This is a genomic window from Candidatus Merdisoma sp. JLR.KK011, from assembly GCF_036941125.1.
GTDB lineage: Bacteria > Bacillota > Clostridia > Lachnospirales > Lachnospiraceae > Laedolimicola.
In genome coordinates this window covers 1,297,501-1,758,873 of sequence record NZ_JAYWSZ010000004.1, presented here as the reverse complement: position 1 = coordinate 1,758,873, position 461,373 = coordinate 1,297,501, and the positions used below count along the sequence as shown (strand labels likewise).

Below are 461,373 nucleotides of genomic sequence, written 5' to 3'. Positions count from 1 at the left end.
CTTATCCGTCCTCCGCATATCCTCATCCAGTGTCGCAAAAACCGCTTCCGTTCCCTCCGAAAGAGGAACATCATTGATCACATTTCCTGTAAAGGTAGCAAATCGGTTTGTGACGCTGCCGATGTACAGTTCAATGCCTATTGCAGAATTTTTCTGATAAAATTCGCTGCTCAGTATATTCCGCTGTTTCTTCTCGTCATAAATAATGGGGAGTTTCTTCACATCACAGGTTCCAAGGATATGAATACCGTTACCGCTGGGAGACAGTTCCGCATAGGAATTATGCCTTTTAAGAAGTTTCTGCAATAAAGGATCTGCCATATCCTTATGGTCAACATCCAGAAAATACACGCCCTCCGGCACCTTGAACCCAATCCCGGATGCCCCGCATCTTAGCATGGCGGCACAGGCTTCCTCATAAGTAGCCCATGTGTCTTTGTACTTCTCATCCGTGCCTGTTGCCACGCCATAGGCTGAGAAAGGAACTTTGGTGATCTTCCCGTTTTTGCCCGGCATATAGTTCCACAAAAGCCATATTTTTTTCTGCTTCAGTTCATCTATGGTGATACCGCCCACATCCTCACCTCCTCCCGTTTCATCTGTTTCGGTCATTAATCATTTACCGCATTTTTAAACAGCCACTCCCTGTAAGCCTCAACCGGGATCAATATCCTTGTCCCGACCCTTATAGTAGGAAAGCCGGGCGTCTTGACCAGTTCATATGCTTTCGGTAGGCTGATGCCCATCTGCGCTGATAATTCCTGTACGCTCATCGTTACCTTCTCCATAAATTCCCTCCGCTTCGGTATTAGGTGCATAACAGATTTTGAATAATTTATCTGTCCTCTATTGTTTTCAAGGATATTTTACGATATAATGTAACCGAAATCTAATTCCTGACGCTTACGCTTACGGTTACCATGTAACGATATGGAGAGAAGATATGCCATATAATTGGAACGGGGATTATGTTCCGTCAAAGGCGGACAGATCCACAGATATTCTGGGACAGAAAGAAATAGGCGGTGTGGGGCAGCTCATCTACCACCCTTTCCGCTATAAAGACTATATACTTGCCAATGACAATGAGGAATACTGTGCTTTCCCGGTATGCAGGCCGGGATATGAACCAGACTTTCCCTCCGATGATTCCGTGTCCGGCAAAGGACTCCTTGTCAGCCTGTGCAATCTTGCCAGACAGATAGACGATTGGGATAATAAGATCCCATATGACCAACTGATCATCCAGTGGTGCAAAGAAAATATGCACCCTTACAGGATTGATTTTGTGTATCAGGAGCTTACTGAAGAAGGGTTTGATATTAAGGGACATGATGCAGAACTGGCCGCCCGTGACGGCATTTTTTCAATCAATGACTTTATGAAAGATCTGGAAAAGCTGTATACCACTGCCCTTTTTTATGAAGCACTGGAGGGAATATGTGTTGCTGATGAAGACGCTGCCTGCAGTTTGTATAAAGAAGGGAAATATTTTGAGGGGCTTCCTTTTTTTGAAAGTTTTAAGAATATCCACAGTATGCCTGATATTGACGTGAGTACGGCTGGCGGGAATCTTGTAAAAGAAATGGAACTTTATGCCGAATATCAAAAAAGCCACCCGGCAAAACAGCCGCCGGATGGACAATTTGAAGAAGAACCTTATGATAATTATTGGGAACTGCTCAACAAACTGATAGAGCGCACCCCCGATTTCAATATGTGCCTGAAAGTAAATCCGAAAACGAACCGTATTGAATTTTCAGCGGATGTAAACTCCGTGTTTGATATAGCATGGTTCACGCTGGCGAGAATGATTTCAGAAGACCCTGCCCCGGAAAATAAGGGACTGTCCAATGATGACCGCTCGGAAGGCATCATGATATGCTGCCGCCACTGCGGCGACTTCCTTATAAGAAGGAATGGCAGACAGGAATACTGTGATAAACCAGACTGCCAGAAAGCCCGGAACGCTAAAAACCAGCGAGAATTCAGGCGCAGAAAACGCATAGAAAACGCCCAAAAACAGAAGAAAAATACGCCAAAAACATAACTTTCACGCAAAACTGTTATAAAATGTATACTGCTATGTTTCATTGTGTGGTGGCATGTTATACAAGATTATGCGTGATACTGCCGCCGCTATCGGTATAAGCATCCCCCCTGTGCCAATTCGCGGAAATTTGCGTGTGAGGGGGCGGCGGTCTTCCAGATGAAACGCCACAGAGATAATACCCTCCCTATTGGTAAATCTTTTAAATACTTAAATCAACTATAGCCTTACGAAAGGAAAGTGTGTATATATGAGATACAAAAATGAATCAAAGGAAAAATCAAATGGTATCATCTATACGCCTATAGAAATGGCAGATTTTCTTGCTTTAGAAATGATAAAGTATAGCCAATTTGATTTGAAAAAAGCTAAAGAAGTTAATATTCTCGATCCAGCCATCGGCGAAGGAGAATTAATCCTCTCGATGGTTTCTAAGATACTTGCGATTAACTCAGAGATTCTCATCAATATTGATGGCTATGAAACTGATGCAACCGTGGCTACTAAAACCGAACATTTTATAAGGCAACAATTTCCTTCTGCTAATGTTTCAATCATTGCACAGGATTTTCTTGAAGCAATTGATAATATAGATAAAAAGTACAACTATATAATTGCCAACCCGCCATATATACGAACACAGATATTAGGTGCCGACAAAGCTCAAGAAATTTCCAACAAAATGAATTTGTCAGGGAGAATTGATATATACTATGCCTTTCTTCTTTATATGAAAAAGATACTATCTGATGATGGAGTTTCAGGTTACATTACTTCAAATAAATTTTTCACAATCAAATCAGGCTCATGTGTTAGAGATTTTATGATTGGTAATTATAAAATTCATTCTATAGTGGATTTTGGTGACACAAAATTATTCAATGCATCCGTTTTGCCATGCATTATTGTTTTTTCAAACGGACGTACTACAACCCCCGAAGAAGTGAATTTCACCTCAATATATGAGAGCAAAAATAGCACTTCACCTTCCTCGTCAATAGTTTCTATTTTTGATAGCATAAATAAAGAAGGTCGATATAGCCTAGAAGATGGCAGAGTTTTTGACTATTGCCAAGGACATCTTCATGATGTTTCAAAAGGTGCATTATGGGTAATCGCATCCAACGAGAGGAAAAAATGGCTAACAACTGTTGAATCAAATACTTGGCTTCATCTTTCCGACCTTGGAAAAATAAGAGTTGGCATAAAAACAACAGCCGACAATGTATTTATAGGAGATGATTGGACTGGCGAAAAAGCAAAAATTGAATTACTCCGTCCGCTCATAACACACAGAGATGCAGGACAAATTGTTGCTAAAGGAAAGAGCACTTGGAAAGTACTATACACTCATACTACCGTAGACGGAAAAAAAGTAGCATATGATATAGATGATTATCCAGAAAGTAAATCCTATTTAGAGCAACATTATGAACAACTAGCCGGAAGAAACTATGTAATTAAGGCAAAACGAAATTGGTACGAAATATGGGTTCCACAAAACCCAGACTCATGGAAGAACAGAAAAATTGTTTTTCGTGATATATCCGAAAAACCAGCGTTTTGGTTAGACGAAACTGGTGCTATTGTTAATGGAGACTGTTATTGGATTGATATAGATTCTTCCGTTTTTGAAGATACTATATATTTAGCCCTTGCTGTTGTAAATAGCTCCTTTATTGAAAAATACTATGACGCCAAATTCAATACAAAGCTTTATTCTGGAAAGAGACGATACATGACTCAATATGTTGAGCAGTTTCCGATCCCTAATCCAAATACTGATGAAGCTAGAGAAGCCATTAACTTTGTAAAAAAAATAATAGCGGGATGCTCTGAAGCCGAAACAACCCGCTATATGAACAACATTAACAAATTGACTGAGCAAATGTTTATGACAGCCTAATTAATCAAAGAAATTATTTGGAAGGGGCAACTGTAATTTTGCATTTGTCCCTTTTCCTTTAAACAAAGGAAATGCTTCTGTAAAATCTTTTCCATTAACTAAATACAAATATTTAAGAAGAATCTTATCGTGATTAACCTCACCCTCAAAAACAACATATCTAATATCTTCACTTTTGAATGTAGCTCCCGAAGCTACAACAACATCTGCCCCATCCTCTGGTGAGTGTAACCCAAGATCAATTGTTGGTGATGTCTGTAGCTTTATTTCAATTAACTGATTCACCAAATCAGGATAAGAACCATCATCCTCATAGTTTGAATATCCTAAATGTTCACAAATCATCTTATGTAATTCAGCACCACGATTTCGTTCTTGAACCGCATCAAGATAATCTATTGATTTTCCTACCATTGGCAACAATTTTGAATACACAGATGCAATTCTTAATAATTGATTCTTTTTAGGCATAATATTGGGGGATACATCAATCAATACACTTGCATCATCTGTTGCCCACTTATCAATTCTCGAAGTATCACTTTTTGAAAATAACACTGATTTATTTCTTGTTGTCATCGTTGCCTGATACTTTTGTGTTAGCGTTCCCGTCCTATCATATTTTACAAGTTCGGCTCCTGTAATAACTTTAACACGACTAATAACCTTTTCCTCATTAACCCTTAAAAAAACATATCTTCTTTCGGGGTCAACTGGCTCATTCCATATCTGAACATTCAAGGTTTCTTGAATATATGTATCAAAATTTTGTCCTAAAAAACGTGGCTGTGTTTTCTTGAATGATGACGGTACAGGATACCCCAAAACTCTACATATTTCACTCTTAACAACTTTTGAACGAGTTCTAAGAGCTAACCCGTTAACGGAGAAACCCCTCATCCCTTTATCAAGAATACTTTCCAATTCAATAATTGGAATATACAAATCGTTATTATCCTTACTTACGAAATCGTAGATTGTAAGACCAGATTTTTTTATGTTTTCTACATAATCCATTTCACTACCTCCTCATTTACAATAGTTTTCTGCAACGACAAAAAGAGCCGAAACTGACAAACCAAATCCCTCTGCAATCTTGCAAATATTCTGAAGAGAAATATTTCTTTTTCCAGCTTCCACAGACGCATAATAAGTTCGATCCATGCCAATGGATAATGCAAATTTCTCTTGACTTAGTCCTGTTTCTTCTCGTAATTTTTTTATCGCCATTCCAAATTCTTTTTTCATTTCAACAAATGCCTCCAGAAAATATTATATTTCGTATGCGTTTTTAAGACAACGGATTATAAGTCACAATTTGGTGTGTTAAAAAAGCCACAATCCTGGTATCCTTACTACCAACGATTATGGCTTTTAATCTCTCCATATGATTTTTCTGTAACGGTTTATATTTTCCTAATTTACATTTTTATCTTATTGGCATTAATATAGTTTAACTTTTATGATTTCTATTTTCCTCTTGATAACTTCTGAATTCAGAGGTAACATCAGACACCACGAAAGGAGGGATTGGATGGAAACAGAATCTGCATTGTACCAGCTTATGGGTGTCCGCATGAATGGCGTCATGAACAGCATCACAAACAGCGACGGACAATATCAGGAAATCATCCGGAAGTCTGACGAATATTCCGGCAGGCTGGAAGATCTGGAACTGCCGAAAGAAGTCCGGCTACTGATTGACCGCTATGTCAGCGTGCAGAACGCTCTTGGCTCCCGGTATGGGATGCTCGCCTACCTGCTTGGATTTTCCGACTGCAAAGAGCTGCTTTTGGAAAAATGCCTGCCCATAGGAACAAAAGAAAAGGTTTCAGAAGCGTAATCTACATGTACCAAATCATGGAAAAGGGCTGCTTACAGCAAGCCCTTTTTCGTTTTCTCATTCATAGCCGAGCCTTAGTAGTCTAAATCGTAGTAATTTTAAGGTTTCTCGCCATATTTTGCCCTACTATGCCCCAGTTTACAAAGGTATGAATTATAGTAAAACTGACCTGCCGTGGCAGACAAATAATATTTTTATCATGGTTACATATCTCCTTATTTTTTGTCCGATCCTCATTTTTCCTTATGTTTTCAAGGTTTTCTCTATGTCCTCTAAAACTCTATATGCTTTATATTGTACCAAGTCGCTAGCGCGACGGCTAGCCCTAAGTACATTTTAGTTTCAATTTTCTGCCATAAAAAATAGCAGTTTTTAAATTTATGATGTATTGTTAAGTTGCCACACCAAACAACTTCATAACTTTTAAAACTGTACTTTGCTGATGAAATGTCTGACATCACATGGATGCAGGCATTTCAAATGTTGCTTCAAATGTTCCGGAAACTTTTAGAGGAACACTGTGATCTTGTTGATGAAAAGATAGATGAACTGGTAGACACTTTCATCAGCACCTTACCATCCCTGTTACAAACCCAATTAGTAGCAGCATAGTGTTCCAAAAGGCTGTTCTTTGATAATTGAATCATTGCCAGATATTGAATTTTCAAGGTGCATAGCTAAAATCTATGTGCGAAGTTTGAGTTATATCCTTTAAATTTCTATTGACGTATTTCGTTATTTGCATTCCAAGGGCTGTTAGCCTGCTATAATCTACCAAATCTACTTGAATCACTCTGCATATTCCCTTTCCGAATTTAACTTACTGTCTATCAGCCTTTACATAATAGGTGCTTCTGCCGCTCCCATACCGAATAATACTTCCTTCATCCACCAGTTTCCTTAATGACGCCAGAACTGATGATCTCCCTATGCTTGGACAGTGTGCAACAACTTCTGCACCTGTAAATTTCCCGACTTTTTCTTCTATATATTTTTTTACAATATTATAAGCATTACTGGTATCTCCATTTCCCGCTATGATTCCTACACGTTCCTCAAATCTAGTATAACAAGCCAATATGACCGTTAGCATATAACGTATAAATGGTGTTGGATCGTTTTTTTCCTCATGCCACCCTATATCTGAGGTTTCAAGGACATCATAATACCTGTCTTTTGTTTTCTCAATTTGCCTCTCAATACTTATATATTTACCAACACTATACCCGTTCTTATATAAAAGAAGCAGAGTAAGCAACCGGCTCATTCTTCCATTTCCGTCATTAAAAGGGTGAATACACAAAAAATCACATATAAAAGCAGGAATCAATATGAGGGAATCCACCTTCTCACTCGCAATTGCCTGCTCATAAGCCGTACATAACCGCTCCACTGCATCTGGTGTATCGTATGGGGCGATTGGCGTAAACCTTGTGACCACTGTTCCATCCGGCTTTGTTTCATTAATATAGTTCTGTACGCTCTTAAAGCTCCCACCGTAAGAAAATCCAGATCTTTTCAAAAGGTCCCTGTGTAACTGTAGTATATATGATGGTCTGATTGGAATGTACTCATTACTTTCGTGAATTGTGTTAAGCACATCTCTGTATCCCATAATCTCATCTTCTTCCCTGTTGCGAGGTGTTGTTTTTTCTTCAAACAACTGCTTCATCCGGGTACTTGTCGTAACAATCCCTTCTATTTTATTGGATGCCTCTGTACTTTGGATTTTTGCGATCTCAACCAGACGTTCAAGTTCAACAGGCTTCTGCCTGATATATAAGTCCTGACGTCCCTTATATTCATGTATCTTTGCGACAAGATTAAGTATATCCATATCCCACATTTTATCTGCAAGGCGAATATAATCAAATGTTCTCATAATTATCTCCCTTCGTCCAATGTTATTCTTTTTCATCCAATTATAAATCTTTTTGGACGAAAATTCAATTTGTTGGACGAAAAAACTACAAATTCTTTAAACAAATAGGCGAAACTCAAAACTATCACGAAAACTCTGAGCCTTTTCCGTGTTTGTATCATATCCCCCGTTTTTCAACAGCATTTTCCGTCAAGCTAATACATCTTTCAGCCAAAACCGCCAATATCCTACTCCTTTTTACCTTTCCGTTTTATACTATCACGGAAACCCCTGACTTTTGCGTGAAAGTATACTTTTGCCTGATAGTACGATTTTTGCCCCGATCGCCATGCTATTAGCGGTATCTAAAAACACGAAAAAATGGGGTTCACCACCCACCGTGATGACCCCAACCAAGCCTAAAAACCCTTGATTTTAAGCCATTCTTCAATACTTTTGCCTACGAGTACCCCAAATCCTATGGCATTATTTTTTTATAGCCGCCTGGGCGGCTGTTAGATATTTTTTATCACTTCCTGCACAAGACTCTGCCCCATTTAAACCTTTTAACGATTGCCTGCTATCGTTAAAAGGAGGTGCAAAATCGGAGGGCGAAACAGCTTCCGAAACGGAAAAAAGGCTCAAAAACCGAAAAAGCAAAATGGCGGAATCCGTGAAAAGGCTTATTTTCAGGCATTTCAGCAATTTTGCATTGTATCAATTTCGGTGTTGCGATGTTCCCTTGCAACTATGGGTATTTCCCTGATTTTATTCCTATTTCAATTTGACTCAGTTCTTCAATAAAGTTAAACTGCAAAAAATCCAGGTATTGGAACTGCCATTTCTAACAATTCCGATACCTGGAAATCAATTGTTTTCCTCTCTTCCATTTCTTAGCTCATGTTGATTAACACTCAGTTTTTAACTCCGGTATTACAATAAGGGTGCGTAAGCTGTGCATTCTCTATTGTTGCCTTTCCGCCATCTTGTTTTCTTTCTATATGATCAACACTTATTGCATTTCTATGTAGTAACCCACCGCAAATCTTACAACAAGGTGCTTTTGAAAGTGCTTCTGTAATAAATATTTCACTTTTTTGATTATTAGAGAAATCAGCAGGTATCTCCTCAAACAATGTCCACTCATGGTTAATTTCTGGTAAATATGCAAATTCAGATTTTTTTCTTATCTCATTTATAACTGCATCTGCTTGAATACCAGATCCCAAAAGGGTTAGAATTTCATAGAAAAAAGTAGATACATTTCTCATTCCAGCCAATGCAGAACGACTTTTTCTAACAATCACCTAACACATTTCTTTATATTTTGCCTCTCAAAATAGGTAGAAGGTAAACGGTATTTGCATTGATCGAGAGTGTAGAAAAGAATCTCAGCTGAGGCTCTTTTCTACTTGGGCTATAATTGCCAAAAGTGTTTCTACTTGGGTTGCAATAGCCTTTTGCTCTTCAAGCGGCGGGATTGGCACAATGAGCGATTTAACACTATCGGATTTTAGATTTTTTACTGTTGATCCAGCTGCCAGTATGCTTAATGCATTATACATAGCCGATGAACTTAACATATAATAGAGAAAATCCTGATTAAATACAGTTTCTACATCTCCAATTACAAGCCAGCCATCGTGGATACACCCATCTGTTTTTAAAATATATGGACGACCAAAGCTCATTGAATTTGTTAGCAAAAAATCACCGCAATGAACATATCTTGTTTTGTTCAATCCATCTGGTCGGATTTTTTCCTTTGTAGAGAATATATATTTGCCGCCTTGCTCTGTATCTCCGATTTTAATCCAGTTTAGTCCATTTTCATCATCGGTGAGATAGTTCTCGATAGGTCTCGGAGATCCTCCTCTTGCAACAGAACAAATATTTCCAAGTCGTTCGTATGCCCAACCGTCCGGTATTTTGAAAGGAATTTCCGAATTAATGCACCGGATAACAGACTCGATCTTCTCATAATAGAAAATTATCGGAACTTGTATTTCAAAAAAATATTTCAAACTAAAACTTCCCATTTTCCGTATCGCTTCCCATCCACTCTGCGGATATATTCCTTTTTCTGCAAGGATACCATGATACGCTTTACAGTACTGAGAGATTTTCCGGTCTCTGCCACAAGTTCTTTTTGCTTAATTGACGGGTTCTTGTAAATCAGCTCCAGAACCGCCAGTTCCTCTAAAGTACATTCCAAAGTATCAAATTGAGACTTTGGAACTTTTGGAGTGACACTTTGGGGATTATCATCTACACAGTCAACGTGCATATATCTGTTTTTTAGCTCATATTCCGTTCCCAGAATCAAATTGCTGAAGAACATTTCCAAGAACTTTGTTGTGGCATGAACGCCGTTTTGCAGATCGTTATAATTTGCTCTTACCAAAGCATTGCGGAAATACCAAGAGTTCTTTTCAAAGGCATCGTTATTTACTTTGAAACCAAATGTTTTCATGTACTTAATCATAAAAACAGCCGCAGCTCTGGTATTGCCCTCACAGAATGGATGGATCTGCCAAATATCTGAAACAAACTTGGCAAGATGCTTCACGCAGCGTTCTACAGACAATCCTTCATAAGAAAACTGTTTCTCCATTGCAAAATCATAATCAAGGGTGTCTTTAATACTGTTCCATGCTGCATAGGTTACGGTATCACCTTTCAACACCCATTCTTTTTTTGTGATGTTGTATTGTCTGATTTGACCGGCATGGGCAAACACCCCTTCAAACAGTCTGCGATGAATAGTCAGCCATTCAGCAGGAGAAAACTGGAATGCTTTTTCCCCCAACAGTTTTGCAATTCTTGCCGATACAATATCCGCTTCTTTTGTATCATTCTCAATTTCTGTACGATCAGTACGCTGTTCATAATAGCTCTGAATACGCTTCTGCGCTTCATCAATACTTATCTTACCTTCAATGTGATCTTTGGCAGTATCCAACAGATAGGCAGAAGTTTTCAATCCATCTACCGCCTGCAAACCAATCGCAGTCTGCCAAGCCTCACTCTTTTCAATTTGCCCGGGCTCACCCTGTTTGATATATTCTTCAAGCTCAAATTGCCAGTTCTTATCCGCTGACATAGCTGCACCTCGTTTCCTCGCTTAATATGCAATTCTGAAATAGTCCAAATACACTTTGTATTTGTCCTGTGCGTTCAAACAGGTATCTCTCAGATAGCCTTTTTCGTTGTTCCATTCTTTCAATCCTCGGTAATAGAACATCTTCTGATTATCCTCGATGATGAACGGAACGATATTATGTTTCAGACACTCCTTGAACATAATCAATCTGCCTACACGACCATTACCATCTTGAAAAGGATGGATTCTCTCAAACCTCACATGGAAGTCCAAAATATCTTCAAAGGTCTTTTCTTCCTTGGCATTGTATTCTGTCAGCAACGCTTTCATTTTATCGGCAACTTCTTCCGGAAGGGCAGTATCCATGCCGCCAACCTCATTCGGAAGCTTCTTATAGTCACCAACTGCAAACCAATCTTTTCTGGAATCACTTGTACCGTTCTTCAGTATCAAATGGAGTTCCTTAATGAACTTCTCGGTCAATGCCGTTTTTGCGTTCTCAATAATCATATCGATACAGCGGAAATGATTTGCCGTTTCAATCACATCATCAACATTTAGAACTTCATTTTCCACGCCGATCGTATTTGTTTCAAAAATATATCTGGTCTGATCGTGAGTCAGACGGCTGCCTTCGATGTGGTTTGAGTTGTATGTCAAATCAATCTGTGTCTTATGGTAAATACCGCCGGAGTATTTGCTTGCTTTCTGCTCTTTCAGAATATCCAACAGAGTAACGGGCTCTTCTTTTCTCTTGTTGGTACGCTCCGGTTTTTCTGCATTTTCGGGAATGTTCCAAGTCTTGCCGGTAAGGAACGCACCATTCACACGGCCCTGGGCGCAGTAATTTCTAACACTACGTTCAGACACATTCCACTTTTTTGCTATTTCAGTAACTGAAAGGTATCGCATCTGCTATCCTCCATCATAAATCAAATCAAAAAACTGCTCTAATCTACTGTATAGTATATCACATTATCGGCAAAAATATCAATCATTTCCGCATTTATTATCTTATTTTTGCCGACACAGGAAGTTGTTTTCTTGTTTTTTCAAACGCATTAAAAGACCGGACTCCATAAGAAACGAAGTCCGGTCAAATATTATCTATATACGAGTTCTCTCAATACAGGTTAAATGGGTAAAAAAAGAAGTAAATTACCTCTTTTTTTACCTATTCCAAAGGTAAATTCCTACACGCCTACCCTTCCTTTCTAAGCCTTTCTTCCATTCCCCTCACTTCCTTTTCCACATCATCATATTTCAAATGGGTATACACATTTAATGTCGTGGCAATGTCGGCATGTCCCGGCGGCAAACGAAAAGCACTCAAATCATATAAAAACCCGACTGATAAATCCTTCTACGCAGCCTCTTTATATCGTGTATAAACATACTCATAAATCTGCTGGCGGTACACCGAAATACTTACTTCGTCATAACATTCCGGCAGCTGTGCCCAGAGAGTATCGCGAATCAGATTATCTACGGCCGCTTTCGTCTCCTGCTTATCTGTCCAATGATCCAATTCCGAAATCTTTGCTTTGATTTTCTGAAGCAATGCAGCTGCAATCTCTTTCAATTTCTTGATATCGTTCTTGCTCAAATCCTCTCGGAACAGCATATCGTAGAGTGAAAGTTCCTCATCGCTTGCAAAACCTTCACGAACATAACGCTGTTCTTCCTGGTTCATACTGTTTGCCAGATCCATCAAATCCATGAAGGTCTTTTCGATAGTTGCCCTGTCCTGTTCACTGTTGTAATCATCAATAATCTGCTGGTATCGTTCATAATAATTGATACGCTCCGGATTGGCGAACAGCATCTTATCCAATTTCATCCGGATAAGTTCTTCCAAATCCTTTAATACCAGATTCTTTTTCTTAACCTTTGCAAACTCTCTGCGAAGCAAATCAAAGTCAATAGCGCTGATATCAAAACGGCGTGGTTCTTCACGTATCATCGTCGGCGTATGCTGGATTTCAACATATGAACTGATAATTGCATTGATCTGCACCCTCAAATCCGTTGTATTAACATGCTTACGCTTTTTCTGCAGTTCGGCATAAATAGCTGCTATTGCTTCATATTCCTTGTGGGTATAGTCCGTAATATCATCACGGTCAATATATTTCATAAGTCGCTTCAACTCTGACGCATAGGTAGTAAAAGTTTTCTTATCTTCAATCGTTCCACAAACAGCATTCGCAGCTTCCTGCAGATAAGACAACTTCTTGAAATCATAAGCATCAATCAACATCTGCAGATCAAAATCATTTTCTGACAATATTCATCCAGTAATGCTGTGTATTTTTCAGTTTCACCACGATAAAGCCATACAATAGCATTTAAATTTTTAAGCTGCCATTCTGACCATTCATTCAAGGTACGGTCAACGACTGTATAATAGTTTCTGGCATCAATAAACAGGGCTTTATCCTTGATTGCTTCGTTTTTATTTTTATCAAAGAACCACAGAGAGCAAGGCAGAGATTTTGTGTAGAAGAAGTTATTTCCCACGCTAATCATTACATCTACATGGCCTGTTTCTCCTAATTCCCGACGAATATCTTTGTCTTTGCCCTGCCCGTCCGTTGCAGACGAAGCCATAACAAAACCGGCACGTCCTTTTTCGTTCAAATAGCTGTAGAAGTAAGAAATCCACAAATAGTTTCCGTTTCCCACTTCTTTATTTTTATTAACACTTGGCATACCAAAGGGCAGACGTTTTGCACTTTCGCAAGACTCTGCTTTCACTTTGTCCACATTAAAGGGCGGATTTGCCATTACATAGTCACAGCAGCCGTCAAGGTTGTGAGCATCGTGATAGAAACTGTTCGCTTCATCTCCCGATTTAATAACTCCGGTAAGACCGTGAACAGCCATATTCATCAAGCACAGCTGCGCATTATATTCCACTTTTTCCTGTCCATAAAATGTCATTGCACTATTTGCATTCATACCGGACTGATTCACGAAGTCGCCGGACTGAATGAACATACCGCCTGAACCACAAGCAGGATCAAGCAAAATACCGCTTTTTGGTTCGATAATATTTACAATCATTTTTACCAAAGATTTCGGTGTAAAGAAGACACCATCATCAGATGCAATATTTTTAGCAAATTTATTGAGAAAGTATTCATAGATACGCCCAATAATATCTCCGCCTACTTCATCAAGTGCACTGTTATTAAAAATACGAAGAAGCTCTGATAAAAGCTCGTCCGAAAAATCAGTATAACTTTTAGGCAATACACCAATAAGCTGGTCGCTTTGTTCTTCTATCAGTGCCATTGCGTTATTAACTACTTCACCAAGGCTGGTCATTGTCTGTCCGTCTCGATTCACGAAGCCTGCAGATGCAATATCGTCCGGAAGATTTAATAAATAATCGTACTGTGCTTCTTTTGGAAGAAACAGTGCACTTTTAGCTGCAAAGTCACTTGCTTCTACCGGCATTACTCTGCCGCGACGAGACGGACGATTTTTGAGAATTTCCGCCTCTACCATTTTAAATCGGCTATATGCATAACGCAGAAAAATCAAGCCAAGTACCGGCATACAGTACTGGTTGGATGTTAGCTTTGAACCTGCACGAAGCAGGTCAGCTGATTCCCATAATTCTGCTTCTAATTTACGAATATTAATCATTGGTTTTCCTCATGTTTACTTCTTAGTGATTTTTAAAATATACTGGTATGAAAATTCGATACCCTTACAAGTCAGATTTTCACACATATGGGGCGGGTCGTCTTCTGAAAAACCTGCAGGGCGTAATTCAAAACATCTTAATGAGCCAAATGTACTGTCAAAAGCAGACGCAAAATCATAACAGACAGATACAATTTCAGTTTCTGTTTTTCCCAGTCCATGAAGATAAATTCCTATAAACATTAGCGTTCCTTCAACTAAACCACATTGCGCCCTATACCCGCCTGCGCCATGCAATCCAACTGCAGACCAAATTACCTGTGGTTCAATCATGGTTTCAAATAATTCACTCAGACAAATGATTGCTGTCCTTGCGCAGTTTATATCATCATTCCAGTACAATTCATGTACTCTGTTCTTTATATATTCCTGCATGGTATGCCATCTCCTTCATGCTTGATTTTCCAGTCAGGCAAATACGAATTATCATACGCCGCTTTTTATAAACTCAATCAATTTTTCTAAATCATCAAAATTATCATAATCTCCAATCAATCCTTCCCGGTGATAAATAACTCCATTTTTCTCATTCCTTTCAAGGCAATCAAGTAATGCTTCAAGCCCAATGTCATTAAGTTAAACAAGGCTTGTCAGAGGAACCCTGCCATAAATCAGCCATATATTGTGATGATATGAGGATTCTGTTAGCTGTCAGAAGTTCTATAAGCTGATCTGCAGTATAATGGGAAGTTTTTTGGTATAGCAAACAGACAGATTGCATATCTGCCTCAAATAATGGTATACTGTTAGCGGCAGTTGCGCTTTATATGAAACGATAAGCGAAACTGGCTGGTGCTTGGAACCTTAGCTGGCGGGCATAGGTTCTCTCTGGCCTGATCGGCAGTATATAACGGCTGATCAGGTCATTTACGCTTCCGGGACCCACATGGTCTGAAAGGAATGCAAAGCATATTTTTATTGCCATAGACAAATTGACTTGATATTCCCATTTCTCCGTTCTCTTTTCTATGGGAACCTCCATGGTTATAATCGTGCAAAAATTATACAGGGTCATCCGGCTAAGAATCTCGAACTCGATGTATTCCGGAGACTTGGAATGAAAGTTTGCGGTTCCGATTGTATGCTTCAAATCACGGAAAGAAGTTTCCTGGCCCCACCGGAGATAGTAAAGTCGCTTTATCTCTTCCAATGAAAATTCATCCGAGGGGAGATTGGTAAGGATATTCTCAAAAACCCCTTCCGCTATCTGAAAACGAACCACACGCAGCCGCATATGGTATTCCGGAGAGTTGTCCGAGATAAAGTCAAAGGGGACAGTTTTGCATATATAGCGGTACAGGGGGGCTGATTCCGGGTGCTGCATTTTCTTTCTGGCCCTGGACCGGGAAAGGATAACTTCTGTCCAGCCATCCATCCGGTCCGTCAGGCTGTCGGCTGCAAGGAGACGTTTTATGTTGATGTCTTTGGTGCGGATGGCAAAGAAACAGCCTTTTTCAATGGCATGTGCAAAGACGTTATAGCTGGAAAACCCCCTGTCAGCCACGAAGATTGGGAAACCGCCATAAATATAGCGGTCAATGAGCTGGCAGATAGCGTGAAATTCATTTTTGAGTTTTCCCGGCTGGAGAACCATATCCAAAAACCTCTTGGAAAGCAGGTCATACAGAGAAATGGTATGGAGAGAGTTGAAGCCTCTTTTAGACCTTCCGCTTGTAGGATGGAAGGTGGAAGGGTCCCCAGGGTTCCGGGCAATGTTAAATTCACAGCCGTCTACGGCAATGAGGGAATACTTGCCCCAAAGCCCTTTTGCCGGGAAACGAAGGTTAAACTGCGTGAGGACATGTCGGAAAGCTTCGGGAAGGAGCTTGGCCCGCTGTTGGATGAAGGAGGAAGCAGAGGGGATTTCATCGGGAAGGAAATAAAAATATTTCAATAGTTCGTGGTTGATGCAGCCGCTTTCCATAGAGAGAAAGAAACGGATGAGTTGAGCAAAGCCCAGCTTACGGTTACGGGTAAAGTCCTTTTTTGGTTTTTTAACGAAGCAGGCAGTGTTGCAGGCCATGTTGTCCACGATCGCCCAAAGAGTGGACTTGACCTTTTGAGGAAATGACATATAAGTACCTCCTTGAAATTGAAATAATAGTTTTGTCTTCAATTTCAAGGGCCGCTCTCGCCGCCTCTTAAAATATAATCAGCAGCGAGAGCGGCCGCACATTTTAGGCTCTGTGTCAACCACTTTTTGAGAAATTTATTGATAAATTTGAGTTAGACCATAGGATAAGATTTTTTCAATCAGCTTAACTTAATGACATTGCTTCAAGCCCATACCTTTTAGCAAATACTGTGAATCCGTATGGCTTTATTTTTGATAATAGCCCTTTATGGCAGTCATTTTCACATAAAAAACAGTTTGATATTTCTTTTTCAATAGAACATTTTCTATTTTCACACCATTCTTTATCTTTGCACTCATCAGAGTTGCAACCATTACAAGTAATATTTTCATGACATAAACAACAGGCTAATCCACATCTTGCAATTCCAAGTTCTCTTTTCACTTAATTTTTCTCCTTAATTTTTATATTGCTTCTCTCATACATCCAAACTTGTATACTGGAAGGGGAAAGCTGTCAATGACAAATTTCTTTACCCCATGTCTGCTCAAAGGAATTATTGTTATGAATTGAATCCACGATGGGTAAAGGTCTCTACAATCGCATTCTTTAATTCCGCGCCATTAAATTCTACTCTGTCTTTTACGGATATAGCGCTTGTCATACCAGCACCTCCAGATACTTTTTCATTACATCCCCACATTTGAGCATCTCCGCATATCTGATTAGCCTGTTTAGGTTACGGTCACTCCGATGCAGATAGGTTGTAAGAACTTCTTTTGTTTCTTCAATTCCTATTTTTTCCCTATAGAAAACGATATCAACAACAGTTTTCTCGATATCATAAATGCGAAATCTGTTATTCCCATCCTTTACGGTTTCGATACCAACATTAAATCGGTCATCTGTAAAATAGTATACATTCAGTTCTGGCCAATCTGGTCGTGTTGATACCTTTGCTTTTCTTGGAATTGCTACATCAATGGCATCTGGGCGATAAGTAGACAGATTATAATACACGGCTGCACTTAGCAGACAAACCACTCCGTCTGGTACAAATGCATAGGCATAATAGAAATCTGATCCCTCACCATCAAAATTTGCATTTTCATAATATTTTTTATTCAGTTTTATCAGGCTCCCCTGAGTAACCATCTGATTGATTTTATAATATGAAAAACCTCTATCTTTCAACTCTTGAACTGAAAAAATCATTTGGTCATTGGAAATCTGTGCTGTCTTTGTCATCTTTCTCACCTCAATTCCAGTATATCCAAATTCGTTATAATTATTTAATTTTTTTCGGCACTTTACTATTTTGCCGAATTTTATTTAAATTGTAATAATCATTTCACGATTTGTCAATGGATTTTCAGTGAGCTATCCCCAGGCTTCTTTATCCCTATTCTAACGCATGAAAAAAATAGTAATAAAATCATTCCCATCACTTGTCACAAAATAATTTGATAAGTCTGTAATATCTTTACTTAATTAATATCAATTAATTCTATCTCATAAATCCTTTTTAAATTAGAATCCTGGGGAATTTTTGCATAATAATATTGATCATTCATCAAGTCAAATGTGACTATTTTCACTTCCTTTGTTTTCCAGAAATCAATAATATCATCCATAAAGTCTTCTACGTTTTCTTTATAGTCCAATTGTAAAATGTACCCGGAGTTAACCAGTACATTAACAATTATCTGCCCCAAAAGCTCCTCATTTCTCTTATCCATCCTGTATTCTTCGATCGTAAACCATATATCATCCAGATTATATTTCTTCCAAAATCTCTGATCTTCCAGCTCCCTATAGTCCAAAAGAAGCTGATTTATCAATTTATGAAATTGAACCGGGATTATTTGCTCTAATTCTTTGCTTTCTGCAATGCCAAATTCATACATATCCGGTTCAAATCTCTCTTTGGATTCTTTTATCGGGGTTATCACCAATTCCTTATTGTTTTTATAATGCGCCAAATCATAGGGATAGTGGTTATCATTCTCCAATTTGCAATCGTCCAGACAAAGTATCTTTGCGACCGCTGCCGCTTCAAAGCTCCATAGCCCAACGTATCCCGCCTCCTTGTGTGCGTTCACCCAGCCATAATCAGCGTGACCCCGAAGCCATTTAACCTGCATATACTCTTTCAGTTTTTTTGCTGAAGCATCTTTGTCATGGAAAGAGAGCTCAATAATCTCGGTCAGCAATTTATACGGCTTTTCTTTCTGATATTTTGAAGATGCCATACTGCGTTTTAAGCCGTAAGAAGAAACTAAAAAATCAAATATCAAATCATCCAGTTTATCCTCGTCTGCCTTTTTAACTAATCTTTCCATTTCAGCTTTATCTGTCTCCAGCAAAATTCCAAGGGCAAAATATTGAAGATAATTAACATATCCTATGGATGAACAGCCTAATTCAAAAACAACTCCCAGTCCTTCTAAATATGTATTTTCTAGTTCTTTGCATGGCAGTCCCAAAGAATATTTTGCCCGTACTACTTGATTAACCAATATATATAAATTATTTTTCACGCTAAAAAGAATATCTTCATTTTTTTCTTGAGTTTCCGCAAAATGCAGTTACAAAATGATCACATTCTCCTAAAGCACCAATCTGTCGATTTTTGAGAAATATGAGAACGACAGAAATAAGAGTAATGGTACTTTAATAAGCCCCGCCGGAACCGGACTTTGGGAGAATTATTCTTTTATCTATCTAAGCGGTTAGCTTAAGGCTGAGCTGACGGTACGCCGGACGTTTCGTCCTAAACCAGAGCCTGACGCCCTCTTTTGCATAGGAGAGTATGCCTGAGATGCCTTTTGCCAATCGGTAATAGCAGAAGAAAACTTTTTCCTTTACAGGATTTGCCGTCTTTATGATGGAAACCTTAAGGGCATTTGTTTCTGAGCTTATGGAGATCACTGCAAGAAACGCCATGCATAAGGTGATATAAAAGTTAAGTGCGTTGATTGCTTTAAGCTTGCGCACACAAAATTTTTCAAACTGGAACATCTGCTTTTTACAGTGGAAATATTCTTCGATTTTCCAGCGTGAGAAATAAGTTCCTGCCACCCGGATCACGTCATCTTTGGATTTGATCTCTTTATTAGTGGCAAGCATCATTGGATGCTCGGTAATGCCATAAACAAGCACCAGATAAATATCTTTTTTGGATGCGGTAATCCGCACTTTTACATGAGAGAGATAGGCTTCATGTTCTTTCCCTTTGTAAAACACACGGGTTTTGACTTTGCCTTTCCTGCGGTTGCGAAGCTCCGTGGCCATTGTCCATTTGTTATGATACAGCAGTTTACGCCTGGCGGTCAGACGAATGACATAGTCCTGTCCAAGTTCATCCAGTTTCAAAAACATCTTATTGTCATCGTATGCTCTGTCCATGACAAAAGTTGCCTTACCAAAAAGAGCAGCCGCCTGTTCTATGGCATGGAAGGTAATTGTATTTGCAGATTTATAGTCTTTCTCCTGTGAAGAATGGATATGGGAGAAAATGCTGACAGGATGACTGCTGGCTGTAAGGACACAAGCTTCCGTAACATGGCAGCCCTTTTTATAAACGCTTTTTGTGGCAGTGCTTTCAGAACCATCCCTGACAATACCCAGTGCTTCGAATTTATAACCGTCAGGTTTTACGACATCGCTGTCATCCATGAGGACCACAGGCTGAGCAGGCACCATCTTTTTTACTTGTTGGAGATAAGAAGCGGCCGAAAGTGCAGGAGTTCCTTTATCAAGGTGCCTGGATAAACGGTCAACAGTGTTTATTTTTTTAGAGGGTTCGTGAAGCTGGTCTGCAACATCGGTCAGAAGGCAGCTTCCGGAAGCCAGCATGCCATAAGTGATATCAGCAACAAATTTCTTTTCAGGTTTTGAAAGATATTTAGAAATTTTATTTGAAAAAGATAAAATTTTACGTTTTAAAGAGTAAACATTTGATGTAAAATAAGTCATAAGGAATCCTTTCTTTTTTGTTTAGTAAGATTTTTGGTTGGTAGCTTAATTTTACATCAAAAGGGAATAGGATTCCTTATATTTTGGGGATTTTTTGAAAGATGTCCACTATGATACTCCTAAAATCAGGGGCTTGTAGATAAAACTGCGGAAACTCAAGCAAGGCAAAAGCATATTGAAAAAAGTTTTTGCATATGCTATAATGCCGATAGGCAAAAAGATATGACAGTTCCATGAGAACGCAGAATGAATCCCCAAACCGTAGTAGCGTACAGTCTGGGGATTCTTCTTTTCTTTTATAGTGGCAAAGCACCCACTAGGCTATTTGTTGTCCTTTCGGTCACTGTCAAGCCATTTGATGATGTAGTGGCAGGCTACACCAGCCGCAACAGCGACTATAAAAGATATGACAAACTCCATGGAAACACCTCCTCCCGTTGCCGGGTGTAGGTTGGACAACACAAGAATTATAGCATATCCATTAATATTCTTCTATCCTTTTCTTAAAAGGCTTTAAGGTTGGGGTTGTGGTTGATGCAATCCGATGCTCGCTATATCTGCGGACATTGTCACAAGGTGGCTTCTCGTGGAGCTAATTTTCTTAATCAATGCCGTTACTTTCCTAAAACTTATTTTTGTCCTTATCTGGTTTCATTCTTGTATGATTTGTAAATATATATCATAAATACTCCTTTAAACCCATTTCTCACCTATAATAATACATAGCTAAGTTTACCTTTGCTGCCCTTAACTATTAACTCTGCTATGCTTTTTCACCTGCTTTCATGCTCATATTATATCAGAAAATTCTTGAAATATCAATTTGGCGCATATTTTATCAATAGAAAAACAAATAAACAAGTAATACCTGTATACACATTATAAGGGAAATTATATACCTTCAGCGAACAAGAGGAAGCTCCATTGTCCCCCCTGTTCGCCAAAAGTAAATGAACAGAAAAATCGAATAGAAAATAAGATGTTGTATCTTTGACTAATTATTTTTCGCAGCCTCTGCCCTGCGCCGCTTCACAAGGATCACAAGCAGCACCACCAGAGCAGCCGCGCCGCTCACGCCCACTACCAAAGCGCCCAGCATATTCGTTGCCACATCCAGATCCTTTAAGCTGAAGCCAAGAGGCGTATCTTCATCATCCAGATCCACCAGCTCCTCCGGCCCGTCGCTTAAGGGAATCTCTTCGTCCCCAATCTCCGCATTTTCTCCGGCGCCGCCTGCATCCTCCCCGGCTGCCTCCGCCGCATCCTCTGTGCCGGCGCCGCCTGTGCCGCCCTCTCCGGTTCCGGCGCCCTGGCCGCCTTCTCCTTCCGCAGCAGTTGTACCCGTACCCCCATCTACCGTCTCCTGCACAGTTCCTTCGCCGCTCACCTGGCTGTAAACAAAGGTAAATACATTCTCTGCCTCATTCTTGGACAGCTCCTTGGTCAGATTGTAAGCCTGGGGCTCATAGCCCTCAATATACAGAAACGCCACCACAGGCCGATCCCCCGCATTTCCGTAAAAAGTACGGCTTGGGGCCAGCGTATTGCCCTCTGTGTCCTGGTAATGAATCACATAGGAGACCATCTCCCCCTTGATTCCGTATGCCACCACATAATCCTGATCCTGTTCCACCATAAAGGAAGGGGCAGCCACTGTATCGTTGTCATAGCCGCTCTTGCGCAGTCCCCTCACATAGTAAGGGCTATCCTCCCCAAGCGTTACCGGAGCGCCCTCTCCCTGGCTCTGGATACCGCTGAAAATCACTTGATCTCCTGCCTTCAGACCCTTCACGGTAATGGCGCTCCCGTCCCCGCGCATACTTTTTTCAACCTTTCCGCCGCCCGGGGCGCCGCTTTCCACAACGGTTATCCCTTCCGTTCCTGCGAATGCCCCCTGATTCCCGGCATAAAAGGTAATGCTGTAGGTATAAGGCTCCGTCTTTTGCTCCGTGCCGGCCTCATCGGCTGCCAGCCCCGTGATAGACGCAGACTGGAAAAACAGGCAGAAGGTAAGAAAACCCGTCAAAACTCTTCGTCTAATCACACGCTTCCCCTCCTCTGCTCTTCTTCTGATAAATAACGCCGCAAATCAGCAGACAAAGTCCGCTTAACAAAGTAGCAATAGACCAGAACATCAGCTTCGCCGGATCCCCGGTCTTTACCGTCTCCGGAGAGTAGGTGACAACATCCTTCCGCCCGGTTCTTCTGCTCTCCTCCTTATCCCTTTCCTCCACGGCAAAGTTAAGCTGCAGCCTTGCCAGGGTATTCTGGTAGGTATTTCCCTGGGTTTCCCCATTTAATGCAACCTTGAGAGTAATCAGCCCCTCCTCCCCCTGTTCCAGATGGTCCAGGTAAAAGAACTCCTCCAGATTGTCCGTGGCCTCATGGAGCCCGGCCCCGGCTGACGTCACATTTTCTCCTCCTACGCTCTCGCTGCTGTAAAGGGTCGTCAGATCCCCGGTTCCCTTCCAGGCCAGCTCATAGGTGTAAGCTCCGCCGTTCGCCGGACTGCTGTCCTCCAGGCTCTGCAGAACCTCATTGCTTACATACCAGTCCGTGCCCTTTTCGGAGCCGTTTTTCACCGCAACTTTGATGACAATGCTGTCCCCCGGCTGCAGATCCTTCACCTCCTCGGCAAATGCCTTTGACGTAAAGTTGCTGTCAATGGCGTTTCCCGTAAACTCTGCCTTCCAGCCGGTCTTGCCCTCATAATCCTCCGCATGTGCGCTCAGTCCGCTGCCGGCCAGCAAAAGGACTGCCAGAGCAAGACTTATATAACCTTTCTTCATCTTCCACTACCTCCTGTCATCCCGGGCTTCTGCCGCCTTTCTGCCTGGCTCCCATTCCAGGACATTTGCCAGCAGATGCAGAAGAACCGCCGCCCCAATCAGGCCTCCGGCTGCTATCTTCCCCACATGGCTTGTGAACAGCTCTGCAAGAGCCCCCAGTCTGGGAAAGGAGTGCTCTACCCTTCCGATAAACTGCTCATAGGAAACAGGATTGATATCCTCCTCCTGGTTTGCATCCCCCTTGGTAATAAGCTCTCCCATAAACGTCCTGTTTTCTACGACTCTGTGGGTAATGATGGACGCAGAATCCACCGCTCCGTAAAATGCAGCCACATCGCCTTCCTGGACATCCTCCGGCGCCACGGCCTTGATGTAAACCAGGCTTCCTACAGGAATGGAAGGCTCCATGCTGCCGCTTACCACAGAATAAATCTGACATCCGAAAAATCTGGGAACCGTCAAGGGAATACAGGCTGCTAATACCAGTATAAGCAAAAGGGTTCCCAGGATGCGGACTGCTGCGGCCAGCGGTCTTTTACGGCTTCTCTTTTCCGTCGTATTTTCCATCTTCTCCCAACCCGTCTTTCTTCCTAATTTGTTTCCGGAAGCTGAGACGCCGGTTTTGTAGATCCGGTTCCTCCCCGTGTCAGGCTTAAGCTTCCGTCCGCTCCTATGCTCACATCCACGCCCCAGGCACTTTTGACAGCCTCAGCGGCATTATGGGTCTGTACGGCATCCGCCTCCACCTTGATGTTGAACCGGTAACCGTCATAGGCAAATTCCGTCGTCACTGTAGTCCACCCGTCTGCGGTGGTTCTTGTCTCCGTCACCTTATCCCCGATGGAGGGAGCGATGCGGATCCAGTCACTGAAGGGAGAAGTCTCCTGGCCGCTTGGAAGAACCCGCGTATAATAGAGAACCGTCCGCTCCGCAGTGGAGGCGTCCTCATCCACGATCCAGCCGTTTCCCGTCAGGTTCAATTCAATCAAATCCGGGGACAGCTCCGTATCTGCCTTTTCCCCATCCTTCGTCCAGTTCTTATACAAAATGACACGCACATAGCTGTCAATGGTTCCGCTGTTGCGCACCTTGAGAACCTCGTCATACTTTTTGCCCAGAACCAGCTTCTCGTTTTCTCCGGGAAGCATATTCTGCAAAAGCTCTCCGCCGCTTTCCTTCCACTCATTTCCCACATAATTCCGGCTGCCCGCTACACTGCCGTTCTCCACCAGGCTTACGCCGATGCTGGGAACCTCGATGCGCATTTCATAATTCTCACTGTAATAGGTCAGCGCCGCCCGGGTGCTCCCAACGGTGCTTGCCAGCAGCAATGCAGCCGCTGCCCCGAAGAGCAGGAATGATTTTGTTAAAAAAGTTTTTTTCAGCCTTTTCATGGGTTCCCCTCCCCGGTCTTGACCACATTGGCCTCTCTGCTCCAATCCACCTTATCCCAGGAAAGCTGCCCGCCTTCTTCGTCATAGGGCACCGGCGTGCATTCCTGTACCACAATGACATTGAAGCTGTCTGCCTCTGCATCCTCACAGCCAATGTTGATCTTCAGAATTCCTGTGATTCCGCTCTCCCCTGCCGGAAGAATCTCCGTCCAGTAGTAATAACCGTCCGCTCCAGCCTTCCAGCGGGAATCCGATTCTCCCAGTGTTAAGGTGTACTTGCTTCCTGCAAATACCTTTACCCGGACATAGCAGTCATTTTCCCCCGTATTCTTAATGGTTATCTCTTTGGCGCCGTTTACAATCTTCTCTTCCGGCTCTGTGGCGGTAAAGCCAAGCTGCAGCTCCTTTCCGCCCTCCGCAGTTACATAGGTGGTAAAATAAGCCATGGCTCTGCCCGACGCCGCGCCGGCTGTCATAATCAGGGCTGCCGCCGCCAGAACGATCGTCCGCCTGTTCCATTTATTCCTCATCCGCTGCCGCACCTCCTTCCGGCTGCTGTGGCTCCGCACTGGAATCCTTCAGCTGTTCGCCCTTCCAGATCGGCGTCCTCTCTTCCTGGTTCCTATTGCCGCCGTCTGGTTCCCCGGCTGCCGCATCTGCAAAATGGTTTACCACGCTGGTTCCGCCGTTCAGGCCATCCTTGTAATCATTTGTGAAGCTCACGGATACCGTTTCTTCTGCGATTATCGTCTGCGTCTGCGTCGGATCCGAGATCATCTCATAGCTGGCTCCGCTGTATACTTATTCCAGTTCCGTAATATTCCTTCCAATACACCGGTATGAAATCACCGCTGTTTTAACCTACTATACCAACCCCCGGTTATCTGACGGTTATTTCCCGTCAGTTCTCAACAGTTTTTTGAGGCTTCAGAGGAAATGTACGAAAAGAAATACATGCCTTGGAGTGGGAATACGTTTTGTGAAAGGCCCTATCCAGACGTTCCATGACAATCCGGGCGTTTTCCTCTGTGGCCCCGGTGAGCATGAGCAGATAGGAGCCGGCATTCAGCCTGGCGATTGGATCTCCCGTCCGCTCCAGATGGCGTCTCTCCAGGGCCACAATGCTCTGAAACACACCAAAGGTACAGAAAAACGCCCTCTCTTCCACCTGCTGCTCCGCTACCAGCCTTAAGATATCCCCTTCATCCACATGGTTCTGACACATACCTTCCGCCAGAAGGTAGAGCTGTTCCATCTGCTCTGTGGGCTCAATCTCGAATTCCGCCCAGAGTATTTCCCGAAACGCCTCATAAGCCGATACTGCCTGCTCCGGCTGGCCCATGGCTATCAGAGCCTGCATCTCGTACACAAGGAAGGCGTCCGTATCCGCACCTATCCCGGAAGCCTGTTCGCAGATGGCGACCATCTCCGTCCACCGCTCCTGTTCCTGCAAAAGGGGAAGGGCCATTTTGCAGATATCAAGGTACAGGGTCTGGTAATAACGCCTTAAGGAAACTTTTCAGCGAATTTGCCGGATTACTGCTGTCTGTTTCGGGCCAAAATTGTTCGATTAATTCTTCTGCGGATATATTCCTGCCGTGGTTTACGATGAGATATTGTAGAAATGACAGGGCCTTTTTCCCCAATTTTTCCGGAATGACGCTGCCTGCTGCCTGCCCGCTCTTCTTTTCCCGGCCGGCGAAGGTGCCAAGCAGCTCAAACTGCAGAACTGCTTTTTCCTCCATATTCGATCACCCCCCAGATATTTTTCCATTATTTATCTGCTTCGCCCACTGCGCTGTCAATCAGCCGTACCAGCTCCAGGGCGCTGCGGAAATGTTCTTTTTTCTGTTTGGATTCCCTGCCTTTCCTGCATATGAATACAGGCACTTCCGAAGATGACGCAGAGGTTTAGACTCTGCGACATTCATTTGGAAATGCCTGTTTTATGTAAAAAAATCATTTTGACTATCCGCCCGACTGCTCCTTTGACTGCTGGCGTCAAACATGGATGACAGTCTTAAGACGGCTCATATTTTCACGTTTCTGTTCCAGATTGGGGTGTACGTATTGATTCATAGTAACTGTGATATTGGAATGTCCCAGAATCTCGCTCAAAGTCTTTACGTCGAATCCAGCCTCGATGCAACGTGTGGCGAAGGTATGGCGAAGCGTATGAAAATGAACGGACTGAATCTGGCATTGGGCCATATAATCTTTTAAGCGCCGCTGAAGCTTTCTTGGCTCCATGCACTGTCTGGTTCCCGTCAGCACAAAGGCTTTGGGATCCTTTGTGGCAAACCGTGCATATAAAGCCGCCAGATCCGGCATCAGAGGAATGACACGGCAGGAGCTCTCAGTTTTCGGCGCGCCTATCACTACCTGGGTTTTTGACTCATTCCCTGCCTCAAAGCTTTGGATGCGCTGGGCTGTCCGGCTCACAGAGATGGTGTGGGTTTCCAGAGAGATATCCGCCCACCGCAGGGCGCAGACCTCTCCGATCCGAAGCCCCGTGCGCAGGGCCAGATAGACGCCGAATTTGCAGAGATCCATTTCTTCTGCAAGAAACAAAAGCAGCCTTTGTTCTTCGCCTTCGTCCAGGACGCGTATATTTTTTTTCTGCTGCCTGGGATAAATAATCTCCAATTCCGCAAGCTTCCTGCCGCTGCGCCGTCCGGCATAGACATATACCGAGTGAAAGAGGGCCAGGATATTGCGGACTGTCTTTGGCGACAGTTTTTTTCATACAGAAGCAGCTGGACAAAAAGGTCTGTTTCTTCTGAGGTAATCTCCCATGGAAGCTTTTTCCCGAAAAAGGGAATGATATGATTTTTGATGTCAGCCAGATATTTGGCGCTGCTGGATTCCTTCAGGCGCCGCTTGTTGGAAATAAGCCAGCCGTCACAGTAATGGGCAAACGTAGTCTCTTCCTGTCCCCCGCCTTCGGCGGCACAGGCCGCCTTCTGAAGTCTCCGGGCCTTTTCCTGTGCCTCCTCATAGGTTTTGCCATAGCAAAATCCGTAGATTAGTTTGCCGTTGTTGTTTCGTCCCTTCCTGTATCGGGCCTCAAAGCGGCCGTCTTTGCGCAGGAAGATGTTTTCTCTGTTTGCCATAATGCAGCACCTCCGTTTTTTATTCCGTAAACTGGTATATCATTGCATTCATTATTGAGCGCCGTTTCCTTCAAAAGGAATGCAATAATGTACTAGTTTACCGGAAATAGATGGTAAATTTGACATTAAAATAATAGTTACTCATAAAAATTTGCGGAAATAACCTGGAGCTATTGCGAAACAAGCCAAAACCGAGTATAATGTTACAGACAAAAAGGCACAAAAAATGTCGCAGAGTATAAACTTCTGCGACATTTTTTGTGCATATTTATTCATTTCTTTGGACATACACATCCTGCTATGTTACAATACATTTAGTGAAAACTTACAGCACTTGCGAAAAATGCAGCCTAAAATCAATGCAAACAAAATTTTTCCCAAGTGCTTCCTAAAAAGGAGGGGGACACATGCTAAAGCTTATCAAAGGCGCCGCCGTATATGCGCCGGAAGCTCTCGGGGTACAGGATGTCCTGATTGCGGATTCCCGGATTCTTAAGATTGCCCGCGACATTCCAGCAGCCGAAGCCTATGAGGTAGAGGTTCTTGACGGAAGGGGAAAGCTTCTGTTCCCGGGTTTTATCGACAATCATGTTCATATCCTGGGAGGCGGCGGAGAGGGCAGCTACCGCACCCGGACGCCGGAGATCATGCTGACCGATATTACCCTGGGCGGCGTTACCACGGTTATCGGCTGTCTTGGAACAGACGGAACTACCCGGAATATGGCTTCTCTGCTGGCAAAGGCCCGGGGACTTGAGGAGGAGGGAATTTCTACCTATATATATACGGGCTCCTACCAGGTTCCCGTGCGGACCCTGACCGGCAGTCTTGTGGATGATCTGATCCTCATTGACAAGATTGTAGGCTGCGGTGAGATTGCCATTTCAGATCATCGTTCCTCTCAGCCTGCCCGGGAGGAATTCGCCCGCATTGTGGGAGACACCCGTGTAGGCGGCATCCTGTCCGGCAAAGCCGGCCTGGTGAATATCCATATGGGCGACGGGCTGCGGATGCTCTCTTATCTCCGGTATGTGATAGAGGAAACGGAGATTCCGCCCTCCAACATGCTTCCCACCCATATCAACCGGAGCAGCCGGCTTCTGAAGGATGGCATTGACTATGCCAAAGCCCTGGGGGGCTACGTAGATCTCACTACCAGCTCGGATCCGGATTTCCTGGAGGAGGATGAGGTGAAGGCCGCCACCGGTCTGCGGCTTATGCTGGAGCAGGGCGTTCCCGGGAACCAGATTACATTTTCCTCGGACGGGCAGGGCAGTATGCCCATCTTTGACCACGACGGCGCCTTCCTCGGCCTGGGCGTGGGAAAAGTAACCTCTCTGTACCGGGAGGTACGGGATGCCATCCTTACGGAAGGAGTGGAGATCCCACAGGCTCTTCGGACGGTAACTGCGAATCCGGCAGCTCTGCTCAAACTAAAGGGCAAGGGGCGGATTGCCGCCGGAATGGATGCAGACCTGGTTCTTGTGGAGGAAGGCACTTTAACCATCCATTCTGTCCTGGCCAAAGGACAGCTGATGGTGCAGAAAGGCGCGGCAGTCAAAAAAGGCACTTTTGAGTGATTTAAAAACGATTGGAGAAACGATTATGAATGAGAAAAAACGAAATCTGCAGATGCCACACACCTATGTGATTATTTTCTTTGTCATTCTCTTTGCAGCGGTTCTGACCATGTTCGTTCCGCTGGGACAGTATGAGACAAAGGAAATCACTTACATGATGAACGGCGAAGAAAAGTCCCGGACTGTAATAGACCCGGACAGCTTCCAGTATGTAACTGATGAAAACGGGAATAAGATAACGCAGACAGCTCCCCTCTTCGGCACGGAGGACTTCGGCGGACAGGGCATCCTCAACTATGTATTTGAAGGAATGACCGTTGGCGACAAATGGGGTTCCGCCGTTGGTATCGTGGCCTTTATCCTGGTAATCGGAGGCGCTTTTGGCATTGTTCTGAAAACCGGGGCTGTGGATCAGGGAATCCTGGCTATGATTGAGCGGACCAGGGGAGCGGAGAAGTTCCTGATTCCGGTTCTCTTTATCCTGTTCTCTCTGGGCGGCGCTGTCTTTGGCATGGGCGAGGAAGCCATTCCCTTTGCCATGATTCTGGTTCCTATGTTTATTGCCATGGGCTACGACGCGGTGGTGGGCGTCTGCGTGACCTACTGTGCAACCCAGATCGGCTTCGGCGCTTCCTGGATGAATCCCTTCAGCCTGGCAATTGCCCAGGGAATCGCAGAGGTTCCCGTTCTCTCCGGCGCAGGCTTCCGTATTGTGCTGTGGTTTTTATTTACCGGAATCGGAGCTGCCTTTACCATGGTCTATGCCTCCAAAATCAAAAAAGATCCCAAGGCTTCCGTGTCCTATGAGAGCGATTCCGTTTACCGGAATGAATTTAAGGAGGACAGCGCCAAGGCTGACTTCCGCCTCGGCCACAAGCTGATTCTGCTGGTGATTCTGGCTACCATGATCTGGACGATATGGGGCGTAGTGGAAAAGGGCTTCTACATTCCGGAGATTGCCTCCCAGTTCTTTGTAATGGGTCTGGTGTCCGGTATCATCGCCGTGATCTTTAAGCTGAATGATATGCGTGTAAATGACATCGCTTCTTCCTTCCAGAGCGGAGCGGCCGATCTGGTGGGCGCGGCTCTGGTGGTTGGTATGGCGCAGGGAATTATCATCATCCTGGGCGGAACAGACGCTTCCTCTCCCACCGTACTCAATACCATCCTTCATGGTATCAGCAGCGCTATGCAGGGCTTCCCGGCTGTGATCTCCGCATGGCTCATGTATGTGTTCCAGACAGTATTCAACTTCTTCGTGGTTTCCGGTTCCGGGCAGGCGGCCCTTACCATGCCGATTATGGCTCCTCTGTCAGATCTGGTAGGCGTATCCCGCCAGACCTCTGTTCTGGCCTTCCAGCTTGGAGACGCTTTCTCCAATCTGATCGTACCTACCTCCGGATGCCTTTTGGGAACCCTTGGCGTGGCCAAGCTTGAGTGGGGGAAATGGGCAAAATTCCAGATTAAGATGCAGGGAGTTTTGTTTGTGAGCGCATCCATTGTGATGATGATTGCAGTTTTGATTCACTTCTAAAATGTAAGGGCTTCCATGGACTGCTGCAACACATAGTTAGAAAATAAAGCAGAAGACTTTTCCAATATCCAGTGTGCGTGAACCATCCGGACACAAGATATGAAAAAGTCTTCTGCTTTATTTCCTGACAGCCTCGCTCTTAAGAAACCTTTTACTGTGCATCGCTCCTGGTATAAAAGGTCGCCGGGCCAAAGCCGTGCTTCATCAGCGCCCCACTGTCCACCAGAGCCTTTATAGAGCTTTCCACAGAAGTCTTTCCAATGGTCGGGCACAGTTCCATAATGTCGCTCTTGGTAAACCTCCCGATTTTCCCATACACAGCCCGTCTCACAAGCTCCACAGCCGGAAGTTTCTCACCAATCAGATCTACCCGATCTTCAAAATCCCGGTATGCCGCCAGGATGATTCTGAGCAGGTATTTGATAAAGGGCACAGAATCCTCTTTATTTTCATGCCATCCTCTCTGGCAGGTTTCCAGTACTTCATAATAAAGCCCTTTATTTTTCGCTATCTTGCTTTCCAGTGAAATGTACCTTCCAATCACATATCCCGCCCGGTACAGCAGAAGTGTCGTGAGAAGGCGGCTCATTCTGCCGTTGCCGTCTAAAAAGGGATGGATACAGAGAAAATCATGGACAAAAACCGGGATCAGAACCAATGCATCCACTTCCTGGGCCTCCATAACCCGGTTGCAGCTTTCACAGATGGAGGCTATGGCCGCCGGGGTCTCATAAGGGGCCAGGGGGGTAAAAAGCACAAATTCATGTCCCTCTGCGTCTACAGCGCTGATATAATTCTGCGTGCTTTTAAAGCTGCCGCCGATACTCTTTTCAGAGTACTGATACAGATCCCTGTGAAGCTGCAGAATGTAATTTGCGCGAATGGGTATATACTCGTAGCTCTCATGTATGGTATTCAGCACGTCACGGTAGCCCATGATCTCTTCCTCATCCCGGTTTTTCGGCGTGGTCTTATCCGCCACAAGCTGCTTAAGCCGGGTATTCGTGGTGCGGATTCCCTCGAGCTCATTGGAAGCCTCCGTACTCTGTATCTTCGCCAGCTCCACCAGCTTATCAAGCTTCTCCGGCTTCTGGCGCAGGTAAAGCTCCTGCCTGCCCTTATACTCATGGATCTGGGCAACCAGCCCCAGTACCTCGCTGTCCCAGTTTTCATTTTTCAGAATGCTGTAGTCAAATGTCCTCATTGATCTCCCGTCCTTTTCTTCCATCTCTCAAATTATATATGATTTCGGGAGATAATTCAAGTCTTTGAGCGAAATATCTCCCGAAATATAGTATATTCCGGGAGATATCTTTTTATACACGGGAGATAAGAGCTTCCCCTATTCATTTTTACCGGCAACTTCCTCCATTACCGGAATCGAAGGCACCGCACCGCTTCTGGAGACTGCGATAGATGCCGCCTTCGCCGCCAGTTCAAGACTCTTTTCTATCTCATACCCATTCAGCAATCCAAACACAAAGTATCCCGTAAAGGTATCCCCGGCCGCCGTTGTATCTACGGCCTTAACCTGGAAGCAGGGCTGGTAATGCCGCTTCTCTCCGCCTCCGTAAAACGCTCCCTTATCCCCCATAGTAAGCACCACCTGGGCCTTGGGGTACACTTTCAGGATCGCATCCACCAGCCGGTTCCCGTCCTCTTCTGTCTCAAAAGCTGCTCCGGCTAACTGTCTGCCCTCAATCTCATTGACAAGGAATACCGACACCTTGGACAGATCGCAGCTGTTAAGCCCCTCGTCAAAGGGGGAGGGATTCAGAATAATCTTCATGCCCTTCTCATATGCCCTGTCTATGATATAGTCCAGCAGATTCGTCTCATTCTGAAGAATCAGAAAATCATCCGCTCCAAATTTTGCGAGCACCTCGTCCACATATTCCTTGGTGAACCTCCGGTTGCTTCCCCCATACAGAAGGATGCAGTTCTGGGCATTATCGTCCACCTGTATGATGGTATGGCCGCTTTTTCCGTCTATGACGCGGATAAAGTCCGTATTCACATGATTTTCCCTGCAGATGTCCAGGAGAAACTGCCCGTCGTCCTTCCCTACCATACCGGCATGATAAATCTGTGCCCCGGCCCTTGCAGCCGCAATGGACTGATTCATTCCCTTGCCGCCGGCAAATATCTCCATGCCGTAAGACTGCTGTGTCTCCCCCGGCCGCATCATATGGGCCACCCGGTACACATAATCCACATTCAATGAGCCAAAATTCAATACCTGCATTTCTATATTCCTCCTATTCTAAGTCGCTGCGCGACAGCACTAAAGGGTAAAGCTGCTTCGACACACCGGTAATGAGAGAAACTTTTATTCGAAAAAGCACTCATAAAAGTTCCTCTCGTGCGCCTTTGCAGCTTTACCGTCCAGCAGAAATTATTTTTCAAAAGCACTTGACATTTCTTAGCTGGACTATTCCAGTTCCGTAATATCCCTCAAAGTACACAGATATGAAATCAATTTCCAGTCACAAGTGCCTGGAAATCGATTTGTGCACTTTAAGGGATATTACTGTTTTCCAGTACCGTAATATCTCTCTACACACTTCCCCAGGCAGAAGGAGTAAATGACCTTCTCCTTCACCTTCTTCCCAGTCAGCTTCTCAAGGGCAGTCTCATAGTAATCCAGCTGCCGCCCGTACTTCTCCAGCAGTTCCTCACCCTCCTTCACGTAATCTGTCTTATAATCCACCACCACAATGCCGTCCTCCTCATAGAAGTAGGCGTCGATAATTCCCTGGATCAGCACCGGTTCCCGGCTTTGGTATCCCAGATCCAGATCGCAGGCCGGAAGCTTGATCACAAAAGGCTGCTCCGTGTAAAGCTTCCCCTTCTTCCTGGCCGCCGTCATGCGCTCCGCCAGCTTCGTCTTCCCAAAGGCATAGATATCGTAAGGCCGGACCACATCTGCCTGGGCCCTTGTGAGCCTGCCTTCCTCCACCAGTCTCTCCATAGCCTCGCGCACCTTGTCTGAGTGATAGAGGCCGGAGAGATCCAGGCACTCAAGCACCCGATGGTAAGCCGTACCACGGGCCGCTCCGCTGACCGGCTCCTCCTCCTGCATAAACCTGGGAATGTACGGTACAATCTCCTCCTGGGGATAAAGGAAGGTATCCGCATCTTCTTCCTCCGTCTGACCGGCTTTCTTAAGCTCGGAGACACTGACCTTTACCCGGAGGGAAATCTCCTCCTCATAAGGATATACCTCCCCGAACCGCCTGTCAATCTCCTCTGCAAACGCCGCATCCTCCCCAGGCAGTTCTTCGGGACAGCGCAGCCGTTCCCAAAGCTCCTCCATGGATATCTGCTGCCCTACTGCCTCCTCAAGAAGAAGCTTTGGCTGCACCTGGGACAAGGCAAAACTGCTTCCAGCCGATGCCGGCAGAATCCAGTCCAGGTAAGTCCCGGCGGAGGCTGTCACAGAAAAGGACAAAGGCTCACGGCCCGCCGCCCCCTGACAGCCCTCAAGCTTCTCCCCCGGCTTCTTTGTACTCCCCAGAAGAATCAGCTTTTCCTTTGCCCTGGTAAATGCCACATAGAGCACCCTGAGCTCTTCTCCCAGCATCTCCAGATCCAGCGCCCTCTGCAAGGCCTTCTTAGGCAGAAGCGGAATCTTCACCCGGCGCTCAGCGTCCACGTAGTCCACGCCAAGCCCCAGATCCGGGTGGATCACGACCCGGCTCCTTGTATCCTGGCGGTTGAAGCTTTTCCCAAGGCCGCCCACAATCACAATCGGAAACTCCAGGCCCTTGCTCTTGTGGATGGTCATAATCCGCACCGCATCTTCATTTTCCCCAGTGATGCCTGCCTCTCCGAAATCCTCCTGGTAGCTCTGGAGCTGCTCCATATAACGCACAAAATGAAAGAGGCCCCGGTAACTCGTCTTTTCAAAGGAAATGGCCCGCTCCACCAGCATCCGCACATTGGCCTCCCGCTGCACCCCTCCCGGCTGGGCGGCCAGATAATCGCCGTAGCCTGTATCCTCCAGGATAAACCAGAGAAATTCGTGGATGGGAAGATAGTCCGCCTTGCTGCGATAGCGGTTTAATCTCTGATAGAAGGCCTCCATTCCGGCCGCAAGCACAGCCTCTTGTTCTCCGGCTTCTTGATAAAAGCTCATGCACGCCTCATAAAAGGGTCTGTCCGGATACCGGCTTTTCACAAGAGCCAGATCTCCATCCGAAAAACCCCCGATCATAGACTTCAGCACCGCCGCCAGCGGAATGTCCTGCCTGGGATTGTCCACTACCCTAAGAAGGTTCAGAAGCGTCTGAATCTCCACGGTTGTAAAGTACCCGGTACGGGATTCCGTATGTGCCGGGATTCCAGCCTCTGTCAGCACCCGGGCATACACATCCCCCCACCCCGTAAGGCTGCGGAGCAGAATCACGATATCCCCGTAGGAAGCGGGCCGGAAGGCTTCCCTCTTTCCGTCCCACACCTGCTGGCAGGCCAGAAGCTCCTTGATGCGCTCTGCCGCGGCATAGGCCTCCATCTCCCTGGCCGTCACATCCGCCTCCTCGCCGGAAAGCTCCGGAGCGTCCTTGTCAAGAAGCAAAAGCTCCGGCTGATTCAGCCCTTCCTCCGGCTCCGGCATGGAGGCTCCCAAGTAAAGCGCCGCCCCCTCGTCGTAGCGGATTCCTCCCACTCCGGGCGTCATAAGGCGGTAAAAGAGCTCATTGACCCCTTGAAGCACCTCCTCCCGGCTTCGGAAGTTCTTGTGGAGATCAATCCGCAGGGCGTCCCCCTCCTCTGTCTGGGGATAGGTGTGGTATTTCTCCATAAAGAGCTCCGGCCTGGCCAGGCGGAAGCGGTAGATGCTCTGCTTCACATCTCCCACCATAAACACATTGGGACAGCCCCTTTCCCTCCGGCTCACACTGTTTAAAATAATCTCCTGGATGAGATTGCTGTCCTGGTACTCGTCAATCATGATCTGCACATAGCGCTCCGAGAGCTCCCTTGCCGCATCCGTAACCGTCACCGCAAAGGCCCCCTCCTCCTCTTTCACATCCGCCGCCAGAATCTCCAGGGCCAGATGCTCCAGATCAGAGAAATCCGCCAGATTCTTATTCCGCTTCTTCTCCTGATAGCGGTCTGCGAATTCCGCCGTAAGGGAAATAAGTACGCCCGTAGGGACAGCCGCCCTCCGAAGCAGCTCAAAAACATCTGTCAGAGAAGAGGCAAAATATGTCTCCTTCAGATCCTTGAGGCTTTTTTTCATCCGATCCCGAAGGGCTTTGACCCGGGCCTTCTTCCCCTCGTCCACCTGACTGTCCCGTTTGGCGGAAAGCCTTGCAAATGCCAGATGCTCCAGTCCTTCCTGATACTCCTCATAGGTACGGCAGCTGCCAAGGGCCTCCGCCTGCTCCAAATCCTCAAGAAGGGCCTGCTGGTACATATACGGCCCGTCCGCCTCCCCACAGAGCGCCAGGGCTCCCTTGATCTCCTCCTGCCATCCCGCCAGAAGCTTTCCGGCGAAATCCAGCAGGAACCGCATCCATCTGCTCTGATTCAGCTCCTCCTCGCACTCCGCCCCATAAGTCTCCATGCATCCCTCCAGCCACCGCCTGGGATAGGGGTAGCTGATGGAAAACTCGTAAAGCTGCAGTATCAGATCCTCAAGGGGCCTGTCGCTCTTTCCCACCGCATAGGTTTCCACAAAGCTTACAAACTCCGGGCTTTTTTCCTTATAGCGGTCCTCCAAAAGCTCCTCCAGCACCTCGCCTTTCAGAAGCTTCAGCTCTCCCTCGTCCCCAATGCGGAAAGAAGGATCCAGATCCAGCTGATGAAAATAGCTGCGGATTACATACTGGCAGAAGCTATGTATGGTAGTAATCTGGGCATTATGAATCAAGGTCTGCTGTTTCTGCAGATGCACATTCTCCGGCTCTTCCTCCAGACGCTTTAAAAGAGCCAGGCCGATCCGCTCCCGCATCTCTGCCGCCGCCGCATTGGTAAAGGTCACTACAAGGAGCCGGTCTACGTCCACCGGCGTATCCCCATCCTTATCGCCGCAGACCAGGGAAAGGATCCGCTCTACCAGCACGGCGGTCTTGCCCGATCCCGCCGCCGCCGATACCAGTACGTCCTTGTTCCGCACATCAATGACCTTCTGCTGTTCCTTTGTCCACTTAACACCCATTACGAATCTCCATTCCCATAGTTATTCCTCAATCCGTTCCCAGATTTCCGCATCCTCAAAGACCTTCAGGCGCCGCATCCCATACCCCTCATCCTTGGGATCCAGGCCGCACACACCTCTGTAGGCACAGTAATCGCAGGCAGTTTTCCCCTTCAGCTCATAAGGATTCACATCCGCCCGGCCCTCCAGGATCTCGGAACCAAGTTTCTGTATCTTCCGGTTCACAAAGGCGGACAGAGCTTCAAACTGCCGCTCCGCCGCCACACTGGAACCGGCCCTAAGGCTTCCGTCCTTATTGTAGGACAAGGGCAGTACGGAGGACTTGCCGGGCATATCCTGGTCAAGCTTTTGGATCACCTCCGGATCCTTGTTAACCAGGCCGCTGAGCTTCAGCTTCTCCATCACCCGTTCATTCAGATCCGCCCCTTCCTCTCTCGCCTCCAGCTCCAATACCGGATCCTGGATCTGATAATAAAAGATTCCAGCAGGATGGATCTCTTTGCCCGGATGCTCCCTGGCCGCCAGCTCCATAGCCGCATTCAGATATACCACCAGCTGCAGCTGCAGGCCGTGATACAGGGATAAAAGCTGAAAAGAAGTATTTCCTGACTTATAGTCAATGACCTTTACATAGACCTTCTTTTCCTCCTCACAGGTATCCATCCGGTCAATGCGTCCTTTGAGCCGAAGCTCTTCCTCCGGAGAAAGGGTGATGTTCACCGCCTCCAGATCCGACACCCCGGAAAAGGAAATCTCGTAATTCTCCGGCACAAACAGCCCTTTCTGAATCTGCCGCCCAAGAGCCCAGACCGTCCGTTTCATCATCCGCTTCATCCGTTCTGCGGCATAGGCATTCCGTGCCGTGCTCTGCAGGATGGTATTGCCATAGTCTGCCGTCACCAGATCCATGCACTCTTCCACCCAGGCATCCTGAACTTCCTTTGGAATGTCTCTCCAGGTATAGCTGCTGTCCTCCAGACGTTTGGAAAACAGCTCCAGCGTCTTATGAAAGATATTTCCCATATCCACCGGGGCGAATTCGTACTTCGCCCGCTCCGACAGCTTCAAACCGTACATAAGAAAATGTGCATAGGCACAGGCCGCATACTGCTCAAGCCTGGTCACGCTGTTTTCCAGAACCGTCCCGTACAATGCGTGAGCCACCGCCCGTCCCAGACGGCTGTCCCTATGACGGGAAAATGCAGCCTCTAAAAGCTTTGACAGCTTCTCTTCGTACTGCTCCCGCGCGGCATACCAGCGGTACAGCTCGTAAAACTTCTCATTTTCCTCCCCGGCCCGGTAAGTCCGCAGGCCCTCGATCAAAAGGCGCAGGCCCTCTTTTGGGGTTGCCGGAAGCTCCTTCTGCCATCCCTCTTCCTTCTGAAGCTCCATTCCCGGAAACAGCCCCTTCAGCACATTCATCAGATAAGAGGGCCGCAGGGCCTTACCGCTGCCGTCCAGAAGGCTGCAGCACACATAAAGCCTCTTGGAAGGCTTAGTCAGATTCAGATACAGGTAAAATCGCTGGATATAGCCCTGTTCCCTGGCCGTGGGCGCAAGCTCCATTCCCTGGGCTTTCAGCTGCTCCCGTTCCATATCGGACAGAAGGCCGGCCCGCCCGGTATTCTTCGGCACGCTTCCCTCATTTACCCCCAGGAAAAACAGCGCCTTTACGTCTTTTAGACGGGTACGCTCCATATCGCCGGCCACCACCTGATCCACGCCGGGAGGGATCACGCCTACCCGGGCCTCCGCAAAGCCGGCCTCCAGAATCTCCCGGTACTCCCTGGCCGACAGCTTCTGATCTCCCAGAAGATCCACCAGTTTATCCAGGAGATCCATAACAATGGAATAAATCTGGTGATATTCCTTTGCGAGAACCAGATTTCCCTCTCCCTGGAAACGCTCCTCAAAGGCGGAAAGCTTCTTCTGAATCTCCAGCTTCTCAATCAGGCGGTACAGGGCCGTCGTCCGGGTACGCACATCCACGCCCTTTTTCCCCATTACCTCCCCAAAGGGAAGGACTGTTTCCGCAAACCGCTGCCGCAGAAGGTCAATCTCCAGAAGCTGCTCCTCGGTCAGCCCCCTATAGCTTCGGATAAAACGGCTGCCCCATTTCTTCCGGCCCCGGATTCCCAGCGCCAGCACATAATTTTCCAGCAGATCCGTTTCCTCCCGTCTCATGCCGGACAGGCCGCTTCGCAGAAAGCGGAATACTGTCTCGTAGGTGAAGTCCTGCTCCGTCATCTCCAGAAGAGCCCGCAGGAATTCCACAAAAGGATTGTTCAGGACACTCCGCTTGTAGTCCAGAAAACAGGGAATCCCGTATTCCGGAAAAATCCGTTCCAGGCAATGGCTGTAAGCCTCCATGTTTCCTGTGATAACTGCAATGTCCCGGTAATGATAACCCTCTTCCCGGATAAGACGGCGGATCTGGCTGGCAGTCCAGGCCGTTTCCTCCGAGGGATTCCGTAAAAGATGAAGGCTTATCTGCTCCTGCTCTCCCTCAAAGGACTTACGGCGCAGGCGGAACAGGTTCTGTTCCAGGGCAAAGAGTGCGCTTTTCCCGTCAAACCGGGACTGTCCCAAGGGGCGCACGGTAACCGGCTCCTCCATAGGAACCCCCGCTTCCCTTGCCAGGCCGGAAAGCGTTGAGACTGTTTTTTGGCTCAGGTAAAAAAGCTGGTGCTCTCCTGTCATACGGTAAGGATCCTCCCGGCTGTCTATGGTAACTGTCACCGTTACCTTTTTTGCATACTCCATCAGCTTCTTCATCAGCTTATTCTGAATGGGGGTAAAGCCCGTGAAGCCGTCCAGCACAATCTGACTGCTTTTTAAAAGCTCTGAACGCTCCGCTGCCTGACAGAGCACCTCTAAAAGCTCCTCCGCCGTGATATACTGATCTGCCAGGTAGGCGTGGAAAGCCTTGTAAAGCACCTGGAGATCCCGGAGCTTCCAGTAGAGATGGGGTTTGTTTTGGCTGGTCTTCGTGAATTTCTCAAGCTCCTCTTCCGTCACTGCGTACTGGGTAAGCTCTGAGATGAGGGATTTGATTTCGTTGATGTAACCGGTCTTTTTTAAGTTTCCGCCGAGGATTTTCAGTTCTTCCCGGTGCTCCTGGGCGATTTTCCGGAGCACCAGATTCTTTCCCGTTTCCTCTAAGACCTTTCCCACCTGGGTTCCCGTTTCCTCAAATACACGGTATGCAAGGCGCTGAAAGCTTAGGACGTCGATATTCAGAATACCTCCGTCCGGGTGCATGGTTACCAGATCCTTCTGGGTCTGCATGGTGAACTGCTCCGGCACCAGAACCAGTATTTTCTGTTCCGGGCGCTCTCTCGATTCCCGGATAATCGTTTGATAGAGGGTATGGGATTTCCCCGAACCCGAATTGCCGAAAATAAATTGTAATGACATAAACGCTTACTCCACACTCTTCAAAGATTCCACCATATCAATCTTACGCAGCTTAAAGAACATGACTCCGTTCACAAATGCCGAGAACGCAAAGGTGAGCAGCACACTGTAAAGGCAGCTTGCCGGTGCAATGGCCCTTCCGAACATGAGCATGTCAATCTCCGCCGTCTGAATCACAAAGCGGTGAAGCACGATGCCAAGGCCTGCTCCCACTCCTGTTCCGATTATTGTGAGCAGCACATTTTCCCGGTTCACATAGGCGGACACCTCCTGGTCAAAGAAGCCCAGCACCTTCAAGGCGGCAAGCTCACGCCTGCGCTCGCTGATATTGATATTGTTCAGGTTATAGAGCACCACAAAGGCCAGAAGCCCCGCTGCAATCACCAGCACATAGATAATCAAATCCATGCTTTTGAGCATATCCGACACACGCTCCGCCGTACCGCTGATAAAGTCTACGTCCGACACTGCGTCATACTGGATATACTCTGTCCGCAGCTCCTCCTCAAAGGCCTCGTCCTGCCGGGTATTTTTTATAAACCACTGGTTCCACTCCGGCGCTTCTTTGTAGAGCTTTTCATAGAGCTCCCTGCTCATATACACGTAATGCATAAAGTACTGCTCCGTAATATGCTCAACCCTTGCTTCTACTGCCTTGGTATCGTCCTCCTTCAAGGTTACGGTATCCCCCTCCGATACTCCAAGAAGCCGGGCCAGCTTTTCCGTGAGCACAACGCCCTGGCCGTCCAGTGTATAATGCTCCCTGGTCTCTCGATCCTGGAGATGGATGTAGGTGTCAAGCTCCTCCTCAAGCTCCGGCACAATGAGATAGGCGCTCCGGGGCGCTGCCCCGGCCTCCACGTCCACGGCAGTCTCCAGTACCCTCATATGAGAGGTGATACGCTCATCCTCCTCAATCCGCGCCGCAAGCTCCCCACGCTCTTTATCGTCTGCGTCTTTGTCGATGCCCACAACCCCGTCGTAGTCAAATACATCTCCGAACTGGCCCTTCCCGATGTGAAGGATGGAATCCTTGATTCCAAAGCCCACCAGGAGCAGGGCCATACAGCCGCCGATCCCGAATACGGTCATAAAAAACCGCTTTTTATAACGAACCAGGTTGCGGACAGCCGCTTTCTGGCTGAAAGTCAGGCGCTTCCAGAGAAAGCCGGCATATTCCAGAAATACCCGTTTTCCCGATTTCGGCGCTGCCGGACGCATCAGGTTCGCCGGTACGGCATTCAGCTCCTTGTAGCAGGCCGCCAGAGCCGCAAGGGTTGTACAGAAAACGGCAGCGGCAGAGGCTGTTACGGAATATTCCAGATTCAGCGGCGTCAAAATGTCGGGCAGATTGTTATAGAGAATCTTGTAGGCGCTTATAATCACCGCCGGAAGAAGCTTCTGTCCCGCCGCAAGTCCCAGCAGGCTTCCCAGAAGGCTTGATAACAGGGCATACAAGATGTACTTGGAAGCAATGGCTCCTTTTCCATAGCCCAGGGCCTTCAAGGTTCCAATCTGTGTCCGCTGCTCCTCTACCATACGCGTCATCGTAGTAAGGCTTACCAGGGCGGCCACCAGAAAGAAAATAACCGGGAATACCTCCCCGATGGCCCCGATGCGGTCTGCGTCGTTGCCGTACTCCACATAGGTCTGGATATACTGGCGGTCCAGCACATACCACTCCGGCTCCTTCAGATCCGCCAGCTCCTGTCTGGCATCTGCAATCTTCACCTTAGCGTCTGCAAGGATCTCCTCATTTTCCGCCAGAGCGTCCTGGTACTCTGCCTCGCCGCCGGCGAATTCTTCCTTGGCGTCTGCAAGCTCAGCTTCGGCGTCTGCAAGGGTCTGACGGGCATCTGCAAGCTCGGTTCGTCCCTCTGCCAGCTTTTTCTCACCGTCAGCCAGTTCCTCCTCCGCCTCCAGAAGCTCCTGCTCCGCCTGGTAAGCCTTGCTGTTGCCGGCATCCACCTCGTCGCTGGCAGCGTCCAGCTGCCGCTTTCCCTCCGCCAGGGCTGCCGCTCCTGCATCCAGCTTGGCTTTGTTCTCTTGTACTATAGGGGCCAGCTGGGCCTTTGCTCCCAGAAGCTCCGTCTGCTTTGCCAAAAGATCCGTCTGTCCGGCCAGAAGCCCTGCCTTGGATGCCTCAATTTCTGCCTGCTGCTTCTTAAGCTCTATCTCCGTATTCTCCCAGTAAGGCTTCGCTGCCTCTAACTCCTCCCATTCCTTTTTCTGCTCCTCTGTCCGCTGATCGTCCGGTATCGCCGAAAGCTCCTGATGTCTTTCCCTGTCCCTTTCTATCTTGAGAAGCTGCTCCCCAATCTGCAGAAGTCCGCCTTCGGTCTGTGCAATTCCCGCTTCTGTCTGTGCAAGGCCCTCTTTCACCTGTGCAAGGCCGCTCTCTATCTGGGAAAGCTGCTCCTCAAGGGGAGCAAGCCGGGCGTAGCCTGCATCCACCTCCGCCTTGTTTTCTTCATACTCCTCATAGCCGTTCTCAATCTGAACGGTTGCCTTTACCAGCTTCTCCTGGGCCTTGTGAAGCTCGCTCCACCCGTCGGCTGCCTTCTGCTTTGCCTCCAGAAATTCCCGTTCCTTGCCGGCAAATTCCGCCTCCCCGTCCGCAAGCTCCTTTCTGCCGTCTGCAAGCTTGGCTTCTGCATCTGCAAGCTTCCCCCTTGCATCCTCCAGCTCTTCCCCTGCATCCTTAAGCTTCTGCTCCCCGTCGGTTACTTCCTTTTGGGCATCTGCGATCTTTTCCTGCCCTTCCTCCTGAATCTGGGCGTAACGAATCTCACACCGCTCCTTTTCCAGAGCCTCTATCCGCTCTGCCAGATCATCAACCAGGCTGTCATATTCTTCCGTGTAGCAGGTCAGCTCAAACGCTCCTTTGGCCGTCACGCAGATCTGGGTATAATAATCCTGCTCAAATACCTCCGGCTGCACAATCAGAAATCCGTCCAGGCTTCCGTTCCCGATGCCGGTCGTTCCCCGATCGAGAGACATATAATAGGAAGTCGTTCCGGCCCCCACAATGGTAAAGGTCTCCTGGTTCACCAGATCCGAAGTCTCATCCTCCGTGCCGGATACAAGGGCAATCTCCTCCCCAAGGGAGCAAAGGCCTGCGTTCAGCAGCTTGTAGTCCACCAGGCACTCGTCCTTCTCTTTTGGAAGCCGTCCTTCCCTCACATGAATCCGATTCATGGTTTCCGGCTGTGACATAACCTGAAGATTCAGCTGGCGCTCCCCAAGCTGTCCAAACATATCCACGGAATAGACGGGCATAACCTCCTTCACGCCCTCCACAGCCCTGATTGCTTCCGCATCCTCCTCGGTCATTCCCAGGGTTCCCATAACCCGGAGATCCATCAGATTGCTCTCGTCAAAAAAAGCGTCGGCGGACAGCCGCATATCCGGCTTGGAAGCCCTGACTCCGGCAAAAAAAGCAACGCCCAGGGCATTGATGAGAAGAAGCGACAGAAAACGGTTCAGGGTTCTCCGGATTTCCATATAAAATTCTTTTTTTAAGGCACGTTTTCTCATGTCACCACTCAATCGTCTCTACCGGAACCGGAGCTTCGTTTTGCTTCATCCGGCTCACACGCCCATTTTTTATCTGGATCACCCGATCCGCCATAGGAGCAATGGCCTGGTTATGGGTAATCACAATCACCGTCATGCCCTTCTCCCGGCAGGTATCCTGCAGCAGCTTCAAAATGGCCTTTCCTGTGTTATAATCCAAAGCTCCCGTAGGCTCATCGCAGAGCAGCAGCTTGGGATTCTTCGCCAAGGCCCTGGCTATGGCTACTCTCTGCTGTTCTCCGCCGGAAAGCTGGGCCGGAAAATTCCCCTTGCGCTCCTCCAGGCCCACCTCCTTCAATACCTGCTCTGCATCCAAAGGATCCTTACAGATCTGCAGAGCCAGCTCCACATTCTCCAGAGCCGTCAGATTCTGAACCAGATTGTAGAACTGGAACACAAAACCGATATCGTCCCTGCGGTAAGCCGTCAGCGCCCGTCCCTTAAAGCTGCTGATATCCTTCCCGTCTACCCAGACTTCCCCGGAGGTACAGGTATCCATACCGCCCAGAATATTGAGCACTGTCGTCTTGCCGGCCCCGCTTGGCCCCACAATCACCACAAACTCTCCTTTTTCAATCTCAAAATCAATCCCGTCTACCGCCGGAATGGTTACCTCCCCCATCTGATAGATCTTTTTCACCTGTTTCAGTTCTACGAAATGTGCCAAGACAAACCTCTTTCTGCATATTACCATCTATATTTTTTCAATAACTTTTTCCGCCGTCCGGCCAGACCGCGGACATCTTTGCAGCTGCCGTCTTTTGATTCCTAGTGTAACATAAATCCTTTAGGAAGTCATCACAAAGAACATGTGAAAAATACCACAAAAAAAGACCCATTCAAAAACCTTCCGCTTATGAATCCGCCTTCATTATTCTCCCCTTTTCTTCAACTGTAATACCAGTTTATTTCCTACAAACAGAATTAGAGGGTATCAGTACTTTTCGTCATCTGATACCCTCTATTAAACTATGCTGTCCATTGGACTTTTACCTCTTTTCTGGTGCTTTGTTTTCAAGTTACATTTACCTTCTGAATTTTTCTTCCAAAAACGACTGCCTTTGAAAATTTTTTCTTCAGTTGGTAATTTTTTTGAAGTCTTATTGACTTCTTCCGTTCGACTTCTTCTGTTCTCGGCTTTTCCCCTCTGTAATCATAAGATTTTCTTTTCCGGTTTCTTCTCTTCTTCTTTTTACTTCTTTATCCCGGCTGCTTCTGCTTTACCGATTCTCGTCGAACTTTTTTGTCCTTGACCTTCTTCTTACTATATTTTTTTGATTCGGATGTGCGTTACATCCGTTTCTTATTTTATAGTAGAAGGTCTAACCTAACTGTACTTTGGTCCGTACCTCCTTTTCTTAAATTATGAGGCAATTCGTTAAGTTTTTGTTGGTCCGTACCTCGCTTTCTTAATTTTTCACCTCACATCTATATGAAATATATATTTATATATCGTTTAGATTATGTGGTGTTTTGTATTTCTTATGTTGAAATCATTATAACTCGCCAATTTCCATTTGTCAACACCTTTTTCGAAAAAATTTGAAAAAATTTTTGTTTTTTCTATTATTAATTTTTATATTTTATTATTTTTTATTAATTATTTTAATATTCAAGAATATTCTATTAATTTATACGATTTTAACACCTGAAGATACCCTCAGTGAACAAGGGGACACTCGCCTTATTCACTGAGGGCATGCTATTATTTGTTCAAGGCTGTTCCGAGTCCCCATTTTTCTCAAGAACCACATCCACACAATCGCCCAAGACATGAGGCACCTCAATGCACAGATGCGTCTGCCCCTTTTCCTGGTAGGAAAAGCCGCTGGGCGTCTCCCTGTTATCGCCATAATCAAAATCCCTCAGTACATCGGCCAGCTGCTCCGCCGTTCCGTAAAGTATAGACAGCCGCTCCTTAAGCTCCTCTCCAAGCTCCCCTTCCACACGGTAGCCCTCGCCGGACAAAAGCACCTCTGCCAGTTCATCCGGATTCTGGTAATAAGCAAGACGCAGACTTTCCCCGGAACTCATGTCAATATTATAAGTATACCGGAAACGTATGGGATAGGCTCCCCCCTGCCTGCTGTAGTAACCTTCTATCAAAATAGAAAGAAGCTGATCGTTCATGGTTTTTACAGAATAGCCCGCCTCCAGGCTGCTGCCTTCCTCCGCATCCTCCAAAGCCCTTTTCGCATGGCCGCTGATGATCTCGTTCCACTTCTTTTGAATCTCCTCGTCCAAAAGACCCGCAAGCTGTGGGTAGGAGATTTGTATCTGCCCCTCCAGAAGCTCCTTCTCTACAATCTGATAGGAAGCCTCCTGGTAAGGATACCGTTCAAGGGCTTCTTCGTAAATGCCGTAATCTGTACTCAGAGCCGCCCCTTCCACGGTAATGAGAATGGCCGTTCCCTGGTAGGCATCCAGAAAGGTATTTACCATACTTCCCATTACAAGCGTCTCCTCCTGCCCGCTTAACCGGGAAAGATACTCCTGGAATTCCTGCGGAAGATCCAATGTCAGCAAAAGGCCGTCCTCCTGGTTTTTCTTTCCAAACTCCTGCACCGTCATGGTATCCGGCACCATATGATAAAAAGAGAGATTCAGCAGCAGAATCTCCGGCGTGATCTCTTCTGTCCGCGCCGTGCTTACACAGAGATTCTCTCCCTTGTCGTCGCTGTGATAAATGCGGATGGGGATTCCAAAAGAGCCTGTGTTCTCTGTCTCTTTTTCAGAAAGCGCCTCTTCCCGGGCTGTCACGGCAGGTTCTTTCGTCTGCCCCTTTTTACCGCAGGCAGTCAAAAATAACAACACAGACAGCACTCCCCACATCAGCAGCTTTCTTTTCATGGCTCTCACCCCTTGAGAAAAAATTAAGGCATTACTACATTTGCCCTTTTCATAAGCATAGCAGTAACACCTTAATTTTTTATGAAGAAAAATCACGTTTCCGATTAAATTTTTCCGTATGTTTCCGATTTTTTCCACTTACAGAGCGGCCGCTTTCCGATACAGCCGGTAAAGCTTTCCTGCCTGGTGGAAAATATCACGTTCCACGGCCCTCTGCCGGCCGCTTACCGTGAGATCCGGAAGCTCCCCCTCCAGAATCTGCCCGATCATCCGCTCAAATTCCGCCTGGCTGCTTCCCTTATACACATCCGTCCTGTTTTTCAGCCAGTCCTGGTAAACGGGAATGTCACGGAGGAGCACCGGTATTTCGCAGGACAGGGCTTCCAGAACTACGATTCCTTCTGTCTCCTCATGGGAGGGAAAGAAAAACAGATCGCTGCCGCTGTATGCTTCCCGAAGCTGCTCCGGGGACACATAGCCTGCAAAGGTCAGGTTGGGAAGGCGTGTGCGCACAGCTTTGCGTACCTTGCCGGGAATCTGAATATCCGGCGTGTAGCCGAACCAGATAAACTGATATTCCGGCATTCTCTGGGCCAGCTCCACAAAGTCCAGAATTCCCTTCCGCTCAAAATAAAGGCCCACTGACAAAATCACCCGGTCTGTCTCCGTAAAGCCGTACTCCCTGCGGAACCGGCTCCGCACCGCCATATTTTTCTGGAACCGGAAGGTATCCACCCCATTGGAAATTACGGCAATGGGCTTGCGGATCCCGTAGCGCATAAGCAGGGAACGGGAATAGGGCGTAGGCGTCAGGATCAGATCTCCCAATTCATAGCATTTTACAAGCCAATGCTGAAACAGGGGCGCTAACAGGTTGGAGCCCACAAAGGAGTCCTCAAAGTCCTCCCGGGTGGAGTGGGCATGATAAATCACTTTCTTTCCAGCCCTCTTTGCCTTTTTTGCCATCTGATAATCGCTGGGAAAAATACTGTTCAGATGTACAATGTCATAATCCTCCTCTGGGTTGGCGGTAACCTCCACTCCGTTTTCCTCAAGGGAGTCTCTTTGCATTTGCATAGCCCGTCCAATCCCACTTCGGGAAAGCAGCTTCTGATTCTTCGAATACAAAAGTACCTTCATGCAGACGTACCTCCTTTTTATACAAGTCATTTACTGCCCGTCCAAAGGATTCTGTCCCGAAAACTTTGGCCAGCTCCCGGCTGCAGGCACTCATCTTCTGCCTTTTTTCTTTGTGAAAAAGTATTTCTTTTACATAACTGCCAAACTCGGCTCTTTCCCGGAAGGAATAGCCGTTCTTTCCATGCTCCAGCACTCCGGCCAGGCAGGGATCTCTTCTACACACTAGCGGCAGGCCGCTGGCCAGAGCCTCCACGTAGGTCAGCCCTTGTGTCTCGCTGGTAGAAGCACAGACAAACACATCCGCCAGCTGATAGAAGGCAGGAACCATCTCAGGCTTTGCCATTCCATAGAAACACACCCTGTCCGAAAGTCCAAGCTCCTGGGAAAGCGTTCGAAGGCTTCCCTCCGCCGGCCCGCCGCCCACAATCAGAAGCATTGCTTCCTCACGGGGGATCCCGGCCTCCTTCCATCCGTACAGCAGCTCATCCACCTTCTTTTCAAAGCCTAAGCGCCCCAGGCTTAGGACAACACGGACGCCGGGACGGATGCCGCATTCCTCCCGAAGCCCTTCCAGAACTTCTTCGGAAACAGGCTTGGTAAACGCCTCCAATTTAATCCCTGTAGGAATGATAGCTGTCTTCTTCTGTACACCATAGCTTAAAAAGGTTCGTTCTACCTTTTTGGTTGGGGCTATAATGCGGTCTACAGGACGGAGCCTCCAGCGCATACAGGCGGCTACCGCGGCAGTTCCTAAATATTTTCCCATAGGAATGTATTTTGTATACTGCTCATACAGAGTATGGCAGGTATGTATGAGAACGGCTCCCGTGTCCTCTGCAATCTGTTTTCCATAGCTGAAGGTACAGAACTCGCATTGGCTGTGGACCACGTCAGGCATCCACTCTGTCAGCTCCCGGCGGTAAGCTCCGTCTCCGGGAACCGGAATGCGCACGCCCGGATATATTCCCGAGGGAATGGAGCGCAGATACCACACATTTCCCTCCTGGTAAGCCTTTCCTGTGTCGGAAACGGTCAGAATCCGCACCTCGTGTCCCTGCCTTTGAAGCTCCTCCTCCAGATTGAGTACCGAAGTCACCACGCCGTTAATTGTAGAACGAAATAAATCCGTTGTAATCAGTATTTTCATGTCAATAATCCTCCCATCCAGGTTCCTGCATAAACCAGCGCCAGACTGTAGGCGGCGATGGAAGCAGGCTTTCCCAGCAATATAATCGTACTAAATTTTTTCCAGGACATACGGGTAAGTCCAGCCAGCATACACAGGAAATCATCCGGTGCGCAGGGGAAGAAGATTGCCAGGGCAAAAAAGCGGTCAAACTTTTTTCCTCTTTCCAGCCAGCCGGCGTACTTCTCATAGGTTTCTTCCTTTACAAGAGACTGCACAAAGCACTTCCCGTAACGTCTTGCCAGATAGAAGTTGATGAACGAGCCGATGACGATTCCCACATAATTGTAGAGAAGCCCTTCCCAGGCCCCGAACAGCACCACGCCTACCGCACAGGTGATTCCTCCGGGGATGATGGGGATTACTACCTGGACAATCTGAATCAGCACAAAGAACAGAGGGCCGTAGATGCCGCATCCGGATACCAGCGCTTCCATTCGGCTCCGGTCTGTGAAGATCCCGGTCTTGATTCCATAGATTGTAAATATGAGAAGTGCCCCCATGGAGCACCAGGTTACTAAGTTGATGATCCGCTGGTTTTTCTGAGTCATGCTTCTCTCCTCCTTTGCTGTTCTTCTGCTTTTTCCCATTGCTGCTTTCTTTTTTACTGCTTCTATCCTTCTAAACGATTATTCTACTCTAATTTCTTCAAAGTTTTTTATATTTTTTTGATTCTTAAAACAATTTTAAGAATTTCTGATGGAATTAAGAGGATTTGGATGTGATGGAATGTAGATTAGATAGAAAGGCTGCTGTCTTTTTTTCCTATAGCCCTTTGAAGTTAAAACGCCGTTACTTCACAAACTTATATCCGATCCCCCGGACAGTCCGGATATACTCCGGCTGCTCTGGATTCTTCTCAAGCTTTTTGCGCAGGCTGCGGATATGTACGTCAACGGTCCGTGTCTCTCCGAAATAATCATAGCCCCAGATCTGCTCCAGCAGCTGTTCCCTGGTAAATACCTGGTTGGGGTGGGTGATGAGCATGTGGAGCAGCTCATATTCTTTTCGGGAAAGTATTACCGGAGTTCCCTGAAGAGTCACTTCACGGGCCTCGTGGTTTACCACCAGACCGCCTGACTGAAACTGCTCTTTGGGCTGTGTTCCCCTATGTGTAAGTGCGCTTCTGCGCAAAAGCGCCTTCACCCTGGCCTCCAGCTCCCGAAGGCTGAAGGGCTTGCTCAGATAGTCGTCCGCCCCAAGCTCCAGGCCCAGGACTTTGTCAATCTCATCCCCCTTTGCCGTCAGCATCATCACCGGCAAAAGAGAAAGCTGCAAATCGGCGCGTATCTCCCGAAGCACCTCCATCCCGTCCATGCCTGGAAGCATGCAGTCCAGGAGCACCAGATCCACTTGCGCGCTCCTCAAAACCTCAAGCCCCTTTTCCCCCGTCTCCGCCCGAAGAACCTTGTAACCGGCCTTCGCCAGATTGTATTCCAAAAGTTCCAGGATATGGGGCTCATCATCAATTGTCAAGATAATCTTTTTTTCCATGGATGTTTCCTTCATCGTTTTGTATTCATTTTAATTGTTTGTATTCCAAGTCAAGCCTTTGTCAGTGCTGTCTAGTAGTCTGTACCGGAAATATGCACAAGGATTTCCGATACGGACTACTAGTAATAAGGCAGTTCCACCCGGAAGGTTGTCCCTTCCCCGGGCCTGCTCTCTACCCGGATGCTTCCCCGGTACAGCTCCACGATATGCTTTACAATGGACAGCCCCAGCCCTGTGCCTCCCTGCGCCCGGGATCTCCCCTTATCCACCCGGTAAAACCGTTCAAAGATACGCTCTGTCTGTTCCGCCTCCATACCGATTCCCGTGTCGGCAATCTCCAGAATCAGATGGCTGGCCGTACTCTTGCACTGAATTGTCACCGCGCCGAATTCCGTAGCTTTCAGCCCGTTGTCCGCCAGATTGATAAGGAGCTGCTTGAGCCGGTCCCGGTTGCAGGTAAAGGGCCGCACGCCGGGATCCGGCGTGAAAATCAGACGCACATGGGGCTTTACCTTCGGCGCCAGCAGCTCTGTGACCTCCGCAATCACTTCATTTACATCACAGGGCTCCTGGCGTACATCCTTTTTATGTTCAATCTCGGAGAGCAGCAGCGTGTCGTCAATCAGATTCCCCAGACGCTCTGTCTCAATGTCAATGATATCAAGAAACCTCCCGGCGCAGCCCACATCCTCCATAGCTCCGTTTTTCAAGGTCTCCACAAAGCCCCGGATAGAGGTCAGCGGCGTTTTTAGCTCATGGGTCACATTGGAAACAAACTCCCGGCGCTGTTTTTCTACCGCTTTCATAGCAGATATATATTTTCGGAAATACATCACAAGGGAAAGAGCCAGCAGCAGCAGAATCGCAGCTGCAAATACCGTGGATCGCAGAAACTCATCGTCCATGTTCCGCAGCTCTTCCATAGGAACAGCCGTGCGGATCACGCCCTGGAATTCCCCTTTTTTCAATGGAACCGCACAGTAGCAGTAGTCCAGGCCAAAGGTAGCGGAACGCCGGATCATGCTGTTGCTCTCGCCTGCCAGGGCTTTTCGAACCTCCTCCCGATCCAGATGATTGCTCATAGCCGGGCCCGGGCCGTCCGATTCCCCAAGGACATTTCCATCTTTATCTATAATGGTAATGCGAATCTGATATTTTTCTCCGTACCGCCCGGCAAAGGCTTCCGAAGAGGCGGCCAGATCTGCATCACCCTGCAGCTCTGCCAGTAAAATATCCCGGAGCATTTCCGCCTGGGTCAGATATCCTGCCTCGCTCTGCTTTTCCAGATAGGAAAATCCATTGCTCCAAAAGGCATATTCAAAAGCCAGCAGGGCAATGACTGCTGCAGCCGCATAGCCTATCAGAAATTTCTTTTTTACATTCATACAGCCTCCACTCCAATCTTACCAGCTCAGTCCCTTATCGTGTCTTAAGCCTTTCTGACTATAGCCAACGCCCTCACGGGAGTCAAATGTTCGTGCAGGCACGGCGCTTTGCTCATCACTCACGGAAATCAACTACTGTATTTCATCCGCCACATAGCCGGCTATGTTATCGGCATGATCGGAAATCCGTTCTATATTATTTAAAATGTCCAGATAAATCACGCCTTTAGCTGCAGAACACTGGTTCCGGGCCAGACGCCCGATATGCTTTTCCCGGAGCTCTTCCTCCAGATCGTCAATCTCATCCTCGATCTGTATGGTCTGCTGCACATAGGCCATTTTTTCCGTCTGACGGGCCAGGATGGATGCTTTCATGGAATCCAGGGCCAGTCCCTCGATCTCCTCCAGTCCCTCAGAGGCCTCCAGAGAAAAGGTCAGACGCTCCCGTATCATCTGCTCTGCCATTTCTGCAATATTATCGCAGTGATCGCTCATTCTCTCAATATCGCCCACTGTATAGAGCAGATTGCCCACAACCTGCCTCTGGTGATCATTGAGTGAGGTCTTGCTGATCTTGGCCAGGTATTCCGCCATCTGTCTTTCGTATTTATTCATAGTTTCTTCTATTTGGTACGCTTTGTCAACCCGTTTCTGGCTGCCTGTCCGGACTGCCTCAAATGCAAGCTTTGCATGCTGGCAGGAAAGCTCTCCCATGCGCACGACCTCCTTTGCCGCATATTCTACTGCAAAGGAAGGGGTCTCCAGGATGCGCTCGTCCAGATGAGGAAGCTGAATGCTTGCCGCTTCCTCCGGTTCCTCTTCGTCCTCTCCCTTTACGAGTATTCCGGACATTTTTACCAGCCAGTTGGCAAAGGGAAAGAGAATGATTGTGTTTGTCACATTAAAAATCGTATGAAATACAGAAATCTGCACGCTGTTTATGGGAGCGCCCGCCCAGACCCTGTTCAAGGAAAATATGGCAAACATGGCTGCTCCGAACAGAACGGCTCCCATTACGTTGAAGAGCAGGTGAATAACGGCGGCGCGCCTGGCTGTGCGCTGGGCGCCAAGGCTTGACAGGAGGGCTGTCACACAGGTGCCGATGTTTTGTCCCAATGTGATGTAAATGGCAGAGTTCCAGGTTACTACGCCGTTGGCAGCCAGGGTCTGGAGGATACCTACCGAGGCGGAGGAGCTTTGGATCAGGGCGGTTACCACAAGTCCGGTAAGGATGCCCAGGATGGGGCTGCTGCCCAGAATGCGGAATGCTTCGGCAAAGATGGGGGCATCCCGGTACGGGGTGACGGCTCCGGACATGAAGCTTAAGCCGATGAACAAAAGGCCGAAGCCGATGAGGATTTCGCTAAGCTCCTGGAATTTTTCTTTTTTGGAAAATAGGATCAAAAACGCGCCGATTCCGATGAGCAGGGGGGCGAAGAATTCGGGTTTGAGAATGCTGCCCCATTCGCTCATGGATACGACCCAGGCGGTGACGGTGGTTCCGATGTTGGCTCCCATGATGATTCCGGCGGCCTGGGTGAGGTTCATAAGTCCTGCGTTTACAAAGCCTACAACCATGACGGTAGTAGCGGAGCTGCTTTGGATCACGGCGGTGACGGCGGCGCCCAGAAGAATTCCAAGAAGGCGGTTTTTGGTTAATACCCCTAAAAGGTGGCGCATACGGCCGCCGGCGGATTTCTGCAGGCCGTCGGCCATGACGTTCATTCCGTATAAGAACATTCCAAGACCGCCGATGAAGCGGAATAGCATTTCGATGTGTGACATTTTGGGTCCTCCGGTTGGTTGTATTTTACTTTTTTGTTATAGTGAGGATAGCAGGGGTGTGTAAAATACAGTCGAAGTATTTGTAAAATGTGTGTAAAGTATGTATGGGGAGGGACGGGACAGTCAGAAAAGGGATTCCCAGGCTTTTCCATATCTGTGTTCGGACGGTTCGCGTACACACTGTCTGCTCTGAACGTACATTACCTTGATGTGTTTTCTAATGATTGAAGGGTTCTTGGTAATGTTCGTTCATATCAGACAGTGTGTGCGCGAACAGCCGGACACTTGATATTGGAAAAGCCTGGGAATCCCTTTTCTGCCTGTCCCTGGTTTTGGGATGTGGTTGTGTAGTTTGTGGTTTTTGTTCATAACCCCCCCCCCCAACTATAACTGCGTTCATATTTTATTCACACTTCTTTTAAAAAACGTTAAATTGATTAACATAATCCATTCATTTCTATTCCATATAATAAGACCATAAGATAAAGCAAGACAAAAAACAACATGACAGCCCCTAGTAAGCAATTACTATTTTTTGAATAAACTTTTTCATAATAAATGCCAGGCAGACTAGCTGCCTGGCATCCTCCCATTTATGGGGCTGCAAGCAGGGCATAGAAAGGATGAAAAAGTACGGTTGGATGCTCGCATCCAACCGTACTTTTTTATCCTTTCGTATATCCTGCGCCAGCAGGATAGCCAGGTGAAGCCCGTCTTCACCTGGCTATGCCCGTCCGCCCCTAGAAGCCTATACAAGAATTCCCACTACCCACTGCGAACAACTATTTCTCCCCAAAAAGCTCCTCCAACGTATACACCCGTACCTCTGCCTTATCTTCCACATTCTGATAAGCCGGCCACATAATCCGCACTGTACAATACCCAAGTGCAGCAGCCATCCACAGGCAGACGAGGCATCCGGAAATTTTTACCGCCGGCCGGCCCATGCTGCGCCATCCGTCTGCCAGCCGCTGCCCCCAATATCCGATGCCTCTGGCCACATAGTACATAAAGGGCACCAGCATGGGCATGCTGTAGCGTCCCTGGGGCTGATAATCGTTGGAATAGGAATACCAGATATTCATGATATTTGGGAGCAGTACTGCTGTCACAAGTCCTGCATGAAACATAAGCTTGGATGCATCGAAAGCCTCTCTCCCATTCCTTGCGTTACCTCTGTTTTTTCTGCCATATCTTCTGCCAAGGGCCTGAATGCATTCCCGGAGGATTCCTGTGCCTCCTGCCAGAAACAGCAGGCCATACCCTGCGAAAATCCAGGCTCTGTGGGCTTTTGTAAGAGGCGCCAGTATTCCCACAAAGCTTTTAAAGACCAAAAGAGCCCAGTCTGAACGAAACAGCATATCTGCCAGGGATATCCCCATATTAACGCCGTTCCGCCTTCCGGAAGGCTTAAATATATCCAGTGCATACCGCTGGGCGCATTCCTCCTGTGTCCGCAGTCCCAGAAAATCTCCGTCGTACAGCATATAATTCCGGACAAACCACCAGCCTGTCAGAACCAGGACAATTCCGCTGACCAGCAAGCCTTTTCTCAGAAATTCCCCTTTACAGGCATCTCCCTTTCTGATGCGCTCGAGATAATATCCTGAAAAAATCAAAACGGCAGTGATGAGAAATCCGTATGCATTGTAGTAAGAGAGCACGCAGATTGAGAGGCTCACTCCCAGCCAGACGCAGGCTGGGACTGAAAAGCCGTTTCTCATGCCCTTCAGAAGATAATACAGAATCATGGCCGAAGCCGTCAGGGCCATGGAATCGCAGTTTAAATAGGTGAACAAAAAGCTGGACTGCGGCAGGCAGACATTCAGCAGCAGAAACACCCACCGCAGGCTTTTCCTTTCAAACAGCATGTCCCCCAAAGCCTTCACATACCAGAAAAAAACTGCTCCGCTCAGCACACTGACCAGACGCGCGGAAAACAGCAGTGCAAAAGCATCCCTGGTAAATACCATGGCAATCCGCATAAACAGCGCCTCCAGCATCTGCGGAAGAATCGGGCGGAACGCATAGGTAAAGCCCCAGGTATAATCCATAATCTCCTTCTGATCGCCTGTAGGAAGCTTCCCGTACTTTAAGATGAACTGTGCAATCTGCAGGCGCATATTTTCATCCGGCCCTTCATTTAAGGGCAGAATAAAAGCCCACAAAAGCCATATGCCAAGTACAAATGCAAAAAAGAGCACTTCCATATATACGTCTTTTGTAAGCTTTTTCATAAGCATTTCCTTTCAAAACTAATATGATGCGATTATAACAATTTATGGAAGAATACACAAGACGGCTTTTCTTCCAAAATTCTTTCGTTTTTCGTCATAATTCTTAATAAAATCATAAGTTTTTCCGTCTTTGCATCCCGTTAATGCATATCCCTTCGGGATGGGCAGACTTCATCCGTTAAGAATCATGCGAATATTCCGGAGGCTTCGAATACGGAAGCCTCCGGAAATTATATTCACTATTCTTAATTGATACTTAAACCGGCGCTGGCATATCCTGCGACCGTATTGATCAGAGACAGCCCGCTGGCCTCTGCCGAAAATACAAGCATCAGCCGTGTCTGCGCCGTTACCAGAATGTTGAGCCCTGTAAGCGCACCGTTTAACAAGGTTCCAATAGATATCACTCCGGAAAGCCCCGGCGAAAGGCTGATCAAGGTTCCGGGAATAGGAGAAAATACATTATCCGGCACTGCCGACTGATAAATCTGTGCCTTTACCGTAACAGTAGAGCCCGCCAGGGATATTGCTGCCGTTGTACTGAAAAATGCACTGAAGGAAGTAATGATGCCGGCCCGCGGAACCTGGAACGCAAAGTTAGAAAGGGTTCCGCCTGCATTTGTTATATTGATTGTAGAGCCCAGCAGCGTAAGGCCCTGGGCGCTGCTTCCGAAGCCAACAAAAGCGGGAAGGCCTGCAAGACCTCCGACGATTGTCGTCAAAGAGACAGGCGTTCCGGAAGCAAACGGAATGATCGCCCCTGTGCCGGCTGCCCCTGTCGGGCCAGTGGCTCCTGTGGCACCATCAGCTCCAGTTGCTCCTGTAGCTCCCGTAGCCCCTGTGGCCCCTGTAGCTCCCGTGGCTCCCATAGCTCCATCGGCTCCTGTAGCCCCTGTGGCTCCCGTAGCTCCATCAGCTCCCGTTGCTCCGGTGGCTCCTATAGCTCCATCGGCTCCGGTAGCTCCCGTTGCTCCTGTTGCTCCCGTGGCTCCCATAGCTCCATCGGCTCCTGTAGCCCCTGTGGCTCCCGTAGCTCCTGCCGCTCCATCGGCTCCCGTAGCTCCCGTAGCGCCTGTAGCCCCTGTAGCTCCTACGGCTCCATCGGCTCCTGTAGCTCCCGTGGCTCCGGTAGCCCCCACAGCCCCTGTGGCTCCTGCAGCTCCTGTGGCCCCCGTTGCTCCGGTCGGGCCGGTTGCTCCTGTTGGGCCGTCATCCCCAGGACAGCCTTTCGGGCCTTGGGCTCCAATCGGCCCCGTCACGCCCTGGATGCCCTGCGGCCCTGTTACACCCTGGGGACCCATAGAGCCTGTTGGGCCGGTCGGGCCAGTCGGGCCCGGAATACCTCTGGGCCCCTGGGGCCCCATATCCCCCTGCGGGCCTGCCGGGCCTGCATCTCCTTTGGGGCCGGCCGGGCCCTGGGGGCCTGCATCTCCCTTAGGGCCTTCGCAGCCCGGATCGCCTTTCGGGCCGATATCACCTCGAACTCCCTGGATTCCTTGAATGCCTGGAGGGCCAGCATAGCCTCTCGGACCTGCATAGCCCCTTGGCCCTGTATTTCCCGTAGGACCTACCGGACCTGTATTCCCTCTGGGCCCTCTTGCACCTGGCACGCCGGGAATTCCCTGGGGTCCCATCGGTCCTTGATCGCCTTTGTCACCCTTCGGGCCGGGACAGCCTGTATCTCCCTGGATCCCCTGGGGCCCCATCGGGCCTTGATCCCCCTTGGGGCCGGCCGGGCCGCGCTCACAGCAGGGCGTATCGCATTGATTGTGACAGCAGTTACATAAATTATTTTGATTCATACGAAACACATCCTTCATATTTATTGAAAAAGACGCCGAAATCGCATCTCCTTCTACAAATATTTTATGTAACTCTGAAACACTTGTTACTTTTTGTCGAATCAAATACCCTACAGCAAACTGTGGGATATTTGACTCTCGCGGCATTCGCCAAATGCTCGTGAAATCACAGCATTTGGCTCATTGCCTGCGGAAATAAAATATCAAAAACTTAAATTCCTTCAAAATACTGCTTATTGTAAAGATATGCCTTGGAATAAGGCTTACAGACTCCAGCCCGTTCATTGTATTCTTTTGCCTTCTGACGATCCCCCAATTTGTCATAGCAGACGCATAGCTGCAAAAGCGGGATATAATCATAGCAGTCCGACAGAATAAACCCGCCGGAATATTCATTTTTAGGTATCTTCAATGCAGTCTCATACCAATAAATGGCATGATAAAAGCTTTCATGCTCCAGAAAGTACTTTCCAATCTCACAGCACAATTCAGCTCTCGGCAGATCGAAGCTCATGCTGCGCAAAAGCGTCAGCAGCGCAGCCTGCTCCTGTCCCAGCTTCTCATAGCATCTGGCGCAAATAGCGCAGGCTTCTATTTTATTTTCAATCCATCCCTCCTCTGAGAGCAGAAATTGTTCAAATACACAAACAGCTTCCTTATATTCTTCGTGATAATACAGCTCCCTCCCATAATAGTATTGCTGCCTTGGTTCCAGCTGCTTTCCCTCTGCAAGGAGCTTCTGGTATATCTTCAGATTCCGGTCAGGGGACCCTGGGCCTGTTTTTTTATGGCAGATCCCTAGATCCGAGTACAGAATCCTGCCCTTTGGCGGAATCACTTCATGAACCGCGCCTATCCAACGGTACAGACCGCAGTTTCGAATCCACCGTTCCCTGAAATAAGAAAAGGACGGCTTTCCAGCCTCATCAAATGCCGTATGATATTTCATCATTACCATATCTATATCCGGAGTCAAAGACTGTTTCAGCTTAAGAAATTTGTCCTTTTCCCCCTCTTCCAGAATATCGTCGGCATCCATCCACATACAGTAGTCCATAGCTGCTTTGGAAAAGGAATAATTTCTGGCATCGGAAAAATCATCCTTCCATGGATGCAAATATACCTTCGTTGTATAATGAGACGCTATTTCCACTGTCCGATCCTTTGAACCGGTATCTACAATTATTATTTCCTCTACAAGATCCGCCACACTGTCCAGACAGCGCGCAAGATTCATCTCCTCATTTTTCACGATCATGCAAAGACTTATTGTCGGCATATTGTCCGCCTCCTCTCTCTATGCTATTGCCTGCAGAGCTTTTCTATGCTCAGATTCATGTTGATTTTGCAAGCCTCCTCTGAAGAACGCCATACAAAGGTCAATGTAGATCCGGAGGGAATCTCGATGATAAAATATCTTGATATGGCCAGTATTTCCTTCCGCCTTGCCGCCTCTGCGTATGTGGTATACCGGCTCTGCTTACAACCGTTAAATATAGGCGTCAACTCTATATAGCCATGCCTTTTCATTTCTGTGGATATATAATAACTGACAGCATAGAAGCCTGGAGTCAGTACGATGGAGCAGTCGCTGCCAGCAGAGATATTTTGTGTGATATCCGGTATCTCCGGCTTAAGCGGCAGGCTGGCGCTCTCCGGCATCAGCAGCTCCTGACCCGAAAATAATGCAAATATACTGTTTTGCGGATATCCGGCCGGGCCTGCCGGCCCCCGTGCGCCAGATTCTCCTTTTGGCCCCATTGGGCCTGTGACGCCTTGGGGCCCCTGGGGCCCTGTCACTCCTTGAGGGCCTGTTTCTCCCCGTTCCCCTGGGCTGCCTGGCGGCCCGGGCTCTCCTCTCGGCCCCATTGGGCCGGGCTCGCCGCGTTCAGGAGAAGGTTCGGAAGGTTTTGGTATTTCTATTTTTTCAGCCTCCATTGCCGGGGGCTCAATAGATGCGGAAGAATCATGTTCCTCCTGTTCCGCAGCTTCTGTATGCTGATAGGAAGCCGGTACGGCAGTATTTGCCTGATATGCTGCATTGGGGAAAGGCTGCGGCCGCCCCTGATTATAATTTCTGTTGGGAGTTCTCATGCCAAACAGATTCGGCGGATTGAACATCCAGTTCCTGTTATAGTTATTCAATTGAAACCACCTCATTTATATTTCCTATTGCGTGATAAGCATTTATCATAGTAAATTATATGCATGGGAAATAAATTCGTTTTTCGGGGCGGCTGGTATCTGGGTGGGACAAGAGGAAGATGTTTTAGAAAAGCTGTAAAAAGGACATCTTTATGAAATTTCTTTCGGAAAGACGTTAAAACGCTCTATCTTTTCAAAAAATTCACCGCTAACGCCATCATTAAAATCTCTTATCTCTTCATATTGAATTCAGCCCCCTTTTCATGTATAATCTAGCCATAGAAAGAAACACTTTTTCTATAGACCCTAATCATGAAAGGAGGCTTTCCTATGAGCACTTTAGACGCAACTGTATCCATGCTCCAAGCAATGCCGGAAGATGCAAGAATCAAAGTCATGGAATTCACCCAAAAACTGTTCACATCTAGAAAACCCACAAACCCATTCGTCCCGGCCAGCCAGGAACAAATCCTTTCCGACCTTGCCGAATCACGCCAGCAGATTTCCGATGGCAAAGGTCTTGACATGGAAGACGCACTAAAAAGGATGGGCAAACAACATGGATTCATTTAACGTAATCATCTCACCAAAAGCGTTATCCCAGCTGAACGGATATATTGATTACTTACAGTATACCCTGCTGAATGACCAAGCAGCTTACAACGTATGGCAAGATGCCCTGGAAACACGCAGCCAGCTTTCAAAAGTCGCTGGCAGCCTAAAATTATGTGCCCATCCCCATCTGAAAAAGCATGGCTACCACATCATCCACTTCATGCGTCACCATTACCTCATGCTTTACCGAATAGAAGGCACAACTGCTTATGTGGATGCCATATACCACCAGCTCCAGGATTATGAAAATACTTTTGCAGATGAAATTAGACCAATAAAACCAAAACCGGAAATAGGGCTAAGTCAACGCTCCAAAGAACAGCAAATACTGTTTTCAATACTTTGGCCGAAAGATTATTTAGCCCTATCTAAATAGCAATATTCAGTTATCACTTATCTTTTGAATTTTACACTGGTATACTATCTCTCACACAAAGCGCTATATAACACGCATATATCAATTGATGTCACCAGCTTTTTTCATCCCCCCTTATTCTTTCAGTAAATAGTCATTATTCAATACCTTCATGGACAATGGGCCCTCCAGAAGCTTTGAGTAAACCGGTTCCACCGGGCGTATCACAATTCCTTCTTTATTCATACCAGAAGTGTACTTTCCTTTTGCCCTTTTCAAAAGCACCTCCACACTGTCATAGTCAAAAATCTCCTTCTCCTCCTCAATCGGAACCATCTTTAACTGTAATGTCTCGCAAAGCTCCCGCATCTTATGAAGGGGATATCTTCTGTGTGTTGTCAGATCGAGCACAGTGAATATATACCATTCGGGCTTTATCAGCTTCAGCCTGTTCTTCTGAATCCCGGCACCGCAGAATTCCCCCTGAATAGCGATATCTGGCAAATTGCCTTCTGCTATTCTCTCCGGAATATGATGTTCGTGGGCATATATCCACATAGCACACTTTTCATCATCCGCATACTCATAATTTCTGCCGCAAACACCGAAATGACCATCCTTCCAATACATGGTTACGCTGGTTCCGTCCATTTTGGTACTGATATAATACGCCGATACTTTTTTAAATTCATCAATCAATTCCGGAAGAGACTGTACCCTCATTTCATCAGTCTTCGGTATTTCATTCGGGAAATCTCCTATCACAGAACCACTGCTGGTGACACGCTCCTCTATCTCCCATTTTCGGATTCCCAGAAGCTCCGTTACGTCATCTCCCAATTGGTAATTTCCCTCAGGCAGTATGGATAAGGGCTGCACCAGTCCCTGGGATATCTGACCCCGAAATTTCTGCGTCTTCAACCGGAAGCCTTCTCCCAGGAGCTCACTCTTTTTGTAGCTGCTGCTTCTTAAAAATTCAAACTGCTCCTGAATTGGCAAAAAAGAATCCACTTCCATATATACGCAGCTATCCCCTGCCTGAAACTGATTTTTGTTGGCTACACACTTCCATCCCAGAACATGAACACATTCAATTCTGTCCGCACCTTCAATCGGTGTAATATGATGTACGTATTGTATGGATGCTAATTTTCGTTTTCCCATTTCATTTCCTTTCTTCACATTTACCCTCAGCGTCAAAGAAACATTGAAGGTACTTTTTGACTTTCCACATAGCTATATCATACGCCTTTTCTTCAAAATCCAAAATATATTTCTCTCAATTTTTTATTTGCCATTACGCTTAAGTATCTCTTCATCGCCAATCGCCCTGCGTTATGCGTAACATTTTTGCTTGTGGTATCCCACCAGTGCTTTGCATGTTCAATAATCTTCCCTGCCTCTTTATTCTCCTCCGCCAGCTTTTCAAGCAGTCTTACCGCCGCAATATACCGCCTGTCCGAGCTGTTCTGCAAAAATTCATAAAACATACTCTGAAAGGAAAAAACTCTTTTATAAAAATCATTGATTTCTTCCAGAAGCCCGATTAAATCCCTCAGAAATCTCTCCTGGTCCTGACTCTCCCCTTCCAGCTCCTCCACAATCTTCTTATGCCGCTGTGACAGCTTTCGCAGCCACTCATCCATCTTTTCTGACAAAACTACTTCCTCGGATCCGTTCCACCAGAACGCACGGTCATCATCAGAAATGTAATAGTTTGGCTGTCCCTTCAATTCCTCCGGTGTATTCCAGAAAGCAAACACCCCGTCCTGACGGAGAAACTCCACAGTTGTAAGCTCTTCAACCGGTTCTTCTATGGCTGCTTTTCTCTCTTCCATCAATTTATCAGATGCATACTGCGGCAGGACAGCATCTTTATAAGCCCTTTTATGTAAGTCCTTCCAGATAATCCAGAAGTTCTCTTTTTGAATCTCGGACGCCAAATATACAAGCATATGCGCCGGGAGCGTCAATGATATCTGCGCAATGGCACCTATATCTCCTTCTCGCATTCTCTCCCTTTGGGTCCGGCTGCATACAGCCAGTTCCCAGATATTTCGGCCCGGGTTTTCTTCCGCCTCTTTTCTTCCGTCAAAATACTGCTTCAGTAATTCTCTGCACCGATATAGCATTTCCGGGTACGAACCCGGCGTAATCTCCTCTTTTTGCAGACTTTCGGTTCCCTTTGCAATATAGAAGATATCTGCCAGCTCCGTTCCTCCAAGCCCCTGGTAAAGCGGTAATGGAATTGTATCCATGACATCATAGGATTTTGACGGATTATCAAAATCGTATTCCATTTGGGTCAAGCAATATTTTTCAAAATACTCCCATAAACGGAATCTTTTTTTCAAAGAAAAATCTGTCCCCAATACATGATTGAGCCACCCAATATAAGGACTTGCTTCCACAATCTCTCCATTTATCTCGGCATACCCGATACCGTCATCATAAAGCTCATACAAAACATGAACTGCAGTCACTACATCACAAAATTCTCTTCCGCCGATTTTCCCACAAAAGAAGCCGGCACTCTCACAGTCATATCCCACACTCTCCCAAGCGTCATCCTCAAAATAATTGAAATGAAAATACGCCTTTCCTTTCTCGTCAAGCTCCACAGGCTTTATAAGCGTAATCTCCTTCCCATACATGCACACCTCATCAAGCTGCATCATGCCGCCGTAATTAAGAAGCTTTAACAGATTCTTTGTAAATTCTTCCTTTTTCTTATCGGAAATACTCATACTTCCGGTATAACCTCCAAATGTACCCATGCTTTCTCCCTTCCAGCACACCATTGCAGTATTTAAAATCCTAACAGTTCAAATCTCTTTGTGCGGTTTCCTAACAGAGAAGCATACCCGCTTATCTGTGTTCTGTCCTCTCTGACGCATAACCTTCTCACAATCCATTCCTTCACTTGCCTCTTGGTCAGCTCCGGAAAATATTCTGTCTCCTCATCCATAAGCCTTCTAAAGATTAACAGGCACTTCTGATATGGGAGCTTGGCACAATGCTCTATGAATTCCTTTACCATTTCCCTGTCCGCATAGCGGCAGCCCCATATAGTCTCCATCTCCCAGAGAATATCTGCCATGTACGCTTCCCCATCCATATTCCCCACCTCGGATTCGTCTATTTTTGCAAAGTTCTCTTTCCATTCCTCCAGATTCATCCGCATATCATTTGATAGATACAAATCCTGCGTGTCCCAAAATTCAAGGAATTCGTCCTCGTTGTCACGGAGGATCGCCTCATAAAATATTCGCTCCTTTTTCTCCGGCTCTTTTTCTTCCGTTTCCTTCTCAGCCTCTTTCTGCGTCTCTTTCTTCTCTCTCTTTTCGATGTCCTCATACCCTGTTATCTTCAAGGAGAACCATACCTCCCAGAACTCCTTTTGAAGAGCCCACGCATAGGCAGCCACAATGCAGGGCGGAAGATCATAAAGAGAAGCCTTTGCAATGCTGCCAAAATCATCCTCCCTCTGAGCAAGACATTCCCTTTCCGGCAGCTTCCTTTCCAACAGGTCTTTTAGAAATTCTCTTACCTTTTCTTCCTCTTCTCTCTCCAACAAGCCGCACAGAAGCTCATATACATAATACACTCTCTGCATCATTCCGGCTTCTTTAAGCTCCGACTTCTCTCCGTCAAAAAGCTTCTCCGGCTTATACGGAGACTTATAAGAACAGGCCATGCATCCCGCAAACTGAGCCGATTCCATTTTTCCGTAGCCGAAGGGAAATTTGTCCCAGATACTTTCAGCGTCTATGTCCTCATATTTTCCGGTAGATTTGAGGAACAACAGCATATTCCATGCTTTTTCCCGATTCGGAAAGGTCAGCTTGATGCCTGCCGTCCTCTCTATCATCAGCGCATAGCCATAGACACTGATTACCTGATCCTTCCTCATCAGGAAGCAAGGCTCTGTTGAATATGCCTCCTGCATTGTCATGATAAGATTCATGACCAGGCCGAACTCTTCATACCCCCTATCTTCCGCATGAAGCTCACAGGTATTCATATCATAAGTAGAAATCTCCCTCTTCTGTCTCTCAAAAACAGAATAGTCAAAGCTTAGGATCCCCCTGTCATCCGGCTCCGGTTCATGGACAACCGTGCATATTTTCCCGGCTATTTCTATCTCTTCCAGCTTTCGGATTCCGCATAGCCGGAAAAGCTTCCGCACATTTTCATTAAACTCCGCTCTTCGTCCTTCCGGAATACTGACTTTTCCCTCAATCCAATATCCGTTGTCCATAATCTTTCCTCCCTGCCATTTCCAATTATAAAAAACCCTTAAAATTATCCGATGCGTCTAAGATTTCCTTAATTCTCCAGATGGCGTAAAGGAATCTTATAGAATAATTTTAAGGGTTTTGCTGGATATTTGTCATTAAACTATAAGTTTAATTTTATGCGGCGTTTAATTTTACAGCCTTCTTATAGTATGTATACATTCGAATATAAAACGGCTCTGTCAAGAGTTGTACAGGATGCTTCTTACTTCCTATAATTATCGAATCCATAGGAAGCCCAAATAATGCTGATAAGGCATAGAGATTGTCTATCGACGGCATACTCTGCCCGTTCAACCAGTGATAGATGCTCTGTACACTGGCTAAATTTAAATACCTGCGTGTGTCCTTTACTGTCAGCCTTCTCTCATCCATAAGCTGCCGTATGCGAATTCCGGTCGCTTTCATATCAATTGTTGGATACATTTCGCTGCTCCTTTCCATGTCTTATCCACACGCCTTGCTCTATCTAATTGATAATAAATTAATGTCAAGTGATTTTTCATAAAAATTTACGTTCACTTACACGTATCTCTCTGATTTCGTCAAGTAAATGTTCAAAATATTCCTCATCAAATATCTGGCTATTTTCAAATCGCTTTTTGTCCAACACATATCCTTGCACAGCAAAGATTTTCAGCACTTTCGTTGCCCATTGCCGAAATTAAGTTGCACGAATCGAATTAATTTGGTAGCCAACAGAGATTATGGCGTCAAGATTATAGAATTTCATGATATATTTTTTACCATCAGAAGCAGTTGCCGAGGATTTCTCGGTAACTGCTTCTACATCTAACTCTCCGCTGGCAAAAATATTTTTCAAGTGTAAGCCAATATTATCTGTGGAACATTCAAAAAGCTGAGCCATACCTTTCTGTGTCAGCCATACATCTCCATCATGCACTCTGACCTCAATACTGTTTTCACCATTCTCCTTTGTAAATACAAGAAAATCAGCAGTGCTGTTTCTAATCTGCATTTTTTATCCATAAAACCATCTGCCTTTATTATAACAAATTATTGTTAAGTACTCCGAAAATCAATTAGAAGTTATTACCAAATTGTTTACCTAACTTTTAATAGCAAAGCGTAGCCTCCAAAATAATTCCTGCCACGAGACTAATAAAGATGCCTCCTAATATTGTACATATAAAAATTGCTATAAGCGGATGTCTGTTTTTCCACCTTTCCAATATAGAGTATATCTTTTTTTCCCATCTGCTTTCTCTATTTCCCCAATGTCTTATTGAATGAATTATCTTGTTAAAAAAATTTCTTTTTTTATGCGCTGAAACCCATAAATCTTTATTTCCTAGCAAAAAACTATAAGCTGCCAACCGCTCTGACTGCTTTCTTAAAGTATTTTCATCTTTTACGTCAATTATTAGCATATCTTGCATAAATTTTCTCCCTATGGTAGACTCTTTAACTTAAACAGTTCCGCATATTTTAGCATTCGTTTATATTGTTCTTCTTTTTGTTTTATAGAATCCAATACTTCTACTACTAACGGATTATCTGAGTCTTCCGTATCCAAACGAATCATGTCGCATATGCTGCGTTCTTTAGCATAAATTCTATAACTGCCAACCTCTCTTTGAACTCTCTTTATGCCAACGTTAAAATAATTGCTTGAAAAATAGTGTCGTTTAATTGGAAAATTCATTTTCATTGTGCTGCGATCCGTACGTTCTGTAGCTACTGTTAAAATTTCTGGTTCCGTTTTTCCAACCCCCTGATAATAGCATGCACTTTCCATAGATATAACTGCCCGGGGATTACTTAGACATACTTCAATGCATTTATAATCGTTCGGTTTATGATACCCACTCCTTAATAGCCAATAATAACCGTGACATACCTTCTCTAAATAGTTTTCATCTATCAAAAGTGCAATCTGCCTGTTTGTAAATCCCTCTTCTAATAATGTATAAGTACTGATGTACCCTTTTGACTTTTTATATAGATTGTCCAGCTTGTTATACGTAATGCTTCTCATCTTTTTCTCCGTTTATCACACTAATTATATATCACATCACAGACGCTCTTATATTTAAATATATTGTTATCCCTTCATTCATGCAAATTCTCCTATTCCTATCTTGTTTTAGCATTTTTTGTTACACATAATATAGCATTTTTAATTACACATGTCAACTATCAAATAAATTTTTCAATTCATACGCATATTTTTCTGCCACTTCTTCTTCAACTTCTTCTGCTTTTGCAATGACTATATTGAATTTTGCTCTTTTTTCACATATAATCTGCCCTTAAAAAAAAACACTTGTTCTGCAGGCTCTAACCATGAAAAACCGGAACCGGAAATAGGGCTAAGTCAGCGCTCCAAAGAACAGTAAATACTGTTTCCAATACTTTGGCTGAAAGACAATTTAGCCCTATCTAAAAAACAATATTCGGCTATCACCTATTCTAAGGTGTGCCCTATACACTAATTTCTATTTTTTCACCCCAATCTCCATCAATTCTGCTGCGACTGATACGGATTTGATTCGCATAAGATTATCCCATGCGTCTTCCCTGCCAAGCAGATTCATTCCTCCATGCCATACAAGGTCATCGTCTATAATTGCAAAATGTTCAATCACCTCATCCTTTGCAATGACATGAATGCCGTTTTCCTGCATTTCTTTCATCAGCCTTTGGCAAAATTCCGGACTTCCATAAGATAAATTCTGCGGCTCTGTTGTTATAACTGTCACATCTACTCCATATTCCTGCCTCAATTTCACAAGATAAATGAAGCGTTCTACCTTATCCTGGGTAAGCTCTGGGCTGGATACAAGAATCCTCTTTTGTGCTTCAACAATGTCTCTCTCAAATATATCCATATAATTTCCGGAATCATAAATAGCATTTGCTGTCTGTTTTGAAAAAACGCTATTTGTCATCAATTGAAAGCCTGTACGTTTATAGGTGCGCAGACGCTTTGCATACATATTGTCAAAATCACGAATATGGGAATCCACATAATCATAAACAATGACTTCTGTTTTTCCATCATAATCACGATTTAATCTTCCTATATACTGCTCAAGCCTGCTTGAAAAGGATACCGGTGCTGCCAGCATCAGAGTATCCAGTCTGGGATAGTCAAACCCCTCACCGATTTTCTGGCCTGTTGCAACCAGAATCATGCTTTGATCCTTTGGCACTTCTTTTAGTCTTCTTCGCACTTCCCGGTTTTCCTTATCACTGTTATCACCATATAGGATAAAGATATTATCCGCATCCCCCTGTAAATGATCATACAGATATTTTGCCTGTTCTTTGTATCTTGTCAAAATTACCGGTGTTCTTCCCTCTTTCACACAAATCCTTGTATCTTCAAGAATCATCTCATTTCTGGCAGAATTCGTACTAATCAGCGCATAAGCTCCATTAATATCTGTTTTGCTTTCGTTTGTGTCAATTAATCTTGTATACCTTGGATATACATAATGGCCAATTCCCTGCTCGACTGCCCGTTCTTTTGCAGTATAGCTATGCCTTATGGGGCCTAAAAGCATAAAAATGATTTTTTCCAGATGATCTCCCCTTTTGGGTGTTGCGGATACTCCATAAATATATCTGGCATTCACTTTCTGCATAACTTTAATGGATGTGCTAGAGCCGCAGTGATGGCACTCATCCATTAGAATCATACCATAAGAATTGATAAACTCATTGAATTTTCCCTTACTATATATGGAACCAATCATAGCCACATCGATAATGCCTGTTAAAGTATTCTTATTGCCATGCAAAATTCCAATGACACTGTTCCTGCGTTTTTCCCGGCCGCTTTTTGTTTTATAAATAGGCGGCTCTTCATCTATAATCAAAAATTTATTCAGTTCATCCACCCACTGCTCCAGTAAATCTTTACTTTGAAGCAAAATAAGTGTATTCACTTTTCGTTCTGCGATAAGATAGCTGCAGACCACAGTTTTTCCAAATGCAGTAGCCGCACTGAGAACTCCATGATCAAATGCAAGCAAACGCTGTGCCGCCAGATCCTGCTGAGTCTTTAAATCGCCGTTAAAAGCAACTCTGATAGGTCTCCCCTTTTCCCTGCGATCTATAATTTCATACTCAATGCCGGCTTCTTTACAGGAAGTGCAAAGGTTGTCACGAAGGCCTCTGGGAATACGAATATAACCGTCTATATCTTTGCCCATATATATGGCGCTAAAATTATAATAATTGGAATATCCGAGTCTCTTATTTTTGTAAAATATGGGATTGTCAAAGGCCGCCATACTTCGGATCTGATTCTGCAATCGCGGCATTAGATTTAATGTATCAACATATATGCCGTCTCCAAGAACAATGTGCATCTTCCCAACCACATCTGACTTTACAAAACCGTCTTTTTTCTTCCACGGTTTTGGACGGCTTTGCAGAGCCTCAAGGGAAACAATTCCTTTCTTTTCCGCAAACTCTGTCTGCCATTTTTTCATATGCTCTTCTATATCTTCTAATGACAGCTTTTCTGTATGATTTAACAAAATATCCCACTGATCCGGATAAGCATTCCAATTTTTGTCAACAAATGCACTGTTTCCGCTTTTCAATGCCTGTCCCTGTAATGGCAAAGCTATTAAATTCCCTATACTGCTTGCAACATCCTGTGATGGGTACATGCGATCGTAATAATGAAAGGATTTTAAATTAATCGATGCGGATCCTTTATCCAGTAAAAGAAAGCCGAAATTTCTTGCCAGAGCCGCGGATACAGGTTTTTTGAAAAAAATCCATACATGTGCTCCTCTGCCTGATCTTGACCTCTCCACTAATGGTGTTATGCCATTGCTTTCACATATGCGCCTTAAGGCATCGACCTCTTCATGCCATTCCTCATCAGCATTGGCAAAATCCGTTTTTTCAGCGCCTTTTTCATGGTTGTCAAAATCAAAAACAAGAAAGCGGCATGTACCATCCGGAAGCAGCGGATAGATACCCAAGACATCCGCGCCATCTTCTCTGCAGCCAAGAAGATGCTCTATGATTTTTCTGGGTTCCAGTTTCGTCCACTCTCTATGCCCACAGGCTTCACAGTTAATTTTTTCACCACGCTGTTTGGGGCATATTCGTTCCGTCCATCTATGATTGCATTGTGGAAAGTATCCGCCTTTTGTGCCTCTTTTCGCATATACATCTGTCCTTCCCCAAAACATTGCAAAATACTTATTTACCAGATCTTCCGTAATATATTTACTTAGGATGCGTTCGCCCTGATCCGGATCATATTCTTCATTTGTTTCAATCTTCTCTTCAAATGGGTTGTCTGATTCATATGCAATGTTTGCCTGTTCCAACTGCATTTTCAATCTTTTGTTTTCGTCCTGAAGATCTCTTACCAGCTTTCGGAGTGAATCCAAATTGTATGCTTCTATGTTCATTTCCTATATTACCTTTCTTGCTGTTTCATGTTTATACAGCACTTTACAAATTTTTTTCATTTTAAGCAATAAAAAACATACAATCTACTCTATTTGTTGTATAGTATAAGCGCTAACAAATCTTTACAAAAACAGGAGATTGTATGTCACGCTTATTTTACAACAGAAACCATACTTTTAATAAGCTTTTTTGGTTCTTTGGAATTATTTTCAGGATGCCTCAATGCCATCTGCGGAAAATTTGTTCCTGCTGGTCATTTCCATGTTGGCCCTGGATTCTTTCCGCTCCATCCGGTTTGCATGGATGCATATAATTTCAAGGCCTACTGGCAAGTCGCTGAATTCCTTTTACTATACGCTCAGCTATGCTGCTTTTGACCACCTCAGATGGACAGCTGTAACTGCCAGGCTTGTTTTAAGCTGTATACCCATTTCCCTGAGGGATTCCTCCGTGTTCCTCTCCATTGATGATACCTTAGTGGAAAAATACGGTACGAAATTTCAGGCCGCTCAAACTTGTTTGACCATGCCGCCCATAACGGCTCCAATTACCTTAAGGGGCACTGCTTCGTCAGTCTCATGCTCCATGTGCCGCTTAAGTCAGCGGATGGAATCACTTACCTCTCCGTTCCCCTCGGATGCCGCAAGGTCATTACAAACCTGTGGAAAGGCCGTACCGTATATGCCTGCGTGACAGCCGCTGACCCTGGAAAGCCTGGCAGTTTCCGTCTGTTCCTATGCACAGCGGTACCAGAAGAGATAGCTGTTGAACCGGAAAAGGATGTTGCCATACTATAGTAAGGAATTCCAAAAGTACCAGGGTCAAAGTCCGCAGGAAATCCGTTATGAGCTGGGAGTTATGCGCAATTGTGGCTATCTATAAAAAGTTGTAAAGTGCTGTGTTATATTAAGTATTTTCGAATCTGTTCTGTCATCTTATATGCATTTGCGCTACATAAATCTAAATCATCAATTGCAATGATTAATTGTTTTTTTCCATCACGTGTTTCCATAAAATTCAAATAATCTTTTATTAACTCTGTCAGTTCTTCTTTCAGTTTTGTACTCTCCCCTAGTTTCGTAAGCTTACTGATATTTCCTTCATAATCAAACTCATCATCCAACATCTGCTTTTGGTTATTGATTAAAGAAACATAGCGGTAAACCTTTTGGAAGCGGTCAAGCAGTTCTTCTCTTGTTCTCTCATCTGCACGTTGGTTATCATTATTATAGCAATCATAAAAGTTTCGAAAAATCTTTGCAAGCACAATGTCTAAAACATTATGAACATCATCAAATAATGATGGGTCAATCAAAATCGGTTCCACAAAATATGTACTTTCAACATTTTTACAATTCAAAAAAATTTCCTTATTTGAATTATGATATATGGCATTGACAAAAGTCATCATAACACTGCTTTTTCCTTCTCCCCGTTCCCCACAAAATGCGATAATATTATTCTCATAATCCTGTGATTTCCAGAATTCTTTTTTATCTCTCACTTCTATTGAGGCTCCAACAATTCTGTCTAATATATTTGCAGCGCGTTCGTATTGTTCAATAAAAAGATCATCTTTTGTTATTTCATCTCTTACCGCTATCATAAACTCGTTCCCTTTTGTAATTGTAATTTTCGCCATAATGCTTTCTCCTTTTAACTTTTTTTCTGCACCTAAAATATTATTCTTGAGCATCTTTTAAGGACGGATAGAGTGCAAACATCTTTAGAGTATCACTTGATTCCAGTTTCAATGGAATTAATTCCCTCTCCTGATTGTCTGCCATTTTATGAAAATCATTAATCTTATAGCTTTTTCCCGCATCCCTTTCATCTTCCTGACAAAATTCTTCAACAGTAAAATCACGAATCGCTTCGCCAAAGGATGCGAAATACCAGACTACATTTCCCAGTACTTCTTTGCTGTCTATAAAATCTTCCGGAAACGCTCTTGATCGGAAGTAATTTTCTGCCGGATCACCAAAGTCAAGATATCGTTATTCAGGAACCAGTCTCTTACTAAAACTCCAAACTATCCGCATTGAGAAGGAAATATTTCATCCCCATAATCACAAATCCCTCATCATTTCTCCACGGCTTTTTTGTACCATTCAAGATAACAATCTTCTTGAATGAATCTGGAATATTTCGAAGTGAATTAAGCTCTTGTATCTGCTTTTCCTCAGAAGCCATATCATAAGCTACCTGAATGTAATATCTCTGACTGCTCTGATTTACTACAAAATCAACCTCCAACTGCTTACGAATGGTTTTTCCTTCGCTACTCTTTGCATACACTTCTACAATACCAACATCCACATTATAACCTCGTACAAGTAACTCATTATAAACAATGTTCTCCATAATATGAGTAGGCTCCTGTTGTCTAAAGTTCAATCTGGCATTTCTAAGTCCTACATCCGTAAAGTAATACTTTAGATTTGCACCCACATATTTTCTACCTTTAATATCGTATCGACTGGCTTTAGAGATCAGAAAACTTTGTGTTAAATAATCAATATGGTTGGAAATAGTTTTGTTACTATAATTGATACCACATTCTGATTTGAATGTATGCGATATTTTCGTTGGATTTGTAGGCGCTCCTATGGCAGAAGCAAGTATATCCACTAAAGTTCCAATCTCATCCACATTCTGAATCTTATTTCGCTCAACTACATCCTTGAGATAAACATTTGCAAAAATATTTTTCAAATACTCTGCCTTTTGACGTTCCACTGAAAATTGTACCACTTGCGGAAGTCCGCCATATATCATATACTCATTCCACGCATCATCATAATCCCTGTCAAAAACTGCGTAAAATTCAGCAAAGGACAAAGGATAAATTCTAATTTCATCACCTCTGCCCCTAAACTCAGTTATAATATCGCTGGATAAAAATTTAGAGTTGCTTCCGGTTACATATACATCAATATTACTTATGCGAAGCAGACTGTTCAGTACTTCTTCAAATCTGGGCATAAACTGCACTTCATCCAAAAACAAATAATATTTCCCTTCGTCCTTCATTACATTCTTGATATACTGATAACATCTTTTTGGATCTCTCAACTCCTCATTTTCAATTCCATCTAGTGCTATCTCAATGATGTGGTTACTATCCACTCCACTTTCCAATAAATATTTCTTATATAGCACAAATAACAGGAAAGATTTTCCGCATCTTCTGATTCCTGTAATAATTTTGATCATTCCGTTATCTTTTCTTATTTTTAACTGTTCAAGATAAAAATCTCTTTTAATCTCCATGCTTTCGCTCCTTATTTTTGTGTATTAACACATTTCCAAGTAATATTATCGTATCACTAAATAATTTTTAAGTCAACATCAATTACTATTTTATGTGTATTTACACAATCTTATGTATCAACAGGCAAACATATGGAAAAAGGATACCTACACATACCAATCAGACTGTTTTCGACACACAACGCCCCATACCCCGAATATGTCAAGCTTTTGCCACAAATTTTTTTCACTTTCTTTAAGCCAAAATCGCTAGAATCCGCTTAATTTCATAGGGAGCATGGCAGGGTATTGCCAAGTTAAAACAAAATTGATGATGAATTATTGTCAAGTTCTTTTCGGATTGAAAAAACTTTCCTACTCCCCATCACCAATTCCAAGCAATAACTTATCAAAATCATTTTGATACAGTTTATCCTGCATTATTCTGTATTTTTCAAATTCACTCTCGGCAAAGCTTTTAGCAATCTCAGCAGATACTCTTCCCTTATCTTTCAATACTTCTTCTTCATTAAATTCAAGAAATACATCCAACTTTTTTGCCCAATCTTCCATAGTCATGGGAATCTGCCGTCTTGCCTGTCTCTCCGCATAGTCCAAATACATGTTAACAAACTGATTTAAGTCCTGCATTTCCTCTTTTGTCAAATAATTCTTCGCTATGCTGACATCCGCTTTCACTATTTTACCCCTTGGTGCATTCTTCCAAGTAGTCAGCCCCATATACTCTTTTCTATGATCTGCACGTTCTACAATCACCTCCGCAGCCGTATGATGATGAATGGCATAATGCAGCTTATTCTGGACCATAGCAAAAAAATCCTTTGAAGTTGCCGCCGTAGGAGAATAATCCACCGCTGTTGTATAGATATCTGTTATCTTTTGATAAAATTTCCTCTCGCTTGCACGAATCTCCCTGATTTCATCTAGTAAATGTTCAAAATATTCCTCGTCAAATATCTGTCCGTTTTCAAGACGCTTTTTATCCAACACATACCCCTGAACCGTAAAGGTCTTTAACACCTTTGTCGCCCACTGCCTGAATTGGGTTGCACGAATGGAATTAATTCGATAGCCTACGGAGATAATTGCGTCAAGATTATAAAATTTCATCCTATACTTTTTGCCATCGGAAGCAGTTGCCGAGGATTCCTCGGTAACTGCTTCTGTATCTAGCTCTCCGCTGGCAAAAATATTTTTTAAATGTAAACCAATATTGTCTGTTGAGCAATCAAAAAGCTGTGCCATGCTCTTTTGTGTAAGCCATACATCTTCATCATGTACTCTAACCTCAATGCTGTCTTCACTATTCTGTTTTGTAAAAACAAGAAAGTCCGTCGTACTATTTCTGATCTGCATTTTTTTATCCATAAAATCACCTAACCTTATTACGCCAACTTATCATTGACCTTATCCCTTAGTCTATAAAATTTTCTAACGAGATTAGAGCGCCAAAATTCTCTAAGTTAGCAACCCCCATTTCAAATGGGGGTTTAGTTTTAACCCCTCCGGGGTATAGTACTGGTTCCGCCTAAGGCGGGGTTCCGCAATACCATCTTTACCAGTTGCCCCCTACAGGGGGCCTTTTACTTTCTTCCATCTTCTAACTTGTCATTCTCTTCTTGTTCTTGTATATATTTTCTAATTGTTTCTTCATTTACATTCCCTACTGTTGATACAAAATATCCTCTGGCCCAGAAATGTCTGTCTCCCCATTTCGTTCGGTACTCCGGATGTCTGTCAAACAGCATTAATGTACTCTTCCCTTTCAGATATGACATGAATTCCGATACACACATCTTTGGCGGTATCGCCACATACATATGCACATGATCTATACATACCTTCCCGTCCATTAGCTGCACCTGTTTCATCTCACATAATTTCTTTATAATTTCTACCAAATCTCTCTTCGTCTCTCCATACATGATTTTTCTTCGATATTTCGGTATGAAGATAATATGATATGTGCAATTCCATCTGGTGTGTGCTATACTTTGATTATCCATTTTGGATACCTCCTATGCTTTTGATATGGCCTGCGAAACCAATATCATTATAGCATAGGAGGTTTTAGTACTTTATGCAACGCTACGGCTTTGCCTCGGCCCCCATTTCAAATGGGGGATATATGTCTATTTCATTATTCTATCACAAACCTTGGTCTACAGAAACATAATTTTTTATCTCAAAAGCCTGAAAACCAGTATGTCTTTATTGGTGTAGTACTTAATGCAGTAAAAATTGCATACATATAATTCTACCTTCCTTCACCCTAACTGCTTCCTCTGTCTACGCAGAAATTCCACTCGATCTCTATCTTCCTGCCTTTATAAACATAAATTCTTTTTATAAAAACATCAGCCACTTCCTCCGTCAGCTTTTCTATATGGGAATACCGGATAATCTGTCTCATATCCGCCTCTGCTTTCTGGTATTCATCCTCAAGCCAATGAAGCCTTTTCGCAGCTTCTGCCTCTGCATCGGATAAAAGAGATAATCTCTCCTCCAGTTCTCCTGCCCTTTTCTGCCCTCATCCGCCTTTTCTCCGCTCCGTAATTCTCAAGGCGCTTTTCCAAAGCCCGGATGCCTGCTTTCTGAAAGGAATATAAATTGTCCTTCTGCCTCATAGCGTTTCCCCGAAGCATCAGCTCCTTATTCAACATCAAAAGTACGGTTTCTTCTAAGAGATCCGCATTCATATAGGTGCAGCACTCCGGTATCTGAAGAAGCGCATGCTTCCGGCACTCGAAATACCGGTGCTTATTTTTTTCCCGGATTGGCTTATAATTCAGGGAATATCCGCAGCCGCCGCAGTACAGTTTTCCGGTCAGCGGATGCTTCTCCCTGTTCCGTTTTGTAGAATGGCCCGGCCGAAATGTCGATACCTGCTCAAAGATTTCTTTGGAAATCAATGCCTCATGGCAGCCTGGTATGACTTTCCACTCTTCCCTGGGCACGGCGGTTCCGCTTCTGCTCCCTACGGACTTTCTGATGGTTTTTCCATAGGCCATTTTCCCAAGATAAAATCGGTTATTTAAGATACGCCGGATTGTCTGGCTGCTCCAGGTATAAATCCTTTTATCCGATGTCTCCCTGTCCGGCTTTCGGATCTGTGCTATGGCCGGTATCTGTTCTTCATAAAGCTGCTTTGCTATCTGCGTACTGCTTTTCCCCTCCATAGCCAGAGAAAAAATATAACGCACAATTTCCGCCTCTCTTTCATTCACCACAACCATATTCCTAGATTATTCACGGCACAGCCGTGAAAGTGTCTGAAAGCCACATAGTTGCTGTATTTTAACTGAATATTGCTTTTCACCTGTCAAGTGAATGAAAAAAGAGCATCCACTTGTGATAAAATTAAGGTGTCTAATCTCAAATAATACCAACAAAAGGAGCCCTTTATGAGTATTGTAAACACCTTACCATAAAACTTGCTCCAGATGATCTATATGATCATTGCCGGTTATTTTGAAGATGATAATTCCGATGAACTGACAAACGATCCCGTATTCAAGTCCATACTTGAAAAAGATGCCCTTGCATCACAGCCTACTGTTTCCAGATTCTTTAACCGTATGGATGAAGATACCTTAAACCAGTTTCTTGCGATTGGCAGAATACTTCGGAATAAAATTTACAGTATTCAGATGCCGCAGGCTGTTATTCTGGATCTGGATTCCACTCTTCTTGATGCATACGGCAAACAGGAAGGCAGCGCCTTTAATTTTCATTATCAAAGCAATGGTTATCATCCACTTGTTTGTTAGTAATCGTCAAAACGCTCGCCTTTCGCTAAAGTCATTTTTAGTCCATACTTGAAAAAAGCAATAGATTTTTCAAGGAGGAACTAAAGACTATGGATCAATGTACTCATGAAGTCCGTGCCGAATACTGGAAGGGAATCATTAGGGCATGCGGACAACGTCCGGCCGGACAGTCGGCAAAGAACTGGATGGATGAAAACGGAATCTGTGAACAAAGCTATTATCATTGGCAACGGAAATTCCGGCAAAAGGCTTATGAAGAAATGCGGAAAAGCAGCGATGCCGTTCCTGCAGTGGCAGAAAAGCCGGAGCTTTCTTTTGTTGAAATTCCCTATTGCTCTTCAGCAAAGAAAAACGGGCAGATGATTTCAGGCAGCACAGTTGCAGTCATCGGTACTTCTACATTAAAGATCGAGATTACCAATGATATTTCGGATTCCCTTCTGAGCCTGATCATAAGGGAGGCGTCCCATGCTTAAAGATGCCGCCGGTATCCGCCGCGTAGTCCTTGCCTGCGGCACGGTTGACCTCAGGAAAGGGATTGACGGCCTGGCAACAATCGTAGGCGATAAGTATGGGCAGAATCCTTTTGAAAAAGGAACTCTTTTTCTGTTCTGCGGAAAGCGGTCTGACCGATGCAAAGGACTTTTGTGGATGGGCACGGGTTTTTTGCTTCTATATAAAAGATTCGAAGCTGGAAGACTGTCATGGCCGAGAAATACACAGGAGGCTGCCGAACTTACGGAAGACCAGTTCCATTATCTGATGATGGGTTTAAATCCCCTGGATCCTAAGATCAAAGATGTGGAGCCCCAAAAAATTTACTGAAATATTTGTGCAAAACAGAGAAAATATATCGCTGTTTTAGCGCATAAAAAATGTCTGTTTATGTAGGAAGCAGACCTGTGCATGAAAGCTTCTATCTGCTGTCATGGACCGTGGAAGAAACGTTTGGACCTTGAAAACCCTATATTTTTGAACGCTGGAATGGGGCATCTGTGTACTGCTGGCGGCATGGCAGAATGACGATGGCCGATTGGGAGCCAAATGGCATCTGTTCCTGTTTTCTGTTATACTTAACCTATAAAGAAAGGCGGCCGTCATGTGCAGAAAATTTACACCAGACGAACTCAATACGATGGATCATGAGTCCAAGAACGATGTCATCTATCAGATGCAGGACCGTCTTGACAAGCTTGAGCATGATTATGAAAACCTCATGGAACAGGTACGTCTTGCGAATCAGCAGCGTTTCGGCCGTAATACGGAAAAACTGGATGAAATCGCAGGACAGCTTTCCTTTTTTAATGAAGCAGAAGCAAACTGCAATGAAAATGTGCCAGAACCAACGATAGAAGAAACCATTGCCTGCGCCATGAAGCCGCCCCGGAAACGCAGGAAGAAAGGGCAGCGTGAAGAGGATCTTAGGGATTTTCCACAGGAAGAAATTTCCCATGATGTCGCGGCGGAGGAACTGGATGATGCCTTTGGCAGAGGGAACTGGAAAAGTATGCCGGATGAGATCTTCTGGCAGCTTCGTTTTGAGCCAGCCCGGTGGACTGCGGAAAAACATGTCATTAAAGTCTATGTTGGGACAGGCGGGCTGCATCAGGATGAATTTCTCCGTGGAGATCATCCTGCCACCCTGTTTAAAGGGAGCATCGCAACCCCTTCCCTGGAAGCGGCAGTCATCAACGCAAAGTATGTAAACAGCAATCCTCTTGACCGCATTGCCCGGGATTTTCAGGAGAATGGCCTGAATCTGTCCAAACAGACCATGTCCAACTGGACGATATGGTCAGCAGAAAGATATTTTCTTCCGCTGTATGAATGGATGAAAAAGCGGCAGCTTGAAGCCCATGTGAATCAGTGTGATGAAACGCCTTTAGAGGTAATCCATGACGGCAGGCCTGCCGGGAGCAAGAGTTATATGTGTTATGCGCTGAGTTTTTGATGAGGGGCTAAATACACAGAAATGGCCTATTAGAACCATTTTTCTTTAAAACTCATAACATAATAATAGTATCTCCTTTATGATGTAATAGTATCAAAAACATCATTTAAGGAGGATTTTTATGTTGAAAGAAAAAGCAAAACCGTGCTCCGAGTTATCTGAAAAAGTACTCAATGAAATGTGCTCGGATGGATATTCCGCCAAAAGTGTGGAACACCATGTCAGGCCTATCTATAATAGACTGGCAGGGTATTGTGAAGAACATTTTGAGGGAATGTATTCTGTTGACGCTGGTAAAGCCTTCATACAGATGATCCAAAGGAAAAAACAGTCAAAGGAGCAGACAGACCTGAACCGAAATTCGGTTGAGCGGTTAGACCATGCGCTGGACGGAGATTTTCATTGGAGACCTGCGAAGTCGAAGTTAAAGCCGTATGCATCTTCGTGCTATGATGCGGCCGTTGCTAGATATGAGGCTTATCTTATCCAGACAGGAAAAACCATTACCAACACCAGGCACCATATACATTTAATTGCCGGATTTCTGGCATATATGGAGTCAATAGGGATATCCAGCCTCCCTATGATAAAAGCAGAACATATCCATGAAAGGTTTATAGCGGCAAACGATAAGGCAGGTTTCCGCAAGGCAGTGAAAATGTTTTTCCGGTACGCCTGCAGGTACGGATTGATTGAAAATGACATCAGCCATTGGATTCCGTCAGTACCGCGCCATAAGCCGGTTCCCTCTGTCTATACGAAAGATGAAGTAGAAAAAATACTGGGTTCCATAGACCGGACTACAAGCCTTGGCAAAAGAAACTACTGCATTATTCTAATAGCTGCAAGACTGGGGATTCGCTCCTGTGATATAGCTGGGCTAAAGCTTGAAGACATCCGGCACGGGGAAGGCCTTATCCGTGTAACGCAGCAAAAGACGGGTGTTCCTGTTGAATACCCGATACTGGACGAAATATATGCAGCCATGAGGGACTATCTGGACAATGCAAGGCCTGATTCTGACCTTCCCTATGTGTTCCTGACACAGCCCAGGCCGATTTCCTCTGCTTTAAGCACACAGGGGATTCATGCCGTTGTGTCCGGAGCTATTGCATGGGCCGGCATAGATACGTCTTCCAGAAGACATGGCGCCCATGCCCTGAGATCAAGTCTGGCATCACATCTTCTTGCAGAAGGAAAAAACTATCCAGAGATCCAGCAGGTATTAGGCCAGACTTCTCCCGATGCCGCCAGGCACTATATCCGTGTTGAGGCGGAACGGCTGAGGGAATGCGCTATGGAAGTGCCCGTTTTTCCTAATGAGCTGATCACTTATTTCCGGGGAAGGCGGTGAATTAACATATGAAAAATACCATCTGCTTTGAAAGCTGCCTGAAGGAAAAATTAAATTCTTATATGGAACTAAGAGAAAGCCAAGGCCATAAAACTTCAAAAATGCGTCATATTTTCATCTCACTTGACCAGTATTTACAGAAAGCTGGCCTTGGAGGCCGGAGCCTGCCGCCAGCTGCCATTGATGGCTGGATTGCATCCCTTCCAGAGAAACTCAGTGTAAATACAGTTAATATTTATATTTCAACGTATATACAGTTTGCAAAATATCTGCGGTCACTTGGATACTGTGCTTTTATACCGGAGAAAGCAGTCAGCAGCAGGAATTATTCCCCGCATATATTTCATGAAGATGACCTGGCTGCATTGATACAGGCCTCAGACATCCTGGTGTTTTCTGCTTCTGAAAAACGCCGTCACAATGCCGCCTGTTTCAGCGTAATGCTGAGAATGTATATCGGTTGCGGATTCCGGTTAAACGAAATAAGGCTGCTGAAGACGAAAGATGTTGATCTGGAGCACGGTATTATCCATGTACGGAATGCAAAGGGAAACCGGGACAGAATCGTTCCTATGCACAAAACGCTGACGGAGAATGTAAAGATATATTCAATAAGCGGAATTCCCCAAAAAGAAAACTGGTTTTTTCCTTCCAGGACCGGAAATCCCATTTCATGTTCCTGGATAAGGGATGCTTTTCTGAAATGTATCCAGTATATCGGTATAGAGAAACCAGACCTCCCAAAACATGCCAGAAATATCTGCCTGCATTGTCTCCGCCATAGCTTTGCAGTGGCAGCTTTCCGCCAGATGGATAACAATGGCCTGGATATGTACAACGAGATTCCGGTGCTTTCCACATATATGGGGCATGAAAATCTTTACGGAACCGAAAAATATCTTCATATGACAGCCGAAAACAGCCGGGATATCCTGGATAAAATGGAGGAATTCAATAAAGGGCTCTTTCCGGAGGTGCTTGAATGAAACAGACTTTATTTACAAAGCAGCTTGCGGAATATTTCAACGTGTATTTACCATTAAACAAAAAATGTTCAAAAAATACCATATCCTCATATGCAGATGGATTTGTGGCTTTGTTCCAGTTTTTCAAGGAGATAAAAGACATTCCGCATTACAGGATCAACTATTCGGATATCACCACAAAGACCATGGATGAATATCTGCTGTGGCTCCAAAGTGAAAAGAATTATAGTGCGGCTTCCCAAAAACAGCGCATATCGGCATTGTCTTCATTTCTGAAATATGCGTCTGGCCGTGAGATAGCTTCACTTGGGGCATACAATGCAGTTTCCCAGGCACAGACCCCAAAGATTCCAAAGACAGTTTTTCCGTATTTTTCCGCGGAAGAGATCAGAATTTTATTGGGCATTCCAACAACCAAAGGCAAGTCTGGCAGCCGGGATGTTACATTACTGGCTTTGCTTTATGATTCTGGTGCAAGAGCACAGGAGATATGTGACATCATGGTCGGTGATCTAACGTTTGCGAAAACTTCCACTGTCAGGATTCACGGGAAAGGAAACAAGGCACGCGAAATCCCCATTTCTTCAGATGTCGTGAAACTGATAAAAAGATATCTGGCAGAAAGGGGGAAAACTTTGAAGGATAACAGGGATGAGCATCTGTTTCCAAGCCAAAGATCTGACCGGATAACAACGGCATGTATCCGAAACCTTGTTCGCAAATATGTAACCCTGGCAAAAAGCAATAATCCGAATCACTTTAAGGAAGAAGATTATTCGCCACACAGTTTCCGCCATAGCAAAGCAGTCCACATGCTTGAAGCGGGGATACCACTCATATATATAAGAAACTTTTTGGGTCATGAATCTATTCAGACTACAGAGATTTATCTGCGCATCCACCAAGGTTCTGTTTCGAGGATATTGAAAGAAAGAAAAACTGAAACAAGTATACCGGATATACTTGAACACCCGCATTCGGAAAATCAGGATATACCCGATTTTATCCAGAATGCAAGATAATAATTATGTTATGAGTTTTTGGGATAAACGGCTGAAATACAGCATTTTTGTAGGTGTCAGCCCCTCTCAAAAACTCAGCGCATAACACATATTATGTGACTACTCACATAATATGTGGGTTCATCTCACTGGCGAACTCAGTCCTGTGCCGAAGATCATTATATATGAATACCAGAAGACAAGGCACAGCGACCACCCCAAAGAGTATTATAAAGATTTTACCGGATTCCTCATGACGGACGGTCTGGAACAGTACCATAAACTGGAACGGGATCTGGAAGGGGTGACAAACGCGAACTGCATGGCACATGCAAGGCGCCATTTTGCCAATGCCATCAAAGCACTCGGCAAAGGGAACCAGAAAGCAGTCCGGTCATCCATTGCATACAAGGCGCTCGTAAGAATCGGAGCCATCTATGATCTGGAGGGAGCGCTGAAAGACCTGACCCCGGAAGAACGTTTAAAAGAACGACAGGCCTCAATCAAACCGCTGGTTGAGGAGTTCTTTGCGTGGATCCGTGAAACACTGGCTGACCAGAAAGTCCTGCCGAAAGGAGAAACAGCCAAAGGATTAAACTATTGTCTGAATCAGGAGAAATATCTCAAAGTATTTCTCACGGATGGAGAAGTACCGATTGACGATTCAGCCAGTGAACGGGCCCTGAGAAATTTTACAATCGGACGCAAGAACTGGGTAACGATAAATACAGTACGGGGAGCACAGGCAAGTGCCATTATCTACAGCCTTACCGAAACCGCCCGTGCGAACGATCTAAATATTTATTATTATGTGAGACATCTATTGACAGAGCTGCCCCAACTCATCTATGCAAATGGAAAGATAGAAGAATCAAGACTGGAACCGCTCATGCCGTGGTCAAAGACACTTCCAGCTGACTGCTACAGTAAGCGCCGCAAATAAGCGGCGCTTCAATTTATAGGGAGCGAAGGATTTGACGCTTACTCATAGTCAAGCATTGACTTTCGTACAAAAGCCAAGGGTGCGTGTTCAAATATATCATACACAAAATCCTCATAACCGGAAACGAAAACTATATGTGCATCAGAAGCCATAAGATGCAGTTTCTCCGCTAATTGGAAACCATTTACATTGGGCATTTCCACATCAAGAAAAATCAAATGGAAACGCTCTTTTACGGCTGCTTCGTAAAGTGCCATCCCACTGGTAAATTTACGCAACGCACAGCTTGTCCGATATTCCACTCTGTGTAAAGCCTTCCGCAAAGCCTCGCATATCTGTGCAAGAGCCTCCGGCTCGTCATCACAGACTGCAAGATATAACTTTTCCTGCATCATACAGCATCCTCCCTTTTTCAATAATATTACTAGAAATGCTGTTATTTTGCTATATAAAGTTATAGAATTATTTCATTTTTGTTGAAAGATTGATTATAAAACATATTTTAATCCATTTATTCATTATATTAGGCTTTCGTTTATTTTTAATATACTACTGATTACTTACTTTTTCCTCATGCGTTATAATTATTTGGTACCTATCTCCAGCATAAATCAAATCAGGATTATCAATTTCACTTTCATTATCAACTATAATTTCTATATATTTATAACCCTTTCCCAAGTATCTGCGTGAGATATCCCATAGCGTATCCCCTTCTACAACAACATAATTTACAATCTCTTCATATGTATAGGTTCTATTATCATCAAACATAGTACTAACAATAAAAATGGTGATAAAAGGGATTAGTAAAAACTTTATTTTTGTATGTTTTCTTTTTTTAGTATTTTTACATCCTATTATTTTTTCATCATGAATTGGAAAACTTTCATTACTGCAAATCCATATTTCCGTACAATAATTATTTTTTTTATTGTCCATTTTCTATACCATTATTTTGAAATGCTGTTTTGATTTCTCTGTTCATATATCTTTGTGCATCGTATATGTTTTCTTCATTTACTAATGCTTCTATTCTGACAGTTAGACTATCCCTATTAAGTGATTGAATGCCTTTATACTTAGGTTCCTTTATTAATTTATATTTTAATTTGATACTAGCTGCTGCTTCCATCAACGCTTTGTCAATTAATTCAATACTGTATGCATTTGATATCTCTACATCGCAAATAGCCTTGGATTCCATATTAGATCTATTAATAATATTCCGCATATCAGAATTATTTATTATTTGTATATTCCCCCTGTATCCTTAATGCTTGTTGTCCTTATACCTATTTTAACTACCGTGCCTCTATATCCTCCAATTTCAATAATATCATCTACATTATAAATATTATCAAAAAGCAAAAAAACTCCTGTAACAACATCTGCAATAAGGCTTTCCGCACTGAAACTAATTACCATAGTAATGATACTAACGCCAGCAAAGATTGTTCCAGGCGATATTCCAATAATATTTAGTCCCCATATAATTGCAAAGTTAGCAACCCCCATTTCAAATGGGGGTTTAGTTTTAACCCCTCCGGGGTATAGTACTGGTTCCGCCTAAGGCGGGGTTCCGCAATACCATCTTTACCAGTTGCCCCCTACAGGGGGCCTTTTACTTTCTTCCATCTTCTAACTTGTCATTCTCTTCTTGTTCTTGTATATATTTTCTAATTGTTTCTTCATTTACATTCCCTACTGTTGATACAAAATATCCTCTGGCCCAGAAATGTCTGTCTCCCCATTTCGTTCGGTACTCCGGATGTCTGTCAAACAGCATTAATGTACTCTTCCCTTTCAGATATGACATGAATTCCGATACACACATCTTTGGCGGTATCGCCACATACATATGCACATGATCTATACATACCTTCCCGTCCATTAGCTGCACCTGTTTCATCTCACATAATTTCTTTATAATTTCTACCAAATCTCTCTTCGTCTCTCCATACATGATTTTTCTTCGATATTTCGGTATGAAGATAATATGATATGTGCAATTCCATCTGGTGTGTGCTATACTTTGATTATCCATTTTGGATACCTCCTATGCTTTTGATATGGCCTGCGAAACCAATATCATTATAGCATAGGAGGTTTTAGTACTTTATGCAACGCTACGGCTTTGCCTCGGCCCCCATTTCAAATGGGGGATATATGTCTATTTCATTATTGTAAAAAGATATTTTGATATATTACCATATAATCCCAAAAGAGTTTTCATTCTTCTTTTTTCCGGTTTAACATATTTAAGTATAATATCTACAACATCACGAATCACGATTATCGCAAGCACCATAATAATTAATTGAAAAATAGTTAACCAATTAATCATTATGACTTTGGATATTTGCGTTACATCACCAAATAAATTATTTAGTGATTTAAGAATCTGAACTTTTATGTTTGTTGGAAAAAATGGTATTAAACCAGGATTTGTTAACAAAATAACAATTAGTAATATTACTGCTATAACAACTGTTCTCTTTTTAATGTTTTTAAACATTATAATTTCTCCTCTCCGTGTATAACTAGTTCCCTCCTGCGGCATCATATACGTCATATTTCCCGTTGCAGGCACCCAGTTAAAGGGATAAAGTTTTTGTTTCCAAGTCTTCGTTCTCCGGCCCATGCGGGAGATGCAAGGGTATAGGTAAACTCCATCTGTCCATGAACGACGCTGCCTTTCTTGGCACAGATATACCGTTCCTCTCCCAGGAACCTTGCCTTATCCCCTACCCTGTGATTTTCAAGGCTCTTTACCTCATAGCACAGGAACTGGCCTCTGTCGTATCCGGCCTTTTCCCCTCCCAGAGTGTAGAACCTCTCGTCTATCCGCACCGCATATTCCCCGGCTTCAAGCTCACAGGTGTTTCCGGTTTCGGGAATGCCCACGTACATCTTGGAACCGCCTATGGACGGCTCCGGATACAGAGATAACGCAAAGCGGCTTGTCATCCCGTTTTATAAACTCCCAATCGCAAGTTAGTAAATTTCTATAGATGTTAGCTTTCCCTATACACATTACATTACTTTCGGTATTGAAAATCTCATATGTTAGGTGACTTTAATTAAAATTTATATACAGGATTTTGTACCTCACTAATTTTTTCGCATACAACTCATGAAGAATTAACCTCTTAAGGTCCTTTAGCACTACACACATGGTAAGAAGTTTAAATATATAAGGTTATATAACTTGTACTTCATACCGAGTTTCATCCAATTTACTAAGATCAGTATCTAAAAGTATAATCGCTGATCCATTAATCAAATCAACTTCAACTTCAAAAATAACTTCAATATCTGATGGGGAAGCATCTTTAAAAACAACAGACTCTTTCCCCGTCATTGGATCAACTTCAATTAATATAGGAGTTCCTTTAGCACTATGTCCCCAATACTGATTAGACTCCAATTGAATTTTTCGAAATAATATCTTTTGTATAATCCAATGTTCATTTTCATTTTTTCTACCAGTAATCATAATATATTTATCTAACCAATCTGGCTGTGTCTCTCTAGAATGTTTTTCATAAAATTTTTCCATTGCAATAAAAACAGCAATGTCATAATCACTATATTTTCCTTTTTTATTAACTATATTATCGGCCATAACTATTCTCCAAATTTATATAATTGTCTATTGAGCTCCATATAATCTTTGCATAACTTCATGTCTAAGTTCTCTTCGGACTTCATCAGTTAATAGATTATCGCTTCCAAAAAGTAACCCTCCTTTATGAGCCTTTCCATATTGATCTGCACCTGTCCCCCATATCCCACTTCTCTTTTGTCCCAAATCTCGCAAAAACGTCCCATCTTTCGGCCCTGGTTCAATTGAATACCCCGGTGGATGGGTATGTCCTGAAAACCTATAGCCACCATTAACTATTTCATTGTACAGTTCTATTGAAACATTAATTTTATTTCCTTTCCCTCGAATAATTAATCGTTTTCCTCCTAAAGTAAACATATCAAATTCATCCCCTGTTACATTAGTTAACTGTAGCAAATCATTCATTGAAACTGATTTCTTACGGACTGTAACAGTAGTGCCTGGTGCATTAAGTAATTCAAGAAGTTCACGTTGTCTTCTATTTAATTCTGTTATAGGATTTAATTCACCAAATCCTGGTGTATCTGGGGCTGTATTTATTGTAATCCCATCCTTTGTGCTATTTAAAATATCATTTCTTTCTTTAAATCCTTTACCATTTTTAGCTTTTGGGCCAAACTTTGCAACATACAACCCGCCATCCATAACAGCCGTAAACAAACCACTCCGGATGCACTGTGCCCAGTCTATTTCTCCGTTTTCACTCAGCAGCTTTTGCGTAATAGCCTCTCCTGCAAACCCTTCCGCAAATCCATCTCCCATTGTTGCCAACAGCCCTGCATCCGCCAGCACCAAGGTTGACGCCCCGGAAAAGATTCCTACGATGCTCCCAGCCAATGCACGTCGGATATACGTATCAGTACTGCTCAAACGGCCGCTTAATACGTCGGATAACGCCTGACTCCCCACATACATGCTGCCTGTCAGAAATGCCGCTGTTCCCACCACCTGGGCTGCCTGCGCCGCCGTAGCTCCTCCAAATACCGCAGTTCCAATTGCCGTCCCTGCCGCCAGACCTGCGCCGACTGCTCCTAATATGGCAACTCCTGCCGTTACGGCAATTCCCCCTGCCACATTCCCGGCAAGTCCCCACCAGTCAAAAGATTTGTCTTCCGGTTCGTCTCGATAACGGAACATAGGACTGCTCAGATCCGCATGCTCCCAGGCCAGATAATATGTAACACGTTCCCCTCGAATATCTGCTTCCTGTCCTTCATCCCCTTCCGACAGCTCGATCTTCGCCTTTACCTCTAATTCCAGCTCTTCCTCTTCCGTAAGCTTAAGGATTCCCGTATAGGTACGTACCTTTTCGAAACCGCTTATACATACCTCTTTCCCCTCGATATGCACATCCCCTGCTGCGGATATATGGAGCTGCCGGCTTCCCGATATCTCAATCCCCTTTGACGCATCCATAAGAAGCTTGTTCGCCGGTGTTTCCACTCCCATGCTGTCCCGGTAAAGCTTGAGCTGCATTCCATGCTCTGTTGTCAGTCCCTTGTCCCTGTAATCGGACTTGGCACACCCTCCGCCGCTCCGGATGCAGTTCACCGCTACCGCACTGGTTTCCTCATCCCCTTTAAAGTACAGGGATACCCTGGTTCCCTGCTGAGGCATCATATACATCATATTTCCCGTTGCAGGCACCCAGTTAAAGGGATAGAGCTTTTGCTCCGGCTTTCCCTGGTCAATGTCCAGCTTTAACTGTACCGTCTCATTGCTGCATGCGGACACGGTTCCAAGCAGCGACAGCCCGGAAAAGTTTTTATTTCCAAGTCTTCTTTCTCCGGCCCACTCGGAAGATGCAAGGGTATAGGTAAACTCCATCTGTCCATGAATAACGCTGCCTTTCTTGGCACAGATATACCGTTCCTCTCCCAAAAACCTTGCTTTGTCTCCTACTCTGTGATTTTCAAGGCTCTTTACCTCATAGCACAAGAACTGGCTTCTGTCATATCCGGCCTTTTCTCCTCCCAGGGTGTAAAACTTTTCGTCTATCCGCACCGCATATTCCCCGGCTTCAAGCTCACAGGTGTTTCCGGTTTCGGGAATGCCCACATACATCTTAGAACCGCCTATGGACGGCTCCGGATACAGAGACAGCGCAAAACGGCTGGCCATCCGCTTTACAAACTGCCAGTCTGTCTCCTGGTACTGGATAACCGGAAAGCCAATGGCCGTTCCGCTTAGGCTGGAAGGATAAATCGCCGCAGTGTTCCAGGGGGCTAGAGCCTCATTGATAACTCCTCCGTAGCTCATTCCCGTATTCTGATAAGAACGGCTCTTCTTCTCCATATCCAGAAGAATACTTCCGGAAACCAGCTGCAGACAGATCATCCGCAGACCGTTTTCCTCCTTCGCTTCTGCTGATTGGACAATTCCGCTATACAGAGGCAGACGCTCTCCTTCGGCATAGACTTCCACCTGGGAATTTGCAATCACTCCTTCAAACTCCAATCCGGCACTGCTGTTGTCACGGACAATTCTCTAGAAAACAACCCTACCATTTTTAGTTTGACTTGTTATGCACTTTACAAACTTTATCCCTATTCCAACGCATTAACTTAATACTAATTCCTCAACTATTATATTTAATCCTAATATCTTTGCTTCATTTGCAAGATCAACTGCGTTCCCCCATCCCATCGTTGCAAATTGCCATTCTTGCTTATTCTTTTGTACTATTTCATAAATATTTGCTGTGGATAGCTCTTTTAATTTGGGATATAGTTTTCTTAAAATAATGATCTGTTTATTTCTGCTTATTTCTTCTCCCCACACTATTGTTAATTTTGCTTCCTTATAATCAAAAAATCCGACTTTATGCAAGTCAGCATAGGGTGCCTCTGATATTGGTGTATCATTATCTAAATCAATAACTTTACTTCTCTTATCCATCTCGTTCTCCTTAAAATGTTAATCTTTTAGATGCTTATAAGCTGGATGTGTATTTAAAGTATTCCAAATATCATTAAGAGTATAATTAAGATTTAAATCAACTTTTTTTTGCCATAGATATGCATTAACTTCATCTAATTTATTCTTTACACCACCATCAATCCAGTGCTTAGTTTCATGTGCCAAAAAACCTGCAGCTGAACTTGGAGATTGTAATATCCACTCTCCAGACTGTAGTTTAATCTTTTTGTATACATATATTCTTTTTGAATAAAAATAATAAGCTCCTCCTCTTCCATCACCAGCCTGCTCTGCTATTATAACATTTATTTTTTTCCTTTTCAGTAACTTTGCAACAGCATCTCCTTCAACACTTTCACTTTCTCGCAATGCATGCATAATACTACTATAACTTAACTCTCCATCTTCATCTGAAACATCTCTTAAAGATATTCCAGCATCACTTTCCCCATCAAACCTTTTGCCACTTTTAACCTTTCCACCAGATCTCAAGGCATACAACCCACCATCCATAACAGCCGTAAACACTCCGCTACGGATGCACTGTGCCCAGTCTATTTCTCCGTTCTCATTCAGCAGCTTTTGCGTAATAGCTTCTCCTGCAAACCCTTCCGCAAATCCGCTTCCCATCGTAGCTAACAGCCCCGCATCCGCCAGCATTAAGGTTGACGCCCCGGAAAAGATTCCCACGATGCTTCCCGCCAACGCACGGCGAATATACGTATCGGTACTGCTCAAACGGCCGCTTAATACATCGGATAACGCCTGACTCCCCACATACATGCTGCCTGTCAGAAATGCTGCTGTTCCAACTGCCTGGGCTGCCTCTATCGCCGTGGCTCCTCCAAATACCGCAGAACCAATTGCCGTCCCTGCCGCAAGGCCCGCACCAACTGCTCCCAACATGGCAACTCCTGCCGTTACCGCCAGGCCCCCTGCCACGTTCCCCATCAGGCCCCACCAGTCGAAGGATTTGTCCTCCGGTTCGTCTCGATAACGGAACATCGGGCTGCTCAGATCCGCATGCTCCCAGGCCAGATAGTATGTAATCCGCTCTCCTCGAATATCTGCTTCCTGTCCTTCATCCCCCTCCGACAGCTCGATCTTCGCCTTTACCTCTAATTCCAGCTCTTCCTCTTCCGTAAGCTTTAAGATTCCCGTATAGGTACGTACCTTTTCGAAGCCGCTTATGCATACCTCTTTCCCCTCGATACGCACATCCCCTGCTGCGGATATATGGAGCTGCCGGCTTCCCGATATCTCAATCCCCTTTGACGCATCCATAAGAAACTTGTTCGCCGGAGTTTCCACCCCCATGCTGTCCCGGTAAAGCTTGAGCTGCATTCCATGCTCTGTCGTCAGTCCCTTGTCCCTGTAATCGGACCTGGCACACCCGCCGCCGCTTCGGATGCAGTTCACCGCTACCGCACTCGTTTCCTCATCCCCTTTAAAGTACAGGGATACCCTGGTTCCCTCCTGCGGCATCATGTACATCATATTTCCCGTTGCAGGCACCCAGTTAAAGGGATAGAGCTTTTGCTCCGGCTTTCCCTGGTCAATATCAAGCTTTAACTGCACCGTCTCATTGCTGCACGCTGACACGGTTCCAAGCAGCGACAGCCCGGAAAAGTTTTTGTTTCCAAGCCTTCTTTCTCCGGCCCATGCGGGAGATGCAAGGGTATAGGTAAACTCCATCTGTCCATGAACGACGCTGCCTTTCTTGGCACAGATATACCGTTCCTCTCCCAGGAACCTTGCCTTATCCCCTACCCTGTGATTTTCAAGGCTCTTTACCTCATAGCACAGGAACTGGCTTCTGTCGTATCCGGCCTTTTCCCCTCCCAGAGTGTAGAACCTCTCGTCTATCCGCACCGCATATTCCCCGGCTTCAAGCTCACAGGTGTTTCCGGTTTCGGGAATGCCCACATACATCTTGGAACCGCCTATGGACGGCTCCGGATACAGAGATAACGCAAAGCGGCTTGCCATCCGCTTTACAAACTGCCAGTCCGTCTCCTGGTACTGGATAACCGGAAAGCCAATGGCCGTTCCGCTTAAGCTGGATGGATAGATCGCCGCCGTGTTCCAGGGGGCAAGAGCCTCATTGATAACTTCCCCGTAGCTCATTCCCGTATTCTGATAGGAACGGTTCTTCTTCTCCATGTCAAGAAGAATGCTTCCGGAGGATAACTGCAGACAGATCATCCGCAGGCCGTTCTCCTCTTTCGCTTCTGCCGATTGGACAATTCCGCTGTACAGAGGCAGACGCTCTCCTTCGGCATAGACTTCCACCTGGGAATTTGCAATCACTCCTTCAAACTCCAGTCCGGCACTGCTGTTGTCACGGACAATTCTCTAGAAAACAACCCTACCATTTTTAGTTTGACTTGTTATGCACTTTACAAACTTTATCCCTATTCCAACGCATTAACTTAATACTAATTCCTCAACTATTATATTTAATCCTAATATCTTTGCTTCATTTGCAAGATCAACTGCGTTCCCCCATCCCATCGTTGCAAATTGCCATTCTTGCTTATTCTTTTGTACTATTTCATAAATATTTGCTGTGGATAGCTCTTTTAATTTGGGATATAGTTTTCTTAAAATAATGATCTGTTTATTTCTGCTTATTTCTTCTCCCCACACTATTGTTAATTTTGCTTCCTTATAATCAAAAAATCCGACTTTATGCAAGTCAGCATAGGGTGCCTCTGATATTGGTGTATCATTATCTAAATCAATAACTTTACTTCTCTTATCCATCTCGTTCTCCTTAAAATGTTAATCTTTTAGATGCTTATAAGCTGGATGTGTATTTAAAGTATTCCAAATATCATTAAGAGTATAATTAAGATTTAAATCAACTTTTTTTTGCCATAGATATGCATTAACTTCATCTAATTTATTCTTTACACCACCATCAATCCAGTGCTTAGTTTCATGTGCCAAAAAACCTGCAGCTGAACTTGGAGATTGTAATATCCACTCTCCAGACTGTAGTTTAATCTTTTTGTATACATATATTCTTTTCTTTAAAAAATTCATCCATTGTAAGTTCTTTGCGAATTCGATCTGGAACTTCAAAAACGCTAACAAATGGAGCATACATTAATATATCAGCAGTCTTCCCTAACGCCATAACTACTTCTCCTTATTCCTCTAATCAATATGCTTTTATTTTAGACGAACATTTTTTTGATAAATCTACACTTATCCCGCATTTCCAGTTCTAAACACCTATTATATTCTAAAGCTTTTTCTATGCTGTTTAACAGGATATCTTTCATATTTGGAACTATATTTTATATCTACAAATACCTCACTAGTCCTCAAATCTACACACCAACTACGGTTGCAACTTTTCATTATTGACTCATACTAAGCTATTGAATTTTTGTAACTTCTACATCTCCGGCAACTATTTTTCAATATTCTTAAGAACTCCCGATATAACCCCTGCTTAGCCACATCCCTGTTCCTCTAACATATTATGAAAACGGTTGGATGGATGTTTCAGATCCTCATGCCCCCCAAGCAAGATGATAAGTTTTTCATCCTAGTATTTCTAGTCGTATGTTTTTCCTTTCCGGACGAATCTTACCTGTTGGAATAATCTTGAAGCCCTTGGTTCTGGTAAGATCAATGCCTTTCGTTATATTCAGAGGTAAGTTATTTCCATTTTTCGTTGCCAGTCCCATCTTGCTTTGATGAAGCCTAAGTTCCATGTCATACTTAATTTCATTCCACTGCTCCATAAGTCTCCTTATTCTAACAAGAACAACTTTTTGCTCCATGTCCAAGGAAATCTTCCGGAGGCAAGCTGAACCATCCGTATGCCGTTTCCGAAATCCATAATGATTCCACCGTGATACAGATCCACAATCCTCCCTCCGGAAGCCCCTAAGATTTTATGATTCGAATCGCAACATTTACACCATTGCATTAGCACAACAAGTAAATTTACTTTTATTAAGTTTTTATCTCAAGTTTCAAACATTTAAAAATTTATAGTTCTTCATTGCTCTTCTCTACTTGATACCATTCTTCCAATATATCAAGTGCTGTCTTATTCTCATCTTTGCTGAAAATTAGATCATAACAGTAATCTGCACTTAGTTTATTATCAATAATATCATAAACTATTTTAATTTGTGTTGGCATATCTTTTCCGTATTCTTGACATAACTTATATAGAGCTTTAATATCATCATTAATAATAGTAACTACCTGTTTTTGCCTATCAATCGTGACATCATATCTCTTTTCTCCACTTCTCAAAGCATCATTTAATCTATGCTTTTTAATAACCTTTCCATTAATTTTATAAAAAAAACCACTAGATATCATATTACTTTCAAAAGAACAATAAATATAAATTTTTTCTGCCCTATTTTCAACATATTCTAAACAAATAGATACCATATCAGCTTGTAATTCTGAAAAATAATCCTCAAACTTTTTTCCCATTTTATTTTCTCCAATCAATTCAATATACTTTGACAAAAATATTCTCCATCTATTGTATACTCTACAATAAATTCTATCGGGCGTAGACCACTTCCATCATACCTAATCTCTACATTTACCCCCACTTCTTTACCTTCTTTTATTGCTTTTGCCCACTGGTTTTCGATTTTTTTATATTGACTTAAATTAACATTTTGTGACTGGGTTACAATATTATCTAGCTTTTCTGAACCGCCAAATCTATCTCCCGCCAAATGCCCTGCATGATCACCTGTTACTTTACCTGGGGTATTTGAATCATGTTTTAAGCGTTCCGTTCGTTTAGTTAATTGAAGATTATCCGTATTCCAGTTCGATATTCTTCCATTTGCATCTGTTTCGTAATTATAATTATATTCTCCTGTTTGATATTTCACATTTGGTTTTAATTTGCCATTTTCATCAAATGGATTATCTGTAAACTCTTTTTCATCCGTTGATACCTTTTTTGTTTCAAATGTGCCATACAATATACCATCTATAAGTGCCGTAAACACACCACTCTGTATGCACTGTGCCCAGTCTATTTCTCCATCCTCATCCAGTAACTTCTCTGTAATGGCTTCACTCACAAACCCTTCCGCAAAGCCGCCCCCCATCACAGCCGCCAGACCTGCATCTGACAACGCCAGAGTGCTTGCTCCTGACAAAAAGCCCGATATCGCCCCTGCCATAGCACGACGCAGATATTCCTCCCGGCTGGATACACGGTTGCTCATAAAGTCCGATACGCCCAAGCCTATCACGCTCATACTTCCTGCCAGGAATACCGCAGCCCCAAGCTTTTGGCCTGCCTGTGCTGCGGATAGTCCTTTCAAGACAACCGCACCTATCTTGGTTCCTGCCAATGCGTAAGGTGCGGCATATGCCAGTGCCGCTGTGCCTGCAACTAATGCAAGTCCGCCTATTACGTTGTTGACCAGTCCCGCCCAGTCACGGCCCTGTTCCTCCGGCATATCACGGTAGCGGTTGGATGGATGCTTCAGATCCTCATGTTCCCAGGCAAGATAGTAAGTTTTTTGTAAACCTCTGGTGTCCGCCTCCTGGCCTTCGTCTCCTTCAAGCAGTTCGACCTTGGCTTCTAAGTTAGCAACCCCCATTTCAAATGGGGGTTTAGTTTTAACCCCTCCGGGGTATAGTACTGGTTCCGCCTAAGGCGGGGTTCCGCAATACCATCTTTACCAGTTGCCCCCTACAGGGGGCCTTTTACTTTCTTCCATCTTCTAACTTGTCATTCTCTTCTTGTTCTTGTATATATTTTCTAATTGTTTCTTCATTTACATTCCCTACTGTTGATACAAAATATCCTCTGGCCCAGAAATGTCTGTCTCCCCATTTCGTTCGGTACTCCGGATGTCTGTCAAACAGCATTAATGTACTCTTCCCTTTCAGATATGACATGAATTCCGATACACACATCTTTGGCGATATCGCCACATACATATGCACATGATCTATACATACCTTCCCGTCCATTAGCTGCACCTGTTTCATCTCACATAATTTCTTTATAATTTCTACCAAATCTCTCTTCGTCTCTCCATACATGATTTTTCTTCGATATTTCGGTATGAAGATAATATGATATGTGCAATTCCATCTGGTGTGTGCTATACTTTGATTATCCATTTTGGATACCTCCTATGCTTTTGATATGGCCTGCGAAACCAATATCATTATAGCATAGGAGGTTTTAGTACTTTATGCAACGCTACGGCTTTGCCTCGGCCCCCATTTCAAATGGGGGATATATGTCTATTTCATTATCACCTCCAGTTCCATCTCCGGCTCTTCCGCTTCCGAAGCTCCTGCTGCCCCCTCTCCTCCCCCGTTTCCCACCAGGGGCACGTTTTTCGCCATCACCTGGGCTGCTCCTGTTCCGCTGCCTGCTTCCTTCACCTGGAGAAAGCCCTGATAGCTGTTTACGCCCCCGGGTCCCTCCAAGCGTATGTTTTTCCCTTCCAGACGGATATTGCCTGCCGCCATGATCTTGAAGTCCTGGGTTCCCGTAAGCTCTATGCCTTTCCCATTATTCAGAAGCAGGTTATTCCCGTTTTTCGTTGCCAGGCCCATCTCGCCCTGATAAAGCCGCAGTTCCATCTCGTGCTCAGTTATCAGGCCCTTATCCCGGTAATCCGCATTCTCACAGCCGCAGCCGCTTCGGATGCAGTTCACCGCCACGGCACTGGTTTCCTGATCCCCTTTGAAGTAGAGGGACACACGCGTTCCCGCCTGGGGCATCATGTACATCAGGTTTCCCGTTGGCGGCACCCAGTTCCAGGCATACAGCGTCTGCTCCGGGTTCCCCTTGTCAATGTCCAGCTTCAGGCATACGGTTTCATTGCTGCAGGATTCTACCGTTCCAAGAAGCGACAGGCCGGAGAAATTCCGGTTTCCAATCTCCTTTGCGCCTGCCCATTCGGGGGATGCAAGGATATAGGTAAACTCCGCCTGCCCCCGGTTCAGACTGCAGCTTTTGGCACAGATATACTTCTGCCCACCCTTAAACTCTGCCAGATCTCCCACCCAGCAGTTATCCTCACTTTTTACTTCATAGCAGAGAAACTGCTCCCGGCTGTAGCCTGCCTCTTCTCCGCCCAGAGCATAAAACCGCCTGTCCACCCTGGCCGTATACTCCGAAGAATCGATCTCACAGACATTTCCTGTCTTTGGCACACCCAGATACACCTTCGCTCCGCCCATAGAGGGCTCCGGAAACAGGGACAGGGCGAACCGGCTCCCTATACGCTTCACAAATTCCCAGTCCGTCTCACAGTACTGAATGACCGGAAAGCCGATAGCCGCTCCGTCCAGACTGTCAGGATAGACTGCTGCCGTGTTCCGGGAGGCCAAAGCCTGGGATACCACCCCTCCGTAAGTCTGGCCCGTGTTCTGATAAGAACGGCTCTTCTTCTCCATATCCAGAAGAATACTTCCGGAGACAAGCTGAAGCTGAATCAGCCGGAGGCCGTTTTCCTCCTTCGCTTCTGCTGATTGGATAATTCCGCTGTACAGAGGCAGACGCTCTCCTTCGGCATAGACTTCCACCTGAGAATTTGCAGTCATTCCTTCAAACTCTAATCCCTCACTTCTGCTGTCATGGACAATTCTCTAGAAAACAACCTTACCATTTTTTAGTTTGACTTGTTATGCACTTTACAAACTTTATCCCTATCCAACACTCAGGAACTTTTCAACCATATAATCCAAGTTATCAAATATTTCAACTTCTGTACCAGACAGATTATCTAATTCACAAATTTAACTCCGTGGGCGGTTACATATGTACGTCACAAGCTAATTTTAATACTCTTAAATAGATTTGATTTTTATGCCTGAATTAATTTCTAATGCTTTCTCTAATGCATGAAAAAAAATAGTAATAAAATCATTCCCATCACTTGTCACAAAATAATTTGATAAGTCTGTAATATCTTTACTTATATCATTTCCCCACGGAGGCTGTTTAGATAAATCCTCAATATCCCACACTATTCTATCAGGAGTAAATTTTTTCAATTCGTTCTTGATTATTTCCAATTCTTCAATTGCGTTTTTTATCTCCTTCTTTCCTACTTTTCCTTGGTACAATTTATTCATAATTACTGGAAATCTACTTCCCCATTGTTGTTTTTCTAAATTGTATGCCACAGTAGAAAAAAATGCATGTAAAAAATCTCCATTCCCTATCTGAAACCAATAATATTTAACTTTAAACCCAACTGCCATAATATCCTCTCCATATAGTCAAGTGTTTTTTTCAATAAATTCAATACTTTTTGATACCTGTTGATGAATGATGCGAAGGTTATGGAGTGATCTTTACCTCATACAGGGCAGATATATAGTGTTTATGGGTACTCCAAATAAAACGTCATCACTTTCCGTTCTAAATGGCCTCGATGTGTACCCATCCCTATATGGCAGCTCACCTCTCATGTCCAACAGGATCATCCCCCTTGCGGAGGGTCCTCACTTCCTTCGTTCTGCCTGTCCATAACCAGGGTGCCGGCAATAGCTCCCTAACAGGGTCTTGCCCTCTGGAAATAATTCCTGCCAGCTACCAGCTCATTCTTTGTACTTTCATTACTGTTCCAAACACTTTTGTTCTATTGCAGCACCTTCCGGTGGACGCTTCCTGCAACAACATCAGTTACGTTTGGGAAACCTATGCAGCGTTTGGCTGTGTTCCCGGATGCCTGATATCTCCAAGCATCTTTGATGCATCATAGCTGACTCCCTTTGTAAGTATCACATGGAATACACGTATCAGCTTACAGGACACTGCTATAAGTGACTGCATCTTTTTTAGCGGATTCTTATTCCTGGTGGTGTAATACTCGTGGATCTGTCTGAATTCCTCATTCTTTCCTACCACGGATATGGCAGCCTCGAACAGGAGATACCTGAGCCGTTTACGCCCTCTCCCTTTTTCAATAATATTACTAGAAATGCTGTTATTTTGCTATATAAAGTTATAAAATAATTGTATTTTGTCAAAAATTTTAAACTTCCGAGAACAACTCTTGTGTTTTCTTATTTTGATCTTTTTTTATTCCATTCAATAATCTATCCAACAAAGCACATATATCTTTCCAATATTCAGTACGTTTATCCATCCCACATCTCTCAATATACTTAAAACCAGTTTTGTTGTCCCGAATATCAAAATGGAGCATGTCCACCAAAAACTGAATCATCTCAGTATAATCATCTCCCCAATTTTCATATGCCGGCATCTGATCTGATGCATCCTTGATAAATTTTAAAGTTTCACTAACGCAATCGTATAATTTTTTCAATTCTTTTTCAGAAGCTCCTCTTTTATCTCCCCACTCCTCCCTTGCTATCTCACTATACAAATTTGTAAACATCCGTTCGTTACTGTTTATGATAATCTTAAGTTCATACAACCGTGCATATAACTGACTTTCAAAAGAAAATGTTGCTACCGCTTTTTTCTGACGTAGGAGTTCTAGATATCCTATTCCTTTCAATGCACAAGCACCTCCAATGAGTGCAGCAATTATTCCTGCCAAATTATTTACTTGTTCTAAAATAGCAGATAAGTCAATAATTATATCTTGCCCATTAATCATATGAATTAGACCTCCCAAATATGTACAAATTTAAAACTATTTAGTCAAATAGCAATCCCAAAGATTCTCTACTTCAGATATAATTAATCTGGCAAGTTCATCTTTGGTTTTTTGTGCGACTTCATCTGTCACAACTACTAAGCGGATTAGACAGTCAATAAAACTAGTTAAATATCCATATGTTGATTTAACAATTCTCTCTTCATATGATTGTCCCTCTAAATCTGCTGTTCGTTGATATAAAAGATTTTTATTATCAGCCTGCAATTGTAAATCTAAAATATATTTCTTCATTACACTTAAAGTATCATAAATAATTTTGTAACATTTTTGTTCTTCTGGATTATATTTTTTAAGTTCTTCTTCTGTCGGCAAGCAGCATAAAAGCGGTAGCTTTCCTAACAAACAGGAAACAAATTCAAATGTCGTAGCAACATAACCCAAATAAGCTTTTCCTGCTGTAGTAATTCGGATTCTTAATGCTTGAGGATTACTTTTTGTTTCCATAAATATATTCCAAAGATCTTCCCAAGTTTTAAAACTTCTTCGGTTAGCACCATCTACATTATACTGTATATCAATAAATTGAAACCAATTATTTTCTTCACGATTATAATAATTCATGTAGAATAAAAGTCGAGCCATCCTCTCTCGTTCCTCATAAAATCCATCTTCATAAAATCGCAAAGCAAAATTATACTGCTCATTATAGACCTTTCCTATTAAATCAAGAAATGGCATATACATTTCTGTTCCTCGAGATTCTGTTTCTTTTCCCCCATTATCTCTAGAAAATCGATGCAAAACAACCAATAGTTTCCAAACATAATTGGTATCCGATATTTGACCATCTATAGTTTTGTATTCTCGGAAAATTTCTTTCTGAAATAGTTCACCTTTACGCAACCAGTCTAACGCACTCCTCCATACAATAGAACGATATCCGAAACGTACACGTGCAGCAGCATAACCATCCATAGGTCTAATATTAGAAAACTCTTCAATTGTATTCAAATAATGGCTCGCCATTGGGTTTTCAAATGCTTCAGTCAAAAAAGATACTATTAGTCTTTTATTATAATTAAAAAACAAATCAAGCTTTGGTCTTATTCCTCGCAAAAATTGATCTCTTGTAGGCCCAGAATCCGATAAAATACGTTCTAAATGTTTTTGTATAACTTCGTCAGTTACTTTAATACCTTTATTCTTATACCAACTCAATTTTGCATGAATGATTTCTCCAATTTCAAACCAGCTACTTAAATCAATTGTATGCCTTTTAAAATCAGCACTTTCTGCTGGTGTATGATTACGAACAGTTGTATTTCTCATTGATACAATAAATTGATATTTTTGCGAAAAGCGATTACTGTTCACTTCTATATCTATGTATTCATCCCTATAATTATCGCAAAATCCTCTCATATCATTCAAAAAATCTGTTAACTCTCTATTAAATATTTCATCTATCCCAATAAATCGTTCAATATTATCAAATATAATTACGCATTTACTATTTTCTTCATCAAAGCATCTTAAAACAATCAAAAAATGTGTTAATGCACATCGTAAAGCCATAGCTTCTGTATCTCTGCTTCTTTTTAATTCAAAACAGTTTTGAGAAAAATATTCTGTTATTACTTTTGCACATGCTTTGCAGTAAGTAAGGGCACTATGACTATCCTTTTTATGAAATTCAATTGCTTTAAGCGATTCATATAGATTGGCATACTCCAACAATGGAATTGAATTGACAATTCGTTCTTCATATCGTTGCAGTAATAATTGAATTCTTTTATAACTCCAAACATATTCTTCCTTTTCATTTGCCATTTTATTAAATAACAAATTTCTAATTTCTAAAATTATTGAAGATAAAATCTTTCCATGCAAAGAAGAAAAGTAATTCTTTGGTATTATAATTCTGGAATCTATTACTTTAATTTCAGAAATTGCTTTCTTTAAATCTAAAATATGCCACTGAATATTTTTTCTAGACCATTTTATATAATGTAGAAATGTAGATTTTCCAGTACCTGCATCTCCAAGAATAGTAAAAATTCCATCACCATTGCTTTCCAGCCAATTCTTAAAGTTAGCTAGATCTTGTTTTCCAGTTCTAAGTGAATCAATCACCTCACTAATCTTTATCGACCAGTCATCACCCGTCATATTATCAATAATTGTTTCATTAAGTTTTTCCATCTGTTCATCAAAATTGGGATGAACATAACAGCCATTTTCTTTAAAAAATTCATCCATTGTAAGTTCTTTGCGAATTCGATCTGGAACTTCAAAAACGCTAACAAATGGAGCATACATTAATATATCAGCAGTCTTCCCTAACGCCATAACTACTTCTCCTTATTCCTCTAATCAATATGCTTTTATTTTAGACGAACATTTTTTTGATAAATCTACACTTATCCCGCATTTCCAGTTCTAAACACCTATTATATTCTAAAGCTTTTTCTATGCTGTTTAACAGGATATCTTTCATATTTGGAACTATATTTTATATCTACAAATACCTCACTAGTCCTCAAATCTACACACCAACTACGGTTGCAACTTTTCATTATTGACTCATACTAAGCTATTGAATTTTTGTAACTTCTACATCTCCGGCAACTATTTTTTCAATATTCTTAAGAACTCCCGATATAACCCCTGCTTAGCCACATCCCTGTTCCTCAAGCATATTATGGAAACGTTTGGATGAATGTTTCAGATCCTCATGCCCCCAAACAAGATGATAAGTTTTTCATCCTAGTCTTTCTAGTCGTATGTTCTTCCTTTCCGGACGAATATTACCTGTTGGAATAATCTTGAAGCCCTTGGTTCTGGTAAGATCAATGCCTTTCGTTATATTCAGAAGTAAGTTATTTCCGTTTTTCGTTGCCAGGCCCATCTCGCTCTGATAAAACCGTAGCCGCTTCGGATGCAGTTCACCGCTACCGCACTCGTTTCCTCATCCCCTTTAAAGTATAGGGATACCCTGGTTCTCTCCTGCGGCATCATATACATCATATTTCCCGTTGCGGGCACACAGTTAAAGGGATAGGGCTTTTGCTCCGGCTTTCCCTGGTCAATATCAAGCTTTAACTGCACCGTCTCATTGCTGCACGCTGACACGGTTCCAAGCAGCGACAGCCCGAAAAAGTTTTTGTTTCCAAGCCCAAAAACCTTGCCTTATTCCCTACCCTGTGATTTTCAAAGCTCTTTACCTCATAGCACAGGAACTGGCTTCTGTCGTATCCGGCCTTTTCCCCTCCCAGAGTGTAGAACCTCTCGTCTATCCGCACCTCATATTCCCTGGCTTCAAGCTCACAGGTGTTTCCGGTTTCGGGAATGCCCACATACATCTTGGAACCGCCTATGGACGGCTCCGGATACAGAGATAACCGAAAGCGGCTTGCCATCCTCTTTACAAACTGCCAGTCCGTCTCCTGGTACTGGATAGCCGGAAAGCCAATGGCCGTTCCGCTTAAGCTGGATGGATAGATCGCCGCCGTGTTCCAGGGGGCAAGAGCCTCATTGATAACTCCCCCGTAGCTCATTCCCGTATTCTGATAGGAACGGCTCTTCTTCTCCATGTCAAGAAGAATGCTTCCGGAGGATAACACATATTTTAAATAAAATCTTCCACTTTTATTTCGATTTTATTAGCTTCTTACTATAGCCAAATTTCTTACTACATACCTATCCTCCCTACTAATTGTGTTATTATTTCAATATGCACTCTGGTATTCACTTTACTTAAATTTTCAACCTTTTCACTACCACCTAATCCTAATAGTGGTACATAACCAAAACACTCATCCTGTTTTAGTTTTCCTAATCTCTTTACTGCTTCTTCATATTGAGGAATTTGTAAATACTTTTTTATAAAATAGTCATCTGTGAGATTTTGGATAAAAAGGTCAAAGCCATCAACGGCTATAACAAAATTTCCATTTTTATACTTAACTATCCCTATATATTCGCCTTTTTCTAATGTAATAATATCGCCAAAAGCTGTAGTCATTATTGGAACAGAAACTTTACTTCGAAAATATGTTTCATCAAGTAATACTTTATAATCTTCTGGATTAATCACTCTTAAATAGCCATCTAATAAATTGGCAAGTCCATAATTTTCCCAAATTTCTAGCAACTCATCGGGTAATATTGATTCATATTTTTTTATCAAATCTTTTTCCATCTCATTACCCTTTTCAATTTTAACCTGTAACATTTCGTTCCCCTTTATAAGTCAATTTTACATTAAGATATGTAGATTTTCTCTCTGCTTCAGACATTTTTTCTGCTATTTTTTTTATATGTTCATCACCACTTTACAAGTTTTTTAATAAAAAAAGTATCGTACAGGACTTTCTGATGTATAATGAGTTTGCTACAACCTTTACAAAGGAAAGTGACCCTGTACGATAAACTCATTATACAACAAAGATAACCTGATTGGTAGACTTCATCAATATTTTTTTACTTATTTTGAAACATTTTCGTTACTGTTCACTCCCTACATTTGACGATTGTGAAAAGTGACGAAATTTAAATTTTTTATATGTGGATAAATAAAGCGGACAGAAAAATGATGTTTATAGTTTTTCTGTCCGCTTTATTTATCAGAAAGTTATCCACATTTCTGTCTTCCGTTTCGTCCCAGGCATGCTTCCTTGCCCTCTTTTTATGGATAATATTTACTCGCTTTTTTTAAATTATCCACCGTCAAATTGACCATGCCCTCAAATACGGAAATTCGCATTTTGAGGGCATCTATAGTATAATTGCCTTATGAAAACGGAGGATTGAGAGAATGAAAAACATGGAAGATGAAATCGTCCTGCTTAACAAGGCCGTTGCCTGTCTCGAAGAGGAAGTCCAGGCAAAAAATGAAATCATCAGGCAGCAGGAACGCATCATTAAGGCCCAACAGGAACACAACGGTGAATTATCGGCGCTGATGAACAGAATTCTTGACTCCTTAAAGAAGGGCTGACCACATGAACGCTTCCTTTGAATACACCACCACTCTTGAATACAGGCTGAAAGCGGCCAACGCACAGATATGCGCTTTCAAATCCGGTGAAATATATGTCCGCATGCAGGAGGAATACCTGAAAGAATTACGTTCTTTGGAACGGGAAATCCGGAAATTGAAGGACGAGCTTTCACGTGCCCGCAGTGAAACCGTTTCCGTCCGCAATCAATGGTTTGAGATATTTGAAGAACTTCAAAAGGAATGCGAGCGAAAGCTGTCGGCCTTGCGAAAAGAATTGGAACGAATGGAAAGGCGTGCCATAAAGGCAGAAAGACAGAGAGACGCCGCACTGGACAAGGCAACCCGGCAGCGCCATAAGATCTATGGGCTGGAAACGGCGCTGGAAGAGGAAAAGGGCAGGAACTTGAAGCTGAGGGCGCAAATCAACCGGGATTATGAAAATTCCTCCATCCCTTCTTCCAAAACGCTCCGCCGCAAGAAGATCTCCAACGGCCGGGAAAAAAGCGGCCGTAAGCCGGGCGCCCAGCCGGGACATCCGGGACACCGCAGGAAAAAGCAGATCCCTGCCACGGATCCGGTTCTGCTGCCGCCGCCCCGGGAAGTGCTGGAAGATCCGGATTTCAAAAAGACTTCAAAAACGATCGTGAAACAGCTGGTCAACATACGTACGATACTGGAGGTCACGGAATACCACGCAGATGTGTATTATAATTCCAAAACCGGCGAGCGGATCCATGCGGAGTTTCCTCCCGGCGTTGTGGACGAGGTGAATTATGGTGGAAGCGTCAAGGCCTTCCTGTTTCTGTTGAATAACGACTGCTGCACTTCCATCGACAAAAGCAGGAAATTCCTTTCCGATTTGACTGATGGCAGGCTCAGCATATCCAAGGGCATGGTTAATAAGCTTGGCAGGGAATTTGCCAAAAAAACGGAACAGGAACGAAAAGCGACGTTTGCCGATCTGCTGCTTAGCCCCGTCCTTCATACGGATTGTACCAACGCAAAGGAAAACGGAAAAAATGCTTATGTATTTGTGTGCGCTGCCCCGGATGGAAAAGCGATGTATTTTGCACGCAGGAAAAAAGGGCACGAAGGAGTAAAAGGCACCCCGGTCGAAGATTACCAGGGAATCCTGGTTCACGATCATGAGAAAACCTTTTATAACTATGGTGCACAACACCAGGAGTGTCTTGCGCATGTCCTCCGCTATCTGAAGGACAGCATAGATAATGAGGCTGACCGGACCTGGAACAAGGAAATGCGTGCTCTGGTACAGGAAATGATCCACTACCGGAACGGCCTGCCGGAAGAGGCGCCTCCTGACACCGAAAAGGTCAGGGAGTATGAAGAACGCTACCGGGCAATACTGCAAAAAGCGAAAGAGGAATACGAATACATTCCAGCAAGTGAGTATTATAAGGACGGATACAACCTGTATCTGCGGATGGAAGAATACATGTCCAACCATCTTCTGTTCCTGCATGATCACAGAGTTCCGGCTACAAACAATGAAGCGGAGCGTCTGCTTAGAGGATATAAGCGCAAGCAGCAGCAGGCTGTGTCATTCAGGGGATTCGAGTCCATCGAGTATCTCTGTGAATGCATGAGCATGCTTATTCAGATACGCCAAAACGAAGAATCAAATTTATATAACAGAGTATCCGAGATATTTGGATAAAGAAAACCGATGGTTTCGACTAAGATTAGTCTACACCATCGGTTTGTTTATCACAAGCTGACCTCTGAACAGTAACACATTTTCTGCCCCTACTGTAGAGACGCTGTTTTTACTGGTACTATCCATACTGGCAATGGAATCAGCCCATTCCATACGCTTCCTTTACAGGCACTTTTTGTCCGGCATCACGGAAAAATCACTGAATGCATTTTACTATGCCTGCTCCCATGCGAAAGTGGATTATTCCAGGTTTATGAACGTAACAGCGGCCATGGCCCTGAAGCTGGTTCCGGAACGCCTGAAGTCACAGCCGGTTTTTCTCTGCATTGACGACACCATGGTGGCAAAGTTTGGGAAAAAGTTTGAGGATGTATCAAAACTTTTCGACCATGCCGCACATAATGGTTCCAATTACCTCAACGGGCATTGTTTTGTCAGCCTTATGCTTTGTGTCCCGGTATGGCGGAAACAGCGGATTGTCTACCTGGCAGTTCCCCTGGGATACCGTATGTGGAAAAAGGAAGTATCCAAGCTGGAACTGGCGGCATCCATGGTACGGCAGGTTATGCCGGAGTTTTCTGCACAGAGAAATGTCATCATCCTGTGCGACAGCTGGTATGCCAAAAAGGACTTGGTGTATGTCGTAGATGAGTATGCCAACCTGGATGTTATCTGCAATGCCAGATATGACTCTGTTATTTATGACCTTGCCCCGCATCCTACAGGCAAAAAGGGCAGGCCTGCCAAACATGGGAGACGCCTGTCCATAGAGACAGATTTCACCCTTTCTGAGGAAAAGGTTGGGGATTATTACATTGGCGTGCGCCAGGTTCTCACCAACCTCTTCGGGCAGAGGGAAGTCCTTGCCTATGTGACGGCCTCTGATAAAGCAAAGGGCGCCAGACGTTTGTTTTTCAGCACTATTTTCCCCTGGCAGATGGAGATATTCTGTGCCTGGCAGGAAAAGGCGCCGCTGAACCAGACCGGGAGCAGCCGCATGCAGTTTATTCCCCTGTTGTGTTACTATTTCAGGTGGAACATCGAGGTCAGTTACTATGAGCAGAAAACGTTCTGGTCATTATGCAGTTACATGGTCCGCAGCAGCAAAGGGATAGAAATGCTGGTCAATTTGATTAATGTCGCATACTGCGCAATGAAAATGCTGCCTTATCAAGATGAAGTTTTTTCAAAATACCGTAGCGAAAGCGTGCAGGAATTCCGGTTTGCCCTCAGTGAGGAAATTCGCCGGCAGGTATTTTATGCCACTTTCCTGCAAAATGTCGAAACGGGCATAAAATCAAGTGTCTTTACAAAGGTACTGAAACAGCTGCTTTGGCATCAATGTAGCGGTTGGCATAAGTTGTAAAGTGGTGTATGTTCATCAATCTTATCAATTCTATATCGCCATTGTGAACCAATTGAAGAATTAATATCTTTATCTCCCATACCTCCTTAATGAAATCCAAGATTTTCGCTTACAAAACGGAACCTTCGGACTGCTATTCATCCTCAAAATTAGTATCAATTAATTCTATTTCATAAATGCCTTTTAAGCTAGAATCTTGAGGGACTTTGGCATAATAATATTGATCATTTCCAATTTCAAACCTGATAATTTTTACACTGCCCGTCTTCCAGAAGTCAGCAAGATCTTCCATATAATCTTCTAAACTCTCTTTGTAGTCCAATTGCAAAATATATCCACAATTAACCAAGACATTTACAATTATCTCTCCTAAAATTTCCTTGCTCCGCTTTTCTTGAATATAAGCATCGACCGTAAACCACAATTCGTCCAGATTATATTTTCTCCAAAACATTTGATCTTCCAACTCCACATAGTCCAAAAGAAGCTGATTTATCAATTTGTGGAATTGAGCCGGAATTATCTGTTCCAATTCTTTGTTTTTTGTAATCCCAATTTCGTATAATTCCGGTTCGGATAGCTTATTGAGTTCTTTTATTTGGGTTAAAACAAATTCCTTATTATCCTTAAAATGCGTTAAGTCATAAGGATAGTGATTATCATCTTCCAATTTACTGTCATCCAAACGAAGAATCTTTGCAACTGCTGCCGCTTCGAAACTCCATAGCCCTACATATCCTGCCTCTTTATGTGCATTCATCCATCCATAATCCGCATGACCCCGAAGCCACTTCTTTTTGATATATTCATTTAATTTTTGTGCTGCAGCATTTTTGTCATGGAAAGAAATCTCAACAATCTCAGCCAACAATTTATATGGATTCTCTTTCTGATAGTTCGAAGATATCATGTCACGCTTTAAACCGTAAGAAGAAACCAAAAAATCAAATACGAAATCATCCAGATTATCTTCATCCGCTTTTTTTACCAAATCTTTTATCTTATCTTCATCTACCTCCAGCAAAATTCCAAGAGCAAAGTACTGAAGAAAATTGACATATCCTATTGTAGTAAAGCCTAACTCAGAAACAATGCTCAATGCTTGTAAATACAAATCTTCTAGCTCTTTGCATGATAATCCCAAGGAATATTTTGCTCGTATTAATTTATTTGCCAATCTAAATAGAGTTTTCTTCACACTAAAAAGAATATCTTCATTCTTTTTCGGCTTTCTTTGAATTCCCTCTTGTATATCTTTTAATAACCCGTCTATTTGTTCCCATTTATTTATAATTTGTTTTTCATCAAATTCTATTGTATCTTTTAATTCCTCCTCGTTGCATAAATAATCTCGCATATGTTCTCCTTCCTTAATCCATTCAACAAAAATTTTCAACCAATTATTGATAATCTCTCAAACACAACAAAAATTTACGGCCAAGGACCAACTACTTTACCATTAGCATCTAATAAAAATGTTGTAACAACCCCATTCTCATCAATTTTAGATAGTACTTTTGCTACCTCACCACAATCTAATGCCTGCTCTATACTTGCTGCCAATGCAACATTATTATTAACTGCTTTTAAAATCCTATTATTATTCGTAACTGTTCCAAGCAGCCAATCATCTGACATTTGACGCCCATCTTTTACAATCTTTAATTGTGATTTTCCAAACTTCGCTTCATCTATAACATATCGGATATTTGAATTAGGATTCATATTTTCATACAAACCATCAATTCCTGTTTCTATTACATCATCAAGCGAAGTGGGGGCTTTTCTCCCTATGGAGCGTAGATGAAATCTCGCATCCCTGATTTTCTCATTATGTAACATATTATCATCTGCTTTATACTCTCCAAAGTTTCCTTTTTGGTGTGAATTAGCTGTTTTTGCATCAAAATCATCAAATGGGGAACTATTCCCTTTAGGCATTGTGCCATACAATACGCCATCCATAACAGCCGTAAAAATACCACTTGCAACACACCGCCCCCAATTGATGCTCCCATCCTCATTCAATAACTTCTCCGTAATGGCTTCACTCACAAATCCTTCCGCAAAGCCGCCCCCCATCACAGCCGCCAGACCAGCATCTGCCAACGCCAGAGTGCTTGCTCCTGACAAAAAGCCCGATATCGCACCTGCCATAGCACGACGCAGATATTCCTCCCGGCTGGATACACGGTTGCTCATAAAGTCCAATACGCCCAGGCCTATCACGCTCATACTTCCTGCCAGGAATACCGCAGCCCCCAGCTTTTGGCCTGCCTGTGCTGCGGATAGTCCTTTCAAGACAACCGCACCTATCTTGGTTCCTGCCAATGCGTAAGGTGCGGCATATGCCAGTGCCGCTGCACCTGCAGTTAGTGCAATTCCACCTATTACGTTGTTGACCAGTCCTGCCCAGTCACGGCCCTGTTCCTCCGGCATATCACGGTAGCGGTTGGATGGATGCTTCAGATCCTCATGTTCCCAGGCAAGATAGTAAGTTTTTTGTAAACCTCTGGTGTCTGCCTCCTGGCCTTCGTCTCCCTCCAGCAGTTCGACCTTGGCCTCTATTATCACCTCCAGCTCCATCTCCGGCTCTTCCGCTTCCGAAGCTCCTGCGGCCCCCTGGCCTCCCCCGTTTCCCACCAGGGGCACGTTTTTCGCCATCACCTGGGCTGCTCCCGTTCCACCGCCTGCTTCCTTCACCTGGAGAAAGCCCTGGTAGCTGTTTACGCCCCCGGGTCCCTCCAAGCGTATGTTTTTCCCTTCCAGACGGATATTGCCTGCCGCCATGATCTTGAAGTCCTGGGTTCCCGTAAGCTCTATGCCTTTCCCATTATTCAGAAGCAGGTTATTCCCGTTTTTCGTTGCCAGGCCCATCTCACCCTGATAAAGCCGCAGTTCCATATCGTGCTCAGTTATCAGGCCCTTGTCCCGGTAATCCGAATTCTCACAGCCGCAGCCGCTTCGGATGCAGTTCACCGCCACGGCACTGGTTTCCTGGTCCCCTTTGAAGTAGAGGGACACACGGGTTCCCGCCTGGGGCATCATGTACATCAGGTTTCCCGTTGGCGGCACCCAGTTCCAGGCATACAGCGTCTGCTCCGGGTTCCCCTTGTCAATGTCCAGCTTCAGGCACACGGTTTCATTACTACAGGATTCTACCGTTCCCAAAAGCGACAGGCCGGAGAAATTCCGGTTTCCAATCTCCTTCGCACCGGCCCATTCGGGAGATGCGAGGGTATAGGTAAACTCCGCCTGTCCCCGGTTCAGGGTGCAGCTTTTGGCACAGATATACTTCTGCTCGCCCTTGAACTCTGCCAGATCTCCTACCCGGCAGTTGTCCAGGCTTTTTACCTCATAGCAGAGGAACTGACTTCTGTCGTATCCGGCCTTTTCCCCTCCCAGGACATAAAACCGCTTGTCCACCCTGGCCGTATACTCCAGGGGATCGATCTCACAGGCGTTTCCCGTCTTTGGCACGCCCAGATACACCTTTGCTCCGCCCATGGAGGGTTCCGGAAACAGGGACAGGGCAAACCGGCTCGCTATACGCTTCACAAACTCCCAGTCCGTCTCATAGTACTGAATGACCGGAAAGCCGATAGACGCTCCGTCCAGGCTGTCAGGATAAACCGCCGCCGTGTTCTGAGATGCCAGGGCCTGGGATACCACCTCTCCGTAGGTCTGGCCCGTATTCTGATAAGAACGGCTCTTCTTCTCCATGCCCAGGAGAATGCTTCCGGAGACAAGCTCAAGCTGAATCATCCGGAGGCCGTTTTCCTCTTTTTCTTCTATGGATTGGAGAATTCCGCTGTAAAGAGGCAGATCCTCCCCCTCTGCCAGCACTTCCACAGGGGCGTTTGCCAGATTCTCCACACAGCCCGTCTGCCCGTCTTTTCCAGGCTGTGCGATTCCTGTTATCGTTGCCCGGGAGTGCTCTCCCGGATATTCACACATAAAAAAGCTTACAATACTTCCGATTCCGATGCCGCCGCTGATACGGAGGGCTCCTGCTGTAATCCCACTCATGGCCGTCCCTCCTACTGTACCTTGGAGTTGGCCCCGCAGATTACCACATTTTTGGAAGCCACTTCGATTTTGCTTTCGTTCTGGCAAAGTTCCACGCCCTCGGAACCAATAAGTTCCACTTTCCCGTCCAGGCTTGTAATCTCAATCAACGCATCCGACTTAATCGTTACATTGGAGGGACTGGTAATGGTAATGCCCGCAGCGTCATCCAGAACCACCCGCATGCCGTTCCCGGAATCCATGATGATTCCGCCGGGATGCAGATCCACAATCTTCCCGCCGGGGGCTTCAAGGGTTTTATGATTCGGATCGCTGCGTTTACACTGGTTCGCTTTGCCTGCTCCCGCAGCGGCTTTTCCGCCGCCTCCGGCCATGGCCGGACTTCCGATGCCGCCGCCAGAATTATTCAATTCTCGCAAGAATAACGAAATTAATATCTATACCTTTAGCTAACAGGATTCATTAACATCAATATATCAGGAGCCTAAAAACACTTGCATCACCAATCATATTTTTCGCATTTTATTCATAAACAATTTTTTTGAAAATACTCTATAGCGTCTTCTCCCATTACAATATTTTCATTTTTAAAATCTCCTATATTTAAAGATAGTATTGCCGTCTTTATATTTAAATTTCTAATATTTATTAATTTTATACCATGTACCACTGTTTCATACAAAGTTATTTTTTCTAAATCCATATCACTAAAAACAGCATTCTTTAATTCTGCATATGAAAAAATATCATACAAATCACAAGAATTAAATTGAATATCTTCATATACTGCTCTATATGTTTCACAACGTTTTAATTTTGAATTAATAAATTTGCAATTTTTAAAAAAGCAAAAAGACAAATCAGTCTTAACAAAATTTACATTTTCAAATATTACATTTTCAAACTTACACCCGCACATAGTTGCATCAAATATTTCTACATTATTAAAAAAGACATCGTAAAATATTGATTCTGTTATAAATGAATCTGTTAAAGATATATCTTCTATTACAAGCTTCTCCAAATTATAACTGTTTAAATTAATTTTAACTCCACTTTCGCCCAATGAACTTGCAAATAATTGATGTTGAGCTGATAGTTTATTAAATTCATCTTGATTTAAGCCAAACATTATTAACACCTACCTCGTATAAATACTTGTCAAACGAAAGTTTAAAACCAAATTACCATATCTGACAAACCTTCCAACTCTATTCGTTTCTTCAATTGCATTACATGAAGTGGTGTCATATCCTTTGTATAAATAATTACAAAGTCAACACCATTTGCATTAAATTCTTTCATTATATTTTTTATTGCTCTATTAACATCAAATGCACCTCCATTTATACTGGTTATAGGATTTCCTAAATTATCTAGTGGGAATGATTTGAAACTTTTTATATCATATAACTTAAGCATTATATCATCATAAAAATCTCCTCTCCCCCAAGTATCTCTAATGACATGTTCAACATAACCTTGTTCTTCTAATGCTAAAATAATCTCCCTCTCTAATATAGAGTCTTTTGTGATTTTTCCTTTATGTGGATCAAACGCAAGAGCATCTAATGCCTCTTGAGTTCTGCCTCCTGTATAAACTCCATTTTCGTTATACCAATGTGGATACTTTTCCCTTTGACTTTTGGTATATGCACTACCCTCTATACTATGTAATACACCATCCATAACAGCCGTAAAAATACCACTTGCAACACATAGCCCCCAATTGATGCTCCCATCCTCATTCAATAACTTCTCCGTAATGGCTTCACTCACAAACCCTTCCGCAAAGCCGCCCCCCATCACAGCCGCCAGACCTGCATCTGCCAACGCCAGAGTGCTTGCTCCTGACAAAAAGCCCGATATCGAGCCTGCCATAGCCCGACGCAGATATTCCTCCCGGCTGGATACACGGTTGCTCATAAAGTCCGATACGCCCAGGCCTATCACGCTCATACTTCCTGCCAGGAATACCGCAGCCCCCAGCTTTTGGCCTGCCTGTGCTGCGGATAGTCCTTTCAAGACAACCGCACCTATCTTGGTTCCTGCCAATGCGTAAGGTGCGGCATATGCCAGTGCCGCTGCACCTGCAGTTAGTGCAATTCCACCTATTACGTTGTTGACCAGTCCTGCCCAGTCACGGCCCTGTTCCTCCGGCATATCACGGTAGCGGTTGGATGGATGCTTCAGATCCTCATGTTCCCAGGCAAGATAGTAAGTTTTTTGTAAACCTCTGGTGTCTGCCTCCTGGCCTTCGTCTCCCTCCAGCAGTTCGACCTTGGCCTCTATTATCACCTCCAGCTCCATCTCCGGCTCTTCCGCTTCCGAAGCTCCTGCGGCCCCCTGGCCTCCCCCGTTTCCCACCAGGGGCACGTTTTTCGCCATCACCTGGGCTGCTCCCGTTCCACCGCCTGCTTCCTTCACCTGGAGAAAGCCCTGGTAGCTGTTTACGCCCCCGGGTCCCTCCAAGCGTATGTTTTTCCCTTCCAGACGGATATTGCCTGCCGCCATGATCTTGAAGTCCTGGGTTCCCGTAAGCTCTATGCCTTTCCCATTATTCAGAAGCAGGTTATTCCCGTTTTTCGTTGCCAGGCCCATCTCACCCTGATAAAGCCGCAGTTCCATATCGTGCTCAGTTATCAGGCCCTTGTCCCGGTAATCCGAATTCTCACAGCCGCAGCCGCTTCGGATGCAGTTCACCGCCACGGCACTGGTTTCCTGGTCCCCTTTGAAGTAGAGGGACACACGGGTTCCCGCCTGGGGCATCATGTACATCAGGTTTCCCGTTGGCGGCACCCAGTTCCAGGCATACAGCGTCTGCTCCGGGTTCCCCTTGTCAATGTCCAGCTTCAGGCACACGGTTTCATTACTGCAGGATTCTACCGTTCCCAAAAGCGACAGGCCGGAGAAATTCCGGTTTCCAATCTCCTTCGCACCGGCCCATTCGGGAGATGCGAGGGTATAGGTAAACTCCGCCTGTCCCCGGTTCAGGGTGCAGCTTTTGGCACAGATATACTTCTGCTCGCCCTTGAACTCTGCCAGATCTCCTACCCGGCAGTTGTCCAGGCTTTTTACCTCATAGCAGAGGAACTGACTTCTGTCGTATCCGGCCTTTTCCCCTCCCAGGACATAAAACCGCTTGTCCACCCTGGCCGTATACTCCAGGGGATCGATCTCACAGGCGTTTCCCGTCTTTGGCACGCCCAGATACACCTTTGCTCCGCCCATGGAGGGTTCCGGAAACAGGGACAGGGCAAACCGGCTCGCTATACGCTTCACAAACTCCCAGTCCGTCTCATAGTACTGAATGACCGGAAAGCCGATAGACGCTCCGTCCAGGCTGTCAGGATAAACCGCCGCCGTGTTCTGAGATGCCAGGGCCTGGGATACCACCTCTCCGTAGGTCTGGCCTGTATTCTGATAAGAACGGCTCTTCTTCTCCATGTCCAGGAGAATGCTTCCGGAGACAAGCTCAAGCTGTATCAGCCGGAGGCCGTTTTCCTCTTTTTCTTCTATGGATTGGAGAATTCCGCTGTAAAGAGGCAGATCCTCCCCCTCTGCCAGCACTTCCACAGGGGCGTTTGCCAGATTCTCCGCACAGCCCGTCTGCCCGTCTTTCCCAGGCTGTGCGATTCCTGTTATCGTTGCCCGGGAGTGTTCTCCCGGATATTCACACATAAAAAAGCTTACAATACTTCCGATTCCGATGCCGCCGCTGATACGGAGGGCTCCTGCTGTAATCCCACTCATGGCCACCCCTCCTACTGTACCTTGGAGTTGGCCCCGCAGATTACCACATTTTTGGAAGCCACTTCGATTTTGCTGTCGTTCTGGCAGAGTTCCACGCCCTCGGAACCGATAAGCTCCACTTTCCCGTCCAGGCTTGTAATCTCAATCAACGCATCCGACTTAATCGTTACATTGGAGGGACTGGTAATGGTAATGCCCGCAGCGTCATCCAGAACCACCCGCATGCCGTTCCCGGAATCCATGATGATTCCGCCGGGATGCAGATCCACAATCTTCCCGCCAGGGGCTTCAAGGGTTTTATGATTCGGATCGCTGCGTTTACACTGATTCGCTTTGCCTGCTCCCGCAGCGGCTTTTCCGCCACCTCCGGCCATGGCCGGACTTCCGATGCCGCCGCCAAAGCTTCCGCCTCCGGAACTACTGGCTGTGCCGGATGACGGGGCCGGAGTCTCTTCCTCCACCGGAAGGTGCACGGCACTTATCACATAGGCATGCTTTTCCTTTTCCGTAGGAAAGTACAGGCGAATCTCGTCCCCCGGCTCCGGCATGCAGTACCAACCACTGCCGTCCGGAGAGGAATATACGGTAGAAAAGGAGAACCATTTTCCTTCTCCGCTTTTTGCATCGATACTGAGGCTTACCCTCACCACGTCTGCCTGAACCCCGGTGATCTTTCCGTCCAAGGATGCACCTATGATTCTTTCATTATACTGCCTTGGGACTTTTAACCCTGCCAGGGTGCACAGATAATAGGTATTCCAGAGCTGATGGCCGTCAAGCTTTGATTCCACTCTTGATACGCAGTACTGTCTCCCCTGAAATTCCACCTCCTCTCCAATCTCATACAGCTCCTGATCCTCTACAATATACCACAGGCTGTCGTTTTCTGCAATTCCGTCCACCTGGTTCTGCTCTTTATAAAGGTATTCGCTGACCGACTTTTTGGCACGGTAGCATACCGGTGAGATCCGGGCTGCCTTCCCATGGCCGGACAGACCTACATACAGCTTCGATCCCGAGGTTACATAACTTGGAACAACCACCGTCTGGAAATGGCTTGCAAGGCGAAGGCAGAACTCCCAATCGGTTTCCTGGTATTGCACAATGGGTTCTCCAATGGCAGAAGAAGCCCCGGTATTCATCAATGCACTTCCGCCGGAATATCCCCCAAGGACAATGTTGAACACTTCCTGATAGGTCATGGAAGGAATCTGGAAGGACCGCCGCACAGGATTCACATCCAGAAGATAGGTATACGGAACAATCGTGATCTCCATCATGCAGACCCCGTTCTCATGCCGGATGCCAAGCTCCTCCAGAATGCCGCAGTAAAGAGGCTTAACGCTTCCGTCCTCATCTGCCGCAGTGATGGTTACTTCTGTCTGGCGGCAGGCACTCATTAGATACTCCTGTTCTTTTTCGGCTGCAATATATCCCTTTACTTTTGCCGATCCGTGAATATTAACCGCCTTTTCAATCTCACAGTATGTAATATCCTGAAACGCAAAGGGTGACACTTCAATCCTGTCCGCTTTCATTTGCTTTCCTCCTTCCGGTTGTAATGGAATCAAACACTTCAAATGCGTGAGGCTCCCATGCCTGGAAACGTTCCTTCGAGGTATGGAAGATGCAATACAGCATCCTCTCCTCCACGCTAGTGAAAGCATGGATATTGTAGATCGGCTCCGTCAGCGTAGGATTGACAAAGGAATACCAACCCAGAATACAAGTTTCTTCCGGGTCCATATATCGTTTTCCGTTTTTCAAAAATCGGTTCCCCGGATACATCTTTTTCATTACATTCCGATAATAATGGGCACAGTCCGGAACTTCTTTCATGGGAAGCTTTTCCTCAAAAAAAGTGAAAGAAAAATTCACCGTCAGGGATGGATTTGTCTTGATCACTGCCGGACGGAATTCGGATGGATACATCTGTTTTGCAATTAACGGCGGCAGGTCCAGAAAAGTCTTTGGAAGCATCATCCGTACATGGGGCTTTATAATATCCTGCATTGTAAACTCCAGACGCTCATCTGCAATGTAAATATAAGGAGCATGGATACTGTTATTCTTTTTCTGCACCGACTCTTTTCGCAGTGCGGCTATCTCTTTCTCTGTAAAATCCATATGTCTACCTCCAAGTCCCGGATTTCCTACCCTATTTTTCCAAATTTACGTTGAATCTCCAGGATGCGTTCTTTTTGTTCTTCTGTCAGCACGTCCTGGTACAGTTCTATTTCCCTGGCAAAGCGTTCATACAGTTCATCACGTTCTTTCCATAGTATCTGGAGGTCTTTTAGGATTGATGTACCATTCTGCCGGTTGCTTTGCATACCTGGCTGTGAACTCTGAACCTGCTGCTGTCCTAATTCTATCTGCTGCTGCAGATTCTCCTCCGCTTGCTGCAAATAGTAATCATAAAATCCACTCTGCTCCGGTGTATATGGGAGCAGATTCTTTTGAGAATTATGCCCGTAATCTATGCGATCAGCCGAATACCGTTCTTTCATCTCTTCTGCCTTGGCCTGTGTCAAAAGACCGGATTTTGCATATTCTTTTACCATGTCTCGAACCGTATCACGCTGCGGCTCGGCCATCTGTTCCAGTCCCACCTGAAAAGAATGATCCAGATATTCTTCATAAAGCTCTTTTGCTTTTTTCTTATCATTCTTCTTCAAGGCATTATCTATTTTGTCTTTATACCAAGTGTGGAATCCTTCTTCCGTGGGATAATAACGACATATATCCTCATCTTCAAGCCATGCCTCATAAAGCCTGTCCCTCTCTTCATCTCCTTCAAATGGAAACTCTTCATAATCCGGATTATACGCAGCATATTCAAACTGCCCGCTTCCCTCCGGATATATAATCCCTCCATGCTTGCAGATTAAATAAGACTTTATGGTAACCGCAGGATAACAGTCACATTCATCCTTGCTCTTCGTTTTCTCCGTAGCATCATCTGCTATCATTACATCCTCATTCACATTGTTCCAGAAATCGACAATTTCGGGATCGCATACAAGCCCTGTCAATATCTGATTATCCGGCTCGTCAAGATAATTCCCCTCCGCATCCACCGGTGCTCCCTTTAGGAAGGAACCTCTTTCTGTAAGAGTGCTGCATGGAGAACTGCAGATTCCAAAGGGAAGAATGTTGCTTTTTTCCATATCATGGCTGTGGATAACCGGCTTTTTATCCTGGTAAACGCCATGACTTTCCAACATGTCCAGATGCCTCATGTGAGAACCGTATATGCAACGGAGAGGTGCCCCCTTAACCAGATAAGACAGCTTTTCTCCCACACCCTCTGCTTCTTCCAACTGTTCGTCTGTCTCTTCTTGTTCTAGCTGCTCATTTTTCTGCTTTCTTGCAGCTTCTTTATCCGCCTCGCTTTCCAGGTCTTGAATCACCGCACCCTTGGTCTGTTCATTTTTCGCAGCTACGGCTCCTTTCCATGCAGATGCGGTCTCTTTTTGCACGGTTTCCGGATCTTGAAGCAGCACATCCCCTGTCATGGTACGAAATGCTTCCAACGCCGCACTGTCCGAAATCTGTGTATTCAGATAATTTCTGGCATACCGCATACCTGCGTCCCTGTATTTCTGGTTGTCATATACGCTTTCCCTCTCTTCCCCAAGCAGCCTGTTACGCTCGTCCATATAAGTCTGTTTTTCCGCCAGCCACTGCTCGCACAGCTCATATTCGGTAGGGTAATTGGATGCCTGGAGAGAGTAGTTATACTGATAAAGCTCCTCAAACTGCTCCCAATAAGTTTTTTTCCGGAATCCGCCTACTCCGTTATTTTCCCCGGTGGACCATTCCTCTTTATAGTATTTCTCTACATATTCATAGACGCTTATTTTCTCCGGTTCGTTCTGTTCCGTACCATTTGTTTCCGGCATTTTAATCCCTCCTTATCTCTAAGCTTACAGGCTGCAGATTCACGCCGCACAGGCCGTTCCGCAGAAGGCTTTCCACCAGATCTAACCGCAGAATAACGTGGATTCTTTCCCCTTCTTCCACATAAACGGCCGGTATGTCCTCCGGAATCGGCTTTTTCAATATAACCAAGGCCTCTTTTTGAACCTTCCCTTCAATTCTGGGAAAGAAAGGAAGAAAATATATCTTACGACTTCCTGAACCGGCCCTGTCCAGGAAAATCAGCTCCCGATACTTTCTATCCCACCAGAACAAATTCAGTGACTTTCTTGCATTCTCGCCAAACAGCGGAAGAGGAAACAGGAGCACTTCCTCCAGATCCGCCCTGTTCTGAAGAATGCAGACCGTCCTTTTCGCTATCTTTCCGGGCCGATTCTGTTGAAAGGCCTTATACGGAACCACCTCATTATAATTCAGAATCTCCGGCACCCGGATGCCCTCGAGGGGCCGCACCAGATAGTAGTGCATCCCTTCATCCCCCTTCCATCTGCCAATCCACTGCTATTCATGAACCGCTGACAGTAACGCTATCCTCTCCGCCTGGTCAAGATAAGCTCCAAAGTATACGGACAGCTCCCCGTCCATGCAGGGGCTTAACCTCTCCCTGGCCTGCTCCCTTTCCATCAGCCGCTTTATCACGGCTTCCAGCTCCATAAAGTTGCACACCTGATAGTAAATCCGGAACCTCTGGCGTTCAACGGCCGTCAGCCCTGCCACCTGCTCCATCAGGAAAAGTTCCAGGCGTTCCCGTTCCTCCACGTAACGGGGAAAAAGCAAGCCATAATCCCAGTAGCAGTCTATCTCCTCCAGGTCGGAAAAATGCCGCCTGTCGTAATAGTCCGCCTTCACCAGCATCTCGTCCGTCAGGGCATTGCTGAGCAGATAGGAAAAATGAAGATACCGGACGGGTCCCTTTCCCCCCTGCCCCATCCGTTCCAACGCTTTCTCTGTTCCCAGGCCCAGGGCCTTGTCAAAGGAATCCTCTATCGTCTCCTTCTCTTGCTCATAGGCATCCCAGACCTGCGTGTACAGGGTCTCTCCCCTCTTCCGGAAGATCTCCTTCATACATTCCAGGTACTCCCGCCCATGCTCCTCGCTGCTGTTCTTCAGATAATAATCCAGCTGCTTTTGTTCCATCCGTTCCTCCGATCTCTGCCGGCCGCCTTTGTTCCGGCACGCAGTTTTGTCTCCCTGTCCTTACTCTATGGTCATCCGCCACCGCTTCTTCTGCTGTGGACCTCTCCCGGTTCCCTGGCTGTTCCTTGTCTCTGCCAGAATCCGTGCCAATTCCCGATAAAGAACCGGATTGGATCGATCGGATAGTTTTTTCCCGCCCTTTCTCGCTATATAGGCTGCAAGCATCCCCGGACTGACCGCCCGGTCCTGTCCCAGAAGCTGCAGGCAGAAGCATTCATCCAGGGGCGGCAGCTCTTCCATCCGAAGCATCTCTTCCCCAAAGGCTTCCGTAATCTCCGGCGACAGCGTGCTGCCTCCCCGGGCCGCATGGGCTGCATGAATGATGTTCAGCGTGTCGAACTCTGTGCTGCGGTCCTCGAAGTCTTGATACCAATATCGGAGCTTCGCCCCTTTCTGGAGCTTGAAACGGCACAGCTCCAGCTCATCCTTTTTAAGCTCCGTATCCTCTGTCAGCAGAAGCTCCATTTCCCGATAAAGAAGACTGTCCTCCATCTGCTCTTTGGAAACATGGATCTTCAGCACCGTTGTCGTATTCGTGGGATGGTAGGCCGTCTCCATAGGTTCTTTTATCAGAATGAGCTGCCCATCCAGAAAAACAACGCCCTCATTCAGAATGATCCGGTCTTTGGTGGTTGTAAGACGGCATCCGGAGAGGATTCCGTTCCCATAGCCCTGATACAGAAGCTGATCGGCCCGGAAAGCATAATCCGAGAGAGCTTCCAGCATCCCCTTCCTCAATATGTGAACATCCCGGAAAACCGGTATCGCTTGTACCTGCATCCTGTCCCTCCTATTCCTGCCCTTACAACAATACTATTTTGTCCCATCAAAAAAGTTAGTCAGCCAGTTCTCCGTCTCAAAGAGGAAGAACTCTTCCGGCCCCAGCATCAGCTTCTCGTCCTTACGCAGTACGGGCACCACCCGGAAGCCCCACCGTTCCTCGTCCGCCAGGACAAAGGATCGAATCTCCCGATCCACAATGGCATCTATATCATCCTGGGGAATCCGCCCTTCATACAGTTCCCCGATTTCCTCCGCCTCTGCCGGGCGGAATTCCTCCGGATTGAAAAAGCAGCTGTACTTGCAGCGTTCCTGCCCGTTCAGATCCTTCAGGTACAGGTGCAGCGTCAGATCCGTCATGGTTCTGGAGATAAATCCCCTGGTATGCGTCCGGTTGAGACTGCGGATCAGCACACGTTCCTCCCCCGTATGGGTGACCGCCGTCACAAGGTAGGGGAAAGCGGGCTGTTCGTTGGTAATGTTGATGTCCGCATACCCGAACCGCTTGTCCCTGATATATTTCACGGCCCCGTCCAGGCACATCAGCTTAAGGCTGTAGTCCTCCTCCCCGGAGACTCTGCGTCCGGAGGATTCGATGACCTTTCCCGGAATGAATTCCTTAAGTGCCTCCCGGAACAGTTCGATCTTGCATGACTGCCCCGTAAGACGCATGATGGAATATTCCTGCAGCCTGTCATTTTCATAAGGCTCTTCAATAAAACGCTTTACAATCCGGTAGATATCCCCTTTCAGCAGGCGGTTCAGCTGATTGACACTGAAATACACCGTGGGAATATCTTTCCGAACCTTAAGGCCGCCTTCCTCACAGACCGACAGCTTAAACCGGTCGGCCAGCACGCAGACTGTTCCGGACTCCTCAATGGGAACCGTGCTTACAGCTATCCGGAGTGCCTCCTTCCTTCCGTAAAAGGTCTTTTTTATTTCCTCCGCAAGCTGAAAGAGAAAATAAAAGTTGTTTTTCACCGCAAAGTACTCCCGGTTGCTCCTGTGCTCATAATCCTTGAACCTGGTAGGAATGACGGCTTCTGCCCTCCCGTATTCCCGATCTAGTTCTTTATAAACGCCCTCCGGCCCTTCCTCATCCACACGCCGGAAGATATCCGTCCCCATAGCTTCCAGGATCTTCTCTATCCCACACCCCTCCAACACGCCCAGCTCACAGGCCAAAGCGGTTTTCAAAAGCTCCATCACCCGGTAGGTCAGATTGTTTCCGCCGAAATCCGTATCCCCGTTCTCATAAGCCGTCGCAATGCGGATACCGTAGGAAATCCTCCGGTTGGTGATGGAAAACCGGCTGGAGGACAGATCCGTAGTTCCGCCGCCGCAGTCGATAATCAGAGCCTTAAGCTCCTCGCTATTTTGGAAACGGTTCTGCGCGATCAGCTCAGATATGGAATTGTAGAGCACCGCCACGCCCTCGTCCAGCATGTCCTCCTCTTCCATAATCTGATACTCCGGAAGAATCTCTTTATAAAGACGTGCAAACAGCCGCTTCTGCTTCACGGGCGCTGTCAGATGCAGGCGCTCAAAACGGCACTTGAACCTCTGGGTCGCACAGTCAATCACGTACTGCAGGAAAGCCCGGATGATCTCCCTGCGCTTTACAAAACAGCGCCTCCCCTCCCGATCTACCAGTTCTTCCTCTTTATCAGGATCGCTGATCCACCGCTTCATGTCATAAAAAATGCAGAAACCCTCGTCAATATAGCTGGAATGGAACAGGCGGTCCGCCTCATGGCCGAACACATACTGCACCTTATCCCCACGGATATGCAGCACGCCGGCTGCCGAAGGGAGTAAAGGCGTCTCTTTTCCGTCCTCCCTTAAATACGTAACATAATTTGCCTCGTTCTCTTTCAGATACCCTACGGCCGGATCTCCGTCCAGGCCTTCGATATAGCCGGAATCCAGGTAAATGCCTGCCGTTGTATTGGTGGTTCCGAAATCAATGGCCAGGGGCATATCCATCCGGAAAAGTTCTCTCACCTGGAAGTCCATAACAGGAGCCTCATAAAAATCCAGATGTTCTGGGTACATTCCACAGTCCTCTTTGTAGAGACGATACAGAAGGTCGGACTGGGCGCGGTTCATACAGTAAAGCCGGTAGCTTTTCACTGCGGCTTCCGTACAGGTTAAGGAAGCTTCCTTTGTTAGATACAGCCTGTCCTTCTTTCCTTTATAAGTACGAAGCTGGAATACGGCACAGATCTGATTTCCGCTCACCAAAAAAGCATTGGTATCTTCCATATCCTCTCGATAGCCGATGGAAAAGCCGTCCCGGCAGGTAATGCCGATACCGTTATAAGCGATGATTTTCGCACACCCTCTTAAGGCTTCCGGAAAGATCTGAATCCGGCTCCTGGAAAGCAGCTCCTCAATGCGCCTGGTTCCCTCCCGGCTGTAGCTTGTGATGAACAGATGCTCTTTTCTCCCCCGGAACCTCATAATCTGACGGATCAGCTCATCCCGATCCATAGATGCCTGGATTCCGTTGATAATACGCTCCCTCCAGCAGATATCCCGCAGTTGGAAGGCCGTCATAAGCTCCAGCTCCGTTCTGCTGTACAGGCGGCTTTCTTTTTTGTCCCCTTCCTGCTTCAAGGTATATGTATATCTGTCCATGACTTTTCTCTCCCTTTCCCGTTCATTCATAAAGGGCCGTCTCGCCAAGTCTCATGGTTCCTTCTATCCCGACAATGCCGAAGTGATATTTCCAGAATACTTTAAGCTCATACCCTACAGGCAGAAACATGGTTTCCACAAATCGGAACCGGCTTTTTTCTGTCTCTGTCCCTTCCATGCCAATGTAGAGAATCAGCTTTTTCCCGTCCTCTCTGAATTGATATAACAGACATTTTGGATAAAGAATCTTTAAGGCTCTTCGAAACATACCCAGGGACGAGCCTGTCTCCATCTGGCTCAATACCAGAGATGCCAGGCGGTACTGTTCCCCTGCGTCCATCCCGGCAAAATCCCCGGCCGCTCCCCGAAAGAAGCTTCCATCCAAAAGTTCTTCTTGTATCTTTCTTATAGAAACCTCTCTTCTTGTAAGGCCGTCCCTCAAATCAGTATATAAAATGGCATGCAGCACGGCATCAATGAAAAACTCACGAAACTGGGCATATGCACCCGTCTCCCGGTCCTCCCCTTCCCATGCCAGGATATCCTGGAAGATATCCGCAAAGCGGTACAGAAGGTTCAGTTCAATCCTGCCGTTTTCCACCTTTGTCTCGTTCAGGCAGGGAAATGCCGGCTCAAAAAACGGGCTGTATTCCTTTGCCTGACAGAAGAACAGCTCCTGTTCCGGCCTCCCCTGTTCTCCTGCTCGAATTGCCATATCCCACATAAAATTCAAGCCGCCGCCTCCATTCCAGTTCCGTAATATTCCAGTTCCGTAATATCACTTCGGAGCCAATCTGCCCACACAATGATAATCCGGAAAAATCCGCTGTATCTGAGTGACCAGGAAGCTCATAATATCCTCAGTCAGAAAGCTTCCGGAAGCCCTTCCTGCAAATTCAATCACAAGAACCTGCCGGCGGCTTCCTGTGCGGAATTCGTCCGCTATAAATCCATCCATGTTATAATTACAGGGGATACATTCCGGCGGAATGCCGTTTTCCACCCGGACGTCCTGAAAGGTTACGTAGTCCCCGTATTCAAAGGCTTCTATCAGTCTTCCCAGCTCCGCCCTTGTTTTGATGCTTCTCTGAAACATCCCCGTTATGCTGCCGGAAAAGGTCTCTTTATACTGGTTGGAAAGCACCGGGTAGGTATACCGTTCCCGGCCCTCCGGAACGGATGCCTGGTACAGCTTCCACACACAGGGCTGCTCCTTTGGGCAGGTGATGTATAAATCCCCGTTTAACCGGCGGATGCCTGTCACCTCCATGTCCATATTCCGGATCAGATACTCGCAGTCCGTCCGCAGGCGCTGGGCGAAGATCCGGTGTTCGTAATGAATCTGATCAATACAGGGTATGGGATAGGTGCTTGTCTTTTCTGTCAGCTCCGAAAGATTCCACAGGGGAATCATATCCGGCAGTATCTGCTCCCTGTATTCTTCAAAGTCCGTACAGATTTCAAGGAGCTCCCCCTCTTTTTCCATTCCCTCCGCCCTCCAAAGACATACATCTAACATCTTTGTAAGATAGGCTGTGCATACCGTAAGCCAAGCGCGTCCATTGAGAGCAAAGACCGGATAGAGTTCTTCTGCCGTCTGAAGATATTTTTTGTTCCGTCTTAAGGTAAAGTCGGCCGGATATTCCCCTGTGTCTGTCCGAACCGTACCTTGGAAACGGCGTTCTTCCTGGGAAAGAAGCTCATATATCTCCGATGCGCTTCCCTTAAAAAAGACCGTATCAACCACCATAGGCCGGTTCTCCGACAACGCCTGGCAGACATCCTGGCACTGTATCGGCTCTTTTTTCATATCCCCGGGACACATAGGCTGCAGAAAGGAATCGGTGATGTCACACCGGCTCCGTTCTATGATGGTGCTATATACCGTATACTGATTCTGCCTGGGGCTGTATTCCTCCAGAATCCGTTTTTCCAGACTCTCATACGCCTTCCGGTTGTACTCATACAAATCGAAGAGAATCTCTCCTGTCATTTTTTTAAACAGCCTGCGCTCCCCCGGATCTTCAAGCTCCATCATTCTTTTTTCTATGTATTCCTTCATATCGAATTTCTCACCGGCTGCCATATATTTTCCCTCTTTGCTGTTATTCCCACAGGCCGCTTAACTTTGAAACTTTCGGTATCCTGTTCGTTACCAGTTACAAGTGAGCATAAGCTCCTGTCATTCCGCCAATCCGGCCTTGATATCAAGAACCTCCATTTTCCGGGTAAGCCCCTCCACCTCGTCCTCCATTTTCAGAGAAGCATAAATATCCTTTGCAACAAGATAACAGGTTTTCGCCGTCACAAAATCCTGAGCATCCGAGGCTGCTTCCGCCTGCTTCACAAAGTCTTCCGCCTCCTGCTTTTTTGTGTCCTGCTCGGAGATTTTTTTCTCTGCAGAGGCAAGCTTTTCCTCCGCCGCTCTGCACTGGATGTCATCCACCATCTCCTGGTAGACCTGCCGGGCCGAGGTATAGTATACCTTTGCACTTTCATAATCCCCCTGGGCAAAGGCAGCGTCTCCCTGGGCCGTATAGTTGGCTCCGGATTCCTGCTGTGCAAGGAGGGCTTTGCGCTCTTCTTCCTCCGCTTCTTTTTCCGCCTTCTGATCCTCGTAAAGCTTTTCCAGGGCCTCCATCGCCATTGTGCGGCCTGCGTCAAAATAGATCTTTCCGGCAATGGCTTTGGCTTCCAGGTATTTTTCTTCCGCCTTGTCATACTGGAGATTCTGTGCCAGCGTGTCTCCAAGGCTTATCAAATCGTAAACCGTAATATATGACGCTGTAAGAGCCAGCCTGTCATTGATATAATCAAGCCCTGCATGATCCACATAGGCGGAACGGTTGGAAGCCTCCTGGTACAGCTTCTGTGCCTCTCCGTATTTTTCAGCTTCTAACTGCTCCTGTGCGGAAAGAACAGCCTCTATCAGCTTTTGATAATTCCCAAGCTCCTTCTGCATCCTGGCATTTTTCAGCTCCTTTGCAAGCTCCGATGCCTCCTGGCACCGCTCCAGGGCACGGACATAATTATCCGCCTGGACATACTCGATGGTATCTGTATAACCAAGCTCCATCTGTACGCGCTTCTCTTCCCTTTTTCTGTACCGGATAACCAGAATGGTTGTAAGCACAGCCAGCATCAGGAGAATGGGGATTGTAATCATAATTATCCGGCGGATTCTGCGCTTTTTATTGGGATCTGTAAAAACCTTGTTGATGAACAGGGCTGCGAAGGTATATTTTCCAAGAGCCTCCGGCTGCCTGGATAAAAGCAGATCCTCCACATTGTCTACCAGTTCCCGTGGTTCCTCCGATGCCTCTTCAAAGGCATCTTTCAACTCCCCCTCATCAATGTTTTCCCAGATGCCTCTTGTATAGAGCGCAATCACGTCTCCGCTTAAAAGCTTGAATTTTTTCGAAACAAACGGATAAAATTCCTTTTCTTTTCCCAGATAAGCGAACAGGTTGTTCCGCTCTTCATGGACTGCCACCTTATCCGGTTCAACCTTTTCCTCACGGACCAGATCCGCGGTCAGGGACTGATCCAGAGACCGCAGCCTGGTAAAGCCGTCCCTGCACAGCCTTAAGCGGATATTTCCGGCCTGTCCGTACCGGAACTTTACATAATTTGTAAGGACAATGAGGATGGAAGCTTTCAGCTTATTTTTGCTCTTTGCTTCCAGCAGTGCCCGGTTGGCTGCTGCAAGACATGCCTGCATGGTGCGCTTTTTCATGGAGGGTGCTTCCGAAAAGGCGCTGACGGCCGCCGCCACGGCCAGACGGGCGCTGACCGCATCTGTCTGATCATCTATCCCGTCCGCCATCACATAGCAGGCAAAATCGTCCAGTTCCACAAATCCAAAATAATCGGTGTTTTTCAGATCCCGTCCTGCCTCCGAAGTAAAGGCTGTCTTAAATTCTGAATTTTGTTTTCTCATAAGTTTAAGCCTCGTCTATCCCCAGCAGGATCACGCTGGCATTATCCTTTATTTCCCCGGGATTCTGATTTACGAGTTCAATCAGGTCATAGGCTTTTTTCTGACAGCTCGAAGCCCCCAAAAGAACTGCTTCCAGCTCTCTTGTTCCAATTAGCTCGTAGAGGCCGTCGCTCATCAGAACCACGATATCCCCCTGCTTCATCCGTACAGGCGCATCAAAAAGCTCCATGTCCCGGAAGCCGTCCTGTCCCAGGTAGTTGTAGATCCGCTTATTGTGAAGCAGCTTAAGGGCATCCTCCCGGGAGAGCTTTCCTTCCCGAAATCTTTCCTCGGCCAGCACTGCAACGGTATGACCGGAGGAAACCGGCACAAGATTCCCTTCCCGGTATACATAGATTCCTACATTCCCTGCCAGGGAATAATACAAAAGCCCCTTTGAGACAAGCACGCAGCCCACGCTGGCCGTTCCCCGGTTCTCATCTCCCAAGGCTTTGAGAATCTCTCTATTCGCACAATGAAAGGCCTTTCGGAAATAGTGCTGTGGATTATGAAAGGCATTGTAATCCTTAAATATATCAATGCAGGTATCTACCGCAATACGGCTGGCTATCCGGCCTCCATATGCCTTCCCGGCTCCGTCTGCCAGCACCGCCATAACTCCGGCTGATGTTTCTGCCGTTCCAACCTGATCCTCCTGCACCTCCCGGGAACCGATGGTCATGCTTTTTCCAATATCAATCATCCGAAAGCTTTGCTCTTCTTCCACAGGCTCCTTAAGGAACAGCTTTGCTATGTCTAACAGAAAAACGCCTGCTATTAAGGCGGTAATTATCCAACTGAGCATGTCCATCTGTGTCTGAAGCCTCCCATCTGGTCTTTTTCTCAATGTGCTTTATTCCGGTCCGTTTCCCCACATAAAATTGCTGCCGCAGAAGGGGATGAATACAAACACGGACTTCCCCAGTTCAATCTTGTCATAGGGATTCAAAGAGGAAGGGACATATACCGCATTCTCATTCAGATACACAAGTCCGTTGGAATCCCCGGGAAGCAGAACCGTTTCCTTTTTCTTCGGATCAAATACAATCACCGCATGATTGCGCCTGGATATCTCGTTATCGCCCAGAATCTGAATATCCATGTCATCCGCTCTCCCCACAAAGTTCTTCCCGGAGACAATTTTGTAGTCTTTTCCCTGTCTGGGACCGGATATGCATACGATCCATCCGCAGACCGGCTTGATATCCTCCTGGAACAAAGCTTCCTCCATATCCACTTCCGACTTCCCGATTTCCTTTTTTTCCGGGGTTGCCGTCTCTATATTGCAGTAGGGGCAGACCGTTCCGTAACGCCGTCTGCTGAACATATGACCGTTCTGGCAGCGGATTAAGTTTGACTCTCCCATCGTTTTATCCTCCGTTTCTCAAAAGCATCTATGGGGTTTCAGGCAAACCCAAAGTCCCTTATAAAAGCTGAAGCCTGGTCAATCCCACAAAGATAATATCCCCCAATTCCAGTCTGCAGGGTTTTCCGGAAGAAATCTTATATTTTCTTCCGTCATTTTTCTGTATACTGATTCCGTTCTGGCTGGAAATATCTTCGATGTACCACGCATCCCCCGAAAAATTCAGAACCGCATGCTCTATATCGATCATTCCTGCGTAGGTTGTATGATCCAGGTTAACAGTTACATGGTTTTCACCCACATCCCGGCCAATCACGATCCCGTTTTTTCCATAAATTTCCCAAGAAGCCTGCCGGCCTCCCTCTTCATTCAAAAGCACCAGCTCCACAGGGGTATGAGAAACCATTTCTTCCTCCCGGAAACCGGCTTCTCCTTTCCGACTTTCAGCCTGCGGCCCTGTAGGAAGCAGAAGATGCAGGATGCCAGCCAGAATCCCACAGCCGGCCCAGGGCCATCCCGACTGTATACCCATTTTATAACTGATCAGAACTGCGGCAGCAAAGCAGAGTACAGCCGCTGCGGCATTGAATTTTCTCTTCATCTTACCTCTTTATCCCCATAAACTTTTCAAACACCGCCGTGGTGTCCAATGGGTTCCCGGTGTTCCTGTCCGGATTCAGCTTTTTTTCATTGACGATCTCTTTTGTATCCGGATGAAAGCCGAAAAAGCTTTCAAAGTTCCGATACAGGTTTTCAAAATCCACCTGTCCCGCTTCTGTCCCTGTCCGATCCCCGGCTGTATTTTTCCGTTCCTTTCCATCCTTTTTATCCCCAAGCTCAGCATCATACTTCCGACGCTTTTCCGGATCAGACAAAATGCTGTACGCCTCGGAGATATCCCGGAACCGACGCTCACACTCCTGGTCGCCTGGATGCGCATCCGGGTGATACTGCTTCGCAAGCTTCCGGTAGGCTGCTTTTAATTCACTCTCAGACGCCTGCCGGGAGACGCCCAGAATTCGATACCAGTCTTTCATATTTCCTGCGCCTTTCTCAGCATCCTTTTACGAAGCTTAAAGAAAGGGGCATGTCCGCACGGAACATGCCCCTTTCTCCGCGCTTCTGTTATGATTAGGCGCCTATGTATCCTCCTTCGATGGAAATTGTAGCCAGCTTATCCTTTTTCTGTTTAATGATAAGCTTAAACTGTCCGATTCCATCACTGTTGGAGAAATCTTCTTTATAGTCAACTACAAATGCCCTGGGGAAGCTGTACTTTCTTTCTACAATACCGGCATTGATAATCTCAACCTCTACTTGGCGGTAAGCTGCCGCTTCCTCTGCCGGAACTACGGACCACAGGGCCAGCTGCCTTGTGCTGTCAAAGGGATCGCCGTCCGTTGCTACAAGGATCTTTCCGGATATCGTTATCCCGTGTGACAACATACACCTGAAATCCATTCTGCCGCATTCCCTTCTGTTCTCTCTGACGATGCGGCCTTCTGCCTACAGTCTGGTTTACCACTTGACACGGATTCTTTTGTTGTGTCTGACTTTTCAACAACTCCAACTGTTCCCTGCGGCTCATCACTGAACGGCCCTCCGCCTTCCATATAACTCAAAAAGTTTTTAAGCCGTTCCTCGTCAATGATCTGCATGGATGCTTCATCCACACAAGGACTATTCTCTTCCGTCTTTTCTACTGGCAGATTCTTAAGTTCCCTGCTTTCCTGCGATATCAGGAAAAGAAACAAAACGGATACCGTCAAAAAAAGACAGCCAAAAAACCAATTACAAAATATCTCTTTTTCATTTTACCTACCTCCCTACTTGATGATATTTGAGTAAAAAAGTTGATTTTTCTGTATCTCCTGCATATAATCAAAGTAGGGATTTCCCTACTTTTCATATTTCATGCTTATTAACCATTCACTAATGTTTTACAAGATACAGGAGGCGTGCAACTATGTCAGCAAATACATTTATAGATAATGCAAAAGTCATGGCAAAGGGACAGATTACAATACCCAAAGATGTCCGTGAAGTCCTTGGAGTAACAAGCGGTGATCGTGTTACATTCATCGTTGAGGGAAATACCGTCCGTATTGTCAACTCCGCTGTCTACGCTATGCAGGTGCTTCAAAACGAAATGGCCAGAGAAGCAGAACGTACCGGTCTGACTTCTGACGATGATGTTATGACGCTTGTAAAGGAATTGAGAAACGAGGATGACAACGTATGAGGGTTTTGATAGATACCAACGTCCTAATCTCTGCTGCGCTTAATCCAAACAGCATTCCTTTTCAAGCGTATGTAAAAGCCGCTTCTTTCTTTAATGTTAAAACGATAAAAAACCAGAAACAAAATAGGGTATTCAAAGTTTTTGAGGGGCTACCTTTTTGAAGGTATAGCTAGAGGGGCTTTCGTGAGGGGATGGTCTGAGGGTCCTTCATGAGGGGCTACGATTTTTCAACATAAAAAACAGGATTAATCAATCGTCTTTTTACTGGTCAATCTTGTTTTCTTTTTATCCTTCTTTGTTATGATTGTTTTTGCGGAAAATAACCAAATCGAAAGGAGGATACATGAATCGTATCACAGATTTACTTGACCTTGAAGATGCAAATGTTATTATCTCTGATATTCAGATCCAAGATCGGACAAAAACCATCTTTCTTAAAACTCCACCCACTGCACATTTCTGTCCATCCTGTGGATTTCGTATGCACTCCCGGGGTATCAAGAACAGAACCATTACTCATCCTATTCTTTAGGATAATTATTCTTTGATTCTTATTCTGAAACAGCGCCGCTGGCGATGCACAAATCCGGAATGCCTGTATGAGATGAGTGAGTCCTTCAAGTTTGTTAATAAACAGCGAAGGACAACCAATGCGGCTGACATGCTGATTGTTGATGCATATAGAAATCTTTTGGAAACTTCCGCTTTCATTGCCAAAAGGTTTCATGTATCAGATTCCCATGCCCATGAGGTCTTTGACCTCTATGTAAAGCTTGACCGTCTGCCTCTGACAGATGCCATCTCTATCGATGAGGTTCATCTGGATATGGATGGCGATTGCCGGTATGCCTTAATCATACAGGATTTCCATACCGGAGATCCCATCGATTTACTTCGCAGCAGAAGAACCAACGTCACAGGATCCTATTTCGTTTCAATTCCCACCGAAGAATGCAGACAGGTAAAGTATCTTATTTCAGATATGTATAATCCATATATCGCATATGTTAAAAAATATTTTCCAAATGCGGTTCCCGTCGTTGATTCGTTTCATGTAATCCAATGGATCACACGGTCTATTGACAGCTATATCCGGCAGCTTATCAAGAAATACCGGCAGCGAGACCGTGAATACCAAGATAAGCTCTCTTTTGAACAGCAGAGTCTTGTTACTCTTCCTCCATCCGATGAAGTCTATCTGCTTCAAAAGTACAGATGGTTAATCCTTGCAAATCAATCAAATATAAGGTATCGAAACAATCCCAGAATGGATGCTCATTTTCACGCCCTAATGAATACCTATGATTACGAGGATGCCCTCTTTCGTATGGATTCCAATCTGTGGGACTTCCGGGATTTGAAAGAAAAATATGTACAATTCAATTCTTGTAACGGCGGAAACCCCATTCAGGCACGTGCTGAAATAACGGTGCTGGTTCAGGAATTCAAGGAATCTCGCCAGGAAATTTTTCGTGATTTTGTATCTCTGTTGGAAAAATACGAAGATCCCATCATTAATTCATTTATTATGGTCGAACGGATTGGAAATGGAAAAATCTATGATGCCCGTCTTTCTAACGGACCAATTGAATCTATGAATCGTAAAGTTAAAGAGCTCAAACGTCTTGGACGTGGTTTTCGTAATTTTGAGCATTTTACTGTGAAACATAATCTTCCGGGTAGCCAAAAAAGCGCAGACTGCCCCTATCAAGCTTAAAAGAAGTTTTTGACCCTGTCTGGAAGACTCAGGCGGCAACTACCGGGGCTTCCCAACCAAGTGCTTTTAACTTTTTCAGATACGCATTGATTTTGCGTTCTTTGTTGAACTGGTTATAATAATCAGCTCCAAGATCCTTGAACACCACTCCGTCTTTGAGGATATGGTAAATGGCTATGAGCATGGAATGGGCAACTGCGACATAGGCCCTCTTCTTTCCCCTGTGGGAGCTGATCCTCATGAACTGCGCATGGAAATAGGACTTTTTATTCTTTACAGCTGAATGCGCGCAGGTAATCAGGGTTGTCCGCAAAAGGGAGTTCCCTTTTCTGGTCTTGCCGGACTTCCTCTTCCTGGCGCTTTCATTATCACCAGGGCATAATCCGGCCCATGACGAGATATGCCTGTCCGTAGGAAAACGTTCCATATCCGTGCCAATGACGGAAATGATGGCCTGCGCGCTGGTATTCCCTATACCAGTCACATCCTGGATGGCATGGGAAGCCTGTTTTTCCTCCGGCTTCATGAAGTTGTCAATCTCATCATTCAGATTTTTGATGTGGATATTAAGCTCGTCCAGGTGTGCCAGAAGCTCCTTCATCATCCGGCGCTGGAGAGGGCTCATCACACCATTGAGGTCGTCTATGATCTGCTCCTTGGTGGCCTTGAGATTATGGGCGATGATCTTCTGTTCATACATCTCATCATATTTCGGTCCATCCACGGACGCCCCGGTGAGAAGATACTCCAGGATGTTGCGCGCGCTCTTGCCGTTGATATCCGACACAGTACCGGACAGCTTGATGTTGGCGCCTTCCAGCATCTTCTGGAGGCGGTTGAGCTCCCTGGTGCGTTCACCAACAAGGCTCTTGCGGTAACGGACCAGCTCACGCAGTTCCCGCTGCTCTTTATCAGGGATGTAACTGGGCTGGAGCAGCCCATGCTGAAGAAGATCCGCAATCCATTCAGCATCCCTGACATCTGTCTTGCGTCCTGGGACAGCTTTCATATGGCGGGCATTGACCACCATAGCGTTCAGGCCGGACGATTCAAGGATGTTATACAGAGGCTTCCAATAAGATGCCGTGCTCTCCATTGCGGTCATTTCACAGCCGCCGTCTTTGAGCCAGTCAGCCATTTCGAGAAGTTCTCTGGTTGTTGCGCCAAACTCCCGTATCTCCTGCTTATTGCCTTTTCGAAAGCAGGCAACGATGAGTTTTTTGTGCACGTCAATACCACAACAATTGTCGTAAATTCTATCCATAAAGGCACCTCCTGGGTAAATTTACGGCATGGTACTCTGTCTGTTATCATTTTACTGTACGTCCTTTTGCCGTAAGAGGCTGGACAGGTGGTGGTGCAAATGAGAGTACCTGAAATCAGTTTAGAAAACGGGCTGCAGGCCCAAAATTAAAACGATCTTTGCCGTTGGTTATAGTATAGACAATGGCAAAAACAAATTCAATAACCTATCGCTTGCACAGTTTCATTTATGGTGGTGCCAAATGTGGGGCATGAGGGTTTAGAAACAGATTTCTTTATGCCACAAGATCCTCACCTGTTCTTAATGGTGTGACTGACTATAACCCTGTTGCTTATTATGAAGAAGATGACTTTTAGGAGGAGCACAAATGAATAATTATTGTGCATTCAGCATAGACCATAAATGCATCAAATGGATTGATTATGAAATACCCCGACAGGAGTTAGTAGAAGCAGATGAATTGTGCCACGGCAACTGGATTGAAATTGAAAAGAAAAACAAATACATCCACACCCTGCAGACTATCTTGGAATCCAATCACATATCATATCCCCAAGAAATGTAAAACAACTGAATAAAGGGTCTGACATCTATACCAGACCCTCAAACGAGCCCCTCAAACCAGACCCTCACGACAAACCCCCAAATAGATTGGAAAACGCTCAAAAACTTTGATTACCCATATTTTGTTAATTGCAAGCAATTTGATGTTGCATAAAAAGAACCTTTAAAGGTAGTGGACTGTAAACGCCATTTTTAAATTTCACCCTATTTCTTATATATAACATATCAAGAGTTTCGGAGATAATATAATATAAATCATCTTCAGAAACCTCATATTGTGAATCTCTCGTATAATACGAAACAATGTCTAATATATTTTCTATTCGGTATGTTGCACGTTGTCTAAAAATTATACCAATAACAAGATTTTGAATGTCCTGTCGATTTTTGATTTGCACTCCCGATTTTACTTTACACATAGAAACCCTCCTAAATTTTTTCTTTATTATTATATTAACATTTTTGATAGGCTGGCTCCTTTAATAACCACTCCATTCACATAAGAAATATATGATTTACAAAATTGGTTTTGCCTAATGCTCAAATCAATACTTGCAATCTTTTCTCCTCTCTCATTGCTAATTTTAAATCCTGCCGACTTTCTTTCGCCAAATACTCTAATAGCTTGAACATTTAAAGAAGAATCCACTTTATTTACAGCACTTTGCAACGCTCTTTCTATTTCCTTCATTGTTGGATATTCTCCGACCCAATCTCCATCAATATCTCTAGTTGCTCGTTCCACTTTTGATGGATTGTTATCTCTAATGGCAAGATTAAGAACCATTGCTCCTTTGAAAACAATTGGTACGCCTGCATTTACCAGTTCTTCCATAACTCTATATAAAAAATCCATCAGCTCCAAATATGTCACCTACTCTTCATAATATTCTATTGCCCATACTCTGTACTTTTCAAATCTTGATTGCAAATGCGCTGGTATCACAAGTCCATCAAAACTTTCACTATTCTCTTCATAATAATTTGCCAGACTTTCTGTAATAATCTGTTCATCACCATTTTGTTCAAGAAGATCTATAATGGTCTGGCTTACTGTTGTACATTTCAATCCATTGTGTTCTTCACACTCAAGAGTCTCTAAAGAAGGCACCAAAGTCTGTTCAGTTCCTTCAATATTTTGTTTTTTATCAACAAAAATCTGCACTACAGATCTATATCCACCATTCGTTAATCCCAAAAAATCTGCCGCTGTATCAAATGCCAGTACACATCTTGCATTAGCTAATAAACTTCTCAACTGGTCATTATACGTTATAACAGCCATTCTCAATACCTCCTTGGTCTTAGTATATCATTATTTTATAAAACTGAGAAGAATATGTTTTCATTTTCTTAATTTCTTTATAAAGCTATTACTCAAACCGGCAGGCTATCTCTCACACATAGCGCCCCATACCCTACTTGTGGGTTAGGATACTCAGTAGATCCCTGAAGCGGTCTCGCTCCTCTCCTCAGATACGCTTTCACCTTCTCCCCATACAAAAACGGATCATTCCCATCCGTAATCCCCCATTCCATCAGCAGCGCCGCCGCCCCCGTCACAAAAGGCGTGGCAAAGGAAGTCCCCGTCGCTTCCCCATAACCACCCCCAGGCACCGTAGTCATAATATCCACCCCCGGCGCCACCAGATCCGGCTTTCTAAGGCTTTCTCCCCCATCAGTCCCCCGCCCGGAAAAATCCGCATACGTCAGCGTCCGGCTATTGTAAGCTCCCACCGCAATAATCTTCCTGGCCGTTGAAGGAATCGTAAGCGTTCCCACAGGCGTTGGATACAGAAAACGCGTTGCCCCATTTACCGCCGCACTGCTCGGCAGCCACAAATGATACTCCCCGTCCCGTACCTGCCCCGGAATCAAAGTAAAGGTCCAAATCCCCGAATCAATATAATCTCCTTTAGGTAGAAACTCAATATAAATCTCCTGCGAGGAGCTGTAGGGCGTAGGCTCCCCATAATACAAAAGAATCTCCGTATTTTCCATAGGAAACCGCTGGGGCCCCAGAATGCTCTGTATGGGGCCGGCACGTCTTCCTCCCGGACTGGTCAGCATGATATCCGCCTCATCCAGATAAGACTTCCAAATCTGCACATTCAAAGCCGCCTCATATTCCCCCACGGCCAAAGGAATCTCCACGGCCTTCCCCTCCTCCATCCGGCCGCCCGTATGTCCGGCCGCATAGCCCTCATTTCCTGTACCGATGCTGATAACAGACTTCCAGATGTTTGCCATATCCGAAATATAGGTTTCCAAAAGAGAAGTGCCGTTGTGCGCGCCATAGGTATTGCCAAAGCTGATATTCACCGCCACCGGAAGTGCAAATTCCATAGCCTTACGCAGGCAATAATCAATCCCCTGCATCAGCTCCGTTGTCCTTGGAAATGCCTCTGCTCTCGGAACTCCAAGCTTCACCACCAGAATCGGACTGCGGCTTGCCACTCCCCGGTAACGCCCGTTGCTGGCCCTTCCGTTTCCGGCCGCAATCCCCAGAACCCTGGTTCCATGACCGCTTGTATCCACACTCGGCACAAGCCCTCTTCCCCTCCCTGCGTCGTACTCCTTCAGAGCCTCGTCAATCTGATCCTTTGTATACTCCGTTCCAATCAGATAGCCCTCCGGCGGATTCCCGGGAATCGTCTGATCCCACAAAGCCAGAATCCGGCTGCTTCCGTCCTCGTTGCGGAAATCCGGATGTGTATAATCTACCCCGGAATCCAGCACCGCCACCAGAATTCCATCCCCAAACAAATCATACCTGGCATTCTGCACCCCCGTAATGCAGGAGGCTGCCTTTCCCTGGTTCACAGAGAAAAACAGCCTCTTTGGTTTTTCAATATATTCAATTTCAATCACATCCGCCAGACGTTCAATCAGAGATTCAGGGACTGTCAAAACAGCGTACTCGTTCATCAGCTCCACCACCTGGATGCCCTCCGCCTTCAGAGGGCTTAGATCCCCGTGGTACTTTACAATCAGCTCCCAGGTTTTTTCCTCACGATCATAACCCACATCCAGGTTCAGAGATTTCTCCCGTTCCCTCTGTGTGGCATCCAGGGCCAGGTTGAGCATATTCTCCAGTTTTGCATTTTCCATATGATTCACCGCTTTTTCTATTCGAAACTTCCGATTCTTACTATAACTTATGCGCTTTTATCTTGAAGATATGATTCCGGCTCTAACGCAAAGCTTCACTTTTATCCCCCTATGAAGCCGCTGTTTTAAACCAGCATCTTTATTCACAAGACAATATTGTGTTCACAAATTCATCGTAATTCCTACTGCTCACTGAAGATACTATTTATGTTTCTTATATTCCTCAATCACACAAAAGTGTCCTTTCTTCTCATCATAATTAATTCCAACCAAAAGAATCTTTCCTGTATATCCCTCCAGCCATTCTGTATACTGCCTATCCTTAATCTGGGCAATCGCTCCTTCTGCTGACTGATTCCATTTCAATTCCACAACCAGAGCAGGCCTGTCAATATCCCTTCTGGGCAGATACACCACATCCGCAAAGCCTCTCCCTGTCGGTAATTCTAAAAGCGGATTCATATAATAAGCCTTTGCACTGTAATATGCCATCAAAATGGTACAGGTAAGAGAATTTTCATTGTTGTATTTTAGTATGGATGCCGTCTCGTTGTGAATTGCAGCTACTCCTAATGCTACTGCTTCCTCATCCAGAGCCCAGGTTTTTTGAAGTAATTCCTCCGAACGTTCCAGTGCCCGTATCAATCCATCCCATCCGCCCGCTTTCACGGATCTCATAAACTCCCTGGCAATCTCTTGATTGGGAATAAATACTTCTGAAGTCTTTTCATCAAATGACAAATACCCAAGGTGCAATAACAGGGTAAGCACGTCATCCCGGCTTCTAAAGGTCGTCATGTCATTCTGACAGGTAGATGGATCGATCTCACAGCGCACGCCGCTGAGCATAGCAATCACAGATTCCTTTAATCCGTCAAAATTCATATCAATATAAATCTTTAAAGCCTCATACGTCTCTGTTCCAGTCCAGTAGCTCCGAAATGCTCCGCTGTCCATCAATTCTGTTACAGCCTGGGGATTATAGATCTGGAAATCTCCTGCCAGATATCCGTCATACCACTCCCTTGTCTTTTCATAATCTACACCAAACCTTCCGCAGAGCCTCTTCACTTCTTCTTCCGTAAAACCAAAATATTCCGCAAATGGTCCCGGATTCAGCATGGAAAATTCTTTGAAAATATTAATTGCAGAGTGTTCTCCATATTTCTTAACAGGAAGAATTCCCGTCATATATGCCAGTTCCACATATTCCGCACCTTTAAAAAGCCCTCTGAGAAAATCCAGATAAGCCTTCTGTATCTCCTGCCGTTCCTTTGCAAACCGAAATACACAGTCCCACTCGTCAATAATAAATATAAAACCCTTTTTTGTATGCGCATAGATTTGTCCCAATACACCGGGCAGTCCATACTGATCTTTGATAAAGCTTCCGCCGTATTCCGTTTCTAATTCCCTAATTACCGCTTCCTGTATTTTATCAATAAAAATATCAAGATGAGATTCGTCAAAAAGGAAGCGCTGGATATCCAGCCGTATTACATTATGTTGATTTAAATGTACTGGAAAGGACTCTTCTTTTTCAATCTTTCTGCCTCTAAACAAATCTCCTGAATCGCATCCCCTTCCATAATAAGCCGCAAGCATATCCGCTGCCATAGACTTTCCAAAACGGCGGGGACGGCTTACACAAACATATTTTACTCTGGAGCGATTGAGTTTCTGATTTATGAGCGCAATCATTTTTGTCTTGTCAATATAAATATCATCGGTTACCGCCTGGCGGAAAGCTTCGTTTCCCGGATTCAGATACAGTCCCATACATTCTTCCTCCTCACTCTTGCATTCTATCTGAACAGTCCTCTTCACAAATTCTCATGCAGCATCCGAAGCACCCCCTTAAGCTCCTCAGCCTTCACCTGCCCCGGAGCCGAAGCCTTCCCCACCGCTCCAAAGGTCAGCGCCGATCCAAAGATCTCCCCGGCCATGCGGCTGATAACGCCCTTTCCTCCCATCGCCATCGTAATCACCGGCTGAGACGCATAGCACTCCCTCATCTGCCAGGTAGCGGCAAGAAGGGTCAGCACATCTCCCGGATCTTTCGGCATCACCGCGATCTTCAAAAGGTCAGCCCCTGCCCTCTGCATCCTGCACAGGCGGTCAACCATCTCTCCCACATTGGGCGTTTTCTCAAAATCATGGCTGGACGCTGCAACCTTCACCCCTTTTTCATGTGCCCGTTCCACAATTCTTTCCAGAAGCTCCGTTCCCATGAACAGCTCCACATCTACCAGATCCGCCTGGCCGGAAGCGAGAACCTCCCTAAGAAATTCCTCATAATCCTCCGCAGAAATCTCCTGCTCACCGCCCTCCCGCTTTGTCCGGAAGGTCACAAGCAGCGGCATCTCCCCAAGCTCCCCGCGCAAAAGCCCCAGTACTTCCCGAAGCTCTCCCTTGTCCTTCGCTCCCTCAAACCAGTCCGCCCTCCATTCTGCCAGATCCGGCCCGGCCTCCAGAAGCTCCTTAACCTGAAGCAGGATCTCCTCCCGGGTCCGTCCCACAACAGGCGCACATATCTTAGGCATCCCTTCGCCAATCACAACATTTCTCACACAAACCTTATTCATCCCAATTCTCCTCCTATTCCAGTTCCGTAATATCCTTCAAAGTACACGGGTATGAAATCAATTTCCAGCCGCAAAATACGCGTCTGGAAATCGATTTGTGCACTTTGAAGGATATTACTGATTTAAAGTCGCTGCGTGACAGCACGAAAGGGTAGGCTGCTTCGACACAAACCGCACCTTCTCCGGCCGGAACCCTTTGGAGGCATGTCCCGTAAGCTGCCTGTACAAAAGCTCCCTCACAATATAAGCCGTCTTACACACATACTCCCTGCGCCCCGTTTCCCGGAAAAAATCATCCTCCATTCCTTCCCGTCCCCGGTTGTCAAGAGTCCCTTCAAAAATCGCATACTCTCCCAGAAGCCTGTCAAAATCCTTCGGCATATACTTATAATATGGCATGTCCAGTTCAATCCCGGCCTGCTTAAGAGCCTTGGCAATAAACTCCCCACAATTATACGCCTTATAAACCGGATGCCCTCCAAACCACGGCAGAAGCAGCATATTCACAAGATTGTACATAATCTCCGGATCCCGGCGGACCTTGGCAAGCCACCGCTTCACCCTTCGATATCCCGCTTCCGTCACAGGCACCTTGAAAATCTTCGTATAGATAGGCACATTTTCCCCCAGGGTATAATAAATCCGCTTCTCCTCAATATATCCCGAAATAGGCGGCGTCTTCGCCCTCAGTCTGGAAAATGCATAAAAATGCTCATAACGATCGTCCAATGACAAGGCCACATGGGTATATTTGTAATGTGTCATCCTCTGTGTCAGCCTTCCAAAACCGGACGGAAGGTACAAAAGCAGAATATATAAATATTTCATTTGATTTTCCACTCCTATAATCATTGCTTTCTGATTCATTTTACCATATAATATAGACATAAACGAACTATTTTTAAAAACAACCGGAAAAAAATGATGATACTACTTGTAAAACCGGAAGCTGCAGACAGCGGTTTTTCCCTGGATATGGCTCTGCGCACGGAACCGCTGGAGCTGGAATACATCTCGTCCATGCTTCACCAGGCGGGAATCCCCTGTTATCTCTTCGAGGCTGCCGCGGATCCCCATACCTTTGAGGAACTGCTTTTGGAATACCATCCCGCAGCCGTCGCAGTCACCGGATACATCACACAGGAAAATCGAATTAAAGATTATGCTAAGCGGGCCAAGGCCTTTGACCCTGGTATTCTCACCCTGGCCGGCGGCTCCCACGCACAGCAGAACCCGGAGCGCTTTTTTGAACCCTATATTGATTTCGTCTGCCGTTCTGACAATATCTATGCGATTTTAGATGTTCTGCAGCAAAAACCCTTTGAAAAGATCGACGGTCTCTGTTATGATACCTGTGAGGGCTGGAAAATGAATCCTGTGGAAGCCTTTGATATCAACCGGCTTCCCATTCCGGACCGGAGCCATATGGAGCGTTATCTGGACAAGTACCGCTACCTGGACGTCCATCCCGTGGCTCTCCTAAAGACAAGCTCTTCCTGCCCTCATCACTGCTCCTTCTGCTACGGAAGGACTCTGAACAACGGACAGTATTATCAGAGAGAGCTTTCCCTTGTTATCGAAGAGCTTCAGGGGATTATAAGCCCCAACATCCAGATTGTAGACGACGATTTTCTCTATGATGCGGACCGGCTCTGGCAGTTTATCGCCCTTATCCGCAGCCATAATATCCATAAGACCTTTATCTGCTATGGCAGAGCTGATTTTATCACGGCAAACCCTAAGCTTATGAAAGCCCTGGCTGACATCGGCCTTAAGTATGTGATGGTCGGCCTGGAGGCCGTCAGCAACCGGCAGCTTGACAGCTATGCCAAGGGAACCTCCCTCAATGTCAACTGCGCCTGCATCCGCCTCCTTCGGGAGCTGTCCATTCATCCGGTGGGCCTGTTTATCGTGGATATCCGTTTTCGCCGGAAGGATTTTCGAAACCTGCGCCGGTTTATTCACAGCATGGATCTTGCCTATACGGGAATTTCCATATTTACGCCCATTCCCGGCACTGCCCTCTACCGGCAGTATGAGAAGCGCCTGCTTACCACAGAGCCGGAAAAGTGGGATTTTATGCACCTGGTCGTGCCGCCGGTGCATTTGAGCCGGTTTCGTTTCTATCTGGAATATTTCCGCCTGGTGATGGATCTGTTCCGCCTGGCACAGAAAAAAGGCATTTACCGCTTCCTGCGGCTTAACGACTACAAGCATATTTTCCGAAGACTTCTGTTTCAAGAGGGGCTTCGCAACAAGTGAATCCTTCGCGGACGGCCGTCCCTGTCATTTTTCTGGCACTGGATACCGGACACGTGTGATAAAGATATATAAGTAAAGAGAGGTAACAATCATGGAAGAAAAACTGACTATGGACGACTATGCAACCGAGCTGGAAGCCTCCTTCCGCAAAGTACAGGAAGGGGATGTATTGACAGGAACCGTCATCGGTGTGTCTGAGACAGAGGTAACCCTGGATCTGAAATATTACACCGAAGGCATCATCCGTCTGGAGGATTATTCCGAAGATCCGTCATTTTCCATTAAAAATGACGTACAGCTGGGAGAAGAGGTAACGGCTACCGTGCTGCGCCCCGATGACGGGCAGGGACACATTCTTCTGTCCAGAAAGGCTGCCGCTGCCGAGCTGGCCTGGAAAAAGGCTGCCGAGTATCTGGAAAATGAAACCGTTCTGACCGTAAAGATAGGCGGCGTGGTAAATGCCGGCGTTATCGCCTATGTAGAAGGACTCCGGGGCTTTATTCCAGCCTCCAAGCTTTCCTTAAGCTATGTGGAGAATCTGGAGGATTTCTTAAATAAAGAGATCCAGGTGCATGTCATCACCGTAGACCCGGAAAAGAAGAAGCTTGTGCTGTCCGCAAGAGAGATCCTGCGAGAGAAGGCTGCCGAGGCGCGCCGGAACAAGATTTCCAATGTGGAGATCGGCCTGGTAACCGAGGGCAAGGTAGAGAGTATTCAGCCCTATGGCGCTTTCATCGACCTGGGAGACGGCCTTTCCGGCCTGGTGCATGTATCCCAGATTTCCGAGAAGCGCATCAAGAGCCCGGATGTCGTGCTGAAGGTGGGCGATACCGTGAAGGTAAAGGTGATCGCTGTCAAGGACGGCAAGCTTTCCTTAAGCATGAAGGCCCTCAATGATGCAGCTGCCGAGGAAATCCGCGAAGAAAGAGTAGTTCTGCCCAAGAGCGAGGAGCTTACCACCAGTTTGGGAGATCTGTTTAAAAACATTAAGCTGTAAGTGTATAAAGTACCGCTTTGTACACAATTGCTTTTATTTCAAATAATCGGCGTATGATACGCCGGACTGTATTTGCTGTATGAGGGGCTGTCCGCAAAAGAAGCTGCAAAGCTTTGCGGGCGGTCCCCTTGTTGATTGTACCTTACCGGACGAAGTCCGCCCACAGGGGGATGCATTAATGGGGTACTACCTTGTTCCCCCATAGGGGGATGCATTCCAGACGCTATACAAGAAAGGAATATAAAAATGAACCGTATTCTACTCTTAGAAGATGACGAAAGCCTCATCGACGGCCTCAAATACACCCTGGAGAAAAACGGCTTTTCCCCGGATATCGCCCGTACCACGGCCCAGGCCCGTTCCCTGTTGGAACAAGGCGCTCCCTACGATCTGCTGCTTCTGGACGTAACCCTCCCCGACGGCACCGGCTTCGATGTCTGCACCTGGGTACGCTCCAGAGACCGGAAGGTTCCCATCATCTTTCTCACCGCCTCCGATGAAGAGCTCAGCGTCATCCGCGGCCTGGACAGCGGCGGAGACGACTACATCACCAAGCCCTTTCGTCTCGGGGAGCTGCTCTCACGAATCCGCGCTCTTTTACGCCGTACAGGCTTGTCCGAACCGGCAGAAGGCCTGCAGTGCGGCAGCCTCTTCCTGGACTTCACCAAAAGCCAGGCCCTCTTAAACGATCAGCCCCTAGATCTGACCGCCGGCGAATACCGCCTCCTCTGCCTCCTGGCCCGCAACGCCGGACAGGTACTTCCCCGAAGCCGGATTCTCGACGAACTCTGGGACGGAAACGGAAGCTTCGTAGACGACAACACCCTGTCCGTCTACATCCGCCGCCTGCGCGAAAAAACAGAAAAAGAGCCCTCACAACCCGAACACCTAATCACCGTAAGAGGCTTTGGATATCAATGGAAGCCATAACCCCCAGCCCGTCCACTGCCAGCAAAAGCCATCACAAGCATCAAAAAAGAGGTAATCCTATGAATAACGTGTTACAAGATAAAGCCGCACGCAGGCTCCTTGCCGCCATCCTGTTTCTTTTCCTGTTAAGCATCCTATTCGATCTGGCAGACGCCTGGAACCACAGCCAAAAGATCCAGGAGCTTCTCCTTACCCAAAACCGCGCCGTCGCCTCCTCCCTGCTGGAGCTGGGCGTATCCGAGGAAGATGCAGCCCAATCCCTCACAAACACAGCCGCAACCCCGGAAGGAGACCGTCTTCTCGCCAAGCTCGGCTTTCACGAAAACACCGATTCCTGGTATATCCCCACCCTTTCCCCCTCCAAAACCCTCACGCTTCTCCTTAAGTCCCTCCTCCTCTTCACGCTCCTGTCAGCCGCCCTCCTCCGCTACCTCCTCCTCCAGAACCGCCTCCAGCAAAAAGCCATCGAAACCGTCTCCGCTTACACCACAGGAAATTTCGACTCCCTCCTGCCCCAGACCGGGGAAGGCACCCTCTACCGTCTGTTCGGCAGCATCAACCACATGGCCGCCGCCCTGAAAGCCGGCCAGGAAGCCGAACACCACACAAAAGAATTCCTGAAAAACACCATCTCCGACATCTCCCACCAGCTAAAAACCCCCTTAGCCGCCCTCTCCATGTACAACGAAATCCTCCTGGAAGAACCCGACCGCCCCGACACCGTCCGCGCCTTCGCCCAAAAATCCGAAGCCGCCATCGAGCGCATGAAAACCCTCATCCTCTCCCTACTGAAAATAGCCCGTCTAGACACAGGCAGCATCACCTTCCAGAAAATACCCTGCCCCCTAACCACACTGCTGGACAAAGCCCTGGAACCCCTAACCCTGCGGGCCAAGACAGAAAAAAAGCAAATCCACCTCCCAAAAAATCCCGCCGGAACCATCCACTGCGATCCCGCCTGGACCACCGAAGCCTTAGGAAACCTCCTAAAAAACGCCCTGGATCACACCCCTGAAGGCAGCCAAATCACCATCCTAACCGAACAAAGCCCCCTGGAAACCCGAATTCAAATCACCGACAACGGCCCCGGAATCCCCCCATCCGACCTACACCACATCTTCAAACGCTTCTACCGAAGCTCCAGCCAGACCACCCCCGGAACCGGCCTAGGCCTCCCCCTCGCCAAAGCCATCATCGAAGGCCAGGAAGGAACCCTCACCGCCCAAAGCCCCCCAGGATCCGGCGCCTCCTTCACCCTAACCCTCCCCAACCTTACAAAACCGTAAGCCCCCTTTCACCCAATTGTCACCTCCCCATGCTACACTACCAAGAAAACAGGAGGATTAAACCCATGGAACTTCTAAACGTATCCCATCTCTGCAAAACCTACGGCACTGCCCCCGCCCAGGTCGAAGCCCTAAAAAACGCTGATTTCACCATGCAGAAAAGCGAATTCACCGCCATCGTAGGCGAATCCGGCAGCGGCAAAACCACCCTTTTAAATCTAATCGGCGCTCTGGACACCCCCACCTCCGGCCAAATCTTCCTAAACGGCCAGGAGCTCTTCTCCATGCCCGAACAGGAACGTACTGTCTTCCGCCGCCGCAACATCGGCTTCATCTTCCAATCCTTCCAGCTTATCCCAGAGCTGACCGTAGAACAGAACATCATCTTCCCCCTGCTCCTGGACTACCAGAAGCCTGACCCGAAAAAAGTAGACGAGCTCCTGGAAGTCCTTGGTCTCGCCAACCGCCGCACCCATCTCCCAAGCCAGCTGTCCGGCGGCCAGCAGCAGCGCACCGCCATCGGCCGGGCGCTTATCCATAATCCCATGCTGATTCTGGCTGACGAGCCTACCGGCAACCTGGACTCCAAAAGCAGCCGGGAAGTCATGGAGCTTCTGACCCATGCAGCCCATCAATACCGGCAGACCATACTGATGATCACCCACAACATGAGCCTCACCGCCTACGCTGACCGGGTGCTTCGTGTATCCGATGGAATTTTAACAGATCTGGGAGGAAACCGCGATGAAAAGCTATCTTAGTCTGATCCCTGCCTACGCCCGTATTCACAAAAAACAAAACCGCATGACCCTTTTGTGCATCGTTCTGGCCGTCTTTCTCGTTACCTCTATCTTCGGCATGGCCGACATGGAGATCCGCAGCCAGAAGCTCCAGGCCATCAAACGCTACGGCAGCTGGCACATCTCGATTCACAATCTTTCGGAAACAGATGCCGCCATCCTGGCACAGCGTCCGGATGTGACCGCCTCCTCCTGGTACAACGTACTCAACTACCGCTTAAAAGAAGACTACTCCATCGGTGGAAAACAAGCTTCCGTCTGCGGAATCGAGCCTTCCATGCTCTCCATTATGAAGTATGAGCTCACCGAAGGCTCCTTTCCAAAAACAGACAGCGAAGTAATTTTAACCAATTCCTCCAAAGAGGTTTTAGGCATTCAGATCGGCGATACCGTTACCCTTCTCACCCCGGAGGGCCCTTCCCGGGAGCTTACCGTTTCAGGGTTCGGCATGGACAATGAAATTGCAATGAAAACGGACGCTGTCATTGCCTTCCTCCCTCTAACCGGCTTTCAGTCCCTGTACCGTCAGGTCCATCAGACAGCGGAGGATGCAGATATGGTCTACTATGTCCAATTTTCCGAGCATTGCAACATCCGCAGAGCCATCCGTGATGTCCGGGAGCAGTTTGGACTTACAGAGGAACAGATCGGACAAAATACGGCCCTTTTAGGGCTTCTGGGCTTTAGCGATGATTCCTTTATCACAGGACTATATCTGACTGCCGGTATCCTGTTTCTTCTGGTTCTGACAGCCGGAGTCCTTATGGTAGCCAGCAGCATGAACAGCAATATTGCACAAAGGACAGAATTCTTCGGGCTGCTCCGCTGTCTGGGCGCTTCTCCAAAGCAGATCCGGCGCTTTGTATGCCTGGAGGCTCTGAACTGGTGCAAGACCGCCATTCCCATAGGCATCCTTCTGGCTGTGGCCGCCGTCTGGGGACTGTGCGGCGCACTCCGTTACTTGAGTTCCATGTATTTTGCTGAAATGCCCATATTCGGCATCAGCATGCCCGGGATTCTGGCCGGTATCATCGTCGGACTTATAACCGTACTTCTTGCCGCCCGCTCCCCGGCAAAAAAAGCTTCCCGTGTCTCTCCCGTCACCGCAGTAAACGGCAATACGGATATGGTACAGGGAATTCAAAAGGCCGCCAATATCAATGTCTGCCGCATAGAAACGGCCCTTGGCATTCAGCACGCACTGCATCGGAAAAAGAATTTTCTTCTGATGACCTGCTCCTTTGCCTTAAGCATCATACTTTTTCTGTCCTTTTATGCCTCAACTGCCTTTATGCACCATGCCATCACGCCGCTGCGTCCCTATACGCCGGATCTGTCCATTGTCAGTCCGGATTCTTCCTGCTCGCTGGATTCTGGCCTTGCCGCAAAGCTTGCCGGATGTCCCGGTGTAAAGCGTGTCTACGGAAGAGCATTTGCCTATGATGTGCCGGCCCGGATTCGTGAACAGGAGCAGACTATCATGCTTTTCTCTTACGATCTGCAGCAGTTTAACTGGGCGGAAGAAGCAGATTATCTTCTGGAAGGGGATTTGTCAAAAATGATAGAGGAGGGAAATTATGTGCTGGCTGTCCACGATGCAGGGGGACAGTCCCTTAAGACTGGAGAGGTCATCCACACGGATCTGGGTGATTTGACGGTTGCCGGAATCTTGTCCCACTGTCCCATCGACGGCGTCCAGGGCACAGAGCGGCTCATCTGCTCAGAGGATACCTTCCGGCGTCTGACCGGAGAATCGGGCTATACTATCCTAGATATGCAGTTGACACGCCATGCTTCGGACGAGGACGTAAACCGCATCCGGTCTCTGGCCGGGGATAAGATTCTGTTCTCCGATCAGCGTCTTTCCAACCAGGATAACCGCGGCGCCTTCTGGGCCTTTTCCCTGTTTTTATACGGCTTTCTCATGGTGATTGTGCTGATTACCTGCTTTCATATTGTCAACAGCATTTCCATGAGCGCTTCTGCAAGGATGCGGCAGTATGGATCCATGCGGGCCATCGGCATGAGCTGTGGGCAGTTTACCAGAATGCTTGCGGCGGAGACCGGCGCATACGCCTTCTCCGGCTGTGCCATTGGCTGCATTTTTGGACTTCCCCTTCACTATCTTTTGTACCAATATCTGGTCACGGCACGCTGGGGAACGCCCTATGAGATTCCCTTCGGGGCCCTGGGGCTGATCGTCCTGGTGGTGCTCGCCGCCTCCGCCGCCGCAGTGCTGCGTCCGGGGAGACAGATCCGGAGAATGGATATTACGGAAGTGATTCATTCGCAATAGCCCTTTTATTTAAAATGAAAATAGATTTATCTATAGCTTTATGGTATACTTTTCATATAAAGAAGCACCAAAACATTTCAGCTTTTATCTAGATGAGGGAAACTGTATGACAATAAAATTTGAATGGGATGAAGAGAAAGCTGCGCTTAACCTTCAAAAACATGGTATCCCGTTTGAAACAGCAGCAAAAGTTTTCTTAGATCAAAACCGCATAGAGATTTATGATAAAGCACATAGTATAAACGAAGACAGATATATTACTATCGGCTTGGCAGATGAAGTCCTCTTCGTTGTATATACAGAAAGATACATGAATATTCGATTAATCTCTGCGCGTCTCGCAACTGCAAAAGAAAGGAGAGTATATTATGGTAACATTTGAATTGGATAAAACAGCCGCACTAACGAAGGAAGAAAAAAAAGTACTTGCAAAAGCCAAAGAGCTGCCCATTACTTATGATGAAGATTCTCCTGAAATGACTGATGATATGGAAAAGGCTTTTGTGGCTGCAAGAAAAGCAAAACCTTATCCCGGTGAATTACTTACCTTGTATGTATCACCCTCTACTATCGAAAAAGTGAAACATATGGGCGCTGATTACATTGCGATATTAGGAAAATTACTTGATAAAGCTGTTTCCGAATATAATGTAATGTAACATTACCTTGCTCTAAAAACATGCGCTTATGAGATACCTCACGGTTCTTCATAAGTGCATGTTTTTTAAAGCCGCAGCTTCATCTGCTTAAATTTACACAATCCGTCCAATCACATCTTTCATCCGTCCGCGCTCTTCCTCTGTCAGAAAGGCCGCATCCGCAGCATGATATAAAAGCTGCCTTTTCTCCTCTGCCGTCATGCCGAGTTCCCCGGACAGCCGGTTGTATTCCCGTTCTATGGTCGTATCCGACACTGTCATATTATCCGTATTCAAGGTCACCTTTAAGCCGGAGCGCAGATATGTAAGAATCGGGTGATCGCAGAAGCTCCCCACTGCCTTTGTCTGCACATTGCTTGTGGGACACATCTCCAAAGGAATCTGCCGCTCCCTCAAAAGGGCCAGGAGCCCTTCGTCCTCCTGTGCCCTGACACCGTGGCCGATACGGGACGCCCCAAAGCGCAGGGCCGCCTCAATGCTCTCCGGGCCGTCCGCCTCTCCTGCATGAATGGTATAGGGTACGCCCAGGCTCTTTGCATATACGAAGAGCTCCTCAAAATCCGCCGTTGGATACAGAGCCTCAGCTCCTGCCAGATCAATAGCCGCCACGCCTCGTCCCAGGTAAGCCGCGGCTGTCTCAATGGTCTTTTTATTCGCTTCCAGATTGTCCGTGCCGCGCATACAGCAGAGAATCAGCTTTGCCTTAAAGAATGACCCTGCCGCAGCCTCCTGCATTCCAAGAACAGCCGCCTTGACGACCTCCTCCTGGGTGAGCCCCTTTCTAAGATGGGACTGAGGCGCAAAGCGCACTTCTGCATACAGCATACCCTGTTCCCGCAGAGAACAGAGAAGGGTGTACATTCCCTTGCGGACAGCCTCCTTTGTCTGAAGCACCAGCAGGGGCAGATCAAACTTTTCCAGATATTCATTCAGACTCCCGCAGTCCTCCGGAGCGGTCAAAAACAGCTTCAGTTCATCCGGATCCTCTGCCGGAAGGGGAATCTGCTGCTCTCCCGCCAGCTCCAGAATCGTCCGCGGAAACAGCGATCCGTCAAAATGCAGATGTAAATCAATCATATCGTTCTCCTATTCCAATTCCGTAATATCCTCACCCCAGACAGCGCTGCCAGAACCTCAAAAGCAATCATCACCGGATAAGCCCCTGACAGATACCAGTACAAAATGGCATTCCACCCGGAGATCTCCGAATATGAGATCCCCCCAAGCAGCACCAGATAGCTGAACAGCAGGGAAGTAAGCGCCAGCCACTCCGACACAGTCTGCTCACTAAGCGTTTTCTTCTTCCGCGCCAATCCAAGCCACAGGCCTCGCAAAAGCAGTCCGCTCAAAAACAGCCACGCCCCAAAGCCAAGAGCCGCAAGCACGCCTCCGCTATAGTGGTAAACCTGGCGGATCCCGTTCAAAATAACACCTTTATAAGCGATCCTCTGAAGCAGCCCGTGCCTCTCCGGAACATCCCAGTACCAATCCACATTCAGCCTCGCCCTCTCCGTCTCAAAGCCGTCCGAATCCGTCCCCAGCTCATAGGTATCCAGAAGCTTCCCGTCCCGGTAAGATTTCAGATAGATTGGCTGGGACTTGTCCTCCACATAGAGCTTTAAATGAAAACGGCACTTCTTTGCTCCCGGCACTGTCCGACCTGTCCCTTCCAGATAAGCGGCGATATCTTCGCTGTCCAGGAATTCAGCCGTCTCAAGGATCTTTCCCTCTGCCGTCTCCGCCCGGAGCGTTATGTCTTCCATCCCCTCATAGACTGCGTACCATCCTGCCAGTTCTATCATATCGGACTCATACCACACCGTCTTATCCCCGGTTATCCGCTCAAAAAGCAGATTTCCGCCGTTCTCGTCCGGCTCGCTGTAAAGATATACAAGGGTTTCCATTTCCTCATAGGAGGTAGTATAGGCAATGGATTTTCCCAAAGCCACGAACAGATCCACCAGGTATTCCTCTCTCCAGGGCGACATATAAGTGGAGGGCATAGTTGCCTGCCGTTCAAGAGTTCCCTCGTCCATGGCCGTTTCCAGCTCGTCCCGTATCTTTAGACAGATCTCATCCGCCATCGCGCCGTTTTCATAATAACCGGCCTGGGCCAGGGCCGTCCGCAGGATCCAGAACACCCAGCCGTCCCGGACCTCCCAGACATCTGCGTCCCCTTCCGGCCCGGCCCAGAATTCCTTGCTGCTCTGAAAATAGGGCTCCAGCTCTTTTAAGGTGGGACATGCATCACACATCCGTGCAAGCTTTTCACTGGTCAGCGTCACCCCGGAAATGTCCTCATTTGGCTTTACAGCCATCATACTTTTATACATCTTAGCAAATCCGCTGTCTTGAAGCTCATTGGTGGTGCGGATTCCGTAATGGCTTTCATTCTGGGCGGCAATCACCTGCCCGGTCAGCCACAGGAACAGAAACGGAACCAGAACCAGAATTCCTTTTCCGATATACGCTCTCTCCCCTGTCTTTCGAAAAAGGCAGAAGACACTTCCAAGATAAACTGCAAGAAACACAAGCAGGAAGGGCACCACCCAGATGGCATCCTCCCGTGTATAAAAAAAACTCACCGTTCCAAAGGCCGCTGCCAGCACCCAGAGCGCCTGCTTTTTCAAAGGCTCCTTCCTCCGGAGATAAAGTGCCAGAAAGCCGCCGAAGATCAGAAGCACCTGGATATAGGAAATGCTGTTCCTATACACCCTCTGAAAAGCCTGCACAGAATAAGAAACCGGATTCCACAGCAGCGCCAGATACAAAAGGCCCATGGCCCAGGTCTTCTTCAAAAGAGGACGCAGGCCATAGACAAAAAGCATACAGCTTATGGTATAGCACAAGGCTGTTACATTCAGATAGGACAGGTGAAAAAAATTGCACACGGCCAGATACAAGGGAAAAAACATCCCCTTGGTCAGAGTCAGATCATTGTATTCCCCGAGCCACTGTCCATTTCGCAGAGTCTCTGCCAGATGCACCATAATCCAATCATCGTGGATCCCCTTGGGCACTGCCATAATGGGCAGATTATAGATCAAAAACTGCTTGAAAAGCCCAAAGCTCGCCATAAAAAGGAACAAAAGCAGTTCCCTTTTCAGAAAAATCTTCTTTAAACTGTCTGTCATACGTTTTCCTGCTTTTCCAGATTCTCCGGCCCGAAGCTTAAGGGGAGAAGCTGTGAAAGGGTATACACCTTGTAATCCTCCGGGCCTGTTCCCAGAACGATCTCAAAGGTGTCCGGATTGCAGAACTCCCTCATCACCTGGCGGCAGATACCGCAGGGCGGCGCAAGCTCCAGGGAACCGCCCGCCGCTCCGCCGATAACGGCAATGGCGGAAAACTCCCGTTCTCCTTCGCTGACTGCCTTCACAAAGGCTGTGCGCTCCGCACAGATTCCAGGAGAATAAGCGGCATTTTCCACATTGCAGCCCCGGTATACTGTTCCGGATTTGGAAAGGAGCGCCGCTCCTACCTGGTAGCCGGAGTAAGGGGTGTAAGCCCTCTCTCTCATCTCAATTGCCTGCCTCATCAACTCTTTGTAATCCATTTTTGAATCCTCCTATTCCAGTTCCGTAATATCCCTCAAAATCCACGGGTATGAAATCAATTTTCAGCCACAAAAACATGTGTCTGCAAATTGATTTGTGCATTTTAAGGGATATTACTGTTTCCCAGTCTCGTAATATCTTATACCTCCCTGTCCAGCGCCATCTGGTCGTATTCCAAAAAGGAAAATCCCAGGCGCTCATACAGCCGCACAGCCGCCTCATTGCTTCTGGACACCTCCAGGCGGAAACGCCGTACCTCTGGGTGCCGCTCGAACATCTCTTGAAAATAACGGCTTCCATAGCCCTTTCCTCTTGCTCCCTCTTTGAGAAAAAGCTCCTCGAACATCATGCATCTTCCGCCTGTCTCGCAGGCGTAATAGATGGTCGTATAGCCAAAGCCCACGATGCGCTCATCCTCCATCAGCACCTGCCCCTCCACGACAGGATCTTCGCTTACGGCATCCGCAAAGGTGCGCTCCAGAACAGAATCCTCCACCGGATGACTGACTGCGTCACTTTGATAGAATTCCTTTACCATAGGAAGCACTTCCCCCCGCATATGCTCCTGCATTCTCTCTATATGAAACATCGGCTCAAAAAACTCCTTTCCTTCCTTTTCTAATTTCTTATTTCTTGTGCCTCTGCCTTTTACAGCTTCCGCTCCAGCCGGCCCTGAATCATGGTCGATGTCAGCAGAATCACAATCGTCCCCACAATCATCAAAGTAGACAGGGCGTTCACATCCGGGGATACGCCCTTGCGCACCATACCGAGAATCTTTAAAGGCAGCGTGGTACTCTCCGGCCCGGCCGTGAAAAAGCTGACGACTACATCGTCCAGGGACATGGTAAGGGCAAGCATTCCTCCCGAGAGCACGCCTGGGGAAATCATGGGCAGGGTCACACGCAGAAAGGTGCGCAGTTCATTGGCCCCCAGATCCCTTGCCGCCTCCTCAATGGAGCGGTCAAAGCCGGCCAGCCTTGCCCGGACGGTAATCACCACAAAGGGCATGGAAAAGGTAACATGGGATATAATCAGCGTCGCCATATTCATGCTCACATTTAAGGAAGTGAAAAAAATCAGCAAGGCAATGGCAAATACCAGCTCCGGAATCACAATGGGGATATAAAGGGAGCTGCTCAGCACATTTTTCAGCTTGAATTCAAACTTGTACAGTCCCAGGGCGCACAGCGTTCCGATGATCACCGAAAGAACCGTGCTCACTCCGGCCACAATGATGGTATTAAAAAAGGACTGCATCAGCTGCCGGTTCTCAAACATCCTCCCGTACCACTCCAGGGTAAAACCCTTAAAGGTAATATTCATTTTGGAGGTATTAAAAGAAAATGCGATTACCACAAAAATAGGAAGATATAAAAACAGGTAAATGAGACAGGCATAAAACACGCTGCCTGGCTTGAATTCACGTACTTTTCTTCGCTCTTTCATGTCTATCCTCCTGCTAAATTTTCTGCTTTCTCGGCTGCTTCCGCCGTGCTCCATCGAAATAACGCTTCGCGTCATTTCGTTGGACGGGCTTCGCCCTATGGAAAAAGATATACTGTGCCAATCTTATGTGCAAGCACAACGCTTGACACAGTATATCTTTTTCCGCACGGCTCATGCCTATGCCATATCTTCCAGACTTCCCACTCTGGTGTAGAGCCGCATCAGGATCAGTGTAATCACTATCAGCACTATGGAAAGCACCGCTCCAAGCGGCCAGTTTCTTGCGGATAAAAACTGATTCTTTATCAGGTTGCCAATATACATCGTCTTTGCGCCGCCCATCATATCGGAGATAAAGAAAAATCCCAGGGACGGAATAAAGGTCTGAATGGATCCGGCAAAGATTCCGGGCATGGTCAGCGGCAGAATCACCCTGGTAAATACATGCGCCTTTCCCGCACCCAGATCCCCAGCCGCCTCCAGCAGAGACGGATCCAGCTTTTCAATGGAAGTATGAATCGGCAGCACCGTAAAGGGCAGAAGGGCATACACCATACCCAGCAGCACCGCCCCGTCCGTGTAAAGCATCTCCAGAGGACGTTCTATGATACCGGTCCACTGGAGAAAGTGATTGATTATCCCCTCCGTCCGGAGCAGGGTATTCCACCCATAAGTCCGGATCAGCGAATTCGTCCAGAAGGGGAGCATCAGAAGCAGAACCAGAAAAGGCTTCCACTTCTTAGGGGCATTTGCAATAATATAGGCAAAGGGATAGCCTGCCAGAAGACAGATCACCGTAGTCTCCAGGGACAGCAGCAGGGAATCTGCAAATACCTTCCCGTACTCGCTCTGGAACAGGTCCGCATAGTTGGAAAGGGTCACGGTAAAATCCACGCCGCCGTAAGCATTCTTTGTCAGAAAGCTGATTCCTATCACATAGGCCAGGGGAATCAGCAGGAACAGAGCCAGCCAGAGTACCGTAGGCCCCACAGTCGTCAGAATCCCCAGGCGTTTTTTAAAAGATTTGATCATTGGTCATTCCCTCTATCTCCACAGACTGCTCAATCACATTGTAGATCTGCTCCTCTGTGGTGCGCATTACCACCACCTTGCCGGGATTCCAGTAGACATTTACCACGGTTCCCACGGGAATCAGTTCATCCTCCGCCGGTGTCTCTGCCTTTAACATCTGGCCGTTTGGCAGTTCCACCAGAGTTTTATTGATGGAGCCCACAAAGATATGCTCCCGTACCTGCCCCCGGAACCGGAAGCCCTCCACAGGCTCTGTTGCAAGCTTCAGGTTCTCCGGCCGCACGCAGAGATACACCATCTCCTCCAGACGGTAGCCCGTCTCGCCGATCCGTGCCTTTCCCGATTCCATGGTCACCCAGATGGCATCCTCGTCCATTTCCTCGATATAGCCCTCGATGATATTGGACTCCCCGATAAAATCAGCCACGAACTTGGTCTCCGGATGGTTGTAGACCTCCTCCGGCGTTCCCACCTGCTCCAGATTGCCCTGGTTCATAACCGCAATCCGGTCGCTCATGGTCAGGGCCTCCTCCTGGTCATGGGTCACATAGATAAAGGTAATGCCAAGCTGCCTCTGCAGATGCTTCAGCTCCACCTGCATCTGCTTGCGCAGCTTCAGATCCAAGGCTCCTAAAGGCTCGTCAAGGAGAAGCACCCGGGGACGGTTCACCAGCGCCCTGGCTATAGCCACCCGCTGCTTCTGTCCGCCGGACATCTGGGAGGGCATCCTCTTTTCCAGGCCGTCCAGGCGCACCAGCTTAATCATCTCCTCCACCCGGCGGCGGATCTCGTCCTTTTTCACCTTCTTCTCCACCAGGCCGAAGGCAATGTTGTCAAATACATTCATATGAGGGAACAGGGCGTAATTCTGAAATACTGTATTGACATCCCTCTCGTTGGGCTTTCTGCTCTCCACATCCACGCCCTCCAGAAAGATCTGGCCGGAGGTAGGGTACTCAAAGCCCGCTATCATCCGCAGGGTTGTGGTCTTGCCGCAGCCGGAAGGTCCCAGCATGGTGAGGAATTCCCCCTCTTCCACCTCAAGGCTCAGACGCTTTACCACACGCTCATCCTCGAAGCTCTTATCCACATCCTTCAGACTGATAATCACTTTATCTCTCGTCTGTTCCATAATCTCCCTCTACAGCGTCTTGTATCCGCGCTCTCCTGTCCGGATCCGCATCACATCATCGATGGTTGAAATAAATATCTTCCCGTCTCCCACGCTTCCCGTAGTCAGCTTCTGCTGGAGCTCGCAGAGAATCTCCTCCAGATCCTCGTCCCAGACTACGGTCATAACATGAATCTTTGGGAGCAGGTTCATATCAAGGTTCAGCTCCTCAAAGTCCTTTGCATCCGCCTTCTGCCGTCCGCAGCCCATGGCTGCGCTCACCGTCATACCAGAGTATTCATTTCTCGCCAGAATTTTCTTGATGGTGTCCAGCTTATCCGGCCTTGTGATAATCTCAATCTTTTTCATAACAGCCACCGCCTTTTAATTTGTCTTCATCTTTGTAAATACTTCGTCGTACCAGACAACCGCATCGCCTACCTCGCCGATCATATCGGCCCGTTCAATCTCGGAGGCCTCCACATTGCTGCCTGGATTGTTCAGATATTCCTCGTCCAGAAGCTCCAAAGCTCCATCATTGAGGCACACACTTGGAAATTCGTCCAGAATCATTTTATAAATCTCCGGCCTGTGGATAAAGTCTATGAACTTCTCCGCATTCTCCACGTTCTGGGCATTGGCTGTCATTACAAAGTTGTCCATGGAAATCTGACAGGGCTCCTCTGTAAATACCACGTCAATGTCGGGGTTCTCCTTGATCGCCATTCCGGCATCCGTATTGTAGACGATACCCACTGCCACGTCATTGGCAGCCAGAAGGGTCTTGGGACTGTCACTGTCGTATGCCTTGATATTAGGCTGCAGCTTCAGAAGCCAGGGAAGGGCTGCCTCGATAACTGCCTGATCGCGGCTGTTGGAATCCTGTCCCTGGGCTTTCAAGGCAATTCCCACAATCTCACGGACATCGTCTACCGCCACGATGTTATTTTCCAAGGCCGGATTCAAAAGATCGTCAAAGGTCTTGATCTCCACGCCCAGCTCCTTACACTTCTCCTTGTTTACCGCAATCACGGTGATGGTGCTCATAAAGGGAATGGTGTACTGATTGTCCGGATCAAAATCCTGGTTCAGGGCGGAGGGGCTGATATTTCCCAGGTTCTCAAGATTCTCCTTGTGAATCGGCTGGATCAGATCCTGCTCTGCCATGGCCTCTACCACATAACAGCTCGCCATTACCAGATCATACTGGTCGGAGCCCCCTGCCGTCAGCTTGGCAAGCATCTCCTCATTGGAGGAAAATGTGGATTCTATCACCTTGATCCCTGTCTCTTCCTCAAAAGCGTCATAGACATCCTGGGGAATGTATTCCGTCCAGTTGTACACATACAGCTTTTCACCGCTCTCCTTCTTTCCGCATCCGGAAAACAGCGCCGCAAAAAGTACCGCTGCCATTAACAGCACACTGCTTCTTCTTTTCATCCTCTGCTCCTCCATTCCAGTTCCGGAATATTCCTGTTTCCAGTTCCGTAATATTCCTCTTAAAAAGCGCTAATGCATAAAAAAATAGGACTGCAGAAAGCTTTACTGACTTTCCCGTCCTATGTGCTTCTAACCAATGAACTCCACCCGCTGCCGGATGAAACCACCATATTAGGCGAGGCTCTTTTTTCTATAACGTTCCCTCGCACTTTGCATTATATATAAAAGTGCGAGGGACGTCAATGGTTTTTTACTTATTTTTTCAATTTTCCCTATTTCCATTGTCTGGAAGCAAGCCGCTGTATATGAACGGCAAGATAGGCCACTTCCTCATTGCTGATGGCTTTATCGTATTCCTTCACAATAAGTGTCCGCACCTTTTCTGCGCATGATATTGCTTTTGGATAGCTTGATTCCATCTGATTATAAAGAAAGTCATCCTCGGATTCCAGCATCTTATCTGTAAAAAAGCGCTCTGCAAAATACTGCATATGGCTAACGAAGCGAGAGTAATGGATGCTTTCCTTATCCGGCTGACAATTCATCACATAAGTGACCGTAGTCATAACCTTGCTGATAAGCTTTGATGCCCGCATAGCATCATATTGTACCTCCGCTTCTTTCTGTGCGTTTACAATATGGAAGGCCACATTTGCAGCTTCCTCCTCCGGCAGAGTGATATCCAGCCTTTCCTTTATCAGCGACAGGGCATAAAGGCCAACCTGGTATTCTTTCGGATAAAAGGTTTTCAATTCCCAGAATACCCGGTTCTCAATGAGTATGTTTTTCTCAAACCTCTCTGCTGCAAAATGCAGATGATCGGTAAGCGTAAGATAAATATGCTCATTCAGAGAAGTGCTCAGGTATGCCTCCGCAAAAGCCACAATTTTCTGTGTAATCTCCAGGTACAAAGGCGGTATCTCCCCTAAAAGCTCCAGAAGCTGCGAACGGTCCGCTTTCGCAACCGGTACAAAAACCCTGCTTTCGGTCCGGATCTCCACCTCATCGCCGACCTTTTTTCCAAAGCCGATTCCTTTCTGAAGAATAATAAATTCTTCCTCCGACTCATCCTCTACAAGAAGCACACTATAATTCAAGATCTTTTTTATATATGGCACCTTCTCCTCCACCCCCCCCCGGTTAAATCTTCATTCCATGTCAGCCCCGTTTGTGCGGATTACTTTCTGATACCAGTAAAAGCTGTCCTTACGGCTGCGCTTCAAGGTTCCTTTGCCGCAATCATCCTGATCTACATAGATGAATCCATACCGCTTACTCATTTGATTCGTAGATGCAGATATCAGGTCAATGGGAGCCCAGCTTGTATATCCCATCAGTTCCACACCAGCGTCTATGGCTTTCTCCATCTCTTTAAAATGACTGCGGAAGTATTCAATACGGTAAGGATCATGAATTGAACCGTCCTCTTCCACCGTATCCTTTGCGCCAATTCCATTTTCTACAATAAAAAGAGGTTTCTTATAGCGATCGTACAGTTCAATCAACGATATCCGAAGCCCTACCGGATCCACCTGCCAGCCCCAGTCACTGGTAGACAGATACGGATTCTTCACTCCCAGAACCGTATTCCCCGGAGTACGTTCCGCATTTGGATCCACGGATTCTGTCATGCTCATATAATAGCTGAAGGAAACAAAGTCCACAGTTCCTTCCCTGATAATATCCAGATCTCCCGGCTCCATCTTAATTTCAAATCCACGCTTTTCCAGATCCCGTAATATCATCCTCGGATATTCTCCAAATACCATAACATCGGAATAAAACATATTTTCAAGGTTCTTATACTGTGTGGCAGCCACATCCTCCGGAGCGCATGTCCTGGGAAATGTCATCAGCTTTGTAAGCATACATCCCATCTGTGCGCCCGGAACCGTCTCGCGCAGCAATCGGGCAGTAATTCCGGCCGCTACAAACTGATGATGCAGGGCTTGGTAACAACAGGCCAGTTCTCCTTTTTCCCCACAGAGATCCGGTATAATCCCGGCAGTAATAAAAGAGTGACGGATAATACTGTCCACTTCATTGAAGTTGAGCCAGTATTTTACGTATTTGCCAAAACGCTCAAAGCACACCCTGCTAAACCGCACAAAGCAGTCTATCACACGGCGATCCGCCCAGCCGTTATATTTCATGCTGAGGGCAAGGGGCATCTCATAATGGGAAAGGGTCACCAACGGCTCTATATTCAGCCGCTTCATTTCCTTGAATACATCTTCATAATAAGCAAGGCCTTCCTCATTGGGCTCCGCTTCCTCTCCCGTGGGGAAAATACGTGTCCATGCAATGGACAGACGGAACACTTTGAAGCCCATCTCAGCAAACAATGCCAAGTCCTCTTTGTAATGGTGGTAAAAATCAATTCCCCGGCGCTTTGGATAAAACGTCTCGTCCGTGTCCTCCATAGCCTTTTTAATCGCATCGCTGGATATCATCACATGGGCTTTGTAATCTTTTACATCCGTATCAGGCTTATAGGTGGCTACATCCGCAACGCTCCAGCCCTTGCCTCCTGCATTCCATGCACCCTCTGCCTGATTGGCTGCAACAGCGCCGCCCCACAAAAATCCTTTTGGAAAACTCATCTGTCATCCTCCTTTTTCTCAAGTCCAATCACCGGATTTCCTACTGATACCAATCCGCCGGTTGCCTTTGAAAGCTTATACTTATCTGAATTCGTAATGATAATAGGTGTTACTATATCATATCCGGCCTTTTTAATCTCTTTAATATCGAATTTCATCAAAAGCTGTCCTGCTTTTACCCGATCCCCATTTTTCACCTGAGGTTCAAAATGCATCCCCTCCAGCTTTACCGTATCCAGACCAACATGCAGTAAAATCTCTGCGCCGTTATCCCCTATTAAAGAAATGGCATGTTTTGAATCAAATACTGTGTCAACCGTTGCATCCACCGGTGCATACAGCTCTCCTTTTTCCGGAATCACTGCCATACCGTCACCCAGAATGCCTGCGGAAAACACCTCATCCCTTACCTCGGTAATATCAATCAGCTTGCCGTCAAGAGGGCTGCATACGGCATTCTCACCTGCAGCTGTCTTCGGCGCCTGTGATTCCGCCGCTTCTGCATCCTTAAAAAGAACGAATGTAGCAATGAAAGATACTGCCAGCGCAACACCAAAGCCGACAAACCCCCACACAATATTCATGCCGTTATTCACATCCACAAACATCGCCATTCCTGCAAGGCCCGGCCCCATAGCAACAAATGCTTTCAGTCCTGCAAGACCTACGGTAATGCCGCCTACAAAGCTTCCGATTACGACGCCGTATAAAGCTCGTTTATGCTGAATGGTAACACCGTACAAAGCCGGTTCCGTAATTCCAAAGATTGCTGAGATTCCTGCTGAAACGGCTGCTGAGCGAAGCTCCGTGTCTTTTGTTTTCAGCGCAACCGCAAAGCATGCGCCGCCCTCTGAAATATTGTGCGCCAGAGATGCCGGCATATACAAAAGCTCCTCCCCCATTTCCGCCACAGAAGTAACTGCATAGGGAACCAATGCTTTATGCATGCCCATAGAAATCATAAACGGCAGGATTGCCGCCAAAAGTCCCACTGCCAGCCATCCAAGCTTATCATACAGGAACAGGATTGCTGTTGTCAAAAGCTGTCCTACATTGTATCCAAGAGGTCCAAGCACCAGCAGCGCCAGAGGAACTACGACAATAAAACAAATCATCGGAACAAAGAATACACGAATTGGTTTGGGCGAGATCTTTGTAACCCACTTCTCAACATAATACAGCAGTGCTACCGTCAGAATTGCAGGGAACACCTGATACGTATAGGCAATATTCTGTACCGTGAATCCCGCCAGAGTAAGGCCTTCCCCAATGGCTGCTGTCATACCGGGCAAAATCATGGCTCCAACTGCGGATACCGCTACCAGACGATTGCAGTTCAGCTTGGTAGACATGGTTACTGCTACCAGAACCGGCAGAAAATAAAGGGCTGCATCCGCTGCATTATAAAGCACCGTATACCATGCACTTCCGGAACTCATAATCCCCATCATTGTGAACAGAGACAGCATAGCTTTCAAAATACCTGCCCCTGCGATTGCCGGAACCAGCGGCTGGAACACGCCTACCATGAAATCCAAAATGGCTGCTCCAATCTCTTTCTTCTCTCCGGAAGACGGCGCCGCATTCCCTCCGGTAAACTTTCCCATCTTCATAAGCTCATCATATACTTCTATAACGTCATTTCCGATTACCACCTGGCACTGGTTCCCACTGGCAATCACTCCCATAACTCCGGATACTGCTTTTAGTTTGTCCTTTTCTACCTTTCCTCCATCTGCAATAGAAAAACGCAGTCTTGTAGAACAATGCTCCAAATGTGTTATGTTTTCTTCACCGCCGACTAGTTTTAATACCTCTCTGGCGGTACCTGCATAATCTTTTGCCATAATACATTCTCCTTTTCCTGTTATTATTTTTCTTTACTGTGATTTTGGCCAAAAATCAACAATAAAAAAGATCGAAAAAACACACAATCATACCTGTGATTGTATCCTTTTTCGATCTTGCCTGCATTACCAGTGACATGTCTACTTAGAGGATATATTAACAGATTCTTCCCACAAAATCAATGGATAATTCCTAAAATCTTCAAAATGTCAGGACAATCGGCATTGACGCTGCCATCTCCTTAAAAAAACGAATCAGCAGAAAGCTCCGGCAGGCTTTGCCCTCCCTCAAGCCCCTCCAAGATCCCGGCAATCCGCCGGGCTGTCCTTTCATCCAGCAGCTCCTTTATATCAGCCAGAACAGCCTCCGCCTTCATCCCCTCACAGTGGATTCCGTAAAAAACCGCCGCTGCTGTTACCAGTTCCATGTTCCTTGTATCCTCCCGGTACTCCCAGGCCAGGCGCAGGGGTGTAAGCAGGCGTTCTTCCCTTCCAAGCTTCCGCTCCGCCTGTCTTGCATTCCGGTAAATGGTATCGTAAATCTCCCGGTTCCGGAATTTGGACACGGCCCGGTTTGTGAATTCCTCCTGTACCTCATAGGGCACCTGGTATTTCCTGCCGATAACACGGCTGATTACCGGAACAGTATCTGCAATTACCCTTGCAATCTCCTCATCATTGGCTGCATCCCCGTAAACCTCATATCCCTTATAGCTTCCCAGGTAGGCCACAATGGCGCTGATAAAGTTATAGGTGTAAATCTTCCTCTGGATCAACGCAGGAAAATTCATTTCCAGGGGTATTCCTTCTATATGAATATTCAGGCCTTCCACACTCCCGTCCACCGGAAGCTCCGGATAGTCCTGGCTGATCAGATCCAGGCTGTCCGGCCTTGGCCTTAAGGTAGTGCAGAAAATAATCCCCTCACTGATCACCGCTTCCAGTCCGCTTTCCACAAGAGGCCGTTTTACATCCACGCCGTTTTCACAGCAGAGAATGGTCAGCCGTCCGTCCTTCCGCTTCGCTGCCGCAACCTTAAAATGCTCCGTCAGCTCCGGGATATGGCTTGCGAACACACTGACAAATACCACATCCGCCTCCGCCGTCTCCCCCACAGCCTCCGGCTCCTCCATGGAAAAGGCCCGAAAGCCGCTTACTGTACGGGCTTCTTTCTGATTTCCAAAATAGCGTACCTCATAACGGCCTTCTCTTTTTAGCTGTTCCGCCAGCTCCTGATCCTTGTCCAGAAATACAAGCTCATAGCCGTTTTCCTGTAAAATGGGCGCAATAAATCCCCGGCCTGTCTGTCCTGCGCCTATGATCACTGCTTTTTTCATCTTTAAGCCCTTTCCCTTATCCTTTGCTTTTTCCGCCGGAAACCGGAATGGTAACACCTGTAATGTAAGAAGCATGACTGGACACCAGGTAGCAGATCAAATCAGCCACTTCGTACAGATGCCCCGGTCTGCCAAGAGGGATAGAGCTTTTGTAATTCTCAAAGAATTTCTCCGGCTTCGTATCCACATCCCAGCCTCTTCCGTATGCCTGGGCGCGGTATTTTTCATCGTTGTTGGCCGGTGTCCGGTCCAGAATATCCGGCGCTACGCCTACCACACGTATGCCAAAGGGCCCAAGCTCCTTGGCCCAGGACATGGTAAAGCCGTGAATGGCCGCCTTTGTGGCGGAATAGCAGCTATGTCCCCGGGAGCCCATAAGGCCTGCACAGGATGACATATTGATGATAACGCCGTCCTTTTTCTCAAACATCACCCGGGTTACTGCCTGGGTAACGGTAAAGGTGCCCTTCTGGTTGACGCCCACCATAAAGTCAAAGTCCTCCTCGCTCAGCTCGTACTGGGGCCTCTGCTTGTAGTAGTCCACCAGAATCCGCGGACGGGTAACGCCGGCATTGTTCACCAGTCCGTCAATGGTGCCGAATTTTTGCACCACCTGTTTTACCGCTGCTTCCATCTCCGTTTTGCTGCGTATATCCGCCTTGATAAACAGAGTATGCTCATCCTCCTTATAATCCTTGGGTTCGCTTACGTCGAAGACTGCCACATTTGCGCCGCAGCCCTTCAGATCCGCAGCGATGGCCTCCCCGATTCCCATAGCCCCACCTGTGACAACTACTGTCTTACCTTCCAAATCAATCCATTTACTATTCATTCTCGATTCTCCTATTCCAGTTCCGTAATATCCCATAATTTCCAGCCTAAACGATTCCAAAAAACGAAAGGATCAGCGCAATCACCAGCAGTGACACCAGGATACGCACATATTTCGGCCCTGCCTTCTTAATATAGAAATAAACGCCGAACACTACCAGCAGCGGCAGGATATTGGGGAAGATCCCATTCAGCTTATCCTGCAGAAATACCTGTTCCCCTGCCATGTCCGTCCAGGAGATCACGGTTTTCAGCTTCACATAGGTGGAAGAAAGGGCTCCCATCATAAACAATCCCAGGACGCTTGCCACATTGATCAGCCGGCTCAGCGTTCCGGACTGCAGTATATTTACCACGGATTTTCTGCCCAGAGCATATCCCTTTGCAGCCAGAAGATAGGCAAACGCCGAAATACATACGCCCCAGAGTACGAGGGGAGCAACGCCTGCAATCCAGGCTCCGGTGGAGGCAAGAGGAATAAACAGGGAAAGCAGCAGAGGACGCAGAATTCCGTGATTGACAGAATCTCCAAGTCCTGCCAGGGGTCCCATAAGCCCCACCTTCAGGTTGGTAATCAATTCAGCCGACGCATCCAATTCTTCCTTAGCTGCGCCTTCCTTTAACCGGGAAGCCCTCTCCTCCTCCAAGGCACAGGAGATACCGAAAATCATGGAGCCCCAGGAGGCTTCTGAATTATAGAACATCAGATGACGCTTTAAGGCTTCCTTGTATTCCTCGGGATTCTCATGGTAAAGCTTATTCAGCACCGGATCCATGCCAAAGGAAAACGCCGGCGCCGTCAGCCGCTCAAAGCCGGAAGAAACCTCCGCGCACAGATAATATTTCGCCCAACCCTTTATCACATCTTTTTTTGTTATTAATCTCTCGCTCATCTTTAGAAATCTCCTTCCTCTCCGTCTGCAAATGACAACGCCCGATCCGTCTCATCACTCTGTACAAAGTTTCCCTGAAGCAGTGCAATACAGATTGCAAATACGGCAACGCCGATGGTGTTGATGCCGCTGTAAGCCACAATCGCAAAACCAATGATAAAATAAGGCAGAAGCTTCTTCTTACCGATTACCATAATCGTCACGGCAAATCCAAGGGCCGGGAGCAGTCCTCCCGCAACGCTCAGTCCGTTGGTTGCCCAGGCCGGTATGGAATTCAGAAACGCCGTAACCGCATCCACGCCAAAGGCCAGAGCCAGGGCTGCCGGTACAACACGAAGGGGCACGGAAACAATCAGCGGATACCAGAATTCGGCCCTGCGCATTTTCTTTAAATTGTTCTCCTCCACTGCCTTATCCGCCAGATGGATAAAATAGGAATGATACGTTCTCTTCAGATTGTCAATCAAAACGCCGAGGAGGCCGATGGGCACTGCCAGGGTTACTGCAATCCCCGGCTCCAGATTTGCTTCCAGGGCAAGAGGAATGGCGATGCAGGCCGCCAGGGCCTCATCCGAAGGAAGGGTTCCTCCCGGCGCTATGGCTCCAAGATAAATCATCTGCAAGGATGCCCCGATGATCATTGCATTGGGGAGATCCCCCATAATCAGACCGATGGGCACTGCCAGCACGATGGGCTGGCGTATCAGGTGAAGCGTTCCATACCAAAGCTTATTTGTTGCAAACCAATATAAGATACCAAAAACCAATGCTAAACCTATACTCATAACATGTTCTCCTTTGTCTTTCCCGTGCTTTTTGTGAAATCCCTTTAAGCGTTTCCTCTCTCCCGTACCATCCTGGCGGCGTCGTCCAGGGCAATCACTCCGTCTCTGGGCGTCATCTGCAGCGTTACGGCCACACCCTTGCTCTGCATATCAAGAAGCGCCTCCAGCTCTGTTTCATTCAAGGCCAGCTCCTTTGAAATCATAACCTTGTCTGTCCCGTTTCCCAGACCGCCTACCTGAAGCTTCTCAAGGGGCAGTCCCAGATCAACGGCTCTTTTCACAGACTCCACGGATTTGAATAAAACAAGCATTTTCTCGCTTTTAAAGCTGTCATTTTGAAAAGCCGCAACCGCCTTCTCGATGGAGCGGATGGCTACCTTGACCCCTGGCGGCTTTGCCATCAGAAATACTTGTGCCAGAAATTTGTCCGATGCCAGCTTATCGTCCACAATCAAAATCGCATCGGCCGAAACCTGCTTGAGCCAGGCCGTAACCACCTGCCCGTGCATCAGCCGGAAATCAACTCTTACCAATCTTACATCTGCCATTTTGTTTCCCCTTTCTCTTTATCCCTATGCCCAGTCCTCTTCCTCTTCTGCCTCAGCAGACGGCTCGAGAACGCCTGCCCTTCCTGTGTCCAGAACCGCCTCGGCCAGTTCCTCCACACAGCCCGCTGTATCACGCAGGTTTGCCGCTTCAATCAGCATGGGAAGATTTACACCGCACAATACCTTTGCATTGTATTTTTCCCTCAGCATCATTGCCACGTTGCAGGGTGTGCCTCCGAACAAATCTGTCAGTATCAGCACCTTACCCCTGGAAGCCTGAATCAGTGCCTCGGCCTTTTCATAATATTCCTCTATGGATGTTCCGGCCGTTAAGGATACGGCTTCCACCTGTTCAAGTGTTCCTACAATCAGCTCTGCACTGGCTATCAGCTCTTCTCCGAATCTTCCGTGATTCATTATCATAATGAAAACAGGTTCACTCACTTTGTCTCCCTCCTTTCCAAATGCTTTCTCCAGGCATTCGGTTTTTCATGCAGTCTTCCTTGTTATCCCCTAACCGCGCCTTTGTGTTCCTTGTGAGTCTATTATAGCTTTGAAGTTGCTAATTTGCAAGTATGTGTTGTAAGTTCGCCCATTTCAACAATTTTAGCCCCGTTTTTTTGTGTATTCTTACCAATAAATCTTCTTAAATATGTAATTATGCATATTTTAAGTTGTGAATTTGCAATTTATGAGTTGAATTTGACATCCGGAACAAAGTATAATAAGGTTAATGATATATCCGTTCCTTTTTGCTGGATTTATGCTATACTTATAAACAGAAATATTTGCGGAACAATTATAATCGAAACGAGAGAATACTATGAAAAAACTGAGTTCAAGCCAGCGCCAGAAGCAGATTCTGGAACTGCTTTCCAAAAACGGAGCTATGAAGACCTTGGATTTGTCCAACTATTTCCACGTATCCAGAGAGACCATGCGGCGGGATCTGCTTGCTTTGACCGAACAGGGCGCCATTGAAAAATGGTTTGGCGGAGTGATCTGCTCCAGCCATATTGCCCAGCATCCGTCTATCTATGGGGATATTAAGAACTGGATGGGTGTAAATGCTCCCAGCGGGGATGACAAGGATTACAGCATCCAGGTTCTTGATGAAAAAATGGAACTGCACTCTGATATAAAGAAGCAGATCAGCCAGAAGGCGCTGGAATTTCTTCCGCCCCGGGCAACGATATTTGTGGATAACGGAAGTACGACTCTTCATCTCGCCCAGCTTCTGAGCCAGATGTCCGGCTATACTATTATCACTGCCTCTATTCCGGTTATCAATGCATGTATCAATAGTTCCAACAAGCTTATTATATGCGGCGGTGTCGTGGATCCTCTGATTATGTCTGCTACCGGGAACCCTACGGTAGAGCTTCTGAATCAGCTTAAGACGGATGTGGCTGTCTTTGGAAGCTCTGGCTTTAAATCAAATGGAGGGCCTACCGGAAATGATCTGGATTACAGCCAGATTAAAAAAGCGGCTTTGAGAAATACGCAGAAAAGTGTGGTTCTTGCGGACAGCAGTAAGGCGGCTTATTCTTCTATGATTCAGTTTGCTTCGTGGAGGGATATTGATTATCTGGTTACGGATTCGCAGATGGATCCAGGGTTTCGTAATCAGTATGCGGGGAGTGTGGAGATTGTGTTTGCTGATAGTTAGATGGGGACGGACGGCTGCGGCGGAATCGGCCCTCCGGCTTTTCCATATCCTGTGTTCGGACGGTTCTCGTACAGGCTGTCTGCTCTGGATGGACATTGCTTTTGCATTTTGTAGAAGGCTCTTGGATTTTGAGCTATGTCCGTCCAGTTCAGACAGCCTGTACGCGAACAGCCGGACACTGGATATTGGAAATGCCGGAGGGCCGATTCCGCCGCAGCCTGTTTTTTGAGAGTGGGGTGGGATTATTGGGGTGCTGCCGGTTTTTGGGGTGGAGTGGGGTTATTGGGGCGCAGCCTGTTTTTGGGAGGCGGGGCGGGGTTATTGGGTGTTTAGCTGGGTGTAGAGGGGGTGGAGTTTTTGGGTGAAACTCTCGTAGAGTTTTATGTAGGGTTTGTATTGGCGGTGTTTTTCTTTGTCTGGGCGGAAGAGGGTTTTGACTTCTGCGTGTTCTTTTGCTAGTGCTTTGATGTCTTTTACTTCGCCGGCGCCGGCTGCTGCAAGGATTGCGGCTCCCCAGAGGGCGGCGTCTCCGCGGCCTAGACGGGCGAATTCGCAGCCGGTGACATCTGCGAGCATCTGGGGCCAGATGGTGGACTTGGCTCCTCCGCCGATAAGCTTGATCTGTTTTCCTGTGTATTCTGGGTATTGTTTTTTAAGGCTGTCCAGGGTTAGCGCCAGATCGTAGGAGAATCCCTCCAGAAGGGCATGGTAGAAGTGGCCTTTCCCGTGATTCCAGGTGTGGCCCATGAACAGGCCTTTCATTTCGCTGTCAAAGGGCATTGCGCTGCCTCCCAGAAGGCCGATGCTTATCAGCTTTTCGCTGCCTGGGCCGATCTTTTCTGCCAGCTCTTCTGCTTTTTTGAAGGCTTCCTTTTTATCTGTTCCTGTTTCCTGTAAAAAGTTCTCTACAAACCAGTCAATGGTGATGCCGGAACCTTGGATGTACTTGTGGGCATAATAGCTTTCTGCGTCGATGGATCCGATTATGTCATAATTGCGCCGTTCCAGATCCAGGCGTACCTCGGGCACCCGGCAGCTTACGGCTCCGTAGGATGCTGCTTCGAAGATTAGGTCTCCGTCGTCGAATACTGCCGCTCCTGTGCAGCCGCTTACTTTATCCCCGGCCCCGGCTACCAGTGGTATGCCTGCCGGAAGCCCGAGCTGCTTTGCCGTTTCCCCGGAAAGGTATCCGCCTATGGCGGTGCAAGATACGATCTGGGGCAGTATAAAGCTGTCTACCTCCAGATCCCGGCAGATCTGTTGTGACCACTGTCTGGTGCGGATATCGGACAATCCGGTCCAGGTGATTAGGGAGTAATCAATCTTTGCCTCGTCTACGGGGATGTTTGACATTTTGCCGATGATATAGCCGTTCAGCATAACGTATTTTGCAATGCGTTTGTGTTTTTCGGGAAATACTTCCTTGAACCAGGCGTACTTTGCGCACATTACTGGGGCGTTTGTCCCACCGATCTCAAAAAGCTCCCTCCCGAACTGCTCCCTCTGCCTGTCGGCGTAGGGGAAGTACCTGCCGTCCAGGGTACAGGACCAGGTGGTTACATCGTTCCAGTCCTCGTCTACTCCCATGGAGCCGGCCATCTGGCCTGTGAAGGCAATGGCTTCTATGGATCCGGCACGCTGGCCCAGGCTTTCTGTTGTATGGGCAATGCAGGAGCAGACTGCCCTGTAAAGCTCCTCCCCATGCTGAAGAAATACGCCCGGGGCGGGCCGTTCATCCTTTACCGGCTCGCTCCACCCTGCATGGAGCCTGCCGTCCAGGGAATAGACTCCTGTTTTGATAAAGCTGGTTCCTAGATCCACGCCCATATACAGCTTTTCTTTCATATGCATACATCCTTTCTGCATCATTCCCAATTGGGGTTGTCGATTATGGCCGGCGCTCCGTCACGCTCTACCAGGAGTTTGCGGTATCCTTTCGTTTCGATGGAGCCATAATCATGCCCGGCGTCTGCCCGGAATACAAAGAAGGTTACAAGCTGCTCGTCCGGGCTTACATTGATGCTCCTGTGGGCGTAACGCTTCGGCACATACACCGCCTGCCCGGCAGACAGCTCCTGGGCAGACCAGTCTCCTTCAGGATTCTCCAGAAGCATATAGCCGCGGCCCTTAAGACAATAGTAAACCTCTCCTGTTTCTAGAATGGTATGAAAATGACCTTTTGTAAAGTAATATTCGTCACCGATTTTACCGGGATTCAAAATGGAACAGCCAAAGGCCAGATCTCCTGCGGTCTCTGGAACCGGCATCCCGTGAAATTCGTAAATCAGGGAATCCTCCTTCTCCAAAGCTGCCTGGAACGCCGCCTCATCAGCGAACATTCCCTTCATCTGGCTTAAGTAGCGTTTTCCTGTGTCCACCTTCTGGGAAAGCCCAGTGGTCAAATCAAAATCAATGGTGCATCCTTTGAGGAAATCCAGGGGATCTCCGGATATATGAAAACCTGCCATCTCTATAACTCCTCCTATTCCAGTTCCGTAATATCCTCCACAATACACGGATATGAAATCAATTTCCAGCCACAAACCCATGTGTCTGTAAATCGATTTGTGCATTGTGAAGGATATTACTGATTCTAAGTCGCTGCGCGACAGCACTAAAGGGTAAAGCTGCTTCGACACACCAGTGATGAGAGAAACTTTTATTCGAAAAAAACCTCATAAAAGTTCCTCTCGTGCGCCTTTGCAGCTTTACCGTCCAGCAGAAATTTTTTCTAATAAATACTTGACATTTCTTAGCTGGACTATTCTAAGTCGCTGCGCAACAGCACTAAAGGGTAAAGCCGCTTCGACACACCGGTAATGAGAGAAACTTTTATTCGAAAGGACTCTCATAAAAGTTCCTCTCGTGCGCCTTTGCGGCTTTACTGTCCAGCAAAATTTATTTTTTCAAAACACTTGACATTTCTTAGCTGGACTATTCCAGTTCCGTAATATCCTCCACAATACACGGATATGAAGGATATAAGATATCTTTATCTCTTATTAAATTTTGCCGCAATCCGATCCATCTCTTTTAAGCGCTCACCCAGAATCTCTGTATGGAAAACCTCGGCAATTACCTGAGTCCAGCCGTAGATAAAATACATCCATCCGTCGTTTACCTGGACGTTCCGGGAGGCTGCCTGTGCCTCTGCCTGGTGCATAAACAGCCGTTCGCCTCTGTAATTCAGCTCCCACACAATGGCATCCTCCGGGAACAGGGCCGCGTCGGTCAGCGGAGAGCCGGGGCGATCCTTTCCAAGGCCTGTGGCATTGATCACAAGAGAGCCCTTTCCCATTTTTGCCAGAACCTCATCGTTCTGTCCCGGCTCCGGGGTTAGATAGTATTCCGTAGGAATCCCGGCCGGATTCATGCCTTCGTTGATACGCTCAATCTCGGTCAGCCTGGGCTGGCTGCGGTTTGCAATGACAATCTTTGCCGGATCATTGCCCTCTCCTGCATTGCGCATATAGTAGGAGCACATGGAAATGGCGCTGCCGCCGGCCCCCATAATGAATACGCCTGCCTCCTTATGCTCCTTCCAATAATTCTTGGGAACAAACTCTTCCATGGCCATACCGCAGGTAATGGGATCCTTGGCATGTCCGCAGAGCTTTCCATTCTGTTTTGAGATGGAGGACAGCTCACCGAACTGAAGGGCATAGGGATCCAGGTATTCAAACATGTCCTTGGCCCCATTGTATAAATCGATCTTGTGAGTCGTCACCAGGGCTCCCATAGAAAGAGGATCCTTTTTTATGAACTCCACTACCTCCCGGTAAACCTCTGGCTTTTCATGGATGGCAATATCAATTCCCTTCATCACTGTATCCTTCAGCCCCAGCGCCTGGGCCCACTCCGGAAATACCTTCATAATGGAAGAGGAGCCTGTGGTTACGCCGATAAAATACATAGTAGGCTGTGCTGCTTTTTCCAATTTCATTCTTCTTTACCTCCATTAAGAGTTCCGTAATATCCCTCATAGTACACCTCTATGAAATCAATTTCCGGCCGCAAGTCCATGCGTCCGTAAATCGATTTGTGCACTCTGAGGGATATTACTGTTTTAAAATAAGAGTTCCGTAATATCCCTCATAGTACACCTCTATGAAATCAATTTCCGGCCGCAAGTCCATGCGTCCGTAAATTGATTTGTGCACTCTGAGGAATATGACTGTTTTGGCTTTTCATTCAAAGCATATTACATGTTTGATCCCCTTCGCCTGGCGTGCATTCTCAAAAGCGGCTGTGATATCCGCCAGCCGATAGCGGTCTGTGATCATCTCATTTACATTTAGAAGCCCCTGGGAAACGAATTCCAGCGTCTTCCGGAACTGGGCGATGGAAGAACGTGTGGATCCGGTCACATACAGTTCATGGTAGTGTATCTGGTTGGTATCCAGGGCCACCGGCTGCTTATTCGCCGGAATTCCTCCAAAGAAATTCACCCGGCCCCCATAGTTCATCAAAGGCAGCATGGCGGCCTGTACCGAAGGCACCGGACAGGCTGTAACCGCCACATCCAGTCCCCTGCCCTGTGTCCAGGTTTTTACAAAGCCCGGCAGGTCGTCTCCGCAGTAGATGTCCACAAAGGGAAGACGTCTCTTCACATCCGCCAGACGCTCCTGAGAAATATCATTCATCAGCACGGCGGCTCCGGCCATATGTAAGAGCATGGCGTGGCAGAAGCCGATGGGGCCGGCTCCCACCACCATGGCGTATTCCCCCGGCTTTACAAAGCATTTGGTAAATCCATTATAGGCACAGGACAAAGGCTCCGTGACTGCCGCTTCTGCCGGGGAAACTCCCTTTGGCAATACCATCAGATTCCCCCTTGTCACGGCCTCTGCCGGAATTTTTACATACTCTGCAAAGGCGCCGTCCATATTGATGCCGAAGGCGCGGTAATCGTCGCAGAGGTGGAACTTTCCGTCCACACAGCGATCGCAGATGCCGCAGCCGATGTTGGGCTGCATGCCCACCTGCATGCCTGGTTTGTAAAAGGGAACCTTATCTCCTGTCTTTACTATGGTTCCTGCGAATTCATGCCCTAAAATCAGCGGATGGTCTTCATCCACGCCTTTCTGGCCGTTCTGCCACATGCGGACATCTGTGCCGCAGACAGCGGCGGCATCTGTTTTCAACAGTATTTCATGTTCATTGATTTCCGGAACGGGTACTTCCTCCAGACGGATGTCTCCCGGTCCATAAAGCCGAAGCGCTAACATACTCTTGTCCTCCTAATTTTAATCACTGTGCGATAGCACGAAAGGGTAAAGCCGCTGTTTCCCTTTTGCTATCTCACCTTAATGATCTCTTTTTCCGTAATGGAGCGGTTTCCGGCCTCCACCGCAGCCACGGCCATGCGCCCGTCCACGCCGCTGACCTCCACCGGCGTGTCATTTAAAACCGCATTGACAAAGGAGATGTCCTCTGCCAGGTAAGCGTCAATAAACAAGGTCATCCAGCTGTTGACAAAGGGCGTTGCCGTTCCCTGCTCCACAGTGGTGCAGTGTACATGCTCCTTCTCGGAGCGTCCCACCTGAATCTTTCCCTTTGTTCCGATCAGCTCCATCTTGGAATCATAGCCGTACTGCACATAGGCCGCGCCGTCGATGCAGAAATGGACGCCGCTTTTCAAGGTTCCGCTCATAAGGACGCTGTCATAATAATCGGGATAATCTGCTTCTGCCTCGGGATTGCGGAAATTGCCGGCTACCGCATAGACGGTTTCAATATCGCTGCCCGCCATCCACCGCACTGCGTCAATATCATGGCTGTTCACCTCTGCCAGGATTCCGTTTGACTTTTTGATGTCGTACATCCAGGGCCTTGGCTTGCTGGGGCCTCTGGTATTGGAATGAATCTGAACCAGTTCTCCGATGGCTCCCTCCTCCACCAGACGCTTTGCCTCCCGGAAGCTGGCGTCAAAACGGCGCATAAAGCCTATCTGAAGCTTTACCTTGTACCGGTCGCAGGCTGCAATCATCTCGTCGCATTCTTCCACAGTCATTGCCATGGGCTTCTCACAGAAAATGTGCTTTCCTGCTGCCGCACAGTCTATGACAATCTGCTTATGCAGGTTGGTGGGCGCAACTACAATGACTGCATCAATCTCCGGATCGGAAAGAATCTCTTTATAATCGGAAAAGCATTTCTCAACGCCCAGTTCTTCTGCCGCTGCCTTTGCTGCTTCCTCCACGGCATCTGCCACTGCAGTGATACGCGCGTTTTCAATCTTGTTTTTATAATTTCTCGCATGTATCATGCCTGCGCGTCCGCAGCCTATCAAACATACCTTAAGTATCTTTTCTGCTTCCATGTGTCTTTATCCCTCCTGGTTTTATTGTTCTGCACCTTGCCTTTTACTTTCATAAATCTTCGGCTGTGCTTTTATATGGTTTTATTATGCATCATTTTACTTTCATTTTCAAGCATTTTCTTTTATTTAATGAAAAAAAGATAAAAAATAATGAAAACAAACAACAACGTATTGTAGAAGAAACACTTACTCCATGAAGCAGGGATATGAAATAAGTTATCAAAATTATGCCAAAAGAAACGTTGTAAAGCCTATAAAAACCAGCTATACAACGTCTCCTTGCCTATCACCCCTCTGTCAAAAGCTATTTCCGAAGCTCCATATAGTTATGGTAAGCGCTCTTCTCCGCTATTTTGATCCCTTTCCAGTTTGCAAACTCAAGAAATGCATCTTCGTTGTTCCCATATCCGAATGACATGTGATGATCCACACGGTAATTATAGATTGTGCTCAAGAGCTCGCGGATTCCTATTGCCTCTCCCTGCATCTTAAAATTGTGAATCCACCCAGAGGAGCCCTGATATGTTTCCTTTTCAAATACCTCTGCAGTAAACACAGTCATTTCATTTGAATTGCTGGAAATTCTGTTTAAGGTAATCTCACCGTTACGGAACTGCAGATCCGCAACCACTCCGCAGCCGCACCATTGTCCGCCCTGATATTCTCCCATATTAAAATGATGATCCCAGGTGATTCCCTTCTGGTTCGCCATACACTTGGGCGCCGGGCCGCAGTGCCAGATATTCAGGCTCTGATCCTGCTCATCAATGCTGACCAGATCAACCATAGATGCCGGCGTTCCTTCATTGAATGCCCGATCAATGATCATTCCCACAGCTCCGTCTATATCTCCTTCACAGGCCGCAATAAGGCCTTGCTGATTCAGCCGGCTGACAGCGCCGCAGGGAACCATGCCGTATACCTCCTGTAATGTACGCCAGCAGCTGATAGAAAGCACATTATAATTCCCTTCCTGCGCAAATTCCAAAAATGCCAGATAAAGTCTTGCAAACCGCTCCAGAGCCAGAGGGCTGACATTTTTTGAGCATATCCCCTCTTTTACAATCTGCGTTACCTCATTTCTCACTTTTTCTTCAGGCATTTTTTCTGCTCTGCGGATAATTCCTTCTACTGTCCAAAGCCGCTCAATGTGTGCTCCGTAACGGGATTCAATATCAGCTTCCTTTACGACCATATAATCAAAGCCGTCAACTACCGGGCCGATTGCCGCAATTCTTGTTTCCTCAAGAGCCGCTGCTGCCCGAAGGGCTTTCAGCGTGATCTCAAACCGATCTTTGAAGAGAGGATTGTCTGTATAGCCGTAAAACCATTTGAATTTTATCTCCTTTTCTGCAAAATACTTTCCAAGCATTCCCGACAATATCATAGAACCGCAGAATGCATTCATCGGGAGAATACCGGTCATAGAGCATTCCGGCATAGCCCAGATGCCGATGGGGCAATTCATACTGCCGAAAGGTATCGCACAGTTGCCGATTGTCGCGCCAAAAGAGCATAGAAACATGAAATCCAGCTTTTTATCCTTCATTTCCTCCGCCGCTTTCCGGGCACTCTCATAGCCGTAAACAATGTCTGACGCCTCAATGACCTCAAAATCCCTGTTCTTCCCGTAATCCCCCAACTCTTTCAAAATACGCTGTCTGGTTTCGTGATCCCCTCTTGCATTTCCGTGAAACATTGCCACAAATCCAATTCTAATTTTTCTCATAGAGCAGATTTCCCTCTTTCCTGTCTTAATTCCCTTTGATCTCATCAATCGATGTGGGGAATACAAATTCAGAGTTCTTATAGAACTTATTTCCTTCCTCATAATACTCATCTACATTTTCAGATGTAATAATACCTACATTAAATGCAGAGGTCATAGGAAGATTGCTGGGATCTTTGCCTTCCTCAAATATGTCATGGATAAAATCAATGGTAAATTGCGCTTCCTCTACCGGAGAGCCCAGGCCTGTACAGAGAATTTCTCCGCTCTTAATCATTTCCAGTCCCTCTGCCGTTCCGTCGGCTGCACAGATAATTTCAACATTTTCATTAATTCCTGCTGATTTCAGGGCTTTTCTTGCTCCGACTGCCATAAAATCATTTTCACACAGAATCAGATTCATATTTGCATTTGCTGTTGCCAGATCCTCTGCCGCTTTCAAGCCGCCCTCCACAGTCCAGTCGCCGGATCCCATTCCGAGAATTGTAAAATCCGTCTCCTCACTTGCCGCTTTACCGGAAGCTTTCAGCTCCTGGAACATGTGATAGCCTGCAAGCCATGCGTCTTCGTCACATGTATAGGGTGTTCCAAGCGCTTCCATCCGGGCAGATAAAATTCCGGCAATCTGTCCGCAGATTCTGCTCTCTGAGGTGGAGCTTCCCATAACGCCGATGATAACGGTAGCCATGATCTCTGTGTCTGCCCCAAAAGTCTTTACTGCATATTTTCCGGATTCAAATCCGTCTATAAAAGGATTGGTGCAAAATGTTGTCAAGATATTGCATTCTTCTGGAACAGTGCCCACACAGATAACTGGAATTCCGGCCTCTACCGCCCGATTGATGTCTTGTACCGGCGCGCTTGCATTGATGGGATCTACCACAATAATATCTACATCCTGTGTAATAAACGTATCCACATGCTGTCCCTGGGCCTGGGTGTCGTCATTTGCAATCAGGAAGCTGATTTCATATCCGTATTCCTTTGCAGCCTTTTCTGCAGATTCCATCAATGCCACAAAAAAGTCATTGGACAGATTAATTTCAGACCAGCCGATGGATATTTTGTCTGGATTCTTCGGTATTTTGGGCCAGGCCTTATCAATCTGCGCTCTGTCTTCCATGGTCGGACTTACGATACCGGACAATGCTATATCAGGCATCAGCTTATAGATCTCATGCACACCGTCCCCAGCTTCCTCAGGCGCTTCCGGCGTTCCGGTTTCCTCCGCAGGAGCCTGTTCCTCTGCTGCCGCTGCCGGTTCTTCCGCTGCTGCTTCCAGCTGCTCCTCTGCTGCCGGAGAGCATCCTGCCATACACGCCGCCGTAAGCGTAAGCGCCAATAATACTGATAACAATCTCTTCTTCATCTTTCTTTCCTCCATTCCAGTTCCGTAATATCCCCCTCAACGCATCTTCCTCGAGAAGAATTTCCGGCCGTAAATACATACGTCCGTAAATCCTTCTATGCGTTTCGGGGATATTACTGTTTCCAGTTCCGTAATATCCCCCTTCAACGCATCTTCTTCGGGCATATTACTGTTTCTATAGTTATATCACCGCCCCCAAAAGGGCCGGCTCGTTATCCGGCTGCAGCCGGAACAACTTCTCAGATACTCTGCCGCTCGTCGCTGATGCTCTGGACAAATACGGCTCCGATGATGATCACGCCCTTTACAATCTCCTGGGGATAAGCCGGTACGCTAAGAAGGTTCATTATATTCGTAATCAGCCCCAGAATCAGCACGCCGATTAAGGTAGAGCCCACCTTTCCCTTCCCTCCGTTTAGGCTGGCCCCTCCGATCACGCAGGCTGCAATGGCATCCAGCTCATAGCCGGATCCGGACACCGGCGTGCCTGTCCCGGAGCGGCAGGTCATAACAATTCCGGCCATAGCAGACAGAAGACCGCTGATTGCATATACGCTGAACTTGTACCGTTTGGCGCTGATGCCCGCCAGGTTCACCGCAGACTCATTGGAACCCGAGGCAATAACCAGACGTCCGAAGACGGTATATCGGGATGCAAGCAGGCAGATAAGAAATATAACCGCCCCCAGAAGCACCGGCCAGGGAATTCCCAGAAGCTTTTCGCTTCCAAAGGCCGTCATAATCTGTGTCCCCGGCGTATTCTCCGGCCACCGGATAGGCTGCCCGTTGGTAATCATATAAGCAAATCCTCTGGCAATGGTCATCATGGCCAGCGTCACCACAAAGGGAGCCATCCGCACATAAGCCACCAGGGCGCCGCTTATAGAGCCAAGAAAAACTCCAGCCGCCAAGGTCAGCAGAATGCTGATGATAAGCCCGATCACCGTTGACCAGTTCCAGGATACCAGAGCCACGGAAATCATCATTCCCCCTACCGCCGCAATAGAACCTACAGAAAGATCAATACCGCCGGTGAGCACCACGAACAGCATACCCATGGAAATTAGAAAAATCGGCGTATTCTGTCTTAATATATTAAAGATATTCTGCGGTGTCAGAAACACATCGGATAAAACCGCAGACGCTGCCACCAAGAGCACCAGTATGGCGATTGCATTGTATTTCACCAGAAAACGTTTCAAAGAAACGGATGTTTTCGCTTTTTTACTCATTTACTTTTTACCCCCATTGACAGTTTGATCAGATTTTCCTCATTGAGCTCCTGCTTATTAAGCTCCCCGGTTACCCGGCCCTCGCGCATTACAATGACCCGGTCGCTCATGCCGATAATCTCCGGCATTTCAGAGGAAATCATAATAATCGCCGCCCCTTCCTCCGCCAGCCGATTCATAATCTTGTAGATTTCTACCTTGGCTCCCACATCCACGCCTCTGGTAGGCTCGTCAAAAATCAGAATCTTACATTCACTCCCCAGCCATTTTGCCAGGGCGACCTTCTGTTGGTTTCCGCCGGAAAGGGTAGAGACCGGCTCCTCCACCCCTGCTATTTTTATTTTCAGCTTTTCAACCAGCTCCTCAATCTGCGCATCCTCTTTCTTCCGGTTGATCCAGCCGATTCCGTTGGAAAGCTTCTTAAGGGAGGTGAGCGTTATATTATAGCGGATAGACAGATTCAGCAAAACGCCGCTGCGCTTGCGATCCTCGGGAAGCATGCCGATTCCCTGTCTCACGGCTGCCTTCGGCGATGTAATATGACTCCCTTTCCCGAAAAGAACCAGCTCGCCCTCTTCCCTCTTGTCTGCTCCGAAAATGGCCCGCATGGATTCCGTCCGCCCAGCCCCCACCAGTCCGTTGATGCCGAGAATCTCTCCGCTCCTCACACAGAAGGAAACGTCCTTCACGCGTCTGCCGCTCTTAAGCCCCCTTGCCTCCAGAACCACGTCCCCGATCACCGGGTTGCGCGGCGGAAAGAATTCCGTAAGATTCCGTCCTATCATCTTGGTTACAAGCTCGTCCTCCGTGATGCTTTTGGTGTCCACCGTATCCACATAGCACCCGTCCTTCATAACGGTAATCCGATCGCAGATAGCAAAAATCTCCTCCAGCCGGTGGGAAATATAGATAATGCAGACGCCCTGTTCTTTCAGACTGCCTATCAGCTTAAAAAGCTGGCTCACCTCGCCGGAAGCCAGCACCGCCGTCGGCTCGTCAAATACGAGAACGGTTGACTGCCGGGAGAGAGCCTTGCATATCTCCACTACCTGCTGGTAAGCTACCGACAGCTCCTCCACTCTGCTTTTTACGTCAATGTCCGGAAATCCCAGCGTATCCAGAAGCTTTCTTGCCTTCCCATAGAGCTCTTTCCACCGCAGAATCCTCCGCCCGTCTCCCAGGTTGTCAATAAAAATATTTTCTGCCACTGTCAGGTGAGAGGCCAGGGCAAACTCCTGGTATATAATGGAGATTCCAAGGGCCCTGCTGCTCTTGGGATCCGTGATAGAAACCTGATTTCCGTCTATGAGAATCTCGCCGGCATCTCGGGTATACGCTCCGGCTAGTATCTTCATCAGAGTCGATTTTCCAGCTCCGTTTTCTCCCATCAGCGCGTGAACCTCTCCGCTTTTGGCAGAAAAGCTTACGTCATTCAGAGCTTTGATCCCACCAAAGCTTTTTGAAATATGCCGCATTTCAACCTTATTCGACATCGTAGCTCCTCCTTCTTTGTATTTCCCTTTGACAAATCTATTATATAGCAGGCTCTTCCATGGAAAAACTGCGCTTTTCCTGGAAAAAGTGTAGGATTTCCATATGCATGCCGGTATAAAACAGCTCCTTTTTTCGTCTCGCTATTCTTTTTTCGTCACGGAGGGGCTGATTTCCAGAACCTTTCCCATTTCCCCCTTTTCAACCGGAAATCCTCCACCTTTCCTGACCTTGACAGTTGTTTTTGCAGCCTGCAGACGATATAATGGACACAGGCCGCAGTTTTCAAGTCAGAGGAGAGCAGCATATGAGAAAAGAATTGTTCCGGGCGGAATCCTTAAACAAATCCTTTGGCCAGGAAAAGGTCTTGAAGGATGTCTCCTTTAACCTTTTTGAAGGCGAAACCATCGTCATGCTGGGTGCAAACGGCGCCGGAAAATCTACCTTAATGAAGATTCTCGGCGGTGTGATCCCCAAGGATTCCGGCCGCATTTTTTTCCAGGAAAAACAGATCCACAATCACAGCATTCCCCATGCCAAAGCCCTGGGAATCCAGGTCGTCTATGATTATGGAAGCATTATCAATGACTTTTCCATCTCCGAAAATATTTTTCTGTCTGCCAAAAAACCGACCTTCTTCAACCCCAAAAGGTATGACGGGCCTGCCCTTGAATATATCCGGCTTGTGAATCTGAACCGCAGCCCCTTTGAGCCTGCCGCTTCCCTGTCCCTGCCGGAAAAATCAAAGGTTCAGCTTGCAGCCGCTCTTACCGCCGATCCGCGTCTTCTGATTCTGGACGAGCCTCCTCTTTTTACCACCGAGGAGGATAAGCGCTGCCTAAAAGGAATTCTGGATTCCTTAAAGGCTCGCGGATCCTCTGCCATCTATATCACCCACAACCTGGAAGACGCACTTTACTTTGCCGACCGGATTCTGATCCTGCGGGACGGCGTTTCCGCCTGTCTTTCAGATAAATCCGAGTTCACAAAGGAAACCCTCATCACCATTCTCTCCAAAACAGAGGCCCCCAAGGCAAGCATTGTCCATCCCCCGAAGAACCGGGAGCTGCTGCGGGTGGAGCATCTGTGCAGCAGAAAGCTCTCCGACATCTGTTTTCAAGCAAATGCCGGAGAAATCCTTGGCTTTGTCGGCTCTGTGGAGTCTGGAAAGGACGCTGTTCTGGATGCCCTCTTCGGCCTTCACAAGGTTGAGAGCGGCTCCGTATGGATCGAGGGGAAAAAAGCTGTCATCCGTAATACCAGGGACGCCAGGAAAAGGCACATTTCTTATTCTACCGAGAACAGGGCCAGCCACTCCGGCCTGCTGCCGGATATGGACGTCAAGGAGAATCTCACCCTCCATTCCATTCGCCGGATCAGCAGCTTTGGCTGGATTAATAAAAATATGGAGCAGCATTTTGCTCTTACCTATTTAAGATATCTTTACAACAAGCATGTGACCATACATACGCCTATCCGTCATCTGAGCAACGGAACCCTTCACAAGCTCCAGATTGCCCAGTGCATTTCCGAAAAGCCGCGGCTTCTTTTGCTTTACGAGCCTGCCAACGGCATGGATCTGAACTCCAAGCAGGAAACCCTCTCCGCCATAGCGGATCTGGCCGCCGGCGGCACCACGGTTTTAATCGCCGCCTCCCTGGAGTCCGACGACGCAATCAAGCTCTGCCACCGGCTGATTATTATGAGGGAAGGCCGCATCAAGGGCGAGCTTGTGAATTCCGAAATCACCATGAGCAATATCATCACATTAGAGCAGTTATAGATTGGAAATCAGTAATATTACGGAACTGGAATAGGAGACATACATATGATACGAACGATTATTGTAGATGACGAATACTGGGTCTGTCAGCTCATCTGCGACCTCATTGACTGGAACAGCTACGGCTTTGAGATCGTCGGCCAGGCCTACAACGGGGAGGAAGCCCTTGCCTCCATTTCCTCCCAAAAGCCCGATCTGGTTTTCACTGACGTCCGCATGCCCGGCTTAAGCGGCCTGGAATTAATTGAAAAATGCCAGCCACTGTCCCCAGACACAAAATTTGTGATTATCAGCGGCCACAGTGAATTTGAATATGCCAAATCTGCCATGCAGAACGGAGCCCTGGGCTATCTCTTAAAGCCTGTTGATCCGGAGGAGCTTACGGATCTGCTCTCATCCATCAAAAGCAGCTTCTCCTCTGTCCAAAGAAAGGCTCTGGAGGACGAGCAGCTGAAACGCCAGCTTCTGGACAACCGCTTAAAACTAAAGGAGCAGTACTTTCTGTCCCTCTTAAAGGAGGATATCTGTCTGATTGATCAGTTTCCTCTGGCCCTCATTAACGATAAGTGCAGCAGCGCCTTTGCCCGGGGACAATTCCAGGTGTTCCAGTACACCATTGATTCCTCGGTGGCCCTGGAGTATTTTGACGCTTCCCTCAGCGCAATCTCCGGACGCTTTTACAAGGATCTCTCTGCCCTGTGCTATGACCTGGTCTCTGTAAAGCTTCACACCTCCGTTGTCTGTATGGCTAATTTCCAAGAGGCGGCTTTCTCCGAAGTCAACCGGACAGCCCGGGATATCTTTTATTTCTTCAAACAAAACCTGCCCCATATCCCCGACTGCCGTGTAACCCTCGGCATCGGCTGCGTGTCAGACCAATATATTTCCCGTTCCTTTGTCACGGCCCGGGAGGCAATCCACGCACGAATCCAGGTAGGAACCAACCGAATCATCGATCTATCGGAGGCTCCCTATGACTCCGTATCTATGGATGCCTATTTTCAGCCCAAGGATCGGCAGGCCATCCTCCACTATATCACCGGAACCACAGACAAGAATGCCCAGGCCGTTATCCGGCATATTTTTGAGAAATGCTTTTACCGGGAGCTCCCCAATCCTTCTGTCATTATGAAACTGGTTCACGCAGTATTAAAATACATTTATACCCTGCCTGTGTCCAATAACCTGGATGTCTCTCCCTCTGCGCCGCTGGAAACTGCCTGGAGCACAGCGGAAGCCCTTTCCTCCCGGGAGCAGATTCTGGATTATCTGACCTGCCTTTTGGAGGAATTCAAGGCCCTGTGCGCTCCTCCGGACACCTCTGCCACGGCTGCCCAGACCATACTGGCCTACCTTGACAAGCATTATCAGAAGGAAATCTCTCTCAACAATCTGGGAAAGCTGGTATTTCTCAATGAAAAATACGTAAGCGAATTGTTTAAAAAGGAATTCGATGTAACCATCACCGATTATATTGCCGGAAAACGGCTTGAGGAAGCCCAAAGGCTGCTCTTAAACTCTGCTCTGTCCATCACAGAGATCGCAGAGCAGGTGGGTTACCGCGACCCCAAGTATTTTGCGAAGCTCTTTAAACGCCGCTGCCATGTATCTCCTGCACAATACCGGAAAATGTATAAGTGAGGCTCCCATGAAAAAGAATTATCATTTGTTAAAAAATACCCTCCAAAGCTTCCGCACGTTTTTCCTCGATATGAATATGCGCACCACTCTGAAGGGACTGTTCCTCTTTTTCCTTGTGATTCTTCTGATCCTTCCACTCTCCCTTCTGGGTCTTAAGACTGCCCGGGAAAACCAATGGGAACAGGAAGTCCTGGAAAGAGAAGCTCGTTTCAGTCTGCGGTATGCGCAGGCAGCTTATGACTTGAAGGGAGATTTCTCCCCTGTCAGCCAGTCCATGGCTTCAAAGGGAATCCTGCTTATCAAGGACAATTACGGAACCATACGCTTTGCCTCTGCTCCGGATCTAGATCTTTCGGATTTCAAATCTGGTTACAAGAGCCGGGGAACGTATGAGCTGGAGGAGCACATTGTTTTTTATCAAAAGCTGGACGATACCGTCGCCGCCTTTTACGCCGCTCCTCTGCCCTCTCCTCTTTCCCTCTGGTCTGGCTTTCTGTGGACTGCGGCTGTCTATCTTCTTTTGTTCATACTGATTTTCTTCTTCATCCACAAGAAAATCTTTGAGCCTATCATCACAATCGAAACGGTCTTAAAGGGCGTCAGCAAAGGAAAGACAGATTTCTGCCTGGATTCCCTCAGCAGATCCCGTCAGCTTTCCTCCATTTTCCAGGAGCTTGACGCCCTTCTCAATAATATGCAGCAGCTCATGCTCCGGGAGTCCAATGCGCAGTTGATGAAAAAGCAGGCGGAATTCGACGCTCTGCAAAGCCAGATCAATCCACATTTTCTCTACAATACCCTGGACTGTATCCGGGGACAGGCCATCCGCTGGGGCATCAAGGATATCGAGGTTATGACCCGGGCTCTCTCCAAGCTTTTCCGCTACAGCATCAGCAATCACAATGCCACGGTGACCCTGGAGGAGGAGCTTAATAATGTGGAATCTTATCTTCTGATCCAGCAGATGCGTTTTAACAACAAGTTCATCAAGGAGGCCTATATTGACGACGATGCCCGGGACTGTATCATTCCCAAACTGATTATCCAGCCCATCATCGAAAACGCCATCCATCACGGGCTGGAGACCAAAATCGGCAGCGGCCTTCTTGTGATCCGCGCTTATATTACAGAGCAGCGGCTGATTATCAATGTAAAGGATGACGGCTGCGGCATTTCCCAGTCCCGTCTGGAGATGATCAATGCCGCCCTGGAATCCAATTCCGCCATCGAGAACAGCGAGGCAAGCAAAATTTCCGTAGGCCTGATGAATGTAAATTCCAGAATCAAGCTGACCTACGGAAATATGTATGGCCTCAACGTGTACAGTACCCAGGATATCGGGACGGATGTACAGTTGAATCTGCCCTTATTAAAAAATTAGCTTCAAATAACCTCCGCCTCAATCCCCAGCACCCTTGCCATAGCAAGAAGCTTATAGGTCTGCTTCTCCTGTATCAGAATGGCATGATGGGAGGAAAGGCTTTCCATCACCTTATGGCCGCTGCCTCCCGAAAAGCGGATCAAGGCGCCGTTGCGGCAGTCGGAGCCGGGATACTGCACATAGTCCTCGATCTCTGCCTCGATAATGGTAAGCTTCTTCATATCCGGCCGCAGCTTCGCCATGGTTATGGGACCTGTCTTCATCTCGCAGTCTATGACAACGGCGTCTTCGTTTACAATCTCCAGAACCTTAGGACGCATCGTCCACTTTGTACAGAAGCTCTGAGGCGCAAAGCCGAAGTAGCCGCAGTGTACGCCCAGGGCGTGGTTGTCCGGATCCGGGATGTCGGGAAACTTCTGAATCTTCTCATGCTTCAGGGCCGCCATCCCCACCAGGAAGGGATAGATATTGGTCATCATCATAGGAGTTCTCAAGGCCTGGTGCATGATGTATTTGCTGACAAGGGTCACCGTATCTCCCTCGCAGGCCCAGATAATGTGATCATACTCATAGATCCAGTTCCACGCCAGACAGGGCGTCGTCTTGCTGTGGAAGGATTCGTTCAGACAGTTGCAGCCCACTCCCTGGACGCCCCCGATCTCCCGGATCAGGGCGCGGATTGCCATGTAGAGCTTTACCGCCTTCAGGATATTCTTTTCGGGCACGCCTTCTGTGGGAACAGCTCTTTCCTGCCAGAGTGCAAGAGCCTCCTCGTCCGTGAACCCTTCTGCCTGCTCATTAACCTCCTTCCAGCTCCGATACAGGATTTTCAGCCCAAAGGCATCTTCAATCTCCTTTGTGCAGTCCTCATCCCACCAGTAAAAACGCTTGAACAGGTAAGCCTGCATTCCCTCGCCGGGATCGTCCTGCATCATTAGGAATTTCATTCCGCTTCTCATCTCGGCCTTTGCGGCTATGGTGCGCAGAATCACCCGGGCAAGCTCCTCCTTGTAGGGAGAAAATACATTTAAGTGAAGCTCGTCCCTAAGCCAGGCCACAATCTCCCAATCCCACATTTCCACCGTTCCGAACTCAGAGGTCAGAATAATAATGGGAAGCTCTATCTTACCCAGACGCTCCTTTTCCCGGAAAACCGCTCCGAAAAGCTGTGGGAAAATAATGGCCTGGGCCTCCTTGGGAATCTCGGATCCGAACTCCTTTTCCTCCAAAAATTCTGCATCTTCTCCATAAAGCCTCTTTAACTGTTCCAGCTGCTGTCCGTATTCTCTTACTTCTCTTTCATTTCTTCCCACGAAATAAAATGGCTGCAATATCGCCTTCATCTCTGCCTCCTATTCCTGTTCCTCTTGGCACATTTGTTTGAGAGCTCTTACTGATTTTTCAGTTCAATCCCCTTTTTCACCTGCTCTGCAATGGCCTCGGCGGTCAGCCCGTAACGCTTAAGAAGCTCCAGGGCATTTCCCGAATGGCCGAAGGTGTCCCGGGTTCCCACCCTAAGAACCGGAACCGGGCAGAGGGAGGACACGACTTCCGCAACGGCGCCTCCCAGACCTCCGAGAATGTTATGCTCCTCTGCCGTCACAATCACACCCGTTTCCCCTGCTGCTGCAAGCACGGCTTCCTCATCCAGCGGCTTGATGGTATGCATATCCAGAACACGTACCTGAATCCCCTCCTGCTCAAGCATATCCGCCGCCTTTAAGGCCTCCTGCAGCATACAGCCTGCGGCTATGACCGTTGCTTCTGTACCTTGACGCATCATATGCGCCTTTCCGATCTCAAATGTGTAATCCGGCGTGTCTGTCACCGTATCTACCGACAGGCGGCCAAGACGCAGATAGACCGGGCCCTGGTGCTGTACAATTGCCCGCACTGCCGCCCGGGTTTCATTGCCGTCTGCCGGACAGATTACCGTCATTCCCGGTATCACGCGCATAAGGGCCAGATCCTCCAGGCACTGGTGGGTTGCCCCGTCCTCGCCTACTGTCAGTCCCGCATGGGTTCCTACCAGCTTTACATTCAATCCCGGATAGGCCACGCTGTTGCGAATCTGATCAAAGGTTCTGCCTGCGCAGAACATTGCGAAGGTATGTACAAAAGGGATGTAGCCGGAAGCTGCCATTCCCGCTGCAATTCCTACCATATTCGCTTCTGCGATTCCTACGTTCAAAAATCTTTCCGGGTATTTCTCTCCAAACATGCAGGACATGGTACAGGTGGACACGTCCGCGTCCAGCGCTGCGATTCTCGGGTTCTCTCCAATCTCCGCCAGGGCCTCCCCATACGCATGTCTTGTTGCAATTTTCTCCGCCATACCTATGCCTCCTATTCCAGTTCCGCAATATCCTTCCCAGTACACTGGTATGAAATCAATTTCCAGTCACAAGTGCCTGGAAATCGATTTGTGCACTGTGAAGAATATTACTGTTTTTCAGTACTCTAAATCTCTCTTTTTAAAGTTCCTTTAGCGCCGCTTCCAATTCCTCAAACGCCTGCGCAAACTGCTTTTCATCCGGCGTCTTTCCATGCCATGCGTGGTTTCCTTCCATAAAGGAAACGCCCTTTCCCTTCACGGTATTGGCTATGATCATGGAAGGCTTTCCCTTGCAGGCCTTTGCCTTGTCAATGGCCCCGGCAATCTCCTCCACCTTATGGCCGTCTATGGACTGTACATAGAAGCCGAAGCTCTCAAACTTTGCCCGCAAGTCTCCGGTATCCAGCACTTCCTGAACCGTTCCGTCCAGCTGTACCTTGTTGGAATCCAGAATTCCCGTCAGGTTGTCAAGGCCTCTGGCTGCCGCAAACATGCAGGCCTCCCAGATTTGGCCCTCTGCAATCTCGCCGTCCCCCAGCACGGCATAGGTTGTGTAAGATCTGCCGGAGAGCTTTCCTGCCTCTGCCATTCCCACTGCGGCAGAAAATCCCTGGCCCAGAGAGCCGGTAGACATATCAACTCCCGGAACATGGCGCATCTCTGCATGACCGGACAGCTCTCCCTCGAGCTTGCGGAACGTTTTCAAGGTTTCCAGCGGAAAGAAGCCTCTGTGGGCCAAAACGGGATAGAGCGCCACCGTGGCGTGGCCCTTGGAGAGCACGAAGCGATCGCGCTCCTCCCAGTCCGGTTCCTTTGGACGGATATTCATTTTATCAAAATATAGCACCGCCATAATCTCCGACAGCGAAAACGCTCCCCCAATATGCCCGGAATGCGCCTCCTGCACCATCCGAAGCCCGGTGATCCGAAGCTGATACGCCAGCCGTTCCAGTTCTTTTTTCTTTCTCTGATCCATAATCCTACCTTTCTATTCCAGTTCCGTAATATCCTGTCAGTACACCTTTTGTAGATCAATTTCCAGCCGCAGTTCCTTGCGTCTGTAAATCGATCTGTGCACTGACAGAATATTACTGATTCTATTCCAGTTCCGTAATATCCTGTCAGTACACCTTTTGCAGATCAATTTCCAGCCGCAGTTCCCTGCGTCTGTAAATCGATCTGTGCACTGACAGAATATTACTGATTTTAATTCCCTTTATTCCTGTTTTTCAAGATATCAATTCCGACAGCCCCGATAATCACCACGCCCTTAATAATCATCTGCACATAGGACGAAATGTGCAGCAGATTCAGGCCGTTCGTCAGAAAGCCAATCACCAGCGCGCCGATCAGAGTGCCTCCGATGGTCCCGATTCCGCCGTTAAAGCTTGTTCCGCCCAGCACTGCGGCGGCGATAGCATCCGACTCATAGGCCTGTCCTGACGCCGGCTGGCCGGAGTACATACGGGAGGCAAGAATGATTCCGGCCAGCGCCGACAAGGTGCCGGAGATCACATAGACCCAGATAGTAATCTGCTTTACATGAATTCCGGAAAACTGCGCCGCCGTCACATTCCCTCCTACCGCATACATTCTTCTTCCGAAACGCGTGTAGTACAAGATAACAGAAATCAAAAGCATCACAAAGGCAACAATGTAAATCGGAAGGGGAATCCCCAGAAAATAGCCGTTTCCAATGGCATTGAACACCTCATTTTCACAGGAAACGCTCCGCCCGTCCGTAATCACATAGGCCACACCCCGGATAGCCCCCTGGAGAGACAGGGTTACGATAAAGGGCGGCATTCCCGTCAATGCGATAATGCTTCCGTTGAGGAGCCCCACCAGGGAGCCAATCAAAAGCGCAAGCAGAAATGCGGCCGGAAGGGGAATCCCCATATTGAGCAGCATCACGATAGACACGCCGCTGATTGCCACCACCGAGCCCACGGTCAGATCAATGCCCCCGATAATCAGCACAAAGGTCATTCCAAAGGCCAGAAGCGCATTGATACAGATCTGGCGGAGAACCTGCAGCATATTCTTGGCTGTCAGAAAAGAATTGGTAAATATGGAAAGGAACAGGAAAAGCACGGCCAGTCCAATCAGAATTCCCATATTTCTCCGCACAAAACTAACAATCCCGTTATCAATCAGATAATTCTTTTTCTTCTCATTCTGCTTCATCTTTCTTCCTCCCCGACGCATACCACATAATGTCCTCCTGGACTGCCTTCTTTGTCTCCTCCTCTGTAAGGACCGCCTTGATCCTGCCCTCGTACATAACGACAATTCTTGTGCTCAGATTCATAATCTCTTCCATCTCAGAGGAAATCAAAAGAACCGCCACACCGGCCTTAGCCATCTCCACAATCAGATGGTAAATCTCCGTCTTTGCCCCGATATCAATTCCTCTTGTGGGCTCGTCCAGAATCAAAATATCCGGCTTTGTGGCCAGCCATTTGGAAACCACGACCTTCTGCTGGTTTCCGCCGGACAGATACTGCACCAGCTGCTCAGCGGAGGCCATTTTAATCGAGAGCTTATTCACATACTCGTCAATGAGCTCCGTCTCCTTTTTCCGATTCACAAAGCAGCCCTTGATAAACTGTTCCAGTACCGAAATGGTCAGATTGAACTTGATGGAATTGGACAGAACCAGGCCCTCCTCCTTCCGGCTCTCCGGCACATACCCGATTCCGGCACGAATAGCGTCGGAGGCGTTCCTGATCTTTACCTCCCTGCCGTTAACCAGGATCTGTCCCGAATCAATGCGGTCAATCCCAAAGACTGCCCTGGCCATCTCCGAACGCCCGGCACCCACAAGACCTGCAAATCCCAGAACCTCGCCTTTTCTCAAGGTGAAGCTGATATCCTTGAGCTTTTTATTATTGAGATTTTTTACCTCCAGGCACACATCTTTGATATCAAAGACTGCATCGCTGCGCATATAATTGTCCAGATCCCGTCCCACCATCATCTCGATGATTTTGCGGTTATCCAGCTCGCAGGCCTTTTTCGTCCCAATCAGCGCTCCGTCCCTGAGCACGGTAATGGAATCGGAGATCTGGAAAATCTCTTCCATCCGGTGGGAAATGTAGATAATTGCTATCCCGTCTTCTTTGAGCTTTCTTATCTGCTCAAACAGCTGCTCAATCTCTGTCTGCGTCAGCGAGGAGGTGGGCTCATCCATGACGATGACCTTTGCCTTAGAGAGAAGGGCCCGGCAGATCTCGATCATCTGCTGCTTGGCAATGCTCAGTTCCCCCACCTTCTGCCGGACGTCAATCCCCACCTTCAATTCGTCCACAATGGCCTGAGCACGGCGTATCATTTCCTTATCATTCAGAAAGCCCCGGATGCCGGCGTCCAGCTCACAGCCCATAAAGATGTTGTCATAAACCGTCATGTTTTCCGCAAGGCTGATTTCCTGATGAATAATGCTGATGCCGTATTTTTTGGCATCGTCCACGTGATTGATTTCTACTTCCCTGCCTTCTATCAAAATCCTTCCGGAATCCTTGTCCTTCTGATAAATACCTCCGAGAATCTTCATCAGCGTGGATTTTCCCGCGCCGTTTTCCCCCATCAGCGCCCGTACTTCACCTGGCTTTATTTTAAAATCAATATGGTTAAGTACTTTTGCTCCGGGGAATGTTTTGTTAATATCGAGCATTTCCAAATAATAATTACCGCTCATGCCTAACCTCCATTGACTTTGGAGCTGCCGCCTATTCTGCGGCAGCTCCCTGCGGTGAACGGGCACCGCCCCGGTTATCTTCATTCACCTTACTTCGCATTGCTCTCGTCAACCAGATAAGACGGAATCTTAATGTCAGTCTCAACCGTCTCGCCGGCGATTACCTTATAAGCAGTCGCAACAGCCTCAGAGCCGATGGTAACAGGATCCTGCGCCGCACTTGCAAGCATCTTGCCCTCTGCGATAGCAGCCTTGGCGTCATCAGAACCGTCAACGCCTACAATCTTCACCTGTTCCAGCAGATTTGCGCTCTCAACCGCAGCCACGCAGCCAAGTGCAGACGGGTCATTCAGTGCGAAGAAGCCGTTCAGATCCGGGTAGGACTGAAGAATATTCTCCGCTACCGGAAGGGCTGTATCTGTGCCGGGCTGAATCTCCTGCTCCTCAACAATCTCGATATCCGGATAATTTGCGATAGCGTCTTTGAAGCCGTTGGCCCGATCCAGGCACACCTCTGCCACATTGTAGGTCAGCATCGCAACCTTACCCTTGCCCTCCAGAGCCTTTCCCATAGCCTCGCCTACCAGCTGGCCCGCCAGATAGTTGTCTGTGGCAACCGTAGATGCAATCTCGAAATTCAGCGGAGAATTATATGCAATCACAGGGATTCCCGCCGCATCGCATGCCTCAATGGCTGACTTGATGGCGTTGGAGTCAACGGGGTCAATCAGCATCACGCCGACGCCCTGCTGAATCATATCGTCAATATCGTTCAGCTGCTTGGCCGCGTCAAAGCCTGCGTCTACGATAATCAGCTCGTCGCCTTCCTTTGCCGCAGATTCCATTCCGTCTACAATGTCAATGTAGAAGGGATTGGACTGATCCGCAACGGACACACCGATCTTGATGGCTTCGCCCTCTGCCGGCGCAGGTGTCTCTGCCGGGGCTTCCGTCTCTGCCGGTTCCGCCAAAGCTTCCTCTGCCGGAGCTTCTGCAGGCTCCTGGGCCTTGCTTCCACAGCCGCCCAGCACCATGGCGCTTACCATAACTACACTTACCAAAGCCAATAATCTCTTTTTCATACTTGATACCTCCATACGTTTTCTTTTTTGGCTGTTTTTCTACCAAGCAGTATAACCGCCGTCAACCAGATACGTGGAACCCGTCACAAAGCTGGATGCATCCGACGCCAGATACACTGCAATTCCCATCAGCTCATCCGGCACGCCGGATCTTCCCATGGGCGTCATGGAAAACCATCTCTCAATTGCAGGATCCTTTCTCTGATACCGCTCCTCGCTCATTTCCGTTCTCATATATCCAGGGCACAGTGCATTGACTCTTACACCTCGGTCTGCCCACTCGGCCGCCATTGATTTTGTCAGCATGATAAGTCCGCCCTTGGATGCATTATAAGCACACTGATTCTGCGGCGTATTGACAATCATGCCCGACATGGAAGCTACGTTGATAATACTTCCCTTTCCTTGCTTTAACATTACCTTTCCAACTTCACGGGATACGATGAAGGGACCTGTGAGATTAACATCAATAACCTCTTTCCAGTCCTCAGTTGTAACCTTCTCCGCATCATCACCCCTCCAGGTTCCGGCATTGTTGAAGAGGATATCAATCTTTGCGTATTCCTCTACTACCTGGTTTACCATACGGATTACATCTTCTTCCACACGCATATCACCCTTGATAACAGTGCATTTCACTCCCAGCGCCTCGATCTCCTTCTGGGTTGCCAGGGCTGTCTCGATTCTTCTGGCGGCAATCACAATATCAGCGCCCGCCTGAGCCAGTCCGATTGCCATGGACTTTCCAAGTCCCTGGCCGCCTCCCGTCACAATCGCTGTACGGCCCTTTAAAGAAAATAATTCATTTACATTCGGCATATTACTTATCCTCCTTTTATTTTTCAGCGGCGAACCGCTTTATAACACAATTTCCATCTGATCCTCTTCCTGATATGCCACTACCGTGCAGTCATTCATATAAATCCGTTCCGGAAGGACAATCAGAACATGTACCTGCTCCCGATTGAGCGGCAGCACTCCCATATGCCACACACCTGTATTAATCTTAACCATGGTTCCCTTCGGAACAATGAATGCCTCGGTAAGCTCCGGAACCGGCTCCTTGCCCGGCGGCGCAACATGCATGACTACGTCATCGTCCACCGGAAGAATCCCTTCCCCTGTGGTGTTGTGATATTCCACCTCACTGATTATCATTTTGTCCGGCTTGTCCATCACCAGAGGCGAAAAAGCAACCGGCATACTTCCCGATACCGGAAGGAGCACCTTGTCATTGTAAAAATTCCCCAGGGCATTGCCCGAAGGCTCTACAATGCTGGTAAAGCTCCCATACGGTGCAAAGTTTTCAACAGTGATTGGTTTTGCTTTGATTGTTTTCATAAGAATCCTCCTTTATATTAACCAACGTAATCTAAACGCTGATTGCTATTCCCTCTGACACGCACAAACCGCTCTGCTTCCCCTCCGCTCTTGATAAACTGTTCCAGGATAAAGGACGCGGAGCCAAAGGAACCCATATAGTTTTCCGTATTGGATATGACAATTTCAACTTCTCTTCCTACATATTTCATTCCTCTGCGGCGAAGAGCCGTCTTAAACATTTCCATAAAAATGGGACATTCTCTGCTGATCTTTCCTTCGCAGATTATCATTTCCGGGTCTGTCAGATTCACAACTCCCGAAACAGCCATTGCCAGATAGTCCGACGCCTTTTCCAGAATTCCAAGGGCCGTCCTGTCGCCTCCCATAGCCGCCTCAAAAACAATGTTCAAATCTACCTTTCCCGCATCTCCATATACCAAATCGGTGATCTGTGATTCCCAGTGATTTTCCACTACCCTTCTTGCCGCCTCCTCGATAGCCCGTCCGGAAGCATAATGTTCCAGACATCCATAATTGCCGCAGGAGCATAAAGGACCTTCCCGTTCTACTGCCACATGTCCAAGCTGTCCGGAAGAGCCTGAGCTTCCATAATACAGGTTACCGTCCAGCACCAGGGCCGAGCCGATTCCGGAAGCAAGGTTCAGACAGAGAAAATTCTTAATATCTTTGCCTTTCCCGAAAATTTTCTCCTCTATGGCAAAGGCTCTGGTACTGTCATCAATGGTAATCTGTCCGTCAAAATACTGCTTTAAATATTCCTTTAAGTTTACGTTCTTCCATCCCAGTTCTGTGGAATAAATCAAAATTCCTTTCTGCGCATCTACGATCCCCGGAATTCCCACACCGATTCCCAGGATACGGCTCTCCTCGTTGGGATGTTCACCTATAAGCTCTCTGATTTCTTCAGCCAGACGCTTTAATATAGTGTCTGCCGTATCAACCTCCCGGTTATCTTGAATCCGCTTGTCAATGATATCAAAGCTTAAATCCATCAGAATGATCTCAATCCGGTATTCATTGATGTCTACGCCGATGATGTAATAGGCGTCCCAGCGGAACTCCAGCATCAGCGGCGGCTTTCCGCCGCTGGATATGCCCTTTCCGCTGATATTTACCAGCCCCCGTTCCATGAATTCATCTACAATCTTCAAAACGGTAGGCTGTGAAAGTCCCGTCATCCGGGCAATCTCTGCCCGGAAGATACATTTGTTTTCCCAGAGTATCCGCAGGACATTCACCTTATTCGCCATATTAACGACACTTCTGTCTACCTTTTCCATCTAAATGTTCCCCTCTTCAGGCCTGGCGCCTCTATTCAGCCTCCATTCCGCGCTGCCTGTATTTCCTCAAAATGCCTTCCCACCTTCAGATACTGACAGTAAAGCCTGTCGTATTTCTCAAAATTCTTTTCCTCCGGCATATAGATCTTCATAAAACCTACGTTCATATGCGCCTGGGCCTCCTCCAGATCCTGATAGAAGCCTGCCGCTACAGCCGCATACATGGCGGAGCCCTGGGCGCATGCCTGAGTCAGATTGGATACCTTTATGGGCCTTTTCATGGCATCTGCAAGCATCTGCATAATCAGAGGAGACTTTTTCGGTATTCCGCCCACGGTAATAATCTCATCAATCTGAATTCCTCTTGAAACAAAAGAATCAATAATGCGCCGGGAACCAAATACCGCAGCCTGCAGAATACCTTTGAACAACTCCACTGCGTCCGTTCCCAGGGTCAGACCATACATCCCTCCTTTCACAGTCTCATTAATCATGGGATATCTGCGTCCGTTAAACCAGTCAATCACTGTCAGCTCCGAATCCTCCTCTGCATTAAGAGCCTCCTGGGTAATCCTGTCCAGCATCCGTTCCCGGATTTCTTTTATCAGCGCCTTTTTTGTACTATCCTCAATCAGTTCTGTCTCATTTATAAGGGTTCCGGCCGGCCACATTAACAGATTCCGGTACCAGGTGCACAAATCTCCAAAAGCCGCCTGGCTGGCTTCCATTCCCACATAGCCCGGAAGAATGGAATTTTCCGCCTGTCCGCAGGAATCATGCAGATCTCTGCCCCTTAAGCTTTCCCGTTTATGTACCAGCATATCTACCGTAGAGGTTCCGATCACTTTCACAAGAACATTCGGCCTTACCCCCGCTCCTACGGCTCCCGCATGGGCATCCAGAGAGCTTCCTCCCACAATCACCTGCTCATTAATTCCAAGCCGCTCTGCCCATTCCTTCGTGATCACTCCAACCTGATGGGTGGATACCTGAGGTACTTTTGCATAATGCTTCGCCACATAAGCCAGATAAGGATCTACCTCATTTAGACACTTCATAGTGGGCAGTCCTCCAAAATCACTGTGCCACAGCGCTTTATGCCCGGCCGCACAGCTGCAGCGGTACATGGTATTGGGATCTGTATTCCCCGTCAAAAGCGCCGGAATCCAGTCACAGTGCTCCACCCAGGCATAGGCCTTTTCTTTCACCCGCTCATCTGCTCTGGAGCCGTGGAGGATTTTGGCCCACCACCATTCGGATGCATAGGTTCCCTGAAATCTCAGATAATCCTCGCCGCCGAAATTGGAAAATACCGCATTGATTTCCTTTGCCTCCTCGATGGCCGTATGATCCTTCCACAGATAAAACATGGCATTGGGATTCTCTGCAAACTCTGGCAGCAGCGCCAGAGGGGTTCCGTCCTTATCTACTGGACACGGCGTGGAGCCTGTCGTATCCACTCCGATTCCGCGGACAAAGTTTCCCGCATCCTCCCCCGCATCCTTAAGCGCACCTCTGACACACTTTACAAAGGCTTCCAGATAATCCAGAGGGTGCTGACGGAACATATTCCGTGACGGGTCGCAATACAGCTTTTTCATCCATCGTTCATATTCACAGAAATCACTTCCCACGGTAGCTCCGTTCGTCACATCTACGACTACCGCCCGGACGGAATCACTTCCGAAATCTATTCCGATTACATAATCCTTTTTCATTTTCTTTCACCTTTACAATCGTTTTCTATATTCCTGCGTTCTTACTTAATTCACTTAACTAAGCACAGAATAATATATTTCTCCTTTCTTGTCAATAACAATTTGTTTATTTTTTTCGTTTTTTTGTGTAATAATTTATAGAAAATGTACCACTGTAAAATATTGTTTAAAAAATCAATCCGGCAAAATGATAATTTTTATTTTTCCGGTATTGTTTCTGTTTTTTTCATATTGAATTGTTTTTGTTTTATATCTTATTATTTTTTTGCATTTTTCAATCTTTTCTTATATTTTTAAACTGTTTTCTGTTTTTTCTTTTGTGCTTAATAAACTAAATTAATAAAGCCCCGGACAAATCTGCAGACTAAAAAAAGAACCTTTTTTCATTTGATGAAAAAAAGTTCTCTTTCCACATTATCGTTCTTCCGTTAAGGAATCAGACAAATATACTCACATCCGTCTGACAAATGCCGGGAGCGTCAGATTTCTGCCTGGACGACCTCGATTCCCAGGGAGACAGCCTCCCTCACAAACTCCCGATCCGCTTTCTGATCCGTAACAAGGGTATGGATATCCTGGATTCCGGCAAAAGCAGAAAATGTCTCATTATTAATCTTTGTGCTGTCCGCCAGCGCTACAACCTTCGCCGAAACAGCAATCATTTTGCGCTTAATCTCCGCAATATCTATCCGGAATGTACTTAAGCCCCGTACAATGGAAATGCCGTTCGTAGCAACAAACAGAGTGTCTACATAGAATGCTTCCAAAGCGCTCAGCACGGAGCTCCCGATGGTACAGTGAAAATTATGGCGGACCATTCCTCCGAGAAGAACTATTGCAATATCGCTGTTCTGCTCCAGAAATCCCGCAATCTTTAAATCATTTGTAATTACAGTCAGATTGGGAATATTGACAATATGTCTGGCAAGCTCAAAGGTCGTAGTGCCTGTATCCAGGGCTATCACATCGCCGGAATGAACATACTGGGCTGCCAGCCTGGCAATGGCCTGCTTCTGCGCCACATTCTGCCCTTCTTTTTCCATAGAGGTCTGCTCATAGTTGGCATAATTCCGGCTGATCGCGCCTCCGTGGGTTCTCTTCAGCATTCCCTGCTGTTCCAGTTCTGTCAAATCTTTTCGGATCGTTGCCGTAGAAACAGAAAACTGTTCACTTAATTCGTCAACTGTTACCCTGCTCTTTTTTTTAACCAGAGAAGCTATTTCCTGTCTGCGCACTTCACCAAAAAGCCCTTTTTGTGTCTCTGCCATTCCCTTCTTCCCCTCATTTCCATAAACCAGACTGCTGTTTTTGATTCCTCAGCGTCCCTATGAAGACTATACCACAAAACCGCTCTTCATTCCAACATATTATTGATTAAAATATATCTGTTTCTGCGGATTGTAGTCCACCTTTTCCAGCATGGAATTGTTGCTGTCTTCAATCATTTCCATGTAAGCGCTGGGACTTAAGCCCCTTTTTTGCTTAAATACCTTGCTGAATGCATGGACACTGGAAAATCCGCATTTTAAAGCCGTCTCTGTAATATTGTACCTGCCGCTCATCATAAATTCCTGGGCCCTGTCCAGCCGGTAATTCAGAAGGTACATATGAAGGGACACCCCGATGTAATCCTGGAACAGCTTCGACAGATAGTTTGGGGAAGCGTGAATGGCTTCACTGATCTTTACATTATCCAGTTCCTCATTGTAATGGAGGCAGATATACTCCAAGGCATTCTCCACAAGCTTCCAGGACTTTGTTTTCTTGGCCTTCTCCTCCCGGCCCGCTCTGCCGGAGTGCGGAAAACAACGCACCATGATAGTGAGAAACTGCAGCGCCATCCCTTTGAGCATAGTCTGGTACCCCTCTTCCTCCCTGGAAAATTCGTGATACATGGAAAGAAAGAGCTTTTCCACGGAATACCGCTCGCTCTGGCGTATGGTCCCCACAATCTCCTTCTCGCCCAGAAGCTTTTCCTTTTCCGGAACCGGATATCTGGAACGCAGATTCATGCCGCTCTGATGAGGGATCTTCATTCGCTCCTCATCCATGTAAAAGTCAAAATGCAGCACATACTGAATAAGGGGCTCTGCATTCGTCTTCATAATCAGATGATGCAGATACGGCGGTATCAGAATAAAATCCCCTTCCTTCATATGATACCGCCGGCCCTCCAGAATATAATCCAAAGAGCCCTCTGCAATATAAATGATCACATAGTCCAGATCTTCCCAGGCCCCTTCCAGATGAACGGACTTTTTTATCTTTACCATACGAATATACGGTTGGACATTCGCAAGATCCTGGGTCGTCATACTATCACTCCAAAATCTGAACCGGGATATGCAGAAGCTTTGCCACAGTCTTTAATTCCTCCACATAATCCCCATAAACGCCGTGGATGTGGTTGCAGGGATATTTCTCAATAAATTCATCGGCAGAAACCCTGCATTTTGTAAATGCGATGGGCCAGGGAGGGGTGGCCGTGTTCCCCAGCTCCTCCATCTTCTCCCGGGAAAACTGTACAATCTCCCCCGGAACAATGGTCAGATAGTAGTCGTCTCCCTTACGGGCAAAACGGGCAAGGGTCACCTTCCCCGGAGCCGCAAAGTGATGCACGCTGCCTCCCCCTGCCGGGTAGTCCTTGGACTCAGGAAGAAGGGATACATGCTTTAGATTCTCCTCCGGAATCATGCTGCCTCCCGCATAGTAGGTGGCATGGGTTCCGGAATTGCCGAAGAACCAGCAGTCTACAGACTTCTCATAGTGGCGCACATCCGCAAACAGCACCGGCGTTCCTGCAATCACCTTGAGAATCTGCATGGTCAGCGCCCCGTCCATGTCCGACTCAGTGGCCGCCACAACAGGCTCATGGGGGCCGTCCCAGTCATATGGATCATTCAAGAAGGCCTCGGCCAGATCCATTGTAACATACCAGTCAGTGAGATCACCATGGGCTTTTATGCCAATGAAATCAAGTCCCCGTTCCTCGATAATCTTACGCAGGGCATAGTAAGAGCGGATCTGCGTCTCCAGCTTCTGAGGCGTAAAGTTGGAATCGTTGTAAGCAATCCGCCCCACCCGGGCTTCCAGCCACTGCCTGGCTGCCGTCACCTTTTCCTGCTCCACCTCATTGCCGTAACGCATGATTTCATACTGCTCTACATTTTCAATGTCAATGCCGAACATCCTCTGCCACTGGGCCAGATTGGCCACGGTGGTATACATGCCCATAGGCCGGCCTCCGAAATTGCCATAAGTCAGCCCCCGAAGACGGTTCACCGCACAGGCAGCCCGGATAAAGCCCAGCACCTTTCCCAGTACTCCGTCGTCGCCGATGAAACCGAAGATCCGTTTGTGGGCAAGGTTCATCTGATCCAGGGAACCGGACGCCGCCATCATTCCCACCATTCCGCACTCCGAAGGATGAATGTTGCAGAACAACAGATAAGGCCCTGGCGCAAAGTTTGTGGCCACCGCCGTATACTGAGGATAACACCAGATGGCGTAATTGAAAATCGTCATTTCCACTCCGGCAGCCTTCAGCTTCCCGGCCTGCTCCTTTGCCGCCTGGTTGGAATTCACCGGCTGATCGCCTTCCACAACCTCCACCAGGCCGGTTTCCTCAAGGCGCTCACGGATCTCCCTCTGATAGCGCATATTCATATCAAGCTGCAGATCATGAAGATAGGGACGCCCGTCCGACATGGTCAGTAATCCTACTTTAAATTTTTTCATATCTTGGCCCTTTCCTTTCTATATCTATGCCAGCGCTCTAAGACGTCTGGGATATTCTCCGGCCCACAGACAGCTTCAAAGAATCCGTCACCATAGCCAGGTAGATAACAATTCCGCGCACAATGGGATAAAGGTATACGTTTGCCCCCAGAAGCCCCAGGCCGTTCTCAATGCTGTAATAAAAGATTACGCCGATCAGGGTTCCGGGAATAATGCTGCCCACGCCTCCCATCAGAGAGGTTCCTCCCAGAACGCAGGCTGTAATCGCCAGAAATTCACTTCCCTCCCCGATACTTCCCGGAAGAAGAATTCCGAAATTCACACACTGAAGGGAGCCTGCAAGGCCGGCAAGCATTCCGCTTATGATAAACGCAGACCATTTTGTCCGATCCACATGGATGCCGATTGTCCTGGCCGCCTCCCGGTTGCATCCGCAGGCCTGGATTTTCCTTCCGAAGGCTGTGTATCTGTAGATCAGCATCATCACAACTGCAATCAGCAGGCTTATATAAATCAGCGGCGATAAGGTCAGCAGCCGGTAATTTGCAAAGGTATGCACCTCCTTGGGGGTCAGAATCTGTTCTCCGTTCACAGACAGATAACAGATTCCCCGAAGAATAAACTGCATCCCTAATGAAGCCATAAATGCATTGATCCGCAGCTTCACCACCATGAATCCCGTCAGGACGCCGCACACCGCACCAACCAGCAGCGCAATCAAAAAGGCAGCATAAAGGGGCAGCTTCAGCTTTGTCATGCTTAAGATCCAGGCCGCAGCCGCCACGGCTCCCACAGAGCCTACCGAGAGATCAATCTCCCCCAGAACCAGAATATAGGTCATACCCGTGGCATAGATCAGAAGGGGCGCCGCATTGGTAAGCAGGGAGCGGAGATTTTTTATGGTAAAAAAGTGCGGGCTGTTCATGCCGTAGATAAACCACAGTACAACAATCAGGATAAACAGGGCATATTTGATCAGGAAATCCCTGACCGAAATCTGTTTTGTTTTAAATTTCATAGTATGACATCCTCTCCTTCATCAGACGCAAAGGTGCATCAGGGTATCTTTATCAATCTCCTTCTTTAAGAGCTCGCCCGTGAGCCTTCCCCGGTTCAGAATCACGACCCGGTCACAGACGGCGGACAGCTCCTCGATCTCAGAGGAGACCACCAGGCAGGAGCTTCCCGAAGCCGCCAATTCCCGGACCATCCGCTGGATCTCCGCCTTTGCCCCCACGTCCACGCCCCGGGTAGGTTCGTCGATAAAGAACACCTTCGGCTTTTTCATCAGCCATTTTGCCATAATCACCTTCTGCTGGTTTCCGCCGGAAAGGGTGGAAACCTTTGTATAGATCGAGGGTGTTTTTACATTCAGCCTCTTACAGTACTCGCTGCTTTCCTCCTTCTGTCTGTTAAAGTCCAGAAACAGCCGGTTCTTTTTATAATTCTTAAGATTGGGCGCGGACATATTTTCCCACACAGACCAGGGAAGCAGACAGCCGTCGTCGTGGCGGGCCTCCGTCACATAGCCGCAATGCTCGCGCATCTGTGCAAACGGAATTACTTTAAGCCCCCTGCCGTCGCCCAGATCCAGGGAAACCGTTCCCTCGTCTGCCTTATCAAGCCCGTAAAGAGCCCTTAAGATCTCCGTTCTTCCGGCTCCCATAAGCCCCCAGATTCCCAGCACCTCACCCTCGTGGAGGTCAAAGCTTACGTGATCCGGCTTGTCCCCTGCCGTCAGATTTTCTACACGCATAAGAACCTTCTCAAATTTCCGCTCTTCCTCATTATCAACCCGGACCATCTCTCCGCCAATCATGTTCTGCAGAATCTCCTTCCGGGAGATATCGGCCGTCTTCCCGTCAATCACCTTTCTGCCGTCCCTTAGGACAATGGTGCGATCCGTGAGCTCCTCCACTTCATCCAGGAAATGGGAAATAAAGAAAATGCAGGCTCCCGTCTTTTTCAGCTGCCGAATCACCTCAAACAGCCGCAGCTTTTCCTTATCTGTAAAAGAAGCCGTAGGCTCATCAAACAGTAAAATCTTCCCCCCTGAGGACAAAGCCCTGGCAATCTCAACCATCTGCCTTTCTCCGATGGGCAGATCCGCCACTCTCTTCCGAGGATCGATATCACAGTTCATCTGCTCCAGGCTCTTCCTGGCCGCTGCATTCAGCTCCTTGTAATTGACCCTTCCGTGAAGCCGGGACACAGAGATATTCTCGGCTACCGTCATATACCGGAACATCACCGGCTCCTGATGGATAAAGCCAATCCCATACTTTTCCGCATCCTGGGGGCTTTTGATATGGATCTCCTGCCCGTTGATCCGGATCTCGCCCTCAGTCTGGGGAAATACGCCGCCGAGAATGTTCATCAGGGTAGACTTTCCGGCGCCGTTCACGCCGATGAGGCCGATGATTTCGCCGCCTCCGGCCTCTATGCTGACCTGGTCAAGGGCCTTGACGCCGGGAAAGCGTTTGGAAATATTGTTGATCTGTAAGGTTATTTGTTCCGCCATCTCCTATCATCTCCCCTTTTCCTGGTTTCTAAGAACATCCAGATAACAGACAAGGATAATAATCATCCCTTTCACAACATAGGTTACAAAGAAATTCACATTCAAAAGATTCATCACATTGGTGATAATCGCCATCACAATACTGCCTATCAGGGTTCCGAGAATGGTTCCCTTGCCGCCCCACACGCTGGCTCCTCCCAGCACGCAGGCGCAGATAATATTGTTAAAGGCGCTTACCGGCCCCATGGAGGTTCCGGCCGCTGTCAGCCTGGCTGCCGTCAGCACGCCGCTGATTCCCGCCATAAAGCCGCCGATAACATAGATCACAAACAGAATTCTCGTGGTATTCACACCGTTTACCCGAGCCGCCTTTTCATTGATTCCGGTCTGAAAAAGCTCTCTTCCAAAGACAGTTTTCGTAAGTATCTGGTGCATGATAAAGGCAGTGAGCAGAAAAATGAGCACCGATACGGGCACGACCCCGAACAGCGGGCTGGCGAAAATCCTGTAAAAGCTCTGGGGCAGGCCGCCCACGCTTGTCCCCTGGGTGTAGAACTCGGAAATCCCCACATTCAGCGTCTGGATCGCCAGGGTCACAATCATGGGAACCATCTTAAGCTTTGCCACTGAGAAACCATTGATCACGCCGAAGCAGACCGCAGCGGCCAGTATTGCAAGAACGCCCAGAAGCGTATTCTGGGTCTTCTGCATAATCGCGCAGCCTAGAATGGCGCTGCAGGCCATATTGGTCGGCAGCGACAGATCATTTCCCGCGGTAATCAGAATGAAGGTCAGGCCAATGGCCGGCAGTCCGATGGTGCTGGCCTGTACCAGAAGATTAAAAATATTGCCCACTGTCATAAAATTCGGAACCGTGATTCCAAACACAATCATTGAAACGATCACCAACAGGATAAGGACTGCATTTTCATTTTTCAGTTTTTCTGTCAGCGAGCGCTTTACTGCTGCTGTTCCCGTGGGAGGACCTCCCCTTTTATCCATCTTTTCAGAACCCCTTCCATTTACTTCACGATGTATGAAAACAAGCAGTCTGTATCAGAACTGTGCGCACGCGCTTCCGGTACAGACTGCCGGAGAGGCTGACGGCTCATCCCACAGCAGCCTCTCCCATTCTTTTACTTTTTATCAGCCTTGCCGGCGGTTACTTGTCTGCGTACTTAATGCCCCACAAATCGTTAAGGAAAGAATCGAAGGTGGTGCAAACGAAAAAGCAGCTTTGATCTTTCGATAACTGCCCTTTCGTTTGCATCAGTTTCGATTTTTCCTGGTTGAACAAAGGCGCGTCTGGGTAGCCGCTGTATATGGGCTTTCAATTTTGACGCTCTTTGCAAAACAGTATGTTGGATACCTGTGCATATGGAGAGGAATTTTTAAAAATCATTTCCAGCGCACCACGAATAAGCCCCCATAGGAAGCTTTTTTTAAATATTCAGCTACTGGTATTCAACATAATAAGTGTGGCTCAAGTCTTATGCAATACCTGCCAGATGGCAGAGGAATGATGTTCCCTCCGCAGGATGAGCATTTGCAGACATCCTTGTTGTAGAGCAGCTTGATAATAGCGGGCACATCAAGAGCCTTAAGTCTGGAAATGTATCTCTTACAGCCAAGCAGGTTGCGGCATAGTGTAATCTTCCTGTTTTTATTCCGGGAAGAAAGCAGACCGTAATGCCGGATCCGCACAAAACGCTTGGGAGGAACATGCATCAGAAACCTCCTGATGAATTCCTCCCCGGAAAGTGTGAGTTCCTTCCACTGCCCATGGTTTTTGTAATCCTTCACAGTAAACGTAACCGTGGAATCCGTCATACCCTTTATGCGGTAGTTGCTTATGGCAATCCTGTGGGTATATTTGCCAAGATATTTGATAACAGACTCCGCACCATGAAATGGCCTCTTGCAATAAGGAATCCATTCTTTGGCATAGCACGCGTCCAAAAGCTGTTTGAAAGCATAATGATTTTTGTAAGGTTCCGCTGTTCCATAGAACTCCAGCTTTCCATCCACCCATAGCTGTTTTAGCCCGGCAAGATACTTGCCCCGAAAAACCTTGGAAAGGACCTTGACAGGGATAAAAAAATCCTCACCGTTATCCTTCCAGTGGTTCTTAGCATCCAGACCTCCGCCTAACACGATGGTGTGGATATGGGGATGGAAATTCATTGCACTTCCCCAGGTATGGAGAATGCAGATATAGCCTATGTCTGCCCCAAGATATTTTTTATCTCTGGCAAGTTCGCTTAAAGTATCGGAGGCAGCATGGTAAAGGGCATTGTACAAAAGCTTCTGGTTGCTGTAAATGACGGGATTAAGTTCTTCCGGTACAGTGAAAACCACATGAAAGTATGGGGCGTCCAGTATATCCTCCCTGCGGGCATCCACCCATTTTTCCCTCGGGAACTCCTGACACATAGGACAACACCTGTCCCGGCAGGAATTATAATGGACGGAAATACAGCCGCAGTCCATGCAGACGCTTACATTGACACCAAATGCGCCGGTTTTGCAGTTCATGATGTGATAAACTGCTTTCTGCTGTGCTGCAGACAGTCCATGGGTTTTCTCATAGTCAGGATAAAAGCGGTTAAACACATCCTGTATCGTGCAGTTTTCGCTCATGACTCACCGCCTTCCGAAACATCAAAAGGGCTGCGGATTCCAAGCAGCGTTTTGTTGCTTACATGCAGATATACATCTGTAGAGCGGGGATCGACATGGCCAAGAAGTGACTGGATATATTTGATATCCACCCCGCTTTCGAATAAGTGACTGGCAAAACTGTGACGGCAGGCGTGGGAAGACACGCGGCGTATTATGCCGGCCTTTTTAGCGCTTGCTTTGAAAAACTGGTTAACGCTTGAAATATCGAGGTAATCCCCAGTCCATGAACTCGGGAAGAGAATGCCCTTTGGTCTGCCACACTGAAACCAGTATTCGGTAAGCAGGTCGAGATTCCTCTGGGAAAGGATCGTATATCTGTCGATGCGGCCTTTTGTTTCCCGGACATGAATGGTCATGTTAGTACGGGAAATATCATCATAGTGCAAATGGAGAGCCTCAGATACACGCAGCCCGGAAGAATACATGGTAGCGATGATGGCCTTATGCTTAAGGTTATCAGTCGCTTCAATGACAGCATTGATCTCCTGTGGCGTAAGCACAGTTGGAAGATTCCGCTCACGCTTCATGGCAGGGACTTCCTCGTCATCCCAGGCAATCTTCAGGACTCTTTTGTAGAGAAACTTGATAGAGGAACGATAGTGATTATGAGTTTCAGGGGATCTGCCCTCCAGACGTTTCATGGTAAGAAAGGCCTCTGCATCCTCAAGCGTGAGGTCAGTAACAGGCTTATTGGTGCAGCGCAGGAAATAGCTGACATTACTGCAATACAGTTGAATTGTCCGTTCTCTAAGGTTGCGTTTTTCCGCAGCATGGCGGATGGATTCAAAAATATCTTCGTACATAAAAAACCTCCATGATAAGTAGTATTGAGTGTTTAAAGTGACGTCTACTTACCAGGGAGGTGCATTGGCATCATAATTCCGGTTGCGGAAGACACCAAAAAATGATATTGTATTCATAGGCAGTGGAGGTCTCCGTATTTGATTGTTTTGTGTGGTAACTTAACAATACCGTATTGCGGAAGATTTTTCCACTGCTTTTATTTAGAGGAACGTAAAAACTGCGCCACAGCCCTGGCAGGCCATCGCGCAGCGATTTTGTTCAATCGGACATTCCTGCAATATCCTTTGCGGAAACAATCAGCGGATCGGAATAGAGCTCTGCTTCGCCTGTATAGCTTCCGTCAATAATCTGGAAGATTGCGTCTGCAAAATCGCTGCACATGCCTTCTACACTGTACATCCCGGAGCAGTCCATGTATCCGTCCAGCATAAACTCACAGCCGGTCGGGAAGCCGTCCTGGGAACAGATCCACACATGTCCCTCCTCGCCGTTTGCATGCCATGCCCCGTTGCTCTCCAGAACCGTCTGTACGGCAGTTACGATAAAATCAGAAGCAATGAGAACCGTATTGCAGTCGGGGTGTGCCTGGAAGGCAGTCGTGAATCCGGTCAGCGCTTTCTCAGAATCCCAGTCTGAGGGAACGGTCTGTGCGATGGTGAGATTGAATTCCTTTGCTGCATCCTCAAAGCCCTTCTGCCTATTCAGGGCGTTGTTATCATTAGTCGCACCGATAATGGAAATGATATCCGTGGGGGTCTCGCCTGCATCGATCATCTCCTGGAAAAATACCTTGCCCGCCTCATAAGCCTGGTTGTAGGTATCCAGTCCTACAAAGAGATCCGGAGCCGGCGATGCGCCTGCGGCAATGTTCCTGTCCCAAAGCACAATGGGGATTCCGGCATCCCTGCATTCCTGTACGGAGCTGGTAATGGCCTGGTTGTCAAAGGGATAGCCGATGATAACATCGCAGCCCTGCGTTACCAGATCCGAGATATCGGAAGCCTGCTTAGAGGCGTCGTCCTCGGCAACGAGACTAATCCACTCTACGGAATCATAGCCGTGATCCTTGCAGTTGTCTTTTAGAACCTGCTCCATTCCCTCGCCCCATGCATAGAACAAAGCGTCGTTATAATGGGCCCATGAAACACCTACTTTAAGCACCTTGCCGCCTGCCGCAGCGCCGTCCTCGGCCGGAGCCGGGGCCTGTGCTTCTGCTTCAGGCGCTTCTGCAGCCGGAGTATCCGCCGCCGGAGCTTCTTTGGAGCCGCATCCGGCCAGAGCCGAAATTGCTAATGCCAGGGATAAAACAATTGCTAATTTTCTTTTCATTTTCATTCCTCCTAGTATTCTAAGTCGCTGCGCGACAGCACTAAAGGGTAAAGTCGCTTCGACACACCAGTAATGTTATTGATTTGTTTTATTTACTTTCATTCCGCGCGGCTGCACTGGCAAAAATGCCGGTGCAATTAGTATGATTCCATTTTATAATACCAAAATGCCTCTGTCTTTGTTGATGTCGCATATAATTTGTCCAAAACAACTTTTTATTCTTTTCATTTACTCTTTGTTTTCTTTTATTTTGTACAATATTAATTGAGAATCTAAAAACAAATCTATGATCCAAACCCACTATTATTATGCATAACACCAAAAAATTTCTTTTTTATTCCAATTATATAAACAATTTTATCAATAACCGCTGAACCTCTCTATTTTTATTTATCTACATTTTTTTGTCTGTTTCAACTATTAACTCGAATTTGATTGATCCTGGGGACTGAAATTGATACAATATAAAAAAAGAAACGGGACTGATCGGGAGAGAAGCTTCTTATCAGATAACAGCCAGAACAAAATTTTTGAACAGGAGGTATGTGAACATGAAAATCGGCACTTACTTTGCTTACTGGGAAAAGGAATGGGATACAGACTTCTTTCCTTACATCTCCAAGGTTGCGAAGCTTGGCTTTGATATTCTGGAGATTGCCGGCGGAGGGCTGGCGGATCTGCCGGACGACCAGGTACTCCGGCTTAAAGAAGAGGCCAGCCGCTGCGGCATTACCCTGACCGTATGCATCGGTCTGCCGGCCAAGTATGATGTTTCCTCCGAAAATGAGGAGATCCGCCAGGCAGGCATTGCCTACATGAAACGTCTCATTGACAAGACGCATCTTCTGGGCGCCAGGCAGATTGGCGGTATCGTCTACGCCTACTGGCCGGCGGACTACAGCAAGCCGGTCAACAAAGCAGCTGTACGTGAAATCAGCATCCGCAGTGTCCAGGAGCTGGCTGACTACGCCCTGCCCAAGGATGTTACTCTGACCTTAGAGACTGTCAACCGCTTTGAACAGTTCCTTTTCAACGATGCGGCAGAGGCCGTCCAGTTTGTGAAGGATGTCAACCGGGAGAACGTAAAGGTGATGCTGGATTCCTTCCATATGAATATCGAGGAGGACAGCTTCTATGACGCCATTGTCTCTACAGGCTCCTATCTCGGCCATTTCCATATAGGCGAGCCCAACCGTAAGGTTCCCGGCAAGGGCCGCATTCCCTGGGATGAGATTGGACGTGCCCTGCATGATATCCACTACGACGGAACTGTTGTCATGGAACCCTTTGTCCGTCCCGGCGGCGGTGTAGGAGCTGATATTAAAGTATGGCGCGATCTGTCGGATGACGCTTCCGACGAACAGCTGGATGAAGATATCGCCGAGTCCTGCAGGTTTGTACGGAAAGCTTTCTGCGGATAAAAGCTTCTCAGAATCTGCGCCCGCAGGAATGAAAAAAGACCAGCAGATTTTTCTGTCTCTGAAGCTTCTGAGTACGTCTGTACAAAGAATTTTCAATCATGTCAGAAAAATCTGCTGGTCTTTTTGCTGCCTATTTTCTGTTTCTCGCACTTTACCGTTCTTCAATCCGGTATTCCAAGCCTGCTTCCTCCATCAGCTCCATATACGGCTTCGAGGGAAAATATTCCGGCGAAAAGACTCCGGCGTCCTTCCAGATTCCTTTTCCCAGGAGCTCGATTCCCAGAGCAGCCCCGAAGCCTGTCTGAGCCGCCACTGCCTGCATTCCCCAGGTTTTCATAGATTCTTCGTTGTCAAAGGGCTGATAGATAAAGTATTCTTTTCTCTTTCCGTCCTTTTTTCCAATGCAGTGAACACCTACGCACATGCCTCCCGTCATTTCCGTGCCGATATCCTTGGGCTGCAGCGCGCAGGCTGCCACCACATCACGGGGAATGACTTTCACGCCGTCCACTTCTATAGGCCGTGTGCTCCGCAGGCCCAGGGAATTGATGACTTTCAAGGCATTCAGAAGATTATCGTCCAGGGCTATCTTAAAGCTGGCTTTTTTGAGACCGTATTTTCCAAGGTAACGGGGCATGGTCACCACTTCCTCGTGCTCCACCTTTACCAAGCGGTTGACGCCGAAGGGTTCGGGCATCCGAAACTCCTCCTCCCCGGCAAATGCGTCCTCAATCCGAAATCCCTCTTCCTCGCTCCATTCCGCATTGGGATTCATAACCTCATCCAGAACCGTCCACACATTGAAGCCAAACTGCACCGCATCCTTATCCGCTCCCAGCGCCTGCAGATTGCCCCCGTCCTTTACATGAACCTCCCAGAGCTCGTCAAAAAGATATTCCGCCGCATATTTTGCAAATACGTTCACTACTCCGGGATCGATACCAAGGCAGATACAGGCAGTGAGTCCTTTTTCCCTCCACTGTTCATGGCGGTCAAAGTTGTATTTTGTCATGGGCTCCAGGTAGCTGCCCTCGAAGCCTGTTCCAAAGTCGGGATGTTCCCGGGGCACAGACCAGGTTCCCAGATTTCCATAGGATGCGCCGGCTTCCCAGGCGGCGTCAAAGATGCAGTTGCTCACAAAGGGGGATGCGGCATCCATGACAAAATTGATGCGGTGTTCCTTTATCAGACGTATCAGCTCCGGCTTTTCGCGGGCATCTACACAGGCCGCTTCGTATCGGGCTGCTTTTTGTATGCTGCCGGCCTCTGTGCCTGGTTTCGTTTTCTCCGTCTCTCTTTCTGCGCCTGTCTCCTCCCGGTAATTGATGTGATTCAGCACCTCTTCTGTGCGTTCCCCGCTGTAATCAGTGATTAAGACATACTCCAGCCATTCCCCTTTTGGATCCCGCTTTTTCAGTACCTTCAAAATACATTCTCCTACTGCACCTGCTCCCACCAGCATCATTCTCATTTCTTTGCACTTCCTTTCCGAAAAAAAGAGACAAATGCACTTATGCATCTGCCTCTCTGTCCTTTTACCAGTTGGTTATAGCCACGTAGGCGGCGGTCGTACCGCGCTCTCCAGAGTTCCGTCGGACAACCTTCCTTTTGCCTGTCAGTTTCCACGGGAAAGCCGATCTGCTTCCCCATTTGCTTCTTCGGCGCTTCCTTGCCTCATATATCACGGAAGTCTCTAGGGTCATCCTCTGCCGGTCTATATTACTGGGTTTATTATAACAATTTTCTTTTTGAAATGCAAAATATTTTTTACTCTGTTTCTGAAAACAGCATAATAGGAGCGATTATTTGCTCCCCGGTATTCTTCAGCTTCTAATAGTATTCTTGCCGATTTCAAATCCTCTTTGGCCGTCTGCAGGCGGTAGAGTACAAGATCTTTTCGCGTCCCTATATTCTTAGGCTGCTCCATACAATACCACTCCTTCTTTATTGTTGTATCCAGATCCATCGTTGTCCTGGTATCCAGCCCAACTAATTGCCGATATTAAAAATCCACCTTTTAATATAAAATTATTTTTATATGTTGACAGAGAAATTCTTTCCAGCAGCCTCTCCAACATGTAGTTCTGCATGACAAGCTGGGCAGAAATATTTTTCTCTGCCGCCTTTTTCCTAATGAACGCTTTAAGCTGCATTGGATTTCTGGTTATCATAGCAGCACCTCCATATAATGCAATATCTTTGGTTTTACCCTTAGCTGTCCCGCATATTTCATCAACTTGTGTATATCTTTTTCTTTAGAAGCCGCGTACCGTTTCATTGCTCCATTTACGATCTGAATATCACTGCCGCTGCCACGCACAATGTCACATAATGTTCTTTCGAGATTGTATATTTTGATGGGATTCCCACAGGGTGACTTTATTTCGATGATTCCAAGTGTATAATTATCTGGCACAACTCGTTTCACAATAATATTTTCCTGTTTAAGGGAAGGCGCATTATACCCTTTGGGAAAAGTCATTGTATATTTTGCCGGTGTCCTGTCTGAATATCCTAAAAGGTACAATGCTGTATCATGGGAATAGATACCCCGTCCATACCTGCACTGCAGCAGATGGAAGTCATCCTCCCATATATCACTCCGTATATAAAGCCCTCGTCCATAACGATATAATTCCCCATTCTTTACAAGCTTCTGCAATACGCTTCGGTGCATTCCGGATTCTGTGATCTGTCTGGCCGTAATGATACCATCCGGTGAATTTTCCAAAAGAGTTTTTATTGTAATCTCAGTTCTTATGACAATCACTCCTTTTTATACACATTATATTGTATATAAATAATGTGTGATTGTCAAGTTTTATAATACATAAGCACATTAAATTAGTTAAAAATCGCTGCACTGCCCGTATTTTTCAGGCATTACAGCGATTTTGTTTTTTCCTAAACTGTCGAAGATGGGATTATATCCCCTGCTCCAATTTTTCACAACTGTACTTTCGCTCTTTGCATTATCCGGCGGATATCCGGAATGGCAAGGAGTATCGGGTATAACGTAACCCCAATCACCAGGCCGCCGATTCCCTGTATGATATTTGCCGGAACGCTTGCCGCTGCCGCCGGTACGCTATACAGTGCGCATTCACAAAGAAAATAACCGGCCGCCACCAATATCATATCTGCAATTCCGCCGAGTATAACGGCTATGTAACGGCTTCTGGGCGTCTTGCCCATATTGCGGTAGATGCTCCCGGCCACAAATGCAACGGCTCCTTTGATTGCGAATGTAATCGGCACATAGATAAAATATCCGCCCATCAAATCTGCCATGGCCGAACCGATTCCGGCTGCCAGAAGCCCCCAGGAGGGCCCAAGAATCACACCGGAGAGAATCACAATTGCATCACCAGGATGGATGTAACCGCCTGTTCCGGGCGTAGGGATGCGAATCGCCATGGTGGCAGTGCAGGCAAATGCAGCCATCAAGGCCGCCGTCACAACTTTTTTCAGATTTGAATTCATAATATGAGCCTCCTATTCCAGTATCACGCTATTGTCTCTTTCAGTTCCGCAATATCCCTCTCGACACATCTTCAAGGAGATACCGCTATTTAACTGCTTTTTTGATTTCTCACATTATATTGCAAATCTGGATTGATAAAAATAGCCAGTAATATCTTTTTTAACCAGGCCAGTTTACATCCACCTTCCCTGTCTGCATTATTGCCTGTTGGTTTATTCTATACCAATATCTTTTCAATTTTACAAGTATGCTTCCGCTTCCCAGCGCCGGTATCTTTGTCATATCCGATTCCTACCAGCAGCACCTCACCGCCAAAACCTTTTAATGCCTCCGGATATTGTTTCTCCCTAATCTGAGCAATAGCGCCATTTGCCGACTGATTCCATTTCAGTTCAATTACCAGAGCCGGCATCATGGAATTCTTTTTGGGCAGGTAAACGAGATCCGCATAACCATCTCCTGCCGGAAGCTCCTCAAACTTCAGATAGTGATCTCTGTAGCTGAAATATGCCAGTTTGATCACACTGCGCAGAGCCTGTTCGTTGTTATAAAAAAGAATCGCCGTTTCCTCTGCGTGAATTTTTTCAATCTGAGCCGCCACCGCCTCTTCATTTTCATGAATCGTGTCATAAAACAACTGATCGCTCTCACGAACACGCCGGATAGTCTCATCCCGCTTCACTCCACGAATAGCCCGGGCAAATTCCATACGTATCTCTTCATTCGGAATCCGTACGGTTCGGGTTTCCTCGTTATAGGAAAGATAACCCAGATGAATCAATAGTGTCAGCACATCATCCCGATCCCGGAAAGTAACCAAATCATTGGAAAAACCATTGGTATCCACTGAAATCTCAATGCCGCCAAGAAGCTGAGCTACCGTTCTGGACAATCCATCAAAATCCAAACCAATGTATTCCATTAAGCTTTTGGATGCCGATGTTTCAGTCCAATAAGAGCGAAAGCGATGCTCATACAAAGCCCGCATCACAGAGTTTGGATTATAGATGGAACCAATTTCCTCCAATATATATCCGTCATACCATTGCTTCATTGTTAAAAAATCACTCTCATACTCTTCACAAAGTTCTTGTGCTTCCTTTTCCGTAAATCCCACATATTCCGCAAAAGCTCCGGGGTAAACCATCGTGAATTCCCGAAAATCCGAGATGGCCGACTGTGAACCGTCCTTTCGAATAGGAAGTATCCCCGTCATATAGGCGGCCGCAAAAATCCGATCCGTGGTACCGCTTCCTTTAAACAAAGTACGGAGGAATTGAAGATACATCTTCTGGATCTCCGGCATTTCCCGTATTGGGGCATCCCACTCATCAATAAGCATAATAAATTTATTGCCGGTAAGCTCCGCCGCCAGAAGCAGCGTCTCATCAAAGGCTCTGCCCTCTTTTAATTCCGGATAAGCGTCCAACAATTCCTCTGTCACTCCATTCTCAATAAAAGACAGGATATCCTGCGGTGCAGCCTTTCCCATAATATTGGTCATGTCAAGATAGATCACATCATACTTGTTCAAATGCTGCTGATAGCTGCCATTTAGCTTTTTATCTACAGCAATGGCAAGATCGCAGAATAATTCGGAAGAATCGCAGCCCTTATCATAATAGGCACACAACATCTGAGCTGCAAAGGATTTCCCGAAACGCCTGGGCCTGCTGACACAAGTCAGTTTCTGCTTTGTTCCGATTGTACGGTTAATCAGGCTGATTAGGCCGGATTTATCCACATAACGACTGTTTCTTATCTCTTGAAATCCACTGTTTCCTGGATTTAAATAAATCCCCATTTTTTAGGCCCCTCTATTCCAAACGTATCCTATGGATCACTTTAACTCAATTTCAGCCTATCACAAAACTCCCGAAATAACAAGGCATTAACCGGCAGCATTGCAGACACCGACACCCCGGAGGCGGATATTGTCTCTGTCAGAATTGCCGGGCTTTTAGGTAAAAAGAGACGGCTGTATCACATCAAACAATTCCTTCACCGCCGGATAAATACGGCAAAACTTCTGGTACTGCTTTTCATAGCGGGCAGCATTCTCCGGAATCGGCTCCACGGTGTCCACAATCTTCACAATTTTTTCAGCCGCCTCTTCCACGCTTGCATACTCGCCGCAGGCCACAGCTGCCAGCATGGCGCCCCCCATAGCCGGCCCTTCTTCGCTCTCGGGAATGTCTACCTTAATGTTGAAGATATCCGCAATCATCTGCCGCCACAGGGGGCTCTTGGCTCCTCCGCCGCAGATCTTGGTGCGTTCAATCTGAATTCCCAGGGACTTGGCCACCTCAAAGGAATCACGGAGCGCAAAAGCCACGCCCTCCAAAACCGCCTGGGTCATATCCTCTCTTGTGGTGTCCATGGTCATTCCCATAAAGGTTCCCCGTGCATTGGGATTATTGTGAGGACTGCGCTCACCCATCAGATAAGGCAGGAAAAATACGTTATTTCTGCCAAGCTCCTTAATCCCTGTCTGCTCCCCTGCGTAATCCTTGGTCTTGAGAATCTCATCCATCCACCACTTATTGCAGGAAGCAGCGCTTAACATACAGCCCATCAGGTGGAAATGTCCGTCCGCATGGGCAAAGGAGTGCAGGGCATTGTTAGCGTCCACCCCGAACTTTTCGCTGGAAATGAAAATGGTTCCCGAGGTTCCCAGGGAAATGTTGCAGCTTCCGTCCCCTACGGTTCCCGTTCCCACTGCTGCAGCGGCATTGTCTCCGGCTCCGGCTGCAATCTTTACCTCCTCGGAAAGACCAAGCTCTGCCGCAAGTTCCGGCTTTAAGGTTCCCACCGCCTCGTAGCTCTCGAATATCTTCGGAAGCTGGCTCTCCTTCACGCCGCAGATGTCCATCATTTCCTTAGACCAGCATTTATTCTTCACATCAAAGAGCAGCATACCGGAAGCGTCCGACACATCCGTACAGAAGGTTCCCGACAGACGATAGGCCAGATAATCCTTAGGAAGCATCAGCTTCTCGATCCGGGCAAAGTTCTCCGGCTCCTGATTTTTCACCCAGAGTACCTTGGGCGCAGTAAAACCTGCAAAGGCGATATTGGCAGTATATTCGGACAGCTTATCCTTTCCAATCTCCTGATTGAGGTAATCCGTCTCTTTTGCGGTTCTTCCGTCATTCCAGAGGATGGCCGGACGTATCACCTGGTCGTCCTTATCCAGAATCACAAGGCCGTGCATCTGGCCGCCGAAGCTGATTCCGGCTACCTGGGATTTGTCGCAGTCAGCGATAAGCTCCTTCAAGCCCTCTACCGCTCCTGTGTACCAGTCCTCCGGATTCTGCTCGGACCAGCCCGGGTTAGGGAAATACAGGGGATATTCCCTGGATACGATTTTTTGAATCTTTCCTGCGCCGTCCATCAGCAGCAGCTTCACTGCCGAGGTTCCCAGGTCAATTCCAATGTATAGCATAAACGCCTCCTATTCCTGCCTGATAAACAGCTTTATCAAACATAAAGTAATTTGTTATAAATTGTACCATTTTTATCGTTATCCTACAATGCCTGCCCCTAAAAAAGGGCAGGCCTGTCTCGTTCCATTTATAATTTATTCCAATGCCGGATTTCCTATTTTATCCAAAAGGATTCTCCGTCTTATAAAGCATTCCTTTCGGCTGATTAAAGCCCAGCTCATCCGGCTCTACGCCCAGATACTTGAACACCTCAAACAGCGCTTTTCCGTAATGGCCGAAGGCCACGGCGCCGTGATGGGGATAATTCCCCTCAATAAGTACATGGCGGTAGAAGCGTCCCATCTCCGGAATGGCAAAGATTCCGATAGCGCCGAAGGAACGTGTCGCAACGGGAAGCACCTCGCCCTGTGCCACGTAAGCCCGGAGCTTGCAGTCGGCTGTGCTCTGGAGGCGGAAGAAGGTAATATCACCAGGCATGATATCCCCCTCCAGGGTTCCCTGGGTTACCTCTTCCGGCAGACTTCTTGCCATAATCAGCTGATACTTCATAGAGCAGAAGGACAGCTTCTTAGAACAGGTATTGCCGCAGTGGAAGCCCATAAAGGTATCCTTGTGGGTATAATCGTACTTGTCTGCGATCTCTTCCTTATAAATGTCAGCCGGAACCGTATTGTTGATGTCAAGGAGGGTCACCGCATCCTGGCTTATGCAGGTTCCGATAAACTCGCTGAGAGCTCCGTAGATGTCTACCTCGCAGGATACAGGGATGCCCCGTCCGGTAAGGCGGCTGTTCACATAGCAGGGAACGAAGCCGAACTGGGTCTGGAAGGCGGGCCAGCATTTTCCTGCGATGGCGACATATTTCCGATAGCCCTTGTGCTCCTCCACCCAGTCCAGGAGGGTCAGCTCATACTGGGCCAGCTTGGAGAGAATCTGAGGCTTCTGGTTTCCCTCGCCCAGCTCTTCCTCCATATCCTTCACCACATCGGGAATCCGGGGATCGTCCGCATGCTTATTGAATGCCTCAAAGAGATCCAGCTCAGAGTTCTCTTCAATCTCTACGCCCAGGTTGTAGAGCTGCTTGATGGGCGCATTGCAGGCCAGGAAGTTTAAGGGTCTCGGCCCGAAGCTGATGATCTTGAGGCTGCCAAGTCCCACAATGGCACGGGCGATGGGAAGGAACTCATGGATCATATCGGCGCATTCCTCGGCTGTTCCCACCGGGTACTCGGGAATGTAAGCCCGGACGTTGCGGAGCTTTAAGTTATAGCTTGCGTTCAGCATGCCGCAGTAAGCGTCGCCCCGGCCCTGGATCAAGGAATCTCCCGATTCCTCGGCTGCCGCCACGAACATTACGGGGCCGTCAAAATGCTTTGCCAGAAGCGTTTCGGAAATCTCCGGCCCGAAGTTGCCCAGGTAAACGGCCAGGGCGTCGCAGCCGGCCTTCTTTACGTCCTCAAGGGCCTGCACCATATGGATCTCGCTCTCTACGATACAGATGGGACATTCGTAAATGTCTGCTGCTTCGTATTTTTCTTCATAAGCCTTTACCAGGGCTTTTCTTCGGTTTACGGACAGAGACTCAGGAAAACAGTCTCTGCTCACTGCTACAATTCCGATTTTTACGGATGGAATATTAATCATATTATACCTCCTAATTCCAGTTCCGTAATATCCTTCACGACACACTGGTCTGAAGGATATTACTGTTTATCGTTACACTTTCAGATTCTCCCCTTTGAGCCCCACAAAAGCTCCGCCTGCGCCCAGGCCTGATTCCTCGTGGGCAATGAGCCATTTGTTTCTGGCTGTCAGCAGTTTTTCTTCTGCGGATTCTCCTGTCAGTATGGGAGGCTCTGTATTCGTTCCCCTGGGGAGAATGATAACCACCCGGAACCCCTCTTCCTTCAGATTGCAGGGCGCATAGTGAAGGGTTGTGGCATAGAGCTCTACCGCACAGCCTGCCGGAGCTTCGAATGCCTCCATCTTAGAGGTATCGTATGTAAAGTCTGCCTCCACATCCTGCTGCATGCCTACGATTAAAACAGCGCCGGCAAGAGGAATATTAATCTCCGAATTGCGGTGATACTCCACCGCGTTCAGCGTGTGGTTATTGCCGTTGCAATAGCCTATCTGGATATGCATTCCGCCGTAAACGCTGTTTTCCAGCATATGGAATTCCTCACACGCCTCCAGCTTTGGAGCAGATGCCACATAAACCACGTCCTGCGGCATAGGCGTTCCCTCCAGACGCTTCAGCAAATCCGGCACCTTGATATCCAGTACTCTCCCGTATTTCTGAAACTCTTTATCTGTTACTTTTTTTATCTGCATTGGGTTCTCCTTTCATCCATATAGTTTAGTTACTAAACTAACCATTTCTATAGTAACACCAGGCCAGATGAAATGCAAGTATTTTAAGGAAGCTGCCGCAAAATAAGCCGGCTGCCATTTTAAAATTACTTCTGCGCTCCCTTCTTGGAAACCACGTCAAAGATAACCGCCGCCAGAAGCACAAGTCCCTTTACCACTCTCTGATAGTTGGCATCCACGCCCATGATGCTCATGCCCAGGTTGATAACACCCATCAGAATAGCGCCCACAATAACCCCGGGAACGGTCCCGACGCCGCCGTAAGCGGAAGCGCCGCCGATGAAGCAGGAACCGATGGCATCCATCTCATAGTTCTGTCCATAGGTAGGCTGTGCAGAGGTCATACGGGCGATGGTCAGCATGCCGGCCAGGGCGGACAGGAAGCCCATGTTCAGGTAAGCGATAAAATATACCTTATCCGTATTGATACCGGAAAGCTTGGTGGCCTTCTCATTTCCTCCCACCGCATAGAAGTAACGGCCTGTGGTCGTGTTGGAAGTAATATATCCGTAAACAAGAACCACAATCAGCACCCACAGAAGGGCGGAAGGAATTCCCTTATACCTGGACAGCTTGTAGGCAAATGCCAGGATCACGGCCGAAATCAGAACAGTCTTAACAAGCATACCGGAAATGGGATCTACCTCATAGCCCTTTTTCACACGGCTCATGCGCCCCTTCACCTGAAGCAGCACGTAAATGACAACAGCGAGAATACCTGCCAGCATACAGGTGAGATTGAAGCCCTCCACCCCGAAGAAGTCCGGCACAAAGCAGTTGGCGCCGCCGCCGAAGATTTTGATAAAGGCCTCGGAATTCAAGGATACGGTCAGTCCGTTCAATACCACGTTGGACAAGCCGCGGAATACAAGCATCCCGGAAAGTGTGGTGATAAAGGGCGGAATCCGCACAAATGCGATCCAGTAGCCCTGCCATGCGCCGATCAAGGTTCCGATAACCAGCATGGCAATCACGGCCACGCCCATATTCATCTTAAAATTCTCCATCAGCACGGCGCCCACCGCACCTACAAAGCAGACAACAGAACCCACGGAAAGGTCGATGTTACCTCCGGTCAGGATGCAGAGCAGCATACCCGTGGCCAGCACGAACACGTAAGCGTTCTGGGAAATCAGATTGGAAATATTCTGGGGAAGCAGAATCTTGCCCCCTGTCTTCCAGGTAAAAAACAGCGTCACCAGGATCAGTACAATAATCATGGTATATTTCTGAAGGACGGCTTTCATATTTGCTTTATCCATAATGTCTATTCTCCTTTACTTGATTTTAAAATCTGGGCCATAATCCGCTCCTGTGTAGCTTCCTCCGCCTCCAGCTCTCCCACCATTTTCCCCTCATTCATCACGTAAATGCGGTCGCACATGCCGAGAACCTCGGGCAGCTCGGAGGAAATCATTATCACGGATTTTCCTTCCGCCACCAGACTGTTGATAATGCAGTAAATCTCATATTTCGCGCCTACGTCGATACCTCGGGTAGGCTCGTCAAGAATCAAAACATCCGGATCCGCAAACATCCACTTGGCCAGCAGAACCTTCTGCTGATTGCCGCCGCTTAGGTTTCCCACATTCTGTTCCACGGTAGGACATTTGGTGTTCAGCTTCTCCTTGTACTCCACGGCAATCTGGTATTCCTTGTCCTTGTCAATCACGCCCCTGGCGCTGATGCTGTCCAGATTGGCCAGTGTGGTATTTATTTTAATGGGATTGGAGAGAATCAGGCCGTTGCCTTTCCGGTCTTCCGTCACGTAGGCCAGCTTGCGTTTAATGGCCTCCCGGACGTTTTTCAGCTCCACCTCTTCTCCTGCAAGCTTGAGCGTTCCGGAGATATTCGTCCCGTAGCTCCGCCCGAAAATACTCATGGCAAGCTCCGTCCGTCCGGCTCCCATAAGGCCGGAGATACCGACCACCTCGCCTTTCCGCACATTCATGGACACATTATCCACTACCTTGCGCTCAGTGTAGAGAGGATGGTACACCGTCCAGTCCTTAACCTCCAGATTGATATCTCCAATCTGTTTTTCCGTTCTCTTCGGGAAACGGTCTGTCAGATCCCGGCCTACCATTCCCTTGATGATCCGATCCTCGCTGATATCGTCCACCGCCTTATCAAGGGTTTCGATGGTAGAGCCGTCTCGGATCACCGTTATTTTATCTGCTACATAAGAAATCTCATTCAGCTTATGAGAAATAATAATCGAAGTCATACCCTGCTTCTTAAACTCCAGCATCAGATCCAGAAGCGCCTGGGAATCCGATTCGTTTAAGGAGGCCGTAGGCTCGTCTAATATCAGCAGCTTTGCATGCTTTGCCAGTGCCTTTGCAATCTCTACAAGCTGCTGCTTTCCTACACCAATATCCTTGATCAAGGTTCGTGAGGATTCCTTTAACCCTACCTGGCGCAGGTATTTGTCCGCCTGGCCGTAGGTCTCGCTCCAGTCAATGGCCGCCTTTTTTCCGCGCTCATTTCCAAGAAACATATTTTCCCCGATGGTCATATAGGGTATCAGAGCCAGCTCCTGGTGGATGATAACGATGCCTTTTTCTTCACTGTCCTTAATCTTTCCGAACTTGCAAACCTCGCCGTTGTATATGATGTCCCCCTCATAGGTTCCGTAAGGGTAAATGCCGCTTAAGACGTTCATAAGCGTTGACTTTCCGGCACCGTTCTCCCCTACCAGGGCATGGATCTCGCCCTCTTCTACCTTCAGATTGACGTTGTCAAGTGCCTTGACGCCCGGGAATGTTTTGGTGATGCTTTTCATTTCCAATAAAATCTTCGCCAATTTTAAAATCCCCCTATTCCAGTTCTTTTCCATAGAACAGAACAGGCGGGAGAATCCCGCCTATTCTCATTTTGCCTCATTTTTGCTGATTACTGAAGATCTGCCTCTGTGTAGTATCCGGAATCAACAAGCAGCTCTTTGTAGTTATTCGCATCTGCGAATACCGGCTCGCAAAGATAAGAGGGAACTACGATGGCACCGTTGTCATAAGTCTCGGTATCGTTTACTTCTGCCTCTTCACCCTTCATAATGGAATCCACCATCTTTACTACCTGGCTTGCCAGTGTACGGGTATCCTTGAAGATAGACATAGACTGCTTTCCTGCAATCATGTTCTTTACGTTGGCAACGTCGCAGTCCTGACCTGTGATAACCGGCCATTCGCCCGTGTAAGCAGCCTCAAGAGCATTGGTTACGCCAAGTGCAGTAGAGTCGTTGGAACAAAGCACTACGTCAAGCTTTGTGCCGTCTGCATAGTAGGAAGCAAGGATTGCATCCATTCTGGACTGTGCAGTCTCAGTCGCCCAGTTTGCGGTAGCAACCTCTGCGAATTCCTTCTGGCCGGACTGGACAACCAGCTTGCCGGACTCAATGTAAGGATTCAGTACGTCCATAGCGCCGCCGTAGAAGAAGTTTGCATTGTTGTCGCCCGGGTCACCGGTAAAGATCTCAATGTTGAAGGGTCCTTCTGCATTTTCCAGATCCAGAGCCTGTACAATGTACTCGCCCTGCTTCTGGCCTACCATGTAGTTGTCAAAGGTTGCATAGTAGGTAACTGCGTCAGAGTTCATCAGCAGACGGTCATATGCGATAACCGGAATGTTGGCTTCCTTTGCCTGTGCAAGAACCGTTCCGAGAGCGTCGCCGTCGATAGAAGCGATAACCAGAACCTTGCACTCGTTTGCGATCATGGTCTCAATCTGGGATACCATGGTTGCATTGTCATTGCTTGCATACTGTAAGTCAACGGTGTAGCCTGCCGCCTCCAGCTCAGCCTTCATGTTGGAACCATCCTGATTCCAGCGCTGAAGATCCTTGGTTGGCATCGCAACGCCTACCAGGCCGCCTTCTCCGCCTGCGCTCTCTGCCGGAGCCTCCGTTTCACCCTCTGCCTGTGCAGGAGCTTCTGTCTCTGTCTCTCCCTCTGCCGCTGCCGGAGCTTCTGCTTCCTTTGAACCGCAGCCTGCCAGCATGGCTGTTACCATTGCTGCCGCCAGAATAACACTGAGTAATTTTTTCTTCATGTGTTTCATCCTCCCTATTTGTGTTGTTATTTGGTATATTTGTACTATAACACACCTTATATAGCAATTAATTGTCTACTTTCTTGACAATTTTGTTATTTAATTTATTCACTAAACTAATTATAGCATTTTTTTGCCTTCACAAAGGAAAAGAAGACAATTTTGTCCTAGCAGGAGCTGATTTGCTGCTGTCCACTTTGTGACCAGTAACGCTGATTTCGGCAATCTCAACTATGCCTTTTTAAAGGTTGCTCTTTCACAGCGCCCAAGGTATAATGATTAGGAAGTAAAAATGACAAATTAAGGGAGAATCTATATGAAAAATTTAAGATACAAAGCGCTTGCACTGGATCTGGACGGAACCTTAACGGACAGCGACAAAAAGCTTCCTCTTAAGAATAAAGAAGCTCTGTGGAAGGCTATGGATCTGGGCGTAAAGGTGATCTTGATCTCCGGACGCTCGGTTATGGGCATCACCGGCCTTGCAAAGGAGCTGGAATTCGAGAAACGGGGCGGAATCATCGCCGCCTTTAACGGTGGAAAAACCTTCGACTATCAAACCGGCGCCTTGATTCAGCAGCTGTTTTTCCCGAAGGAAGTCATTGCCGAAACATGCGCCATCGTAAGAAAATACGGGGCCCAGCCCCTATCCTATACAGATACCGAGATTGTGGCAGAGACCGATACGGATCCTTACGTTCTTGCCGAATGCAAATGCAACTCTGCATCGGTGAAAAAGGTTTCAAACCTTCCGGAATTTCTGGACTATCCCATTCCGAAGATTCTGGGAGCCGGTGAGCATGAGCGGCTTGTGAAAGCCCGGGAGGAGTTTCTCTCCCTTTACTCCCATATCTGCGACAGCTTTTTTGCCGAGTCCTATTTCCTGGAGCTGGCTCCGAAAGGCGTTGCAAAGGATAAGGCTCTGGCCCGTATCTGCGAATATCTGAACATTACCCGGGAGGAAATCATGGCCTGCGGCGACGGCTTCAACGACATTCCCATGCTGGAGTACGCCGGCCTTGGCATCGCCATGAAAAACGCCTATCCGGAGACACTGGAAAAGGCGGACTGTATCGCTCCTTTTACCAACAACGAATGCGGCGTGGCCTGGGCCGTAGAAGAATATATATTAAACATGTGAAAAGGCCCGTCAGCTTCTGCTTCTGACGAACCCAAATCTTCTGGATATCTCATTGGAGTCGGGGTTTTCGGATATTAAGTATCTGAATAAGGCCTTTGCCAAACAGTATGGCTGCTCCCCCAAGGCAAGTCTCGTTAGTCTGAATCGCCTTGGGGAAACGGGGTTTGGCTGAATTACTTATCTCTGTCCCCTTACTATCCGACTGCTAAGATCTTCTCCAGCGCCTCTACATCCCCGGTTTTTAATACCTCTACCTGCTCCGGGGCAGATACCAGAACCGCCGTGGTAATATCGTAACCCTCCGCCTTAATTGCATCCATGTCAAACTCCAGCAGGCGCTCTCCTGCCTTTACTTTCGCACCGGATTCCTTCAGCGCCGTGAAGTGCTTTCCATTAAGCTCCACTGTATTGATTCCCACGTGAATCAAAATCTCCGTTCCGCTCTCGCTCACCAGTCCGATGGCATGCTTTGTGTCAAAGAACATAGCAATCTCGCCGTCAAAGGGTGCAGCTACCTCTCCCTTTGCCGGAATGATTCCAACACCTGTTCCCAGAGCGCCGGAAGCAAAGGTTTCGTCCCCGATCTCCGTATAAGGGATCACCTTTCCCGCTACAGGTGCATAAACTGCATTCGGCTCCGTCTCCATATGTACCGCAGACGCCTCTTCGGCAGGCTCTATTTTTGCCGCTGTCTTAACCGGCTCCTCCGGATCCTTATATCCAAACATCCAGGTCAATGCAAAGGACACGCCTGCCGCAATCAGGAACATGATAATATAGTTCAAAGGATCATGCAGGCACAACAGCAGGCCGAAAATACCTGTCACGCCCGTTCCGGTTGCCCCAAGCCCCACAATCGAAGCATAGAGCGCTCCGCAGGCTCCTCCCACGGCTCCGCAGATAAAGGGCTTGAAGAAACGCAGGTTCACGCCAAAGATTGCCGGCTCCGTAATTCCCATAAAACAGGACATTGCGGAAGGCACTGCCATAGACTTTGTTCTCTGGTTTTTTGTCTTTAAGGCAACGGCCAGCGTAGCCGCTCCCTGGGCAATATTCGCTGCAGACGCCAAGGGAAGCCAGTAAGTAACGCCGTAAAGTCCAAGCTGCCCCACGTCAATCACTGTATACATATGATGAACGCCAGCCACTACCGTTGTTGAGTAAAGACCACCCATCAAAAAGCTTCCGATTCCCAGCGGCAATGCGATTAGCTGCTGTACGCCGCCGATGATTCCGTTTTCAATGGCTACAAATACCGGTCCGATAATCGAATAGGTAAGATACCCTGTTGCAAATACGCTCACCAAAGGCGTTACAAACAAGTCAAACATAGCCGGAACAATCTTGTGCAGCTTCTTTTCAATCATGCACATCACAAAAACCGCAATGATGACCGGAATCACGTGGCCCTGATAACCTACCAAATCCACTTCGTAAAGCCCGAACCAAACCTTCTGGGTCCGCTGAACGCCCTCGCTTGCTACGGTCCAGGCATTTTGAAGATCCGGGTGAATCATCAGCATACCGATAACCGCCCCCAGATAGGGATTGCCTCCGAACACCTTTGCCGCACTGTAGGCAATGAGGATCGGCAGGAACACATAGGCCGTATTTGCAAAAAGATTGGCAAATACGAAGATGGAGCCGGAGGTGTCGATGTTGAGAAATCCGTTATTTACCATAAAATTGAGGGCTTCCATAATCCCCATCAAAAATCCGCTTGCTACAATCGCCGGAATAATGGGCACGAAAATGTCTCCCAAGGTCTTGATGGCCTGCTTGTAAAAGGGCTGTTTTGCCGCCGCTGCCGCCTTGGCGTCCTCCTTACTGGCCGCAGTCAGACCGGATACGGCCAGGAATTCGTCATATACCTTGTTGACTGTCCCTGTTCCCAGAATGATTTGAAGCTGCCCGGAAGCGCTGAATACCCCCTTTACGCCGTCGATCTCCTCCACTGCCTTGGCATCGCATTTTGCATTGTCCGCCAGCACCAGACGAAGGCGCGTAGCGCAGTGGGCTGCGGAAATCAGATTTTCCCTTTTCCCGACCTTTTCGTAAATCGCTTCCGCCGTTTTCCTGTAATCCATAACGTTCCCCTTTCTTTTTTAGCCCCTTGGGCTGTTTTTTATATTAACCGCAGCTGCTTGGCATGTAACCTTCCTTTATACAAGTTCATCGTCCAAACCTTTTCACCTGTTTCGCCCTGCGGTCAATTTTCATTGCTGCGTATATGATTAAAGATTTTTTCCTGAGGACTTTTCCGAACGATAGGAATAAATTCCTTTACCATTCGGCGCGTCTATCCGGATGGCAAGGGCCTCCTCCTTTGGATAAAAGCGCGTGGAAAGTACATCCTCTCCCTCATTTAAGAACACCTCTACGCCGGACACATCAATCAAAAGCCGCAGACGCTCAAGCTTATCCACTTGTCTGCCCCGGAGAGTCCTTCCTGCTCCAATTGCGGAATCCGTAAATTCCATCCAGAATATTTTTTCCTCCGGGCTGTAGCGCAGGCTTAAGCCTTCTGCCAAAAGAATCTCCAGGCCCTCTCCAGCCGTATCCAGCTCCAATGCACAACAGGATTCCACCGTTCCCTCAAAGCTTCCTTCAAAGGAATGCGAGCAGTTCCACCATTGTGCCAGTTCTCTTACCGGATTCTGGCACAGCACGCCGTCCCGTATAGACAGCTCTCTTGGAATCGTCATCATATGCTGCCAGCCGTCCTCTACCGTAGGATTGGTGTAAAACTCCTCTACATCCGGCATTCCCATCCATGCAATCTGAATCCTTCTCCCGTCATCTGCAAGAAACGTCTGGGGCGCATAAAAATCAAATCCGCCGTCCAGCTCCCGGAATCCTCTCACCTGCGCTCCCTTATGAAAATCTCCTTCCAAAAAACAGGTGACGCTCTGATACACATTGGCGTATTTCAGCCCTTGGGTCTCTACACCCTGGGGCGAAATGCAAAGAACGGTCTGTCCTTCCAATTCATAGACATCCGGGCATTCCCACATATAGCCGAAATCTTCCTCCGGCTCAAAACGTCCAAGAAGCTTCCAGTGCCTTTTGTCCTCAGAGGCGTACAGCAGCACTATGCCCCTATCTGCCTTTGTCCTGGCTCCCTGCACCATATAATAGGCGTTTCCCTGCTTCCAGACCTTCGGATCTCTCACATGGCAGGTCAGATCGGAAGGATAATCGCAGGGAGTCATCAAAACCTCCTTTGTTTCGATTTCCCTGCCGTCTTTGCTTACGGCAAGCATGGTATGGGATCTCCTGCCTGCATTTATAAAATCATAATCCCCTGTCTCTTTTACGTTTCCCGTGTAGTACAGGTACATCTTCCCCTCCTCCACAAGGGCAGATCCCGAATAGGCTCCGTGGCAGTCCTCCGGCTGATCCGGCATCAGAGGCACGCCCTCAAAAGTCCAATGGAGCAGATCCCGGCTGGTACAGTGCCCCCAAAACTTTAAGCCTCCCTCCGGCTGAAAGGGTGCATACTGATAAAAGGCGTGATAAACTCCCTGGCTCTGGCAAAGTCCGTTGGGATCGTTGAGCCACCCTGTGGGCGGCGTAATGTGAAGCTTCGGACGCCAGCGGCTCTTTCCTGCCTTTCCCTGCTCCAATTCCTTTTCAATTAACTGCTTCCATAAACGGGAAAGTGCGTTCATAGGCTTCTTCCTTCTCCTTTCAAGCTCTTCGCCGGACTTTCTTTGCTTTCTGCTTCTATTCGTTTCCTTTTATGCTTTTCTTTTGTCTCACTGATTTTCTCACGCCCCTTTCGTGAATGCGTATTCACGAAAGGGCTGTAAAAAGGGCTCTTTCAAATCCGTCCTCAAAAAGCAGATATTTTCAGCCCTATTTTTTTAAACACTACTTCCTGCCGGCCCTTCTCACAGCGCAGTCACAGAGCTGCTTCTCGGAATCAGCCGGGCATGCATCGGGTGCGCTTTTGCAGGAAGCTCCTCCTTTGGCTGCTCAATTCTATGTAAAAGCAGCTCCACAGCCTTCGCCGCCATAGCCTCGTTGGGCTGGGACACACTGGAAAGGCTGGGGTAGAGATATTCACACATATAGGTATTGTCAAACCCCACCAGTGCCGCGCGGCCCGGAATCTCAATTCCCATCTTCTGCAAAATTCCAAGAAGCTGTAAGGCCCTCCTGTCGTTATAGGCAAAGATTCCTGCACGGCCCGGGTATTTTTCCAGATGCTTTGCCAGATGCTTTTCAACGGCTGCAGGCTCCTTTGTGGCTATATTGGTAAAACGCTTCCGATTCACAGGATCAAACGTTTCAAGAGCCTCCCGAAAGCCCTCGTACTTTTCATCTGCCATATTTCCGAAAAATACGTAGCTCTCACAGCCCTGTTCATGAAGATGGCGTCCAACCTGGTTCCCCGCCTCCTTGTGATCTACATAAACACTGTCCAGCTCTTTTGCCTGCCGGGTAATCACTACGGCAGGAATCTGAAGCCTGCGTACCCGGTCTCTCCACTCCTTGGTCTCCTCCTGTACCGGAACCACGATAAGGCCGTCAACCCGGTAACGCTGTACCACCTCCAGACATTCCTGCTCGCGTTCCGGATGATAATCGGTGTTAAACAGGATGAGACGGCAGCCGCTTTTTCCTGCCTCCTGCTCAATGTACTTTACCAGATCGGCAAAAAAGGCATTGGAAATATCCGTGAGGATTACGCCGATCAGATGTGTTCTGCTCCCTGCAAGACTTTGAGCCATCACATTGGGCTGATAACCGTGCTCTCTGGCACAGGCCGTCACACGCTCCCTTACCTCCGGGTTGACAGCCTGGTTTCCGTTCAGAACACGGGAAACCGTCGGCTGGGAAACACCGGTCAGTTTTGCGATTTCGGTCATGGTAATCATAGGAGCCTCCTGAGATGGAATTTTGCAGGCATTTGGACGAATGTGCAGCCTTTTTATCCGTTCCTTTCCTTGTGAATATCCGTCGTGAATACGTATTCACAAGCTCTGTCGTTATACTACAACGATTATGCCGCTCTGTCAATTATGAAATGTCAACAAATTTACCTGAAACTTTTTATGCAAATCGCCAAACCCTTAGCCTTATAAATGATCAGCCTGACATGGATAAGAACGGCATTGCATGCAGGCAATCCCTTTTAGATAACTGCCTTCTGTCCTTTTTCCCTCAGGCCTTCTGCAAACCGGCGGATCTCCCGGATGCTTACGCCGTCCAGGAACAGCTGATAGACGGGCAGGACATAATCGTACAGAGGATGGCCTTTTTCCAATGCACATACGTCTTCGAGAACCATTCCGGCCTGTTCTGCGCTCTGGGGCAGGCTGTTTTCACGAATGTACTCGTAGACAGCCGCAGCCGTTCCAATGCTGATAAAGACAGGTGAAATGCTTCCCTCCAGACATAACAAAGAGGCTCCTGTCAGGCGGTCCGCCGGCGACAGCTTCCGCCTGGGATCTGCGCCTACGCGTCTGCAGGTGTCTTTTAAGGCCCGGTTGGTAAAACGGTACAGGAGATTCTGGAAGTGCCTGACCAGATCTTCTGTGGGCATGTGATATTTGTGGGTGAGGGCTATGGCGCTTTCCAGCATGGCGTTTTGTACGATGCTCTGGATGTCGGCATCGTCGATGGCCTCGAAAATATAATCCCTGTGGGTGTACAACCCAAGATAGGCACAGACGGCATGGCCCATGTTGTGGACGTAGAGCTTTCTTTTGATGTAAAAATCAAAGGGCTCAAAAGGCACCATATTCTTGATCTTAGGCATCTCTCCCTTGAAGGCAGCTTTGTCTACGGGCAGGAAATCATATGGCTCTACACAGATCCTTAAGGGATTTCCAGCCTTCATCTCCTCGGTTTGTACCGGGACCATGCGGCCGATGGAGGCCTCTGCCAGGCCGATATTTTTGTCAAACCAAAGCTGCTCCGTCTCTGTCAGTTCTGCCTTGATAAGCTTTGCCAGAAGCTTGTCGGCGTCTATAAGATTTTCACAGATAATGATATTCAAAGGGCCGCCGCCCTTCTCCATTCTGCTGCGGATTCCTGCTGCCAGGTTCGGCACGATATATTTTAAGATATTAACGCCCACAGCGGTCGCCATAATATCCGCCTCCGCAATGGCCTCCGCTGCCGCCCCTGTATGATTCCCATTTACTGCGCTGATATGCTCTACCTCTATGTCCTCAAAGCCCTCATTAGAGACTATGCGGACCGGGTATTTCTTTTCACGGTTCAAGGCATCGATCAGATTCTCCGCTACATCAATAAAAGTTACTTCATATCCGGATGCCGAAAATAGCATACCAATAAAGCCCCGGCCAATATTCCCGGCGCCGTACATCACTGCTTTCATATCGTTCTCCTTATTTTAAATTCTGTAATATCCCTCAAGCTTCATCACGTCTTCCAGGCTTCCCACTCCTTCCGTCGCCCCCGGTTCGGACAGGGAAGCGGCTGCCGTGCAGACTCCCAGACGGATGCTCTCCTCAAGAGACCATTGTTTCTGTGCGCCATAGAGAACGCCTGCACAAAAGGCATCCCCGGCTCCCACAGTTCCCTTGATATAGCCCTTTGGAAGGCTCAAGCTGTCAAGACACACAAAATTCCCCTTCTCATCCAGTCCGTAGCCGCCCTCAGGACAGTGAATCACAGCCCATACAGAAACTCCCAGCTCCTTCATCTTCCGAAGGGCTTCCTCCATATGCTCCGTATACAGCCGCTCTTCCTCATCGCGCAGAAGCACTCCTGTGATCTGCTGAGCTTCCAGCTCATTGATCACACAATAATCCGTATACTTCAAAGCCGGAGGCACCAGAGTCTTAAACCGGTCACCTGACTCAGACACCACATCAATAGAAGTTTTAATCCCATGCCGCTTCGCCTCCGCCAAAAGCCTTGCCATCTTCGTCCCATACTCCGCATCCTTCTGATCCAGCGCATCCAGCAAAAGAATATACCCCACGTGAAGAAGCTCACACCTCATCTGATCCCAGTCCACACAACTCTCGTCAAACAAAGCATTCGCCCCCCGATACTGAAAGAACGTCCGCTTCTTTGTATTATTATCACTCATCACAGCCGTAAAAGAAGTTTTCCCCTTCCGCTTCAGCAGATTAATATCCACATTCTTATGAACACCCAGCTGCTCCAGAATAAACTCCCCATCCGGATCCTCCCCAATAACCCCCAGAGTCTCCAACGGCAGTTCCGGATCCAGCTTTGCCAAATCCGTAATCACATTACACACAGCCCCTCCAATCGAACGCGTAATCCCCTCCGTAATAGTCGTAAGCTCACTCTGCCTAGGCCACCGCTCAATCGGATAAGTAACATCCACCAGCAAATTCCCCGCCGCACAAATCCCTTTTCTCAAATTCATCTCCATAAATACATTCTCCTTCCCTGTCTCACAACCTTGACCAGGCTGCTTTTCTTACATCCCAATGGGCATCCTTGGACTGGTCCAGTCGGCTCCCGCCGCCCCTCCCTCATATTCTACCAGAACTTGATCGTTGTCGTCCAGCTTTCTTCCGGACACGCCGGGCAGAACCAGCCTTACTCTCCCACATTCAGATAAATATCCTCCCTCATATGAAACCCGTCCTCAATAATCACATCCATATTGGCGGCTGTCACGGCCACAGGCTCCAGGCCGATGTAGGGAACCTCCTGGGCGCCGTCAAAAAAGGTTCCGGCTGTCTTAAGCTCCTCCCCCTTTGCCAAGGTTACCGCACATTCCGCCGCACGCCTTGCCAGCTTTTCTACCGGCTTATAGACAGTCATGGCCTGGGTTCCCTCCACCACTCTCTGACAGGCTCCAAGATCTGCGTCCTGTCCCACCACACAGACCTCGCCGGCCATCCGCCGCTCGGACAGGGCCCGGATCACCTGGCTTGCGATATCGTCATTTCCGCACATAATGGCGTCCGCCTCCCCTCCTTTGTCCAGGTAGGCGCTGACCTGGTAAAATCCAATCTCCGAGAGCCAGTTGTCTGCATAAGCCGTCTCCACAACCACCCGATCCGTCCGGTCAATCATCCCGTGAAAGCCCTCCATCACAAGAGAGACATTGTTGTCCTCGGGAGAGCCGCACATCATAAATATCTTTCCCTCCTCCGGAGTCCGCGCCAAAATGGTTTCCGCCATCATCTCTCCCACACGCTCATTGTCAAAGGTGATGTACAGATCCACATCTGCATCCTTAATCAGACGGTCATAAGCAATCACCCTGACGCCCTCTCGCTTCGCCTTGCGCACCGGCTCGCTCAGCGCATTGTAATCCGTGGCAATAATGACAATAACATCCATATCCTTCTCAATGAGATATTCTATCTGGGCCGCCTGCTCCTTCGCCTCTCCATTGGCGCACTGGACGTTAACCTCTGCCCCAAGCTCCGAAGCCCTTGCCACAAAAGCATCTCTGTCCCGCTGCCACCGCTCAATGATAAAGGAGTCAAAGCTTAAGCCTATGTGAATCCGGTCATCCTTTTGGGCTGTCTCCCCGGCAGTCTGCATTTCCCTGCCTCTGCACCCGGACAGCAGAGCCATGCAGAAAGCCAGCCCAAGAATTCCCCCCATCCGTTCAATCATCTGTCTCATTCCTCATTTCCCTCCTTAAACTCCGTGGGCGTCTGGCCTGTCCATTTCTTAAAAATACGGCTGAAATAGTTGGGATCCCCGTAACCAATCTCCTGGCAAATCTGTTTCATGGAGTTTTTACCCTCTCTTAAAAGCTCCTTGGCCCGGCGGATGCGGATACTGGTCACATACTCCACAAAATTCGTCCCCGTCACCTCTTTAAAGAGCTTGCTGAAATAATAGGGACTCATATCCATCTCTCTGGACATGCTCTCCAGGGACAGATCCTTCTTATAATTCCGGCTGATGTATTCCCTGGCCTTCTCAATAATCTCATGGGAATATTCCTTCTTTTTTTCGGATACATTTGCAGCCGACTCTTCCGCTTTTTTCAGAAACCAGCGGCGCATTTCCTCCAGAGATCCGGTGCGCACCACATCGAGATACTCCGAGCGGTCCCGGAAACGGTACACCATGCCGCCGCTCTTGTAGGCCACATATTCCATAAACAGTACAAATTCCAGCACCTTTAAGCGGATATTCGGCATATAGTCCGTCTGGGTTTCCGCCATCCAGTCAAAGAAGGCTTCGGCCGCATTTCTGGCCTCCTTGCCTTTTCCGGCCCTTACGCAGTCAAAAAGCTGTTCCTCGAGATTCAGTGGATAGTCCTCCTCATACTCGCAGAAAATAGGCAGATCCCGGCAGTGGGCCACGCTTGCGTCGGAATTGCCCAAAGCCTTGGAGGCGTCCTCGTAGGATTTTTCCAATTTGTCCACCGGCAGGATGCTTCCCACGCCTACCCGGCAGGTCAGGCCGCAGGCATCGGAAATCTGCTCCATCATCCGGCGGCACCGCTCCACATCTCTTGCCCGGCTTTCATAGTCTCCCTGTTTCATGTCTGTGGGCACGCAGCACACCAGACGATTGTTCATCAGCGGCCCCACATAGCAGGCATAGTATTCCTTGATAATGCTGCGCACCTGCTGATAGCTTCCCTGGAGGCGGACGCCGGCTCCCACCGGGTTCGTAACCCCCTGTTCGTTCTTCTCATCTCCGAATTCCAGAACCAGGGTAAACATATGGCTTTTCCTTATGCCGAGAAGGCTTTTGTAATTTTCAAGCCCCGGCCTGTCCTGGGCCTGCAGAAGGCCTGCCATGATAAAGCCCTGCTCCAGCATCGGCACCACGATCTCCAGTTTTTCCTTTGTCTCCAGATCCCGGCTGCGCTTTTCCCTTCTATTATCCACTATATCCATGGCTTTTTTTAGGACTTCCACAATCTTTTTCTGATTCACCGGCTTGTGCAGGTATTCCAGAACCCCAAGATTGATGGCTTCCTGGGCGTAGTCAAACTTGTCGTAGGCGGACATCACTATAAAAATCAGATTGGGATTGTTTTTCTTGATCTCCTTCATGGCCTCTATGCCGTTGATTCCCGGCATCTGTATATCCATAAAGGCAATGTCCGGCCGGAAGCTCTCGGCAAGCTCAATGACGCTGCGTCCGGTCTTGGCTGATTCCACCTGGCATTCTCCGTCAAAATTCTGACGGATAATATAAGTTAGAGAGTCAATCACAATCCCCTCGTCGTCTGCCAGCATAACTTTATACATAACATTCCTCCTCCGCCGGAAGGTACAGGAGCACCTGCGTCCCCTTTCCTTCCCCGTCGCTTCTAATCTCGAAAACCTCTTCCCGGTTATAATAAAGCCGCAGGCGGCTGATCACATTCCCCAGGCCGATGCCTGTAGAATTCCTGGACAGATCTGCTTCCCGGACTTCTCCTTCCATAATCTCCCGGATCTTCTCCCGGCTCATTCCCACACCGTTGTCCTGAATGGAAATGCAGATGCGCTCCGGCTCCCGGTACACAAGGAGCTCAATCCACCCTTCCCAGTCAATGCCCCGGATGCCGTAATTGGCCGCATTTTCCACAATAGGCTGAAGGATCATACTGGGAACACGCAGATCCAGAAGGGTCTCGTCCACCTGCTTTCGAAAATGAATCTCCCCGCCAAAACGCACATTCAAAATATAGAGATAGCTGTCCACCAGCTCCAGCTCCTCCCGTATGGCAGCGTCCTGACTGATCTTCTTCACATTGTACCGGAAGAAATCGGCCATATTTTCCACGAAAAGACAGGTTTTGTCCGCTCCCTCCATCATGGCAAGCTGCGCTCCGGCGTTCAGCGTATTAAACAGAAAATGGGGATTGATCTGAGCCTGGAGATACTTAAGCTGCGCATCCTTTAAATGCCCCTCCATCATCAGCTCCTTCTCCTTCATAGCCGCTTCCTTCTCCATATTCTCCTTAATCCGTTCCATATGAATGCGGATGCTGGCCACCATCTGGTTGAAGGCTGTAGCCACAATTCCCACCTCGTCCATGTTCCGCACCGGAACCAGATCCACTTCCAGATTTCCCTCCGCCACCTCATTGGCTCTCCGGGCCAGATGGCTCAAGGGCCCCGTAATGCTCTTGGTAATGGCGTAAATCAAAGCCGTAATCAGCACGCCCACCGCCGCCAGAATCACCGTTCCCACCAGCTCAGACCGGTTAAGCGCCAGGGCCAGGGCCTCGTAGCTATTCGTATTCGTCTTAAATCTGCGGTTGTTCAGACTGTAAATATAAGTATTGATATACTCAAACCGCTCCACCGCCTCCTCATAGCGCAGACGGTATTTTTCAATGTTCCGTCCCCTTTTTGCCTGTGTGGCTTCGTCCGTAATATGCAGATATTCCAGAGTCATATTCCGGATATTGCGCTCCATCATCAGAAGCTCGTCGCTGCAGATCTCCGTATTCAACTCCTGAAGCCTCCGGTTCAGCTCCTGACTGTTCCGGTAATAAGAATCCAGCGTGTCCGAGCTTTTTACATTGAGATACTCCGTCATACTGCTGTGCACTGCGCTCAAAGCCTCCGACAGCTCATTCAGGCTGCTGTTGCTCTGGTAAACCTGGTCGATTCTTCCCGACATAAAATTAATATTGGCATATAAAATCAGATTCACAAAAAAGATTAGAAAAAAAGTAAGCAGGAACGCCGCAATCAGCTTTAACTGAATAGACAGATTTTTCCATTTCTTCATACACATAACTCCCGGTCTTTTATAAAAATGCAGGCGGGACGCCTTTAGGGCAGCTGATACTGCCCCACATTATTTTCGTCAATCACATACGTATCTATGGGAAAGTACCCATTCACATACCCTGTCTCCCGATACTCCGTAAGGGCCTGCACACAGAAGCTTCCAAGCTGTTCCCCGTCCACAACCACCGTGGAGGAAATAATCTTCTTCTGAACGGCATCCAGAATCCCCTCCGACTTATAATAGCCCAGTATCCGTACCTCCCCCACTTTATTATAATCCACCACAGCCTCATAAGCCCGGCGCGTATCCGTCTCACTGAGGCAAATCAGAATATCCGGATGCTCCTCCTCCGTCACCAAAAGCTTCCGTATCGTCTCCTCCGTCATAAAAGCATTGCTGCTGTCAATGGACACCGCCTGAACCTTAATCTCATAGCCCCAACCCGTCTCCCGGATCTTCTCGTCCAGCGTCTCCCTCATCCCCCAGAACATCGTATTCTTCCCTGTACCGGTAGAAGAAGAATCCATCAGAACCGCCACCCAGCTGTCCCTGGGATTCTCCGAGAGAAGCTCAAAGCAGAGCCTGCTGTACTCCTGCCCCAGAATATAATTATTCACCCCCACAAAACATTTCCTCAGATTGTAGGCGCTGTCGTCAAGAGCCGTCACTACCGGGATCCCCTTTCCCACCGCCTCTTCCAAGAGGCGGTCTGTCTCCTCCGAGCTGCCCCCATTCAAGATAATACCGTCCACCCCCGAATCAATCGCAATCCGCAGCTTATCCTGCACCGTATAATCAGCCGTAAGATTTTTTCCCAGATACTCCACATAAGCGTCACAATTCTCTTCCCCTTCCCTCCTGGCCCCCTCATAAATCGAATCCCACAGCGTACTGTCATGCCCATCCTCAATCAACACATAATACGACCCATAAATCTCCTTCTTCTTAGGGGAATCCATACCCGTCACCTGGAGCCTTCCCAAAAACACCACCAGCCCATAAATCCCCACCCCCATCAACAGCAGCCCAAACAAAACCACCGCCATCTTCTTCTTTTCATCTCTCTTTGCCATCTGCCTTCCCCCTCATCCTTCTCTTCCCCGCCCTCACCCAAACAGCCCCACACTTTATTCACTCATTAAACTAATCCCTATAATAGTACCACCAGCCACCCCCAAAGGCAAGTAATCCCCAAAAAATTACGCACTCACAAAAATGCCCCCTCCAATCTCCTTAAACTCCTCCCACCCACAACCTCCCGTCCCCAAGGGTCAGGCGCGAAATAAGCCCTCCGCCTTTTCCAATATCAAGTGTCCGGCTGTTCACGCACACGCTGTCTGCTCTGAGCGAACATTGCCTCCCCAAAAAACAACATCCCACAAACCTATAAGGCAATGTACGATCAGAACAGACAGCGTGTACGTGAACCGTCCGAACACAGATATGGAAAAGGCGGAGGGCTTATTTCGCGCCTGACCCCACTCCCCCATCCTCATTACATATTTACTAAACCCCAAACATGTATTATACTAAAACATAGATATCCTTCAAGAAAGTGACGACCAAACTATGATAACCGGAAGCAAAGAACTCATACGCGACATGAACAGCCATCTAATCCTAGAGATGATACTAAAAGAAGGCACCATCTCCCGGGCCGCCCTGGCCAAAAGCTCCGGCCTCACCAAAGCCACCGTCTCCGCCATTGTCCAAAAACTCATAGAGCAAAACCTCGTAATCGAAGCCGGAAACGACAACACCTCACTCGGGCGCAAACCAATCCTGCTGGCCTTCCACGCCAACTGCGGCTACGCCCTGTCCATAGATGTAAACGCCAACACCATCTCCGCCATGATCTGCAACCTAAAAGGAGAGAACTGCCATTTAAAGCTATACCCAAACCATGCCGGACGGGAAGAGATCATCCCCTTATTGATCACCATAATCCGCGACATGACAGCATCCTTAGAAGCCACCCCCTACGGTGTAGTAGGCATCGGCCTGGGCATCCACGGAACCGTATACGAAAACCAGGTGACCTTTACCCCCTACTCCTCCTACGAGCAGCTCCCCTTCCAGGAAGCACTGGAGCAGGAATTCGGCATCCCCATCTATCTGGAAAATGAAGCCAACCTTTCCGTCATAGGAGAGCACACCTTTTACTACCACACGCCGAACCTCATCGGAATCAGCATCCACACAGGCATCGGCGTAGGAATCCTTATGAACAATCAGCTCTACACAGGAGCCAACGGAAATGCCGGAGAATTCGGCCACTCCATCATAGAGCCCGACGGGCGCCCCTGCCCCTGCGGCAATTCCGGCTGCCTGGAGCAGTACGCTTCCGAACGCTCCATTTTGACGCAGTTTGCAGGCTTAAAAGGACTGGAGCACGCAGATATCGACTCCTTTGTAGCCGCCTGCCACAAACAGGACGACGACGCTCTCTCCCTTCTTGACGACTTTATCCGCTACATGTCCTACGGCATTAATAACCTTTTGAACACCTTCAATCCGGATATGATCGTGATCAACAGCTCCTTTACGACCTATTTCCCGGAAGTGCTGCGGCAGATCCAGGACCGGCTTCAGAACCGGATGCGGATGCACTGTATCCTGGTTCCCTCCGGACTGCAGGATACCTCCATTCTTCTGGGCGCCGCCTGCCTGTGCATCCGGCAGTTTCTGGGGATTCAGCATCTGAAGCTTAGAAAACCCCAGGGAAAGCCCTTCTGAACAATGGAGGATACTTTCCCCCTTCCCCCCTCAAAGGTCTATGTAACCCTGCAAATAGAATATCAAAAGAGACTGTGGAAGCGCAATCAAGCTTATATACCTACAGTCTCTTTTTACATCCTATTTCTGTGAATTTGTATCTCTTGCGGCACCTTTGTCTGCAAAAGCTCCACGCTGTAAAAGCATTTTCTTATAAATCCCTGCACACAGCCTTACGCCGCTTACTGCAAAAAGTTCTCAATAATCACCGCTTCCGCCTCTTCCTCCGTAAGCCCAAGGCTGCGGAGCTTCAAAAGCTGCTCGTCATTGATTCTTCCGATAGCTGCCTCATGGATGATCTGGGCGTCAATATGACGCGCATTGATCTCCGGAATGGAGCACACTTCTGCCTGATCCATAATAATGGAATCACACTGAATATGGGCATGGCAGCCTGCATTGCCTACTGCCTTGGGATGGAAGGTCTGCACGGAGCTTCCCTTGGCCACAGAACGGGATATAATCTGAGCCGAGCTTCCGTCGCCGTTCATCTTTACTTCCATATTGGAAACCGCCGTCTGCTTGTCGTGGGTCATCAGACGCTCCGTCACCTGAAGCCTGGCTCCGGCTCCCATCACCACCTCTGTCTCCCGGACGGTAGAATCCACACCCCGTATCTGGGCCGTATCCAAGGTAAATACGGAATCCTCCTCCATATAAATCTTCGTCACTGGGTTTAGGATCCGCTCTCCGCTTCCCTCGCCCTCGCCGTAATGCTTTTCCTCATAGCGCACATTGGCGCCCTTTCCGATGTGGAAGGCATGTATCCCGTCATGCCTTGCCGAATCACAGCCGGAATTGTGGATGCCGCAGCCGGCCACAATCACAACCTCGGCGCCTGGCTCCACATAAAAATCATTGTACACAATGTCCGTCATACCGGACACGGATACCACCACAGGAATATGTACCTGCTCACCCTTAGCGTCCTTGTCAATGTACACGTCGATTCCCTGCTTATCCTCTTTTCTGCGTATCTTAATATGCTCACTGTCTCCGTGGCACAGAGGCTGTCCGTTGTAGCGCACGTTGTAAGCGCCTTTTTGCTCTGCCACGGATTTGTCAATCACCTTCAATACTTTATCTGCCGCCGCATCCAGCTTCACACTCACAGCTTCCTTCCTCCCTTCCCGCACCATCATTGCGGCAGGCGCAGCCGCACTCCTCGGGGAACAGCTTCGGCAGCATCTCTTCCCTGCTGCCTCCGTCCTCAATACGCCCGTCGCCAACCACCAGAATCCGATCTGCCATGCGGATAATCCGCTCCTGGTGGGAAATAAGAAGGAGGCTCTCCTTCTTTTTCTCGTGTATCCGCTCAAACTGATCCACCAGCATGGAAAAGCTCCACAGATCAATACCTGCCTCCGGTTCGTCGAAGATGCAGATCTTATGAGACTTTGCCAAAACGGTGGCGATCTCAATCCGCTTGCGCTCTCCGCCGGAGAGGGTGGCATCGGCCTCCCGTTTTAAATATTCCCTGGCGCACATGCCGACGCTGCTTAGAAGCTCGCAGCAGACAGACTCCGGAAGGGGCTCTCCGGCCGCCAGATTCAAAAGACGCTCCACGGTCATTCCCTTGAAGGCCGGGGGCTGCTGAAAGGCGTAGCCGATACCGGCATTGGCCCTTTCGTCTACATTCATGGCGGAAAGGTTCCGGCCGTCCAGAAGGATCTCGCCGCTGTCCGCTCTTTCAATTCCCATCAAGAGCTTGGCAATGGTGGACTTGCCGCCTCCGTTGGGGCCGGTGATCACAAGCATTTCCCCATCTTTCACGGAAAAGCTCACGTCATCCGCCAGCCTGCGCTTTGCTCCGTTTTCCATGACCTCATAGGTCAGGTGCTTTACTTCAAGCATGTTTATCATCTCCAGTTCTCTATGGTAAATTCAGTGTAATTCCGACTATTATACTAGGATTTATTTATTATACCATATCTTTGGAATTATGCAAGTCTCTAATTTAAAATCTTGTTATTGTTCCGCAAGGTTTTTCCAAAAACAGGCAGGGTTCCATATTTTCAGTCCTTTCTGCATTATAAGGAATTCTGCACAGCCGGATTGGAGGCCTTTAAATTATTCACCGTCGATGTAGGGCTTCAAATATCTGTAAATAAAAAAATATCTCATAGCGGCCTGCATACATCAGGCTGTTATGGGATATTTCTCCTCGTCTCACAGCAATTCCTCAATCAGCAATTCCCGTTCTTCGTCCTCCTTTTTAAGCTTTGCCTGCATTTCCTTCTTTTTCTTTGTCATCAAGCCTCCGATTCGTCCCGTTTCCTTGGCGGAAAGAGACTTCCACCCTTCGGAAACCACCTTGTCCAGCAGCCCCAGCTCCTCGGCAATCTCGTATTTTAACTGCTCCTCCGGCTCTAAGTTTTTCAGATCTACTTTTTTGGTTTTAGACATAAAATAACCATACCCCTTTCTATTTCCATTTATTAGGAGTATGGCCATTTTCTTCTTCCTTATTCGGAAATTTAGTGATCACTGTAATGATTTTTATTTCCTGCCGCAGCACTGCTTATACTTCTTGCCGCTTCCACAGGGACAGGGATCGTTGGGATAGATCTTCTCGCTCTCGCGCTTCTTGGGCGCCTTGGCAAGGCTGGTATCCTTATTGGTTCCCGTAACCTTGGCCACCTGCTCGCGCTCCGCCTTTTCCTCAACCCGTACATGGAGGAGAATCCGCACAGTCTCTTCCTGGATACTGGAAGTCATGGCAGAGAACATCTCATAACCGCTGAGCTTATACTCAACCAGCGGATCTCTCTGTGCAAACGCCTGCAGGCCGATACCCTGGCGCAGCTGATCCATATCGTCAATGTGATCCATCCACTTCCGGTCAATGACCTTCAAAAGGAACACGCGCTCTAACTCCCGGAGCATCTCCGAATTGGGGAATTCCGCCTCCTTCAGCTCATAGAGCTTGACTGCTTCCTCCTTCAGCATATGCTTCAGCTCATTCTTTTTCTTACCGCTTACCCGGTCCGGCGTAATCGGCTTTAATGGAATGGCCGGAAGAAGTATCTCGTTCAATCCCTTCAGATCCCACTCCTCCGGATCCTGGTCATCTCCAATCAGCGTATCCACCGTATTCTCCACCGTATCGGTGAGCATCTTGTAAATGGCATCACGCATGCTCTCGCCATTCAGCACCCGGCGGCGCTCCGCATAGATAATCTCACGCTGCTCATTCATCACCTGGTCATATTCCAGCAGATTCTTACGGATTCCGAAGTTGTTGTTCTCAATCTTCTTCTGAGCCTTTTCAATGGCATCGGAAAGCATCTTATGCTCAATCTCTTCATTCTCCGGCACACCCAGAGCATTGAAAATGCTCATCAGACGCTCAGAGCCAAAGAGACGCATCAGATCATCCTCCAGGGAAATGTAAAAACGGGATACACCCGGATCTCCCTGTCGTCCGGAACGGCCGCGGAGCTGATTATCAATCCGCCGTGACTCATGGCGCTCCGTACCGATGATCTTAAGTCCTCCGGCTGCTCTGGCCTCATCGTCCAGCTTAATATCCGTACCACGCCCCGCCATATTGGTGGCAATGGTCACTGCCCCGTGGCGGCCCGCCAACGCTACAATCTCCGCTTCACGCTCATGGAACTTGGCATTCAATACCTCATGGGGAATGCCCCTTCTGCGCAGAAGCACGCTCAGTTCCTCGGAAGCCTCAATGGTAATGGTGCCCACCAGAACCGGCTGGCCCTTCTTGTGAGCCTCCTCAATGGCATTGACCACCGCCAGAAGCTTCTCCTTCCGTGTCTTGTACACGGCATCCTGGAGATCCTGGCGGACTACCGGACGGTTGGTCGGAATCTCGATAACGTCCATACCGTAGATCTCACGGAACTCCTTTTCCTCCGTAAGCGCTGTACCGGTCATGCCGGCTTTCTTGTTATATTTATTGAAGAAATTCTGGAAGGTGATATTCGCCAGAGTTTTGCTCTCACGCTTTACCTTCACATGCTCCTTGGCCTCGATTGCCTGATGCAGTCCGTCGGAATAACGGCGGCCCGGCATAATGCGGCCTGTAAATTCGTCTACAATCAGAACCTGGTCGTCCTTCACCACGTAATCCTGATCCCGGAACATCAGATAGTTGGCCCGCAGAGCCAGAATGATATTGTGCTGAATCTCCAGATTCTCCGGATCCGCCAGATTCTCAATATGGAAATACTGCTCCACACGCTTCACGCCGTCGTCAGTAAGATTTACGACCTTGTCCTTTTCGTTGACGATAAATTCCCCTGTCTCCACGATTTCCTCACCCATAATCGCGTTCATCTTGGAGAATTCTCCGCTGGCCTCGCCGCGCTTCATAGTCTTTGCCAAGGCGTCGCAGATCTCATAGAGCTTCGTAGACTTTCCGCTCTGCCCGGAGATAATAAGGGGCGTTCGGGCCTCGTCGATGAGTACAGAGTCCACCTCGTCGATGATGGCATAATGAAGCTCTCTCTGTACCAGCTGCTCTTTGTAAATCACCATGTTGTCACGGAGATAATCAAAGCCCAGCTCGTTGTTGGTCACATAGGTGATGTCGCAGTTGTAGGCTGCCCGGCGTTCGTTGTTGGTATTGCTGTTCAGCACCACGCCTACGGTGAGGCCAAGGGCTTCGTGAACCTTGCCCATCCACTCTGCGTCACGGTGCGCCAGATAGTCGTTGACCGTTACTACATGAACGCCCTTTCCCTCCAGCGCATTCAAATAAGCCGGAAGGGTAGACACCAATGTTTTTCCTTCACCTGTTTTCATCTCGGCGATACGGCCCTGGTGAAGAATGATTCCACCGATCAGCTGAACACGGTAATGCTCCATCCCAAGAACACGCCTTGCGGCCTCCCGCACGGCAGCAAACGCCTCTATCAGAATATCATCCAGTGTCTGCCCTTCTGCCAGACGCTCTTTGAACTCCTTTGTCTTCCCTCGAAGCTCCTCATCGGACAGCTCCATCATAGCAGGCCGCAGAGCCTCTATCTTGTCAACTGTCGGATAAATCAGCTTTAACTCACGCTCACTGTGGGTTCCGAACATTTTCGTTAATATACTCATCCAACTAAACTCCTGTTTTTTCGTTTTGGGGGCATAGCAGCCCTATTTTTGTATTGTAGCACTATCCTGTGGATTATTCAAGAAAATATGGTGTCAGAAGCCCATGAGTTCGCATCCTTTTGTCTTTCGCATCTGATTTCGCATTGTACCTGCCTGCATTTTCAGTTAAAAAGGCGCTGCCAGTACGGCAGCGCCTCATTTTTCCTACTCTTTTCAGCTTAATCCTCCGGCTCCATCAGTCCGTAGGTATTGCCTTTTCTCTTATATACCACATTGACCTGATCTGTCTCTGCATTGACAAATACATAGAAGCTGTGACCCAGCATCTCCATCTGGATGCAGGCGTCTTCCGGATACATAGGCTTCCGGTCAAACATCTTGGTACGGATGATCTTTACCTCCTCATCCTCTGCCTCCCGGTCAATAAACTCCTGCCGGAAGCTGCCGCCGCCCTGCTCTCTCTGCACCAGCTTGTTCTTATACTTCCGGAGCTGGCGCTCAATAACCTCCTCAACCAGATCGATGGATACATACATATCATTGCTTACCTGCTCGGAACGGATCACCGTCCCTTTCACAGGAATGGTAACTTCAATCTTCTGTCTCTCTTTTTCAACACTCAAGGTAACCTGTACCTCTGTGTCCGGAGTAAAATAGCGCTCCAGCTTTCCAAGCTTGTCCGTAATCGCTGTGCGAAGGCCTTCTGTTACTTCGATGTTTTTTCCGCTGATAATATAACGCATATAATCAACTCCTTTACCTTTTCTCAGACTACAGGTACAACGAGCACCTGGAATCTTATTCCAAGTATACCACATCTCTGTAAGGGATACAACCACCAAAGAGACTTAAGGCACTCCCAATCGTCACGTCCAGCCGTCCCTTTCCCAGCTCCCTAAGCCGCAGCACATCCTCCATACTGCCCACGCCTCCTGCATAGGTAACGGGAATTCCCTGCCACTCTCCCAGAAGAACCGCCAGCTCCTCCTCAATGCCGGAAGCTTTTCCCTCCACATCCACTGCATGGACAAGAAACTCGCCGCACCAGGCGGCAAGCTCCGTCAGAGTCTCTTTTGTCACCGGCACGCTGGTAAACCTCTGCCAGCGATCTGTTACGATATAATAGAGGCCGTCTTTTTTCCGGCAGCTTAAGTCCAGCACCAGCCGCTCCTTTCCGACCGCCGCCTTCATCCGTTCCAGATTCTCATAGGAAATCCGCCCGTCCCGAAAGACATAGGAGGTCACGATCACATGGGAGGCGCCTGCGTCCAGATATTCCGCCCCATTCTCTGCCGTAATGCCGCCCCCTGCCTGGAGGCCTCCGGGATATGCCCGAAGAGCCGCCAGGGCCTGTGCCTTTGTGGCCTCATAGTAAGGGGAATCCTTGCTGTTCAGCTGAATGATATGCCCTCCCTTAAGACCGTCCCTCTGATACAGCCCGGCATACCAGGCCGCATCCTGCTCCGACACAAAGTTTTCCCTGGCAAAATCTTCTTTGTCGGTAAGGCTTCCGCCTACAATCTGCTTTACTTTTCCGTTATGAATATCAATACAGGGGCGAAACCGCATGGAAGCTCCTTCTTTCTTTTGTTTTTTCAAATACAGCGAGTTTTACCTGCTTATTATAAACTATCTGTCTCAGAGTTCAAAAACTAATAATTGCATTATAACAGACCCGCTGTTTATTACAAGACAAATTTACCATCTGGGCGCGCCTTCTGCAATCCGCGATACTCCTACGTAGATTTCGGAAATCTTATACCAGGTAGGATAATCCACCACACCAGTAGCCGGCAATCCGAAAATAGACTGGAAGGTACGTACCGACTCCTGAGTTGCAGGGCCAAAGATCCCGTCCTGGGCTATGACAGGCATCGCCGGATAGGCTTGTGCAATCCGGTTAAGCTGCTCCTGCATCTGCAGCACCTTCTGTCCCCGGGAGCCTACTGACAGATCAGATCCGGGCCAGGAATAAGGAACGCCGGAGATCTCTTCCGCTATATTGATGTAAATGCTGTTTCCATAATAATTACGGAGTATGTCAATCGTGGAGTATCCCTGCTCCCCCAGATACTGGCTTCCCCACTGGCTCATCCAGTTAGGGCAGGTCACCCTCTGCCCATCGCAGTACTGGGTCAGAATCGGCTGCTTTACATTCGGCCTGGACAGATAATTTCCGAACATTTCGTCCACAATGCGGGAGATATTTTCAAAAATGTTTCTGCCGTTGATCCATTTGTGATCGAAGGCCGTGGAGGAGGTGATGGTGAAGTCGTATCCCTTATTTCGATACCACATAATCATCACTGATTCTTTGTACAAAATCCTCTAAATTTACTCTGAATCTGATCTTAATGTCATCATTGTAAACATCTATCCGCTCAATTAATTTTCCTATGATTACCTTTTTCATAGGAATTGGAGACTGCTCGAAGGTTTCCTTCCAATTTATAGTGAGGTTATTATACTTCTCCAGGTCTTGAGAGTTTAAAAAGGATTGCTTATATTCCCTTTCCATCTCTCCCAATGTTCCTATTTCACCCTGCAGGCTTTTCTCCCGCTCCTCTAATAAGCTGGATAACTTTTCAATCGGGAGCACATATTCCCCACGAATTGCATAGGGTATTTTATCCTCTAAGGTTGCAATATCATGTTTCAATGTTTCAATTTTTTTCTTTTGCTGATTGATATTACTTTTTAATGCCCTTCTTTGCTTTTCCCACATCTCTAAAAGCTCTGGATAAACCTCTTCCCTGCCTAAAGAATCCATATAATACCCTATGACATTTAATAAAACCGGCTCTATTTCTTCCTGCCTGTAAGTACCTCTTCCCTCACATTTTAAAGAACCTGCCGCCTTTGTACCACAACGATACCTGCCTGCTATTTTTTTCCTTTTTTCCCCATCCTTTGTTGTCCAATAATCATATTTGCTCCCATTGGTAAACTTTCTCCCACAATATCCGCAATACAGGACATCCATAAATAATAAACGCCCGCTTGTGGAAATAGGATAAGCTTTCCTTTGCCTTTTTACACGGCATTCTCTTATATCTTGTACTTTGTCCCAAATATCCTCTGGTATGATAATGTATTCCGGATTAGGCTGTTCTGAATAGGTTTTGCTTCCATCCGGCCCCCCATCTCTTCGTGCCACATATCCTTTATATATTGGGTTTTTTAATATATGGGAAATGGAGGTACTTTTCCATTCGCCGCTTTTAAGAGCCGGCACTTTTTGCTCATTTAAAACTTTTGCAATTTTAAAAGAACCATATCCATAATTAAGTGCATAATTGTATATCTGACGCACAAGCTTTGCCTTTTCCTCATTTATGGCTAATTTCCTTGCAATCCTCCCATGAGCATTCATTTCACCTGTGGGAACTAAATCATAACCTAAGGGGGCACATCCGCCTACAAACTCCCCTTTCTTTACTTTATCCAGCTGCGCATCTCTTACACGGATTCCAGTTTTCCGGCTTTCTCCCTCTGCCTGCCAGAAACGAATATAGTTTAACAGCTTGTCAATATGTTCTTCGGTCTCAATTCTCCCCTCTTTGACTGACCAGACCTCAATCCCTAAATTATTTAAGTTTGATACATAAAGCGGTGTCTCACCTTCCCTGCGGCCTAAGCGATCAGACATATAAACCAATAAAATGTCAAATTCCTTTTTAGATGCATCCCTCACAATCTCCATTAATATGTCCCTTTCACTGATGGCTTTCCTATAACCAGATACACCTTTTTCTATGTACTCCTTATCAAATTTCCAGTCTGGCTGGTGAGCAATGAACTCCTTACATTCATTTCTTTGTAATGGTATATCATCTCCATGCAGCTGCTGTTTTGATGATACACGATACATACATCTTACTCTCTTCATTTTCTTGTTTTCTCCTATTTCAGTTCCGTAATATCCCTCCCAGTACACTGGTATGAAATCAATTTCCAGCCACAAAAAACTTGTGTCTGGAAATTGATTTGTGTACTTCGAGGGATATTACTGTTTTAAAGTCGCTGCGCGACAGCACTAAAAGTTCCTCTCGTGCGCCTTTGCAGCTTTACCGTCCAGCAGAAATTTTTTTCAAAAACACTTAACATTTCTTAGCTGGACTGCTCTAAATGTGTAGGGGACGATAACGCTGTATTCGGGCTTTGTCCAGGACTTTCTAAAAATTTATCCCAAAATCCTTCCTTTAATATTTCTCTTATTTCCTCCTTGATTTTTTTGCTTTTAGGATTATTTTTAAATTCTAAGGTTATATGAAATCTTCCTGTGTCTGGGCTTTTATAATTATAAGCTATCCCTTTTACCTTTCTTTTGATCTTTGCCACATCCTATTGATTTCTTATTTTCAACTTATGATTTCTTGTTTTTCCATATACCCAAATAAATAATGATATTTAATTATCGACAAACGCTTTTATCTTAAACTATATTAAGCGTATATCTGCAAGCTTGAATTGAAATCAAATAAGCACTGACTTTATGGGTCAGTGCATTTTCATAAAATATTACTCTTAAAAAGTCTTTTATCAAATTTGGCTTAATCTATATGTAGAATTTTTACTAATTGATTTATTATCCAGATCAAGCAGCTTATCTTTTGTATCATTATATTTACAACAATATTTACAATTACCACACATATTATCTATATGTTTATTATTTAATTGTAATTGTATATTCGAACAATCCTCTATCCAGCATTGTCCCACTGTGTTAAATACATTGTCCTTTTTAGTTATTTTAAAACGTCCATTTATTTTGTTTGTAACATCTATCAATAAAGCATTTGCAAAATGTTCTCTATTATTTCCAGAGTCCCTTTTATATTTTTCTATGAAATCAGCTATATTTATATTTGACTTCAAATAATAATCTTTACCTTCATCCAAGCATGACTGAACATACCTTAATGCCTTTAATGTCACTTTATTTACGTTACTTAGTTCATACATATTTAATAATTCTTTGTATGATAAATAAAGTTCTTCGAAACAGTAGTAACTTGTAAACTTAAAATCCACATCCTTAGATGCACAAACAGCGTATGTATTCATTATAAACTGATGTGTATTAAAATTATGTGTATTTGCTATATTATCAAAAGCCACAAATAATTCATCCCCAGATTTTAGGCTGGGTAATAATAAATATACTTGATTATTTAATGTTGTATTTCCTCCATTATCATTCTGTAAATCAACTAATATATAATTGCCTTTTCCTCTAAACGTATGCGCTGCGCAATCCCAAAAACATCTGGCAGAATTGGAATCTTCTGTTATTATATATAACATTCAATTCCACCCCCTTACATTGAAGAGATATCTCAAACGTACTGTATTATCCTCGACCTCTAAATTAGCAAAATAATTTGGTGATAAGTAGATGCCTAATGGCTTTCTGGAAAATATTAGATATTTATTTATGTCTGTATCAGAATTTATGATATCTATGTCTGCTTTTTCTAATATTAAATCTGCTCGGTCTATTATTATTAATTTATGATTTTGTTCTGCTAACTTTTCTTTATTACTTCTATCTAAGATAAATATATTGTCAAGATTATATTTTTTGAGTGTTTGTACATTACTGCTATTTTGATATCTCTTTATTATATTACATAATAAGCTCTTTCCGGTTGCTGAATACCCGCAAACTACCGTCTTATTCCCTTTTAATATAAAATTAAATGTCTTATTTGTATTTGTTTTTATATTTAACGTGTTCGTATCCCAATTAAAACACTGCATCATTTCTAGTCTCTCCTATCTGCACATGCCCAATAAAATGCCAGTTGATTTATTCTGTGACTGTTATTTACTAAATATTCTCTTTCTTTACATTTATATAAATCATCTTCATGCTCCAGAACAATTGATAAGTTTATATTATTGCTCTCTAATACATCAAATAAAACTTCTAATGCATTACTTCCGCATTCAGTTGCGTTTATAGCTTTTACTGTTGGAAATGCATTTGGATTTTCATAAATATATATTGTATTTATCACTGTTTTGCAGCCTGTAGATAAATCTGTTACGCCAGCTATTCCAAAGGGTGTTTCTATCTTCCCTGTATTTAAGTCTAGTAATTTTGCCTTGTCTATCTGTTCCATTACGTCTATTGATTTTTGTGAAAGTGCATCGATGTCTATGTTGTCAAAAAATGATTCATTGTCTATAATTATTTCCTCTGGTTTAAAATAGTTTGTTGACGTAAATAATCTAATCATTCTTTTCTCCAATTCATCTGATTTTGTACATTATACCGCAAAACCATGAAAATTACAAATTACTGTATAAACTAATCTGCATCTGCCGCATACCTATCTCTTTGTGCATTGGCTGTGTCACTGCAGGCTTTTTTACCCATGATTTCTACACACTCCGATACCACTCTGTGTACACACGATTCAAGGTAAAAGACATAATAGCCAGAATATTTGCCCGGATCGCCGCATCGCTCCAGGTTGCATAGATTTCACTGGACGCCACATTTTTAATGTAATCTTTGTACCGAACCCAGTAGTTTGCAGCGGAGCTGTCTGTCGGCACTCCGTCGTGAACAATCACATATTCCGGAACCACAACCCTGCTCAGAACAATCTCACCCGTTTCATTTACCGGCTTGATCTCCGCTTCCGCAATCTTAGGCGGATAATCCCCGAACAAAGTGTGGGCCGGAATAATAAAACGCTCGTACTCCCTTCCCTCCTGAACAGGTATCATCTGAATATTCTGCACTGCCTTTACATCCGGAAGTATCTCAGCTCCCACCACTTCTACCGGTTCATACCCCGGCGCGGTCACTTCCATCGTATATTCCGAATATGGCTGCTGCTCGCTGGGTTCTACGCTATATTCCAGCGGAGGTGCATAAAGTTCCAGCTCCTCTGTCTGTCCCGATTCATTCGTAGTCACTTCCTCCAGTTCTCTCCCCGGTTCCCCCGTATAGTAAATTGCTATCTTAGCCCCTGATATCGGCTTCGCCCCAAGAGCAGATGTCACATTAATCTGCAGCTGCCCCTTACTGTCCGTATCCTGCTGCATCGCCTTTATCTGAAATTCAGCCATAAAAATCCCTCATCCCCCATTTTCTCCATATAGTATATGCGAAAAGCAAAGGAAATGTTCAAACCGCTTGTTTATTTTATGAAATCCACAAAAAAACTGGCATCTTATCTCAATACCAGTTTTCCCAATGAACATTTATTTACTTTTTCTTTTTTAAAAAATCTTACTTCATAAACCGGTCAATGGCCTCTGTCAGTTCCTCAATGGCCTCGTGATCTCCGCACTCCACCGCATCCACCAGACAGTGCTCAATGTGATCTTTCAAAATCACCTTGGCCGTATTGTTAACGGCAGCCTTCACTGCTGAAAGCTGCACCAGAACCTCGCTGCAGTCCCGGCCCTCCTCCACCATGCGCTTTACCGACTCCATGTGGCCGATGGCCCGGGAGAGACGGTTCAGAACAGCCCTTGTATTCTGGTGGGTGTGGGTATGCCTGTGCCCGTGCTCATGCTCATATACGGTTCCGTCTTCTGCAATATGTGTATGCTTTTCGCCCATGTTGTCAACTCTCTTTTCCTTGTATATTCCATCTAAAATCTTGTTACTGCCCACTCCATGAAAAGTAACGAAATCTCTGCAGAGCAAGGCTTATGTGTTTCCTCTTGTCTGCTGAAAGTATTGTACCACAGGCAAAGCCGAAAAACAATCCGCCCTATGGGGATGTTTTTACTATGTTTTAATGGAAAAAATCATAAACCTGCTTCGCCGCCCTCTGATTCATAGACGGCACAGCCGCCAGTGTTTCCACATCTGCCCCCCGGATGGCATCCAGAGACTGAAAATGCTTCATCAAGGCCTTCCGTCTTGAGGGCCCGATTCCTTCGATATCATCCAGAACCGAATGCACCTGTTCCTTACTCCGCAGCGAGCGGTGATACTCAATCGCAAACCGGTGGGCTTCATCCTGTATCCGTGTAATCAGCCGGAAGCCCTCGGAATTCTTCTCAATGGGAATCTCTACATTGTTAAAATAAAGCCCCCGGGTGCGGTGATTGTCGTCCTTCACCATTCCGCACACCGGAATGGACAGCGCAAGCTCCTTTAGCACCTCCAGGGCAATGTTCACCTGTCCTCTGCCGCCGTCCATCATCAGCAAATCCGGAAAACGGGTAAAGCTCCCGAACCGGCTGGAAATCTCCTTATCTTTAAGCTGCCGCTCCTCCTCCATTCCATGAACAAAACGCCGGGTCAGCACCTCCCGCATACTGGCGTAATCATCAGGCCCCTTCACGGTCCGGATCTTGAACTTCCGGTAATCGCTGCGCTTTGGCTTTCCCTTTTCATAGACAACCATGGAACCTACGGACTCAAAGCCGTTGGTGTTGGAGATGTCAAAGGCCTCCACGCGGCTGATTTCGGAAAGCCCCAGAAGAGCTGCAATCTCTTTCATCGCGCCGATGGTACGGCCCTCCTCCCGTTTGATCTTCTCTTTGTCCTGGCTGAGCACCAGAGCTGCATTTTTCTTTGCCAGCTCCACCAGCTTCTCCTTTGTGCCGATTTTCGGAATCCGCAGGTAAACCCGGTGCCCTTTTCTGGAGGAAAGCCACTGCTCAATCACTTCCCCGTCCTCGACAGCCTCCTGCAGCATCAGCTCCCGGGGAATATAGGGCGTTCCCGCATAGAACTGCTTGACAAAGCTGCTTAGAATCTCCTTCGTCTGCTCTCCCTCCGCTATCCTGAGATAAAAATGATCCCGTCCGATAAGACGCCCGTCCCGGATAAAGAAGACCTGAACCACCGCGTCCTCCCCCTCGCTGGCCAGGGCGATAATGTCCTTATCCTCCATGTCGCTGTGGGTAATCTTCTGCTTCTGGGCAATCTGCTTCACGCTGTTGAGAAGCTCCCGCTGCTCAATGGCAGTCTCAAACTCCATGGCATCTGCCGCAGCCCTCATCTTCTCCTCCAGCTCCCGGATAAGGGGCCCGTAATTCCCGTTGAGAAATTCCAGAACCTTGGCAACATTTTTCCCATATTCCTCCCTGGAAATATACCCCTGGCAGGGAGCGCAGCACTGCTTGATATGGTAATTAAGACAAGGCCGCTCCTTCCCTATATCCTTGGGCAGATTCCGATTACAGGTGCGGATCTGGTACAGCTTATGAATCAGATCAATGGTGTCCTTCACCGCTCCGGCGCTGGTGTAGGGGCCGTAATACTTCCCCTTATCCTTTTTTAACTGACGGGAAAAGAGCACCCGGGGGTACTCTTCATTCACAGTTACCTTGATGTAGGGATAGGTCTTGTCATCCATGAGCATGGTATTGTATTTCGGCCTGTGCTCCTTGATAAGGTTGCACTCAAGCACCAGGGCCTCCAGCTCTGAATCGGTGATAATATATTCAAACCGGGCAATATGGGTCACCATCTGCTCGATTTTGACTCCTTTATTCCGGCTGGACTGGAAGTACTGCCGCACCCGGTTTTTTAAAGAAATGGCCTTTCCCACATAAATGATGGCGTCCTTCTCGTCGTGCATCAGATAGACACCCGGCTTGGCTGGAAGCTTTTTCAATTCTTCTTCAATGTCAAACATCGCTTACCGTCCTCATTTTCCGCATAATGATGCGGATTATATTATGTTTAGATCTGAGAAATAAATTCATCAATATAGTAAAGGGCCGCTCCCATGGCGGAAGCTTCCTGGTTCAGGCGGCTTACCTGGATGCTGGAGGGCTTCATCTTAAAATTGCAGCGTTTTACCGCCAGCTCCCGGATCTTCTCCAAATGAGGACTCACATAGCGCCCTACATAGCCCCCCAAAAGCACCTCACAGTCAAAACTTACATGTAAATTATTAATAACAATCACCAGATAACGGAGATATTCTTCCCATGCCTCCCTGCATGCAATATCCCCTTGCTCCAATTTTTCAAAAAAAAGCGCCAGATTACCGTCTGTCAAGTTTGACAGCAGAGATGCTGAACAGTAAGCATCTACACACCCATAATTTCCACAATAACAGCGGCGTCCTTCCGGAACAAGCGTCATATGCCCAAATTCACCGCTGCGCATATCCTCGCCATAATACAAATTTCCATTCACAAACACCGCACCGCCTACCGAATTGCTTAATGATAAGTACAACACATCCCGGCCCGAATGATTATTGTAGAGCTCTGCAAACCCACCCGCATTCGCATCGTTCATAAAGTGATACGGATATTTAATATAACCCGCAAGCTCATCATACAATCCTGTCAAATCATCGAAAAGAGGTGCATATATAACGCTCTTGCCATCAGCTCCAATAATAGCCGGCAGAGATACGCCCACCCCCAAAATATGTTCTTCTGAAATCCTGCTGCTTTTTATCATATCTTGAAGCAGCTTTTCCACTGCCGCATAATATCCCCGTCCCTGCTGGAAAGATAAACGGTAACGCTGAGATTTAAGTACCTTAGAAGCAAGATCAACCATGACTAGATTCACATGATTAGGCGTTATATCCAGCCCTAAGGCAACACGGGCTGCGGGATTACTGGAAATGATCTTTGCTTTTCTTCCTCCGGTGGACTGAAACGAACCATTCTCTTTTACCAATCCCTCCTCAATCAACTCATTTAGATTCTGAGACACTGTAGGAATACTGATGTTAAGCTGATATGCTATCTCCTGTTTTGAAGTGTTCTCTTTCGCGAGTACTATCCGATAAATATTATTTCTATTTATTTTTTTTATCTCTATATTTGTAGCTTTACTCAACACGCCTTTTATTCCTCTGAGATCTTTCTGCCATTTTATTTTAATATAACAGAATGTCTGCAAATTTGCAAATTTTAACTTTTTTTGAACTTGCGCTTGACGGGTTTAATAGAGCGCAGACATCCGGACTGGAAAAGAGCGTAAACCGATAGATAAGAAAAGGCAGCTATCCGTAAAAGGATGGCTGCTCAATAGAAAACCACAAAAATTTAAGCAAAGTAAATCGTTAATTTTTACCTTTTTGGTCATTTATCATTGCAATAATATTCATAGCGGGTAACACAACAGGAGGCATTCCAGGCTGTGTTGTAATAATAGATATATAGCTTCTAATGTAAGGAAACATCAGAATATCCAAAAAAAGTTTGACATGGTGCAAAAATACGACTAACATCTTCGCTAGTTACTGCATGAACACCGTTTCCATCCTTAATCATAGGTTCCTCTGCACTATCACTTAACTCAACATTGTACTTCTCACACAATGCAAAAAATAAATTTTTATCAAACATCATATCACCTCTTCTTCAAATATAGGCATATTTCCAGGACATTCTTTTTGTATTTCATCCAATGTACTTATGGTTTCTGTTAAAAAACAATCCTACTGGCTATTATCATCAAGATCGAGAACTTCATCATCAGCAGCCTCTATAAGCGGCTGAAAAATTACACCTCCACAATTGCCATTTTGTAACGAACTATTCTTCCTAAGCAATTTACGGCTTTTTACAATTTCTTCATTCCATGAATTTTGTATAGACATAGATTGAAAATTTAAATATATCATTTCTGAGCAATAAAATCAATCTAGAGTTACTGCAATTCTATCCCCATAGCTGCAAATGGAATGTTCTGATTATTTGATATATAAAAAATGCTTAATATATAAGTAATCCTTTTTCTTGTAGTAAAAGTTACAATATATTACAATAAAATAACCTTCAAAAGAAACCTTACCGGTTATGCCTGGTTTCTTTTGAAGGCATATTTCTTAAATAATATCCCCAAGATATTCCGCTTCCATCTTCTGTGCCCGCTGCTTCATTTCTTTTACAGAGGCTCTCCGGCAGAACATTCCATAAAATTCCAGAATCTTGGCTGCCTCCCCGGCTGTCTCATCAAGCTCCGATAATTCCTTCAGTACTTTTGCCGCCTGCTCCATGCTCTGTTCTTCTTTCTGTTCTTCCAGATATCGGTATACCGCTCCGGCCGCTCCGAGAAAAATGTACGCCGGGCAGATTCCCTGCTCCACGCAGAGCATGGAAGCGCCTATCAGCCGATCCCTCCGGGACAGCTTTCTTGCAGGATCCGCTCCTACTCTCCCACAGGTATCCTGCAGCGCCTCGTTTGTAAAGCGTGCCAGCAAATCCTGAACATGAAGCAGGAGCTGTTCCAAATCCGCCCCATACTGCCGGGCTGCTGCCCTCGCACTCTCCAGCATTGCATTTTCCACGATGTACTGTATATCGCTGTCGTCAATGGCCTGGTAAATATACTCTTTTCCCAGATATCCTCCCAGATAAGCGCAGACCGCATGTCCCATATTATGTATATAAAGCTTCCTTTCAATGTAAAATCCAAAGGGAGTGTAAGGAACCATGTTTTTTATCTTCGGAATCGGACCCTTAAAGGCAGACTTATCTACCGGCAGGAAACCATACCGCTCCACACACACCCGCAGCAGGTTCCCATCCTTCATTTCTTCTATCTGTACCGGAACCATTCGTCCGATAGAGGCCTCTACCAGCCCGATGTTTTTCTCAAACCAGCGCTGCTCTTCCTCTGTCAGATGCTCCCGAATCAGCGAATCCAGTAATTTATCTGCATCAATCAGATTTTCACAGATAATGATATCCAAAGGCTTTCCGCCCTTCTGCATCCGCATGCGGATTCCGGCAGCAATATTGGGGGCTATAAATTTTAGTATTCTGACCCCCACTGCCGTCGCCATAATATCTGCGTCCGCAATAGTCTGGGCAGCCAGCTCTGCATCATTGCCGTTGACAGCAGATACCGGCTCTACAAAAATATCCTCTTTTTTATCTGTGGAAACATATCGGACGGGATATCTCTTTTCCCGGTTCAATGCATCTACCACAGGCTCCGCCACATCTATGAAGGTTACATCATAGCCCGACTGGCTGAATAGTAATCCGATAAAACCGCGGCCTATATTTCCTCCTCCATACATCACTGCTTTCATTCTGCCGCTCCTTTCTCTGCATATTTCTCCGCCAGCTCAAAAATCTCTCTTACAGAACGCAGACCGGAAAGGGAATCTGCCTCCGCCAGATTTGCCGCCGCTGCCCCATTGGCCAGAAGCATCGCCTTCTCCATAGGATAGTCCTGGTATAAGGCATACAGAATTCCCGCACAAAATGCATCCCCGGCCCCTACGCTTCCTTTGATGTAGCCTTCCGGAAGCTTAAGGGAAGGTGTGAACCCCTGTCTTCCGTCACTGGTGAGATAGGCTCCTCCCTCCGGCGCATGAAGCACCACCAGATCCGAAACCCCACATTCCATGAGCCTTCCGCAGATTTCTGTCAATGCCTCCCGGTCAAGGCTTCCGTCACTCCTCCTGGGTTCTATTGCCGCAATTCTTCCGCCCTCAATCTCATTTGCAATAAAATAATTACAGTACTTTAAAGCAGGCTTTACAACCTGGGCAAAACGTTCGCCATCCTCGCTTACTACATCCATGGAGGTTTTTACTCCCAGGCTCTGCACCTTTGCCAGAGTACGCGCCATAACCGTCCCATATTCCGTATCCTTTTCATCAAAACGATCCAGCAAAAGCGCATAGCCTATATGGAACATCCTGCACCTTCCGATCTGCTCATAATCCAGATCCTCCGGCCCAAATACAGCGTTTGCCCCCCGTGCCTGGAAAAAGGTTCTCTCTCCTGTCCTTTGAACAGTCATCACATCGGTAAAGGAGGTCATAGTTCCTTTCTTTGTGATTACGCCGTCCATACCAATGTGATATTTCTTTAGGAAATCCATGATAACAACGCCTGCATCGTCCTCTCCCACAGCGCCGCAGCACTGCAGTAAAAGCTTCGGATCCATGGTAGCCAGGCAGCCAAGGGTATTTGCCGCACATCCCCCAGGCCCTTGGGACTTGCTTAAAATATTGCAGAGCATCCCGGGCTTTGCATAAGTGTCTATCATTTTTACATAATCAACAATGAGATTTCCCGCTATTGCAATTCCGTTTTTCATCGCAGCTTTTCCCCTTATTTTTGCTCATTCTCCCGTTTCAGAACCAAAATCTTTTTATAGGCTGTCTGATAACACTCCTCTGTAATTGTGCCGCACAAATCAAACAAATGTCTGCCCGGCGCTGCCTCTATCCTTTTTACCGCCGCAACGCACATATCCGTGTAATAATTCACCTTCCTGATACCAAGGGAAACCGCTCTTCTGATATCCTCATCCGGAATTCCCGAAGCACCGTGAAGAACTAGGGGAATCCCGGTCTTCAAAAAGATCTCTTCCAGGATGTCAAACCGGAGTTTAGGCTCAGCCCTGTAAATTCCATGAACATTTCCGATAGACACAGCCAGGGCGTCAATCCCGGTCCTTTCTACAAAATCACGTGCCGTCTGCGGATCGGTAAACACATGGCTGTCATCCTCAAACAGCTCCCCCAGGCCCGACACATGGCCCAGCTCCGACTCAACAGAGATGCCGTGCTTATGGGCCAACTCCACAACCTTTTTTGTATTGGTTACATTGACCTCATAAGGCTTATCCGAACAATCTACCATTACCGATGTAAACCCGCAATCCATTGCCTTCTCAATGTTGTCCCGATTCGTAAAATGATCGGTATGCAGGACGACTGGTATTTCTGCAGCCTCTGCCATGCACCGGACTGCCTTTGCAAAATAGGGCATGTCAATGTGATTGATAAACGGTTCCCCATAGGCAATGATTACAGGAGACTCCAGTTCCTGTGCGGCCCTTAATACACCTTTTACCATTTCCAGATTAAAGCAGTCAAAGTTTCCCACTGCATAATTCCCTTCCTCTGCCGCTTTTAACACTTCTGTCAGCGCTGCCAGACTCATATTTTCTGCCTCCATCCTTGTTCAATTTTATAATTTAATTCCTCTAACCTTGGAATATTGCTTAATGCATCATAGGACGCAACACAGGATGCGCCGGATGCCGCAGCCAGCTCCACACATCTTTTCAAAGAATATTTCCTCTGCAGGGCAAGCAGAAAGGCTGCGATGCTTACATCGCCGGCGCCTGTCCCTGACTTTACGCACTCCGGTTCAAAGCAGGGCATAAAAAGCTCCTGGGAGCACCAATTCTCAAAAGCTTCCGTCAGGCCGCCTCCTATCTCCTGCAAAGCCTCCTGGGATGCAGTTTTCAGAAACATTCCCTGCGTGCCGCATTTAATCAGTACGATTTTTCCACCCCACTCCATAAGGCGGTCAGCCTGTTCCTTTACATATTCCAGGGAAACAACCTCGGCAAAGCTTTTCTTCTGTTCTGCCGCTTTTTTGTTCAATTCCAGAAAGCCTGCGGGATCCACTGCACAGGAAAGTTCCTCAATACTGGGCAGAAAAATATCCACATAAGGAATCACCCCCTTTACTGCATCACGCCAATTAACACGGCTTGCTTCTCCCCCTGGCGCTGCAACAGCCATATCCAGAGAAGTTGCCGTTCCCAGCTCTTTGATATGCCGGTACATTTCTATCAGCTCTTTTGCACCATTTTGATAAAACTGCCGCATACTCTGTGGATAGCCAAAGTGAAAGATACATGCCTCCCGAATCACCTGATCATCCAGCTCTCTCCAGGAAAAACAGTCATTGCAGCCCGTATCGTGCAGAAATATCCGGTCGTATCCCGGCACCGCAAGGACAATGGAATAGCTTGTACTTCCTTGATCCGTATGTAAAATCGTTGAGGAAACGGAATACTTTTTGAACTCCCTCTCTAAAAAATCTCCCAAAAAGTCATTTCCGATCTTTGTCATCAGATGGATGCTTCCCCCAAGCTTTGCAATTCCAAGCCCTGTATTGGCAACCGCTCCCCCTGCACTGATGGTAATCCCCTTTGTTCCCACTACCTTTCCCGGCTGCAGAAGCTCATGGAAGTCCCTTGTATTTTTATGGGGAAACTGCGGCGTTACATCTACGCACACCAGCCCTGCCACTACAATTTTCTTATCCTCAGCCGCCATTCTCCTTCTCCCCGGGCAGATCAATGATGAGTTCTTTTTTAAACTGCATCACACCGGATGCTCCTTCCAGAAGTATATTGGAATAGCATCCCAGTTCGCCGCTGCGCACGATAAATTTTGCCTTTCGGGCCAGCTCCAGAAGCTCTGTCTGGGGCACCTCTTCAAATTCCTGCTTTTGAAAGGTATCCTTTAAAAAGGTATAGCCTTCCTCATTCAATCCCTTCATCTCACTTGCAATAGTCGCCTTCTGTATGACAACTTCGTCCAGGATTGCCTTCAGACACTGCTTCATACTGGGAATATGAAAGCTTAAGGCCAGATCGATTCTTTTTACATCCTCCGGAATCGGAAAACCTGCATCGCAGAGCAGAAAGGTATCTCCGTGTCCGATGCCTGCCAGCGCATTGCTGAGAGGCTGATTGATTACACCGCGTCTTTTCATTTACAGCACCTCCTTAAAAATTCCATAATAGCTTTTTTCCGCCTCTGACTGATTCTTAGATTTGCAGAACGGGGCTGCCGCAACAGCCCCGTCTTTATATTGCTTTATCCCCCTTCTCCTTATTCGTTACTGTTCACTCCGTGGCCAGTAACCCTTACTCCTCCTTGTTAGGATGAATAATTACCTTGATAGAACTGCGATCCTTTACATTCTCATCCAATCCGTCATAGAAATTGTCTAACGGGAATTCTCCTGTCACCAATGCATCGCCGTCTACCACCTTTGATGCCAGCACGTCAACGGCTCTTCCGAAATTATGAGACTGGCAGAAGGATGTGCTGAAGGTCAGCTCATTGTTAAACATAAGATTTGGATCCAGCGTCATCTTCTCCTTGCTGTGTACAACTGCATACTGAAGAAGCATACCGCCCTTTTTCAAAAGCTTCATGGAATGCTCGCATACCTTCGGGCTTCCTGTTGCATCTACAATCAGATTTACACCCAAGGGCTCCTTCTCAAGGAGGGCCTTCTCATGCGCAGAATAGTCGTTCCGATCCATAGCAATAGTTTCAATCCCCATTTTTTCAGCCAGCTCAAGCTTACTGGAAGCCCCGGCAATCATGTATACCTTACTTGCATTGGATGCCTTATAAAGCTGAGCCAGAATCAGCCCCATGGAGCCGGCTCCGAATACCACAACCGTATCGCCGTATTTCAGATTGGAACGATCAACAGCGTGAAGACAGCAGGCAACGGGCTCGCTTAATGCTGCCGCATTGAAGGAAAGGCTGTCCGGTATATGGAATACCTTCTCCTTTTTCAGTCTCACAAACTCTGCAAAACCGCCGTTGATATTGTGTCCCAAGGACCCGAAGGTGGGACAGTAATTGGATTCCTCTCTCCGGCAGTAATAACAGTCGCCGCAATACTCGGTATTGTCTGCTGTTACTCTGTCGCCTGGCTGAAATTCCGTAACATTTTTTCCTACCTCATATACATAACCTGCGAACTCGTGTCCCGGAACAACCGGATACTTTGCCAGATCTGTGCCGGTTCCGTTATCATGATCATGCTCCACGCCCTTGCAGATGGAGGCCGACATGACTTTGATAATCACCTCGTCATCGCCGCATTCCGGATAGGGAATCTGGCGTATGCTTGAATTCTCACGCCCGGGCTTGTCATACATCAAAGCTTTCATTGTTTTTCCCATAACTAACCGCTCCTTTATTTTTATCGTTTACTGGTAATCTGCAATATTCTCGCTGGTCAGAAGAATCGGATCGATGTTGTATACATCCTCTACTTCTTCGCCCTTTGCCATCATCAAAGCCACATCAATTGTCTTTTTTGCGATGGTTTCCACATCCTGCAGAACGGTTGCATCCATCTCGCCTGCAGCCACAGAGGCCTTAGCCGCATCAATTGCGTCAATACCGATTACAAAGATCTCTCCCGCCTTGCCTGCATCTGAAATCGCATCATATGCACCAAGAGCCATCTCATCATTGTGCCCTACTACTGCGTCAATCTGCTCGCCTGTCTGCATCCAGGTTTCCATAAGATTCATTCCCTCGTCACGGTTCCAGTTTGCAGGCTGGGTATAAACCACTTTGATGTCCGGATAATTTTTAAGTACATCGTTGATTCCATCATTTCTCTTAAGGGCTGCGGAAATTCCTGTAGGTCCTTCCAGAATTACGATATTGCCTTTTCCCCCAAGCTTCTCTGCCATCCACTCCATTTCCATCTGGCCTGCAATATAATCATCCTGTCCGACAAAGGGGCAGACACTCTGATCCGCAATCTCACCCTTGGTAACCAGAACGGGAACGCCGGCTTCAATTGTGGACTCTGCAGCTACCTGGCAGGCTGCCGCATCGTAGGGCTGGATAATGATGCAGTCCACGCCCTGGGCAACCAATGTCTCACACTGGGCAACCTGGTTCTCTCCGGAAGCCTCTGCATCCAGAAGCAGGAAATTAATACCCAGAGATTCCGCATAATCTTTTGCCGCCGTGGTACATACTGCATTGGATTCATTGGCCAGGTTTCCGTCTACCCAGGCAATGGTATAACTTCCGTCGTCTTCCGATCCTTCTGCAGGCGCTTCTGCCTCTGGCGTCTCTGTCTCCGGCGCTGCTTCCTCCTGCGCAGGCGGTGTCTCTGCTGCAGGTGCTTCCTTGCTGCCGCAGCCCGTCAATAAAGCTGCCGTCAATGCTGTGCTCAACAATACTGCCCAAACTTTCTTTTTCATGTAAAATCCTCCTTTTGGTTTAAAATGTTTTTTATAATATCTGCCTGGATGTTCCGTACACCTGACAGCTATTACTCCTTTTTTCTGTCTGCAAGCACTGCCAGCAGAATGATTGCTCCCTTGATAATCTGTTGGTAATAAGAAGATACATTCAGCAAATCCAGTCCGTTCGTCAGAATGCCTACCACCAGAATTCCGATAAAGGATCCGAATACGCTTCCCTTTCCTCCCGACAGACTGGCTCCTCCGATAACTGCAGCCGTAATGGCATCCAGCTCATACCCGTCGCCGCCTGCAGGCTGTCCGGTCTGAATCCGCGAGGAGAGCAAGAGCCCCGCAAAAGCTGCGCAGAAGCCGCTGATCATATAGACCAGAAATTCCACTCTCTTTACATGGATTCCGGACACGGTCGCTGCCTGCTTATTTCCTCCAATTGCAAATACGTGTCTTCCGTATTTAGTGTATTTTAACAGGAAGGTTCCTGCAATCAGAAAGGCCGCATAGAGAACCACGGCTACCGGAACGGGTCCCCAGGATGCCCGCCCAATGTATTTATAGGCAGCGGAAACTCCTGTAACCGGACGGCCGTCTGTAAATACATATACGATTCCTCTGGCAATGGTACAGGTCGCCAGTGTGGCAATAAAGGCCGGAATATTGGCAAATGCAATGAAAAATCCACTGAATGCCCCACAGCCCATCCCAATAAGAACCCCTACAAGAATTGCCGCAAATATGGGCGTCGTTGTTCCGTCCTGAGCCAGGCTTGCCGCAAAGCAGGCTGACATAGCCACAATCGCTCCTACGGACAAATCAATTCCGCCTGTAACGATGACAAAGGTCATGCCCACTGCCAGAATTCCATAGACGGAATTCTGTTTCAGAATATTAAATATATTGGTTACTGTAAGAAATGAGCTGGACGCAATGGAAAGCGAAACAAACAAAACCAGCAACGCAATATAGACTCCGTATTTTCCAAGGATGGCTCCTATCTTTACTCTATTCCCTGTATCTCTTCCAATCTCTTTATTCATGAATCCTTAGTCCTTCCTAATTTAGAGTTGCTACTGTAAACCTCATCCTGCTGCCTTCTGACTCTTTCCGCCCTCGCCGATCGCATACGCCATCAGCTCGTCCTGATTCAGCTCATCCCGATTAAACTCACCTGTGACCCGTCCCTCATGCATGACAATCACTCTGTCGCTCATCCCCAAAAGCTCCGGTGTCTCAGAAGAAATCATAATAATGCTTTTTCCTGATTTTACAAACATGTCCATCAGCTTATAGATCTCTGCCTTCGCCCCGATGTCGATTCCCCTGGTAGGTTCATCCATAATAATCAGATCCGGGTCTCCCATAAACCACTTTGCAATAACAATCTTCTGCTGATTTCCTCCGGAAAGATTCCCGGCAAGGGTATTCTGCGACGCACATTTGATACTGAGCTTTTCAATCAGGTCTGCGGCTGTCTCCTTTTCTTTTTTGAAATCAAGAAGAAAATGTGCTTTCAGTATCAGATCCATATAAGTCATTGTGATATTGTCTTTTACGGAAGCAATCAGATTCAGACCCGATATTTTGCGGTCCTCCGTGATGTAGGCCATCCCGTTTGCAATGGCTCGTTTTACAGAATGAACGCTGCTGCCCTTCATCTTCACAGTACCGGCATCCGGCTTGTGCAGGCCGAAAACTGTATCCATAACCTCCGTTCTTCCTGCGCCCATAAGGCCGAAAAATCCAAGAATCTCTCCACGCTTTACTTCAAAGCTGACCTGTTGGAATTCGTGCTCTCTGGATAAATTCTTTACTTCAAGAAGCACTTCCTCTCTGTCAAACTGGGCCGTCTGCTTTGCATCCTTGATAAATACATTTTTCAGTTCCCGGCCTACCATCATATTGATCAGCTTTTCATGTGTTACCTCTGATGTAGCCACACTTCCAATCCATTTTCCATCCCGAAGCACAGTAATCTGATCGGTCAGCTCATAGATCTCATCCATTTTATGGGATATATAGACAATGGACTTATTCTGCGCTTTCAGCTTGCGGATAATCTTGAAGAGCTGCTCTACCTCTCTGTCAGTAATCGCGGAGGTAGGCTCATCCATAATAATGATATCTGCATCAAAAGCAAGCGCCCTCGTGATTGCTACCATCTGCTGCTGTGCTGTGCTCAGATTTTTAATCTTTTCTTTGGGAGAAATATGAATCTCCAGTTCTGCCATCAGCTCTGAAGTGCGATTCTGCATCCCCTTTTTATCAATGACGATCCCCTTTGTTCTCTCGCGCCCTGCAAATACATTCTCTTCTACTGTCATCTCCGGCACCAGATCCAGTTCCTGGTGCACCATGGCAATCCCTTTTTCCAGGGCATCTACGGGATGCTTTGCCTGGAAGGGCTGCCCGTCAAAGAGAATCTCTCCCTTGTCCGGCGTATAGATTCCGGCAAGAATCTTCATTAAAGTGGACTTTCCGGCTCCGTTTTCCCCTACTAGTGCATGAACCTCGCCCCGTTTTAGATAAAGATTGACCTCGTCAAGGGCTACAACACCCGGAAATTCTTTTCTGACATTTTTTATCTCCAATACATATTCGCCCGCCATAGCTCACTCCTTCTTATTGTTCGGCCGTCTCAAAACCCTGTGTCAGCAGATTCTCACCACCGCTTTCACAATATCCGCCTTGTTATTCACACTGCTGTCCATAGCGTTCTGAACATCATCCAGGTCAAAGACATCGGTTACGATTCCTTTGAGATTCACCTTCCCCTCGGCAACAGCCTGGATTGCCATGGGGTAAATGTGGCGGTAGCGGAATACGGATTTTATGCTGATCTCCTTATCCAGAATCAGTCCTGTAGGCAGATTCATATCGCCGGATGCGCTGTAGCCTACCTGAACCAAGGTGCCGCCCTTTACCAGCATCTCAATACCTTGACGGGCACAAATCTCGGTTCCGGAGGTCTCGATTACCAGATCGCAGCCTCTTCCGCCTGTGAGCTCCATGATTCTTTTTACCGTATCCGTCTCTTTGCCATTGACCACGTCTGTGGCTCCCAGCTCCAGGGCCTTTTCCAGACGCTTTTCCATAATGTCTACCACGTAAACGGTGGTAACGCCCAGGGCTTTCAATGCCATCATGGATACCAGGCCGATACAGCCGGCTCCTGTGACAACTGCCGTCTGCCCCATATGGGCTCCTCCCTGCCGGGCCGCATGAAAGCCTACGGCCAGAGGCTCAATCAGCGCGCCTTCCATGGTGCTCACATTGTCCGGAAGCTTAAAGCAGAGGGCCGCCTCATGGGCTATGTACTCCTGAAATACGCCGTCCACCGGAGGCGTGGCAAAAAAGATAACGTCCGGGCAGAGATTGTAGCGGCCTGTACGGCAGAATTCGCAGTGGCCGCAGGTCTTTCCGGGCTCTAAGGCAACCCTGTCTCCTGCCTTCAGATGTGTTACATTCTTTCCGACCTCCACCACGGTGCCGCCCGGCTCGTGTCCCAGTACAAAGGGCGGCTCAACAATGTAGTTTCCGATTCTTCCATGCTCGTAGTAATGAAGATCCGAACCACAGATTCCCACATACTCCAGCTTCACCAGAACCTCGTCGTCCTTGGGAACCGGAATCTCTCTTTCCTCAAATCCCATTTTACCGATGCCAAGCATCACGGCTGTTTTCATCTTTCCCTCCATAGCTTTCTCTTATATCCTCCTGTAGTTATTTTACTAGTTTTTAAATTTATTTTAAAATATATCTTATTAAGATTGCTTTATTATCTCACTATTTTGAATATATGTCAATACCAAATTTTAGTTTTTTTGTGTAATTCAACTATTCTCTGCCATATAATATGCCATGCATGTATCAATAACTGTAAATAATGTGCCCGAGATCCACTCCGGTTATGTGTCTGCAATGCAGCTCTGCCGCAGAAATGCCCCTATTGCTCCGAAGGGTCATCGAGCAGGGAAGATTTATCTTCCTCCTGTTCGATGCGCCGGGGAGTATGGTATTATTATGCCAAGTTAGTAAGAAGCCAGTAAAACCGAGGGCCTTTATCCATGAACAGCAGGATAAGCGAGATTGAAGCAGGAAAGGCAAATTGTGTCATCGTAAAGGTTCTTTCCAGATTCGGCAGAAATTATCTGGAGGCAGGCAATTACATTGAGAAAATCTTTCCCTTTCTGGGCGTGCGTTTTATTGCCGTAACAGACGGGTTTCGATACCGGAAGAGACGGAAATGAAAACAAGCAGATGGCTTCGGAGAGCAAAAACCTTGTGAATGACATATACGCAAAGGATTTCTCCAAAAAGGCAAAGCTGCACTTAAAGCAGAGACGGGAAGAAGGCTCTTATGTGGGAGACCCTCCGCCGCATGGCTATCAGGCCCAATGGAACGAAAAGAAACACGTGCTGGCGCCGGATGAAAATACGTAGGAGATTGTCCGTTTTTTCTAGTAAAAATTATGTTTCTGTAGACATGAGGGTGTGATAGAATAAATGCGAGGGAAAGTGGCAAAGGCGTTAGAAGAGGTATGAACAATGAATAGTGAAAAAGAAATTAAATTAGTACAGGCTTTGGAAAAATCATTTGGAAAGACAGTAATTTCTGTTGATAATGCAGTAGAGAATCTCCATTTTATTCGCAAAAGTAAAGAATTAGCCAAAACACATGATTGGTTATACCATTGTACAACTTCTTCTGCGTTGAAAAGTATTTTAAGGAATAGAGAATTTTGGCTATCTAATCTCAAATGTGTGAATGATGATAAAGAAGCTGAACGGATAGATGTTCCAGAATATGAAAATAAGTATTATATTTGCTGCTTTACGTATGATCCTCAAGTGCTTGATCAAGATTGGAAAGAATATGGAAGCGAGTCTGATGGAGTACTGATTGGCATAAGAACAAATTGGTTTCTTAGAAACGCAATCCATATGAGTGATGACAATTTAAAATGGAAGGATGAGTTTTCATATATTGCGGAAAATCGTGATGAGGCACTTAAAATAAAATTGTCTGAGCAGAAAAAGCGAATACTTACAAACCCTTTTTATATTAATTCATTTGATTTTTACCAGATTATATATGATGATGAACTTGTTAAAAATATATCAGGCATAGGATATATGAATGGCAATGGAGCACAAGGGCGAACTTTAACGCCGGAAATAGTTGGAATTATTAAGTCTACACATGGGATTTGTAGAAGACCTGGGAAAGAACCCTATGAGAAAGATTGGACAACCGAAAAGGAAGTTAGGCTTAAAATAGGGATACAACAGTTGGAAATTTTACCCAATGGATATGTGGCTCATGATGGGATGGTAATGAAAACCGATTTTTTCCCTAAAATAGCGGTTCCAGTTTCTGAGTGGGCATTTGATACTGTAAAAATCGGTTTTGCACCAAAATTTCAAAAAAGAAAAAGATTTTTGGAGGAAATACAGCAGCTTTTGCCAGAGAGCATAATTGAGGTTATCTAAATAGAAATTAGAAACTTTTATAGACTAAGAGATAAAGCCAATGATAAGTTGGCGTAATAAGGTTAGGTGATTTTATGGATAAAAAAATGCAGATCAGAAATAGTACGACGGACTTTCTTGTATTTACAAAACAGAATAGTGAAAACAGCATTGAGGTTAGAGTACACGATGAAGATGTATGGCTGACACAAAAGAGCATGGCACAGCTTTTCGATTGTTCAACAGACAATATTGGTTTACATTTGAAAAATATTTTTGCCAGCGGAGAGTTAGATGCAGAAGCAGTTACCGAGGAATCCTCGGCAACTGCTTCCGATGGCAAAAAGTATAGGATGAAATTTTATAATCTTGACGCAATTATCTCCGTAGGCTATCGAATTAATTCTATTCGTGCAACCCAATTCAGGCAGTGGGCGACAAAGGTATTAAAGACCTTTACGGTTCAAGGGTATGTGTTGGATAAAAAGCGTCTTGAAAACGGGCAGATATTTGACGAGGAATATTTTGAACATTTACTTGATGAAATCAGGGAGATTCGTGCAAGCGAGAGGAAATTTTATCAAAAGATAACAGATATCTATACAACGGCGGTGGATTATTCTCCTATAGCGGCAACTTCAAAGGATTTTTTTGCTATGGTCCAGAATAAGCTGCATTATGCCATTCATCATCATACAGCTGCGGAAGTGATTGTAGAACGTGCAGATCATAGAAAAGAGTATATGGGATTGACTACTTGGAAGAATGCACCAAGGGGTAAAATAGTGAAAGCGGATGTCAGCATAGCGAAGAATTATTTGACAAAAGGGGAAATGCAGGACTTAAATCAGTTTGTTAACATGTATTTGGACTATGCAGAAAGACAGGCAAGACGGCAGATTCCCATGACTATGGAAGATTGGGCAAAAAAGTTGGATGTATTTCTTGAATTTAATGAAGAAGAAGTATTGAAAGATAAGGGAAGAGTATCTGCTGAGATTGCTAAAAGCTTTGCCGAGAGTGAATTTGAGAAATATAGGATTATGCAGGATAAATTATATCAAAGTGATTTTGATAAGTTATTGCTTGGAATTGGTGATGGGGAGTAGGAAAGTCTTTTCAATCCGAAAAGAGCTTTACAATAATTCATCATCAATTTTGTTCTAACTTGGCAATACCCTGCCATACTCCCTATGAAACCAAGCCGATTCTAGCGATTTTTGCTTAAAGAAAGTGAAAAAAATTCGTGGCAAAAGCTTGACGTAATCGGGGTGCTGCAGGCTCGACATGGCGAGGGTGTTTTAGTTTTTGACTGGGATTGAGTGCGAAGTGTAATAAAAATAAATTTTGAGAAGATAATTTGATTTTTCTGATATTTCGTCATAAAATCAAAAAGAAAATTTTGAGAATATCACGTAATATTACAAACAAAAATATATGATGCAAGATTTAAAACAGAGGATGATGCAGAATGAAACATTATAAAGATTTGCTGGCAAAGGGATGTTTAAAAGTACTTGAATGTCTTGCAAGAAATAAAAACGGATTTTTGTATCAGAAATGCGGATATCTTTTTAAAGAGTTGGAAGGTGTGCAATACTTTCAAAGGGCTTTTGAAAAAATGTAACAGGTAACAGATATGACATAGGGAAAACCGGCAAAACTGATTTTGTCGTTTGCGCTGCCATTGATACTAACAAATGCAGGACAGACGCTTTATATGATTGTGGAGCATAAGCTGGAGTTGATCGCACAGGCCGACTAGATTATCGACATAAGGCTGGAGGGCGGCAAGCACGCCCTCCAACAGGCTGATATCCAGCCCGCGCCTCATTGCCAGCTTGTAATCTTTCTTGAATTGTGTGGTGGATTTGACAGTATATTTTGCGTTCCTCATGCTTTCAGGTCTGCGAACAGTTCGTCCAGATCGGTATACCCTTTCACTGTCGGGTCTTTCGCAATCCTTTCTGCCTCCAGCATAGCGGCAACCGTTTCGCTGTTTGGCTGGTTGAGGGAAACGTCAAAGGGAATCTGGCGGGCAAGGAAGTTGGTGCATGAGTGCTGCAACTATGACAACCGCCAGCTTTACCGCCGTTCTCTCACAATTACCACCGGAGGCTTCTGCTCATCCGCCTTTTCCTCCTCCGCTGTGCCATCCCGGCCTGTATCTTCCCGTTCTTCTGCATCCCCCAGTCCTGCCTGGGTTTCTTCTTCCGCCTTGCTCTCCAGATTCTTTGCAGGCTCCGCCTCCTTATCCGTATTCCCGGAAGCCTTCTCCTTCGTCTCCTCTTCCTCCGGCTCCGGAATTCCCTTGGCTTCCCGGAAAATCTTCATAAACTCTTTGCCTGTAATGGTCTCCTTCTGAATAAGGAATTCCGCAATCTTATCCATCACATCCCGGTTTTCACTTAAGAGCCGCTTGGCTTCCTCATAGGAATTCTTGAGGATCTTCATAACCTCCTGGTCTACCTCGGCCGCCGTGGCGTCGCCGCAGTTCATAATCGTCCGTCCGGTCAGATACTCATTTTCCTTCGTCTCCAGCCCCATAAGGCCGAACTTCTCAGACATGCCGTACTGTGTCACCATGGCTCTTGCAAGACGCGTCGCCTTCTCAATATCATTGGAAGCGCCGGTCGTCACAGTCTCAAAGACCAGCTCCTCCGCCGCCCGGCCGGCCAGATAGCCTACCAGCATAGCGTCGATCTCTTTTTTAGTGTTCAGATACTTCTCTTCCTCCGGCACCTGCATCACATAGCCCAAAGCTCCCATAGTACGGGGAACAATGGTAATCTTCTGCACCGGCTCCGAGTCTTTTTGCAGCGCGCTTACCAGCGCATGCCCCACCTCATGGTAGGATACAATGCGGCGTTCCTCCTTGCTCATAATGCGGTCCTTCTTCTCTTTTCCCACCAGAACCACCTCCACGGCCTCAAAAAGATCCTTCTGGGCCACGGCTTTTCTCTTGTTCTTCACAGCAAGGATAGCAGCCTCGTTAATCATATTCGCCAGATCCGATCCCACGGCTCCGCTGGTAGCCAGGGCAATCTCATCCAGATCCACCGTCTCATCCATATTCACATTCTTGGCATGAACCTTTAAGATATCCACACGGCCTTTCAGATCCGGACGGTCTACAATAATCCGCCGGTCAAAACGGCCTGGCCGCAAAAGCGCCGGATCCAGAACCTCCGGACGGTTGGTAGCGCCAAGCACCAGGCAGGCCGTATGGCTGTCAAAGCCGTCCATCTCCGCCAGAAGCTGATTAAGCGTCTGCTCACGCTCGTCATTTCCTCCGCCGTAACGGGAATCACGGCTCTTGCCGATAGCATCAATCTCGTCAATAAAGACAATGCAGGGAGAATGCTTCTTGGCCTCAGAAAACAGATCCCGGACACGGGAAGCGCCCACGCCCACAAACATTTCTACAAAATCAGAGCCCGACAGCGAGAAAAAAGGCACATGAGCCTCCCCCGCCACCGCCTTGGCAAGCAGAGTCTTTCCGGTTCCCGGAGGGCCCACCAAAAGCGCACCCTTCGGAAGCTTCGCGCCGATCTCCGCATATTTCCCAGGATTGTGCAGGAAATCAACTACCTCCTGAAGAGACTCCTTCGCCTCCTCCTCCCCGGCCACATCCTTAAAGGTGACACCCGTCTCCTTCTCGATATACACCTTAGCCTTACTCTTGCCAACCCCCATGCCCATCATGCCGCTGCCGCCCATTTTCCGCATGGCAATGCCAAAGATCAGCCAGATCAGCAGCACAGGCAGCAGAAAATTAATCGCAGACAGAATGATTTCCCTCATATCACTGATCGGTCTGTCATACACCACGCCCGCATCACTAAGCTTCTGCTCCAGCTGGTAATCCGGCATAATACCCGTGGCATAGACCACATCGCCGCCTCTGGCATTCTTCTCTTTCGCCACAATCTTAATCTGATTTGAAGCCAGCTCCACGCTCTCCACTTCGCCCTTATCCAGCATCTCCATGAACTCATCATAAGTGATGACCGTAACACTGGCGCCCATTCCGCTAAAATAATTCCAGGCCAGCATAGCAAACATCGTAATAATCATAACGATCAAAATACTCTGCCTGTTTTTAGGATTTTTATGATTGTCCCCTCCGCCGTTACCACCCGGACGGTTGGAATTATTATTTTCTTCCATCTTTCTCCTCCTTGTATCCGCTGCCAGCCACAGACAACCCCATGACCGTAACATCTCTATTATAGTGTGTGTTCCCCCAGAAAGCAATACAGAAGCTGTGAATTTTCCTTCACGAATCACCCAAATCAAACAAATCAAGCACCCCTTCCACCCCCAAAAACCAGTTCATCCAGTCTGCGGCCATAGGGGTTCCTGCGTATTTCCAATATCCAGTGTCCGGCTGTTCGCGTACAGGCTGTCTGATATGGACGCACATTGACAAAAAACCAAAAAGCATCCAAAACCCCCAAAGTCAATGTACGCCCAGAGCAGACAGCCTGTACGCGAACCGTCCGAACAAAGGATATGGAAATACGCAGGAACCCCTATGGCCGCAGACTGGATGAACGTCCCCCTCCAACTTCATAGCATAACTTTGTCCCCCTTTTCATATCTTTTCATATAAACTTGGACAACACATAAAGAAGGGACAAACAAACCATGAAACATCCGACACCCTCCCCAACCGTTCTCCGAGGCCAAAACATCCTAGAAGACGGTCATCACAAAACCATGACACAATCCTTTTTCGAGCAGCTAAACGATCCCTTGATCTTCATCCTCTTCATCGCCGCCGCCATTTCCATGCTCCTGGGAGAAGTCAGCGACACCGCCATTATCCTGGCTGTAATTCTGGTAAATTCCATCGTAGGCGTTATCCAGGAGGGCAAAGCCCAGAAAGCTCTGGAATCCTTAAAGCAGATGACCAGCCCCACAGCCCTAATCCGGCAGAACGGCAGCCTGAAAGAGATTCCGGCCCGGGATCTCCTCCCCGGGGACATCGTCTGCCTGGATGCGGGCCGCCAGGTGCCTGCAGATCTGGAGCTGATTTCCGTCAACAGCTTAAAGATCGAGGAAGCTGCCTTAACAGGAGAATCCGTTCCTGTAGAAAAAGATTTATCCAAAAACAACCGGGCTTACATGTCCACCAACGTAACCTACGGCAGAGGGGAAGGCGTTGTCACCGCTATCGGCATGGACACGGAGATCGGAAAAATTGCCCGTATGATCAACGAAGCGCCCACGGAAACCACGCCTCTCCAGCACCGCCTGGGAGAGCTTGGAAAGTTTTTAAGCATTGTATCCCTTCTGCTCTGCGCCCTGCTCTTTTTCATTGCCGTCCTCCAGAAACGCGATATTATGGAAATGCTGATTACAGCCATTTCCCTGGCCGTGGCCGCTGTCCCGGAAGGGCTTCCCGCCATTGTCACCATGGTGCTTGCCTTAAGCGTCTCCCGGATGGTAAAGGTCAATACCATTGTAAAGCGGCTGCCCAGCGTCGAAACTCTGGGCTGCGTCAGCGTAGTCTGCTCCGATAAGACAGGCACCCTCACTCAGAACAAAATGACAGTCACCGCCTGCTATACCGGAGGGCGGATCCTGGACGTATCCGCCCTCTCTCCGGAAAAAAACCGGCAGCTCCTGGAAGGCTTTGCCCTCTGCAACGATGCCGTAATCGGCCCGGACAGCCGGCTGGGAGATCCCACGGAGCTGGCGCTTCTGGATCTGGCCCGCCGCTTTTACCTGGAACGGCCTGTTCTGGAACGGAAAATGCCCCGCATCCAGGAGCTGGCCTTTGATTCGGACCGAAAGATGATGACAACCCTGCACCGAAAGGACGGCTCCACCGTTTCCTATACCAAGGGCTCCCCGGATGAGATCCTCAAGCGCTGCGATACGCTTCTGCTGGGCGGAAGGACGGTTCCTCTGGACTCGGTCAAGCGAAGAGAGATTGCCGGGGCTATGAAGACTCTCTCCGGAAGGGCTCTGCGGCTTCTGGCACTTGGTATGCAAACCGGCACCGATCATCCCATAGAAAGCGGTCTCACCTTTGTGGGGGCAGTGGGAATGATGGATCCCATCCGGCCGGAAGCTGCAAAGGCAGTCCGTGACTTCCGAAAAGCCGGCGTAAAAACGGTAATGATCACTGGGGATCGAAGCGACACGGCGTTTGCCATCGCCCGGGAACTCGGGATTGCTAAGAAGCCGGAGGACTGTATGACGGGGGCCCAGATTGATTCCCTCTCTGATGAGGAATTTTCCAAGGCCGTCCAAAGGCTGTCCGTATTCGCTATGGTTTCTCCGGAGCACAAGGTGCGCATTGTAAAGGCCCTGAAGGCTTCCAAAAAGATTGTGGCTATGACGGGAGACGGTGTCAACGATGCGCCCTCCCTAAAGGCGGCGGATGTAGGCGTGGCCATGGGAATCACCGGTACGGATGTGGCTAAAAACGCAGCAGATCTGATTTTAGTTGACGATAACTTTGCCACCATTGCCAAGGCCATTGCAGAGGGACGGGGCATCTATGAGAATATCAAAAAGTCGGTGCTGTTTCTGCTGTCCTCAAACTTCGGGGAAATCATTACCATGCTGACTGCGATTTTGCTGGGGCTTGGTTCTCCCCTTAAGCCAAGCCATATTCTCTGGATCAATCTGATTACAGATTCCCTTCCCGCCCTGGCCCTGGGCGTGGATCCTGGGGATCCCAGGCATTTTATGAACCGGCCTCCGCGCTCCCGTAAGGAAAGCCTGTTTGCAGGAGGAGGCTTAAGCTGTACCCTGCTCTATGGCATTTTGATAGGCTTTATCAGTATGACGGCTTTTCTGCAGCTTCCGATTTCGCTGCTGAAGGCCCATGGGGCTTCCATCAGTCTGGAGAACCTGCGCATCCTTTTGTCGGCCCCGGAGATTCTGGCCCGTTCCCAGACGTATGCCTTTACGGTTCTGGGGATCTCACAGCTTTTCCATGCCATTGGCATGCGTGATGTGGAGACATCGCTCTTCCGGATGAAGCATCTGAACAACCGATTGATGATGGCGGCTTTTGTGATTGGCCTTGGTCTGCAGGGACTGGTTACGGAATTTCCTTATTTTATCCAGGCTTTCGGGACTTGCCATCTTGCCCTTCGGGAGTGGGGACAGCTGATTCTTCTGGCAGCTATGCCCCTTGCCGCCCATGAATTGCTTTTACTGAGCCCTGGGCGCATTTTACAGCAGTTTCATAAAAGCGAGAAGTATGAGAAGTACGCCGCTGACCCAGCAGAGGTTCGATCGACAGCGGGACGCTATTAGGCGTCCCAGGAGGCTTCCAAGAAGGACGGCAAGAGCCCCTATCCATGCGGAGGCCAGAAATGCAGTGGGAATATAGGAGGAGGGAATTCCGGCTCCGATTCCTGCTGCAAGGCTGTCGATGGAGAGGGCCGCTCCTAAGGCAAATGCCTCTGTGGGGGACAGCACTGCATCCTTGTTTTTATCTGCAGTTTCTGCTTCTTCGTGGCGGGTACGGTCAAAGAGCTTTACCAGGCCCAGAATAAACAGGAGGAGGAAGCTGAAGTATTCTGTAACATTTCCCGGAAGGAGGCGGCTCACCAGGCTGCCGGCCAGAAGGGAAACCACAAGAATCAGACTGGATATAGCTGTGACTATGATTACGGACAAGAAGGGGACTTTTATCTTACTCACGCCGTATACGAAACCGGCGGCAAATGCATCTACGGACAGGGCCGTTACCAGGATCAAGATCTCAAATAAATAGGAAGACATGAAAAATCACCGGAATTATACCATTTATGGTTATTGTATTCCGGTGGTTTTGTTCTGTTTCATACCTGATTCAGCCACCCCCCTGCTGCACGCTGACAGGCGGACACGCTCCAAATGGGTATGTCAGTCTGTGCTGTTCAGCTCTTCGGCCTGGAACAGGAATATCTTCCCATACTCTCCGTCAAAGCCTGGCGTGCGGATCACTTTTCCCTCACGCAGGCGCTTGATGCCTTCGCCGATCAAGGTTCCGGCATTTCTGCGAATCTCTTCTATGGGAATGCTCCGCAGGATTTCAAATTCCGGGCCGAGCTTTTCCAGCATGGCCTCATATTCCCGTGTCACTTTTACGCTTGCGGCGGAACGGCCGATGGAGGCCCCTATCACTTCGGGCAGGGGCACCAGGCTTTCATAGCGCTTTGCATCCTTTTGCACGTAGTCCTCCGGACGGTCGGAAAGCTGTTGGATCCGGTGGGAAACGCCTGTGGTCAGCTTTTTTTTGCACACCGGGCAGATCCCCTGGTTCCTCTCTGCTTCCAGCGGGCTTAGGCAGACACTGCATTTGCGGTGCCCATCGTAATGATATTTGCCTTCCTCCGGGAAGAATTCTATGGTTCCTTCCAGTCCCTCGCCCTCCTGGACAGCCCGGTAAAGACCCTGGTAGGACAAGTCGATATTCAGAAGATTGGCTTCCCGGCCAAGCTTTGCCGGGGAATGGGCATCGGAATTGGAGATAAGCCAAAAGCGATCCAGGGCGGAGACACGCCAGTTCATGGGCGGATCGGAGGACAGGCCTGTTTCCAGCGCATGGATCTGGGAGCTGAGATCTCCGAAGCATTCCTCCACCGTGTCAAAGCCGGAGAACGCGCCGAACAGGGAAAAATGAGGCGTCCAGATATGGGCCGGCACATAAATGGCCCGGGGACACAGCTCCAGTACTATTTCCAGCAGATCACGGCAGTCTAAGCCCAGGATCGGGCGGCCGTCGGAGTAGATATTGCCGATGGTCTCCAGCTTGGCCGCTATCAGAGCCGCATCCTCCAGGCCTGGGAGCAGAATGAGGCTGTGGACTTTTCTCGTTTTGCCGTATTTTTTATAGATGGAGCTGATCTCGCCGGTCACTACGAAACGAGGCTCCCAGGAGGTACCCACAGTCATGTCCTTGAGCCGGTATTCCTGTTTCAGGCGGTACAGCCCTTCCTCTGCAGGCTCCAGCTTTTCCTTCAGTTCCTCCCTCCATGCCTTGTGGGTAAAGTCACCGGTTCCTACCAGGTGAATCCCTTTGCGGCGCGCCCACAGATCCAGATGCTCCGGGGTGCATTCCCTGCTGGTGGCTCGTGAATATTTGGAATGGATATGTAAATCTGCAATGTACACTTGTTTTTCCTCCCAAGCAATAACTGGTTTTTACAAAGTATCTTTTCTTCTCTCTTTTTAAAAGCCCTAAAATATAATTGAAAGTATTCAACAGTATTCCATTAGCATATCATTTCTTCCTTATACTGAATTTCGCATTTAAGGAATACATTATCCAGTCGCAGCCCAAAGCGGCATAAGGTATAAGAAGCAACGCATAAACCATTACATACCGGGTCTTCGCCTCCCACATAACATGAAAGAAAAACCCTCCCAGAATGATGAGTGCAAAAAACAGTTGTTCCAGCGTACATTTTTTCCTCAAGGACAGCATTCCTATCAATGCGCACCCATACAGAATCCACTGATACTCATTTGCAAAATACAGAAAAAGCCTGTGAAGCTTTCCCTCATAGATACTTTGTACCACCGGATGCAAAGGCCCGTTGTGTACCTTTTCAAAATGACTGATCCACAGGCACTCGTATAAAGGATTCGTCCACTGGGAAACTATTTTCCTGTAATAAAACCTTAATGCATAAGCAGGTTCCTTAACAAAATGATCCACGGACTGCCTGATATCATGGGATGCCCTTTGCGCACTGCGTTCAAAATCCTTATCACACTCCCAGAAGGCCCCCAGAATATATCCGTTGTACCATCCTTCTGCCATATCGCTCTCCTGCATCCCCATGGCAATATACATCAAAGGAGAGGCTCCTCCCTCGATATCATACCCACTGCGGAGCTCATACTGCTTTTTTATCCCCACGTCCATAATTCCCACGGACAGCAGTGACAAAGCGGCCATCAGCAGGCAGACTGTCCTCTTCTGCTCCAGCCCTTTTACAAGCAGATACAGGATAACCGCCACCACAATCACCAGATTATTCTGCTTAAGCAGCACAGAAAGCCCCAAACACAAAACCGCCAAAATGCCGTATGAAATCCTCTTCTCTTTCATAAACCTGACAAATCCATATACGGCTGACAGCGCAATGGGAGAAGCCAGCATTTCTCCATAGAGAAAAGTAGAGAAAAATATATACGGCAGAAATCCAAAGAGAAAAACCAATACCAAGTTTGTGATTTTTTTATTTTCAAATATAAGTTCCGTATTTTTATAAATCATATAAAATTCCAGACAGATAAAGCATACATTGACCCACTCCGCAGCCGAATAGGAAAAGGGGCCGAAAATGCGGAATAAAATCTCCAGATATGCCACATACCCCAGCTGCTGAGGACAAATCTGCAGATATTTTCCCGGTCCTAAGTCACGGAAATCCCCTTTTATAAATTCGGCAGCGCATTCTGTCAGTTTTGCCTGATCTGCTGAAGGAACCGCATATGATACCATAGACCAGATACCTGCAAAAACAGCTGTATAGCAAAGCAGGATCACGCACAATCTCTTACTGGAAATTTTTTCAAGCAGTTTCTTCCTTTTCATCCAATACAAAAAAAACAGAAAACAGCATGCTGCCAATATGTGCAAAAAAAAGGAATCTCGTTTATAATAAGTCGTTTCCAGATAATCCATCTCAAAATAAGCGGTAGATATAAAAGAAGTGACCGATAAAAAGGCATAGATTATGAGTGAAAAGGACAAAACAATCCATTTTCCAAGCTGCGGTATCTTTTCTGTTATCTTATCTTTCCAAGCTATATTCATTTTATGTTCCTCCCGGGAGCTGCGGTTCTTAATCTCCGGCAAGCAGCAAAACTGCTGCTTCCACAATTTTTTCCGATATTAACCATTCATTTTATCCTACACTAATCCAGACTATTTTACAAATGTAATCGAATTGATTTTATAAATATTTCATAAATAATTACCCTCCGAAAACCAGGAAATGCTTAGGCCGCCTTTTCCAAAATAAAAAAATGACCACATTCCGCCGCCTATCTAAGCTTCCTGTGATCATTTTCATCCTGACCTTATTCCCAATCAGTCAATGGGCTTCAAATAAAATCCCCCGTAAAAATCCTCCGATTTAAAGGTATTGATTACCACGTGGGGATCTGCCTTGCGCATCAGCTTGGCAATGTCCTGGATCTCATAGCTGGACACTACCGTGTGAAGCAGGCTGACCTCTTTTTTGCTGTAGCCGCCGATTCCATCCACCCGGGAAACGCCGTGGCGGTATTCCGCCACATAAGCTTCAATCACCTCGTCCGCTCTGGTTGTTGTAATCTGCATGGTCATACGCTCGTACCTGTGGTAGAAGGAGTCAATGGTTTTTGTGGAAATAAACTGGAACAGAATCGAATATCCGGCATATTCCCAGCCAAACATAAAGCCAAAAATCGTAATCAATGTGGCATTAAATACAAATACATAGCTCCAGATGGACTTTCCCTTCTTATTGGAGATATAAAGGGCCACAAAATCGATTCCTCCGGTGGAGGCATTTCCCTTCAAGGCAATCACGGTCATAATACCGTACAAAAATCCGCCGAAAATCACATTCAGCAAAATGTCTTCAAACAGCGGCTCAAAGCTCAGCACACGTAAAAAGAAACTGGCAAAAAATACCTGCAAAAGAGAAAAGAAGGTAAACCGTTTACTAATGCTTTTGCTGCACAAAATGGCTACCGGAATGTTGAGAAGCAGCATCCCTAAGGATACGGAAAAGGAAAATCCGAAAAAGGCAGAGGTAATCTTCTCAATCAAAAATGCAACCCCGGTAAAACCACTGGAGAGCAGGTTAATGGGAACCATAAAAATCTGCATGACGGCCGCCTGCATAAAGCCTGCAAGCAGAACACTCGCAAAGGTATAGGCAAAGCGCACCTTATCGTTATTTCTTATTTTTTGAAAATTCATAGGGCATCAACCAGCTTCTTTACTAAATTTTCATCCACTGCCTCGTAATCCTTTCTGTGAGGCGGCTCTGCGTATGCATAGGAAACCTTCGGTCCCTCCGTAGTGGGATCCGGCAGCCAGCCGCGGCAGGAACTGTGAACCTGGCAGATTCCGGTGCGCTCCATCAGTTCGCCGGCATTTCCTGCATTCATGCCGCTTCCTGCCAGCAGCTCTATCTTCCCGCCATATTCCTTCTGAAGCTTAGCAAGGAGCTCTATGCCGTTCATGGCCTTTTCCTGTCCTCCGCTGGTTAAAATGCGATCTATTCCTATTTCAATCAGTTTTTCAATCGCTTTACAGGGCTCCTGTACGCAGTCAAAGGCACGATGGAAAACGGCCTCGCCCTGATGCCGCTTTATTATATCAGCCATTTCCCGGGTCTGGTTCTCTTCTATCTCACCGTTCTCGTCCAGGAAGCCAAATGCAATGCCGTCTGCACCGTTTTGAAGGAGCAGCTCTGTGTCGGCCTTCATTACCTGGAAGTCTGCATCACTGTAGCAGAATCCGGCTCCACGGGGCCTTACCATGGCGATTACCTTTAAATCCGTATTTCTTTTTGTCAAAATGAGGGTGCCAAGGGAGGGCGTCAGGCCTCCCAGATACAGGGCGCTGTTCAGCTCAATGCGTTTTGCGCCTCCATGATATGCCGCCAGTGCATCCTCATAACTGCCGCAGCATATTTCCACAATCTTTTCCATAATTCTCTCCATTCCAGTCCCGTAGAACTTCATTCAGTACCGTATATCTAGAAGAATTTATGGCCACAAAAAGCATGTGTCCATAAATTCTTCTGGCACTGTATGAAGTTCTACTGTTTCCAGTCCCGTAGAACTTCATCCGCTACCTGGTATCTAGCGAATCATCAATGTGAATCCATGTGCAGGGCGGATGCAGTCCAGGATGAGCTGCTCGCCCTCATTGATATGGCCCGCATAATTGTAATCATCTACAGCCTTAATCTCATCCAGCACAATCATCAGCTCTCCTGCATAATGCTTCAGATTGTCATTGACAATAATCACATCGCCTTTTGTAAACACTGCTTTCTGATTCTTGCGCGGTACGATGCTTTCCCCCTTATATCTTACTCTGGGGAAGCTGGATCTGACAACCAGTTCGTTGCAGTCATCCCGGGACACGTGGATATCACAGGTGATAATCTCTTTTTCAATTTCGGAGATCCCGTCTGCCGCATCCACCTTCATAGACAGCTTGCTCAGATCCGTTTCCGCCATGATTTTCAGCTCCTCCTCACTGGCAAAAGCATTTCCAATCATAAAATCACTGCAAAAGCCCAGAGCATTCAAATGGCGAAGCTGCAGATCAATCGGCAGATCCCGATGGATTTCCAAAGTGGGAAGGCCGTCATAAACCTCCCAGGGCCCGTGAGTATCCTTCTCCCTGCTTGTAACAAAGGCCGCATTGGTCAAGCCAAGCGGCTGATACCGGCTGTTCAGCTCCTTGTAGCGCTTTAGGCCCATGCCCGTATTTCTCTGAGGATAAAAATTGCTGCAGATGCACATATTGCTTCGGTCGGCGCCCTTCTCAATCATCAAATCCAGGCCTATCGTGCAGGAAGCATTGTATTCAATCATAATACCATAAGGATTTCTTGTAATCTGAATATCCTCAACCTCTCCAAAATGCCCGTCCAGGCGGATAATATCCACGCCCATCTCTGCAAAAACAGACAGATCAAAGGGCGTCGCCCCAAGCCTCTTAAACACCTCCGGATTCGTGTCCACTGACACCGTAAGTCCGCTCTCATGGGCAGTCTTACAAAACTTTGTAAACTCATTGACAATCTTCTCCCGGCTCTCCTCCACCGACAAAAGACAGGTAAACACCCTCTGAAAACCATACTTTCCGGCCAGCCTCATATATGCATAGCACGCTTCCTTGGAAGCCCGTTCCGGATAAACAGAAATTCCCAATCTCTTCATTAATTTTCACCTTATTTCAGTTCCGTAACATTCTTCCAGTTACTTCGAACCCAGCCCTTCCATCAGTTTGTAAAATGCATATCCATAAATCTGCGCATTCTTTTCAATATCACAGATACGCATCCACTCATCCGGCATATGCCCGATCCCCTTCTGCCCCTTAAAGCTCGGCCCAAAGGGCACAATATTTTTCACCACCTTCGCATAGCTGCCTCCCGTGGTCGTCACCGCGCTTCCGTCCTCCTGCATAATCTCCTCATAAACCTGCTCCAGAGTCTTTACCAGATACGTATTCTTGTCAAAAAACACCGGTTCCAGGTTAGAATCCAAGGTCAGAGTCATATGAGGCGTACAAAGCTTCTGCAGAGCCTCTCTCATCGTATCCAGAGAATAAGAAGCCGGATAACTGGAAACCAGCGTCAGGCCGCAGGTATCCCCCTCCTCAAAAAGCTCCACCTTCCTCACCTGGTTCTTCCCAAACTCCTCATCCGCATAATCCACCCCAAGGCTAGAGGACAGATCATTCTGATTCAAAACAAACCCATTGAGAAATTCAGCCAGCTCCCCGAACTCCGCCTTCGGCAGGCAGAAGCGGAAAGCAGCCCTTCCACGCTCCGCATAAATCACCGGATACTTACAGTCCGGCGTCCATCCCATAAGAGGATACTTATGATTCTGAAAATACCACTTCATATCCTCCATTCCCGTCTCCTCATTCGTCCCGAAAATAATCTTCACCTTAATCGGAAAATCATATCCCAGATCCACCAGCGCCTTCAGCGCATACATACAGCAGAACATAGGCCCCTTATTATCCAGCACGCCCCTGGCATACAAAACCCCATCCTTCTCCGTACACACAAAAGGATCCGTCTTCCACACACCATTCACATCCACCACATCCAGATGCCCCACACACGCAATATAATCCTCCGTATCCGGCCCCCAGGACGCAATCCCAATCTGATTCCCCACATTCTCCGTCTCAAACCCCAGCCCCTTCGCAATCTCCAGAGCCTTATTCAGACAATCCGTCACCCGTTCCCCAAAAGGATGCCCCGGCACAGCCGCATCCTGTCTGGAATCCATACCACAAATCCTCTTAATATCCTCCACCAACTCCGGGAGCAATTCTCCCACCCGTTTCACAATCCGATCCTTCACCCGAACCTCCTATTCTAATCCGCTGCGCGACAGCACACTCACCTATTACTCCAACACCCAATCCCCATCAACAACCTACAGGGCTGTCGCAAAATCAGACAGCAGTCTTTTCCGATATCCAGTGTCCGGCTATTCACGCACACTCTGTCTGATATGGACGGACATTGCCTCAATTCCAAACAATGATCACAAACACTTCAAGGCAATGTACGGCCAGAGCAGACAGAGTGTACGTGAATCGTCCGAACACAGAATACGGAAAAGACTGATGGCTGATTTTGCGACAGCCGCACAACCTCCCCTTATTCCTGCACCGGCGCCATCCGAACCCTCATATACTCCTCAAGCCACTCCTGATCCGCCTCCCGGAAAGAGCAATGCCCATCCTCTTCCCTGGTAACCAGATAAACCACCGGCTCCTGCTCCTGGGTCGCAACACTAAAAGAAAATCCTCCAATATTCGTCGCACACCCAAACTCCCCTTTACAGTTCATAGCCACAACAGAAAGATCCCCAGCCTCACCGCGTTTCTCCCGAAGCTTCCGATCCAGCTCCGTCACCGCCTTCTCACAAGCCGCCTGGGGCGTAAGCCCTCCCTTCATCAGCCGGACAATCTCATAAGAGATACACCCTTTCATCAAGTCCTCCCCAAGACCAGTCGCCGTAGCGCCGCCAACCTCAGAATCCGCATAAAATCCCGAGCCCACAATGGGAGAATCCCCCACCCGGCCGCTCCGCTTCATAAAAAGGCCGCTGGTACTGGTGGCCGCCGTCACTGTTCCGGAAGTGTCCAGACAAACCATTCCTACCGTATCATGGCCGTCGTAAGGCTTCAGCTCTTGATCCATTTCCTTCTTCCGCTTACGATAGAAAGCCTTTGCCCGATCCGTGAGCATCTCCTTCTCCTCGAATTTCATTTCCTTGGCATACTTCTCCGCTCCTGCGCCTACCAGAAGATTATTAACCTTCTCCTCGCTGAGCTTCTTCGCAATGCTGATGGGATTGGCAAAATCCTTGATGGCGCCCAGAGCACCCACGCTCATGGTATCTCCATCCATATACCCGGCGTCCAGCTCCACAATCTGCTCCTCATTCGGCAGGCCGCCGTAGCCCACTGATTTGTAATACGGAAAATCCTCCACCGCCTTGATGGCAGTTTCAATGGCCTTTCCGGAAACCTCTCCCTTTTTCAGCATCTCGTCCGCAAGCTCAATTCCTTCCTTCGCCATTCTCCAGGTAGCTATAATTCCATACATCGATATCACCCTCCTATTTCAGTTCCGTAATATCCCTCAAAGTGCACGGGTTTGAAATCAATTTCCAGCCGCAAAAAACATGCGTCTGTAAATCGATTTGTGTACTTTGATGGATATTACTGTTTTAAGTCGCTGCGCGACAGCACTAAAGGGTAAAGCCGCTTCGACACACCGGTTATGAGAGAAACTTTTATTCGAAAGGACACGCATAAAAGTTCCTCTCGTGCGCCTTTGCGGCTTTACCGTACACTCTATAGCAGTCTCTCAAAAATCTCCCCGCTCATATCCTTCACAAGCTCACACACCAGCCGGATGCAAGCCTCCACATCATCCGTGTGGATCATACTGTGATTCGTATGCATATACCGGATAGGAATAGACAAGGTCATATTCAGAACGCCGTCAAAAGCCTTATGAATATTTCCCGAATCCGTTCCGCCCTTATTGAACACTGCATACTGATGAGCAATCTGATGCTTCTCGCAGATCCCTTCCACATACCGCACCAGCTTCCTGGGCGCAATGGAATTGGAATCAATCATGGAAAGCACCACGCCCTTCCCCAGAGAGCATATATTCTGGTTCGCCGGCGTGTCCCCGGCCAGTGTGGTATCAATCGCAAATGCAATATCCGGATGCGACCATTCTACCGCCGTCCTCGCTCCCCGAAGCCCCGGCTCCTCCTGAACCGTATTGGCCAGGTATAAAGGCGTATGCGCCGCATCCCGAAGCCTTTTGGCCGCTTCCAGCATAATATAATTCCCAATCCGGTCATCAAAAGCTTTACAGGACACATATTTCCGATTCTGCATCACCTCAAAATGCGTCCAGGGAACCACCATGTCCCCCACGGCAATCCCCAGGGCAAGAACCTCCTCTCGGTTCTCCACACCCAAGTCCAGGTACACGTCCTCCATGGAAACCGTCTTATTCCGAATCTCCGCCGGCAGCCCGTGGGTCGCCATGCTTCCCATCAAAGCCGGATAGCGGCCATTGTCCCTTGTAACAACCGTATACCATTGCCCAAGAACCAGATGGCTCCACCAGCTTCCCACCGGGCGCAGCTTCAGAAACCCATTCTCGTCAATGGCCTCCACCATGAATCCCACTTCATCCATATGGGCGGCAATCATCATTTTCGGTCCCGGCCTATCCCCGCATTTTACGGCAATGACGCTTCCAAGACCGTCCTTTTGGCAAATAAGGCCAAGCTCTCTATACTCTTCCTCCAGAATACGGCCGATTTCCTGCTCAAAGGAGGAAATACCCGGAGCGCCGCATATCCGTTCCAATTTTTCTAAATCAACCATGCACGTCACCCATTCCAAATCCCATAATCTTTTCCGAATCCAAGGTGCGCAGATAGAAAACCAGTGCGTCCACCAGAGCGTCTGCGTCACTTGTCCTGCAGATCTCATTTGCACTTCCCAGATGATCCACCGCAATGCCTGCGCTGATGCTGGGCGTTCCCTTTAAGGTCTTATGGATAAAGGAGCCGTCATTTCCCAGAAGGCCGAAATGCTCCTTCGTCTCCACCTGCCCGGCAAAATCCCTGAGAAGAGCCTGGGACGGAAGCATCTGCCGATCGTAGTAGCCAAGAATCACTTTATCCCCCAGCTGAACCTTTCTCTTTGCCGTGTCAAATCCCGTAAGGGCAATGGCTGCATCCGGCCGAATCACGTAGGCAGCCGTCTTGGTTCCCCGGTATCCGATGACAGACTGGGCAACGCCGCCTGCTGCCAGATGGAAGTCAAGCTCCTCATCCTTCATTTTCTCCAAAAGCTCCAGCGTAACCTCATTCAATACCCTGGGAAAGAGAGCCTTTGCCATCACAATCCCTTCCTGCTCTGCAAATGCACTTGCATAGCCGACCAGGTCTCCCGGGTGTATCCGCTCCATTGCCTCCTGTCCGCTTAGGCCGCAGGTGATAAAGAGATCCTCCGCACTCTTGACTTCGCAGGAATCCTCCAGTGTCTTTTTGTCCATGCCGATGACGCCGTCAATATAAGTGTCCTCCCTGGTCAGAATGCGCACGCGCTGATGGAGCAGGGAAGCGGGAGCAATGCTCTCCAAGGGGATAAAGGCCAGTGTCCCATCCTTTTTCACCTCTGAGATCATCAGTCCTGCCTCGTCCAGAGGAGATGCAAGCATAAGGGTAGCCGCTTTGGGATTCTTTGACCTTTTTATGGCAAATACAGAGCCTAAGCGGTCATACTTCAGCTCGTCGCACAGAGGCTTATAAGCCTCCTGGAGGATATGGGCTGCCGCCTGCTCTCCGCTGCTGACCCCGAAGCTGCCGCATAATCTTTTCAATCTTTCTGTGTTCATACTTCTCCTTTTAAGGGGCCGGAAATGCCGAAGGGAAACCCTAAGGTTTTTCCGGCACCACCAACCCCTTTTGATTTGTTGGGAACTGTGGCAAAATGGCCTGCACAGTTCTTTTTTTTAATAGCAGACACGCTCTTTGATGCTTTCCAGATCGCCGGAGGCTTCCACTGTTGCCTTTATCAGATCGCACAGATCCGAAAAGCTGTCGTTCAAACCGGTTCCGCCCTTTTTCGGCATCTTTACAATGGGTGTCTTGTCTTTGTAATCCGCAATGGTCTCCCCGTTTTCCACCGACATCATGGCACAGGACTTGATGTCCGTTTTCTCCAGGATGAACGCTGAAATCATGGCTGCCATCTTGGCGTAATCGGGAAAGTTAAAGCAGGGGCCGCAGACTACGAAGTCCGGCTTTACCTTCTTTACCATGGCTGTCATTTTTGTCACAACCTCTTCCTGGTTGTTGAGGAAATACTCGTTGCCGCAGTAGAGGGTCGCCGCTACCTTGGCTCCAATCTTATCCAGGTGGGATTCCATCATTAAGGCTGAGCCGATTCCGCCTTTTACGGCTGTCAGTCCTACGTTGGGATTGGACTTCCCTCCGGCTCCTGCCAGACCCTGATCAAAAATTAATACGATATTCATACTCTGCCTCCTATTTGTAGTCGCTGCGCGACAGCACTAAAGGGTAAAGTCACTTCGACACACCTGTAGTGAGAGAAACTTTTATTCGAAAGGACACTCATAAAAGTTCCTCTCGTGTGTCTTTGCGACTTTACCTGGTCGCTGCGCGACAGCACTAAAGGGTAAAGTCACTTCAACACACCTGTAGCGAGAGAAACTTTTATTCGAAAGGACACTCATAAAAGTTCCTCTCGTGTGTCTTTGCGACTTTACCGTCCAACCGATAATACTGTTTTTTGTCAGGGCTGCCTTGTTTTTCGACAGCCCTTTCTTTTTTATGTCACTGAATTTTCTCAGTCAAACTCCAGGTCGTCAAAGGACAGATCGTCTAATTCATCCGTCTTATCGCTTGTCTTGCTCTCATCATCCAGGTAGCGCTTGTCAAGCAGCTTGAAGAATGGATAGTAGATAAGGATATCTACCGCGAGCTGCACAATCTGGACGACAGATCCCATGATGGAACCGGTCACCAGGAATCCCGAGAAGAAGATGGGACAGGTCCAGGGGAGCTGCACTCCCAGGGTAATCGGCATAATTCCCGTTACCGTGGCCACATAACCGATAATCGTATTTGCAACCGGCGCAAGGATGAACGGAATAGCCATCAGTGGGTTCAATACAATCGGAAGACCGAAAATCAACGGCTCGTTGATTCCGAATATACCTGCCGGCAGAGACAGCTTTCCTAAGGTCTTCATACGGTTGGACTTTCCAAGGAAGGCCATCATAATGACAAGGCCCAGGGTCGATCCGCCGCCTCCGAAGTTGCAGAAGAAATCGGAGAAACCTGCCGTAAAGATGTTGGTCATCTCAAGTCCCGCCTGGGCTGCCTCGTAGTTCTCCACCGTCAGCACCTTATGGATGGGGCTGAAAATGGTGTTGGTTACAGCCGGGCCGTTGATTCCGAAGAACCAGAACAGCGTGGACAGGAACTGATAGATTACCTCAAATCCGGACAGTCTGCCAAGTCCCACCAGGGGCGCCTGGAGCACACGGTAAATAAAGTAATGCACATACTCAAATGAAGTGTGGTCAAAAATAATGCCTACTACAAAGAATACAGTCATGGCAATGGCAGAAGGAATCAGAGAAGCAAAGGATTCCATAACTGCAGGGGGCACGCCGTCGGGCATCTTAATCACGAGCTTTTTACGGATAGCCCATGCGTAGATCTCAACGGACAGAATCGCCGTAATCATAGCCAGGAACATTCCGGCCGTTCCCAGGAAGGTAAACTGGAATCCGCTGAAAGATGCGGCTTCTGCGGCACCCTCTACCTCCACAAATGCTTTCTGGGGTGTGATAATCAAAAAGCATACCAGCGCTACCACAGCGCCGCCGATTCGATTCTCCAGTCCTTTTTCCCTTGCATAGCAATAACCGATACTTAAGACGCCCAGAAGAGCCACGCAGTCAAAAGCGATGGCGGACACTCTTCCCAGGTATGCATCCCAGCCTTCTCCGAAGATGGAGGTCATCATAGAGAGGAAGCCCTCCAACGGGAAGTTGGCTATCAGCAGGAAAATAGAACCTACAATGGTGATAGGAACCGTAATCAGAAAACCGTCGCGAATTGCAGACAGTACCTTGTTCTTGGACAGCGCATTCGCAATGGGCATCAAGAACTTTTCAAGTTTTTGCATCATAACTTATTTCCCTCTACTTTCTTTGTAAAGCTTCATTGCTTTCTTTAGTACTCTCTCACCGTCCATGTTGCCATAGTCAGTGCTGTCGATCACAGCAACGATGTGATCCTGTCCGTAACGCTCGTTTACCTTGTCATACAGATGCTTTACCTGGGGTCCCAGGAGAATCACTTCCGGATTGAATTCATTTACAACATCGCTCATATGTGTATCTGAGAATGCCTTGATCTCAATGGGAAGCTCATGGGCGTCCGCCGTTTTCTGCATCTTGCTTGCAAGAAGGCTGGTAGACATTCCTGCATTACAGAATAAATAAAATCTTTTCATGGTTTTTTCCTCCTTTCTTTCCTTTTTCTTTATTTCTTATAAAGCTCTATCAGCTCGGAAGCCAGTAACTTAATTGTCTCCGCAGCCATCAGCTGATCCTCTGCATGCATCAGAAGCAGGCAAACTTCTGTCCGCTCGCCGCCTGCTTCCTTGGTGATCAGCTCCGCATGCTCCTTGTGTCCGTTTACATAGCAGGAATCTCCATGCTTCATTGCCTCTTCCGCCTTCGCAAAGTCGCCCTTCTTGGCTGCCTCCAGAGCAGAGATGTAGTCACTCTTTGCCTCTCCTACTGCGGAGATAATCTTAAAACAAATCAGTTCCATTTCTTCCATACACCAAGTTCCTCCATTCTATTTTATTATTTATCGTCAATCACCTTACTGCCGGCCCAGATATCATGCGCCGCCTTCCCGTCCCGAAAGGCAAGCCATGCGGAGATAAGAAATACGCCGAACAGCAGGTAATTAAGCGCCTTTCCGGCCGCCCCGAGAGTCAGCATGGCAAGCATCTGCACCGCATACTGCCCGGTGAGCAGAAAGGCTCCCTCCAAAAGCATCACTCCTGCAAGCTGCCTTACGGCAAGGCGGCCTGCCGGCAGGGGATTGTTGTCCTCCCCCACAATGCGAAGGTTCATAAGTTTTTTTCCGAGGGTCTGCCCCTTCCATCCCCATAAGGGAACTATGTAATAATAAATGACGCCGAACACCAGTCCGAGAAATCCCGCAAGCCATCCATAAGGAGCATCGAACAACATCAAATCCGTATTGATAACTTCTTCTCCCGTAAGCATGTTCCACAGAAGGCCCACCGGAATCACACTGAAGGCTGAGCCAATGTACCCGTCAATCAGATAGGCAAATCCCCTTCGGTTCCAGGGAGCCGGTGCAGGCTCAAACTTTTGTTTTCCTCTCATAAGACCTCCTATTTTAAGTCGCTGCGCGACGGCACTAAAAGGTAAAGCCGCTTCGGCACACCTTCCTTTATTCAATCATTTCCACAAAGGCCTTTGCTGTTTTTGCTTCCCGGACTTTGGATAACAGCAGTGTGTCATCGCAGATATTCCCGAACCAGTCAAAGAAAATCTTTAAAAGCTCTTTCTCGTCCTCCCGGACAGCCAGCAGCAGTACCATATGCACCTGGTAGTCGCCCCAGGAAACCGGCTTTTTCAGAATGGCAATGCTCATGGTAGACTGGATGGCCGAGTAGTTCAGGGCATGGGGTATGGCATAGCCGTAGCTGAACGAGGTATACGCCATCTTCTCCCGGTCAAAGGTGGATTCCTTGAAGGTTTCATCCACCCTTCCGCCCTCATACATGCGGTCGCACATATAGTTGATTACATCCTCATAGGTATCGCAGTCCAGATTGTAATAGTAATACTCCTCCAGAATCAGACATTTGATAAAATTGTCGAATTCTTTTTTGTAATGCTGCTTATCCAGGTCTGTGACAGCCTTGAAAATCTTATACTCATCGCTGGTATTGACAAACATGCTGATAACAATGGTTGGTATATCCAGCTTGTGGCTGAGCGGTATGGTGGAAATAATCAAATCCGGATGCAGGCTTTCAATCACCGGCGCTTCGTAGTAAGCCAGTATGGTGTCTATGACAATCCGCTCTCCGAAGCGCTCCAGAATCTTGTCGCTGCACGCCCCTGACATAGTGTTGCTGTTCGGCTGGATCAAAACTACATGGTAATAATATTTGATATTCAGCCGGTCATAGGCCGCACCGAGATGGATGGCCAGGAACCCGATCTCATCCTCCGAAATGGAGGTTTCCGTGTATTCCTCAATAATGTGGCCGATAAACACGCTCATCTCAAATACCAGAGGATAGGTTCTTTTTATTTCCGCCAGACAGATATTGGAGACAACCACCCCAAGCTGTATCCGCTCCAGAAGATTCTGTAGATGCAGGACCAGGCCGTCCTTAAAGATCATATCTGCCGAAAAATCTATGTCATACCTCTGCCGGGCCATGCTTACGATTTTCAGCATCAGCTCCTCCGCCTGCGCCAGATAGTCCTCCTTCTCAAACAGTGTGCTTCTCTGTCTGCCTATAAGCAGATTTGCAAATAAGACGACCTCGTTCTCGTTCAAGTCAAAGGAAAGGGAGGCTGTCACCCTTGTGAAAAACTCCATGGCAATCTTATATTCCAGAGTATCCCTTATCTCACTGCGGTAGCGGTTGGTTTCCACATAGTTGTAGTCCATCATTCTCTGAATGGACACGCCTACGTGTATCATCAGCATGGGAAATGTTTCCTCACGCACCCGGTAGCTGTATTTTTCCAGGATCTCTTCTAGGATATTTTTTACCTTTATCAGATCAAAATTGGGGAAGAGCTCGTCAATTTTGTTGAGATTGATGAAGTTTCCTCTGGTCTCATTGGCAAGTAAGTCCTTGTAAACAAACCGTTTGCTTTCCTCACTCCCTTTTAGATACATGTGACTGCCCGTCTTGACCAGTTCCACGCCGTCGTACTTTTCCAACATTTCGGAAATCTTTTTCATATCATTTTTGATGGTAAACTCGCTGACATAAATGTCATATTGAAGATCAAAAATGTTTAATTTCCGCTTATTGAAAAGCAATTTTTCGATGATGTATTTGCATCGCTCCTCGGAGGTCTGGGGGATATGCTCCCTTGTGTCCAAATCGCTTTTCTCCGAAACGTCCTCGTTGATCCGGTAGCCATAGCGCACGCTGGATTCTATGATACCCTTGTAGGTCTTTCCCAGCTGCTCCATGTCGCTGCGGATGGTCCGATCCGAAACGCTGAGAATCGTTGACAGCTCCTTCCCTGTGATCCAGCCCTTTTTCTCTTTTAAAATTTGAAGAATTTTTTTCTGTCTCATTTGCATGGCTTTATTATACATAAACTCACCTCCTTTATTTTCCACACAATTTCCTAACAGCTAGGAAAAAGTACCTGGCATTTTATTTATCCTGTACATTGCAGCATGGCTTTGTAAGCTTCTTTACGTTAAAAATGACTACATTCCGGGCAGCTTTGTTTATCGGCGTTGTGTGGACAGCTTTTTTTGACAAATCTCATTTTCCGTGTTACATTTGGTTCTGTTCGGGATATGATAAAAGAAGGCTCTTTTCTGGCCGCGTGCCGGCAGCCTGGAAGCGGATGCCGGATAGATAGGTTCTAAACCTTATGACAGAATGATAAGCTTTAAGTAGAAAGCCGGAGAATAACAAAATGGAAAAAGATTATTTATTGAAGGAACGCCCCATGCGCGCTTTGTTCCTGTTCGCCCTGCCCATGATCATAGGAAATCTCTTTCAGCAGTTCTATACCATGGCTGATTCTATGGTTGTGGGCCGCTATGTAAGTGAAAATGCCCTGGCCGCCGTGGGAGCTTCCTACTCCCTTACCAATGTATTTATCTGCGTGGCTATCGGCGGCGGCGTGGGGGCTTCCGTGCTCACCAGCCAGTATTTCGGCGCACGGGAATACGGCCGTATGAAGCAGTCTGTTTCAACTGCCCTTCTCACCTTTCTGGCGGTGAGCCTGGCCCTGGCTGCCCTGGGGCTTGCTTTTGGACGGGAGTTTATGGTGTTCTTAAAGACACCGGAGGACATTCTGGATATGACGGTAGAATATCTCAATATTTATTTTATGGGACTGCCCTTTCTCTTTATGTACAATGTGCTGTCCTCTATGTTCAATGCCCTGGGGCGCTCCCGGATTCCTCTGTACCTGCTGATCTTTTCTTCTATTTTTAATATTGTGCTGGACATTTATCTGGTGCGCTCTCTGGGGCTTGGCATCGCCGGTGTAGCCTGGGCTACCTTGATTGCCCAGGGGATTTCTGCTTTTCTATCCTTTTTGATTTTTCTTGGGGAGCTGCGGGGTTATCCGGGTGCGGATACGAAGATGGAATCGGTTCGTAAATTTTACAGTACAGAAGAGCTTTTCACTATGTGCCGTGTGGCTCTGCCCTCTATCTTCCAGCAGTCCACGGTATCCATCGGCATGATGCTGGTTCAATCTGTGGTCAACAGCTTCGGCCCCCAGATGCTGGCAGGCTTCTCCGCCGGTATGCGTGTGGAGAGTATCTGTATTGTTCCCATGGCCGCACTGGGCAATGCCATGTCCTCCTACACTGCCCAGAATCTGGGCGCAGAACAGGAAGACCGTGTAGTAAAAGGCTATCGCGCAGCTCTCTGCCTGACAGCCTTTTTCGCCTTGCTTCTCTGTCTGGCTCTGGAGCTTTTCCATTTTCCCATTATCGCCTCCTTCTTAGGAAGCGACGGAACAATGCAGGCCCTGGAGACGGGAAGCAGTTATTTAAGATTCATTGGCTTTTTCTTCGCCCTCATCGGCCTTAAAATGTGCACGGACGGCCTTCTTCGGGGCGCTGCCGATATGAAAATGTTCACCATCGCAAATCTTGCCAATCTGTCTCTGCGTGTGGCATTTGCAATTGCCATGGCTCCCCGGTTCGGCATCGCCATGGTCTGGTATGCGGTGCCCTTGGGATGGCTGGTGAATTTCCTGATCTCCTACGGGGAATACCGCACGGGGCGGTGGCGGAAAAAATCAGGCTAAAGCTATATTTTCATCATTGCCAAAAGCATATTCTCCCCTCAAAACACTTTGCCGGCTCCCATTTTTCTATCTCTCCTTCATTGCAATTTCTGACATAATATGCTATCCTCTTTCTATCAAAACAAGCAGAGGTGCATATGGAATATAATTCCTTAAACAACTTAAATGACAGTGACAGATCTTCACTGACTTCTACCTTCCAAGGCATCCTAACAAGCCTTAAACACATTTCCGTTAATAAAACAATATCCTATCTCCGCTACATACCCGAACAATGTCGAATGCACCATAACTCCATTGAAAACAGGAAACTACGATCTTCCCACGAAAAAAAATTCCATCCTGTAAAACCTTATCGCGGCGAAATCTACAATGCATTCATCACGGAAGGCGTTGGAAGCGAATTGTGCGGAAATCACCTTGTTGTCATTATCCAGAACAAAAAAGCCAATATTTACAGCGAAAAAGTAAACGTCCTCCCCATTGAAGGCGACGGCACAAAAATAAATCCCAATTATCAGGTGCGCCTTTCATCCGCTGAAATGGCAGATGGAAAACTGGATAAAGAACCCTCTCGCATTATTGTAACAGACATCACCACAATTGACAAAGCCCGGCTCGGCAGAAGGATCGGCCGCTTAACGCCGGAATGCCTTGCCACTGTTGAAAAACTGCTGAAAAACCACTTGGAACTGTAAATTTTGTTGACTTTCCTATTGGAAATGCTATAATTAAGACATAGAATAAATAAGTTATCTAGTCTCGCAAGAGACATTGGCCGTAAGGCTTTTCTAGGAAACGGAGTTGTTTCATGCAACTCCTTTTCCATATCTGCATATACTATTACCGTGATCTAGCTCGCAGAGCGGGCATTGGCGCATAGCTTTTTCTAAAAGGCTCTCCTTAACTGGAGAGTCTTTACTTTGCTGCTAAAAGTTCAGACTCCCCCTCTTGGCTTTCTAATAACAGCCGCCCAGCCCAATATCCGACTGCCTCCTTCAAAAATCCCGTCTTATTTTTTCCGCACCGGATGCCGGAGTACCGTCTTTAACCGCTCTGGGGCCGTCTTCCTTGGATCTCCCAGATAGATCTCATGGTGGTACCTCCCTTTTCCGGCTTCCGGCGCGCCCATCTGAAAATCCTCCGCATAGCCCTCTTTTGCAGCAAACTGCTCCAAAAGCTCAAGAGAGACAGGCTCCGTATCATAAGGCCCCACATGAAGAAGCTGGATGCACAGCCCTTCCTCATATCTTACCAGCTTCGCCGCCGAAGGATCCAGTTCCGGTTTCTTCCTCCCAAGCTCCTCCTTGGCCCACGCAAAGAGCTCCTCTGTCACCTCGTCCGGCTGGCGGATCATGGAAAACCAGCAAAGGGCACCTTTATCCGCCAGATTCCTTCCGTCAAATGCCTCACGCCCGTTTTCCGTCCACCAGAGCCCTTCCAAAGGCGGCACCACATAATTCCCCTCCAGAATTGCAGAGCCTTCCTCCGCACACATCCCCTCAAAAATATCCCTGGGCACCTTTCCGAATTTTAAGTTCATTTTAATTCCAAAGGACAGGCCGTAGAGAAGGGACAGCGCATCTGCATATGCGGCGGAGATATTGGGATCGCCCTTTCCCTCCACCATAATAAATGTCATCTGCGGCACTTCAATCACCATTGGCTTCTTTTTGGGCAGGTATAAATCCGGAAACTCTTTTTTATAGTCCAGCTTCTTACTTTGCGCCTTTCGTTCCATCTGCAGCTCCCTTCTTTTTCTTCGGTTTCGGCATGGGAAGCTCCCTGCAGGTCACCTGCACCAGTTCGGCAAGCCGCTCCCGATCCTCCAACTCCTCAATCAAAAAATGCGGCTTAGCCCCGTGATAGGGACTCCCCTCCTCCAGATCCGGCCAGAGCTTTCTTCCGCCCTCCGTGATTTTCACAAATAACTGATCCTCGCAGATAACTCCAAAAATTTTTCCGTCGCAGTAAATTCCATACTCGCCGAACATCTTCCGGTACGTAATCTCACCTGCCGCCCCCATCTGATCTGCCGCATACTCAACAAATTCTAATTTAGACGCCATACTGTCCCCTCCTGCCAGACTCCTGTAAATTCTGACTGTCTGTTTTCGTTTTTTATGATATTATCATACAAAACCTGACACCGTATGTCTAGTAGTCCGTATCGGAAATATGCACAAGGATTTCCGGTACGGACTACTAGTATAACGTTCGGTAAACCAAATACTTCATAGCAAGCTGCTGGGTACTTGGCCCTCGCAGCATACGGATTACTCTTTTGCATCTCTTTGTATGCGCAGAATCACACGAAGGGCTCCGGACAGCACACCGGCGCAGGGCCAGATCATCCAGGTTCTATGCCAGTCAAAGGTCCAAAAGCTGATTCCCAGATAAAGAGCCGTTACCACGCACCAGTAAATTTTAAAAACCGGTTTTCTCGACTGTTCCTCCGGGGTGAATTCTCCCTCTCGAAGGAGGATCTGGCAGGCGCTCCATTCTTCTCCAGACCAGACAATCAAAAATACCCCCACAGCCACCAGCAGCAGCATAACATCTACGGCAATCACACTGAAGAAATCATTTTCTCCCAGAAAAATCATTACCAGAAAGATAGGAAGCGCCGCCGTTATGAACAGAAAGGTTGCTGCCGCAACACAAGTCCTGTAAAAAACGCCTATTTCTTCCTGACGCTTTTTGACAATTCCCTCCACACCGTATTGAAGGCGGAAATTCCCTTTTTTCAGGTACTCATATTTCTCCAGCTTCGCATCGTTCAGAACAACTACAACCGTTGCCACTCCTATCATAAGAAGTAAGGCCACCAGACCGATTCCTGCCGCCGCTTCCTCGGTAATCTGGGCCGAGGCAAGCTCCGAATAGCCGGCAAGGAAAATCAAAAACACCGGGCACAGCGTGTAAGCTGCAATTGCTATTGCCTGCGACAAGGCATGGCGTTTCTTCTGTTCCATAAAAGAGGAAGCTTCCTCCAGGGATACGCTTTTTCCCCCTTCCTCCGGCTCTGTCCCTCCATCTGCCGAAATCTCCAGTTCCTCCAGTTCTTCCTTTAATAAGTAGTCTGTGCTTACCTCAAAAATCTGGCTCATTTTCAAAATCCGCTCCAGATCCGGTATGGCTGAGGCGCTCTCCCACTTGGAAACTGCCTGCCGGGATACACCGAGCTGCCCGGCCAGTTCCTCCTGAGACCATCCGCGCTGCCTGCGCAGTGCAATTATTTTATCTGCTAAAATCATACTTATCCTTTCTATTCTAGTTCCGTAATATCCCTCACAGTACACCGGTATGAAATCAATTTCCAGCCACAAAAACATGTGTCTGTAAATCGATTTGTGCACTGTGAGGGATATTACTGTTTCCAGTTCCGTAATATTCCTTACAATACACCAGTATGAAATCAATTTCCAGTCACAAAAAACATGTGCCTGTAAATCGATTTGTGCATTGTAAGGAATATTACTGTTTCCAGTTCCGTAATATTATCGCTGTACATGTACATATCCCCTCGGGTATGTGCTTATTTTAGGCTTTTTTCCGGTTGTCAACCACCAAGTGCGCTTTGAAATTTGTAAACCCAGGGTTGCTTTTTCATTTTTTCTAACATAATTTTACTATTTATGCTTGTATCTTCCAGAATTCTGTTCTATATAATATTGCACTGGCATTTTCCGTTTTCATTATACGAGCCTGAATCCGAAAAAACAATGTTTTCATTGACCGGAATTTTGTTCTGATTTACAATAAATTACGTAAAACCTTTCAACCTTGTTTTTTGCCCAAGGGCAAAAGCCTATGAATAACATTCTATTTTAAGACGAGGAGCATACCTTTATGAAATCATCACAGGATTTGCGGGCGAACCTTCGCTCTATCGATCACCGGAGTTATCCGGCCTATAAAGATCTGAAAGGACAGTACGACTTCGGAAGCTTTGTCCTTTCCATTGACCATGTACAGGGAGATCCTTTTGCATCCCCCTCCCGGCTGTCGGTTCTTGTATCCGGAAAGAAGGCTGGCTTTCCGGCTGAGTACTATGACACCTACCCAAAGCGCATCACCTTACAGGATCATCTGACCCGGCTTTTTGCTGCGCAGCTTGCCTCCGGAAGCAAGCAGGCCAAGGGCTCCGGAAAGAGCGGACTTCTCGGCGCCTCCCGCTGCGGCCAGGAAGTATTGGAGCGGACGGCCTGCCGGGTACAGGAGGGCAGCGTAACCCTTCGCTTTGAGGCGGGATTTCCGGCCAGGGGGCGGACCATTGACGCCAGAGAGCTTGAGAAAATGCTCTTCGACATTCTTCCGGACTGTGTCCACGCAAGCCTTTACTTCCAGAAAATCAACAAAAACCGCTTAAAGGCAGCTATTGAGCTCTGCGAAGATCAGCAGTATATCCGGGAACAGCTTCCGGCTCTGGGACTCTGCGCCTTTCTTGCGAACGGCTCCGTCCTGCCCCGGCAGAGCGGCGTCTCCGATCGGCCTATGCAGGATGCCGTGGCATTTCAGTCGCCGGCTTCCATGGAGGTAACCCTGAACCTTCCCAACAGGGGACCTGTAATGGGCATGGGAATCCCCAAAGGCATTACCCTCTTTGTGGGCGGCGGCTATCACGGAAAGTCCACGGTGCTCCAGGCGCTCCAGTACGGCGTCTACAATCACATCGGCGGCGACGGCCGGGAACTGGTTATCACGGATGAAAGCGCCTGGAAGCTGCGCTCCGAGGATGGGAGAAGCGTAACAGGCGTGGATATCTCTCCCTTTATCCGCCAGCTTCCGGGACGCAGAGATACCAGGCATTTTTCCACGGAGGATGCCAGCGGAAGTACCTCCCAGGCAGCTAATCTCATGGAAAGCATGGAGAGCGGCAGTACGCTTCTGCTCATTGACGAGGACACCTCTGCTACCAACTTTATGATACGCGACAAGCTGATGCAGCAGGTGGTAGCCCCCGAAGAAGAACCTATCATTCCCTTTATTGAGCGTGTGCGCAGTCTTTATGAAGATTTCGGCATTTCCTCCGTAATTGTGGCCGGAAGCTCCGGATCCTATTTCCATGTGGCCGACACGGTGGTTCAAATGAAGGAGTATGTGCCCTATGATATTACCGGGCGCGCAAAGGAAGCAGCAGCGGCATTTCCCGTATTTTCCGCCAGGCAGGGTAAATTCCCCACCTACTCGGCCAACCGCTGCCCCAAGGCAAATGCCGCCGTGAAACGGGATGACCGCCTGAAACTGAAAGCCATGGGAACCCATGAACTGCTTCTCGGACGCGACGCCGTGGAGCTTCGCTATCTGGAACAGCTTCGTGACAGCGAGCAGACCATGGCCCTTGCCTGCCTGCTCAAATATCTGCAGCTGCAGACGATGGACGGAAAGAAAAATATGGCGGCTCTGGCGGATCAGCTGGAAGCGCTGCTGGATACCCAGGGTCTGGAAGGGCTTTTCGAGCGCGGAGATGTACGCTCCTCCCTGGCCCGCCCCAGACGTCAGGAGATCCTGGCATGTGTGAATCGGTATCGACAGCTGATTATATAAAGTTACTGGTCACAGAGTAAACAGCAACACTTATTGATAGGGATACCGTTCACTCCGTGACCAGTAACTTGATAGGCTGCATCTGCCGCTCTTTCCAAAAAAATTGTTGACAAATCTCCCTCCCTGTGCATATAATACCAGTAACGCAATATAAGTGAAACCTGTGAAGAAGAAGAGTAACTGGCCAAAGCGGATCTACAGAGAGCTCCCGGCGGTGGGATGGGAGCGTGAAGCAGTCAGCGAATGGGCTTCGGAGGGCAGCTTTGAACGAAGGAAACGATACTTCCAGTAGGGGCTGACGGGACCCCACCCGTTATCCATCGGGGCACGTATGATGGTACGTGTAAGCGAGTGGACATTTCCATATGGAATGTCAATTTGGGTGGTATCGCAGAAGTTTACGCTTTTGTCCCATATAAGGGACAGAAGCGTTTTTTTATCCAGCTATGAGCCGGGCGCCTAAGAAATTCAGGCACCCGGCGGGATGCTCGCATGTCGCCGGGTGCTTGAATTTTTTAGGCATGCGGCGACAGCCGCAAAGCCCGGAAACGCTCTGCGTTTTCGGGCCTGCCCGACGATTCACCGCTGATAAACACTCTTTGGAACTGTGATTCTGGCAAAACTTAGTTCCTCATCTGCCACCTGACCTGAAAACCTCGTAGAAGAAAAGGAGAAAAAATTATGAAGAAGATGACTATGAAAAAATTACTGGCTCTCGGATGCGCTTTCGTACTTGCCTGCTCCATGCTTGGCTGCTCCGGCAAAGCAGATGAACCCGCGGCGCCGGAAGAATCAACCGGTGCTCCTACCGAAACAGAAACCCCGGAGGGCGAGGCACCTTCAGCCGAAGGCGCCAAGGATTCCTATAACATCGCAATCGTAAAGCAGATGGATCACGCTTCCCTGGATGAGATTGCAAATGCAGTCGCAGCCCGGCTTGACGCCATCGCCTCTGAAAAAGGCATCACCATTACCCATGAGATCTATTCCGGCCAGGGCGACCAGTCCACCTTAAAGCAGATCGGCGATCAGCTCATCGCAGACGAGGTAGATGCAATCGTTCCCATCGCCACCTTAGCCGCACAAGTCATGGTTTCCTGCGCAGAGGATACCAAAACTCCCGTTATCTTTGCCGCCATCTCTGATCCGGCAGAGGCAGGAGTCGTAGATATCGACTACGTAACAGGAACCAGCGACGCACTGAATACAAGCTTTATCCTAGATATGATGTTTGCACAGAACCCGGATATTCAGAAGGTAGGCCTTCTCTACTCCCAGTCTGAGGCAAACTCCACCACTCCCATAGCCGAGGCAAAGGCATATCTGGAAGCCAAAGGCATCTCCTACAGCGAGCAGCCTGCCGCAGCCAGTGACGAAGTAATCGCCTGCGCTTCCGCCTTAATTGCAGAAGGCGTAGACGCCATCTTCACTCCCACCGACAACGTAATTATGGCCTCCGAGCTTGCCATTTACGAAGATCTGGCAAAGGCCGGCATCCCCCACTACACAGGAGCCGATTCCTTCGTCCGCAACGGAGCCTTCACCACCTGCGGCGTAAACTACACGGATCTGGGAACACAGACTGCAGACCTTGCTTTTGACGCTATCGTAAACGGAATGGCCGATATGGAAGATTTCTATCTGGCCGAGGGCGGTATCATCACCGTAAATACGGAAACCGCCGAGGTTCTGAACATTGATTATTCCGTATTTTCCGAAATGGGAGAGGTTGTTGAAGTTATAACCACCGAGGACTAGTGCATCGCTGCACTAATTTCCGATACAAACTGCTAGTCAAAAAGTCTCTATGAGGCAGATAGGTTACTGGTCACGGAGTGAACAGTAACGCAGACAGCGATACCCTGCGGGTATGCATGAATGAAATACCAGCAGGGTATCCTTCTATGCACAGACAATATGTGCAGATCTAGGAAAGGAGAAGTATGCTGTACATTACACAAACAGCCCTGGAATTGGGCTTTCTCTATGCATTGGTGGCCATGGCTCTGTTCTTAAGCTACCGCATTCTGGATATTGCAGATCTGACCACAGACGGCTGCTTTGTTCTGGGTGCCGCCGTATCCGTAACCCTGGCCGCCTCCGGCCATCCGCTCCTCGCCATCCCCTCCGCCATGCTGGCAGGAATGGCCGCCGGCTTTGTAACCGCCTTTCTTCAGACAAAGCTCGGCGTTCCCTCCATACTGGCCGGAATTGTCACCAATATGGGACTCTACACCGTCAATCTCATGGTCATGGGCTGGAGCGCCAACGTAAGTCTCCTGAAATCCGAAACTATATTCACCCTCTTTAAAAACACCGGCATCGGCGGAGCCTGGAACGAAGCCATCCTGGCCGGATTTATCACCATCTTTATGGGCACTCTGCTGATCCTGTTCCTGGGAACACGTCTTGGTCTCTCCATCCGCGCCACAGGCGACAACATGGATATGGTAAGGGCCTCTTCCATTAATCCGGCTTTCACCATCACCGTAGGCCTGTGTATTGCCAACGCCATGACCGCTCTTTCCGGCGCCATGGTGGGACAGTACCAGAACGCAGCCGACATCAACGGCGGAACCGGCATCGTAGTCATCGGCCTGGCCTGCCTTATCATAGGAGAAACCCTGCTCGGCCGCCGCACCATAATCAAAGGCGCCATAGCCGCCATCATCGGTTCTGCAATCTACCGGCTCATCTACGCCATCGTGCTGTACACAAAAATAATGCCTGTTCAAGGCTTACGGCTCATAACCGCCGTCATCGTAGCCCTGGCCATCGCATTTCCAACCATCAAAAACTGGATTCTCTTTGAAAAGCGGAAAGCCGCAGCCCGGAAAGGAGGCAACTAAACATGCTGGATATCAAAAACATTTCCAAAACCTTCAATCCAGGAACCATCAATGCCAAAAAAGCCATTTCCGGCCTGTCCCTTCACCTGGACAGCAAAGACTTCGTTACAATCATCGGTTCCAACGGCGCAGGCAAATCAACCTTGTTCAACGCCATCGCCGGAACCTTCTACGTAGACGAAGGCTCCATTTCCCTGGACAAAAAAGACATCACCTTCCTCCCCGAATACAAGCGCAGCCACTTCATAGGCCGCCTGTTCCAGGATCCCATGAAAGGCACCGCCCCCGCCATGACCATCGAAGAAAACATGGCCCTGGCCTACTTACGCAACACCCAGGGCACTTCCCCCTTCAGCCGCATCTCAAAAAAGGATAAAGCCTTTTTCCAGGAACAGCTCTCCCTCCTGGGCATGGGCCTGGAAGACCGCCTGAAACACCCCGTAGGCCTCCTCTCCGGCGGCCAGCGCCAGGCCTTATCCCTCCTGATGTCAACCATGGTGCCCCCCAAGCTCCTGCTCCTGGACGAACACACAGCAGCCCTTGACCCTGGCACCGCCGAAAAAGTCCTGGAACTGACAAAAACCATCACATCCCGGGAGCACATCACCTGCCTAATGATAACCCACAACATGAAACAGGCCCTGGAGCTAGGCAACCGCACCCTCCTGATGGCCGGCGGAAACATCATCCTAGACATCGGAGGAGAAGAACGCTCCCGCCTAACCATCGAAGATCTCCTGGCACGCTTCAAAGCCGGAACCGGCCAAGCCCTGGACAACGACCGAATCCTCCTCTCCGACTAGTTAAAAACTCTGCCAAAACACACCAGCTGCTATCCGTCCTTTCTCCCCCCGCCCCCAAAATGTAAATGGAGAATGACGCAAAATAAGCCGGGAGCCTTTCCCATATCCCAGTGTCCGGCTATTCGCGAACAGACTGTCTGATACGGCCAAACATTACCCAACACCTTCATCCCAGCAAAGACTCCAAAAGTAATGTTTGTCCGAAGCAGACAGCCTGTACGCGAATCGTCCGAACACGGATATGGAAAGGCTCCCGGCTTATTTTGCGTCATTCTCCCCCACATTTTCACCCCCTCCTATACTCCCTCCCCAAATAATAATTCACCTTAAAAAATACCAGCACCATCCAATAGCAAAGATTATAACACCCCTTCCCCATCAGCCAAAGATACACTTTGATCGAAACCGACAGCCGATCCATCGTATGATTCCTCAAGGCCTCCCGAACCTCCGGATCCTCGCAAATCTCTCTCACATTGGCCGTCACAGCCTTTCTCCCAGCTTTATAATTCCGATAAATCTCATTCTTCACCGTCAAAACCGTCATGCTCAAAAAATCATTCCGAATCTGCCCCGAAAAATCAAAAACATTCTTCTCCCGGCTGATACTCAAAAGCCGCTCCGCCAAGAGCTTCACCTTCTCCATATATCCGCTGTCATACTTCCCGGTAATCGACTTCTGATTAATCCAATAATGATAAGGGAAAAAATCCTGCACCACGCAAAGCTTTTGTGTATCCAGAAGCGCCGGAAACGTAATCTGCATATCCTCCCCCAGAGACACCCGATCGTCACAAAATCCCATATTCTTCCGAATCAATTCTGTGCGAAAGAGCTTCGTCACCCTGGCAGACTGCAGCGTCCGTCCAAAAAAACGCCCGTCATTAATAAGAGAAGGAAACAGCTCCTCAATCTCCTTCCTGTCATAAACCTCTTTTTTGAAATTCGAAATTTCCTCCCGTTTCGGAATCTTCGGATCCTCAAAATCAAAAACCAGCCCACACACAGCCATATCCGCATCTGTCCGAAGCGCCAGCTCAAGCATCCGCTCATACATATCCGGCTCAATCCAGTCGTCACTGTCCACAAACCCCGCAAACTCACCGGAAGCCAGCTCCATCCCGGCCTTCCAGGCAGAGGTCAGCCCCCCGTTCGGCTTGTGGCATACCCGGATCTTCTCATGGGCCTCCCCGTATTCGTCACAGATGGCCCCAGAGCCGTCCGTCGAACCGTCGTCCACCAGAATGATCTCCAAATTTTCTGCCGTCTGTGCCAGAATACTGTCTATGCAGCGGCGCAGATAGGCCTCCACATTATAAACAGGCACAATTACGCTGATCTTATACTTACTGCTTTCCATTTTCACTCTTCACCCGTTCCAACAATCTCCGGTAAATTCCCGGGCAGGCCAAAAACAGCCGGTAGCCAATCTCCGTCCGCAGGGGAAACCGCCCGTAAGGCTTCACGCGCTTCAGTCCCCGGCGGATCAAGCCCCGAATCCATTCCTGTTCCTTCCCACTTTCCGGCATTTCATCCCGAAGCCCAAAGTAAATATCAATGCTCCCGTCCGCAAATGCCTGTAAAGCCCTCACCATAAGCTCCGTATACCCCTTCTGTTCCAAAAAATCAATCCGCTCCGCCCCAGCCGTCACCCAGTCCAGCCGCCTGGGATTAAATCCCCTGGTGATACTGGAAGGCGTCACAAAATAACCGTAAAGAGAAGCATCCACATAAGCCGCCTGCCGCACCTGATGATAGATCCGGTAAGTTGTAGCCTCGTCCTCGTGAATCCGCCCCAGGGGATACCTTATCTTTTCAAACAGCTCCCTCTTATAAAGCTTGTTCCAGGCCACAACAAAATAAGCCCCATCGGAAATATAGAGATTTGCCAGCATCTGCCGTCCCGTAAAGGTTTTTACTTCCCCGGTCCCCCTTTGGGGAACAGGCTCTCCCTTCACATACTCCCACCGGCAGACACTCATATCGCTCCCTGTCTCTGCACAGGCCTCATGCAAACGCTCCAGAAATTCCGGAACAAGATAATCGTCCGAATCCACAAAAGCCAGATAACGCCCCTCTGCCTGGCCAATTCCTGTATTACGGGCCCCGGACAGACCGGCGTTCTTCTGATGGATCACCTTCACTCTGGAATCTTTCCGGGCATACTCGTCGCAGATAGCCGGACAGCCGTCGTCGGATCCGTCATCCACCAGAATGATTTCCATATTCTCATAAGTCTGTCCCAGTACAGAATCCAGGCAGCGGCGCAGATAAGCCTCCACACGAAAGACCGGTATAATCACGCTTATCAAATCTTTCATAAAAAACTGCCTTCCTCACTTTCTATCAAAGCTTCCATCTTACTGCTGCCTTATAAGCCTTCCCGGCTTTGTCACCCTTTCTTTCCATACAAAAGCTTTGCCGTCCACCCTCTCAGTACGCTCAGCCCATATGCCCCATGCTTCCATCCCCGGAGCATACATGCGTGAATCATCCGGTAATCCATTGCCGAAAGAGCCGCATTCCTTCCTGCTCTTTGAAGCTCCGGATCTCTGCAGTAGGCTTCTATTGCCGCCAGTTTTTCCCGTCTGCTCCGGCTTAGATCAAAGGGAAGGCTCTCCACATCATCCAGCACCTCCTGGATCAGCCGGGCATTGATAAGCCCGCTTTTATCCTCACAGCCTGCCAGCTCCTCATAGAATCTTGAAGCCTCATGCCAAATCCGCTTAGCCAGCTCCAGCTTGTCGTCCCGTTTCCGGCTGGAAAGCGTATTGCCTGTGTCATTCTGTATATAATGGTAAAGCGGTTTCTGTACAACAGCCACGCCCCCAGAAGCCCTGCGCAGGTAATCCAGATTAAACAGCAGATCCTCGCCCAGGCTTAAGCTCTCATCAAAACGCCCGGCCAAGCTTCGCCGGAACAGCTTGTTCCAGGGCATATTCAGATATCCTCTGCCATACAGCGCAAGAAAGCTCTCCGCCCCGTTCCATTTCGAAATCTCCGGAATCTTTTCCACATCCCTTCCCAGGTAGTGGTGGTGATATCCGCAGACCGCCAGATCCGCTGAGCCGATGCCGCATAAAAGCTCCTCCGCCAGATCCTCTTCCACAGAATCATCGCTGTCCGCAAACAGAAGAAACTCTCCCCCCGCCTTTTCCATTCCTGCATTCCTGGCCGAGGAAACGCCCCCGTTTTCCTTATGAATCACACGTATCCGGGCATCCTTCTCTGCCAGCTCATCGCATATACAGGGACAGTTATCGGGAGAGCCGTCGTCCACCAGGATTATCTCAATCTCCCTCTCTGTCTGTCTCTGGAGGGATTCCACGCAGACACGCAGGGTCTTTTCACTTTTATATACCGGAACAACAATACTCACCATCTTCGCAATCCCCAATCCAGAACGCCGCAAACCTATAGAAACAAAGCCTCTGCCTTAGCCCTTACCCTGCTCCTTCACACGCTGCCTGTGCAGCTTCTTCTTTACCATATCCAACACCATTTTGCGCTCATTCTTACGCAGCACCACAAAAAAGTTCACCGTCAGAGCCGCCGCTCCTGCTGCGATCCCCACGGAAAACAGCTTCACCCATCCGTCAATCTCAATCAGCAGCCGAAAAGGCAGAGCCGTCAGGCAGACAGCCCCGATAGACACCAGGCCCAGCAGAATATCCCCGTAGAAGGTATACCACTTCACCTTCAGACACCGGGCCGCATAAATGGGAGTAAACACCAGATTACGCAGAACTCCGTACACCATACTGGTGCCCACAATGGCATAAATCCCCAGATCCGTCGTTTCCAAAAGAAGAAATACCGTCGCTGTTGTGAGAATCCCGCTGGTCAGTATGACAACCGAATTCACCTTCACCCGTTTTGTAATTAAAAATACATGATACAGCACCTGAATGCTGGCGCTGATGCACATGGTTCCGATATTCAGCAACGCGAGCTGGTACAGCACATCCGGATTCTGTGTCTCCCCAATCCACAGAACAAAGAAGGCCTTTCCAAAGACAATCAGAAACGCAATGGGAATGCTGATCAAGAAAATCATAATCCGGTCCGCGCTCCCGATAATCTCCAGCAGCTGCTTCCTGTCTTCCTTTGCATAGGCAATGGTCATCTGAGGATTAAAAACGCCCGCAATCGTCCCCATAAGATTCACAATCACCGTGGGAACCTGGGCGGAAATCGACACGGTGGTCATAGCCGCGGCATTGATCATAATATTGGCAATGGAGGTATCCAGTCCGCTCAGCAAAAGCTGCCCAAGCCGGGTAACCGAATTCCAGGCTCCCAGGGACACAAGCTCCTTCACCTTCCCCCAGCCAAAATACTGCTTTCTTACTTTCATATCCGGCAGAAGCCGCCGGGTAAAGATAAGATTGGCCGCCGCCTGTATCAGCGTAGACGCCACGGAAGCGCAGCCCACATACCACAGATAAGGCCGGAAAAAGAAATACGCCGTAAACAGCACCGCCAGACGCGCCGCCTCTCCCAGAATCGTGGCCATGGAGCTTAGCTCCAGCCTGTCCTGGCTGTAGGGCGCAACCCCAAAGACCGAAGCTGTAATGCTGATAAGAAAGTTCAAAAATATAAAAAAGAACAGCATCTGAATGTCCGGAAGGCTTGCCTCCGGCGGAATCTGGAAAATATGCCCCAGATAAACCACCACAAACATAGCCGGAATCATAAAAATCACAGCCATCAGCACATTGGCATAAAACACAGAGGAAAAATAGCGGTTTGCCTCCTCCTTGTCATTCCGGTGTATCTGAATGGTAATAAAACGGCTCGCCATGGTATTCAGAGCAGATACGACAATCTGGGCCGCCTGGACAAATTTATTGGCAATATCCGTAAACCCATAGGAGTTGGGAATCATTCTGTCGATAATCGGTACCAGAATAAAGCCCAGCAGCATATTTACTGCAAAGGCCAGAAGCTGGGCCGTCATATTAATTGCTACTCTTCTCTTATTCATATCTGCTCCTACAATATCAGTACTGCCTTGATAAGATACATAACCGTCAGAAGCTGTCCTATAAAGCCCGCATACATCATTCCCCGATCCACGGATTTCTCATACATCAGCCGACTGTTGCGCCCTGTCAGAGAGAAGGCCGGCATAAAGGGGATAAAGTACCGCCCCTGTACCCCCTCGATGGAGATATAGTCCTTCGGCGTCCAGGTCAGCAGCATACCAGCCAGTATGATTCCCGTACAGGCCAGACAGATAAACACAGACAGCCATTTATGCCATCTTTTCACATAGAAGGGCTCTTCCCTTGTCTTTAAAACCGAGAGCACCAGCAGGAATAAAAAGAGCATGGGAATTACCTGTGAGATCTCAATCTCCACCCAGCCCATCTTCTGCCCTGCCAGGGACTCCAGATAAAAGGCCGTCTTGTCACTGACCGTATTGGCCAGTATCCGCACCAGCTCCAAGGGCTGCTGCAGAAAATACCCGATGGTATAGCCTGATGTGGCAGAAGAACCTACGGTTGCCGTTGCCTCCGTAGTCGTGGCAATGTAATTGACCGCCACCGTGTTTTTGTTGAGGAAGCTCAGCACCGGAAGGATAAAAAGCCCCGCCATGCAGATCCCCCAGGCTCGTCTGCCGCCGAATTTTTTCGCCGGGATGAGAAGGGCCAGAAGGCACATGGGCAGATAAATGCCGCTCTTTCCATAGATAAAGACAATACCCAGAATCCCCATCACCAGGATATCCTTTGGCTTCACCGGATCCTCATTGTAGGCCAGTGCAATACAGTAACAGCTATACAGCAGAATCGTGCCCGTAATCACGGCATCATAAGAAAAGGATGTGCACTGCTGCAGGTTCATGGGAAGAATGGCCAAAAGGAAGAGGGTCATCTTTCCAAAAGGCAGTTTTTTCATACCAAAGTAAACCATGCAGGCAAAAAACAGCAGACTGCACCATCTCGCCAGCAGCAGCATGGGAACCGTTCCAAGCTGCAGAATCCGTGCCAGGGTCATGCCCAGGACTGCAGGCAGGTAGAGAACCATAGGCGCCTCTGTGTTCGCCGTGGCCGCAGCCTCCGTCAGACGGCCGTCCTGGACCCGTGAAAAGAGTCCGTCATAGATATTTTTATAGTTCGTCAGGCTGGGCTCCGAGGTAAATTCCATTTTGGCGTCGTCCGCCCTTTTCAAGCATTTGCCCTCTCCAATCTGATCGATTCCAAGAAGCGTATTGGAATGGCGGTAGGACATATCAATGTGGTATTTCTCGTCCGGCGTCATATAAGGCGTCAGAATAAAATTGTAGATGACTCCCAGGCACAGAATCGTAAAGAGAAAAACCTTCTCAATCCTGCATCTTCGGATAAAGGCCAGGTAATAAAAGCCTGCGCTCATGGCCTCAAAAAACAGAAACATCACAAAGAAATACTTTTTCAAAAAGATATTGAAATAAGTGTGAGCATTCATGCTCAGCCGGCTCCCGCTCTCTTTTCCATTGATATACAGGGTATTCTCCTGGTAATACCCTTCCGGGGTCACAATCACAGAAAGTCCGCTGTTCAGAAGCTCCTGGGAGAATTCCAGGCGCACCTCGTAGGTATGCCCCTTCGTATCGCTCTGGGCCTGGTTAAAAATAAGCCCCATATACTGCCCGTCCAGCAAAGATGCAGCCAAAATCTCAGTCTCGCAGAGCAGCTCCTCCCCAGCCAGATCCCGTACACTGGCCCGGATACTCCCCTCAGGCCGGAAATCCTCAGACAGATCCATCCGGATCCCTAAGCCTACCAGCGTCTCCTCTTCTGTGGTGTAACGCTGTACCAGCTCCTTCGTTTCCTCTGTCACAGGCAGCAGCTTGCCATTGTCCCGCATCACAACCACTCTGTGGGTGCTGTTCATGGCTTTGCGCACCTGCCCGTCATACACATAGAAGAAAATCAGCCCTGTCAGAAAGAGAAGGAATCCCATCCCAATCCACTGCCGGTATTTCTTAAAGAGAGCCGCAAGCTTCTGAACATAGGCAGGCGTCTTTCTCTCCGGCTTGTCCCACACCGGCTCCTCCGCTCTCTTTCCTGATACCAGAAAGAACATCCCCCCCAGAATCAACAGCATCAGCGTGGTGATAAGGGGATTCTTCACATAATGAACCTGTGTCCGGTATATGGCATTGTAAATAAGATTGTTCTCTGTGAAAACGCCGTCCGCATAGGTATTTCCCTGGGTCCGGCTCTCTGTATTCAGCCAGACGGAAGGGCCTTCCCTCAGATCCCGGCCTGTAATCACAAAATCCAGAAGTCTTCCTTCCGGCTCCTTTTCAAAGGATACCCCCCAGAAGGCTTCCGTCTTCAGATTAGCCAGCTCATAGGTCTGACTGGCCAGAAGCTCTCCGCTTTGGCTGTCAGAAGCCTCTATGATAATCTCTCCCTGGGTAAATACATGCCCGTTGTCCGTAAAATAAAAAGAAATCTGATTCAGCGCCTGCTTATCCGCAGCATACTCAAATTTCAATTCTGTCTCATTGGTTATCTCTTCTGTTTTTAGTTTCAGGGAAGGCTTTCCGATCCCTTCCAGTCCCCTGGATTCCAGTCTGTCGTGAGGTATAAGAACAGACACAGCGAAATAGAGCATGCAGAGAACTGCATACCCTATCGCCCATTTTTTTCTATTCACCAAGACCGCTCTCCACAGCTTCTATCATGGCCGCCAGAGCTGCTTTTTCGTCCACACCCTCACAGATGAACTCAATCTCATCCCCGGACTTAACACAGGCTCCAAGGACGCTCAGAACACTCTTTGCATTTGCCGTTGTATTCTCAAATGTAAAGGTGATCAGCGCCTTAAACTGCATAGCTGTCTTGCAGAGAATTCCGGCCGGCCTTAAGTGCAGCCCTGTGGGATTCTGAATTATGACCTTCTGACTTACCATATTGAAAACCTCCCATTCTTTGATTCATCTTTTATCGGTTGCTATAATTACTTTTTATTCCCTCCGGCAGTTGGTTTTACCAGCTTAAATTCCACCTGGGTCTCCTGCATCAGGCTGTATATCTCCGGAACCTCCACGTCAAGGGCTTTCTTATAAGTCCCTGCCCTGGAATATGCCTGCAGATCAAGGCTTACCGAGATCTCCTCCTCATCCAGCTCTGCCAGCTCCGTACTGGTGCCCATGACGATGATCTCAACCTCTTTCAATTTGTCAAAGTCTGCCTCCAATCCTCTGGGCACATTCTTAAGCTCAATGTCGGACACCGGAACATGGATGGTCTTGCCCTGCTTTTTCTCCAGCGTCACCTGTACGGCCACGGATCCGTCCTTCTCATTGCCCAGACGGATATTCTCCGGAAGATACTTTGTCACATCCACATTGATCTGTGTATCCTCTGTGATCCCGTCGATATTCACCGCTTCGGCCGGTATGGCAATCTCATGGATATTCGCAATATCCTCTTCTGTTCCGGCAATCTCCAGAGTCTCCGGCTTAAAGGTAAGCTCCTTGAAGCTGTATCCGTCCCCGGGAGTTCCCGTATAATCTACCTTAAGGCGGACCTTCTTTTTCTTAAACATAGTCACATGAACATTCATGCCCGTTGTCTTGCCGTTGTATTCCAGATAAGTTGTATCAATCTGGTTATTCTGACCGTCAAGGATCTTAATCACACAGTTTTTTATCTGATCCGTTGTGAAGCCGGTCACATTGAGATCTACCTCCACCCGGGCGATCTCTGCAATCACAGAGGCCGGGCCGCTGATCTCAATCAGGCTCTGCTCCGGTACGGCTGTACCTACCTTATAGCCTTCTCCTTCGGTTCCGCTTTGATTCACTCCTACATTAAACTGCTCGCTGGAGGCATCCTCAACGCTGATCACGACATTTTCCCGGCTTTTGGTGATATCCGTGGTCTTCACGTTCCGGTTGCTGCAGGTCACCTCAATCCCTACCAGATTGTCAAACTTGATGCTCTTCTCCATATCCGCCGTAGCGATAAAGTCTTCGGAGGAAAGCTTCTGCAGCTCCGAACGCTTTGCCCTTACCTTGATACTGATAAAATCACTGTTATCCTCAATGCGGTATACCTTATCCTTATCTGTAACCGCGTCCTCGTTGAGCATCGTTACACGGATACCGGTAAAATCCTGGGACATAACCGGATCGTTGATGCTCACGATAATCAGCCAGAGCATCACTGCCGAAATTATGGAAAGAAGCTTAAGCCCCAGGTTATTTGTCAGCATTTTTCTCACGCTTCTTCACCCGTCCTTTCCACAATTTAAACCGGCCCGTCTCCTGGGTCTTATTCTGTGCCTCCACAAGCTGTGCTCTCAGCTCGTTCTCCGCCAAATCACGCATCAGCTTGCCCTCAGATGCAACGGATACCTTTCCCGTCTCCTCTGATACGACAATCGTAAGGGAATCTGAAACCTCGCTGACGCCCACCGCCGCCCTATGCCTGGTCCCAAGCTCCTTGCTGAGAAACATATTGTCGGAAAGGGGAAGATAGCAGGTTGCCGAGATGACCCTGTCTCCCCTTACGATGATGGCTCCGTCATGGAGCGGCGTGTTGTGCTCAAATATATTAATCAAAAGCTGGCTGCTGAGGAGAGAGTCCAGGGTAATCCCTGTTCTCTCATACTCCTGCAGCGGCGTATTTTTCTCAATTACGATCAAGGCGCCGGTCTTTACCTTGGCCATCTCATAGACAGCCTTGATCAGTTCATTCACAGTCTTGTCGCTGAATCTGGCGCTGACCTCCTTGGAATTGTCCAGGCTGAACAGGGAATTGAAGATATTCTGCTGTCCCAGCTGCTCTAAGGCCCTTCGAAGCTCCGGCTGAAAGACGATAATCAAGGCGGTAATTCCCAAGCTGAACACATTCTGCACCAGCCAGAAGATAGTATTCAGCTGGAAGGCCCATGCCAGGAAAATAAAAATCAAAAGGACTACAAATCCCTTCAGCAGGGACCAGGCCCTTGTTCTTTTTATCCACACCAAAACCTGATAAAGCAGAAATGCCAGAATAATTACTTCTACTACATCGGTCTTTCGGATCTGCAGGGAGTCTAAAGTCTTCAAACACTTGTCGATCAGATCCGTTATGGAATTATGCATTCTGCCGCCTCCTTATTCTTTCCCGCTGCGAAATCCTCTTTTTATCTGCGTGCCCTCTCTGTATGCAGGCGCTCCCTTGCCTCCGTATGACCATGCTCAGAAGGCCTTCTTGCCTGGGCTGCCTTCCTTCTCGCCGTACTCTGTTTTTTCTGGGAACTGATTCTTTTTACCTGTTTATCCGGCACGGCAATGGTTACTTTGGGAACGGCTTTCACATAGTAATAATACTCGTCATCCTCAAACTGTACATACTCTGTCCGGGAATAATCCATACTGAATACCGTAAGCTGCAGCAGAATCGCCAGTGCGGCGGATACCACGCTCCCAAGCAATACCGGCACCACCTTCAGAGGAACGCCCATAACCATGCTTCCAAGAAGCAGGACTACAAACTCCGCCACTGCTCCCGTTCCGATTGCAATGCTCCATGAATAGTCAATGGACATACGGCGGACAACATACACAATCAAAAGGGTCAGGGCAAAGGCTGCCGCCATCAGCATCATCTCTTTGTTCCGGATCACATTGTCAATGAGGTAGGTAATCTTCTGCTTCATAGACTCCGTCTCCGCCTCGCTGAGCATCGTAGTGTTCAGCTTCATATAATGAAGCAGATAGTAGGCCACGGTTCCGCAGGCTACGGGAACAGCTGCAGCCGGCGTTCCCACCAGGCCCATAGCCAGAGGCACCACATAAGGAACCTTCAGCACAAAAGCCATAGGAGTCAGAATCAGAAGATAGCCGTACTGTGGAGCCGTCCGGAAAAACAGCAGCACCATGAGCAGTATCACAACAAATGCAATAGCAAAAAATTCCAGGGATAAAGCATATGCATGGGCCAGTACCAATATACCGCCGAACACTGCAATCAGATTCACCGGCAGAAAGGAACACATCAATGCAAGAATCAGGGAAATCGCCGGATTCTTCGCCTTTTCCATAAATCCTACACTCCCGTTGATCATCGTAAATGCAATCAGCGCCAGAAGAAACTTCATCAGAGGAATGATATAAATATCATATTTTCCCATAAATATTTTAATCTTTTCTCTCAGTTCCAGTAAGGTCGTCATTTTTCTTTTGCTCCTTCTACAAAATCATTGCTGCCCCTAGACTCCGCCTGGTAAATGTGGGAAATCTGTTTCAAAATCTGCTGGTATGCAGCAAGGCTTCTGCGGTTTTTCTGATAACGGATATGGAAGATCACATAGTGAACCAGCTGATAGACCGCAAGCAGCCCCAGGTAAAGGAATATAAACTGCTTGCCCATGGCAGGCAGATCCATGGTATTGATCTGCTCCATCAAATCTTCCATATGATAAAAGGCCCAGGCTGCCACGCAGATGGCAAAGGCAATGGTGAACGAGAACCAGGAGGCAAGCAGATTGATGCTGATATAGTCTCCCCGGAAATACTTATTCATCGCCAGGGCCCTTTTTCCCTCGCCTGCCTCAAAAACCGCTGCTTTTGTCATGAGCCGGATTTTTTCTTCATTTAGCATAAGTCACCTCATTAAAAATCTACTCCACAATATAACTCTATCCTAGAGTATAACACATTTAGTACCCTCTTCCAATAGATATGCTTAAAAAATACACTTTTTCCGCCCCATGGTCCAGAAGAACGGAAGCGGCTGCGTCTATGGTACTGCCTGTTGTATAAATATCGTCTATTAAGAGAATTTTCTTAAATTCCAAATCTTGCTTCCCTGTTCGAAATGCATCTTTCAGATTACTTTTGCGCTCCTGGTCGTTCAATTCCTTCTGGGGCTTCGTCTTCCGCACACGGAAAAGAGCATTCGGGGATACGGGAATTCCAAGCCCCTTTCCAAGCTTTTGGGCGATAAGCTCCGCCTGGTTAAAGCCCCGCTTTCTTCTTCGGCTCTTGTGGAGCGGTATGGGAACAATCAGATCAATGTTCCAAGAACGGACTGCCTCTTCGCAGCTCTTAAGTATCTCCTGGACATAGAAATCCCCATACTCTCTGCGGTTCTTGTACTTAAAGCGGCTGATGGATTCCTTCATCACGGAATCGTACTCAAAGGCCGCCCTTCCTCTGGTGTAGAGATGCTTTCTGCGTCTGCAGTCCGGACAATACTCCGCCTCCCCCGTGCTCAAGGGCTTTCCGCACTTTTTGCACAGAGGTTCTGAAACCGGATGAAGCCGCAGCCTGCAGGGCTCGCAAATTAGTCTTTTCCCTCCCGCAATGTCGTCGCATACCGGACATCTACGGGGATAAATAAGATTTAATAATCTCGGCAAGACCTGTATACCGTTTCTGCTCTGTCTCATTCTCCACCATCATCTGAAATACCTCCTCGCTTCCCACCAGGGTCACGCAGGAGCGTGCTCTTGTTACTGCCGTATATAAAAGATTCCTGTTCATAAGCGGCCTGGGGCCAAAAAGCAGGGGAATCACCACCGCCGGATACTCGCTCCCCTGAGATTTATGTACGGTTATGGCGTAGGCCAGCTCCAACTCGTCCAGCTGCTTAAATGGGTAGGATACCATGCGCCCCTCGTCAAATTCTACTGTCAGCTCCTCCGCAAAGGCATTGATGGAACGGATAAGGCCCATATCCCCGTTGAACACTCCAAGCCCCCGGTCTACCGCAATGCCGAACCGGTTGCGGATCTCCCATTCCAGCTGGTAGTTATTGCGGATCTGCATTACCTTATCTCCCACCCGGAAAAGTCCCCGGCCATGCTCCTTTTCCTCCTTGTCCCTGGAGGGAGGGTTGAGGTAACGCTGGAGCACCTGATTTAGATTCTCCACTCCCAGGGCGCCCTTGCGCATCGGGGTGAGCACCTGAATGTCGGAAACCTGAGCATGCACATACTTCGGCATCTTTTCCTGAACCAGGGCAAGCACCACCCTGAGAATCACATTGGGATCCTGGCGCTTAAGGAAAAAGAAGTCGCGGCTCTGATTGTCAAGCACAACCTGTTCTCCCCGGTTGATTTTATGAGCATTCACAATGATATCACTCTCAGCCGCCTGGCGGAAGATCCTGGTTAAGCGCACCACCGGAAACGCCTTCGATCGGATGAGATCCTGGAGCACGCTGCCCGGCCCCACACTGGGAAGCTGATTGACGTCTCCTACAAGAATCAGCCTGGTTCCCGGTATCACTGCCTTCAAAAGAGCCTGCATCAAATGGATATCCACCATAGACATCTCATCAATGATGATCACATCCGCCTCCAGGGGATTCTCCTCATTCCTTGCAAACAAGGCACGGCCCGAAGCATTCTCCGGGCCTCCGGACAGCTCAAGCATCCGGTGAATGGTCTGAGCCTCGCAGCCGGTAGCCTCCGTCATCCTCTTCGCCGCGCGGCCGGTAGGCGCCGCCAGAAAAATATCCATGCCCTCTGCCTCAAAATATTTGATCATGGCATTGATGGTTGTAGTCTTTCCGGTACCGGGGCCTCCCGTGAGAATGAGCAGCCCGTTGCCCACGGCGGCGGCTACCGCCTCCTTCTGGCGCTCATCCAGGGCAATGGCCGCCTCCTCCTCCACTCTGGCAAGCCTGGTCTGAATCTCGCTCTCCATAACCTCCATAGAAAGCTTTAACTGATGCAGCATGGCTGCCGCTGCCAGCTCCCCGTGATAGTATGAGGCCGCATAGATAAAGGGCTCTTCTCTTCCCTCCGGCCCCGGAAGCTGCTTCTGCACCAGGCGCCTGTCGATGCTCAGATCCATCAGATGCTTTTCTACCGCCTCCTGGGGCACCCCTCCCAGCAGCTTTGCAGTTCTGGAAAGCAGCATGCTTCTTGGAAGGCAGGTGTGGCCCTCTGCCGCCCCCTGGAGCAGCGCATAGAGGATTCCGCTGCGTATCCGGAAGTCCGAATCCTCTCTTATCCCCACACGTTTTGCTATCTCGTCTGCGGTGCGAAAGCCAATCCCCTCCATCTCGTCTGCCAGGCGGTAGGGATTCTCCTTTATCACACGATAAATCTCTTCCCCGTACTTCTGATAAATCTTCACAGACAGGTTTACGGAAATGCCGTATTCCTGAAGAAAGATCATGGCCTGGCGCAGCTCCCTCTTTTCCTCCAGCTGCCCGCCGATCTCCCGGGCCTTGCGCTCGCTGATGCCCTTAATCTCTGCCAGGCGCTCCGGCTCCCGTTCCAGGATCGTGAAGGTATCCTTTCCGAACCGGCGCACAATACGGGCGGCCAGGGCCGCTCCGATTCCTTTTACTGCTCCGCTTCCCAGATACCGCTCAATGGCTGTCACATCCCTGGGGGCTTTTACCTCAAAGCTCTCTGCCTGGAACTGCTCCCCGTACAAAGGATGCTCCGTATAATCGCCGGTCAGCTCCAGAAGCTCGCCCTCGCTGATATAGTGAAAGCTCCCCACCACCGTGATCTCCTGTCCTTCCGACACGAGATTGAGGACGGAATACCCGTTTTCTTCATTTCGATAAACAATGTGCTCTACATAGCCTTCCAGTTTCATATAACTCCTAAAAAGAGGCCGTCGGGAAATATCTTATTTCCTGGCAGCCCCCTCTTTTTCTACTCGTCTCTTTTTCCGGACATAAACTCCACAAACTTGCCGGTTCCGATTGCCACGCATTTCATGGAATCCTCGGCTGTCATAGTATTGATACCGGTCTTTTCCTCCAGAAGCTCCTCCAGGCCCCGAAGCAGAGCGCCTCCGCCCGTAAGGACGATTCCCCGATCCGCAATATCTGCCGCCAGCTCGGGAGGAGTCTTCTCCAGCACGCTGTGTACTGCTTCCACAATCTGCATGGTTGTCTCCCGCAGCGCTTCCTCCGTATCCTCAGAGGTAACCTCCACGGTCTTGGGAAGGCCCGTTACCAGATTACGCCCGCGGACGTCCATCCGGTCTACCTCGGCCCTTGGGAAGCAGGTTCCTACCTTTATCTTAATGTCCTCCGCAGTCCGCTCGCCGATGAGCAGATTGTGCTTCTTACGCATATAGCGGACAATGGCCTCGTCAAAATCATCACCGGCTACCTTCACGGAGGTGCTGACTACCGTACCTCCCAGGGAAATCACGGCAATGTCGCTGGTGCCGCCGCCGATATCCACGATCATATTGCCGCAGGGCCTGGAAATATCGATTCCGGCTCCGATAGCCGCCGCAATGGGCTCCTCTATAATCAATACCTCTCTGGCGCCCGCCTGATAAGTGGCATCCTCAACAGCCTTCTTCTCCACCTCGGTTACGCCGCTCGGCACGCATACCGCAATCCGGGGTTTCCGGAAGGTCTTCTTACCCATGGCCTTCTGGATAAAATACTTGAGCATCTTTTCCGTTACGGTGTAATCGGAGATAACACCCTGGCGCAGAGGACGCACCGCTACAATATTCCCCGGCGTCCTTCCCAGCATCAGCCGCGCTTCCTCGCCGATGGCGCGGATCTTATTCGTATCTCTGTCAAATGCTACTACTGAGGGCTCCTTTAACACAACGCCCTTTCCATTTATAAAAACAAGCATGCTTGCAGTACCCAGGTCAATTCCGATATCTGTTCCAGCCATAATTCCATATCCCCTTTCACTCTGTTCTCTCTATGTTTCATTCTTTTCCGAATTGTCAAATGTTATACACTTTTCCAGCCTGTGCCAAATGTTTTCCCTTATTTATAGGAAAGAAGGCCTTTCTTGCGTAACCTATATTATATACAATAATTTCTAAAAAGAAAAGCGTTTTTTTACGGGGATACGAAATTTTGGTTAATTTTAATCATTTCTTAAGGGATCTGCAAGCCATTTCACAACATCCTGAAGCTTTTCTTTCTGTTCTTCGCTGCAAAGAGGCAGATCCTTCTTAAAATCTATGTCTGCCATATCATAACGCCTGCCGGCAAGAAGCTGTTCCAAAAGCCCGGGAAGCTCCACATCCAGCATGTCGGAGAACACCGTAATCCCACTGATATGCATGGCGTTCAGCTTCAGGCAGACCTCCACCTCCCCCCAGTCAAAACGTCTGCTATAGCTGGTTTCACACTCCGGGGATTTGCCGAACTTCCACTCCCAGGAGGAATAGAGATCATACGTCTCCTTTACGAGAGGATTGTCAAGAAGCTTCTCATCCAGTTCTTCAAAGCTGCCGTACAATTCCTCAAAGCTTTCCTTCAATGCCTGGCGCATGGCATCTGTGGTAACCTCAGTGTTCAGCTCCTTTAGGTTGCATACCCTGGACTGCACCGACTTCACGCCCTTGGCCTTCATCTTCTCCCTGGAAGGGGTCAGATACCGCCCAAGCTGGGATACATCCACATCTACCATCAAAGTCCCGTGCTGGATGCTGCACTGGGAGGTATTGGAAAAGGCATTGCCGGAGAACTTAAAGCCATCCTTGGTTATGATATCGTTCCGTCCGGAAAACCGGGTTTCCACTCCGAATTTCCTGCAGGCAGCCTGTACGACCTTTAGCTGCTTTTCCAGATTATAGACCTCGGGAGAGGCCAGGAAGGTAAAGCAGAGATTCCCCAGATCATGATAGACCGCGCCTCCTCCTGTGGTTCTTCTGGCCAGGCAGCCTCCTTCTTCCTCCAGAAGCCGGGCGCGGCATTCCCGGATGGCGTTCTGGTTTCTTCCTATTACTACGGTGCGATCATTCTGCCACAGATAAAAAATCACATCCCCTTTTTTGATCCGTGTGGAGAGATACTTTTCCACAGCCAGATTATGCCAGGGGTTCCAGGTGTAGGTTTGAATGAAATAGTTGCTCATGGTGTCTGTTCTCCTTATCTGTCTCTTCAAAAGAGAAGAGGGGTCGGAAAATAAGTCTTCGGACTTTTCCGGCTCCCCCTTCTTTTATCCCCGTATGCGGTTAACAGTGAATCATATTTTTCATTTTAGATACCTAATTTCAGCTTTCTGAGCTGCTCCTCTGCCGTCACGTTGGTGGTCGGCTTGTAGTCCTTAAGGGGGATCAGCTTCTCGTTAATTGCATCCAGGATCCACTCCTTCTGTGGGAAGAAGTAATGATCATACTCGTAAGGCGGTGTGATCCAGTTCTGTGCTCCCACGATTGCAGGCGGCGCATCCAGATAATCAAATGCAAGCTCTGTAATATTCTTGGCAACCTCGTCAAGGAAAGTTCCTCTTGCACAAGCGTCAGAGGTCAAAATTACCTTTCCGGTCTTCTTTACAGACTCCAGGATCTTGGTGTAATCCAGGGGAACCAGGCTGTGCAGGTTAATCAGCTCTACAGACAGGCCGTACTTCTCCTCCAGCTCTTTCACGGCATCATATGCACGGTACAGAGTTGCTCCGACAGTCAGCATGGTAATGTCAGAACCGGTCTTGATCACGTCCACATCGCCGAACTCGATCTCGTACTCGCCCTCCGGAACGCCGCCTTCATGGAACTTCTCGCCGATATCGTAGATTCTCTGGCTCTCAAAGAATACAACCGGGTCGGTTCCGTTAAGAGCAGACTGCATCAGGCCCTTTGCCTCGTAAGGCGTTGCCGGGAAGCAAACCTTCAGTCCCGGTACATGGGCGCACATGGAAGTCCAGTCCTGAGAATGCTGTGCACCGTACTTGGAACCAACGGATACACGAAGGATCAGGGGCATCTTTAGGATGCCGGCGCTCATGGCCTGCCATTTTGCCATCTGGTTGAAGATCTCGTCTCCGCAGCAGCCGATAAAGTCTGCATACATCAGCTCTACCACCGCACGGCCGCCGCACATGGTATAACCTACGCCGGTACCTACGATAGCAGTCTCGGAAATGGGTGAGTTAAACAGTCTGGAGTAAGGAATTACATCGGTAAATCCACGGTAAACGGCAAATGCGCCGCCCCAGTCGCGTACATCCTCGCCGTAAGCGATAAGTGTAGGATCTTCATAATATTTATTAAACATGGGCTCGAAAATGGCATCACGGATGTTGTAACGCTTCATGGCGCTTACTTCCTTGCCGTCCAGATAATGAGTCCGAACCTTCTTCTGAATATCGGTGTAACGCTTGCAGCTCTCCTTGGGGCCGGTAACGGACGGCTCTCTGGTGGTGTCCATATTGCGGTTCTTCTCGTTGTTGAACATCAGGCGCTCGATGATTCCCGGGTCATTGTCAAAATCAAGATAGGGAGATGCATCCTTGTCTGCCGCCAGACGGCAGATACGCGCCATTCTCTCTTTGGTCTTTGCCCAGATCTCTTCGAATTCGCTGTCCTCGGCTACGCCTGCGTCTACTATTGCCTTGCGGTAGGTAATCAGCGGATCCTGTGCTTTCCATGCCTCGATCTCCTCTTTGGTACGGTAAGCGTTCTGGTCAGAGGTAGAGTGTCCAAGGAGACGGTAGGTCACTACATCCAGGAATACAGGGCCTTCTCCGCTCTTTGCCAGAGGCAGCTTTCTGCGGTATGCATCAATGACTGCCAGAGGATTGTAGCCGTCTACTCTCTCTGCGTGAAGCTGGCTCTCAGTCACGCCCGCGCCCATACGCGCCAGCTCGCCGTAGCCCATGGTCTCGCCGTAGGTCTGGCCGCCCATGCCGTAGGAGTTGTTGTTGATGTTAAAGATCAGCGGAAGTCCGCCCTTTCTTCCTTCCTCCCACAATGTGCGGTACTGATCCATGGTTGCAAAGGAAAGAGCCTCCCATACAGGGCCGCGTCCCATGGAGCCGTCTCCAAGGTTGGCTACTACCACGCCGCCCTTGTCGTTGCACTTCTTATAAAGCGCCGCTCCGGTGGAGATGGTTGCGGAACCGCCCACTAATGCGTTGTTGGGGTATACGCCGAAGGGAAGGAAGAATGCATGCATGGATCCGCCCAGTCCCTTATGGAAACCGTTCTCACGGGCAAACAGCTCAGCCAGGGCGCCGTATACGATGAACTCGATAGCAAGCTCTTTTACGTCCCCTTCTGCCTTGCTGACAGTCTTGACAGCCTTCAGGGTCTTGCCCTCAAAGAAGTTCTCCATGTCGTCCAGAAGCTCCTTGTCATCCAGCTTCTGAATACAGGAAAGGCATTTTGCAAGAATCTCGCTGTGGCTTCTGTGGCTTCCGAAGGTAAAGTCCTCCTTGTTCAGCAGGTAAGCTTCTCCAACTGCTGCAGCCTCCTGTCCAAGGGAAAGATGTGCAGGGCCCGGATAGGTGGTATCAACGTCCGCATACTTCGCCTGTGTCTTAATCTGGTTCAGCATGTCCTCAAACTCGCGGCAGATGGTCATGTCGCGGAAGATGCGCAGAAGGTCTTCTTTTGTGAAGTTGCCTTCCTCCATCTCCTCTTTTATGGTTTTCTTGTAGGTATTGATGGGAATATCTTTAAAAGTGATTTTTCCCTCAGCACGCATTTTGTCGGGATCGATGTACAATGACTTTGGCATTTTTTTATCTCCTTTTCTTTATTTATTTCATCATCAACAGAGAAATGTTCTCAAGAGCGGTGCACAGCTCCTTCACAAACTTGGAAGCCGGTGTTCCGTCCAATGCTCTGTGGTCATAGGACAGGCAGAGTCCCATAGCCGGATACGTCTTGATCTCGCCGTTTACTTCCTTCACTCTGGTAGTGATGCCGCAGACACCAAGGATGCCTACCTGAGGCGGATTCACAACGGGTGTGAACATCTCTACGCCCAGGGAGCCTACATTGGATACGGTAAAGCTTGCTCCGGACAGCATATCCGGCGTTGCCTTGCCCTCCTGGCAGATCTTTGCGAGACGCTTTGCTTCCATGCACAGCTCGGAGAGGGTCATCTTGTTGGCATTGAAGATGGTAGGAACCATCAGCCCCTTGGGTGTGTCTACTGCCATTCCCAGATGTACGTTGGTATATTTACGCAGTACGTTGTCCTCCGGCATAATCGCATTCAAATCGGAATGATTGAGAAGGATACGGGACACTGCGAACATTACCATGTCGTTCAAAGTGATATTGGGCATTCCCATGGCCTCGCCGTTGGCCTTAATCTGCTTTCTCAGGTTCATAAGAGCCGTTGCGTCAAAGGTATGATAATGGGTAAGCTGGGCCATAGTGCTTAAGGACTTCACCATTGCCTTTGCGGTTGCCTTTCTCACACCGGAGAACTTGACATCTACATATTCTGCTTCCGGTGCTGCCGTTACCGGCGCTGCTTCTGCCGCCGGGGCAGGCGCTGCCGCTGTGGGCGCCGGGGCTGCCGCAGGTGCAGGTGCTGCTGCCGCATATGCCTTTACATCGGCCTCCACAATGCGGCCGTGAGGCCCGGTAGGTGTCGCCGCCGTAGCATCCACGCCCAGGTTCTTTGCTGCCATTCTGGCTCTGGGGGATACTTTTGCGTCCGGATTTGCAGGGCCGCCCGCCGGTGCAGGTGCTGCCGTTACCGCTGCTGCCGCTGCCGGAGCCGCTTCTGCTGCTGGTGCGGGCGCTGCTGCCGGAGCTGTTCCTTCCTTCAGTCCTTCTATGCTGTCGCCCGGTTTTCCGATGGCGCAGACATTAACCAGAACGGGCACTTCGTCTCCGTCTTCATAGAAGATCTCAAGCAGCTCCCCGGCCGCTGTGGATTCACACTCGAATGCCGCTTTATCCGTCTCATAAGTAAAGAGGATATCGCCCACTTGAACCTGGTCGCCTTTTTTCTTATGCCACTCGGTAATCACGCACTCTTCTACGGTGATTCCAGCCTTGGGCATCAGTACGCCCTGTGCCATGGGGCCTGCTGCTGGCGCAGGAGCTGCTGCCGGTGCGGAGGCCGCTGCCGGAGCCGGGGCTGCTGCTGGAGCCGTTCCCTCTTTTAATCCCTCGATGCTGTCGCCGGGACGTCCGATAGCACAGACATTGACCAGTACAGGCACCTCATCCCCGTCCTCATAGAAGATCTCAAGAAGCTCCCCGGCCGCTGTGGACTCGCACTCAAAGGATGCCTTGTCCGTCTCATAGGTGAAGAGAATATCGCCCACCTGAACCTGGTCGCCTTTTTTCTTATGCCACTCGGTAATCACGCACTCTTCTACGGTGATTCCGGCCTTTGGCATCAATACGCCCTGTGCCATGGGGCCCGTGGCTGCTGCCGGTGCAGGAGCTGCTGCAGGCGCCGGGGCTGCCGCTGCCGCAGGAGCTGCCGGTGCGGGCGCTGCAGTTCCCTCTTTGATTCCGGAGATATCCTCACCGGGCTGCCCCACTGCACAGACATTGACCAGTACCGGTACTTCATCTCCGTCTTCATAAAAGATTTCAAGGATCTCTCCTTCTGCTGTGGATTCACACTCGAAGGATGCCTTATCTGTCTCGTAGGTGAAGAGGATATCGCCCACGTTTACATGGTCGCCTTTTTTCTTCAGCCACTCGGTAATGATACATTCTTCTACCGTGATTCCTGCTTTTGGCATTAATACGCCTACTGCCATTTCTTTTCCCTCCATAAATTCTTTTAATATATATTTTGTGTTACTATTACGGGCTCTTTTTTGATGCCTGCACATCCTGCCGCTTATACCTGGGAATGCCCAGGCCCGGCCGGTATCTCCTAAAGGATGATAGTTCCCGACTGCTCCGCGCGTTCCTGCACGTTTGCCGGAAGCTTCCCGTCGCTTACAATGCAGTCGGCATCTTCTACGTTGCCGAAGGTGTAGGGAAGGATCCGGCCGTATTTGGAGCTGTCCATAAGGATAACTTTTTTTCCGGCTTTTTTCATCATCAGGCTTTTTACCAGCATCTCGTCCTCTTTGCCGCAGGTGAAGCCGTTGTCCTCTGTGTAGCCGGATACGCCCAGGAATGCGGTTGCGATGTTGATCTGCTCTAACATCTGCAGGGTGCTCTGGCCGGAGACTGCCTGATTAAAGCGGTTCAAGGTTCCGCCGCACATGTGGACGGTGGGAACGGACAGCTTTCCAAGCTCCAGGGCGATTCCCGGGCCTGTGGTGAAGATGTTGAGATCCATGTCGGGGATGGCCTGGGCTAAGGCCATACTGGAGGTTCCCGCATCCAGGAATACGGCGCTGCCCGGTTCTATGAGCTTCAAGGCCTTCCGGGCCATCTCACGCTTTTCCTTCCAGTTGGTCTGCATTCTCGTTTCCAGCTTCATCTCCGTGGGGCTTGTTCCCGGCGTGGCGGATATGGCTCCTCCCCGAGTGCGGATGATGGTTCCTTCTTCCTCCAGCTTCTCCAGATCCCGGTGAATGGTCATTAAACTGACATCGGGAAAAAGAGCGCTGACTTCTTTTACCGTGACGGCGCCTTTTTCCCGAATATATTTTCCGATGTTTTCTCTGCGAAGCTGGTTCATGTATGCCCCTTCTAACTTTCTTGTTAAGATTTGTTATGTTCTTTTCTTAACTTGTAACAGATTATAACATTTTATAACATGTAAGTCAACAGCATTTCTCAGAGATTTTTCGTTATTTACTTTTACTTTATGACTGACCCAAGAGGCAGGTTTTTAAGAGAAGTTTTTACTCATTGCAAAAAGGATGCCGGGAAATATGACATCAGACTTTTCTGATATCATATTTCCCGGCATCCTTTTTTGCATTGCTTTCACTTATGGATATTGATTAGGCAAAAGCCTTTTTAGAATCTTCCGTTTCTTCCGTTTTTGCTTTATGCTGTGCGGAAGATAAATCTCCGATACTTTTCCAGCACAGCCAAAAGTATCAATCCCATAACGCCGCAGGCAGCAATCTCTCCGATTCCTACAGTTCCCATAAGGAACGGGATTGGAAGAGGTTCTCCGTAACCATAGCGGAGGACGAAGGGCACTATAAGGGTGTTGGCCAGGATTGGGGGAATCGGAGCCAGGAAACGGCTCTTTCTGCGCAGCATCCAGGTTCCCACAGCCCCTATCAAGGTTGCTATGCTTCCGCATACGACATCAAGCATGATGCTTCCGCCGATGAGATTTGCAATTAAGCAGCCGATGAACAGGCCCGGAATAGCAGCCGGGGTGAAGTAGGGCAGGATTGTGAGAGCTTCTGCCACTCTTGCCTGGATCGCGCCGTAGCTGATGGGCGCAAAGGCGATGCAGAGCACCACGTAGATAGCCGCAATCATTGCGGCCTGTGCCATGAACAGTACTTTGTTTTCTTTCATTTTCTTTCTCTCCTTAGTTTTGTTTTACGTGTGGATGGTTTCGAACACACGGGTAAGCTGGAATATCTTTTATTTTCCAGCTTGTTTAGTATAACATAGGAGATTTTATTGTCAAGCTCAAGTCGTTTATTCCTTCTGCGTCACGCCTAAAAACATTACCGTCATAAATCAAAGCAGCCGCATCAACCAATAAATTGATGCAGCTGCTGATTTTTTATATACTTTTTAACAAATACTACTCCGGCATCACACTGCATTTCAGCCGGCTCATAACCTGAAACATCTTCTTCATATCTACCGGTTTCGCCAGATGTTCATTCATCCCGGCGTCCTTCGCCATTGCAACGTCCTCTTCAAAGGCATTCGCCGACAGCGCTATGATGGGCACAGCCTTCGCATCCGGCCGCTCCAGGCCGCGAATCACACGGGCCGCTTCATATCCGCTCATAACCGGCATCATCAAATCCATGAGCACACAGTCAAAGGTCCCAAGCACAGAAGCCGCAAAGGCATCTACGGCAGCTTTTCCGTCCTTTGCGGTCTTCACCTCCACGCCCGCTTCCTTAAGCATAAACTCCACAATTTCACAGTTAATCTCATTGTCCTCTACCAAAAGGACGCGCATCCCTGCAATATTGCCCTGCTCATTCTGTTCCTCATCCCCAGACTGCGCGCTCCACGCCTCGTCCGCTTGAATAGGCAGTATAATCCGAAACACACTCCCCTTGCCGACCTGGCTGTCCACCTCAATGCTCCCTTTCATCTGGTCTACCAGCTTCTTCACAGTGGCCATGCCAAGTCCGATGCCGTTATAATTGGTTCTTGCATCCTGATGCTCCTGGGTAAAGGGCTCGAAAATATGCTTTTTGAAATTCTCTCCGATGCCGATTCCCGTATCCTCGATCACAAATTCGCACTTTGACGCCCCGCTCTGGCCCTCCATCTCCCTTACCCGAACAAATACAGAGCCATGAGGACGGTTATATTTGATGGCATTGTCAATGATATTGATTAAAATCTGTTTTACATGCAGTGAATTTCCAATCCGTCTGCTATGATGCAGCTCAACCTCCTCCAGCGCCAGGCGGATTCCTCTCTCCTCCGCCTCCGGGGACAGGATTGCAATGCAGTTTTCCACAGTATCCCGAAGGTCAAAGGGTTCTTCTACCGCAGCCAGGCTTCCGCTCTCCAGCCTGCTGATTTGAAGAACATCGTTCACCAGGGACAAAAGATGCTCCGTTGAAACACGGATTTTCTTTCGGCAGTCTCCCAGACGTTCCGGATCCTCCTGCCTCTTCTCCATGATATCCAGCATTCCCAGAATCCCATTGATGGGCGTGCGGAGATCGTGGGACATATGGGATAGGAATTCGCTCTTCGCCGAATTTGCCCGCCGCACCTTCTCAAGCAGCTCCATAATGGCCTGCTCCTGCTTCTTCCTCGTCACCATAATCTCCGTGATATCCTGGTGGTATCCGTTCAGGCAGGTTCCCGATTTCTTGAATGCTTTATCCTGCACGCCTCCGCAGCGGACATAGATTTTCCCAAGCTTTGGATGCTTCCAAGGATAAACCGCTTCGGAACGGCCGTTCTCCAATATCTCCCGAACTGCCTCCTGCACCATCTCCACATAGTCCGGTTCAATGCGCTCAAACCAATGCCGGTAGCACTCCTCCGGCCCGATATCGTCCAATATTCCCAGAAGGCTGCGCATAGTCCGATCCGCATACATCCGGGGCTCGCAGTCCTCCTCCAGCTCAATCGTCCAGATACCGGTTCTGGCTCCCTCCAGAATATCCTCCAGGCTTTGCCTTGCCTCCAGTTTATATTTCTCTTCCTGTTCCACCAGGGCATTGACGTCTCTCTGGGCAAAAATTACACAGTTCTCTTCCGTTCCCTTCTCCGTTTCAGAAAAATGAAGCTCCAGATACTTCAGTCCATGGGAACCGTCTTTCTCCTGATACCGGACGGAAAATTTCTTCTTTTCCCTGATCCGGGCGAGCACATAGTCCTTTTTTGTCATAGCCCGGAGCTTTTCCCGATCCCGGGGAATTACATACTGTGATATGTACCGTTCCATGGCCGCCTGATAACCATTCTCAAACTGTGCGGCCCAATCTATGCTCAGCCGTTCGCTGTTCCGGTATATCTCACACCTGCCAGAATCAAAGTTCACCTGATAAATCCCCAGGTAGTCCACGCTGAGCGCATGAAGAACATTATAACTCCTCTTTTGAAGCTCCCGGAACAGATCGCGCCGTTTCAAAGAGGATACGATAAAATATGCCGCCGTCTGAAGCATATTCGACGCATACTCCAGCAGCTTCACCGGCGGATTGTCCACGCCGTAAAAGCCGATAACCTTTTTACCATTATAAAGAGGAACTACCACAAGAGAATGAATACGCTGCCGCTTCAAGTTCTCATACTGCAGGGGATCCGTCTCCTTAATCTCTTCTAAGTTCTCAATCACAATATGCTTTCCAATGCCGAACTTCTGATACCAGCTTGCACAGACCTCCGGCGGAACATTTTGGAGATTTTCCTTTTGCGGCTCCACTCCTTTTGCCGCCCACTCATAGGTATTGTCATCACAGCCAGACTCATTCTGCTCAAAGATATAGGTACGTTCCCCGTTCAGCGCTTTTCCCAGATGTTCCAACAGCACCTCAAGGGACTGATCCGGCGTCTCCTCCAGCAAGGCGACACGAAGACCTTCATTGATGATCGTCTCCAGATTATGGACGCTTTGCATATCACTGTTCTGCCCATGGCTCCCAATGGCCTGCGCGCTCCCGCCTGCCCGCTCTAAAAATTCTTTTGAATACTCCATACACCCTCCCTCAATATAAGCCGCCGCAAATACAATTCCAATGACTTATCTCACCGCACAAAGCTGTAGTTCTGTGTCATAATACCACACGTCCCCAATCACGTCAATGCAGAGGGTGATCTGCCAATCATCCATGATCCTGCCGCTCTCCAAGTTTCCCTTTTTTTTCGGCATATACCACAAGCTCCCGAAGCTTCCTGGCCCACTCCCCCGTCTCCTCCAGACTGAGGGTGCAGAGCACGCGCCTGCAGCTGTCAATCAATTCCTCCGCCCTTTCTATCTTCTCGGCCCCAATCGGGCTAAAGGCCCTCTCCAGCACCACCTCAGAAGCCAGCGCCCTGGCCGCCGGACAGTCCAAATCATTTTCCCAGAGAATCCCTGCTGCAAAGGGAATCCCCTCCCTCTGCAGTCTCCGAAAGAGCGCAGTCCCGGTTCCGTTCCCGGCGATTACAAAGATCTCCGGTTCTTTCCTCACCGGCTCAAGCTCCAGATTTCCCGTCCCCTCGTCGTAGCTCCCAGCCGTCATCCCATACAGCCCGGAGATATACCCCGGCGTAAACACCTCCTCCGGCGTCCCGAACCGATCTACCTTATCCCCTTTTACACACAGCAGCTTATCCGAGATACGCCCGGCCAGCTCAAGCTCGTGAAGAGACATAATCACCGACAGATTCCGGCTCCTGGACATCCGCTGGAGAATGGACAGAAATTCCAGCTTATACCGGATATCCAAAAAAGAAGTCGGCTCATCCAGCACAATGATATCCGGCTCCTGGCAGATAGCACGCGCAAGCATCACCCGCTGCTTCTGTCCATCGCTGATCTTCGTAAAATCACGCTCCCGAAGCTCCCCTACATGAACCAGCTCCATAGCCTCGTAGACCAGCTCCCAATCCTCCTTCGAGAGCAGTCCGAACCGCCCCGTATAGGGATAACGCCCCGTAGCCACCACATCCTCACAGGTCATCAGCTCCGGCTTCACCCGATCCGTCAGAACCACGGAAACCTTTTTCGAGAATGCATTCCCCGAGAGCTTCCCAATCTCCTCCCCGTCAAGCCAGGCCACGCCGCCGATAGGCGCAAGCTGACGGATAATGCTTTTTAAAATGGTGGTTTTGCCTGCCCCGTTGGGCCCAATCAGCGTGAGAATCTCTCCCTTTTTCAGACGAACCTCAATATTTTTAATCAGCGGAACCCCGTGATAGCCCACGGTCAGCCCTTCCGTATAAAAATAAAATTCCTTCATAAGCTTCACCCTGCCTTCTCCTTCCTCCGGCGGACCATAATCAAGATTACAATAGGCGCCCCAAACACCGCCGTCACCGTACTGATGCTGAGCTCCGTAGGCGCAAGCAGCACCCGTGCCAGAAGATCGCACAGCAGACAGAACACCGCTCCACCCAGAAAGCATCCCGGAATCATAAGCAGGGGCTTTGTCGTTTTCAAAAGGCTTTTGATGAGATGCGGCACCGCAATTCCCACAAAGGAGACCGGCCCGGCAAATGCCGTCACACAGGCAGACAGCACGCTGGACAAAAGCACCAGAAGGGTGCGGAACATCTGGATATTCACACCCATATTTTTTGCATAGGCTTCCCCCATCTGATAAGCGCTGATAGGCTTTGACATAAGAAATACAAAAAAAGAGGTTAAAAATATAACCACTGTAATCAAAGCCACATTCTCCCAGGAAATGCCGGAAAAGCTTCCCTTAGACCAGTTATGAAGATTTACAATATTGGAATCGTCCGCAAAGGTCACGATAAAATCCGTCACAGCCGAGCAGATATACCCGATCATCACGCCGCTGACAATCAGCATGGACATGTTATCCATAACCCGGGACATCAGAAGCACAAAGCCCATAGAAATCATAGCCCCCGCAAAGGCCGCTCCAATCATCAGAAGAGAGCTCACATGAATAGACTTTCCCAGAGCAAATACCATCACCAGGGCCACCACCAGCTTGGCCCCGGATGAAATCCCCAGCGTAAAGGGGCCGGCAATGGGATTGTGGAAAAAAGTCTGGAGAAGATAGCCCGACAGCGCCAGGCCGCCTCCGAGAATCGCAGCCGCCAGCGCCCGGGGAAAACGTATGGTCATAATAATATCACGAAAGACCTCATCCGTTTCCTCTCCCAGCAGAATTCCGATAATCTCACTGAAAGGCACCGCCACGCTTCCCTCGCACAGATTCAGCGCCAGAAAAAGAAGCACCAGGATTCCCAATATAAAAAATGAAAGTACATATCGCTTGTTCTTCATGGCCTACTCCAATTGGTACAGGTAAGTCATCCCGTCTTCACCTGTGAGCATTTTGTGCATATCGGCAATTATGGTTCCAAGTTTCATAGAGGACTGGTACAGATTCTTGGTGGTACAGTAGACCCTGCCCTCCTCTACGGCTTTAAACTTTTCAAGGAGACTGCTTTTTGCAAGCAAATCCTCTACAGAGGACAGCTCTTCTGTGGTGGTGCTGTTGTAGATAATGTAATCTGCATCCTTGGCTGCCGCATAGAACTCTTCCATCTGCATGGTTACATTGGAGGAGACTGTCTCTTCCTCGTCCCCTATATGGTCAAATACGTAGCTTCCTCCGGCCATCTCTATCATTTTCGGCAGGTAATCGGAGGAACGGCGCACATTGACTTCTCCGTTGGCCGTGATGTAAAAGAATGCCACGGTGCTCCCCGTTTTCTCTTCCTGCTCTACGGCCTCAAAGGCTTCTGCCTCGGCTGCAAAAGCTGCCTCGGCCTCGGCTTCCTTTCCTGTGAGGATTCCATAGAGACGTACCCACTCTGTCCTTCCAAGAGGATTGCTCTCGTAGCTGGAATAGTCTACCAGAACGGGAATTCCCAGCTTCTCCAGCTGCTCCTTCACCTCCGGAGTGTGATAAATCATAGTATTTTCTATCGCTAAGCCGCAGCCGCTGGCAAGGATCTGCTCATAGTCCGGGGCTCCGTAGCTGCCGGCGTGGAGTATTTTTCCCTGCTCCATGGCTTCTCTGGCCTCGTCAATATACCAGGAATCCGCCTTTAAGCCGGAAAAGCCCACGGCATCCAGGGCATCCAGGGATACGAACATATCCATGACTGCAGATGCTACCAGGTAGACTTGTTCTATCGGCTGCTTCAGCACGACTATGCCGCTGCTTAAATCCGCCGGAATGCCCTTGCCCTCAGGAACTATCAGATAGCGGCTTTCCTCTGCAACGGTAATGAGACGGTAGCCGTCTTTATAATAATCCACGCCGAACCCACTGGCATAGCGAAGCTCCATGCTGCTTTCCCAGATCAGATCGGCGCTGATATCTGTGTGATTGCCCGCTGCCTCCTTGCTTTGCCCGGCTCCGCAGGATGTAAGAAAGGTTATGAGCAAAAGGGTCTGTATGGTGTTGCAGAAATAACGGCGGATACTTTTTTTCATTTTTGTTTATATCCTTTTTTATTGGATTACTATAATATAACAGTCAGTTCTTTCGTTTTCTTTTGTTCAAATAAGAAACCAGAGCGCATACAAGCATTATAGCGAATACCATGTATACCACCCGTCTGGCTGCCGCCTGGGGAGTCTGGTTTTTTGACATGACGCTGTCGCCGTAGAAAATGAGCTGGTATTCTATTTCGTGGGGCGTGCTCATAGCCGTGGTATCTGCGATGATCTCCATAGGCTCATTGAATACTGTGATGGGTATTTCGAAGGTGGAATAGCCTTCCTCGTAGAGCGGCAGGTACTTTTTCCCGCCCACCAGCATATAGTCATAGCTGGAGCTGCTCCACTCAATCCTGGCGTAAGCCCGGCCGTCCCGGACTGTCAGTCCGGCCGGAGAGCTTACCGTTGTCCTTCCTGTCCCGCCCTTTACTTCCACCTCGATGGCATACTCTCCGTCCTCCATCTCGATCAGCGCCGCTTGTGCGAGAGTCTCCAGCTGCCCTTCCGGGGCTTTTTTTGTATCTCCATCTCCCGTCTCTTCCTGATCCGCTTCTTCCTTAAGCGCTGCAATCCGCTTTTCTTTCGCAGCCTGCTTTAAGGCTTCATAATCGGGAAGCTCCACCAGGACAGCCTCCTTAGGAAGGCTTTCCGCCTCGAAGAGAAGGAAACGATCATACCACTTTTCCCGGTTTTTACTGAATGCAGCACAGGCTATGGGATGATCCAGCGCTTCCACCGGTATAGTGAAGGTATGCTTTCCCTCCTCATTTACCTGGAAGCCTATGTATGCAGAAGGATCGCTCTTTGCCGCCTCTGCGCCAGTACCGGGATACACCTTTAAGTATCCCTGGCCGCCCATAGTGAGAACGGCAGTCATGCTGCCGCTCTCCACTGTAAGCACTGCTTTTTCTATGGGAAACATGGAGGAGCTGGATTCCACCGTCACCTCATAGACGCCGTCCGCAACATCCGTTCCATAGACAGGCATCATTCCCTCAACGCCTACCTCCGAGGAACCGGCCCGCTCGCTCTCCGAGGCTACTTGATCGTATGAAATCTCACGTTCCTCTTCTTCCTTTGCCAGACCGGTCATCCCTGATATCCAGAAAATACCCGCACCTATGATTCCTGCTAATGTATATACAGTCCGTCTCATGTTCCCGTTCCCGTCTTTTTATAATTTTTCTTGTTCTAATTCAAGCTGTCAATAGCCGCCTGCGTATGTTCCACATACATCTGCTGAATCTCCGGCAGCTCTCCCAGCCCCTTAAGCACGCATTCTACCTCATAGCCTTCCTGGGTAAGAAGGGTTTTCCAGGAATCCTCCTCGTCGCCTGCCATATCATTGTTGGCATGATCGCCGCACACAACCATCAACGGCTCCAAAACTACTTTTTTATAAGTTCCCTTTTCCTTCAGAAGCGCCATAACATCCTCTAAGGTCGGCGCTGCCTCAACGGTGCCGATGTAGTAATTCTCAAACCCTGCGCCCGTAAGCTTCTCCTGCAGGGTGCTGTAAACCTGATTTGATTCGGCTTCCGTTCCATGTCCCATAAAGACAACGGCTGTCTCTTCGTCCTGCGCATACTCCTTTGTAGCAGCTGTAATAGCATTCATTACTGTCTCAAAATCTTTGTCACTGGTCAGAAGAGGTTCTCCAAGAACCACCTTGTCAAAATCGCTCTTGTAATCTTCAAGCTCTTTTACCAGATCCGCATACTCCAGACCATTCATCAAATGGGTAGGCTGTACAATCAGAGTCTTGATTCCGTCTGCCACCGCGCGATCCAGCGCCTGGGTCACGTTGTCAATCTCCAGGCCGTCCCGCTCGGCCAGCTTGTCGATGATAATCTGGGCCGTAAATGCCCGGCGCACCTCATACTCCGGAAATGCCTTGGCAATGGCTTCCTCCACGGCGCCGATGGTAATGTCCCGGCTGTCGTTATAGCTGGTTCCGAAGCTTACCGCAAGAATTGCAGCGTCTGCCTCCTTCGGCGTGCTCTCCTCCGGCTGGGGCGCTTCCGCCGATTCTGACGGTTCCTCAGGGTTTGCTTCTGTTTCCGCCGGTGCCTGTTCAGCGGCCGGCGCCGTTTCTTCCTTACTTCCGCATGCACTTAATGCAAGGGTGAGTGCCAGCAGGGCTGCCAGCAGTGTTGACATTTTTCTTTTCATGCCGTTCCTCCTTTTTGTTTTGCATCTGTTTTCTGCAGACGCCGCAGGCCGTCTGCATTTTGACGTGGTAATGCTCCTGTTCAATCTTTTTAAACAACAGCAAAAATGCCTTCCGCATCTGGGCAGGCATCTGTAAGAGGACGCAATGATGTTATGGTTTTCCATCTGCGACCAGTTACTCGTGGCCCCGGGAGCGGAATTCTCCCGAAACTTTCTATAGGCAGGTCTCCTGGCTTATAGATCCTCACAAAGATGCCGCCTTCCCGATCTCTCAGTGACATTATGGCATCCCGCTCCCTATTTACAGTGACGAGTTCGCACAGGTTTCTCACCTGTTTCCCTTTTCACCGCACCGCTCGAAACGGTGCGACACCTACAGTTGGCTTCCTGCGAAGCTACAAGTGTAATATAGCACATCTCCCATAAAAATGCAATAATATGAGAAATGCAGTTGAAAAATATTTTTAAGGCACTTATAATAAACCACATGCACCGGCATAAAACCGGAATAAGAACTGGAACAGGAGACGGATACAGTTATGAATGGAATATTATATGGGGCAGGTGTAGGCCCGGGAGATCCGGAGCTTATGACCTTAAAGGCAGTACGCCTTATAAAAGAAAATGAAATCATCGCCCTCCCCGGCCCGGCGGCAAAGGAAACGGTTGCCTATCAGATAGCCGTAAAAGCCGTACCAAAGCTGGCGGAAAAAACCCTTCTCTCCGTGGATATGCCCATGACCCACGACAAGGAGGAAATGCATCTGAACCACGAAAAGGCTGCCGATGCCATCGAGGCCTATCTAAAGCAGGGGCAGAACGTGGTCTTCCTTACCCTGGGAGATCCCACCATCTACTCCACCTACCTCTATGTCCAGAAGCGGATTCTGGCACGGGGCTATGAGGCAGAGCTTGTCAGCGGCATTACCTCCTTCTGCGCCGCAGCGGCGCGGACCTGCACGTCTCTGGCGGAATGGGACGAGCAGCTTCACATTCTGCCCGCCGTTCACAAGCTGAACAGCGATCTGTCCCTTCCGGGAAATTATGTCCTGATGAAGTCAGGAAAAAAAATGCACCAGGTAAAGGAAATCTTAAAATCCAGCGGCCGAAAAGTGGTGATGGTAGAAAACTGCGGCATGGAAAATGAACATATCTATCGAAGCGCAGAGGAGATCCCCGATGACGCCGGATACTACTCTCTCATCATTGCAAAAGAGCCCGGAGGCGGACATGATTGAGCTTCACAATTTAACAAAGCAATTTGAACATTTTACTGCCGTAGACTCTATCAGCCTGCAGATTGAAACAGGAGAATTTTTCGGCCTTCTGGGGCCCAACGGAGCCGGAAAGACTACCACCATCGGGATGCTTTCCACGCTGCTTCTCCCAACCTCTGGGGAAATCCGCATCGACGGCGAGCTTCTGACACGGAAACGGCAGGATCTGAAGCGGAAGGTCAGCGTTATCACCCAGGAATATTCCATGCGCCAGGATATGGACATGGACGAAATCATGGAATACCAGGGGCGGCTTTATTTTATGCCGGTAAAGCAGATACGGGCCCGGACGGAGGAGCTCTTTGCCTTTGCAGGCCTCACAGAGCACCGGAGAAAAACCATCCGCAAGCTTTCCGGGGGAATGAAGCGCAAGCTTATGGTCTGCCGCGCGCTCTTGACGGAACCGGAGATCCTTCTCTTAGACGAGCCTACCGCCGGCATGGACGCCATTTCCCGGCGGCAGATGTGGAGCCTCTTACGGCAGCTTAACGAAAAAGGCCTGACGATTCTTTTGACCACCCACTATATCGAGGAAGCCCAGTCGCTCTGCAAACGGGTGGCTTTGATGAACGGCGGACGCTTAAACGAAATTGACACGCCCGCACACCTCATTGAAAATCTCGGAGCTTATGCGGTTGACGAGCTGCTGGACGACGGCATTCACAGCCGTTATTTCCACGAGCGTTCTAAGGCCATTGCCTGCCTGAGCGGCCTCACCGGCCAGTGTACCCTGCGGGATACTACTCTGGAGGATGTGTTTGTAGAGCAGGTGGGAAAACGTCTGTCTTAAGAACGGAGTATATTATGGGAATTATCACGATTTTATGGGAAAAATGGAGGGAATTCGTCCGGGATTTCTCACGTATTACCATGGCGGCATTGATTGCGCCGCTGATGTACCTGATTGTATTCGGCTGGGGTATCCGGACTACCATGAACGGTATGCCTTATCTGAACTTTCTCATTCCGGGTGTGGTGGCTCTCACTACCATGAACGGCAGCTTCAATGCCATCGCCCAGAACCTGAACGTACAGCGTCTCTATGAGAAAGCCTTTGACCAGGTGATTATCTCGCCTACGCCTCTCTGGCAGTTTATTGCCGGACAGATTCTGGCGGGCTCCCTCCGGGGGCTCTATGCAGGCGCAATCATCCTGCTTCTCGTCTGGCCCATTGAGACCGGGCTTGTTTTTAACGGAATCTCGATTGTGATTCTCTTTTTAAACGGCGCAGTCTTTTCCGCCCTTGGCATTGTAGTTTCCTTTCTGGCCCGGAACCATGCGGATGTGCCCCGGTTTTCCAATTACTTTATTATGCCTATGGCTTACCTGTGCAATACCTTCTTTTCCACAGACCGGATTCCCCACGGCGTCCGGGAATTCATTGCGGCTCTGCCGCTCTCTCAAACCAGCCGTATGGTCCGGGGCATTGCGAACAGGGAGCCCGTCAATCTTCTCGGGATCCTGGTACTGCTTGCTTATCTAATTGTACTTACGGGGATTGGACTATACTTTGTGTATAAAAAGAAAAACTTATAGAAAACCTCCGGTTTTCCGAATGGCACTGCGGCCGTCTCAAATGGCACTGCGGCCGTCTCAAACACTGAAAAACGCGGCAATCGTTCCCCTCCAGGAACCATTACCGCGTTTTATCTAACCATTGATCATGAATGAAACTAATTTGTCGATATCTTCCTTCTCGTATGCGATAATCTCAAGCTCCGGAATCTCACCGTTGGAAAAGATGTTCGCCATAGATACATACTGGGAAAGTTTGGACTTCAGATTCAGTCTGTCGCCTTCGCCTGTTACCAGTTCTACCTTACCCTGGCAGCTGTCTACTACCTCAAAGAATTTCTCGATGTTAGAAATGTTTTGAACTTTCATCTTTTTTTCACTCCTTTCTTCTCCCTTATTATAACTGCTGAAATGCACTTTGGAAAGCACTTTTTTCCATTTTTTCTAAATTTGTTAATTTTCCATCATTTTCGAAGAATGCGTTTCTCGGTTATCTCTATTTTGCCTTCCTTCAGCAAGCGGCCTACCGCCCTCTTAAATGCATTTTTACTAAGATGCAGCTCCCGTTCTATGATTTCCGGCGATACCTTGTCGTTAAAGGGCAGGACGCCGTCATATTCGTCCAGTACCTGCAGCACATAATCCGCGTCTGCATCCATCTGAAGATACGCCTTTTCCCGGATGCTTAAGTTCAGCTTTCCGTCCTCCTTCACCGACGTCACCCGGGCCTCCACTTGATCGCCGATGGTTCTGTTTCCATGGAATTCTTTTTTGGGTATCAGCCCGGAATAGCGGTTATCCACGGCTACGAAAGCTCCGAATTCACGGCTGATTTCATAAATCGTGCCTGTCACCCGGTCCTCGGCCTTGTAGGGAGCGTCTGTGTCCAGGTATTTGTATACGTTCATGGTGGCGCAAAGGCGGCTGCTCTTATCCTCATACACGGCAATCAGTACCTCTTCCCCTGCGCTGACCCGTCTGGTCTGTTCCCGGAAAGGAAGCAGAAGTTCCTTTTCCAGTCCCCAGTCCAGAAATGCCCCTATCTTGGTAACCTCCGTCACCTTAAGAACGGCAATTTCCCCAAGCTGTACCTTAGGCTCCTGGGTGGTGGATATCAGCCGGTCTTTGGAATCTTTATAGACAAACACCTCCAGGACATCCCCCGGCCTGGCGCCTTCCGGCACCTGCTTTCCCGGAAGCAGAACCTTATCCTCTGCGTCTTCCTTTTCAGCCAGATACACGCCGAAATCAACTTTTTTTACAATGATTAGTTTCTGCTTTTTTCCAAGTAAGATCATGTGCCTTTTTCCTCCGTTTTTTCAAGACAGAAGGCTTTTCTTTCCGCCTTATGCCTGCATATCTGCTTATGCCTGTGCTTCCGGCTATGAAACCTCTACCACCGCATAGGGGTGTCCCAGCTCATCGCAGAGGGCCGTCATATAGCGGTTGTCCTCCCTTTGCACCACCGGATAAATCATATCCCCCAGAAGGGCCGGCTTCTTATACTCCGCCCGCATCTGGCGGATGGGAAAATCCTCCGGAATATATTCCCGGGCCATCTGGATATACTGGCCGTTGTTGACATGATGGTTCGTATCCAGATGATGCTTCTGCACGGCGAAAGGCTCCTTGCGCTCTCCGTCCCTGGGCATCGGCACTTTTCTGGAGGCATAGTTCATATCCAGCTTTTCTTCCAGGATATAGACCTTCTCAATATCCTCCGGCACGCGCACCGGGCGGCCTGTGTCTGTATCCAGAAAGCTCCAAAGGGCATTGGCATAGGCCAGCATCTGTCCCTTGCGATCTTTCATAACAAAATTGCGGTAGCCGCAGAAGCTCTGGAAATAATAGGGCCAGGTGGCAATTGTGATCTCCTCGCACAGATCCGGGTAACGCTCCACCACAATCTGCCAGGAGGAGAGCACCCAGACACGGTGCAGCTCTTCCAGCACATCCACTCCTACCTTCAGCTCCTCGGACTGAAAGGTGCTGCAGTCTTGAAAATAATTGATAATTCCGTTTAAAGAAAGCTTTTTATCCTCGCCCACCTCGCTGTAGCGGACTTTACTGTTGAATGAATACATCTTGTTTTTCACCTCTGAGTGGTATTGTAGCATAGTTTGGAAAATTATCCAATCAAAACATCTTTTCCACGGAAAGCAAATCCATATTTGCGTATCCTCTCTTTGGGAATTCCTTTTGTTATCAGTGCGGTTTCATACTTCCGGTCTCCTATCTGCTCCAGGGCTGCCTTCACGGTATCTGCAAGCTCCTTTTCCTCATCGGGATCCTGTACCTTGAATTCCAGAATTATGGCATCGCCGCCGCCTTTTGGCTCCAGCATCACGTCATAGCGGCCAAAGCCGCTTTCCCGGTTGGAGGTCAGCGTATAACGGTCGGACAGCTCCACCAGAAGCCCCAGGACAAAGCCGTGGTAAAAACGTTCCGGCTCCGCTGTTTCCGAAGGCTTCTTCCCTGTGTCAAAGCTGCTGAAGGTCGCCAGGGCCACCTTATTCATATAGTGGTTCATGGCCTTCAGATCATCTCGCAGCAAGGCTTTGATAAAGCCATTATATTCGCTTATGTTCTTCCGGAACCAGCCCTTTACCAAAGTGCGGAACATCAGATTCACTTCCCGGTTGGTCAGGCACAGCTCATAATCCGGCTCGTCTACATCCCCTCCCAATTCCTCATACCGGATCACTTTCAGATATCCGCTGGCCAGCAGCAGGCTCCAGATTCCTTCCTCATTTCCATCCAGTTCTCCATACACAATCTGCTCATCTATGGGAGTCACAATGGACTGGCCGGTAATCAAAGCTTCAAATTCCTGCTTAATCTCCGGGCTTCCTTCTTTGATCAGCTTCCCTGCCAGGCTGTTGGAGCTGGAATTGGCCCAATAGGTTCCTATTTTCTTTTTCTCCAGGTAGTTTAAAATAGACCATGGGTTATAGATATCCGTCCGGCTTCCAAAGGTAAAGCCGTCATACCAGGCTTTTACCTCCTGCTTTTTCTCCGCCAGGCCAAATTCGTCCAGGGCTGCAAAAACCTCCTCTTCTGTAAACCCAAAGCTGTCTGCATACTTTTCCGAAGTGGTTGTTACCACCTCAAGATTATTGAGATCCGAAAAAATGGATTCCCTGCTTACACGGGTGATTCCTGTCATAACCGCCCGCTCCATATACGGGTTTGTCTTAAAGGTGGAATTAAACAGCGTTCTGATAAATGCTGCCAGCTCCTCCCAGTAACCGTTTACATAGGCTTCCTGCATAGGCGTGTCGTATTCGTCCAAAAGGATTATCACCTTTTTCCCGTAATAACGGCTCAGATAATTCGACAGCAGCTTAAGGGAAAATGCCGCCTGACTGTCCTCCATGTCTGTGGATATGCTTCGGAAATCCTTCTTTTCGCTTTCGTTCAGCACATTGCCTTCCAGAAGAAAATCGTATTGATTGTATGTCATTTTAATAATCCGGCAGACAGCCTTCCGGGCCTGTGCGAAGGAAGTCTCTTTTACATCCGCAAAGCTCAAGGCTATCACCGGATAGGTTCCCTGGAGATTCCTGTATTTTTCGCTCTCCCAGATAGACAGCCCTTCAAACAGCTCCTCCCTGCCGGCGTAGTTCACGGAAAAAAACTGCTCCGTCATGCTCATGTTGAGGGTCTTCCCGAAACGTCTCGGACGGGTAATCAGGGTAACATCATCTCCATTTTCCCACCATTCCTTTATAAACTTTGTCTTATCTGTATAAAAATAATTATTTTCTCTGATTTTTTCAAAACTTTGAAGCCCGATTCCTACCGTTCTTGACATCTTTGCGCCTCCCTCTCCGGATTTATGTCTGCCTGCGAAATAGCTGCTTCCGAATTCCAGGAAATTCATCCTTTTCCTATCAAAACTTCTTTCCCACGAAACGCAAAACCGTAGCTCCGTATCCTCTCTTTGGGAATTCCTTTTGTTATCAGTGCGGTTTCATACTTCCTGTCTTCTATCTGCTCCAGGGCTGCCTTCACGGTATCTGCAAGCTCCTTTTCCTCATCGGGATCCTGTACCTTGAATTCCAGAATTATGGCATCGTCGCCGCCTTTTGGCTCCAGCATCACGTCATAGCGGCCAAAGCCGCTTTCCCGGTTGGAGGTCAGCGTATAACGGTCGGACAGCTCCACCAGAAGCCCCAGGACAAAGCCGTGGTAAAAACGTTCCGGCTCCGCTGTTTCCGAAGGCTTCTTCCCTGTGTCAAAGCTGCTGAAGGTCGCCAGGGCCACCTTATTCATATAGTGGTTCATGGCCTTCAGATCATCCCGCAGCAAGGCTTTGATAAAATCATTATAATTTTCATCCTGTCCTGAAAACCATCCGCGGATTATATTGTTAAACATCAGACGCACTTCTCTGTTTGTCAATGCCAGTCTGTAATACCAGCGGCCAGACGCTTCCGCGAATTCCACCTGGAGCACTTTCAGATAGCCGCTTGCCAGAAGAAGGCTCCAGACAGCATTTCTTCTGGTCTGAAGTTCTCCGTACACAATCTGTTCATCAATCTCTACCCGAAGCGCTTCACCATACAGCAGAGCTTCAAAGCTTTGCTTAACTTCTCTGTTCCCCTCCCGAATCAGCTTCCCTGCCAGGCTGTTGGAGCTGGAATTGGCCCAATAGGTTCCTATTTTCTTTTTCTCCAGGTAGTTTAAAATAGACCATGGGTTATAGATATCCGTCCGGCTTCCAAAGATAAAGCCGTCGTACCAGGCTTTTACCTCCTGCTTTTTCTTTGCCAGGCCAAATTCGTCCAGGGCTGCAAAAACCTCCTCCTCTGTAAACCCAAAGCTGTCTGCATACTTTTCCGAAGTGGTTGTTACCACCTCAAGATTATTGAGATCCGAAAAAATGGATTCCCTGCTTACACGGGTGATTCCTGTCATAACCGCCCGCTCCATATACGGGTTTGTCTTAAAGGTGGAATTAAACAGCGTTCTGATAAATGCTGCCAGCTCCTCCCAGTAACCGTTTACATAGGCTTCCTGCATAGGCGTGTCGTATTCGTCCAAAAGGATTATCACCTTTTTCCCGTAATAACGGCTCAGATAATTCGACAGCAGCTTAAGGGAAAATGCCGCCTGACTGTCCTCCATGTCTGCGGATATGCTTCGGAAATCCTCTTTTTCACTTTCATTGAACAGATCGCTTTTCATCAGGAAATCGTATTGATTGTACGCCATTTTGATAATACGGCACATTGCTTTGCGCGTCTGCTCAAAGGTAGTCTGTTTTATATCTGCAAAACTAAGCGCAAGCACCGGATAGGTGCCCTGCAGTTCTCTGTACTCTTGTTTTTCCCATATGGACAGCCCTTCAAACAGTTCGCCTCTACCGGCATATTTTATGGAAAAAAACTGCTCCGTCATGCTCATATTGAGGGTCTTGCCAAAACGTCTGGGACGGGCAATCAGCGTTACACTGTCTCCATTCTCCCACCACTCGGAAAGAAATGAAGTTTTATCGATGTAAAAGCAGCCTTCCCTTCGAATCGTCTCGAAGTCCTGGCAGCCGATACTTACGGTTCTCGCCATATTTACACCTCCCTGGGATGCCCATGCTTCTTCAATCTTCGTTTTATAGTATAACACATGCTGTTAGTTCCAACAACATTGTCATTTCTATTTTTCTTTTTCCGGCATCCCGCCTCTGCGGCAAGCTAACATGCATCAAAAAGAGCGGGGCTGCCTTATTTCCCGACAGTCCCGCTCTCTTCCTTACCGTAGAACCTCCGAAATGCTTCTGCAGATGATAGATTTTTACGGTAGTTCTCGCACCGGAATCTCATAACTGTTCCCCATTCCGTCTCTCAGATTCATATTAAAATCTCCCATTATATAATCAGTACGATAAATCTTTTCGTCCCTAAAATTTTCCGGCAGGCCTTCTGTTCCTATGCAATTCTCGTACAATGATGAGATATTGCCCGGAACTCCATTGTCAAATATAATGGCGAATCCGCCATAATCCGATCCATGTGCATTCACCAGATAGTCATATTTCCAGCTGCCTCCGCCGTCATTGGATGAAAACTGAAACACACAATCACTGTTTTCAATGGGATAGCTAATGAACCAGACACTCGGATCATACTCAACAAAACTCGCCTGTGTTATCGTCAGCATTTCCGGATGTGTGTAATAGCTGCTTACTACCCTCTGCAGTGCGTCGCCATAGGTATCCCTCTGAGCCGCCTTCAGATATTCCGCCGGAATATAAGCAGATAAGTCTACGTCAATTGTGCAGTTCTTCATCCTTATGAGCCAGGGGGATGCCGGCTCTTCGGCTGCATCAGCTTCAGCCTGTGATTCTGAAGGAACTGTACCTCCATTCAAAAGAACCGCATACTGGTTTAATCCGTCCATCATTTCAGTCAGGGTACTTGGCTGTGTCTCATAAAAGCAGGTATATGGCATCGCATGGGTATGCTCCTCCCGATGCGGCGCTGCATTCTCCAGTTTCTCATAAGCCAGGCCATAGCTTCCTGCCGGATAGAGCGTTTCCTCTCCGTTTTCTATGCAATGGACTCCCTGCCCATCCTCCAGCACTCTCAAGGAATATGATTTTTCTATTGTGCCGCCGCCAAACATATATATCTCTACGTTATTATCCCCTGCTCCGGAAGAACTCTTTCTGCATGTCTTTACCTTTCCATCCGGATACTCAAGAAGGTAGCTTCCCACCCTGTCAATTCCCTCCTGGTTTACCAGCAGTTTTACCGTATTCCCATCCCAGCCGTAAACTTCGAAGGAATCCTCTGTCATACTGCTATAAACATACAGATATGGATTTCCGTCTTCTGCAAAATCAGCCAGCATGACATTTTTCCTGTCTGTCAGATAGGTTCCTCCATATGTGTCGTCTACTTCGTATGGCTTATCCCAAAATACTTGGTCAGGCACCGGTATCCCCAGCGGCCCTTTCGGCATCTCTACCTTTCCCTCCATTCCGTCCGCGATAAACTGTGCATAGGCCGCCGCCTGCTCTGCTGTCATGGAGCATTTGCTTTTATCCCCATAATAGGAAATATTTCCAAGAACTGCCTCAAGCTCTGCCTTTACATCCGCCTGCTCCTGCTCATCCGTCCCCGTTTCTGCTTCTGGCTGTGTTTCCTCTGCTTCGACAGCTTCCGTTTCCTTCCCTGCATTTTCTTGTATATCTGTTTCCTCCTTGTGAGCTGCTTTGTAGACAAAAAATCCAGCAGCAGCTGCAAGAACAACGGCCAGAATCAGCAGCGCGGCCAGGGAGCCTTTCCCTGGCTTCTTACCCCCAAAAGTAGTTGAGGGCGCATTTCCATTCTGTGGCGTATATCCGCTTCCAGACAACGCATCTGTCTCTCCCGCTGCCTGCCCTCCGCCTTGAGAAGCCGATACCGGGCTTCCGCATTTATCACAAAATCTTGCTTTATCATCTATCCTGGATCCGCATTTCACACAAAACATTACTTGTTCCTCCTTTATTGCGGCTGTATTTGCTCTAAGCTGCGTTCCTTGTGTTCAAGCATCATAACATATTCAGGATTTCCTCCTGGCTGTAAAACTGCACTTCCTTTCCGCCATATTCCGCCGCAAAGCTGGAGGGCGTATATTCAGTGCCGGATGTATCTCCGCTATAAGTAACGTATACCTGTTTATACCCTTCTTCCATCCACTGCCTGCGTTCATTTTCGGCATATTCCATATCTCCAGGATTGCTATATTCCACAAAACAGGCAATTTTTTCTCCTTGCAGCGTATCAAACCACTCCACTCTCGGTTCATGCTGGCCATGCAGAAGCCATAGCAGGCCATTTGTATACAGAGTAAAATAATCTGACCATCCTCCAGTGGCTGATTCGGCAATTTTCAATTCGCTGTTTTCTGAATATAGAGTATAGAGGCTCCAGCCGTCGCCCACTGCCTGATCTCCCATTTTACAGATGTGAAGTTCCGGCAGCTTATTCATATCTATATCAGTCAGCGCAAAGGTTACCTTTGGCGGATAACTTTGATATTCTCCATCTCCTTCATCCACCTCAAAAGCTTTACAATAATTTTCATAAAATTGCTGGAAAGTCACTTGATTTCCTTCGCACTCGGCTGTCAGGTTTCCCTGGAGAAACTGGCTATATTGCGCAAATACGGCTTCACTGGCTGTCGTGTTCTCATTTTCTTCCATTCCCTGGCCGTCAGCCTGCCCTTCGCCTGCCACACTGGCTGCATACTGTGCCGCAATGTCATTCACCGCCTCTTTCACTGCGCTCTCAAACCCACCTGCACACAGAGCCGTACCTCCGCCATCTTTTCTCACTGCAGACACTCCAACAGCCACAGCAATCAATACCAGAGCTGCAGCCAGAACCGCCAAAAAGCCTTTCTTTTTTGATGCTTCCTTTCCCTGCCCTGCCACATTGCCGCCGCTTACCGGGCCGGCTTTCTGCCCACTGCCTTGAGGAGTCAATACCGAACTCCCACATTTGTCACAGAACCTTGCGTTATCATCAATCCTGGCTCCGCATTTCGCACAAAACATTACCTGCTCCTCCTAATCATCCTTGTACTTGTATTATTCCTGTATCACGTTCCAGCTTCCATCCTTATATCCAAGCAAATATACCGCCTGCTCAAAAGCCACCCCATCTTCTTTCCCGTAAGACGTTACTTTCAGTGTAGGAGATGTATAGCCTTTGGCATACTCATTCAGAAGCTCCATATCCCATACCTCATTGGACAATTCTTTTATGTACACAGACGGAGATATATTGATTGCCATACCAGGTTCAATTTTGAAGAAATCAATCAGTGTATATTCTGTTGCCGTATTTGCAAAATATCTGTATACCAGAGCTTCCTCTATTCCATCACCGGTTATATCCATGTACTCAATCTTCTCTACAGCACTTGGATAATCCAGTTCCACTGCCTGATCCGTTGAATCATCAAATGAAAAATGCAGTCTTGTGGTATCATAATTTCCGCTGTTGATATCTTCCCAGGAAATGTTTGTCAAAAGGCCGGCCAGATCCGCATTTTCAGCTGAAGAATTATCATTCGCCGGCTGTACATCACCCTGTTCTGTACTTTCTCCTCCCCAAAGCGCCGCATACCGGTTCAAGCCTTCCATCATTTCCTGCAGGGTACTTGGCTGCATTGCATGGAAACAGGTATATGGCAGTGTATGCTTGTGATTTTCTGTCTGACTTCTTCCTGCTGTTAATGTACTGTATTCTTCACTCGTATAGACAGTTTCTACGCCGTTTTCTATCACATGCCAGAGCTCATCCTCAAAGTTGTTTTCTTCTGTCCGCTCGCAAATTATTTTTATAGTTCCTTCCGCAAAAGCATACGTCTGAACCCTGTAAAACAAGGCCGGAGGACAATATTCCTCATAATCCATCCGAATCTCATATTTATTATTTTCATCTTCATAGATATAGAAGTTATTTCTGTATGATTTTTCAGCATCCGTGTCAAATATCAGTTCTGCTTTCTGACCCGTCCATCCATAGATTTCAAAGCTCTGCTCACCTGTATCATTTGTACTGCTATACACATAAAGGTATGGTACGCCATCGCCGGAAAAATCGCATAACATTGCATGAAACCTATCCGCTTCAACTTGTTCCCCCATATCGGAATCAAAAATCTGAAACGGACTGTTCCAAGATGTTATCGTAAAGCAGCTCTCATCATATCCGCCTCTGAAACTAAAATCCCCGGCCAGCCCATCCGCAATTTCCATTCTGTGACGTATATCCGCTTCCAGACAACGCATCTGCCCCTCCCGCTGCCTGCCCTCCGCCTTGAGAAGCCGGCACCGGACTTCCGCATTTGCCGCAGAACCTTGCATTGTCATCTATCTTTGCACCGCATTTCGCACAAAACATATCCTTATCTCCCTATATTCCTTCAAAGCCTTATTCTTGAAACCTTTATACCCTACATACTCCTCCATAGTTATAGATATCATCCAGCGCCAGATTTTCCCACTCTCTGAATTCTTCGGAATCCTCATTGTCATGGTTATCCGCTTCCGAGAAGTTCACTGCGTCGGAGGCATAACGCCAGCGGAACAGCCGCCCATTGTTAAAATACAGCCTGTGAGAGTCGCCGGCTTCCAGATATGCAAAGATCAAGCTCCCGTTCTCAAAATAATAATACCGCGCATAGGGAACACCGTCCACGCCCTTCTTTGCAATGATACACTGCACTTCACCATTCTCCGTGTACATGGTAACCCCGTCTTTTACAGCCGATTCCATATACTGGCCATTGGTTCTCTTCTGCACAATCTCATTGTAGATCCCCCGGATCCGCAGCACCTCATCTTCTACATCTGCATTTGCCATTCCATTGTCCTGTACCAGATCCGTGTACTCCTCCTCAGAAGCCTTAAGCTTAGAAGGTTCAAATTCCGTTTCGCATCTCATATATGCATCCCCGTCATTATATGACAGGTAAAGATTCTGAGGCACATTTATATCCTGTATACTGGTGGTATACTCTACCAGATACATTTCCTTGTTTTTCTGGTAAATGGAATTATAAATTGCCTGCATCTCGCTTCCGTCCGAGACATTCCAGTAATCCCCGCCCGTAGAACTGCAGATGGACTGCAGGGACGTTTCATCCGTCCAGGAACCGATCCCTATCAGATAGACAGGCACTCCATATAACCGGGCCGCTTCAATCACTCTGTCTTTGCTCGTCATACTGACATTGTCGTATCCGTCTGTAAATGCAATCACGCATTTTGCACCTTCTGCCTCGGAGGCTTTGCAGACTGCCACATAAAGGGCATCATACAGTGCAGTGGCATTTCCCACATACATATTGTTGATTTCCCCTGTCAGAACATTCTTGTCCCCGGTAAAATCCCGGTTCACTTTGACAAGATTGTCGAATGTAATAAGAGCCGCCTTGTCTCCCACGCTGTATTGCAGACAGTCCAGAAAATTTGTCATAGAACGCTGTACAAGAGGCATTTGTTCCCACATACTTCCGCTTACATCCGCCACAAGGCAGACATTCAGATTCTCCTTTTGATCCAGCTTACTGACCTTATTTACCTGTACATCCGAATAACTGCCTTGAACCATTTCTTTTAGAGCTAAGCTGCTTTCCAACACTGGAACCGAATGATTCGACTGTATATCATAAGCGGTTACATAGAGCTTTATTTCCGGAAATGAGGAGACCTCTGCCTGTTCTACCCGAATTTCATAATCAGCGGATTTCTTTATGCCATCCAGAAGAGATGCGGAGCTTTCATATTCCGCCATCGCCTCGTTGTAATTTCCCTTGTCCCAGAATGAGCCCGCATTATCCAGCTGGGCGTTTATCATCTGGCGCTCCGCCTCCAGCAGTATGTCAGACGCGATAGCCTGCTCTGCCTCGGCTTTCCGATTCTCTATCATCTGGCGGAATTCACTTTCCCAATCTTTGAAAAATGCATCGAAATTGTTTATGGATTGCTCTATGGACAGGAGGCTGTTTTCTTCAAATCCCTTTTCCAGCTCCGCCAAAAGAGCCGTATATCTTCCCTTCTGCTCATCTGTCATGGGATAATCTTTTATCAGTGCGTATTCCTCTCTTTTGCCGCTATAGCCTTCCAGCTTTGTGGTATATTCCTGCAGCTTTTCCTTAAACTGTTCAAGCTCGCCCTCGGTATCTGAATATGCGGAGCGTTCTTTTTCTTTCACAACATGCTCCGCTTCCTCAAGCAGCGTCTTATAATCCGCTTCCAGATCTCCCATTTGGTAATCCTCGCAGTAATTTTTAAATGCCGTTACCTTATCCGAAAAAGCTTTTGCTGCATTTGCACGCTGTACCGCAAAAAATCCGGCGGCTGCGGCAGCTGCAAGAAGTATGATACCTGCCGCAATGATTCCGGTCTTCTTCCTTGTTCTTCCGCCTTCCTTATTTATACTTTTTTTGACATTTTCTATCTGATGTACGGGTGCTTCGGATGTTTCTTGCGCTGCAGCACCAGCGGACGCCGGTTTGCGCTGGTTCTGTACTTCCCCTGCTTTTGCTCCGCAGTGCTTACAAAAAACTGCGCCTTCCTCTATCTCTTTTCCGCAATTCGAGCAAAACATTCCCTTACCTCCATAATGCTTCCTATGTACTCTTGCTAAACAGCCGCTGACAAAATGACGCTGCTATCTAGTCAGATCCTGATCAAAAATTCCCAGGCTCTCCCACTGCCCCATGCAGCCGTCCTCATCCTCCTGGATGTCCAGACTCAGCTTTTTGTCCTCAATCTCATACTCCAGTATCACCTCTGCCGAATCCTTTTCACCAAAGGCCCTCTTTACCGTCAGTTCAATCTCTCCTTTTTTTGTGTCTGCCTCATAATCACCAGACCATTCCAGGAAAGACATCTCTTCTAATGCCGCTTTCCTCATCTCTTCGTCTTCTGTCATCTCTTTGAGCTCTTCCATTGCCTCCTCAGCTTCATCCTCATTGATATAGCCCTCTTCCAGCATAGCATCGAGCATTATTTCCCCAGCCTCTAATGCGGTTTTTATATATTCCTTCTCGTCTATATGGAATTCCCATTTCCCATTTTTGTCAAATTCCAGAACTCCCTGCACATTTGGAAGATCCGATTCTCTAATTCCCATCTCCTCCAATTCTTCTACAAAAAACTCATCCGCTAAAGCGCCGAGCCCGCCAAAACTGCACTCCCACTTCCATGTTCCCTCAATACTGTCAGCCTTGCCAGACTTTCCGGAAAACAGGGCAGCCCCCAGCCCAATCACCAGCACCAGAACCGCAGCCGCAGCTCCTATAGCAAAAAGCTTATTCTTTCCCATTGAGCCGCCCGGACTGTTCTTATTCTCACTGCTGTTCCCGGCCAGAGAACCAGATCCTATAGTTCCAAATCCTCCGCCAGCCAAAGGCAGCGGCCCCTGTCCGCCGCTCTGGTTCATGGGCGCTCCGCAGTGGCCGCAGAATGCCGTGCCCTCTTTTACTTCTTTTCCGCATTTCTTACAAAACATCTTTGTACCTCCCTGTTCATTTGCTTTTGTTTTTTTGAATTCTTTATTTATCAGAATGCCACCAGGTCTTATCCTCTGCATTGCTGTAATATCTCTGAATCGGGGTGATCCGCCCGTTACGTATCTCGAATACCTCCCAGATAACGCCCTCCTGCCCTGTAGGCACATTATATGTGGCAGCCAGCCCTTCGGAGGAATATACATTTACACAAGCCAGTGAATATGACATGTCCAGGCTGTGGAAATTGCCGCTGCTGCAGTTTGTAAAATCCACTACACAGTATTTGTAATACTTCGAGGGATCAAAGTTTAAAATGGTCACGGTCTCCGGCCCATAAGAATCTGTATCGTCCACATCCAGATAGTTGTTAAATGTGTCCGTTCTTCCCCCGAACCAGATATGCCCCGTTCCGGTTCCCGCTGTGGTGAACAAGTGGGAATCCAAATCATAGGGATAAGAGCCCCAGGTAAGTACAACGGCATATTCATTCTCATTTAACGTAGGTGTCGCATAGAACTCATACGCACTGGCGCCTGCCGGATGAACCACCACAATATAATACATCGTTTCATAGCCGGAGGCCTTTACCTCCATGGTATAGACGCCCGGACGCAGCTCCACACGCAGGAAGCCCGCTCCGTCTGCAGCAGCCTCCAGAACAATCTCTCCGTACCGATTGTGAATTCCTTCACGGAAATACACGGCTGCTCCTCCGAGGGGCATCATACCGTTTCCGTCCGCAGCATAGGTAAATGCATCTCCAAGGGTCAGCTGCAGAGGCGCCTTTTCCACGGAAGGGTCAAAGAGATAAACGCTGTCTTGATATGCACCAATCTGATCATTGCTCATTTTAATAGAGTGAATATTCACAGCCGTCCTGTTTTCTTTGGAAATCCGGATGTGGTATTCGTATTCCTGGCTGGGAACATACACGGTATACATGCCAGAGGAATCCGTCGCCGCACAGTAAAGCAGCGTTGTAAAGTCTGTCCCATACACTTCAACCTTTGCGCCCTCAATCCCGGCATTGTTTTCGTCGTAGGCATACCCCTGGATATGGGCAATTCCGTCCGTGCTCATAACCGTATTGTAGGTGTTGTACGCCGCATTGAGCATCTTGCTTTCCTGCTCGTCAAATACCGCCTGCTGCTCACTGCTTAAGCTTCCATAGTACATCATGGTTGACCGGGCAAATTGATTTTTCATACGCTCCGCTTCCGCATCGCCAAGTATGTAATTAACCGTGATGGAGTCGGCAATGGAACGCCAGGTAACCATGCAGTCATTGCTGAACAGATACCTGTCCCCGAACTTGTCCGGCGTGGCAAAGGTTGAGATATAGTTATCCGCCGTATACTGGAAAATAAAGCTCGCTTTCTTGTCATTGTCAAAATAGTACTCGGTTATCTCCAGGCCGTTTTCCATATATTCAATGCTGACAATTTTATTGGCCACATTAGTTGACGGGTTGATGTAGATCTCATACTGCATCAGATTCCCATTCGCAGCATTTTTCAGCTCCTTCTTCACCAGAGAGCAGATATTCTTGTTCTGATAGCCCGGCGTCTCCCGATGGCCTTCCAGGCAGTAGAATACCCCGTCGTTCCATGTGGCCTCCGGGTTTCTCGCTCCCACAGAATAATTCTGTCCGTAGACGTCGATGGACGCTTCCCCATAGGAGGCGTCATTCATATGGAAAATCTGTTCCTGGATCTGCCCCTCAAGGGTATCGGCTGAAAGCACCGGAACCCCGTTTATCTCCTGGGGAGCCCCGTCGGCAGTTCCCTCCTGTTCCGGGGAAGCTTCCTGTTCTTCCACAAAGCTCTCCTTAGCATCCTGCTCCTGGCTGTTCTGAATCCCATCGGTATCTGCTGCTTCTTGTTTCCCTTTTGAGGAGAACTGAGAGAATACCCCAATCGCAACTGCCAGAACTGCAAGGGCTGCGCATGCCAGAAGTATCCCCTTCCGCTTTTTGTCCGGTGTTTTCCCGGCTCCCGGGGCCGTCTCCTCTGTCCAGGCTGCCGCTTTCGATTCCCCAACAGGTTCTATTTCCTCCACAGGAGCGGGCTGCTTTACGGCCTCTGCCTGCGGAGGTATCTGCTGCGTCCCAGCGTTTACAGACGTTCCGCAGCCTGGGCAGAATGCCATATGATCTTCCAATTTCCTGCCGCATTTTCTACAAAACATAATGTCCTCCCTCATCTTAATTACATTTTCCTTCCGCATACAGTCCTTCAGCCGCACCGCCATCACTCTGCGTCCGGCAGCACGGCCGCTTTCTATTCCCTCCGGAAGGTTATACTCTTTCCAGTGTCAAAGGAAATTTCAGATAGTAACTCTCCACCTCCGGCATCCGTTCCTCCAGAAACGTCAATGTGCCGCCGTCTATCTCAAAGGCATAGATTTCCTCCGACGCGTCCTCTCCCGTCCATACACAGTGCAGAACGCCTTCCTTTACTTCATACTTATAAGTAACGCCTATATTTTCTATCAAAAGCCCTGTAATGATATCCGTGAAATTCCCCGCCATCTTACCTGCAAAGGGCAGTTTTACATAACTGGTAACTAAAATATTTGCCGCTGTGCTGAGAAAAGACTGTGCTCCTGCAAAAAATTCATTCTCCACAGAAAAGTACATAACGCCGTCCTCTCTTATCTCCAGCAGAATCGGTATCTCCATATCCAGATCGAAAAGACTGCCATACTCTTCGGGAATCAGATCTGCCAGATGATAGTTCAGCATCCATACTCCTACGAGAGCCTCCGCCTGTTCCAGATAAACCTCGTCAAGCTTTTCCTCAAGTAGGCTGCAGAGCTCGTCTTTATCTTTTACTGCCTTCCTTCCTTTTTCCAGAATCTTTGCCGCCTTTCCATAGGCCTCCAGTTCTATGTAAATATCTGCGCTTATCAAATAAGCGTCTGCATACTCATCATCCAGCTCAAGAGCTTCCCCGCAGCAGGCAAGGGCCTCCTCGTACCCGCCCTCCTCCAGATACTGCTCCGCCTGCTCTATGCTTTTTTTGCACTTGTAGCCGTCACCGGTGAAATACAGCGCTGCTCCTATCCCTCCGGCAATGAGCAGCGCTGCCAGAAAAACGGCCGGCATGACGGACTTCTTTTTCTTATTCCCAGGCGCACTCTCAAAAGCAGCGGCCAAAGGCGTTCCCCCTCCCGCCCCTAACGCTTCCCCACAATAGGGACAAAAGGCTGTTCCTTCGCCAGCTTGCTTTCCGCATTTCCTGCAATACATTCTTTTTCCCTCCACCGACATAAGGAGAAACCCTTCAGATTGCGGTTTCTCCTTATGCTCTTATGTCCTTATTCAACTTTTGTTCCGCAGGATGCACAAAACAGGCTGTCCTCCTCTAATGCAGCTCCGCATGCTGTACAGCTTTTCCCTGGCGTCATGCCATCAGGAACAGCTCCGCCTTCCTGTTTTTCATCCGCCCTTTTTCCGCAGGCGCTGCAGAAAACACTCCCATATGGAATTACAGCTCCGCAGTTCTCACACATCATCTGTCCCTGGAGACGGAGTTTATTTTTATAAAACCCCATCCGGTTAAGCTCCAGCTTGGAGATTGCGTCTACGAGCCTGTAATACTGGCTGTCCGCAGCCTCATCCGCCTTATGTTCTTCATAATAGAGCTGTCCAAGCTGGTATACCTTCTGCTGGATCTCTCCTTCTACCTGTGCAATATTTTCCGTTACCCGTTCCATCTCTGTGGGTTCCTTTTTCGTGTTTAAAAAGTCCATTTTCAGCGCCATATCAGCTTCATCCTTTCCTCATTTGTTCTGCGTATTTTGTTTTCTGTGTATTATTTCCTTTGTTTTCCTTATTTAATTCGCATTTTTTCTTACTTTATATTATCAAAAACTATTTTATCCTACTTTATACGATTGGTCAATATAAAAAAATACATAATGCTATATTGTAATCAAAAAGGAGATTGCTTATGAAGCCATTAAAAACGAAAGTTAGTATCACTCTGGATTCTGAAATCATAGAAGCCATTCGGAATTTGGCAGAACAGGATGACAGATCCTTTTCCCAATATATCAATATTGTTTTAAAGGAACACCTTAGAAAGCAGCAGAAGGAGCAGTAAATCTGCTTTTCTTCTGCTGCCAGGGAACATAGGATCTTATTTTTAAGCAAAAAAATCCCCGGCAGATTTCTCTGCCGGGGTTCCTCTATCAGGGCGGCAAGGATTCGAACCTTGAAAATTGACCCATGGATTGACCTATCATCTAACAACTCAAAAATTTCTTTACCTCTTTCAGCAATTCTTCCGCTCTATTGTACTGTTCTTCTGCTTCTTCTCTTGAGGCGATATAAAAATCATCATAGTCACAGCTGTTCCAGAGTCTTTATACTGCCTTTCATCCAAAAGAATTTTTGCCGACTTGAGCTTATCAGCAGCCATATCTAATCTATGCTTTACTAAATCATCCAATTTTCTTTCCCTCCTTCCATATATTCCGATAATATGGAAGAACTTTTCTATACTTCAAAAACTCATCATGCGGTATGACCATTGGTGACACAACGACGTCATTTTCTAATCCAATTTCTGCAGACATATCCCAGACTACTTTAAGTTTTTTTTGAAGAGTAAGTCTATCACCTTTCACAATCGCAACAATATCTATATCTGAATCCGCCGTATAGTCGCCCCGTGCGTAAGAGCCATACAAAATCACTTCCACAACGTCCTCGCCAAAGACAGTCCTATAACATTCATTCATCTGTCTGCTAATAACATCCGCCTGTTTTGTCATATAACACCTGTCCCCCTTTAAAATTTTTCCTTCATATGAGGCACTCTTATACTCATCCATTTTTGTCCGCACCACTATTATATAATCGCCCTTCCAAATTCTTTTATGGCATTCATCAATTACTTTATAATATACCATGCGCAAATATTTTCAACAACTATTTCCAAAATTTAAATTAATTCTTTATCCAGTATTTTTAAACCCGGTCTCCTTTAATAGCTTCTTAGTATACTTCGGCATGTCCAGGCACAAAAAACCCCGATGGATTCCTCCACCAGGGTTCATAAGCAGGGCTACAAGGATTCGAACCTTGAAATGACGGAGTCAGAGTCCGTTGCCTTACCGTTTGGCGATAGCCCTTTGTTTTTCAGCGAATATTACTATAACATATCTTTTTTTAAAAAGCAAGTACTTTTTTATAATTTTTCTTATTTTTTTACTTCGCAGAGCAGTTCCGACGGACAGGCCCTTCAGCTCTGGGCCACATACCCTTTCTCCATGGTCATCACGCACTGATATCTGGAATCCAGGATGCGCACCCGTTCTGCAATATTTTCCTTAAGCTGCTTCAGCTCCGCTCCCTGGTAGGCGAAGGGGACTACCACGTCAAAGATCAGATTGATCTGCTTCTCCCCGTCTACCATGCGGAAATCATGGAGGGTCAGCCGCTCGTCCAGCTCTTTTAACACAGCCGTCACCTTCATCCGCGCATCCGCTACCCGGTCGTCCCTTACCTCCACCGGATCCATATGGATCACCAGGAAAATTCCAAGCTTCTTCGCCGCCTCCCTCTCTATCTTATCAATGATTTCATGGGAAATCTCAACGCTCACGTCGTTGGGCACCTCCGCATGGATGGAAGCCAGGCTTCTGGTCGGCCCGTAATTGTGCACAATGAGATCATGGCTGCCCAGTATCCCCTCGTAGCCCTCCACAAAGTCCGTGATCTGCCGGTAAAGCTCCGGCTCCACCGCTTTGCCGATCAAAGGCTCCAGGGTGTCTCTGGCAATGCCCACGCCGGCCCACATAACCACAAGGGCTACCGCCACGCCCACAAAGCCGTCGATATTGATTCCTGTAAAATGGCAGAACAAAAGGGACAGCACCGTAGCAGAGGTTGTAATCACATCCCCCATGGCGTCTGCGGCCGTGGCCATCATTACACTGGAATGAATCCGCTTTCCAAGCTTCCGGTTAAAATACGCCATCCACAGCTTTACTCCGATGGAGGCCAGCAGAACCACTATGGAAACCGCACTGAAGGCCAGCTCCTCCGGCTCCCGTATCTTCCCAACGGCAGTTTTGAGAAAGCTTAAGCCCACTTCTATCACAAGAAACGACACAATCAGCGCCGCTATATATTCAATCCGTCCGTGGCCGAAGGGGTGATCCTGGTCTGCAGGCTTACTGGCCATCTTGACGCCCACAAAGCCAATTACGGAGGAAGCCGCATCCGAAAGGTTGTTGAAGGCATCCGCCAGAACGGAGACGCTGTGCAGAAGCAGCCCGACGGTGAATTTCCCTGCGAACAGCAGCACGTTACAGAAGATGCACACCATGCTTGCCATAACGCCGTAGCTGGTGCGCACCCTGGCATTTTCCGTATTTTCATAATCCTTTACAAATCTATGTACCAAAAAATCTACCATTCGTTTCTTCCCCTTTTCACATTCCCACTATTGTAATATATTTTATTGAAAAATGGAAGAGTGACTTGTTATTTTCCTTTAAATGTGCTATTGTTAAACTATTCACAGACGCTGTTTGTCATGTGACAAGACAGTTGTCCGATTATAATGGACAGGCCGGTACATCTACCCGGCCCACTGCCTGCACAAATCAAATTCACGCAATGAGTTGACGGGATATCAGGCTTGCTGCGCAGGAACAAGGAGTGGAAAAATATTATGAGTACGATGAAACTGACACTGCTCACAGATCTTTACGAGCTGACGATGATGCAGGGCTATTTTAAAAATCATTCCAATGAGACGGTTGTCTTTGACGCCTTTTACCGGAAGAATCCCTCCGGAAACGGATTTGCTGTTGCGGCCGGCCTGGATCAGGTGATCGATTATATTAAGAATCTCACCTTTGACGAGAAGGATATTGAGTATCTGAGAAGCCTTAAGCTTTTTGATGAGGATTTTCTTGACTATCTGAGTAAATTCCGGTTTTCGGGAGATATTTATGCGATTCCGGAGGGCACGGTCGTCTTTCCCAGGGAACCGCTTGTAAAGGTTATTGCGCCGATTATGGAGGCGCAGCTGGTGGAGACGGCGATTCTGACCATTATCAATCACCAGAGCCTGATTGCCACCAAAACCGCCCGTGTGGTTCACGCAGCCAAGGGGGACGGCATTATGGAGTTCGGCCTTCGCCGGGCCCAGGGGCCGGATGCAGGCATTTACGGAGCCCGGGCCGCTATGATCGGCGGATGTATCGGAACCTCCAATGTACTGGCCGGACAGCTTTTTGACGTTCCGGTGAAAGGAACCCATGCTCACAGCTGGATTATGAGCTTCCCAGATGAATACACGGCCTTTAAGAAGTATTCGGAGCTTTACCCGGATGCCTGTATTCTGCTTGCAGATACTTATGATACGCTGAAATCGGGCGTTCCCAATGCCATCCGGGTGTTTACAGAGATGCGTGAGGCCGGGATTCCTCTGACCTTTTATGGGATCCGGCTGGACAGCGGAGATCTGGCTTATATGTCCAAGAAGGCGCGGAAGATGCTGGATGAGGCCGGGTTCCCGGATGCGGTGATTTCGGCTTCCAGTGATTTGGACGAATATCTGATCACCAGCCTGAAGGGGCAGAATGCTGCTATTACTTCCTGGGGCGTTGGGACGAATATGATTACTTCGGCGGACTGCCCTGCTTTTGGCGGAGTGTATAAACTGGCGGCAGTGATGGATGAGGAAGGGGAGTTTATTCCTAAGATTAAGCTTTCGGAGAATTCCGAGAAGATTACGAATCCGGGGAATAAGACGGTTTTCCGGATTTATGATAAGGAGACGGGGAAGATTCGGGCAGATTTGATTTCCCTTGCAGATGAGACTTTTGATATCTCCCAGGATCTTTTGATTTTTGATTCGGTGGAGACTTGGAAGAAGACGAAGCTTAAGGGAAGCACTTATGATATGCGGGAGCTTTTGGTGCCGGTGTTCCAAAAGGGGGAGTGTGTGTATGCTTCGCCTAGTGTGATGGAGATTCGGGATTATTGTGCTCGGGAGCAGGATACCCTTTGGGATGAGACGCGGAGGCTGACGAATCCTCATGAGGTTTATGTGGATCTTTCGGATAAGCTGTTTCGGATTAAGGCTGGACTTTTGGATCAGATGAATCAGGAAGGGTGATAGGGGGGGGGACGGAATTGCCGCGAAACAGGGGCGCAGGATTTTCCATATCTGTGTTCGGACGGTTCGCGTACACCCTGTCTGTTCTGTACGTACATTGCTCTGGGTGGTTTTATTACCGGTTAGGTATGGAAGCAATGTTCGTACAGCTCATACAGGGTGTGCGCGAACAGCCGGACACTTGATATTGGAAAATCCTGCGCCCCTGTTTCGCGGCAATTCCTGGTTGTGGGAAGGGTGTTAAGGGTTTATTCGTTGAAGTAGATGTCGTACCAGATGCAGAAGGTGTAGATGGTCCATAGCTTTCTGCTGTTGTCTTTGTGTTTTTTGAGGTGTTCTTCTAACAAGTCTGTTAGTTTTTCCTGGTGGAAATAGCGTCTGGCGGCAGGACCGCTGAAGGCCTGCCGCAGACGGGCCTGGCCTTCTTCTTCGCAGATCCAGTGGCGGATGGGGACGGGGAAGCCTAGCTTTGGGCGTTCGCTGGTGTCGGCGTCTAGTTTGAAGGCGGCGGCTTTGCGGAGGATGTATTTTGTTATGCGGCCTCTTTGCTTTAGGCGGGCTGGAAGGCGGCGGGTGAGGGCAAAGACTTCTTTGTCCAGGAAGGGGACGCGGACTTCCAGGGAGTGGGCCATGCTCATGCGGTCGGCTTTTTGGAGGATGTCTCCGGGAAGCCAGTGGCGCAGGTCGATTTCCTGCATGCGGTCGGCGTCACGCAGGCCAAAGGTTCGGTCGTAGTCTTCTTCCAGGAAGCTTTTGGGGCTTCTGGCTCCGGTGTTTTTGCGAAGCAATGCCCGGCGTTCTTCTAGGGTGAAGATGTTGGCATTGCCGATAAAGCGCTCTTCCAGGGTTTTGCTTCCTCGGATGAGGAAGTTTTTGCCTTTCATGTTTGGAAAATGCTGCGCAATGCATGCCAGCCATTTGCGCAGCCTTAGGGGCAGCATCTGGTAGCGGCGGAGGGCTTCGGGTTCGCAGTAGATGCGGTAGCCGCCGAAGAGCTCGTCGGCTCCTTCGCCGGAGACTACGACTTTTACGTCTTTTGCCGCTTCCATTGACAGGAAGTAAAGAGCTACTGCAGAGGCGTCGCCTAAGGGTTCGTCCATGTAGTAAAGGACTTCGGGGACAGCCTCCCAGAATTCCTGTTCACGGATTCTTCTGCCTTTGTGATCCAGTTCACATTGCTCGGCTGTGCTGCGGGCGTACCGGATCTCGTTGTAGCGGCTCTTCTCCTGTCCAAAGCCTACGGTGTAGGCTCTTTTGCCGCCGAATTCGGAGGCAATCAGCCCGGAATCCACGCCGCCGGAAAGAAAGGTCCCCACTTCTACATCGGCAATTTCATGGGCTTTTACGGAATCTTTTATCACTCTGTCTACGGCTTCCAGCCATTCAGCTTCGGTTTTTCCTGTTTCCGGCTGTAAGGATGGTTCGAAATATTTCTGAATCTCCAGAATGATGCTGCCGCTTTTCCATCGGAGAAAACTGCCCGGCTCCAGGCGGTAAATGCCCTTGAAGAAGGTTTCCTCCAGGGCGGAATACTGGAAGGAAAGGTACTGCTCCAAGGCCTGCTCGTTCAGGGCCTTCTTGTATTCCGGGTATTTGAGTATACTTTTTATTTCGGAAGCGAAGATAAGACTTTCTCCTGCTGCCGTGTAGTAGAAAGGCTTAATGCCAAAATAATCCCTGGCCGCAAAGAGTTCTTTTTTTTCCTCATCCCAGATGACAAAAGCAAACATCCCTCTCAGGCGCAGGAGCAGCTCACTGCCCCATTCCTCATAGCCGTGGATCAACACCTCCGTATCCGAGCGGGTCTTAAATTGATGTCCGGCGCCCAGCAGCTCTTCACGAAGCTCCCGATAATTATAGATCTCCCCATTAAATACCAGAACCTTGTCTCCATTTTCATTTTCCATAGGCTGTGCGCCCGTTTCCAAATCAATAATACTAAGACGGCGAAAGCCCAGGGCCGCATCCGCGCTCAGCCAGCTCCCCCCATCATCCGGCCCCCGGTGCCGGATGGCATCCTTCATCTCCTCCAATATCTGCTCTCTATCCCAATCTTCCTTTTTCTTCCCCACAAATCCACAAATGCCGCACATATGATAACCTCCTATTCCAGTTCCGTAATATCCTTCAAAGTCGCTGCGCGACAGCACTAAAGAGTAAAGCCGCAATATTCCACACCACACGGATATAAAATGCTCTTCTTTTTGGTTACCACAATCGTAGCATCGCCTTATTTCGACAAATTATCTGACTTGTAACAAAATTGTATCCTAATGTTAACATTATCACACAAAAAAAGCTGCCTCCCAACAGCTCACCAACCCGCCAAACTCTTTCTCCATCCCCTCCCGTCCCCAAGGGTGGATGCCGCAAAATAAGACAGCAGACATTTCCGATATCCAGTGTCCGGCTGTTCACGCACACTCTGTCTGATATGGACGCACATTACCAAAACACCACACACCACCCAAAACCAAACAAGGTAATGTACGTCCAGAGCAGACAGAGTGTACGTGAACCGTCCGAACACAGGATACGGAAACGTCTGCTGTCTTATTTTGCGGCATCCGCCCGCCCCCTTACCACTCAAAACTCCAAAACCAAAGCCCTCCGCCCCGATTCCCACTGTACCCTGGATTCCGAAAAATATCCTGTCGATGCCTCCGAATACTTCTCCGTTGTTATCTTATCGGGAACACCGGTTTCAGCCAGAAGCCTCCGGTAAACCGGATCATACTGAAGGCGTATCACATATCCTGCATTCTGATACAGCACCCGTCTTGTCATAACCGGTTCCTCCTCATCAGCAGCATCGTCCTCATCCGGCCTCGTATATAAGCAGATATCCTGCGGCCCCATATCCCCCATATGATCCCGGTCATACTCCGCCACCACAAAAGCCTTTCCCCCATCCAGCACACAGAAATCCCGGATTCCCCGCGCCGGCCCGATGGGCATGGTATTAAGGTATGGCCCGTCCGGCAATGCAAGGCTTATGATTCCTTCCCCCTCTGCGGAAAAGTACAGGCAGTCTCCCTCTGCATCCAGATACAGCTTCGCGTCCTTCGGACATCTGGCTGCATTGGGCATCACCACTCCTTCCGTCTCCATGCCGGGCTCCGGAATCTCCTGTGGAAAAAAATCAATGATCGCCTGTTCCGCATCCTCTGTATTGCTGTCCTCGCCCCCCTGAAGTTCCGACACAATAGCCGTAATTATTTTCTGCCCGTCCCAATCTACATAAACCCGGGTCTCCTCCAGATTTTTCGGCTTCCCCTTCGCACCTGCATAGTAATAATTCAGACGGTTGACAATCTTCCCCGTTTTCATGTCCCGAAAATACAGTATAAATTTTTCTCCCCTGCTGGAATCCCAGACAGAGGAATATCTCGGATAAAACCCGTAGCATAAAAGAGAAGCGTCCCTGCTCCAGGCCGTGAGTATCATATACTCATCCATCGGAAACTCCATTTTGGTATCTCCCCCGTCCCCGTCAAGCAGAAGCTCCTCCTCTCCGCTCTCCAGATCCATCAGATAAAGGCGGCCTCCTATTAAGGATAAATCCATCCTTGCATACAATAGATATTTTCCATCTGGGGAAAAAAATTCCGTCTCCATATTCCGCTCATCCGCCGTCCCTTTTTCCCAGCTTGCCAAAACGCCGGAAGCAGCCATGATCTCTCCCACCGGAAAAAGCCCCGGATCATAAAATCCATAGCGGTAATCCAGACTCCGCACCCTCACGCCGTCCGTGCCATTCTCCGCCAGGCGTACCTGATGCTCCCTGGTTCCCGGCAAAAAAGCCGTATATCCCCCGTACCAGAGCGTTTCGTAGTCCTCATTGTACATCTTCCGGACCGCATAGAGATCTCCTTCCTCTCCTTCAAGAGCAACCCCCTGTTCCGTCTCCTCCTCCGGAAGGAGTACGGTTTTCGGCTCCGGAACCCTCCGGCAGCCTGCAAGAAGAGACAAGCCCAGAAAAAACACTCCGATTTTTATGCTTCTATAGATTCTGTCCCTCATAGGTCTCCTTTCCCGGATTCTGTCCCTCAAGCTCCGGAAACAGCAGGAAAAATCCGATTCTTTCACCAGGCCGGTTTTCCGCCCAGATTGCCCCCTTGTGCTCCCGTATAATCTTCTGGCAGATGGAAAGTCCCAGGCCGGCGCTCCCCTGCTCTCTGGAAAATTCCTTGTCCGCCCGGTAAAAGGGTTCAAAGATGTGCTTCAATTCCTCCTGGCTCATGGGCTTTCCCTTATTTGACACGGAGAAAAGCATGCGCCCCTTCCGATGTCCCCCGGAAATCCGGATCTCCGTCCCTTCCTCTCCATATTTCACCGCATTGTCAATGAGATTGATAAATACCTGGCGAAGCCGTTCCTCCTGGCCCCATACATAGAGATCCTGCTCCAGCTTCAGCCGGATGTAGGCCCCGTAACGGTTGGCTTTGATCTCCATGGCCTCCGAAACGCTTCGGATCAGATTTCCCATGTCCACCTGAGTCTTCTCTTCCCGTTCCGCCCGATCGGCCATTTCCAAAAGCTGAATCACCATCCGGTGAAGCCTTGTACTCTCGTGAAGAATGTGCTCTACCCCTTTTTCAACCAGCTCCTCGTCGCTTCCCTGATCCGCTTCAATCAGCTGGGCATAGCCCTGGATGGTCGTGAGAGGGGTTTTCAGCTCATGAGTTACATTGTTGTAGAATTCCTGACGGCTGTTCAGAAGCTTTAGGATCTGATCCCGGTCGTCCTGCATTTTCTGAATATACTGGCCCACCTTGCCAAGCATGGCGCTGTAGTGCCTGGACAGCTCTCCCATCTCATCCCGCCTGGCGGAGGAGACAAGCCCTGCAAGCAGCTCCGTATTGACCTCGTCCTGCTCCAAATCCAGGCTCATCTGCCGGGATACTTTAGTGAGACGCTGAACCGGCTTGATGATGCGGTTTAAGAGAAGGAAAATCAATACGAATGCCGCTGCGAATACAGCCGCCGCTGCACGGATGATAATGCCCTTCATCTGCTCTCCCTGCCGCCAGAGCTCTGTATAATCCATGCAGTAACGGATAATCCCCACATTTTTATCCGCCACAATCACAGGCATGGCAAACCAGACCTCAAGAGTGCCCTCCTCAGAGTATACCAGGGTAAAGGCTGTATTTCCGTCTACTGCCTCCTTAAGCTCGGCAGCCCCTCCCTCCTGATCATCGCTGTGGTTTTTCCGGTAGTTGTATGCCAGAAGCTCTCCGTCCTTGGAGTAGGCCGCCAGCTCGTAACGTCCGGAGGAGCCGTACATTTCCTGCACAATTGTATCCGCCAGATTGTCGAAGCTTTCCTCATCGTTGTTGGCGTCATTTAAAATCAAAAGCTGCCGGACGTAAATCTCCGTATTCTCCCGGATAGTCTGGAGCTCTCTTATAATCTGATCCTCCCGGCTGTTCTGCAGCTGCCGGTCTGATATCCAGTATAAAAAAATCCCACTGATTAGGAACACCGCAACAAGACCCACAGTCATCTGCATGCGGATCCCGAAACGAATCGCTGTTCCGTTTTCACGAGATTTTTTACGGTACATATTTATATCCCACTCCAAATACAGTGACCAGCTTATCGCCGAGCCCTGTCTTCCGGCGCAAACGCTGAATATGAATGTCTACGGTCCGGGTGTCGCCTGCGTAGTCGTAGCCCCAGATCTGTTCTAAGAGTATCACTCTGGTAAATACCTGTCTGGGATGTTTCAAAAAATAGAGAAGCAAATCGTACTCCTTAGGCGTCAGCTCCACGGCCTCCCCGTTTCGATAGACCATGCGCTCCTGCTCGGATACAGTAAGGCCCTCCGCCGCCGGCTCCTCCTGCCGGATACCACGGACGCGGTCAAAGCGGCGCAGGATGGTGCGCACGCGGGCTACCACTTCCCGAAGGTCAAAGGGCTTGGTGATATAGTCGTCGGCCCCGGATTCCAGGCCGTAGAGCTTATCCTCCACATTGCCCCGGGCGGTCAGCATAATAATGGGAATGTTGTACCGCTCGGTCAGCATCCGGCACACATCCACGCCGGCAATGTCCGGGAGCATCCAGTCTAAGAGCACCATATCCGGCTCGTATTCCTCCGCTTTTTCAAGGCCGCTGCCTCCCGTGTGGGCGCAGGCCACCTCGAAGCCTTCCTTCTCAAACCCGTATTTTAAAATATCTGCTATGGGTTTCTCGTCCTCAATTACCAGGATTCGTTTCTGGTCCATCTTTTATGCTCTCCTTTTTATAGGGCCTGCCGCAAAATAGGACCGCAGAATACGAAAATGACTGCCGGTTTATTCTGCAGCAATCCCCAGAACCCTGTATATCGTAGATAATCATACCTTCTACAATATAAAAATATGCTACACCATTGGTATAGCATATTTTTATCAAAGTTGTAAACAGATTGTATCAGATAAATAATTGCCTAATTTTTAAAGGCATTTACTGGCCAATATGCAAAATCCTGCTGTCGATTTCAGAAACTCACCAAATTTTATTGATATCATTCACAAAATAATTCCCTAATTTTTTCAACCACAGCGTATTCCCGGTTGGAAGGCAGGATCTGAGAAGCTGCCTCCCTTGCTTCCGGGGACGCATCTGACGGAGCATAGGAGTGCGGAAAATTACGCAGCATCTCCACATCGTTCCCCCCGTCCCCGAACACGGCTATATCCTCCCTTTTCCAGCCCAGGTGATCGCAGAGCCAAAGCAGGGCCTTTGCCTTGGATGCCTCTCTGTCCGTTACTTCTATGACGTGATCCGCAAAGGGAGCATTGACCGCATCCACAAGGGATTCTTCCAGATCCGCAAGCATTCGTTCGTATGGCTTGCTCTTAAGCTCCAGGCCGTTGATTTTCAGCACCTGGGCTGTGCGGATCTCTTCTTCCGTGCTGCCAAAAGAAATCTGCGCCATATAACGATCATAATAACCGCTCTCTTTTTTGTCCAGTACTTTTTTCCGCCACATATCCCAGGCGCTGTATTCCCGGATGTAGGCTTCCCGGCTTAACCTTGTAAGAATTCCCTTCTGCGTGATAAATTCCAGATTTGCTTTTGGATATTTTTTTAAAAAATGCTCCTTTGTCCTTAGAGAAACCTCTGTTACCAGAATGGGGCGCCGCTTCGGGTCGAGAATCAATGCGCCGTTCATTAAAATCAGATATACGGGCATCTTCCAAAGCCCCGGGCAGTTCTTTACGCCCTCCTCCGTCCGTCCGGTGGCAGCCGCAAAGTCATAGCCCCGTTCCAGAAGCCGGCTGATTTCCTTTTCAATCACCTGATCCCACTCAAAGCTGCCGTTTAACAGAGTTCCGTCCAGATCGCTTACTGCATGCCGAATCATCCCTTAATACTCCAGATTTTCGCCGTTGCTCTCAATCACCTGTTTATAGTAGTCAAAACTGTCCTTCTTGATACGCTTGAAGGTTCCGTTTCCATAATCATCTACATCTACATAGATGAAACCGTAACGTTTGGACATCTGCCTTGTGGATTCGCTGACCAGATCGATGCAGCCCCACCAGGTATAGCCCCACAGCTCTACGCCGTCCTCGTTGATGGCGTCGCTCATGGCCTTTACATGGTCTCTTAAGTACTCACAGCGGTAGGGATCGTGAACCTTGCCGTCCTCTGCTACCACATCCTTTGCTCCCAGGCCATTTTCCACGATAAAGAGCGGCTTGCGGTAGCGGTCATACAGCTCCACCAGGGAAATGCGCAGTCCGGTGGGGTCTGTCTGCCAGCCCCATTCGGAAGATGGCAGGTAGGGATTCTTCACACCGTTTACCGTATTGCCGGGTGCCATATCAAGCCCCTCCGTATTGGCAGCCATACAGCTCGTCATATAGTAGGAGAAGGATACGAAATCCACACAGCCATCTTTAAGAATCTGAGCATCTTCTGGCGCCATCTGAATGGTGTAGCCTTTATTCTCAATCTCTTTCAACAAGTATCTGGGGTATTCTCCAAACACCTGAATATCCACATAACGGTAGATGCCTCTCATTCTCTGCTGATTGGCAAGATTGTCCTCCGGCTTACAAGTAAAGGGGTAGAAGCAGAGCTTTGTCATCATACAGCCTATCTGCGCATCCGGAAGTATTTCGTGTCCAATCTTAACTGCTTTTGCGCTTGCAATCATCTGATGATGCATGGCCTGGTAAATGGCCTGCTCAAACGGCATATCTGTAAAGCGATCCTCAATCAGCGCACCGCTTGTAACCGGATGGCGGAGCATAGCATCTACCTCATTAAAAGTCAGCCAATATTTCACATACTTTCCAAAACGTTCAAAGCAGACACGGGCATATTTTTCAAAGAGATCAATTACTTCTCTGGAATACCAGCCCCGGTAATCTGTTGCCAGAACTACCGGCGGATCATAGTGAGACAGGGTTACCAACGGCTCAATTCCGTATTTTTTGCACTCCTTGAACATATCTTCATAAAACGCTATTCCAGCTTCATTGGGCTTCTCATCCCTGGGATCTGTAAAAATCCGGGACCAGCATATGGACATACGGAATACTTTATAGCCCATCTCAGCAAACATCTTTATATCTTCTTTATAGTAATGATAAAAATCAATGCCTCTGCGTTTCGGATAATTAGCCTCCGGGCCTGCTGCCAGGGCTTCGTCCAAATCCTTGCTTGTGAATGCAAACTGCTTGGTAAAATCAGCAACTCCGACCTCTCGATAGGGCAGGCAGTCCTCAATGGTCATGCCCTTGCCGTCCTCGTTCCATGCGCCCTCAATCTGGTTGGCGGCGGTTGCGCCTCCCCAAAGAAAGTTTTCGGGGAATTTTAAAGGTGATGTGTTGTTGTACATGCTTGTCGCCTCCTATTTCTAGTTCCGTAATATCCCCCAAGGTACACCTTAGTATAAATCAATTTCCGGCCACAAGTGCATGTGTCCATAAATTGATTTGTGCACTTTGTGGGATATTACTGTTTTCAGTTCCGTAATTTATTTGATAACGGTCAATAAAACCTCGCTCTTTGCAATCATACCCTCTTTCTCGTTGGGCAATACATCCAGATATTCATCGGAGTTGGTGACCAGAATGGGGGTGACCAGGGAATAACCCTCCTTCAGAATGGCCGCCAGATCTGCCTCCAGCAGAACATCTCCGGCCTTTACCTTCTGGTTCTCTTTTACTTTTACTTCAAAGTGCTTCCCCTGGAGATTGGCCGTGTCCACTCCTACGTGAATAATGCACTCCACACCGTCCTCAGAGGTGATTCCCACCGCATGCCTGGTGGGATAAAGGGCTGTCACTGTTCCGTCAAAAGGTGCTACAACTACACCGTCCTCCGGGTCTACAGCAATTCCCTTGCCCATGGTTCCGGAAGAAAATACCGCATCCTTTACCTGTTCAAGCGGGATCAGCGTTCCGGTAACCGGTGCATAAATTACGGTGTTTTTCTTTTCTGTGACTGCCGGCTGACTCTCCGCCTTTATCTCTGCCTTCGGTTCCTCTTTTTCCTCGGAAAGCCCCATTACCATCACCAGTACAAATCCAAGGCCGGCTGCAACGGCCATGCCTAAGCATACGGCCCAGAAGCCTTCTCCCATAAATACCGGAAGGGACAGGATGCAGGAGTTTACATAGGCAGTTGCCCGGCCTCCAAAGGCTCCCACAATGGCTCCGCCTGCCGCGCCCGCTATCATAACAGCAATCAAAGCATTCTTAAATTTCAGCAGAATACCGTAGATACCCGGCTCCGTAATTCCAATGAAGGAAGAAATGGCTGTGGATGCTCCCACGGATTTATTTTCGCTCTTCTTTGCTCTTACCATTACGCCCATGCACACGCCAAACAGGGCCAGTGTTCCCATGGTATTCATGGGGAGCAGGAAGTCATAGCCGAACTGATTGAGATTTTCCATACAGATAGCGCCCAGGGACAGATGCATACCGGTAAGCACTACCAAAAGACGGGTTCCGCCTACAATTGCTCCCGCAATAATCGGGGACAAATCATAGAGGAATTTCACAATGGTTACAAGGATTCTTGAAATATAATTTGCCAGTGGCGCAATGCCTATCAATGTCAGCGGCGCCATAATCAGCATAACCAGCATGGGGGTAAATACCAGCCGAAGCACCCTGGGTATTACCTTATCAATCCATTTATACACAAAGCTCAGCACCAGTACGGTCAAAATAATCGGAATACTGCTGGCCGCATATTTTACAAAGGGAATCGGCATTCCCAGGAAATGCAGCGGAGCAGCTCCCTCCGCAAGACCGGCCGTCATAGTCGGATACAAAAGGCATCCGGCAAGGGCCATAGAGCAGGCTGTATCGGTCTTAAACCGCTTCGATGCGGACCATGCCACCAGGAACGGGAAGAAGTAAAATACGCAGTCGCCGGCAATGGTCAGTACCGTAATAAAATCCGAAGCTGCGTCAAATCCACAGTAGGAGGTCAGAATCGTAATAAGTCCCTTAATCATACCGGTTCCGGCCAACATCGGAATGGTAGGAAGGAAAATTGCAGCCATCGTTTCAAACAAGCCCGTTGCCTTGAATCTTTTCTTCTGGGCCAGGGTTTCTTCATTATGAATAAAGCCTGTCTTGGCAATCGCCGCATCGTATACGGCATTTACCTCATTTCCAATGATAATCTGAAGCTGTTCCGTCTGATACTGTGCTCCGATTACCCCGTCCAACGCCTTGATCTTCTCCAAATCAACGACTGATTTATCCTTGAGATAAAACCGCAGCCTTGTTACACAGTGAAACATTTCCTTGATGTTCTCTTTGCCGCCCACTTCCTTTAGAATCTGTCCGGCCAGTTTTTTTGCATCCATAATCACTCCGCCTTTCATAAAAATTAGTAAAACAGAAAAATAAAAAGACCCAAATTAAAATATCCCTGCCGATACATTAATTCAGGTCTTGCCTCCATTATGAGTCACAATCCTAAGCATTATGTTCTCTCACTCGTTCAATATGAATTGTTAAATACAGCTTTTCTTCGTCACTTGCCTGATATCCAAATTCCAAATGAATATATTTCGAAATCCGCCGTACACATTCATAGGATTTCTTATAATTGTTTTCCACAAGCTCCAAAAGCTGTCTGTCGCCGTCCGTAGCAGTCAGAGGCTTTTTATCCATCATTCTCTGTACAAAGAACTTCAAATGTGTTACCAGGCGGTAATAATCAAGAGAATCCTCCTGAAACTCCATCTTGAAGTAGTTGCGGATAATCATCAAGGTATCCTGCACAATCCGCGTTCTCTGCACAGTATCCTCCATAGAACCGTTCATACCCGCATTTACAAAGTGAAATGCAATGAAGCCTGCCTCATCCTCCGGAAGCTCTGTCTCAAAAGTCTTGTTAATCAGCTCAAGGGCCTCCTTAGCCGCCTCATATTCTCCACGGTACATCATCTTCGTTTCCGTCAGAAGCTGATTCTTTATCAGCATTCCTTCCCGGTATCTCTGTACGCTGAAATGGATATGATCCATAAGAGAAAGATAGATATTATCATCAAAATCATGTTCCAGCTTCTTTCTGGCATTTTCTATGATTTTCTCGGTAATTTCCAGATATTCACCGGGAATCTCATGCAATATTTTTTGAAATTTTGCCGCCAGATCCGGAACTTGCTGGGAAAAGATACGCTCAACTTTGTTTTCTTCTATGGTATCTCCCCGTTTTTTCTGAAAAGCAATTCCACTTCCCATGACAATAATGTCCTCTCCCTTTTCATTCAGGGAAATAACTACATTATTGTTCAGTACTTTCACTATCTTCAGAACCATCCCTCGCTTTCTGAAGTTTCCTTCTCTGCTTGTTTACCGGATAAATACTCCGACAAACAAAAAATACAGGCCACCAAAAGCAATCTACTTCTGCTTTCGGTATTGCCTGCTTCACAGTAACAATCCTCATCAAGCTGTATATATTTCTTGTAAACGTCTACGTGAATATAATAACACAATAAATATTTCTGTCAATGGCTTTTTTCTTTTTTGGCGGATCTCACAAATATGCATCAGCATATTTGTGAGATATAGCCAAAAATTTTTTTTACAAAAGGCTGCCGCAAAAGTATCCGCTCTCTGCAGCGGCAAGCTTTTACTCGAACTCCTTTTGCAGCGTATCCTCCATCACCTTAAGAGACGGCTCCACTCCCGTCCAGAGCTTAAAGTTCAGCGCCGCCTGGCAGGCCAGCATACCCAGGCCATTGACGGCCGTCGCCCCCTGCTTCTGTGCCTCCTTCAAGAAAAGCGTATCCACCGGATTAAATACAACATCCGCCGCTGCCATATGGGGCGCAATCCCCTCATAATCAATATCCGGCTTCTGATCCCCATCCGGATGCAGGCCGATGGACGTACCGTTAATCAAAATATCCGTATCCGCCGGAATTTTATGGCAGCTCTCCCACTGCTCACAGGAAGCCTCTGTCTTGGTATGCTTTTTCAAAGTATCCACCAATTCCAAAGCCCGTTCCAGCGTGCGGTTCACAACCTTGATAGAAGCAGCCCCTGCCAGAGCACATTCTACCGCAATCGCCTTCGCCGCCCCACCGGCTCCAAGTAAAACAACCCGTTTACCTTCCAGCGAAATCCCCTTGTTATGTAAGGCTTGTACAAAGCCCTTCCCGTCCGTATTCTCCCCGAACAGCGTCCCATCCTCACGAAGCACCACCGTATTCACCGCCCCGATAATACCTGCCGCCTCCGACAGCTCATTAAGAAGAGGAATCACCTTAATCTTATGAGGCATCGTCAGATTAATCCCCTTCATATGCAGCACACGCAGAGACCGCATCGCCTCCTCCAGATCCTCCGGCAGTACCTTCAAGGTCAAATACCGATAATTCAAGCACTTTTCTGCAAAAGCAGCCTCCATAGTCACCCCCGTAGGATTCCCATCCACCGGATCACCAAACACACCAACCAGCTCCGCACGATAATTTTTCATCCGTTCTCCTTCCCCTTTCCACGCAATCCATATTTCCTCCATTTTACACCAAAAGCTGCCAAATGAAAAGTATTTCTCTCTCAAGCAAAACGAAAATAAGTTCAGCCAGGCTGCGGCAGAGCCGGCCCTCCGGCTCTGCCGCAGCCTGGCTGAACTCCCAACCCCTTCCGTTTTATCTCTCACAGTTACTGCTCCATCTGTCTCCCCAAAAACCCAGCCGCCGAGTAAGCCAGCTTCTGCTCCGCCTCCCCCATCTTGGCCTTCGGATCCTTACTAAAGAGTACCACCGCCCCAATCGCATCCCCTTCACAGAGAATCGGGCTAATCGTCTGCGCAAAGCAGTCCTCCATATCCTCATCCACAATTTTCACATACCGCTTCTCTCCTGCTGATGCCTGGATATTCTCTCTCTCCTGGATAGCATCTTCAAGCTGCCGGCTGATCGCCTTGCCCATATAATCCTTCTTAGCGCCTCCGGCCGCCGCAATCACCGCATCCCGATCCGCAATACAGACCATAAGGCCGGTTGTCTGAGCCAGGCTTTCCGCATACTGCTTTGCAAACAGCCCAAGCTCCCCAATAGGCGAGTACTTCTTTAAAATAATTTCCCCCTCCCGATCGGTAAATATTTCCAATGGATCCCCTTCGCGAATACGGAGTGTCCGTCTAATCTCCTTTGGGATAACCACTCTTCCCAGGTCATCAATCCTTCTGACAATTCCTGTAGCTTTCATAAAAATATTCCTCCATTTGCTGTACTGACCATTTCTGGAAATAGTATTTGTCGGCAAAAAATTTTTATACCATAAAAACACAATTTTCCGATTACTGTTCACTCCCAATGTCATGAAGCTAAACAAGGCCTGTCAGAGGAACCTGCTCTCGCCTTGCTGCTTGAAAAGCAGCTTACAAGGGCGGCATAGGCACGAAACCTGCCGAATGGTTTAAACTGCAGGTTTCTGATTTCATTATTTCAAGTAATTCACTGTCAGGATGACCACTCCCAGAACAGCAAGCACAACGCCAGTTGCACGGTTTAATGTTGCTGCACTGGCTTTATTTGCGAATTTGGCGGCAATCCTCGCCCAGAGCAGTGTGGATGCCACACAGAACAGCAGGCACCATACATCCGGCATACCGCCTATGGCAAAATGACTTCCAGCACCTGTAAAGGCCGTAAAAGCCATGATAAACACACTTGTCCCAACGGCAGTCTTCAGTTCATATCCTAACAGGCTGGTCAAAAGCAGAAGCATCATCATTCCGCCGCCCGCACCTACAAAGCCACAGATAAACCCGACAACTATTCCGCTGGCAATTGACTGTATGATACGTTTTTTTCCGCTGACTGCCTGCATGGTTTCTTTTGTCGTCATAACAGGCTTTACGATAAATTTGATTCCAAGGATCAGTGTCATGAATACGGAGAAACTGCCCATAGTGGTATTTGGAACACGGCTTGCGGCAAAGCTCCCCGCCAATGTAAAAATCAGAACAGTCACCATCATTACAAGGCCATTGCGAATATCAAGGTTTTTATTTTTTCCATACGTGTATGCGCTTATGGCACTTGCAAGAACATCACTGGCCAGGGCAATACCGACTGCCTCATATGCCGGAAGTTCCAAAAAGGTAATCAGCATAGGACTGATTACGGCGGCGGCACTCATCCCCGCAAACCCCGTTCCAAGTCCGGCTCCAATCCCAGCAATAAAACAAATGAAAAATTTAAACATCACTTTGCCTCCTTCCCTTTCATATAAGCATTGATATTACACAGGATACGGTCATTTTGTTTTTTCATGCCGTCAATTTCCTCCTGCGAAAAACCATCCAGCATGATTGAAATGAATTCCTCCTGTGCGGCCTGCCCATCATGGATGATGCCCATAGCCCCTTTGCATATCCTCAAATGTGCTGTCTTACGGTTGCATTTCAAATACTCTTTTCTTATAAAACCACACTGTTCCAGAAGTTTTATAGAAAACGATACCTGGGATTTTGACAGATATCTGACCTCAATAATATCTGATGCCGTATCAAAACATGGATTATTGGCTAAAAAGAGAAGGATGTCCAATTCCATTCGGGTAATGTTATGTTTTATACAAACCTCTTCTACACATTTTGAATAAAGTGCCTTGATTGCATTTTGATGCTCCCATGGATTTAGCGGAATCATTGCATTCTCCTTTTTGTTCTTTTTAGAACTATTTTATAATAAAAAAAAACTTTGTCAAGCATAAATATTTGCAAAACAAATGTCACTATAGCATTGTTTGCATTCCAAAAGTCTCTTCCTTCCGTTATGCCATAGGCCGCAAGGCGCCTCTTTTCCATGCCTTCGAAGCCGGGGCACGGGCCAGTGCAGTGATCCAGGCTGCCTGCTTGAAGTCGTGCGGGAACAGTAACCATTACTTTTGCAAAGCTGCCGCTAATCCGGACAATCGCTTGAAAAATTCCATCCGGAGTGTTAAGATAACCTTACCAGACTAAATCAGCACACTTGAAAGGAGGAGGCCGGACATCCGATGAATTACATCCGTCACAAATCTGAAGAATCCATTGAAGATTATCTCGAAACAATCCTCATCCTGAGCAGGCGCCTTCCCGCCGTCCGTTCCATTGACGTGGCAAATGAGCTGAATTTCTCAAAACCCAGCATAAGCGTTGCCATGAAAAACCTGAAAACACGCAGGTACATTACCATGTCAGAGGAAGGGTATATTCTCTTGACAAACGAGGGGCGGAAACTGGCTGAGAACATCTATGAACGCCATACCCTGCTGACGGACTGGCTGGTCCATCTGGGGGTCGATCCACGAATTGCCGCCAGCGATGCCTGCAAAATGGAACATGACATTACACCGGAAAGCTACGAAGCCATGAAAAAATGTATCCTGTCCCTCCTGAAAACTGACAAATCCGAAAGCAAATAATCACACACCGCAAGTCATCCCGGCCACGTCAAGCTCAAGAAATTATGTATAAGTCTCCAGTATATGTATGAGCGCACTTGCGCTGCTGCTGTGTGAACGTTCCAGAACCGCATTGCTGCGTTCTGATTCTGTAATTGCGCAGCGCACCATCTTATGGGATGCCGTTGCCGTGAACAGAATCACTAAATCTGGTGTACCAATCTGGCGGCTTAAATCTGACCGCATTTTCGTAAACACTTTTGTCTTATGTCTGTATTTTTTGCAGATTTCTTTGTACCGGTTTTCCATCCTCTCATGTCCACCTATGATTACAACACTCATTCCTATGCTCCTTTCATGGTTAGTTGCTGCTAACTATCGGTGTTAAAGAAAAATGCTTTTCAGCATTTTACTATCATCCCTGCCTATAGGGAAGGTTCTCTTAGAACAAAAGGTTAGTTTTAGCTAACTACGAAAATAATAACATATCGCAAGTGCTCTGTCAAGGGCTTCTGTGCAAAAAATTACCAACTGCTGTGGTTGGGCGCATAGACATCATGCAGCAAATGCTGATTTTTTTGCCTTTATTTTTATTGTGCTGAAAGTTTGTTTTTGTTATACTTATAAAAGCAGACAGCGGAATTTCAATCAGTAATATTACGGAGCTTAAAATAGCAGGAGGACCATATGAAGCTTTTAGTATGTAATGCAGGAAGCACATCTTTAAAATTCAAGTTATTTGTCATGCCGGGAGATGAGGTTCTGGCAGAAGGCAAGGTCGAACGGGTGGGAAGCCAGGACAGCGCCATCTTTCACTTTAAAAAACCGGACGGCTTCAAGATTTTCCGGGAGAACCTCTCCATCCCTACCTATACGGAAGGAATTCAGATGTTCCTGGACTGCCTTCTCCACAAAGAATACGGAGTGCTGTCCAACCTTCAGGAGCTGGAACGGGTAGGCTTTAAGACTGTGCTTTCCAAAGATCACTATGGCATTCACGAGTTAACCCCAGAGGTATTGAAGGGCATGGAGGAATATCTGGTCGTGGCTCCCGCTCACAACATCCCCTACCTGGAAGCCATCCGCCAGTTCCAGAAGCTGACGCCGGACGCCATGCTGGTCGGCGCCTTTGAGACAGCCTTCCACACCACCATTCCTCTGGAGCGGAAGCTGTACGGCATTCCCTATGAGTGGTATGAAAAATACGGAATTGAGCGCCTGGGCTATCACGGCGCCTCCCACAGCTATGTAGCCGAGACCCTGGCAGAGCTTTACGGCGCTACCAAAAAAGCCATCTCCTGCCACTTAGGAGGAAGCGGCTCTCTGTGCGCCATTGACAACGGAAAAAGCGTAGATACGAGCTTCGGCCTCTCCCTCCAGGCGGGCCTGATTCAGTCCAGCCGGAACGGAGACATGGATCCCTTTATCATTCCCTTCCTTCTGGAAAAGGGCATGAAACTGGAGGAAATCATGGAAGGACTTACCAAAAAAGGCGGTCTTTTGGGGCTCTCCGGGGTCAGCAACGATCTGCGTGATATTGAGAAAGCTGCTGACGGCGGCAGCGAACGGGCAAAGCTGGCCATAGATGTGTTCTGCAACGGAATTATACGTTATATCGGCTCCTACTATGCGGAGCTGGGCGGACTTGATCACCTTGTTTTCACCGGCGGTATCGGAGAACATGGCTGTACCATCCGCCGAATCGTCTGCAGTCAGCTCAAGCATATGGGCGTCCTCCTGGATCCGGAAAAGAACTTGGACTACAGTGAAAATGCCGTGATTTCCCTTCCGGAATCTCCTGTAACCATTCACGTCATTCCTGCCAACGAGGAATTGGGAGTTGCACGGAAAACTTTTGGTTATGTCAGAAATTAACATAGGGATTTTTACAGATTTAAAAAGGCGTCTCATCTTCTATTCGAAGATGAGGCGCCTTTGATCTTTCTTATCTGACTATGAACTCCATGCTCTTGGCTTTTAAATAGAGCTTACGTTCATATCCACATTGCCGCTGATGCCGTCTACCTGTCCCTTGGAGGTATTCTGCCAGATATCATAGCGTCCGCTGTAGGTACACTTGCTTGCATACTGTGCCACCCAGATGCGGTAGCTGCCTGGGAACTGGGAGGGGCTTAAGTGCTCGGAGAACCAGTTCTTGCTGGCGTATACCATGGGCGTGTGGCCGGAATTGGCTACTGTGTTGCAGAACGCAATGGTAATCTTGGTTCTGTCCGCTTTAGACAGACCATCCGCACGTCCCCGTCCGCCTGCGGCATACTCACTGTCGATAGCAATAGGCATATTGATTCCGTAACGGTTGGCAAGCTTCACTGCCATACTGGCTTCCTCTACCGCCTCGGCTTCATTAATCGCCTGGCTGAAGAAGTACACGCCCACACGCAGCCCGGCTGCCTTTGCTCCGCTGATATGGGATGCATACATGGGATCCTCTACAAGGACGCCGGAACCGTATCCGCGGTAGCCGCAGCGGATAATAACGAAGTTAATTCCCGCATTCTTTACCTTCTGCCAGTTAATGCCCTTCTGGTACTTGGACACGTCAATACCGATGGTGCCGGAGCGGATGCCCTCGCCGCCGAAGTTATACTGGATACCCTGGATAATCTGGGTGCCTGTTACCTTATTGCCGTCTTTATCGAAGAAATACGTAGCATTATCAATCGTCTGCCAGCCGGTATACTTAAATGTCCCGGTGCCCTCCATGATAGGAGCGCTGGTTGTATCATAGACAATCTTCTCTCCGTTTGCTGCTCCAACCAGGCGCAGCGCATGGTTCAGAATGGAAGCTGTCGTCTCTTCTGCAGAAGCAGGATCGTTTGTAGTATTCAATGTAGTGTCTGTGCCGGCAGGATTGTCCGGTGTTGTGGGATTCTCTGGTGTTGCGGGATTCTCCGGAGCGGTCGTAGTCCCGTTTGGATCGCTCGCTTTACATCTGGTACATACCCCATTTACAAAATCATGTCCCAGTGCCGGAATTGCTTCTGATGCGCCGCCGCAGCTGCATGCCTTCTCTCCCGCTTCGGTACAGGTAGGTGCTTTTACTTCCTTCAGATCATGTACATGGGGAGCCTGATAGTTCGGATCCTTTGCAGAGCAGACCGTGCACACTCCATTGGTGTAGCTGTGCGCCTTTAACGGAAGCGCCTCTGCCGTCTTTGCTGCGCCGCACTTGCTGCAGGTCGGGGTCTTTGTCCCTGCCGTTGTACAGGTAGACTCCACAATCTTGTCTTCATATGTATGCTGGCACTCCATCTTAGCTCCGCAGCGGTCGCATGTACCGTCTCCGTTGTCATCCTTGTGATGCTTCGCCGGCTCGCTGATGATCTTCTCATACATCGGTGTCCCGTATTCGTCCACCTTCTGCTTCATAATCTCTGTCTTTGTAGATTCTACAAACTCCACCGTATCCGTCAGAACCACAGACGTACCTGCGTCGCTGTTGCCGGTGGTATTGGAATCCTCCTTCGCCACATTGATCTCGCTTTCCTTCTTGATCTCGTCTGTGACGTCCACCACCTTATACTCCAGATTGGCCTTAACCTCGGCCTTGATGTCGCCGGGCGCACTGTAGGATCCGGAGGACTTCAGGGAAACCGTGCAGCTTCCGGGAGTCATATTCTTTATGTAGATAATTCCGTCCTTATCTTCATCCTTATAGCTCTGGGTCTTTTTATTGGAATCCGTAACTGTGACTTCGAATACGGTTCCGGTAATGACCCTGTCGTTCTTCTGATTGACAATCTTTACCTTCAGGTCCTTGTCCATGGAGGTCGCCTTCAGCACAACCGGAATTGCCTTTGCATCCACGGCTGCAGCCTGGGTATTGTCTCCATCCATTCTGGTAAGCTCTGCCATATAAGACTTGTTCATGGAAAGCCCTACCACTCTGACTTCTTCTTCCACCGGCGCTGCTTCCTCAGACATTCCAAGATCCGTCACCGTAGGAATCATGTCCTCTGTTACCTGCGGCCGGATGCAGCCGCTGAGCATGGACACTGCAAGAACAGCCGAAAGGCTGAGCGCCCAAAATCGTTTTCCCTTCATTTTCCTTCTCCTCATTTGCTTTCATTACACCCCAGCCCCCTTCTTGACAAGGACGGCATTTGTTAACAGTAGGTTTTAGTATAACATCCTTTTTCCCACTTTTCAACTGTTTACATAAAAAAATTGTAACAAAAAAATGGGATATTTACTAGGATATCCCATTTTTCTGGTATTTTTTTAATTACTTATTTAATATTTTCTTAATTTTCCCGTAACATATTAAAAAATATCTATGACCGCCGAAAGCCTTCCTCTACTGCTCTGTTTTCAGAACAAAGGTCTGTTCAAAGGTCAGCTTTGCCATGGCTGCGTCTACTGCCGTGAAGGTATGGGCTTCTTTAAGCTCCTCGCACTTTTCGTCGTAAAGGGTGTCTTTTCGCTGCCGGACGATGGCTTCCTTCTGGCTGTCTGTGGCTTCCCGGTCAAAGGTGCTTATCATCTGCACTGCATAATAGCCGCTCTCCGCCTCGATAATCTCTGCAAACTCTCCGTCCTTCAGGGTATCTGCCGCTGCCCGGACGCTTTCTGCCGGGGAACTGCTGTCAGCCCCGTAGGCCGCAGTCGTGGCTGTAATATTTTCCTTTCCCTCTGCCGCCGCATTCAAATCGCCGCTTTCCCTGGCTGCGTCCAGAACCTCCTGGAGGGCTGCTTTCTTCTGGGCTTTTTCCTCGTCTGTCAGGGGAATGGTATTGCCTTCGCTGTCGGTTTCCGTTCCTGTAGTGGAGATAAATGCATAGGCAATCCGCTTTTGTGCCGCTTCCTCATCGGAAACCACGGTATCTACGTCTGTTGTCAGGGCATCGTACATCTTATTCTGAATGGTCAGCAGGGTTAAGAGGTGCTCTACGTCTGTCTGCTCTGCGCCCACTGCTTTCTTTAACTGCGGGGTATTGCTGTCCAGAAATGTTTTTGCCGCCTCTGCGATTGCTCCCTTTTCTTCTTCTGTCAAGACCACCTCATAATTGGGGGCCTCTGCTTCCAGAACGTACAGAAGCTGGAACTCGTCCATCTGGCTTCTTTTTGCCGTGTCGCCGTAGACTTCTCCTGTATCCGGCATCTCCTGCTGGTAAATGCCGCCGCCAAGCATGCTTCCGTAATAACTTTCCATCTGTGCCTGCTGATAGCGCAGCATCAGGCTGAATTCTCCCAGTCTTATATTGGTTGTCTCATCCAGTACTGCTATGGTCTCGGAAGCGTTCAGCCGGCTTCCGGAACAGCCTGTCAGTAGGAAGGCCAGTGCAAATATCAGGGATAAGATCCTGCTTGTCCTTTTTTTCATTTTCTTTGTCTACCTTTCTGTTTTCTGAAGCTCGTGTAGATTGGGTTTTATGTGAGCTTCTGTTTTTATTCTTTGTCTATTATAATCTGTTTTTTTCCTGTAGGCAAGGATTGTTTTGTGGGGACACAGATATTTCATGGTTGGAGCTAAACGGTTTCATCCTGGGGCGAAACCGGGGCGCGGGCTTTTCCATATTCTGTGTTCGGACGGTTCGCGTACATTCTGTCTGCGCTGAACGTACATTACCTTGAAGATTTTTTTAGCATTTATATATTTTGGTAATGTTCGTTCAGCGCAGACAGCCTGTTCGCGAACAGCCGGACACTAAATATTGGAAAAGCCCGCGCCCCGGTTTCGCCCCAACCTGGATGAAGGGTTATGGCTCCGTAAGCAAGACGTCCATGTGTACGGTGTCCCATACTTCCGTTATGATCTCTAAGGGGGTTTCTTCTCTCCAGGCGGCTACCATTTGTGCACAGTATTCTTCTCTTGCAAGGAATTCCAGTTCTTCTATCCGATCCCTGGTGGCTGTCTCGTCGTATTCGGATACTCTCTGGACGATGTAGTAGCCTTCCTGGGCTTCTATGACCCCGGACACGTCTCCGACTTTCAGTTCCCGGGCTGTCTGGGCTACCAGCTCATGGGCGCCGCCGTCTGTGAAATCGTTAAAATATACGTCAATTACGGTATGGGAGATCTCTGCCCCTGCCGCTGTTATGTCTTTGAGCTCTCCGGCACGGACGGCAAACTGCTCTGCGTCTTTTTGAATCTTTAGAAGCTCTTCCTCTGTGAAGGGGGTCTGGTTCCCCTCTGCGTCAAAGGTTCCGGTTGTGGCGAAGAGGCAGTAGGTCAGCTTTCCTACCCGGGCCTCTTCCTCGCTGATCTCCGGCTTGCAGTTTTCTTTCAAGCGCTCTGCTGTCTTTGCTGCCTGCTCATTGTATAGAAGGAACTGCTCCACCGTCTCCTTTGTGGCTCCGGCTGCCTCCAGGACTGCCGGCGTATTGTCCCTCATAAAGGCCTCTGCCCGTCTTGATACAAAGTCTTTTTCTTCTTTGGTAAGCTCTGCATCGTATTCTTCTGTATGAGCGCACAGCAGATGAATCTCTGTCAGTGTGTTCATCACATCCTGCTTCAGGGCCTCCTCCATGGTTTCGGGCTTTTCTTCGCCTTCACCGAATTTTGGCTCCTGCTGCCACATTTTTTCTCCGTAGGTTTCCAGGTAGGCTGTCTCCCACTGCTCCTGCAGCATTCTTGTGTAAAATACGGCTTCCTCAAGCTCTATTGTCTCGGTTCCCAATGAAGCCACCGGCGTTCCCGTCTGACGGGCTCTGCCGCAGCCTGTACACAGACAGAGCAGCAGAATACCGGCCGTCAGCCGCCTTTGCATTGTTCCTCTCATTCCTTTTCATCCTCACGCAAAATCTGCATCTGCTCCAGAATCCCTCCCACCAGCTCCATGACGTTTTCCTCTTCCCGGCTGTTTTTCACCCTGCGGTACCAAAAAGCAGGCTTGTCGCCGGAAAGGAAGCGCATCCTTCCTTCAAAGCCTTCGATAAAGGCTGGAAATCCGGCCGGATTAAGCCGGGCCTTCTCGTACAGGTAAAAGCGGATTTCCTCCGGCCGCTCTCCAATCTCTTTCACGTAAACCCGATGGGCCTTTACCTTCAGATCTGCCACGGCCAGAAGGTTCAGCACGGATTTGGGCGGATCCCCGAAGCGGTCTATAAGCTCTTCTAACATATCCTCGCATTCCTCTGCTGTCTCGATACCGGCAATCCGTTTGTAGATATCCAGCTTCTGGCTTTCGCTGCGGATATAGGTGTCCGGAATAAAGGCGTCCAGCTCTACATCTACCAAGGTTTGGAATTCTTCTTCCGAAACAGGAATTCCTTTCTGCTTCTTGACTGCCTCGTTGAGCATCTTGCAGTAGAGATCATAGCCGACGGCCTGCATATGGCCGTGCTGCTGGGCTCCCAGAAGATTACCGGCTCCCCGGATCTCCAGATCCCGCATGGCTATCTTAAAGCCGCTTCCAAGCTCTGTGAACTCGCGGATGGCTCCCAGACGCTTTTCTGCTACTTCTTTTAACATTTTGTTCCGGCGGTACATGAGAAAGGCATAGGCTGTCCGATTGGATCGTCCTACCCGGCCCCGGAGCTGGTAAAGCTGGGAGAGGCCCATGTTATCTGCGTCGTGGATAATCATGGTATTGACGTTGGAGATGTCCAGTCCCGTCTCTATGATGGTGGTAGACACCAACACGTCAATGTCCCCGGCTATGAAGTCATACATGATCCGTTCCAGTTCCTGCTCCTTCATCTGCCCGTGGGCAAAGACGATATTCGCCTCCGGCACCAGCTTCTCAAGCTGGGCGGTCATTTCCACAATGGTGTTCACCCGGTTGTACACGTAGTAAACCTGGCCGCCCCGGCCCAGCTCCCGGCTGATGGCTGCCCGTACCATCTCCTCGTCGTATTCCATAACATAGGTCTGAATGGGAATCCTGTCCTGGGGCGCCTCCTCCAGCACACTCATATCCCGGATTCCGATAAGGCTCATGTGAAGTGTACGGGGAATGGGCGTTGCCGTCAGTGTGAGCACGTCAATATTTTCTTTGAGCTTCTTAATCTTCTCCTTGTGGGCCACCCCAAAGCGCTGCTCCTCGTCAATGATCAGAAGCCCCAGATCCTTGAAGACCACATCCGCCGACAATACCCGGTGGGTGCCGATAAGGATGTCTACCATACCCTTTTTCAAATCGGTAATGGTCTTCTTCTGCTCCGCAGCCGTCCGGAATCTGGACAGCATATCCACGCGCACAGGGAATTCCTTCATCCGCTGCACAAAGGTATTGTAATGCTGCTGGGCAAGGATGGTGGTCGGCACCAGATATACCACCTGCTTATTCTCCTGAACTGCCTTAAATGCCGCCCGGATGGCTATCTCTGTCTTTCCGTACCCCACGTCTCCGCAGATCAGCCGATCCATGATCCGGCTGCTCTCCATATCGCCCTTTACCGCTTCTATGGCAAGCTGCTGATCTACCGTCTCCTCAAAGGGGAAAAGCTCCTCGAACTCCCTCTGCCAGACTGTGTCCGGCCCGTATACGTAGCCGTCCTTCTCCTGCCGGGCCGCATAAAGCTCCACCAGGTCTTTTGCAATTTCCTGGACTGCTCCCCGTACCTTTGACTTGGTTTTTCCCCACTCGCTTCCCCCAAGGCGGTTCAGCTTCGGCTTTCTGGCATCCGAGCCGGCATACTTCTGTATCATCTCCAGCTGGGTGGCCAGGATGTAGAGATTCCCTCCCTTTGCATACTCGATCTTGATATAATCCTTCATGATCTTGTCTACTTCTACCTTCTCGATTCCCCGGTAGATACCAAGGCCATGATTCTCATGGACTACGTAATCGCCGATGCTAAGCTCCGAAAAGCTCTGGATCTTCTGGCCCTCGTAAAGCCTGCGGCGCTTTCGCTTTTTCTTCTCCCGGCCGAAAATATCCGTCTCCGAAATGACGGCGAATTTCACCATGGGATATTCATAACCCCTGTGGACGCTGCCGTGGACTACCATGATCTCCGTCTCCCCGACGATCCGCTCCTCATCCTCCGAGTAGAAGCTGTTCAGCTCCTCCTCCTGCAGGTCGGCAGCCAGACGCTTTGCCCGGGTTCCTGAGGCGCACATCAGCACCACTGCGTACTTTTCCCGTTTCCACCGCTTCAGATCCTTCACCAGCAGTTCAAAGCTATTGTTGTAGGGATTGACAGACCTAGCCTCAATCTGATAGCGGCCTGTGATATCCCAGCCTGCCAGCTTCTGCTCCAGCATACAGAGGGCCACGCAGTTTCTCCGGTTCAGACGGGCCGTTATCTCCTCCGTTCCATATAGAAGTCCGGCTTCCTGGGGCAGCGCCTCCCCCCGCTCCGCCCGGTTGGCCAGGCTCTCCCGGAATTCCTTTTCCACCGTAGTGCCCTTTTCCAGCAGCCTGGCCGGCTCATCCAGGAAAAATACCGTTTTCTCCAAAGGAAAATATTCCAGGAAGCTCACAGCCTCCTCCTCTTTCTCCGGAATCAGCTCGGCGGCCGGATAAATCACAATCTCGCTTAAATTCTCGATGGATCGCTGGCTTTCCACATCAAAGCTCCGGATGGAATCGATTTCGTCGTCCCAGAGCTCAAGCCGCCAGGGGTTCTCCTCCGTAAGCCCGTAGATGTCCACAATGCCGCCCCGGATCGCAAACTGTCCCGGCGCCTCCACCTGCCCGGTGCGCTCATACCCCAGCCGGGCCAGACGATGGCTTAAGGCTTTCGTCTCTACCAGGCTTTCCGTTCCGATGGTAAGAATCTCGCCCCTCACTTCCTCCAGAGGCCTGAGCCGGTCCATACATCCGTCAAAGGGCGCCACCACCGTAAGCTGCTGCCTGGTAAGCAGGGCCTTCAGAGCCCGGATACGCTGCTGCACCAGCAGGTTTCCCTGGATATCTGCATGAAAAAAGAGGAAATCCTTTGCCTGGTATAGCACGGTATCGTGATCGAAATACCGGCAGTCCTCATAGATTTCCTTTGCCCTCTGTTCACTATAGGTCAGAATCACCCGGAAGGGGAACTCCGCTCCCAGCCCACAGGCCATGTGTACCTTCTGGGAATCCATACAGCCGGACAGCTGCAGCGCTCCCCGGTTTTTCTTCAGCTTCCCATAGATCTCTTCATATGCACTTAGCTTTTTTAACGGTTCCAGAAAAGCTTTCATTCTTTTACTACCTTTTTATTATACTGATTCATGGCAGCATCCGTATCTCCCTGTACCATCAGCCGGACGGCACCCGCGGCATTTTCTATGGCCCAAGCCACCAGCTCCCGATCTTCTCCGGAAAAATGCCCCAGTACATGGTTAACCAGATCCTGTCCTTCTGCTTTTGCCCCTGCTCCCACCCGGATCCGCAGAAATTCCTGGGTCCCCAGATGAGCAATGATATCCTTGATCCCGTTGTGGCCCCCCGCACTGCCTTTTTTGCGGATCCGCAGATTGCCGGGATCCAGATCAATATCATCGTAAATCACAATCAGCTCCTGGGTAAAATCCAGCTTATAGTAGTCTGCTGCTTCCCGGACGCTGATTCCGCTCAGATTCATAAAGGTCTGAGGCTTGAGAAGCAGCACCTTCCTTCCCTCTATGACACCTGTACCGCAGATACCTTTGAATTTTTTCGTATTCATACTAATATTATATTGATCCGCCAGACGGTCGATTACATCAAATCCAATGTTGTGACGGGTATGCTCATATTTCTTCGTGGGATTCCCCAGGCCGGCAATCAGATACATTTCAGCACTCCTATCCTAATTTTTCTGAAGCTCAAAATTCCGTACTTTTTTATACTACAGGAGATCTCCCTATTTTGCAAGGCATAACCTGCAAAACAACAGGGATGCCGCTGTAAAAACGGCATCCCCTCTATGATTTATCTCATAACACAACTATCGATTGTCCCTGTCAGGCTTCCTCTGATGCTTCCAACAATGCTGCTTCGTATTTCTCCAGAATAATTTTCTGGATCTGATCACGGGTCCCGGAATTGATGGGGTGTGCAATGTCACGATACTCTCCGTCGGCTGCTTTCCTGCTCGGCATTGCAATAAACAAACCTTTTTCCCCTTCAATTACCTTGATGTCATGTACTACGAACTCGTCTGCAATGGTAATTGACACGACGGCCTTCATCTTTCCTTCCTTTGCTACTTTGCGCACGCGTACATCTGTGATCTGCATGTCTTTTGTTTCCCCCTTTAATCAAAGGCTTGAAGCATTACTGTTCACTTTGCGACCAGTAATCTTGAATCTACTTGTAACTCATCACTGCTTTATGGCTCTGTGTGCTACAGCACGTACCGCTCGTTCTTTTCCACCACAATCTTCACGCCGTTCTCACCTACATAACGGGAATTGGCGCGAATGGTATCACGGCTTTCCACGATACAATTTTCAATGTACGTATTATCTCCAATGTAAACCTCATTGAGAATAATGGAATTCTTGATTACGCAATTGTTGCCCACGAAAACCTTTTTAAAGAGCACGGAATTCTCTACGGTTCCATTGACAATACATCCGCTGGCTACCAGGGAGTTCTTCACATCCGATCCCGGATTGTACTTGGCCGGGGGGAGATCCAAAACCTTGGAGTATACGTCAGGATAGGTCTTGAAGAAGTACTTCCGGACATCTGCCTTCAAAAAGTCCATGTTTGTCTCATAGTAGGATTCCACAGAGGAAATGCTGTTCCAATAATCGGTGGTCCGGTATGCATAGATACGCTTCAGATTCTTATAGCGGATCAGAATATCCCTTACGAAGTCATACCGCTCTTCCTGGGCGCATTTCTCAATCAGCTCAATGAGCTGTCTTCTGCGGATCACATAGATTCCGCAGGAAATGGTGTTCGTCTGGGCCTCAATGGGCTTCTCCTCGAAGTCCAGAATTCTCCCTTCCTCGTCGGTCTTCAGCACGCCGAACCGAGAGGTATCGGCATCTGCCGGAAGCTCCTTGCAGACAACGGTAATGTCCGCCTTCTTATCTATATGGTACTCCAGCACCTTATTGTAATCCATCTTGTAGACTGCGTCGCCGGATGCAATCACTACATAAGGCTCATGGCTTTTCTTAAGCCAGTCCAGATTCTGATAGATGGAATCCGCCGTTCCCCGATACCAGGAGTTATTGTCTGCGGTAATCGTGGGAGTAAAGATATAAAGTCCTCCCTGCTTTCTTCCGAAGTCCCACCATTTTGAGGAGCTCAAATGCTCATTGAGGGAGCGCGCGTTATACTGTGTGAGCACTGCCACTCTCTGGATATGAGAGTTGGACATATTGCTAAGCGCAAAGTCAATGCCCCGGTAGCTTCCGGCCACCGGCATCGCCGCAACTGCTCTCTTATTGGACAGCTCTCTCATTCTGTGATTATTACCGCCTGCCAGTACAATTCCAATCGCTCTCATTATCTGTCACCTGCCTTTATCAATGTCTCGCCGCTCTCCAGAACGCCTTCCTTGTAATCATCCGGCGTGGTATCTCCGGAAATTGCCGTATTCTTTCCGATCTTTACATTCGGCGGTATATAGGAGTTCTCCCCGATGGTCACAAGCCCGAAGGAATAGATCTTCGGCTGTACCTTGTTGGGAATGTCCTCCCCGATTCCCAGGACAACGCCGTCGGAAATCTCCACCTCTTCGGCGATGATCGCCTTGTCAATGGTGCAGTTTTCCCCGATATCCGTGTTCTTCATAATGATGGAATCCCGGACAACCGTGCCCTTGCCCACCGTTACGCCGGAACCGATAACGGAATTGTACACATCACCGTAGATCTCCGAGCCTCCGCTGATGATGCTGCGCTCAATCTTGGAATCCGTAGAAATGTACTGAGGCGGAACCGCATCGCTCTTTGTGTAAATCTTCCAGAATTCCTCATACAAGTTGAACTCCGGAATGATGTCGATGAGCTCCATATTCGCCTCCCAGTAGGAGCCTAAGGTTCCTACATCCTTCCAGTAGCCATTGAACTCATAGGCAAAAAGACGGTTGCCGTTCTCATGGCAGTAAGGAATAATATGTTTTCCAAAGTCGCAGCTCTGCTGGCTGGACATCTCAATCAGGGCATTGCGCAGAATCTTCCAGCTGAAAATGTAGATTCCCATGGATGCCAGATTACTTCTGGGATGCTCGGGCTTCTCCTCAAACTCCGTAATCCGGTTGTCACCGTCCGTGATCATAATGCCGAAACGGCTTGCCTCCTCCATCGGCACCGGCATAACAGCAATCGTTACATCCGCATTATTCTCCTTATGGAAATCAAGCATCACTTCATAGTCCATCTTATAGATGTGGTCGCCGGACAGGATCAGTACATATTCCGGATTGTAGGTATCAATATAATCCAGGTTCTGATAAATGGCGTTGGCCGTACCCGTGTACCACTCGCTGTTGGTGCTCTTCTCGTAGGGAGGCAGAACCGTAACGCCGCCGATATTCCGATCCAGATCCCAGGGCATTCCGATTCCAATGTGGGTATTCAGGCGCAGAGGCTGATACTGTGTCAGCACACCAACCGTGTCAACACCTGAATTGATACAATTACTTAATGGGAAGTCAATAATCCTGTACTTGCCGCCAAAGGAAACGGCCGGTTTTGCAACCTTGGCGGTCAGTACCCCAAGACGGCTTCCCTGGCCGCCTGCCAAAAGCATGGCAATCATTTCTTTCTTAATCACGTAATCACCTCTTGTTGTAATGTTAGTTCGTCTACATTACGAATTATACCATATTCCTTGTAAATAGTGAACATGTTTTTGCAAAAATATGAAATTATTTTAAACATTTTGCGACAAGTTTTTCACAATGTCCCCGGCATTTTATCCACATTATCTTAATTTGGCAGCTATTTCTTGTTAAATTTTGTTCTTTTCTGAATTTTTTCTACATTTTTAAATCAATTCAAGCCTGTCTGCCTGCTTCACCGCCCCCACTACTGAACAACTGCATATTTTTCTTATATAATTCTTTGCTTTTTCATAAAATAAGGTTATACTGATAAAAAGAAACAAGATTGAAGATTATAAAAGGACAGGATGTGTATCTGATGTATCATATTGATTTTCAAAACCCCATATTCATTCATTTTATCGGCATCGGCGGAATCAGCATGAGCGGCCTGGCCGAGATTCTGTTAAAAGAGAACTTCCGCATCTCCGGATCCGACAGCAAGGCCTCAGACCTTACAAAGCATCTGGAAGCCCTGGGCGCCCAAATCCGGATCGGGCAGAGCTCCTCCAATCTTCCAAAGGACTGCGATCTGGTTGTGTACACGGCCGCTATCCACCCGGACAATCCGGAACTTGCCGCCGCAGAAGCCCGCGGGCTTCCCATGCTTACCAGAGCCCAGCTTCTGGGACAGATTATGGCCAACTATGAGACTGCCGTTGCAGTAGCCGGAACCCACGGAAAAACCACTACCACCTCTATGCTCTCCTCCATTCTTCTTTGCGCCGATCTGGATCCCACCATCTCCGTAGGCGGCATTCTGCCCTCCATCGGCGGAAATATCCGGGTAGGCCGTTCCCAGACCTTTTTAACCGAGGCCTGCGAGTACACCAACAGCTTTCTGGAATTTCATCCCACCCTGGGGATCATATTAAATATAGAAGAAGACCATCTGGACTTCTTCAAGGATCTGGAGGACATCCGCCGTTCCTTCCATCGTTTTGCCGCTCTTCTTCCAAAGGACGGCCTGCTCATCCTCAACCGGGATATTGAGAACTCCCAAGAGATCACAGAAGGGCTTGCCTGCCCTGCGGTAACATTCGGCACAAATCCTGACAGCGATTACTGTGCAGGAGAGCTTTCCTATAATAACCTGGCCTGCGCTTCCTTCCGCCTGGCAAAGAAGGACGGGAGCTCCTTCCCCATACAGCTTTCTGTTCCGGGAGCCCACAATGTAGCGAACGCTCTGGCTGCCATTGCAGCGGCAGATGCTCTCGGCATCTCACCGGAGCATATACAAAAGGGGCTTTGCGCCTTTTCGGGCACTGACCGCCGCTTCCAGTATAAGGGAAAGGTGAACGGCTTTACCGTCATCGACGATTACGCCCATCACCCCACAGAGATCCGGGCCACCTTGGAGACGGCAAAGCACTATCCCCACCGGGAGATCTGGTGCGTGTTCCAGCCCCATACTTATACGCGTACCAAGGCCTTTCTGGGGGAATTTGCCGAGGCCCTCTCCCTGGCGGATCACGTTGTCCTGGCGGACATCTATGCAGCCCGGGAAACCGACACGCTGGGAATCAGTTCCGCCACGCTGGCGCAGGAGCTGGAAAAACTAGGCGCGGATGCCCATTATTTTCCTTCCTTTGAAGAAATTGAAACATTTTTATTAAAAAAATGTTTTCCGGAAGATCTGTGTATAACTATGGGAGCCGGAAACGTGATAAACATTGGGGAAAACCTGCTGCGGCATTAGTTATCCACATTATCCACATGTTTTTACACCGTTTTTGTGTAAAAAGCATGTGGATTTTTCTGTGGACAAACTGTTGACATAAATTTTCCTCAAAAAAATGCCTTTTCCCATATTTTTTAGGTGTACAGGCCTTTTTATGCGGTTGCAAATAATACTTCTCCACAAAGTTATCCACATTATCCACATAGCGGTGCAGATTTATCCACCCGGATTTTCTGGGATAAGACAGGAGAAAAAGAAGATTGCATTTTAATTGAGTTATGGTACAATGGACACGAAAGCAATGCGTAAAGCCAGACGAAACTGTACTACAAGAAAAAAGGAGCTGCCCCATGACACCTTTTCAGCTGCACGGCCCGGCACAGACCGGCCACACTCCCGTATCGGATGTGTTTTTAGACGAATATATGCCTGCTGCCAACGGCGAGTATGTAAAGGTATATCTCTATCTCCTGCGCTGTCTGAAATCTGATGTGCAGGAGCTCTCCGTCACCCTGATTGCAGACAAGTTCGATCACACGGAAAGCGACGTGCACCGTGCTTTAAAGTACTGGGAAAAAATGCACCTGCTAAAGCTGGAATACGATGACTCCAAAACTCTCACCGGCATCTGCCTGACGGAAGACCAGGCGCAAAAGGCTGTTCCCGGCAAGGCTCCCTCTCTCAAGGCAGAGGCCCCGGCCCAGGAGCCCCTTCCCAAGCCTTCCAAGGATGGACGCCCCTTTTCCCAGGAGGAAGCCAGACAGCTTCTCTTCATCTGCGAACAGTACCTGGGAAAGACCTTAAGCTCTACAGAGGTTTCCCGTATCCTGTTTTTTCACGATACCCTGGGGTTCAGCGCAGATCTCATCGAGTATCTGGTGGAGTACTGTGTCTCCAAAGGGCACAAAAGCCTCCGTTACATAGAATCCGTAGCCATCGGCTGGCACAAAAGCGGTTACACGACCGTCACCCAGGCCAAGGAGCAGACCTCCACTTACAATAAGGCTTATTTCTCCATTCTGAAGGCCTTTGGCATCTTCGGGCGCAGCCCGGTGGAAGGGGAGATTGCCTATATGAACAAATGGATGAAGGAGTGGGGCTTTTCCCAGGAGCTTATTGCCGAGGCCTGCGGCCGTACCATGAGCGCCATCCACCAGCCAAGCTTCGAATATGCAGATAAGATTTTAAGCCGCTGGAAGGAGCAGAACGTTACGCGCCTGTCAGATCTTGCCCCTTTGGATCAGCAGCACCAGACAGCCAAAAGCAAGACAGATGGCCAGGCCCCCAAAAAGACAGCCCAGTCCAGCCGGTTCCACAATTTCCGGGAACGCAGCTACAACTTCCAGGAGCTGGAAAAGCAGCTGATTAACCACTGACAGTCCAGCTAAGAAATGTCAAGTGTTTTCGAAAAATAATTTCTGCTGGACGGTAAAGCCGCAAAGGCGCACGAGAGGAACTTTTATGAGTGCCCTTTCGAATAAAAGTTTCTCTCAATACCAGTGTGTCGAAGCGGCTTTATCCTTTAGCGCTGTCGCACAGCGACTACAAATAGGAGGTAGCCCCTTGCCTTTGATGAACAGCCAGTATGAGGCAATCTTACGAACCTATGCAGCCCGGCAGGCCAAAGGGCGCAGGGAACTGGACGAACGCCTCTTAAGGATACAAAAGCAGATTCCGTCCCTTGCCCCCCTGGAAGCCTCCCTGGCCTCTCTCCAGGCAGAAAAAGTGCGCTCTGCCATAGAAGGCAGCCAGGAGGAAAGATCCCGGCTCGAAAAGGAGATCGATCTGCTCCGAAGCAAAAGAAAACAGCTTCTGGAAAAGGAAGGGTATACCCTCCTGGATCTGGAGCCGTCCTTCGTCTGCCCCGATTGCCGGGATACCGGCTTTATCGGCACAGAAAAGTGCCACTGCTTTCTGCAGGCAGAGATTGATCTCATATACAATCAGTCCCATCTCAAAGAGATCCTCAAGGAAGAGAACTTTCACAGCTTTTCCTATGCCTGGTATGAGGGAGAAGATCAGGATATTATGAAGCGGCATGTGATGGATGCCTGGCTATTTATTGAAGCCTTTGATACCAGCTTTCAAAACCTGCTTTTGCTGGGAGAGGTCGGTACCGGAAAAACCTTTCTGTCCAACTGCATTGCAAAGGAATTGATGGATACGGGCCACTCCGTTGTCTATCTGACAGCCTTTCAGCTCTTTGAACTTCTCTCAAAGGCTGTTTTCGGAGATCCGCGGGGACAAGCTTACGAACAGCAGGCCTACCCCTATATTTTCGACTGTGATCTGCTAATCATTGACGATCTGGGAACGGAGCTTTCCAACTCCTTTACCATATCCCAGTTTTTCCTGTGCATCAATGAACGGATTCTCAGAAGAAAATCTACGCTGATTTCTTCCAATCTGGATATGGAGGCCCTCAAGAATACTTATTCTGAGCGCACCCTGTCCCGTATCATCAGCAGCTATACCATTCGACAGCTTCCGGGATCCGATATCCGGATCCGGAAAAAACTACAATCCAGCGCCTAATGCTGGGAAACGGAGGATTTTATGTTGTTACAGCGCAGTCAACGTGTATTGGAAACCATTCCCGTTGGTTCTCTCGGCCTGATTCCCTTAAAAAGCTGCCAGCAGCTGGGACAGCAGGTCAACGATTACCTGGTAAAATGGCGCCACTCCAGCGAACTGGAGCACAAATCCAATATCGCCTTTACCGGCTATGAACGGGATTCCTATCTCATTGAAGCCAAAACCCCCCGCTTTGGCTCCGGTGAGGCCAAAGGCTCCCTCTCCGACTCGGTACGGGGAAATGACCTCTACCTCATGGTAGACGTGTGCAACTACAGCCTGACCTACAACCTTTACGGCTATACCAACCACATGTCTCCGGACGATCACTTCCAGGATTTGAAGCGCGTGATCGCAGCCATCGGCGGAAAAGCCCGGCGCATCACAGTCATCATGCCCTATCTTTACGAAAGCCGCCAGCACAAGAGAACCGCCCGGGAATCCTTGGACTGCGCCCTGGCCCTCCAGGAACTGACCGAAATGGGCGTTGAGAACATCCTCACCTTCGAAGCCCACGACCCCCGGGTACAGAACGCCATCCCCCTTTACGGCTTCGAAACCATCCCTTCCGCCTACCAGATGGTAAAGGGACTTCTAGGCAGCGTCAGCGATCTCAAGCTGGACAGCGGCCACATGCTGGTCATCAGCCCCGACGAAGGCGGAATGTCCAGAGCCGTATATCTGGCCAACGTTCTCGGCCTGGACATGGGCATGTTCTACAAGAGAAGAGATTACACAAAGCTCGTAAACGGCCGCAACCCCATCATCTCCCACGAATTTCTGGGAGACAACATAGAAGGAAAGGACATGATCGTAGTAGACGACATGATCTCCTCCGGAGACAGCATCCTGGAGGTTGCCAGCGAGCTCAAAAAACGCGGAGCCCGGCGCATCTTCGTCTTCTCCACCTTCGGCCTCTTCACCAACGGCCTGGAGCAATTCGACGACGCCTACGAAAAAGGGATCATCACCCGGGTTCTCACCACCAACCTGGTCTACCAGACCCCCGAGCTCCTAAAACGCCCCTACTACATCAACTGCGACATGAGCAAATACATCGCCCTCCTCATAGACACCCTAAACCACGACGTATCCATCAGCGATCTCCTAGACCCCTACGATCGCATCCAGGCCCTAATGCAAAAATACCACCACCGCCAACCCATCCTAGACGAATAAACGGGTCTTTGGGCAAGCCCAAAGACCCAAAGACCAAAACCCCAAAACACAAAACACAAACACCCAAAAACCCAAAAAACCTTACCCCTACACACTACACACTACACACCACACACCGCACCCCCAAAAACCAGGGCCGCCGGAAAATAAGACAGCAGCCATTTCCAATATCCAGTGTCCGGCTGTTTGCGTACAGTCTGTCTGATATGGACGGATATTGCTTCAGCAATGTCCGTACAGAGCAGACAGACTGTACACAAACCGTCCGAACACAGGATATGGAAATAGCTGCTGTCTTATTTTCCGGCGGCCCGTCCGCCCCACATCACACCTTAAACCGATACCCAACCCCCCAAATAGTCTCAATATACTGAGGCTTCGTAGAATTAAACTCAATCTTTTCCCGAATCTTCTTAATATGCACCGTCACCGTAGCAATATCCCCCACCGAATCCATATCCCAGATCTTCCTAAACAGCTCCTCCTTCGTAAACACATGATTGGGATTCTCCGCCAGAAAGCTCAAAAGATCAAATTCCCGGGAAGTAAAATTCTTTTCCTCCCCATGAACCCACACCCGCCGGGCCGTTTTATCAATCTTAATGCCGCGGATGTCAATCACCTTATTCTCCTTCACATTGCTGCTGACCAGCCGCTCATACCGTGTCAGATGAGCCTTTACCCGGGCCACCAGCTCGCTTGGACTAAAAGGCTTCGTCATATAATCATCCGCCCCAAGCCCCAGGCCGCGGATCTTATCAATATCATCCTTCTTTGCAGAAACCATAATAATGGGCGTATTCTTTGTCTCACGCAGCCTGCGGCAGATCTCAAAGCCGTCTACCCCCGGCAGCATCAGATCCAGAATCACCAGCTGAAAGTTTTCCTCCAGCGCCCGTTCCAGCCCTTTCGTTCCTTCTCCCTCAATCTCAACCTCAAAGCCGCTCAGCTCCAGATAATCCTTCTCCAGATCCGCAATGGATTCTTCATCCTCTATAATCAAAATTCTACTCATGTTACCGGAACCTCCTGATACTTTCTAAGCACAAAATACATAACCGTCCCTGTCTGCTCCTTACTGGCAGCCCATACCTGACCCCCGTGATCTTCTATGATCTTCTTTACAATTGACAGCCCGATGCCGCTTCCGCCCTTGGAAGAGTTCCGGGAGACGTCAGCCCGGTAAAACCGGTCAAAAATCTGGGGCAGATCCTTCGACGCAATCCCTTTGCCGTTGTCCTCAATCTCTACCTGGACAAAGTCCCCTACATCCTTTACCCTGATATGAATTCTTCCCCTGGGCTTATCAATATACTTCACGGAATTGCCTACAATATTATTGATCACACGCTTAATCTGCTCCGCATCGGCAATCACCTGGATATCCCCTTCCACATAATTCGAGTAGGTCAGCTCGATATCCTGCTCCTCCATCTCTATGGAAAGCTCTTCGATGCAATCGGCAAAATATGCATTCACATTGATCTTTTCAAAGGTATAAGGAATACGGTTGGTGTCAATCTTAGAATAAAAGCTCAGCTCATTGATGAGCCTGTCCATATCGTTCGCTTTATTATAGATGGTACGGATATACTTTTCCTGCTTCTCCGGCGTGTCGGCTACTCCGTCCATGAGGCCTTCCACATAGCCCTTCACCGCTGCAATCGGCGTCTTCAGATCATGGGAAATATTGCTGATCAGCTCTTTATTCTGACGCTCAGACTCCACCTTCTCCTCCGCAGACTCTTTTAACCGCCTGCGCATCTCTTCAAAGTCCGTGCAGAGCTCGCCAATCTCGTCATCTCCTCCTGCCGGCATCTCAAAGTCCAGGTTCCCCTCCGTGATCTTTTTCGTTGCCACTTGCAGATGATGAATAGGCGTCACAATGCTCTTATAAATCCAGGCCGTCAAAACCACGCTGGTAAACACCAGAATCATCACCATCGTCAGAATCATATCCAGAAGGAGAGACTCTACCTCCACGCCGTACAATTCCTTTACGGCGCTGATCTGATGTCTTCCAAACCCGAAAAAAGCAGTTCCCGTAAATAAAACCGGAACCAGTATTAAAATCAAAAATGTGATTATCAATTTTGAACGAAGCTTCATAATAATGTTATTATAGCACGAAAAGACGGGACTTCTAGAAAAAGTATTATAAAAAATATAAATTTTTTCTAAATTTTGGACGCTTACTCTTCATGGACAAGAGACGCTTACCCTTTGTTCACAGAAGATACCCTCAGTGGACAAGGGGACACACGCCCCTTATCCACTGAGGGTACAGTAAAACCAAAGAGACTGACGGGAGCTTTCACCCATATGCTCCCAACAGCCTCTTAAACCAAACCATCCTATTCAATCCTATGTAAATCCTACAGATCCAGCTTCATATCCCCATAGCGTATCAGACCCTTCTTGCGCATAAGCTCCGAAACGCCCAGCGTCAGAATCGCCGGAAGAATAAAATGCATCACCAGAATCTTAATCAAGGTCACTGCCGGGCCGTCCACAGGCGCCATCACCTGCCACGTCATAATCTGCCCAACCAGGCCGCAGGTTCCCATGCCGGAACCGGAGGCATTGCTCTGCATATTCATGGCCATCGTCCCCACCGGCCCCAGAATGGCGCTGGATACAATGGCCGGAAGCCAGATAACCGGTCTGCGGATAATGTTCGGCACCTGGAGCATGGAAGTTCCAAGTCCCTGGGCCAGCAGGCCGCCCGCTTTATTCTCGCGATAGCTTGCCACCGCAAAGCCGACCATATTGCAGCAGCATCCGATGGTTGCCGCCCCCGCTGCAATTCCCGACAGATTCAGAATGATTCCCAAGGCTGCAGAGCTGATGGGCAGCGTCAGTATCATCCCCATAAGAACAGATACAATGATTCCCATTAAGAAAGGCTGCTGTATAGTCCCCCAGTTAATCACTGCGCCCAGCGCCCCCATAAAGCTGCTGATAGGCGGCCCAAGAATCAGCCCCACCGCAGAGCCGGACAGAATCACGGTAAGGGGCGTTACCAGGATATCCACCTTTGTTTTCCCGGATACCAGGTGTCCCAGTTCGATTCCCACCAGAGCCGCAATAAAAGCCCCCAGAGGCTCTCCAGGCCCCATTAAGACAATGGCTCCTTCCACCAGCACCTTTCCGGCCAGAATATTGGACGCAAAAGCCCCCATCATGCCGGCCGTTGCCGCAGAAAGCACCACCAGGGGGCTCTCCTTAAACTTGCAGGCCGTGCCTACGCCGATGCCTGCCCCCGTCACGGCCGCCGCCATCTTTCCAAAGAAATAAACGGTATCCCCCGCGCCGCCGCCTATGAGAAGTCCGATCTGCTGAATGATTGTCCCCGTCAGCAAGGTGGCAAATAAGCCCAGGGCCATACCGCTTAAACCGTCAATAAAAATGTGATTGCATACCTTTTTCAATTTTTCCATAGCTGCTCCTCTTTTTCATGTCTCACAGTTGTAAAGTCAACTGTCTTGTCAGTCAAGAGACAGCTTATCACACCTTCTGCTGAAAGTCAACCCGCCAGAAGAAAGCCCTTTTCTTCCAAGACTCTCTCAATCCGTTCCATGGAAGCCGCATCCTTTGCCACTATGGTGTGATAATGAACATCCTCCGTCAGTTCTTTCAAAGGCTTTGCCCGGTTTTCTCTCATTTTCTGATAAAATTCTTCCGCATCCTGGCGGCTGGCAATGATGAGATCCACCGCTATCTGCCCGTACAGCTCATGCTCCACCACCACGTCCAGGATCTTTCCGCCCAGATCCACAATCCCGTAGAACTCCTCCAGCACCTGCTCCGTTGTGTGGCGGACGCACAGGGTCTTCCTGCACTCCCCAGACTCCCGGCCTGGCTCAAACAGCAGATATCCTTTATTGGTAGAAAGAATATTTTTATTCACAGCCCGTAAAAGGGCCACGTCCTGCACAATCACCTGGCGGCTCACCTTCAGCCTCCTGGCCAGCTCCGTTCCCGAAACCGGGCTCCTGCTCCCGGCCAGCAGCCGGATGATTTCCTCTCTTCTTCGTTCTCCGTCCAATGGCTTTTCCATCTTTCACTGCCCTTCCATACTCAATTCTCATTCCGCCTCATATCACGGGCTCTTTCCGGCGTCATCATGGCCGTTCCCGTTCCTTGATACACCACTTCAAAACCACCTTTGTCAAAGTACTTTGACAGCTCCCAATCCGGAAAATCGTCCGCCCAGTGTATGATATAGATGATATTGGGGTACTTTTCCGGATGCAGCGCATAGTAATCATATAGCTGAGTGCTCCCCTCGTGAACCTGCCAGGTGGAATAGCTGCCGCAGCCTGCTTCTGCATAAAGATAAATCCAGGGAGCCACCCCGACTACAAGAAGACGATCCTGGGAAGTCATGTGAAGGCTGTCTAGCTCTGCAAGCACCTCCTCGTACCACTGGGCTGTTTCCGGCGAAGTGTAAACGCCTTTTAAGGGGCCCCGTTCCATTCTCTGTGTAAGCAGCGGCATGGCATCCTCTCCGCAGATATAGCTCATCCGCAAATGGAAGCTCCCCAAAAACTGAAGAAAAACCACCGCGCACACTGCTGCACTGCCAGCCCCCCGCAAAATCCTCTGCTTCTTTCCTTCCAGGCTCCATATTTCTTTCAGCCACTGCGCCGCAAACACCAGCCCGACACAGGAGCAAAGGCTGTAAGCCGCACTGATATTCACAATTCCGGTATTGCTGGCAAAGTGAACAATCATGGTAAAAGCCATTGCCGGAAGATACCAGCCGTAAAACAAACGCCTGTCCTTATGCTTCGTAACAAAATACGCTTCCAGACACCAGAAAGCCAGCGGGAGCATCTGATAATTAATGGGAATATGTTCCGCTGCAAATCCATAATAAAGCAGGCTTGGAAATACAAACACCGAAGCCAGAGCCATATAAAGCACGCCATGCTCAAAACGCTTCCGATCCAGCAGCGTAGCCAGGTAAACTGCGCCAAGCCCGCAGAACATAAAGCGGTAGCTTTTAAAACACAGCTCAAAATAGCGTTTTGTTTTATACCAGAACCCTTTGCTTTGATGCTCCTGATCTGCCAGAATACAGGGAATATTATCCAGCACCTCAGTTATCGTCCCTCTCTGAAACACAAATATCAGAAAAAATACGAGAATAATCCCGGCCCCCAAAGTCATCCATAAAAAATTGCGAAACGAAAGGGCGCCTTCTGTTTGCTGCTTTTTTTTGCGGTTTAAAAGGGTTATTACAAGACAAATAAGGCCATAGGCAATATACAAAAGAAGCGCAAATGGATTCGCCAGAACAAGCGCAGCCATAATCATTCCGCAAAGCAGATACTCTGGTATGGAATGCTCCATCTTAGCAGAAAGCACGGCCAGCAGTATGGTCAGCGCACCAAACTCAATGCAGTTGTAGGACATGCCGTAAAGGCCAAAGGGCACAAAGAGCAAAAACAGCAAAGCCGGCCCGTAAGAAACCATTCCTCTTCTCTGAAAGCGCAGGTATAAAAGCAGGGTTATGATGCCTTCAAATGCCAGATACAAAAAGCGGCTTGCCATAACAATTCCTTCTGTTGAGCCTAAAGCCGCGCGAATCAGACTGTAAATGGGATGCAGCAGAAAGCCGCTGAGCTGCTGGGCCGGATGCCAGTCATCAACAAGAAGCTTCCCTCCCCGGTATAGAAGCTCCGATGTCCCGATATAATACATCTCATCCGCCGTATTAAATCCATAGAAGCTGCGTCTAATCAAAAGAATCTCTATCAAAAGAAACAGACTAATAAAAATCAGATGCTGCACGTTTTTTTGCTCTGCCGTTTTCCTGCCTGCCGTCATCTTTTCCTCTTCCTCATCTATCAGAAATCACAAAAGAGGGTGCCGCAAAAACTGTTCTACAGCGGCACCCATTTTATCTTTACGCTTCTTTCTCACGAAGCGCCCGATCGATCTGTGCTTTCAAGCTCTCTGCCTGTTCCGTAATCCGGGTCAGTTCATCCTGTATCAGATGCAGCTCACGCCTCCTGGCTTCCTTCGACTCCTGGAGCTTCTTTTCGTAAAGCGCTTTCTGTTCCTCCCGAACCTGCTTTTTTAACTGCTCGGACCGTTCCTTTTCCTGCTTCCTCATCTGTTCCTTCAAACGGTTGACATTCTCCTTGTAAAACTGCTCCAGCGGATGAACCTTCATAATCGTTCCCTCTCTCCTGCTTCCTGTCTTTCTTATGCTTTTCCGTCACAGCCGCACATCTTCATGCGGAGCTTCACGATCTCCTTCACATGCTCCATAGCCGTCTTGCCGTACTTCTTCGGATCAAAGGCGTCCGGATTGGCCGCCAGGAATTCCTTTACGCCGTCCGTATAGGCGATCCGCAGCTCTGTGGCAAAGTTCACCTTACAGATTCCGCGCTTGATGCTCTCCTTTACCGCTTCCTCGGAAAGTCCGCTGGCTCCGTGAAGCACCAGAGGGATGGAGACTACCTTGCGGATCTCGGCCAGGCGGTCAAGATCCAGCTTGGGCTCTCCCTTATAGACGCCGTGAGCCGTTCCGATAGCCACAGCCAGGGAGCCGATTCCTGTACGCTCTGCAAACTCCTTTGCCTCCATAGGATCTGTGTAGCCGCCGCTGCCGCCGTCCAGATCATCCTCTTTGCCGCCTACCTTGCCAAGCTCTGCCTCTACGGGGATATGAGAGGGACGGCAGGCGTCCGCTACGGCCTTTGTAACTGCGATATTCTCCTCAAATACGCTGTGGGAGCCGTCGATCATAATGGAGCTGTAGCCGGTTCTTAAGGCCTGCATCGCCAGGTCAAAGCTGTCGCCGTGATCCAGATGCATACAAACGGGAATGCTTGCTTTTTCTGCCGCAGTTTTTACATTAGCCAGATACATATCCAGACCCGCATATTTTACCGTGGAAGGGGTGGTCTGAAGCATCAACGGTGCCTTCAGCTCTTCCGCAGCAGCGATTACTGCCATTACCATCTCCATATTCTCCACATTGAATGCTCCTACCGCATAACCGCCCTTCTGTGCGTCCAGAAGCATCTTTTCTGATGTTACAAATGCCATATTCTTATCCTCCTGGTATTCTTATACTATCCTGTATTTCCCGGATTTTCCTGTTTTCATCCTACTATAGCTGTGCCGGTTTGTCAACTGCACAGCGCAGCAAAAACGGCATGGGAACCCCCTTGCCGTCTTTGTCCTCCTGCCTTCTTAAGTGTTTGCTTCTATCATTTCCCGGACTGTTTCCGGTGAAATCTTTCCCTCCATGGGGCCGAAAGCTGCCGCATTCAGCGCTCCAGCTGCCGCTCCCATCTGTGCAGCTTCCTCTAAGCTCTTTCCTTCTGCCAGTCCGCAGATAAAGGCCGCGTCATAGCTGTCCCCGGCTCCTGTGGCATCCTCCTGTTTTACTTTGTAAATGTTCATCTCTACCTGAAGTCCGTCTTTTGTATAAACCCTGGAACCTTTGGAACCGTTTTTAAGCACCAGAAGCTCAAGCTCCGGATTTTCAAATGCCTTCTCAACTGCTTTCTCCAGTTCTTCCTCTCCAGACAGCATCTTAAGTTCCGAAACTCCCGGCATCAGAATAGCGGATTTCTTAAATACATCCTGCAGAATCTTTAACACAGCCGGATCTCTCATCATCTCCAGCCGCACATTGGGATCAAAACTGATCTTAGCTCCCTGTGCCTTCATCATATCCACAGTCTTTACAATCTCATGGGCAAAATCCACATTGGACATGAGGGCGCAGCCCATGATATGCATATACTTCACGTCCTCCAGCCCCTCCAAGGTCTCGGGCGCCTTTGCCATTACACAGGGGGAGTTATCCATATAGAACAGGAATTTCCGCTCTCCGTCAGCAAAATAAGTCACAAACGCCACACCGGTATTGCCTTTGTCACTGACCAGGACACGGCTCACATCCACACCGTCCTTTTTCAGCCTGCACATAATATTCTCGCCAAAATCATCCGCCCCCACGCCGCTGATAATTGCCGCAGAATGTCCAAGCCTTGCCGCTGTACTGATAAAGATTCCGGGCGCTCCGCTGGGGAACGGCCCTCTGAAATGATCCGTGTCGTAAAGGGGAACATCCTCGCGGGGACGCATAATCTCCACCAGGAGCTCTCCCATTGTCAATATTTCCGCCATATACTTCCTCCTTCAAAAATTCATCTCACTGATTTTCCTGCTTAACCCGGCTGTATGCCCGGGAAGCATTCTGGACTTTGAACATTCCCCCATCTATCCCGATAATCTCCCCTGTAATGTATCCGGCCTCCTCCGATGCCAGAAAACTCACAAGAGCAGCCACATCCTCAGGACTTCCAAATCTCTGCAGACACAAATCTTTAACCTGCTCGTCTCCCCGTTCGGAAATCATCTCATGGGTCATATCTGTATGAATAATTCCGGGCGCATACGCATTTACCGTGATCCCCCAGGGTCCCAGTTCCCCCGCCCCGATTCTGGTCAGCATGTTCACTGCTGCCTTGCTGGCACCGTAGCCTGTGAGTCCGCAGTCTGCGAAATGACCTGATATCGAAGACGCATTCACAATTCTGCCTCCTCCAAGCTCTTTCATATAAGGAATCACGGATTTCATCATAAAAAACTGACTCTTAAAGTTCACATTCAGAATATGGTCCAGGTACTCTTCACTCATATCCTCAATATAACAAAAATCAAAGATCCCTGCATTATTCACTAGCACATCAATCCGTCCCCAGAGCTCCCATACCTGTCCTGCAATCTTTTGGGCCGTATCCTGCTTCGACACATCTGCCCGGCAGACGAAGCTTTCCCTGCTCATCTTCTGCAATTCATGCTCCAGTTTCCGTGCACTCTCATCATCAGATCGATATACCGCACAGACCCGGTAACCTTTCTCTGCCAGTTCCAGGCTGATCGCCCGGCCCATTCCACGGGTTCCTCCTGTCACTATCGCCGTTCTTTTTTCCATATGCAGTGCCTCTATCCTATAGTAAATCCGCCGTCAAGCACAATATTCGCTCCGTTGATGAGGCTCGCCGCATCGCTGGCCAAAAATACCGCACAGGCCGCAACTTCCTCGGGATAACCGAATCTCCGGGCCGGAATCGCTTTCTTGAAGGCTTCGCCCGCTTCGTTATTCCAGTTCATCTCTCCCAGAGCAGTCATCACGATTGTGGGCGAGATGGCATTGACATTAATGTTATACTGGGCCCACTCCAGAGCACACTGTTTAACCAGCTGGATAATTGCTGCCTTTGTACATCCGTATGCCACATGACGGTCCAGGGCCACCACTCCCCCCTGGGAAGCAATGCAGACAATCTTTCCGCCGCCGGCTTTGAGCATTTCTCTGCCAACCTCTCTGGTCATCTTAAAGCTGCCTGTAAGGTTAATATCAAGAGTTTTCTGCCAGACCTCATCTCTTACTTCTTCTATTTTCTCCAGGATGCCTATGCCCGCACAGTTCACCAGAATATCAATCTTTACGAATTCCTTAATACTTGTCTTTACCGCATTCTTAATATCTTCATCCCTGGTAATATCCGCAGTAATCTGCAAAAATTTCCGTCCGCACTTCTCTACAGCTTCCCTGGTCTCCGGCGCTTCATGCAGATCAAAGCAGATAATATCTGCTCCCTTTTTCGCATACATAACAGCAATCGCCTGTCCGATTCCGGCCGCCGCTCCGGTGATTAGAGCTGTTCTGCCCTCCAGGCCGAAATTAATGTCAAACTCTCTGTACTTGTTACTCATTCTGCAGTTCCTCCTTCCATGCTTACATGGCACATTCCTCAAAATCCCATTCTTTTCCGGGAAAAAATACAGCGTCGGCACCCAGGGCGTAATGCACCTGTATGCCGACGCCAATGTCGTTACATTTCAATCAGTATTTTCAGACTGGTGTCCTTGTTCTGTTCAATATATTTATATGCCTCCGGATACTCGTCAAAAGAAAATACCTTGGAAATCAGCGGTTCCATCTTAATCTTTCCAGATGCAATGTAGTCAATGGTATCCTGGAAATCCTTCTCCACATACATCAACGATCCGCAGATACGCAGCTCCCTGTCCTGTACCCAGGAGAGGTTCACTTCCGGATTTTTGCCGAATACGCCTACAACTACAATATCGTTTCCTTTCTTTGAGCACTCGATTGCCTGGTTGACCGTCGCTCCAATACCTACGCACTCGAAGAAAATGTCAGGGCCTTCCGCGCCGAACGCCTCCAAAACGGCTTCCTTCATGGTTATCTTACCGGTATTTGCCGTATGGGGAATCCCACATTTTCTGGCAGTCTCCAGACGGTTCTCGGAAAGATCTGTAATCAGAACGCTCTTTGCGCCGTCCGCCATAGCGGCCTGGGCAGTCACGTTACCTATGGTGCCTGCGCCCATAACCACGACATTTTTTCCCTCTACGCTTCCACATCTTCTCACCGCATGGACGCCTACCGCCCCCGGCTCTACCGTAGCGGCCAGCTCGGCGGACATTCCTTCCGGTATCTTCTTAATCAAGGCAGCCGGAACATTAAAGTACTCACAGGCCGCTCCCGGAGTCTGACATCCGATTACATTCAAGGTATTGCAGATATTATATCTTCCCGCTTTGCAGGGCTCACACTCTCTACAGAACTCCTGGGGCATCATAGTTACCAGCTCGCCCTTGCTGATTCCTTTTACATCGGCTCCTGTTTCCACAACTTCTCCCGACATCTCATGTCCCAGCCGGATAGGAAAGGACATAAAAGGATGCTGTCCGTAGTATGCATGGATATCAGAACCGCAGATTCCGATATTCTTCACCTTTACCAGAACCTCGTCCGCTTTGATGACCGGCTTTTCAATCTCGCTGAATTCAATGGTTTCCGCTTTTGTCAAAACCGCCTGCTTCATATACTTTCTTCCTCCATTCGCAGAACTTTTAACACTACTCTGTCAGCATTCCGTTCTCTGTATATCTGGTAATAAACTCGCCTACATTGTCCGGAGTGATTAAAGTTACCGGAATCTGAATCTTCTCATAGCCGTCAGTATTCTCGCCGGTGAGAACCTCATGTACAATACGGGCAGCCTCAGTTGCCATTACCTGTGCATCCTGCAGGGCAGTAGCATTCAGCTCGCCTGCCTCAATCGCTACAGCGGCATCAGCCAGACCGTCTACACCGTAAAACTGAATCTGATCCAGCTTTCCGGCATCCTTTGCAGCCTCAATCGCTCCGATTGCCATTGCATCATTCATAGACAGAACAGCGTCGATGTCGTCATGTACCTGCATCCAGCTTTCCATGAACTCCATACCCTTGGATTTCTCCCAGTCGCCAATCTGCTCTTCCAGAACCGTGATATTGCTTCCGTTTAACAAAATGTCGTCATATGCCCGGCGCCGCTCAATGGAGTCTGTATTTCCCGACGGTCCAAGAAGCACTACTACATTTGCGTCAGCATCCAGATGCTCCTTTGCAAACTCTGCAACTACAGTACCCAGGTCATAGGGATTCGCAATTACGCTGGAAGCTTTCTCAACGCCCAGGTCGTCCAGGTTAATGTTCATAAAGGGAGTGCCCTCTTCAATGTACTGCGCTACATAATCATCCTCTGCAGCCGGCTCCAGCGGAAGCAGGATTACATAATCGTAGCCCTGGGCCACGCAGGTCTCCATATTGCTCAGCTGAGTCTCCAGCACATTTTTGCTGTCCATGATGGTCAGCTCCATGTCATCATATGCCGCAAAAGCCGTGGTCAGCTCTTCTGCCAGCCATGATGCAAAGGTTGCGGACATGTCTGTCGGAAGGAATGCCACCTTATACGCACCTTCCTTTGCCTCCGGAGCAGGTGCTTCCGCTTCGGCTTCTCCTGCCTCTGCCGGAGCCTCTGTCTCTGCAGGCTGCTGTTCTTCCTTGGAACCGCACCCTGCCAGCAATGCCGCTGTCATTACTGCCGCCATTAATACGCTCAACAATCTCTTTTTCATTTCTTTTCCTCCTTGCTTTTTCTATTTAGTCTTCTTTGCATCAGAAGGTGATGCCATAATCTTAATGCTGGTTCTGCCCTGTTTGGACAGGCTGTCTACCAGCACGGCTCCGATGATGATGAATCCCTTGGTAATCATCTGTACATAAGAATCCACACCCATCAGGTTCATAATGTTGTTCAGTACTCCGATAATCACGGAACCCAGGAGGGTGCCGAAGGCCGTACCTGCCCCACCTGCAAAGCTGGTGCCGCCGATAACCGTGGCTGTGATAGCGTCTGTCTCATAACCCTGGCCTTCGCTCGGGATTCCGGCATTGAGCCTTCCCATCATAACCATACCCGCAATTGCCGCAAACACTCCAGAGATAATGAAGGCACTCCACTTCACCTTTACCACCTGAATACCGGCTGCAATCGCTGCCTCCTTGTTGCCTCCGATGGCATAAAGGTAACGGCCGAATTTTGTATACTTCAGAACAACATGAGTAATAGCAAACATCACCACCATGAAAACTACGGTAATAGGAATAACTCCCGCCATGTAACTCTGTCCCAGCACCTTGAAATCACCAATCTTATAGACATTCTGTCCGCCCGTGTAACGGCAGATGATTCCGAAGCATACTGTCTGCATGGCCAGAGTTACGATGAAGGCAGGAAGCTTAAAATAAGCTACAAACAATCCGTTGATGGCTCCTACCATTGCTCCGATCAGAACGCCCGCCATAAAGGCCAGGAAAAGGTTCTGGGTAGCCACAAATATGATACAGGCAAAGGTTCCCGCCATACCGGCCAGATATCCGATTGACAGATCAATGTCTCCTGTAATGATAATCATTCCCTGTGCAAAGGAACAGATTGTAACAATACTCACCTGCTTCAGAATGTTCATCAGATTGGTTCCTGACAGGAAACTGCTGTTTAACAGGCTGCAGACAATCATCATACCAAACAGAATTAATATCAGGGAATACTTTTTCATATCCACTTTTCCAGATTTCATTTTGTTCCTCCTAGTCTAAGTTGCCGCGCGGCAGCACTAAAGGGTAAAGTCGCTTCGACACATACTATTCCGCCACGTTTTTTACCGCCATCTGCATAATCGTTTCCTGATGGAACTCCTCACGCTCCAGACATCCTGACACATACCCCTGGCTCATAACATAAATCCTGTCGCACATTCCCAGAAGCTCGGGCATTTCAGAAGAAATCATCAGAATCGCATATCCCTTTTTCACAAGATCTGTAATAATATTGTAAATCTCCAGCTTGGCACCTACATCAATTCCTCTTGTAGGTTCATCCAGAATCAGAAGCCTGCTTTCCAGCATCAGCCACCGGGCCAGCAATACCTTCTGCTGATTGCCCCCGCTTAAGGACCCAATGGGCGTCTCAATGCCCGCAAAGCGGACTTTAAGCATCTCTGACATCCTCTCTGCATCTTCGATCTCCTGTTTAAGATTCATAAAAATGCCCTTCTGGATGTGATGGCTGGTCAGTGTAATATTTTCCCGGCAGCTCCGTACTCCGATGATTCCTTCCTTTTTCCGGTCTTCCGTAATCATCAGAATCTTATTCTTAATGGCATGAGTGACATCCTTAGGTACATAGCGCTCTCCGCAGAGAGTAATCTCTCCCGATTCCAGCGGATCCAGTCCGAAAACAGCCCTGCATACCTCGCTCCTGCCAGCCCCTACCAGACCTGCCATTCCTACGATCTCTCCCCTTCTGACCTCCAGGGACACGTTTTTGAACATCCCTTCGGTGGAAAGATTCTTTGCTTCAAATATGACTTCCCCGATGGGTACATTTTCCTTCGGATAAATATTTTCGATGGAACGGCCCACCATGTGGGTAATGATAGAATCCTCTGTAAACTCATCTACTCTTCCGGAAATGATACTCTTTCCATCTCTGATAATCGTAATGTCATCCGCAATACGGAAAATCTCTTCCATCTTGTGACTGATATAGAGAAAACTGATACCTTGCTCCTTCAGCCGCTTAATCGTCTCAAACAGGAACTCGACTTCCTTATTGGAGATCGAGGACGTGGGCTCATCCATGATGATTACCTGCGCCTTAAAGGCCACTGCCTTGATAATCTCCAGCATCTGGACACTGGCAATCGGAAGGTTCTTAATCTTTTCTGACGGATCATAGTGAAGCCCGTTCTCCTCCAAAATCTTCCTGGCATTTTCCATCATCTGCCCCCAGGACACTAGACCAGCCTTTCCAGGCTGTCTTCTCATAAACATATTCTCGGCCACGGTCAGTTCCGGAAAAAAGTTCAGTTCCTGGTAAATCATGGCAATCCCGGCCGCCCCGGATTCCTCCGGCCCTGAAAAATGAACTTCCTTTCCATCCAGCAGAATTCTGCCCTCATCCCTTTTATAAAGACCATTGATGATCTTCATCAATGTGGACTTGCCCGCTCCGTTCTCTCCCATCACTGCATGAACCGTTCCCGGCCTCAATGCAATATTTACATTGTCAAGCGCTTTTACACCGGGAAAAGACTTGGAGACACCCTGTATCTCCAGCTTATATGTTTCTCCCATCTCTGCTCCTTTCCTTAACAATGATTCTCAGCCCTCACAGCATTTTTTCAGATATGCCAGAGAGTCCGTGATGTATCTGGTCATCTGCGCCTCATCTGCTTTGTTGCTTAAGTCTCTCCAGACACGGATGTCTCTGCCTACATCTCCTCCCGAAAGCAGGAAAGGTTCCATGACAACAGCTTTTTGATAATTGATATCTCTTAAGGCCTTTCCAATCTCCGGCCAGTTAATGCTGTTATTCATGCCGGGAAGCTTCCGGTTGCATTCTCCCACATGTACATGCCCCAGCAGATCGCCTGCCCTGCGAAGTGCGTCGTACATATTATCCTCTTCAATGTTCATATGGTAGGTATCCAGAAGAATTTTTATACCCTTGCTGTCTGTCCGTTTTACATATTCAATAGCTTCTGCGCAATCTGTCAGTATGTAGGTCTCGTTCCTATTCAGAACCTCAAGAGCACATTCAATCCCCGATTCTGCCGCCATATCCCCAAGCTCCTTTATACAGGGAATACTTCTCTCCCAGGCTGCTTCCTTATCGTTATCAGAAATGGAGAAATCCACCGGCCAGTAAGAATAAATCGCGCCTACCAGGCTTTCGGAACCCAGAAGCTCCATCTTATGCAGAATATCCTTAAAGTATAAAATACCGTTTTTTCTCACTGCCTCGTCCGCAGAGGACAGGTCGTACTGCTTGGCCGGGCCGCTGTTGGTCGTAAATGCAATCCCTCTTTTGCTCCCCTCTGCCTTCAACTTTGCAATCTCTGCCTCTGTCATGTGATACAGATGATCCGCTCCGATTTCCAGAATATCAAATCCGATGTCTGCGACCCGGTTCACCATCTCAATATAATCGCATTTCCATTCTGTTCCCCAGAAAGAATATCCTGTTCCAAACTTCATGATATTTACCTCCATTTTGTGCTCGAGCTCTTTTATTGTTCCATTATACCCTCCCACCTACAAATTGACAATATGTATTTTTTTACAATTTATTTAACACATTTTTGTTTAATATTACCAATTTTTTTATTTTACCCAAAACAAGAGTGAGCTCGAGCACATTCTTGCAAAAAAATTTTTGCATTAATTTTTTCTAATTTGGTTCTCATACAATTATTCCAAATTTTTCTGTTTTTACTTTTTTATACTGGACAGTCGACATGTTTTTTGATACTCTTTATTGTGTATAGAATTGTAAAAAACAGAACAATCGAGGCAGAACATGAGCGTTACCATCAAGCAGATCGCAGAGTTAGCTAACGTATCCCGGGGCACTGTGGATAAAGTATTGAACAGACGTCCCGGCGTAAAGGAAGAAACCAGGAAAAAGGTTCTGCTGATCGCAAAAGAATTAAATTATCACCCCAATTTTCTGGGAAAAGCCCTGGTACAAAGCAAGACACCAACTAAAATCGGCATCGTACTCACACCGGAATACAATCCCTATATCCAGGCCACTCTAAAAGGAATCAGACAGGCAGAGGAAGAATTCTCTCCCTTTTCCCTTATTGTTGATGTGAAAATGATGACTACCCTGGAACCAGCCGAGCTGGTCACTCTTCTGAACGATATGAGTGCAAACGGTTATGCGGGAATCGCCCTCCTGCCTATTGATGATTCCCAGGTAAAGAGCAAGCTTAACCAGTTATCCGACCAGGGAATCATTATCATTACATTCAATTCGAAAATTGAAGGGATTCACGAGCTTTGCTTTCTTGGACAGGATCATGTCAAGGGCGGAGAGACCGCTGCTGGACTAATGGGACGCCTGCTGCCGGACGGCGGCGATGTGGGAATCATCATCAGCTCCAATAATCTTTCCTGCCATCAGTGTCGTCTGAAGGGTTTCCAGAAAAAGCTTTCTTCCCGATACCCCAATCTGAACATTGTAGAGATCCAGGAAAACCAGGATCGAAAGGAAGCCGCATTTAAAGCTGCTCTGGAATATTGTAACAGATATCCGAATCTAAAGGGCATCTATATCACAGGAGGCGGAATCAAGGGTGTGGGAAATGCATTGGAATTTACAGGGAAATCACAGGATTTGAAGATTGTATGCCATGATCTGGTTCCCGATACCATTGTTCTCCTGCAGAACGGAACTGTAGATTTCGCCATCGGACAAAGCGCTTCACAACAGGGTTATCAGCTGGTAAAGCTTTTGTTTGACTATATTGTCAAGCGTCAGAAACCCGAATCCAGTTATATCAAGGTGCCAATCACCATCGCTACAGAGGATAATATTGATACGATTGAAGATTAGTCCCTCGCAGAGAAGGACTTCCTTTAAAAGACAACAGGTTTTGCGGACTGTAACCGCAAAACCTGTTGTCTTTTGCTTTATTCGGATCTTATATTCTTATTGATGCCTGCTCCCGGCAGGCTTTCATCCGGCCTGATTACCGGATAGTCTTATAAAGAGGCCCGTAAGCCTGGCAGGCTCTGTAATCCTGTCCCTCTTTGTCCATTCCGAATGCATTCCATGCTGCCGGACGGAAGATCTTCTCCTCCGGTACGTTGTGCATGCAAACCGGAATTCTGAGCATGGAACAGAAGGTGATCAGATCCGCGCCGATATGACCGTAGCTGATTGCGCCATGGTTAGCGCCCCAGTTGTTCATCACATCGTAAGCAGTCTTGAATGCGCCCTCTCCGGTACATCTGGGAGCGAACCAGGTGCAGGGCCATGTATAGTCGGTTCTCTTCCAGAGCTTATCGGTTACTTCATCGGGAAGCTGCACTGTCCAGCCCTCTGCAATCTGCAGAACCGGGCCCAGGCCCTTCACCAGATTCAGACGAATCATCGTAACCGGCATCTCGGCATTGGTTACAAAGCGTGAGGAGTATCCGCCGCCCCGGAAGTATCCGTTATCTGCCGGATTCCAGGTGGTCGCTTTCAGAATCGCCTCTTGGTCTGCCTCTGTTACATTCCACCATTCCTTCATGCAGGCTGCGCCGCTCTCATCCTTTGCCTCGCCGCAGGCATCCAGACAAGCCGCGCCGGAGTTGATCAGATGGATAAATCCGTCTGCATCCTTTGCCTTTCCTTCAATCGTATAGCCGGTTGCCTTCTGAACCGCATCGCCGCTCCAGTAAGTGCGCACATCGGCAAAAATCTGGGCACGGTTGGTCAGAAGCTTCATAAACAGCATTCCAAGACCGTTCAGCGTATCATTCTCGGTTGCCAGAACGTAGGGCTCTCTTGCTCCGTTCCAGTCAAAGGAGGTATTGAGCATTGCCTCCGGGAAATCACAGTTGGGATAGAAGTCTGTCCACTGTCTCTGTCCCTGGAAGCCTGCCGCGATAGCATTGTGTCCGATAGCTTCCTCGGAGAACTTGGGATCCAGCTTGTCGCTTCCGCTCATGAGATCCTTGATAATAACCATCATCTTTACCACGAACTCCCAGTCGGCATCCTTCTGCTCTCTGGTCTTCTGAATCTCCTCCGGATTCTTGTCAAAGCCCTCGATGCACTTCTCCTTCGTCCACTTCAGAGCCTTCTGGAACTCTTCCTCATCATAGATGCCCTCGGTCATCCGGCGGATAATCTCTACCTCGTCCACAGACTCTACTCTCATGCCCAGATACTCCTCAATAAAGGCCGGGTCAATGATGGAACCGCCGATTCCCATGCAGATAGAACCAATCTGCAGATAGGACTTGCCTCTCATGGATGCGGCTGCAACTGCAGCGCGGCCGAAGCGGAGCAGCTTCTCCTGTACGTCTGCCGGAATGCTGGTGTCGTCTGCTTCCTGCACATCATGTCCATAGATGCCGAACGCCGGCAGCCCTTTTTGTGCATGGGTAGCCAGTACAGATGCCAGATATACGGCGCCCGGACGCTCTGTTCCGTTGAATCCCCACACGCCCTTGATGGTCATGGGATCCATATCCATAGTCTCGGAACCATAGCACCAGCAGGGAGTTACAGTCAAAGTAATGTCAACGCCTTCCTTCTTAAACTGTGCAGCACATCTTGCGGACTCTCCTGCACGGCCGATGGTGGTCTCGGAAATCACAACCTTAACCGGCTCGCCGTTGGAATAGCGAAGGTTCTCCTCAAACAGCTTTGCTGCGGACTTTGCCATATTCATAGTCTGCTCCTCAAGAGAACCTCTTACGTCCAGAACACCTCTTCTGCCGTCAATGGTCGGCCGGATGCCAATTACAGGATAATCACCTACTAATCTGCTTTTTGCCACTTTACATACCCTCCATACTTCTATTTAATAAAATTTTGAAAACCAGAGCTTCGCCCGCTCCACTCTCAAGTGTCTCTATTATATAATATTTTTCAGAAAATTGCACGTAAATTTCAATTCATATCTGGACATTTTTTGTACTAATTGATATACTTTCTCTAAGAATATAGAAATCTTTTGTAACAATCCTTTATAAATTCTGACGAGGGAACAGGGGTATGAAAGCTTTTCACGAAGTACGCAGCTATGATTCAGATTTTATGGTATGGCACTCCAACTATGAAAATATCGGTTTTCTTGCTCACTGGCACAAGGAAATCGAACTGATTTATGTGCGCTCCGGTTCCTGCCGCTTAAGCATCACAGATGTGAATTTCACGGCTCACGCCGGAGATCTGGCCGTCTGCGAAAGCGGACAGATTCACTACAGTGATTCCCACCATATGGACAATTCTCTGGATTTTATTATATTTGACACTTCGATACTGGGCTCTCTTTTTGAGAACCCTCATTTTGTACACCCCTTAGTGACAAAGGAGGAACTGGCGCGCTATGGCCTTTCCGATCGTCTGACCGGGCTGATCAATACTGTTTCCTCTGAGCTTGAGGAAAAAAAGTCCTATTACCAGGAGGTCGTTATCTCCTCTCTGCAGACCTTCTGGTTCCTGTTAAAAAGGTTTCATCCAAGAACAGAGTCAAGCTCCGTACCCGACAACCGCAGAACCCGGATGCTTGCGGATTTTCAGAATCTTCTCTCCTACATAGATGACCATTATGCAGACAATATTTCTCTGGAGTATGCAGCCGCAGGCATGAATTTCAGTACGGGATATTTTTCTAAAATCTTCAAAAAGCTTATGGGAATTAATTTCGTCACCTATCTGAATCTGGTGCGTGTGGAACATGCAGTTTATGAGCTGCGCAATACAGAACAGAAGTTTACGGAGATTGCGCTTAACTGCGGATTTAATAATATCCGGACCTTTAACCGGGTTTTTAAAGAAATCACCGGCTGCACGCCCTCGGAATTTCTCCTGCTGCCCGATCCGGACACCTATAAGCGCACCTACTACAACCGGCGCTCAGAGGAACAGGAATTTGTAAAACATGATTCTCTGACGCTTATCAAGAATTTTGACTAAAACCAAAAGACAGAACAGAGCGCAAAAATAAAACCGAAAAATTTAGAGTACTTCATCCGCAGCCGGTATACAGGGCAGTTCACGGCCGCAATGCAGCGTACTCAATAACATATAAGGAGGTTTTTCATGCCCGATAAACCCACACTCTACCGCAAACGTCTGATTCCCAACGAGTGCATCCGCCTGGACCAGGACGAAGTCCTGCTGCGCAGAGACAATCTGCTGGTCACACGCTGGCACACTATCCGCCCCAAGAAAGATCTGGATCATGGCGTTTCCTGCTTTCTTCTGGATAAAGGATGGAAGATCAGCCGTTTTCTTACCAGAGAGGATGAGTTAATCTGCTGGTACTGCGATATCATCGACTGGACCCTTGACCCGGACACCGACACCTACATATTCACCGATCTCCTGGCCGACGTACTCCTCTATCCCTCCGGCAGCATCCGCGTCGTAGATTTAGACGAAATCGCCGACGCCCTGGAGCAAAAGCTCCTCACGCAGGCACAAGTATGCCTCTGTATGCGCCGCCTGAACGCCCTCTTACAGGAAATCTACGCGGGCACACTGCTTCCGTCTTTAGAAGCGTACTGGAAAGCCGGGAATGGGGCTGCTGTAAAGTAAACAGCAGCCCCATACATTATTTTTGCAGCGGGATATTACTTTCATCAAACTTCCAGCTGAATCTTCCGCCCCGTAGCACGATACGCTATAAGCTCCACTCCGGCCGCCCGAAACATCCGCTTAGAAGCAAGCACAGCCGCCGTACCGGCGTACTTGTCGCTTCCGTAAACCACCGTCTTAATCCCTGCCTGAATAATCGCCTTCGCACACTCATTGCAGGGAAACAGCGTCACATAAATCTTAGCCCCCTCCAGGCTTCCCCCCCGGTAATTCAAAATCGCATTCAGCTCACCGTGGGTCACAAAAGGATATTTCGTCTCATTCTCCTCCCCGGTTCTCTCCCAGGGAAATACGTCGTCATCGCAGCCATTGGGAAAGCCATTGTATCCCATGGACAAAATCTTGTTGTTTTCACTGACAATACAGGCTCCCACCTGTGTGCTGGGATCCTTGGAGCGCATACCGGACAGAGCTGCAACTCCCATAAAGTACTCGTCCCAGCTGATATAATCGTTCCTCTTTCCTCCCATATCCACGTCTCCTATCTTCCGCATCATACACAGCCGTGTATCTCAAACCCTTTCTATGCTGATGCCCGGCTCTAAAACGTCTCTATTTCGTTCCAAAGATACGATCCCCGGCATCTCCCAGTCCCGGAACAATATATCCCTGCTCATTCAAATGATCATCCAGCGCACCCACATAAATATCCACATCCGGGTGTGCCTCCTGCATACGCTTAACCCCTTCCGGAGCCGCAATAATGCACATAAAGCGGATATTCTTCACACCACGGTCTTTCAGCATCTGAATGGCCGCAACGGAAGAGCCCCCTGTAGCCAGCATCGGATCCACCACAAACACATCACGTTCGCTGCAGTCCGCCGGAACCTTGCAGTAATACTCTACCGGCTCCAAAGTCTCCTCATTCCGATACAGGCCGATGTGCCCTACCTTCGCCGAGGGAATCATGGCAAGCATTCCTTCCACCATTCCAAGCCCAGCCCTTAAAATGGGAATCACGGCCATCTTCTTACCTGCCAGCCCTTTTACCGTCGTCTTACAGATAGGCGTCTCAATCTCCACATCCATAAGCTTCAGATCCTTGGTGGCCTCATAGGTAATCAGGCTTGCTATCTCGCTGATCATGGCCCGGAAATCTCTGGAGCCTGTTTCAGCCCGGCGGATCACACCGATCTTATGCTGAATCAACGGGTGCGTCATTACTACTACCTTTGACATCTTCTTTTGTCCTCCTTGCTCTTATTCCTCGTCAATTGCCTTAACCCGGTTCATGTGTCTCTCTGCATTGGAAAATTCTGTATTTAAGAAGGTATCCACAATCTTTACCGCCAGTCCGGGGCCTACAACCCGGCCGCCCATAGCAAGGATATTGGCATCGTTATGCTGTCTTGTAGCCTCTGCGCTGAAGCAGTCGCTGCAGAGCGCCGCGCGGATTCCCTTAAAGCGGTTGGCCGTAATCGAAATTCCGATTCCCGTTCCGCAGATCAAAATGCCCTTTTCGCACTCCTTGGACAGGATTGCCTTTGCCACTTTCTTTGCGTAGATGGGATAATCTACTGCATCCGTGCTGCCGCATCCAAAGTTCTTATATTCCAGCCCCTTCTCATCCAGGTAGGCGATGACCTCCTGCATCAATTCATATCCACCGTGATCACATCCAAGCGCTATCATTGTTGTGCTACCTCCATACTGTTTATTTTCTAAATTATATCATTTTTTTATGGAATAGCAAATGCTTTCTTTTAACCTTTGCAAGGAACCTGGATCCTGGAAAAAATGACAGGACGGGGCGGCCTTCCTACTGGTTCAAATACCGCATAACCCCCATATGTATCGCCCACACCAGCTGATCCTGGTAATTCTCGTCTTTCAGCTTCCCATTCTCCTCCCAGTTGCTTAAAAACCCACACTCCACAATCACCACCGGCGCCTGGGTTTTCTTCAAAAGATAATAGGTATCATTGGCCTTCGCCTGTCTGTGATTCTCCGGATCTACAAAGCGGACAAGCTCTTCTTGTATCAGCTCCGCCAGCCCCTGACTCTCCTTGGAGGTTCCGTAATAAAAAACCTGCGCCCCGTGAATCGCCTCCTCATGGTAGCTGTTCTGGTGAATGCTCACCACACAGGCCGGCTGTTCCTCATTGATCAGCTCGCATCTGCGCTTCATGTCCTGGGCTTTTTTGTTGGAGGCATTCTCATCATACAGGCCCCGATCCTCCTCCCGGGTCATCACCACCTCTATGTCCTGCTGTTCCAGAAGGACTTTCAGCTTTCCTGCAATCTCCAGATTCAGATCCTTCTCCTGTGTCCCATCCACGCTGATTTTTCCCGGATCATTTCCTCCATGGCCGGCGTCCAGAATCACCAGCCGGGAATCCGATCTTTGTGCCTTCCCTCCCGCCTGCTCCCAGAAGCCCCCTCGGGCAAAATAGCAGGCGCTTGCCAAAACCAGGACTGCCATCCCCAAGCCGATGACATGGCTTCTCCTAACCATTCTTTCCTTTAATTTCCGCAACATTTCCATGAAAAAAACCGCCATATATTTCTTTGTAAAATATATGGCGGTTTCGTTTATTCCATGTCTCAATTCACATACCGCAGTATAATATCCCAGATATCCTGCCGTTCAAATCCAAGCTTCCAGGCCGCAATACCGGCCAGATTGTACTCCCGGATGAGGGCGGCCTTCAGTTCAATCGACTCCTCTTCTTCCAGCCAGATCTTATAAGTACTCCCCTCTTCCGTGAATTCTGCATAATATTGGCCGCATACGTCATTCCAGACCTTTTCTGCGTTATGCTCGGACAGCAGACGGTCTGCGCCGTCCATTCCGTAGGCTTTGCTCGTGACCTTATAAGGAACGAATTCTTCATTCTCCGATTCCTCTGCCAGCTCCTCTTCCGTCTTGGGGCGCTCCTCCCACAGTCTGGTATAAAAGGGAACCGCATTGATCACCTTTTCCGCCGGAACCTCCGACAGGGTATTCTCAATTCCCTTGCGCACCCAGTCGATGCTTGCCACGGATCCGGCCTCCGGGGAGGTGGCATAATGCTCATCGTAGCCCATGATAATCACATAGTCGGCCACGATTCCCTGCTCCTTCCGGTTGTAGAACAGGTTGTGATCCGCCGGCACATAATTGTCCACAGAAAGGACAATTCCATTGAGGCGGCACATAATCGACAGTTCTCGTATAAACTGTATATATGCCTTGGCGGATTCTGCGTTAATAAACTCAAAATCAATATTCAGGCCGTCCAGGTCAAACTCAATGGCCTTTGCAATCAAATTGTTCACAAGCCGCTGGCGTGACGAGGTTCTGGAAAGAATCTCATAATCCTTAATGGTATCCTTGTACTCGATATCATTTACCAGGGCCCACACCTCGATGCCGTTCTGATGGCAGTAATTCACGTAGGTCTGGCTTGCCAGAGACTGGATGTTCCCTTCATTGTCATTGAGGAAAAACCAGGTGGGTGAAATGGTCGTCAGCCCCTTGGTCTTGGCAATGGCTTCCAGAACCGAGTTATTGGCATCTGCATTTGTCACCTGATGCCATGCCATATTAATGGTGTAATCCTTCTGAATGCTGGGATACTCCGGATCTGCATAATTGGGCTCCTTTGTCTCCTGCCCCTTCTCTCCCAGATACTTATTGCGGATATAGCCGACGAACCCATTGCCGGTACGGACTCTGGTCCAGTCCTCCGGAAGCTCCGTCTCCGCCTCTGCATCGGGAGGCAGCACATACAGGATGTCTCCCTTTACTGCGTCCGTGAGAATGGGACTCTTGATATTCGGCTCAAATCGCACTCTGGCATCCTTTTTCACCGATACCGTATCAAAGGCGCCGAAGCTTCTCTGAATGTGCACCCGGTTTATCTCATCCGTCATAACCTCGAATTCCATGGCCGTGTACTTCTGAATGTATTTCAGCGCCACGTATGCCGTGTCTCCGTCCACCTTCACCGGCGCATAGCTCTCCGTATACTTTGCCTTGGCTACCGTATAATCATTGCTTCCCACACTCGCCGTAATGACCTCTGTAGGGGTCGTATAGAGAAGCAGATTCTCCTTCGCATCCCAGTAAAACCGCTGGTTCAGCTGTTCATAGAGAAAATCCGTGGTCACATAGGCTTCCCCGTCCAGGATCCGGGCCCGGAACTCTGTCAGATCATCCTCCAGAATAATGGCCGCTTCATCTCCCTGTTCCAGATTAAAATATGCACTCAAATCCATCCGTTCATCGGACGGACTGTATTTTTTCACCAGATAATTAATCAGCATCACGATCAAAATAACAACAATCAGAAACACTGCCGCCAGAACAGGCACTAGCTGCCTTCTGTCACCGCTTCTTCTGGCGCTGGATCTCCTTCTTTTTCTCCTATTTTTTGCTGCCATGAAAGAATCCTCCTATTCTTTTATCATAATAGCAGAATTTTTTCGACACGTCATCCCTAATTTTCGACATTTTATAAATTTTAAGAAAACTCTAAGTTTTGAAGCCGCCGTCCTGCGGATCCCTTTTCTGGTCTTGTGTCCGCATCAGAGGGGTCCGGTCCGCACACCTGTGATCCGCAGGGCCGCCGCTTTCTCCAAAAGGAGCTCGTGATAGATATTTTGGAGTGACCCCGCTGCTTTTTCATATCTTAAAGGTTACAATCGTGGAATGCTTCACCGAACTGGTGACAGAATGAAATGCCTGGCTTACACAGATCCTATGTAATATGAATGTGCTCCGCCTCCTTTCCGCAGGCGGTCCTCCCATGTATATTATATTCGGATTTTCTTTAAAAATGCACGTGCAGAAAAAAATTTAGAAATTTTTAATAAAAAAATTGGCATTTTTGGCATATTGACTTCTCTTTAAATATTGTATATACTTTCAAAAATGTATATAATAGTTGTAAGTAACGCGATTTCAAATTTGGATGTGGTGATTATGAGAATAGAAAAGTTGAATGACAACCAGATACGCTGCACGCTTACCCGTGACGATCTGGCTATGCGCCAGATCAAGCTCAGTGAGCTGGCCTACGGCACCGAGAAGGCCAAAGAGCTCTTTCGGGATATGATGCAGCAGGCTTCTGTTGATTTTGGATTTGAAGCAGATAACATCCCTTTGATGATTGAGGCCATTCCTCTTCCCAATGAGTGCATTGTCCTAATCATCACCAAGGTAGAGGATCCCGAGGAACTGGATACCCGTTTCTCCAAGTTTGCTCCCGGAAGCGACAGCCGTTTTGAAGACGTCTCAGATCTGGGCAGCGTGCTTCCTGAGGGAGCGGATAATGTCCTGGATATGTTCCGCAAGCTGATTGAACGCCATCTGAAAGAAGGCACACAGGAGGAGCAGGAAGAAAAAGCCCTGGCTCTGGCCCAGGAGCTGGATTTGGCCCGTCTGTACTTTTTCTCCAGCCTTGACACAGTCATTTCCGCCGCCCATGTGCTTCAGAACTGCTACAATGGCTGCAACAGCCTGTTTCGCTTAAGGAAGAACGGCGGCTACTGCCTGGTAGCCAGAAAGAGCAGCCATACGCCGGAAGAGTTTAACAAGGTTTCCAACATTCTCTCCGAGTACGGCACAGGCGAAAAGTATGCGTCCGCCAGCGAAGCCTACTTAGAAGAGCATGAGGAGCTGCTGATCCGGGATGAAGCTCTGCAGAGATTATCCCTTTTATAAAAGCTGCCGCAAAAAAATATAATAAAAATAGAGCCGGGATGCTCTCTTGGGAGAATTCACCCCGGCTCACTTTATCAGAAGCCTTTTTTGTTCCTATACGCTCTGCGAGCGGCAGGGCTGTCTTATTCTGCTTCCAGAAATGCATTCAGACGTGCCGTCAGCACATCCGGATCCATCCCGTGAACCATCGCAGCCTCCTCCAGTGATTCAAACTGGTGTGAGGGACAGCCTACGCAGTGCATCCCTTCTCTCATCAGAATTCCCGCCATATTCTCATCCACTTGAAGGATCTGACCCATCAGCATGTCCTTGGTTATCTTTGCCATTTGAAGCTTCCTCCTTTTATCTGTACTTTTTATTATCTGCATCATTGCAGAATTTATTATAATGTAATTCCTACTATTTTGCAAGGAATTTTATAAAGCTGCTTCTGTACAGCAGCACCACTCGGTAACTTTATTTATTATTTTATAATTTTTCCACTTGTATAATCCTGTACTTTATATTAAAATACACGTAAGGTCCCCAAAGGATCGGAACGAGAGAATATAAGGAGGAGCGGTATAATGGCATATGTAATCAATGACGACTGCGCAAACTGCGGTTCCTGCGCTGCTGTATGTCCTGCAGAGGCTATCAGCGAGGGTGACGGCAAGTATGTAATCGATGCTGATGCATGTCTGGATTGCGGAACCTGCGAGGCAGAATGTCCCACCGGCGCTATCAGTGCAGAATAATCCGGTTTTCAACACTATCCGTAAGAATCGGATCCAAAAAGGAAACAGCAGTGAGAAGCTCACCGCTGTTTCCTTTTTTTCCTTACCACGCAGAATACGGCCGCTGCCGCGGCAAAGAGGAACAGGACAGGCAGGATTATTTTTTTATAATCCCTCCCCGGAACCGCGAAGGCTGCCTCAGGCGCCTCCACTCCCTGCCGGACAACCGCCACGCGCTGCGTAACCTCGATCTGCCCCTGCACAAGCTCATACATATTCTTCCGATACTCCTCATCCTTCTCCCGCCATACCTTATAAGCCTCCAGAAGCTCCTCTTTTGTCACTCTGCCGGAACCGCAGTCTGTAAAATCCTGCACCTTTTTTCGGTAAGCAAGCTCTTCCACTCTTCTTCCCCGGTTCATCTGCTCTACGGCTCTGGCGAAGCGCTGGGAAGGATTCTCGCTGACATTGGCAATGTTAACGCCCTCGGCAAATTCAGCGCCGGTGTAGCTTCCAACCTGTTCCCCGTTTATATAAATATCATAAACCGCTTCCGCTTCCAGATCCTGCACCTGTATGATTTCCCGGTTCAGCTTATCAAGAATATGAAGGCTTTCATCCGCCTGGCGATATTCATGGGAGATCCCCATTGGCAGCCGATCCGCCCGGTAATCATAGTACAGATACCCCTCTTTACAGTGCAGATTCGACACCTTAGCATTCTCCGATTCTATCCGGCCCTCCAAAATCTTGACATAGGACACGTCCTCAAGGGCTCCCTGCTGCTCCAGAAAAAGGTAAGCCAGATATATCTGCCCGTTTGTATCCGGGTGCAGATAGTCCTCACATAAAAGGTTCCTTTCCGGATCCGCTCCGGAAAATGTTTCCGCCAATTCTGTCAGCGGTTCCTGGAATTCTATCAAGGGAAGCCCCTCTTCCTGCGCAAACCCTCTGGCCGCCTCGGACATTAACCGAAATCCTTCCCTTGTCCGCAGCAAGGCAGGATCCGACTCTGTTCCCGTCCCGGAATTTACCCGGCTGGGAACAGGAAGGGATGCGATATAAACACCCTCTTTTTCAATTCCGTCCTCCTCCAGCAGCTTCAGAAAAGCGCCGAGATTTTCTTCGAAGTCCTCTATATTCTCCTTCCGCTCCTCCTCGCTTCCATCATAAGCTCCTGTTTCTTCATAGAGATATTTTTTCAAATCATTAATTCCATATTCCAGAACAGCCTTTTGAAGCCCAGATGACGCTGGATCCTCCCGGTACAGCTCCAATCCGTCAGACAGCTGCGCTCCCCCTACTCCCAGATTCCGAAACTCCATCTCCTCTTTCGGCAGATGCGTCACATAATAATTATACAGCACATGGGTATAATTGATCTCCGAATACTCCGCATGCGTAATACTGTCACCAAAAAAGCCGACTACATTCCCCTTTTGAAAAGTCTCTCTGCGAATCCCCCCGGTCAGCATTCCCGCTGCCAGAAGGCATAAAAGAAAACGCCTCAATGCTTATGCACCCCTCATCTCTCTGACTCTTACTTTTTTCTGCTTTACCCTTTTATCTGCTCTATTATACTCAGCCGCCGCCTTTACTTCAAGCGTCAATTTTGATATAATTCCTATATTATTAAAAAAATTTACGGGAAAGGGCCGTCCTCTATGAAAAACCTCAAACCCATTGACTATATATTTACCGCATGTCTGTTCCTGATCGGCCTGACTTTTATCTGGAGGGCTTTTTACGGTGTCAATTACAATGATGAAATGTATTATGCCGACAGTCTCTACCGCCTCTTTCAAGGCGATGTTTATCTGGTTCACGACTGGCAGCTCCATCTGATGTCCTGTATTCCCGCCTATCCTTTTTATGCCCTCTTCCGGCTCATAACCGGTTCCAACGACGGCGTTATTCTGTTTTTGCGGATACTTTATGTGATATTCCAGCTGACCGTGGCTCTTGTATGCTTTCTGCGGCTTTATCATTTAAAATGGGGCGGCCTCCTTGTCAGCCTCCTCTATCTTTTATTTACGCCCTTCAACATTGCAGCTCTGTCCTACAATACCATGGGGCTCGGCTTTGCCATGCTGACCTTCGCAATCCTGTCGGGTCCTAAAAAGCACCCTGCCAGAGATTATGTTTTCTGCGGCATCTGCTTTGCCCTCTGCGTTTTATCCAATCCCTTTGCCATTATCCTCTACTTCCTGTACGCCGCCGTCTGTACCGGGCAGTTTATCCTGCATAAGCACAAAAACCCCCGAAGCACAGAAGCTTTCTCCCTTTTTTCTCTTCTGTGGATTACTGCAGGCGCTTTTTTCATATTTATTATCTTCTGCGTCATGCTGCTGAGGCGTGCCTCCCTGGGGGAACTGTCCCAGACATTTCTTTACAATTTCCGGATGCCCGGATATGAACAAAATCCGTCACAGTGGATGCATAAGCTTTCCTCTTATTTCCGAAGAGTTTATAAGACCATTCCCTATCTGGTATGGTCTGCCGGCGCTGCCTGTGTAATCTTACCCTTTGACAAAAGACGCTTCTCTCATGCCCTCTGGTATCTTCTTCCCTCCGCAGCGGCGGTTGTTTACTACCTCTGCTTCTATGGATTGCTGCAAAATCATGTTCCGACCAATTTTTGCGCTATGCCCCTGGCATTCCTGGGTTTTTTGTGCTTCTGGCTGCTTCCGGAAAAGGATTTCCAATATTTATTTCTCTGGTTTATACCCGGCGTGCTGTATTCTCTGTGCTCTCATTTTGCCTCTGACACGGGAATTCTTTGCATTACCTCTTCCTATATCCTCTGCAGCTCCATCGGCGCATTGTTCCTGTACCAGCTTTTCCAGGCATTTGTCAGAGAATCCGCCAAATCCATAACCGGAAAAGCCGCCTCTGTGTGTATTCTGGCGGCACTGGCCGTCCACATCACCGTCAGCGGCTGCTTAAGAATCACCTTCTTTTACAACGAAGAACCCCTGCCAAATCTCACCGCCCAGGTCCACACCGGGCCCGCCAAAGGACTTTTCACTTCCCCCGGCATGGCGGCATTCCACGAGGAACGGGTCAGCGGCCTAAAGTCCCTGCCCATTACCGAAAACGACACACTCCTCGTTATGGCCATGGAACCCTGGGCTTACCTTTGTACAGAAGCCTCCTGCGCCAGCTATACCTGCTGGGGAATGGCAGAAGAACCCATTTACAGACTCTATCTGAGCATGTTCCCGGAAAAGTATCCCACTGTAATCTACTGCACAGATCTGGAAAAAGCACTTGAGGAAGAGCCGCTGCTCATGCAGGAATTCCTAACCCAGGGATACGAAGTAATCACATTAGAATCCGCCGCTGCACTTCTAAAAAAGAAAATCTAAGCCAAAAGGAAGGACAGGCCTACACAGCCTGTCCCTTTTTCACCCCAAAAAAGCCCCACCTCTTCTTCTCTTCCTTCTTAAGGCCCGCCCGTTCCTTCCTGGCCTTCTGGGAGCTGCGGATGGCCTCATCCAGCCGCTTAAAGCGCTCGTCCTCACGCTCCTCCTTCATCCGCAGAAGATAATCCATCTCCTTGATCACATGCCCGCTCACCTGCGTGCTGATCTCCCTGCCCATACGCTCCGTATGGTCCTCCAGCGCCTCAGAAATAAGCCGGCTCATAATACACTGAAACTGCTGCATCTTCTCCTCCCGGGCGGCAGCCTGCCCCTCCTCCGCAGCCGGAAGCTTGTCCACACGAGCCAGCAGATGTGTAATCTCCGTCTCCCCCTGCTCCAGATCCGGAATCAGCATCTTAATCGCCTTCAGCTGCACCCCCTGCTCCTTCAGCTCCCGAATCCGCTGAAACAGCCTCACATTCTCTTCCGTATAATAGCGGTGCCCCATCTCATTACGGCCAATCGGAAGCTCCAGCTCCTCCTCCCAGTAGCGGAGCACATGAGCCTCCACATCCACCAGCCTAGCCGCGTCAGAAATCATATACCGCACTTCGCCCATACCTATCCCTCCGATTTTATGTAAATTTTTTCCATATTCTACATTATAACACCCTTCCCCAAAAATGCAAGAAAAATTTACAAAAACTGTAAATCTGAAGATCTCAAAAAACCTTAAAAGGGCAATGTACGCACAGAGCAGACAGACTGTACGCGAACCGTCCGAACACAGGATATGGAAAAGGCTGCTGTCTTATTTTGTGAAAGCTTCAACACCTTTCGTTCTGCCATCCTCCTCACATAACCGGCCTGGGATTATAATTCTTAAAAGCAGTATACTCCGGCATCCACAAAAGATTAATCGTCCCAATAGGCCCATTCCTCTGCTTCGCCACAATCACCTCCGCCAGATTCTTCATCTCCGAATCCTTATTATAGTAATTATCCCGATACAAAAACATCACCATATCCGCATCCTGCTCAATAGCCCCCGAATCTCTGAGATCCGAAAGAATCGGCCTGTGATCCGGCCTCTGCTCCACTGCGCGGCTCAGCTGGGACAAAGCCACAACCGGCACATTCAGCTCCCTTGCCAGGCTCTTAAGCCCCCGGGAAATATCAGATATCTCCTGCTGCCTTGATTCCGAAGAACGGCCCCCTCCTGTCATCAGCTGCAGGTAATCAATCATCACCATCCCAAGCCCATGCTCCAGCTTGTACTTCCTGCACTTGCTCCGCAGCTCAGCCAGCGTAATTCCCGGTGTGTCGTCAATAATCAAATTGGAGCGCGCCACACCTTCTGCGCCCTCCACCAGACGTTCCCAGTCATTATCCGTCAGATTCCCGTTCCGCAGCTTCTGGGCATCCACACCGGATTCCATAGACAAGAGACGGTTCACCAGCTGCTCCTTGGACATCTCCAGGCTGAAAATCGCAACCGTCACATCATTGCGGAAAGCCATATACTGCGCAATATTCAGCACAAAAGCCGTCTTTCCCATAGAAGGACGGGCGGCAATCAGAATCAGATCCGAGGGCTGGAAGCCCGAAGTCTGATAATCCAGATCCTTAAAGCCCGTGGCAACTCCCGTTACATTTCCTTTCGTCCGGGAGGCCGTCTCAATCTTCTGAATGGCATTCAGCACCACCTGCTTAATCGGCACAAACTCTCCGGCATTCCGTCTCTGAACCAGATCGAACACCTTCTTCTCTGTCTGCTCCAGAACCTCATCCAGAGACTCCACGCCTCCGTAGCAAAGATTGTTAATCTCCTCATTGACCCGGATAAGCTTCCGAAGGACAGACTTCTCCGCCACAATGCCGGCATACTTTTTGATATTGGCAGACACAAAATCAGAGTCCAGAATATTGCGCATGAACTCCATGCTGCTGATCTCTTCCGGAACCTCCTTGGCCCGGAGACGGTTCTGCAGCGTCACCAGATCCACCGGCTCATTCTGATTAAACAGCTCCACCATGGCCTCAAAGACAACGCCGTACTGCCTCTGGTAAAAATCCTCCCCTATAATCATCTCAGAGGCAGCCAGAATCGCTTCCCGATCCATGATCATGGAACCGATCACCGCCTGCTCCGCCTCCTGGCTGTGGGGCATCGTTCGTTTGATAATTGCTTCTTCCATCTTATGCTTCTCTTACATTCACCTTGAGCTGCGCCGTCACCTTGGGATGCAGTTTAATGGGAATCATCTGCGTTCCTACTGTCTTAATGGGGCTGGGAAGCTGCATCTTCTTCTTGTCCAGCTCCACGCCAAGCTGATCCAGGGCTGCCTGGGCTATCTCCTTGGAGGAAACGGAGCCGAATATCTTGCCGCCCTCCCCTGCCTTGATGCTCACATTGACCTCCATTTTGGAGATCCTCTCGCCAAATGCCACAGCCTCTTCGTAAATTTCCTTGGCCACCTTTTCCTCATTGGCCTTCTTAAGCTTCAGATCATTGAGATTCTTAGGTGTAGCCTCCAGGCCCAGCTTCTTCGCCAGAATAAAATTCCGGGCATAGCCGTCATTTACATCCACCAGCTGTCCTTTCTTTCCCAGGGACTTTACATCCTCTATTAAAATTACTTTCATTCGAATTCTCCTTCCTCCTGCATTTTTTCAATGGTATGTTTTACAATTTCCATAGCTTCTTCCACGCCGCAGTCCAGCTGGGCTCCCGCCATGTTCATATGGCCGCCGCCTCCCAGACGCTCCGTAAGAATCTGCACATTTACCTCATCAATGGAGCGGGCGCTCACATAAGTCCGGTGCTGGTAATAGGTCAGCACAATGGAGGCCCTTACCCCTACTATGTTCAGCAGCTCGTCTGCCGCCTGGGCTCCCACAATGGTGGGGCTCTCAATATTCTCATTGGGACAGATGGAGATGGCAAAGCCATGGTAAACCTCTGCATGGCGCACCGCCTCTGCCCTGGCCTTGTATTCCACCATTTCATTGCGGAACATCTTCCGCACACGGGTTACGTCCGCACCGCAGCGTCTTAAGAAGGCCGCAGCTTCAAAGGTGCGCACCCCGGTTCTGCGCATAAAGTTATCCGTATCCAGGACGATTCCCGCATAGAGACAATCCGCCTCTGTCGTCTTAATCTTCAGCCCTTCGTCAAAGTACTGCAGGATCTCCGCCACCATCTCGCAGGCAGAGGATGCATAGGGCTCGATGTAAGAAAGAACTGCATTTTCAATCTGCTCGTTGGTCTGCCGGTGATGATCCAGCACCACAATGGTCGGCGTCCGGCCAAGCAGCTCGCTGCACTCTGTATAATTGGGCCTGTTGGTGTCCACCACCACCAGAACCGTATTCCGGTCAATCAGGTTCAGGGCCTCTTCTCCCCGAAGGAACATATCTGTTTCATAAACCGGATTGTCATGAAAGCTCTCTCTTAAGGGACGGACGGAATTGGTGATATCGTTGATCACAATATAAGCCCGCTTCCCCAGCACCTTGGCCGCCCGGTAGATACCGATAGATGCGCCGAAGGAATCCATATCCCCCATCTTGTGCCCCATAACCATGACCTTATCCCGGCTCTCAATAAATTCCCGCAGTGCATGGGCCTTCACACGGGCCTTTACCCGGGTTGCCTTCTCCACCTGCTGCGTCTTGCCGCCAAAGTAGGTGATGCTCTCCCCTTCTTTGATGACTACCTGGTCGCCGCCCCTGGCCAGGGCCAGATCAATGGCAATCCGGGCGTAATCATAATTTTCCGCAAAGGTTGCGCCGCTTAAGCCAAGACCCATGCTCAGTGTCACGGCCATCTCATTGCCGATGTTCACGGTCTTTACATCCTGAAGCAGCTCATACTTGTTCTCTCTCATAACAGGCAGATGCTTTTCCTGGATTGCGATGAAGTACTTATCCTTCTCCATCTTCTTCACAATTCCGCCAAAGGCTCCGATGTACTTGTTGATCTTCCGATCCACCAGGGCCACCAGAAGGGAACGGCGCACCTCCTCCACCGTATCCAGAGCCTCCTCATAGTTATCCAGATAAAGCAGTCCGGCTACCAGGCGCTCTTCTTTGTTCATGCGGATGTACATATTGATCTCTGTCTCGTCAAACATATAGAGGGCAACCAGATACCCGTCGTCCTCGTCTATATCCACCAGGGCATTGTCCTCCATCATGTGCTCCATATACACACGGCGGATGTCCACCCGGAAATCCCTCTCCTCTGTAGAAAAACGGACAGTCTTTTTGTCCTCTCCCTCCTCGGTAAGGAGCTCTTCCTTTGAAAACTCCGGAAAAAACCAATTTATCGGCTTGCGCAGCCCCTTCTTTGATCTTCCGCTCACCTCAAAAAAGGCAGTATTCCCCCACAAAACCCTTCCCTGGGCATCCAGAAGGGCATAGGGAAGAGCCAGCTCCTTCAAAAGCTTTTTCTGAATCTGGCCGTACTGGGTGGCAAAGGAAATCAGTTCATTGTATATCTGTGTCCTGCTGCGCAGATACAGCAGAATCACAATCAGCAGATACACTGCCAGAAACGCTGACACCAGAATTCCTGCCTTTATGGACATGGAATACATACAGGCATTCATGGCAAGCAGCAGAACACTCAATAATAAGAGCCACTGTGTATAACCTTTTAACTGGCCTTTCAGATGAACCTTCTTTTTCATTCTTTTATCTCCATGATCAAACGCTTGCATCCGCAGATTATTGACAGCTCCGCAGACTTCTTTGCCTATTGTATCACACATTTTTCATATTTGCCATAGAATTTCCCCTTATACATGGAAAATGAGGGCATCTCCAGGTTTTTCGGCCTGCGGATGCCCTCATTCTCCATAAGAAAGATGTATTTTCTGTCTGTCTTTTATACTGCTTTCTCCCTTTTCGCCTTCAGCACCGAAAGGAGAACAAATACCGCTGCTATCACTACAATGCCGATCCAGACATTCTTCATGGCCAGCATCAGCATCATGGCATCGATGCAGTCATGGCCTGTTCCCTCTGCGCCCACTGCGGCAAAGCGGTCAAAAATGCGGTATGTAAGGCCGGAGAGGAAAATCAGTTCAAATCCATACACAAAGCCTGCGATCATAGCGCCCCGGCGTCCGCCCCTTGCATTTCCGAATACGCCGGCTACGCCTCCGGTAAAGAATGCGCCGATAATCGACACCAGGGGAACAACGCCCAGAACCAGGGAGCTCACAAGCATGGCTGCCAGCATCCCAGCCACGGCGAAAATAAATCCAAGCATCAGCGAGTTTGGCGCATAGGTAAAAAGCACCGGAACATCCAGGGCCGGAACCGCATGGGGAACCAGCTTATCCGCAATCCCCTTGAAGGCCGGAACCAGCTCGCCAAGAAGCATACGCACGCCCTGGAGCAGCACCAGGATTCCTGCCGTAAATCCAAGTCCCTTCAGCAGTCCGTAAATAATGTAATTGGTAGTGCCTGCATAAGCCGCCACTTCCTCCGGACCGGCTGCGATGACAACAATAAGATAGAACACTACCATTACAATCGAGATCGACATAGCCGTATCTTTGAAAAAGGACAGCTTCTTGGGAAGATGCAGATCTTCCGCATCCTTTTCCTTATTTCCAAGGAAACCGCCGATGTATCCTGCAGAGACGGTACCCAGGGTAGTCAGATGGCCGATGGCAAAATCATCCGTTCCTGTTACGCTGCGCACCATAGGCTGTGAGACAGCCGGAATCAGCGTTAAAAATGCTCCCTGGAGAAGCACGCCGACAATCATAATCATTCCGCTTTCCAGTCCTGCGGTATACAGGCTGTAGGCTACTGCAATGGAGCTTATCCACATCATATGTCCCGTAAGGAAAATGTATTTCAGCGGCGTAAATCTTGCCAAAAGAATATTTACCAGGAAACCGCCGCCCATAATCACGGCCGATGCGGAGGCAATCGCCGGAACGGCTTCCGACATAGCTCCTACAATCACTTCAGAGCCGGTGGCAAAGCCGTCCAGCCCGAATACGCTCTGAAACAGTCCCACAAAGGGCAGAATCTCTGTGACAATCAGACTGGAGCCCGCCGAGAGAACCAGATAGCCCAATGCCGTCTTTACGGTTCCGCTCAGCACAAAGGAAAACCCCCTTTTCTGCACAATAAGACCAATCAATGACACAAATGCCAGTACAACTGCCGGCGTCTGTAACAATTCCAAAAAAAATCCCAAAAATTTCATATGCCTTCTCCTATTCCAGTTCCGTAATATCCTCCACAATACACGGGTCTGAAATCAATTTCCAGCCACAGAAAACATGTGTCTGCAAATCGATTTGTGCATTGTGAAGGATATTACTGTTTTCCAGTTCCGTAATATCCTTACAGTACTTACCCCTTCATCTTCTCCAGGTATGCCTGGAGCTTCTCCTTCGCTTCGTTTCCGTTTACCACGTTCTTTAAATAAACTACATTGTCCCGATCTGCAAAGCGCTCTGCAAAGTCCTCGCTGGTCACAATCAAATCCACATTTTTGCTCCCCACCGTACCTGCGTCCCAGTGCTCAATCTCTGCTTCAACCCCCAATTCACGAAGCGCTTTGTCTATCGTCATTTTCATAATCAGGCTGGACCCCATTCCCATCCCACATACACATACAATCTGCATTTTTTACCCCTTTCTATTGTTCCTCCGCCCTACAGACAGGATATCTGCTTCGAATAGTTCTTTATGTACTCTGCATTGATGGCATCGCCCTTGTCAAGATTTGAACTTACATATACCGGCGGACAATATCCCCGCTTCATGCAGTTTTCAACAGTCTGGGCTATAATAGATTCCATAACCGTCATTCCCAGAACCGTGGACGTACCGCAGAACTTTGCCTCCATCCCCTCTATGCTCAGCGCAGCGTCTCCGGCAACACATTTAATATCAATCACTGTATCCGCCACATCCTTTAAGTTCTTTCCGCTTGAATGACGCGAGGTCGTCGCATCCGCAAAACTTTCAGACACCAGCGCCACCACCTTCATGCCGATCTCCTTTGCGGCAAGCGCCATGTCAACCACTCCTGCATTGCGCCCCGATATGGATACGATAATCATGGTATCTCTCGGATCTGCATCCTCCAGCTCCAGATATCCCTTTGCAAACCCCTCAATCCGCTCCTGCATGGTGCTCAGCTTTGCCTTGGGAAATAAGGCCAGATGAGGAATCAGCAATGCATTGACGGGAACCAGACCGCCGGCCCGGTAAAATACCTCCATGGCAAACATCTGGGAATGTCCGCATCCAAAAACATGGATGAGGCGGTTTTCCATCACAGAGTCTGCACAGTATTGCGCCGCCTGGCTGATCTGTTCTCCCTCCTCCTTAAACTCCTGCTCCAATTGATCGGTAATGACCTGGTAATATTCCTGATACTTCAATCCTTCTCCACTCCTTCTGCGATTATTCAGTATTTCCTTCCTTTTTGCATCTTTCAAAATTCCTGCCCTGCAGAAAATTCCTGTCCTCTGCTCCCTCTCTCCCCCTTTCCGGATGCCCTTTCTGATCCCATTGTAACCCAATTACGGCCAATGGCAAGTGGTATCGGCCTTTTTAGCCCAATCCGCAATTGGTATCATTATAGGTAGCATACCACTTGTGCAAATGGACTAACTAAAACGAATAGCCGTATACTTTTTTATGTAAAACATATAAGTTTTCATCTATTTTTCCTGGGAAATGCCATACCTAAGAGCTCCTTCTTGACGGAAGCATCAGCTGTGAGTATACTGAAACTATAGAAACCAAACTTCTGTTTACCGAAAGGAAAATACATGAATACCGTTCCTCTTTATCGTGAAATCTACCAGGATCTCCTTGAAAAAATCATGTCCGGATATTATCTGGAAAAAACCTATCTCCCCTCCGAGCGAACCCTCTGTGAAATGTATCACGTAAGCCGGGCCACCATTCGGCGCGCCCTGGATGATCTGCGCAAAGACAAGTATATCGAGAAAAAACAGGGCAGCGGCAACTTTGTCAAGCCCCAGATGTATGAGCAGCCCCTTTCCCAGTTTCACTCCTTCGCGGGCGCCCTCCGTGCCCAGCATATTGAAATTACGAATCAGATCCTGAGCTATGATCTCATTGAGGGCGATAAATATCTGTCGGAAGCGCTCACCGAAAACGAAGGCTTTAGCCGCTGGCATAAGCTTGTGCGCCTCCGCCTTGCCAACGGTTATCCTCTGATGATTGAGACGGCCTATCTTCCCCGGGAGCGTTTCTTCCGCCTGGATCTGGATTACCTAAAGTCCAACTCCCTGTATGCCTATCTGGAGCTCTACTATTCCATGACTATCCACGATACCAACGAGCTTCTCTCCCCCATCATGCCTACCGTACAGGAAGCAAAGTTCCTTCAGATCTCTCCCCAGGAGCCCTGTATGCTTCTGGAACGCTTCTGTTATGAAAATGAACGGCTGATCGCCATACACAAAACAACGGTCCGCGGGGATAAGTACAAGTTCCGCGCCTTCTATTACGCCAATTAAAAATCCTGTAGGTTTTCTCTGCACATGGCTGTGCACAAAAAAACTGCCTTGCAGACAGAATTCTCTGTCCGCAAAGCAGTCCCTGTTATCGCTTTGGATTAATCCATTACATAAGGCATCAGGCTGATGTGACGCGCTCTCTTGATCGCAACCGTAAGAGCTCTCTGATGCTTTGCACAGTTTCCTGTGATTCTTCTGGGGAGGATCTTTCCTCTCTCAGACACGTATCTCTTTAATTTATTCACATCTTTGTAATTGATCTCGTTATTCTCTTTTCCGCAGAATACGCAGACTTTTTTTCTTCTGCGTCCCATGCCTCTTCTTCTCATGGGAGCGTCGCCTTTATCGGATTTTGTGTAAGCCATGGCTGTTACCTCCTTATATAATCTCTCTTTTCATTCCACGATTGTTAGTTGAAGGGCAGCTCCTCGTCAATGCCGTCCGGGATGTTCATAAAACCGTCTCCTGCCGCTGCGGAGGGTTCCGGCATACTCTGGCGGAAGGAATTCTGCTGCTGGAAGCCGCCTGCATGCTCGCCTGCCGCTGCCTTGCTCTCTGCAAACTCCTGCTCCTCTACCACTACGTCTGTGGTGTACACCTTCTGTCCGTCGCGGTTGGTATAGCTTCCTGTCTGGATCCGTCCGGTAACGGCAATCTTAGTACCCTGGCGCAGGTACTTCTCTGCAAATTCCGCCTGTCTTCCAAAGGAAACGCAGCCGATAAAGTCTGCACTCTGATCTCCGTCTCTTTTAAATCTTCGATCTACGGCCAGTGTATATCTTGCTACCGCCGTGGCATTCTCACCCTGTGAGTAGCGCACGTCCGGATCCCGGGTCAAACGTCCCATTAAAATCACTTTATTCATACTAACAATCCTCTACTTTCCGGTTAAAACCTTGGTCTATGCGTCTTTGCGAACACACAGATAGCGGACAACATTCTCCATGATGCGAACATGTCTCTCCACTTCAGCCGGGCAGGTTGTATCTGCTTCAAACTGAATAAAGTAGTAGTATGCTTCTCTCATGTGCTGAATCTCGTAAGCAAGTCTCTTCTTGCCCCAATCCTCAACCTCGGTCACAGTTCCGCCGTAACGGGCAATGTACTCTTTTGCCTTCTCTACAGTGGCTGTTCTTACGTCATCTTCTACCTTTGCATTCACAACCAATGCTAATTCATACTTGTTCATGCTTTACCTCCTTTTGGTCTCTGGCTTCCTCTCTATGGAGGAAACAAGGAAATGAATAATCTATCACGAAATCAAACTATAACACATTTTTCCTGGAAATTCAAGTGCTTTTCCTAAAAACACATAACAAATCCACGGGTAAAAAGAAGGAGCTGCAGCAGCTCCAAAGGGTTTGCGGCCATACTTCCTATTCCGGCGTCCGAAGGCCTCTGGTATTTTTTTCTACCAGCTTTCTGGCTATCATGATCTGACGGCTGCAGCCCATGCATTTTAAGCGGAAGTCTGCTCCTATGCGTAAGATCTCCCACTCGCAGCTTCCGCAGGGATGCTGCTTTTTCAGCTTTACGATGTCTCCTACTTTATATTCCACTTAACACCTCTCCTATATTGGCCTGTATCAACAGATCCGCATGACTGTCTCTGGGCGTGGCCGCCCGGTTGATCACGACCAGATGCTTTCCTGTAAAATAGTCGATCAGTCCGGCTGCCGGATAGACTGCCAGAGATGTTCCGCCGATTATCAGAAGATCTGCATGGGCAATGGCCTCTACTGCCCCTGGATAGTACGGTTGTCAAGCCCTTCCTCATAGAGGACTACATCCGGCTTTATCAGGCCGCCGCACTCACAGCGGGGTACACCCTCCGCCTCCAGCATATATGCGGCATCGTAGAATCTGCCGCACTTCTGGCAGTAATTGCGGTGAACGGATCCGTGGAGCTCATATACGTTCCTGCTTCCGGCCAGCTGGTGAAGGCCGTCGATATTCTGGGTCACTACTGCGGTCAGCTTTCCCTGCTCCTCAAGCCGGGCCAGCTTTTTGTGGGCGGCATTGGGCTTTGCGTCCAGGCAGAGCATCTTCTTCTTATAAAAACGGTAGAATTCTTCCGTGCTGCTTACAAAAAAGCTGTGGCTTAGAATCGTCTCCGGAGGATACTTCCATTCCTGGTGATACAATCCGTCTGTACTGCGGAAATCCGGGATGCCGCTCTCCGTGGAGACTCCGGCTCCTCCGAAAAATACAATCCGGCTGCTTTCCTCCACGTATTCCTTCAAACGCCCCATTCGTTCCTCTGTTGTCATGCCGTCCCTTCTTTCTAATAAATTCTCTTTGCATGTACTACAAAACGATTCTCACTTCTCTTGGTACAGGTAGAGAGGGTGATTACTCTGTCATTTTTGGATACGTCAATTCCTGTATCATAGGCCGAACTGTTCTTAAGGGTCTGTACAAACTGCTCATACCGCGCGTCCGGCTTTGACGCAAAGCCTATGGTATAGGTATTGCTGTTTGCCGGCGTCTCATAGCAGGAAAAGATCTCATAGGCATGGGTTCCGTCCTCCAGATCTATGTAAACCATCGGATGATCTACCAGGTAGGACGCATTGCGGTACTCTTTAAGGCCGCCGAACATGGAACCGTTCTTCATATTATGTCCATAGATTATGGTGTGCCGTTCGGAAAAATCCGGTTTATTTAATGTCTCTATGAAAATGCTGCCCGCACTGTTTTTATTTCCGCTGAACGTGTGCTTTAAGTAATATTGATCATCCTCCCCATGCATCAGGGGATAGCTGATCTCGGTGTCCGGAATCTCGATCCAGCCGATCACGTCCTCATTCAGCGCTTTCAGCTCCTCAAAGGCGATACGCTGTTCCCGTACCTCTTCCTCCTCTTCCTCCCCGGAAGCTTCTTCCCCGTATGCATCCTCCGGAAGCTCCTTCTCTACATACTTTTTCAATTCATCGTACTCATCGGTCCCTTCCTTATATTCCAGGAAAATACCGGCCAGCTGGCTTCCACAGTAAATCACCATGCCAAGGCACAGAACCAGCGCTGCAATCAGAACCACAGGTACACGTCTTTTCTTCTTTCGTCTCATCTTCCATCACCTCTAATTCATTCTATCAAACTAACTGCTAAAAAACCAGATCCAAATGCTGAAAACTCAGGATTTCCAGGCATCATGGTTACTGTTCACTCCGCGGCCAGTAACACGCTTCGCAAAGCAGCGGCGTGTAAACTCAAAGGAACACTTCCAGCGGCTCTTTCGCAAGATCGGCCTCTTCCGAGGAAACTGCCAGACTAAATACGGCATCCTTTAACTGGTAAAGCATATAATAATAAATCTTATCATTTTGCTTTTGACAGACTCTGCCGGTTCCTTTCTGGAGTTCCTCCATATAAAAAGCGTCCAGGGGAATTCCAAGCCCTGTTCCCTCTGCTTTCATAAAGCTTTCCTTCAATACCCATAAATCGTGAAACAGTCTTTCTTGTTCTGTTTCTTCGGTATTCATATAAAGCCTTTGTTCCTCCGGATGGAATTTTTTTATCACAAGCTCCCGCTTCCTCCGGCTCTTTCGGCATTCTATATCAATGCCCACCGGCTTTTCCCCTATGGCACAGGCTGCATATCTTCCACTGTGGGAAAGATTCATATAAATCCCGGGATATTCCGGAAGAAACGGCTTTCCCTTTTCGTCCTTCTGAAGCAGAATGGGGCTGCTGATAGACGGGTATTCTCTTTGAAGGGCTGTCTCAAAAAGCCTATGGGCCCATTCTGACTGTGCTTTTGGCTTGATCTCTTTCTCTGGTATTTCCGCCCAGTATACACGTACCATATTCCTACCGCTTTTTCTGACTGTCCAGCAGTTCCACCAGAGCCTCCTCGCTGTCCGAGATCCAGACGTCCTCTTCCTCCTCGTTAAGCCCCAGATATTCTCTCAGCGTACACGGCTCATCGCTATTGCCCCATGCTTCTACATAAGCATCAATCTCTTCAAAAGGGATCTCACCTGCCAGATACTTTTCTTTAAATTTCATAAATGCCTCCCCAGCTTTTACTTTCTTCTCTACTATAGACTATTTATAAGGCTTTCGCAAGCTGTTGTCCTCCTTTTTTTGCCCTGGAGACTTCGAAAAACGCAACAGTTCAGACGGGCTGCTGCAAAAAACAGCAGCCATGGCTTATAAGGGCCGGGACTGCTGTTTTTTATTCTATATTCCTACTCTATTTACTTTATATCAATATCCAGAGGCTTATCAAGCTCCTCTGACACATATTTCCCATCCTTCTTCCTCTGACGTACACATTCGGAGAGAAGATATTCAATCTGCCCGTTCACCGAGCGGAAATCGTCTTCTGCCCAGGCAGCAATTTCACCGTACAGCTTTGCAGAAAGGCGAAGGGGAATCTGTTTTTTCTGTGTATCCGCCATAATTAATACAGGCTTCCGGAATTCACAACCGGCTGTGCGTCATGGTTTCCGCACAGGACTACCAGGAGATTGGATACCATTGCCGCCTTTCGTTCCTCATCCAGCTCCACCGTATGCTTCTCATTTAAACGCTCCAGGGCCATCTCTACCATGCCTACTGCTCCGTCCACAATCATCTTACGGGCATCTATAATGGCGGAAGCCTGCTGTCTCTGCAGCATAACGGCCGCAATCTCCGGCGCATAGGCCAGATAAGTAATCCGTGCTTCCAGAATCTCAAGTCCGGAGTCTGCCACCTTCTGCTGTATCTCATTGCGGATGCGTGAGGCTACAACCTCACTGGAGCCCCTCAAGCTTCCTTCATCGGCAAAGCCGTCGCCGGTCGTGTCCACATTGGGCGCTACATCGTAAGGATAGATCCGTACAATATCCCTAAGGGCAGCATCGCACTGGAGGGAAAGGTATTCTTTGTAATTGTCTACATTGAACACAGCCTTTGCCGTATCTACCACGCGCCACATAACGGCAATCCCAATCTCCACCGGATTGCCCAAGCAGTCGTTGATCTTCTGGCGGCTGTTGTTCAAAGTCATAATCTTAAGGGAGATCTTTTTGCTTAAGGCGTCGCCGCTGATTGATGCCTGGCCGTAGGAAAACATCATAGGCTTTCCGCTGCCTCCGTCCACGTCTCCGCTCTGGTTCAGCCTTGTCTTGGCAGCCGGATTCACACTGCTGCAGAAAGGATTCACATAGTAGAAGCCTTCTTTCTTCAGAGTCCCTACATAGTTTCCGAACAGGGTAAGAACCAGGGCTTCCTGAGGCTTCAAAACCTTAAGTCCCATAAAGGGGATCCAGCCTATGCCCATCCAGATAGAGCCTGCCACTGTCAGCAGCACCCCAGGCGCTCCCGCCCCTTCGTCCAGCAGATTCACTCCCAAAACAAACACTCCGATTCCTGCAGCATACAGCAGAATAATCAGAAACAACATGGCAAAGCCGTTTTTCTTATGATTCAATATTTTTTCCTGCATAAAACCGTCCTCCGTTCTTATTGATATCAAAATCATATCATATAGATATTCTTTTGTCAATAGATATCACTTTTTAAATACATTTATAATGGAGGAAACTTCCTTTTTCTTTTTTTGACTGCAAATAGCAACGTGTTAATCCATTTGCTGCGGGATACCTTCTGGGTGCTGTGAAAGGATCAGCAGCACATGGAGGACAAATTTATTCTCCTGTATCTCTATACTCATGGCGCCGCCATATTTTTCAGCCGCCTTCTTTACATTCGACAGGCCTGTCCCTTTTTTGAACGCGCCTTTCCCATGGAAGCTGTTTTCTATTTCCATCATAAGGAAATCTCCCTGAATACGCCCGGCCACCCGGATATACCCATTCGGGCATCCAGCCTCTGATGCGCTTTGCTCCAGCGGGCTCTTCGAGTCCGTCAAGGTATATTCTTCCATACCGGCATCTGGCTTTTTTACTGCCTGAATCGCATTGTCCAGTGCATTTGACAGGATAATACAGATATCAATGTCCTTAAGGCTGCAGGGATATGGCAGAAGGAGGGAACAGTCCACATCGATCCCCATGCTTTTGGCTATCCCCAGCTTGTTTCCCACCAAAATATCCACTACCGGATTATTGGTGCTGCAGGGGAATGACATTTTTTCCGCCATATCATCCATATCTTCCAGATAGCTTACCGCTTCCTCCAGTTTCCCGCTCTGCAGAAGATTTTTCACCACTGTGATGTGGTTCCTGATGTCATGCCGGAATGACTTTGTTTCATCGTAACGGGTTTTCGCTTCCTCCACATACCGGTTCAGAGAATGTTCTTCCTGTTCCAGCAGTGAAATTTCGGTGCTGAGGCGGAAATTCTGCTGCAGTTTCTTATATGAGAACAAGATACAAAACAGGCTTAAAAGTCCCAGAAGATTCATAGCAAGCAGCTGCCAATGACTGAACAAATAATTGAAAGATTCGTCCTTTTCTAAGACTAGATATTGGAAATCAAATGCAATCATGTTCGTGTACTGGCTCATAATAAATATTGACAGAATCGGGATGAAAATCAGAAACATTTGCTGCATTTCCGATGCGGTATAGTCGGAAAAATAGCGATACACCATATAATAACAAAACCCAGTCAGCAAAAGAGATGCGGCCTCACTGATCAACATGGCCGCAATGCCCGCCGTATGATAGTAAAAATCCGGCATCCATGTATATAAAAGACCTATCAGAGATTTCACAATCCCATAGCAGAGCAGCATAATTTCAGTTATCAAGGCTGCATACAGAAGGGAAGACTTAAAATCCGCACGGCAGACTAGGAGCCCACATACCGCAAGAAGAAATACCATCACCACGAAGCCGGTCACCGTGCCAACGGAAAGAAAGCGAGCGACAATCACCGCACATACTCCAAACAAAAAATAGAATGGGTACAAAAGTTTCTTTTTCAGGATTTTTGCCAGGAAATAAAACTGAAAGATCCCCTCAATGAGGCCTATGATATATATATTAAAAAAATCTAAATACTCGACCATGTTACCTGTCCCCACATATAAAAACTCTTATATATTTTTCATATACTGCAGAATAACGCCGGAGAACTCCCTGCTTCGCAGCCGTGATACGGGAATCTCTTTGCCATTATCCATACAGGCAGTCCCGTTTTTATAGCCTTTTAAATGTTTCAGATTGATAAGATAGCTCCTGTGGCATCTGTAAAAACGATTATCCAGCTTCGTTTCCAGTTTTTCAATCCGTTCATAATAATCAACAACCTCGCCGGAAACCAGGTGCAGATATATTTTCCTGTCTATGATCTCACAGAAAACAATCTCATCCTTTGGAATGATGCGCCCCTCATATCCCTTTTGCACCAGCAGGCTGTCTTCGCTGGCGTTCTGCATGGAAGCGTAAAGGCGCTCCATGGTCTTTTCAAACTGTTTTTTATCCACCGGCTTGACCAGATAATCGTAGGCCTGTACCTCAAAAGACTGGAATACCATCTCTTTCAAAACCGTAATGAAGATTAAAACTCCACGGAACTGACCAGCCCTCAGCTTCCTTGCCGTTTCCATACCGTCCATGTCCTTCATCTGGATATCAAGAAACAGGAGGTCGAGCTGCCCATTATAGCTCAGCAGCTCTTCGCCGCTGGAAAACATACGGAGGCTGATCTCCCGGTTCTTTTTACGAAAAAAATCAAAAACAAAAGACCTTATATGATCAGACATATGTTTTTCATCATCACAGATTGCAATACGGATCAATATGTCACCTCCTAGTCATGATATCGTCAGCGGCAAAAGATACTCTTTTAATGCCGATACAGGTTAATGTTTTATTATATCCTGTTAAAAACGCAGCAGCAATCAGATTGCTGTGAAATGTTTATCTGTTGCCGTAAAATACTAAGCAGAAATCTATCACTCACTCCATCGCCCGAATCCGCTCCACAAGGGAAAGCCTTCCGGTATAACGAACCGCACAGACCGAGAATACCGCCTGCACCAGAAGCAGCGCTGCCGCAAACATCAGTACCTGGAGCACCGGGAAATGATACGTGAGCTTTCCGAACATACCAATTTGATCAAACACCCTGCACAAGGCCAGGCTGCACACAGTTCCCAGTGTCAGGGTCACAAGCAGCGTGATCCCCACATAGTACAGGCACTCAAAGGACAGCATCCGGGACAGCTGACGGCCGCTCATGCCAACGGACTGGAACACGCCGAATTCCTGCTGGCGGGTAAGAAGATTGGTAATCAGCGTGTTGGCAAGATTGATTAGGGCAAACACAAAGATAAAGACCAGAATACCGTAGAGCCGGGTCAGTTCCCCACGCATGCCGGTCTCAAGTTCAGCCGTCAGATCATAAAGGCTGGAGACTCCCACCCGTTCATCGGGCACAGCGCCGAATACTGCCCGCCGCAGCTGTTCACTGTCTTGTTCTGTGTGGAGATTTACACAGCCTGTAAAATCCGATATTTCCGGATAAAGGACGGACAGTTCTTCCTCCGGCAGAATAAAGAAATGAGCTGTGCTGCAGATTGGAACATTCTCGACAATCCCCATCACGGTATAAGTTTTCCTCTGTCCGTTGTAACAGGAAACAGTGACGCTATCCCCGACCTGATAGTCTGTCCTGTAAATCTCTTTCAGCGCTCCGCCTGACGGACAGACCAGAATGCCGCTTCCATCCACAAGCTGCCGGTAATCTGCTGTTCCCTCAAGAACTGCTCCGCCGGCATACATCTTCGCCATATCCTCCCGGTCAATTCCCCTGACGATAAAAGGCTCATGCTCACGGTTGCCCGGGATTTCGCTGATGGCAGGGATTTCCACACAGGCCATGCTGTATGCCGTGATGTAATCCACGTTCAAAATAGAGGCGAGTTCTTTTTGCCGATCCTGTCCCAAAGGATTATCCTTCTGCATCTCATAAAATTCCCGGCCTGCGTAGTCTTCATATTGTAAAAGGTACTGGCTCCTGTCTCCAAACTGGGACTGGGCCATTTCCTCTACGTCCACCGAGTTTGCATAGGCGGAAATACACAGAAGCAGAATCCCAGTCAGGCTTAAGGACAGAGCCGTCACAAATGCCTTTTTGCGGTTCCGGGAGAAGTTCATCAGAGCCAGCCTGGTTATGGTCAGGCGGCGGTGCCCCTGTCCGGAAATACTGCGTCCCTGATACCCGGAATAGGCGGTGGTCCGGATAGCTTCAATAGCAGATACTTTTCCTATCATAGATAAGGGCTTTCTGGTGGCAGCAAGAACCATCCCATAAGTCAGAAATAGAATAACTATTGCGGACCGGATATTGTCACGCCAGGACCAGTAACCGGGTACGGCGATCCGTGCGATCACTGCGGCAAGAATCAGTCCGAGGGGAACTGCCAGGGCAGTCAGGAACCGCCTCTCCCGCTTTACCACCCGCTTTAACTGCTGCGGCGTTGTTCCAAGCACTTTTAAGCGCCCGTATTCCCGCATTTTTCCCATCACGGAGATGTAGAAAATATTGTAGATCACAATCGCACAAATGACAGCAATCAGTACCGACAGGACATAAATCTCCATTCCGCTTCCCAGATAAATATCCACCATCCCAAAATAGCTGGAGCTGTAAAAGGTCCGATCCGCCGGTATTCCCATTTCTGCGAAAAACCTTTCAATGTCTGCACGAAGTCTTTCCGGCTCTATTACCTGACTCCCTTCAAAACGGAATCGCAGTTCATAAGGAGCCTGGTGAATGCCTATGTCCACAGCAATTTCCGGAATCCAGACCGTGAAAATCCGGCTGCTGCTCTCCGATTCCAGAATGCCTGTAACGGTATAAAGATTCTCGCCGTGGCCAAGGTCCAAGGTAACCTTCCGGCCGATTTCTGCCGGAAGGTTAAAATAATCGAAAAAAGAGCTCTCTATACAGATCTCATTTTCTGCCTGGGGATAAGCCCCGGCAATTTTGCCGTATCCCATCAGGTCGATCATCTCCGGGCTTACAAAGCTGACGTTCAAAACACTGTCCTCATAGCGGACAGAGCCGGCATCGGCCGTATATCCCCATTTTTCAAACCTGCCCGTATCCGCAAGCCGTGTGACCTCTTCTCTGGTCAGCCCGTCACAGCCGGCCTGATACTGTCCCAGGATATTGTCCAGTGTCTTCTTCTGCTGTGCCGAGTAGATAAAACAGAGGGTTCCCATCAGACAGACGGCAAGGGCAATGGTAAGAATGATAAAAACGCTTCGGCGCCTGTCAGCTTTCATACTGCGGCCTGCCAGTTTCTTTTCCACCCTGCTTGTGTCATTTTCAAAAGGCCATGTCATAATCCGCCGCCTCCTATTCCAGTTGCGCACCGGTACACCGGATGCTGTTTCCCATGATCCTGCCGTCCTCGATCCTTACGATCCGGTCGGCAAGCTGGGCAATCTCGTTATTGTGGGTAATCATAACAATGGTCTGGTTAAACTCCATGCTGGTACGTTTTAAAAGCCCCAGTACATCGGCGCTGGTTTTGGAATCCAGGTTGCCCGTGGGTTCGTCAGCCAGAATGATAGCGGGTTTCGTGATCAGGGCGCGGGCAATGGCGACGCGCTGCTGCTGTCCGCCGGAAAGGTTATTTGGCATATGCCCAAGCTTATCTTCCAATGCCAGCATCTCCACGATTTCGTCCATGAACTTCTCATCTGCCGTGTCGCCGTCCAGCTCCACAGGCAGGACAATATTTTCATAGACATTCAGAATTGGGACAAGGTTATAGTTCTGGAATATAAAACCGATGCTGCGGCGGCGGAAGATGGTCAGCTCCTCATCATTCTTTTTTGCCAGTTCATCCCCACGGACAATGACGCTGCCGGACGTGGGCGTATCCAGCCCGCCCATCATGTTAAGCAAGGTGGATTTACCGCTGCCGGATGTTCCGACTATCGCTACAAATTCACCCTGTTCCACAGAGAGGTTGACGCCATCTAGGGCGCGGGTAATGTTTGGCTCGGCTCCGTAATACTTTTTCAGCTCGATTACTTGTAATACATTCATAAGCAAATGCTCCTTTCCCTGTTGATAAGGACATTATAAAATCCAAATATCACAGAAATGTCCGAGGCGGCATAAAAAATGCGGCTGAAATGTTACAAAACCCGGACATTTCAGCCGAAAACCTGCCGCTGACAGCTCTGCCGGCACACTGCTGCGAAAAAATCCAAACCGGACAACTGGAAATGTCCGTCTGCCATGTGTTATCTTATAGGGAGCATAATGGAAAATTCCGAACCCTTGCCCGGCTCTGAAACCACCTTAATATAGCCGCCCTGCCGTGTTACGATCTCGCGGGTCAGATACAGGCCAATGCCCACGCCCTGCTGTTCGTGTACTTCTTCCTCACGATAGAAGCGTCGGAAAATAGCGGCCTGATTACTCTCGGAAATACCCTTGCCGGTATCAGACACACTAAGTTTTACATACATTTCCCACTGCTCTGCTGAAATTCGGATGGCTCCTCCCACCGGGGTATACTTCACCGCATTGTCCAGCAGATTAAACACGGCTTCCGCCGTCCATTTGCTGTCGTGGGAAAGCAGGAGATCCTCCGGACAATCCACTGTAACGGAAATATTCTTTTTCTCCGCCGCATATACGATGCCGCTGCAGGCCATCGCCAGCGTATCGATCAGCGGGGCGTTTTTCTTCTCCAGCCGGATTGCCCCGGTTTCCAACCGGGAGGTTTTCACAAGGGCCTGAAAAAGAAATTCCAGCTTGTCCGTCTGGTTCCGGATGCCCTGCAGGAACTCCCGCTGTTCTTCTTCTGTGACAGACTTTGAAAGAAGCGTATCCGTCACCATTTTCAGATTGCTTACCGGTGTTTTCACCTGATGAGAGACATCTGACACCAGCATCTGCAGCTCCTGCCGTTCCTCGGATGCCTTCCGCCGGTTCTCCTGCATGATATCGTACAGCCGGGACAGACGGTAGCCGATACGGGCAAAAAGTGTCTCTCTGTCCGCGGCACGCATCGGTTCTTCGCTTCCGCTTATCATCTGATCCATTGCCCGGCACAGCTCTCTGGTAAATACGGAAAGCCGTTTACTGAAAACAACTGTCAGAAGGAACATCCAGGCAAGAGCACAGAGCATCAGCAGCCCGCCGGTGGTAAGCACCCAGCTCTCGCCTGTCATCCATAAGAGAACGGCACATATGGCCAGCATGGAAGCCGCCATACCGCCGCACGTCAGCAGGAATATCTTTTTTACAGAGATCCGCCCCAGATTCACTTTCTCTCGCCTCCCATCCATTGGTATCCAATCCCGTAAATCGTTTTGATGTAAGTGTCACCTTCTGCCTCAATCTTGCCCCGTATCCGGCTGATGGAGGTAGTCAGGGTGTGTTCATCCACATAGTTTTCATCCGTATCCCACAGCCGTTCCAAAAGGCGCTTCCTGGTAAGGATCTGTTTGGGATTTTTGCAGAACAGGTACAGCATCTTATATTCCATAGGGGAAAGGGTAAGGGATTTACCATTTAACGAAGCGGACTGTTCCGAAAAGTCCAAAAACAGCCTGCCGTCATCATAGAAGTCCTTTGGCAGCCCCTGGTGTTCCAGCATGGCGAACATTGCCCGTATTTTCCGCAGCAGCGCCCCAATGGAAAAGGGCTTGGTGATATAATCCACCGCCCCGGCTTCATACCCCCGGATCTGGTCGCTCTCCTGGTCGTTGGCCGTCAGGAAAATCACCAGCGTGTCAGGATTCTCCGGCTTTATAAGCCTGCACAGGTCATAGCCGCTGCCGTCCGGCAGGTTGATATCCAGAAGTACCAGGTCATATTCCGTCTGCGCCAGTAACTTGGTGGCTGTGCCTGCATTCAGGGCTGACACGGTATCGTAACCCTCGGAAATCAGGTTATAAGTCAGCGTTTTATTTAAAAGGCTGTCATCCTCTACCAGCAAGATCTTTTTCATATTCACACTCCTTTATATTTTTATAGTAAATGGCCGTTTTTTTGTCATTCATTATAGTTTAACATACAAATGTCCGCGAAATGTTACAACCGGCAATTTTTCGTGTGAAAACAATAGAATCAACGCTTCGTGAGCCTCCTCTTGCACGAATAAATAACGGGATGCACAATTGCCCGCACCCCGTTGTTTTCATCCTATATCAGTCAATTAATGTCCCGTTTCCGATATACCTTTACCGCAATCCGGTACGAGACAAAAAACCAGATAACAGAAATGATAAGTACAATATGGAAAGCCAGAAGGATATTCTCCTTTACAGGAAAAACCAAATTGATAAGAAGTACTAGTCCCGTAATAATCCCTGTTGACGCCATAAATGACATCATAAAGACAATCTGCGATTTTTCCGGGTCAGACAGATATGCGCACGGCAGGCTGACGCCGCCTGCCAGCAGGGTAGCGCTTATCCCGATAGAGCCATACAATAACAACGAGTGAAGCGTTATATCCGTACCAAAGCACGCAAGGACAGCACAGGGGATCAATCCTAAAGCGGCATTGATGGTTGTGCTTTTTCCTGCACCGTTTTCTCCAATCAGTCCGACAATGGAGCCGCAAGGAACGTTGAACGAGACATGATCCAAAACAAAATCCTGATAAGTTTTGGTAAGCTCTGATACCATGAAAGCATTTGCCATCGCTAATTCTCCTCTGCAATCTCCGGCTTTGGCAGTTCCGCATCATTCGTTTATATCAGTATAAGTTTCTTTTTCATAATCTTCCTCCCATATTCTAAAAGAACCGTATTTCTGCAGCATAAAATACATCATTTACAAAGCTGCCTTTCATTTCAACAAACATTTGTTCATTCAAGTCTTGAAATCCGGCTTCTTTGTATTCATGGCTTTCTTCATCTCCGTCAATGTTTCTCATATAGAAATCGGTATCCTCTTCAAACATTACATGAATCAGCTGGGAATCAGGAATATCAGCATCAGAGCTTGGAGAACTGTATATTAAGGAACCATCTTCTGAAATTTTTACTTTCCTTTCCACAATGAAAAATGAATCCTCTTCTATCTTCCACACTTTGCCAAGGAAATCCGCATCAACAGCAGCGGCGGTATCCGGATCTAAAACCTGCCATTTCCCTGCTGTATTTTCCTGGGACTCATCCGTGCCTTTGTCATCATCTTTTATTAGCGCGTCAGTTTCTTCTTCCGGCAATATTTCATCTGACTGGGTTTCTTCTGTTTTAACAGTAGCTTCTGTCGCGGAGCCGCAGCCTATGGCCATTGTATTCAATATACAGACAGTGCCGAACAATATTATTCGTTTTTTTAGTTTCATAAGTACCTCCTGTTTATCATCATAGAAATAATAGCCATTATAATTTGCCCGAATCATTCAAGCAACCTGTTTTGTTGTGAAATGTCATTCGGATGCAGTGAATGTCTTACAGTTTTTTCACAAACAGACAGCGGATTGCATTCAGCACCGCAAGAATCATAACGCCCACATCTGCAAAAATCGCCAGATACATATTTGCAATTCCCACAGCCCCTAATGCAAGGCAGGCGAATTTTACAACAAGCGCCATTGTAATATTCTGATAAACAATCCGCAGACATTTTCTTGAAATCTTGATTGCCTTTGCAATCTTAATCGGATCATCATCCATCAACACAATATCCGCCGCTTCGATTGCCGCATCGGAACCCATTGCCCCCATAGCGATGCCAATATCCGCTCTGGAAAGAACCGGGGCGTCATTGATACCGTCACCCACAAATGCCAGTTTTGCCTTGCCCGACTTCACCCGCAGAAGTTCCTCCACCTTATCCACCTTATCTGCCGGCAGAAGTTCACTGTAAGCCTCGTCAATCCCAAGAGAGTAAGCCACCTGATTTGCCACTTTCTTTGCATCGCCCGTCAGCATGACGCATTTTTCAACGCCTGCTTTCTTTAATTCCGCAATCGCCGCTTTAGAATGAGGTTTGATAATATCGGAAATCACGATATGACCGGCATATTTCCCACCCACTGCCATGTGTATAATCGTTCCGGTCTGGTGGCAGTCCTGATAAGGAATATTCAGGTGTTTCATCAGTTTATCATTCCCGGCTGCAACCTCCATGCCGTCTATCTTTGCAGTTACGCCGTTTCCGCTGATTTCCTGTATATCCGATACACGGGTTCTGTCAATCTCTTTCCCATATGCCCGCTGTAAACTCTTGCTGATGGGGTGGGAAGATGCACTCTCTGCAAGAGCCGCATATTCCAACAGTTTTTCATTCTCTATGGTAGAATGGTGAATCCCGTTTACTTCAAAGACGCCTTTTGTCATGGTTCCGGTTTTGTCAAAAACAACATATTTTGTCTGGGAAAGGATTTCCAGATAATTGGAGCCTTTCACCAAAACACCCTCCTTGCTTGCTCCTCCGATACCTGCAAAGAAACTTAAAGGAATACTGATAACAAGCGCACAAGGGCAGCTGATAACAAGGAATGTCAATGCCCGGTAAATCCAGACTCCCCAATCGGCAGACAGCCCCATAAAAAGCATACGGACAACAGGCGGAAGGAATGCCAGCGCCAATGCTGCATAGCAGACAGCCGGAGTATAGATTTTTGCAAACTTCGAGATAAAATCCTCTGATTTTGATTTGCGGGAGCTTGCATTTTCCACTAAATCCAAAATTTTAGAAACCGTAGATTCCCCAAACTCCTTTGTGGTCTGTATTTTCAATACACCGGTCATGCTGATACATCCGCTGATTACTTCATCGCCAACCTTTGCCTCCCTCGGCAGACTTTCCCCGGTCAGTGCACTGGTATTCAGGCTGGAATTGCCCTCAACAATCATACCGTCAATCGGCACTTTTTCTCCCGGCTGTACAACAATCACACTTCCAATCCCTACTTCGTCCGGGTCTACCTGCTCCAATTTCCCGTTTTTCTCTACATTGGCATAATCGGGGCGAATATCCATCAGGTTGCTGATATTGCGGCGGCTCTTACCAACCGCATAGCCCTGGAACCACTCGCCAATCTGATAAAACAGCATAACGGCAATGGCTTCCAGATACTCGCCATTCTCATAAACAGCCAGTGCCATTGCCCCAATCGTAGCCACTGCCATGAGAAAACTCTCGTCAAATACCTGACGGTTTTTAATGCCCTTTGCAGCTTTCTTCAGAATGTCATATCCGATAATCAGATAATCAATCAGATAGCACGCAAAACGAAGCCATCTTCCTGCGCTCGGGAATAAATATCTGTCAACCGCATCAAACATCTCTGCGGAAATAAACTGGAGCGCCAGTAAGATACCGGCACAGAGTAAAATCCGAACCATCATAACCCTTTGCTTTTTCGTCATACCGTCTTTACGGCCGCCGATAAAAATAAGAAGAACGGCAGCCATTATGATCACAACTGTAAGCAGTATGCTTATTACTAATTCCTGCATAGTAAAACTCCTTTCAAAATATGCTTAATTATTTAATCGTTAATAGCAAAAATGACACCCCTATACTCAAGGCCGCCAGAATTTATCAACCTGTTCAAGTCAATCATATGGCTGGCGGCCTTTCGTTATATCGCCTGACTGTAACTCTGTCTAATGTGCAGTATAAATTGCAGCGGCGCATTTTAAGGGTGTCATTCCGTCACTGTCAGCTGCCGCTCAAAGAAAAATCTCGCAGTCCGGTTCCACTTTCTTGCAGGCATCCAACACATTCTTCATAACATCCTTCGGCTCCTGCCCCTCATCAAATTCCACGATCATCTTCTGTGTCATAAAATTGACAGTTGCGCTCTGCACACCGGCGGTCTTGCGGGCCGCATCCTCCATCAGGTTCGCACAGTTGGCACAGTCTACCTCGATCTTGTAAGTCTTATTCATTGTAAAGTCCTCCTCGTTATTTTTTAAATTCAGTGATTAAGCACTTGTTTAATCATTGTGATTGCAGTATAATACACAGAAAGGCACCCGTCAATACCTCTCAGGCATTCCCTCCCAAACGGGCGAAAAGTATTTCCATTTGGGCGAAATGCAAACGAAAAAGAAAGGAAAAACTATATGGAACCTACAAAATTACCGCACCGGCATGGAGATGGGCAGCAAACGGAGCTGATACAGAAACAATTAAATCATGTGGATTATTTTCAAACGGTAGCCGAAGTTTTCAAGCAGCTTGGGGATACCACCAGAATCCGCATTTTCTGGCTTCTCTGCCATTGTGAAGAATGTGTCCTCAACATTTCTGCTATGTTGGATATGTCAAGCCCTGCCGTATCCCACCACCTCCGGCCATTGAAGAACAGCGGCCTGATTGTCTGCCGCCGTGAGGGAAAAGAAGTTTACTACCGTGCCGCAGATACGGAACAGGGACGCCTGCTGCACCAGATGATTGAGCAGGTCATGGAAATCACCTGCCCCAAATTGTGAGGTCTGTCCTATGAATGAAGAATTGCTGAAAATACGAAAAGATGTGGAACGGCTTCACCCATCAAATGCAAACGAAATCATTCCGCTTTATCCTGGTATAGAATTATGTTATCTGACCTTATCATCCGAGCCGCTTTCCGTGCAGCATGAAGCCCTGCCGCATATCATTCAGATTAACTATTGTAAAGCCGGACAGATGGTATGGGAAATGAAAAACGGAAACCGTATTTATCTAAATCCGGGGGATTTTTCCCTGCATACCATGAAAGCCTGTACGGATTCCGTGATTCGTTTTCCAAATGGTATCTATCAGGGGCTTATTGTCTGCATTGATTTACAGGAAGCCGCCGGCAATCCTCCTGAACCATTAAAGAACAGCAGTATTTTTGAAACGATATTGCCGGAAAAATTCTGTCAGAATGACAGTCCGATTTTTCTTGCGGGGAATGAGCAGACGGAACCTATTTTTTCCGCATTTTATAACCAGCCGGAAGAATGGAAGCTGTTCTATCAGAAAATAAAGACCCTGGAATTGCTTCTTTATCTTGGTAAAGCAAAACTCACGCCTAAGCAGCGATTATCCGAATATCAATCCGAACAGATAAACATTGTCCGGAAAATCCATGAACAGCTGACACAGCATATAGGGCAGCGAATCACAATAGAGGAACTTTCCAGACAATATTTAATCAATCCAACTACTTTAAAAGCCTCCTTTAAAGCCATTTATGGAACTTCCATCGCCGCCCACATCAAAGAGCACCGCATGGAAGAAGCCGCCGGAATGTTGCGGAAATCAGGAATGAGCATAGCCGAAATCGCAAAGGCTGTCGGTTATGACAGCCAGAGCAAATTCACCTCAGCGTTTAAGGCATTTTTTCAATGTCTCCCAACCGAATACCGAAAACGGCATCTCTGACCGGAACTCTTTATGTTTCATCAAGAATGTCCTTCAGCTTTGAGAGCAGAAGCTCTCCCACAGTCACCGCATCCTCAATGGTAAGATAATGATCTGCGCTTCTGCTTACCAGGAGCTTTCCGGATGCCTCAAACTCATCATCCGCAAACCAGGCCTTCAGCCAGATGGAGTATTGCCGGATAGCCGTTTGAAAGTTCTGTTCCCTGTAATCCCACGGTCGCAATACTCTTTTCTGCAGGTATCTCACATAGAATCTCCACACGTTCACATACATTCTTCTTCATCCATTCCCGATTTTCCCCATCCACTTTGTTGAACACCAGATAAACAGGTTTTCCGATGCTTGTGCCCAGTTCAGAAACTTTCCCTGTCAATGCCAGAGATTCATAGGAAGGCATAATTGGATTCATCTGAATCAATGACAAGAACCTTTCTGCCTCTCGTGCGCCTTTGCAGCTTTACCGTCCAGCAGAAATTTTTTCTAATACATACTTGACATTTCTTAGCTGGACTATATTTTTTTGAACAACGTGTTGATTATTTTTATACGATACAGTATAATGGCTCTTATCAAAAAGGCAAGAAACAATATGGAAAATCTGTATGGTTACTGAACAAAAACGAAAAATTGTTGAGTGACAGAGGGGAAGATCATGGCTGAAAAAACAAAAAAAGAAGACCGGCGTATTCGATATACGAAGCAGGTCATAAAAGATACTTTATTAAAACTGTTGGAAAAAAATCATTTTGCAAAAATTACGGTTACCGAACTGTGCCGCAGGGCTGAGATCAACCGGGGTACTTTTTATCTGCATTATTATGATATGAATGATGTTCTGGACGATATACTGGATGACATGCTCTCTGACACTTCCAGCGTCATGGAGCATGTCTTATCTCAGAAATGCGATTCTCCAAACTGTTCTTATCCGTTCTGTGATAAAATTCACAGCAATAACATGTTCCGTTATCTGCTCCTGGATGATACCATCTTTTCAAAAATTATTGACAAAATGGCGGATCATAAGGAACACTATATTACCTGGCTCATGTCTCACAGCATCCTTACATTTGAAGAGGCGGAAGCCGTCTTCTACTTTCAGATGAATGGCTGCCTGGCAATCAATAAACTTATGTCCCGCAATCACTGCAGCGACTGGAAAAAAATACAGAAAACGATTGACGCTTTTATCAAAGCAGGACTGGAGAGCTTTCTGATTCATGATCAGAGAAAATAAAAGCTTTTTTCAGCGAACCGAATCTAAAGTTTTTCCGTCTGTACCAGTATGGCTATTCCGACAACGCAATCCTGTAAATATCCGCCTGTTCTCCATCAATTTTAAAGCTGCGCTCATAGACTCCGCCATTCCGGGTAATTGTTTTAACCGAAGGTTCATTCTTCCTTTCCACAGAAAGATACAGTTCATTCATCCCGGTCTTTTGGGCAGCCTCCAATATCTGCCGCAGCATTTCCGTAGCGAAGCCTTTTCTTCTTTCTGACGGACGGACACTGTAACCGCAATGGCCAAGATCCTTTAGGAAGTCGTTCAGCGTATGCCTGAAATCAATGATTCCCACAATTCTATCATCATTGACAGCAAAGAATGTGTCCGTTATAACCCAATTCGGATTAACGGTCTCTTCTTTCGTGTTTGCGTCTATGGTTCTGCACCATTCTGTGTAATCATCCGTTTTATCAAATAATTCACTTCCGTTGATGACAAATTCCCCATGTTCAAAAAATTCCTGTCTGAACTCTATGGCCTGTTCTTTCATCGCTTCTGTTGGTCTGACTAATTGAATCATTTTTCACACTCCCTATATCTTCAAATCCAGCTTCGCACCAACCTGCTCCCTATTTTCACGGGCTTTTTCTCTTGACTTCTCAATCCGCTTTCCGGCGTTTTCCTGTGCTTCTTTGCGGAGTTTTTCGTTCAGATTATCCTTTCTTACCGAAACAGAAAAATGAGAAATATTACCATTTTCGTCAATATAATCATGCCTGACAATTACAGTAGACCCTACTGATTTTTTATAATTATCAAGCCATTTCAAGGCAGATTCCACATCCTTCAATCTCTGTGCGTATTCCTTTGCCGCCTTTGGATCATTCTGCATCTTCTCTAGGAGCTTAGGGTTGACATCTACAACATTCACCTTGCCATCATTATTCGTGTTAAGCCCATACCCAATTTGCAGCTTCATATAGGGTACCTGCTTCTGCAAATCTTTAAGGTATTCCTCATTTCTGCTATTTTTTGCGGTTTCAGCGCTTTTTTGCGCAGCTGCTGTTTCTTTTGTTTCCTCTTTTCTTACCGCCTTCTTTTTTGATGAAGCATATGTGCTTTCATAAACACTGTTGTAATTGCTCACTCCTGTAATCGCCATAATTTTTCCAAATCTGATAACACCATTATTCCGCTTCACCCAAATTGTATATCATTGCCAGCGCAATCTTTCCGGCCATATCCCTGATTTCATTAACCCTCATATAAGGAAAAAGATATTCCCCGTCTGCGGTGGATCTCAATCTATAACTCATCCTCTCCTGTTTTTATAACTGTAACATTTGATGCAATCGGCATATGATCCAACACTTCTTTTGGGTTGCCAAATTCAACTGTGTTCACAATCTCCATTTCACCCAAACCGTTATCATCTCCTGCCAGGTCTTCAGAATCCCTTCCCGTATCCGGTTCCTCTGCATCGAAGTCCCTTTTTTGATCCTAACCATCTGCATCGCATTCTGTTGCAGTATCATTAACGTCAGAGTTAATTGTTATTTCTTCTGTCCGGATTGGTTTGGATGGCATACAGCGGCACCCAGTCAATCCTGATAAAGCACCAGTTACAAGAACCATACAGCTTAATATTTTAAGATTTTTATTACACATAGTATTTTTCCTTCTGAAAATGCCGATTTTTCTTTTTATATGTCTTTCCTGTAGAATTTAATTTTATCATTCTCAAAGCATTGGAACAACCTGCATGCCGCAGACGGTTTTTTTAATGACGTGAAATGTCCGGGTATTTCAAAATCCACCTGAAAGAAGGTCGAATTTTTATCATACAAGCTCCAATCATGGCATACGGCGTTCAGTCGGACAGCCCAGCCATGATGTTAGTATATAAATGTTGAACAACCTATACTATCAAACGAAAGAGCAAAGGAGATGTTCAACATGGCGAAAAATCAAAAATCTTACACTCCGGAATTTAAACAGCAGATCGTGGAGATTTCCGGAGCAGACTTTGATGAAGATACGGATCTCTGGAAACTGGTCTCTGCCAAAGCAGGGTTTGCATACGAAGGCCAGTTTGCATCTGAAAAGCAGATTCCCAGCAGCTCAAAGATGCCATACGCAGGGAATTTAAAGCCAGTGTAGCGTCCCTCCCCCCACCGAGCGGACGAAGCAATCCGCCAAAACGCAGACCTCTCTGGCCGCTTATCACTACACCACCGCAAACTTTGAATACGTGGATGTGGTCTCCCTAATGCAGAAAGGGCCGAACACCCACGGCAAGAGCCGGAACACCTTCCAGACTGCTGATGGGCAGGAACATGACATTTATGAACTGATTGTGATATCCATTTTTCTCCCGTGAAAAGGTTTTGCTCCATGAACACGCAAAAGAATCTCCGCAAAAGGAAACAAGTGCCGTAATGTCCCCTGGCATTTTAAAGCAGGATTCTTTTAATGGCTCTTTCCATAATTGCGGTTCACGTTCTCTCAATATCTCCAAATACTTTTTTGCCGTTGTCATAAAAGCCTCCTTTTCCAAACATTTTTATTTTCTCCGCCAGACACCAAACAGGCTTTTCTTGTAATGCTTCAGCGCCTCCATTGCCGGCTCGTAATTTCCCGCCGCTTTCAGATACTCTACACCTTTTTCAATATCCTCCCTCACACCGATTCCCTCAGCATACATCATCCCCAGACCATAACTTTTATAGCAGGATTTTTCACTTCTCTCCAATAACGCCTTCCCTCTCGCCGGATCTTGTCTGCAGCCATGCCCCAGCAGATAGCAGATTCCCAGCAGATCATATTTGATACCTTCCGGCTCCTTATCTCTCTCCAGCCATTGAACCGCCTGCGCATAGTCCACAGCCGTACCCCAGCCGTTGAAATACAAACGTCCCAACTGTCGGCAGGCATAGCTGTCGTTACCATAGCTGGCAGTCTTTTTGTAGCACTCTAAGGCATAAGGCAGATTGCGCTCCACTGCCTTGCCGTTCCAATAAATATCTCCTATGATATGCCAGCTCCAGAGATGTCCTGCCTCTGCCGCTTTCAGCGCCCAGGGAAGAGCTTCTTTATCGTTATCCTCTGTATAGGCCAGATAATGGGCATAGGCATACATCCACTCCGGGTAGCCCCATTCTGCGCCCTGGCGCAGAATGGGAACTTCCTTTCCCGGCTCCGGCGGAATGTATTCTCCCCGTCCATACTGGTAATATTGACCGTAATTGCGACCCGCCAGTATCATGCCGCCGGAAAATGCTTTCTCAAACCAGGGGAGGCACTGTTTTATCTGCAGGCGTTTCCATTCGTTCCAGGCTCCCTTATTTGCGAAGTTACTTTCCTTTTGATCTTCAATCTCTATGATGTCCAGAAAATAATAGGTGTTCCCAATCATGTACTGGCAGAAAGCACATCCGTTTTCGGCTTTTTCATAGATGACATCCCATGCTTCTTTTATACTCTCAAAAGGCATGATCTCCCGCAGCTCCGGCGTCAGCATATCCATACGCAGCGCCCCCAGAACCGCAGCGGCGCTGCCCAGGGAGATTGCCTGATGGAGCATGGCGTAGGCAGCCGCCTCGTTTTCTTCAAAGGGATGGTATTCCCAGCTGTAACAGGAGCCGGAAAAACAGCGGGAAAGGATATAGCAGGCATCCCCATCGTCTTCCTTTGCCGCAAGCAGCAGTGCGTCCGCCGCAGCTGCTGCCTTGTCGTTATCACAGCAATAATAAAGATCCTCAATGGCTTTATCCACCACATCGCTAAAATACTTTCCCATGTTTCTTTTTGCCCTTTCTGTTTGCTTTTTCTATCTGGTCAGTAATATCAGTCCATCCGCTCATTTCTTCAAAAGCACCGGAATTCAAATAATTGACCAGCCAGAATTTCACCTGCGTCACGGTTCCTTCTTTCGCCAGAAACCTGGTATCCCCTTTTCCCGTGTTATTGGTACACCAGATCACCATCAGGTCATTTTGAACGCCAGGGAAGAGATCGATTGCCCGTGTTCCCCATTCCAGGAATACCTTTGTGTATGTTCCTTCATGTATGCCGTCAATGGCCAGTTCCACATCTCTGGCGGAGAAAAATGCGTGTTCATCATGCCAGCTCTCTCCAAAAATCACCAGAAGCTGACGCCAGTTACGCATTTGGCCTTTCTGTTCTCTTTGAAGCTGCTGCCAGAAAGATTTTATGTGTTCCTCAGTCTCTTGGGAATCAACCTTGCTCTTCCCCTCCACAGCTTCTTCTGTATTTATCAAAGAGCCTGGTTTGTCAAAATCAGCAATCGGATCTGATTCCCCATCTGTATCTTCCGGGCTGTCCTCAGCTTCGCCGGGACTGATGCCGTTTTCCTCCCATTCGGTGTCCTCTTCCTCGCCGCTCTCGTCTTCGTCGTCATATCCATTCTCTATTTTTTCCCACCCTGAAAGAGCAGCGCTGCCAGTCAGGAGTTTTTCAAACCAGTCCCTCGCCTCGTCAAGCTCTGCGCTTTTATGGTACGATTCATATCCGCCTTCCGATACCTCTAAAAATGCCGTCAATCGAAAGGCCTCGTAGTACATACAGAAAATCTGGCTTATGTTCCCTATCTCCTGTATGGCAAAAGGCGGCAGGAGCTCGAGTTTGAAAATGCCCCCTTTATCACTTCCCATCAGGCTTTCCATCTGTTTTTGTAAAACCTCCGCCGTAACATTGGACGTCCTGTTTCCGGATGTGTCCGTAAGGATAAACTGGCTGTCTGATGCCTGCTCCTTTTTTTTATCCGGCCTCACCAGATCACGCACTCCGTCCCATATCCCCAGCAAGCCAAAGCCCGCCATGCCAATCCCAATCAGGAGCCGGACAATGCCGCTCACTTCTTTCATTTCAGCAAGTCCGATCACGATCAGACCAAAACCCAGAAATGCAGCATAGCCTCCCAATATCAGAGGGGTCAGCCGCAGCCGTTTTCCTGTTTTGTTATTTTTTTTCATCATCTGCTCCCTGCCAGCTTTCTCATTTTTCTGTCCTGCCGGCTTGTCCCTAAAATCCCACATGAAAAGCCAGGCCTGTCTGTTCCTGAACCTTTTCAAGCAAGCCGCTCCCTGCAGCTGCCTTTGTCAGCAGCATAAAGCAGACCGGCTCCTGCCCCAGAATCAACAAAGCGTTCTGATTTTTGTAGGCATATGCCATCTGCAAAGGAAAACCGCCCAAATCGATCAGTTCCGGATGGTCTGAAAGGGGCTTAAAATCATCCTTGATCCGGTCAGCTATCCTTTGGAAATACTCCATCGAAAACTCTCCAGGAAAAAAATCACTGAACAGGCAGGTTCGATCATTAGCATGTTCACGCCATGACATCTCCTCCCATTCACGGATGGCATGAATCACCAGGAACAGCCCATATGCGTCCGGGGCATGGTTAAACCTGGGTTCATGTTCCAGCTTATGAATGTTCAAGGAAGCGTGGAGCAAAGGGATATTCCGCTTTTTCCAGTATTTCTGATACGCTGCCGCTGCCGCCAGGATCTCATCCTCTGAATAACATTTCCATTTTTTCAAGCCCTCCATATGCTTCGGGCTGATAAACTGCCGGAGTATCCTCAGTTCCTTTTCAATTGCATACATCGTTTTCACCTTTTAAACAGGCCCGCTTCCTGCATTTCCCTTTCTTTATCCTCCACCCGTTTCCTGCCCTGTCCGTTCTATGACCTCATATTCATGGCTTTCTTCATTTTCGTCAATGTTTCTCATATAAAAACCGGTATCTTCTTCAAACATTACATGAATCGGGAGATGATGATATCGAGAAAAAATGTGGGTAAAATAAACGAGAAGAAGGGTCTAAAAGTTCCAGACTAAAAATTTAGGCAAAGCAAAAACCTCGAAAAATCAATGTTTTTCAAGGTTTTCTGAGAGGCGACAACCAGATTTGAACTGGTGATCAGGGTGTTGCAGACCCACGCCTTACCACTTGGCTATGTCGCCATACACTTATTATATTCTAACAAAAACTTTTTGATACGTCAATATCAAAAATGACTCCTACGGGAATCGAACCCGTGTTACCGCCGTGAAAGGGCGATGTCTTAACCGCTTGACCAAGGAGCCTTGTTCCTTCCGGCCCTTGGGCCTTACGCTGAATAAAAAATATTTTCTTCATTCAATACGGAAACTCCCCGAGTTGGGCTCGAACCAACAACCCCGCGGTTAACAGCCGCGTGCTCTACCATTGAGCTATCGAGGATTACTTCTTCTTTTTCTCTTCAGATATATTCTATGCGCTTCCACGCTCTCATATACCTTCAAAACTATATACTGATTTATCTCACATCTTGGTTTTCTTTGTTCTTCCTTTCCTATGACGCTCTGGTCAAGCCCTCGACCGATTAGTAGCAGTCAGCTCCATGCATTGCTGCACTTCCACCTCTGCCCTATCTACCTTATCGTCTTTAAGGGGTCTTACTGCTTTCGCATGGGATATCTCATCTTGAGGGGGGCTTCACGCTTAGATGCCTTCAGCGTTTATCCCGTCCCGGCTTGGCTACTCTGCCATGGCCTTGGTAAGCCAGCAGATGCACCAGCGGCCGGTCCATCCCGGTCCTCTCGTACTAAGGACAGCTCCTCTCAAATATCCTGCGCCCACGCCGGATAGGGACCGAACTGTCTCACGACGTTCTGAACCCAGCTCGCGTACCGCTTTAATGGGCGAACAGCCCAACCCTTGGGACCTGCTGCAGCCCCAGGATGCGATGAGCCGACATCGAGGTGCCAAACCACTCCGTCGATGTGAACTCTTGGGAGTGATAAGCCTGTTATCCCCAGGGTAGCTTTTATCCGTTGAGCGATGGCATTCCCACTTAATACCACCGGATCACTAAGTCCTACTTTCGTACCTGCTCCACCCGTCGGTGTCACAGTCAAGCTCCCTTCTGCCTTTGCACTCTTCGAATGGTTTCCAATCATTCTGAGGGAACCTTTGAGCGCCTCCGATACCCTTTCGGAGGCGACCGCCCCAGTCAAACTCCCCGCCTGACATTGTCCCACCGCCGGTTCACGGCGGCTGGTTAGAAACCCAATACTGCAAGGGTGGTATCCCAACAGCGGCTCCATGGCAACTGGCGTCACCATTTCCTAGCCTCCCGCCTATCCTGTACATGCAGTACCGAATCCCAGTATCAAGCTGGAGTAAAGCTCCATGGGGTCTTTCCGTCCTGGCGCGGGTAGCCAGCATCTTCACTGGCACTTCAATTTCACCGGATGCATTGTTGAGACAGCGCTCAAATCATTACGCCTTTCGTGCGGGTCGGAACTTACCCGACAAGGAATTTCGCTACCTTAGGACCGTTATAGTTACGGCCGCCGTTTACTGGGGCTTAAGTTCAAAGCTTCGCGTTTCCGCTAACCTCTCCCCTTAACCTTCCAGCACCGGGCAGGCGTCAGCCCATATACCTCACCTTTCGGTTTCGCATAGACCTGTGTTTTTGCTAAACAGTTGCTTGAGCCTATTCTCTGCGGCCGGTTCGCACCGGCACCCCTTCTCCCGAAGTTACGGGGTCATTTTGCCGAGTTCCTTAACAATGCTTCTTCCGTCGGCCTTAGGATTCTCTCCTCATCTACCTGTGTCGGTTTACGGTACGGGTACCATATAAACAATAGCGGCTTTTCTTGACGCATGGCTCACGGACTTCCCTACTCTAATTCGGTACGCATCACGCCTTTGGATTGCAAGGGGGATTTGCCTCCCCTGCTCCTGCTTCGCTTGCACCGGCTTTTCCATTTCCGGCTCCCGCTCTCCACACGTGTCCCCACAGTTCTGTTATACGGCAGTACAGGAATCTCAACCTGTTGTCCATCGGCTACGCCTCTCGGCCTCGCCTTAGGTCCCGACTTACCCAGGGCAGATCAGCTTTACCCTGGAAACCTTAGATATTCGGCCGGAAGGATTCCCACCTTCCTCTCGCTACTCATTCCGGCATTCTCTCTTCTTAACAATCCACAGCTCCTTACGGTACTGCTTCCTCTCGTTAACAATGCTCCTCTACCAATTGACATTCATCAATTCCTGAGCTTCGGCGGCGTGTTTTAGCCCCGGACATTTTCGGCGCAGGACCTCTCGACCAGTGAGCTATTACGCACTCTTTTAATGTATGGCTGCTTCTGAGCCAACATCCTGGTTGTCTTTGAAATCCCACATCCTTTTCCACTTAACACGCACTTTGGGACCTTAGCTGCAGGTCTGGGCTCTTTCCCTTTTGACTGCCCAACTTATCTCGTGCAGTCTGACTCCCGGTCATCATCTCCATGGCATTCGGAGTTTGATATTCTTCGGTAAGCTTTGACGCCCCCTAGGAAATTCAGTGCTCTACCTCCATGAGACTAAACCGAGGCTAGCCCTAAAGCTATTTCGAGGAGAACCAGCTATCTCCGGGTTCGATTGGAATTTCTCCCCTACCCACACCTCATCGCCACCCTTTTCAACGGATGTGCGTTCGGCCCTCCATCGCCTTTTACGGCGGCTTCAGCCTGGACATGGGTAGATCACCCGGTTTCGGGTCTGCCTGGTCTGACTTAATGCCCTGTTAAGACTTGGTTTCCCTTCGGCTCCGGACGTATGCGTCCTTAACCTCGCCAGACCCGGCAACTCGCCGGACCGTTCTACAAAAAGTACGCGGTT

General features: G+C 47.8%; 417 protein-coding genes, 4 tRNA genes, 1 rRNA gene, 15 pseudogenes, 1 riboswitch and 1 other annotated feature (2 of these 439 cut by a window edge). Of the genes and pseudogenes, 75 read left to right on the top strand and 362 right to left on the bottom strand.

What is annotated here, in order from left to right:
* Nucleotides 1-612: the 5' portion of a phage/plasmid primase, P4 family gene (locus tag VV089_RS22285; RefSeq protein ID WP_334337460.1), read on the bottom strand. The gene continues 1,725 nt to the left of window position 1, outside the view; only the first 612 of its 2,337 coding nucleotides appear in the window; it begins with the start codon at nucleotides 610-612; its stop codon lies off the left edge, out of view.
* The gene (locus VV089_RS22280; RefSeq protein WP_300858415.1) at nucleotides 612-788 is read right to left on the bottom strand and encodes an excisionase family DNA-binding protein; all 177 of its coding nucleotides are present in this window, start codon (nucleotides 786-788) and stop codon (nucleotides 612-614) included. The genes VV089_RS22285 and VV089_RS22280 overlap by 1 nt, the downstream gene beginning before the upstream one ends.
* 155 nt (nucleotides 789-943) lie before the next feature.
* On the opposite strand from VV089_RS22280, the gene VV089_RS22275 reads away from it, so the two are divergent.
* Both VV089_RS22275 and VV089_RS22270 read left to right on the top strand, forming a co-directional pair.
* Nucleotides 944-2,050: a hypothetical protein gene (locus VV089_RS22275; RefSeq protein WP_334337459.1), complete on the top strand. Its 1,107-nt coding sequence runs from the start codon at nucleotides 944-946 to the stop codon at nucleotides 2,048-2,050.
* A 250-nt stretch (nucleotides 2,051-2,300) separates the two neighbouring features.
* Nucleotides 2,301-3,956: an Eco57I restriction-modification methylase domain-containing protein gene (locus VV089_RS22270; protein WP_300858417.1), complete on the top strand. Its 1,656-nt coding sequence runs from the start codon at nucleotides 2,301-2,303 to the stop codon at nucleotides 3,954-3,956.
* On the opposite strand, the gene VV089_RS22265 is transcribed toward VV089_RS22270, so the two are convergent.
* Nucleotides 3,957-4,973: a hypothetical protein gene (locus VV089_RS22265; protein ID WP_300858418.1), complete on the bottom strand. Its 1,017-nt coding sequence runs from the start codon at nucleotides 4,971-4,973 to the stop codon at nucleotides 3,957-3,959.
* A 12-nt stretch (nucleotides 4,974-4,985) separates the two neighbouring features.
* Nucleotides 4,986-5,204, bottom strand: coding sequence for a helix-turn-helix transcriptional regulator (locus VV089_RS22260; RefSeq protein WP_300858419.1), 219 nt, complete (start codon nucleotides 5,202-5,204; stop codon nucleotides 4,986-4,988).
* Nucleotides 5,205-5,490: 286 nt separating this feature from the next.
* On the opposite strand from VV089_RS22260, the gene VV089_RS22255 reads away from it, so the two are divergent.
* On the top strand, nucleotides 5,491-5,799 hold the full coding sequence (locus tag VV089_RS22255; RefSeq protein WP_334337458.1) for a hypothetical protein: 309 nt from the start codon (nucleotides 5,491-5,493) through the stop codon (nucleotides 5,797-5,799).
* A gap of 423 nt (nucleotides 5,800-6,222) precedes the next feature.
* Nucleotides 6,223-6,411 (top strand): annotated as a pseudogene (locus tag VV089_RS25325) (IS4 family transposase); the annotation flags it as partial.
* 208 nt (nucleotides 6,412-6,619) lie between these two features.
* On the opposite strand, the gene VV089_RS22250 reads toward VV089_RS25325, so the two are convergent.
* From VV089_RS22250 to VV089_RS22130, 24 genes and pseudogenes are all read right to left on the bottom strand, one after another.
* Nucleotides 6,620-7,681 carry a Fic family protein gene (locus tag VV089_RS22250; protein WP_334337457.1) on the bottom strand — a complete coding sequence of 354 codons (1,062 nt, stop codon included), beginning with the start codon at nucleotides 7,679-7,681 and terminating at the stop codon, nucleotides 6,620-6,622.
* A gap of 893 nt (nucleotides 7,682-8,574) precedes the next feature.
* Nucleotides 8,575-8,967, bottom strand: a complete 393-nt coding sequence (locus VV089_RS22245) for an HNH endonuclease signature motif containing protein (RefSeq protein WP_334337456.1) — start codon at nucleotides 8,965-8,967, stop codon at nucleotides 8,575-8,577.
* A gap of 84 nt (nucleotides 8,968-9,051) precedes the next feature.
* The gene (locus VV089_RS22240) at nucleotides 9,052-9,699 is read right to left on the bottom strand and encodes a restriction endonuclease subunit S (protein WP_334337455.1); all 648 of its coding nucleotides are present in this window, start codon (nucleotides 9,697-9,699) and stop codon (nucleotides 9,052-9,054) included.
* Nucleotides 9,681-10,763 (bottom strand): Fic family protein, encoded by a 1,083-nt coding sequence (locus VV089_RS22235; RefSeq protein ID WP_334337454.1) that lies wholly within the window; start codon nucleotides 10,761-10,763, stop codon nucleotides 9,681-9,683. The genes VV089_RS22240 and VV089_RS22235 overlap by 19 nt, the downstream gene beginning before the upstream one ends.
* A 21-nt stretch (nucleotides 10,764-10,784) precedes the next feature.
* On the bottom strand, nucleotides 10,785-11,675 hold the full coding sequence (locus tag VV089_RS22230) for a Fic family protein (protein ID WP_334337453.1): 891 nt from the start codon (nucleotides 11,673-11,675) through the stop codon (nucleotides 10,785-10,787).
* A 451-nt stretch (nucleotides 11,676-12,126) separates the two neighbouring features.
* Nucleotides 12,127-13,050 carry a type I restriction enzyme endonuclease domain-containing protein gene (locus VV089_RS22225; RefSeq protein ID WP_334337452.1) on the bottom strand — a complete coding sequence of 308 codons (924 nt, stop codon included), beginning with the start codon at nucleotides 13,048-13,050 and terminating at the stop codon, nucleotides 12,127-12,129.
* Complete coding sequence (locus VV089_RS22220) at nucleotides 13,017-14,417, bottom strand: type I restriction-modification system subunit M (protein WP_334337451.1); 1,401 nt, start codon at nucleotides 14,415-14,417, stop codon at nucleotides 13,017-13,019. Before VV089_RS22220 ends, VV089_RS22225 begins: the two co-directional genes overlap by 34 nt.
* 15 nt (nucleotides 14,418-14,432) lie before the next feature.
* Nucleotides 14,433-14,852 carry a C-GCAxxG-C-C family protein gene (locus tag VV089_RS22215; protein WP_172542424.1) on the bottom strand — a complete coding sequence of 140 codons (420 nt, stop codon included), beginning with the start codon at nucleotides 14,850-14,852 and terminating at the stop codon, nucleotides 14,433-14,435.
* Between the two features lie 51 nt (nucleotides 14,853-14,903).
* Nucleotides 14,904-15,041, bottom strand: a pseudogene (locus VV089_RS22210) (DUF3795 domain-containing protein); the annotation flags it as partial.
* A gap of 199 nt (nucleotides 15,042-15,240) precedes the next feature.
* A complete protein-coding gene (locus VV089_RS22205) occupies nucleotides 15,241-16,551 on the bottom strand; it encodes an IS4 family transposase (protein ID WP_334334949.1) in 1,311 nt (436 codons plus the stop codon).
* Nucleotides 16,552-16,759: 208 nt separating this feature from the next.
* Nucleotides 16,760-16,996 (bottom strand): annotated as a pseudogene (locus VV089_RS22200) (DUF3795 domain-containing protein); the annotation flags it as partial.
* 216 nt (nucleotides 16,997-17,212) lie between these two features.
* Nucleotides 17,213-17,800 (bottom strand): type IV toxin-antitoxin system AbiEi family antitoxin domain-containing protein, encoded by a 588-nt coding sequence (locus VV089_RS22195; RefSeq protein WP_172542420.1) that lies wholly within the window; start codon nucleotides 17,798-17,800, stop codon nucleotides 17,213-17,215.
* Nucleotides 17,801-18,039: 239 nt separating this feature from the next.
* Nucleotides 18,040-19,092, bottom strand: a complete 1,053-nt coding sequence (locus VV089_RS22185; protein WP_334337450.1) for a PoNe immunity protein domain-containing protein — start codon at nucleotides 19,090-19,092, stop codon at nucleotides 18,040-18,042.
* 184 nt (nucleotides 19,093-19,276) lie between these two features.
* Nucleotides 19,277-20,530 (bottom strand): transposase, encoded by a 1,254-nt coding sequence (locus tag VV089_RS22180; RefSeq protein ID WP_334337449.1) that lies wholly within the window; start codon nucleotides 20,528-20,530, stop codon nucleotides 19,277-19,279.
* 994 nt (nucleotides 20,531-21,524) lie between these two features.
* Nucleotides 21,525-22,574: a MucBP domain-containing protein gene (locus VV089_RS22175; protein WP_334337448.1), complete on the bottom strand. Its 1,050-nt coding sequence runs from the start codon at nucleotides 22,572-22,574 to the stop codon at nucleotides 21,525-21,527.
* Nucleotides 22,567-23,319, bottom strand: a complete 753-nt coding sequence (locus VV089_RS22170; protein ID WP_334337447.1) for a hypothetical protein — start codon at nucleotides 23,317-23,319, stop codon at nucleotides 22,567-22,569. The genes VV089_RS22175 and VV089_RS22170 overlap by 8 nt, the downstream gene beginning before the upstream one ends.
* A gap of 6 nt (nucleotides 23,320-23,325) precedes the next feature.
* Nucleotides 23,326-23,886: a signal peptidase I gene (locus VV089_RS22165; protein WP_334337446.1), complete on the bottom strand. Its 561-nt coding sequence runs from the start codon at nucleotides 23,884-23,886 to the stop codon at nucleotides 23,326-23,328.
* A gap of 23 nt (nucleotides 23,887-23,909) precedes the next feature.
* Entirely contained in the window at nucleotides 23,910-24,713 is an 804-nt protein-coding gene (locus VV089_RS22160; protein WP_334337445.1) for a hypothetical protein, read from the bottom strand.
* A complete protein-coding gene (locus VV089_RS22155) occupies nucleotides 24,710-25,243 on the bottom strand; it encodes a hypothetical protein (RefSeq protein ID WP_334337444.1) in 534 nt (177 codons plus the stop codon). The genes VV089_RS22160 and VV089_RS22155 overlap by 4 nt, the downstream gene beginning before the upstream one ends.
* Nucleotides 25,233-25,490, bottom strand: coding sequence for a hypothetical protein (locus VV089_RS22150; protein ID WP_334337443.1), 258 nt, complete (start codon nucleotides 25,488-25,490; stop codon nucleotides 25,233-25,235). The genes VV089_RS22155 and VV089_RS22150 overlap by 11 nt, the downstream gene beginning before the upstream one ends.
* A 124-nt stretch (nucleotides 25,491-25,614) precedes the next feature.
* A complete protein-coding gene (locus VV089_RS22145; protein WP_334337441.1) occupies nucleotides 25,615-26,181 on the bottom strand; it encodes a BTAD domain-containing putative transcriptional regulator in 567 nt (188 codons plus the stop codon).
* A 10-nt stretch (nucleotides 26,182-26,191) separates the two neighbouring features.
* A complete protein-coding gene (locus VV089_RS22140; RefSeq protein ID WP_334337440.1) occupies nucleotides 26,192-26,458 on the bottom strand; it encodes a helix-turn-helix domain-containing protein in 267 nt (88 codons plus the stop codon).
* Nucleotides 26,459-26,714: 256 nt separating this feature from the next.
* Nucleotides 26,715-27,266: a site-specific integrase gene (locus VV089_RS22135; RefSeq protein ID WP_334337439.1), complete on the bottom strand. Its 552-nt coding sequence runs from the start codon at nucleotides 27,264-27,266 to the stop codon at nucleotides 26,715-26,717.
* Nucleotides 27,152-27,586 (bottom strand): hypothetical protein, encoded by a 435-nt coding sequence (locus VV089_RS22130; RefSeq protein ID WP_334337612.1) that lies wholly within the window; start codon nucleotides 27,584-27,586, stop codon nucleotides 27,152-27,154. The genes VV089_RS22135 and VV089_RS22130 overlap by 115 nt, the downstream gene beginning before the upstream one ends.
* On the opposite strand from VV089_RS22130, the gene VV089_RS22125 reads away from it, so the two are divergent.
* From VV089_RS22125 to yfcC, 3 genes are all read left to right on the top strand, one after another.
* Nucleotides 27,539-27,742, top strand: a complete 204-nt coding sequence (locus VV089_RS22125; RefSeq protein WP_334337620.1) for a hypothetical protein — start codon at nucleotides 27,539-27,541, stop codon at nucleotides 27,740-27,742. The genes VV089_RS22130 and VV089_RS22125 overlap by 48 nt on opposite strands.
* Before the next feature lie 491 nt (nucleotides 27,743-28,233).
* The gene (gene iadA / locus VV089_RS22120) at nucleotides 28,234-29,406 is read left to right on the top strand and encodes a beta-aspartyl-peptidase (RefSeq protein ID WP_334337437.1); all 1,173 of its coding nucleotides are present in this window, start codon (nucleotides 28,234-28,236) and stop codon (nucleotides 29,404-29,406) included.
* 25 nt (nucleotides 29,407-29,431) lie between these two features.
* Nucleotides 29,432-30,940, top strand: coding sequence for a putative basic amino acid antiporter YfcC (gene yfcC, locus VV089_RS22115; RefSeq protein ID WP_172542044.1), 1,509 nt, complete (start codon nucleotides 29,432-29,434; stop codon nucleotides 30,938-30,940).
* 151 nt (nucleotides 30,941-31,091) lie between these two features.
* Here the strand turns inward: yfcC and VV089_RS22110 are convergent, their stop codons facing one another.
* The 17 genes from VV089_RS22110 to VV089_RS22030 all read right to left on the bottom strand — a co-directional run bounded on the left by VV089_RS22110 (nucleotide 31,092) and on the right by VV089_RS22030 (nucleotide 60,120).
* The gene (locus VV089_RS22110) at nucleotides 31,092-32,144 is read right to left on the bottom strand and encodes a Fic family protein (RefSeq protein WP_172542045.1); all 1,053 of its coding nucleotides are present in this window, start codon (nucleotides 32,142-32,144) and stop codon (nucleotides 31,092-31,094) included.
* Nucleotides 32,145-32,282: 138 nt separating this feature from the next.
* Nucleotides 32,283-33,185, bottom strand: coding sequence for a ribokinase (locus VV089_RS22105; protein ID WP_334337434.1), 903 nt, complete (start codon nucleotides 33,183-33,185; stop codon nucleotides 32,283-32,285).
* Nucleotides 33,186-33,467: 282 nt separating this feature from the next.
* Entirely contained in the window at nucleotides 33,468-37,103 is a 3,636-nt protein-coding gene (addA, locus tag VV089_RS22100) for a helicase-exonuclease AddAB subunit AddA (RefSeq protein ID WP_334337433.1), read from the bottom strand.
* A gap of 21 nt (nucleotides 37,104-37,124) precedes the next feature.
* Complete coding sequence (gene addB, locus VV089_RS22095) at nucleotides 37,125-40,520, bottom strand: helicase-exonuclease AddAB subunit AddB (protein ID WP_334337432.1); 3,396 nt, start codon at nucleotides 40,518-40,520, stop codon at nucleotides 37,125-37,127.
* A gap of 6 nt (nucleotides 40,521-40,526) precedes the next feature.
* Nucleotides 40,527-44,024, bottom strand: a complete 3,498-nt coding sequence (locus VV089_RS22090; RefSeq protein WP_334337431.1) for an FtsX-like permease family protein — start codon at nucleotides 44,022-44,024, stop codon at nucleotides 40,527-40,529.
* A gap of 34 nt (nucleotides 44,025-44,058) precedes the next feature.
* A complete protein-coding gene (locus tag VV089_RS22085) occupies nucleotides 44,059-44,763 on the bottom strand; it encodes an ABC transporter ATP-binding protein (protein ID WP_334337430.1) in 705 nt (234 codons plus the stop codon).
* Nucleotides 44,764-45,809: 1,046 nt separating this feature from the next.
* Nucleotides 45,810-46,946, bottom strand: a complete 1,137-nt coding sequence (locus VV089_RS22080) for a hypothetical protein (protein ID WP_334337429.1) — start codon at nucleotides 46,944-46,946, stop codon at nucleotides 45,810-45,812.
* A 138-nt stretch (nucleotides 46,947-47,084) separates the two neighbouring features.
* Nucleotides 47,085-48,086: a glycosyltransferase family 4 protein gene (locus VV089_RS22075; RefSeq protein ID WP_334337428.1), complete on the bottom strand. Its 1,002-nt coding sequence runs from the start codon at nucleotides 48,084-48,086 to the stop codon at nucleotides 47,085-47,087.
* Nucleotides 47,998-49,233: a glycosyltransferase gene (locus tag VV089_RS22070; protein WP_334337427.1), complete on the bottom strand. Its 1,236-nt coding sequence runs from the start codon at nucleotides 49,231-49,233 to the stop codon at nucleotides 47,998-48,000. The genes VV089_RS22075 and VV089_RS22070 overlap by 89 nt, the downstream gene beginning before the upstream one ends.
* A complete protein-coding gene (locus tag VV089_RS22065) occupies nucleotides 49,230-49,775 on the bottom strand; it encodes a TVP38/TMEM64 family protein (protein WP_442891608.1) in 546 nt (181 codons plus the stop codon). Before VV089_RS22065 ends, VV089_RS22070 begins: the two co-directional genes overlap by 4 nt.
* 289 nt (nucleotides 49,776-50,064) lie before the next feature.
* Nucleotides 50,065-50,766 carry a response regulator transcription factor gene (locus VV089_RS22060; protein WP_172542658.1) on the bottom strand — a complete coding sequence of 234 codons (702 nt, stop codon included), beginning with the start codon at nucleotides 50,764-50,766 and terminating at the stop codon, nucleotides 50,065-50,067.
* Between the two features lie 119 nt (nucleotides 50,767-50,885).
* Nucleotides 50,886-52,151 (bottom strand): sensor histidine kinase, encoded by a 1,266-nt coding sequence (locus VV089_RS22055; RefSeq protein ID WP_334337425.1) that lies wholly within the window; start codon nucleotides 52,149-52,151, stop codon nucleotides 50,886-50,888.
* 132 nt (nucleotides 52,152-52,283) lie between these two features.
* The gene (locus VV089_RS22050; protein WP_334337423.1) at nucleotides 52,284-53,936 is read right to left on the bottom strand and encodes a Na/Pi cotransporter family protein; all 1,653 of its coding nucleotides are present in this window, start codon (nucleotides 53,934-53,936) and stop codon (nucleotides 52,284-52,286) included.
* 782 nt (nucleotides 53,937-54,718) lie between these two features.
* A complete protein-coding gene (locus VV089_RS22045) occupies nucleotides 54,719-56,173 on the bottom strand; it encodes an ArnT family glycosyltransferase (RefSeq protein ID WP_334337422.1) in 1,455 nt (484 codons plus the stop codon).
* Nucleotides 56,174-56,418: 245 nt separating this feature from the next.
* Complete coding sequence (locus VV089_RS22040; protein ID WP_334337421.1) at nucleotides 56,419-57,975, bottom strand: exosporium glycoprotein BclB-related protein; 1,557 nt, start codon at nucleotides 57,973-57,975, stop codon at nucleotides 56,419-56,421.
* Between the two features lie 211 nt (nucleotides 57,976-58,186).
* A complete protein-coding gene (locus tag VV089_RS22035) occupies nucleotides 58,187-59,254 on the bottom strand; it encodes a tetratricopeptide repeat-containing glycosyltransferase family 2 protein (protein ID WP_334337420.1) in 1,068 nt (355 codons plus the stop codon).
* A gap of 23 nt (nucleotides 59,255-59,277) precedes the next feature.
* Nucleotides 59,278-60,120, bottom strand: a complete 843-nt coding sequence (locus tag VV089_RS22030) for a hypothetical protein (protein ID WP_334337419.1) — start codon at nucleotides 60,118-60,120, stop codon at nucleotides 59,278-59,280.
* A gap of 330 nt (nucleotides 60,121-60,450) precedes the next feature.
* Between VV089_RS22030 and VV089_RS22025 the strand changes: the two genes are divergently transcribed.
* Both VV089_RS22025 and VV089_RS22020 read left to right on the top strand, forming a co-directional pair.
* On the top strand, nucleotides 60,451-60,693 hold the full coding sequence (locus VV089_RS22025; protein WP_334337418.1) for a hypothetical protein: 243 nt from the start codon (nucleotides 60,451-60,453) through the stop codon (nucleotides 60,691-60,693).
* Nucleotides 60,680-61,111 carry a hypothetical protein gene (locus VV089_RS22020; RefSeq protein ID WP_334337417.1) on the top strand — a complete coding sequence of 144 codons (432 nt, stop codon included), beginning with the start codon at nucleotides 60,680-60,682 and terminating at the stop codon, nucleotides 61,109-61,111. The genes VV089_RS22025 and VV089_RS22020 overlap by 14 nt, the downstream gene beginning before the upstream one ends.
* 114 nt (nucleotides 61,112-61,225) lie before the next feature.
* Here the strand turns inward: VV089_RS22020 and VV089_RS22015 are convergent, their stop codons facing one another.
* The 15 genes and pseudogenes from VV089_RS22015 to VV089_RS21945 form a co-directional block, all read right to left on the bottom strand.
* A complete protein-coding gene (locus VV089_RS22015) occupies nucleotides 61,226-62,254 on the bottom strand; it encodes an RNA ligase family protein (RefSeq protein ID WP_334337416.1) in 1,029 nt (342 codons plus the stop codon).
* Nucleotides 62,255-62,346: 92 nt separating this feature from the next.
* On the bottom strand, nucleotides 62,347-63,867 hold the full coding sequence (locus VV089_RS22010; protein WP_334337415.1) for a hypothetical protein: 1,521 nt from the start codon (nucleotides 63,865-63,867) through the stop codon (nucleotides 62,347-62,349).
* 32 nt (nucleotides 63,868-63,899) lie between these two features.
* On the bottom strand, nucleotides 63,900-65,351 hold the full coding sequence (locus VV089_RS22005) for a hypothetical protein (RefSeq protein ID WP_334337414.1): 1,452 nt from the start codon (nucleotides 65,349-65,351) through the stop codon (nucleotides 63,900-63,902).
* Nucleotides 65,352-65,505: 154 nt separating this feature from the next.
* Nucleotides 65,506-65,814 carry a helix-turn-helix domain-containing protein gene (locus tag VV089_RS22000; protein WP_334337413.1) on the bottom strand — a complete coding sequence of 103 codons (309 nt, stop codon included), beginning with the start codon at nucleotides 65,812-65,814 and terminating at the stop codon, nucleotides 65,506-65,508.
* Between the two features lie 76 nt (nucleotides 65,815-65,890).
* Nucleotides 65,891-66,040, bottom strand: a pseudogene (gene rhuM / locus VV089_RS21995) (RhuM family protein); the annotation flags it as partial.
* 12 nt (nucleotides 66,041-66,052) lie between these two features.
* The gene (locus VV089_RS21990; protein WP_334337412.1) at nucleotides 66,053-66,367 is read right to left on the bottom strand and encodes a hypothetical protein; all 315 of its coding nucleotides are present in this window, start codon (nucleotides 66,365-66,367) and stop codon (nucleotides 66,053-66,055) included.
* Between the two features lie 97 nt (nucleotides 66,368-66,464).
* A complete protein-coding gene (locus tag VV089_RS21985) occupies nucleotides 66,465-66,788 on the bottom strand; it encodes a hypothetical protein (protein WP_334337411.1) in 324 nt (107 codons plus the stop codon).
* An 11-nt stretch (nucleotides 66,789-66,799) separates the two neighbouring features.
* Complete coding sequence (locus tag VV089_RS21980; RefSeq protein WP_334337410.1) at nucleotides 66,800-67,387, bottom strand: type IV toxin-antitoxin system AbiEi family antitoxin domain-containing protein; 588 nt, start codon at nucleotides 67,385-67,387, stop codon at nucleotides 66,800-66,802.
* A 460-nt stretch (nucleotides 67,388-67,847) separates the two neighbouring features.
* The gene (locus VV089_RS21975) at nucleotides 67,848-70,793 is read right to left on the bottom strand and encodes a TOTE conflict system archaeo-eukaryotic primase domain-containing protein (RefSeq protein ID WP_334337409.1); all 2,946 of its coding nucleotides are present in this window, start codon (nucleotides 70,791-70,793) and stop codon (nucleotides 67,848-67,850) included.
* Between the two features lie 902 nt (nucleotides 70,794-71,695).
* Nucleotides 71,696-72,436, bottom strand: coding sequence for a hypothetical protein (locus tag VV089_RS21970; RefSeq protein ID WP_172543522.1), 741 nt, complete (start codon nucleotides 72,434-72,436; stop codon nucleotides 71,696-71,698).
* Nucleotides 72,437-72,813: 377 nt separating this feature from the next.
* Nucleotides 72,814-74,067 carry an ATP-binding protein gene (locus VV089_RS21965; protein WP_172543521.1) on the bottom strand — a complete coding sequence of 418 codons (1,254 nt, stop codon included), beginning with the start codon at nucleotides 74,065-74,067 and terminating at the stop codon, nucleotides 72,814-72,816.
* Nucleotides 74,068-74,421: 354 nt separating this feature from the next.
* Nucleotides 74,422-75,435, bottom strand: a complete 1,014-nt coding sequence (locus VV089_RS21960; RefSeq protein ID WP_334337408.1) for a virulence RhuM family protein — start codon at nucleotides 75,433-75,435, stop codon at nucleotides 74,422-74,424.
* A 215-nt stretch (nucleotides 75,436-75,650) separates the two neighbouring features.
* Entirely contained in the window at nucleotides 75,651-76,073 is a 423-nt protein-coding gene (gene tnpA / locus VV089_RS21955; RefSeq protein ID WP_334334760.1) for an IS200/IS605 family transposase, read from the bottom strand.
* Between the two features lie 266 nt (nucleotides 76,074-76,339).
* Nucleotides 76,340-76,576, bottom strand: a complete 237-nt coding sequence (locus tag VV089_RS21950; RefSeq protein WP_334337610.1) for a DUF4368 domain-containing protein — start codon at nucleotides 76,574-76,576, stop codon at nucleotides 76,340-76,342.
* Complete coding sequence (locus tag VV089_RS21945) at nucleotides 76,509-77,297, bottom strand: recombinase family protein (RefSeq protein ID WP_334337407.1); 789 nt, start codon at nucleotides 77,295-77,297, stop codon at nucleotides 76,509-76,511. Before VV089_RS21945 ends, VV089_RS21950 begins: the two co-directional genes overlap by 68 nt.
* A 201-nt stretch (nucleotides 77,298-77,498) precedes the next feature.
* Here VV089_RS21945 and VV089_RS21940 point away from each other — a divergent pair.
* From VV089_RS21940 to tnpC, 8 genes and pseudogenes are all read left to right on the top strand, one after another.
* A pseudogene (locus tag VV089_RS21940) lies at nucleotides 77,499-77,834 on the top strand (transposase); the annotation flags it as partial.
* Between the two features lie 92 nt (nucleotides 77,835-77,926).
* The gene (locus VV089_RS21935; protein WP_172542955.1) at nucleotides 77,927-78,313 is read left to right on the top strand and encodes an IS66 family insertion sequence element accessory protein TnpB; all 387 of its coding nucleotides are present in this window, start codon (nucleotides 77,927-77,929) and stop codon (nucleotides 78,311-78,313) included.
* Nucleotides 78,306-78,662 carry an IS66 family insertion sequence element accessory protein TnpB gene (gene tnpB, locus VV089_RS21930; RefSeq protein ID WP_334335784.1) on the top strand — a complete coding sequence of 119 codons (357 nt, stop codon included), beginning with the start codon at nucleotides 78,306-78,308 and terminating at the stop codon, nucleotides 78,660-78,662. The genes VV089_RS21935 and tnpB overlap by 8 nt, the downstream gene beginning before the upstream one ends.
* Before the next feature lie 274 nt (nucleotides 78,663-78,936).
* Entirely contained in the window at nucleotides 78,937-79,788 is an 852-nt protein-coding gene (locus tag VV089_RS21925) for an IS66 family transposase (RefSeq protein WP_334337406.1), read from the top strand.
* A 121-nt stretch (nucleotides 79,789-79,909) separates the two neighbouring features.
* Entirely contained in the window at nucleotides 79,910-81,142 is a 1,233-nt protein-coding gene (locus tag VV089_RS21920; protein ID WP_334337405.1) for a site-specific integrase, read from the top strand.
* A gap of 8 nt (nucleotides 81,143-81,150) precedes the next feature.
* Nucleotides 81,151-82,128, top strand: a complete 978-nt coding sequence (locus tag VV089_RS21915; RefSeq protein WP_334337404.1) for a tyrosine-type recombinase/integrase — start codon at nucleotides 81,151-81,153, stop codon at nucleotides 82,126-82,128.
* The gene (locus VV089_RS21910) at nucleotides 82,125-83,150 is read left to right on the top strand and encodes a tyrosine-type recombinase/integrase (RefSeq protein ID WP_334337403.1); all 1,026 of its coding nucleotides are present in this window, start codon (nucleotides 82,125-82,127) and stop codon (nucleotides 83,148-83,150) included. Before VV089_RS21915 ends, VV089_RS21910 begins: the two co-directional genes overlap by 4 nt.
* A 112-nt stretch (nucleotides 83,151-83,262) precedes the next feature.
* Nucleotides 83,263-84,072: an IS66 family transposase gene (gene tnpC / locus VV089_RS21905; RefSeq protein ID WP_334337402.1), complete on the top strand. Its 810-nt coding sequence runs from the start codon at nucleotides 83,263-83,265 to the stop codon at nucleotides 84,070-84,072.
* A 38-nt stretch (nucleotides 84,073-84,110) separates the two neighbouring features.
* Here tnpC and VV089_RS21900 read toward each other — a convergent pair whose 3' ends face one another.
* The 26 genes and pseudogenes from VV089_RS21900 to VV089_RS21775 form a co-directional block, all read right to left on the bottom strand.
* Nucleotides 84,111-84,467, bottom strand: a complete 357-nt coding sequence (locus VV089_RS21900) for a LytR/AlgR family response regulator transcription factor (protein WP_334337401.1) — start codon at nucleotides 84,465-84,467, stop codon at nucleotides 84,111-84,113.
* A 154-nt stretch (nucleotides 84,468-84,621) separates the two neighbouring features.
* The gene (locus VV089_RS21895; protein WP_334337400.1) at nucleotides 84,622-85,014 is read right to left on the bottom strand and encodes a LysM peptidoglycan-binding domain-containing protein; all 393 of its coding nucleotides are present in this window, start codon (nucleotides 85,012-85,014) and stop codon (nucleotides 84,622-84,624) included.
* Nucleotides 85,004-85,279 carry a hypothetical protein gene (locus tag VV089_RS21890; RefSeq protein ID WP_334337399.1) on the bottom strand — a complete coding sequence of 92 codons (276 nt, stop codon included), beginning with the start codon at nucleotides 85,277-85,279 and terminating at the stop codon, nucleotides 85,004-85,006. Before VV089_RS21890 ends, VV089_RS21895 begins: the two co-directional genes overlap by 11 nt.
* Nucleotides 85,280-85,320: 41 nt before the next feature.
* Nucleotides 85,321-85,590 (bottom strand): mechanosensitive ion channel domain-containing protein, encoded by a 270-nt coding sequence (locus VV089_RS21885; protein ID WP_334337398.1) that lies wholly within the window; start codon nucleotides 85,588-85,590, stop codon nucleotides 85,321-85,323.
* 106 nt (nucleotides 85,591-85,696) lie between these two features.
* Nucleotides 85,697-86,119 carry an IS200/IS605 family transposase gene (gene tnpA, locus VV089_RS21880; RefSeq protein ID WP_334334760.1) on the bottom strand — a complete coding sequence of 141 codons (423 nt, stop codon included), beginning with the start codon at nucleotides 86,117-86,119 and terminating at the stop codon, nucleotides 85,697-85,699.
* Between the two features lie 126 nt (nucleotides 86,120-86,245).
* Nucleotides 86,246-86,590, bottom strand: coding sequence for a hypothetical protein (locus VV089_RS21875; protein WP_334337397.1), 345 nt, complete (start codon nucleotides 86,588-86,590; stop codon nucleotides 86,246-86,248).
* A gap of 53 nt (nucleotides 86,591-86,643) precedes the next feature.
* Nucleotides 86,644-87,042 carry a hypothetical protein gene (locus tag VV089_RS21870; RefSeq protein ID WP_334337396.1) on the bottom strand — a complete coding sequence of 133 codons (399 nt, stop codon included), beginning with the start codon at nucleotides 87,040-87,042 and terminating at the stop codon, nucleotides 86,644-86,646.
* Between the two features lie 232 nt (nucleotides 87,043-87,274).
* A complete protein-coding gene (locus VV089_RS21865; RefSeq protein ID WP_334337395.1) occupies nucleotides 87,275-87,700 on the bottom strand; it encodes a hypothetical protein in 426 nt (141 codons plus the stop codon).
* A gap of 27 nt (nucleotides 87,701-87,727) precedes the next feature.
* Nucleotides 87,728-90,160: a hypothetical protein gene (locus VV089_RS21860; protein ID WP_334337394.1), complete on the bottom strand. Its 2,433-nt coding sequence runs from the start codon at nucleotides 90,158-90,160 to the stop codon at nucleotides 87,728-87,730.
* A 102-nt stretch (nucleotides 90,161-90,262) separates the two neighbouring features.
* On the bottom strand, nucleotides 90,263-90,601 hold the full coding sequence (locus VV089_RS21855) for a hypothetical protein (RefSeq protein ID WP_334337392.1): 339 nt from the start codon (nucleotides 90,599-90,601) through the stop codon (nucleotides 90,263-90,265).
* Between the two features lie 18 nt (nucleotides 90,602-90,619).
* Nucleotides 90,620-92,932 (bottom strand): contractile injection system protein, VgrG/Pvc8 family, encoded by a 2,313-nt coding sequence (locus VV089_RS21850; RefSeq protein ID WP_334337393.1) that lies wholly within the window; start codon nucleotides 92,930-92,932, stop codon nucleotides 90,620-90,622.
* 117 nt (nucleotides 92,933-93,049) lie between these two features.
* Nucleotides 93,050-93,388, bottom strand: coding sequence for a hypothetical protein (locus tag VV089_RS21845; protein WP_334337392.1), 339 nt, complete (start codon nucleotides 93,386-93,388; stop codon nucleotides 93,050-93,052).
* 18 nt (nucleotides 93,389-93,406) lie between these two features.
* A complete protein-coding gene (locus VV089_RS21840; RefSeq protein ID WP_334337390.1) occupies nucleotides 93,407-93,670 on the bottom strand; it encodes a hypothetical protein in 264 nt (87 codons plus the stop codon).
* The gene (locus VV089_RS21835; RefSeq protein ID WP_334337389.1) at nucleotides 93,627-93,764 is read right to left on the bottom strand and encodes a hypothetical protein; all 138 of its coding nucleotides are present in this window, start codon (nucleotides 93,762-93,764) and stop codon (nucleotides 93,627-93,629) included. The genes VV089_RS21840 and VV089_RS21835 overlap by 44 nt, the downstream gene beginning before the upstream one ends.
* 412 nt (nucleotides 93,765-94,176) lie before the next feature.
* Nucleotides 94,177-94,380 carry a hypothetical protein gene (locus tag VV089_RS21830; protein WP_334337388.1) on the bottom strand — a complete coding sequence of 68 codons (204 nt, stop codon included), beginning with the start codon at nucleotides 94,378-94,380 and terminating at the stop codon, nucleotides 94,177-94,179.
* 250 nt (nucleotides 94,381-94,630) lie between these two features.
* Nucleotides 94,631-95,128 (bottom strand): hypothetical protein, encoded by a 498-nt coding sequence (locus VV089_RS21825; protein WP_334337387.1) that lies wholly within the window; start codon nucleotides 95,126-95,128, stop codon nucleotides 94,631-94,633.
* Complete coding sequence (locus tag VV089_RS21820) at nucleotides 95,107-96,231, bottom strand: DNA/RNA non-specific endonuclease (RefSeq protein WP_334337386.1); 1,125 nt, start codon at nucleotides 96,229-96,231, stop codon at nucleotides 95,107-95,109. The genes VV089_RS21825 and VV089_RS21820 overlap by 22 nt, the downstream gene beginning before the upstream one ends.
* A 106-nt stretch (nucleotides 96,232-96,337) precedes the next feature.
* Complete coding sequence (gene tnpA / locus VV089_RS21815) at nucleotides 96,338-96,760, bottom strand: IS200/IS605 family transposase (protein WP_334335752.1); 423 nt, start codon at nucleotides 96,758-96,760, stop codon at nucleotides 96,338-96,340.
* Between the two features lie 126 nt (nucleotides 96,761-96,886).
* Nucleotides 96,887-98,197: a hypothetical protein gene (locus VV089_RS21810; RefSeq protein ID WP_334337385.1), complete on the bottom strand. Its 1,311-nt coding sequence runs from the start codon at nucleotides 98,195-98,197 to the stop codon at nucleotides 96,887-96,889.
* A gap of 246 nt (nucleotides 98,198-98,443) precedes the next feature.
* Complete coding sequence (locus VV089_RS21805) at nucleotides 98,444-98,860, bottom strand: immunity 70 family protein (RefSeq protein WP_334337384.1); 417 nt, start codon at nucleotides 98,858-98,860, stop codon at nucleotides 98,444-98,446.
* Nucleotides 98,861-99,299: 439 nt separating this feature from the next.
* Nucleotides 99,300-99,557: pseudogene (locus VV089_RS21800) on the bottom strand (IS110 family transposase); the annotation flags it as partial.
* 79 nt (nucleotides 99,558-99,636) lie between these two features.
* Nucleotides 99,637-100,230 carry a hypothetical protein gene (locus VV089_RS21795; protein WP_334337383.1) on the bottom strand — a complete coding sequence of 198 codons (594 nt, stop codon included), beginning with the start codon at nucleotides 100,228-100,230 and terminating at the stop codon, nucleotides 99,637-99,639.
* A gap of 36 nt (nucleotides 100,231-100,266) precedes the next feature.
* Nucleotides 100,267-102,582 (bottom strand): hypothetical protein, encoded by a 2,316-nt coding sequence (locus VV089_RS21790; protein WP_334337382.1) that lies wholly within the window; start codon nucleotides 102,580-102,582, stop codon nucleotides 100,267-100,269.
* 519 nt (nucleotides 102,583-103,101) lie between these two features.
* A complete protein-coding gene (locus VV089_RS21785; protein WP_334337381.1) occupies nucleotides 103,102-103,341 on the bottom strand; it encodes a hypothetical protein in 240 nt (79 codons plus the stop codon).
* The gene (locus VV089_RS21780; RefSeq protein ID WP_334337380.1) at nucleotides 103,332-103,826 is read right to left on the bottom strand and encodes a hypothetical protein; all 495 of its coding nucleotides are present in this window, start codon (nucleotides 103,824-103,826) and stop codon (nucleotides 103,332-103,334) included. The genes VV089_RS21785 and VV089_RS21780 overlap by 10 nt, the downstream gene beginning before the upstream one ends.
* A 98-nt stretch (nucleotides 103,827-103,924) precedes the next feature.
* A complete protein-coding gene (locus tag VV089_RS21775; protein WP_334337379.1) occupies nucleotides 103,925-104,467 on the bottom strand; it encodes a T6SS immunity protein Tdi1 domain-containing protein in 543 nt (180 codons plus the stop codon).
* 582 nt (nucleotides 104,468-105,049) lie between these two features.
* On the opposite strand from VV089_RS21775, the gene VV089_RS21770 reads away from it, so the two are divergent.
* The 3 genes from VV089_RS21770 (at nucleotide 105,050) to VV089_RS21760 (ending at nucleotide 108,279) form a co-directional block, all read left to right on the top strand.
* Nucleotides 105,050-105,232 (top strand): hypothetical protein, encoded by a 183-nt coding sequence (locus VV089_RS21770; protein ID WP_172541642.1) that lies wholly within the window; start codon nucleotides 105,050-105,052, stop codon nucleotides 105,230-105,232.
* 4 nt (nucleotides 105,233-105,236) lie between these two features.
* Nucleotides 105,237-106,913, top strand: coding sequence for an IS66 family transposase (locus tag VV089_RS21765; RefSeq protein WP_334334951.1), 1,677 nt, complete (start codon nucleotides 105,237-105,239; stop codon nucleotides 106,911-106,913).
* A 133-nt stretch (nucleotides 106,914-107,046) separates the two neighbouring features.
* Nucleotides 107,047-108,279: an IS701 family transposase gene (locus VV089_RS21760; protein WP_334337378.1), complete on the top strand. Its 1,233-nt coding sequence runs from the start codon at nucleotides 107,047-107,049 to the stop codon at nucleotides 108,277-108,279.
* Here the strand turns inward: VV089_RS21760 and VV089_RS25320 are convergent.
* From VV089_RS25320 to VV089_RS21655, 22 genes are all read right to left on the bottom strand, one after another.
* Nucleotides 108,252-108,359, bottom strand: a complete 108-nt coding sequence (locus tag VV089_RS25320) for a polymorphic toxin type 15 domain-containing protein (RefSeq protein WP_442891585.1) — start codon at nucleotides 108,357-108,359, stop codon at nucleotides 108,252-108,254. The two genes, VV089_RS21760 and VV089_RS25320, sit on opposite strands and share 28 nt — an antisense overlap.
* Nucleotides 108,360-108,412: 53 nt before the next feature.
* Nucleotides 108,413-109,636: a PoNe immunity protein domain-containing protein gene (locus tag VV089_RS21755; RefSeq protein ID WP_334337377.1), complete on the bottom strand. Its 1,224-nt coding sequence runs from the start codon at nucleotides 109,634-109,636 to the stop codon at nucleotides 108,413-108,415.
* A gap of 74 nt (nucleotides 109,637-109,710) precedes the next feature.
* Nucleotides 109,711-112,308 carry a hypothetical protein gene (locus VV089_RS21750; RefSeq protein WP_334337376.1) on the bottom strand — a complete coding sequence of 866 codons (2,598 nt, stop codon included), beginning with the start codon at nucleotides 112,306-112,308 and terminating at the stop codon, nucleotides 109,711-109,713.
* Nucleotides 112,309-112,319: 11 nt separating this feature from the next.
* Nucleotides 112,320-112,718, bottom strand: a complete 399-nt coding sequence (locus VV089_RS21745; protein WP_334337375.1) for a hypothetical protein — start codon at nucleotides 112,716-112,718, stop codon at nucleotides 112,320-112,322.
* Nucleotides 112,719-112,834: 116 nt separating this feature from the next.
* Nucleotides 112,835-113,440, bottom strand: a complete 606-nt coding sequence (locus VV089_RS21740; RefSeq protein ID WP_334337373.1) for a pentapeptide repeat-containing protein — start codon at nucleotides 113,438-113,440, stop codon at nucleotides 112,835-112,837.
* Between the two features lie 41 nt (nucleotides 113,441-113,481).
* On the bottom strand, nucleotides 113,482-116,061 hold the full coding sequence (locus tag VV089_RS21735; protein WP_334337372.1) for a hypothetical protein: 2,580 nt from the start codon (nucleotides 116,059-116,061) through the stop codon (nucleotides 113,482-113,484).
* A gap of 11 nt (nucleotides 116,062-116,072) precedes the next feature.
* A complete protein-coding gene (locus VV089_RS21730) occupies nucleotides 116,073-117,599 on the bottom strand; it encodes a contractile injection system protein, VgrG/Pvc8 family (protein ID WP_334337371.1) in 1,527 nt (508 codons plus the stop codon).
* On the bottom strand, nucleotides 117,580-118,188 hold the full coding sequence (locus tag VV089_RS21725; RefSeq protein WP_334337370.1) for a hypothetical protein: 609 nt from the start codon (nucleotides 118,186-118,188) through the stop codon (nucleotides 117,580-117,582). Before VV089_RS21725 ends, VV089_RS21730 begins: the two co-directional genes overlap by 20 nt.
* A 26-nt stretch (nucleotides 118,189-118,214) precedes the next feature.
* The gene (locus tag VV089_RS21720; protein ID WP_334337369.1) at nucleotides 118,215-119,966 is read right to left on the bottom strand and encodes a PAAR-like protein; all 1,752 of its coding nucleotides are present in this window, start codon (nucleotides 119,964-119,966) and stop codon (nucleotides 118,215-118,217) included.
* Between the two features lies 1 nt (nucleotide 119,967).
* The gene (locus tag VV089_RS21715; RefSeq protein ID WP_334337368.1) at nucleotides 119,968-120,471 is read right to left on the bottom strand and encodes a hypothetical protein; all 504 of its coding nucleotides are present in this window, start codon (nucleotides 120,469-120,471) and stop codon (nucleotides 119,968-119,970) included.
* A gap of 33 nt (nucleotides 120,472-120,504) precedes the next feature.
* Nucleotides 120,505-121,140 (bottom strand): hypothetical protein, encoded by a 636-nt coding sequence (locus VV089_RS21710; RefSeq protein ID WP_334337367.1) that lies wholly within the window; start codon nucleotides 121,138-121,140, stop codon nucleotides 120,505-120,507.
* 60 nt (nucleotides 121,141-121,200) lie between these two features.
* The gene (locus tag VV089_RS21705) at nucleotides 121,201-121,980 is read right to left on the bottom strand and encodes a hypothetical protein (protein ID WP_334337366.1); all 780 of its coding nucleotides are present in this window, start codon (nucleotides 121,978-121,980) and stop codon (nucleotides 121,201-121,203) included.
* 33 nt (nucleotides 121,981-122,013) lie between these two features.
* The gene (locus tag VV089_RS21700; protein ID WP_334337365.1) at nucleotides 122,014-124,623 is read right to left on the bottom strand and encodes a molecular chaperone; all 2,610 of its coding nucleotides are present in this window, start codon (nucleotides 124,621-124,623) and stop codon (nucleotides 122,014-122,016) included.
* Between the two features lie 22 nt (nucleotides 124,624-124,645).
* The gene (locus tag VV089_RS21695) at nucleotides 124,646-125,356 is read right to left on the bottom strand and encodes a hypothetical protein (protein WP_334337364.1); all 711 of its coding nucleotides are present in this window, start codon (nucleotides 125,354-125,356) and stop codon (nucleotides 124,646-124,648) included.
* Between the two features lie 45 nt (nucleotides 125,357-125,401).
* Nucleotides 125,402-126,709 (bottom strand): hypothetical protein, encoded by a 1,308-nt coding sequence (locus tag VV089_RS21690; RefSeq protein WP_334337363.1) that lies wholly within the window; start codon nucleotides 126,707-126,709, stop codon nucleotides 125,402-125,404.
* 96 nt (nucleotides 126,710-126,805) lie between these two features.
* Nucleotides 126,806-128,563 (bottom strand): PP2C family protein-serine/threonine phosphatase, encoded by a 1,758-nt coding sequence (locus VV089_RS21685; RefSeq protein ID WP_334337362.1) that lies wholly within the window; start codon nucleotides 128,561-128,563, stop codon nucleotides 126,806-126,808.
* A gap of 4 nt (nucleotides 128,564-128,567) precedes the next feature.
* Complete coding sequence (locus VV089_RS21680) at nucleotides 128,568-129,413, bottom strand: PP2C family protein-serine/threonine phosphatase (protein ID WP_334337361.1); 846 nt, start codon at nucleotides 129,411-129,413, stop codon at nucleotides 128,568-128,570.
* 42 nt (nucleotides 129,414-129,455) lie between these two features.
* Nucleotides 129,456-129,968, bottom strand: coding sequence for an FHA domain-containing protein (locus VV089_RS21675; RefSeq protein ID WP_334337360.1), 513 nt, complete (start codon nucleotides 129,966-129,968; stop codon nucleotides 129,456-129,458).
* A gap of 58 nt (nucleotides 129,969-130,026) precedes the next feature.
* A complete protein-coding gene (locus VV089_RS21670) occupies nucleotides 130,027-130,569 on the bottom strand; it encodes an FHA domain-containing protein (RefSeq protein WP_334337359.1) in 543 nt (180 codons plus the stop codon).
* 1 nt (nucleotide 130,570) lies between these two features.
* A complete protein-coding gene (locus tag VV089_RS21665) occupies nucleotides 130,571-131,005 on the bottom strand; it encodes a J domain-containing protein (RefSeq protein WP_334337358.1) in 435 nt (144 codons plus the stop codon).
* A 94-nt stretch (nucleotides 131,006-131,099) separates the two neighbouring features.
* Nucleotides 131,100-131,414, bottom strand: a complete 315-nt coding sequence (locus VV089_RS21660) for a membrane-associated protease 1 (RefSeq protein ID WP_334337357.1) — start codon at nucleotides 131,412-131,414, stop codon at nucleotides 131,100-131,102.
* A complete protein-coding gene (locus VV089_RS21655) occupies nucleotides 131,396-131,626 on the bottom strand; it encodes a hypothetical protein (RefSeq protein ID WP_334337356.1) in 231 nt (76 codons plus the stop codon). The genes VV089_RS21660 and VV089_RS21655 overlap by 19 nt, the downstream gene beginning before the upstream one ends.
* A gap of 308 nt (nucleotides 131,627-131,934) precedes the next feature.
* Here VV089_RS21655 and VV089_RS21650 point away from each other — a divergent pair, with 308 nt between their 5' ends.
* The 3 genes from VV089_RS21650 (at nucleotide 131,935) to VV089_RS21640 (ending at nucleotide 133,927) form a co-directional block, all read left to right on the top strand.
* A complete protein-coding gene (locus tag VV089_RS21650; RefSeq protein ID WP_334337355.1) occupies nucleotides 131,935-132,210 on the top strand; it encodes an AbrB/MazE/SpoVT family DNA-binding domain-containing protein in 276 nt (91 codons plus the stop codon).
* Nucleotides 132,207-132,371, top strand: a complete 165-nt coding sequence (locus VV089_RS21645) for a hypothetical protein (RefSeq protein ID WP_334337354.1) — start codon at nucleotides 132,207-132,209, stop codon at nucleotides 132,369-132,371. The genes VV089_RS21650 and VV089_RS21645 overlap by 4 nt, the downstream gene beginning before the upstream one ends.
* A 383-nt stretch (nucleotides 132,372-132,754) precedes the next feature.
* Nucleotides 132,755-133,927, top strand: coding sequence for a transposase (locus VV089_RS21640; protein ID WP_334337353.1), 1,173 nt, complete (start codon nucleotides 132,755-132,757; stop codon nucleotides 133,925-133,927).
* Between the two features lie 28 nt (nucleotides 133,928-133,955).
* On the opposite strand, the gene VV089_RS21635 is transcribed toward VV089_RS21640, so the two are convergent.
* Nucleotides 133,956-135,191, bottom strand: a complete 1,236-nt coding sequence (locus VV089_RS21635; RefSeq protein WP_334334736.1) for an IS110 family transposase — start codon at nucleotides 135,189-135,191, stop codon at nucleotides 133,956-133,958.
* A gap of 367 nt (nucleotides 135,192-135,558) precedes the next feature.
* Here VV089_RS21635 and VV089_RS21630 point away from each other — a divergent pair, with 367 nt between their 5' ends.
* Nucleotides 135,559-135,756, top strand: a complete 198-nt coding sequence (locus VV089_RS21630) for a mobility-associated LCxxNW protein (protein ID WP_334337352.1) — start codon at nucleotides 135,559-135,561, stop codon at nucleotides 135,754-135,756.
* Between the two features lie 124 nt (nucleotides 135,757-135,880).
* On the opposite strand, the gene VV089_RS21625 is transcribed toward VV089_RS21630, so the two are convergent.
* The 7 genes from VV089_RS21625 to VV089_RS21595 all read right to left on the bottom strand — a co-directional run bounded on the left by VV089_RS21625 (nucleotide 135,881) and on the right by VV089_RS21595 (nucleotide 142,279).
* Complete coding sequence (locus VV089_RS21625) at nucleotides 135,881-136,174, bottom strand: hypothetical protein (protein WP_334337351.1); 294 nt, start codon at nucleotides 136,172-136,174, stop codon at nucleotides 135,881-135,883.
* Nucleotides 136,175-136,203: 29 nt separating this feature from the next.
* Nucleotides 136,204-136,620, bottom strand: coding sequence for a nucleotidyl transferase AbiEii/AbiGii toxin family protein (locus VV089_RS21620; RefSeq protein WP_334337350.1), 417 nt, complete (start codon nucleotides 136,618-136,620; stop codon nucleotides 136,204-136,206).
* A gap of 9 nt (nucleotides 136,621-136,629) precedes the next feature.
* Nucleotides 136,630-137,040: a hypothetical protein gene (locus VV089_RS21615; protein ID WP_334337349.1), complete on the bottom strand. Its 411-nt coding sequence runs from the start codon at nucleotides 137,038-137,040 to the stop codon at nucleotides 136,630-136,632.
* 92 nt (nucleotides 137,041-137,132) lie between these two features.
* On the bottom strand, nucleotides 137,133-138,866 hold the full coding sequence (locus tag VV089_RS21610) for a S8 family peptidase (RefSeq protein WP_334337348.1): 1,734 nt from the start codon (nucleotides 138,864-138,866) through the stop codon (nucleotides 137,133-137,135).
* Nucleotides 138,867-139,067: 201 nt separating this feature from the next.
* Nucleotides 139,068-140,645: an AAA family ATPase gene (locus tag VV089_RS21605; RefSeq protein WP_334337347.1), complete on the bottom strand. Its 1,578-nt coding sequence runs from the start codon at nucleotides 140,643-140,645 to the stop codon at nucleotides 139,068-139,070.
* Between the two features lie 44 nt (nucleotides 140,646-140,689).
* On the bottom strand, nucleotides 140,690-141,451 hold the full coding sequence (gene aroD, locus VV089_RS21600; RefSeq protein WP_334337346.1) for a type I 3-dehydroquinate dehydratase: 762 nt from the start codon (nucleotides 141,449-141,451) through the stop codon (nucleotides 140,690-140,692).
* Between the two features lie 114 nt (nucleotides 141,452-141,565).
* Nucleotides 141,566-142,279, bottom strand: coding sequence for a hypothetical protein (locus VV089_RS21595; protein ID WP_334337345.1), 714 nt, complete (start codon nucleotides 142,277-142,279; stop codon nucleotides 141,566-141,568).
* 96 nt (nucleotides 142,280-142,375) lie between these two features.
* On the opposite strand from VV089_RS21595, the gene VV089_RS21590 reads away from it, so the two are divergent.
* From VV089_RS21590 to VV089_RS21555, 8 genes are all read left to right on the top strand, one after another.
* On the top strand, nucleotides 142,376-143,713 hold the full coding sequence (locus VV089_RS21590; protein ID WP_334337344.1) for a B12-binding domain-containing radical SAM protein: 1,338 nt from the start codon (nucleotides 142,376-142,378) through the stop codon (nucleotides 143,711-143,713).
* A 91-nt stretch (nucleotides 143,714-143,804) separates the two neighbouring features.
* Nucleotides 143,805-144,710 carry a S1 RNA-binding domain-containing protein gene (locus tag VV089_RS21585; protein ID WP_172541662.1) on the top strand — a complete coding sequence of 302 codons (906 nt, stop codon included), beginning with the start codon at nucleotides 143,805-143,807 and terminating at the stop codon, nucleotides 144,708-144,710.
* A 246-nt stretch (nucleotides 144,711-144,956) separates the two neighbouring features.
* Complete coding sequence (locus VV089_RS21580; RefSeq protein WP_172541663.1) at nucleotides 144,957-145,640, top strand: response regulator transcription factor; 684 nt, start codon at nucleotides 144,957-144,959, stop codon at nucleotides 145,638-145,640.
* Nucleotides 145,641-145,699: 59 nt separating this feature from the next.
* Entirely contained in the window at nucleotides 145,700-146,926 is a 1,227-nt protein-coding gene (locus tag VV089_RS21575) for a sensor histidine kinase (RefSeq protein ID WP_334337343.1), read from the top strand.
* Nucleotides 146,927-146,991: 65 nt separating this feature from the next.
* Nucleotides 146,992-147,687, top strand: coding sequence for an ABC transporter ATP-binding protein (locus VV089_RS21570; RefSeq protein ID WP_334337342.1), 696 nt, complete (start codon nucleotides 146,992-146,994; stop codon nucleotides 147,685-147,687).
* Nucleotides 147,671-150,022: an ABC transporter permease gene (locus VV089_RS21565; RefSeq protein ID WP_334337341.1), complete on the top strand. Its 2,352-nt coding sequence runs from the start codon at nucleotides 147,671-147,673 to the stop codon at nucleotides 150,020-150,022. Before VV089_RS21570 ends, VV089_RS21565 begins: the two co-directional genes overlap by 17 nt.
* A 106-nt stretch (nucleotides 150,023-150,128) precedes the next feature.
* A complete protein-coding gene (locus VV089_RS21560; RefSeq protein WP_334337340.1) occupies nucleotides 150,129-150,404 on the top strand; it encodes a BrnT family toxin in 276 nt (91 codons plus the stop codon).
* Entirely contained in the window at nucleotides 150,391-150,681 is a 291-nt protein-coding gene (locus VV089_RS21555; RefSeq protein ID WP_334337339.1) for a hypothetical protein, read from the top strand. Before VV089_RS21560 ends, VV089_RS21555 begins: the two co-directional genes overlap by 14 nt.
* Before the next feature lie 93 nt (nucleotides 150,682-150,774).
* Here VV089_RS21555 and add read toward each other — a convergent pair whose 3' ends face one another.
* The 18 genes from add to VV089_RS21465 all read right to left on the bottom strand — a co-directional run bounded on the left by add (nucleotide 150,775) and on the right by VV089_RS21465 (nucleotide 168,558).
* The gene (add, locus tag VV089_RS21550) at nucleotides 150,775-151,758 is read right to left on the bottom strand and encodes an adenosine deaminase (protein WP_334337338.1); all 984 of its coding nucleotides are present in this window, start codon (nucleotides 151,756-151,758) and stop codon (nucleotides 150,775-150,777) included.
* Complete coding sequence (locus VV089_RS21545) at nucleotides 151,755-153,815, bottom strand: hypothetical protein (RefSeq protein ID WP_334337337.1); 2,061 nt, start codon at nucleotides 153,813-153,815, stop codon at nucleotides 151,755-151,757. Before VV089_RS21545 ends, add begins: the two co-directional genes overlap by 4 nt.
* Nucleotides 153,812-154,237 carry a cytidine deaminase gene (locus VV089_RS21540; protein WP_334337336.1) on the bottom strand — a complete coding sequence of 142 codons (426 nt, stop codon included), beginning with the start codon at nucleotides 154,235-154,237 and terminating at the stop codon, nucleotides 153,812-153,814. Before VV089_RS21540 ends, VV089_RS21545 begins: the two co-directional genes overlap by 4 nt.
* Nucleotides 154,238-154,377: 140 nt before the next feature.
* Nucleotides 154,378-154,827 (bottom strand): GNAT family N-acetyltransferase, encoded by a 450-nt coding sequence (locus VV089_RS21535; protein ID WP_334337335.1) that lies wholly within the window; start codon nucleotides 154,825-154,827, stop codon nucleotides 154,378-154,380.
* A 59-nt stretch (nucleotides 154,828-154,886) separates the two neighbouring features.
* Nucleotides 154,887-155,687, bottom strand: coding sequence for an ABC transporter permease (locus tag VV089_RS21530; RefSeq protein ID WP_334337334.1), 801 nt, complete (start codon nucleotides 155,685-155,687; stop codon nucleotides 154,887-154,889).
* A 177-nt stretch (nucleotides 155,688-155,864) separates the two neighbouring features.
* Nucleotides 155,865-156,719, bottom strand: a complete 855-nt coding sequence (locus VV089_RS21525) for an ABC transporter permease (protein WP_334337333.1) — start codon at nucleotides 156,717-156,719, stop codon at nucleotides 155,865-155,867.
* On the bottom strand, nucleotides 156,703-157,851 hold the full coding sequence (locus VV089_RS21520) for an ABC transporter ATP-binding protein (RefSeq protein ID WP_334337332.1): 1,149 nt from the start codon (nucleotides 157,849-157,851) through the stop codon (nucleotides 156,703-156,705). The genes VV089_RS21525 and VV089_RS21520 overlap by 17 nt, the downstream gene beginning before the upstream one ends.
* 9 nt (nucleotides 157,852-157,860) lie before the next feature.
* On the bottom strand, nucleotides 157,861-158,199 hold the full coding sequence (locus VV089_RS21515) for a P-II family nitrogen regulator (RefSeq protein WP_172541220.1): 339 nt from the start codon (nucleotides 158,197-158,199) through the stop codon (nucleotides 157,861-157,863).
* A 15-nt stretch (nucleotides 158,200-158,214) separates the two neighbouring features.
* On the bottom strand, nucleotides 158,215-159,270 hold the full coding sequence (locus tag VV089_RS21510; protein ID WP_172541221.1) for an ABC transporter substrate-binding protein: 1,056 nt from the start codon (nucleotides 159,268-159,270) through the stop codon (nucleotides 158,215-158,217).
* 272 nt (nucleotides 159,271-159,542) lie between these two features.
* On the bottom strand, nucleotides 159,543-160,388 hold the full coding sequence (locus tag VV089_RS21505; RefSeq protein ID WP_334337331.1) for a PRD domain-containing protein: 846 nt from the start codon (nucleotides 160,386-160,388) through the stop codon (nucleotides 159,543-159,545).
* Nucleotides 160,389-160,418: 30 nt separating this feature from the next.
* Complete coding sequence (locus tag VV089_RS21500; protein ID WP_334337330.1) at nucleotides 160,419-161,873, bottom strand: glycoside hydrolase family 1 protein; 1,455 nt, start codon at nucleotides 161,871-161,873, stop codon at nucleotides 160,419-160,421.
* Nucleotides 161,870-163,720 (bottom strand): beta-glucoside-specific PTS transporter subunit IIABC, encoded by a 1,851-nt coding sequence (locus VV089_RS21495; RefSeq protein ID WP_334337329.1) that lies wholly within the window; start codon nucleotides 163,718-163,720, stop codon nucleotides 161,870-161,872. Before VV089_RS21495 ends, VV089_RS21500 begins: the two co-directional genes overlap by 4 nt.
* A 242-nt stretch (nucleotides 163,721-163,962) precedes the next feature.
* On the bottom strand, nucleotides 163,963-165,057 hold the full coding sequence (locus VV089_RS21490) for a 2-dehydropantoate 2-reductase N-terminal domain-containing protein (RefSeq protein WP_334337328.1): 1,095 nt from the start codon (nucleotides 165,055-165,057) through the stop codon (nucleotides 163,963-163,965).
* Nucleotides 165,058-165,073: 16 nt separating this feature from the next.
* Nucleotides 165,074-165,889, bottom strand: a complete 816-nt coding sequence (locus VV089_RS21485; protein WP_334337327.1) for a sorbitol-6-phosphate dehydrogenase subunit — start codon at nucleotides 165,887-165,889, stop codon at nucleotides 165,074-165,076.
* 46 nt (nucleotides 165,890-165,935) lie between these two features.
* On the bottom strand, nucleotides 165,936-166,781 hold the full coding sequence (locus VV089_RS21480; RefSeq protein ID WP_172541227.1) for a PTS system mannose/fructose/sorbose family transporter subunit IID: 846 nt from the start codon (nucleotides 166,779-166,781) through the stop codon (nucleotides 165,936-165,938).
* Between the two features lie 2 nt (nucleotides 166,782-166,783).
* Nucleotides 166,784-167,566, bottom strand: a complete 783-nt coding sequence (locus tag VV089_RS21475; protein ID WP_334337326.1) for a PTS mannose/fructose/sorbose/N-acetylgalactosamine transporter subunit IIC — start codon at nucleotides 167,564-167,566, stop codon at nucleotides 166,784-166,786.
* A gap of 44 nt (nucleotides 167,567-167,610) precedes the next feature.
* On the bottom strand, nucleotides 167,611-168,114 hold the full coding sequence (locus VV089_RS21470) for a PTS sugar transporter subunit IIB (protein WP_172541229.1): 504 nt from the start codon (nucleotides 168,112-168,114) through the stop codon (nucleotides 167,611-167,613).
* Between the two features lie 24 nt (nucleotides 168,115-168,138).
* Nucleotides 168,139-168,558 carry a PTS sugar transporter subunit IIA gene (locus VV089_RS21465; RefSeq protein ID WP_334337325.1) on the bottom strand — a complete coding sequence of 140 codons (420 nt, stop codon included), beginning with the start codon at nucleotides 168,556-168,558 and terminating at the stop codon, nucleotides 168,139-168,141.
* A 379-nt stretch (nucleotides 168,559-168,937) separates the two neighbouring features.
* On the opposite strand from VV089_RS21465, the gene VV089_RS21460 reads away from it, so the two are divergent.
* Both VV089_RS21460 and VV089_RS21455 read left to right on the top strand, forming a co-directional pair.
* Nucleotides 168,938-169,783, top strand: a complete 846-nt coding sequence (locus tag VV089_RS21460; protein WP_334337324.1) for a DeoR/GlpR family DNA-binding transcription regulator — start codon at nucleotides 168,938-168,940, stop codon at nucleotides 169,781-169,783.
* Entirely contained in the window at nucleotides 169,770-170,012 is a 243-nt protein-coding gene (locus tag VV089_RS21455; protein WP_334337323.1) for a hypothetical protein, read from the top strand. Before VV089_RS21460 ends, VV089_RS21455 begins: the two co-directional genes overlap by 14 nt.
* A gap of 89 nt (nucleotides 170,013-170,101) precedes the next feature.
* On the opposite strand, the gene VV089_RS21450 is transcribed toward VV089_RS21455, so the two are convergent.
* The 9 genes from VV089_RS21450 to VV089_RS21410 form a co-directional block, all read right to left on the bottom strand.
* Nucleotides 170,102-171,628 (bottom strand): xylulokinase, encoded by a 1,527-nt coding sequence (locus VV089_RS21450; protein ID WP_334337322.1) that lies wholly within the window; start codon nucleotides 171,626-171,628, stop codon nucleotides 170,102-170,104.
* Between the two features lie 20 nt (nucleotides 171,629-171,648).
* On the bottom strand, nucleotides 171,649-172,251 hold the full coding sequence (locus VV089_RS21445) for a glucose-6-phosphate isomerase family protein (protein WP_172541233.1): 603 nt from the start codon (nucleotides 172,249-172,251) through the stop codon (nucleotides 171,649-171,651).
* A gap of 524 nt (nucleotides 172,252-172,775) precedes the next feature.
* Nucleotides 172,776-173,726 carry a shikimate dehydrogenase family protein gene (locus VV089_RS21440; protein ID WP_334337321.1) on the bottom strand — a complete coding sequence of 317 codons (951 nt, stop codon included), beginning with the start codon at nucleotides 173,724-173,726 and terminating at the stop codon, nucleotides 172,776-172,778.
* Nucleotides 173,727-173,970: 244 nt separating this feature from the next.
* Nucleotides 173,971-175,011 carry an alcohol dehydrogenase catalytic domain-containing protein gene (locus VV089_RS21435; protein WP_334337320.1) on the bottom strand — a complete coding sequence of 347 codons (1,041 nt, stop codon included), beginning with the start codon at nucleotides 175,009-175,011 and terminating at the stop codon, nucleotides 173,971-173,973.
* 68 nt (nucleotides 175,012-175,079) lie between these two features.
* Nucleotides 175,080-176,105, bottom strand: coding sequence for a Gfo/Idh/MocA family oxidoreductase (locus VV089_RS21430; protein WP_334337319.1), 1,026 nt, complete (start codon nucleotides 176,103-176,105; stop codon nucleotides 175,080-175,082).
* 304 nt (nucleotides 176,106-176,409) lie between these two features.
* On the bottom strand, nucleotides 176,410-177,834 hold the full coding sequence (locus tag VV089_RS21425; RefSeq protein ID WP_334337318.1) for a hypothetical protein: 1,425 nt from the start codon (nucleotides 177,832-177,834) through the stop codon (nucleotides 176,410-176,412).
* A gap of 25 nt (nucleotides 177,835-177,859) precedes the next feature.
* Nucleotides 177,860-179,203 (bottom strand): sugar ABC transporter substrate-binding protein, encoded by a 1,344-nt coding sequence (locus VV089_RS21420; RefSeq protein WP_334337317.1) that lies wholly within the window; start codon nucleotides 179,201-179,203, stop codon nucleotides 177,860-177,862.
* Nucleotides 179,204-179,442: 239 nt separating this feature from the next.
* A complete protein-coding gene (locus VV089_RS21415; protein ID WP_334337316.1) occupies nucleotides 179,443-180,435 on the bottom strand; it encodes an ABC transporter permease in 993 nt (330 codons plus the stop codon).
* Nucleotides 180,432-181,928 (bottom strand): sugar ABC transporter ATP-binding protein, encoded by a 1,497-nt coding sequence (locus tag VV089_RS21410; protein ID WP_334337314.1) that lies wholly within the window; start codon nucleotides 181,926-181,928, stop codon nucleotides 180,432-180,434. Before VV089_RS21410 ends, VV089_RS21415 begins: the two co-directional genes overlap by 4 nt.
* Nucleotides 181,929-182,233: 305 nt before the next feature.
* Between VV089_RS21410 and VV089_RS21405 the strand changes: the two genes are divergently transcribed.
* Genes VV089_RS21405 through VV089_RS21395 form a run of 3 tightly spaced genes read left to right on the top strand, consistent with a single transcriptional unit; the run spans nucleotide 182,234 to nucleotide 186,731 of the window.
* The gene (locus tag VV089_RS21405; protein WP_334337313.1) at nucleotides 182,234-183,709 is read left to right on the top strand and encodes a sugar ABC transporter ATP-binding protein; all 1,476 of its coding nucleotides are present in this window, start codon (nucleotides 182,234-182,236) and stop codon (nucleotides 183,707-183,709) included.
* A gap of 45 nt (nucleotides 183,710-183,754) precedes the next feature.
* Nucleotides 183,755-185,350: a response regulator gene (locus tag VV089_RS21400; RefSeq protein WP_334337312.1), complete on the top strand. Its 1,596-nt coding sequence runs from the start codon at nucleotides 183,755-183,757 to the stop codon at nucleotides 185,348-185,350.
* Nucleotides 185,351-185,357: 7 nt separating this feature from the next.
* Nucleotides 185,358-186,731, top strand: coding sequence for a sensor histidine kinase (locus VV089_RS21395; protein ID WP_334337311.1), 1,374 nt, complete (start codon nucleotides 185,358-185,360; stop codon nucleotides 186,729-186,731).
* Nucleotides 186,732-186,733: 2 nt separating this feature from the next.
* Here the strand turns inward: VV089_RS21395 and VV089_RS21390 are convergent, their stop codons facing one another.
* The 19 genes from VV089_RS21390 to VV089_RS21300 form a co-directional block, all read right to left on the bottom strand.
* The gene (locus VV089_RS21390; protein ID WP_334337310.1) at nucleotides 186,734-188,074 is read right to left on the bottom strand and encodes a hypothetical protein; all 1,341 of its coding nucleotides are present in this window, start codon (nucleotides 188,072-188,074) and stop codon (nucleotides 186,734-186,736) included.
* Between the two features lie 47 nt (nucleotides 188,075-188,121).
* Nucleotides 188,122-189,066 carry a transketolase family protein gene (locus VV089_RS21385; RefSeq protein ID WP_172541877.1) on the bottom strand — a complete coding sequence of 315 codons (945 nt, stop codon included), beginning with the start codon at nucleotides 189,064-189,066 and terminating at the stop codon, nucleotides 188,122-188,124.
* A 139-nt stretch (nucleotides 189,067-189,205) separates the two neighbouring features.
* Nucleotides 189,206-190,042, bottom strand: a complete 837-nt coding sequence (locus tag VV089_RS21380) for a transketolase (RefSeq protein ID WP_334337309.1) — start codon at nucleotides 190,040-190,042, stop codon at nucleotides 189,206-189,208.
* Nucleotides 190,043-190,272: 230 nt separating this feature from the next.
* Nucleotides 190,273-191,253 carry an ABC transporter permease gene (locus tag VV089_RS21375; RefSeq protein ID WP_172544456.1) on the bottom strand — a complete coding sequence of 327 codons (981 nt, stop codon included), beginning with the start codon at nucleotides 191,251-191,253 and terminating at the stop codon, nucleotides 190,273-190,275.
* The gene (locus tag VV089_RS21370) at nucleotides 191,240-192,766 is read right to left on the bottom strand and encodes a sugar ABC transporter ATP-binding protein (RefSeq protein WP_334337308.1); all 1,527 of its coding nucleotides are present in this window, start codon (nucleotides 192,764-192,766) and stop codon (nucleotides 191,240-191,242) included. Before VV089_RS21370 ends, VV089_RS21375 begins: the two co-directional genes overlap by 14 nt.
* Before the next feature lie 89 nt (nucleotides 192,767-192,855).
* Entirely contained in the window at nucleotides 192,856-193,848 is a 993-nt protein-coding gene (locus VV089_RS21365; RefSeq protein WP_334337307.1) for a sugar ABC transporter substrate-binding protein, read from the bottom strand.
* A gap of 39 nt (nucleotides 193,849-193,887) precedes the next feature.
* Nucleotides 193,888-194,667 (bottom strand): SDR family NAD(P)-dependent oxidoreductase, encoded by a 780-nt coding sequence (locus VV089_RS21360; protein ID WP_334337306.1) that lies wholly within the window; start codon nucleotides 194,665-194,667, stop codon nucleotides 193,888-193,890.
* A 39-nt stretch (nucleotides 194,668-194,706) separates the two neighbouring features.
* On the bottom strand, nucleotides 194,707-195,189 hold the full coding sequence (locus tag VV089_RS21355; RefSeq protein ID WP_172544452.1) for an ureidoglycolate lyase: 483 nt from the start codon (nucleotides 195,187-195,189) through the stop codon (nucleotides 194,707-194,709).
* Between the two features lie 17 nt (nucleotides 195,190-195,206).
* The gene (locus VV089_RS21350; RefSeq protein WP_172544451.1) at nucleotides 195,207-196,472 is read right to left on the bottom strand and encodes an ROK family transcriptional regulator; all 1,266 of its coding nucleotides are present in this window, start codon (nucleotides 196,470-196,472) and stop codon (nucleotides 195,207-195,209) included.
* Between the two features lie 35 nt (nucleotides 196,473-196,507).
* Complete coding sequence (locus VV089_RS21345) at nucleotides 196,508-198,190, bottom strand: ribulokinase (RefSeq protein WP_172544450.1); 1,683 nt, start codon at nucleotides 198,188-198,190, stop codon at nucleotides 196,508-196,510.
* Between the two features lie 479 nt (nucleotides 198,191-198,669).
* Nucleotides 198,670-199,458: a DeoR/GlpR family DNA-binding transcription regulator gene (locus VV089_RS21340; protein WP_334337305.1), complete on the bottom strand. Its 789-nt coding sequence runs from the start codon at nucleotides 199,456-199,458 to the stop codon at nucleotides 198,670-198,672.
* A 99-nt stretch (nucleotides 199,459-199,557) separates the two neighbouring features.
* A complete protein-coding gene (locus tag VV089_RS21335) occupies nucleotides 199,558-200,505 on the bottom strand; it encodes an AraC family transcriptional regulator (RefSeq protein ID WP_334337304.1) in 948 nt (315 codons plus the stop codon).
* A 4-nt stretch (nucleotides 200,506-200,509) separates the two neighbouring features.
* On the bottom strand, nucleotides 200,510-201,928 hold the full coding sequence (locus tag VV089_RS21330; protein WP_334337303.1) for an L-fucose/L-arabinose isomerase family protein: 1,419 nt from the start codon (nucleotides 201,926-201,928) through the stop codon (nucleotides 200,510-200,512).
* 37 nt (nucleotides 201,929-201,965) lie between these two features.
* Nucleotides 201,966-202,946 carry an ABC transporter permease gene (locus VV089_RS21325; RefSeq protein ID WP_334337302.1) on the bottom strand — a complete coding sequence of 327 codons (981 nt, stop codon included), beginning with the start codon at nucleotides 202,944-202,946 and terminating at the stop codon, nucleotides 201,966-201,968.
* Nucleotides 202,947-202,967: 21 nt separating this feature from the next.
* Nucleotides 202,968-204,449 (bottom strand): sugar ABC transporter ATP-binding protein, encoded by a 1,482-nt coding sequence (locus tag VV089_RS21320; RefSeq protein WP_334337301.1) that lies wholly within the window; start codon nucleotides 204,447-204,449, stop codon nucleotides 202,968-202,970.
* A 6-nt stretch (nucleotides 204,450-204,455) separates the two neighbouring features.
* A complete protein-coding gene (locus VV089_RS21315; protein WP_334337300.1) occupies nucleotides 204,456-205,451 on the bottom strand; it encodes an ABC transporter permease in 996 nt (331 codons plus the stop codon).
* Between the two features lie 462 nt (nucleotides 205,452-205,913).
* Complete coding sequence (locus tag VV089_RS21310; RefSeq protein ID WP_334334785.1) at nucleotides 205,914-207,089, bottom strand: IS91 family transposase; 1,176 nt, start codon at nucleotides 207,087-207,089, stop codon at nucleotides 205,914-205,916.
* A complete protein-coding gene (locus tag VV089_RS21305; protein WP_172544120.1) occupies nucleotides 207,086-207,934 on the bottom strand; it encodes a tyrosine-type recombinase/integrase in 849 nt (282 codons plus the stop codon). The genes VV089_RS21310 and VV089_RS21305 overlap by 4 nt, the downstream gene beginning before the upstream one ends.
* Before the next feature lie 259 nt (nucleotides 207,935-208,193).
* Nucleotides 208,194-209,264: a sugar ABC transporter substrate-binding protein gene (locus tag VV089_RS21300; protein WP_334337299.1), complete on the bottom strand. Its 1,071-nt coding sequence runs from the start codon at nucleotides 209,262-209,264 to the stop codon at nucleotides 208,194-208,196.
* 551 nt (nucleotides 209,265-209,815) lie between these two features.
* On the opposite strand from VV089_RS21300, the gene VV089_RS21295 reads away from it, so the two are divergent.
* Nucleotides 209,816-210,685: a D-psicose 3-epimerase gene (locus VV089_RS21295; protein ID WP_334337298.1), complete on the top strand. Its 870-nt coding sequence runs from the start codon at nucleotides 209,816-209,818 to the stop codon at nucleotides 210,683-210,685.
* Between the two features lie 151 nt (nucleotides 210,686-210,836).
* On the opposite strand, the gene VV089_RS21290 is transcribed toward VV089_RS21295, so the two are convergent.
* The 14 genes and pseudogenes from VV089_RS21290 to chvE form a co-directional block, all read right to left on the bottom strand.
* Nucleotides 210,837-212,156, bottom strand: a complete 1,320-nt coding sequence (locus VV089_RS21290; protein ID WP_334337297.1) for a saccharopine dehydrogenase family protein — start codon at nucleotides 212,154-212,156, stop codon at nucleotides 210,837-210,839.
* 243 nt (nucleotides 212,157-212,399) lie between these two features.
* Nucleotides 212,400-212,612, bottom strand: coding sequence for a HEPN domain-containing protein (locus VV089_RS21285; protein WP_334337296.1), 213 nt, complete (start codon nucleotides 212,610-212,612; stop codon nucleotides 212,400-212,402).
* A complete protein-coding gene (locus VV089_RS21280; protein ID WP_334337295.1) occupies nucleotides 212,599-212,856 on the bottom strand; it encodes a nucleotidyl transferase AbiEii/AbiGii toxin family protein in 258 nt (85 codons plus the stop codon). The genes VV089_RS21285 and VV089_RS21280 overlap by 14 nt, the downstream gene beginning before the upstream one ends.
* On the bottom strand, nucleotides 212,853-213,113 hold the full coding sequence (locus VV089_RS21275; RefSeq protein WP_334337619.1) for a type IV toxin-antitoxin system AbiEi family antitoxin domain-containing protein: 261 nt from the start codon (nucleotides 213,111-213,113) through the stop codon (nucleotides 212,853-212,855). The genes VV089_RS21280 and VV089_RS21275 overlap by 4 nt, the downstream gene beginning before the upstream one ends.
* An 86-nt stretch (nucleotides 213,114-213,199) precedes the next feature.
* Entirely contained in the window at nucleotides 213,200-213,328 is a 129-nt protein-coding gene (locus VV089_RS21270) for a hypothetical protein (protein WP_334337618.1), read from the bottom strand.
* Between the two features lie 22 nt (nucleotides 213,329-213,350).
* A pseudogene (locus tag VV089_RS21265) lies at nucleotides 213,351-213,455 on the bottom strand (hypothetical protein); the annotation flags it as partial.
* Between the two features lie 176 nt (nucleotides 213,456-213,631).
* Complete coding sequence (locus VV089_RS21260) at nucleotides 213,632-214,168, bottom strand: ECF transporter S component (protein WP_334337294.1); 537 nt, start codon at nucleotides 214,166-214,168, stop codon at nucleotides 213,632-213,634.
* 218 nt (nucleotides 214,169-214,386) lie between these two features.
* Nucleotides 214,387-215,973 (bottom strand): AAA family ATPase, encoded by a 1,587-nt coding sequence (locus VV089_RS21255; RefSeq protein WP_334337293.1) that lies wholly within the window; start codon nucleotides 215,971-215,973, stop codon nucleotides 214,387-214,389.
* Nucleotides 215,974-216,129: 156 nt separating this feature from the next.
* Nucleotides 216,130-217,614, bottom strand: a complete 1,485-nt coding sequence (xylB, locus tag VV089_RS21250; RefSeq protein WP_334337292.1) for a xylulokinase — start codon at nucleotides 217,612-217,614, stop codon at nucleotides 216,130-216,132.
* Between the two features lie 160 nt (nucleotides 217,615-217,774).
* Nucleotides 217,775-219,259 (bottom strand): L-fucose/L-arabinose isomerase family protein, encoded by a 1,485-nt coding sequence (locus tag VV089_RS21245; protein ID WP_172540230.1) that lies wholly within the window; start codon nucleotides 219,257-219,259, stop codon nucleotides 217,775-217,777.
* Nucleotides 219,260-219,331: 72 nt separating this feature from the next.
* Complete coding sequence (locus tag VV089_RS21240) at nucleotides 219,332-219,949, bottom strand: DUF4867 family protein (RefSeq protein ID WP_334337291.1); 618 nt, start codon at nucleotides 219,947-219,949, stop codon at nucleotides 219,332-219,334.
* Between the two features lie 125 nt (nucleotides 219,950-220,074).
* A complete protein-coding gene (mmsB, locus tag VV089_RS21235; protein WP_172540228.1) occupies nucleotides 220,075-221,250 on the bottom strand; it encodes a multiple monosaccharide ABC transporter permease in 1,176 nt (391 codons plus the stop codon).
* Nucleotides 221,251-221,255: 5 nt separating this feature from the next.
* Nucleotides 221,256-222,794, bottom strand: coding sequence for a multiple monosaccharide ABC transporter ATP-binding protein (mmsA, locus tag VV089_RS21230; protein ID WP_172540227.1), 1,539 nt, complete (start codon nucleotides 222,792-222,794; stop codon nucleotides 221,256-221,258).
* Nucleotides 222,795-222,883: 89 nt separating this feature from the next.
* Entirely contained in the window at nucleotides 222,884-224,038 is a 1,155-nt protein-coding gene (chvE, locus tag VV089_RS21225) for a multiple monosaccharide ABC transporter substrate-binding protein (RefSeq protein ID WP_334337290.1), read from the bottom strand.
* A 316-nt stretch (nucleotides 224,039-224,354) separates the two neighbouring features.
* Here chvE and VV089_RS21220 point away from each other — a divergent pair, with 316 nt between their 5' ends.
* The gene (locus tag VV089_RS21220) at nucleotides 224,355-225,179 is read left to right on the top strand and encodes a Cof-type HAD-IIB family hydrolase (protein ID WP_334337289.1); all 825 of its coding nucleotides are present in this window, start codon (nucleotides 224,355-224,357) and stop codon (nucleotides 225,177-225,179) included.
* Between the two features lie 10 nt (nucleotides 225,180-225,189).
* A pseudogene (locus tag VV089_RS21215) lies at nucleotides 225,190-225,351 on the top strand (AraC family transcriptional regulator); the annotation flags it as partial.
* A gap of 22 nt (nucleotides 225,352-225,373) precedes the next feature.
* Here VV089_RS21215 and VV089_RS21210 read toward each other — a convergent pair.
* The 9 genes from VV089_RS21210 to VV089_RS21170 form a co-directional block, all read right to left on the bottom strand.
* Entirely contained in the window at nucleotides 225,374-227,266 is a 1,893-nt protein-coding gene (locus tag VV089_RS21210) for a PTS beta-glucoside transporter subunit IIBCA (protein ID WP_334337287.1), read from the bottom strand.
* Nucleotides 227,267-227,413: 147 nt separating this feature from the next.
* Nucleotides 227,414-228,850: a glycoside hydrolase family 32 protein gene (locus VV089_RS21205; protein ID WP_334337286.1), complete on the bottom strand. Its 1,437-nt coding sequence runs from the start codon at nucleotides 228,848-228,850 to the stop codon at nucleotides 227,414-227,416.
* A gap of 222 nt (nucleotides 228,851-229,072) precedes the next feature.
* On the bottom strand, nucleotides 229,073-230,062 hold the full coding sequence (locus VV089_RS21200; protein WP_334337285.1) for a LacI family DNA-binding transcriptional regulator: 990 nt from the start codon (nucleotides 230,060-230,062) through the stop codon (nucleotides 229,073-229,075).
* Between the two features lie 257 nt (nucleotides 230,063-230,319).
* Nucleotides 230,320-231,531, bottom strand: coding sequence for a mannitol dehydrogenase (locus VV089_RS21195; RefSeq protein WP_334337284.1), 1,212 nt, complete (start codon nucleotides 231,529-231,531; stop codon nucleotides 230,320-230,322).
* A gap of 15 nt (nucleotides 231,532-231,546) precedes the next feature.
* The gene (locus VV089_RS21190) at nucleotides 231,547-232,563 is read right to left on the bottom strand and encodes a carbohydrate kinase family protein (RefSeq protein ID WP_334337283.1); all 1,017 of its coding nucleotides are present in this window, start codon (nucleotides 232,561-232,563) and stop codon (nucleotides 231,547-231,549) included.
* 170 nt (nucleotides 232,564-232,733) lie between these two features.
* Nucleotides 232,734-233,777, bottom strand: a complete 1,044-nt coding sequence (locus tag VV089_RS21185) for a substrate-binding domain-containing protein (RefSeq protein WP_334337282.1) — start codon at nucleotides 233,775-233,777, stop codon at nucleotides 232,734-232,736.
* A complete protein-coding gene (locus VV089_RS21180) occupies nucleotides 233,774-235,369 on the bottom strand; it encodes a response regulator transcription factor (protein ID WP_172543259.1) in 1,596 nt (531 codons plus the stop codon). Before VV089_RS21180 ends, VV089_RS21185 begins: the two co-directional genes overlap by 4 nt.
* Nucleotides 235,362-236,846, bottom strand: coding sequence for a sensor histidine kinase (locus VV089_RS21175; protein WP_334337281.1), 1,485 nt, complete (start codon nucleotides 236,844-236,846; stop codon nucleotides 235,362-235,364). Before VV089_RS21175 ends, VV089_RS21180 begins: the two co-directional genes overlap by 8 nt.
* A gap of 44 nt (nucleotides 236,847-236,890) precedes the next feature.
* Complete coding sequence (locus VV089_RS21170; protein WP_334337280.1) at nucleotides 236,891-237,922, bottom strand: substrate-binding domain-containing protein; 1,032 nt, start codon at nucleotides 237,920-237,922, stop codon at nucleotides 236,891-236,893.
* A gap of 496 nt (nucleotides 237,923-238,418) precedes the next feature.
* Here VV089_RS21170 and VV089_RS21165 point away from each other — a divergent pair, with 496 nt between their 5' ends.
* A complete protein-coding gene (locus VV089_RS21165) occupies nucleotides 238,419-239,585 on the top strand; it encodes an ROK family transcriptional regulator (protein WP_334337279.1) in 1,167 nt (388 codons plus the stop codon).
* 221 nt (nucleotides 239,586-239,806) lie between these two features.
* Here the strand turns inward: VV089_RS21165 and VV089_RS21160 are convergent, their stop codons facing one another.
* The 28 genes and pseudogenes from VV089_RS21160 to VV089_RS21030 all read right to left on the bottom strand — a co-directional run bounded on the left by VV089_RS21160 (nucleotide 239,807) and on the right by VV089_RS21030 (nucleotide 267,080).
* Nucleotides 239,807-240,763, bottom strand: a complete 957-nt coding sequence (locus VV089_RS21160) for a SufB/SufD family protein (protein WP_442891607.1) — start codon at nucleotides 240,761-240,763, stop codon at nucleotides 239,807-239,809.
* On the bottom strand, nucleotides 240,705-241,478 hold the full coding sequence (locus VV089_RS21155; protein ID WP_334337277.1) for an ABC transporter ATP-binding protein: 774 nt from the start codon (nucleotides 241,476-241,478) through the stop codon (nucleotides 240,705-240,707). Before VV089_RS21155 ends, VV089_RS21160 begins: the two co-directional genes overlap by 59 nt.
* Before the next feature lie 315 nt (nucleotides 241,479-241,793).
* Nucleotides 241,794-242,030, bottom strand: coding sequence for a small, acid-soluble spore protein, alpha/beta type (locus VV089_RS21150; RefSeq protein ID WP_172543254.1), 237 nt, complete (start codon nucleotides 242,028-242,030; stop codon nucleotides 241,794-241,796).
* A gap of 93 nt (nucleotides 242,031-242,123) precedes the next feature.
* Complete coding sequence (secA, locus tag VV089_RS21145) at nucleotides 242,124-244,688, bottom strand: preprotein translocase subunit SecA (RefSeq protein ID WP_172543253.1); 2,565 nt, start codon at nucleotides 244,686-244,688, stop codon at nucleotides 242,124-242,126.
* Nucleotides 244,689-244,906: 218 nt separating this feature from the next.
* Nucleotides 244,907-245,431: a ribosome hibernation-promoting factor, HPF/YfiA family gene (hpf, locus tag VV089_RS21140; protein ID WP_172543252.1), complete on the bottom strand. Its 525-nt coding sequence runs from the start codon at nucleotides 245,429-245,431 to the stop codon at nucleotides 244,907-244,909.
* Between the two features lie 55 nt (nucleotides 245,432-245,486).
* Nucleotides 245,487-246,257 (bottom strand): phosphoribosylformimino-5-aminoimidazole carboxamide ribotide isomerase, encoded by a 771-nt coding sequence (gene hisA, locus VV089_RS21135; RefSeq protein WP_172543267.1) that lies wholly within the window; start codon nucleotides 246,255-246,257, stop codon nucleotides 245,487-245,489.
* 129 nt (nucleotides 246,258-246,386) lie between these two features.
* Nucleotides 246,387-246,983, bottom strand: a pseudogene (locus tag VV089_RS21130) (peptidoglycan-binding protein); the annotation flags it as partial.
* Nucleotides 246,970-248,559, bottom strand: coding sequence for a recombinase family protein (locus VV089_RS21125; RefSeq protein ID WP_334337609.1), 1,590 nt, complete (start codon nucleotides 248,557-248,559; stop codon nucleotides 246,970-246,972). The pseudogene VV089_RS21130 and the gene VV089_RS21125, both read right to left, overlap by 14 nt.
* 239 nt (nucleotides 248,560-248,798) lie before the next feature.
* Nucleotides 248,799-249,029 (bottom strand): hypothetical protein, encoded by a 231-nt coding sequence (locus tag VV089_RS21120; protein ID WP_334337276.1) that lies wholly within the window; start codon nucleotides 249,027-249,029, stop codon nucleotides 248,799-248,801.
* A gap of 201 nt (nucleotides 249,030-249,230) precedes the next feature.
* A complete protein-coding gene (locus VV089_RS21115; protein ID WP_172543569.1) occupies nucleotides 249,231-249,998 on the bottom strand; it encodes a hypothetical protein in 768 nt (255 codons plus the stop codon).
* Nucleotides 249,999-250,457: a hypothetical protein gene (locus tag VV089_RS21110; protein WP_334337275.1), complete on the bottom strand. Its 459-nt coding sequence runs from the start codon at nucleotides 250,455-250,457 to the stop codon at nucleotides 249,999-250,001. It lies immediately after the preceding gene.
* A gap of 2 nt (nucleotides 250,458-250,459) precedes the next feature.
* A complete protein-coding gene (locus VV089_RS21105; protein ID WP_172543571.1) occupies nucleotides 250,460-250,936 on the bottom strand; it encodes a hypothetical protein in 477 nt (158 codons plus the stop codon).
* A gap of 151 nt (nucleotides 250,937-251,087) precedes the next feature.
* Nucleotides 251,088-251,777 (bottom strand): annotated as a pseudogene (locus tag VV089_RS21100) (carboxypeptidase-like regulatory domain-containing protein); the annotation flags it as partial.
* A gap of 163 nt (nucleotides 251,778-251,940) precedes the next feature.
* Entirely contained in the window at nucleotides 251,941-252,276 is a 336-nt protein-coding gene (locus tag VV089_RS21095; protein ID WP_172541189.1) for a metal-sensing transcriptional repressor, read from the bottom strand.
* 178 nt (nucleotides 252,277-252,454) lie between these two features.
* Nucleotides 252,455-254,311: an excinuclease ABC subunit UvrC gene (uvrC, locus tag VV089_RS21090; protein WP_334337274.1), complete on the bottom strand. Its 1,857-nt coding sequence runs from the start codon at nucleotides 254,309-254,311 to the stop codon at nucleotides 252,455-252,457.
* 47 nt (nucleotides 254,312-254,358) lie between these two features.
* Nucleotides 254,359-255,318 (bottom strand): ROK family protein, encoded by a 960-nt coding sequence (locus VV089_RS21085; RefSeq protein WP_334337273.1) that lies wholly within the window; start codon nucleotides 255,316-255,318, stop codon nucleotides 254,359-254,361.
* 3 nt (nucleotides 255,319-255,321) lie between these two features.
* A pseudogene (locus tag VV089_RS25315) lies at nucleotides 255,322-255,483 on the bottom strand (winged helix-turn-helix transcriptional regulator); the annotation flags it as partial.
* Between the two features lie 326 nt (nucleotides 255,484-255,809).
* Complete coding sequence (locus VV089_RS21080) at nucleotides 255,810-255,995, bottom strand: hypothetical protein (protein ID WP_334337272.1); 186 nt, start codon at nucleotides 255,993-255,995, stop codon at nucleotides 255,810-255,812.
* A gap of 479 nt (nucleotides 255,996-256,474) precedes the next feature.
* Nucleotides 256,475-257,686, bottom strand: coding sequence for a mannitol dehydrogenase (locus tag VV089_RS21075; protein WP_334337271.1), 1,212 nt, complete (start codon nucleotides 257,684-257,686; stop codon nucleotides 256,475-256,477).
* Nucleotides 257,683-258,705 (bottom strand): carbohydrate kinase family protein, encoded by a 1,023-nt coding sequence (locus tag VV089_RS21070; RefSeq protein ID WP_334337270.1) that lies wholly within the window; start codon nucleotides 258,703-258,705, stop codon nucleotides 257,683-257,685. Before VV089_RS21070 ends, VV089_RS21075 begins: the two co-directional genes overlap by 4 nt.
* A 14-nt stretch (nucleotides 258,706-258,719) precedes the next feature.
* Entirely contained in the window at nucleotides 258,720-259,556 is an 837-nt protein-coding gene (locus VV089_RS21065) for a class II fructose-bisphosphate aldolase (RefSeq protein WP_334337269.1), read from the bottom strand.
* Nucleotides 259,553-260,686 (bottom strand): carbohydrate kinase family protein, encoded by a 1,134-nt coding sequence (locus tag VV089_RS21060; protein WP_334337268.1) that lies wholly within the window; start codon nucleotides 260,684-260,686, stop codon nucleotides 259,553-259,555. The genes VV089_RS21065 and VV089_RS21060 overlap by 4 nt, the downstream gene beginning before the upstream one ends.
* Complete coding sequence (gene rbsD / locus VV089_RS21055; protein ID WP_334337267.1) at nucleotides 260,676-261,128, bottom strand: D-ribose pyranase; 453 nt, start codon at nucleotides 261,126-261,128, stop codon at nucleotides 260,676-260,678. The genes VV089_RS21060 and rbsD overlap by 11 nt, the downstream gene beginning before the upstream one ends.
* A 154-nt stretch (nucleotides 261,129-261,282) precedes the next feature.
* Entirely contained in the window at nucleotides 261,283-262,341 is a 1,059-nt protein-coding gene (locus VV089_RS21050) for a zinc-dependent alcohol dehydrogenase family protein (RefSeq protein ID WP_172541181.1), read from the bottom strand.
* A 27-nt stretch (nucleotides 262,342-262,368) separates the two neighbouring features.
* Complete coding sequence (locus VV089_RS21045; RefSeq protein ID WP_172541180.1) at nucleotides 262,369-263,385, bottom strand: substrate-binding domain-containing protein; 1,017 nt, start codon at nucleotides 263,383-263,385, stop codon at nucleotides 262,369-262,371.
* A gap of 71 nt (nucleotides 263,386-263,456) precedes the next feature.
* Complete coding sequence (locus VV089_RS21040; protein ID WP_334337266.1) at nucleotides 263,457-264,422, bottom strand: ABC transporter permease; 966 nt, start codon at nucleotides 264,420-264,422, stop codon at nucleotides 263,457-263,459.
* Between the two features lie 42 nt (nucleotides 264,423-264,464).
* Complete coding sequence (locus VV089_RS21035; protein ID WP_334337265.1) at nucleotides 264,465-265,991, bottom strand: sugar ABC transporter ATP-binding protein; 1,527 nt, start codon at nucleotides 265,989-265,991, stop codon at nucleotides 264,465-264,467.
* Between the two features lie 42 nt (nucleotides 265,992-266,033).
* Complete coding sequence (locus tag VV089_RS21030; protein ID WP_172541177.1) at nucleotides 266,034-267,080, bottom strand: NAD(P)-dependent alcohol dehydrogenase; 1,047 nt, start codon at nucleotides 267,078-267,080, stop codon at nucleotides 266,034-266,036.
* Between the two features lie 369 nt (nucleotides 267,081-267,449).
* On the opposite strand from VV089_RS21030, the gene VV089_RS21025 reads away from it, so the two are divergent.
* The 5 genes from VV089_RS21025 to VV089_RS21005 all read left to right on the top strand — a co-directional run bounded on the left by VV089_RS21025 (nucleotide 267,450) and on the right by VV089_RS21005 (nucleotide 270,481).
* A complete protein-coding gene (locus tag VV089_RS21025) occupies nucleotides 267,450-267,632 on the top strand; it encodes a hypothetical protein (RefSeq protein WP_334337264.1) in 183 nt (60 codons plus the stop codon).
* Nucleotides 267,633-267,666: 34 nt separating this feature from the next.
* On the top strand, nucleotides 267,667-267,825 hold the full coding sequence (locus VV089_RS21020; protein ID WP_334337263.1) for a hypothetical protein: 159 nt from the start codon (nucleotides 267,667-267,669) through the stop codon (nucleotides 267,823-267,825).
* Between the two features lie 105 nt (nucleotides 267,826-267,930).
* The gene (locus VV089_RS21015; RefSeq protein WP_334337262.1) at nucleotides 267,931-268,875 is read left to right on the top strand and encodes a hypothetical protein; all 945 of its coding nucleotides are present in this window, start codon (nucleotides 267,931-267,933) and stop codon (nucleotides 268,873-268,875) included.
* A gap of 74 nt (nucleotides 268,876-268,949) precedes the next feature.
* Nucleotides 268,950-269,963: a virulence RhuM family protein gene (locus VV089_RS21010; RefSeq protein WP_334337261.1), complete on the top strand. Its 1,014-nt coding sequence runs from the start codon at nucleotides 268,950-268,952 to the stop codon at nucleotides 269,961-269,963.
* Between the two features lie 362 nt (nucleotides 269,964-270,325).
* Complete coding sequence (locus VV089_RS21005) at nucleotides 270,326-270,481, top strand: hypothetical protein (RefSeq protein WP_334337260.1); 156 nt, start codon at nucleotides 270,326-270,328, stop codon at nucleotides 270,479-270,481.
* A 66-nt stretch (nucleotides 270,482-270,547) separates the two neighbouring features.
* Here the strand turns inward: VV089_RS21005 and VV089_RS25310 are convergent, their stop codons facing one another.
* The 4 genes and pseudogenes from VV089_RS25310 to VV089_RS20985 form a co-directional block, all read right to left on the bottom strand.
* Entirely contained in the window at nucleotides 270,548-270,751 is a 204-nt protein-coding gene (locus VV089_RS25310) for a hypothetical protein (protein ID WP_442891580.1), read from the bottom strand.
* A pseudogene (locus VV089_RS20995) lies at nucleotides 270,748-270,885 on the bottom strand (type II toxin-antitoxin system RelB/DinJ family antitoxin); the annotation flags it as partial. The gene VV089_RS25310 and the pseudogene VV089_RS20995, both read right to left, overlap by 4 nt.
* 54 nt (nucleotides 270,886-270,939) lie before the next feature.
* On the bottom strand, nucleotides 270,940-273,024 hold the full coding sequence (gene ftsH / locus VV089_RS20990; protein WP_334337259.1) for an ATP-dependent zinc metalloprotease FtsH: 2,085 nt from the start codon (nucleotides 273,022-273,024) through the stop codon (nucleotides 270,940-270,942).
* Nucleotides 273,025-273,133: 109 nt separating this feature from the next.
* Nucleotides 273,134-273,301, bottom strand: a complete 168-nt coding sequence (locus tag VV089_RS20985; RefSeq protein ID WP_334337258.1) for a hypothetical protein — start codon at nucleotides 273,299-273,301, stop codon at nucleotides 273,134-273,136.
* A gap of 203 nt (nucleotides 273,302-273,504) precedes the next feature.
* Between VV089_RS20985 and VV089_RS20980 the strand changes: the two genes are divergently transcribed.
* Nucleotides 273,505-276,135 carry a cation-translocating P-type ATPase gene (locus VV089_RS20980; protein WP_334337257.1) on the top strand — a complete coding sequence of 877 codons (2,631 nt, stop codon included), beginning with the start codon at nucleotides 273,505-273,507 and terminating at the stop codon, nucleotides 276,133-276,135.
* On the opposite strand, the gene VV089_RS20975 is transcribed toward VV089_RS20980, so the two are convergent.
* The 16 genes and pseudogenes from VV089_RS20975 to VV089_RS20900 all read right to left on the bottom strand — a co-directional run bounded on the left by VV089_RS20975 (nucleotide 276,052) and on the right by VV089_RS20900 (nucleotide 293,058).
* A complete protein-coding gene (locus tag VV089_RS20975) occupies nucleotides 276,052-276,606 on the bottom strand; it encodes a manganese efflux pump (protein ID WP_334337256.1) in 555 nt (184 codons plus the stop codon). The genes VV089_RS20980 and VV089_RS20975 overlap by 84 nt on opposite strands.
* A 126-nt stretch (nucleotides 276,607-276,732) precedes the next feature.
* Nucleotides 276,733-277,980 (bottom strand): annotated as a pseudogene (locus VV089_RS20970) (endonuclease Q family protein); the annotation flags it as partial.
* 109 nt (nucleotides 277,981-278,089) lie between these two features.
* The gene (locus VV089_RS20965) at nucleotides 278,090-279,319 is read right to left on the bottom strand and encodes a glycosyltransferase family 39 protein (RefSeq protein WP_172543059.1); all 1,230 of its coding nucleotides are present in this window, start codon (nucleotides 279,317-279,319) and stop codon (nucleotides 278,090-278,092) included.
* A gap of 591 nt (nucleotides 279,320-279,910) precedes the next feature.
* Nucleotides 279,911-280,789, bottom strand: a complete 879-nt coding sequence (locus VV089_RS20960; RefSeq protein WP_172543060.1) for a YitT family protein — start codon at nucleotides 280,787-280,789, stop codon at nucleotides 279,911-279,913.
* Nucleotides 280,786-281,517: a copper homeostasis protein CutC gene (locus VV089_RS20955; RefSeq protein WP_334337608.1), complete on the bottom strand. Its 732-nt coding sequence runs from the start codon at nucleotides 281,515-281,517 to the stop codon at nucleotides 280,786-280,788. Before VV089_RS20955 ends, VV089_RS20960 begins: the two co-directional genes overlap by 4 nt.
* A gap of 162 nt (nucleotides 281,518-281,679) precedes the next feature.
* Nucleotides 281,680-282,771: a DUF871 domain-containing protein gene (locus VV089_RS20950; RefSeq protein WP_334337255.1), complete on the bottom strand. Its 1,092-nt coding sequence runs from the start codon at nucleotides 282,769-282,771 to the stop codon at nucleotides 281,680-281,682.
* Between the two features lie 39 nt (nucleotides 282,772-282,810).
* Nucleotides 282,811-283,935, bottom strand: a complete 1,125-nt coding sequence (locus tag VV089_RS20945; RefSeq protein WP_334337254.1) for a M20/M25/M40 family metallo-hydrolase — start codon at nucleotides 283,933-283,935, stop codon at nucleotides 282,811-282,813.
* Between the two features lie 302 nt (nucleotides 283,936-284,237).
* Nucleotides 284,238-285,191, bottom strand: coding sequence for a N(4)-(beta-N-acetylglucosaminyl)-L-asparaginase (locus VV089_RS20940; protein WP_334337253.1), 954 nt, complete (start codon nucleotides 285,189-285,191; stop codon nucleotides 284,238-284,240).
* Between the two features lie 251 nt (nucleotides 285,192-285,442).
* Nucleotides 285,443-286,501, bottom strand: a complete 1,059-nt coding sequence (locus VV089_RS20935) for a M42 family metallopeptidase (protein ID WP_334337252.1) — start codon at nucleotides 286,499-286,501, stop codon at nucleotides 285,443-285,445.
* A complete protein-coding gene (locus tag VV089_RS20930; protein WP_334337251.1) occupies nucleotides 286,494-287,519 on the bottom strand; it encodes a hypothetical protein in 1,026 nt (341 codons plus the stop codon). The genes VV089_RS20935 and VV089_RS20930 overlap by 8 nt, the downstream gene beginning before the upstream one ends.
* A gap of 117 nt (nucleotides 287,520-287,636) precedes the next feature.
* Entirely contained in the window at nucleotides 287,637-288,161 is a 525-nt protein-coding gene (locus VV089_RS20925; RefSeq protein WP_172544162.1) for a GrdB-related putative oxidoreductase, read from the bottom strand.
* Nucleotides 288,162-288,493: 332 nt separating this feature from the next.
* Nucleotides 288,494-289,846 carry a PTS sugar transporter subunit IIC gene (locus VV089_RS20920; protein ID WP_172544427.1) on the bottom strand — a complete coding sequence of 451 codons (1,353 nt, stop codon included), beginning with the start codon at nucleotides 289,844-289,846 and terminating at the stop codon, nucleotides 288,494-288,496.
* 3 nt (nucleotides 289,847-289,849) lie between these two features.
* On the bottom strand, nucleotides 289,850-290,173 hold the full coding sequence (locus VV089_RS20915) for a PTS sugar transporter subunit IIB (protein WP_172544426.1): 324 nt from the start codon (nucleotides 290,171-290,173) through the stop codon (nucleotides 289,850-289,852).
* A 29-nt stretch (nucleotides 290,174-290,202) separates the two neighbouring features.
* The gene (locus tag VV089_RS20910; RefSeq protein WP_172544425.1) at nucleotides 290,203-290,505 is read right to left on the bottom strand and encodes a PTS lactose/cellobiose transporter subunit IIA; all 303 of its coding nucleotides are present in this window, start codon (nucleotides 290,503-290,505) and stop codon (nucleotides 290,203-290,205) included.
* A gap of 26 nt (nucleotides 290,506-290,531) precedes the next feature.
* On the bottom strand, nucleotides 290,532-291,086 hold the full coding sequence (locus VV089_RS20905; protein ID WP_334337250.1) for an RDD family protein: 555 nt from the start codon (nucleotides 291,084-291,086) through the stop codon (nucleotides 290,532-290,534).
* 67 nt (nucleotides 291,087-291,153) lie between these two features.
* The gene (locus tag VV089_RS20900) at nucleotides 291,154-293,058 is read right to left on the bottom strand and encodes a BglG family transcription antiterminator (protein ID WP_334337249.1); all 1,905 of its coding nucleotides are present in this window, start codon (nucleotides 293,056-293,058) and stop codon (nucleotides 291,154-291,156) included.
* Between the two features lie 332 nt (nucleotides 293,059-293,390).
* Between VV089_RS20900 and VV089_RS20895 the strand changes: the two genes are divergently transcribed.
* Together VV089_RS20895 and VV089_RS20890 are read left to right on the top strand one after the other, a co-directional pair.
* Entirely contained in the window at nucleotides 293,391-294,743 is a 1,353-nt protein-coding gene (locus VV089_RS20895) for an MATE family efflux transporter (protein ID WP_334337248.1), read from the top strand.
* Nucleotides 294,744-294,880: 137 nt separating this feature from the next.
* Entirely contained in the window at nucleotides 294,881-295,441 is a 561-nt protein-coding gene (locus VV089_RS20890; RefSeq protein ID WP_334337247.1) for a type II toxin-antitoxin system PemK/MazF family toxin, read from the top strand.
* A gap of 314 nt (nucleotides 295,442-295,755) precedes the next feature.
* On the opposite strand, the gene VV089_RS20885 is transcribed toward VV089_RS20890, so the two are convergent.
* The 3 genes from VV089_RS20885 to VV089_RS20875 form a co-directional block, all read right to left on the bottom strand.
* Entirely contained in the window at nucleotides 295,756-296,484 is a 729-nt protein-coding gene (locus VV089_RS20885; RefSeq protein WP_334337246.1) for a GyrI-like domain-containing protein, read from the bottom strand.
* A complete protein-coding gene (locus VV089_RS20880; RefSeq protein ID WP_334337245.1) occupies nucleotides 296,462-296,812 on the bottom strand; it encodes a TfoX/Sxy family protein in 351 nt (116 codons plus the stop codon). The genes VV089_RS20885 and VV089_RS20880 overlap by 23 nt, the downstream gene beginning before the upstream one ends.
* Before the next feature lie 207 nt (nucleotides 296,813-297,019).
* The gene (locus VV089_RS20875; protein WP_334337244.1) at nucleotides 297,020-298,000 is read right to left on the bottom strand and encodes a helix-turn-helix domain-containing protein; all 981 of its coding nucleotides are present in this window, start codon (nucleotides 297,998-298,000) and stop codon (nucleotides 297,020-297,022) included.
* 595 nt (nucleotides 298,001-298,595) lie between these two features.
* Between VV089_RS20875 and VV089_RS20870 the strand changes: the two genes are divergently transcribed.
* From VV089_RS20870 to VV089_RS20855, 4 genes are all read left to right on the top strand, one after another.
* On the top strand, nucleotides 298,596-300,293 hold the full coding sequence (locus VV089_RS20870) for an ABC-ATPase domain-containing protein (RefSeq protein WP_334337243.1): 1,698 nt from the start codon (nucleotides 298,596-298,598) through the stop codon (nucleotides 300,291-300,293).
* 154 nt (nucleotides 300,294-300,447) lie between these two features.
* Nucleotides 300,448-300,710 (top strand) — a binding site (T-box leader).
* Nucleotides 300,711-300,974: 264 nt separating this feature from the next.
* On the top strand, nucleotides 300,975-302,051 hold the full coding sequence (locus VV089_RS20865; RefSeq protein ID WP_172544417.1) for an ABC transporter substrate-binding protein: 1,077 nt from the start codon (nucleotides 300,975-300,977) through the stop codon (nucleotides 302,049-302,051).
* Nucleotides 302,052-302,236: 185 nt separating this feature from the next.
* The gene (locus VV089_RS20860) at nucleotides 302,237-303,142 is read left to right on the top strand and encodes an ABC transporter permease (protein ID WP_334337242.1); all 906 of its coding nucleotides are present in this window, start codon (nucleotides 302,237-302,239) and stop codon (nucleotides 303,140-303,142) included.
* Between the two features lie 2 nt (nucleotides 303,143-303,144).
* A complete protein-coding gene (locus VV089_RS20855; RefSeq protein WP_334337241.1) occupies nucleotides 303,145-303,945 on the top strand; it encodes an ABC transporter ATP-binding protein in 801 nt (266 codons plus the stop codon).
* Nucleotides 303,946-304,231: 286 nt separating this feature from the next.
* Here VV089_RS20855 and VV089_RS20850 read toward each other — a convergent pair whose 3' ends face one another.
* The 24 genes from VV089_RS20850 to VV089_RS20735 all read right to left on the bottom strand — a co-directional run bounded on the left by VV089_RS20850 (nucleotide 304,232) and on the right by VV089_RS20735 (nucleotide 335,468).
* Entirely contained in the window at nucleotides 304,232-305,305 is a 1,074-nt protein-coding gene (locus tag VV089_RS20850) for a glycosyltransferase family 2 protein (protein ID WP_334337240.1), read from the bottom strand.
* Nucleotides 305,292-306,266 carry a glycosyltransferase family 2 protein gene (locus VV089_RS20845; protein ID WP_334337239.1) on the bottom strand — a complete coding sequence of 325 codons (975 nt, stop codon included), beginning with the start codon at nucleotides 306,264-306,266 and terminating at the stop codon, nucleotides 305,292-305,294. The genes VV089_RS20850 and VV089_RS20845 overlap by 14 nt, the downstream gene beginning before the upstream one ends.
* Nucleotides 306,267-306,337: 71 nt before the next feature.
* Nucleotides 306,338-307,327 carry a glycosyltransferase family 2 protein gene (locus tag VV089_RS20840; RefSeq protein WP_334337238.1) on the bottom strand — a complete coding sequence of 330 codons (990 nt, stop codon included), beginning with the start codon at nucleotides 307,325-307,327 and terminating at the stop codon, nucleotides 306,338-306,340.
* 54 nt (nucleotides 307,328-307,381) lie between these two features.
* Nucleotides 307,382-308,932 carry an MATE family efflux transporter gene (locus tag VV089_RS20835; RefSeq protein ID WP_334337237.1) on the bottom strand — a complete coding sequence of 517 codons (1,551 nt, stop codon included), beginning with the start codon at nucleotides 308,930-308,932 and terminating at the stop codon, nucleotides 307,382-307,384.
* 8 nt (nucleotides 308,933-308,940) lie between these two features.
* A complete protein-coding gene (locus VV089_RS20830; RefSeq protein WP_334337236.1) occupies nucleotides 308,941-311,598 on the bottom strand; it encodes a DUF2142 domain-containing protein in 2,658 nt (885 codons plus the stop codon).
* A complete protein-coding gene (locus VV089_RS20825) occupies nucleotides 311,591-311,854 on the bottom strand; it encodes an HPr family phosphocarrier protein (RefSeq protein ID WP_334337235.1) in 264 nt (87 codons plus the stop codon). Before VV089_RS20825 ends, VV089_RS20830 begins: the two co-directional genes overlap by 8 nt.
* 47 nt (nucleotides 311,855-311,901) lie before the next feature.
* Nucleotides 311,902-313,161: a CdaR family protein gene (locus tag VV089_RS20820; protein ID WP_334337234.1), complete on the bottom strand. Its 1,260-nt coding sequence runs from the start codon at nucleotides 313,159-313,161 to the stop codon at nucleotides 311,902-311,904.
* Nucleotides 313,148-314,035, bottom strand: coding sequence for a diadenylate cyclase CdaA (gene cdaA / locus VV089_RS20815; RefSeq protein ID WP_172544407.1), 888 nt, complete (start codon nucleotides 314,033-314,035; stop codon nucleotides 313,148-313,150). The genes VV089_RS20820 and cdaA overlap by 14 nt, the downstream gene beginning before the upstream one ends.
* Nucleotides 314,036-314,076: 41 nt before the next feature.
* Complete coding sequence (locus VV089_RS20810) at nucleotides 314,077-315,108, bottom strand: hypothetical protein (RefSeq protein ID WP_172544406.1); 1,032 nt, start codon at nucleotides 315,106-315,108, stop codon at nucleotides 314,077-314,079.
* Nucleotides 315,105-315,536, bottom strand: coding sequence for a hypothetical protein (locus tag VV089_RS20805; RefSeq protein ID WP_172544405.1), 432 nt, complete (start codon nucleotides 315,534-315,536; stop codon nucleotides 315,105-315,107). Before VV089_RS20805 ends, VV089_RS20810 begins: the two co-directional genes overlap by 4 nt.
* 58 nt (nucleotides 315,537-315,594) lie before the next feature.
* Nucleotides 315,595-316,326 carry a ComF family protein gene (locus VV089_RS20800; RefSeq protein WP_334337233.1) on the bottom strand — a complete coding sequence of 244 codons (732 nt, stop codon included), beginning with the start codon at nucleotides 316,324-316,326 and terminating at the stop codon, nucleotides 315,595-315,597.
* A complete protein-coding gene (gene recD2 / locus VV089_RS20795; RefSeq protein ID WP_334337232.1) occupies nucleotides 316,262-318,496 on the bottom strand; it encodes an SF1B family DNA helicase RecD2 in 2,235 nt (744 codons plus the stop codon). The genes VV089_RS20800 and recD2 overlap by 65 nt, the downstream gene beginning before the upstream one ends.
* A 59-nt stretch (nucleotides 318,497-318,555) precedes the next feature.
* On the bottom strand, nucleotides 318,556-319,548 hold the full coding sequence (mreB, locus tag VV089_RS20790) for a rod shape-determining protein MreB (protein ID WP_172544402.1): 993 nt from the start codon (nucleotides 319,546-319,548) through the stop codon (nucleotides 318,556-318,558).
* A gap of 201 nt (nucleotides 319,549-319,749) precedes the next feature.
* Nucleotides 319,750-320,745: a lipoate--protein ligase gene (locus VV089_RS20785; RefSeq protein WP_172544401.1), complete on the bottom strand. Its 996-nt coding sequence runs from the start codon at nucleotides 320,743-320,745 to the stop codon at nucleotides 319,750-319,752.
* A 125-nt stretch (nucleotides 320,746-320,870) separates the two neighbouring features.
* Nucleotides 320,871-323,351: an alpha-ketoacid dehydrogenase subunit alpha/beta gene (locus tag VV089_RS20780; protein WP_172544400.1), complete on the bottom strand. Its 2,481-nt coding sequence runs from the start codon at nucleotides 323,349-323,351 to the stop codon at nucleotides 320,871-320,873.
* Nucleotides 323,352-323,373: 22 nt separating this feature from the next.
* Entirely contained in the window at nucleotides 323,374-325,350 is a 1,977-nt protein-coding gene (locus VV089_RS20775; protein ID WP_334337231.1) for a 2-oxo acid dehydrogenase subunit E2, read from the bottom strand.
* A gap of 119 nt (nucleotides 325,351-325,469) precedes the next feature.
* Nucleotides 325,470-326,228 (bottom strand): DeoR/GlpR family DNA-binding transcription regulator, encoded by a 759-nt coding sequence (locus tag VV089_RS20770; protein ID WP_172540349.1) that lies wholly within the window; start codon nucleotides 326,226-326,228, stop codon nucleotides 325,470-325,472.
* Between the two features lie 314 nt (nucleotides 326,229-326,542).
* Nucleotides 326,543-327,031 (bottom strand): QueT transporter family protein, encoded by a 489-nt coding sequence (locus tag VV089_RS20765; protein WP_172540348.1) that lies wholly within the window; start codon nucleotides 327,029-327,031, stop codon nucleotides 326,543-326,545.
* A 235-nt stretch (nucleotides 327,032-327,266) separates the two neighbouring features.
* Nucleotides 327,267-329,864 (bottom strand): ATP-binding protein, encoded by a 2,598-nt coding sequence (locus VV089_RS20760; RefSeq protein WP_334337230.1) that lies wholly within the window; start codon nucleotides 329,862-329,864, stop codon nucleotides 327,267-327,269.
* 127 nt (nucleotides 329,865-329,991) lie between these two features.
* On the bottom strand, nucleotides 329,992-331,110 hold the full coding sequence (locus VV089_RS20755; RefSeq protein WP_334337607.1) for an ABC transporter ATP-binding protein: 1,119 nt from the start codon (nucleotides 331,108-331,110) through the stop codon (nucleotides 329,992-329,994).
* 5 nt (nucleotides 331,111-331,115) lie between these two features.
* Entirely contained in the window at nucleotides 331,116-332,129 is a 1,014-nt protein-coding gene (locus VV089_RS20750; RefSeq protein ID WP_334337229.1) for a FecCD family ABC transporter permease, read from the bottom strand.
* A 3-nt stretch (nucleotides 332,130-332,132) separates the two neighbouring features.
* A complete protein-coding gene (locus tag VV089_RS20745) occupies nucleotides 332,133-333,290 on the bottom strand; it encodes an ABC transporter substrate-binding protein (protein ID WP_334337228.1) in 1,158 nt (385 codons plus the stop codon).
* Nucleotides 333,291-333,333: 43 nt separating this feature from the next.
* Nucleotides 333,334-334,452 carry a hypothetical protein gene (locus VV089_RS20740; protein WP_334337227.1) on the bottom strand — a complete coding sequence of 373 codons (1,119 nt, stop codon included), beginning with the start codon at nucleotides 334,450-334,452 and terminating at the stop codon, nucleotides 333,334-333,336.
* 35 nt (nucleotides 334,453-334,487) lie between these two features.
* Nucleotides 334,488-335,468 (bottom strand): sirohydrochlorin cobaltochelatase, encoded by a 981-nt coding sequence (locus tag VV089_RS20735; RefSeq protein ID WP_172540343.1) that lies wholly within the window; start codon nucleotides 335,466-335,468, stop codon nucleotides 334,488-334,490.
* Nucleotides 335,469-335,670: 202 nt separating this feature from the next.
* A riboswitch (cobalamin riboswitch) is annotated at nucleotides 335,671-335,860 on the bottom strand.
* 147 nt (nucleotides 335,861-336,007) lie between these two features.
* Here VV089_RS20735 and cobI point away from each other — a divergent pair.
* The 3 genes from cobI to VV089_RS20720 are packed head-to-tail and all read left to right on the top strand — an operon-like array spanning nucleotide 336,008 to nucleotide 338,281.
* Nucleotides 336,008-336,706 (top strand): precorrin-2 C(20)-methyltransferase, encoded by a 699-nt coding sequence (cobI, locus tag VV089_RS20730; RefSeq protein ID WP_334337226.1) that lies wholly within the window; start codon nucleotides 336,008-336,010, stop codon nucleotides 336,704-336,706.
* Nucleotides 336,648-337,535 (top strand): ABC transporter ATP-binding protein, encoded by an 888-nt coding sequence (locus VV089_RS20725; RefSeq protein WP_334337225.1) that lies wholly within the window; start codon nucleotides 336,648-336,650, stop codon nucleotides 337,533-337,535. Before cobI ends, VV089_RS20725 begins: the two co-directional genes overlap by 59 nt.
* A 14-nt stretch (nucleotides 337,536-337,549) precedes the next feature.
* Nucleotides 337,550-338,281, top strand: a complete 732-nt coding sequence (locus VV089_RS20720; RefSeq protein WP_172540341.1) for an ABC transporter permease — start codon at nucleotides 337,550-337,552, stop codon at nucleotides 338,279-338,281.
* A gap of 114 nt (nucleotides 338,282-338,395) precedes the next feature.
* Here VV089_RS20720 and VV089_RS20715 read toward each other — a convergent pair whose 3' ends face one another.
* The 14 genes from VV089_RS20715 to VV089_RS20655 form a co-directional block, all read right to left on the bottom strand.
* Nucleotides 338,396-338,629, bottom strand: coding sequence for a polya polymerase (locus VV089_RS20715; protein ID WP_160567107.1), 234 nt, complete (start codon nucleotides 338,627-338,629; stop codon nucleotides 338,396-338,398).
* A gap of 95 nt (nucleotides 338,630-338,724) precedes the next feature.
* Nucleotides 338,725-339,558 carry a CvfB family protein gene (locus tag VV089_RS20710; protein ID WP_172540340.1) on the bottom strand — a complete coding sequence of 278 codons (834 nt, stop codon included), beginning with the start codon at nucleotides 339,556-339,558 and terminating at the stop codon, nucleotides 338,725-338,727.
* Nucleotides 339,559-339,642: 84 nt separating this feature from the next.
* Nucleotides 339,643-340,344, bottom strand: coding sequence for an acyl-[acyl-carrier-protein] thioesterase (locus tag VV089_RS20705; RefSeq protein ID WP_172540339.1), 702 nt, complete (start codon nucleotides 340,342-340,344; stop codon nucleotides 339,643-339,645).
* A 44-nt stretch (nucleotides 340,345-340,388) separates the two neighbouring features.
* On the bottom strand, nucleotides 340,389-342,074 hold the full coding sequence (locus tag VV089_RS20700; RefSeq protein ID WP_334337224.1) for an AAA family ATPase: 1,686 nt from the start codon (nucleotides 342,072-342,074) through the stop codon (nucleotides 340,389-340,391).
* 65 nt (nucleotides 342,075-342,139) lie between these two features.
* The gene (locus tag VV089_RS20695) at nucleotides 342,140-343,828 is read right to left on the bottom strand and encodes an AAA family ATPase (protein ID WP_334337223.1); all 1,689 of its coding nucleotides are present in this window, start codon (nucleotides 343,826-343,828) and stop codon (nucleotides 342,140-342,142) included.
* Between the two features lie 225 nt (nucleotides 343,829-344,053).
* Nucleotides 344,054-345,736, bottom strand: coding sequence for a zinc ribbon domain-containing protein (locus VV089_RS20690; protein ID WP_334337222.1), 1,683 nt, complete (start codon nucleotides 345,734-345,736; stop codon nucleotides 344,054-344,056).
* 61 nt (nucleotides 345,737-345,797) lie between these two features.
* Nucleotides 345,798-346,805 carry a zinc ribbon domain-containing protein gene (locus tag VV089_RS20685; RefSeq protein WP_334337221.1) on the bottom strand — a complete coding sequence of 336 codons (1,008 nt, stop codon included), beginning with the start codon at nucleotides 346,803-346,805 and terminating at the stop codon, nucleotides 345,798-345,800.
* Between the two features lie 33 nt (nucleotides 346,806-346,838).
* Nucleotides 346,839-348,047: a hypothetical protein gene (locus tag VV089_RS20680; RefSeq protein ID WP_442891576.1), complete on the bottom strand. Its 1,209-nt coding sequence runs from the start codon at nucleotides 348,045-348,047 to the stop codon at nucleotides 346,839-346,841.
* A complete protein-coding gene (locus tag VV089_RS25305) occupies nucleotides 347,980-348,159 on the bottom strand; it encodes a zinc-ribbon domain-containing protein (RefSeq protein WP_442891575.1) in 180 nt (59 codons plus the stop codon). The genes VV089_RS20680 and VV089_RS25305 overlap by 68 nt, the downstream gene beginning before the upstream one ends.
* A 45-nt stretch (nucleotides 348,160-348,204) precedes the next feature.
* Nucleotides 348,205-350,370, bottom strand: a complete 2,166-nt coding sequence (locus VV089_RS20675; protein WP_334337219.1) for a VWA domain-containing protein — start codon at nucleotides 350,368-350,370, stop codon at nucleotides 348,205-348,207.
* A 63-nt stretch (nucleotides 350,371-350,433) separates the two neighbouring features.
* Nucleotides 350,434-351,276, bottom strand: coding sequence for a zinc-ribbon domain-containing protein (locus VV089_RS20670; protein WP_334337218.1), 843 nt, complete (start codon nucleotides 351,274-351,276; stop codon nucleotides 350,434-350,436).
* A gap of 43 nt (nucleotides 351,277-351,319) precedes the next feature.
* A complete protein-coding gene (locus VV089_RS20665; RefSeq protein ID WP_334337217.1) occupies nucleotides 351,320-353,464 on the bottom strand; it encodes a zinc-ribbon domain-containing protein in 2,145 nt (714 codons plus the stop codon).
* Between the two features lie 109 nt (nucleotides 353,465-353,573).
* Nucleotides 353,574-354,527 (bottom strand): tetratricopeptide repeat protein, encoded by a 954-nt coding sequence (locus VV089_RS20660; protein WP_334337216.1) that lies wholly within the window; start codon nucleotides 354,525-354,527, stop codon nucleotides 353,574-353,576.
* A 68-nt stretch (nucleotides 354,528-354,595) separates the two neighbouring features.
* Nucleotides 354,596-355,042: a zinc ribbon domain-containing protein gene (locus VV089_RS20655; protein WP_334337215.1), complete on the bottom strand. Its 447-nt coding sequence runs from the start codon at nucleotides 355,040-355,042 to the stop codon at nucleotides 354,596-354,598.
* A 188-nt stretch (nucleotides 355,043-355,230) separates the two neighbouring features.
* Here VV089_RS20655 and VV089_RS20650 point away from each other — a divergent pair, with 188 nt between their 5' ends.
* The gene (locus tag VV089_RS20650) at nucleotides 355,231-355,383 is read left to right on the top strand and encodes a ribbon-helix-helix protein, CopG family (protein ID WP_172541338.1); all 153 of its coding nucleotides are present in this window, start codon (nucleotides 355,231-355,233) and stop codon (nucleotides 355,381-355,383) included.
* Between the two features lie 171 nt (nucleotides 355,384-355,554).
* Here VV089_RS20650 and VV089_RS20645 read toward each other — a convergent pair whose 3' ends face one another.
* The 4 genes from VV089_RS20645 to VV089_RS20630 all read right to left on the bottom strand — a co-directional run bounded on the left by VV089_RS20645 (nucleotide 355,555) and on the right by VV089_RS20630 (nucleotide 357,705).
* On the bottom strand, nucleotides 355,555-355,731 hold the full coding sequence (locus VV089_RS20645) for a hypothetical protein (protein ID WP_334337214.1): 177 nt from the start codon (nucleotides 355,729-355,731) through the stop codon (nucleotides 355,555-355,557).
* A complete protein-coding gene (locus tag VV089_RS20640) occupies nucleotides 355,724-356,116 on the bottom strand; it encodes a nucleotidyltransferase domain-containing protein (RefSeq protein ID WP_334337213.1) in 393 nt (130 codons plus the stop codon). Before VV089_RS20640 ends, VV089_RS20645 begins: the two co-directional genes overlap by 8 nt.
* Before the next feature lie 228 nt (nucleotides 356,117-356,344).
* Nucleotides 356,345-356,416 (bottom strand) — tRNA-Gln (locus VV089_RS20635).
* A gap of 110 nt (nucleotides 356,417-356,526) precedes the next feature.
* Entirely contained in the window at nucleotides 356,527-357,705 is a 1,179-nt protein-coding gene (locus VV089_RS20630; protein WP_172541339.1) for a cation diffusion facilitator family transporter, read from the bottom strand.
* A gap of 258 nt (nucleotides 357,706-357,963) precedes the next feature.
* On the opposite strand from VV089_RS20630, the gene VV089_RS20625 reads away from it, so the two are divergent.
* Entirely contained in the window at nucleotides 357,964-359,418 is a 1,455-nt protein-coding gene (locus VV089_RS20625; protein WP_334337212.1) for a nicotinate phosphoribosyltransferase, read from the top strand.
* A gap of 248 nt (nucleotides 359,419-359,666) precedes the next feature.
* Here the strand turns inward: VV089_RS20625 and asnB are convergent, their stop codons facing one another.
* The 12 genes from asnB to VV089_RS20565 all read right to left on the bottom strand — a co-directional run bounded on the left by asnB (nucleotide 359,667) and on the right by VV089_RS20565 (nucleotide 374,560).
* Nucleotides 359,667-361,511, bottom strand: coding sequence for an asparagine synthase (glutamine-hydrolyzing) (gene asnB, locus VV089_RS20620; protein WP_334337211.1), 1,845 nt, complete (start codon nucleotides 361,509-361,511; stop codon nucleotides 359,667-359,669).
* Between the two features lie 493 nt (nucleotides 361,512-362,004).
* On the bottom strand, nucleotides 362,005-363,441 hold the full coding sequence (locus VV089_RS20615; RefSeq protein ID WP_334337210.1) for a hypothetical protein: 1,437 nt from the start codon (nucleotides 363,439-363,441) through the stop codon (nucleotides 362,005-362,007).
* Nucleotides 363,422-364,987: a sensor histidine kinase gene (locus tag VV089_RS20610; RefSeq protein ID WP_334337209.1), complete on the bottom strand. Its 1,566-nt coding sequence runs from the start codon at nucleotides 364,985-364,987 to the stop codon at nucleotides 363,422-363,424. The genes VV089_RS20615 and VV089_RS20610 overlap by 20 nt, the downstream gene beginning before the upstream one ends.
* Nucleotides 364,977-365,651, bottom strand: coding sequence for a response regulator transcription factor (locus VV089_RS20605; protein WP_172541344.1), 675 nt, complete (start codon nucleotides 365,649-365,651; stop codon nucleotides 364,977-364,979). Before VV089_RS20605 ends, VV089_RS20610 begins: the two co-directional genes overlap by 11 nt.
* A 281-nt stretch (nucleotides 365,652-365,932) precedes the next feature.
* Nucleotides 365,933-366,775 (bottom strand): HAD-IIB family hydrolase, encoded by an 843-nt coding sequence (locus tag VV089_RS20600; protein WP_172541345.1) that lies wholly within the window; start codon nucleotides 366,773-366,775, stop codon nucleotides 365,933-365,935.
* Nucleotides 366,776-366,778: 3 nt separating this feature from the next.
* A complete protein-coding gene (locus VV089_RS20595) occupies nucleotides 366,779-368,260 on the bottom strand; it encodes a glycoside hydrolase family 1 protein (protein ID WP_334337208.1) in 1,482 nt (493 codons plus the stop codon).
* 138 nt (nucleotides 368,261-368,398) lie between these two features.
* Nucleotides 368,399-370,249, bottom strand: coding sequence for a glucose PTS transporter subunit IIA (locus VV089_RS20590; protein ID WP_172541347.1), 1,851 nt, complete (start codon nucleotides 370,247-370,249; stop codon nucleotides 368,399-368,401).
* A 112-nt stretch (nucleotides 370,250-370,361) separates the two neighbouring features.
* On the bottom strand, nucleotides 370,362-371,210 hold the full coding sequence (gene licT, locus VV089_RS20585) for a BglG family transcription antiterminator LicT (protein WP_334337207.1): 849 nt from the start codon (nucleotides 371,208-371,210) through the stop codon (nucleotides 370,362-370,364).
* 316 nt (nucleotides 371,211-371,526) lie between these two features.
* Nucleotides 371,527-372,378: a shikimate dehydrogenase gene (gene aroE / locus VV089_RS20580; protein ID WP_334337206.1), complete on the bottom strand. Its 852-nt coding sequence runs from the start codon at nucleotides 372,376-372,378 to the stop codon at nucleotides 371,527-371,529.
* 185 nt (nucleotides 372,379-372,563) lie between these two features.
* Nucleotides 372,564-373,112 carry a stage V sporulation protein T gene (spoVT, locus tag VV089_RS20575; protein WP_334337205.1) on the bottom strand — a complete coding sequence of 183 codons (549 nt, stop codon included), beginning with the start codon at nucleotides 373,110-373,112 and terminating at the stop codon, nucleotides 372,564-372,566.
* A gap of 234 nt (nucleotides 373,113-373,346) precedes the next feature.
* On the bottom strand, nucleotides 373,347-374,114 hold the full coding sequence (locus VV089_RS20570) for a sulfite exporter TauE/SafE family protein (RefSeq protein ID WP_334337204.1): 768 nt from the start codon (nucleotides 374,112-374,114) through the stop codon (nucleotides 373,347-373,349).
* Nucleotides 374,114-374,560 (bottom strand): MarR family transcriptional regulator, encoded by a 447-nt coding sequence (locus VV089_RS20565; protein ID WP_172541350.1) that lies wholly within the window; start codon nucleotides 374,558-374,560, stop codon nucleotides 374,114-374,116. Before VV089_RS20565 ends, VV089_RS20570 begins: the two co-directional genes overlap by 1 nt.
* Nucleotides 374,561-374,909: 349 nt before the next feature.
* Between VV089_RS20565 and VV089_RS20560 the strand changes: the two genes are divergently transcribed.
* Nucleotides 374,910-375,317, top strand: coding sequence for a metal-dependent transcriptional regulator (locus tag VV089_RS20560; protein WP_172541351.1), 408 nt, complete (start codon nucleotides 374,910-374,912; stop codon nucleotides 375,315-375,317).
* Between the two features lie 42 nt (nucleotides 375,318-375,359).
* Here the strand turns inward: VV089_RS20560 and VV089_RS20555 are convergent, their stop codons facing one another.
* Complete coding sequence (locus VV089_RS20555; protein ID WP_172541352.1) at nucleotides 375,360-375,638, bottom strand: DUF2325 domain-containing protein; 279 nt, start codon at nucleotides 375,636-375,638, stop codon at nucleotides 375,360-375,362.
* A gap of 345 nt (nucleotides 375,639-375,983) precedes the next feature.
* On the opposite strand from VV089_RS20555, the gene VV089_RS20550 reads away from it, so the two are divergent.
* Nucleotides 375,984-377,171, top strand: a complete 1,188-nt coding sequence (locus VV089_RS20550; RefSeq protein WP_172541353.1) for an acetate/propionate family kinase — start codon at nucleotides 375,984-375,986, stop codon at nucleotides 377,169-377,171.
* A gap of 102 nt (nucleotides 377,172-377,273) precedes the next feature.
* On the opposite strand, the gene VV089_RS20545 is transcribed toward VV089_RS20550, so the two are convergent.
* From VV089_RS20545 to VV089_RS20510, 8 genes are all read right to left on the bottom strand, one after another.
* A complete protein-coding gene (locus tag VV089_RS20545; protein WP_334337203.1) occupies nucleotides 377,274-379,361 on the bottom strand; it encodes a GH25 family lysozyme in 2,088 nt (695 codons plus the stop codon).
* A gap of 253 nt (nucleotides 379,362-379,614) precedes the next feature.
* Complete coding sequence (locus VV089_RS20540) at nucleotides 379,615-380,640, bottom strand: peptidylprolyl isomerase (protein ID WP_334337202.1); 1,026 nt, start codon at nucleotides 380,638-380,640, stop codon at nucleotides 379,615-379,617.
* 376 nt (nucleotides 380,641-381,016) lie between these two features.
* Nucleotides 381,017-382,039 (bottom strand): peptidylprolyl isomerase, encoded by a 1,023-nt coding sequence (locus VV089_RS20535; RefSeq protein ID WP_334337201.1) that lies wholly within the window; start codon nucleotides 382,037-382,039, stop codon nucleotides 381,017-381,019.
* Nucleotides 382,036-385,389: a transcription-repair coupling factor gene (mfd, locus tag VV089_RS20530; RefSeq protein WP_334337200.1), complete on the bottom strand. Its 3,354-nt coding sequence runs from the start codon at nucleotides 385,387-385,389 to the stop codon at nucleotides 382,036-382,038. Before mfd ends, VV089_RS20535 begins: the two co-directional genes overlap by 4 nt.
* Entirely contained in the window at nucleotides 385,386-385,964 is a 579-nt protein-coding gene (pth, locus tag VV089_RS20525; protein ID WP_334337199.1) for an aminoacyl-tRNA hydrolase, read from the bottom strand. Before pth ends, mfd begins: the two co-directional genes overlap by 4 nt.
* 169 nt (nucleotides 385,965-386,133) lie before the next feature.
* On the bottom strand, nucleotides 386,134-386,409 hold the full coding sequence (spoVG, locus tag VV089_RS20520; protein WP_172541359.1) for a septation regulator SpoVG: 276 nt from the start codon (nucleotides 386,407-386,409) through the stop codon (nucleotides 386,134-386,136).
* Nucleotides 386,410-386,516: 107 nt separating this feature from the next.
* Nucleotides 386,517-387,635: a glucose-1-phosphate adenylyltransferase subunit GlgD gene (glgD, locus tag VV089_RS20515; protein ID WP_172541360.1), complete on the bottom strand. Its 1,119-nt coding sequence runs from the start codon at nucleotides 387,633-387,635 to the stop codon at nucleotides 386,517-386,519.
* Nucleotides 387,635-388,906: a glucose-1-phosphate adenylyltransferase gene (locus tag VV089_RS20510; protein ID WP_334337198.1), complete on the bottom strand. Its 1,272-nt coding sequence runs from the start codon at nucleotides 388,904-388,906 to the stop codon at nucleotides 387,635-387,637. The genes glgD and VV089_RS20510 overlap by 1 nt, the downstream gene beginning before the upstream one ends.
* Nucleotides 388,907-389,274: 368 nt before the next feature.
* Here VV089_RS20510 and murC point away from each other — a divergent pair, with 368 nt between their 5' ends.
* From murC to VV089_RS20490, 4 genes are all read left to right on the top strand, one after another.
* Nucleotides 389,275-390,654: a UDP-N-acetylmuramate--L-alanine ligase gene (murC, locus tag VV089_RS20505; RefSeq protein WP_334337605.1), complete on the top strand. Its 1,380-nt coding sequence runs from the start codon at nucleotides 389,275-389,277 to the stop codon at nucleotides 390,652-390,654.
* A gap of 332 nt (nucleotides 390,655-390,986) precedes the next feature.
* Entirely contained in the window at nucleotides 390,987-392,012 is a 1,026-nt protein-coding gene (locus tag VV089_RS20500; RefSeq protein WP_172541361.1) for a DnaD domain protein, read from the top strand.
* Nucleotides 392,013-392,208: 196 nt separating this feature from the next.
* A complete protein-coding gene (locus tag VV089_RS20495; RefSeq protein ID WP_334337604.1) occupies nucleotides 392,209-393,171 on the top strand; it encodes an ATP-binding protein in 963 nt (320 codons plus the stop codon).
* Nucleotides 393,172-393,195: 24 nt separating this feature from the next.
* Entirely contained in the window at nucleotides 393,196-394,389 is a 1,194-nt protein-coding gene (locus VV089_RS20490) for a ribose-phosphate pyrophosphokinase (RefSeq protein WP_334337603.1), read from the top strand.
* A gap of 325 nt (nucleotides 394,390-394,714) precedes the next feature.
* On the opposite strand, the gene VV089_RS20485 is transcribed toward VV089_RS20490, so the two are convergent.
* The 15 genes from VV089_RS20485 to VV089_RS20415 all read right to left on the bottom strand — a co-directional run bounded on the left by VV089_RS20485 (nucleotide 394,715) and on the right by VV089_RS20415 (nucleotide 409,825).
* Nucleotides 394,715-395,404: a response regulator transcription factor gene (locus tag VV089_RS20485; protein WP_172543136.1), complete on the bottom strand. Its 690-nt coding sequence runs from the start codon at nucleotides 395,402-395,404 to the stop codon at nucleotides 394,715-394,717.
* On the bottom strand, nucleotides 395,401-396,498 hold the full coding sequence (locus VV089_RS20480; protein WP_334337197.1) for a HAMP domain-containing sensor histidine kinase: 1,098 nt from the start codon (nucleotides 396,496-396,498) through the stop codon (nucleotides 395,401-395,403). The genes VV089_RS20485 and VV089_RS20480 overlap by 4 nt, the downstream gene beginning before the upstream one ends.
* A gap of 266 nt (nucleotides 396,499-396,764) precedes the next feature.
* Nucleotides 396,765-397,829 carry a PTS transporter subunit IIC gene (locus tag VV089_RS20475; protein ID WP_334337196.1) on the bottom strand — a complete coding sequence of 355 codons (1,065 nt, stop codon included), beginning with the start codon at nucleotides 397,827-397,829 and terminating at the stop codon, nucleotides 396,765-396,767.
* An 86-nt stretch (nucleotides 397,830-397,915) separates the two neighbouring features.
* Nucleotides 397,916-398,449 (bottom strand): transcription repressor NadR, encoded by a 534-nt coding sequence (locus VV089_RS20470; RefSeq protein ID WP_172543133.1) that lies wholly within the window; start codon nucleotides 398,447-398,449, stop codon nucleotides 397,916-397,918.
* A gap of 20 nt (nucleotides 398,450-398,469) precedes the next feature.
* Nucleotides 398,470-400,224, bottom strand: coding sequence for a hypothetical protein (locus VV089_RS20465; RefSeq protein ID WP_334337195.1), 1,755 nt, complete (start codon nucleotides 400,222-400,224; stop codon nucleotides 398,470-398,472).
* A 79-nt stretch (nucleotides 400,225-400,303) separates the two neighbouring features.
* A complete protein-coding gene (locus tag VV089_RS20460; protein WP_172543131.1) occupies nucleotides 400,304-400,573 on the bottom strand; it encodes a hypothetical protein in 270 nt (89 codons plus the stop codon).
* A 32-nt stretch (nucleotides 400,574-400,605) separates the two neighbouring features.
* Nucleotides 400,606-401,454 carry a tagatose-bisphosphate aldolase subunit GatY gene (gene gatY / locus VV089_RS20455; RefSeq protein WP_172543130.1) on the bottom strand — a complete coding sequence of 283 codons (849 nt, stop codon included), beginning with the start codon at nucleotides 401,452-401,454 and terminating at the stop codon, nucleotides 400,606-400,608.
* Between the two features lie 147 nt (nucleotides 401,455-401,601).
* A complete protein-coding gene (locus tag VV089_RS20450; protein WP_334337194.1) occupies nucleotides 401,602-402,546 on the bottom strand; it encodes a sugar kinase in 945 nt (314 codons plus the stop codon).
* A gap of 25 nt (nucleotides 402,547-402,571) precedes the next feature.
* The gene (locus VV089_RS20445) at nucleotides 402,572-403,357 is read right to left on the bottom strand and encodes an SDR family NAD(P)-dependent oxidoreductase (RefSeq protein ID WP_334337193.1); all 786 of its coding nucleotides are present in this window, start codon (nucleotides 403,355-403,357) and stop codon (nucleotides 402,572-402,574) included.
* An 11-nt stretch (nucleotides 403,358-403,368) separates the two neighbouring features.
* Nucleotides 403,369-404,142, bottom strand: a complete 774-nt coding sequence (locus VV089_RS20440; protein WP_334337192.1) for a GolD/DthD family dehydrogenase — start codon at nucleotides 404,140-404,142, stop codon at nucleotides 403,369-403,371.
* 119 nt (nucleotides 404,143-404,261) lie between these two features.
* A complete protein-coding gene (locus VV089_RS20435; RefSeq protein WP_334337191.1) occupies nucleotides 404,262-405,281 on the bottom strand; it encodes a zinc-dependent alcohol dehydrogenase in 1,020 nt (339 codons plus the stop codon).
* A 34-nt stretch (nucleotides 405,282-405,315) separates the two neighbouring features.
* Nucleotides 405,316-406,359, bottom strand: a complete 1,044-nt coding sequence (locus VV089_RS20430) for a sugar ABC transporter substrate-binding protein (protein WP_334337190.1) — start codon at nucleotides 406,357-406,359, stop codon at nucleotides 405,316-405,318.
* Nucleotides 406,360-406,380: 21 nt separating this feature from the next.
* Nucleotides 406,381-407,364 (bottom strand): ABC transporter permease, encoded by a 984-nt coding sequence (locus VV089_RS20425; protein WP_334337189.1) that lies wholly within the window; start codon nucleotides 407,362-407,364, stop codon nucleotides 406,381-406,383.
* Nucleotides 407,365-407,428: 64 nt separating this feature from the next.
* The gene (locus tag VV089_RS20420) at nucleotides 407,429-408,922 is read right to left on the bottom strand and encodes a sugar ABC transporter ATP-binding protein (protein WP_334337188.1); all 1,494 of its coding nucleotides are present in this window, start codon (nucleotides 408,920-408,922) and stop codon (nucleotides 407,429-407,431) included.
* A 27-nt stretch (nucleotides 408,923-408,949) separates the two neighbouring features.
* The gene (locus VV089_RS20415) at nucleotides 408,950-409,825 is read right to left on the bottom strand and encodes a D-psicose 3-epimerase (RefSeq protein WP_334337187.1); all 876 of its coding nucleotides are present in this window, start codon (nucleotides 409,823-409,825) and stop codon (nucleotides 408,950-408,952) included.
* A gap of 322 nt (nucleotides 409,826-410,147) precedes the next feature.
* Between VV089_RS20415 and VV089_RS20410 the strand changes: the two genes are divergently transcribed.
* Nucleotides 410,148-411,188 (top strand): LacI family DNA-binding transcriptional regulator, encoded by a 1,041-nt coding sequence (locus VV089_RS20410; protein WP_334337186.1) that lies wholly within the window; start codon nucleotides 410,148-410,150, stop codon nucleotides 411,186-411,188.
* Nucleotides 411,189-411,324: 136 nt separating this feature from the next.
* Here the strand turns inward: VV089_RS20410 and VV089_RS20405 are convergent, their stop codons facing one another.
* Nucleotides 411,325-413,127 carry an L-fucose isomerase gene (locus VV089_RS20405; protein ID WP_334337185.1) on the bottom strand — a complete coding sequence of 601 codons (1,803 nt, stop codon included), beginning with the start codon at nucleotides 413,125-413,127 and terminating at the stop codon, nucleotides 411,325-411,327.
* A gap of 218 nt (nucleotides 413,128-413,345) precedes the next feature.
* Between VV089_RS20405 and VV089_RS20400 the strand changes: the two genes are divergently transcribed.
* A complete protein-coding gene (locus VV089_RS20400) occupies nucleotides 413,346-414,269 on the top strand; it encodes an AraC family transcriptional regulator (protein WP_172543122.1) in 924 nt (307 codons plus the stop codon).
* Nucleotides 414,270-414,395: 126 nt separating this feature from the next.
* A complete protein-coding gene (locus tag VV089_RS20395; protein WP_334337184.1) occupies nucleotides 414,396-414,893 on the top strand; it encodes a DUF402 domain-containing protein in 498 nt (165 codons plus the stop codon).
* A gap of 44 nt (nucleotides 414,894-414,937) precedes the next feature.
* On the opposite strand, the gene VV089_RS20390 is transcribed toward VV089_RS20395, so the two are convergent.
* The 5 genes from VV089_RS20390 to VV089_RS20370 form a co-directional block, all read right to left on the bottom strand.
* The gene (locus tag VV089_RS20390; RefSeq protein ID WP_172543120.1) at nucleotides 414,938-415,423 is read right to left on the bottom strand and encodes a deoxycytidylate deaminase; all 486 of its coding nucleotides are present in this window, start codon (nucleotides 415,421-415,423) and stop codon (nucleotides 414,938-414,940) included.
* An 82-nt stretch (nucleotides 415,424-415,505) separates the two neighbouring features.
* Complete coding sequence (gene upp / locus VV089_RS20385; RefSeq protein ID WP_172543119.1) at nucleotides 415,506-416,135, bottom strand: uracil phosphoribosyltransferase; 630 nt, start codon at nucleotides 416,133-416,135, stop codon at nucleotides 415,506-415,508.
* A gap of 21 nt (nucleotides 416,136-416,156) precedes the next feature.
* Nucleotides 416,157-416,588 (bottom strand): ribose 5-phosphate isomerase B, encoded by a 432-nt coding sequence (gene rpiB, locus VV089_RS20380; protein WP_172543118.1) that lies wholly within the window; start codon nucleotides 416,586-416,588, stop codon nucleotides 416,157-416,159.
* A 127-nt stretch (nucleotides 416,589-416,715) separates the two neighbouring features.
* Nucleotides 416,716-417,441: an N-acetylmuramoyl-L-alanine amidase gene (locus VV089_RS20375; RefSeq protein ID WP_334337183.1), complete on the bottom strand. Its 726-nt coding sequence runs from the start codon at nucleotides 417,439-417,441 to the stop codon at nucleotides 416,716-416,718.
* Between the two features lie 59 nt (nucleotides 417,442-417,500).
* The gene (locus VV089_RS20370; RefSeq protein WP_334337182.1) at nucleotides 417,501-419,321 is read right to left on the bottom strand and encodes a glycosyl hydrolase family 18 protein; all 1,821 of its coding nucleotides are present in this window, start codon (nucleotides 419,319-419,321) and stop codon (nucleotides 417,501-417,503) included.
* 541 nt (nucleotides 419,322-419,862) lie between these two features.
* Between VV089_RS20370 and VV089_RS20365 the strand changes: the two genes are divergently transcribed.
* Nucleotides 419,863-420,603, top strand: a complete 741-nt coding sequence (locus tag VV089_RS20365; protein WP_334337181.1) for an adaptor protein MecA — start codon at nucleotides 419,863-419,865, stop codon at nucleotides 420,601-420,603.
* Nucleotides 420,604-420,725: 122 nt separating this feature from the next.
* Here VV089_RS20365 and VV089_RS20360 read toward each other — a convergent pair whose 3' ends face one another.
* Nucleotides 420,726-420,929, bottom strand: coding sequence for a DUF1858 domain-containing protein (locus tag VV089_RS20360; protein WP_172543116.1), 204 nt, complete (start codon nucleotides 420,927-420,929; stop codon nucleotides 420,726-420,728).
* Between the two features lie 240 nt (nucleotides 420,930-421,169).
* Between VV089_RS20360 and VV089_RS20355 the strand changes: the two genes are divergently transcribed.
* A complete protein-coding gene (locus VV089_RS20355; protein WP_172543115.1) occupies nucleotides 421,170-421,340 on the top strand; it encodes a DUF362 domain-containing protein in 171 nt (56 codons plus the stop codon).
* Nucleotides 421,341-421,399: 59 nt separating this feature from the next.
* On the opposite strand, the gene VV089_RS20350 is transcribed toward VV089_RS20355, so the two are convergent.
* Nucleotides 421,400-422,830 (bottom strand): SGNH/GDSL hydrolase family protein, encoded by a 1,431-nt coding sequence (locus VV089_RS20350; protein WP_334337180.1) that lies wholly within the window; start codon nucleotides 422,828-422,830, stop codon nucleotides 421,400-421,402.
* 153 nt (nucleotides 422,831-422,983) lie between these two features.
* On the opposite strand from VV089_RS20350, the gene VV089_RS20345 reads away from it, so the two are divergent.
* Nucleotides 422,984-424,687, top strand: coding sequence for a hypothetical protein (locus tag VV089_RS20345; protein ID WP_334337179.1), 1,704 nt, complete (start codon nucleotides 422,984-422,986; stop codon nucleotides 424,685-424,687).
* A 19-nt stretch (nucleotides 424,688-424,706) separates the two neighbouring features.
* Here VV089_RS20345 and VV089_RS20340 read toward each other — a convergent pair whose 3' ends face one another.
* From VV089_RS20340 to VV089_RS20310, 7 genes are all read right to left on the bottom strand, one after another.
* On the bottom strand, nucleotides 424,707-425,303 hold the full coding sequence (locus VV089_RS20340) for a MerR family transcriptional regulator (protein ID WP_172542832.1): 597 nt from the start codon (nucleotides 425,301-425,303) through the stop codon (nucleotides 424,707-424,709).
* Nucleotides 425,304-425,538: 235 nt separating this feature from the next.
* Nucleotides 425,539-426,882 carry a replicative DNA helicase gene (dnaB, locus tag VV089_RS20335; RefSeq protein WP_172542831.1) on the bottom strand — a complete coding sequence of 448 codons (1,344 nt, stop codon included), beginning with the start codon at nucleotides 426,880-426,882 and terminating at the stop codon, nucleotides 425,539-425,541.
* Between the two features lies 1 nt (nucleotide 426,883).
* Nucleotides 426,884-427,330 (bottom strand): 50S ribosomal protein L9, encoded by a 447-nt coding sequence (rplI, locus tag VV089_RS20330; RefSeq protein WP_172542830.1) that lies wholly within the window; start codon nucleotides 427,328-427,330, stop codon nucleotides 426,884-426,886.
* Nucleotides 427,327-429,378, bottom strand: a complete 2,052-nt coding sequence (locus tag VV089_RS20325) for a DHH family phosphoesterase (RefSeq protein WP_172542829.1) — start codon at nucleotides 429,376-429,378, stop codon at nucleotides 427,327-427,329. The genes rplI and VV089_RS20325 overlap by 4 nt, the downstream gene beginning before the upstream one ends.
* Nucleotides 429,379-429,575: 197 nt before the next feature.
* Nucleotides 429,576-430,916, bottom strand: a complete 1,341-nt coding sequence (locus tag VV089_RS20320; protein WP_334337178.1) for a PTS ascorbate transporter subunit IIC — start codon at nucleotides 430,914-430,916, stop codon at nucleotides 429,576-429,578.
* Between the two features lie 149 nt (nucleotides 430,917-431,065).
* Nucleotides 431,066-431,341 (bottom strand): PTS sugar transporter subunit IIB, encoded by a 276-nt coding sequence (locus VV089_RS20315; RefSeq protein WP_172542827.1) that lies wholly within the window; start codon nucleotides 431,339-431,341, stop codon nucleotides 431,066-431,068.
* 29 nt (nucleotides 431,342-431,370) lie between these two features.
* Nucleotides 431,371-432,105 (bottom strand): sugar isomerase domain-containing protein, encoded by a 735-nt coding sequence (locus tag VV089_RS20310; RefSeq protein WP_172542826.1) that lies wholly within the window; start codon nucleotides 432,103-432,105, stop codon nucleotides 431,371-431,373.
* Between the two features lie 393 nt (nucleotides 432,106-432,498).
* Between VV089_RS20310 and VV089_RS20305 the strand changes: the two genes are divergently transcribed.
* Nucleotides 432,499-433,215 (top strand): GntR family transcriptional regulator, encoded by a 717-nt coding sequence (locus tag VV089_RS20305; RefSeq protein WP_334337177.1) that lies wholly within the window; start codon nucleotides 432,499-432,501, stop codon nucleotides 433,213-433,215.
* A gap of 98 nt (nucleotides 433,216-433,313) precedes the next feature.
* Here the strand turns inward: VV089_RS20305 and rpsR are convergent, their stop codons facing one another.
* From rpsR to VV089_RS20200, 21 genes and pseudogenes are all read right to left on the bottom strand, one after another.
* On the bottom strand, nucleotides 433,314-433,580 hold the full coding sequence (gene rpsR, locus VV089_RS20300) for a 30S ribosomal protein S18 (protein WP_160564896.1): 267 nt from the start codon (nucleotides 433,578-433,580) through the stop codon (nucleotides 433,314-433,316).
* A 44-nt stretch (nucleotides 433,581-433,624) separates the two neighbouring features.
* Complete coding sequence (locus VV089_RS20295; RefSeq protein ID WP_172542824.1) at nucleotides 433,625-434,080, bottom strand: single-stranded DNA-binding protein; 456 nt, start codon at nucleotides 434,078-434,080, stop codon at nucleotides 433,625-433,627.
* Nucleotides 434,081-434,116: 36 nt separating this feature from the next.
* On the bottom strand, nucleotides 434,117-434,404 hold the full coding sequence (rpsF, locus tag VV089_RS20290) for a 30S ribosomal protein S6 (protein WP_172542823.1): 288 nt from the start codon (nucleotides 434,402-434,404) through the stop codon (nucleotides 434,117-434,119).
* 187 nt (nucleotides 434,405-434,591) lie between these two features.
* Nucleotides 434,592-434,774 (bottom strand): DUF951 domain-containing protein, encoded by a 183-nt coding sequence (locus tag VV089_RS20285; protein ID WP_172542822.1) that lies wholly within the window; start codon nucleotides 434,772-434,774, stop codon nucleotides 434,592-434,594.
* Nucleotides 434,764-435,467 (bottom strand): annotated as a pseudogene (locus tag VV089_RS20280) (NAD-dependent protein deacylase). The gene VV089_RS20285 and the pseudogene VV089_RS20280 overlap by 11 nt, the downstream one beginning before the upstream one ends.
* Before the next feature lie 32 nt (nucleotides 435,468-435,499).
* Nucleotides 435,500-436,285 carry a class B sortase gene (gene srtB, locus VV089_RS20275; RefSeq protein ID WP_172542820.1) on the bottom strand — a complete coding sequence of 262 codons (786 nt, stop codon included), beginning with the start codon at nucleotides 436,283-436,285 and terminating at the stop codon, nucleotides 435,500-435,502.
* 142 nt (nucleotides 436,286-436,427) lie between these two features.
* Nucleotides 436,428-437,024, bottom strand: a complete 597-nt coding sequence (locus tag VV089_RS20270) for a 4'-phosphopantetheinyl transferase family protein (RefSeq protein WP_172542819.1) — start codon at nucleotides 437,022-437,024, stop codon at nucleotides 436,428-436,430.
* A gap of 4 nt (nucleotides 437,025-437,028) precedes the next feature.
* Nucleotides 437,029-437,226: a hypothetical protein gene (locus tag VV089_RS20265; RefSeq protein ID WP_172542818.1), complete on the bottom strand. Its 198-nt coding sequence runs from the start codon at nucleotides 437,224-437,226 to the stop codon at nucleotides 437,029-437,031.
* A gap of 191 nt (nucleotides 437,227-437,417) precedes the next feature.
* Entirely contained in the window at nucleotides 437,418-437,621 is a 204-nt protein-coding gene (locus VV089_RS20260; RefSeq protein WP_334337176.1) for a PTS ascorbate transporter subunit IIC, read from the bottom strand.
* A gap of 2 nt (nucleotides 437,622-437,623) precedes the next feature.
* Nucleotides 437,624-438,652: an SPFH domain-containing protein gene (locus VV089_RS20255; protein ID WP_334337175.1), complete on the bottom strand. Its 1,029-nt coding sequence runs from the start codon at nucleotides 438,650-438,652 to the stop codon at nucleotides 437,624-437,626.
* Nucleotides 438,653-438,787: 135 nt separating this feature from the next.
* Nucleotides 438,788-440,182: a sensor histidine kinase gene (locus VV089_RS20250; protein ID WP_334337174.1), complete on the bottom strand. Its 1,395-nt coding sequence runs from the start codon at nucleotides 440,180-440,182 to the stop codon at nucleotides 438,788-438,790.
* A gap of 27 nt (nucleotides 440,183-440,209) precedes the next feature.
* Entirely contained in the window at nucleotides 440,210-440,914 is a 705-nt protein-coding gene (locus tag VV089_RS20245; protein WP_334337173.1) for a LytR/AlgR family response regulator transcription factor, read from the bottom strand.
* A gap of 160 nt (nucleotides 440,915-441,074) precedes the next feature.
* Nucleotides 441,075-443,468: an ABC transporter permease gene (locus VV089_RS20240; protein WP_334337172.1), complete on the bottom strand. Its 2,394-nt coding sequence runs from the start codon at nucleotides 443,466-443,468 to the stop codon at nucleotides 441,075-441,077.
* Between the two features lie 13 nt (nucleotides 443,469-443,481).
* Nucleotides 443,482-444,180 (bottom strand): ABC transporter ATP-binding protein, encoded by a 699-nt coding sequence (locus tag VV089_RS20235; RefSeq protein WP_334337171.1) that lies wholly within the window; start codon nucleotides 444,178-444,180, stop codon nucleotides 443,482-443,484.
* A gap of 200 nt (nucleotides 444,181-444,380) precedes the next feature.
* Nucleotides 444,381-445,412, bottom strand: a complete 1,032-nt coding sequence (locus VV089_RS20230; protein ID WP_172542834.1) for a HAMP domain-containing sensor histidine kinase — start codon at nucleotides 445,410-445,412, stop codon at nucleotides 444,381-444,383.
* Nucleotides 445,409-446,098 (bottom strand): response regulator transcription factor, encoded by a 690-nt coding sequence (locus VV089_RS20225; RefSeq protein ID WP_334337169.1) that lies wholly within the window; start codon nucleotides 446,096-446,098, stop codon nucleotides 445,409-445,411. The genes VV089_RS20230 and VV089_RS20225 overlap by 4 nt, the downstream gene beginning before the upstream one ends.
* A 203-nt stretch (nucleotides 446,099-446,301) precedes the next feature.
* Nucleotides 446,302-446,643: an ABC-2 transporter permease gene (locus VV089_RS20220; protein ID WP_334337602.1), complete on the bottom strand. Its 342-nt coding sequence runs from the start codon at nucleotides 446,641-446,643 to the stop codon at nucleotides 446,302-446,304.
* Nucleotides 446,638-446,796, bottom strand: a pseudogene (locus VV089_RS20215) (ATP-binding cassette domain-containing protein); the annotation flags it as partial. The pseudogene VV089_RS20215 and the gene VV089_RS20220, both read right to left, overlap by 6 nt.
* A 94-nt stretch (nucleotides 446,797-446,890) precedes the next feature.
* Nucleotides 446,891-447,448, bottom strand: coding sequence for a hypothetical protein (locus VV089_RS20210; protein ID WP_172542812.1), 558 nt, complete (start codon nucleotides 447,446-447,448; stop codon nucleotides 446,891-446,893).
* 106 nt (nucleotides 447,449-447,554) lie between these two features.
* Complete coding sequence (locus VV089_RS20205) at nucleotides 447,555-449,570, bottom strand: heavy metal translocating P-type ATPase (RefSeq protein ID WP_442891573.1); 2,016 nt, start codon at nucleotides 449,568-449,570, stop codon at nucleotides 447,555-447,557.
* Between the two features lie 216 nt (nucleotides 449,571-449,786).
* Nucleotides 449,787-450,005, bottom strand: coding sequence for a heavy metal-associated domain-containing protein (locus VV089_RS20200; protein ID WP_334337168.1), 219 nt, complete (start codon nucleotides 450,003-450,005; stop codon nucleotides 449,787-449,789).
* 177 nt (nucleotides 450,006-450,182) lie between these two features.
* Between VV089_RS20200 and VV089_RS20195 the strand changes: the two genes are divergently transcribed.
* The gene (locus VV089_RS20195; protein ID WP_172542811.1) at nucleotides 450,183-450,551 is read left to right on the top strand and encodes an ArsR/SmtB family transcription factor; all 369 of its coding nucleotides are present in this window, start codon (nucleotides 450,183-450,185) and stop codon (nucleotides 450,549-450,551) included.
* Nucleotides 450,552-450,561: 10 nt separating this feature from the next.
* Entirely contained in the window at nucleotides 450,562-451,470 is a 909-nt protein-coding gene (locus tag VV089_RS20190) for a helix-turn-helix domain-containing protein (protein WP_334337167.1), read from the top strand.
* Between the two features lie 10 nt (nucleotides 451,471-451,480).
* On the opposite strand, the gene VV089_RS20185 is transcribed toward VV089_RS20190, so the two are convergent.
* Nucleotides 451,481-451,744, bottom strand: coding sequence for a DUF3786 domain-containing protein (locus tag VV089_RS20185; protein WP_334337166.1), 264 nt, complete (start codon nucleotides 451,742-451,744; stop codon nucleotides 451,481-451,483).
* A 379-nt stretch (nucleotides 451,745-452,123) separates the two neighbouring features.
* Between VV089_RS20185 and VV089_RS20180 the strand changes: the two genes are divergently transcribed.
* The gene (locus VV089_RS20180; RefSeq protein ID WP_334337165.1) at nucleotides 452,124-452,708 is read left to right on the top strand and encodes a TetR/AcrR family transcriptional regulator; all 585 of its coding nucleotides are present in this window, start codon (nucleotides 452,124-452,126) and stop codon (nucleotides 452,706-452,708) included.
* A 52-nt stretch (nucleotides 452,709-452,760) separates the two neighbouring features.
* Here the strand turns inward: VV089_RS20180 and VV089_RS20175 are convergent, their stop codons facing one another.
* The 3 genes from VV089_RS20175 to VV089_RS20165 are packed head-to-tail and all read right to left on the bottom strand — an operon-like array spanning nucleotide 452,761 to nucleotide 454,012.
* A complete protein-coding gene (locus tag VV089_RS20175; RefSeq protein ID WP_334337164.1) occupies nucleotides 452,761-453,276 on the bottom strand; it encodes a GNAT family N-acetyltransferase in 516 nt (171 codons plus the stop codon).
* Nucleotides 453,277-453,288: 12 nt separating this feature from the next.
* A complete protein-coding gene (locus tag VV089_RS20170) occupies nucleotides 453,289-453,843 on the bottom strand; it encodes a DUF6033 family protein (RefSeq protein WP_334337163.1) in 555 nt (184 codons plus the stop codon).
* A 40-nt stretch (nucleotides 453,844-453,883) separates the two neighbouring features.
* The gene (locus VV089_RS20165) at nucleotides 453,884-454,012 is read right to left on the bottom strand and encodes a hypothetical protein (protein ID WP_334337162.1); all 129 of its coding nucleotides are present in this window, start codon (nucleotides 454,010-454,012) and stop codon (nucleotides 453,884-453,886) included.
* A 640-nt stretch (nucleotides 454,013-454,652) separates the two neighbouring features.
* Here VV089_RS20165 and VV089_RS20160 point away from each other — a divergent pair.
* Entirely contained in the window at nucleotides 454,653-454,856 is a 204-nt protein-coding gene (locus VV089_RS20160; protein ID WP_334337161.1) for a hypothetical protein, read from the top strand.
* Nucleotides 454,857-454,962: 106 nt separating this feature from the next.
* Here the strand turns inward: VV089_RS20160 and VV089_RS20155 are convergent, their stop codons facing one another.
* The 8 genes from VV089_RS20155 to VV089_RS20120 form a co-directional block, all read right to left on the bottom strand.
* Entirely contained in the window at nucleotides 454,963-455,235 is a 273-nt protein-coding gene (locus VV089_RS20155) for a hypothetical protein (RefSeq protein WP_334337160.1), read from the bottom strand.
* 24 nt (nucleotides 455,236-455,259) lie between these two features.
* Nucleotides 455,260-456,495, bottom strand: coding sequence for a tetratricopeptide repeat protein (locus tag VV089_RS20150; RefSeq protein ID WP_334337159.1), 1,236 nt, complete (start codon nucleotides 456,493-456,495; stop codon nucleotides 455,260-455,262).
* Nucleotides 456,479-457,693 carry a hypothetical protein gene (locus VV089_RS20145; protein WP_334337158.1) on the bottom strand — a complete coding sequence of 405 codons (1,215 nt, stop codon included), beginning with the start codon at nucleotides 457,691-457,693 and terminating at the stop codon, nucleotides 456,479-456,481. Before VV089_RS20145 ends, VV089_RS20150 begins: the two co-directional genes overlap by 17 nt.
* 46 nt (nucleotides 457,694-457,739) lie before the next feature.
* Nucleotides 457,740-458,324: a hypothetical protein gene (locus VV089_RS20140; protein ID WP_334337157.1), complete on the bottom strand. Its 585-nt coding sequence runs from the start codon at nucleotides 458,322-458,324 to the stop codon at nucleotides 457,740-457,742.
* 289 nt (nucleotides 458,325-458,613) lie between these two features.
* Nucleotides 458,614-458,684 (bottom strand) — tRNA-Cys (locus VV089_RS20135).
* Nucleotides 458,685-458,735: 51 nt separating this feature from the next.
* Nucleotides 458,736-458,807, bottom strand: a tRNA-Glu gene (locus VV089_RS20130).
* Nucleotides 458,808-458,871: 64 nt separating this feature from the next.
* A tRNA-Asn gene (locus tag VV089_RS20125) sits at nucleotides 458,872-458,943 on the bottom strand.
* Between the two features lie 121 nt (nucleotides 458,944-459,064).
* Nucleotides 459,065-461,373 (bottom strand): 23S ribosomal RNA (locus VV089_RS20120); it runs 585 nt beyond the window's last position.

Coding starts and splice junctions, on each gene's coding strand:
- VV089_RS20870 (WP_334337243.1), top strand. CDS start 298,596: ATGAAATCATCACAGGATTTGCGGGCGAACCTTCGCTCTATCGATCAC.
- VV089_RS20640 (WP_334337213.1), bottom strand. CDS start 356,116: ATGGATGAGTATAAGAGTGCCTCATATGAAGGAAAAATTTTAAAGGGG.
- VV089_RS22065 (WP_442891608.1), bottom strand. CDS start 49,775: ATGGGGGCACTTCTCATATTTACAATCTATGGAATCAAGACCGGGATC.
- VV089_RS21885 (WP_334337398.1), bottom strand. CDS start 85,590: ATGGGGGTTGCTAACTTTGCAATTATATGGGGACTAAATATTATTGGA.
- VV089_RS20305 (WP_334337177.1), top strand. CDS start 432,499: ATGAATACCGTTCCTCTTTATCGTGAAATCTACCAGGATCTCCTTGAA.
- VV089_RS20895 (WP_334337248.1), top strand. CDS start 293,391: ATGGAAAAAGATTATTTATTGAAGGAACGCCCCATGCGCGCTTTGTTC.
- VV089_RS20340 (WP_172542832.1), bottom strand. CDS start 425,303: ATGGGCGAAGTGCGGTATATGATTTCTGACGCGGCTAGGCTGGTGGAT.
- VV089_RS21525 (WP_334337333.1), bottom strand. CDS start 156,719: ATGATCAAATCTTTTAAAAAACGCCTGGGGATTCTGACGACTGTGGGG.
- VV089_RS22040 (WP_334337421.1), bottom strand. CDS start 57,975: ATGAATCAAAATAATTTATGTAACTGCTGTCACAATCAATGCGATACG.
- VV089_RS22140 (WP_334337440.1), bottom strand. CDS start 26,458: ATGGAGGAAAAAGCAGTTCTGCAGTTTGAGCTGCTTGGCACCTTCGCC.
- VV089_RS21245 (WP_172540230.1), bottom strand. CDS start 219,259: ATGATTAATATTCCATCCGTAAAAATCGGAATTGTAGCAGTGAGCAGA.
- VV089_RS22230 (WP_334337453.1), bottom strand. CDS start 11,675: ATGCGATACCTTTCAGTTACTGAAATAGCAAAAAAGTGGAATGTGTCT.
- VV089_RS21520 (WP_334337332.1), bottom strand. CDS start 157,851: ATGGAACAGACGAGAGATAAAGTGATTATCAGTCTGAAGGATGTGGAT.
- VV089_RS20185 (WP_334337166.1), bottom strand. CDS start 451,744: ATGTATGTGAACGTGTGGAGATTCTATGTGAGATACCTGCAGAAAAGA.
- VV089_RS21110 (WP_334337275.1), bottom strand. CDS start 250,457: ATGATGCAGTGTTTTAATTGGGATACGAACACGTTAAATATAAAAACA.
- VV089_RS22180 (WP_334337449.1), bottom strand. CDS start 20,530: ATGACTTATTTTACATCAAATGTTTACTCTTTAAAACGTAAAATTTTA.
- VV089_RS20855 (WP_334337241.1), top strand. CDS start 303,145: ATGCTGGATATCAAAAACATTTCCAAAACCTTCAATCCAGGAACCATC.
- VV089_RS21980 (WP_334337410.1), bottom strand. CDS start 67,387: ATGAGAAGCATTACGTATAACAAGCTGGACAATCTATATAAAAAGTCA.
- VV089_RS22250 (WP_334337457.1), bottom strand. CDS start 7,681: ATGAGAACATTTGATTATATTCGCCTTGCAGATAAAATGTGGGATATG.
- VV089_RS20805 (WP_172544405.1), bottom strand. CDS start 315,536: ATGCTAAATGAAGAAAAAATCCGGCTCATGACAAAAGCAGCGGTTTTT.
- VV089_RS21625 (WP_334337351.1), bottom strand. CDS start 136,174: ATGTGTAAAGTAAAATCGGGAGTGCAAATCAAAAATCGACAGGACATT.
- VV089_RS21310 (WP_334334785.1), bottom strand. CDS start 207,089: ATGAGCGAAAACTGCACGATACAGGATGTGTTTAACCGCTTTTATCCT.
- yfcC (WP_172542044.1), top strand. CDS start 29,432: ATGAATGAGAAAAAACGAAATCTGCAGATGCCACACACCTATGTGATT.
- VV089_RS20500 (WP_172541361.1), top strand. CDS start 390,987: ATGACACCTTTTCAGCTGCACGGCCCGGCACAGACCGGCCACACTCCC.
- VV089_RS21890 (WP_334337399.1), bottom strand. CDS start 85,279: ATGGAATCCAAGGCTATTTGCGATGTAGAGATATCAAATGCATACAGT.
- VV089_RS21835 (WP_334337389.1), bottom strand. CDS start 93,764: ATGGCGTTAGGGAAGACTGCTGATATATTAATGTATGCTCCATTTGTT.
- VV089_RS21125 (WP_334337609.1), bottom strand. CDS start 248,559: ATGTATCGTGTATCATCAAAACAGCAGCTGCATGGAGATGATATACCA.
- VV089_RS21440 (WP_334337321.1), bottom strand. CDS start 173,726: ATGAAATTGGAAAAAGCAGCACAGCCTACTATGTATTTTATCGGCGTA.
- VV089_RS21165 (WP_334337279.1), top strand. CDS start 238,419: ATGATAACCGGAAGCAAAGAACTCATACGCGACATGAACAGCCATCTA.
- VV089_RS21680 (WP_334337361.1), bottom strand. CDS start 129,413: ATGGACATGCTCAGTTGGATAATTACCGCCTTAATAGCAGGCGTTTTT.
- VV089_RS21935 (WP_172542955.1), top strand. CDS start 77,927: ATGGATCAATGTACTCATGAAGTCCGTGCCGAATACTGGAAGGGAATC.
- VV089_RS20560 (WP_172541351.1), top strand. CDS start 374,910: ATGAATTACATCCGTCACAAATCTGAAGAATCCATTGAAGATTATCTC.
- VV089_RS20910 (WP_172544425.1), bottom strand. CDS start 290,505: ATGGAAGAAATGGAACTGATTTGTTTTAAGATTATCTCCGCAGTAGGA.
- VV089_RS21370 (WP_334337308.1), bottom strand. CDS start 192,766: ATGAGCGGTAATTATTATTTGGAAATGCTCGATATTAACAAAACATTC.
- VV089_RS21485 (WP_334337327.1), bottom strand. CDS start 165,889: ATGAATAGTAAATGGATTGATTTGGAAGGTAAGACAGTAGTTGTCACA.
- VV089_RS21405 (WP_334337313.1), top strand. CDS start 182,234: ATGAGAAAAGAATTGTTCCGGGCGGAATCCTTAAACAAATCCTTTGGC.
- VV089_RS20875 (WP_334337244.1), bottom strand. CDS start 298,000: ATGATTTTAGCAGATAAAATAATTGCACTGCGCAGGCAGCGCGGATGG.
- VV089_RS21475 (WP_334337326.1), bottom strand. CDS start 167,566: ATGAGTATAGGTTTAGCATTGGTTTTTGGTATCTTATATTGGTTTGCA.
- rpsR (WP_160564896.1), bottom strand. CDS start 433,580: ATGGCTTACACAAAATCCGATAAAGGCGACGCTCCCATGAGAAGAAGA.
- VV089_RS20165 (WP_334337162.1), bottom strand. CDS start 454,012: ATGAGTTATAGATTGAGATCCACCGCAGACGGGGAATATCTTTTTCCT.
- VV089_RS20880 (WP_334337245.1), bottom strand. CDS start 296,812: ATGGCGTCTAAATTAGAATTTGTTGAGTATGCGGCAGATCAGATGGGG.
- VV089_RS20770 (WP_172540349.1), bottom strand. CDS start 326,228: ATGAACCAGCTTCGCAGAGAAAACATCGGAAAATATATTCGGGAAAAA.
- VV089_RS20475 (WP_334337196.1), bottom strand. CDS start 397,829: ATGGAAAAATTGAAAAAGGTATGCAATCACATTTTTATTGACGGTTTA.
- VV089_RS20370 (WP_334337182.1), bottom strand. CDS start 419,321: ATGGCAGCAAAAAATAGGAGAAAAAGAAGGAGATCCAGCGCCAGAAGA.
- addB (WP_334337432.1), bottom strand. CDS start 40,520: ATGTCATTACAATTTATTTTCGGCAATTCGGGTTCGGGGAAATCCCAT.
- VV089_RS20835 (WP_334337237.1), bottom strand. CDS start 308,932: ATGAATAAGAGAAGAGTAGCAATTAATATGACGGCCCAGCTTCTGGCC.
- VV089_RS22255 (WP_334337458.1), top strand. CDS start 5,491: ATGGAAACAGAATCTGCATTGTACCAGCTTATGGGTGTCCGCATGAAT.
- VV089_RS22235 (WP_334337454.1), bottom strand. CDS start 10,763: ATGTCAGCGGATAAGAACTGGCAATTTGAGCTTGAAGAATATATCAAA.
- VV089_RS20685 (WP_334337221.1), bottom strand. CDS start 346,805: ATGTTTTGTGCGAAATGCGGAGCCAGGATTGATGATAACGCAAGGTTC.
- cdaA (WP_172544407.1), bottom strand. CDS start 314,035: ATGCATAATTCCATAACGGATCTGATCGACAAGTGTTTGAAGACTTTA.
- VV089_RS21795 (WP_334337383.1), bottom strand. CDS start 100,230: ATGATTAATGGGCAAGATATAATTATTGACTTATCTGCTATTTTAGAA.
- spoVT (WP_334337205.1), bottom strand. CDS start 373,112: ATGAAAGCTACAGGAATTGTCAGAAGGATTGATGACCTGGGAAGAGTG.
- chvE (WP_334337290.1), bottom strand. CDS start 224,038: ATGAAGAAAAAATTACTCAGTGTTATTCTGGCGGCAGCAATGGTAACA.
- VV089_RS21095 (WP_172541189.1), bottom strand. CDS start 252,276: ATGGGCGAAAAGCATACACATATTGCAGAAGACGGAACCGTATATGAG.
- VV089_RS21545 (WP_334337337.1), bottom strand. CDS start 153,815: ATGACAGACAGTTTAAAGAAGATTTTTCTGAAAAGGGAACTGCTTTTG.
- VV089_RS21005 (WP_334337260.1), top strand. CDS start 270,326: ATGAAACATTATAAAGATTTGCTGGCAAAGGGATGTTTAAAAGTACTT.
- VV089_RS20780 (WP_172544400.1), bottom strand. CDS start 323,351: ATGCCAAAGTCATTGTACATCGATCCCGACAAAATGCGTGCTGAGGGA.
- VV089_RS21575 (WP_334337343.1), top strand. CDS start 145,700: ATGAATAACGTGTTACAAGATAAAGCCGCACGCAGGCTCCTTGCCGCC.
- VV089_RS21865 (WP_334337395.1), bottom strand. CDS start 87,700: ATGGCCGATAATATAGTTAATAAAAAAGGAAAATATAGTGATTATGAC.
- VV089_RS20735 (WP_172540343.1), bottom strand. CDS start 335,468: ATGAAAAGAAAAATGTCAACACTGCTGGCAGCCCTGCTGGCACTCACC.
- VV089_RS21270 (WP_334337618.1), bottom strand. CDS start 213,328: ATGGGGAATTATATCGTTATGGACGAGGGCTTTATATACGGAGTGATA.
- VV089_RS21105 (WP_172543571.1), bottom strand. CDS start 250,936: ATGATTAGATTATTTACGTCAACAAACTATTTTAAACCAGAGGAAATA.
- VV089_RS21530 (WP_334337334.1), bottom strand. CDS start 155,687: ATGAAAGAGCGAAGAAAAGTACGTGAATTCAAGCCAGGCAGCGTGTTT.
- VV089_RS20465 (WP_334337195.1), bottom strand. CDS start 400,224: ATGACGGCAGGCAGGAAAACGGCAGAGCAAAAAAACGTGCAGCATCTG.
- VV089_RS22110 (WP_172542045.1), bottom strand. CDS start 32,144: ATGAGGACATTTGACTACAGCATTCTGAAAAATGAAAACTGGGACAGC.
- recD2 (WP_334337232.1), bottom strand. CDS start 318,496: ATGAAACTGGAAGGCTATGTAGAGCACATTGTTTATCGAAATGAAGAA.
- VV089_RS21775 (WP_334337379.1), bottom strand. CDS start 104,467: ATGTTACAGGTTAAAATTGAAAAGGGTAATGAGATGGAAAAAGATTTG.
- VV089_RS20760 (WP_334337230.1), bottom strand. CDS start 329,864: ATGGAGTATTCAAAAGAATTTTTAGAGCGGGCAGGCGGGAGCGCGCAG.
- VV089_RS20850 (WP_334337240.1), bottom strand. CDS start 305,305: ATGGAAAGCAGTAAGTATAAGATCAGCGTAATTGTGCCTGTTTATAAT.
- VV089_RS21480 (WP_172541227.1), bottom strand. CDS start 166,781: ATGAGCGAGAGATTAATAACAAAAAAAGATGTGATAAAGGGTTGGGCG.
- VV089_RS21705 (WP_334337366.1), bottom strand. CDS start 121,980: ATGCAGGTACAAGCGATACCGGTTTTCCGGGATGTTCACATATTGAGG.
- VV089_RS21560 (WP_334337340.1), top strand. CDS start 150,129: ATGACAATAAAATTTGAATGGGATGAAGAGAAAGCTGCGCTTAACCTT.
- VV089_RS21255 (WP_334337293.1), bottom strand. CDS start 215,973: ATGGGGATTTATTTAAATCCAGGAAACAGTGGATTTCAAGAGATAAGA.
- VV089_RS22090 (WP_334337431.1), bottom strand. CDS start 44,024: ATGGAAATCCGGAGAACCCTGAACCGTTTTCTGTCGCTTCTTCTCATC.
- VV089_RS21650 (WP_334337355.1), top strand. CDS start 131,935: ATGTCAGCAAATACATTTATAGATAATGCAAAAGTCATGGCAAAGGGA.
- VV089_RS22240 (WP_334337455.1), bottom strand. CDS start 9,699: ATGGGAAGTTTTAGTTTGAAATATTTTTTTGAAATACAAGTTCCGATA.
- VV089_RS21195 (WP_334337284.1), bottom strand. CDS start 231,531: ATGAAAGCAGTGATGTACGGCGCCGGGAATATTGGCCGGGGCTTTATT.
- VV089_RS21175 (WP_334337281.1), bottom strand. CDS start 236,846: ATGAAGAAATGGAAAAATCTGTCTATTCAGTTAAAGCTGATTGCGGCG.
- VV089_RS21580 (WP_172541663.1), top strand. CDS start 144,957: ATGAACCGTATTCTACTCTTAGAAGATGACGAAAGCCTCATCGACGGC.
- VV089_RS21685 (WP_334337362.1), bottom strand. CDS start 128,563: ATGAGAAAACAAAATTCAGAATTTAAGACAGCCTTTACTTCGGAGGCA.
- VV089_RS22050 (WP_334337423.1), bottom strand. CDS start 53,936: ATGTCACACATCGAAATGCTATTCCGCTTCATCGGCGGTCTTGGAATG.
- VV089_RS21470 (WP_172541229.1), bottom strand. CDS start 168,114: ATGGCAGATGTAAGATTGGTAAGAGTTGATTTCCGGCTGATGCACGGG.
- VV089_RS20660 (WP_334337216.1), bottom strand. CDS start 354,527: ATGTATTGCAGGAAATGCGGAAAGCAAGCTGGCGAAGGAACAGCCTTT.
- VV089_RS21490 (WP_334337328.1), bottom strand. CDS start 165,057: ATGAAAAAAGCAGTGATCATAGGCGCAGGACAGACAGGCCGGGGATTT.
- VV089_RS20985 (WP_334337258.1), bottom strand. CDS start 273,301: ATGCTTTTTGGTTTTTTGTCAATGTGCGTCCATATCAGACAGCCTGTA.
- VV089_RS21780 (WP_334337380.1), bottom strand. CDS start 103,826: ATGGAGAAGAAGAGCCGTTCCTATCAGAATACGGGAATGAGCTACGGG.
- VV089_RS21360 (WP_334337306.1), bottom strand. CDS start 194,667: ATGCCGAATGTAAATGAATTATTTTCTTTAAAGGGCCGTACAGCGATT.
- VV089_RS21960 (WP_334337408.1), bottom strand. CDS start 75,435: ATGGATAAAAAAATGCAGATCAGAAATAGTACGACGGACTTTCTTGTT.
- VV089_RS21535 (WP_334337335.1), bottom strand. CDS start 154,827: ATGTTTCATATAGAGAGAATGCAGGAGCATATGCGGGGGGAAGTGCTT.
- VV089_RS20495 (WP_334337604.1), top strand. CDS start 392,209: ATGAACAGCCAGTATGAGGCAATCTTACGAACCTATGCAGCCCGGCAG.
- mreB (WP_172544402.1), bottom strand. CDS start 319,548: ATGGCTGGAACAGATATCGGAATTGACCTGGGTACTGCAAGCATGCTT.
- VV089_RS22265 (WP_300858418.1), bottom strand. CDS start 4,973: ATGGATTATGTAGAAAACATAAAAAAATCTGGTCTTACAATCTACGAT.
- VV089_RS21870 (WP_334337396.1), bottom strand. CDS start 87,042: ATGACAAGCCGCTTTGCGTTATCTCTGTATCCGGAGCCGTCCATAGGC.
- VV089_RS20625 (WP_334337212.1), top strand. CDS start 357,964: ATGAGTACGATGAAACTGACACTGCTCACAGATCTTTACGAGCTGACG.
- VV089_RS21585 (WP_172541662.1), top strand. CDS start 143,805: ATGGAAGAAAAACTGACTATGGACGACTATGCAACCGAGCTGGAAGCC.
- VV089_RS20785 (WP_172544401.1), bottom strand. CDS start 320,745: ATGAGCAACTATTTCATTCAAACCTACACCTGGAACCCCTGGCATAAT.
- VV089_RS21750 (WP_334337376.1), bottom strand. CDS start 112,308: ATGAGTGGGATTACAGCAGGAGCCCTCCGTATCAGCGGCGGCATCGGA.
- VV089_RS20950 (WP_334337255.1), bottom strand. CDS start 282,771: ATGAAGAGATTGGGAATTTCTGTTTATCCGGAACGGGCTTCCAAGGAA.
- VV089_RS21670 (WP_334337359.1), bottom strand. CDS start 130,569: ATGAAGAGAAAATTCAATGCCGCAGCGGCTGTACTCTGCTTTGCTGCC.
- VV089_RS21050 (WP_172541181.1), bottom strand. CDS start 262,341: ATGGGAAAAACAATGAAAGCTTTGATGTATGACAAGCCCGGGCGTGAG.
- VV089_RS21430 (WP_334337319.1), bottom strand. CDS start 176,105: ATGGAAGCAGAAAAGATACTTAAGGTATGTTTGATAGGCTGCGGACGC.
- VV089_RS20915 (WP_172544426.1), bottom strand. CDS start 290,173: ATGAAAAGATTTTATTTATTCTGTAATGCAGGAATGTCTACCAGCCTT.
- VV089_RS20255 (WP_334337175.1), bottom strand. CDS start 438,652: ATGCAGGAAAAAATATTGAATCATAAGAAAAACGGCTTTGCCATGTTG.
- VV089_RS20865 (WP_172544417.1), top strand. CDS start 300,975: ATGAAGAAGATGACTATGAAAAAATTACTGGCTCTCGGATGCGCTTTC.
- VV089_RS20435 (WP_334337191.1), bottom strand. CDS start 405,281: ATGAAGCAGGCGGTTTTGACAAAAGCGGAAACCATTGAATTCAGCGAG.
- VV089_RS21315 (WP_334337300.1), bottom strand. CDS start 205,451: ATGGATAAAAGGGGAGGTCCTCCCACGGGAACAGCAGCAGTAAAGCGC.
- xylB (WP_334337292.1), bottom strand. CDS start 217,614: ATGCTATACATTGGAATTGACCTGGGAACCTCGGCAGTGAAGCTGCTG.
- VV089_RS21365 (WP_334337307.1), bottom strand. CDS start 193,848: ATGAAAAAGAGATTATTGGCTTTGGTAAGTGTAGTTATGGTAAGCGCC.
- rpsF (WP_172542823.1), bottom strand. CDS start 434,404: ATGAACAAGTATGAATTAGCATTGGTTGTGAATGCAAAGGTAGAAGAT.
- VV089_RS21305 (WP_172544120.1), bottom strand. CDS start 207,934: ATGTACGAAGATATTTTTGAATCCATCCGCCATGCTGCGGAAAAACGC.
- VV089_RS20600 (WP_172541345.1), bottom strand. CDS start 366,775: ATGATTCGGCATGCAGTAAGCGATCTGGACGGAACTCTGTTAAACGGC.
- VV089_RS21035 (WP_334337265.1), bottom strand. CDS start 265,991: ATGGCGGGCGAATATGTATTGGAGATAAAAAATGTCAGAAAAGAATTT.
- VV089_RS20965 (WP_172543059.1), bottom strand. CDS start 279,319: ATGGTATCATATGCGGTTCCTTCAGCAGATCAGGCAAAACTGACAGAA.
- VV089_RS22155 (WP_334337444.1), bottom strand. CDS start 25,243: ATGAGGAATAAATGGAACAGGCGGACGATCGTTCTGGCGGCGGCAGCC.
- VV089_RS21515 (WP_172541220.1), bottom strand. CDS start 158,199: ATGAAAAAGATTGAGATTATCACAAGGCCGGATAAGCTGGACACCATC.
- cobI (WP_334337226.1), top strand. CDS start 336,008: ATGAATGGAATATTATATGGGGCAGGTGTAGGCCCGGGAGATCCGGAG.
- VV089_RS21075 (WP_334337271.1), bottom strand. CDS start 257,686: ATGAAAGCAGTGATGTATGGAGGAGGAAATATAGGCCGCGGTTTTATC.
- VV089_RS21975 (WP_334337409.1), bottom strand. CDS start 70,793: ATGAACATAGAAGCATACAATTTGGATTCACTCCGAAAGCTGGTAAGA.
- VV089_RS21425 (WP_334337318.1), bottom strand. CDS start 177,834: ATGAGAAAAATTAGAATTGGATTTGTGGCAATGTTTCACGGAAATGCA.
- dnaB (WP_172542831.1), bottom strand. CDS start 426,882: ATGGAAGAAGCAATTATCAAACGAACGATGCCCCACAGCCAGGAGGCG.
- VV089_RS21965 (WP_172543521.1), bottom strand. CDS start 74,067: ATGGAGATTAAAAGAGATTTTTATCTTGAACAGTTAAAAATAAGAAAA.
- VV089_RS20225 (WP_334337169.1), bottom strand. CDS start 446,098: ATGAAAAAGATCTTGCTGGTAGAGGATGACAGCCTTTTAAATAAAACG.
- VV089_RS21220 (WP_334337289.1), top strand. CDS start 224,355: ATGAAAAATTTAAGATACAAAGCGCTTGCACTGGATCTGGACGGAACC.
- VV089_RS20690 (WP_334337222.1), bottom strand. CDS start 345,736: ATGTTTTGTGTGAAATGCGGATCCAGGATAGATGATAAAGCAAGATTT.
- VV089_RS21820 (WP_334337386.1), bottom strand. CDS start 96,231: ATGGGGGTTGCTAACTTAGAAGCCAAGGTCGAACTGCTTGAAGGAGAC.
- VV089_RS20920 (WP_172544427.1), bottom strand. CDS start 289,846: ATGATGCAAAAACTTGAAAAGTTCTTGATGCCCATTGCGAATGCGCTG.
- VV089_RS20235 (WP_334337171.1), bottom strand. CDS start 444,180: ATGAATGTATTACAAGTAATCGAGCTGAAAAAGTATTACGGAGCCGAG.
- VV089_RS20845 (WP_334337239.1), bottom strand. CDS start 306,266: ATGAAAGATTTGATAAGCGTGATTATACCGGTCTTTCGTGTGGAGGCT.
- tnpC (WP_334337402.1), top strand. CDS start 83,263: ATGTGGGTTCATCTCACTGGCGAACTCAGTCCTGTGCCGAAGATCATT.
- VV089_RS20375 (WP_334337183.1), bottom strand. CDS start 417,441: ATGGAAATGTTGCGGAAATTAAAGGAAAGAATGGTTAGGAGAAGCCAT.
- VV089_RS21330 (WP_334337303.1), bottom strand. CDS start 201,928: ATGAAAAAATTTAAAGTAGGATTACTGACCATGTCGGACGGGCGTCCC.
- VV089_RS21735 (WP_334337372.1), bottom strand. CDS start 116,061: ATGAGTGGGATTACAGCAGGAGCCCTCCGTATCAGCGGCGGCATCGGA.
- VV089_RS21375 (WP_172544456.1), bottom strand. CDS start 191,253: ATGAAGCAGAATGAGAAGAAAAAGAATTATCTGATTGATAACGGGATT.
- VV089_RS21450 (WP_334337322.1), bottom strand. CDS start 171,628: ATGAAAGAAAAGCTGTATATGGGCGTGGATCTAGGAACCAGCTTTATC.
- VV089_RS20425 (WP_334337189.1), bottom strand. CDS start 407,364: ATGAAATCTGGAAAAGTGGATATGAAAAAGTATTCCCTGATATTAATT.
- VV089_RS21985 (WP_334337411.1), bottom strand. CDS start 66,788: ATGCAAGATATGCTAATAATTGACGTAAAAGATGAAAATACTTTAAGA.
- VV089_RS21615 (WP_334337349.1), bottom strand. CDS start 137,040: ATGGCTGTTATAACGTATAATGACCAGTTGAGAAGTTTATTAGCTAAT.
- VV089_RS21185 (WP_334337282.1), bottom strand. CDS start 233,777: ATGAGACAGATGATTGAACGGATGGGGGGAATTCTTGGGCTGGCTTTC.
- VV089_RS20150 (WP_334337159.1), bottom strand. CDS start 456,495: ATGGGAAAGTATTTTAGCGATGTGGTGGATAAAGCCATTGAGGATCTT.
- VV089_RS20810 (WP_172544406.1), bottom strand. CDS start 315,108: ATGACGACCTTACTGGAACTGAGAGAAAAGATTAAAATATTTATGGGA.
- VV089_RS20315 (WP_172542827.1), bottom strand. CDS start 431,341: ATGCAGATTGTATGTGTATGTGGGATGGGAATGGGGTCCAGCCTGATT.
- glgD (WP_172541360.1), bottom strand. CDS start 387,635: ATGAGAGCGATTGGAATTGTACTGGCAGGCGGTAATAATCACAGAATG.
- VV089_RS22150 (WP_334337443.1), bottom strand. CDS start 25,490: ATGATCTCGGATCCGACGCAGACGCAGACGATAATCGCAGAAGAAACG.
- VV089_RS20885 (WP_334337246.1), bottom strand. CDS start 296,484: ATGGAACGAAAGGCGCAAAGTAAGAAGCTGGACTATAAAAAAGAGTTT.
- VV089_RS20390 (WP_172543120.1), bottom strand. CDS start 415,423: ATGGGAGGAAAGAGGAACGATTATATCAGCTGGGACGAGTACTTTATG.
- VV089_RS21290 (WP_334337297.1), bottom strand. CDS start 212,156: ATGAGAATGATGCTGGTGGGAGCAGGTGCAGTAGGAGAATGTATTTTG.
- VV089_RS21435 (WP_334337320.1), bottom strand. CDS start 175,011: ATGTTAGCGCTTCGGCTTTATGGACCGGGAGACATCCGTCTGGAGGAA.
- VV089_RS21325 (WP_334337302.1), bottom strand. CDS start 202,946: ATGAAATTTAAAACAAAACAGATTTCGGTCAGGGATTTCCTGATCAAA.
- VV089_RS21595 (WP_334337345.1), bottom strand. CDS start 142,279: ATGAAATATTTATATATTCTGCTTTTGTACCTTCCGTCCGGTTTTGGA.
- VV089_RS20320 (WP_334337178.1), bottom strand. CDS start 430,916: ATGAAATTTTTGGGATTTTTTTTGGAATTGTTACAGACGCCGGCAGTT.
- VV089_RS21355 (WP_172544452.1), bottom strand. CDS start 195,189: ATGAAAACAATCAAAGCAAAACCAATCACTGTTGAAAACTTTGCACCG.
- VV089_RS21510 (WP_172541221.1), bottom strand. CDS start 159,270: ATGAAAAGAAGAAGCAGTGTGCTGTTAATGGCAGCGGTACTTTTTGCG.
- VV089_RS25320 (WP_442891585.1), bottom strand. CDS start 108,359: ATGGGAGATAAAGATATTAATTCTTCAATTGGTTCACAATGGCGATAT.
- VV089_RS21410 (WP_334337314.1), bottom strand. CDS start 181,928: ATGTCGAATAAGGTTGAAATGCGGCATATTTCAAAAAGCTTTGGTGGG.
- VV089_RS20900 (WP_334337249.1), bottom strand. CDS start 293,058: ATGTATAATAAAGCCATGCAAATGAGACAGAAAAAAATTCTTCAAATT.
- VV089_RS22035 (WP_334337420.1), bottom strand. CDS start 59,254: ATGCCGACAATAAGTCTTTGCATGATCGTGAAAAATGAGGAGATGAAT.
- VV089_RS22145 (WP_334337441.1), bottom strand. CDS start 26,181: ATGGCCCTTCCCCTTTTGCAGGAACAGGAGCGGTGGACGGAGATGGTC.
- VV089_RS21540 (WP_334337336.1), bottom strand. CDS start 154,237: ATGGATTACAAAGAGTTGATGAGGCAGGCAATTGAGATGAGAGAGAGG.
- VV089_RS21350 (WP_172544451.1), bottom strand. CDS start 196,472: ATGGAAAAGGTAGACAGAAGTGTCGTTAATATGGCGAATAAGGTGAAT.
- VV089_RS20210 (WP_172542812.1), bottom strand. CDS start 447,448: ATGAAACTAAAAAAACGAATAATATTGTTCGGCACTGTCTGTATATTG.
- hpf (WP_172543252.1), bottom strand. CDS start 245,431: ATGCGTTATATTATCAGCGGAAAAAACATCGAAGTAACAGAAGGCCTT.
- VV089_RS20195 (WP_172542811.1), top strand. CDS start 450,183: ATGGAACCTACAAAATTACCGCACCGGCATGGAGATGGGCAGCAAACG.
- VV089_RS21160 (WP_442891607.1), bottom strand. CDS start 240,763: ATGGTGCGGGAAGGGAGGAAGGAAGCTGTGAGTGTGAAGCTGGATGCG.
- VV089_RS21990 (WP_334337412.1), bottom strand. CDS start 66,367: ATGCAGATTAGAAACAGCACTGCTGATTTTCTTGTATTTACAAAGGAG.
- VV089_RS22205 (WP_334334949.1), bottom strand. CDS start 16,551: ATGTCATTTCCTCAAAAGGTCAAGTCCACTCTTTGGGCGATCGTGGAC.
- VV089_RS20750 (WP_334337229.1), bottom strand. CDS start 332,129: ATGAAGAACAAGCGATATGTACTTTCATTTTTTATATTGGGAATCCTG.
- VV089_RS20345 (WP_334337179.1), top strand. CDS start 422,984: ATGAAAAACCTCAAACCCATTGACTATATATTTACCGCATGTCTGTTC.
- VV089_RS20365 (WP_334337181.1), top strand. CDS start 419,863: ATGAGAATAGAAAAGTTGAATGACAACCAGATACGCTGCACGCTTACC.
- VV089_RS21340 (WP_334337305.1), bottom strand. CDS start 199,458: ATGGCAGAGACACAAAAAGGGCTTTTTGGTGAAGTGCGCAGACAGGAA.
- VV089_RS21335 (WP_334337304.1), bottom strand. CDS start 200,505: ATGACGACCCAGGATCTTGCGAATGTCCAACCGTATATTCGTATGGTA.
- VV089_RS21855 (WP_334337392.1), bottom strand. CDS start 90,601: ATGGATAAGAGAAGTAAAGTTATTGATTTAGATAATGATACACCAATA.
- VV089_RS21170 (WP_334337280.1), bottom strand. CDS start 237,922: ATGGCAAAGAGAGATGAAAAGAAGAAGATGGCGGTGGTTTTGTTTGGG.
- VV089_RS21830 (WP_334337388.1), bottom strand. CDS start 94,380: ATGGAGCAGTGGAATGAAATTAAGTATGACATGGAACTTAGGCTTCAT.
- licT (WP_334337207.1), bottom strand. CDS start 371,210: ATGGTTCTGAAGATAGTGAAAGTACTGAACAATAATGTAGTTATTTCC.
- VV089_RS20545 (WP_334337203.1), bottom strand. CDS start 379,361: ATGAAGGGAAAACGATTTTGGGCGCTCAGCCTTTCGGCTGTTCTTGCA.
- VV089_RS22170 (WP_334337447.1), bottom strand. CDS start 23,319: ATGAAGAAAGGTTATATAAGTCTTGCTCTGGCAGTCCTTTTGCTGGCC.
- VV089_RS20890 (WP_334337247.1), top strand. CDS start 294,881: ATGGAATATAATTCCTTAAACAACTTAAATGACAGTGACAGATCTTCA.
- VV089_RS20605 (WP_172541344.1), bottom strand. CDS start 365,651: ATGGACCAGAAACGAATCCTGGTAATTGAGGACGAGAAACCCATAGCA.
- VV089_RS21300 (WP_334337299.1), bottom strand. CDS start 209,264: ATGAAAAGAAAATTAGCAATTGTTTTATCCCTGGCATTAGCAATTTCG.
- VV089_RS21240 (WP_334337291.1), bottom strand. CDS start 219,949: ATGCAGATAAAAAAAGTAACAGATAAAGAGTTTCAGAAATACGGGAGA.
- VV089_RS20630 (WP_172541339.1), bottom strand. CDS start 357,705: ATGGTAGATTTTTTGGTACATAGATTTGTAAAGGATTATGAAAATACG.
- VV089_RS21875 (WP_334337397.1), bottom strand. CDS start 86,590: ATGTTTAAAAACATTAAAAAGAGAACAGTTGTTATAGCAGTAATATTA.
- VV089_RS22020 (WP_334337417.1), top strand. CDS start 60,680: ATGGATTCATTTAACGTAATCATCTCACCAAAAGCGTTATCCCAGCTG.
- VV089_RS20570 (WP_334337204.1), bottom strand. CDS start 374,114: ATGTTTAAATTTTTCATTTGTTTTATTGCTGGGATTGGAGCCGGACTT.
- VV089_RS20355 (WP_172543115.1), top strand. CDS start 421,170: ATGGCATATGTAATCAATGACGACTGCGCAAACTGCGGTTCCTGCGCT.
- VV089_RS21060 (WP_334337268.1), bottom strand. CDS start 260,686: ATGGCGGCTGAGGATAAGAAAATTGTAGTGGCAGGGCTGGTGTGCGTA.
- VV089_RS21030 (WP_172541177.1), bottom strand. CDS start 267,080: ATGGAGGGAAAGATGAAAACAGCCGTGATGCTTGGCATCGGTAAAATG.
- VV089_RS20800 (WP_334337233.1), bottom strand. CDS start 316,326: ATGAGACAGAGCAGAAACGGTATACAGGTCTTGCCGAGATTATTAAAT.
- ftsH (WP_334337259.1), bottom strand. CDS start 273,024: ATGGAAGAAAATAATAATTCCAACCGTCCGGGTGGTAACGGCGGAGGG.
- VV089_RS20260 (WP_334337176.1), bottom strand. CDS start 437,621: ATGGCGGATACACAGAAAAAACAGATTCCCCTTCGCCTTTCTGCAAAG.
- VV089_RS20450 (WP_334337194.1), bottom strand. CDS start 402,546: ATGGCGGAAATATTGACAATGGGAGAGCTCCTGGTGGAGATTATGCGT.
- VV089_RS20840 (WP_334337238.1), bottom strand. CDS start 307,327: ATGGTGAGTATTGTTGTTCCGGTATATAAAAGTGAAAAGACCCTGCGT.
- mmsB (WP_172540228.1), bottom strand. CDS start 221,250: ATGGATAAAGCAAATATGAAAGCCGTCCTTCAGAAATATACCATGATT.
- VV089_RS21725 (WP_334337370.1), bottom strand. CDS start 118,188: ATGGATTTTACAGAGAAAGAGATAGCCGCACTGCGAAAAGAGTCGGTG.
- hisA (WP_172543267.1), bottom strand. CDS start 246,257: ATGCGGTTTCGCCCCTGTATTGATATTCATAACGGAAAAGTAAAGCAG.
- VV089_RS21590 (WP_334337344.1), top strand. CDS start 142,376: ATGATACTACTTGTAAAACCGGAAGCTGCAGACAGCGGTTTTTCCCTG.
- VV089_RS20155 (WP_334337160.1), bottom strand. CDS start 455,235: ATGACAACGGCAAAAAAGTATTTGGAGATATTGAGAGAACGTGAACCG.
- VV089_RS21770 (WP_172541642.1), top strand. CDS start 105,050: ATGAAAAACATGGAAGATGAAATCGTCCTGCTTAACAAGGCCGTTGCC.
- VV089_RS21760 (WP_334337378.1), top strand. CDS start 107,047: ATGGAATCAGCCCATTCCATACGCTTCCTTTACAGGCACTTTTTGTCC.
- VV089_RS20610 (WP_334337209.1), bottom strand. CDS start 364,987: ATGTACCGTAAAAAATCTCGTGAAAACGGAACAGCGATTCGTTTCGGG.
- VV089_RS21665 (WP_334337358.1), bottom strand. CDS start 131,005: ATGAAAGACTGGTATCGAATTCTGGGCGTCTCCCGGCAGGCGTCTGAG.
- VV089_RS20745 (WP_334337228.1), bottom strand. CDS start 333,290: ATGAAAAAAAGTATCCGCCGTTATTTCTGCAACACCATACAGACCCTT.
- VV089_RS22070 (WP_334337427.1), bottom strand. CDS start 49,233: ATGAAAATACTGATTACAACGGATTTATTTCGTTCTACAATTAACGGC.
- VV089_RS20665 (WP_334337217.1), bottom strand. CDS start 353,464: ATGTTTTGTAGAAAATGCGGCAGGAAATTGGAAGATCATATGGCATTC.
- VV089_RS21200 (WP_334337285.1), bottom strand. CDS start 230,062: ATGATTACCATGACCGAAATCGCAAAACTGACCGGTGTTTCCCAGCCG.
- VV089_RS21320 (WP_334337301.1), bottom strand. CDS start 204,449: ATGGCGGAACAAATAACCTTACAGATCAACAATATTTCCAAACGCTTT.
- iadA (WP_334337437.1), top strand. CDS start 28,234: ATGCTAAAGCTTATCAAAGGCGCCGCCGTATATGCGCCGGAAGCTCTC.
- VV089_RS20720 (WP_172540341.1), top strand. CDS start 337,550: ATGGGAATTATCACGATTTTATGGGAAAAATGGAGGGAATTCGTCCGG.
- VV089_RS21390 (WP_334337310.1), bottom strand. CDS start 188,074: ATGAAGGCGATATTGCAGCCATTTTATTTCGTGGGAAGAAATGAAAGA.
- VV089_RS22060 (WP_172542658.1), bottom strand. CDS start 50,766: ATGGAAAAAAAGATTATCTTGACAATTGATGATGAGCCCCATATCCTG.
- VV089_RS21605 (WP_334337347.1), bottom strand. CDS start 140,645: ATGGGACTGTATCTGAATCCGGGAAACGAAGCTTTCCGCCAGGCGGTA.
- VV089_RS21010 (WP_334337261.1), top strand. CDS start 268,950: ATGGATAAAAAAATGCAGATCAGAAATAGTACGACGGACTTTCTTGTA.
- VV089_RS20555 (WP_172541352.1), bottom strand. CDS start 375,638: ATGAGTGTTGTAATCATAGGTGGACATGAGAGGATGGAAAACCGGTAC.
- VV089_RS20940 (WP_334337253.1), bottom strand. CDS start 285,191: ATGTATGGAATTATAGCTACCTGGAGAATGGCGAAGGAAGGAATTGAG.
- VV089_RS20675 (WP_334337219.1), bottom strand. CDS start 350,370: ATGTTTTGCTCGAATTGCGGAAAAGAGATAGAGGAAGGCGCAGTTTTT.
- VV089_RS20860 (WP_334337242.1), top strand. CDS start 302,237: ATGCTGTACATTACACAAACAGCCCTGGAATTGGGCTTTCTCTATGCA.
- add (WP_334337338.1), bottom strand. CDS start 151,758: ATGATTGATTTACATCTGCATTTTGACGGATCGCTGTTTCCGCGGACG.
- VV089_RS21210 (WP_334337287.1), bottom strand. CDS start 227,266: ATGGATTACAGGAAAACGGCGGAAGCGATTTACGAAAAGGTCGGGAAA.
- VV089_RS20265 (WP_172542818.1), bottom strand. CDS start 437,226: ATGAAATTTAAAGAAAAGTATCTGGCAGGTGAGATCCCTTTTGAAGAG.
- VV089_RS20145 (WP_334337158.1), bottom strand. CDS start 457,693: ATGATGAAAAAAAATAACAAAACAGGAAAACGGCTGCGGCTGACCCCT.
- VV089_RS21700 (WP_334337365.1), bottom strand. CDS start 124,623: ATGGACAGATATACATATACCTTGAAGCAGGAAGGGGACAAAAAAGAA.
- pth (WP_334337199.1), bottom strand. CDS start 385,964: ATGTATCTGATTGCCGGCCTGGGGAATCCCACGAAGAAATATGAGCAT.
- VV089_RS21765 (WP_334334951.1), top strand. CDS start 105,237: ATGAACGCTTCCTTTGAATACACCACCACTCTTGAATACAGGCTGAAA.
- VV089_RS20740 (WP_334337227.1), bottom strand. CDS start 334,452: ATGAGACGGACTGTATATACATTAGCAGGAATCATAGGTGCGGGTATT.
- VV089_RS21555 (WP_334337339.1), top strand. CDS start 150,391: ATGGTAACATTTGAATTGGATAAAACAGCCGCACTAACGAAGGAAGAA.
- VV089_RS20160 (WP_334337161.1), top strand. CDS start 454,653: ATGGCGAAAAATCAAAAATCTTACACTCCGGAATTTAAACAGCAGATC.
- secA (WP_172543253.1), bottom strand. CDS start 244,688: ATGAGTATATTAACGAAAATGTTCGGAACCCACAGTGAGCGTGAGTTA.
- VV089_RS21805 (WP_334337384.1), bottom strand. CDS start 98,860: ATGGCAGTTGGGTTTAAAGTTAAATATTATTGGTTTCAGATAGGGAAT.
- VV089_RS20445 (WP_334337193.1), bottom strand. CDS start 403,357: ATGGAAAAAAGAACGGCGATAGTGACAGGAGGAACCCGTGGAATGGGC.
- VV089_RS21970 (WP_172543522.1), bottom strand. CDS start 72,436: ATGGCGAAAATTACAATTACAAAAGGGAACGAGTTTATGATAGCGGTA.
- VV089_RS21205 (WP_334337286.1), bottom strand. CDS start 228,850: ATGAACGCACTTTCCCGTTTATGGAAGCAGTTAATTGAAAAGGAATTG.
- VV089_RS21570 (WP_334337342.1), top strand. CDS start 146,992: ATGGAACTTCTAAACGTATCCCATCTCTGCAAAACCTACGGCACTGCC.
- VV089_RS25310 (WP_442891580.1), bottom strand. CDS start 270,751: ATGAGGAACGCAAAATATACTGTCAAATCCACCACACAATTCAAGAAA.
- VV089_RS20360 (WP_172543116.1), bottom strand. CDS start 420,929: ATGGCAAAGATAACCAAGGACATGCTGATGGGTCAGATCCTTCAAGTG.
- VV089_RS21500 (WP_334337330.1), bottom strand. CDS start 161,873: ATGAGTTTTCCAAAAGGATTTTTGTGGGGCGGCGCTGTTGCAGCCAAT.
- VV089_RS21260 (WP_334337294.1), bottom strand. CDS start 214,168: ATGAATTCAAATCTGAAAAAAGTTGTGACGGCGGCCTTGATGGCTGCA.
- VV089_RS20755 (WP_334337607.1), bottom strand. CDS start 331,110: ATGAAGGAATTTTATTTTTATACGGAAGGGCTGACCGTGGGCTATCAC.
- VV089_RS21645 (WP_334337354.1), top strand. CDS start 132,207: ATGAGGGTTTTGATAGATACCAACGTCCTAATCTCTGCTGCGCTTAAT.
- aroE (WP_334337206.1), bottom strand. CDS start 372,378: ATGAAAAATTATCGTGCGGAGCTGGTTGGTGTGTTTGGTGATCCGGTG.
- VV089_RS20925 (WP_172544162.1), bottom strand. CDS start 288,161: ATGAATATCGTATTAATTTTTGATCAGGGTCTGGCAGGAGCCGGAGGG.
- VV089_RS22010 (WP_334337415.1), bottom strand. CDS start 63,867: ATGGGTACATTTGGAGGTTATACCGGAAGTATGAGTATTTCCGATAAG.
- VV089_RS20905 (WP_334337250.1), bottom strand. CDS start 291,086: ATGAGAGGAAAACAAAAGTTTGAGCCTGCACCGGCTCCCTGGAACCGA.
- VV089_RS20410 (WP_334337186.1), top strand. CDS start 410,148: ATGAGCGTTACCATCAAGCAGATCGCAGAGTTAGCTAACGTATCCCGG.
- VV089_RS20975 (WP_334337256.1), bottom strand. CDS start 276,606: ATGTCTTCCTATTTATTTGAGATCTTGATCCTGGTAACGGCCCTGTCC.
- VV089_RS22015 (WP_334337416.1), bottom strand. CDS start 62,254: ATGGGAAAACGAAAATTAGCATCCATACAATACGTACATCATATTACA.
- VV089_RS21280 (WP_334337295.1), bottom strand. CDS start 212,856: ATGATAACCAGAAATCCAATGCAGCTTAAAGCGTTCATTAGGAAAAAG.
- VV089_RS21655 (WP_334337356.1), bottom strand. CDS start 131,626: ATGCAGATCATTGACGAGGAACGGCTTAAAAACTTTTTGAGTTATATG.
- VV089_RS22275 (WP_334337459.1), top strand. CDS start 944: ATGCCATATAATTGGAACGGGGATTATGTTCCGTCAAAGGCGGACAGA.
- tnpB (WP_334335784.1), top strand. CDS start 78,306: ATGCTTAAAGATGCCGCCGGTATCCGCCGCGTAGTCCTTGCCTGCGGC.
- VV089_RS20250 (WP_334337174.1), bottom strand. CDS start 440,182: ATGGTCGAGTATTTAGATTTTTTTAATATATATATCATAGGCCTCATT.
- VV089_RS21730 (WP_334337371.1), bottom strand. CDS start 117,599: ATGAAAGCGGACAGGATTGAAGTGTCACCCTTTGCGTTTCAGGATATT.
- VV089_RS21910 (WP_334337403.1), top strand. CDS start 82,125: ATGAAACAGACTTTATTTACAAAGCAGCTTGCGGAATATTTCAACGTG.
- VV089_RS21920 (WP_334337405.1), top strand. CDS start 79,910: ATGTTGAAAGAAAAAGCAAAACCGTGCTCCGAGTTATCTGAAAAAGTA.
- VV089_RS21380 (WP_334337309.1), bottom strand. CDS start 190,042: ATGGATCAGAGAAAGAAAAAAGAACTGGAACGGCTGGCGTATCAGCTT.
- VV089_RS20980 (WP_334337257.1), top strand. CDS start 273,505: ATGAAACATCCGACACCCTCCCCAACCGTTCTCCGAGGCCAAAACATC.
- VV089_RS20825 (WP_334337235.1), bottom strand. CDS start 311,854: ATGGTAAGTCAGAAGGTCATAATTCAGAATCCCACAGGGCTGCACTTA.
- VV089_RS21080 (WP_334337272.1), bottom strand. CDS start 255,995: ATGATGTTTGATAAAAATTTATTTTTTGCATTGTGTGAGAAGTACAAT.
- VV089_RS20820 (WP_334337234.1), bottom strand. CDS start 313,161: ATGCTGACAAATAACCTGGGGCTTAAGCTTCTTTCCATAATTTCGGCA.
- VV089_RS21415 (WP_334337316.1), bottom strand. CDS start 180,435: ATGAGTAAAAAAGCGAAAACATCCGTTTCTTTGAAACGTTTTCTGGTG.
- VV089_RS20540 (WP_334337202.1), bottom strand. CDS start 380,640: ATGAAAAAAAGGACAAGCAGGATCTTATCCCTGATATTTGCACTGGCC.
- VV089_RS21740 (WP_334337373.1), bottom strand. CDS start 113,440: ATGTTTGGCTTAAATCAAGATGAATTTAATAAACTATCAGCTCAACAT.
- VV089_RS20325 (WP_172542829.1), bottom strand. CDS start 429,378: ATGAAAAAGAAGGTTCATCTGAAAGGCCAGTTAAAAGGTTATACACAG.
- VV089_RS21675 (WP_334337360.1), bottom strand. CDS start 129,968: ATGGGAGAGTCAAACTTAATCCGCTGCCAGAACGGTCATATGTTCAGC.
- gatY (WP_172543130.1), bottom strand. CDS start 401,454: ATGGCATTTGTAACATCAGAAAAGATGCTTCTGGACGCACAGAAGGGC.
- VV089_RS22000 (WP_334337413.1), bottom strand. CDS start 65,814: ATGTATCCAACAATTGATATGAAAGCGACCGGAATTCGCATACGGCAG.
- VV089_RS20270 (WP_172542819.1), bottom strand. CDS start 437,024: ATGGTACGTGTATACTGGGCGGAAATACCAGAGAAAGAGATCAAGCCA.
- VV089_RS21045 (WP_172541180.1), bottom strand. CDS start 263,385: ATGAAAAAGAAAGTTTGGGCAGTATTGTTGAGCACAGCATTGACGGCA.
- VV089_RS21025 (WP_334337264.1), top strand. CDS start 267,450: ATGAACAGCAGGATAAGCGAGATTGAAGCAGGAAAGGCAAATTGTGTC.
- VV089_RS21610 (WP_334337348.1), bottom strand. CDS start 138,866: ATGGAAAATGCAAAACTGGAGAATATGCTCAACCTGGCCCTGGATGCC.
- VV089_RS20180 (WP_334337165.1), top strand. CDS start 452,124: ATGGCTGAAAAAACAAAAAAAGAAGACCGGCGTATTCGATATACGAAG.
- rplI (WP_172542830.1), bottom strand. CDS start 427,330: ATGAAAGTAATTTTAATAGAGGATGTAAAGTCCCTGGGAAAGAAAGGA.
- VV089_RS22075 (WP_334337428.1), bottom strand. CDS start 48,086: ATGAAGGTACTTTTGTATTCGAAGAATCAGAAGCTGCTTTCCCGAAGT.
- VV089_RS20715 (WP_160567107.1), bottom strand. CDS start 338,629: ATGAAAGTTCAAAACATTTCTAACATCGAGAAATTCTTTGAGGTAGTA.
- VV089_RS21915 (WP_334337404.1), top strand. CDS start 81,151: ATGAAAAATACCATCTGCTTTGAAAGCTGCCTGAAGGAAAAATTAAAT.
- VV089_RS21715 (WP_334337368.1), bottom strand. CDS start 120,471: ATGCACTACTATCTGGTGCGGCCCCTCGAGGGCATCCGGGTGCCGGAG.
- VV089_RS22165 (WP_334337446.1), bottom strand. CDS start 23,886: ATGGAAAATACGACGGAAAAGAGAAGCCGTAAAAGACCGCTGGCCGCA.
- VV089_RS20415 (WP_334337187.1), bottom strand. CDS start 409,825: ATGAAGTTTGGAACAGGATATTCTTTCTGGGGAACAGAATGGAAATGC.
- VV089_RS21385 (WP_172541877.1), bottom strand. CDS start 189,066: ATGGCGGAGAAAATTGCAACAAGACATGCGTATGGGGAGGCCCTGGCG.
- VV089_RS21015 (WP_334337262.1), top strand. CDS start 267,931: ATGAATAGTGAAAAAGAAATTAAATTAGTACAGGCTTTGGAAAAATCA.
- VV089_RS20175 (WP_334337164.1), bottom strand. CDS start 453,276: ATGATTCAATTAGTCAGACCAACAGAAGCGATGAAAGAACAGGCCATA.
- addA (WP_334337433.1), bottom strand. CDS start 37,103: ATGGGTGTTAAGTGGACAAAGGAACAGCAGAAGGTCATTGATGTGCGG.
- VV089_RS20480 (WP_334337197.1), bottom strand. CDS start 396,498: ATGAAGCTTCGTTCAAAATTGATAATCACATTTTTGATTTTAATACTG.
- VV089_RS22045 (WP_334337422.1), bottom strand. CDS start 56,173: ATGAAAAAGCTTACAAAAGACGTATATATGGAAGTGCTCTTTTTTGCA.
- tnpA (WP_334335752.1), bottom strand. CDS start 96,760: ATGGATAATCAAAGTATAGCACACACCAGATGGAATTGCACATATCAT.
- VV089_RS20400 (WP_172543122.1), top strand. CDS start 413,346: ATGAAAGCTTTTCACGAAGTACGCAGCTATGATTCAGATTTTATGGTA.
- rbsD (WP_334337267.1), bottom strand. CDS start 261,128: ATGAAAAGACGCGGTGTAATCAATCAGCCTCTCAGCAATGCGCTGGCA.
- VV089_RS22005 (WP_334337414.1), bottom strand. CDS start 65,351: ATGGACAACGGATATTGGATTGAGGGAAAAGTCAGTATTCCGGAAGGA.
- VV089_RS20670 (WP_334337218.1), bottom strand. CDS start 351,276: ATGTTTTGTAAGAAATGCGGAAAAGAAGTAAAAGAGGGCACGGCATTC.
- VV089_RS20140 (WP_334337157.1), bottom strand. CDS start 458,324: ATGTATGCAATTGAAAAGGAACTGAGGATACTCCGGCAGTTTATCAGC.
- VV089_RS20205 (WP_442891573.1), bottom strand. CDS start 449,570: ATGCAGGAATTAGTAATAAGCATACTGCTTACAGTTGTGATCATAATG.
- VV089_RS20550 (WP_172541353.1), top strand. CDS start 375,984: ATGAAGCTTTTAGTATGTAATGCAGGAAGCACATCTTTAAAATTCAAG.
- VV089_RS20935 (WP_334337252.1), bottom strand. CDS start 286,501: ATGGTTGATTTAGAAAAATTGGAACGGATATGCGGCGCTCCGGGTATT.
- VV089_RS22080 (WP_334337429.1), bottom strand. CDS start 46,946: ATGAAAAGAAAGCTGCTGATGTGGGGAGTGCTGTCTGTGTTGTTATTT.
- VV089_RS21395 (WP_334337311.1), top strand. CDS start 185,358: ATGAAAAAGAATTATCATTTGTTAAAAAATACCCTCCAAAGCTTCCGC.
- VV089_RS21445 (WP_172541233.1), bottom strand. CDS start 172,251: ATGGCAGGTTTTCATATATCCGGAGATCCCCTGGATTTCCTCAAAGGA.
- spoVG (WP_172541359.1), bottom strand. CDS start 386,409: ATGCAGATCACAGATGTACGCGTGCGCAAAGTAGCAAAGGAAGGAAAG.
- VV089_RS20930 (WP_334337251.1), bottom strand. CDS start 287,519: ATGAACACAGAAAGATTGAAAAGATTATGCGGCAGCTTCGGGGTCAGC.
- VV089_RS21070 (WP_334337270.1), bottom strand. CDS start 258,705: ATGAAAAACGGAATTGCAATAGCGGGAAATCTCATTGTTGATTATGTA.
- VV089_RS22025 (WP_334337418.1), top strand. CDS start 60,451: ATGAGCACTTTAGACGCAACTGTATCCATGCTCCAAGCAATGCCGGAA.
- mfd (WP_334337200.1), bottom strand. CDS start 385,389: ATGAAAGCTTTTCTGGAACCGTTAAAAAAGCTAAGTGCATATGAAGAG.
- VV089_RS21925 (WP_334337406.1), top strand. CDS start 78,937: ATGTGCAGAAAATTTACACCAGACGAACTCAATACGATGGATCATGAG.
- tnpA (WP_334334760.1), bottom strand. CDS start 76,073: ATGGATAATCAAAGTATAGCACACACCAGATGGAATTGCACATATCAT.
- VV089_RS20615 (WP_334337210.1), bottom strand. CDS start 363,441: ATGAGGGACAGAATCTATAGAAGCATAAAAATCGGAGTGTTTTTTCTG.
- VV089_RS21150 (WP_172543254.1), bottom strand. CDS start 242,030: ATGTCTAAAACCAAAAAAGTAGATCTGAAAAACTTAGAGCCGGAGGAG.
- asnB (WP_334337211.1), bottom strand. CDS start 361,511: ATGTGCGGCATTTGTGGATTTGTGGGGAAGAAAAAGGAAGATTGGGAT.
- VV089_RS20440 (WP_334337192.1), bottom strand. CDS start 404,142: ATGAGTAACAAGTACAGAGAGTTTGACATTAATTTCGGCCTGGAGGGC.
- VV089_RS21720 (WP_334337369.1), bottom strand. CDS start 119,966: ATGCCGGAAACAAATGGTACGGAACAGAACGAACCGGAGAAAATAAGC.
- VV089_RS20420 (WP_334337188.1), bottom strand. CDS start 408,922: ATGGGAGAAACATATAAGCTGGAGATACAGGGTGTCTCCAAGTCTTTT.
- VV089_RS20470 (WP_172543133.1), bottom strand. CDS start 398,449: ATGGAAAAGCCATTGGACGGAGAACGAAGAAGAGAGGAAATCATCCGG.
- VV089_RS21285 (WP_334337296.1), bottom strand. CDS start 212,612: ATGGAGCAGCCTAAGAATATAGGGACGCGAAAAGATCTTGTACTCTAC.
- VV089_RS20710 (WP_172540340.1), bottom strand. CDS start 339,558: ATGATCTTACTTGGAAAAAAGCAGAAACTAATCATTGTAAAAAAAGTT.
- rpiB (WP_172543118.1), bottom strand. CDS start 416,588: ATGATAGCGCTTGGATGTGATCACGGTGGATATGAATTGATGCAGGAG.
- VV089_RS22215 (WP_172542424.1), bottom strand. CDS start 14,852: ATGCAGGAATATATAAAGAACAGAGTACATGAATTGTACTGGAATGAT.
- VV089_RS22125 (WP_334337620.1), top strand. CDS start 27,539: ATGATTTTTGATGTCAGCCAGATATTTGGCGCTGCTGGATTCCTTCAG.
- murC (WP_334337605.1), top strand. CDS start 389,275: ATGTATCATATTGATTTTCAAAACCCCATATTCATTCATTTTATCGGC.
- VV089_RS21755 (WP_334337377.1), bottom strand. CDS start 109,636: ATGCGAGATTATTTATGCAACGAGGAGGAATTAAAAGATACAATAGAA.
- aroD (WP_334337346.1), bottom strand. CDS start 141,451: ATGAATAAGGTTTGTGTGAGAAATGTTGTGATTGGCGAAGGGATGCCT.
- VV089_RS20535 (WP_334337201.1), bottom strand. CDS start 382,039: ATGAGAGGAACAATGCAAAGGCGGCTGACGGCCGGTATTCTGCTGCTC.
- VV089_RS21895 (WP_334337400.1), bottom strand. CDS start 85,014: ATGGACAATAAAAAAAATAATTATTGTACGGAAATATGGATTTGCAGT.
- VV089_RS20485 (WP_172543136.1), bottom strand. CDS start 395,404: ATGAGTAGAATTTTGATTATAGAGGATGAAGAATCCATTGCGGATCTG.
- VV089_RS22260 (WP_300858419.1), bottom strand. CDS start 5,204: ATGAAAAAAGAATTTGGAATGGCGATAAAAAAATTACGAGAAGAAACA.
- VV089_RS20680 (WP_442891576.1), bottom strand. CDS start 348,047: ATGCGTTGTCTGGAAGCGGATATACGTCACAGAATGGAAATTGCGGAT.
- VV089_RS20650 (WP_172541338.1), top strand. CDS start 355,231: ATGAAGCCATTAAAAACGAAAGTTAGTATCACTCTGGATTCTGAAATC.
- VV089_RS21635 (WP_334334736.1), bottom strand. CDS start 135,191: ATGGATAGAATTTACGACAATTGTTGTGGTATTGACGTGCACAAAAAA.
- VV089_RS21065 (WP_334337269.1), bottom strand. CDS start 259,556: ATGAGTCTGGCAGCGCTGACAGAAGTGTTAAAAGCGGCAGAGGAAGGG.
- VV089_RS20590 (WP_172541347.1), bottom strand. CDS start 370,249: ATGGATGCAAAAAAACTGGCCGGACAGATTCTAAAGGAAGTGGGCGGC.
- VV089_RS20200 (WP_334337168.1), bottom strand. CDS start 450,005: ATGAATAAGACTTACAAGATCGAGGTAGACTGTGCCAACTGTGCGAAC.
- upp (WP_172543119.1), bottom strand. CDS start 416,135: ATGTCAAAGGTAGTAGTAATGACGCACCCGTTGATTCAGCATAAGATC.
- VV089_RS20725 (WP_334337225.1), top strand. CDS start 336,648: ATGACGCCGGATACTACTCTCTCATCATTGCAAAAGAGCCCGGAGGCG.
- VV089_RS21155 (WP_334337277.1), bottom strand. CDS start 241,478: ATGCTTGAAGTAAAGCACCTGACCTATGAGGTCATGGAAAACGGAGCA.
- VV089_RS22270 (WP_300858417.1), top strand. CDS start 2,301: ATGAGATACAAAAATGAATCAAAGGAAAAATCAAATGGTATCATCTAT.
- VV089_RS20775 (WP_334337231.1), bottom strand. CDS start 325,350: ATGGCAGTAGGCGTATTAATGCCAAAAGCAGGAATCACGGTAGAAGAA.
- VV089_RS25305 (WP_442891575.1), bottom strand. CDS start 348,159: ATGTTTTGTGCGAAATGCGGTGCAAAGATAGATGACAATGCAAGGTTC.
- VV089_RS21660 (WP_334337357.1), bottom strand. CDS start 131,414: ATGTTGTCACACGGGATAACGATATCCGGAAAGATCCTTGTAGCAACG.
- VV089_RS21345 (WP_172544450.1), bottom strand. CDS start 198,190: ATGAAAAAGGATTATGTAATCGGAATAGATTTCGGAAGTGATTCCGTC.
- VV089_RS21180 (WP_172543259.1), bottom strand. CDS start 235,369: ATGTATAAAGTTATGCTGGCAGACGACGAGGGGATTGTGATTGACTCT.
- VV089_RS21400 (WP_334337312.1), top strand. CDS start 183,755: ATGATACGAACGATTATTGTAGATGACGAATACTGGGTCTGTCAGCTC.
- VV089_RS21710 (WP_334337367.1), bottom strand. CDS start 121,140: ATGGAACAAAAGCAGCTGGATTATTATCTGAAGAACAGCAGCGAGGAG.
- VV089_RS20695 (WP_334337223.1), bottom strand. CDS start 343,828: ATGGCGAGAACCGTAAGTATCGGCTGCCAGGACTTCGAGACGATTCGA.
- VV089_RS22135 (WP_334337439.1), bottom strand. CDS start 27,266: ATGGATCTCTGCAAATTCGGCGTCTATCTGGCCCTGCGCACGGGGCTT.
- VV089_RS20960 (WP_172543060.1), bottom strand. CDS start 280,789: ATGAATTTTCAAAAAATAAGAAATAACGATAAGGTGCGCTTTGCCTAT.
- VV089_RS22280 (WP_300858415.1), bottom strand. CDS start 788: ATGGAGAAGGTAACGATGAGCGTACAGGAATTATCAGCGCAGATGGGC.
- VV089_RS21900 (WP_334337401.1), bottom strand. CDS start 84,467: ATGATGCAGGAAAAGTTATATCTTGCAGTCTGTGATGACGAGCCGGAG.
- VV089_RS22105 (WP_334337434.1), bottom strand. CDS start 33,185: ATGCAGGTATTGAATTTTGGCTCATTGAATGTGGATTATGTGTACCGG.
- VV089_RS21840 (WP_334337390.1), bottom strand. CDS start 93,670: ATGAATTTTTTAAAGAAAAGAATATATGTATACAAAAAGATTAAACTA.
- VV089_RS21040 (WP_334337266.1), bottom strand. CDS start 264,422: ATGAATAAAGAGATTGGAAGAGATACAGGGAATAGAGTAAAGATAGGA.
- VV089_RS20240 (WP_334337172.1), bottom strand. CDS start 443,468: ATGACATGGCCTTTTGAAAATGACACAAGCAGGGTGGAAAAGAAACTG.
- VV089_RS21630 (WP_334337352.1), top strand. CDS start 135,559: ATGAATAATTATTGTGCATTCAGCATAGACCATAAATGCATCAAATGG.
- VV089_RS20705 (WP_172540339.1), bottom strand. CDS start 340,344: ATGTATTCATTCAACAGTAAAGTCCGCTACAGCGAGGTGGGCGAGGAT.
- VV089_RS20395 (WP_334337184.1), top strand. CDS start 414,396: ATGCCCGATAAACCCACACTCTACCGCAAACGTCTGATTCCCAACGAG.
- uvrC (WP_334337274.1), bottom strand. CDS start 254,311: ATGTTTGACATTGAAGAAGAATTGAAAAAGCTTCCAGCCAAGCCGGGT.
- VV089_RS20655 (WP_334337215.1), bottom strand. CDS start 355,042: ATGGCGCTGAAAATGGACTTTTTAAACACGAAAAAGGAACCCACAGAG.
- VV089_RS21810 (WP_334337385.1), bottom strand. CDS start 98,197: ATGACTGCAAATTCTCAGGTGGAAGTCTATGCCGAAGGAGAGCGTCTG.
- VV089_RS21845 (WP_334337392.1), bottom strand. CDS start 93,388: ATGGATAAGAGAAGTAAAGTTATTGATTTAGATAATGATACACCAATA.
- VV089_RS20595 (WP_334337208.1), bottom strand. CDS start 368,260: ATGTACAACAACACATCACCTTTAAAATTCCCCGAAAACTTTCTTTGG.
- VV089_RS20430 (WP_334337190.1), bottom strand. CDS start 406,359: ATGAAAAAGAGATTGTTGAGCGTATTAATGGCGGCAGTAATGACAGCG.
- VV089_RS21190 (WP_334337283.1), bottom strand. CDS start 232,563: ATGGAGATGAATTTGAGAAAAGGGATTTGTGCGGCGGGGAATTTGCTG.
- VV089_RS20190 (WP_334337167.1), top strand. CDS start 450,562: ATGAATGAAGAATTGCTGAAAATACGAAAAGATGTGGAACGGCTTCAC.
- VV089_RS22220 (WP_334337451.1), bottom strand. CDS start 14,417: ATGATTAATATTCGTAAATTAGAAGCAGAATTATGGGAATCAGCTGAC.
- VV089_RS22055 (WP_334337425.1), bottom strand. CDS start 52,151: ATGAATGTAAAAAAGAAATTTCTGATAGGCTATGCGGCTGCAGCAGTC.
- VV089_RS21115 (WP_172543569.1), bottom strand. CDS start 249,998: ATGTTATATATAATAACAGAAGATTCCAATTCTGCCAGATGTTTTTGG.
- srtB (WP_172542820.1), bottom strand. CDS start 436,285: ATGAGACGAAAGAAGAAAAGACGTGTACCTGTGGTTCTGATTGCAGCG.
- tnpA (WP_334334760.1), bottom strand. CDS start 86,119: ATGGATAATCAAAGTATAGCACACACCAGATGGAATTGCACATATCAT.
- VV089_RS20460 (WP_172543131.1), bottom strand. CDS start 400,573: ATGAAGGTTCATCCGCTGGAGCAGTTTTACAAGGAGAATGTCAACCGT.
- VV089_RS20700 (WP_334337224.1), bottom strand. CDS start 342,074: ATGTCAAGAACGGTAGGAATCGGGCTTCAAAGTTTTGAAAAAATCAGA.
- VV089_RS21690 (WP_334337363.1), bottom strand. CDS start 126,709: ATGGCAGCCGGTGAGAAATTCGATATGAAGGAATACATAGAAAAAAGA.
- VV089_RS21790 (WP_334337382.1), bottom strand. CDS start 102,582: ATGGCGTTAGGGAAGACTGCTGATATATTAATGTATGCTCCATTTGTT.
- VV089_RS20565 (WP_172541350.1), bottom strand. CDS start 374,560: ATGATTCCGCTAAATCCATGGGAGCATCAAAATGCAATCAAGGCACTT.
- VV089_RS21495 (WP_334337329.1), bottom strand. CDS start 163,720: ATGGCAAAAGATTATGCAGGTACCGCCAGAGAGGTATTAAAACTAGTC.
- VV089_RS21460 (WP_334337324.1), top strand. CDS start 168,938: ATGAAAAAACTGAGTTCAAGCCAGCGCCAGAAGCAGATTCTGGAACTG.
- VV089_RS20295 (WP_172542824.1), bottom strand. CDS start 434,080: ATGAATAAAGTGATTTTAATGGGACGTTTGACCCGGGATCCGGACGTG.
- VV089_RS22160 (WP_334337445.1), bottom strand. CDS start 24,713: ATGAAAAGGCTGAAAAAAACTTTTTTAACAAAATCATTCCTGCTCTTC.
- VV089_RS21295 (WP_334337298.1), top strand. CDS start 209,816: ATGAAAATCGGCACTTACTTTGCTTACTGGGAAAAGGAATGGGATACA.
- VV089_RS21420 (WP_334337317.1), bottom strand. CDS start 179,203: ATGAAGAAGAGATTGTTATCAGTATTATTGGCGCTTACGCTTACGGCG.
- VV089_RS20765 (WP_172540348.1), bottom strand. CDS start 327,031: ATGAAAGAAAACAAAGTACTGTTCATGGCACAGGCCGCAATGATTGCG.
- VV089_RS22195 (WP_172542420.1), bottom strand. CDS start 17,800: ATGACAAAGACAGCACAGATTTCCAATGACCAAATGATTTTTTCAGTT.
- VV089_RS21565 (WP_334337341.1), top strand. CDS start 147,671: ATGAAAAGCTATCTTAGTCTGATCCCTGCCTACGCCCGTATTCACAAA.